At 45.3% G+C, this 461,373-nt stretch carries 368 protein-coding genes, 1 tRNA gene, 9 pseudogenes, 7 riboswitches and 2 other annotated features (2 of these 387 only partly in view); of the genes and pseudogenes, 243 read left to right on the top strand and 135 right to left on the bottom strand.

The features are described 5' to 3' along the window. From BCOA_RS22005 to BCOA_RS35285, 5 genes are all read left to right on the top strand, one after another. Positions 1–588, top strand: the 3' portion of a protein-coding gene (locus BCOA_RS22005) for an ABC transporter ATP-binding protein (protein ID WP_014096316.1). It extends 513 nt beyond the left edge of the window; 588 of the gene's 1,101 nt are visible here — the last part of the coding sequence; the start codon falls outside the window, past its left edge; it ends in the stop codon at positions 586–588. Then, the gene (locus BCOA_RS22000; RefSeq protein WP_014096315.1) at positions 585–1,376 is read left to right on the top strand and encodes an ABC transporter permease; all 792 of its coding nucleotides are present in this window, start codon (positions 585–587) and stop codon (positions 1,374–1,376) included. The genes BCOA_RS22005 and BCOA_RS22000 overlap by 4 nt, the downstream gene beginning before the upstream one ends. 3 nt (positions 1,377–1,379) lie before the next feature. Next, positions 1,380–2,189, top strand: a complete 810-nt coding sequence (locus tag BCOA_RS21995; RefSeq protein WP_017550888.1) for an ABC transporter permease — start codon at positions 1,380–1,382, stop codon at positions 2,187–2,189. After that, positions 2,186–3,259 (top strand): ABC transporter substrate-binding protein, encoded by a 1,074-nt coding sequence (locus tag BCOA_RS21990; RefSeq protein WP_014096313.1) that lies wholly within the window; start codon positions 2,186–2,188, stop codon positions 3,257–3,259. The genes BCOA_RS21995 and BCOA_RS21990 overlap by 4 nt, the downstream gene beginning before the upstream one ends. A 64-nt stretch (positions 3,260–3,323) precedes the next feature. Further along, positions 3,324–3,515 (top strand): hypothetical protein, encoded by a 192-nt coding sequence (locus BCOA_RS35285; protein WP_052301525.1) that lies wholly within the window; start codon positions 3,324–3,326, stop codon positions 3,513–3,515. A gap of 709 nt (positions 3,516–4,224) precedes the next feature. On the opposite strand, the gene BCOA_RS21980 is transcribed toward BCOA_RS35285, so the two are convergent. Further along, positions 4,225–5,616 (bottom strand): hypothetical protein, encoded by a 1,392-nt coding sequence (locus BCOA_RS21980; RefSeq protein ID WP_014096312.1) that lies wholly within the window; start codon positions 5,614–5,616, stop codon positions 4,225–4,227. Positions 5,617–6,992: 1,376 nt separating this feature from the next. Between BCOA_RS21980 and BCOA_RS21970 the strand changes: the two genes are divergently transcribed. Then, entirely contained in the window at positions 6,993–8,402 is a 1,410-nt protein-coding gene (locus BCOA_RS21970; protein ID WP_014096311.1) for an amino acid permease, read from the top strand. Between the two features lie 60 nt (positions 8,403–8,462). Here BCOA_RS21970 and BCOA_RS21965 read toward each other — a convergent pair whose 3' ends face one another. Genes BCOA_RS21965 through BCOA_RS21955 form a run of 3 tightly spaced genes read right to left on the bottom strand, consistent with a single transcriptional unit; the run spans position 8,463 to position 11,352 of the window. Further along, positions 8,463–9,182, bottom strand: coding sequence for a LutC/YkgG family protein (locus BCOA_RS21965; protein WP_014096310.1), 720 nt, complete (start codon positions 9,180–9,182; stop codon positions 8,463–8,465). Then, positions 9,179–10,609 carry a LutB/LldF family L-lactate oxidation iron-sulfur protein gene (locus BCOA_RS21960; protein ID WP_014096309.1) on the bottom strand — a complete coding sequence of 477 codons (1,431 nt, stop codon included), beginning with the start codon at positions 10,607–10,609 and terminating at the stop codon, positions 9,179–9,181. The genes BCOA_RS21965 and BCOA_RS21960 overlap by 4 nt, the downstream gene beginning before the upstream one ends. A gap of 23 nt (positions 10,610–10,632) precedes the next feature. After that, positions 10,633–11,352, bottom strand: coding sequence for a (Fe-S)-binding protein (locus tag BCOA_RS21955; protein ID WP_014096308.1), 720 nt, complete (start codon positions 11,350–11,352; stop codon positions 10,633–10,635). Positions 11,353–11,758: 406 nt separating this feature from the next. On the opposite strand from BCOA_RS21955, the gene BCOA_RS21950 reads away from it, so the two are divergent. From BCOA_RS21950 to BCOA_RS21905, 9 genes are all read left to right on the top strand, one after another. Beyond that, entirely contained in the window at positions 11,759–12,919 is a 1,161-nt protein-coding gene (locus BCOA_RS21950) for a PucR family transcriptional regulator (RefSeq protein ID WP_014096307.1), read from the top strand. A gap of 107 nt (positions 12,920–13,026) precedes the next feature. Then, on the top strand, positions 13,027–14,394 hold the full coding sequence (locus BCOA_RS21945) for an aminotransferase class III-fold pyridoxal phosphate-dependent enzyme (protein ID WP_014096306.1): 1,368 nt from the start codon (positions 13,027–13,029) through the stop codon (positions 14,392–14,394). An 85-nt stretch (positions 14,395–14,479) separates the two neighbouring features. Beyond that, positions 14,480–15,631 (top strand): iron-containing alcohol dehydrogenase family protein, encoded by a 1,152-nt coding sequence (locus BCOA_RS21940; RefSeq protein WP_014096305.1) that lies wholly within the window; start codon positions 14,480–14,482, stop codon positions 15,629–15,631. A 143-nt stretch (positions 15,632–15,774) separates the two neighbouring features. Then, positions 15,775–17,004, top strand: a complete 1,230-nt coding sequence (locus tag BCOA_RS21935) for a Zn-dependent hydrolase (protein WP_014096304.1) — start codon at positions 15,775–15,777, stop codon at positions 17,002–17,004. A gap of 26 nt (positions 17,005–17,030) precedes the next feature. Beyond that, positions 17,031–18,566 carry an NCS1 family nucleobase:cation symporter-1 gene (locus tag BCOA_RS21930; protein ID WP_014096303.1) on the top strand — a complete coding sequence of 512 codons (1,536 nt, stop codon included), beginning with the start codon at positions 17,031–17,033 and terminating at the stop codon, positions 18,564–18,566. Between the two features lie 18 nt (positions 18,567–18,584). Next, positions 18,585–19,937, top strand: a complete 1,353-nt coding sequence (locus BCOA_RS21925; protein ID WP_014096302.1) for an NAD(P)-dependent oxidoreductase — start codon at positions 18,585–18,587, stop codon at positions 19,935–19,937. Between the two features lie 3 nt (positions 19,938–19,940). Beyond that, positions 19,941–21,221, top strand: coding sequence for an NAD-dependent dihydropyrimidine dehydrogenase subunit PreA (gene preA, locus BCOA_RS21920; RefSeq protein ID WP_014096301.1), 1,281 nt, complete (start codon positions 19,941–19,943; stop codon positions 21,219–21,221). Positions 21,222–21,235: 14 nt separating this feature from the next. Beyond that, complete coding sequence (gene hydA, locus BCOA_RS21915) at positions 21,236–22,651, top strand: dihydropyrimidinase (protein ID WP_014096300.1); 1,416 nt, start codon at positions 21,236–21,238, stop codon at positions 22,649–22,651. A gap of 367 nt (positions 22,652–23,018) precedes the next feature. Further along, on the top strand, positions 23,019–24,422 hold the full coding sequence (locus BCOA_RS21905; RefSeq protein ID WP_014096298.1) for an amino acid permease: 1,404 nt from the start codon (positions 23,019–23,021) through the stop codon (positions 24,420–24,422). Between the two features lie 578 nt (positions 24,423–25,000). Here the strand turns inward: BCOA_RS21905 and BCOA_RS21900 are convergent. Next, positions 25,001–26,158: an iron-containing alcohol dehydrogenase gene (locus BCOA_RS21900; protein ID WP_014096296.1), complete on the bottom strand. Its 1,158-nt coding sequence runs from the start codon at positions 26,156–26,158 to the stop codon at positions 25,001–25,003. Positions 26,159–26,428: 270 nt separating this feature from the next. Here BCOA_RS21900 and BCOA_RS21895 point away from each other — a divergent pair, with 270 nt between their 5' ends. From BCOA_RS21895 to BCOA_RS21880, 4 genes are all read left to right on the top strand, one after another. Next, on the top strand, positions 26,429–27,682 hold the full coding sequence (locus BCOA_RS21895) for an ammonium transporter (protein WP_014096295.1): 1,254 nt from the start codon (positions 26,429–26,431) through the stop codon (positions 27,680–27,682). Positions 27,683–27,852: 170 nt separating this feature from the next. Next, on the top strand, positions 27,853–29,454 hold the full coding sequence (locus BCOA_RS21890; protein WP_014096294.1) for an ATP-binding protein: 1,602 nt from the start codon (positions 27,853–27,855) through the stop codon (positions 29,452–29,454). Then, positions 29,451–30,131 carry a response regulator gene (locus BCOA_RS21885; RefSeq protein WP_014096293.1) on the top strand — a complete coding sequence of 227 codons (681 nt, stop codon included), beginning with the start codon at positions 29,451–29,453 and terminating at the stop codon, positions 30,129–30,131. The genes BCOA_RS21890 and BCOA_RS21885 overlap by 4 nt, the downstream gene beginning before the upstream one ends. A 316-nt stretch (positions 30,132–30,447) precedes the next feature. After that, positions 30,448–31,749 carry a CitMHS family transporter gene (locus BCOA_RS21880; protein WP_035189148.1) on the top strand — a complete coding sequence of 434 codons (1,302 nt, stop codon included), beginning with the start codon at positions 30,448–30,450 and terminating at the stop codon, positions 31,747–31,749. 274 nt (positions 31,750–32,023) lie between these two features. On the opposite strand, the gene BCOA_RS21875 is transcribed toward BCOA_RS21880, so the two are convergent. Continuing rightward, complete coding sequence (locus BCOA_RS21875) at positions 32,024–33,031, bottom strand: glycosyltransferase family 2 protein (protein WP_014096291.1); 1,008 nt, start codon at positions 33,029–33,031, stop codon at positions 32,024–32,026. 550 nt (positions 33,032–33,581) lie between these two features. Here BCOA_RS21875 and helD point away from each other — a divergent pair. Continuing rightward, positions 33,582–35,873, top strand: a complete 2,292-nt coding sequence (gene helD / locus BCOA_RS21870; RefSeq protein WP_014096290.1) for an RNA polymerase recycling motor HelD — start codon at positions 33,582–33,584, stop codon at positions 35,871–35,873. Positions 35,874–36,745: 872 nt separating this feature from the next. Here helD and BCOA_RS21860 read toward each other — a convergent pair. The 4 genes from BCOA_RS21860 to BCOA_RS21845 form a co-directional block, all read right to left on the bottom strand. After that, entirely contained in the window at positions 36,746–37,015 is a 270-nt protein-coding gene (locus BCOA_RS21860) for a hypothetical protein (protein WP_014096288.1), read from the bottom strand. A 311-nt stretch (positions 37,016–37,326) separates the two neighbouring features. Then, positions 37,327–37,872 (bottom strand): hypothetical protein, encoded by a 546-nt coding sequence (locus BCOA_RS21855; RefSeq protein WP_014096287.1) that lies wholly within the window; start codon positions 37,870–37,872, stop codon positions 37,327–37,329. Between the two features lie 281 nt (positions 37,873–38,153). Beyond that, a complete protein-coding gene (locus BCOA_RS21850) occupies positions 38,154–38,411 on the bottom strand; it encodes a hypothetical protein (protein ID WP_014096285.1) in 258 nt (85 codons plus the stop codon). Further along, positions 38,401–38,616 carry a helix-turn-helix transcriptional regulator gene (locus tag BCOA_RS21845; protein ID WP_014096284.1) on the bottom strand — a complete coding sequence of 72 codons (216 nt, stop codon included), beginning with the start codon at positions 38,614–38,616 and terminating at the stop codon, positions 38,401–38,403. The genes BCOA_RS21850 and BCOA_RS21845 overlap by 11 nt, the downstream gene beginning before the upstream one ends. A 528-nt stretch (positions 38,617–39,144) precedes the next feature. Here BCOA_RS21845 and BCOA_RS21840 point away from each other — a divergent pair. The 6 genes from BCOA_RS21840 to BCOA_RS21815 all read left to right on the top strand — a co-directional run bounded on the left by BCOA_RS21840 (position 39,145) and on the right by BCOA_RS21815 (position 47,235). Next, a complete protein-coding gene (locus BCOA_RS21840; RefSeq protein WP_014096283.1) occupies positions 39,145–39,705 on the top strand; it encodes a glycerol-3-phosphate responsive antiterminator in 561 nt (186 codons plus the stop codon). Positions 39,706–40,121: 416 nt separating this feature from the next. Further along, positions 40,122–40,922 (top strand): MIP/aquaporin family protein, encoded by an 801-nt coding sequence (locus tag BCOA_RS21835; RefSeq protein ID WP_014096282.1) that lies wholly within the window; start codon positions 40,122–40,124, stop codon positions 40,920–40,922. 15 nt (positions 40,923–40,937) lie between these two features. Next, positions 40,938–42,428 (top strand): glycerol kinase GlpK, encoded by a 1,491-nt coding sequence (gene glpK / locus BCOA_RS21830; protein ID WP_014096281.1) that lies wholly within the window; start codon positions 40,938–40,940, stop codon positions 42,426–42,428. A 654-nt stretch (positions 42,429–43,082) separates the two neighbouring features. Continuing rightward, entirely contained in the window at positions 43,083–44,711 is a 1,629-nt protein-coding gene (locus tag BCOA_RS21825; RefSeq protein WP_014096280.1) for a glycerol-3-phosphate dehydrogenase/oxidase, read from the top strand. A 270-nt stretch (positions 44,712–44,981) separates the two neighbouring features. Beyond that, positions 44,982–46,250, top strand: a complete 1,269-nt coding sequence (gene dctA, locus BCOA_RS21820) for a C4-dicarboxylate transporter DctA (RefSeq protein ID WP_014096279.1) — start codon at positions 44,982–44,984, stop codon at positions 46,248–46,250. A gap of 304 nt (positions 46,251–46,554) precedes the next feature. Continuing rightward, on the top strand, positions 46,555–47,235 hold the full coding sequence (locus BCOA_RS21815; protein ID WP_014096278.1) for a Crp/Fnr family transcriptional regulator: 681 nt from the start codon (positions 46,555–46,557) through the stop codon (positions 47,233–47,235). Between the two features lie 1,031 nt (positions 47,236–48,266). Here BCOA_RS21815 and ric read toward each other — a convergent pair. From ric to BCOA_RS21785, 3 genes are all read right to left on the bottom strand, one after another. Then, a complete protein-coding gene (gene ric / locus BCOA_RS21795; protein ID WP_014096275.1) occupies positions 48,267–48,971 on the bottom strand; it encodes an iron-sulfur cluster repair di-iron protein in 705 nt (234 codons plus the stop codon). A 561-nt stretch (positions 48,972–49,532) separates the two neighbouring features. Continuing rightward, positions 49,533–50,069: a YceI family protein gene (locus tag BCOA_RS21790; protein WP_014096274.1), complete on the bottom strand. Its 537-nt coding sequence runs from the start codon at positions 50,067–50,069 to the stop codon at positions 49,533–49,535. A 701-nt stretch (positions 50,070–50,770) separates the two neighbouring features. Continuing rightward, entirely contained in the window at positions 50,771–51,889 is a 1,119-nt protein-coding gene (locus BCOA_RS21785) for an NADH-dependent flavin oxidoreductase (protein WP_014096273.1), read from the bottom strand. 140 nt (positions 51,890–52,029) lie between these two features. On the opposite strand from BCOA_RS21785, the gene BCOA_RS21780 reads away from it, so the two are divergent. The 4 genes from BCOA_RS21780 to BCOA_RS21760 all read left to right on the top strand — a co-directional run bounded on the left by BCOA_RS21780 (position 52,030) and on the right by BCOA_RS21760 (position 56,163). Next, positions 52,030–52,506: a hypothetical protein gene (locus BCOA_RS21780; RefSeq protein ID WP_014096272.1), complete on the top strand. Its 477-nt coding sequence runs from the start codon at positions 52,030–52,032 to the stop codon at positions 52,504–52,506. Positions 52,507–53,257: 751 nt separating this feature from the next. Then, positions 53,258–54,280 carry an HD-GYP domain-containing protein gene (locus BCOA_RS21770; protein ID WP_014096270.1) on the top strand — a complete coding sequence of 341 codons (1,023 nt, stop codon included), beginning with the start codon at positions 53,258–53,260 and terminating at the stop codon, positions 54,278–54,280. A gap of 15 nt (positions 54,281–54,295) precedes the next feature. Next, positions 54,296–54,502 (top strand): hypothetical protein, encoded by a 207-nt coding sequence (locus BCOA_RS35280; RefSeq protein WP_013858267.1) that lies wholly within the window; start codon positions 54,296–54,298, stop codon positions 54,500–54,502. 13 nt (positions 54,503–54,515) lie between these two features. Continuing rightward, positions 54,516–54,695 (top strand) — a binding site (T-box leader). An 85-nt stretch (positions 54,696–54,780) separates the two neighbouring features. Beyond that, the gene (locus BCOA_RS21760; protein WP_013858268.1) at positions 54,781–56,163 is read left to right on the top strand and encodes a glycine--tRNA ligase; all 1,383 of its coding nucleotides are present in this window, start codon (positions 54,781–54,783) and stop codon (positions 56,161–56,163) included. A gap of 783 nt (positions 56,164–56,946) precedes the next feature. Here BCOA_RS21760 and BCOA_RS21755 read toward each other — a convergent pair. Continuing rightward, positions 56,947–57,816: an IS3 family transposase gene (locus BCOA_RS21755; protein WP_258435298.1), complete on the bottom strand. Its 870-nt coding sequence runs from the start codon at positions 57,814–57,816 to the stop codon at positions 56,947–56,949. An 11-nt stretch (positions 57,817–57,827) separates the two neighbouring features. Then, entirely contained in the window at positions 57,828–58,121 is a 294-nt protein-coding gene (locus BCOA_RS21750; protein ID WP_041818233.1) for a transposase, read from the bottom strand. Positions 58,122–59,020: 899 nt separating this feature from the next. Beyond that, a riboswitch (cyclic di-AMP (ydaO/yuaA leader) is annotated at positions 59,021–59,169 on the top strand. A gap of 108 nt (positions 59,170–59,277) precedes the next feature. Here BCOA_RS21750 and BCOA_RS21745 point away from each other — a divergent pair. Beyond that, positions 59,278–61,098, top strand: a complete 1,821-nt coding sequence (locus BCOA_RS21745) for an APC family permease (RefSeq protein ID WP_014096266.1) — start codon at positions 59,278–59,280, stop codon at positions 61,096–61,098. Positions 61,099–61,272: 174 nt separating this feature from the next. Here the strand turns inward: BCOA_RS21745 and BCOA_RS21735 are convergent, their stop codons facing one another. Then, positions 61,273–62,109 (bottom strand): undecaprenyl-diphosphate phosphatase, encoded by an 837-nt coding sequence (locus BCOA_RS21735; protein ID WP_014096265.1) that lies wholly within the window; start codon positions 62,107–62,109, stop codon positions 61,273–61,275. A 175-nt stretch (positions 62,110–62,284) separates the two neighbouring features. On the opposite strand from BCOA_RS21735, the gene BCOA_RS21730 reads away from it, so the two are divergent. The 9 genes from BCOA_RS21730 (at position 62,285) to BCOA_RS21690 (ending at position 71,355) form a co-directional block, all read left to right on the top strand. Next, positions 62,285–62,470 (top strand): twin-arginine translocase TatA/TatE family subunit, encoded by a 186-nt coding sequence (locus BCOA_RS21730; protein WP_013858271.1) that lies wholly within the window; start codon positions 62,285–62,287, stop codon positions 62,468–62,470. Positions 62,471–63,093: 623 nt separating this feature from the next. Continuing rightward, a complete protein-coding gene (locus tag BCOA_RS21725; protein WP_014096264.1) occupies positions 63,094–64,119 on the top strand; it encodes an AI-2E family transporter in 1,026 nt (341 codons plus the stop codon). Positions 64,120–64,513: 394 nt separating this feature from the next. Further along, on the top strand, positions 64,514–65,824 hold the full coding sequence (locus BCOA_RS21720) for a transposase family protein (protein WP_014096263.1): 1,311 nt from the start codon (positions 64,514–64,516) through the stop codon (positions 65,822–65,824). 247 nt (positions 65,825–66,071) lie between these two features. After that, positions 66,072–66,872, top strand: a complete 801-nt coding sequence (locus tag BCOA_RS21715) for an amino acid ABC transporter ATP-binding protein (RefSeq protein WP_373897105.1) — start codon at positions 66,072–66,074, stop codon at positions 66,870–66,872. Positions 66,873–67,438: 566 nt separating this feature from the next. Continuing rightward, positions 67,439–68,254, top strand: a complete 816-nt coding sequence (locus BCOA_RS21710) for a transporter substrate-binding domain-containing protein (protein ID WP_014096261.1) — start codon at positions 67,439–67,441, stop codon at positions 68,252–68,254. A 65-nt stretch (positions 68,255–68,319) separates the two neighbouring features. Beyond that, positions 68,320–68,973, top strand: a complete 654-nt coding sequence (locus BCOA_RS21705; RefSeq protein ID WP_014096260.1) for an amino acid ABC transporter permease — start codon at positions 68,320–68,322, stop codon at positions 68,971–68,973. Between the two features lie 25 nt (positions 68,974–68,998). Continuing rightward, complete coding sequence (locus BCOA_RS21700; protein ID WP_014096259.1) at positions 68,999–69,706, top strand: amino acid ABC transporter permease; 708 nt, start codon at positions 68,999–69,001, stop codon at positions 69,704–69,706. Between the two features lie 174 nt (positions 69,707–69,880). After that, positions 69,881–70,282, top strand: a complete 402-nt coding sequence (locus BCOA_RS21695) for a GntR family transcriptional regulator (RefSeq protein WP_014096258.1) — start codon at positions 69,881–69,883, stop codon at positions 70,280–70,282. Then, positions 70,270–71,355 (top strand): DUF1648 domain-containing protein, encoded by a 1,086-nt coding sequence (locus tag BCOA_RS21690; protein WP_014096257.1) that lies wholly within the window; start codon positions 70,270–70,272, stop codon positions 71,353–71,355. The genes BCOA_RS21695 and BCOA_RS21690 overlap by 13 nt, the downstream gene beginning before the upstream one ends. Before the next feature lie 43 nt (positions 71,356–71,398). Here the strand turns inward: BCOA_RS21690 and BCOA_RS21685 are convergent, their stop codons facing one another. Beyond that, positions 71,399–71,722 (bottom strand): winged helix-turn-helix transcriptional regulator, encoded by a 324-nt coding sequence (locus tag BCOA_RS21685; protein ID WP_014096256.1) that lies wholly within the window; start codon positions 71,720–71,722, stop codon positions 71,399–71,401. A gap of 358 nt (positions 71,723–72,080) precedes the next feature. Between BCOA_RS21685 and BCOA_RS21680 the strand changes: the two genes are divergently transcribed. The 7 genes from BCOA_RS21680 (at position 72,081) to metH (ending at position 82,983) form a co-directional block, all read left to right on the top strand. Then, positions 72,081–72,263, top strand: coding sequence for a hypothetical protein (locus BCOA_RS21680; protein WP_014096255.1), 183 nt, complete (start codon positions 72,081–72,083; stop codon positions 72,261–72,263). Between the two features lie 715 nt (positions 72,264–72,978). Then, complete coding sequence (locus tag BCOA_RS21670) at positions 72,979–74,253, top strand: VTT domain-containing protein (protein ID WP_014096254.1); 1,275 nt, start codon at positions 72,979–72,981, stop codon at positions 74,251–74,253. A 31-nt stretch (positions 74,254–74,284) separates the two neighbouring features. Further along, complete coding sequence (locus BCOA_RS21665) at positions 74,285–74,884, top strand: DedA family protein (protein WP_014096253.1); 600 nt, start codon at positions 74,285–74,287, stop codon at positions 74,882–74,884. A gap of 675 nt (positions 74,885–75,559) precedes the next feature. Continuing rightward, positions 75,560–76,519: an LCP family protein gene (locus BCOA_RS21660; protein ID WP_014096252.1), complete on the top strand. Its 960-nt coding sequence runs from the start codon at positions 75,560–75,562 to the stop codon at positions 76,517–76,519. A gap of 66 nt (positions 76,520–76,585) precedes the next feature. Then, positions 76,586–77,212, top strand: a complete 627-nt coding sequence (locus BCOA_RS21655; protein WP_014096251.1) for a hypothetical protein — start codon at positions 76,586–76,588, stop codon at positions 77,210–77,212. Positions 77,213–77,253: 41 nt separating this feature from the next. Next, positions 77,254–77,355, top strand: a riboswitch (SAM riboswitch). Between the two features lie 67 nt (positions 77,356–77,422). Beyond that, positions 77,423–79,258, top strand: coding sequence for a bifunctional homocysteine S-methyltransferase/methylenetetrahydrofolate reductase (locus BCOA_RS21650; RefSeq protein ID WP_035190412.1), 1,836 nt, complete (start codon positions 77,423–77,425; stop codon positions 79,256–79,258). Positions 79,259–79,518: 260 nt separating this feature from the next. Beyond that, positions 79,519–82,983, top strand: a complete 3,465-nt coding sequence (metH, locus tag BCOA_RS21645) for a methionine synthase (protein WP_014096249.1) — start codon at positions 79,519–79,521, stop codon at positions 82,981–82,983. 726 nt (positions 82,984–83,709) lie between these two features. Here the strand turns inward: metH and BCOA_RS21640 are convergent. From BCOA_RS21640 to BCOA_RS21635, 3 genes are all read right to left on the bottom strand, one after another. Next, a complete protein-coding gene (locus tag BCOA_RS21640) occupies positions 83,710–83,895 on the bottom strand; it encodes a CsbD family protein (RefSeq protein WP_014096248.1) in 186 nt (61 codons plus the stop codon). Between the two features lie 210 nt (positions 83,896–84,105). Then, positions 84,106–84,402 (bottom strand): hypothetical protein, encoded by a 297-nt coding sequence (locus BCOA_RS35010; RefSeq protein ID WP_148261653.1) that lies wholly within the window; start codon positions 84,400–84,402, stop codon positions 84,106–84,108. Next, the gene (locus BCOA_RS21635) at positions 84,384–84,860 is read right to left on the bottom strand and encodes a competence protein ComK (protein WP_014096247.1); all 477 of its coding nucleotides are present in this window, start codon (positions 84,858–84,860) and stop codon (positions 84,384–84,386) included. Before BCOA_RS21635 ends, BCOA_RS35010 begins: the two co-directional genes overlap by 19 nt. A gap of 289 nt (positions 84,861–85,149) precedes the next feature. Between BCOA_RS21635 and BCOA_RS21630 the strand changes: the two genes are divergently transcribed. Next, positions 85,150–85,743, top strand: coding sequence for a sigma-70 family RNA polymerase sigma factor (locus BCOA_RS21630; RefSeq protein WP_014096246.1), 594 nt, complete (start codon positions 85,150–85,152; stop codon positions 85,741–85,743). 7 nt (positions 85,744–85,750) lie between these two features. Here the strand turns inward: BCOA_RS21630 and BCOA_RS21625 are convergent, their stop codons facing one another. Beyond that, the gene (locus tag BCOA_RS21625; RefSeq protein WP_014096245.1) at positions 85,751–86,563 is read right to left on the bottom strand and encodes a hypothetical protein; all 813 of its coding nucleotides are present in this window, start codon (positions 86,561–86,563) and stop codon (positions 85,751–85,753) included. 293 nt (positions 86,564–86,856) lie between these two features. Here BCOA_RS21625 and BCOA_RS21620 point away from each other — a divergent pair, with 293 nt between their 5' ends. The 15 genes from BCOA_RS21620 to BCOA_RS21545 all read left to right on the top strand — a co-directional run bounded on the left by BCOA_RS21620 (position 86,857) and on the right by BCOA_RS21545 (position 103,373). Beyond that, positions 86,857–87,594: a YveK family protein gene (locus BCOA_RS21620; protein ID WP_014096244.1), complete on the top strand. Its 738-nt coding sequence runs from the start codon at positions 86,857–86,859 to the stop codon at positions 87,592–87,594. Next, the gene (locus tag BCOA_RS21615) at positions 87,584–88,279 is read left to right on the top strand and encodes a CpsD/CapB family tyrosine-protein kinase (protein ID WP_041817930.1); all 696 of its coding nucleotides are present in this window, start codon (positions 87,584–87,586) and stop codon (positions 88,277–88,279) included. The genes BCOA_RS21620 and BCOA_RS21615 overlap by 11 nt, the downstream gene beginning before the upstream one ends. A gap of 125 nt (positions 88,280–88,404) precedes the next feature. Continuing rightward, on the top strand, positions 88,405–89,169 hold the full coding sequence (locus BCOA_RS21610) for a tyrosine-protein phosphatase (protein WP_014096242.1): 765 nt from the start codon (positions 88,405–88,407) through the stop codon (positions 89,167–89,169). Between the two features lie 319 nt (positions 89,170–89,488). Further along, positions 89,489–90,385: a UTP--glucose-1-phosphate uridylyltransferase GalU gene (gene galU / locus BCOA_RS21605; protein WP_014096241.1), complete on the top strand. Its 897-nt coding sequence runs from the start codon at positions 89,489–89,491 to the stop codon at positions 90,383–90,385. 11 nt (positions 90,386–90,396) lie between these two features. Then, complete coding sequence (locus BCOA_RS21600; RefSeq protein WP_014096240.1) at positions 90,397–91,080, top strand: sugar transferase; 684 nt, start codon at positions 90,397–90,399, stop codon at positions 91,078–91,080. Positions 91,081–91,112: 32 nt separating this feature from the next. Next, positions 91,113–92,180, top strand: coding sequence for a glycosyltransferase family 4 protein (locus BCOA_RS21595; protein ID WP_014096239.1), 1,068 nt, complete (start codon positions 91,113–91,115; stop codon positions 92,178–92,180). Positions 92,181–92,196: 16 nt separating this feature from the next. Next, positions 92,197–93,393, top strand: coding sequence for a polysaccharide pyruvyl transferase family protein (locus tag BCOA_RS21590; RefSeq protein ID WP_014096238.1), 1,197 nt, complete (start codon positions 92,197–92,199; stop codon positions 93,391–93,393). A gap of 14 nt (positions 93,394–93,407) precedes the next feature. Next, complete coding sequence (gene pssD / locus BCOA_RS21585; protein WP_014096237.1) at positions 93,408–93,872, top strand: PssD/Cps14F family polysaccharide biosynthesis glycosyltransferase; 465 nt, start codon at positions 93,408–93,410, stop codon at positions 93,870–93,872. Continuing rightward, the gene (gene pssE / locus BCOA_RS21580; RefSeq protein ID WP_014096236.1) at positions 93,869–94,351 is read left to right on the top strand and encodes a PssE/Cps14G family polysaccharide biosynthesis glycosyltransferase; all 483 of its coding nucleotides are present in this window, start codon (positions 93,869–93,871) and stop codon (positions 94,349–94,351) included. The genes pssD and pssE overlap by 4 nt, the downstream gene beginning before the upstream one ends. After that, positions 94,352–95,755 (top strand): oligosaccharide flippase family protein, encoded by a 1,404-nt coding sequence (locus BCOA_RS21575; protein ID WP_014096235.1) that lies wholly within the window; start codon positions 94,352–94,354, stop codon positions 95,753–95,755. A gap of 288 nt (positions 95,756–96,043) precedes the next feature. Next, positions 96,044–97,225, top strand: a complete 1,182-nt coding sequence (locus BCOA_RS21570) for a hypothetical protein (protein ID WP_187287744.1) — start codon at positions 96,044–96,046, stop codon at positions 97,223–97,225. A gap of 60 nt (positions 97,226–97,285) precedes the next feature. Beyond that, on the top strand, positions 97,286–98,380 hold the full coding sequence (locus tag BCOA_RS21565; RefSeq protein ID WP_080564909.1) for an endo-1,4-beta-xylanase: 1,095 nt from the start codon (positions 97,286–97,288) through the stop codon (positions 98,378–98,380). A 178-nt stretch (positions 98,381–98,558) separates the two neighbouring features. Beyond that, positions 98,559–99,896, top strand: a complete 1,338-nt coding sequence (locus tag BCOA_RS21560) for a UDP-glucose dehydrogenase family protein (RefSeq protein ID WP_014096232.1) — start codon at positions 98,559–98,561, stop codon at positions 99,894–99,896. Between the two features lie 492 nt (positions 99,897–100,388). Beyond that, entirely contained in the window at positions 100,389–102,197 is a 1,809-nt protein-coding gene (locus BCOA_RS21555; protein ID WP_014096231.1) for a DEAD/DEAH box helicase, read from the top strand. A gap of 555 nt (positions 102,198–102,752) precedes the next feature. Beyond that, positions 102,753–103,373 (top strand): FMN-dependent NADH-azoreductase, encoded by a 621-nt coding sequence (locus BCOA_RS21545; RefSeq protein ID WP_041817928.1) that lies wholly within the window; start codon positions 102,753–102,755, stop codon positions 103,371–103,373. Positions 103,374–103,834: 461 nt separating this feature from the next. Here BCOA_RS21545 and BCOA_RS21540 read toward each other — a convergent pair whose 3' ends face one another. The 4 genes from BCOA_RS21540 to BCOA_RS21525 form a co-directional block, all read right to left on the bottom strand. Next, positions 103,835–105,559, bottom strand: coding sequence for an allophanate hydrolase (locus BCOA_RS21540; RefSeq protein ID WP_014096228.1), 1,725 nt, complete (start codon positions 105,557–105,559; stop codon positions 103,835–103,837). Beyond that, entirely contained in the window at positions 105,556–109,158 is a 3,603-nt protein-coding gene (gene uca, locus BCOA_RS21535; RefSeq protein ID WP_014096227.1) for an urea carboxylase, read from the bottom strand. The genes BCOA_RS21540 and uca overlap by 4 nt, the downstream gene beginning before the upstream one ends. 36 nt (positions 109,159–109,194) lie before the next feature. Further along, the gene (locus BCOA_RS21530) at positions 109,195–109,848 is read right to left on the bottom strand and encodes an urea amidolyase associated protein UAAP2 (RefSeq protein WP_014096226.1); all 654 of its coding nucleotides are present in this window, start codon (positions 109,846–109,848) and stop codon (positions 109,195–109,197) included. A 95-nt stretch (positions 109,849–109,943) separates the two neighbouring features. Continuing rightward, positions 109,944–110,666 (bottom strand): urea amidolyase associated protein UAAP1, encoded by a 723-nt coding sequence (locus BCOA_RS21525; protein WP_014096225.1) that lies wholly within the window; start codon positions 110,664–110,666, stop codon positions 109,944–109,946. Positions 110,667–110,738: 72 nt separating this feature from the next. Next, positions 110,739–110,841: riboswitch (guanidine-I (ykkC/yxkD leader) on the bottom strand. 214 nt (positions 110,842–111,055) lie between these two features. After that, a riboswitch (guanidine-I (ykkC/yxkD leader) is annotated at positions 111,056–111,152 on the top strand. Between the two features lie 61 nt (positions 111,153–111,213). Between BCOA_RS21525 and BCOA_RS21520 the strand changes: the two genes are divergently transcribed. Together BCOA_RS21520 and BCOA_RS21515 are read left to right on the top strand one after the other, a co-directional pair. Further along, entirely contained in the window at positions 111,214–112,560 is a 1,347-nt protein-coding gene (locus tag BCOA_RS21520) for an APC family permease (protein WP_014096224.1), read from the top strand. A gap of 10 nt (positions 112,561–112,570) precedes the next feature. Next, positions 112,571–112,792, top strand: a complete 222-nt coding sequence (locus BCOA_RS21515; protein ID WP_014096223.1) for a hypothetical protein — start codon at positions 112,571–112,573, stop codon at positions 112,790–112,792. 406 nt (positions 112,793–113,198) lie between these two features. On the opposite strand, the gene BCOA_RS21510 is transcribed toward BCOA_RS21515, so the two are convergent. Together BCOA_RS21510 and BCOA_RS21505 are read right to left on the bottom strand one after the other, a co-directional pair. After that, positions 113,199–113,831: a DUF4411 family protein gene (locus BCOA_RS21510; RefSeq protein ID WP_014096221.1), complete on the bottom strand. Its 633-nt coding sequence runs from the start codon at positions 113,829–113,831 to the stop codon at positions 113,199–113,201. A gap of 317 nt (positions 113,832–114,148) precedes the next feature. Next, on the bottom strand, positions 114,149–115,561 hold the full coding sequence (locus tag BCOA_RS21505) for a transposase (protein WP_258435236.1): 1,413 nt from the start codon (positions 115,559–115,561) through the stop codon (positions 114,149–114,151). Between the two features lie 593 nt (positions 115,562–116,154). On the opposite strand from BCOA_RS21505, the gene BCOA_RS21500 reads away from it, so the two are divergent. From BCOA_RS21500 to BCOA_RS21480, 5 genes and pseudogenes are all read left to right on the top strand, one after another. Further along, positions 116,155–116,766, top strand: a complete 612-nt coding sequence (locus tag BCOA_RS21500; protein WP_014096219.1) for a hypothetical protein — start codon at positions 116,155–116,157, stop codon at positions 116,764–116,766. Positions 116,767–116,817: 51 nt separating this feature from the next. After that, positions 116,818–117,174: pseudogene (locus BCOA_RS21495) on the top strand (xylose isomerase); the annotation flags it as partial. Positions 117,175–117,233: 59 nt separating this feature from the next. Beyond that, positions 117,234–118,733, top strand: a complete 1,500-nt coding sequence (gene xylB, locus BCOA_RS21490) for a xylulokinase (protein ID WP_014096217.1) — start codon at positions 117,234–117,236, stop codon at positions 118,731–118,733. Between the two features lie 341 nt (positions 118,734–119,074). Beyond that, positions 119,075–122,911 carry an Ig-like domain-containing protein gene (locus BCOA_RS34550; RefSeq protein ID WP_014096216.1) on the top strand — a complete coding sequence of 1,279 codons (3,837 nt, stop codon included), beginning with the start codon at positions 119,075–119,077 and terminating at the stop codon, positions 122,909–122,911. A gap of 248 nt (positions 122,912–123,159) precedes the next feature. After that, a complete protein-coding gene (locus tag BCOA_RS21480) occupies positions 123,160–124,299 on the top strand; it encodes a zinc-dependent alcohol dehydrogenase (RefSeq protein WP_014096215.1) in 1,140 nt (379 codons plus the stop codon). A gap of 399 nt (positions 124,300–124,698) precedes the next feature. On the opposite strand, the gene BCOA_RS34545 is transcribed toward BCOA_RS21480, so the two are convergent. Then, positions 124,699–124,839: a ribbon-helix-helix protein, CopG family gene (locus BCOA_RS34545; protein ID WP_003352379.1), complete on the bottom strand. Its 141-nt coding sequence runs from the start codon at positions 124,837–124,839 to the stop codon at positions 124,699–124,701. Between the two features lie 87 nt (positions 124,840–124,926). On the opposite strand from BCOA_RS34545, the gene BCOA_RS21475 reads away from it, so the two are divergent. Together BCOA_RS21475 and BCOA_RS21470 are read left to right on the top strand one after the other, a co-directional pair. Next, positions 124,927–126,045, top strand: a complete 1,119-nt coding sequence (locus BCOA_RS21475; protein ID WP_014096213.1) for an RNA-guided endonuclease InsQ/TnpB family protein — start codon at positions 124,927–124,929, stop codon at positions 126,043–126,045. Positions 126,046–126,225: 180 nt separating this feature from the next. Then, positions 126,226–126,870, top strand: a pseudogene (locus BCOA_RS21470) (alpha/beta fold hydrolase); the annotation flags it as partial. A gap of 119 nt (positions 126,871–126,989) precedes the next feature. Here BCOA_RS21470 and BCOA_RS34370 read toward each other — a convergent pair. The 5 genes and pseudogenes from BCOA_RS34370 to BCOA_RS21450 all read right to left on the bottom strand — a co-directional run bounded on the left by BCOA_RS34370 (position 126,990) and on the right by BCOA_RS21450 (position 132,861). After that, on the bottom strand, positions 126,990–130,127 hold the full coding sequence (locus tag BCOA_RS34370; RefSeq protein ID WP_014096211.1) for an SH3 domain-containing protein: 3,138 nt from the start codon (positions 130,125–130,127) through the stop codon (positions 126,990–126,992). Between the two features lie 500 nt (positions 130,128–130,627). Continuing rightward, entirely contained in the window at positions 130,628–130,747 is a 120-nt protein-coding gene (locus BCOA_RS35740) for a hypothetical protein (RefSeq protein ID WP_435633718.1), read from the bottom strand. A gap of 708 nt (positions 130,748–131,455) precedes the next feature. Continuing rightward, positions 131,456–131,536 (bottom strand): annotated as a pseudogene (locus BCOA_RS35670) (YjcZ family sporulation protein); the annotation flags it as partial. A gap of 154 nt (positions 131,537–131,690) precedes the next feature. Next, complete coding sequence (locus BCOA_RS21455) at positions 131,691–131,948, bottom strand: hypothetical protein (protein ID WP_014096209.1); 258 nt, start codon at positions 131,946–131,948, stop codon at positions 131,691–131,693. A gap of 130 nt (positions 131,949–132,078) precedes the next feature. Further along, positions 132,079–132,861, bottom strand: a complete 783-nt coding sequence (locus BCOA_RS21450) for a DUF2268 domain-containing protein (RefSeq protein WP_014096208.1) — start codon at positions 132,859–132,861, stop codon at positions 132,079–132,081. 126 nt (positions 132,862–132,987) lie between these two features. Between BCOA_RS21450 and BCOA_RS21445 the strand changes: the two genes are divergently transcribed. Beyond that, positions 132,988–133,701: a class I SAM-dependent methyltransferase gene (locus BCOA_RS21445; protein WP_014096207.1), complete on the top strand. Its 714-nt coding sequence runs from the start codon at positions 132,988–132,990 to the stop codon at positions 133,699–133,701. A gap of 308 nt (positions 133,702–134,009) precedes the next feature. Then, positions 134,010–134,966, top strand: coding sequence for an Rpn family recombination-promoting nuclease/putative transposase (locus BCOA_RS21440; protein WP_014096204.1), 957 nt, complete (start codon positions 134,010–134,012; stop codon positions 134,964–134,966). 268 nt (positions 134,967–135,234) lie between these two features. Here the strand turns inward: BCOA_RS21440 and BCOA_RS21435 are convergent, their stop codons facing one another. The 6 genes from BCOA_RS21435 to BCOA_RS21410 form a co-directional block, all read right to left on the bottom strand. Continuing rightward, positions 135,235–135,663, bottom strand: a complete 429-nt coding sequence (locus BCOA_RS21435) for a PTS sugar transporter subunit IIA (protein WP_014096203.1) — start codon at positions 135,661–135,663, stop codon at positions 135,235–135,237. Position 135,664: 1 nt separating this feature from the next. Then, on the bottom strand, positions 135,665–136,480 hold the full coding sequence (gene agaD / locus BCOA_RS21430; protein WP_258435233.1) for a PTS galactosamine transporter subunit IID: 816 nt from the start codon (positions 136,478–136,480) through the stop codon (positions 135,665–135,667). Next, on the bottom strand, positions 136,470–137,270 hold the full coding sequence (gene agaC / locus BCOA_RS21425; RefSeq protein WP_014096201.1) for a PTS galactosamine transporter subunit IIC: 801 nt from the start codon (positions 137,268–137,270) through the stop codon (positions 136,470–136,472). Before agaC ends, agaD begins: the two co-directional genes overlap by 11 nt. Positions 137,271–137,283: 13 nt before the next feature. Next, entirely contained in the window at positions 137,284–137,754 is a 471-nt protein-coding gene (gene agaB / locus BCOA_RS21420; protein ID WP_014096200.1) for a PTS galactosamine transporter subunit IIB, read from the bottom strand. Between the two features lie 217 nt (positions 137,755–137,971). Further along, complete coding sequence (locus BCOA_RS21415) at positions 137,972–138,676, bottom strand: glucosamine-6-phosphate deaminase (protein ID WP_014096199.1); 705 nt, start codon at positions 138,674–138,676, stop codon at positions 137,972–137,974. A gap of 55 nt (positions 138,677–138,731) precedes the next feature. Then, complete coding sequence (locus BCOA_RS21410) at positions 138,732–139,460, bottom strand: GntR family transcriptional regulator (RefSeq protein ID WP_014096198.1); 729 nt, start codon at positions 139,458–139,460, stop codon at positions 138,732–138,734. 362 nt (positions 139,461–139,822) lie between these two features. On the opposite strand from BCOA_RS21410, the gene BCOA_RS21405 reads away from it, so the two are divergent. The 5 genes from BCOA_RS21405 to BCOA_RS21385 all read left to right on the top strand — a co-directional run bounded on the left by BCOA_RS21405 (position 139,823) and on the right by BCOA_RS21385 (position 148,141). Then, positions 139,823–140,365, top strand: a complete 543-nt coding sequence (locus BCOA_RS21405) for a helix-turn-helix domain-containing protein (protein WP_014096197.1) — start codon at positions 139,823–139,825, stop codon at positions 140,363–140,365. 44 nt (positions 140,366–140,409) lie between these two features. Further along, complete coding sequence (locus BCOA_RS21400) at positions 140,410–142,440, top strand: hydantoinase/oxoprolinase family protein (protein WP_014096196.1); 2,031 nt, start codon at positions 140,410–140,412, stop codon at positions 142,438–142,440. A 1-nt stretch (position 142,441) separates the two neighbouring features. After that, positions 142,442–144,184: a hydantoinase B/oxoprolinase family protein gene (locus BCOA_RS21395; protein ID WP_014096195.1), complete on the top strand. Its 1,743-nt coding sequence runs from the start codon at positions 142,442–142,444 to the stop codon at positions 144,182–144,184. A gap of 103 nt (positions 144,185–144,287) precedes the next feature. Continuing rightward, entirely contained in the window at positions 144,288–145,649 is a 1,362-nt protein-coding gene (locus tag BCOA_RS21390) for a purine-cytosine permease family protein (RefSeq protein ID WP_014096194.1), read from the top strand. 185 nt (positions 145,650–145,834) lie between these two features. Beyond that, the gene (locus tag BCOA_RS21385; RefSeq protein ID WP_014096193.1) at positions 145,835–148,141 is read left to right on the top strand and encodes a sigma-54-dependent transcriptional regulator; all 2,307 of its coding nucleotides are present in this window, start codon (positions 145,835–145,837) and stop codon (positions 148,139–148,141) included. Here BCOA_RS21385 and BCOA_RS21380 read toward each other — a convergent pair. From BCOA_RS21380 to BCOA_RS21370, 3 genes are read right to left on the bottom strand one after another with little or no spacing between them, the layout of a single operon-like run. Next, positions 148,102–148,902, bottom strand: coding sequence for an ExeA family protein (locus BCOA_RS21380; RefSeq protein WP_014096192.1), 801 nt, complete (start codon positions 148,900–148,902; stop codon positions 148,102–148,104). The genes BCOA_RS21385 and BCOA_RS21380 overlap by 40 nt on opposite strands. Beyond that, complete coding sequence (locus BCOA_RS21375) at positions 148,895–150,247, bottom strand: DDE-type integrase/transposase/recombinase (RefSeq protein ID WP_014096191.1); 1,353 nt, start codon at positions 150,245–150,247, stop codon at positions 148,895–148,897. Before BCOA_RS21375 ends, BCOA_RS21380 begins: the two co-directional genes overlap by 8 nt. A gap of 42 nt (positions 150,248–150,289) precedes the next feature. Then, positions 150,290–150,754 carry a DUF6431 domain-containing protein gene (locus BCOA_RS21370; protein ID WP_172653403.1) on the bottom strand — a complete coding sequence of 155 codons (465 nt, stop codon included), beginning with the start codon at positions 150,752–150,754 and terminating at the stop codon, positions 150,290–150,292. 279 nt (positions 150,755–151,033) lie between these two features. On the opposite strand from BCOA_RS21370, the gene BCOA_RS21365 reads away from it, so the two are divergent. From BCOA_RS21365 to BCOA_RS21330, 8 genes are all read left to right on the top strand, one after another. Beyond that, a complete protein-coding gene (locus BCOA_RS21365; RefSeq protein WP_014096189.1) occupies positions 151,034–151,657 on the top strand; it encodes a PRD domain-containing protein in 624 nt (207 codons plus the stop codon). 131 nt (positions 151,658–151,788) lie between these two features. Then, positions 151,789–152,229, top strand: a complete 441-nt coding sequence (locus BCOA_RS21360; protein WP_014096188.1) for a PTS sugar transporter subunit IIA — start codon at positions 151,789–151,791, stop codon at positions 152,227–152,229. Continuing rightward, complete coding sequence (locus tag BCOA_RS21355; protein ID WP_014096187.1) at positions 152,207–152,689, top strand: PTS sugar transporter subunit IIB; 483 nt, start codon at positions 152,207–152,209, stop codon at positions 152,687–152,689. Before BCOA_RS21360 ends, BCOA_RS21355 begins: the two co-directional genes overlap by 23 nt. Before the next feature lie 21 nt (positions 152,690–152,710). After that, a complete protein-coding gene (locus tag BCOA_RS21350) occupies positions 152,711–153,511 on the top strand; it encodes a PTS mannose/fructose/sorbose/N-acetylgalactosamine transporter subunit IIC (protein WP_014096186.1) in 801 nt (266 codons plus the stop codon). Continuing rightward, positions 153,504–154,310 carry a PTS system mannose/fructose/sorbose family transporter subunit IID gene (locus BCOA_RS21345; RefSeq protein ID WP_014096185.1) on the top strand — a complete coding sequence of 269 codons (807 nt, stop codon included), beginning with the start codon at positions 153,504–153,506 and terminating at the stop codon, positions 154,308–154,310. The genes BCOA_RS21350 and BCOA_RS21345 overlap by 8 nt, the downstream gene beginning before the upstream one ends. Positions 154,311–154,330: 20 nt before the next feature. Continuing rightward, the gene (locus tag BCOA_RS21340; RefSeq protein ID WP_014096184.1) at positions 154,331–155,386 is read left to right on the top strand and encodes an SIS domain-containing protein; all 1,056 of its coding nucleotides are present in this window, start codon (positions 154,331–154,333) and stop codon (positions 155,384–155,386) included. A gap of 260 nt (positions 155,387–155,646) precedes the next feature. Then, positions 155,647–156,489 (top strand): HipA domain-containing protein, encoded by an 843-nt coding sequence (locus tag BCOA_RS21335; RefSeq protein WP_014096183.1) that lies wholly within the window; start codon positions 155,647–155,649, stop codon positions 156,487–156,489. Then, the gene (locus BCOA_RS21330) at positions 156,490–157,242 is read left to right on the top strand and encodes an HIRAN domain-containing protein (RefSeq protein ID WP_014096182.1); all 753 of its coding nucleotides are present in this window, start codon (positions 156,490–156,492) and stop codon (positions 157,240–157,242) included. Positions 157,243–157,461: 219 nt separating this feature from the next. Here BCOA_RS21330 and BCOA_RS21325 read toward each other — a convergent pair whose 3' ends face one another. Genes BCOA_RS21325 through BCOA_RS21315 form a run of 3 tightly spaced genes read right to left on the bottom strand, consistent with a single transcriptional unit; the run spans position 157,462 to position 159,294 of the window. Beyond that, positions 157,462–157,770, bottom strand: a complete 309-nt coding sequence (locus BCOA_RS21325) for a YfzA family protein (protein ID WP_014096181.1) — start codon at positions 157,768–157,770, stop codon at positions 157,462–157,464. 32 nt (positions 157,771–157,802) lie between these two features. Next, the gene (locus BCOA_RS21320; RefSeq protein WP_014096180.1) at positions 157,803–158,441 is read right to left on the bottom strand and encodes an ABC-2 transporter permease; all 639 of its coding nucleotides are present in this window, start codon (positions 158,439–158,441) and stop codon (positions 157,803–157,805) included. Then, on the bottom strand, positions 158,419–159,294 hold the full coding sequence (locus BCOA_RS21315) for an ABC transporter ATP-binding protein (protein ID WP_041817917.1): 876 nt from the start codon (positions 159,292–159,294) through the stop codon (positions 158,419–158,421). The genes BCOA_RS21320 and BCOA_RS21315 overlap by 23 nt, the downstream gene beginning before the upstream one ends. Before the next feature lie 384 nt (positions 159,295–159,678). Here BCOA_RS21315 and BCOA_RS21310 point away from each other — a divergent pair, with 384 nt between their 5' ends. From BCOA_RS21310 to BCOA_RS21285, 6 genes are all read left to right on the top strand, one after another. Next, complete coding sequence (locus tag BCOA_RS21310; protein WP_014096178.1) at positions 159,679–161,340, top strand: sigma-54 interaction domain-containing protein; 1,662 nt, start codon at positions 159,679–159,681, stop codon at positions 161,338–161,340. A gap of 223 nt (positions 161,341–161,563) precedes the next feature. Further along, positions 161,564–162,673, top strand: a complete 1,110-nt coding sequence (locus BCOA_RS21305; protein ID WP_014096177.1) for a DUF917 domain-containing protein — start codon at positions 161,564–161,566, stop codon at positions 162,671–162,673. Continuing rightward, positions 162,657–164,210, top strand: coding sequence for a hydantoinase/oxoprolinase N-terminal domain-containing protein (locus tag BCOA_RS21300; protein WP_014096176.1), 1,554 nt, complete (start codon positions 162,657–162,659; stop codon positions 164,208–164,210). Before BCOA_RS21305 ends, BCOA_RS21300 begins: the two co-directional genes overlap by 17 nt. A 15-nt stretch (positions 164,211–164,225) precedes the next feature. Further along, positions 164,226–165,542 (top strand): cytosine permease, encoded by a 1,317-nt coding sequence (locus BCOA_RS21295; RefSeq protein WP_014096175.1) that lies wholly within the window; start codon positions 164,226–164,228, stop codon positions 165,540–165,542. Positions 165,543–165,572: 30 nt separating this feature from the next. Beyond that, positions 165,573–166,667 (top strand): DUF917 domain-containing protein, encoded by a 1,095-nt coding sequence (locus tag BCOA_RS21290; RefSeq protein ID WP_014096174.1) that lies wholly within the window; start codon positions 165,573–165,575, stop codon positions 166,665–166,667. Next, positions 166,667–168,244 (top strand): hydantoinase/oxoprolinase N-terminal domain-containing protein, encoded by a 1,578-nt coding sequence (locus tag BCOA_RS21285; RefSeq protein WP_014096173.1) that lies wholly within the window; start codon positions 166,667–166,669, stop codon positions 168,242–168,244. Before BCOA_RS21290 ends, BCOA_RS21285 begins: the two co-directional genes overlap by 1 nt. A 169-nt stretch (positions 168,245–168,413) precedes the next feature. Here BCOA_RS21285 and BCOA_RS21280 read toward each other — a convergent pair whose 3' ends face one another. The 3 genes and pseudogenes from BCOA_RS21280 to BCOA_RS21270 form a co-directional block, all read right to left on the bottom strand. Further along, complete coding sequence (locus BCOA_RS21280) at positions 168,414–169,397, bottom strand: NAD(P)H-dependent flavin oxidoreductase (RefSeq protein WP_014096172.1); 984 nt, start codon at positions 169,395–169,397, stop codon at positions 168,414–168,416. A gap of 2 nt (positions 169,398–169,399) precedes the next feature. Beyond that, positions 169,400–169,756 (bottom strand): MmcQ/YjbR family DNA-binding protein, encoded by a 357-nt coding sequence (locus tag BCOA_RS21275; protein ID WP_014096171.1) that lies wholly within the window; start codon positions 169,754–169,756, stop codon positions 169,400–169,402. 750 nt (positions 169,757–170,506) lie between these two features. Further along, positions 170,507–171,024: pseudogene (locus tag BCOA_RS21270) on the bottom strand (DUF1648 domain-containing protein). 537 nt (positions 171,025–171,561) lie between these two features. Here BCOA_RS21270 and BCOA_RS21265 point away from each other — a divergent pair. Both BCOA_RS21265 and BCOA_RS21260 read left to right on the top strand, forming a co-directional pair. Continuing rightward, positions 171,562–172,638 (top strand): ComEC/Rec2 family competence protein, encoded by a 1,077-nt coding sequence (locus tag BCOA_RS21265; protein WP_229035789.1) that lies wholly within the window; start codon positions 171,562–171,564, stop codon positions 172,636–172,638. A gap of 15 nt (positions 172,639–172,653) precedes the next feature. Beyond that, positions 172,654–172,866: a DUF3006 domain-containing protein gene (locus tag BCOA_RS21260; protein ID WP_013858348.1), complete on the top strand. Its 213-nt coding sequence runs from the start codon at positions 172,654–172,656 to the stop codon at positions 172,864–172,866. Positions 172,867–173,096: 230 nt separating this feature from the next. Here the strand turns inward: BCOA_RS21260 and BCOA_RS21255 are convergent, their stop codons facing one another. Continuing rightward, the gene (locus BCOA_RS21255; RefSeq protein ID WP_014096167.1) at positions 173,097–176,669 is read right to left on the bottom strand and encodes a glycosyl hydrolase 53 family protein; all 3,573 of its coding nucleotides are present in this window, start codon (positions 176,667–176,669) and stop codon (positions 173,097–173,099) included. 149 nt (positions 176,670–176,818) lie between these two features. Here BCOA_RS21255 and BCOA_RS35530 point away from each other — a divergent pair, with 149 nt between their 5' ends. From BCOA_RS35530 to BCOA_RS21240, 4 genes are all read left to right on the top strand, one after another. Next, positions 176,819–177,031 carry a hypothetical protein gene (locus tag BCOA_RS35530; RefSeq protein WP_230090511.1) on the top strand — a complete coding sequence of 71 codons (213 nt, stop codon included), beginning with the start codon at positions 176,819–176,821 and terminating at the stop codon, positions 177,029–177,031. Further along, complete coding sequence (locus tag BCOA_RS21250; protein WP_014096166.1) at positions 177,001–177,990, top strand: type I-C CRISPR-associated protein Cas8c/Csd1; 990 nt, start codon at positions 177,001–177,003, stop codon at positions 177,988–177,990. The genes BCOA_RS35530 and BCOA_RS21250 overlap by 31 nt, the downstream gene beginning before the upstream one ends. A gap of 3 nt (positions 177,991–177,993) precedes the next feature. Next, entirely contained in the window at positions 177,994–178,131 is a 138-nt protein-coding gene (locus tag BCOA_RS21245; protein WP_013858351.1) for a type I CRISPR-associated protein Cas7, read from the top strand. A 110-nt stretch (positions 178,132–178,241) separates the two neighbouring features. Then, positions 178,242–179,897, top strand: coding sequence for an APC family permease (locus tag BCOA_RS21240; RefSeq protein WP_014096165.1), 1,656 nt, complete (start codon positions 178,242–178,244; stop codon positions 179,895–179,897). 125 nt (positions 179,898–180,022) lie between these two features. Here the strand turns inward: BCOA_RS21240 and BCOA_RS21235 are convergent, their stop codons facing one another. Then, on the bottom strand, positions 180,023–182,239 hold the full coding sequence (locus BCOA_RS21235) for an Ig-like domain-containing protein (RefSeq protein WP_014096163.1): 2,217 nt from the start codon (positions 182,237–182,239) through the stop codon (positions 180,023–180,025). 477 nt (positions 182,240–182,716) lie between these two features. Between BCOA_RS21235 and BCOA_RS21230 the strand changes: the two genes are divergently transcribed. Then, positions 182,717–183,685 carry an LCP family protein gene (locus tag BCOA_RS21230; RefSeq protein ID WP_014096162.1) on the top strand — a complete coding sequence of 323 codons (969 nt, stop codon included), beginning with the start codon at positions 182,717–182,719 and terminating at the stop codon, positions 183,683–183,685. Between the two features lie 341 nt (positions 183,686–184,026). Next, positions 184,027–184,392, top strand: coding sequence for a DUF5684 domain-containing protein (locus tag BCOA_RS21225; protein ID WP_014096161.1), 366 nt, complete (start codon positions 184,027–184,029; stop codon positions 184,390–184,392). 137 nt (positions 184,393–184,529) lie between these two features. Here the strand turns inward: BCOA_RS21225 and BCOA_RS21220 are convergent, their stop codons facing one another. Next, the gene (locus tag BCOA_RS21220; protein ID WP_014096159.1) at positions 184,530–185,447 is read right to left on the bottom strand and encodes an aldo/keto reductase; all 918 of its coding nucleotides are present in this window, start codon (positions 185,445–185,447) and stop codon (positions 184,530–184,532) included. Between the two features lie 182 nt (positions 185,448–185,629). Between BCOA_RS21220 and BCOA_RS21215 the strand changes: the two genes are divergently transcribed. The 4 genes from BCOA_RS21215 (at position 185,630) to BCOA_RS21200 (ending at position 187,559) form a co-directional block, all read left to right on the top strand. Then, positions 185,630–186,580, top strand: a complete 951-nt coding sequence (locus BCOA_RS21215) for an Rpn family recombination-promoting nuclease/putative transposase (RefSeq protein WP_014096158.1) — start codon at positions 185,630–185,632, stop codon at positions 186,578–186,580. Continuing rightward, on the top strand, positions 186,577–186,840 hold the full coding sequence (locus tag BCOA_RS21210; protein ID WP_014096157.1) for a hypothetical protein: 264 nt from the start codon (positions 186,577–186,579) through the stop codon (positions 186,838–186,840). Before BCOA_RS21215 ends, BCOA_RS21210 begins: the two co-directional genes overlap by 4 nt. 1 nt (position 186,841) lies before the next feature. Then, positions 186,842–187,105, top strand: a complete 264-nt coding sequence (locus BCOA_RS21205; protein WP_014096156.1) for a hypothetical protein — start codon at positions 186,842–186,844, stop codon at positions 187,103–187,105. Positions 187,106–187,235: 130 nt separating this feature from the next. After that, positions 187,236–187,559 (top strand): DUF3870 domain-containing protein, encoded by a 324-nt coding sequence (locus BCOA_RS21200; RefSeq protein ID WP_014096155.1) that lies wholly within the window; start codon positions 187,236–187,238, stop codon positions 187,557–187,559. Positions 187,560–187,827: 268 nt separating this feature from the next. On the opposite strand, the gene BCOA_RS21195 is transcribed toward BCOA_RS21200, so the two are convergent. Next, on the bottom strand, positions 187,828–189,039 hold the full coding sequence (locus BCOA_RS21195) for an acyl-CoA dehydrogenase family protein (protein WP_014096154.1): 1,212 nt from the start codon (positions 189,037–189,039) through the stop codon (positions 187,828–187,830). Positions 189,040–189,043: 4 nt separating this feature from the next. Further along, on the bottom strand, positions 189,044–190,222 hold the full coding sequence (locus BCOA_RS21190) for a CaiB/BaiF CoA transferase family protein (protein WP_014096153.1): 1,179 nt from the start codon (positions 190,220–190,222) through the stop codon (positions 189,044–189,046). A 725-nt stretch (positions 190,223–190,947) separates the two neighbouring features. Here BCOA_RS21190 and BCOA_RS21185 point away from each other — a divergent pair. The 7 genes from BCOA_RS21185 to celB (BCOA_RS21150) all read left to right on the top strand — a co-directional run bounded on the left by BCOA_RS21185 (position 190,948) and on the right by celB (BCOA_RS21150) (position 198,939). After that, complete coding sequence (locus BCOA_RS21185; RefSeq protein WP_014096152.1) at positions 190,948–191,961, top strand: NADP-dependent oxidoreductase; 1,014 nt, start codon at positions 190,948–190,950, stop codon at positions 191,959–191,961. Positions 191,962–192,499: 538 nt separating this feature from the next. Then, on the top strand, positions 192,500–193,699 hold the full coding sequence (locus tag BCOA_RS21175) for an MFS transporter (RefSeq protein WP_014096151.1): 1,200 nt from the start codon (positions 192,500–192,502) through the stop codon (positions 193,697–193,699). Between the two features lie 158 nt (positions 193,700–193,857). After that, positions 193,858–195,720 carry a BglG family transcription antiterminator gene (locus BCOA_RS21170; RefSeq protein WP_014096150.1) on the top strand — a complete coding sequence of 621 codons (1,863 nt, stop codon included), beginning with the start codon at positions 193,858–193,860 and terminating at the stop codon, positions 195,718–195,720. Between the two features lie 124 nt (positions 195,721–195,844). After that, complete coding sequence (locus BCOA_RS21165; protein WP_014096149.1) at positions 195,845–196,177, top strand: PTS sugar transporter subunit IIB; 333 nt, start codon at positions 195,845–195,847, stop codon at positions 196,175–196,177. A 35-nt stretch (positions 196,178–196,212) separates the two neighbouring features. Beyond that, entirely contained in the window at positions 196,213–196,524 is a 312-nt protein-coding gene (locus BCOA_RS21160) for a PTS lactose/cellobiose transporter subunit IIA (protein ID WP_035182499.1), read from the top strand. A gap of 33 nt (positions 196,525–196,557) precedes the next feature. Then, positions 196,558–197,643: a DUF871 domain-containing protein gene (locus BCOA_RS21155; RefSeq protein ID WP_014096147.1), complete on the top strand. Its 1,086-nt coding sequence runs from the start codon at positions 196,558–196,560 to the stop codon at positions 197,641–197,643. A 12-nt stretch (positions 197,644–197,655) separates the two neighbouring features. Beyond that, a complete protein-coding gene (gene celB, locus BCOA_RS21150; protein ID WP_014096146.1) occupies positions 197,656–198,939 on the top strand; it encodes a PTS cellobiose transporter subunit IIC in 1,284 nt (427 codons plus the stop codon). 62 nt (positions 198,940–199,001) lie between these two features. Here the strand turns inward: celB (BCOA_RS21150) and BCOA_RS21145 are convergent, their stop codons facing one another. The 3 genes from BCOA_RS21145 to BCOA_RS21140 form a co-directional block, all read right to left on the bottom strand. Continuing rightward, positions 199,002–200,414 carry a glycoside-pentoside-hexuronide (GPH):cation symporter gene (locus BCOA_RS21145; RefSeq protein WP_014096145.1) on the bottom strand — a complete coding sequence of 471 codons (1,413 nt, stop codon included), beginning with the start codon at positions 200,412–200,414 and terminating at the stop codon, positions 199,002–199,004. A gap of 282 nt (positions 200,415–200,696) precedes the next feature. Next, positions 200,697–200,873, bottom strand: a complete 177-nt coding sequence (locus tag BCOA_RS35275; protein WP_014096144.1) for a hypothetical protein — start codon at positions 200,871–200,873, stop codon at positions 200,697–200,699. 9 nt (positions 200,874–200,882) lie between these two features. Then, entirely contained in the window at positions 200,883–202,301 is a 1,419-nt protein-coding gene (locus BCOA_RS21140) for an amino acid permease (protein WP_014096143.1), read from the bottom strand. Between the two features lie 478 nt (positions 202,302–202,779). Here BCOA_RS21140 and BCOA_RS35270 point away from each other — a divergent pair, with 478 nt between their 5' ends. The 7 genes from BCOA_RS35270 (at position 202,780) to BCOA_RS21100 (ending at position 213,029) form a co-directional block, all read left to right on the top strand. Beyond that, positions 202,780–205,086, top strand: coding sequence for a helix-turn-helix domain-containing protein (locus tag BCOA_RS35270; protein WP_014096142.1), 2,307 nt, complete (start codon positions 202,780–202,782; stop codon positions 205,084–205,086). A gap of 187 nt (positions 205,087–205,273) precedes the next feature. Continuing rightward, positions 205,274–206,464, top strand: coding sequence for a glycine C-acetyltransferase (locus BCOA_RS21125; RefSeq protein ID WP_014096141.1), 1,191 nt, complete (start codon positions 205,274–205,276; stop codon positions 206,462–206,464). 69 nt (positions 206,465–206,533) lie between these two features. Next, a complete protein-coding gene (locus tag BCOA_RS21120) occupies positions 206,534–207,511 on the top strand; it encodes an L-threonine 3-dehydrogenase (protein WP_014096140.1) in 978 nt (325 codons plus the stop codon). Between the two features lie 377 nt (positions 207,512–207,888). Beyond that, positions 207,889–208,317: a MarR family winged helix-turn-helix transcriptional regulator gene (locus BCOA_RS21115; RefSeq protein WP_014096139.1), complete on the top strand. Its 429-nt coding sequence runs from the start codon at positions 207,889–207,891 to the stop codon at positions 208,315–208,317. Then, positions 208,314–209,513, top strand: coding sequence for an MFS transporter (locus BCOA_RS21110; RefSeq protein WP_014096138.1), 1,200 nt, complete (start codon positions 208,314–208,316; stop codon positions 209,511–209,513). The genes BCOA_RS21115 and BCOA_RS21110 overlap by 4 nt, the downstream gene beginning before the upstream one ends. Before the next feature lie 337 nt (positions 209,514–209,850). Continuing rightward, positions 209,851–210,837, top strand: coding sequence for a LacI family DNA-binding transcriptional regulator (locus tag BCOA_RS21105; RefSeq protein ID WP_014096137.1), 987 nt, complete (start codon positions 209,851–209,853; stop codon positions 210,835–210,837). A gap of 194 nt (positions 210,838–211,031) precedes the next feature. Further along, entirely contained in the window at positions 211,032–213,029 is a 1,998-nt protein-coding gene (locus tag BCOA_RS21100) for a beta-galactosidase (RefSeq protein ID WP_014096135.1), read from the top strand. Positions 213,030–213,417: 388 nt separating this feature from the next. Here BCOA_RS21100 and BCOA_RS21090 read toward each other — a convergent pair whose 3' ends face one another. The 4 genes from BCOA_RS21090 to BCOA_RS21075 are packed head-to-tail and all read right to left on the bottom strand — an operon-like array spanning position 213,418 to position 216,841. Beyond that, positions 213,418–214,095: an ABC transporter permease gene (locus BCOA_RS21090; RefSeq protein ID WP_014096133.1), complete on the bottom strand. Its 678-nt coding sequence runs from the start codon at positions 214,093–214,095 to the stop codon at positions 213,418–213,420. Between the two features lie 11 nt (positions 214,096–214,106). Further along, positions 214,107–215,015 carry an osmoprotectant ABC transporter substrate-binding protein gene (locus tag BCOA_RS21085; RefSeq protein ID WP_014096132.1) on the bottom strand — a complete coding sequence of 303 codons (909 nt, stop codon included), beginning with the start codon at positions 215,013–215,015 and terminating at the stop codon, positions 214,107–214,109. Positions 215,016–215,030: 15 nt separating this feature from the next. Beyond that, positions 215,031–215,684 carry an ABC transporter permease gene (locus tag BCOA_RS21080; RefSeq protein WP_014096131.1) on the bottom strand — a complete coding sequence of 218 codons (654 nt, stop codon included), beginning with the start codon at positions 215,682–215,684 and terminating at the stop codon, positions 215,031–215,033. An 11-nt stretch (positions 215,685–215,695) separates the two neighbouring features. Then, on the bottom strand, positions 215,696–216,841 hold the full coding sequence (locus BCOA_RS21075; RefSeq protein WP_014096130.1) for a betaine/proline/choline family ABC transporter ATP-binding protein: 1,146 nt from the start codon (positions 216,839–216,841) through the stop codon (positions 215,696–215,698). Positions 216,842–217,025: 184 nt separating this feature from the next. Between BCOA_RS21075 and BCOA_RS21070 the strand changes: the two genes are divergently transcribed. Further along, the gene (locus BCOA_RS21070) at positions 217,026–217,571 is read left to right on the top strand and encodes a GbsR/MarR family transcriptional regulator (RefSeq protein ID WP_014096129.1); all 546 of its coding nucleotides are present in this window, start codon (positions 217,026–217,028) and stop codon (positions 217,569–217,571) included. 14 nt (positions 217,572–217,585) lie between these two features. Beyond that, on the top strand, positions 217,586–218,146 hold the full coding sequence (locus tag BCOA_RS21065) for a maltose acetyltransferase domain-containing protein (protein ID WP_014096128.1): 561 nt from the start codon (positions 217,586–217,588) through the stop codon (positions 218,144–218,146). Positions 218,147–218,408: 262 nt separating this feature from the next. Here BCOA_RS21065 and BCOA_RS21060 read toward each other — a convergent pair whose 3' ends face one another. From BCOA_RS21060 to BCOA_RS21045, 3 genes are all read right to left on the bottom strand, one after another. Then, complete coding sequence (locus BCOA_RS21060) at positions 218,409–219,446, bottom strand: SDR family oxidoreductase (RefSeq protein WP_043052588.1); 1,038 nt, start codon at positions 219,444–219,446, stop codon at positions 218,409–218,411. 351 nt (positions 219,447–219,797) lie between these two features. Beyond that, a complete protein-coding gene (locus BCOA_RS21050; RefSeq protein ID WP_013858390.1) occupies positions 219,798–220,091 on the bottom strand; it encodes a hypothetical protein in 294 nt (97 codons plus the stop codon). 150 nt (positions 220,092–220,241) lie between these two features. After that, positions 220,242–220,814, bottom strand: a complete 573-nt coding sequence (locus BCOA_RS21045; protein WP_014096125.1) for a cupin domain-containing protein — start codon at positions 220,812–220,814, stop codon at positions 220,242–220,244. A 303-nt stretch (positions 220,815–221,117) separates the two neighbouring features. On the opposite strand from BCOA_RS21045, the gene BCOA_RS21040 reads away from it, so the two are divergent. Both BCOA_RS21040 and BCOA_RS21035 read left to right on the top strand, forming a co-directional pair. Next, the gene (locus BCOA_RS21040; RefSeq protein ID WP_014096124.1) at positions 221,118–221,933 is read left to right on the top strand and encodes an SGNH/GDSL hydrolase family protein; all 816 of its coding nucleotides are present in this window, start codon (positions 221,118–221,120) and stop codon (positions 221,931–221,933) included. A gap of 623 nt (positions 221,934–222,556) precedes the next feature. After that, positions 222,557–223,273 (top strand): MBL fold metallo-hydrolase, encoded by a 717-nt coding sequence (locus BCOA_RS21035; protein ID WP_014096123.1) that lies wholly within the window; start codon positions 222,557–222,559, stop codon positions 223,271–223,273. Positions 223,274–223,438: 165 nt separating this feature from the next. Here BCOA_RS21035 and BCOA_RS21030 read toward each other — a convergent pair whose 3' ends face one another. Next, positions 223,439–224,914, bottom strand: coding sequence for a carboxylesterase/lipase family protein (locus tag BCOA_RS21030; RefSeq protein WP_014096122.1), 1,476 nt, complete (start codon positions 224,912–224,914; stop codon positions 223,439–223,441). Between the two features lie 150 nt (positions 224,915–225,064). On the opposite strand from BCOA_RS21030, the gene BCOA_RS21025 reads away from it, so the two are divergent. The 3 genes from BCOA_RS21025 to BCOA_RS35265 all read left to right on the top strand — a co-directional run bounded on the left by BCOA_RS21025 (position 225,065) and on the right by BCOA_RS35265 (position 227,853). Beyond that, positions 225,065–226,642: a YifB family Mg chelatase-like AAA ATPase gene (locus BCOA_RS21025; RefSeq protein WP_014096121.1), complete on the top strand. Its 1,578-nt coding sequence runs from the start codon at positions 225,065–225,067 to the stop codon at positions 226,640–226,642. Continuing rightward, positions 226,587–227,561: an Rpn family recombination-promoting nuclease/putative transposase gene (locus tag BCOA_RS21020; protein WP_014096120.1), complete on the top strand. Its 975-nt coding sequence runs from the start codon at positions 226,587–226,589 to the stop codon at positions 227,559–227,561. Before BCOA_RS21025 ends, BCOA_RS21020 begins: the two co-directional genes overlap by 56 nt. Positions 227,562–227,688: 127 nt before the next feature. Then, positions 227,689–227,853, top strand: coding sequence for a hypothetical protein (locus BCOA_RS35265; RefSeq protein ID WP_013858399.1), 165 nt, complete (start codon positions 227,689–227,691; stop codon positions 227,851–227,853). Between the two features lie 203 nt (positions 227,854–228,056). Here BCOA_RS35265 and BCOA_RS21015 read toward each other — a convergent pair whose 3' ends face one another. From BCOA_RS21015 to xylA, 4 genes are all read right to left on the bottom strand, one after another. Beyond that, positions 228,057–229,139, bottom strand: a complete 1,083-nt coding sequence (locus tag BCOA_RS21015) for an iron-containing alcohol dehydrogenase family protein (RefSeq protein WP_014096119.1) — start codon at positions 229,137–229,139, stop codon at positions 228,057–228,059. Between the two features lie 287 nt (positions 229,140–229,426). After that, entirely contained in the window at positions 229,427–230,806 is a 1,380-nt protein-coding gene (locus BCOA_RS21010) for a sugar porter family MFS transporter (RefSeq protein WP_014096118.1), read from the bottom strand. After that, positions 230,796–232,331 carry a xylulokinase gene (xylB, locus tag BCOA_RS21005; RefSeq protein WP_014096117.1) on the bottom strand — a complete coding sequence of 512 codons (1,536 nt, stop codon included), beginning with the start codon at positions 232,329–232,331 and terminating at the stop codon, positions 230,796–230,798. Before xylB (BCOA_RS21005) ends, BCOA_RS21010 begins: the two co-directional genes overlap by 11 nt. Before the next feature lie 59 nt (positions 232,332–232,390). Continuing rightward, a complete protein-coding gene (gene xylA, locus BCOA_RS21000) occupies positions 232,391–233,725 on the bottom strand; it encodes a xylose isomerase (RefSeq protein WP_026104657.1) in 1,335 nt (444 codons plus the stop codon). Positions 233,726–233,933: 208 nt separating this feature from the next. Between xylA and BCOA_RS20995 the strand changes: the two genes are divergently transcribed. Beyond that, positions 233,934–235,106 carry an ROK family transcriptional regulator gene (locus tag BCOA_RS20995; RefSeq protein ID WP_014096115.1) on the top strand — a complete coding sequence of 391 codons (1,173 nt, stop codon included), beginning with the start codon at positions 233,934–233,936 and terminating at the stop codon, positions 235,104–235,106. Between the two features lie 147 nt (positions 235,107–235,253). Here the strand turns inward: BCOA_RS20995 and nadA are convergent, their stop codons facing one another. Genes nadA through nadB form a run of 3 tightly spaced genes read right to left on the bottom strand, consistent with a single transcriptional unit; the run spans position 235,254 to position 238,760 of the window. Further along, positions 235,254–236,351, bottom strand: coding sequence for a quinolinate synthase NadA (gene nadA / locus BCOA_RS20990; protein ID WP_014096114.1), 1,098 nt, complete (start codon positions 236,349–236,351; stop codon positions 235,254–235,256). Then, on the bottom strand, positions 236,348–237,199 hold the full coding sequence (nadC, locus tag BCOA_RS20985; protein WP_014096113.1) for a carboxylating nicotinate-nucleotide diphosphorylase: 852 nt from the start codon (positions 237,197–237,199) through the stop codon (positions 236,348–236,350). The genes nadA and nadC overlap by 4 nt, the downstream gene beginning before the upstream one ends. Then, positions 237,168–238,760, bottom strand: a complete 1,593-nt coding sequence (nadB, locus tag BCOA_RS20980; protein ID WP_014096112.1) for an L-aspartate oxidase — start codon at positions 238,758–238,760, stop codon at positions 237,168–237,170. Before nadB ends, nadC begins: the two co-directional genes overlap by 32 nt. 83 nt (positions 238,761–238,843) lie before the next feature. On the opposite strand from nadB, the gene BCOA_RS20975 reads away from it, so the two are divergent. From BCOA_RS20975 to BCOA_RS20960, 5 genes are all read left to right on the top strand, one after another. Then, positions 238,844–239,971, top strand: coding sequence for an IscS subfamily cysteine desulfurase (locus BCOA_RS20975; RefSeq protein WP_014096111.1), 1,128 nt, complete (start codon positions 238,844–238,846; stop codon positions 239,969–239,971). Between the two features lie 86 nt (positions 239,972–240,057). Continuing rightward, positions 240,058–240,213, top strand: a complete 156-nt coding sequence (locus BCOA_RS35260) for a hypothetical protein (RefSeq protein ID WP_187287743.1) — start codon at positions 240,058–240,060, stop codon at positions 240,211–240,213. A 130-nt stretch (positions 240,214–240,343) separates the two neighbouring features. Then, the gene (locus BCOA_RS20970) at positions 240,344–240,883 is read left to right on the top strand and encodes an NYN domain-containing protein (protein WP_014096110.1); all 540 of its coding nucleotides are present in this window, start codon (positions 240,344–240,346) and stop codon (positions 240,881–240,883) included. A 683-nt stretch (positions 240,884–241,566) separates the two neighbouring features. Further along, positions 241,567–242,355, top strand: coding sequence for a formate/nitrite transporter family protein (locus BCOA_RS20965; RefSeq protein ID WP_014096109.1), 789 nt, complete (start codon positions 241,567–241,569; stop codon positions 242,353–242,355). A gap of 496 nt (positions 242,356–242,851) precedes the next feature. Next, positions 242,852–244,486: a methyl-accepting chemotaxis protein gene (locus tag BCOA_RS20960; RefSeq protein ID WP_014096107.1), complete on the top strand. Its 1,635-nt coding sequence runs from the start codon at positions 242,852–242,854 to the stop codon at positions 244,484–244,486. Between the two features lie 134 nt (positions 244,487–244,620). Here the strand turns inward: BCOA_RS20960 and BCOA_RS20955 are convergent, their stop codons facing one another. The 9 genes and pseudogenes from BCOA_RS20955 to BCOA_RS20915 all read right to left on the bottom strand — a co-directional run bounded on the left by BCOA_RS20955 (position 244,621) and on the right by BCOA_RS20915 (position 256,580). Next, the gene (locus tag BCOA_RS20955; RefSeq protein WP_014096106.1) at positions 244,621–245,460 is read right to left on the bottom strand and encodes an energy-coupling factor transporter transmembrane component T family protein; all 840 of its coding nucleotides are present in this window, start codon (positions 245,458–245,460) and stop codon (positions 244,621–244,623) included. Next, complete coding sequence (locus tag BCOA_RS20950) at positions 245,411–247,159, bottom strand: ABC transporter ATP-binding protein (protein WP_014096105.1); 1,749 nt, start codon at positions 247,157–247,159, stop codon at positions 245,411–245,413. The genes BCOA_RS20955 and BCOA_RS20950 overlap by 50 nt, the downstream gene beginning before the upstream one ends. 20 nt (positions 247,160–247,179) lie before the next feature. Next, positions 247,180–247,734, bottom strand: a complete 555-nt coding sequence (locus tag BCOA_RS20945; protein WP_014096104.1) for an ECF-type riboflavin transporter substrate-binding protein — start codon at positions 247,732–247,734, stop codon at positions 247,180–247,182. 12 nt (positions 247,735–247,746) lie between these two features. After that, entirely contained in the window at positions 247,747–248,601 is an 855-nt protein-coding gene (locus tag BCOA_RS20940) for an SAM hydrolase/SAM-dependent halogenase family protein (protein ID WP_014096103.1), read from the bottom strand. A gap of 48 nt (positions 248,602–248,649) precedes the next feature. Beyond that, positions 248,650–248,913 (bottom strand) — a binding site (T-box leader). A gap of 226 nt (positions 248,914–249,139) precedes the next feature. Next, the gene (locus BCOA_RS20935) at positions 249,140–249,910 is read right to left on the bottom strand and encodes a 3-hydroxybutyrate dehydrogenase (RefSeq protein ID WP_014096102.1); all 771 of its coding nucleotides are present in this window, start codon (positions 249,908–249,910) and stop codon (positions 249,140–249,142) included. A gap of 25 nt (positions 249,911–249,935) precedes the next feature. After that, positions 249,936–251,364, bottom strand: a pseudogene (locus BCOA_RS20930) (GntP family permease). 249 nt (positions 251,365–251,613) lie between these two features. Beyond that, positions 251,614–253,071: a CoA-acylating methylmalonate-semialdehyde dehydrogenase gene (locus BCOA_RS20925; RefSeq protein WP_014096101.1), complete on the bottom strand. Its 1,458-nt coding sequence runs from the start codon at positions 253,069–253,071 to the stop codon at positions 251,614–251,616. Between the two features lie 392 nt (positions 253,072–253,463). Continuing rightward, entirely contained in the window at positions 253,464–254,660 is a 1,197-nt protein-coding gene (locus tag BCOA_RS20920; RefSeq protein ID WP_014096100.1) for an iron-containing alcohol dehydrogenase, read from the bottom strand. A 141-nt stretch (positions 254,661–254,801) separates the two neighbouring features. Continuing rightward, positions 254,802–256,580 carry a sigma-54-dependent Fis family transcriptional regulator gene (locus BCOA_RS20915; protein ID WP_014096099.1) on the bottom strand — a complete coding sequence of 593 codons (1,779 nt, stop codon included), beginning with the start codon at positions 256,578–256,580 and terminating at the stop codon, positions 254,802–254,804. Between the two features lie 241 nt (positions 256,581–256,821). Here BCOA_RS20915 and BCOA_RS20910 point away from each other — a divergent pair, with 241 nt between their 5' ends. The 4 genes from BCOA_RS20910 to BCOA_RS20895 all read left to right on the top strand — a co-directional run bounded on the left by BCOA_RS20910 (position 256,822) and on the right by BCOA_RS20895 (position 264,259). Continuing rightward, complete coding sequence (locus tag BCOA_RS20910; protein ID WP_148261651.1) at positions 256,822–259,143, top strand: glycoside hydrolase family 31 protein; 2,322 nt, start codon at positions 256,822–256,824, stop codon at positions 259,141–259,143. 395 nt (positions 259,144–259,538) lie between these two features. Then, positions 259,539–261,311, top strand: a complete 1,773-nt coding sequence (locus BCOA_RS20905; protein ID WP_014096096.1) for a DUF2339 domain-containing protein — start codon at positions 259,539–259,541, stop codon at positions 261,309–261,311. Positions 261,312–261,523: 212 nt separating this feature from the next. Beyond that, positions 261,524–262,693, top strand: a complete 1,170-nt coding sequence (locus BCOA_RS20900) for an acyl-CoA dehydrogenase family protein (RefSeq protein ID WP_014096095.1) — start codon at positions 261,524–261,526, stop codon at positions 262,691–262,693. A gap of 66 nt (positions 262,694–262,759) precedes the next feature. Beyond that, positions 262,760–264,259, top strand: coding sequence for a class I adenylate-forming enzyme family protein (locus BCOA_RS20895; RefSeq protein WP_014096094.1), 1,500 nt, complete (start codon positions 262,760–262,762; stop codon positions 264,257–264,259). 89 nt (positions 264,260–264,348) lie between these two features. On the opposite strand, the gene BCOA_RS20890 is transcribed toward BCOA_RS20895, so the two are convergent. Both BCOA_RS20890 and BCOA_RS20885 read right to left on the bottom strand, forming a co-directional pair. After that, the gene (locus BCOA_RS20890) at positions 264,349–265,344 is read right to left on the bottom strand and encodes an MBL fold metallo-hydrolase (protein ID WP_014096093.1); all 996 of its coding nucleotides are present in this window, start codon (positions 265,342–265,344) and stop codon (positions 264,349–264,351) included. 70 nt (positions 265,345–265,414) lie between these two features. Continuing rightward, positions 265,415–266,002, bottom strand: a complete 588-nt coding sequence (locus BCOA_RS20885; protein ID WP_014096092.1) for a TetR/AcrR family transcriptional regulator — start codon at positions 266,000–266,002, stop codon at positions 265,415–265,417. Between the two features lie 189 nt (positions 266,003–266,191). Between BCOA_RS20885 and BCOA_RS20880 the strand changes: the two genes are divergently transcribed. Continuing rightward, positions 266,192–268,183: an oxidoreductase gene (locus BCOA_RS20880; protein ID WP_014096091.1), complete on the top strand. Its 1,992-nt coding sequence runs from the start codon at positions 266,192–266,194 to the stop codon at positions 268,181–268,183. Between the two features lie 154 nt (positions 268,184–268,337). Here the strand turns inward: BCOA_RS20880 and BCOA_RS35000 are convergent. After that, positions 268,338–268,624 (bottom strand): annotated as a pseudogene (locus tag BCOA_RS35000) (ISLre2 family transposase); the annotation flags it as partial. Positions 268,625–268,795: 171 nt separating this feature from the next. Between BCOA_RS35000 and BCOA_RS20870 the strand changes: the two are divergent. The 13 genes from BCOA_RS20870 to BCOA_RS20805 all read left to right on the top strand — a co-directional run bounded on the left by BCOA_RS20870 (position 268,796) and on the right by BCOA_RS20805 (position 279,766). After that, on the top strand, positions 268,796–269,881 hold the full coding sequence (locus BCOA_RS20870) for a M42 family metallopeptidase (protein ID WP_026104662.1): 1,086 nt from the start codon (positions 268,796–268,798) through the stop codon (positions 269,879–269,881). Positions 269,882–270,215: 334 nt separating this feature from the next. Further along, entirely contained in the window at positions 270,216–270,620 is a 405-nt protein-coding gene (locus tag BCOA_RS20865; RefSeq protein WP_014096088.1) for a DUF5082 domain-containing protein, read from the top strand. A 3-nt stretch (positions 270,621–270,623) separates the two neighbouring features. Next, entirely contained in the window at positions 270,624–270,911 is a 288-nt protein-coding gene (locus BCOA_RS20860) for a hypothetical protein (protein ID WP_014096087.1), read from the top strand. Between the two features lie 27 nt (positions 270,912–270,938). Further along, positions 270,939–271,706, top strand: coding sequence for a T7SS effector LXG polymorphic toxin (locus tag BCOA_RS20855; RefSeq protein ID WP_014096086.1), 768 nt, complete (start codon positions 270,939–270,941; stop codon positions 271,704–271,706). A gap of 87 nt (positions 271,707–271,793) precedes the next feature. Continuing rightward, positions 271,794–272,540, top strand: coding sequence for a hypothetical protein (locus BCOA_RS20850; protein WP_014096085.1), 747 nt, complete (start codon positions 271,794–271,796; stop codon positions 272,538–272,540). A 37-nt stretch (positions 272,541–272,577) separates the two neighbouring features. Beyond that, positions 272,578–272,853 carry a hypothetical protein gene (locus tag BCOA_RS20845; protein WP_014096084.1) on the top strand — a complete coding sequence of 92 codons (276 nt, stop codon included), beginning with the start codon at positions 272,578–272,580 and terminating at the stop codon, positions 272,851–272,853. Positions 272,854–273,074: 221 nt separating this feature from the next. After that, the gene (locus BCOA_RS35525; RefSeq protein ID WP_014096082.1) at positions 273,075–273,506 is read left to right on the top strand and encodes a hypothetical protein; all 432 of its coding nucleotides are present in this window, start codon (positions 273,075–273,077) and stop codon (positions 273,504–273,506) included. A 33-nt stretch (positions 273,507–273,539) separates the two neighbouring features. After that, positions 273,540–273,755 (top strand): hypothetical protein, encoded by a 216-nt coding sequence (locus BCOA_RS20835; protein ID WP_035182436.1) that lies wholly within the window; start codon positions 273,540–273,542, stop codon positions 273,753–273,755. An 880-nt stretch (positions 273,756–274,635) separates the two neighbouring features. Further along, a complete protein-coding gene (locus BCOA_RS20825; RefSeq protein ID WP_014096080.1) occupies positions 274,636–275,379 on the top strand; it encodes a sensor histidine kinase in 744 nt (247 codons plus the stop codon). Next, positions 275,376–276,080, top strand: a complete 705-nt coding sequence (locus BCOA_RS20820; protein WP_014096079.1) for a response regulator transcription factor — start codon at positions 275,376–275,378, stop codon at positions 276,078–276,080. Before BCOA_RS20825 ends, BCOA_RS20820 begins: the two co-directional genes overlap by 4 nt. Further along, positions 276,073–277,422: a hypothetical protein gene (locus BCOA_RS20815; protein WP_014096078.1), complete on the top strand. Its 1,350-nt coding sequence runs from the start codon at positions 276,073–276,075 to the stop codon at positions 277,420–277,422. The genes BCOA_RS20820 and BCOA_RS20815 overlap by 8 nt, the downstream gene beginning before the upstream one ends. A gap of 65 nt (positions 277,423–277,487) precedes the next feature. After that, positions 277,488–278,393 (top strand): acetamidase/formamidase family protein, encoded by a 906-nt coding sequence (locus BCOA_RS20810; RefSeq protein WP_014096077.1) that lies wholly within the window; start codon positions 277,488–277,490, stop codon positions 278,391–278,393. An 11-nt stretch (positions 278,394–278,404) separates the two neighbouring features. Next, positions 278,405–279,766 (top strand): APC family permease, encoded by a 1,362-nt coding sequence (locus BCOA_RS20805; RefSeq protein WP_014096076.1) that lies wholly within the window; start codon positions 278,405–278,407, stop codon positions 279,764–279,766. A 59-nt stretch (positions 279,767–279,825) separates the two neighbouring features. Here the strand turns inward: BCOA_RS20805 and BCOA_RS20800 are convergent, their stop codons facing one another. Further along, positions 279,826–279,963 carry a zinc ribbon-containing protein gene (locus BCOA_RS20800; RefSeq protein WP_014096075.1) on the bottom strand — a complete coding sequence of 46 codons (138 nt, stop codon included), beginning with the start codon at positions 279,961–279,963 and terminating at the stop codon, positions 279,826–279,828. 288 nt (positions 279,964–280,251) lie between these two features. After that, positions 280,252–281,925 carry an L-lactate permease gene (locus tag BCOA_RS20795; protein ID WP_014096074.1) on the bottom strand — a complete coding sequence of 558 codons (1,674 nt, stop codon included), beginning with the start codon at positions 281,923–281,925 and terminating at the stop codon, positions 280,252–280,254. 216 nt (positions 281,926–282,141) lie between these two features. Here BCOA_RS20795 and BCOA_RS20790 point away from each other — a divergent pair, with 216 nt between their 5' ends. Beyond that, positions 282,142–282,852 carry a FadR/GntR family transcriptional regulator gene (locus BCOA_RS20790; RefSeq protein ID WP_014096073.1) on the top strand — a complete coding sequence of 237 codons (711 nt, stop codon included), beginning with the start codon at positions 282,142–282,144 and terminating at the stop codon, positions 282,850–282,852. A gap of 414 nt (positions 282,853–283,266) precedes the next feature. Continuing rightward, positions 283,267–284,448, top strand: a complete 1,182-nt coding sequence (locus BCOA_RS20785) for an aminotransferase-like domain-containing protein (protein ID WP_014096072.1) — start codon at positions 283,267–283,269, stop codon at positions 284,446–284,448. 288 nt (positions 284,449–284,736) lie between these two features. Here BCOA_RS20785 and BCOA_RS20780 read toward each other — a convergent pair whose 3' ends face one another. Together BCOA_RS20780 and BCOA_RS20770 are read right to left on the bottom strand one after the other, a co-directional pair. Then, positions 284,737–285,102 (bottom strand): hypothetical protein, encoded by a 366-nt coding sequence (locus BCOA_RS20780; RefSeq protein ID WP_014096071.1) that lies wholly within the window; start codon positions 285,100–285,102, stop codon positions 284,737–284,739. A 776-nt stretch (positions 285,103–285,878) separates the two neighbouring features. After that, positions 285,879–286,793 (bottom strand): LCP family glycopolymer transferase, encoded by a 915-nt coding sequence (locus tag BCOA_RS20770; protein ID WP_014096068.1) that lies wholly within the window; start codon positions 286,791–286,793, stop codon positions 285,879–285,881. Between the two features lie 494 nt (positions 286,794–287,287). Here BCOA_RS20770 and BCOA_RS20760 point away from each other — a divergent pair, with 494 nt between their 5' ends. Further along, positions 287,288–288,505, top strand: a complete 1,218-nt coding sequence (locus BCOA_RS20760) for an MFS transporter (RefSeq protein ID WP_014096067.1) — start codon at positions 287,288–287,290, stop codon at positions 288,503–288,505. Between the two features lie 455 nt (positions 288,506–288,960). Beyond that, positions 288,961–290,019 carry a tartrate dehydrogenase gene (locus BCOA_RS20755; protein WP_014096066.1) on the top strand — a complete coding sequence of 353 codons (1,059 nt, stop codon included), beginning with the start codon at positions 288,961–288,963 and terminating at the stop codon, positions 290,017–290,019. A 474-nt stretch (positions 290,020–290,493) separates the two neighbouring features. Here BCOA_RS20755 and BCOA_RS20745 read toward each other — a convergent pair whose 3' ends face one another. From BCOA_RS20745 to BCOA_RS20735, 3 genes are all read right to left on the bottom strand, one after another. Next, a complete protein-coding gene (locus BCOA_RS20745; protein ID WP_013858438.1) occupies positions 290,494–290,634 on the bottom strand; it encodes a YvrJ family protein in 141 nt (46 codons plus the stop codon). A 63-nt stretch (positions 290,635–290,697) separates the two neighbouring features. Further along, positions 290,698–290,916: a DUF2922 domain-containing protein gene (locus BCOA_RS20740; protein WP_014096064.1), complete on the bottom strand. Its 219-nt coding sequence runs from the start codon at positions 290,914–290,916 to the stop codon at positions 290,698–290,700. Positions 290,917–290,940: 24 nt separating this feature from the next. After that, positions 290,941–291,159, bottom strand: coding sequence for a DUF1659 domain-containing protein (locus BCOA_RS20735; protein WP_014096063.1), 219 nt, complete (start codon positions 291,157–291,159; stop codon positions 290,941–290,943). Between the two features lie 544 nt (positions 291,160–291,703). On the opposite strand from BCOA_RS20735, the gene BCOA_RS20725 reads away from it, so the two are divergent. Then, positions 291,704–293,542 carry an Ig-like domain-containing protein gene (locus tag BCOA_RS20725; RefSeq protein WP_014096062.1) on the top strand — a complete coding sequence of 613 codons (1,839 nt, stop codon included), beginning with the start codon at positions 291,704–291,706 and terminating at the stop codon, positions 293,540–293,542. Between the two features lie 146 nt (positions 293,543–293,688). Here BCOA_RS20725 and BCOA_RS20720 read toward each other — a convergent pair whose 3' ends face one another. Beyond that, on the bottom strand, positions 293,689–294,096 hold the full coding sequence (locus BCOA_RS20720) for a YndM family protein (RefSeq protein ID WP_014096061.1): 408 nt from the start codon (positions 294,094–294,096) through the stop codon (positions 293,689–293,691). Positions 294,097–294,637: 541 nt separating this feature from the next. Between BCOA_RS20720 and BCOA_RS20715 the strand changes: the two genes are divergently transcribed. From BCOA_RS20715 to metC, 12 genes are all read left to right on the top strand, one after another. Further along, entirely contained in the window at positions 294,638–294,970 is a 333-nt protein-coding gene (locus BCOA_RS20715; protein ID WP_041817903.1) for a PTS lactose/cellobiose transporter subunit IIA, read from the top strand. 133 nt (positions 294,971–295,103) lie between these two features. Beyond that, on the top strand, positions 295,104–295,427 hold the full coding sequence (locus BCOA_RS20710) for a PTS cellobiose transporter subunit IIB (protein WP_014096059.1): 324 nt from the start codon (positions 295,104–295,106) through the stop codon (positions 295,425–295,427). Positions 295,428–295,625: 198 nt separating this feature from the next. Further along, entirely contained in the window at positions 295,626–296,129 is a 504-nt protein-coding gene (locus BCOA_RS20705) for a hypothetical protein (protein ID WP_014096058.1), read from the top strand. A 21-nt stretch (positions 296,130–296,150) separates the two neighbouring features. Further along, entirely contained in the window at positions 296,151–297,506 is a 1,356-nt protein-coding gene (gene celB, locus BCOA_RS20700) for a PTS cellobiose transporter subunit IIC (protein WP_014096057.1), read from the top strand. A 161-nt stretch (positions 297,507–297,667) separates the two neighbouring features. Beyond that, the gene (locus BCOA_RS20695) at positions 297,668–299,104 is read left to right on the top strand and encodes a 6-phospho-beta-glucosidase (protein ID WP_014096056.1); all 1,437 of its coding nucleotides are present in this window, start codon (positions 297,668–297,670) and stop codon (positions 299,102–299,104) included. 297 nt (positions 299,105–299,401) lie between these two features. Further along, complete coding sequence (locus tag BCOA_RS20690; protein WP_014096055.1) at positions 299,402–301,321, top strand: BglG family transcription antiterminator; 1,920 nt, start codon at positions 299,402–299,404, stop codon at positions 301,319–301,321. A gap of 268 nt (positions 301,322–301,589) precedes the next feature. Next, positions 301,590–302,432 (top strand): 3-deoxy-8-phosphooctulonate synthase, encoded by an 843-nt coding sequence (gene kdsA, locus BCOA_RS20685; protein WP_014096054.1) that lies wholly within the window; start codon positions 301,590–301,592, stop codon positions 302,430–302,432. Positions 302,433–302,446: 14 nt separating this feature from the next. Then, positions 302,447–303,424, top strand: a complete 978-nt coding sequence (locus tag BCOA_RS20680) for a KpsF/GutQ family sugar-phosphate isomerase (protein ID WP_014096053.1) — start codon at positions 302,447–302,449, stop codon at positions 303,422–303,424. 202 nt (positions 303,425–303,626) lie between these two features. Continuing rightward, entirely contained in the window at positions 303,627–304,523 is an 897-nt protein-coding gene (locus BCOA_RS20675) for an ABC transporter ATP-binding protein (RefSeq protein WP_014096052.1), read from the top strand. Further along, positions 304,514–305,653 (top strand): ABC transporter permease, encoded by a 1,140-nt coding sequence (locus BCOA_RS20670; RefSeq protein ID WP_014096051.1) that lies wholly within the window; start codon positions 304,514–304,516, stop codon positions 305,651–305,653. The genes BCOA_RS20675 and BCOA_RS20670 overlap by 10 nt, the downstream gene beginning before the upstream one ends. A gap of 108 nt (positions 305,654–305,761) precedes the next feature. Then, positions 305,762–305,881, top strand: a riboswitch (SAM riboswitch). Positions 305,882–305,958: 77 nt separating this feature from the next. Further along, positions 305,959–307,074 (top strand): methionine biosynthesis PLP-dependent protein, encoded by a 1,116-nt coding sequence (locus tag BCOA_RS20665; protein WP_041818213.1) that lies wholly within the window; start codon positions 305,959–305,961, stop codon positions 307,072–307,074. After that, the gene (metC, locus tag BCOA_RS20660; RefSeq protein WP_014096049.1) at positions 307,071–308,246 is read left to right on the top strand and encodes a cystathionine beta-lyase; all 1,176 of its coding nucleotides are present in this window, start codon (positions 307,071–307,073) and stop codon (positions 308,244–308,246) included. The genes BCOA_RS20665 and metC overlap by 4 nt, the downstream gene beginning before the upstream one ends. A gap of 145 nt (positions 308,247–308,391) precedes the next feature. On the opposite strand, the gene BCOA_RS20655 is transcribed toward metC, so the two are convergent. The 4 genes from BCOA_RS20655 to BCOA_RS20640 form a co-directional block, all read right to left on the bottom strand. Then, positions 308,392–310,686, bottom strand: coding sequence for a glycoside hydrolase family 65 protein (locus BCOA_RS20655; protein ID WP_014096048.1), 2,295 nt, complete (start codon positions 310,684–310,686; stop codon positions 308,392–308,394). A gap of 209 nt (positions 310,687–310,895) precedes the next feature. Beyond that, positions 310,896–311,723 carry a carbohydrate ABC transporter permease gene (locus BCOA_RS20650; RefSeq protein ID WP_014096047.1) on the bottom strand — a complete coding sequence of 276 codons (828 nt, stop codon included), beginning with the start codon at positions 311,721–311,723 and terminating at the stop codon, positions 310,896–310,898. A 12-nt stretch (positions 311,724–311,735) separates the two neighbouring features. After that, positions 311,736–312,950 carry a carbohydrate ABC transporter permease gene (locus BCOA_RS20645; protein ID WP_014096046.1) on the bottom strand — a complete coding sequence of 405 codons (1,215 nt, stop codon included), beginning with the start codon at positions 312,948–312,950 and terminating at the stop codon, positions 311,736–311,738. A 185-nt stretch (positions 312,951–313,135) separates the two neighbouring features. Next, a complete protein-coding gene (locus BCOA_RS20640; RefSeq protein WP_014096045.1) occupies positions 313,136–314,380 on the bottom strand; it encodes an extracellular solute-binding protein in 1,245 nt (414 codons plus the stop codon). A gap of 115 nt (positions 314,381–314,495) precedes the next feature. Here BCOA_RS20640 and BCOA_RS20635 point away from each other — a divergent pair, with 115 nt between their 5' ends. From BCOA_RS20635 to BCOA_RS20620, 4 genes are all read left to right on the top strand, one after another. Continuing rightward, the gene (locus tag BCOA_RS20635; RefSeq protein ID WP_014096044.1) at positions 314,496–315,242 is read left to right on the top strand and encodes an AraC family transcriptional regulator; all 747 of its coding nucleotides are present in this window, start codon (positions 314,496–314,498) and stop codon (positions 315,240–315,242) included. 322 nt (positions 315,243–315,564) lie between these two features. After that, entirely contained in the window at positions 315,565–316,290 is a 726-nt protein-coding gene (locus tag BCOA_RS20630; RefSeq protein WP_014096043.1) for a WecB/TagA/CpsF family glycosyltransferase, read from the top strand. Positions 316,291–316,466: 176 nt separating this feature from the next. Then, positions 316,467–316,781, top strand: coding sequence for an iron-sulfur cluster biosynthesis family protein (locus BCOA_RS20625; protein WP_014096042.1), 315 nt, complete (start codon positions 316,467–316,469; stop codon positions 316,779–316,781). Between the two features lie 16 nt (positions 316,782–316,797). Continuing rightward, complete coding sequence (locus BCOA_RS20620) at positions 316,798–317,784, top strand: acrylyl-CoA reductase family protein (protein WP_014096041.1); 987 nt, start codon at positions 316,798–316,800, stop codon at positions 317,782–317,784. A 157-nt stretch (positions 317,785–317,941) separates the two neighbouring features. Here BCOA_RS20620 and BCOA_RS20615 read toward each other — a convergent pair whose 3' ends face one another. Continuing rightward, entirely contained in the window at positions 317,942–318,817 is an 876-nt protein-coding gene (locus BCOA_RS20615) for a cation diffusion facilitator family transporter (RefSeq protein WP_014096040.1), read from the bottom strand. Between the two features lie 188 nt (positions 318,818–319,005). Here BCOA_RS20615 and BCOA_RS20610 point away from each other — a divergent pair, with 188 nt between their 5' ends. From BCOA_RS20610 to BCOA_RS20590, 5 genes are all read left to right on the top strand, one after another. Next, entirely contained in the window at positions 319,006–320,751 is a 1,746-nt protein-coding gene (locus BCOA_RS20610; protein WP_014096039.1) for a phospho-sugar mutase, read from the top strand. A 402-nt stretch (positions 320,752–321,153) separates the two neighbouring features. Continuing rightward, a complete protein-coding gene (locus tag BCOA_RS20605) occupies positions 321,154–325,575 on the top strand; it encodes a S8 family serine peptidase (protein WP_014096038.1) in 4,422 nt (1,473 codons plus the stop codon). A gap of 192 nt (positions 325,576–325,767) precedes the next feature. Continuing rightward, positions 325,768–326,253, top strand: a complete 486-nt coding sequence (locus tag BCOA_RS20600) for a VanZ family protein (RefSeq protein ID WP_035200705.1) — start codon at positions 325,768–325,770, stop codon at positions 326,251–326,253. Positions 326,254–326,320: 67 nt separating this feature from the next. Beyond that, the gene (tagH, locus tag BCOA_RS20595) at positions 326,321–327,133 is read left to right on the top strand and encodes a teichoic acids export ABC transporter ATP-binding subunit TagH (RefSeq protein ID WP_014096036.1); all 813 of its coding nucleotides are present in this window, start codon (positions 326,321–326,323) and stop codon (positions 327,131–327,133) included. Between the two features lie 209 nt (positions 327,134–327,342). Beyond that, positions 327,343–328,086 carry an SDR family NAD(P)-dependent oxidoreductase gene (locus BCOA_RS20590; RefSeq protein WP_014096035.1) on the top strand — a complete coding sequence of 248 codons (744 nt, stop codon included), beginning with the start codon at positions 327,343–327,345 and terminating at the stop codon, positions 328,084–328,086. A gap of 174 nt (positions 328,087–328,260) precedes the next feature. Here the strand turns inward: BCOA_RS20590 and qoxD are convergent, their stop codons facing one another. Genes qoxD through qoxA form a run of 4 tightly spaced genes read right to left on the bottom strand, consistent with a single transcriptional unit; the run spans position 328,261 to position 332,050 of the window. Then, the gene (gene qoxD / locus BCOA_RS20585) at positions 328,261–328,545 is read right to left on the bottom strand and encodes a cytochrome aa3 quinol oxidase subunit IV (protein ID WP_014096034.1); all 285 of its coding nucleotides are present in this window, start codon (positions 328,543–328,545) and stop codon (positions 328,261–328,263) included. Continuing rightward, entirely contained in the window at positions 328,545–329,153 is a 609-nt protein-coding gene (gene qoxC, locus BCOA_RS20580) for a cytochrome aa3 quinol oxidase subunit III (protein WP_014096033.1), read from the bottom strand. Before qoxC ends, qoxD begins: the two co-directional genes overlap by 1 nt. Next, entirely contained in the window at positions 329,150–331,099 is a 1,950-nt protein-coding gene (gene qoxB / locus BCOA_RS20575; RefSeq protein WP_014096032.1) for a cytochrome aa3 quinol oxidase subunit I, read from the bottom strand. The genes qoxC and qoxB overlap by 4 nt, the downstream gene beginning before the upstream one ends. A 24-nt stretch (positions 331,100–331,123) precedes the next feature. Then, positions 331,124–332,050 carry a cytochrome aa3 quinol oxidase subunit II gene (gene qoxA, locus BCOA_RS20570; RefSeq protein WP_014096031.1) on the bottom strand — a complete coding sequence of 309 codons (927 nt, stop codon included), beginning with the start codon at positions 332,048–332,050 and terminating at the stop codon, positions 331,124–331,126. A gap of 346 nt (positions 332,051–332,396) precedes the next feature. On the opposite strand from qoxA, the gene BCOA_RS20565 reads away from it, so the two are divergent. After that, the gene (locus BCOA_RS20565) at positions 332,397–333,056 is read left to right on the top strand and encodes an HAD family hydrolase (protein ID WP_014096030.1); all 660 of its coding nucleotides are present in this window, start codon (positions 332,397–332,399) and stop codon (positions 333,054–333,056) included. Positions 333,057–333,107: 51 nt separating this feature from the next. On the opposite strand, the gene BCOA_RS20560 is transcribed toward BCOA_RS20565, so the two are convergent. After that, positions 333,108–334,019, bottom strand: coding sequence for an LCP family glycopolymer transferase (locus BCOA_RS20560; protein WP_014096029.1), 912 nt, complete (start codon positions 334,017–334,019; stop codon positions 333,108–333,110). Between the two features lie 246 nt (positions 334,020–334,265). Here BCOA_RS20560 and BCOA_RS20555 point away from each other — a divergent pair, with 246 nt between their 5' ends. The 5 genes and pseudogenes from BCOA_RS20555 to BCOA_RS20535 all read left to right on the top strand — a co-directional run bounded on the left by BCOA_RS20555 (position 334,266) and on the right by BCOA_RS20535 (position 339,175). Continuing rightward, positions 334,266–335,210, top strand: a complete 945-nt coding sequence (locus BCOA_RS20555; protein WP_014096028.1) for an efflux RND transporter periplasmic adaptor subunit — start codon at positions 334,266–334,268, stop codon at positions 335,208–335,210. Positions 335,211–335,314: 104 nt separating this feature from the next. Further along, positions 335,315–335,920, top strand: a pseudogene (locus BCOA_RS20550) (ABC transporter ATP-binding protein); the annotation flags it as partial. Continuing rightward, entirely contained in the window at positions 335,898–336,914 is a 1,017-nt protein-coding gene (locus tag BCOA_RS20545) for an ABC transporter permease (protein WP_014096026.1), read from the top strand. The pseudogene BCOA_RS20550 and the gene BCOA_RS20545, both read left to right, overlap by 23 nt. A gap of 317 nt (positions 336,915–337,231) precedes the next feature. Further along, positions 337,232–337,909, top strand: coding sequence for a response regulator transcription factor (locus BCOA_RS20540; protein ID WP_014096025.1), 678 nt, complete (start codon positions 337,232–337,234; stop codon positions 337,907–337,909). A gap of 3 nt (positions 337,910–337,912) precedes the next feature. After that, complete coding sequence (locus BCOA_RS20535; protein WP_014096024.1) at positions 337,913–339,175, top strand: sensor histidine kinase; 1,263 nt, start codon at positions 337,913–337,915, stop codon at positions 339,173–339,175. A gap of 37 nt (positions 339,176–339,212) precedes the next feature. On the opposite strand, the gene BCOA_RS20530 is transcribed toward BCOA_RS20535, so the two are convergent. Both BCOA_RS20530 and ppc read right to left on the bottom strand, forming a co-directional pair. After that, a complete protein-coding gene (locus BCOA_RS20530; RefSeq protein WP_026104666.1) occupies positions 339,213–339,446 on the bottom strand; it encodes a hypothetical protein in 234 nt (77 codons plus the stop codon). Positions 339,447–339,636: 190 nt separating this feature from the next. Then, complete coding sequence (gene ppc / locus BCOA_RS20525) at positions 339,637–342,345, bottom strand: phosphoenolpyruvate carboxylase (RefSeq protein WP_373897098.1); 2,709 nt, start codon at positions 342,343–342,345, stop codon at positions 339,637–339,639. 1,083 nt (positions 342,346–343,428) lie between these two features. Between ppc and BCOA_RS20520 the strand changes: the two genes are divergently transcribed. Continuing rightward, entirely contained in the window at positions 343,429–344,367 is a 939-nt protein-coding gene (locus BCOA_RS20520) for an L-lactate dehydrogenase (RefSeq protein ID WP_014096020.1), read from the top strand. Between the two features lie 356 nt (positions 344,368–344,723). On the opposite strand, the gene BCOA_RS20515 is transcribed toward BCOA_RS20520, so the two are convergent. Beyond that, positions 344,724–345,938 (bottom strand): 3D domain-containing protein, encoded by a 1,215-nt coding sequence (locus tag BCOA_RS20515; protein WP_014096019.1) that lies wholly within the window; start codon positions 345,936–345,938, stop codon positions 344,724–344,726. Positions 345,939–346,180: 242 nt separating this feature from the next. On the opposite strand from BCOA_RS20515, the gene BCOA_RS20510 reads away from it, so the two are divergent. The 4 genes from BCOA_RS20510 to BCOA_RS20495 all read left to right on the top strand — a co-directional run bounded on the left by BCOA_RS20510 (position 346,181) and on the right by BCOA_RS20495 (position 349,754). Next, on the top strand, positions 346,181–346,369 hold the full coding sequence (locus tag BCOA_RS20510; protein ID WP_035182374.1) for a hypothetical protein: 189 nt from the start codon (positions 346,181–346,183) through the stop codon (positions 346,367–346,369). A gap of 103 nt (positions 346,370–346,472) precedes the next feature. Beyond that, positions 346,473–347,021 carry an HD domain-containing protein gene (locus tag BCOA_RS20505; protein ID WP_014096018.1) on the top strand — a complete coding sequence of 183 codons (549 nt, stop codon included), beginning with the start codon at positions 346,473–346,475 and terminating at the stop codon, positions 347,019–347,021. Positions 347,022–347,215: 194 nt separating this feature from the next. After that, positions 347,216–349,345, top strand: coding sequence for a YhgE/Pip domain-containing protein (locus BCOA_RS20500; protein WP_014096017.1), 2,130 nt, complete (start codon positions 347,216–347,218; stop codon positions 349,343–349,345). Between the two features lie 100 nt (positions 349,346–349,445). Then, positions 349,446–349,754 carry an MTH1187 family thiamine-binding protein gene (locus BCOA_RS20495; protein WP_014096016.1) on the top strand — a complete coding sequence of 103 codons (309 nt, stop codon included), beginning with the start codon at positions 349,446–349,448 and terminating at the stop codon, positions 349,752–349,754. A 212-nt stretch (positions 349,755–349,966) separates the two neighbouring features. Here the strand turns inward: BCOA_RS20495 and BCOA_RS20490 are convergent, their stop codons facing one another. After that, entirely contained in the window at positions 349,967–351,019 is a 1,053-nt protein-coding gene (locus BCOA_RS20490) for a lactonase family protein (RefSeq protein WP_014096015.1), read from the bottom strand. 309 nt (positions 351,020–351,328) lie between these two features. Here BCOA_RS20490 and BCOA_RS20485 point away from each other — a divergent pair, with 309 nt between their 5' ends. The 10 genes from BCOA_RS20485 to prpB all read left to right on the top strand — a co-directional run bounded on the left by BCOA_RS20485 (position 351,329) and on the right by prpB (position 365,638). After that, positions 351,329–354,052, top strand: a complete 2,724-nt coding sequence (locus BCOA_RS20485; RefSeq protein WP_014096014.1) for a GTP-binding protein — start codon at positions 351,329–351,331, stop codon at positions 354,050–354,052. Between the two features lie 435 nt (positions 354,053–354,487). Further along, on the top strand, positions 354,488–357,352 hold the full coding sequence (locus tag BCOA_RS20480; protein WP_014096013.1) for a sigma-54-dependent transcriptional regulator: 2,865 nt from the start codon (positions 354,488–354,490) through the stop codon (positions 357,350–357,352). Positions 357,353–357,687: 335 nt separating this feature from the next. Further along, positions 357,688–358,191, top strand: coding sequence for a PTS system mannose/fructose/N-acetylgalactosamine-transporter subunit IIB (locus BCOA_RS20475; protein WP_014096012.1), 504 nt, complete (start codon positions 357,688–357,690; stop codon positions 358,189–358,191). Positions 358,192–358,263: 72 nt separating this feature from the next. Further along, complete coding sequence (locus BCOA_RS20470) at positions 358,264–359,232, top strand: mannose/fructose/sorbose PTS transporter subunit IIA (RefSeq protein ID WP_014096011.1); 969 nt, start codon at positions 358,264–358,266, stop codon at positions 359,230–359,232. 36 nt (positions 359,233–359,268) lie between these two features. After that, the gene (locus BCOA_RS20465) at positions 359,269–360,078 is read left to right on the top strand and encodes a PTS mannose/fructose/sorbose transporter subunit IIC (protein ID WP_014096010.1); all 810 of its coding nucleotides are present in this window, start codon (positions 359,269–359,271) and stop codon (positions 360,076–360,078) included. A 19-nt stretch (positions 360,079–360,097) separates the two neighbouring features. Continuing rightward, positions 360,098–361,009 carry a PTS system mannose/fructose/sorbose family transporter subunit IID gene (locus tag BCOA_RS20460; protein ID WP_014096009.1) on the top strand — a complete coding sequence of 304 codons (912 nt, stop codon included), beginning with the start codon at positions 360,098–360,100 and terminating at the stop codon, positions 361,007–361,009. 302 nt (positions 361,010–361,311) lie between these two features. After that, a complete protein-coding gene (locus BCOA_RS20455) occupies positions 361,312–361,686 on the top strand; it encodes a DUF956 family protein (protein WP_014096008.1) in 375 nt (124 codons plus the stop codon). A 278-nt stretch (positions 361,687–361,964) separates the two neighbouring features. Continuing rightward, positions 361,965–363,086, top strand: a complete 1,122-nt coding sequence (mmgD, locus tag BCOA_RS20450) for a citrate synthase (protein WP_014096007.1) — start codon at positions 361,965–361,967, stop codon at positions 363,084–363,086. Between the two features lie 152 nt (positions 363,087–363,238). Next, positions 363,239–364,696 carry a 2-methylcitrate dehydratase gene (prpD, locus tag BCOA_RS20445; RefSeq protein WP_014096006.1) on the top strand — a complete coding sequence of 486 codons (1,458 nt, stop codon included), beginning with the start codon at positions 363,239–363,241 and terminating at the stop codon, positions 364,694–364,696. Positions 364,697–364,711: 15 nt separating this feature from the next. Next, positions 364,712–365,638, top strand: coding sequence for a methylisocitrate lyase (gene prpB / locus BCOA_RS20440; RefSeq protein ID WP_014096005.1), 927 nt, complete (start codon positions 364,712–364,714; stop codon positions 365,636–365,638). Positions 365,639–365,800: 162 nt separating this feature from the next. Here prpB and BCOA_RS20435 read toward each other — a convergent pair whose 3' ends face one another. Further along, a complete protein-coding gene (locus BCOA_RS20435) occupies positions 365,801–366,277 on the bottom strand; it encodes a general stress protein (protein ID WP_014096004.1) in 477 nt (158 codons plus the stop codon). Between the two features lie 123 nt (positions 366,278–366,400). Here BCOA_RS20435 and BCOA_RS20430 point away from each other — a divergent pair, with 123 nt between their 5' ends. The 5 genes from BCOA_RS20430 to BCOA_RS20410 all read left to right on the top strand — a co-directional run bounded on the left by BCOA_RS20430 (position 366,401) and on the right by BCOA_RS20410 (position 371,730). Next, complete coding sequence (locus BCOA_RS20430) at positions 366,401–367,888, top strand: amidase (protein ID WP_014096003.1); 1,488 nt, start codon at positions 366,401–366,403, stop codon at positions 367,886–367,888. Positions 367,889–368,733: 845 nt separating this feature from the next. After that, positions 368,734–368,836, top strand: a riboswitch (TPP riboswitch). An 81-nt stretch (positions 368,837–368,917) separates the two neighbouring features. Further along, the gene (locus tag BCOA_RS20425; RefSeq protein ID WP_013858509.1) at positions 368,918–369,241 is read left to right on the top strand and encodes an MTH1187 family thiamine-binding protein; all 324 of its coding nucleotides are present in this window, start codon (positions 368,918–368,920) and stop codon (positions 369,239–369,241) included. Beyond that, positions 369,192–369,989, top strand: coding sequence for an ABC transporter permease (locus BCOA_RS20420; protein WP_035182360.1), 798 nt, complete (start codon positions 369,192–369,194; stop codon positions 369,987–369,989). The genes BCOA_RS20425 and BCOA_RS20420 overlap by 50 nt, the downstream gene beginning before the upstream one ends. Continuing rightward, positions 369,986–370,984, top strand: a complete 999-nt coding sequence (locus tag BCOA_RS20415; protein WP_014096000.1) for an ABC transporter substrate-binding protein — start codon at positions 369,986–369,988, stop codon at positions 370,982–370,984. The genes BCOA_RS20420 and BCOA_RS20415 overlap by 4 nt, the downstream gene beginning before the upstream one ends. After that, positions 370,981–371,730 (top strand): ABC transporter ATP-binding protein, encoded by a 750-nt coding sequence (locus tag BCOA_RS20410; protein ID WP_013858512.1) that lies wholly within the window; start codon positions 370,981–370,983, stop codon positions 371,728–371,730. The genes BCOA_RS20415 and BCOA_RS20410 overlap by 4 nt, the downstream gene beginning before the upstream one ends. A gap of 30 nt (positions 371,731–371,760) precedes the next feature. Here BCOA_RS20410 and thrB read toward each other — a convergent pair whose 3' ends face one another. From thrB to BCOA_RS20385, 5 genes are all read right to left on the bottom strand, one after another. After that, the gene (gene thrB, locus BCOA_RS20405) at positions 371,761–372,681 is read right to left on the bottom strand and encodes a homoserine kinase (protein ID WP_014095999.1); all 921 of its coding nucleotides are present in this window, start codon (positions 372,679–372,681) and stop codon (positions 371,761–371,763) included. Continuing rightward, positions 372,678–373,742, bottom strand: a complete 1,065-nt coding sequence (thrC, locus tag BCOA_RS20400) for a threonine synthase (protein ID WP_014095998.1) — start codon at positions 373,740–373,742, stop codon at positions 372,678–372,680. Before thrC ends, thrB begins: the two co-directional genes overlap by 4 nt. Before the next feature lie 4 nt (positions 373,743–373,746). Then, a complete protein-coding gene (locus BCOA_RS20395; RefSeq protein WP_014095997.1) occupies positions 373,747–375,042 on the bottom strand; it encodes a homoserine dehydrogenase in 1,296 nt (431 codons plus the stop codon). 116 nt (positions 375,043–375,158) lie between these two features. Next, complete coding sequence (locus tag BCOA_RS20390; protein ID WP_041818211.1) at positions 375,159–375,938, bottom strand: arginase family protein; 780 nt, start codon at positions 375,936–375,938, stop codon at positions 375,159–375,161. 332 nt (positions 375,939–376,270) lie between these two features. After that, positions 376,271–376,675, bottom strand: a complete 405-nt coding sequence (locus BCOA_RS20385) for a DUF4064 domain-containing protein (RefSeq protein ID WP_014095995.1) — start codon at positions 376,673–376,675, stop codon at positions 376,271–376,273. A 193-nt stretch (positions 376,676–376,868) separates the two neighbouring features. Between BCOA_RS20385 and BCOA_RS20380 the strand changes: the two genes are divergently transcribed. From BCOA_RS20380 to BCOA_RS20335, 9 genes are all read left to right on the top strand, one after another. Then, on the top strand, positions 376,869–378,284 hold the full coding sequence (locus tag BCOA_RS20380; protein ID WP_014095994.1) for an ISLre2-like element ISBco6 family transposase: 1,416 nt from the start codon (positions 376,869–376,871) through the stop codon (positions 378,282–378,284). 370 nt (positions 378,285–378,654) lie between these two features. Continuing rightward, positions 378,655–380,157, top strand: coding sequence for a bifunctional ADP-dependent NAD(P)H-hydrate dehydratase/NAD(P)H-hydrate epimerase (locus BCOA_RS20375; RefSeq protein ID WP_014095993.1), 1,503 nt, complete (start codon positions 378,655–378,657; stop codon positions 380,155–380,157). A gap of 6 nt (positions 380,158–380,163) precedes the next feature. Beyond that, positions 380,164–381,048, top strand: coding sequence for a UTP--glucose-1-phosphate uridylyltransferase GalU (gene galU / locus BCOA_RS20370; protein ID WP_014095992.1), 885 nt, complete (start codon positions 380,164–380,166; stop codon positions 381,046–381,048). 407 nt (positions 381,049–381,455) lie between these two features. After that, entirely contained in the window at positions 381,456–381,728 is a 273-nt protein-coding gene (locus BCOA_RS20365) for a YhdT family protein (RefSeq protein WP_014095991.1), read from the top strand. After that, complete coding sequence (gene panF, locus BCOA_RS20360; protein ID WP_014095990.1) at positions 381,725–383,179, top strand: sodium/pantothenate symporter; 1,455 nt, start codon at positions 381,725–381,727, stop codon at positions 383,177–383,179. The genes BCOA_RS20365 and panF overlap by 4 nt, the downstream gene beginning before the upstream one ends. Positions 383,180–383,402: 223 nt before the next feature. Beyond that, positions 383,403–383,475 (top strand) — tRNA-Lys (locus tag BCOA_RS20355). Positions 383,476–383,812: 337 nt separating this feature from the next. Further along, entirely contained in the window at positions 383,813–384,754 is a 942-nt protein-coding gene (locus BCOA_RS20345) for a magnesium transporter CorA family protein (RefSeq protein ID WP_014095988.1), read from the top strand. Positions 384,755–385,168: 414 nt separating this feature from the next. After that, on the top strand, positions 385,169–387,781 hold the full coding sequence (adhE, locus tag BCOA_RS20340) for a bifunctional acetaldehyde-CoA/alcohol dehydrogenase (protein WP_014095987.1): 2,613 nt from the start codon (positions 385,169–385,171) through the stop codon (positions 387,779–387,781). 1,012 nt (positions 387,782–388,793) lie between these two features. Next, positions 388,794–389,924, top strand: a complete 1,131-nt coding sequence (locus BCOA_RS20335; protein ID WP_014095986.1) for a DEAD/DEAH box helicase — start codon at positions 388,794–388,796, stop codon at positions 389,922–389,924. Between the two features lie 432 nt (positions 389,925–390,356). On the opposite strand, the gene BCOA_RS20325 is transcribed toward BCOA_RS20335, so the two are convergent. After that, on the bottom strand, positions 390,357–390,872 hold the full coding sequence (locus BCOA_RS20325; RefSeq protein WP_014095985.1) for a hypothetical protein: 516 nt from the start codon (positions 390,870–390,872) through the stop codon (positions 390,357–390,359). A 213-nt stretch (positions 390,873–391,085) separates the two neighbouring features. Beyond that, entirely contained in the window at positions 391,086–391,529 is a 444-nt protein-coding gene (locus tag BCOA_RS20320; RefSeq protein ID WP_014095984.1) for a C40 family peptidase, read from the bottom strand. A gap of 245 nt (positions 391,530–391,774) precedes the next feature. Here BCOA_RS20320 and map point away from each other — a divergent pair, with 245 nt between their 5' ends. Then, complete coding sequence (gene map, locus BCOA_RS20315; RefSeq protein ID WP_014095983.1) at positions 391,775–392,518, top strand: type I methionyl aminopeptidase; 744 nt, start codon at positions 391,775–391,777, stop codon at positions 392,516–392,518. 104 nt (positions 392,519–392,622) lie between these two features. After that, positions 392,623–392,799, top strand: coding sequence for a hypothetical protein (locus BCOA_RS35255; protein WP_014095982.1), 177 nt, complete (start codon positions 392,623–392,625; stop codon positions 392,797–392,799). A gap of 80 nt (positions 392,800–392,879) precedes the next feature. Here BCOA_RS35255 and BCOA_RS20310 read toward each other — a convergent pair whose 3' ends face one another. Beyond that, positions 392,880–393,461, bottom strand: a complete 582-nt coding sequence (locus BCOA_RS20310; RefSeq protein WP_014095981.1) for a biotin transporter BioY — start codon at positions 393,459–393,461, stop codon at positions 392,880–392,882. A 1,065-nt stretch (positions 393,462–394,526) separates the two neighbouring features. On the opposite strand from BCOA_RS20310, the gene BCOA_RS20305 reads away from it, so the two are divergent. The 4 genes from BCOA_RS20305 (at position 394,527) to BCOA_RS20290 (ending at position 399,062) form a co-directional block, all read left to right on the top strand. After that, entirely contained in the window at positions 394,527–394,913 is a 387-nt protein-coding gene (locus tag BCOA_RS20305; protein ID WP_014095980.1) for a MerR family transcriptional regulator, read from the top strand. Next, positions 394,910–396,433, top strand: coding sequence for a class I adenylate-forming enzyme family protein (locus BCOA_RS20300; protein ID WP_014095979.1), 1,524 nt, complete (start codon positions 394,910–394,912; stop codon positions 396,431–396,433). Before BCOA_RS20305 ends, BCOA_RS20300 begins: the two co-directional genes overlap by 4 nt. Then, positions 396,417–398,075 (top strand): acyl-CoA dehydrogenase family protein, encoded by a 1,659-nt coding sequence (locus BCOA_RS20295; RefSeq protein WP_014095978.1) that lies wholly within the window; start codon positions 396,417–396,419, stop codon positions 398,073–398,075. The genes BCOA_RS20300 and BCOA_RS20295 overlap by 17 nt, the downstream gene beginning before the upstream one ends. 87 nt (positions 398,076–398,162) lie before the next feature. Beyond that, positions 398,163–399,062 (top strand): SDR family oxidoreductase, encoded by a 900-nt coding sequence (locus tag BCOA_RS20290; protein WP_044051928.1) that lies wholly within the window; start codon positions 398,163–398,165, stop codon positions 399,060–399,062. A 162-nt stretch (positions 399,063–399,224) separates the two neighbouring features. On the opposite strand, the gene BCOA_RS20285 is transcribed toward BCOA_RS20290, so the two are convergent. Then, on the bottom strand, positions 399,225–400,052 hold the full coding sequence (locus BCOA_RS20285; protein WP_014095976.1) for an aminoglycoside N(3)-acetyltransferase: 828 nt from the start codon (positions 400,050–400,052) through the stop codon (positions 399,225–399,227). A 106-nt stretch (positions 400,053–400,158) separates the two neighbouring features. Here BCOA_RS20285 and BCOA_RS20280 point away from each other — a divergent pair, with 106 nt between their 5' ends. Continuing rightward, positions 400,159–401,487: a polysaccharide biosynthesis protein gene (locus BCOA_RS20280; protein ID WP_014095975.1), complete on the top strand. Its 1,329-nt coding sequence runs from the start codon at positions 400,159–400,161 to the stop codon at positions 401,485–401,487. Between the two features lie 527 nt (positions 401,488–402,014). On the opposite strand, the gene BCOA_RS20275 is transcribed toward BCOA_RS20280, so the two are convergent. Beyond that, complete coding sequence (locus tag BCOA_RS20275) at positions 402,015–402,440, bottom strand: universal stress protein (protein WP_014095974.1); 426 nt, start codon at positions 402,438–402,440, stop codon at positions 402,015–402,017. Between the two features lie 200 nt (positions 402,441–402,640). On the opposite strand from BCOA_RS20275, the gene BCOA_RS20270 reads away from it, so the two are divergent. Beyond that, complete coding sequence (locus tag BCOA_RS20270; RefSeq protein ID WP_014095973.1) at positions 402,641–402,847, top strand: hypothetical protein; 207 nt, start codon at positions 402,641–402,643, stop codon at positions 402,845–402,847. 326 nt (positions 402,848–403,173) lie between these two features. Here BCOA_RS20270 and BCOA_RS20265 read toward each other — a convergent pair whose 3' ends face one another. The 3 genes and pseudogenes from BCOA_RS20265 to BCOA_RS20250 form a co-directional block, all read right to left on the bottom strand. Next, complete coding sequence (locus BCOA_RS20265; protein ID WP_014095972.1) at positions 403,174–403,701, bottom strand: hypothetical protein; 528 nt, start codon at positions 403,699–403,701, stop codon at positions 403,174–403,176. Positions 403,702–403,851: 150 nt separating this feature from the next. Further along, positions 403,852–405,003, bottom strand: coding sequence for a radical SAM/CxCxxxxC motif protein YfkAB (gene yfkAB / locus BCOA_RS20260; RefSeq protein WP_014095971.1), 1,152 nt, complete (start codon positions 405,001–405,003; stop codon positions 403,852–403,854). A gap of 300 nt (positions 405,004–405,303) precedes the next feature. Next, positions 405,304–407,824: pseudogene (locus BCOA_RS20250) on the bottom strand (tetratricopeptide repeat protein). A gap of 224 nt (positions 407,825–408,048) precedes the next feature. Between BCOA_RS20250 and BCOA_RS20245 the strand changes: the two are divergent. The 5 genes and pseudogenes from BCOA_RS20245 (at position 408,049) to BCOA_RS20220 (ending at position 413,582) form a co-directional block, all read left to right on the top strand. After that, positions 408,049–409,110: an NAD(P)-dependent alcohol dehydrogenase gene (locus tag BCOA_RS20245; RefSeq protein ID WP_014095969.1), complete on the top strand. Its 1,062-nt coding sequence runs from the start codon at positions 408,049–408,051 to the stop codon at positions 409,108–409,110. A gap of 332 nt (positions 409,111–409,442) precedes the next feature. Continuing rightward, positions 409,443–410,833: pseudogene (locus BCOA_RS20240) on the top strand (MFS transporter). A gap of 306 nt (positions 410,834–411,139) precedes the next feature. Further along, complete coding sequence (locus BCOA_RS20230; protein WP_014095967.1) at positions 411,140–412,099, top strand: LacI family DNA-binding transcriptional regulator; 960 nt, start codon at positions 411,140–411,142, stop codon at positions 412,097–412,099. Between the two features lie 132 nt (positions 412,100–412,231). Further along, positions 412,232–412,774, top strand: a complete 543-nt coding sequence (locus BCOA_RS20225) for an SIS domain-containing protein (protein ID WP_014095966.1) — start codon at positions 412,232–412,234, stop codon at positions 412,772–412,774. 28 nt (positions 412,775–412,802) lie between these two features. Further along, the gene (locus BCOA_RS20220) at positions 412,803–413,582 is read left to right on the top strand and encodes a Cof-type HAD-IIB family hydrolase (protein ID WP_014095965.1); all 780 of its coding nucleotides are present in this window, start codon (positions 412,803–412,805) and stop codon (positions 413,580–413,582) included. A gap of 308 nt (positions 413,583–413,890) precedes the next feature. Here BCOA_RS20220 and fbpA read toward each other — a convergent pair whose 3' ends face one another. From fbpA to BCOA_RS20195, 5 genes are all read right to left on the bottom strand, one after another. Further along, the gene (gene fbpA / locus BCOA_RS20215) at positions 413,891–414,076 is read right to left on the bottom strand and encodes a Fur-regulated basic protein FbpA (protein ID WP_014095964.1); all 186 of its coding nucleotides are present in this window, start codon (positions 414,074–414,076) and stop codon (positions 413,891–413,893) included. Positions 414,077–414,118: 42 nt separating this feature from the next. After that, a complete protein-coding gene (locus tag BCOA_RS20210; protein ID WP_014095963.1) occupies positions 414,119–414,883 on the bottom strand; it encodes an alpha/beta hydrolase in 765 nt (254 codons plus the stop codon). A 46-nt stretch (positions 414,884–414,929) separates the two neighbouring features. Then, the gene (locus BCOA_RS20205; RefSeq protein WP_052301520.1) at positions 414,930–417,140 is read right to left on the bottom strand and encodes a class I SAM-dependent methyltransferase; all 2,211 of its coding nucleotides are present in this window, start codon (positions 417,138–417,140) and stop codon (positions 414,930–414,932) included. A gap of 51 nt (positions 417,141–417,191) precedes the next feature. Further along, positions 417,192–418,151 carry an aldo/keto reductase gene (locus BCOA_RS20200; RefSeq protein ID WP_014095961.1) on the bottom strand — a complete coding sequence of 320 codons (960 nt, stop codon included), beginning with the start codon at positions 418,149–418,151 and terminating at the stop codon, positions 417,192–417,194. Positions 418,152–418,724: 573 nt separating this feature from the next. Next, the gene (locus tag BCOA_RS20195; RefSeq protein ID WP_014095960.1) at positions 418,725–419,351 is read right to left on the bottom strand and encodes a spore coat protein; all 627 of its coding nucleotides are present in this window, start codon (positions 419,349–419,351) and stop codon (positions 418,725–418,727) included. A 149-nt stretch (positions 419,352–419,500) separates the two neighbouring features. Between BCOA_RS20195 and BCOA_RS20190 the strand changes: the two genes are divergently transcribed. The 5 genes from BCOA_RS20190 (at position 419,501) to BCOA_RS20170 (ending at position 427,367) form a co-directional block, all read left to right on the top strand. Then, complete coding sequence (locus BCOA_RS20190; RefSeq protein WP_014095959.1) at positions 419,501–420,250, top strand: alpha/beta hydrolase; 750 nt, start codon at positions 419,501–419,503, stop codon at positions 420,248–420,250. A 322-nt stretch (positions 420,251–420,572) separates the two neighbouring features. Next, positions 420,573–421,394 carry an aldo/keto reductase gene (locus BCOA_RS20185; protein ID WP_014095958.1) on the top strand — a complete coding sequence of 274 codons (822 nt, stop codon included), beginning with the start codon at positions 420,573–420,575 and terminating at the stop codon, positions 421,392–421,394. Between the two features lie 264 nt (positions 421,395–421,658). Then, positions 421,659–422,240 carry an NADPH-dependent FMN reductase gene (locus tag BCOA_RS20180; RefSeq protein ID WP_014095957.1) on the top strand — a complete coding sequence of 194 codons (582 nt, stop codon included), beginning with the start codon at positions 421,659–421,661 and terminating at the stop codon, positions 422,238–422,240. A gap of 334 nt (positions 422,241–422,574) precedes the next feature. Beyond that, complete coding sequence (locus BCOA_RS20175) at positions 422,575–423,849, top strand: metallophosphoesterase family protein (RefSeq protein ID WP_014095956.1); 1,275 nt, start codon at positions 422,575–422,577, stop codon at positions 423,847–423,849. Continuing rightward, positions 423,846–427,367: a YhaN family protein gene (locus BCOA_RS20170; RefSeq protein WP_014095955.1), complete on the top strand. Its 3,522-nt coding sequence runs from the start codon at positions 423,846–423,848 to the stop codon at positions 427,365–427,367. The genes BCOA_RS20175 and BCOA_RS20170 overlap by 4 nt, the downstream gene beginning before the upstream one ends. Before the next feature lie 190 nt (positions 427,368–427,557). Here BCOA_RS20170 and BCOA_RS20165 read toward each other — a convergent pair whose 3' ends face one another. Further along, the gene (locus BCOA_RS20165) at positions 427,558–428,433 is read right to left on the bottom strand and encodes a 3-hydroxyacyl-CoA dehydrogenase (protein ID WP_014095954.1); all 876 of its coding nucleotides are present in this window, start codon (positions 428,431–428,433) and stop codon (positions 427,558–427,560) included. Positions 428,434–428,708: 275 nt separating this feature from the next. Here BCOA_RS20165 and BCOA_RS20160 point away from each other — a divergent pair, with 275 nt between their 5' ends. After that, entirely contained in the window at positions 428,709–430,103 is a 1,395-nt protein-coding gene (locus tag BCOA_RS20160) for an MATE family efflux transporter (RefSeq protein WP_014095953.1), read from the top strand. A gap of 1,215 nt (positions 430,104–431,318) precedes the next feature. Here the strand turns inward: BCOA_RS20160 and BCOA_RS20150 are convergent. The 3 genes from BCOA_RS20150 to BCOA_RS20140 are packed head-to-tail and all read right to left on the bottom strand — an operon-like array spanning position 431,319 to position 433,394. Then, positions 431,319–432,038 carry a hypothetical protein gene (locus tag BCOA_RS20150; protein ID WP_041817897.1) on the bottom strand — a complete coding sequence of 240 codons (720 nt, stop codon included), beginning with the start codon at positions 432,036–432,038 and terminating at the stop codon, positions 431,319–431,321. A gap of 17 nt (positions 432,039–432,055) precedes the next feature. Continuing rightward, positions 432,056–432,757: a polymer-forming cytoskeletal protein gene (locus BCOA_RS20145; RefSeq protein WP_014095950.1), complete on the bottom strand. Its 702-nt coding sequence runs from the start codon at positions 432,755–432,757 to the stop codon at positions 432,056–432,058. A gap of 13 nt (positions 432,758–432,770) precedes the next feature. After that, entirely contained in the window at positions 432,771–433,394 is a 624-nt protein-coding gene (locus BCOA_RS20140) for a YhbD family protein (RefSeq protein WP_014095949.1), read from the bottom strand. Positions 433,395–433,542: 148 nt separating this feature from the next. Between BCOA_RS20140 and BCOA_RS20135 the strand changes: the two genes are divergently transcribed. Beyond that, positions 433,543–434,721, top strand: a complete 1,179-nt coding sequence (locus BCOA_RS20135) for a pyridoxal phosphate-dependent aminotransferase (RefSeq protein WP_014095948.1) — start codon at positions 433,543–433,545, stop codon at positions 434,719–434,721. Between the two features lie 507 nt (positions 434,722–435,228). On the opposite strand, the gene BCOA_RS20130 is transcribed toward BCOA_RS20135, so the two are convergent. Next, positions 435,229–435,849, bottom strand: coding sequence for an RraA family protein (locus BCOA_RS20130; RefSeq protein ID WP_014095946.1), 621 nt, complete (start codon positions 435,847–435,849; stop codon positions 435,229–435,231). A gap of 218 nt (positions 435,850–436,067) precedes the next feature. Continuing rightward, positions 436,068–438,260, bottom strand: a complete 2,193-nt coding sequence (locus tag BCOA_RS20125) for an alpha-galactosidase (RefSeq protein WP_014095945.1) — start codon at positions 438,258–438,260, stop codon at positions 436,068–436,070. Between the two features lie 503 nt (positions 438,261–438,763). Here BCOA_RS20125 and BCOA_RS20120 point away from each other — a divergent pair. The 4 genes from BCOA_RS20120 (at position 438,764) to ltrA (ending at position 444,254) form a co-directional block, all read left to right on the top strand. Continuing rightward, positions 438,764–440,074: a transposase family protein gene (locus BCOA_RS20120; RefSeq protein WP_013858128.1), complete on the top strand. Its 1,311-nt coding sequence runs from the start codon at positions 438,764–438,766 to the stop codon at positions 440,072–440,074. A gap of 296 nt (positions 440,075–440,370) precedes the next feature. After that, positions 440,371–440,697 (top strand): acyl carrier protein, encoded by a 327-nt coding sequence (locus BCOA_RS20115; protein ID WP_014095944.1) that lies wholly within the window; start codon positions 440,371–440,373, stop codon positions 440,695–440,697. A 373-nt stretch (positions 440,698–441,070) separates the two neighbouring features. Then, on the top strand, positions 441,071–442,477 hold the full coding sequence (gene rlmD, locus BCOA_RS20110; protein ID WP_014095943.1) for a 23S rRNA (uracil(1939)-C(5))-methyltransferase RlmD: 1,407 nt from the start codon (positions 441,071–441,073) through the stop codon (positions 442,475–442,477). A gap of 478 nt (positions 442,478–442,955) precedes the next feature. Next, positions 442,956–444,254, top strand: a complete 1,299-nt coding sequence (gene ltrA, locus BCOA_RS20105) for a group II intron reverse transcriptase/maturase (protein ID WP_014095942.1) — start codon at positions 442,956–442,958, stop codon at positions 444,252–444,254. Between the two features lie 352 nt (positions 444,255–444,606). Here ltrA and BCOA_RS20100 read toward each other — a convergent pair whose 3' ends face one another. The 3 genes from BCOA_RS20100 to BCOA_RS20090 form a co-directional block, all read right to left on the bottom strand. Beyond that, positions 444,607–447,198: a DEAD/DEAH box helicase family protein gene (locus BCOA_RS20100; protein WP_014095941.1), complete on the bottom strand. Its 2,592-nt coding sequence runs from the start codon at positions 447,196–447,198 to the stop codon at positions 444,607–444,609. A gap of 2 nt (positions 447,199–447,200) precedes the next feature. Beyond that, the gene (locus BCOA_RS20095) at positions 447,201–448,871 is read right to left on the bottom strand and encodes a DNA methyltransferase (protein ID WP_014095940.1); all 1,671 of its coding nucleotides are present in this window, start codon (positions 448,869–448,871) and stop codon (positions 447,201–447,203) included. A gap of 103 nt (positions 448,872–448,974) precedes the next feature. Then, on the bottom strand, positions 448,975–449,181 hold the full coding sequence (locus BCOA_RS20090) for a helix-turn-helix domain-containing protein (RefSeq protein ID WP_014095939.1): 207 nt from the start codon (positions 449,179–449,181) through the stop codon (positions 448,975–448,977). A 159-nt stretch (positions 449,182–449,340) separates the two neighbouring features. Here BCOA_RS20090 and BCOA_RS20085 point away from each other — a divergent pair, with 159 nt between their 5' ends. From BCOA_RS20085 to thiW, 6 genes are all read left to right on the top strand, one after another. After that, entirely contained in the window at positions 449,341–450,888 is a 1,548-nt protein-coding gene (locus BCOA_RS20085) for an ImmA/IrrE family metallo-endopeptidase (RefSeq protein WP_014095938.1), read from the top strand. A gap of 339 nt (positions 450,889–451,227) precedes the next feature. Further along, complete coding sequence (locus BCOA_RS20080; RefSeq protein ID WP_014095937.1) at positions 451,228–452,004, top strand: class I SAM-dependent methyltransferase; 777 nt, start codon at positions 451,228–451,230, stop codon at positions 452,002–452,004. Between the two features lie 529 nt (positions 452,005–452,533). Then, a complete protein-coding gene (locus BCOA_RS20075; RefSeq protein ID WP_225621020.1) occupies positions 452,534–452,788 on the top strand; it encodes a hypothetical protein in 255 nt (84 codons plus the stop codon). Positions 452,789–453,091: 303 nt separating this feature from the next. Then, positions 453,092–453,985 (top strand): alpha/beta hydrolase, encoded by an 894-nt coding sequence (locus tag BCOA_RS20070; RefSeq protein WP_014095935.1) that lies wholly within the window; start codon positions 453,092–453,094, stop codon positions 453,983–453,985. A 330-nt stretch (positions 453,986–454,315) separates the two neighbouring features. Next, positions 454,316–454,405, top strand: a riboswitch (TPP riboswitch). Between the two features lie 36 nt (positions 454,406–454,441). Further along, positions 454,442–455,233: a thiaminase II gene (gene tenA / locus BCOA_RS20065; protein WP_307189397.1), complete on the top strand. Its 792-nt coding sequence runs from the start codon at positions 454,442–454,444 to the stop codon at positions 455,231–455,233. 39 nt (positions 455,234–455,272) lie between these two features. Beyond that, positions 455,273–455,791: an energy coupling factor transporter S component ThiW gene (thiW, locus tag BCOA_RS20060; protein ID WP_026104635.1), complete on the top strand. Its 519-nt coding sequence runs from the start codon at positions 455,273–455,275 to the stop codon at positions 455,789–455,791. Between the two features lie 124 nt (positions 455,792–455,915). Here the strand turns inward: thiW and allB are convergent, their stop codons facing one another. Next, the gene (allB, locus tag BCOA_RS20055) at positions 455,916–457,313 is read right to left on the bottom strand and encodes an allantoinase AllB (protein WP_014095932.1); all 1,398 of its coding nucleotides are present in this window, start codon (positions 457,311–457,313) and stop codon (positions 455,916–455,918) included. Beyond that, positions 457,303–458,739 carry an NCS1 family transporter gene (locus tag BCOA_RS20050; protein ID WP_014095931.1) on the bottom strand — a complete coding sequence of 479 codons (1,437 nt, stop codon included), beginning with the start codon at positions 458,737–458,739 and terminating at the stop codon, positions 457,303–457,305. Before BCOA_RS20050 ends, allB begins: the two co-directional genes overlap by 11 nt. 600 nt (positions 458,740–459,339) lie before the next feature. On the opposite strand from BCOA_RS20050, the gene BCOA_RS20045 reads away from it, so the two are divergent. Together BCOA_RS20045 and BCOA_RS20030 are read left to right on the top strand one after the other, a co-directional pair. Next, positions 459,340–459,804 (top strand): hypothetical protein, encoded by a 465-nt coding sequence (locus BCOA_RS20045; protein WP_014095930.1) that lies wholly within the window; start codon positions 459,340–459,342, stop codon positions 459,802–459,804. Between the two features lie 1,541 nt (positions 459,805–461,345). Then, positions 461,346–461,373: the start of an aspartate aminotransferase family protein gene (locus BCOA_RS20030; RefSeq protein WP_014095928.1), read on the top strand. It continues 1,310 nt past the right edge of the window; only the first 28 of its 1,338 coding nucleotides appear in the window; its start codon is at positions 461,346–461,348; the stop codon falls past the right edge of the window.

Here is a 461,373-nt window from a genome sequence, read left to right as displayed (position 1 = left end):
CTAAGGACAGAGATGCAGTATGAACTGCGTGAACTGCAGCGCCGCCTTGGCATTACGTTTATTTTTGTCACGCACGACCAGGAAGAAGCGCTTGCGATGAGCGATGAAATTTTTGTCATCAATAACGGGAAAATCCAGCAGAGCGGCACGCCGACCGATATTTACGATGAACCGATCAACCGCTTTGTCGCGGACTTTATCGGCGAGTCCAATATCCTTCCGGGAAAAATGATCAAGGATTTTGTTGTGGAATTTAACGGCCATGCGTTCGAATGCGTTGACCGCGGCTTTCATCCGAACGAGCCGGTTGAAATTGTCATCCGCCCGGAAGATTTAGAAATCACGACACCGGAAAAAGGGAACTTGAAAGTGCGGGTGGATACGCAGCTGTTCCGCGGCGTCCATTATGAAATTTGTTGCTACGATGAAGAGGGAAATGAATGGCTTGTCCACTCGACAAAAAAAGCAAAAGTCGGGGATACGATCGGCCTTTATTTTGAACCGGAAGCGATCCACGTGATGAGATTCGGCGAAACAGAAGAGGAATTCGACCGGCGCCTGGAAGCGTACGATGAGGTCCGGCCATGAAAGTAAATGCACGCACTTTTTATCTCGTTCCGTATTTGCTGTGGATCCTTCTTTTTGTAATCGCGCCGATTTTGCTCATTCTCTATTATTCTTTTTTTGATATTGAAGGGCATTTGTCGCTTGTCAACTATGAAAAATTTTTTACGCCCGTTTATTTGAAAATGACGCTGAGCTCTTTTTGGTATGCGTTTTTGATTACGGCGTTTACACTTTTGATTTCGTATCCGACTGCTTATCTTTTGACAAAATCGCGGCATAAGCAGCTCTGGCTCTTATTAATCATTTTGCCGACATGGATCAATTTGTTGTTAAAAGCGTATGCGTTTCTCGGGATTTTCGGCACATTCGGCCCGGCCAACTCGTTTCTTGAATGGATGGGCATCGGGCAAAAGCAGATTTTATTTACAGACTTCAGCTTTTTGTTTGTGTCTACTTATATTTTTATCCCATTTATGATTTTGCCGATTTATAACGCGCTTGAAGAACTAAACCCGGTCTTTATGGATGCGGCGCGCGATCTTGGCGCCTCGAAATGGGCCACGTTCCGCTGCGTTGTGTTTCCGCTCACGCTGGACGGTGTCAAATCAGGGTGTCAGGCTGTCTTTATTCCGTCTCTGTCACTCTTTATGATTACGCGCCTGATTGCGGGAAACCGTGTCATTACGCTCGGTACGGCAATTGAGGAGCATTTCCTTGTCACACAGGATTGGGGCATGGGGTCTACGATCGCCGTCTTTTTGATCATTGCCATGGTCGTCATTATGATTGTGACCGGCAACCGGAAGTGAGGGATGAAGTTGAAAAAAAGATGGAAATGGTCAAACTTATATCTGATATTTGTGTTTATCGTCCTTTACGCACCGATCTTTTATTTAATGTATTATTCGTTCAACAAAGCAGGGAACATGCATGAATTTAGCGGTTTTACATGGGAATGGTACAAGGAAGTGTTCCAGGACACGCGCCTTATGATCATTGTCATCAATACGCTTGTGATTGCGCTACTCGCATCCGCGATTTCAACGGTGATCGGTGTGATGGGGGCGCTCGCGATCCGGTTTGTGAAAAGAAGAAGAACGAAAAATGCGCTGCTTTCGCTCAATAATGTGCTGATCGTAAGCCCTGACGTCATTATCGGTGCATCGTTCCTGATTTTATTTACGATTGCAGGGATCAAGCTCGGGTTTACATCCGTTCTCGTTTCGCACATCGCTTTTTGCATTCCGATTGTTGTGCTGATGGTGCTGCCGAAACTGCAGGAAATGAGCCCAACTTTGATTGATGCGGCGCGCGACCTTGGGGCAAGCCAGTGGGATGTGTTGTCGAAGGTGATTCTCCCGTACATTACGCCCGGTATTTTTGCCGGTTTTTTCATGGCGCTCACGTATTCGCTCGATGATTTTGCCGTCACCTTTTTTGTCACCGGGAACGGCTATTCGACGCTTTCCGTTGAAATTTATTCGCGTGCGCGCCAAGGGATCTCGCTCACGATTAACGCGCTGTCAACGCTGCTCTTCTTCTTCTCTATTATCCTTGTGATCGGATACTACCTCGTGAACCAGCGCCAGGCCCGCACGAACGGAATGGGGGTTAAAAGATGAAACAGCTGCTGCGTGTTTTTATTGCGATAATCGTTGTCGCCCTTGCCCTGCAATTTCTCGCTGGACGCATGAACCAAACGGAAGGCTATGCAGGCGGGAATACGCTCACGATTTACAACTGGGGGGATTATATCGATCCCGCCTTGATTAAGAAATTTGAAAAGCAGACCGGCATCAAAGTCATTTATCAAACTTTCGATTCGAACGAAGCCATGATGACAAAAATCTCCCAGGGCGGTACAACGTTTGATGTTGCGGTTCCATCCGAGTATATGATCGAAAAGATGAAAAAGGAGAACTTGCTGATTCCGCTTGATCATTCGAAGCTGCCGAACTTGAAATATATCGATTCGCGCTTTATGGATTTGCCGTTTGATCCGAAAAACCGATATTCGGTGCCTTATTTCTGGGGGACGGTTGGGATTGTGTATAATTCAAGCATGCTTGGCGGCAAAAAAATTACAAGCTGGGACGACCTGTGGGATCCCGATTTGAAAAATCAGATTCTGCTTGTGGACGGCGCCCGCGAAGTGATGGGGATGGGGCTCAACAGCCTGCATTACTCGCTGAATGATACGAATGAAAAACATTTGCAGCAGGCAAAAGCAAAACTTGATCGGCTGATGCCGAATGTGAAAGCGATCGTCGGCGATGAAATCAAGATGCTGCTGGCCAATGAAGAAGCTTCGCTCGGGGTTGTCTGGTCGGGGGATGCGGCTGAGATCATGTCAGAGAATAAAAAGCTGAACTATGTTGTGCCGAGCGAAGGCTCCAATCTCTGGTTCGACAACATGGTCATCCCGAAAACAGCGAAAAACGTGGATGGCGCCCTGAAGTTTATCAATTTTATGCTCGATCCGAAAAACGCCGCGCAAAACGCCGAGTATGTCGGTTATTCAACGCCGAACAAAGCGGCTCTGAAGATTTTGCCAAAATCGATTTCCGGCGACCGCCGTTTTTATCCGGATGCTGCACTCACAAAGAAACTGGAAGTATATAAAAACCTTGGCAAGAAAAAACTCGCCCGCTATAATGAGCTATTTTTGGAATTTAAAATGCATACCAAATAACGAAAGCCGTCCCGGATGCGCGGGGCGGCTTTCAAGTTGATCACGGGCGAAAATAACCGGCGGAATGTCTTTTGAAGCGGGAACGGACATCACTCGGGTGGCGATTGAAATATTTTTTGGAGGTTTGAAAAGGCCAAAAGCGGCTTGGTTGGTGTTCGAAATGTCCTTTTGGGGGTTTGAAAAGGCCAAAAGCGGCTTGGTTGGTGTTCGAAATGTCTTTTTGGAGGTTACAAAAGGCCAAAAGTGGCTTGGGTAGTGTTCGAAATGCCTTTTTGGAGAGCTCAAAAAGACAAAAGGAACCCGGGCAGTGATCGAAATGTCCTTTTGGAGGGCTCAAAAGGACAAAAGGAATCCGGGTAGCGATCGAAATGTCCTTTTGGAGGGTTCAAAAGGCCAAAAGTGGCTTGGGTAGTGTTCGAAATGTCTTTTTGGAGGTTTGAAAAGGACAAAAGTGGCCTGGTTGGTGTTCGGAATGTCCTTTTGGAGGCTTCAAAAAGACAAAAGGACCCCGGGTAGCGATCGAAATGTCCTTTTGGAGGTTTCAAAAAGACAAAAGTGGCCTGGTTGGTGTTCAAAATGTCTTTTTGGAGGTTTCAAAAGGCCAAAAGCGGCTTGGGTAGTGTTCGAAATGTCTTTTTGGAGAGTTCAAAAGGACAAAAGGGACCCGCCCACCAATAGAAATCCTTCATCGAGATTATGAAAGACAAAAGAGAGACGGCAGCCCTCGGAAATGTCCTTCATCCCGCGCATGAAGGACAAAAGGGGATCCGCCCGCCCTCGGAAATGTCCTTGATCGCGGGCATGAAAGACAAAAGGGACCCCGCCCGCCCCCAGAAATGTCCTTCATCACAGGCATGAAAGACAAAAGGGGATCCGTCCGCCCGCAGAAATGTCCTTCATCGCAGCCATTTGGGCGACCTGCGTACTCGGCCATAAAAAAAGCAGGGTCTGGCCCCACTTTCGCCTTACGCTCTTCGCTTTTCCATATCAATATACAAATTTCGGTATGCGTTCGATTCCGCTTGCATGCCGAGTTCGTGATAAATTTTTGACAACCATTTGACCGGGGCGGGGTCGTTTTCCCGCAACTCCATTTCCCAGCTGAAACAGTCAAGCGCTCTGTCGTACTGCCCAAATTCAAAATACAATTCCCCGAGCAGGGATTGCTTGTCGGGATCGTCCGCCATTTGGTGCATTTGCTCCACTTTGCGGATGGCCGGCAAATGCCCGGCTGCTTTCTTGAACGGAAGCAGCCATTCCAGTATATAGGAAGTGTCCCGGTGCTGTAACAAATAGGAAGTGCATTTTACCACGAATTTCTCTGCCTGTGCCGGATGCCCGGAAAAGAGCGGGGCAAGCCGGTTCAGTGCTTCTACATCTGTTTCACCATCATCCGGGCTCCATGATTCAAGCATCTTTTCCACTTTTTCTGCCTGTTTCGCACTCAACTGAATCTGTTCCTCAAGCATCATCGGGATCATTTTTTCCAGTTGTTTTGTCTCAATATAAAACTTTAGTAAATCTTGCTGCAGCGGTTCAAACTGCCGGATGCGGGCATAGAGATTTTCCAAAATGGCCATTTTTTCCGCCTCTTCGAAATGCGCGTCCAGCCGTTCAAGGAGCGCTTTGTAGCCGGTATCGGTCGGCGACGATTCCATTTGCTCAAGGCTTAACGCGATTTCGTCCGCCCACCGGTTTTGCGCACGCAGTAGGTCGCAAAGTTTTGCAAAAGCTTCGGCATCCGGCATTTTCTCATATAAAAGTTTTTCGGCATAAAGGGGGTCTTTCCGGATCAGTTCGGGTGAATAGGATTGAAAGAGTTTGTCGTACTTAATCAGATTTAAATCGCGGGACATTTGCTTGACCCAGCTTTGCTTCGGCGCAAAGTCTTTTAAAATGCGAAGGATGCGCGTGCACTGCAATAGCTGGCCATTGCGGCGGTATTCATAAAAGATGGATTGGATATATTCAAAGAGCTTCCGTTTCGGGACAAACGATTCGAAAAACGTGGCAATCCAGGCGGCTTCAAGTGGCGGGAACAGTTTCTCCATTTTGCCAGTAAGCTGGGCAAAATGAATGGTTTTAAATGAGCAACCCGGCTGGAAAAGCAAATCAATCAGCGGATGGGGAGGCTCGAGCACAATGCAGTCACGGAAAGCCTGTGCCACTTTGGACCCCCGTTTGATTTTGGTTGCGGGTATCGCGTTCAAATAATGGTCCTTGTAAAAAAACACATACCACAGGCGGCCATCATCACCGGTTGCCTCGACAAATTTGCCCTGCAAAAAAACGGCCATCCTTTCTATATCCGCGTGAACCACATGTTTGCGGTCTGTAATGGTCAATTGGGCTGCCATAAAATCCCCTCCTTGATAGTTTGATTATACCATACGAGAGCGGGATTGCGACCATCGGATATTTCGGAACAGGTTTACGATGTTGAAGGATCGCGGGCCGTTCTAAGAAAGATTTTAGGCCCGGTTTTGGCTCTGAACCACAAGTAAAAGGTTCGTGGCCTCTCATCTGTGCAAAGTAAAAAATCCGCTGCATGGGGGAAATGCCAATTTTTAAATGAACAGGGTTAAATTGCCAAACGAAGTGATATGCGTTCCGGCCCCGGGTCAGCATTTCAGTACCTTCACGAAAAAACTTCGCGTACGTCCTTTTATTTAGTGTTTGCTGAACAAATCCGATTCTGAGTTGGTACCCAATTTGTCAACAAGATCTGTCTCAAATATAGCCTTTCTTCACATAGAACGCGTCTACGTTAAGGAAGCGCGGAAAAAAGGAGGTCTTTCTTCACATAGAGCCCGTCTACGTGAAGGAAGCGCAGAAAAAAGGAGGTCTTCCTTAACGTAGAGCCCGTCTAAGTTAAGGAAGCGCAGAAAAAAGAAGGTCTTCCTTCACATAGAGCCCGTCTAAGTTAAGGAAGTGCGGAAAAAAAGGAGGTCTTTCTTAACGTAGAGCTCGTCTACGTGAAGGAAGCGAGGAAAAAAGGAGGTCTTTCTTAACATAGAGCCCGTCTATGTTAAGGAAGCGCAGAAAAAAGGAGGTCTTCCTTAACATAGAATCCGTCTACGTTAAGGAAGCGAGGAAAAAAGGAGGTCTTCCTTCACATAGAGCCCGTCTAAGTGAAGGAAGCAAGGAAAAAAGGAGGTCTTTCTTAACGTAGAGCCCGTCTAAGTGAAGGAAGCGTGGAAAAAAGACGGCCTTTCTTCACATAGAACGCGTCTAAGTTAAGGAAGCGCAGAAAAAAGGAGGTCTTCCTTCACATAGAACGCGTCTAAGTTAAGGAAGCGCGGAAAAAAGGAGGTCTTCCTTAACATAGAACACGTCTAAGTTAAGGAAGCGTGGAAAAACGAAGGTCTATCTTAACATATTCTAATCATTGAAACAGCTTTCAATCACAAAGTTTTCCTATATTTTGCATTTAAAGTTTCACAAAATCCTCAGCATCCCTTGCCGATTCTGTAGGTTTTGCTTATTCAGCAAGCCCTATTTCATGTGCAAATTTTTACTCTGCCGTGTTCCATGACGAAGCAAACAAAACAGTTTCTGCAGCCGCCAAGCAGATGCAGGCATATCCGGGAAGGATGGAAAAGAACGATAAGAGTTACAATTTCTTACAATCCAAATTTTTTCTTAATTTGTTATATTTCTATATTGATAAATTTTCAATGAAAAGTATAATAGAATTATGCAATTATCCAAAAATTCTTGGGGAGGATGAGAAATGAGCATCTTTCAGACAAAAGCAATCGCAAACCTTGTAGAAGGGACCCAGGGCAAGCAAGGGCTGAAAAAAGCGCTTGGTGCACTCGATCTCACTTTGCTCGGGATCGGCGCCATTATCGGCACAGGGATATTCGTGCTGACAGGTGTGGCTGCAGCAAACTATTCCGGCCCTGCACTCGTTATTTCCTTTATCCTGTCGGGGCTCGCATGTGGATTTGCTGCCTTGTGTTATGCAGAATTTGCATCAATGGTGCCGGTTGCCGGAAGTGCTTATACTTACGGGTATGCGGCGCTGGGTGAATTTTGGGCATGGATTATCGGCTGGGATTTGATTTTGGAATACGGCCTGGCTGTTTCAACCGTTGCGATCGGCTGGTCCGGATACGCCGTGAACTTGCTTGGAAATCTCGGAGTTCATCTGCCAAAAGCGCTGACGCTTGCACCGATGGACGGTGGCATTGTCAACCTGCCGGCCATTCTCATTATCGCTCTAGTTGCCTGGCTGTTGTATTCAGGGGTCCAGCAGACATCTCGCCTGAACGGCATCATCGTAGCCATAAAAGTAGCCGTTGTCCTGCTGTTTGTGGTGCTTGCTGTCGCACATGTGAAACCGGTCAACTGGCATCCGTTTATGCCGTTCGGATTTAAAGGCGTGCTTTCGGGCGCAGCGGTTATTTTCTTTGCTTACATCGGCTTTGATGCTGTATCGACAGCTGCAGAAGAAACGCGCCGCCCGCAAAAAGACGTGCCGCGCGGAATTTTGTTCTCCTTGTTAATTTGTACCGTGTTGTATATCATCGTTTCCGCCATTTTGACAGGCGTTGTCAAATTCAGCATTTTCAGCAGGCCGGAAGCTGCTTCTGCTCCCGTTGCGTATGCATTGCAGCAAATTGGCATTCACTGGGGTGCGGCACTGGTTTCCGTTGGGGCCATTTGCGGGATTACTTCCGTATTGGTTGTTATGGCATACGGGCAGACGCGTGTATTGTTTGCCATGTCGCGTGACGGACTTTTGCCTAAAATTTTTTCAAAAGTCAGTGAAAAGAGAAAAACTCCAGCGACTTCAACTGTTTTGGTCGGAATCGTCACCGCGATCACAGCCGGGTTCCTCCCGATCAATATTGTGGCTGAGATGACCAATATTGGGACGCTTGCTGCATTTGTGATTGTATGCGTGGCAGTCATTGTGCTCCGCTATAAACGCCCGGATCTGGAACGTCCGTTTAAAACACCGCTTGCCCCGGTTATACCGGCTCTCGGTGCAATTACTTGCGGCATATTGATCGCAAGCCTACAGCCGGCAACCCTGATCCGCTTCGTTGTCTGGTTCGCAATCGGCATGGTGATCTACTTCGGATACAGCATCCGCCACAGTGAGCTGCAACAAGAAGCGAAAAAAACAGCGTAAAACCAAAAATAGATGGCCTGTTTCAACAGGTCATCTATTTTTTGAATTTTTTGCGTTTTATTATTTGTCGTTCACAACAATGTAAGCCGCTTTGACTGGCCCGTGCACGCCGACGATCAAGTTCATTTCAATGTCAGCAGAGTTGCTTGGGCCGGTAATAAAATTGATGCATGACGGGACGGTTTCCCCGTTTTTGATCTTTTCGCGGATCTGTAAGGCGGCCTGCGTCATGCGCGGGACAATCGTGCTTTTCGGTACAATCGCGATATACGTCTTCGGCAGCAGGCTGACCGACCGGCCGCGTTCTTTGCTGCTGAACAAAACCACTGTGCCGGATTCCGCCAATGTGATATCACTGAACGTAATCCCGACATTCGCTTTTTCGCACAGCGCAATATTTTTTTCGCCGATTTCGGGATCCCAGACATGGGTTTCGATTCCCATTTCCGGCCAGCCTTCCTCAATCAGCGGGGTTAAGCCGAATTCCCCGAACCGCTTGTCATTCCAAAGCGAGACAGGCCCGCCGCCGTACAGTTCTACGACTTCGTTTAATTTTCCGGGCAAAGTTTTTGCATCCGTTTCAAAAAAATCAACATGGACACTGAGCGACTGCTGGCGCAATACTTCCAGCAGTTCCTCCTGGTTTGCATTTGGCAGTACATCATATTGCGGCTTATGCTTGTAATCCGGACGGGCAACGCCGGATACAACCGGTTTGCGGCCGAGCCTGCCGGCAATATTATTTAAAAATGCATCCCGGTTTTGGATGGCTCCGTTCATTTTTTCTGCCCCCTGTCTTTCTCCCGCTTTTCAAACCAGTCACGGAAAGGTTCTTTGTTCGGCGCAGGGAAATCGCGCACATCCGTCCACGGTTTCATCGGCCCCGGTCCTTTATGGATCAAATCGTCTTTTAAAAACGGACGGACGACTTTGGAAGCCATTTTTGCCCCGGCCCCGTAAAGTCCAGGTTTTGAAGCGCCGACGCCGAACGCTTTCATCAACAGCCGTTCTGCTACCGGTGAGCGTTTTTCTTTTTCCGCGATCACTTGGCGGTGCTTAATCAAAAGCTCATGCAGCGGAATTTTCACCGGGCAGGCTTCTGTGCAGGCTCCGCAAAGCGAAGAGGCGTACGGGAGTTCTTTGTATTTGTCGTATCCGCCTAAAAGTGGGCTTAATACCGCGCCGATCGGTCCTGGGTAAATGGAGCCGTACGAATGGCCGCCGATATTCCGGTAAACCGGGCATACATTGATGCAGGCTGCACAGCGGATGCACTGCAGCACCTGTTGGAATTCCGTCCCGAGAATATCGGAACGCCCGTTGTCGACAATCACGAGGTGGAATTCTTCCGGCCCGTCGACTTCGCCTGCTTCTTTCGGGCCGGTCACAGTTGTAATATAGCTCGTCAGCCGCTGACCGACCGCGCTCCTCGTTAACAGGCTCACCAAAACTTCGAACTCTTCGTAAGTCGGGACAAGCCGTTCCATCCCCATCACAGCGATCTGTGTTTTCGGGAGGGTTGTGACCATGTCGGCATTCCCTTCATTTGTGACAAGGCCGACCGAACCGCTTTCGGCAATGGCAAAGTTACAGCCGGTAATCCCAATTTCCGCCGATAAAAATTCTTCGCGCAAAACTTTACGTGCAAACGCGGCCAGTTCCTCCGGTTTTTCCGTGCCGGTATAGCCGAGACGGTCGCGAAACACGTCGCGGATTTGATCTTTGTTTTTATGCAAAGCCGGCGCGACGATATGGGAAGGATGGTCGCCGGCCACCTGTAAAATGTACTCGCCGAGGTCGGACTCAACAACAGTGCTGCCCGCTTCCATCAGGGCTTCATTCATGCCGATTTCTTCCGTCACCATCGATTTCGATTTAATCACTTTTTTCGCGTTTTTTTTCTGCACGACTTCTTTAATATACCGGCTCGCTTCTTCAGCGGTCTGGGCAAAGAAGACATGGCCGCCGCGTTTTGATACATTTTCGCTTAATTGATAAAGATAATAGTCCAGATTGTTTAAAACGTGCTGGCGGATTTCTTCGCCGAGCGAACGCCAGTCTTCCCAGTTTCCGAGTTCATTCGCCGCCGCCAGCCGGTTGGTTTGCAGCCGTTCCTGGGCACTGCGGACGGCACCGCGCATAAAATCATCGTTGATGCCTTCTTCGACCCTGCCTTTAAATTTTTCATCACTAATCGATAAACCCATTTTTTTCACCCCTTTGCCGTTTTTTAATCTCTGCTGTTCAAAACTTCTGCAATATGCATAATTTTCATCGGTTTTCCTTTACGCGTCATCCGGCCGCCAATATTCATTAAACAGCCGCAGTCGCCGCCGATTAAAACGTCGGCACCGGTTTCTTCGACGTGCTCCACTTTTTCGTCCACCATTTGCTCGGAGATTTCGCTCATTTTCACGGAGAACGTGCCGCCAAATCCGCAGCATGACAATGCATTAGGTAGTGGCACAAATTCAAGGCCGTCCACATGTTTTAACAGTTTCATAGGCGCGTCTTTTACTCCGAGCAGGCGCGTCATATGGCATGATGGATGGTAGGTGGCCTTTACGTGCAGGCTTGCCCCGACGTCTTCCACTTTTAATACATCCACGAGAAATTGTGTAAATTCGTATGTTTTCGCAGCGAGCGCTTTTGCTTTTGGTTCCCACACCGGGTCGCCTGCAAAAATTTCCGGGTATTCTTTAAACATGTATGCGCATGAGCCGGAAGGGGATACAACGTAATCTGCGTTTTCAAACGCTTTCATCATTTGTTTCATCGCAGGTTTTGTATCTTCCAGATAACCGCTGTTATAGGACGGCTGCCCGCAGCAAATTTGGCCCTTTGGAAAATCAACTTCACAGCCCTGCCGCTCCAGCACTTCCACCATTGCTTTCCCGACATCCGCTTTGAACATGTCGACAAGGCAAGTGATGAACAAACTCACTCTCACAATATTCACCTTCTTAAAGTATTAGGTCAATCATCAGATGACCGGATTACAGTTATTATACTCCTTATAGTGAAAACTTGGCAATGAAAGAAATATAGGTTTTAAAACTTTTGCCCTACGAAACGGCAGTTCTGATTGGTTTCCATTCCGGAATCGAAAAGTTAATTCCATTCTATATGTTTATTTTAATGGAAAGATACAAATAAAACACCTGATTTACCGCTTTTTCTATCTTTAGTGACCTTTCTGGAGAGCCCAGCCTTTTTAGTCAAGCCGAACAGTTCTCTTAACGGAAAAGATGCTGCCTTCCTGTAAATAATTCAAAAATTTTAGATACTTATTTACATTTTATCCTTGTCTCTTTACGATATAAATATATGAACATGTTTGGAAAGGGGATGATGATTTGGTCACTTTGGAAAAACTTGTCGAATTGCCTGCGTTTGGCCGGATTGTGCTTGCCGCCGGAAAGTCAGGAATCAGCCGGGCGGTTACGGGGGTCAATGTGACGGAGAGCGTTGATTGGGCGGATTTTTTTAAGCCGAACGAACTACTTGTCACCACTGGGGTCACCATGGGCAATGATCCTGAAAAATTGGAGGAGATGGTGGCGTTTGCCTGCGGTCGGCGCGCAGCCGGGATTGTCATTAACACGGGCCCGTATATTCCTGAAATTCCAGAGGCGGTCATCCGGTTTGCCGATTCACAACATTTTCCGGTTTTTCAAATGCCATGGGATTACCGGGTAGCAGATTTTATAAAAATTACCGTCCAATTTTTGATGATTGAGCAAGGTAAAGAAGCGCTTTCCCAGCAAATACTTGCGGAACTCCTTTTTAACCCGGGGATGGACCGGGCGTATATGCGGAACGGGCTGTTCAAACTCGGTTTTGGGGAAGATGCAGATTACGGCATCATCGTTTGTACCCAGGACACGGAAAAGCCTGATATGTTGCCGTTTGCACAAACGGTGGAAGATGTTTTCCATGCCCGTTATGCGCAGTATCTGGCCGGCGTTTATGAAGACCAGATTATTTACCTTGTCGACCGTTCAAAAGTGCGGACGCCAGATATCCCGTTTGCAAGGGCAGCGGCAAAAATTCAGGAATCCATTTATAAACGGAATATGGAAAGCCTGCTTGTGGGGATGGGAAATTTTTACCGGGATATTGCCGGGATCCATAAAAGCTACCACGAAGCAAAAATGGTCATCCAGCTTGCCAAGCGCCAAGCTGTACCGCCTATTTGCAAATACAAGGAAATCGGCGCCTATAAAATTCTAATGGAAGTCAAGGATCGCGAAAGGATTGCAGGGTTCCACGGGGATATGCTTGGCAACTTGTACCGCTACGATGAGTTGCACGGCACAGATTATGTCCATTTCCTGAAAATTTATTTGGAAGAAGACGGCCAGACTGCTGCGATCAGCCGCCGCGAATTTATTCACCGCAACACCGTGCTGTATAAGGCGAAAAAAATAGAAACGATACTGGATGCAGACCTGACCCGCAGTTTTACAAAGACCAATCTTTCGCTTGCGTTCATGATTGAAGACATTCTCCAATGAGTATGTGCAACCGCACAAAATAATTTGTTCCAATCATCATTACATTCTGAAAAAAACCTTTTTATAATGAGGTTATCATTTACAAAATAGAAATGGAGCTGTCAATCATGAATGAAGCGGAGATTACGCAAATCCAGCAAGACGATCGGCAGTATGTCATGCACTCGTGGGCGAAACAGGCGTATGTGCGGCCAACGGTAATAACGAAAGCAAAAGGCATTTTTTTCTGGGATGAAAGGGATCATAAGTGCTATGACATGTGCTCCCAGCTTGTTTATTTGAATGTCGGGCACCGGCACCCAAAATTGTTGGAGGCGTTTAAATCGGTCGGGGAAATTCCGCTCGCCGCGCCGGCGTTTGCCACCGCGCCAAAATCTCAACTTGCCCGCAAAATTGTTAAGGCGGCACCGGAAAACATGGCCAAAGTATTTTTTACAAATGGGGGTGCGGACGCCAATGACCATGCTGTGAAAATTGCGCGGATGGCCACCGGGCGTTATAAAATTTTTTCGCGCTATCGTTCCTACCATGGCGCGACATTTGGAGCCGGCAACCTGACAGGGGAATCGCGGCGCTTTCTCGTGGAACCAGGGATCCCCGGTTTTGTAAAATTTGAAACACCCTATCTGTACCGCGAAACGCTGGATTTTGAAAGTGAGGAAGCGGCGTCCGCTTTTTACCTTAACCGTCTGCACAGCCAGATCCTCTATGAAGGGCCTGATCAGATTGCCGCTGTTTTCCTTGAGCCGGTTCCGGGCTCAAATGGCGTCCTCATCCCGCCGAAAGGATATCTTGAAGGCGTGCGCGAATTGTGCAGCCGCTACGGAATCCTGATGATCTGCGACGAAGTGATGACCGGCTTTGGTCGGACGGGCAAAATGTTTGCTGTCCAGCACTATCCTTTTGAACCAGATATGATTACTTTCGCAAAAGGAGTGACAAGCGGATACAGCCCGCTTGGCGGTGTCATTCTCAGCCGGGACGTAGCGGAATACTTCGATGAGCATATTTTTCTGACTGGCCTGACCTACAGCGGTCACACGGTTTCAGCTCAAATTGGCTGTGCCTCGATGGACATTTACCAGGAAGAGAATCTGCTTGAAAATGCCCGCGAAACCGGGGGTGTGCTGGCAGAACGGCTCAAACAGTTGAAAAAATTTCGCGCAGTCGGAGATGTCCGCTCGATCGGCCTCTTTGCCGCAGTCGAGCTCGTAAAAGATAAGGAAACGAAGGAACCGCTTCAGGCATATGGCATGGATTACGGAAAAGATCCGTCCGGCCTTATGAAGAAATTTGTAGCGCTGCTTGCAGAAAAAGGTTTTTATACCTATTCGCATGAGTCAAGTGTGATTATTGCCCCGCCGCTGATCATTACAGCCGAACAGGTGAATGAAGCGATGAACTTGTTTGAAACGGCCCTTCGCGAGTTTGAAGAGAACGTATTGTTTCCTGCAAATACTTTAACGGTAAAATGAGGAAAAGCATTGTTGGGATAGAAAGTTTTTCAAAAACTTCATTGGCGCCGGCCGGTGAACTGCGGAAAGGTAAGGGATTGTTGAAATGGAGGACTTTTTTTATAAACAGCCCGTCCCGATTGATTTCGGGGCCGGCAAGATCAGGAAGCTACCTGAAATCATCAAACAGACAGGCGGAAAAAAGGGCATTTTAATCAGCGCCCCGTCGATGCTCAGACAGGGAATTGCGCAGGATATCATGAAAGAAGCTGGTGGTGCGCTTACGGCGGTGTTTTCAAGTATTCAGCAAAATCCGACCGTAAAAAACACGGATGATTGCGCGCGGATGCTGCGTGAAGAAGGAGCAGATTTCGCGGTTGCCATCGGGGGAGGCAGTGTCCTCGATTGCGCGAAAGCTGCTGCCTGCATCGCGCAGACGCCATACAGCGCGTCTGCGTTTCTGGCAAAAGCACAAACGCTTGTGCAACCGGGCATTCCGCTGATCGCCATTCCCACAACTTCAGGGACTGCGAGCGAAGTGACCAATGTGTCGGTCCTGACCGATACCAAAAAAGGCATTAAGGCGCTGATTTCAAGTGATTTCCTTTACCCCGCGTATGCTCTCGTGGATCCTGAATTGACGCTCTCGTGCCCGAAACATGTTACAGCGTCAAGCGGGCTTGATGTGCTTGCACATTCCCTTGAAGCCTATTATGGGAAAAAGCACCAGCCTTATACAGATATGGCGGCTGAACGGGCTGCAGCGCTCGTGTTTGAATACCTGCTCCCGGCTTACCATGAACCTGGAAATCTGCAGGCGCGGGCAAAAATGAGTGAGGCATCCGTCACAGCCGGGCTTGCTTTTAACATGACGCAGACGGCCGCCGCCCATGCCTGCTCTTACCCGCTGACTCAGGAATTCGGCATTGCGCACGGGGAAGCATGCGCTTTTACCCTGCCGTCGTTCTGGCGTTTGAACAGTGTGGAAGGACCGGAAAGCGGGCGCCTTGAAGCGTTCAGCCGCTGCCTCGGGTTCAAAGATGCGGACGCGCTTGCCGGTCGTATTGATGAAATGAAAAAAGAAATGGGGCTTATCACGACGCTTGAGGAAGCAGGTATTGAAACGGAAGCAGATCTGGACCGGCTTGTCGCAGCGAGCTTTGCACCAAATATGCAGAATAGCCCAGTGAATATAACAAAAGACAAATTGAAAGTTATGTACAGCCGGCTCGCAGGCGGAAAAGTTAAACTGGCTTGATAAAAGCTTCGGCGTTCATTAGCGGTGAACAGTAGATTTTTTCACAAAAAATAAACTGAAAATTAGCTTAAAAATAAACATTAAAACAATAAAAATAGTGATTTTGTTTTTTCAGTGATATTCAACAAAAGGAGGAGAAAGGCATGCAGCAACAAAAAATGCTGGTTAATGCACAAAGGTTACAGGAAACGCTGGAAAAGTTTGCGTCATTCGGGCGGACGCCGAATAACGGGGTTACACGGTTATCATTGTCGCAGGAAGATCTTACAGCAAGGGAGTACTTGGAAACTTGCTGTAAGGAAATCGGGATGGAAGTGAAATACGATGACATGGCAAACATGTATGCTACAATGCCCGGCAAAGAAGGCAAGCCGCCTGTGGTGATGGGCTCCCATCTCGATTCCGTCAAGAAGGGCGGACGCTTTGATGGCGTTCTTGGTGTCGCGGCGGCATTGGAAGTGGCTCGCACGATTCATGACAACCGGATCAAATTGGAAATCCCTTTTACCATCGTCAATTTTACAAATGAAGAAGGGGCAAGATTTGAGCCGGCGATGATGTGCTCGGGGGTCATTTCGGGCAAATTTGATAAGCAAACCGTTCTTCAAAGCCGGGATGAGACGGGGATGACATTCGGAGAGGCGCTTTCGGCGAGCGGTTATGCCGGCAGCGTTGAAAACCGCCTGAAGAAAGCAGCCGCCTTTCTTGAAATGCATATCGAGCAAGGTCCGGTCCTGGAAAGTGAAGACAAACAAATCGGAATTGTCGAAGGGGTCGTCGGCATGGTCAATTATGAAATTGAAGTCACTGGCGAATCCAACCATGCTGGCACGACGCCGATGGGCATGAGGAGGGATGCATTGTTCGTTGCTTGTGACATCATCAGGGATGTTCGTGAACAATTGAGTATGCTTGACCCGGAACTTGTTTATACGATGGGGCGGATGAATGTGTATCCGAATATCCATACCGTCATTCCGAATAAAGTGGTGTTCACACTTGAAGCAAGGCACAAAGATCCTCAAGTAGTGTCGCAGGTGGTGAGTACAATCAGGACGTTACCGCAGGAAATGGGCGGATGCACGATTGCTTCAAAAAAATTATGGTCCCGTGATACCGTTGCATTTGATCAGGGCATTGTCAGCCGGCTTGAAAAATCGGCTCAGTCGCTTGGGATTTCCGCCAAAAGAATGTACAGCGGCGCTGGCCATGATGCGCAATTTATTGCAAGCTACCTGCCAACCGCGATGATTTTTGTACCGAGTGCAGGTGGCAAAAGCCACTGTGAGGAAGAACTGACGTCATATGAAGACTGCGCGCGCGGCGCAAACGTGGCACTGGATACCGTGTTGTCTTTGCTTACAGGGCAATAACAGCAAATGAAAACGGAGGGGAACGGATGAAATCACAAATTGAAGAAAACGGTATTGTCATCCTGACGAAGGAAACGGCAGAACAATTGCAGCACTCAAACCTCTGGAATGATGACCTGCGCCCTGCAACAAAAGAAGAGCATACCTGGACAGGAAGGAGTTTTGCAGCTTTATGGATCGGCATGTGCCTGATCATTCCTTCCTATACAATGGCAAGCGGCATGATCTCGCTTGGGATGAACTGGTGGCAGGCACTTCTGACCATTTTTCTTGGAAACTGCGTTGTGCTGGTCCCGATTTTGTTAAATGCGCATGCCGGTGCAAAATTTGGGATTCCTTATCCGGTATTTGCAAGGCTCTGGTTCGGATCAAAAGGCGCACATATTCCGACTTTGGCTCGTGCGATCGTGGCAGCCGGTTGGTTCGGGATTAATACCTGGATCGGCACGACAAGTATTGACGCCTTGATGTCGCGCATGGTCTCGGGCTGGTCCGGCCTGCCTTTTCATACCGGAATTGTATTTCTGCTTTTCTGGGCGTTAAATGTTGGCATTGGGATCAAAGGGCCTGAAGCGATTAAATGGCTTGCCACCATTTCTACACCGGTGGTTGGGGTCTCGTCCATAATTTTATTTATCTGGGCGGCCACCCATGTCAATGGCTGGGGGCCAATACTCACAGCGCCGAGCAAGTTCCAGACGACAGGCGAATTTCTCGCGGTGTTCTTCCCGGCACTGACCGGCGTCATAGCCTTTTGGGCAACGCTTGCGCTTAATATTCCCGATTTTGCCCGCCATGCGGTGAACCAAAAATCGATGATGATTTCCCAGTCGTTTGCGCTGCCGCTGACGATGACAATATTCTCTTTTATCGGCATTTTCGTCACTTCCGCCACCGTTGTGATTTTTGGTCAGGCACTTTGGCAGCCGGTTGATCTGCTTTCAAAATTCCCGACTCTTGTCGTTTTTATCGGGGCCATTGTTGTCGCCATTTCATCCATTACGGTCAATGTCGGCGCGAACCTGGTGGCCCCGGCCCGGGCAGTTGAAAATTTATGGCCGCGGCGCCTGACATTTGCGTCGGGCGCAATTGTGACAGGCCTTTTTGCCATTGCCATGCAGCCATGGTACCTCATGTCAAACTTTCAAAATCTGATTTACGGTTTTCTTGGCACATACGGTGCGCTCCTCGGCCCGATTGACGGTATTGCGATCGCCGATTACTGGATTGTAAGGCGCCGGAGGTTTGACCTGAAAGAACTGTATGAGACGAACGGGCGCTACAACTATTCTTCCGGAATTAATACGAGCGGGGTATTTGCGCTTGTGATCGGCATTGCGGTTCCGGTTGTGGGGCTTCTTGTCCCGGGCCTTAGATTTTTGTGGGACAATGCGTGGACAGTCGGAATCTTAGTTGCCGCTGTTGCCTACAGCTGGCTGATGCGCAATGACAGGAGTTTGTTGTCCCAGAAAGCATATGAAGACATCACCGTTTTTGTCAGCCGTCATGAAAAAGGCGGTGCGGTGACCGCAACCGTTGCGGAACAAAGCAATCAAATATAACTTGCAGGGGGTGTTTGAATGGAATCTTTGACGGTCTCAGCCGTGTTTAAAGAAGTTCGGCGAGATTTATCCGCACAGGAAGCAGTGGAAGAAGCAAACCGTTGTTTATACTGTTATGATGCGCCATGTACGAAAGCCTGCCCGACCGGCATTCCCGTTCCTTCTTTTATCCGGAAAATCGCCACGGGCAATTTGAAAGGTTCCGCGCGTGCGATTCTGGAAGCCAATCCGATGGGGGCGACCTGTGCCCGCGTCTGCCCTACCGAAGAATTGTGCGAAGGGGCATGCGTGCTGAACGAGCTTTCCCTGCCGATTATGATTGGCGATTTGCAGCGGCATGCCGTTAACTGGGCGATGCAGTCCGGGGAGACTCTTTTTGAAAAACGCACGTCAAACGGCATGAAGGTTGCCATTATCGGCAGCGGCCCAGCCGGTTTATCCGCGGCTAGGGAACTGGCGAGGCACGGCTTTGGCGTCACTGTTTATGAAGCAAAGGAAAAAGCGGGCGGACTCGATACATACGGGATTGTCCCGTTCCGCCTTCCCCAGGAAATTCCGCTCTGGGAAGCGGACCAAGTGACAGCTTTGGGCGTGGAGATTTTGACAGAAATAAGGGTCGGCGAAGACATTTCAGCGGAGGAAATCCTCTCCCGCTATGATGCCGTGCTAGTTGCATGCGGAATGGGAAATGTTCCGCGCCTCGGCATCCCCGGAGAGGAGTACAACGGCGTTTTGGATGCAATTGAATTGATCGAGAATATCAAAGAAGGCAGGATAACGAATGAATTTAAGGGCAAAAGGGCGGTTGTCATCGGTGCCGGGAATACAGCGATCGATGCTGCCACCTGCCTGAAGCGCGCGGGGGCGGCGGATGTAAAAATTGTCTACCGCAGAACCGAAGCGGAAATGACGGCTTACAAAAGTGAATACGAATTTGCGAAGCGGGAGGGAATTGAATTCAGATGGCAGTGGCAGCCCGCAGAAATCATCAGCGATGTATCCGGCAATGTTACGGCGCTTTCTTTGAGCCGGGTCGTGCTTGGCGCACCTGATGCCTCTGGAAAACGCAAGATCCAGGCAACAGAAGATCCGAAATTTAGGCTAGAAACAGACGTGGTGGTCCGGGCGATTGGCCAAAACCGCCGTACTGATCTAATCAATGCATTCGGCCTTGTGCATCACCATGGTATTCTTGCAGTGGATCCGGAAACTTATCAAACTTCCAATGAAAAAATTTATGCGGCCGGAGACGTTATTTTTGGCATCGGCCCCACGGAAGCGATGGTAGTCAGTGCGGTTGAACAGGGAAAGAAGGCAGCATATGCCATTCAACGCGCCATGCAGACGCGTTACATGAGAGAGGAGGTTTAGTTTTTGGCAAATTTAAACGTTGAGATTACCGGCATCCGTTCGCCCAATCCTTTCTGGCTGGCATCGGCGCCGCCGACCAATTCCGGCTACCAGGTACAGCGTGCATTTGAAGCCGGATGGGGCGGGGTGGTTTGGAAAACGCTCGGCGATCCGATTTTAAATGTCACGTCCCGGTTCGCCGCACTTTCCTATAGCGGAAGAAGAATGGCCGGTTTCAATAATATTGAACTGATTACAGACCGGCCGCTGGATGTAAACCTGAAAGAAATTACTGAAACGAAAAAGAAATTTTCTGATCGAGCAATTATTGCCTCGGTGATGGTGGAGCCAAAACGGGAAAAATGGCATGAAATTGTCAAAAGGGTGGAGGATGCCGGTGTTGATGGACTCGAATTAAATTTTGGCTGCCCGCACGGCATGGCGGAGCGCGGGATGGGTGCGGCATCCGGCCAGGTCCCGCAGCTGGTTGAACAGCAGACTTACTGGGTCAAGGAAGCCGCAAAAACCCCGGTGATTGTAAAACTGACTCCGAATATAACGGATATTACAGCCACTGCCTTCGCTGCTGTACAGGGTGGAGCCGATGCCGTCAGTATGATCAATACAATTAACAGCCTGATGGGGGTGGATCTCGATACCTGGCAGACCGTCCCCCACGTAGCAGGCCTTGGCACACACGGCGGCTACTGCGGCCCGGCCGTGAAGCCGATCGCATTAAGTATGGTGGCAGAATGTGCCCGCGACCCTGACATCCCCGTCCCGATTTCCGGAATCGGAGGGATCGCCACCTGGAAAGACGCAGCTGAATTTATGCTGATGGGCGCCTCCAATGTCCAAGTTTGCACAGCCGTCATGCACCACGGATTCTCAATCGTAGAGGATATGATTGACGGATTGAACCATTATTTGGATGAAAAAGGGTTGCAATCAGCTTCGGACCTTATTGGAAAATCCGTACCGAAATACAAAAACTGGGGAGAACTCGACCTTAATTACAGGACAGTCGCCCGCATTAACGAGGAGCATTGCATTCATTGCAATAAATGCTATATCGCCTGTGAAGATACGGCTCACCAGTGTATTGACAGACTGGTGGATACTTCCGGAAAAAGCATTTTAAGGGTGCGCGAAGAAGACTGCGTCGGCTGCAATCTTTGCTCGCTTGTCTGCCCGTCGGACGGCGCCATCACAATGATACCGTTACGAGGGGAAATGCCGCTTACCTGGAATGAACGTCAGCGAAAAATATCCGGTCTTGAAGCCGACGAAATCACAATCAGTTAAATGGAGGGAAATACATGAAAAAACTTATTAAAAATGGAATTGTTGTAACCGCAGCGGACACTTATGAAGCTGATTTGCTGGTTGATGGGGAGAAAATTACAGAAATAGGACGCAATCTCACAGTAGATGATGCAGAAATCATAGATGCAAAGGGGGCTTATATTTTTCCGGGCGGGGTCGATCCGCATACACACCTAGACATGCCGTTCAACAATACGGTAACCGATGATGACTGGGAAACCGGCACAATTGCCGCAGCATTCGGCGGCACCACCACGATCATTGATTTCTGCCTTACAACAGGGGATGATACGTTGGAAAAAGCCGTTGCGCGCTGGCATGGCAAAGCGGAGGGCAAAGCTGCCATTGATTATGGTTTCCACTTGATGCTTGCCAATCTGGATGAAAAGGTGCTGGAAGAATTGCCACTCTTGCTGGAAAAAGAAGGAATCACCTCGCTGAAAGTTTTTATGGCATACGCAAAAGAATTCCAAGCTGACGACCGCACCCTGTTCCGCGCATTTAAAGCCGCAAAAGAAGCAGGCGCGCTCGTAATGGTCCACTGCGAAAATGGAAGCGTCATTGACGAACTGGTTACAAAGGCGCTTGCAGAGGGACACACGGAACCGATTTACCATGCTTTAACCAGGCCCCCTGAAGCGGAAGGGGAAGCGACACACCGGGCAATTGAGCTGGCCCACATGGCGGATTCCCAGCTGTATGTCGTCCATGTCACCTGTGCCGAAGCCGTCAAGCAAATCGCCGAAGCGCGCGCCAAAGGATACAAAGTATGGGGAGAAACATGCCCGCAATACCTTGTCCTTGACCAGTCTTATTTGGAAAAACCGGATTTTGAAGGTGCCAAATACGTCTGGTCGCCGCCGCTCCGCGAAAAGCATCACCAGAAAGTGTTGTTTGACGCTTTAAAGGCCGGCATTTTGCAAACCCTTGGCTCGGATCAATGCTCTTTTAACTTTAACGGAAAAAAACAGCTCGGACGCAATGACTTTTCTAAAATCCCGAACGGCGGCCCGTTTATCGAAGACCGGTTCAGTATTTTTTTTTCAGAAGGCGTGAAAAAGGGGATCTTATCCTTGAACCAGTTTGTGGACATTGTTTCCACCCAACCGGCGAAACTGTTCGGCCTGTTCCCGGAAAAAGGAACAATAGCTGTCGGGGCGGACGCAGATCTCGTTATTTTTGATCCGGAAGTAAAGCGCGTAATTTCTGCAAAAACCCATCATATGAACGTGGATTACAGCGCGTTTGAAGGCATGGAAATCACAGGAGAGCCAATCTCTGTTTTATGCCGTGGCAATTTTGTCATCAAAGACAAAAAATTTATTGGCCAGCCGGGAAGTGGGAAATATTTGAAACGCAAAAAAATTAACCAGGGTGCTCTGCAGTCCCCGACAGCAGCCACAGTGTAAAAGGAAAAAATGATGCGCGAATCCATTTTATTCCTGAAAGAAAAAGCGGAGATTGACCGTCTGCTGGATTGCGGATTTCGAATTACAGCGGTAGAAGAGGACCTGAACGGTTCTCTGGTCACCTTTACGAAAGAAAACCGATGCTCAGTGCGGCAGATCGTGACCACGGAAGGAAGAAAGTATTTTCCATTAAAAATTTGATCCATCGGAAACCCGATTGCTTGATGCAATCGGGTTTCCCATTTCCAGAAAATCTATTCCAAAATTTATTTTAACGAATTACTAATTTACCACTTTACTAAACTAAAGAAACACGCTAAAATAAAGTCATAAATTTTACCGAGAACAACACAGAGGGTGAACATATATGAATAAAAAATGGGGACTTTGGACATTAACCACGTTCGTCGTCGGTAATATGGTGGGCGGCGGGGTCTTCATGCTGCCGGCTAATCTCGCAAATAAGGCCGGGGCGCTCGGTTCTACACTTGCGTGGGTGCTGACCGGTTTTGGCGTTTTGATGATTGCGCTCGTGTTCGGAAACCTGGCCATCCGGAAACCGGAACTGAAAGCAGGACCGCAAAGCTACGCACAGTCGCTTTTTAAATCGAAACAGGCAGGCCGGGTCGCCGGCTACAGCATGGCATGGGGCTACTGGGCAGCGAACTGGGCGGCAACGGCTTCCGTCATTATTTCGTTTGCGGGTTATTTAACGACATTTTTCCCGATTATGCAAAGCACGAAAATCCTGTTTACGCTCGGATCTTTCCAAATGGAGACCGGAAAATTTTTGACATTTGCTGTGTGTACAGTCATGCTTTGGGGGATTCAATCGATCCTGTCGCATAGCTTTAACAGTGGCGGAAAAATGAATCTTATCGCGACGGTCACAAAAGTACTCGGCTTTATGATGTTTATCGTCATTACCGTTTTTGCATTCGATGCCGCGAACTTCGGCAATGCGAAAGCTTTTACCGATGCGGACGGCCACGCCGTTTCTCTCTTCGGGCAAATTAACGGCGGCGCCATCTCCACATTGTGGGCGTTTATCGGCATAGAATCGGCAGTGATGCTGTCAAACCGCGCCAAATCACAAAAAGATGTGAAAAAGGCAACACTTCTCGGCCTGTTGATCTCGATCCTGATTTATGTCGGCATTACACTACTGACAATGGGCGCTTTGTCCCAGGCGGAACTGCGCGTTTCACATAAACCGCTTGTCGATGCGCTCGGTCAGGTGCTCGGTGCAAACGGCCAGTATATATTAGCCGCACTGGCGCTCATTTCCTTGTTTGGTTCAACTGTCGGCTGGATTATCGTCAGCTCCGAAGTGCCATACCAGGCGGCAAAGGCCGGCCTTTTTCCGGCATTTTTCGGGAAAACGAACAGAAAAGGATCACCGTCCCGTTCGCTATTGGTAACGAATATCATGACGCAAATCTTTTTATTCTCCACTGTGTCGGACACCATTTCGGAAGCGTACGATTTTGCCATTGTCGTGGCAACACTGGCCTATTTGATTCCGTATCTTGTATCGGTTATTTACCAGTTGAAGCTGGTGGCAGCCGGTGAAACTTATACGTCGCTAGGCGCTCGCACAACAGACGGTATCATTACCGGTATTGCGCTAGTGTATTCGGTATGGGTTATCATTACCGGCACTGCCGATTTAAAAACGTTCTTCCTCGGCATCGGGCTGTTTGTCATCGGCCTGGTTTTATACCCGGTTTTGATGCGGGAAAATAAAGTATATAAAGAAGTGTTGGAGTAACTGCAACCCGTTGGGAAGACTGCTTCCTGACGGGGTTCCTTTGCTTAGGCTAGTCACCCGGCCACCTCTATTGCGAGATGATTCAGAAGTGGAGGCGGATTGTAACCCCCATTTCTTAGGTTCCTTTCTTGGCCGGTTTCCAACGGTCCGCCACTATGACCAGTTGATTCAAGTGGAGGCGGGTTGTAACCTCATTTCGATTCTTGTGCCAGTTTCCAATGGGCCGCCGCTATTGCGAGATGATTCGGACGGAGACGGGTTCAACCCCCGTTTCGCATTCTCCATTCATGTACCGGTTTCCAATGGATTGACACTATGGCCAGATGATTCAGAAGTGGGGGCGGGTTGTAACCCCATTTCGATTCTTGTGCCAGTTTCCAATGGGCCGCCGCTATTGCGAGATGATTCGTACGGAGACGGGTTCAACCCCCGTTTCGCATTCTCCATTCATGTACCGGTTTCCAACGGTCCGACGCTATGGTCAGATGGTTCGGAAGCGGAGGCGGGTTTTAATCCTCTCATTTCGCAGGCTCCCATCAAAAAGAAAAGGATGCCCTATAAAGGACATCCTTTTCTTTTTACAAACTCATCTTCAAAATTTCCCGCACATCTTCCTTGCCCAGTTTTTTAAAGTTGCCGATCGGGCCGAATGGCAAAGCTTTTTCTGCCATGACGTCGAGCTTGTCATCGCCGATATTGTAATCTGCAAGCCGGCTTGGCGCGCCGATTTCGTTAAAGAAAGCGCGGACTGCATCAATGCCAGCAAGTGCAATTTCCTCATCCGTTTTCCCTGCAGGATCCACGCCCCATACCTCAACGGCAAACCGTTTGAAACGCGGGATATTTTCTTTATAGACGTACTTCATCCAGTTCGGGAAGATGATCGCAAGCCCGCCGCCGTGCGGGATATCGTAAACAGCGCTGACGGCGTGCTCGATCGAGTGCGTTGCCCAGTCGGTTTCCACGCCGGTCGCAAGCAGGCCGTTGAGCGCAAAAGTGGAGCTCAGCATTAAGTTTGCGCGCGCATCATAGTCCTCAAGGTTTTGCAGCACTTTACGCGCATTTTCGATCACTGTTTTCATAATCGTTTCTGCAAAACCGGTTTGCAGCGGAATTTCTTTTGTATGCGAAAAATATTGTTCAAACACGTGCGAAAGTGTATCCGAAATGCCGTAAACAGTCTGGTTACGCGGCACGGTAAACGTATTTTCCGGGTCTAAAATCGAGAACGTCGGGAAAGTCATGCTCGCTCCGTGTTTTTGTTGCGTTTCCCAGTTTGTAATCACCGAGCCTTTGTTCATTTCTGAACCCGTCGCAGCCAGCGTCAGCACAGTGCCAAGCGGCAGCGCTTTTTCCACTTTCGCCTTTCTTTCGTAAAAATCCCATACATCGCCGTCATACAGGGCACCGCCTGCGATTGCTTTCGAACAGTCGATGACGCTGCCGCCGCCGACAGCAAGAATCCAGTCGAGTTCATGTTCGCGAATCAGGGAGATGCCTTTTTTAACGGTGGACAGGCGCGGATTCGGTTCAACGCCCGCAAGTTCGCGCACATGGCAGCCTTTCTTCTCAAAAATTGCCTGCAATTTGTCATACAAGCCGGAACGTTTGATGCTGCCGCCGCCATATACAAGCAAGATCCGTTTTCCGAGCTGGTCGATTTTTTCATCGAGCTTTTCGAGCTGCCCTTTTCCGAAAATCAGTTCAGTCGGGTTGTAAAACGTAAACGGGTTCATCCAATTCCCTTCTTTCTTTGGAGTTTTACAGACAGATTGTACCACATTTTAGGATGCGCCAATCATTTTAAAAGCTTGCATGAGGAAAACAGTCCTTTTCGTTTAAAATTTGAAAGCGCGTTCTGATCGGTATGTAAGAAAACCTGACAACAAATATAAAAATTTTAAAAAAATTAACGAAAAAGTATTGAAAAAATGGCTGACATCACATATGATAATTTATATAACAAAGATGCGTTATAAAATCTAACATCAGAAAGGAAGAGGCAAATGGTTCCTGCAGATTCGGTCTTTATGTTTGTATCGACGGCGCTTGTTTGGGTCATGACACCTGCGATTGCGCTGTTTTACGGGGGGATGGTGAAAAGCAAAAACGTTTTAAGCACCGCGATGTACAGCTTCGGTTCGCTTGGGATTGTATCGGTATTATGGATTCTTGTTGGTTATTCGCTGGCGTTTTCAACCGGCGGCAACGCGATTCTCGGCGATTTAAGCTGGGCGGGGTTGCACGATGTCACGTTTAAACCGAATGCAGATTACAGTGCGACGATTCCGCATAACTTATTCATGATGTTCCAAATGACGTTTGCGGTTTTAACCATTGCCATTATTTCAGGCGGTTTTGTCGGACGGATGCGGTTTTCGGCATACTTGATTTTCATTTCCTTATGGTGCGTGCTCGTCTATGCGCCTGTTGCCCACTGGGTATGGGGCGTTGGCGGCTGGATCCGCAACCTTGGCGCACTCGACTTTGCAGGCGGCAATGTGGTTCATATTTCTTCCGGCGTGGCGGCCCTCATCCTCGCGCTTGTGCTCGGAAAACGGAAAGAATCCGAGACCGGACGGCATAACTTAATGCTTGTCCTGATCGGCGGCAGTCTCCTTTGGCTCGGGTGGTTCGGATTTAACGTCGGAAGTGCCTTATCGTTAAATGAAGTTGCCATGTATGCTTTCATCAATACCAATACTGCGGCGGCTTGCGGGTTAATCGGCTGGGCCGCGGTGGAATGGATTGTCAATAAAAAGCCGACATTGTCAGGCGCGATCTCGGGCGGCATTGCAGGGCTTGTAGCGATCACACCGGCAGCAGGGTTTGTAACGCCAATGGCTTCGATTCTGATCGGCCTGGTTGGCGGCATCGTCTGCTTCTGGGGCGTCACGTATTTGAAATCGAAACTCGGCTATGATGATACGCTGGATGCATTCGGCATTCACGGCATCGGCGGCACATGGGGCGGCATTGCAACCGGCCTGTTCGCCTCTAAAGCGGTCAATTCCGCCGGCGCGAACGGTTTGTTCTACGGTGATCCGTCGCTCGTCTGGAAACAGCTCGTCGCCATTGTGTCCACCTATATTTTCGTCGGTATTGCCTCCTTTATTATCATCAAAGCGATCCAATTGTTTATGCCGATCCGTGTTGATGAAGAAGCGGAAAAAAGAGGCCTTGATATCACGTTGCACGGCGAACATGCTTACGGCCAGCCGTACGAAGATGGGGTTTACGAACAGGCTGCAGCTAAATAATAGAAGAAAAGAGCGGGTATATCCGCCACTTTCCAGGCTGCCGGGACATTCCCGGCGGCTTTTATTTTGCTTGGATTGGGAACGCGGTTTAGCGCATCATGCCATTGTCGCCGCAACATTTCCAAAAATCATGTAAAATGGAGATAAATCCTGTTTGGCGGGGGATGGGGATGCGTAAAAGAAAGGTTTCATTGCAGACAAAAATACTGGGGCTTGTGCTGCTTTTGTCTTTTTTGATCATCGGCGCGCTTTCCGGTTATTTTATGGTGCTGGAGCAGCGCCAAATCGAACAACAGGAAGGGCGCCTGGCGTTAAATATTGCGAAAACGGTGGCGGCAATGCCGGCTGTTGTGCGTGCTTTCCAAAGCAAGGACCCATCTAAAACGATCCAGCCGCTTGCGGAAAAAATCCGCAAAGAAACCGGCGCCGAGTTTATCGTTGTCGGCAACAGGGAAGGGATCCGCTACTCCCATCCGCTCCCGGGCCGGATTGGCAAAAAGATGGTTGGCGGGGACAATGAACGGGCCATTTTGAAAGGGGAATCCTATATCTCAAGCGCAAAAGGATCACTTGGCCCGTCATTAAGAGGGAAAACACCGGTACGCGACCGGGACGGAAACATTATTGGTATCGTGTCGGTCGGGTTCATGTTAAGTGATGTGAACCGGCAGACCAACATCCACATGATGAAAGTGGCTGGCGTCGCACTGCTTGCTTTTTTCGGGGCAATCATCGGAAGCGTGCTGCTTGCCCGGGATATCCGTAAAGACACAATGGGGCTTGAACCGTTCGAAATCGCGTCGCTTTACAAAGAAAAGCGGGCCATTTTACATGCGGTTAAAGAAGGGATTATTGCTGTTGACCGGGAAGGGTTTGTCACTACCATGAATCAGCCAGCGAAAAAAATGCTGCATATTGACGGATCGGTCAGGCGTACAAAGATTGACAAGCTGATACCGGCTTCCATTTTTTACGCCGTGTTAAAATCCGGCAAGCCGCAAAAGGACCGGGAAATGGTATGGAAAGACCGGACGCTCATTGTAAACAGTACTCCGATTCTGAATGAACGAGGGAAAGTGCAGGGGGCGGTTGCTTCTTTTCGCGACCGTTCGGAAATTGAACGAATGGCCAATACATTGAGCGAAGTCCGCCAATACTCGGAAGATTTGCGGGCCCAGTCCCATGAATACGCAAATAAGCTGCATGTCCTTTCCGGGCTGTTGCAGCTTGGGGCTTATGAAGACGCAATTGAATTTATCAGGGAAGAGACGGCATCTTTGAAAAACCAGCACGCCCGTGTTTTTGAGAAGATAAAAGACATGAAAGTCCAGGCGGTTTTGCTCGGCAAACTTGGCAAAGCATCCGAAAAAAAGATTCATTTTGATATTGATCCGAACAGTTCTTTAGAAAGGTTGCCAAAGCAAATCGATGTGATGCGGCTGATTGTCATGCTTGGCAATCTGCTCGACAATGCTTTTGAAGCAGCAGGGAAAACCGATCACCCGACTGTCTTGTTTTTTGCGACAGATATGGGGGATGACATTGTATTTGAAATCAGCGATAACGGGCCTGGCATGGAAGAAGCGGTCCTCGCACATATATTTGAAAGGGGTTTTTCAACAAAAACAAAAGAAACGAACAGAGGGTTTGGCTTATCCAATGCCGCTCATGCTGTGTCCGAACTCGGGGGTTTTATTGAAGTCCACAGCCACCCCGGGGAAGGAACGGTTTTTACGGTTTATTTGCCGAAAAGGGAGGGTGTCGACAGTTGAAAACAATAAAAGCGGTGATCGCCGAGGATGATTTCCGCGTGGCGCTTGTCCATGAAAAATTTCTGGCGGAGTTCCCTTGTTTCGAAGTGGTTGGCAAAGCCTTGAATGCAAAAGAAACGCTGGCGCTTGTGGAGGAAAAGTCTCCGGATTTTTTGCTTCTGGATGTATATTTTCCCGACCGGCTCGGTGTTGATCTACTTCCTGACCTGCGGGCATTGTCGCCGCATCTCGATATTATGATGATTACAGCCGCTGCGGAAAAGGATTTTATCGAAAAGGCGCTTCATTATGGGGTGGAACACTATTTAATCAAGCCGGTTTCACTTAAGCAGTTTAAGGAGGCGGTCGAAAAGTATCTGGATAAAAAGCGCCTCCTGGAAACAGCGGGTACGGTGGATCAGGCCTGGGTTGATTCGCTGTTCGGGTCGCCACGCCGGGAAGCGGGGACGCAGGAAACGGAGCTGCCGAAAGGAATTGATGCGATTACGCTGAGCAAAGTAAAAGCAGTGCTAATTCCGGACCAGGGGCAGTCCGCCGAACAGGTCGCTGAAAAAATCGGCGCCTCCCGGACAACCGCCCGCCGCTATTTGGAATACCTGGTTTCCATCCGGACGTGCAGAGCAGAAGTCGAATACGGCATCGTCGGCAGGCCGGAGCGGAAATATTATCTTGTTTAAACGCCTGTACGGCAGGTTGTGAAAACGAGGGTTACAAAAAATGGAAATCGGGTTTTCCATAAGTGTTGGGACCGTGACGGGATACTGGGGAGTACTGGGTACGTGTTGCTCTTGCACGAGGCTCACCGACCATTAGATCGGCCGGCTTCGTTAGCGAGTACTGGGCACATGTTGCTTTTGCACCCTTCCCCCTTTTCTGTTCGTGAACAAAATGAACAAAATAGTCAAAATAGATTTTATACCAAATATGTTGAAAACGCTTACAATGGTTGGTTCATTGGGTAAACTGAAAGAAATGAACGAAGGGGTGGCTGTTTTGTTGGCGTTCATGGGTTTTTTGATGATTATTGTTTTCATGTTTTTGATCATGACGAAGCGGCTTTCCGCCATGATTGCGTTGATGTTGGTGCCGGTCATTTTTGCGGTTATCGGCGGGTTTTGGAAAGGAATCGGGAAGATGGCGATCGAGGGGGTTACAAGCGTCGCGCCGACCGGCATTATGATTTTATTTGCCATTCTTTATTTTGGACTCATGATCGACGCGGGGTTATTTGACCCGGTGATCTCGCAAATATTAAAACTCGTAAAAGGGGATCCGCTCAAAATTGCGATCGGGACAGCGGTTTTAGCCGTTTTGGTATCGCTTGACGGGGACGGCACGACCACCTATATGATTACTATATCCGCGATGCTGCCGCTTTACCAGCGGATCGGCATGAAACCGCTCGTGCTTGCGGGCATTGCCGTTTCCGGATCGGGCGTGATGAACCTGCTGCCATGGGGAGGCCCGACAGCCAGGGCAATGAGCGCGCTCGGCCTCGAGACGTCAGATCTGTTCACGCCGGTGATTCCGTCTATGATCGGCGGCTTGCTATTTGTCTTTCTCCTTGCTTTTTATCTCGGGCGTAAAGAAAGAAAACGGCTGGGGATCATCAGCTCAGAAAATGAAGCAATTTTGGAACAGGCTGCAGCAGTTGCAGTCGGTGAGGGGAATGAATTAAAGCGCCCGAAACTCATTTGGTTCAACGGCCTTTTGACGATTGCGCTGCTTGTTGGGCTCATTATGGAAGTGCTGCCGACAGCGGTTTTGTTTATGCTCGGTTTTGCCATTGCGGCGATGGTCAACTATCCGAATATGGATGTCCAGAAAGAAAGGGTTGCAGCCTATGCTGGAAATGCGATGTCGGTTGTGGGGATGATTTTTGCAGCCGGGATTTTTACAGGCATTTTGTCCGGGACAAAAATGGTTGATGCAATGGCAAACACATTGATTACCCACGTTCCAGCAGCCTGGGGACCGCATTTTGCCGTCATCACGGCAGTCATCAGTGCACCGTTTACCTTTTTCATGTCCAATGATGCATTTTATTACGGCGTTCTCCCGCTCGTTGCAAAAGCAGCAGCAGCGTACGGCATTAGTGCGGAGGCAATTGGCAGGGCATCATTGCTCGGGCTTCCGGTCCATTTGCTGAGCCCGCTCGTCCCATCCACCTATCTGCTGGTCGGCATGGTCGGTGCCGAGTTTGGTGATTTGCAACGTGCTTTCTTAAAATGGGCGTGCGTATCGGCACTCGTTATGATCATTGTGGCATTGGTGATTGGCGTGATTCCATTTTGAAGCAGGAAAAGCGAAAGGATGATGTGTGCCTTTCGCTTTTTTGCACTTGAGGGAGCCTAGGTTTCGTTCCGGTCCTTACAGGCTGGTCTGTGGTTTTCGCGGCTCTTTTCGTAAAATGACCTGAAAGAAAAGAAGCCCGTGTTTACGCGTTCACCGAGGTGCTTTGCCGCATACGAAAACACGGCTTCCCAAAAAAGCGAGATAGAAGGAAGCGGCGGGGTGGAACAAGCCAACCACCGCTTCTGATACGACGTAAAAAGCGACAACAGGCTTGTCAATTAATCCTTTTTGCCGAATCCTGCTGTGTCCGCAACAATTGCTGGCTGATTGTCTCCTGCTGTGCATCCTGCGCAATCGTGTAGCGCGGACGCCTTTTTGTTTCTTGGTAAATTTTACCAATATACTCGCCGATTAACCCCATACTCATTAACATAAAGCCGCCTAAAAACCAAATGGAGATGATAATCGAAGCCCAGCCGTCATCCGCATGGCCGGAAATTTTTACAAAAAGTGCATACAAGCCGGCGATGGTGCTTGATAAAAAAGTAAACAAACCGACAAGGGTAATAAAGTGAATCGGCACCACACTAAAAGAAGTAAGGCCGTCAAAGGCAAACGCCAGCATTTTTTTGAGCGGATACTTGCTCTCGCCGGCTGCCCGTTCTTTCCGGTCGTAAAGCACTTCGGCCGTTTGCAAGCCGATTAACGGCACCACACCGCGCAAAAATAAATTTTGCTCAGGAAAGCGGGAAAGCTCCTCGAGCGCACGCTTGCTCATCAGCCGGTAATCCGCATGATTGTATACGAGATCAACACCGAGTTTTTTCATTGCCCGGTAATACCCCTGGGCAGTCGCTCTTTTAAAAAAGGTATCTTTCTCCCGCTTTTTCCGCACGCCGTACACAATGTCACAGCCGTCGTGAAACTTCAATAGAAATTCGCGCATAACCGAGATGTCATCCTGCAAATCGGCATCGATGGAAATGACACAGTCAGCCTCTTCTTTTGCTGTTTCGAGCCCGGCAAGTAGTGCTTTTTGGTGCCCAAAATTGCGCGAAAGCTTCAATCCTTTGACAAGTCGGTTTTTCCTTGCAATTTCCTCGATCATCGGCCATGTTTGGTCACGGCTGCCGTCATCGACAAACAAAATACTGCTTTTCGGGCTGATCAGGCCTTCGTTCATCAAGGAATACACCATTTCCGTCAGCTGGCGTTCCGTTTCGTATAAAACAGCCTCTTCGTTGTAACAGGGAACGACAATGGTCAGTACTGGATTTTCCACGTTAGCAACCTCCAACAAACAGTATTACGGATAGGTTTTGCCAGCGTGCATCACTTTATGCTTGAAAAAGGGAAATGAAGAAAAAGAATGGCAAGATGAGAGATTATGCGGTCTTCTCTATAAAATAACTTAAATTTTTACTTCAACCCCGAGCGCCCATTTGGCATGAGTACTACTTTTTGTGGCAGGCAACAGAGCGGAAAAAACATGGAATGGCAAAAGAGAACAGACCAGACATTGGAAAATCAGGCGGAAACGTGGTATACTAAGATGCGGAGTGCAACGGATGGGGAATATACATTTTACCATCTTAATTATAGCATCTCCTCATCCCATTGTCAAATTTATTTGCTTGCGGTGCTACATTTTTCCCTACTGGTTGGGATGCCGGGGTATACCGCTTCATGCCATATAAAATGAACTTATGTTTTGACATCAAGCCAATTTGCATGATGACTACTTTTACAGCAGGCAACAGAGCTAAGATAGTTTGTTCATTTTTTTAAGAAAAATTTTCTATACTCTTACTTGTCAGGAAGGGGCCGGTTTTATGCCACATGATGAAGAATGGTTAAAGGAACAAAAACGCGTTGATTATACAATTGAAAAAATGAAGCAGGAAAAAGAAACACTGCTTTCCAAAGTAAGGGCTGTCCGCGGCGAGGCACAGGAAATCCGCAATACGTTCTGGGAAGACGTAACGGTGAACCTCGATGAGCCGGATGATGTCGTGGAAACATCGGCGAGCGTCCGCCAGCAGGCAGAACTGCTTGCTGAACGCGAACGGAGCTACGGGCATATGGAAAAAGACGTGAAAAAACTTGACCGCCTCATTTATTCGCCGTATTTTGCCCGCGTCGATTTTCATGAAGAAGGGGAACCTTCCGAGCCCATCTACATCGGTATTGCTTCCTACCGGGATGAGGATGAGTATCTCGTGTACGATTGGCGTGCGCCGATTTCCAGTATTTACTATGACGGGGTGCCCGGCCCGGTTTCGTACCAGGCGCCGGACGGCAGGCGCGAAGGCATCATGGATTTGAAACGGCAGTTTTTAATCCGGCGCGGCCATATTGAAGCGATGTTTGATACCGGGATCTCGATCGGCGATGAAATGCTGCAGGAAATGCTTGGGGCAAACGCAAACACCCATATGAAAAATATTGTGGCGACGATTCAGAAAGAGCAGAACCGGATTATCCGTGATGTTTCAAGCAATCTTCTGTTCGTGCAAGGGGCCGCCGGAAGCGGAAAAACATCGGTTGCCCTGCAGCGGATTGCGTATTTGCTGTACCGGTACCGCGATTCGCTCAACTCCGAGCAAATTGTTTTATTTTCGCCGAACCAGCTGTTTAATCATTATGTGTCAAAAGTGCTCCCGGAGCTCGGGGAAAATAATATGCAGCAGACGACTTTCCTGGAGTTTGCCCAGGCACGCGCTGGCAAAAAGCTAAAAGTCGAAAGCCTGCTCGAGCAAATGGAAGAAGCGCTCGAAGGCAAAGCCGAAAACAGGAAAGAAGCACAAATCAAAGGCAGCCTTGCCTTTTTCCATGCCGTTCGGGATTATGCGGAAAAACTTTTAAACGGCGGCATCATTTTCCGTGACATTCGTTTTAAAGGCGAGACGATTATCCCGAAGGAAAGAATTTCTGAGCTGTTTTATGCCTATGATAAAAGTTACTCGCTGCCGAACCGGTTTCAGCTTGTCAGCAAAAAGCTGCTGAAAGAACTGGAACAGATTGCAAAAGAAGAGCGGAAAAAGCCTTGGGTCGAAGAAGAAATGGAACTGCTCGGGACGGAAGCCTATCTTGCCGCCCATCAATATGCCGAGCGCAAATCGCGCAAGAACCATGATTCGTTCAGCGAGTCCAATTATGAGAAAGAATTTCTGGCACGTAAAATTGTCAACCGCCGCTTCAGCTCGATCCGAAAACAAATTAAAACGTTCCATTATCTCCATATCCGTGCCCAGTATCTTGATTTTTTACGGCGCGCACCAGAATTTGTTCCCGGTACGGAAGAACGGCTTGATGTAAAAACGCGCGCCGCTTTCCGTGAAGGCTGGTTGCCCTATGAAGATACCGTGCCGTTTTTGTATCTCTTTGACCTTTTGACAGGCAAAGCTACGAGCAGTTCGATCAAATATGTGTTTATTGATGAAATCCAGGATTATTCGCCGGTCCAGCTTGCCTATTTGCGCTATTTGTTCCCGTACAGCAAGTTTACGATGCTCGGTGACTTGAACCAGTCCATATTCGGCACAAGCGGCCGTTCGCAGATGGAGCTGATTAAGGAAATTTTCGGTGAAGAAAAAGCGCAGGTCGTATACTTGACGAAAAGCTACCGTTCGACTGCCCAGATCACCCGCTTTACGAAAGAAATTTTAGCGGGCGGGGAGAAGATTGAATGGTTTGAACGCGAAGGCGATTTGCCGGTTGTTACGGTGGCCCGCGGCAAGGAAGAAGCTTTGGCAAAAGTTGTACGGTTTGCGAAAAAATACGCAAAAGATAGCAATACCGTTGCGATCATCGGCAAGTCACGGAAACAGTGTGCCGAAGCGTATGAAACATTGCGGGAAGAACTGGATCTGACCTTTATTGAAAAAGAATACAGCGATCTTCCGGAAGGCATCATCCTGATCCCGTCTTATCTTGCGAAGGGGCTGGAATTTGACAGCGTCATCGTGCTCGATGCTTCCGCGTCTGTGTATAAAGATGAAGCAGAACGCACCCTGCTATATACAGTCGGAACGCGGGCAATGCACCACCTCGCCCTTGTCAGCAACGGTCCGGTGACCCCGCTTTTAGATAAAGTGCCTGAGGCGCTATACGTTAAGGAATAAGAAACAGGATAACAACGGCCGGCTGCCAAACGCATCAGCCGGCCGTGATCTTTTCCAGGAAGTAAATCAGAATGCAGAATGGTTCGTAATGTTCATGATGTGAGAATCAAATGGATGGTCCTTGAGAATCTTTAAATCGTTTACAGGTGTGATGGCGTCACGAAACAGACATTACTGTTTAGGGAATTTAGCAGGAGTTTTTGGACTGGATGTAGAAATATTAGAAAGCGTAGATGCTTTTTTTATTTAGGGGGAACTTATGGAAAAGTTTATTAAAATATGGAGGAGTACTTATATTTGGCTTTTGATCTTTCTACCGGTTCTTTTATTCGCAACTTTCGATCATGTCCATATTTCTTTTTTCATCTTAGCCTTTTATTTCTTTGTTCACCTTATCATAGAATTTTATAAAAAAGTTGCAGCCAGGCAAAAAATTGGCACTGTCTGCTTGATCTTGATTTTTCTTTATTTTAGCTTTGTTTATTGAGACCACCAAGGCAGTTGCCCGGGGGATTTCGTGTATGGAGTCACAGCCACAAAACTTTGACATCTATAGACCGGGTAACGGCTTTTGTTATCGACGGTTCTCTTTACGCTCGAAACCTTAGTAAATCTGTTGAACTTCTGGCTAAAGTATTCCCATCACTGCTTTATGGGAGATTCCAAATACTGACAAGGAATTGAATAGACAGCTCTTCATTTATACCTGTTGACTCTGTTTTAATGTGCTCTGCCTAAAAGGAAAACGGATCCCAATCTGGATAAACGCACTTTCGGTTTCAAACACCAGCAAGCGCCCTCCAACCTCGTGGTTTGCGATGCTAATAAAAAAGCAACGTGGTTTTGGCCATGTTGCTTTTTAATTCAGTTCGCTATGGTTGATTCCAAAAAAATGAAGTAACGATGACCGGCACAATAACAGCAATCATTAGAACAGCAAGATTCCCGATAATGCTAATTACTTTCATGAAGCCGTCACTTTTGCTACTAAAGGCAAGAATTAATCCGACAATAGGGAACACAGTCAAAATTATTAATATTATTTGTCCGGGAAATAAGTCTACATTTCCAAACATAAAAATTAAATAAACCAATGCCGAAAAAATGAAGAGCGCAAAAGATATTCCTTCAAAGTTTTTCACAAAATTTCCCCTCTCTTTTTTGTTAAATATTTGTTGAGCAGGCGAATCCCGAAGTTCCTACGGTTAGAAACCTTATGACCTCGTTTTTAAGATTGATACTTGCGGTCAAATCCCGGTTTATATGGTGGGTATTAGATATGGCAATTCGGCCATTCCCATCCCCATACTGCCAGGTTTTAAACGTCTTTATTTTGGTAGCTTGCAGCACGAACACAGTTGGGAACTGGGAAAGAATTTGGATACAGCTACTTGATCCATATGGGTTGAACGGAATTTTAGGGGTGTGACGAATATATCATACCTCATATTTTTCAATCATTTTTAAATATATCGAGCAGAATATGAGATCCATTCATTGGATGATCGTGGATCGTAATAAAGTAATGCTGATCAGAATATATTTTCCACTCTTTAGGCCCCTCATCAAAGATAATTTCCAAAAAAATATCGCAATCATATTTTTTGCTATTTTCAGCCAATTGTTCGTAAACATAGGGTACCCATACTTCTCCCTGCAATTCTAAGCTTCGATATCCGATTTCCCCAAACCAAGAATTAAATGTCTTTCGTAACAATCGATAATTCCTTTCACCATAATCATTTTTGGAAAATAAAACTCGAAAATCAAATTTTTCCGCTAGCCAATATTGAATATCTTCTTCCTGTATATCAGAACGCAAACATTCCCCCCATATCTCTTTACCCTTTTCTAAGAAAGACTTCCTATCAATAAAACCTTCTCTTTCAAGAGGCAGATAAGGAAACTTATCGCCTTCATTTTCCAAATTGGTATAAGCGTTATGAATATAGATTAAAAAATTAAAGTTATAAGAAATCACATCTTCTACATTGATCACAATATTCCCCCTTTCTGTATGGTGTTGGGGCACCGATACTTCAGCATTGGATACGATTCCAATTTTATAAGCTAAAGGTATCACCGCTTGTCTTTTACTATTTTCTTTTGGTATAACCAGCCTGACAATTAAGTAACCGGGTTCCTATTTTTTTCTGGATAGATAACTGGTAAGAGTAAAACTACCAAGCAATAGAATGCATAGAGCTAAGATCATATCCTCAATTGAAACAGACTTTATACCAAGTACAGCCATTACTCCTAAAGCAGCTATTACAAAGATCATAACCCAAAAAAGAAATATTCTGTTGTATTTTTTTCGATTTTCATAGTACGTTCATCTTCTACTACCTCATCATCGTCCTCTTGTTTTTTTAAATCCGTATTGTATTCCCAGACTCCAAAGATTGCAATTACATCACCAACAAGTGACCAAATTGGGAAGGGATGCTCAAATATAGCAACAAATATATTAATTACAATTACAGTAGCAATACATAACCAAATATTTATTGGCTTTCTTTTATAATTAGACGGCACTGTCTTCACCCTCCTCTAAAAAGAATATTTCTTCTACATTTTTGCCGAAAAACTTAGCAATTTTAAGCGCAAGCTCAAGACTGGGATTATAACGGTGATTTTCAATCGTAATGACTGTTTGCCGCGTAATTTTTAATTCTTTTGCAAGCTGTTCTTGCGTTATCCCGATTTCTTTTCTTAGTAACTTAATGTTGTTTTTAACCATAGCTGAGTATCTCCTGATATGTATAAGTTTAAATGATTTTTCCTTTCCTCAATAAAGTAAGAGTATCTTTACAAACAGTATATCCGGTTTATTCAAAAATGTAAATATCTTTTTACGTAAAGACACCTTTACATCAAGAAATCTCAATGAATGTCTTTACCGTTTTTGTTTGAAAACTCAATTTTGGGGATGCAAAATTACCTATAAAAAAACCCTCTTTCAAAATATGTTGCTTTTAAAACCCGATCATATACAATATACACGTGGAAAATGGCCTAAACTGAATAAAAAGAGAGCTGGCTTTTATGCAACCAAATGAGCCACTTGGTCTGATTCATCTGTTTTTAGCTGCGTGAAACATTCACTCATCTTTTTCACGATGACAGCAGAAAATGAAAAATTCCCGGGGACAGTCCCCTCAAAAGACACGATTCACACACAGCCGGGAAAATCTTGTCATATACACAATGCGTACCGGCCCATCGTACGTGGTAAACTAAATTTGCACTAATATAAGGAGGAGAAAAAATGGCCTTTTCTCAAAGAATTCTTCCGGCTTCTGTTAACATGAAGGAGTTTGAAAGGTTTTTAAAAAGTGATTATGAAATCGGGATTTTTCTCGAGCTGCACATCTCACAGCTCAAATACGTTGCGGCAATGGCGAAGGCGGAAGGCAAAAAAATGATTTACCATGTGGACTTGATCCAAGGCCTAAAGAGTGATGATTACGCAACGGAATATTTATGCCAGGAGTATCAACCTTTCGGGCTGATATCAACAAAAGCCAATGTCATACAAAAAGCAAAGCAAAAGGGAGTCGTCTCGATCCAAAGAATGTTTTTAATTGATTCGCATGCGCTCGAGAAAAGTTACAAATTAATTGAACGGACGAAACCTGATTATATTGAAGTTTTGCCGGGAATAGCGCCATGGATGATCACCGAAGTAAAGGAACGGCTTGGCATTCCAATTTTTGCAGGCGGGTTGATCCGTACGCGGGAAGATGTGGAAAAAGCATTGAAAGCCGGAGCGGAAGGCATCACCACCTCGGACACGGAATTGTGGGAAGCCTTTTTGGAAAAGAAATAAAGATAAGCGGCTGTTCCGGGCGGCCGCAGTGGTTTTTTTGCATGGGACGGCACCCGGGTGTACAGCGGGCATATTGACAAGCCGACTCCTAACCAGAAGTGGAAGCGATGTGAAACATTCTCCCATTGGAGCCGAATGCAGCCCAGCGGAATCCTAAGTCTGCTGGCAAGGATGTCCGCTTCTTTCAACAAAATCTGGAAAAATCCGGTATATATTTTTTTGTGAACATGGATTGACAAAATTTAAAGTAAGCGTTATCATCATACATAAGTTAATAAACTTGGCAGGAGAACAAAGAGATCCACTCCATTCGCAACAAATTTGCGGGCGTCGTGGGTCTTTTTGTTCTTTTTTGATGAAAGGGACCGGAGTGTTGTCGGATCAGCTTTTAATTCATTGGAAATGGAGGAAGGGGTATGAATCCATATTTCGCAGAATTGGTTGGCACAGCCATACTCATTATTTTTGGCGGCGGTGTCTGCGCCAATGTCAATTTGAAAAAATCATTCGCCTACCAGAGCGGCTGGATTGTCATTTCGTTCGGGTGGGGGCTTGGCGTGGCCATGGCGGCTTATGCAGTCGGAAAATACAGCGGCGCTCACTTAAATCCTGCGCTTACAGTCGGGCTTGCATTTAACGGGGATTTTCCATGGCCGAAAGTGGCCGGATATATTCTGGCGCAAATGGTCGGGGCCATGATCGGTGCTGCCGTCGTATTTTTTCATTTTTTGCCGCACTGGAAGGAGACGGACGATCCCGGCGCCAAACTTGGCGTATTTTCAACCGGGCCGGCCATTCCAAATTATTTTGCGAATCTTATCAGTGAAATCATCGGGACTTTTGTTCTCGTGCTCGGCGTACTGACAATCGGCGCGAATAAGTTTACGGAAGGGCTGAACCCGTTCATCGTCGGCATGCTGATTGTCGCGATCGGGGTATCGCTTGGCGGGACGACGGGTTATGCGATCAACCCTGCCCGCGATCTTGGCCCGAGAATTGCCCATTTTCTGCTCCCGATTGCAGGAAAAGGGCCTTCGAATTGGCGCTATGCGTGGGTGCCGGTTGCCGGTCCGCTGCTCGGGGGTTCTCTCGGGGGTGTTTTTTACCGGGCTGTATTTAAGAATGATTGGACACCCGCGTTTTGGGGTGTTTTGCTAACGAGTTTGCTTGTATTATTGATAGTATGGATGATAGAAAACAAGAAAACGAGAGCGTAAGGAGGAAAAAACGGGATGGAGAAATTTATTTTATCCATTGACCAGGGGACAACGAGTTCAAGGGCCATTCTTTTTAACCAAAAAGGGGAAATTGTGCATACAGCCCAGCAGGAGTTTCACCAGTATTTTCCACAGCCTGGCTGGGTGGAGCACAATGCAAATGAAGTGTGGGCATCGGTGCTAGCGGTTATGACGACCGTTTTGACAGAAGCGGATGTGGAGCCGAAACAGATTGCCGCGATCGGAATTACCAACCAGCGGGAGACAACGGTCGTCTGGGATAAAAACACCGGGCATCCGATTTACAATGCCATCGTCTGGCAGTCGCGGCAGACAGCGGACATTTGCGCCGATTTAAAAGAAAAAGGCTATACTGATATGGTCCGTGAAAAAACCGGGCTCCTTATCGACCCGTATTTCAGCGGGACAAAAATCAAATGGATCCTCGACCATGTTGACGGGGCAAGAGAACGCGCTGAAAAAGGCGAGCTCCTGTTTGGAACAATCGACACTTGGCTGATCTGGAAATTTTCAGGCGGAAAAGCCCATGTTACCGACTATTCGAACGCGTCCCGGACACTTTTGTACAATATTTACGATTTGAAGTGGGACCCCGAGCTGCTTGAAATGCTGGACGTTCCTGCTGCGATGCTTCCGGAAGTCAAACCTTCCTCCCATGTTTATGCACAGACTGCGCCGTACCATTTCTTCGGCGAGGAAATTCCGATCGCAGGCGTGGCGGGCGACCAGCAGGCGGCGCTGTTCGGGCAGGCCTGCTATGAAGATGGGATGGCGAAAAATACGTACGGCACCGGTTGCTTTATGCTCATGAATACCGGCGAAAAAGCCGTTTCTTCCAAGCATGGATTGCTGACGACGCTTGCATGGGGCATTGACGGCAAAGTCGAGTATGCCCTTGAAGGCAGCATCTTTGTGGCAGGGTCAGCAATTCAATGGCTGCGTGACGGGATGCGCATGATCAAAGACAGCGCCCAAAGTGAATCGTATGCAGAACGGGTCGATTCGACAGATGGCGTGTATGTCGTGCCGGCATTTGTCGGGCTTGGGACGCCGTACTGGGAAAGCGATGTGCGCGGCGCGGTGTTCGGGCTGACACGGGGCACCACGAAAGAACATTTTATCCGGGCCACGCTTGAATCGCTCGCCTACCAGACGAAAGATGTGCTTGCCGCGATGGAGGCGGATTCCGGATTGCCGCTTAAAACATTGCGTGCGGACGGCGGCGCAGTGAAAAACAATTTTCTCATGCAGTTCCAAAGCGATATGTTGGGCGTGCCGGTTGAACGCCCGGTTGTGAGCGAAACTACAGCACTTGGCGCCGCATATTTGGCGGGGCTTGCGGTCGGTTACTGGGAATCGCGTGAAGAAATTGCCCGCCAGTGGAAAGTGGAACGCAAATTTGAACCGTCACTCGCGGAAAAAGAGCGCGAAGCCTTATATGACGGATGGAAAAAAGCAATCCGTGCAACCATTGCCTTTAAATAGATTTGCAGATTGCTGCAGGCAGCGCGGTAATCTGGCTTAGCCTGCGACCAAATTGGGCAGTCATACGGAAGTGGGCATGCAGTAGGCAACGTGGTTTATCTAGGTTAACCTGCGACCCAAATTGAGCAGCTGTACGGAACCGGGTATGTAGAGGCAACACGGCTTATCTTGCTACCCTGCCACTGAACTGGGCAGCCATACGGAAGCGGGCACGCAGTAGGCAACACAGTTTATCTCGCTTAACCTGTGCAGCATAGCTGTTGCAGGCGGTCCCTGCTTTTAAAAAGCTTGCAGGGATACCATGGCAATAACACCTTGGATTCTTTGTAGCCGCAATACTAGCAGGCAATCAATAGTTCTGCGCCAGCTTAACCTGTGAGTTTACGTGGCCAGCTATTGCTTTGTTGCCTCGCATGATTCGGGCGCCATTGCCTTCTATGTTTTGATGCGCTGCCTTATCTAACGGGGCAACGGCAAGAAACGGGGATTACTACATTTTCCCGGTGCATAACAGCTGAAAATCAGTGGAAGGTCTGTTATAATAAAAACAAGTTCATAAAATGTCAAGAGATGCAGAGAGACCTGGCTTGTTTTATGGGAGTTTTCCATAATGCATGGTTCAGGTCTCTTTTTATTTTGAAGGAGGGGACGAAAATGGAATTTTCAGGAAAACAGCGCGGGACAGTTTTACAAAACATGAAGGATAAAACGTTCGATCTGCTTGTGATCGGTGGCGGCATTACAGGGGCCGGCATTGCGCTTGACGCAGTGTCGCGCGGCATGTCTGTAGCGCTTGTCGAGATGCAGGATTTCGCGGCGGGCACATCAAGCCGGTCAACCAAACTTGTCCACGGGGGCCTGCGGTACTTGAAACAATTTGAAGTAAAAATGGTGGCGGAAGTCGGAAAAGAGCGCGCCATCGTTTATGAAAACGGCCCGCATGTGACAACGCCGGAATGGATGCTGCTGCCGTTCCATAAGGGCGGGACGTTCGGCGCATTTACAACGAATATCGGCTTGCGGCTGTACGACTTTTTAGCCGGCGTGAAAAAAACGGAACGCCGGAAAATGCTGTCGGCTTCGGAAACCTTAAACAAGGAACCGCTGATCAAAAAAGATGGGCTGAAAGGCGGCGGTTATTATGTCGAATACCGGACGGACGACGCGCGGCTGACCATTGAAGTGATGAAAGCAGCAGTCGCACACGGGGCGCTGGCTGTCAACTATACAAAAGCGGAAGAGTATTTGTACGAAAACGGCCGTATCTCGGGTGCTACTGTTCGTGACCAGATCAGCGGGGAAACCGTAAACGTGCGGGCGAAAATGGTCGTCAATGCGACCGGGCCGTGGAGTGATAAAATGCGCAATAAAGACGGGAAAGGGAGCAAAAGCCTCCGCCTCACAAAGGGCGTGCATATTGTGTTTGACCAAAGTATCTTTCCGCTCCGGCAGGCCGTGTATTTTGATACGCTGGACGGCCGCATGGTGTTTGCCATTCCGCGCGGCGGCAAAACGTACGTCGGCACAACGGATACATTTTACGACAAAGACCCGATTCACCCAAAACCGCTCCCGAAAGATATTGATTACTTATTAAAAGCGATCCACTTTATGTTTCCAAAAGTCAAAGTGACAGCCCGTGATGTCGAATCAAGCTGGGCCGGCGTCCGTCCATTGATTTACGAAGAAGGAAAAGACGCCTCCGAAATTTCGCGTAAAGATGAAATTTGGGAATCCGACAGCGGCCTCGTGACAATCGCAGGCGGCAAACTGACCGGTTACCGGAAAATGGCGGAAACGGTTGTAGATCTTGTAGCACGCAGGCTTGGCGGCAATTTTCAGCCGTGCCAAACGAAGCACTTGCCGATTTCCGGCGGTGATGTGGGCGGCTCTGAAAATTTGCCGGCGTTTGTCAAAGCAAAAACAAAAGAAGGCGAAGCAAGCGGCCTGTCTGCGGAAGCAAGCCGGGCGATTGCGGAAAAATACGGCACGAACGCGGATCACGTATATGCATATGCGAAAAGCTGGAAAGACGACTATCCGCTACCGCGGGAAGTGTACGCCGTATTGAAATATGCAGTGGAACAAGAAATGGTGGTAAAACCGGTCGATTTCTTCATTCGCCGTACCGGTGCCCTTTTCTTCGATATCAACTGGGTCCGCAAATGGAAAGAGCCGGTTATAGCATGGATGGCCGCTGAATTTTCCTGGGATGAAGAGACAGAACAGGCGTACAGGAAAGAATTGGAAGAAGCATTGCGGGAAGCGGTCCCGGAAGTGTAAACTTGTTCCGGGAAAGGGCACAGACCTTGGTGGCGAAAAAGGATTGGTTGACTATTCATATTGGAAGCATACGTCTCAGCTTTCTTGCAAAGACAGCTGGAAAAAGGCAGCGGGCACTGTTCCGCTGCTTTTTTGCGCTTTGCTTGCACCGATATTTTTTAAAAGCAAAATTTTTTTAATATAAAAATAGTGAAAACGGGATAAACCTGTACTATAATAGAAATATAGTTCGTGACGCTAAAATGTAAGCGCAAACAGAGGGGATGGAAAATGAGGATCAACTTTCGGAATCTTACAGTACAAGTCATTATCGGCATCATTCTGGGTATTATTGTAGGACTTGTTTCACCTAAATTCGGCGCGGAACTGAATATTCTCGCGCAATGGTTTATTAAACTGATCAAAATGCTCGTCCCACCGATTATCTTCTTTACGGTCATTATCGGGATCGGCGGCATGGGGGATTTGAAAAAAGTCGGTCGAATCGGCGGCAAGGCGCTTATCTATTTTGAAGTCGTCAGCACGGTTGCGCTCGCCATCGGTCTGATTATCGTGAATTTGATCCAACCCGGCCACGGCATTGATACAAGCCATGCGAAAACAAGCAAGGTTTCACAATTCGTCACACAGGCAAAAGACAGCGAACACGGTTTTATCGGTTTTATTTCCGGTATTATTCCGGAAAGCATCGCCGGGGCTTTTGTCAAGGGAGATCTTTTACCAATTTTATTTTTTGCGGTACTGTTCGGGGTTGCTGCCGCATCCCTCGGGGAGAGGGCAAAACCGGTTATCCGCTTTTTTGAAGACATGACGGAAGTTTTCTTTAAAATTGTCGGTATTGTCATGAAAGTGTCACCGATCGCTGCATTCGGGGCAATGGCATATACAGTTGGCCAGTTTGGCGCAAGCTCGCTGATCAATCTCGGCGAATTAATGGGGTCTGTCTACCTGACGATGATCATTTTTATCTTGCTTGTCCTCGGCGGGATTGCAAAAGCGTTCGGTTTCAACATTTTCAAGTTCATCGCTTATATAAAGGAAGAACTTTTACTCGTGCTCGGGACTTCTTCATCGGAATCGGCGATGCCTTCCCTGATGAGAAAACTCGAAAACTTTGGTTGCTCAAAATCCGTTGTCGGCCTTGTCGTTCCAACCGGATACTCGTTTAACCTTGACGGCACCGCCATCTATTTGTCGATGGCATCCATTTTCATTGCGCAGGCGTATAATGTGCACCTGACGATCGGGCACCAAATTATGCTGCTGCTGATTTTAATGCTGACATCAAAAGGGGCGGCCGGCGTGACCGGTTCCGGTTTCATTACCCTTGCTGCGACTTTGTCTGCGTTCCCGGTTATCCCGGTTGCAGGGATTGCGCTGTTGATCGGCGTGGACCGGTTCATGTCTGAATCACGCGCGCTCACAAATATTATCGGGAATGCCGTCGCGACGGTCGTCATCTCCAAAACGGAAAAAGAATTTGACAAAAATGAAGCACTGGAAACGGCTGCCCATCCTACAGAATCGATTCCTTCTTAATAAGAGGCGCTCCGATTGGGGCCCTCTTCTTTTTTAACATTGGCTTTGGAGAATACGCGGGGTAATTGAGAGATAGTTGCACTTTATTGAAGGAAGGATAAGAGGCGTTCCGAGGGGGGACACTCTTATTTTTTTAACATTGACTTTGACTTTGGGCGGTGTGCTTATTTTTGTGTACAATAGGGTGTGTTGAGGGATTTGTCCAGCAGGCCGCCTGCAGCTACGTAATGATATCTATGAAATTTGGAGAATACCGAGTAATTGAGGGATAATTGCACTTTATTGAAGAAGGGAAGTGAGCGCTTTGGAAAACCTGCGTAAAATGCCGCTTTTTAAAGGACTCGGGGACGCGGATCTGGCTGTGATCGCCGATATATCTGTTAAAAAGCATGCAGAAAAGGATGCGCATATTTTTTTCCAGGGGGACCCGCAGGAAGCCGTTTATTTTATTGAAAGCGGGGAAGTGAAAATTTACCGCACCGATGCGAACGGCAAAGAGCAAGTTGTCACACTGCTTCGCGATGGCGACATGTTCCCGCATGTTGGTTTTTTCCGTAAAATAAGCTACCCGGCGAATGCGATGGCGGTTGTAGACACGAATCTCGTTGCGATCCGGATTACTGATTTTGAAAACGTGTTGCTCAACAATCCGCAGCTGACCATGACTTTATACGGTGTGATGAGTGATGAAATCCTTGACTTGCAGGACCGGCTCGAAGCCCAGATTTTAAACAACGCTTACGAGCAAGTAGTCAAACTTTTTCTGCGCCTCACCCGCACACATGGCGTTCAGGAAAAAGACGGGTTTGTCCTCGTGAAAACCCCGCTCAACAACTCCGACCTCGCCAACATGATCGGCGTCACCCGTGAAACGGTCAGCCGCACGATCCGCCAGCTTAAAGAAAAAAACCTCATCCTCCCGCAGGAAAAAGGCACATACCTCATTCACCAGGAAAAACTGACGGAGGAACTGCTCGGGGTATAAAGATTTTCCCGCCGGTAAGAATTAAAGCAAAGAAAGACAAGGGGGCGTCGTGGGAGCGAAATGTCTTTCATCGGGGTGATGAAGGACAAAAGTAAAGTGCCCGTGCAGCGAAATGTCTTTCATCGAGGTGATGAAGGACAAAAGAGGAGCGCCCGGGTCAGCGAAATGTCTTTCATCGGGGTGATGAAGGACAAAAGAGAGGCGTTCGGGCAGCGAAATGTCTTTCATCGGGGTGATGAAGGACAAAAGAGAGGCGTCCAGGCAGCGAAATGTCTTTCATTGGGGTGATGAAGGACAAAAGAGGGGCGTCCGGGCAGTGAAATGTTCTTCATCAGAGCTATGAAAGACAAAAGTGAAGTGCCCGAGCAGCGAATTGTCTTTCATCAAGGTGATGAAAGACAAAAGGGGGTTGCCCACGCAGCAAAATGTCTTTCATCGGAGTTATGAAAGACAAAAGAGAGCTGGAATCCGAGCAAATTGTCCTTTTGGGGGATTCAAAAAGACAAAAGAAAGCCGGACCCGGGGTGAATTGTCCTTTTGGAGGTCTCAAAAAGACAAAAGAAAGCTGGGATCCGGGCAAATTGTCTTTTTGGGGGATTCAAAAAGACAAAAGAGAGCTGGAATCCGAGCAAATTGTCCTTTTGGAGGTCTCAAAAAGACAAAAGAAAGCCGGACCCGGGGCAAATTGTCCTTTTGAAGGTCTCAAAAAGACAAAAGAGAGCTGGGATCCGTACAAATTGTCCTTTTGAAGGTCTCAAAAAGACAAAAGAGAGCTGGAATCCGGGCAAACTGTCCTTTTGGAGGTTTCAAAAAGACAAAAGAAAGCCGGACCCGGGGCAAATTGTCCTTTTGGGGGGTTCAAAAAGACAAAAGAGAGCTGGAATTCGAGCAAACTGTTCTTTTGGAGGTCTCAAAACGACAAAAGAGGAACGCACGCGCAACGAGTTGTCTTTCCCCGGGGCCAGGAAAGAAAAATAAAAAGCAAACCGCCCCTTTTTAAAAGGCTGCCTGGGAGGACAGCCTTTTAAAAGTCAAACGGCTTCTTCGAGCAACCGCTTAAATAGAATATTATTCTCCAGGTGAATGTGCTGGAATGTATCATTTTCAAAATTTTCAAGGCGGTGGTATACGAGCTGGAATGTACGGCATGCCCCTTCCGGCAACGTATAGTCATTCGTAATTTCGCGGAGCCGGTGCAAAATTTCCCCGACAGCAGCATGTTCTGTTTCAAGATCGGTCAAACCGGCTGTCGCGGCTTTCAGGTTAGCGGCAGTTGGAAGGCTTTCGTATGCACGAATGGCCGGGAATTGTTCGGTATCTTCTTTTTCAGTATGCTCCAGCAGTTCTGTTTTTAATTGGTTAAACAGTTTATGCACTTCGATGAGATGCGGGTGGTTGCCGCCGTGGACACGCATCACTTTTGTTACATACGGGCTCAAGTTTGGCAGTTCCTCGCGCAAAAACGCGTGATGGGTGGCCTGAATATAGTTGACAATTTCCGTATAGCCCGCTTCATTCCAATTTTGCTCAGTGCCTTTTCCGGCATATTGGCCATAAAGGTTGCAAATAGCATCAAGTAGTTCATCTGCTGATAGGTTGCGCTTTTCCGCAGCTTCTTTCACAGACACATTGCCGCCGCAACAAAAATCGATACGATTTGCTTTAAACAGATCCGCCGCTTTTGGGAATAAGGTTACGATTTCCCCGACAGTCTGGCTCGTTGTAAAACGTTCCATCGAATTCACTCCTCCATTTCATTGCTGCCTTCATCATAAACCATCAGCACCTGCTTATTTGTGATGCACATCACAGCAATTGAGGAAAGTTCTTATTTATGTTAAGGAAGCGCGAAAAAACGAAGGCCTTCCTTCATATAGAGTGCGTCTACATTAAGGAAGCGTGGAAAAAAGAAAGCCTTTCTTCACATAGAGTGCGTCTATGTTAAGGAAGCGTGGAAAAACGAAGGTCTTCCTTCACCTAGAGTGCGTCTATGTTAAGGAAGCGCGGAAAAAAGACGGTCTTCCTTCACCTAGAGTGCGTCTATGTTAAGGAAGCGTGAAAAAAAGACGGCCTTCCTTCACCTAGAACCCGTCTACGTTAAGGAAACACAAAAAAAAGACTTCCTTTCTTCACATAGGGCGCGTCTATGTTAAGGAAGCACGCAAAAATGAAGTCCTTTCTTCACCTAGAGTCCGGCTATGTTATTTATATAGAAAAAAAGCATCCCAAAACCTTGGCCATAAGAAGCATGATCTGCCCAAAGAAAAAAGCGCCAATCTAAATTGGCGCCTCCGCAATTATTCCGCTTTGCTTGCTTCTAATTCCACCGTAAATTTGATTTCATCGCCAACGAGGACACCGCCTGTTTCAAGGGCTGCGTTCCAAGTAAGGCCGTAATTGCTCCGTTTTACGGTCCCTTCTGCACTAAAGCCAGCTGTTTCCGCGCCGCTCATCGGGTTTTTCGAAATCCCTTCAAATGTGACTTTAAATGTTTCTTCTTTTGTCACGCCATGAATCGTTAAATCACCGGTAACGTTATAATCATTGTCCCCTGCCTTTGTAACCGACTTGGAAACAAATGTAATATTCGGATATTGTTCAACATCTAAGAAATCTGCAGAACGAAGATGATTATCGCGGTCATCATTTTTCGTATGAATGCTGCTGGCATCAACAATAAAAGAAACTTTTGCATCCGTTAAATCTTGGGGATCAGCTTCGATTTCGGCTTCGAATTTTTGAAAAGACCCTTTTACTTTTGAAATCATCATATGTTTTACTGTGAAATCAATGGTGCTATGTGCATAGTCAACTGCCCATTTTGTTTTTGTCATCCTAAATTCCTCCTGTTTTTAAAACTTACTTTTCGTAACTTAGTTTAATATTGTAAGTGAAAAAAGTCAAGAAAACCGAACCCATTTTTTTAAAAGGGTTCGGTTTCTAAATCTGCAGGTAGGCAGAACCCTGCATGTTAACAGTGTTTTTGCACTTTCTTTCGCAGTATAGTGGTTCTTACACCAGGCAGAATCCTGCATGTTAACGGTGTTTGCGGGAACCAATCCGGGTACGCCGTAAGTCGCGCAAAAGCCGCGTGCTGAAAACCCGCAGCAATGCGTGCCAATCAATAACTGGAGAAGGTAGGTAATTCCAGCCCAAAAATTGCATGCCAACTTATATATAGTGATGCCCATTCCATCGCATCTATATACTCCGGCTTTAGCTCTAGGCCAGATTGGACAGGTGCAGCCATTCATTCCTTGGTCATTACGTATACTTCAATTCGGTCGTCAACCGAGCTCCGCGGCAAAGCCATTCATTTCTTGACAATTGCGTATGCTCAATTCGGTCGTCAACCGAGCTCCGCGGCAAAGCCATTCATTTCTTGACAATTGCGTATGCTCAATTCGATCGCCAACCGAGCTTCGCGGCAAAGCCATTCATTCCTTGGCCATTACGTAAACTTCAATTCGTGTATCAACCGAGCCTCGCAAGCGCAGCCATTCATTCTTTGACAATGCCGTGCAACATGCAGATGTCATTCTGCAAACGGGAACCAGCCCGGCGTTGAGATGATCATCTTCCACAGCGGTTCCGGAATAACGAGCCGTTCGCGGTCGTCTTTTCTTAACGCGGTTTGAATTGCATCCTCCTGGCCGGCTTTAATTTTTTCCACCCAATGCGGCTCCATGACAAGCTCACGGCCGAGGGCAATAAGCGGTACATCGGTTTCCATTGCCTTCAAAACCTCGTCTCCTGTGTGCAGGGAGCCGACGCCGATCAAAGGCACGCGGCCTGCGACATGTTCCACGATCTGTTCCATGCGCGGACGGCCGGGTTCACCGCCGCGGCGGGCTTTAGACCAGAAGTGCTGCAGGGAAATATGCACATAGTCGAGCTCTTTTTTCATCAGCGCATCCAAAAGCGCGAACGTGTCATCCATCGTAATCCCCGGTTCGTACGGTTCTTCCGGGGATAAGCGGTATCCGACTAAAAACGGCCGGTCCGCATATTCCGCCACCGTTTTTTTCACAGCATCGACGACAGCAAGCGGGAATGCAAGCCGTTTTTCCAGACTGCCGCCCCACTCGTCTTCACGCCGGTTCGTATACGGGGAGAAAAATTGTTGAATCAGATAGCCGTTTGCGCCGTGAATTTCAACGCCATCAAAACCAGCTTCGATCACGCGGCGTGTTGCTTCGCCGAATGCTTTCACAATTTCAGCGGTTTCTTCTCCCGTCAACGCGCGTGCATGGACGCTGCCGTCTGACGAATCTGTTTCACTTGCGCTCACAACATCCCCGCCCGGCACGAGTTCAGCCGGGCATTCGCGGCCACCATGGTGGATTTGCACAACCGCTTTTGCACCGTTTTGCTGAATCGTTTGTGCTAGTTTTTTCATGCTCTCAACCATTTCATCTGTATGCGCGCCAGGTTGCCCGGTAAATGCTTTGCCGTTTTCCGTAACATTGGCACATGCCGTCACGACCATCCCCGGCCCTTTGGCACGTTCTGCATAATAACGCAGCTCGGCAGCGGAAATCGTGCCGTCATCATTCGAGGAATAATGGGTCATCGGCGCCATCACGATGCGGTTTTCCGCCCTGACGCCGCTTTTAAACGTAATTGGTTCAAACAGTTTATCGTATTTGCTCATGGTAGTGCTCCTTTCCTGTTTGCTTTCGCTTTTTTATTATGTTCCAATCTGCAAAAAAATGAAAACGAAAAGCACCGATTCAACCATGCAGGCATATCATATAGGAAAGTATTTTTTACATCATGAATTGGGAGACGTGAATGATGAGTGATGTCCTTTTACTGCTTCAAATGGTGGCAAAAAGGTTGAGTATCCTTTCGTTGATTACAGCGGTATTGCTGTTGTTGTCCCATTTATGGCTGTACGCTGTATTCGCGTTCATCATAATGGGCTGCCTGATTTGCGTTGACCGGATCATCAGTGAAAAAGGCAATTCACGGGCAGCGGAAAACCGGCGCTATTATACTTTGATCGTTGTGACAGATGAAGATTGGTACGAAGAAGAGCATGTGCCGTTTCTTGAAATGGATCATGTGTCCTTAGAGCTGCATTATCAATATGAAGATATCCGTCGCATTAATCCGTTGATCCAGCTGCAGGCGTTTCCCGGATTTGTTCTCGTCGAAACGGATGCTACAAAAAGAATAGAGGAATCGTTGCAAAACCCGGCGCTCGTTACAGGAAACTATGCGGAAGTCATCCGTTTTCTGAAACAGGAAACCGCGGCGGAAAGCTGAAAAAGAAACAGGAATCCAAGCAAAGCCGATGCCCGTTTGTTGCGGGAAATTGCTTGGGAGCAGACTGTTTTCCGAAACAGGAAACCGCGGCAGAAAATTGAAAAAGAAACAGGAATCCAAGCAAAGCCGATGCCCATTTGTTGCGGGAAAATGAGTTGACGCAGTCTGTTTTCCGAAGTGCGGCGGGAAACTGAAATAGATGCGAAAATCCAAGCAAAGCAAAGATGATACTCATTTGTTGCGGAAAATGCATGGGAGCAGTCTTTTTCCGAAACAGGAAGTGCGGCGGGAAAGCTGAAATAGATGCGGAAATCCAAGTAAAGCAAAGCCGATGCCCGTTTGTCTCGAAAATTGCGTGGGAGCGGTCTGTTTTCTGAAACAGAAAGCGCGGCGGGAAGCTGAAAAAACTGAATATCAAGCAACCATGCAAAGCCCGATGTCTGTCCGGAGAGGATTTTGTTTTTTGAAGTAGGAAACCCGCGCCAAAAGTTGAAGTAGAACGGGAAATTGCGTAGGCGAGATCTTCTGAAACGCGGGAAAGTACGAGAAATTTGAAATGAGGCGGAGATTCAAAAAAACAAAGCTGTTCCCCGTTTGAGAATTGCGCGGAGATGGTCCGTTGTTTGAAGTCGAAAATCATGGCAGGCAGCGGAACATAAATGAACTTTTTAAGAAAAATCGGAAAGGCTCCTTTTCACGAACATTTCCTGTGTTAAAATGTAAAAAAGTACGTTCAAGGGGAGCTTTTTCAATGGTGTTTCAAAAAGGGGAAAAGTTAGAAGAAGATTTGTACTCCAATAGCGGCGTCCTGTTGCTGCGGAAAGGGACGTTTCTTACAGAAAGGCTCGCTGCCATTTTAAATAAATATGAAGTCCTGCGCGATCCGGAATTGGACGGCAGGCGCATTGCCACCGAAGTGCCCGGGATCTTCCATGACTTATTATATGAGAATATTTACCATGAAATGGAAGAACTCCAGCGCATCATTCAAGTGAAAACAACCCTTTGTGATGCAGAAGTGGAGAGTATGGAAAAAAATTTTCGCAAGTTTTACAAAGAAGTGTTTACGACCCGGACGTCTATTTTGGAACTAATGGAGCATTTCTCTGCTGACGAATATTTGTTCAAACACTGTATCCATGTCGGGCTGATAGCTGCTAATATTGGGAAAATTTTGAAGTTGCATCCTGAAAAGCAAAGCCTACTGGCGCAAATGGGGCTTTTCCACGATATTGGCAAGTTCACCATTGACCCGCAAATTCTCAATAAACCGGGAAGACTAACAGATGCAGAGTTTGCCTTGATCAAGAAGCATCCGGAAGCGGGTTACCGGCTGCTTGAGAAAACATCGCTCGACCCGATGATTTTAAAAGGGACCCTAATGCACCATGAACGGCTGGACGGCTCAGGCTACCCGGATGGCAGGAAAACCATTCCTTTTCTTGTCAGAATATTATCTGTGGCGGATACGTTTGACGCCATTTGTTCCAACCGCGCATACCGCAGGAGGCAGCCGGTGTTTTTTGCGATTGACGAATTAATGGCAGATGCTGATGCCGGCCGGCTCGATCGGGAAATTGTCCTCCCGTTTGTCAACTTCCTGATGGAAAATTACTGGAAACAGCCGATTACACTCCGTAACGGGATAAAAGGGAGCATTATCCGGATCCATCCGCTTCATCCAAACCAGCCTGTCCTTAAAGTCGAAGGGTACCCGGTTTTAAACCTGATGGAACAAAAGCTGACCTTGTTTCAAATTGCCAATCCCAATTAACCGGGGCTCTTTTGTATGAAATGTAAAAAGATGGGAAACTCGAAAGACAAAGCGTGTCTTTTTGGAAACCGGAAAGGCGGACAGGAGCAGTACGCCCTCCCGGATATTCCGACAAAAATAGAAGGTTTGCAAAGCACAGCAGCCTCCGGCACAATAACACGATTACAATATTCATTCCAAAGCAAGCCGGGCATTGACTTGTCCTGCCCAGGTTTGGTATAGTATTTCTATTCAAATAGCGACGATGAAGGATCAATAGTAGCCGGAACTTTTCCTTTCAAGCGAGCCGGGGGCGGTGGAAGCCCGGCAAGGAACCCGGTGAAACGGCAGTCCGGAGTTTTTTCATGGAAAGTGGGTGCGGAAATTCCGCATCAACTGGGGTGGAACCGCGGGAATTCAAGCTCTCGTCCCCAGGCTGTTGCCTGGAGATGGGAGCTTTTTATATGGAAACATTCCCGTCCCCAGGGGAAACCATTTCAATGAAAAAAGGAGAGATGACAATGAGCGTCACGATGGATCAAATCGTCTCGCACGCGAAACACCGCGGGTTTATTTTCCCGGGTTCGGAAATTTACGGAGGGCTTGCCAACACTTGGGATTACGGCCCGCTCGGCGTCGAATTCAAAAACAACGTCAAAAAAGCCTGGTGGAAAAAATTCATCCAGGAGTCGCCGTACAATGTCGGCCTCGATGCTGCGATCCTGATGAACCCGCGCACATGGGAAGCAAGCGGCCACCTCGGCAATTTTAACGACCCGATGATCGACTGCAAACATTGTAAAGCCCGGCACCGTGCCGACAAACTGATCGAAAATGCCCTGCATGAAAAAGGGATCGACATGATTGTCGACGGCCTGCCGTTTGAAAAAATGGAAGAGCTGATCAAAACGCATGACATCGCCTGCCCGGATTGCGGCAGCAAAGACTGGACCGGCATCCGCCAGTTTAATCTGATGTTCAAAACATACCAGGGCGTAACCGAAGACAGCACGAATGAACTGTATTTGCGCCCGGAAACCGCACAAGGCATTTTCGTCAATTTTAAAAATGTGCAACGGACAATGCGCAAAAAATTGCCATTCGGGATTGCCCAAATCGGCAAAAGTTTCCGGAACGAAATCACCCCGGGGAACTTCATTTTCCGCACGCGCGAATTTGAACAGATGGAACTTGAATTTTTCTGCAGGCCGGGCGAAGAGCTCAAATGGTTTGACTACTGGAAACAATATGCGCGCGAATTTTTGCTGAATCTCGGCATGAAGGAAGAAAACTTGCGGCTGCGCGACCATGAAAAAGAAGAACTGTCCCATTACTCGAACGCGACCACCGACTTTGAATACAACTTCCCGTTCGGCTGGGGCGAATTGTGGGGCATAGCCTCCCGTACCGATTACGACCTGAAACGCCATATGGAATATTCCGGCGAGGATTTCACTTATCTTGACCAGGAAACGAATGAACGCTTTGTTCCGTACTGTATTGAGCCGTCGCTTGGGGCGGACCGTGTAGCACTGGCATTTCTGATTGACTCTTATGCAGAAGAGGAACTTGAAGACGGCACAAGCCGTACGGTCATGCACCTGCACCCGGCCCTTGCGCCATACAAAGCCGCGGTTTTGCCGCTGTCGAAAAAATTATCAGCTGAAGCACGCGACATTTTTTCGGATTTGTCGAAAACGTTTATGGTTGATTTTGACGAAACCGGGTCGATCGGCAAGCGCTACCGCCGCCAGGACGAAATTGGCACACCGTTTTGCATCACATACGACTTCGATTCGCGCGACGACCATATGGTGACCGTCCGCGACCGTGACACAATGGAGCAAACCCGTGTGCCAATCACGGAACTTAAAGCCTTTTTGGAAGAAAAAATTAAGTTTTAAAAAAAGCCCGCAACTTGCGGGTTTTTTCTTTGTTGGTGCGCCGGACAGCCATAAGCAAATCTATCCTGATCGTAATGGATTTTGGCGTTTGGAACGCCTAATTAGACCATAATTAGACATTTTTAACGGGTTTTACGCTTGGATTTGTCCAATTAGAACGCCTAACTAGACATTTTCAACGGGTTTTCGCCTAATTTGTCTAATTGGATGCGGCATGTTTTGTCCTTTTGACAGGATCAAAAGGACATTTCGTTACCTGATGCCGCTCGTTTTGTCTTTTTGACGGCTTCAAAAGGACAATTCGGGCCCGGATGCAACTCCTTTTGTCCTTTTGACAGGTTCAAAGGGACATTTCATTCCCGGATGCGGCATGTTTTGTCCTTTTGACAGGTTCAAAAGGACATTTCGTTACCTGATGCCGCTCGTTTTGTCTTTTTGACGGCTTCAAAAGGACAATTCGGGCCCGGATGCAACTTCTTTTTGTCCTTTTGACAGGTTCAAAGGGACATTTCGTTACCTGATGCCGCTCGTTTTGTCTTTTTGACGGCTTCAAAAGGACATTTCGGGCCCGGATGCGGCATGTTTTGTCCTTTTGACAGGATCAAAGGGACATTTCGTTACCTGATGCCGCTCGTTTTGGTCTTATGTCAAGAAAGTAGACACATAGATTTGAGATATTTTTATTTAAAACCCCTACCGCACTTCGTTTGGTTAGGCATCAGAAATGATCAATCGAAAGGCGTGATTGATCATCTCTGACGCCGTAAGAGGAATTTGAGTAATTTATGAGATATTTTCTTCTGTTATTTGCTGGTGTTTCCTCTCAAATTGGTTGGGTGAGACATACCCTAAGGTGGAGTGCTTTCGCCGTTCATTGTAAAAACTGCTAATATAGTAATTTATAGCTCTCATTGCCGCAGCCCTGGTTTCAAAGCGCCTCCTGTGTATTAAATCCTTCTTGATAGTGGCGTGAAAAGATTCGATACAAGCATTGTCGTATGGATCTCCTTTTCTGCTCATGCTGATTTGTATTCCGTTTGCTTTTAGAATATCTGTATATTCTTTGGAACAATACTGGGATCCTCTGTCTGAATGATGGACCAGCCCTTCCCCAGGTTGCCTTGAAGTAATCGCCATATTCAATGCTTGGATTGGCAACTCTTTTTTCATACGTCCGCCCATACGCCATCCCACTATTTTCCTCGAAAACAAGTCCATCACGGATGATAAATATACCCAGCCCTCAAGCGTCCAGATATAAGTAATATCCACCACCCAAACCTGATTCGGCCCTTCTGTTTTAAACTGGCGTTTGAGAAGATTAGGATAAATCTTCATATCGTGATTGGAATCTGTTGTAACAACGAACTTTTCTTTAGACGAGGCTGACAAACCCATTTCCTTCATCAAGCGGGCTACTGTTTTTTGGGAAATGGTATAGCCCCATTCAACCAGGTCATTGTGTACTCTTGGACTCCCATACGTCCCCTGGCTCTCATGAAAAGACTTGCTTATTTTCTGTCGAATTTCTTTCAGATAAGCCTCTTTTTTTGATGGCCCCTGGTTGCGCAACCACTTGTAATATCCACTTTTAGAAACCTCCAGGACTTTACACATCTTCACGACTGAATGTTCATCATAATGAGCTTGGATAAACCGGTATTTTACTCCTGGTTTTTTGTGAAGATGCGCATGGCCTTTTTTAAGATTTCGTTCTCCTCCCGTATCTCAGCCAATTCTTTCTCATGTTGTTTTTTCATCTTTTCTAATTCTGAAGGGGTAATGTAGCGCTCTGCCGTTTGTTCACCTTTTACCCGTTGCCTATAATCAGCAACCCATCTGCACAACGATTTGTAGGATACTTCCAGTTCATAAGCTACCTCAGTAGCCTTTCTCCCCTCCTCAACCACCAATTTTGAAGCATAATCCTTATACTCCCGATCGTAATGTTTCCCCATTATGAACACGTCCTTTTTAATGATGATTGTATTATATACTAATCTCATTTCTCCGTGTCCACTTTTTAGACTAATTTAAATGCCGCTCGTTTTGTCTTTTTGACGGCTTCAAAAGGACAATTCGGGCCCGAATGCAACTCCTTTTGTCCTTTTGACAGGATCAAAGGGACATTTCATTCCCGGATGCGGCATGTTTTGTCCTTTTGACAGGATCAAAAGGACATTTCGTTACCTGATGCCGCTCGTTTTGTCTTTTTGACGGCTTCAAAAGGACAATTCGGGCCCGGATGCGGCATGTTTTGTCCTTTTGACAGGTTCAAAGGGACATTTCGTTACCTGATGCCGCTCGTTTTGTCTTTTTGACGGCTTCAAAAGGACAATTCGGGCCCGAATGCAACTCCTTTTGTCCTTTTGACAGGATCAAAGGGACATTTCATTCCCGGATGCGGCATGTTTTGTCCTTTTGACAGGATCAAAAGGACATTTCGTTACCTGATGCCGCTCGTTTTGTCTTTTTGACGGCTTCAAAAGGACATTTCGGGCCCGAATGGAGCTCCTAATTAGACAATTCCACCGGGTTCGCGCCTCTTTTGGTCTTATGTTTCCAATTGATCCGCCTGCCCCAAGAGGTCATCTTTTCATCCTCAGGTTTTACCTTCCTAACTCTGTTTATCTCTTTACTCCGGATTTGCCGAAAAACCTTGCTTTTTGCGTGCTTTAGGCACATTCGGATATTCTACAAAAGAAGCATGATCGAAAATTAGGTACTGTGAATAAAGACAGTTTGCCCGGGGATATGGCGGGTAAAGATGGACATACCGAAACGCAATTGCGAAATAGTCTTTACAAACCATGGCAACGGGAGTAAGATAGGATGTCGTATGAAAAATTTGTGTTTCATAACTGAACCGCTTAATCCGGAAACGGAACGGGGGAACCAGGTTGGCGGCCGCGCGCCGCTTTGGGGTGAAGCCTTTTTTAAAAAGGCAGGGCCACTCTTATGCCCGAACCCGACAGCTAACCCCGTCAGCGTTATAAGAGAGGATGTGAAACTGTGATCGGGCAATAGACCACAGGGAAGATAAATTCTCTTTGTGGTTTTTCTTATTTTTGGGGAAGCATTTTGAAACACTGCAGATAAAAGGAGACAATTCAAATGTTCACCACGATAAAACGATTGTTAATTGGGAGACCGCTGCGTTCAAATGAACTCGAAGGCCAGAAGCTGACCAAGTTAAAAGCACTGGCCATTCTGTCATCCGACGCACTTTCATCTGTTGCATACGGGCCTGAACAGGTGCTGATTGTACTTGCCACAGTGGGAACGCTGGCATTTTGGTACTCTATTCCAATTACAGTCGGCATTTTAATTTTATTGGCTGCACTCATTTTATCTTATCGCCAGGTCATTTACTCTTATCCGCAAGGCGGCGGGGCATACCTTGTCTCGAAAGAAAATCTCGGCGTCACCCCCGGCCTTCTTGCAGGCGGATCCTTGCTGGTGGACTACATTTTAACGGTGGCCGTTTCCGTCTCAGCCGGAACAGATGCCATTACTTCCGCGTTTCAGAGCTTGCATCCGTACAGTGTGCAGATTGCGGTTTTTCTCGTTCTGATCATTACGATTTTGAATTTGCGCGGGTTGACGGAATCAGCCAATGTGCTCGCATACCCGGTTTATCTGTTCGTATTTGCATTGATTGTCATCATTGTTGTCGGTTTATTTAAAACCGTAACGGGGCAAGTTCCGCAAAACCTGCATCCGCATATCGGTACGCCGGTCGCCGGCATTTCACTGTTTCTTTTGCTAAAAGCTTTCTCATCTGGCTGTTCGGCATTGACAGGGGTCGAAGCCATTTCCAACGCGATCCCGAACTTTCGCGACCCGGCACCGAGAAACGCAGCCCGCACGCTTGCCATGATGGGTATCATTCTGGCATCGCTTTTAGCGGGCATCAGTTTTCTCGCATACTGGCTCGGCATTGCGCCGAAAGAAACAGAAACCGTTGTATCGCAAATGGCACACCGGACACTTGGCAACGGTGTTTTGTACTATTTCGTCCAGGCAACTACGGCTTTAATTCTCGTGCTTGCTGCGAACACCGGATTCTCTGCGTTCCCGCAGCTCGCTTTTAACTTGGCGAGGGACAAATTTATGCCGCGCATGTTCACGATCCGCGGTGACCGGCTTGGTTACTCAAACGGAATTATTTTTCTCGGCGTTGCTTCCATGATTTTAATTGTCGCATTCCAGGGCAATACCGAGCGCCTCATTCCGTTGTACGCAGTCGGCGTGTTCATTCCGTTTACCCTTGCGCAATGCGGCATGATTGTGAAATGGGTCACTCAAAGACCGAGAGGCTGGGCCGGCAAAATGTCGGTCAACTTTGTCGGTGCCATTATTACATTTAGCGTCCTTGCGATTTTATTCATTACGAAATTCACGCAAGTATGGCCGGTTTTGATTTTCCTGCCGATCGTCATGTTTATTTTCCGGAAAGTGAACCGGCATTACGAGGCGGTCGGCGAGCAGTTGCGGATTAAAGGGGTGTTTCAGGAAGAAATCCACTCCAATGTGATCATTGTCCCGGTGGCCGGCATTACAACGGTCGTGGAACGGACGATTAATTATGCAAAATCGCTCTCGGATCAGGTCATAGCCGTTTATGTCGCTTTTGACCATGAAGACGAGAAGAGAATGGAAGAAAAATGGAAAGAGTGGGACTGTGGTGTCCGCCTTGTCACCCTGCACTCGTCTTACCGGAGCATTGTCCAGCCGCTTGCCAAATTTTTGGAAATTATCCAGCGGAAAGCAAAAGAAAACAAGTACCAGGTCATGGTACTCATTCCACAGTTCATTCCGAAAAAACGCTGGCAAAACATTTTGCACAACCAGTCCGCGCTCCTCATCCGGATGCGCCTTCTCTGGGAAAAAGACGTTGTCGTTGCAACAATGCCCTACCATTTTAAAAAATAACAAATCTGGATGCACCATTTTCGTTGCAATACGGCTGTATCAAAAAAGGCTGCCCACCACGCGTTCGGCAGCCTTTTTTCATGAGCAGAACAAATTACCGTAGACGCTTCGTTCAGCATCAAACGCGGCAAAAGCCAAAATAAAAAAGCCGCGCAACGCTGCGCAGCCAAAATCTTATCGGTTCCAAATCAAAAGAAGCAAAACAATCGCCAAAAGGATGCGGTATACCGCAAATGGGATCAGCTTTACCTTGTTGATCAATGCGAGGAAAAACTTGATCGCGATTAAGGCGAAAATAAACGCGCTGATGAATCCGGTAATAAAGAACGGAATCGTCTCAGGTGTTACGGCGCCCCAGTGCTTTACAAGCGAAAGAAAGCTCGCACCAAACATGATCGGCACGGCCATAATAAATGTAAAGTCCGCTGCCGCACGGTGGCTCATGCCAAGCAGAACGCCGCCTGAAATCGTAGAACCGGAACGTGAAAAACCCGGCCAAAGTGCAAGACATTGAAAAAGCCCAATCACAAACGCCTGTCTATATGTAATCTCGTCAACCGTCTCTGTCTTCGGCCGGCGCGGGCGCGTGAGATCCGCCACAATCATCAAAACGGCCCCAGCCACAAGGGCAACAAGTACCGTATTTACCGAAAACAGATGGGCGTCAATATAGTCTTCAAACAAAAAGCCGAGCACAGCCGCCGGAACGAGCCCGGTAATCACATGCGTCAATCTCAGTCGTTCACCATACATCTGCTCTCTCGTAATATTTTTCTTCAGGCCGAGCAAATTTAAAAACCTGTCCCAGAATACGACCACCATCGCCATAATGGACCCAAGCTGGATCACCACTTTAAATACATTTGCCGCTTCAGTGCCATAAAGATGATTCGATTTCAAAATCAAGTCATCCACAATAATCATATGGCCCGTCGAAGAAACCGGGGCAAACTCTGTCAGCCCCTCCACAAGGCCGAGAATGGCGGCCACAAACAAATTCCACAAATGCAAAAACGTCACCTCCAGACTACATTATTCTACCATGGACGCCGGCCAAAACGAATAAATTTTTTTACGAACCCCGCCATGCTTAATCAGAAAATAAATTGAATTCAAGTGATTATAAGTTGAAAATGTTTACAATACACTATAAGATAAAGATAAAGAAGCCCGGGGAGGGGAAAAAATGCCTGGAAATCTCAGCTTTGGCGAAATTCTCATTATCCTTGTTGTTGCACTTTTAATTTTCGGCCCGTCGAAACTCCCGCAGCTTGGAAGGGCAGCCGGCCAAACATTGCGCGAATTCAAAAAAGGCGTGCGCGACGCCATTGACGAAGAAGAAAAGCCGCAAGTGAAAAAAAGTAAATCATAACCATAGGCCGCTGTAAAACGCAGCGGCCCATTTTTTGCATGCACCCCGCCATTTTCCGAACGCTTTTCATGGTAAAACACCGAAAGACGACCGCCCTGACACCTTCACGAGCCGTCGTGTAAAAATACGACCAGCATACTGCCACTTTTCATCTCATTGCCAGTGCTGCAAAAAATGTCTGATCCTTTTTGCGAAAAACGCAGCAGCCAGTTTTTTATTCGCGCTGCCGTCATCCGAACATTTTTCACGGTAAAACACCGAAAGACGACCGCCCTGACACCTTCACGGGCCGAAAATGCAGCCGTAACGCCCTGTCCCCGGGGACGGATTCAATTTTCCTGATCGTGCTATATAAGTTGAACCAAACATTAGTTGCCAGAAGCAATGTCTATCCTGATCGTAATTGATTTTGACGCGAAAAACTTAAGTTCTTTTTATATAGCAGCGGGAACGGAGGGCTCCCCATGGGCTGATTCATCTGTATGGTTTATTTCCTTTTATGGCAGGAAAAAATTTTACACATCCCTCGCCGGCTAAATTACTTGAACCGGCTATAAATGTGTTAAGATAAGGGTAAACAGAAAAATGGTTCCTTTGAATCCGGAGGGGGCAATAACAATACGATGGAAGACCGGCTGTTTTCATTATTTCAAAAACGGGGGGTCAGAAGGGTCCTTATCTTTGTGCTGATCACACTTATCCTGTATTTTCTGCGCAGCATGATGGACCTGATGCTGCTCACCTTTATTTTTTCCTATCTTGTCAACAGACTGCAAAAAATTGTGACAAGATGGTTTCCGATCAAACGCAGACTGGCTGTTTTAATCGTGTATATTTTGATTCTCGGCGGCCTCACACTCGGCGTGATCAAATATTTTCCGATCTTGGTCAATGAAATTACCCAGCTTGTTATGCAGATTTCCGATTTTTACACAAAACCTCAGCACAATGAAGTACTGAATTATATTGTGAAAAACATCCAGGAAAAGAAAATTGTCGACTACGCACAAAAAGGCGTTTCTATCCTGTTCGATTATTTTACAAGCATCAGCAAAGTCAGCATCCAGGTCTTCATGGCCATTATCCTGAGTTTGTTTTTCCTGCTTGAAAAAGAGCGGATCATCCGTTTTACAAAACAGTTTAAAAAGAGCAAACTTGCAGCGTTTTACGATGAAATCGAATATTTCGGTGTCAAATTTGTAGGGACATTCGGGAAAGTGATCGAGGCCCAGTTCATCATCGCAGTTGTGAATTCCGTTCTTACTACGATCGGCCTCTGGATTCTCGGCTTTCCGCAGTTATTCGGGCTCGCCATTCTCGTTTTTGCTCTCGGCCTTATCCCGGTCGCTGGCGTTTTCATCTCGCTCATCCCGCTATGTATCATCGCTTACAGCATCGGCGGCGGAATGAAAGTGCTGTATGTCCTCATTTTGATTGTCATCGTGCATGCCGTGGAAGCCTATGTGCTGAATCCGCAGCTGATGTCCTCAAAAACGAATATGCCTGTTTTTTACACTTTTCTCATTTTAATTTTTTGTGAGCATTTTTTCGGCGTGTGGGGGCTCATTCTTGGCATTCCAATTGTGATGTTCTTCCTTGATGTCCTTGAAGTTACCGGCCGAAGTACGGAGCCAAAGAAAAAAACATAATGTGCACCAGCCGTTCCGAAGTGGGTAAGCATTTTGGAACGGCTTTTTTCACAGATGGCCCCCTTGCTAAACGCTTTCTGGCATTAAATTCTCACCAGACTTTAGTCCTAGAGACCACTTGGGTTTTTAATATTTAAAAAAAATAACTTTTCCCGGAAAATCCATCTTAAAAAACAGAAAAATACCTTCAACAGCTCTGAGGAGTAAAAATTTTTCGTGATAATTTAACTATTCCCCCCCCCCAAAAACGCGGCTAAATATGTAATAATTTAAATAATTAGAGCTTGCTGGACGAATATTTTGGCATGGCTTAGTGACAAGTCGAATACAAGCTAAAATTTGATTCGTTCAGCAAGCCCTAATTAAACTTGGCTGTTTTGAGGGGGTTTTTATTTTGGTTACTAGAAAAGAAAAAAGAAATCGTGAAAAAGAAGCAAATTATTTTTTCGAGTTCCTTAAAATTCAGAAGCATTTTTTCAAAGACCTGATGAATAACCTAAAAAAGGTAGCAGACCACCGACATCAAAGCTATATCACTTATGGTCCAGAGGTCCTTTTATTTACGATGATGTTGAAAAATATGACCGGCCTAAAATCCATGAGAAACATGAGTGAGAGTTTTAATAAAGAAGAATGTATTAAAAATGTAGGGAAGGTGTTAGGCTTAGATTCTCTTGAAGAACTTCCACATTATGATACAATTAACGACTTTTTATCTGGCTTAGATGTAAATGAATTAGAAAAAATTAGAACGTATATGATTAAAGAATTATTGAAAAAAAGGTCTCTCGAGTCTTATCGAATTGAAGGAAAGTACTGGGGTGTCATCATTGATGGAACTGGATTACACACCTTTCATGAGAAACATTGTAAACACTGCCTGAGACGGGCATATACAAATAAAGAAACAGGAGAAACGAACGTACTTTATATGCACCATGTACTTGAAGCCAAGCTTGTCGTGGGGGATATGGTCTTCAGTATTGCCTCCGAATTTATCGAAAATGAATCAGAAAATGTTTCTAAGCAAGATTGTGAATTAAAAGCCTTCGACAGGCTGGCAAAGAAAATAAAAAAAATATTTAAAAGACTACCGATTTGTATCTTGGGAGATAGTCTCTATGCATGTGAAACGGTATTTAATCTGTGCAGGGCGCACAAATGGAAATATATATGCAGATTTAAGGAAGGGAGAATTAAAAGTATCTCGACGGAGTTTAGGGCAATAAAAGAGCTGGAACAAAGTAAGGATCAGAATTCATTAGTTTGGGTGAATGATATTGCCTACAAAGACAGAACGGTCAATCTGATGGAGGCCACAATGAAAACAGAGGATGGGAAATCGAAAGAGTATGTATTTATAACGGATATTAAAATCACGAAAAAGAACGTGGAACGACTCATCGCTGCAGGAAGAAGCCGCTGGAAGATTGAAAATCAAGGATTTAACGAACAAAAAAATAATCGTTACAATATAGAACATGCCAATAGCCAAAACTACACAGCCATGAAAAATCATTATTTATTAGTTCAAATAACAGATATTATTAGACAGCTGTTTGAAAAAGGTTCGTCAATCTTAAAAGCACTCAAAAAAACGGCAAAAGAAAAATCCTCAAATCTGTTGGAATCGTTTCGGACACGCATTTTAACAGACGAGGATTTCACCCATTTAAGTAAGCCAATACAAGTAAGGTTTACTTAATGGTTATATTATAGCAAAGGATGTGATGTAAAAAAAGGTTTTTTTGAAGTTATCCACAATTTTAAAAAAGAAATTTGCAAATTCGGCTCTTTTTGGCTTTGAAAGCAGAAAAAATAGATGGAAAAATTTTCTAAATGTGGATAAGTCATTTTATCATAAAACATCTAAAAATTGATGAATTTACTCTTCAGAACTGTACCTTCAATAAAAATATTGATGTTATCTGAATAGATTGATATACTCTAAAATAGGGAGTAATGGAAGGTTTCTAAATACTGGAAGCGCACACCAAAAAGATGAGCAGCCGGGAGGTGATGATGTGATTTCATTCCGTCATGTCAACAAATACTATGGTGATTTTCACGTTTTAAAAGATATTAACCTTGAAGTAAAAGAAGGGGAAGTCGTCGTTGTGATCGGGCCTTCCGGATCAGGGAAGAGTACAATGCTCCGCTGCATCAACCGTCTGGAAGACATCACGGACGGCGAGCTCTTCGTCCGCAATATGAAAGTCAATGACAAAAAAACCGATATCAACGATCTTCGCAAAAACATCGGCATGGTCTTCCAGCACTTCAATTTGTATCCGCATAGAACTGTCTTGCAAAATATCACGCTGGCGCCGATCAAAGTGCTGGGCCAAAGTAAGGAAGAAGCGGAAAAAAAGGCGATGCACTACTTGGAAAGGGTGGGCATTCCCGATAAAGCAAACGCCTACCCGTCACAGTTATCAGGCGGCCAGCAGCAACGTGTCGCAATTGCCAGGGGGCTGGCAATGGAGCCGGACATTATGCTGTTTGACGAACCGACATCTGCTTTGGATCCCGAGATGATCGGAGAAGTGCTCGACGTTATGAAAGCCCTCGCAAAAGACGGTATGACGATGGTAGTCGTCACACACGAAATGGGCTTTGCCCGCGAAGTGGCGGACCGCGTCCTTTTCATGGACCAGGGGAGAATCATTGAGGACAATACGCCGGAAGCCTTTTTCAAAAACCCGCGTGAAGAACGCGCCCGCACCTTTTTAAACCGTGTGCTGAACCATTAACCACAGGCCATGGTACATACACTTGCAAAACATGTGTATCCGGGCAGGATGCCAAAAATGGAAGCAAACGATCGCGGCTACCGGGTACACGCATGTCGGCCGTCGATCGCCGGTATGCTGGTTACGAATGGTGGCCAAACATCCTGCATCACGCCCGGGCAGGATGCTAAAAATCGGGTGCAAACCATATGCGGTTATCAGGTCCATACATGACAGCCGTCAATCGCCGGAAAGCCGGTTACGAATGGTGGCCAAATAACCTGTACCACGCGGGGCAGGATGCCAAAAATCGAAAGCAAACGATCCGCGGCTATCGGGTACACGTAAGGTGGCCGTCAATCGCCCGGAAAGCCGGTTCCAGTCGCAGTCATAAACCATTTGCATCTGCATATACATTCATATCCGGGGATGGTGCGCAATCATGGCCATAAGCCAAGGAATGGTAGGTGCCGGCCCGCGGGAATACCGTGCTACTCAAAGCAGTACCAGCATAAAACATTTATCATTGGGGACTTCCGCAAAGCGCTTGCTTTCGCGGTGACCATAAATAAAAAAGGGGGATTCAAATGGGAAAGGTCAAAAAATGGTTAGCAGCAGGATTGGTTTTCATTTTGGCAGCAGCACTGGTTGCAGGCTGCGGCAAATCAAAATCGACAGGCGGATCCGGTTCTGCAAGCGATGATCCGATCAAAAAAATCGAAGACAGAGGGAAATTGGTCGTTGGAGTCAAATATGATACATATCTATTTGGCTACAAAGACCCTAAAACCGGAAATGTGGAAGGCTTTGATGTAGACATTGCCAAAGCGATTTCCAAGAAAATTTTCGGTGACAAAGTTAAAGTCGAACTGAAAGAAGTCACATCGAAAACCCGGATTCCAATGCTGCAAAACGGCGATGTTGACATGGTTGTCGCTACCATGACGATTTCGCCGGATCGTAAAAAAGTGGTCGACTTCTCGGATGTTTATTTTGACGCCGGCCAGTCGCTCCTTGTGAAAAAAGGAAGCAAGATTAAGAGCGTCAAAGACTTGACGAAAGGCACAAAAGTCTTGACGGTAAAAGGTGCGACATCTGGTGACAACGTCAGAAAAGCCGCTCCGGATACAACCGTGTTAGAGTATGAAAACTATCAAGAAGCATTCACGGCTTTAAAATCCGGCAAAGGCGATGCACTGACAACCGACAACTCGATTCTGTACGGCATGGCCGCCCAAGACTCGAACTACCAGGTTGTAGGTGGCACTTTCACGAAAGAACCGTACGGCATTGCCATGAAAAAAGGCAATACGAAACTCGTAAAAGCCGTCAACAAAGCTTTGAAAGAACTGAAAGACAGCGGGGAATACGACAAAATCAAAAACAAATGGATCAAAGAATAAGGATAAGGGGTGGGCAAAATCGCCCATCCCTTTCTCCTGATTAAACCGCAAAGGAGTGAAACAGCGTGCTTGATTTTTCCATCCTCACCGACAATATCGACTTATACATGAAAGGTTTTGTCAATACGATTAAAATCAGCATCATCGGCCTTGTCGCCAGTTTCATTCTCGGCAACCTCATTGCCGTGTTCAGGCTGGCCCCTGTGAAACTGCTGAATTTTATCGGCGCAGTCTACGTTGAAGTCATCCGCAATATTCCGTTAATCCTGACCGGTTTCTTTTTCTATAACGGGCTCAGCTATTTTCATATTAATTTAAGCGGCTTTATCGCGGGCACCATTGCGCTCTCCATTTACACCGCCGCTTTTATTGCGGAAGCCGTACGTGCCGGCATTCAATCGGTGGACAAAGGTCAGCTTGAAGCCGCACGGTCAACTGGTCTGACATATACCCAGGCGATGCGTTACGTCGTCCTTCCGCAGGCGATCAAAATCGTCATTCCGCCGATCGGCAACCAATTCCTGAACCTGGTCAAAAACTCTTCGATCCTCGGTGTTTTTGCGGGACTCGACCTCATGTACTACGCCGATCTCATTCATGAAAAAACATGGATCACTTTTGATACGTATATTTTCGTCGGCATGTTTTATCTCATTCTGACGATCCCGCTCAGCCTGCTTGTCAACTATCTTGAACGCCGGCTGGCCAGAAGCAGTTGAATCATATTTAAAGGAGGGAAATGCGATGGATTTTGCCGGAGCTTATTCAAGTGGAAACCTGGCGTATTTGCTGAAGGGTTTTGCGGTGACATTGGAAGTGGCTTTTGTTGCAATCGTGTTGAGTTTTCTCATCGGCTGTATTCTCGGCATCTTGCGTTACGCCAAAATTCCAATTTTATCGCCAATCGTGGCACTTGTTGTCGAAATCACCCGGAACTTGCCACTGATTTTGATTATTTTCTTTACATATTTTGCCTTGCCTGAAGTCGGCATGAAAATGAGCGTCACGGCAGCAGCCATTTCGGCGCTGACGGTGTTCGAATCCGCGATGATTGCTGAAATTGTGCGCGGCGGCCTGAACGCCATCCCGAAAGGCCAGATCGAAGCTGCCCGTTCATCCGGCTTGAAATATATCCAAACCTTGTGGTACATCATCCTGCCGCAAGCTTTGAAAAAAATGATCCCGCCGCTTGTGAGCCAGTTCATCTCGCTTTTAAAAGATACGTCGCTTGCGATCATCATTGCACTGCCGGAACTGTTACACAATGCAAAAGGGATTTACAACGGGGAAGGCGGATCAAAATACATCATCCCGATTCTGCTCATGGCAGCTTTCATGTATTTTGTTGTCAACTACTTGCTTTCGATTCTCGCGCGCCGGCTCGAAAAGCGCCTCGACCCGGACCGTTCCGCTGCCAAACAGCTTGTGAACACAACAGAAAATTTGCTCTAGGGGAACCTGTCCTGAGGTTCCTTTTTTTTGCGCAGCTTTTCTCATGATAGAGATGTTTGCGATTGCTGATTTTCATTCGCAAAGTTGCAAAATAAATCAAATCCCCATTGCTTTTTTGTGCTAACTGTTATACAATATATATAACAAATAACCCAAATAAAAGAGATGATGTTCATGCTCATGAAAATCGACCTTGAATCGAATGTCCCTATTTACCAACAGCTGCATAACAGCATCATGGAAGGCATTGCGTCAAAAGAGCTGGCACCGGGCGATTCACTTCCATCGGTAAGGGCGATGGCATCCGACCTCGGTGTCAACATGCACACGGTCAATAAAGCCTACCAAATCTTGAAGCAGGAAGGCTTTATCCAGATCCACCGGCAAAAAGGGGTTGTCATCCAGCCTGAACAGATGCCCCCGGCCGATGAACCGTATCTTGAAAGCCTTACGGGAAAACTGCGCCCGCTCATCAGTGAAGCGATCTGTCGCGGCCTGGACGAAAAGCAATTTTTAAAAATATGTGAAAAGCTATATAACGACATTCAAAAGGTGGGAGAACAATGGAAACCATAATGGTATTGATCTTTTTCGGTCTGGTTGCCGTCATGATGGCAATAACACCGTACATTACAAGGAGAACGGAAAGTTTTGGGGTCACCATCCCAGAGGCAGCCTACCTGGATCCTGAACTGAAAAAACTGAGGAAACAATACGCCGCAGTCATTATTGTCTTCAGCATCCTTCTGGCAGCCGCCCTGTTCATAGCTGTAAGCACAAGCCAGTTGCTTCAAACTGGTTTCGCTCTCGCAGTCCTTGTTGACATTGCCGGTAATTTTCTTATCTATCTTTATTTTCACCGAAAAATGAAGGCAATCAAGAAGACGCGGAACTGGGCAGCCGGGAAAAAGCAGGCGATCATCGTCGACCCGAAATTCCGGAGCCAGAAACTCATTTTTTCCAACGCATGGTTTCTGATCCATGCAAGCGTGACAGCAGCCACTTTCCTGATGACATGGTTGTGCTACGGACGGATTCCGGACCGGATCGCCATGCATTATGATTTTAACGGTACACCGACAGACTGGGTGGAAAAATCGTACCGGACCGTGTTTGAACTGCCAACTGTCCAGCTGTTCTTGCTTATCCTGTTCATTTGGCTGAATACGATGATTGCAAAAAGCAAACAGCAGCTCAATGCCGAAAGACCGGAAGCCTCCCTCGAGCAAAATGTCCGTTTCCGGCGCAGATGGTCAGCATTTATGATCATTACAGGCTTGCTTATGATTTTACTATTTTTTGCCATTCAGCTTTCCTTTATTGTGCCGGTCCCGATTGCCTGGTTGTCGTACGGAGGCATGGGCGCGGTCCTGTTGATTGTGGCCGGGGCGGTTTTGCTCTCGGTTATCACCGGGCAGGGCGGCAGCCGCATCCGCGTAGGCAATGGTGCCGTTCAGGGCCGCTTCCAGTATGATGACGATGCGTATTGGAAACTCGGCGTTTTTTACTTCAATCGCAACGATCCTTCCTTATGGGTGGAAAAAAGGTTCGGGAGCGGCTGGACCCTTAACTTTGCGCACCCGGCAGGCTGGATTATCCTCGGGCTCATTATTCTGATTCCGCTTTTGCTTGGTGTTTTCTTTTCTTAAAAAACAAGGGGGCTGCTCCAAAGAATGGAAGCAACCCCTTTTATTATTCACTTTCAAGATCAACCCATTTGTCTGCCCAATTTTGCACTTCATCAAGGACCGGCTTGATCGCCTCGCCTTTTTCTGTCAACCGGTATTCGATCCGGACAGGGCTTTCCGGGTACACTTCCCGTACAAGGATGCCCTGGTCTTCCAGCTCCTTCAGCCGCTCCGAAAGCACCTTTTGGCTGATATGCGGGATAAGCTCCGCCATTTCGTTAAACCGCATCGGCCCATTAGAAAGGACACGGATAATCACGCCAACCCAGCGTTTTCCCAATAGCTGAAACGCCTTTTCGAAACGCGGACATAAACTTTGGTTTCCCATTTTTGTAACGCACCTTTCTTATCAACCCTGCATTCCGGGGCTATATCAACAAAACCCTTTTTAACCATTATACATGAATTGTGAACTTACTAAAAGTAACTAGCTAACAATCTCTGTCCAGTGGAACTGCTGTGCTTCGCTGAAAAAGCTGGCAAACCCGTGACAGAAATGGCCCTAAAAAATCCCCAAATAAAGACGAAAAAATGAAAATGAGAGGAAATGCACAGTGAAACGGTGCTGCCCCCAAATAAAAAAGCGAAAAGGAAAATGCTCCGATGCGTCCTGGCTGGGTAAAGTTCTTCCAATCCATTGAATTTTCATATAAAATAAAGGGAGTAAAGAAAGGGAGGTTTTTAAGGTGAAAAAATTACTTTTCTATACAGCAGTAGGCTTTGCCGGCTACCAATACTTCAAATCAAAAGAAAACCGTGAAAAAGCGGCAGATGCCTTGAACAAGTTTTATGGAAACGTGGAAAAATGGCTCTCAAATTTTCAGCAATCAAATCGCAGCGGAAACAGGCAATCCGGCACACAAGCCTAAAGGCAGACAGTGATTGGGCGTAGTTACCATTGCGATTCAGTCAGGCGAATGCTTGAAATGATCTCCCACCTGCTCTTTGGCCATGAGGATGGGAGACTTCTTTCATAAATCCGTTAAAATGGACTTGATCATTCACGCCCTCTTCTAATCCCCGTTCACCCACAACTGTAAAATTTTCCCTGGGCCATCACAACAGGGAAGTCGTGAACCTTCCAAATCTCAAATAAAATTTACAGGTGTAAAAACCATACGGAGACGGGTGAAGTATCATGGCCGAAAGCGGGTAAAATAAATACTGAATCTTGAATGTTCCCTGGCAAAATACGGAAACCGAAACAATAAGCCTCATGTAAAAAACTCCCCAAAGCCTGGTGAATATATAAAATGAACCTAAATTTTTCGCGTTAAAATCAATTACGATGGCTACACATACAGAAGTAGGAATGTTTAGTTCAACTTATACAGCAGCCGAAAGCAGAAAACGTGATTCTTAACTTAACGAAAAACGGGTGCGGGAACACGCTGGGTCCGGGAAAGAAGCTGGTTTTAAACCTGGATGGTTCCCTGCAAAGTGCCTATCATAAAATTGACAAATATCAAGTTTTAACCTTTTTGACAAACCCATCCTCATGCCCGAAAATGGCTGTAAGAAGAGTGAACTTTATGCAAACAAAAGCGGTCGTTTTTATTGACGCCGTTTAAGAGAGGGATACAAATGTCAGTGACATCATACGTCGATCAATATGGATATATTGTGCTGCTTTTGGCACTTTTGCTCGAAATGATTGCAGTTCCGCTTCCAGGCGAAGTGCTGATGAGCTATGCCGGTTATATGGTGCACCAGGGGCAGCTCAACTGGATCTTGAGCATTCTCATTGCCGCCACCGGTACATCTGTCGGCATGACAACGGCCTATTTTATCGGGCAGCGGCTCGGCGGCCCGTTTTTACATAAATACGGCCATTTTATCCATCTCGGCCCGTCCCAGCTTGAAAAAACATCGCGCTGGTTTAATAAATATGGGAATAAATTGCTTATCGTCGCGTATTTTATACCAGGTGTCCGCCACATCACCGGCTATTTTTCCGGAATTACGAAACTGCCATTCCGGTCATTTGCCACTTTTGCCTATTCCGGCGCTTTGATTTGGACAAGCACGTTTATTTCCCTCGGGAAGCTGCTTGGCCCGCAGTGGGAGCAGTTTCACGAAGCGGTCAAAAAATATCTCGTCATAGGCGGTATTGTAAGCGCCGGTTTAATCATCGCGTATTATGTGTTCCGCTATTTCCATAAGCAGATTTTCTGGGCGATGATGGCGGTGCTCCGGCGCGTTTTCATGATTTTCCGCAGCCGGGTCCGCGCCGAGTTTGTGATCATCGGCACCACGCTGGTGACATTGTTTTTGATTGTGTTAATGATCACAATGATTCAAAACCTTTTCAGCGAAGATTTCAGTGACTTTAACGAGGTGACCTCTTTAATCGTATCGCTTTTGTTCAAACACCATTGGGCAGGCGTCATGAAAGGGATGCTGGCGCTCAGCTCGCGGCAGGCGCTCATTCTCGTCATGGTGTTGACGGTTCTTTGGATCATTTGGAAAGGCAAAGATCGCACGCACGAATTTTTGATTATGCTGCTTGTTACAATCGGCGGGGAACTGTATCAAAATGTGCTGCATGAAGTGTTCCACCGGATGTCGGAAACGGAAATTCCGACGTTTTCCCACTTTGTCTTCTCATTTCCGAGCGACCAGGCGATGATGATTCTGATCATTTACGGCTATTTTACATATCTCGTTGTCCGGCACGCTGAGATGTTTTGGGTCCATACGTTTATGGATGTACTTCTTTTAGCTGTTCTGTTGTTCGCAGCTGTCAGCCATATTTATTTCGGCCTTGAAATCCCGAGCAACATTGCGGGCGGTTACGTATTCGGCGGCGTCTGGCTTGGCTTAAATATTTTATTGCTGGAAATTTTCCGTATGATATGATGGATAAGAAAGCAAATGTTGGAGGGGAAACATGTTCTCAGACTTTGTCACACAAATTTTAACAGCACTCGCTGATCTGGGTTACTTCGGTGTTGCGATCGGGCTTGCGATTGAGATTATCCCGAGCGAGATTGTCCTTGCCTATGCCGGCTATTTAATTTCCCGGGGAGAGATCAATTATTTCGGCGCCATTGCAGCGGGCACACTTGGCATTTTGATTGCCCAACTGATTTTATACTGGATCGGTGCATACGGTGGGCGCCCGTTCTTGCTAAAGTACGGCAAATATTTGCTGATTCACGAAAGGCATCTCGATGTCGCGGAAGAATGGTTCAACAAGTACGGCGCCGGTGTTATTTTTACGGGCCGATTCATCCCGGTCATCCGCCAGGCCATTTCGATCCCGGCCGGCATTGCCAAAATGTCGTATTTCAAGTTCATTTTTTTCACGCTGCTTGCGACCATTCCGTGGGCGGTGCTGTTTATCTTTCTCGGTGAACGTCTCGCATCAAACTGGGCACAAATTGATGACGTCGCGGCTCCTTATGTCAAGCCGGTTACCATTATCGCGATCATCATCATTGTGCTTTATATCGCTTACTCGATGTACCGCAAGAAAAAAAAAGCCTGACCCTCTATTTAGGGGGCCGGGCTTTTTCCATAGATGAGGGAAGAATGGAAACAGTGCGGTTCGGATCCCAAGAGCGGCTAACTCCCACTAAATCAAAGATACAGAGGGGATTAGCTGCTATAATTGTTCAAAATCCTTAACCAAAAAAACCGCCTGCACAAAGCAGACGGCCAAAAAAGAGGGTTAACATGGATGAAAAAGCAAGCCGGACTTGCATCTGCCTGATTACAAGAAAAAGGATAACGCCGGAAGCTTAAAACAATCTTAATAGGCCGAGATTCAGAAAAAGAGGCAGGCTTGCCCACTACCCCCAGAAAAAATCGCCTGCTCAAGGGCGGCGGCCGAAAAAGGGGACATATGAAAAAGTAGGTTGTAATCTCTCTTGCAAAGAAAAGCATACCTGCCGAAACTTAAAAAATGCTTAAAACCCCACATCTCCCGGCTATAAAAAAACGCCTGCACAAAGCAGACGAACCAACAAAAGCTCTTACCTGATGACAAACATCAATATACCGCTGGAAAATAAAAAACGCCTTAACTTTGCATGAAAGTTATGTGAAATTCCCCACAAATTATGATCTCGACAAAAATAACAAAATTTCATCAAAATTTTCGTGACAAATTGCCGCTTTTAGATAATAATAATGAAGACAGACTACTAAAACGAGGGATTCTATGGAGTCAAGAGTAGCGAAAAAAAAGAAAAAACGGTCAAGAGTCCGCTGGCGCAGAGTGTTCCTTATGCTCTTTTTACTGCTCATCGTCGCCGGCGCGGGTTACACAGCCTATCAATACTACGCTGGCGTTCATCAGACAGACCCGAATGATGTCTTAAATATGGACAATCTGGAATTTAACGGTAAAAAGGATGCAAATGGCCGCACCAATATTCTCCTTCTCGGAATTGATCGGCGCGGGCAAGAAGATTCAAGAACCGATACCATCATGATTGCCCAATATGACCCGAAGAATAACCAGGTGAAGCTCATTTCGATTATGCGTGACATTTATGCCGAAATCCCGGGGTATAGAAACTATAAAATAAACACAGCCTATTATCTTGGCAATCTGAAGAATCAAAAAAAGGGTGTTGAATTGCTGCGTCAAACACTCAAAACCAATTTTGACATTGATGTGCAATATTATGCACTTGTCGATTTCCAAGGTTTTGTTAAAATTGTCGATACCCTGGCGCCTCAAGGCATTGAAATGAACGTGGAACATAAAATGTCGGAAAACATCGGCTTGACGCTTTATCCTGGAAAACAGCTGATGCATGGGAAACAATTGCTCGCCTACGCACGATTCAGACATGACGCACAAGGCGACTTTGGCCGGGTTGCCCGCCAGCAAAAAGTGCTTAAAGCGCTCCAATCCGAAGTTTTCAGCGTGAACGGTATCGCCAAAGCACCGAAACTGCTCGGAACCATCCAGCCGTATATTGCCACCAACATGAGCAAAATGAACATTCTTGCACTCGCCAAAGACGCCGTCGGAGGCAACCTCAAGGTAAAAACAATGACCGTACCGGTTGCCGGCACCTATACCAATGTCAGCTATCCGGGCGTCGGCGCCGCACTCGAAGTGGACAAAGAAAAAAATATAGAAGCCATCAAACAGTTTTTGGATGAATAACAGGGGCCGGTTCCGGCTCTTTTTTTTGTTGCAGACAGAAAGCCGTACCGGGAGCAAATTGTCTTTTTGGAGAGCTCAAAAAGACAAAAGAGAGCCGGACCAAGAGCAAATTGTCTTTTTGAATGGCTCAAAAAGACAAAAGAGAGTCGGATCAGGGGCGAATTGTCCTTTTGGAGGGCTCAAAAAGACAAAAGAGAGCCGGATCGGGGGCGAATTGTCCTTTTGGAGAGTTCAAAAAGACAAAAGAAAGCCGGACCAAGAGCAAATTGTCTTTTTGAATGGCTCAAAAAGACAAAAGAGAGCCGGATCGGGGGCGAATTGTCCTTTTGGAGAGTTCAAAAAGACAAAAGAAAGCCGGACCAAGAGCAAATTGTCTTTTTGAATGGCTCAAAAAGACAAAAGAGAGCCGTACCGGGAGCAAATTGTCCTTTTGGAGGGCTCAAAAAGACAAAAGAGAGCCGGATCAGGGGCGAATTGTCCTTTTGGAGAGTTCAAAAAGACAAAAGAAAGCCGGACCAAGAGCAAATTGTCTTTTTGAATGGCTCAAAAAGACAAAAGAGAGCCGGATCGGGGGCGAATTGTCCTTTTGGAGAGTTCAAAAAGACAAAAGAAAGCCAATTAGACAAAAGGGACGAAACCGCATCCAATATGAATTTCAATTTCCCCCTTGTCATGTCACCCGACAAAGTGTAAAGTATAAATAAGTCAAAATTTTAAGTACGTTCAATCGAATAGCCTTATCAAGAGAGGCGGAGGGACTTGGCCCGATGAAACCTCAGCAACCAGCCCATACGGCACGGTGCTAAATCCAACAGGTATACCTGAAAAGATAAGGAGAATGTTGTCATCTTGCCTCCTTTTCTGGGAGGCTTTTTTCATATCATTCAAAGGGAGTGTAAAAATTTGAACCTTCTCGAAACGTTAAAAAACCGCATCCTTGTTGCAGACGGGGCAATGGGGACACTGCTATATGCATACGGCGCCGACACATGTTATGAGTCATTCAACCTGACCCATCCGGAAGACATCCACGCGATCCACCGCGCCTATATCGAAGCAGGCGCATCGGTCATCCAGACAAACACGTACAGCGCCAACTATATCAAGCTGGCACAGTATGGCCTGGAAGAAAAAGTAAAAGATATCAACAAAGCGGCTGTCCAGATCGCAAAAGAAGCGGCAAACCGTGACACATTTATACTCGGCACGGTCGGCGGCATCCGCGGCCAGCGCAAAACCGAAGCAACACTTGCCGAAATCAAGCGTACGTTCCGCGAGCAGATTTTTCACCTCCTGAACGAAGGAGTTGATGCCCTGCTTTTGGAAACGTATTTTGACGCGGAAGAACTGTATACGGTCGTAGACATTGCGAAAAAAGAAGCGGATGTCCCGGTCATCGCCCAGTTCTCGCTTATCGAACCGGGCGTGCTCCAAAACGGAACCCCGGTCCGCGATGCTTTCAAGGAACTTGAAAACCGCGGCGCTGATGTGACCGGCCTAAACTGCCGGCTCGGCCCGCACCACATGATCCAGGCGTTCGAAGAAATCCCGATACCGAAGCGTGCCTTTTTGTCCGCATACCCGAATGCGAGTCTTTTAGATTACGAGGAAGGCCGGTTCACGTTCACAAATAACGCCGATTATTTTAAAACATGCGCCGAAAAACTGGTCGAACAGGGTGTGCGCCTGATCGGCGGCTGCTGCGGCACGACCCCAGCTCACATCAAAGCAATCGCAGACGGGGTGCAGGGGCTTTTGCCTGTCACAGAAAAAACGGTCCGCCCACCGAAAATTGAAATCGCAGCCGCCCCGGCGCAGCACGAACCACCGTTGCATGAAATCGTAAAAAAGCGCCGCTCTGTCATTGTCGAATTGGATACGCCGAAAACTCTGAACACGGCCCGCTTTTTTGAAGGGGCAAAAGCGCTGCACGACGCCGGCATCGATGCCTTGACAATGGCCGACAACTCGCTTGCAAGCCCGCGCATCAGCAACACAGCGATTGCTTCAATTTTAAAAGAGAAACATGGCATCCGGCCGCTTGTTCATATTACATGCCGTGATCGTAATTTGATCGGGCTGCAGTCGCACTTAATGGGCCTTGCTGCGCTCGGGATTGACCAGGTGCTTGCCATCACGGGGGATCCGACAAAAATCGGCGACTTCCCGGGAGCGACGAGCGTATACGATTTGTCATCCATGGAACTGATCGCAATGATCAAGCAATTCAATGATGGCATTTCCCATTCCGGCAAATCGCTTCACAGGAAAACGAATTTTTCCGTCGCGGCTGCATTTAACCCGAACGTCCGCAATCTTGATAAAACGGTCGGGAGGTTGGAGCGCAAAATCCGCCACGGTGCCGATTATTTTATCACCCAGCCTGTGTTCAGCACGGAAAAAATCGAGCAAATCCATGAAGCAACGAAGCATTTGGACGCGCCGATCTATCTTGGCATTATGCCGCTTACCAGCTACCGGAACGCGGTCTTTCTGCACAATGAAGTGCCGGGCATCAAACTGACGGATGAAATTTTGGCGGCGATGGAAAAAACAAATGGCGACCCTGCGAAAGCGCGTGAAGAAAGCCTTGCGATCAGCCGTACCCTGATCGACGCGGCCCTCGGCTATTTCAACGGCATTTACTTAATTACGCCGCTCGAACGCTACGAACTGACGGTGGAATGCACGCGCTATATCCACGAAAAAACAGCAGTGCAAGGCGCAGGCATTGTCTGAGACTGCAACGAAAAAAGTACAGGCGGATTCATTAAAGTGAAACTTTGATAGCACTGTCCAATTGCAAGATTAAGAAAAGAGCTCAAGAAGGCAAAACGAAACCTTGGCCGGCTTCAGCCCCGGCGAGATGCATGCACTTTAAACTCAATCAAAAGTGGCACCGGTGCCGCCAGCATCCGGAACGCGGCCCAACCAGGCACCAAATGCTGCCGTACGCCGCAATCTCAATACCAAACGTACAACCAAAGGGGGAATTTTTCATGGGGCAAACGTTATTTGAACAGCAGCTTGCGAACCGCATTCTCATTCTCGACGGGGCGATGGGCACGATGATCCAGCAGCAACACCTCACAGCGGCAGATTTTGGCGGCGAAGCATACGAAGGCTGCAATGAATACTTGAATCTCACAGCGCCCGATCTAATCCGCTCGATCCATGAAGCATATCTCGAAGCGGGGGCCGACATCATCGAAACGAACACATTTGGCGCAACGTCCATCGTCCTTAACGAGTACGGCCTTGGGCACTTTGCCGAAAAAATCAACATCGAAGCTGCGCGCATCGCCAAGCAGGCTGCCAAAAAATTTTCCACACCCGAGCGGCCGCGGTTTGTCGCCGGTTCGATGGGCCCGACAACAAAGACGCTCTCCGTCACGGGCGGCACTACTTTTGACGCGCTCAAAACCGCTTACCAGGAACAGGCTTGCGGGCTCATAAAAGGCGGCGTCGACGTGCTCCTTCTCGAAACATCGCAGGACTTGCTGAACGTCAAAGCCGCTTTTCTTGGCATTACGGACGCATTTAACGAAACCGGAAAAAAACTGCCGCTTCTCATCTCCGGCACCATTGAACCGATGGGCACAACGCTTGCCGGCCAGAACATCGAAGCATTTTACATTTCCGTCGAGCATATGCAGCCGGCCGCAGTCGGGCTTAACTGCGCGACCGGCCCGGAGTTCATGGCCGACTCGATCCGCACACTCGCGGGGCTCGCCAAAACGGCAGTGAGCTGTTACCCGAACGCCGGGCTTCCCGACGAAGAAGGGCATTACCACGAAACACCGGAATCGCTCGCTGTCAAAATGAAAGGCTTCGCCGAAAAAGGCTGGCTCAACATCGCAGGCGGCTGCTGCGGCACAACACCTGCCCATATCAAAGCACTGAATGAAGCACTTGCCGGGCTCCCGCCGCGCCAGCCTGCAAAACAAGAGCACCACGCCGTCTCCGGCATCGAACCCTTTATTTACGATGACCCGTCCACCCGCCCGATTTTTGTCGGCGAACGCACAAACGTCATCGGTTCGCGCAAGTTCCGGCGCCTGATCGCGGAAGGCAAATGGGAAGAAGCGAGCGAAATTGCCCGTACCCAGGTCAAAAACGGCGCACAGATCATCGACATCTGCCTCGCCGACCCGGATCGCGATGAAATCAGTGACATGGAAAATTTTATTTCGATCGCCGTGAAAAAAGTGAAAGTGCCGTTTATGATCGATTCCACGGACGAAAATGTGATCGAAAAAGCTTTTACATACTGCCAAGGAAAAAGCATTGTCAATTCCATTAACCTTGAAAACGGGACGGAACGGTTTGAAAAAGTCGTGCCGCTCCTCAAAAAATACGGGGGTGCCGTTGTCGTCGGCACGATCGATGAAGAGGGGATGGCTGTCACTGCCGAACGGAAACTTGAGATAGCGCGCCGCTCTTATGACCTGCTCGTCGATACGTACGGGCTCAACCCGCGTGATCTCATTTTTGACCCGCTCGTGTTCCCGGCTGGCACTGGCGACAAGCAGTATTTTGGCGCAGCAAAAGAAACAGTCGAAGGCATCCGCCTCATCAAAGAAGCGATGCCGGAATGCCAGACGATCCTCGGCGTCAGCAATGTTTCATTCGGGCTGCCACCTGCCGGGCGTGAAGTGCTAAACTCAGTGTTTCTCTACCACTGTACGAAAGCCGGGCTGGATTACGCCATCGTGAACACAGAAAAACTCGAACGCTTTGCGTCCATCCCGGAAGAGAACGTGAAAATGGCCGAAAAACTGTTGTTTGAAACGAGTGACGAAGCCCTTGCCGCGTTCACCGAATATTACCGCGGCAAGGTGCAGGAGAAAAAAGCGCCAAAGAGCACGATGACGCTTGCCGAACGGCTTGCGAATTACGTTGTCGAAGGGACGAAAGAAGGCCTCATCCCGGATCTTGAACAGGCTTTGAAGGAATACCCGGATCCGCTCGCCATTATCAACGGCCCGCTTATGGACGGGATGGCGGAAGTCGGCCGCCTGTTTAACGACAACCAGCTCATCGTCGCAGAAGTCTTGCAGAGTGCGGAAGTGATGAAAGCATCCGTCGCATTCCTTGAGCCTTTTATGGAAAAAAATGAAACAAGCACAAAAGGGAAAGTGCTGCTCGCAACCGTGAAAGGCGACGTCCATGATATCGGCAAAAATCTGGTCGACATCATTTTGTCAAATAATGGCTATAAAGTGGTCGACCTTGGCATCAAAGTGGCGCCGGCTGATCTTATCCACGCCGTCCGTAAAGAGAAACCGGATGTAATCGGGCTATCCGGCCTCCTTGTCAAATCCGCCCAGCAAATGGTCGTCACTGCCCAGGATTTGCGGGAAGCGGGCATCCGTCAGCCGATACTGGTCGGCGGTGCAGCCCTGTCGCGGAAATTCACGGTAAATAAAATCGCTCCGCAATATGAAGGGCTTGTGCTGTATGCAAAAGACGCAATGGAGGGCCTCACGCTTGCGAACAAATTGCAGGATGAATCGGAACGAAGCTCGCTCGAAACGGAACTTGCCAACCAGCGCAGCGGCGGGACAAGGGTGGCGGCCGTGAATGCCGGCGGAGCACCGGTTGCGACTTTACCGCGCCGTTCTTCGGTATCCCCGGATGCGCTCGTTTACCAGCCGGCGGATTTGAAGCGGCATGTGCTGCGCAATTATCCGCTTGCCCATATCGAGCCCTACGTGAACATGCAAATGCTCCTCGGCCACCATTTAGGATTGAAAGGCCGCGTCGAAAAGCTGCTTGCGGAGGGAGACGAACGCGCCCTCAAGTTGAAACAGCAGGTGGATGAACTGCGCGAATGGGTGATGAAAGAAAAATTGCTTCAGCCCTCCGCTGTATACCAGTTTTTCCCTGCCCAGTCGGATGGGAATACTTTGATTGTTTATGAACCAGCTGGAGAGCCTGGTACATTAGATCTGAAATCTTTATCCGTCCTAGAGCGATTTACGTTCCCGCGCCAGGCAAAGCCGCCGTATTTGTGCCTTGCCGATTATGTCCGGAGCGTGGACAGCGGGGTCGTAGATTATGTCTGCATGTTCGCGGTCGTCGCCGGCAAAAACATCCGCCATCATGCACGCTATTTGAAAGAAGCGGGCGAATATTTCAAAAGTCATGCTCTCCAGGCGCTTGCCCTCGAAACGGCAGAAGGTTTCGCCGAGCGACTGCATGAACTGATACGCGGCCAATGGGGCTTCCCGGACCCGGCTGATTTCACAATGCAGCAACGCTTTGCCGCCAAATACCAGGGCCAGCGCTACTCTTTCGGCTACCCGGCCTGCCCGAACCTCGAAGACCAGGCCAAACTGTTTAAATTGTTGCAACCGCAAAAAATCGGCCTCCACTTGACCGAAGGCTACATGATGGAACCCGAAGCCGCCGTCACCGCGCTTGTATTCTCCCATCCTGAGGCAAGATATTTTGCGGTATAACTCCCGAAGCGGGCCCTGGCCCGCTTCGGTTTTTTAAACCATTTACGACTTTTTCAGAGTCCAGTGCCATGTTGCTTTTTACAAAAAACCAAATGATTCGACAAAATCTGCGCTAACCCGATTTTTCTGTTCCGCCCTCAATGTTCCACGGGAAACATTCCACTGAAAACTGTGCATGTTGAACAGGATTTTTTGAACAAATTCCACTTGCCAGCAAGCCCTTCTTCGATATGATAGAAGAATAGACGTACGAACATGCTTGACCCGCTTTCTTTCTATATAAAATAACGCCATGCTTTCACCTACCACGTTCCCTGTGGCATTGAACGTCTACGCTAAATCAACGCCGGCTGAATAAAACCTGTACATCTCAAATTCGGCCAGTGCTGTCATCATCCTTGCATAACTTAACATTCCCAATGGCTGCGAATATTGACGTTTTTGGTGGCATGACAAGATGACAAGATACGATTCATCTCGACAAAACCAGCAATATTTCCACGGAAATACCCATATAAAAAAGCCCGAATACCGAAATCCGGGCTTTACATCCATCTATCTAAAAATGTGCGGCGACTGCGGCTAATTTTCATTCTTCCACTCATGCCGTATCCTTTACGGCATGAGTGGAAAATCCGCATTGAACCGTTTCATCCTGTTCTGATATTAGCCTATGGAAGTCCAAAAGCTCCATTGCCTTCCAGCATCTTACCAAGAGCAAATGGCTTACTTACGGGAGAGACGGTCTTTTGCATCACCGACAGAGTCTTGGGCCTCGCCTTTCAATTTGTCCATTTTGCCTTCAGCTTGTTTTTCCGCATCGCCGGTGATTTCACCCCACGTATCTTTTGCTTCGCCTTTCAATTTGTTCCCTTTTCCTTTGAGCTTGTCCTTCATGGAGTCTTGATCCATTTTCATTCCTCCCATTCATATTGTTCATCTTTCCTATTCCCTGATCACAGGCCGATAAACGAAAAATGCAAAAGAAATAAATGGACAGGCTAGTTATCCGACCGGCGCAGATCATTTGCGCAAAATTTGACCTATCACGTCCAAAAGCAAAAAAATAAAGGGCCAAAACCAAATCAAATAGGGGCACCGCCACAACCAAAAATACACCTATTACAACAGGAGAAAGAGATAGAGTTCAATATAAAAAGATTGCAACAAGGCGATATCCATTTGCAAAAAGCAGGCAACAGAGCTGTGATATTTTGTGGAGCGTGGGTAATCGGTGGGTAAAGGGAACGCATGCGCATCATCTCCGTCTCGCTCCAAAATTGGAATGAGGAAACGCATGCGTATATAGGTTGGATGGTGTTGCAGAGTGGATGTGCGTTCGGCGTAACGCCCAATTTCAACGATTGCACGCCCGTTCTCAAAGCACCTGAAAACAGCCCCTAGATCATTTTCTTCCATGGTATGTATTTGCCGAGGCCATGGTAATAGCTGGCACAAATAATCGTGCGGCTGAATTGTTTCTGAAATGTATGCACGGAGCAGTTCAGTTTCAGCTGCTGCTGATTGGAAAAAGTAACATAAAGGCCGTCCGCCGTGGCATCAAAGTCTATTATGTTTGCCAGGAAAATGAACTGGCAGTCATACGATCTCGGGGATTTTGTCGGTGTTGCAATCAAACCATCCCCCACCACAATCGGTGCCTTATTAAAGTTAAAAATTTGTTTTGTTCCCTTGAGAACGCCTTCAAAATCGCACATCCGGTAATGGATGCAAGCGTCCCGTAATAATTCAAGCTTGCTCTTCCGTGAGCGAAAAACGCCGTCCTGATCATAAATGACTGTTTGATATTCCGGATCAAATGCGGTATCCAGCGCCATCGTTTCTTTCCTGATTAGGTAGTCAATTTTTTCTGTCACAAAAAATACCCCCTCATGTTAATTTGTGCTTTCCCTCCCGCTTCACTTTCAGGGGCAGAATTGCCAGGGGTGCCATGTCTTGCTGCCATCAAAGTATCCTTCCCCAAAAGAAGAGGGATATCATTGATTTTTATAGTCCTATTATACTATAAATTTCTAAAAAATAAAGCATGAATTTACAATTTTGTTATTATTTTTAATCCATGTAAATCTTGGCCAAAATTTCACGTTTTACCTTAAAAAATATCAAATTTTCCCGCGGAAAACAGGATGTTTTGGAAACCAAAAAATGACGATCGCCGGTTCGCCCTCTTCCTTTGAACCTGTTATTTTACAATCAACCCGGGAATTCAAGGAAAGCGCGCTTTCCAAAAGGGGAAGCAAAGTGGAAAATTTTGAAGAAGTGCTCAGGCAATACCGGCCGATGATTTTTCATATGATCCGCAAACTCCGCATTTACAAAAACATCGATGAGTTCGAACAGATCGGTATGATTGCGCTGTGGGAAGCGTATCAGAACAGGCAGGACGACAAAGGGTCATTCACAAGTTATGCGTACAACACGATCCGCGGGAAAATGCTGACCGAACTCACGAAAAGGCGGAGGGAGGAAGAAATGTTTGCATTTCCGAAAGAGGGGTTTTGGAATGTTGAAGTGGACGAGTCGCTTCGTCCCCCGCTTGAGCTTGAAACATTGCTGTCGTATTGCGACGGCCTTACGGAAAAAGAGAAAAAATGGGTAGTGGCTACTTTTTATGAACAATTGAAACAAGGTGAAATCGCATTTCGCGAAGGCAAATCCGTCGAGGCGGTAAAAAAATGGCGGAGACAAGCCCTTGAGAAAATCAGAAAGAATATGGAACAAAAAGAGAGGAAGCGTTGATGCTTCCTCACTCTGCGATGAAAAACTTGCGCAAGTAGTCATACCATGCTTTTGTGCCCTTGTTGCTTGGGGCGGTTTGTTCGCCATTTTGAAAGGTGACATACGATTTGAATGCGTCACTGTCCGGGTCCGGCCAGTTTTTCCAATGATCCAGGTATGTGTAACCTTCTTTTTTTGCGTACGACGCAAGCTCTTTCACCTGTGCCGGATAATTCGCTGCCTTGTAGAGCGGGTATGACGGCTGAATCATCAGCACGGCATCATCCCAGGCAGCAGCGGCCGTTTTGATATCATCAAGCTGATTGTCCATCGCCACAGCTCCGTTGTTGATTAAAATAAACGGCTCAAACAAAATGAGATCCGGTTTGAAATGGGCGACGTCTTTATACTTGCCTTCACGGATAAACTCGTCGGAATTTAAATGATAGGCAAAGAGGGAAACCGACACATAGCTGCCGTAAGCATCTTGCAATGCCTGTTTCAACTGCGGCCCCCAGCCATGCGTATTCGCCCCCATCGCATCCGAACCGACAATCGCAATTTTGTAGGCCCGCTCCTTGGAAAGTGCGTTTTCAAAATCCGCGCGGGCTTTTTTCGGCCAGTTTTTCGTGTAAGCCACTAGGGAAGTCTCCGGCTGGTCCGCTTTGTTTACCGACCGCTTTTTCCCCGTGGCCGGTTCTGCCTTTGCCTTTTCCGCTTTTACTGCTACAGAATCCGGCTTGAACCGGCTTGGATCCGTTTTATACCCCCAGTACAGATGCCCAACTACCAATACGGCAATGACGACAACAGCCGACAAAATCGCCGTGAATATTTTCATACATCATACCTCCGCTCATCATCACTTATGAAACGCCCGTGCAAACCTATAAAAAATTATGACAAAAAAAGACAAATTACACAACCAAAATTGAAAGAAAATCCGCCAAAGGTAAATACAGGAAGATTATCTAACCGGTTTCTTTCTGCAAAATATTGTGGTTTAATACAAAGTGTAACAAATTGTTTAAATTTATTTCAGTTTCCCGCAAATTTCGGGATGATCTATGATATAATGTATGATAGTTTTCTATCTATTTCGCATTTGTGCTGCAGATCTAAAGGGAGGAACTTATGGAAGACACAATTAGTTTAAAAGAATTGATGCAGGTGCTGCGCAAACGGCTTTCCATGATCGCGCTGATTACACTGGGGGCGATGATTGTGACGGCCATTGTGACCTATTTTGTGATGACGCCTGTCTATGAATCTTCGACACAAATCCTTGTCAATAAAGCAAGCGATGACCAAACGATGTATACCACTAATGCCGTACAAACAAATGTTCAGCTGGTCAATACATATAATGTGATTATTAAAAGCCCATCAATCTTAGATAAAGTGATTGACGAACTGAAACTCAACATGACAACAGACGAACTGAACAGCAAAATTGAAGTCAGCACGGAGCAAAATTCACAAGTCTTTACTTTGACAGTAAAAGATACAAACCCGTATATGGCAACCAAAATTGCCAACAAAATCGGGGAAGTGTTCAAAAAAGAAGTCAAAAACATTATGAAAGTCGACAATGTGACTGTCATTTCAAAAGCACAAGTGCCCGGGGGACCTGTCAGCCCGAAACCGCTTTTAAATATTGCAATTGCGCTTGTGGTCGGCCTGATGGCGGGTGTCGGGATTGCCTTTCTGCTTGAATACCTCGACAATACGATTAAAGATGAGCAAGATGTTGAACAAATTTTGCAATTGCCTGTCCTCGGCGTGATCGGGCAGATTGATGATCAGGAACTGAATGGTTTGCACCGTGCAGGAAAAAAAACAAAAGGAAAGGTTGAGACGGTTGGCGCCTAAAAAAACAAAGCTGTTGAACACGAGAAGAAAATTAATCGCAAAGCTAAATCCAAAGTCACCGATTTCCGAACAGTTCCGGACAATCCGTACAAATATCAGTTTTTCTTCCGTTGACAATGACCTGCAACTTCTGATGGTTACCTCAAGCGGGCCTGGAGAAGGGAAATCGACGATTGTCGGCAACCTCGCTGTTGTCTTTGCCCAACAAGGGAAAAGGGTCCTCCTTGTCGATGCCGATTTACGCCGCCCGACTGTCCATTATACGTTCGGGATGACGAATACATTTGGTTTAACAACCGTGCTGACAAAACAGGGTACACTCGAGGAAACGGCGGTCAAAACCGATGTGGACCATTTGCATGTTTTAACAAGCGGCCCGATTCCGCCAAACCCGGCAGAACTGTTAAGCTCAAAGGCAATGAAGGAATTTTTTAAGGAAGCAAAAGAACAATACGATATTATTTTACTCGATACACCACCGGTTTTGGCTGTCACCGATGCGCAGGTGCTGACCAACCAGTGTGATGGCACGATTCTTGTCGTCTCAAGCGGGAAAGCGGAAGTGGAAGCTGTCAAAAAGGCAAAAGAATTGCTGGAATCTGCCAATGCCAATCTGCTTGGCGTTGTCCTGAACAACAAGAAAACCCAAAACACGCATTATTATTACTATTACGGAAAAGATTGACACCATTTGCACGTAAGTTTTCCAATAACTATTGAAAAATGGTAAAAATTCGCTATAATTTTGTATAGGGTTTGATTTTAATTGAAACGAAATTTCATTTCTTGACAGGTTTGGAGGGGTTCGGGATGATGGATATCCATTGCCATATTTTACCAGGCATTGACGACGGTGCGCAAACGATATACGACAGCCTTGATATGGCAAAACAAGCCGTCTCCCAGGGGATCAAGCAGATTATTGCTACCCCTCATCATATGAATGGAAAATATGAAAACCGCAAAACAGAAATCGTTCAAAAAGTAAATGAATTGAATGAAAGATTGAAAGAAGAACAAATTGATCTGGAGATTCTGCCAGGGCAGGAAAACCGGATTTATGGCGAAATTTTGGAAGACTACGAAAAAGGAGAAATTCAAACGTTGGCCGGCACTTCTTACCTCTTTATCGAGTTCCCCTCGGGGCATGTGCCGCGCTATGCGGAAACCCTTTTATACGAGATACAAGTGAAGGGCCTGATGCCCATTATCGTGCATCCGGAAAGGAACGCAGAGCTGATCCAGCATCCGGACCGGCTGTATGAAATGGTGAATAATGGTGTGGCGACCCAAATTACGGCTGCAAGCTTAACAGGCGCTTTCGGGAAAAAGATTAAAAAATTCACCGAACAGCTGATTGAAGCAAATCTCGCCCATTTTCTTGCATCAGATGCCCATAATGTGAAAACCCGTGCTTTTAAATTGGATGAAGCAACGGATGAACTCGAAAAGAAATACGGCACAGATATGCTCTATTTCTTTACGGAAAACGCTGAACTGCTTGCCAAAGGCCAAGCCATCTACAGAGAAATTCCGCAGCCGGTAAAACAAAAGAAACTGTTTGGTTTGTTTTAATCGGCTTTTTTGGTATTCCGGGTATATGAATGAAGCTATGGGGGCTGCTCCGCTGTTTTTGGGAAACAGTTTTATCCAGCGTTGCTTGATTTTGGAACAGCTATTTTCGGGTATGTCTCTCATCCGTTATCGTGCGAGGCACTCGGCCATGCTGTGGGTGTGTGTGCACCTTAGACGCCTGTCGTCAAGAGTGTGGTGTGAGGGCGGGTTAGATGCCCGATCATTTATTTTTATACCCGAATGCTGGAAGAACAAACATCGATTGTTTTTATCGTACTGCGCAAATCTTAAAAATCAATTAGAATAAGGAGGAATTTACGTGAAAAAAGTGAGAAAGGCAATTATCCCGGCTGCAGGCCTCGGAACACGGTTTTTGCCTGCAACAAAAGCGATGCCGAAAGAAATGTTGCCAATTGTGGACAAGCCTACGATCCAATACATAGTCGAAGAAGCCGTTGAATCCGGCATCGAAGACATCATCATTGTAACCGGAAAAGGAAAACGCGCAATTGAAGACCATTTCGACAACGCTTGGGAACTCGAACAAAACCTTGCTGAAAAAGGGAAGTTCGACCTCTTAGATAAAGTCCGCTATTCTTCCAATTTAGCCAATATCCACTATATCCGACAGAAAGAGCCTCTTGGTTTGGGACATGCTGTTTGGTGTGCACGTAATTTTATTGGGGACGAGCCATTTGCTGTTCTGCTTGGTGATGATATCGTGCAGAATGACCCGCCATGTTTAAAACAACTCATTGATCAATATGAACTCACACATTCCTCGATTATCGGTGTGCAGGAAGTGCCAGAAGAAGAAACCTACCGTTATGGGATCATTGCCCCTGCATCACAAAATGGACGTAGTTATCAAGTAGAAAAGTTTGTTGAGAAACCAGAACAGGGGACGGCACCTTCTAATCTTGCCATTATTGGCCGGTACCTGCTGACTCCAGAGATATTTATGTTTTTGGATAGGCAAGAAAAAGGTGCTGGCGGGGAGATTCAACTGACTGATGCGATTCAACAATTAAATCAAATTCAACGGGTATTTGCTTATCGCTTTGAGGGCAAAAGGTATGATGTTGGGGAAAAGCTTGGGTTTATTCAATCTCAAATCGAGATGGCCTTGAAAGATGAAACAATTAGTCGGGATTTATTAAAAGTTATGAAAAGGATTGTAGAAAAAGCAAATGCTAATGTTATTGAAGTAAATTAGGGGGAGTTAATATGGCTGAATCAGGTTATGCTTCCAGTTCGCTTGTAAAATCTTCTTCTTCTAGAAAAGTAATTATAATCCATGAAAAAAAAACTTACACCGTAGTTAAACGCTTGATGGATATAATCGGAGCTGTCTGTGGACTTATATGTTTGTCTTGGCTATTTCTTATTGTGGCCATTCTTATAAAAATTGATGATCCAAAAGGTACTGTTTTTTTTAAGCAGATAAGAGTCGGCAAAAATGGTAAAAAGTTTTACATGTATAAGTTTCGATCCATGGTTTCAGATGCGGAAGAGCATTTAAAAGAACTTCTGAAATTTAATGAAATAGATGGCGCAATGTTCAAATTAAAAGAAGATCCAAGAATAACAAAAGTAGGTAAATTGATTCGTAAGACAAGTATAGATGAGTTGCCTCAATTATGGAACGTATTTAGGGGTGATATGAGTTTGGTTGGCCCAAGGCCTCCTTTACCGCGAGAAGTAGTAGAGTATACAGAGTATGACAAACAGCGATTACTAGTAAAGCCGGGCTGCACGGGGCTATGGCAAGTGAGTGGGAGAAACAGCCTTAAATTCAAAGAAATGGTTGAACTAGATCTAGTTTACATAAAAACTAGAACAATACTTTTTGATCTTAAAATAATTTTTAAAACGATAAAAATAATTTTTAAACCTAATGATGCTTATTAAATTTTAGGCTTGCCTTTATAAAGGAGAAAAAAATGGGAAAGAAAAAGGTCTTAATAGTAGGTTCTTCTTTAAAAGATAAAGGAGGAATTGTAACTGTAATCAATAATCTGCTAAATTCAAAACTTAACAATTATTATGAACTCCAACATTTAGCGACTTACATCAATTCCAATAGAATTAATCAAGTGATTTTTTATTTAAAATCATTAATAAAATTTTTAGCAAATGTCTTATTTAATAAACCCGATTTAATTTATGTGCATGTATCATACAAAGGTAGTTTTTATCGAAAAGCTTTGATTATTCTTATTGCAAATCTTTTTAGAGTTCCTGTTTTTATGCATGTGCACGGGTCGAAATTTGAAGTTTTTTACAATGAGTTAAATTATTTTCAAAGGAAATTTTCTACTTATATTTTAAAAATTTGTGAAAAAGTTATTGTGTTATCAGATTACTGGAAAAAATTCTTTTCAAATATTGTTCCAAAAGAAAAAATAGAAATAATATATAATGGGGTTAATTTTATTGATTATAAATATAATAAATGTAACGATGACCCTATCTGCTTATTTTTAGGTAGGTTAGGAGAGAGAAAAGGAACATATGATTTAATTAAAGCTATATCAATTTTAAAAACTAAAGGTGTTTACTCAAACTTTATATTGGCAGGAGATGGAGAGGTAGAGCAGGTAAAAAAGTATGCTGATACTTTAGGTGTGAAAAATAATACGGAATTTCTTGGTTGGATAGGGAAAGAAAAAAAGATAGAGTTACTTTCTAAAGCTGACATACTGGTATTACCCTCATATAATGAGGGGTTACCCATGGCAATTTTAGAAGCAATGAATTATGGGTTATCAATAGTAAGTACTTATGTGGGAGGAATTCCCGAGGTAGTAACTGTACCTGAAAACGGCTACTTAGTACACCCGGGTGAAGTGGAGTCTTTAGCCAATTGTTTAGAAAAATTAATAAAGGATCATTCATTAAGAAAGAAGATTGGGATAGAAAACATTAAAAAAGTTAAAGAAAAATATAATTTAGAAAATGAAGTAAGCAGTTTAATTAAACTAATTGAGGAAACATTATCCAGAAAATAAACAGAGAGGTTTAATTATGAATATATTAATCATAAACGCTCACTCTTCAAAGAATAAAGGAGATGCTGGAATAGTTTTATCTATGATTGATTCTTTAAAAAAAGAATTTCCAGATTGTAAAATAAAAATAAAAAGTAGATTTCCGGAGTTAGATGCTAATATTTATGGAGAAGAAGTGCTTAAAACTTCTTTCTACACAAAAAAATCTTTCTATAAAATACTATATACCTTAAAATTATTATTTTATTTAAATATAAAAAATTACCATAGAGATAATGATTATAAATGGGCTGATGTAGTATTAAGTTGTGGCGGTGGATATCTTTTATGCCATAGATTTAGCTACGCTCTTTTACAACATCTTTTTCAAATAAAGTTAGCTATCGATTATAACAAACCAGTAATAATATATGCACAATCTATTGGTCCGTTTTATAATAATTTAATGCAGAAACTGACAAAGAAGGTATTAAATAAAGTAACAAAAATTTTTGTAAGAGAAGATATCTCGTTGAAATGGTTAGAAAAAATAGGTGTTTCCAACAAATCTGTAGCTATTGTTCCAGATTCAGCGTTTAGTATGGACATGAAAAAAAGCGATTTTGTAGATAATACTTTAGCTAATCTAAATGTTAAAAGTATAGGCCCACTTATTGGTGTTACCGTTAGAGATTGGGATTTTCCAGAAGTAACAAACAAGAAAGAGCACAGGAAAAATTATATATGCAGTATTGTAGAAACCATAAAGTACCTTGAAGAACAATATAATGCAAGTATATTATTGATTCCACAAGTTCTAGGACCAAATAGTTTTAATGATGATAGAATAATAAGTAATGAAATAAAGATGCTCTGTGGTTCAAAAAACCTTATTCTTTTAGACTATGACTTTCATCCTAGAGAGATAAAATATTTGTATTCTAAAATGGATTTATTTATAGGAACTAGGATGCATTCAAATATTTTCTCTTTATCAAATAAAATCCCAACAGTCGCAATTAACTATGAACATAAAACAAAAGGTATTATGAAAATGTTGGAGTTATATGAGTATGTAATTGATATAAATGAAATAACACCTGATTCTTTAATAGAAAAGGTTGATTTGTGTATTAAAAATAAAACTTCAATTATAAATAAACTAAATCTAATAATACCTAAAATAATAATTAAAGCACAAGAACCATCCAAATATATAAATAACTTGTATTAAGTGAGATGAAACAGATGGTAGATATATGTTTTATCAGTTCTACAGGTGGACATTTAGCTCAATTAAAAGTATTAATGAAGGATTTTAAAAATGAACAAATTGCACTAATAACTGAGAAAAACGAAACTACAAAATTCAGAAATCAAAATTATAAAATATTCTATTTAAAACAGCAGGAAAGGAGTAATATGTTCTTTCCTATAATATTTCTTGTAAATGTTATATTGTCTTTTTTCTATTTATTAAAACTACGTCCACGTTTTATTATTTCAACAGGTGCAGGAGCAGTAATTCCTTTTTGTATTTTAGGTAAATTATTAGGAAGTAAACTTATATATATTGAGAGTTTCGCAAAAATTTCCTCTCCAACATTAACTGGGAAAATATTGTATTACTTTGCAGATAAGTTTTATGTTCAGTGGGAGGAGCTTTTAAACTATTATCATAAAAAAGCAGAGTTTAAGGGGAGACTATATTGATTTTTGTAACAGTAGGTACTCAACGATTTCAATTTAATCGTTTATTTAAAGAGTTAGATCGACTTGTTGAAAATAATTATATTAAGGACAAAATAATAGCGCAGATAGGATATAGTGATTATATACCACAAAATTTCCAATCATATAAAATGATTAGTCAAGAAAAAATAAGTCGTTTAATGCAGAAATGTGACTTGTTAATAACTCATGGAGGAACTAGTAGTATAATACAAGGCCTCAAACTAGACAAGCCAGTAGTAACAGTTCCAAGATTAAAAGAATTCAACGAACATATTGATGATCATCAAATTGAAATTTGTAAAGTATTTGAGTCAAAAAATTATATTACTGTGTCATGGGAAATAGAACATTTGTTCGATAAAATTAATGAATCAAAAAACTTTAAAAAGGAACAGTACTTTTCTGAACCTACTTTATTGATTAATGATATTAAAAAGTTTATCAACCAGGAGAAGTAGATGAAGAATAGTTATAATAAACTAATAAACAACTCAATAATATTCGCTATTGGTAATCTTGGTAATAAATTAATCGTTTTTTTTCTTGTGCCAATATATACTTATTATCTTTCAAAAAACGATTTTGGCTTAGTAGATTTATTGACGTCAACATTGAATTTTATTTTACCAATTTTTTCTCTAAGTATATTTGATTCTGTATTAAGATTTTGTATGGATAGAAACTATGACAAAGAAGAGGTATTAACAAATTCACTGGTAGTAATATGTTGTGGCTTTTTGTGTTCTTTTATAATTTACCCGGTTTTCTCAATGGTTCTTCCTTTTGATGGTTTAATGGGTTATTTTTATATTATTTTATTACTTCAATTATTTTATACAACATTTAACCAGTTTATTAGAGCAATTGGTTTGGTGAAGCTATATTCTTTCGTCGGTATTTTAAATTCAATTATACTATTAATCTCTAATTTAATCTTCTTAGTAAATTTAAGTCTTGGTATTAAAGGATATCTTTTATCATTTATAGTTTCAAATGTGTTATGTATAACTGTGATATTTATATGTGCAAAGATTTCAAAATATATTTCATTAAGTAAAATGAATTTAAAACTAACAAAGGAACTTTTATTGTACAGTACCCCTCTGATACCAAATGCGTTAATGTGGTGGATAATGGGATTATCAGATAGATATATTGTTACATTTTATTTGGGACTAAGTGCAAATGGACTTTATGCAGTAGCTAATAAAATTCCAAGTATACTTAATGTATTAAATTCAATTTTTTTCCAAGCGTGGCAAATGTCTGCAATAGAAGAAGCTAACTCTAAAGAGCGTTCAAAATTTTATTCAAATGTTTTTAAATACTACTCAATATTTTTAATCATATCTACTTCTTTATTATTGGTGTTTTTAAAATTGTTATTAAAATTATTAGTAGCCAGCAATTTTTATACCTCTTGGAAGTATATCCCATTGCTATTAATAGGCGTAGTGTTTTCATGTTATTCCAGCTTTCTGGGAACTAATTACATAGCTTCCAAAAAAACAAGAGGGGTATTTAAAACATCTATATTGGGTGCAACTGTAAATATTATTTGTAACTTCATTTTTATACCGTGGATAGGAATAAATGGAGCTTCATTATCTACTATGCTAAGCTTCTTTATTATTTGGGTTGTCAGGATTATAGACACAAGACAATTTGTTGATATTAAATTAAATTATAGAAAAATGATTTCTTCTTTTGTAATTTTAGCTTGCCAAATTACAGTACTCTATTTGGGTATACCCTTTGAAATATTTCTTGAGCTATTGTTATTTGCAATGCTGATTATATTAAATAAAAATGAAGTTTTAGTTATAGTAAGTAAACTTTTACTGAAATTAAATAAAAAATGAGAAAAGATATTTAATAAAAAAAGGAGAAGCAAAATGCAGTTTATTACAAACTCCAATTACGTTCGATATGATAGGCTATTAGTATTGTATTTATTAATTTTATTAATGCCTCATGTTTTGTTATATTTATTAATAGCCAATTTAAGTAATGTATTAATACCTTTTTCTTTTCTCGTTATCTATTCCTTATTTATATCCTATTTATTTATAAATTATAATGCTCCAATTTATTTGTTTTATCATTTAGTTTTCTTAATTGCTTTTCAAAATATATTAGCAGGTATTGGAATGAGCATTTTTAATGTACAAACGAGTGGATATAATATTAAGCTTCTTATGATATATAAAGAAATTTATGCAGTAATAATTTTGGGCCTTTTATTTTTAAAATATAAAATCAAACTTTATAAATATGAAAAAATAATTTTCCCACTTTTGTTGTGGGTAATTGTGAGCTACTTTTTTTCAGATATTAATGTTGAAAATAAATTATATTATTCCAGACAGTTCTTAATTTTATTTGTTTCTTATTTTTTAGGGCGTTATTTGTATTTGGCGATAAAAGGTAATGACTATAAAATAAAAAGTTTCATAAGGTTAGTTCTCCTAATGGGATTCTTTGCAGTTGCTGTTGGTTTTTTTTTCTTGATACTAAATAATGATTTATATATTTGGAAAGATTGGTTTAATATAGGTTTCATTATGGAGGCAAAAGGCACAGCTTATACTGATTATCCTGATTTTCGAACTTCCCTAGGACCTTACTATTTATACCGCATGTTTTCATTTTTCTTTGACGCAATAAATTTAAGTTATTTTATATTGGTTTCTATTTGCTGTTCGTTTTTGTTTAAGTCGAAATATATAATATTTATAAGATTATTTCTATTTGTGGGTTTAATATTAACATTTGGTAAGGGAGCTTTAGGCATTCTTATTTTGGTAAGCATTTGGTTAATATTCTTATTCAAGTTCAAACTAAATCCTAAACTATTTTTATTTATTTATCTTTCGTTTATTTTTTTGGCATTTCTATTTATTGAGGGCTCAAGTTTTCGTTCAAGTATTGGTGTTCATATTGCAGGTTTTATTTCTCCTTTAATAAATTCAATACACTTCCCACTAGGCAACGGAATAGGTTCAGGGGGAGTTTATTATGCTATGTCACATAATATTAGAGCTTGGAACTTAACAGATATGGGAGCAGAGAGTCTAATAGGATCACTAATATATCAACTTGGTTATCCTGGTTTATTATTATATTTTATTTTTTTTATAGGGTTTATAAAGAAACTATTAAACAAAGCATATCAAGGTAACAAAATAAACTTCAATTATATTTTATTTTCGGGTATTATTTTTTCTGTGTTTTTAATTTCCTTTTTTCAAGAAGCTACTTTAGGGTTAAATTATACAGGCATTTTAATCATAATTTCGTCGTTTATGCTAGAAAAAACACATCTAGAGTGAAGGTTCCGATTTTTAAGGGGTACTTATAAAACTAAGCAATTATAATATTGGTGTGCTAATATGAATAGAGGAGAAATGTTGAAAAAGAAAATAGGTAGAAAATTCATTTTCCTATTTTTGATTTTAATCTTTATGCTTGTTGTTGCTATTCTATTTATTAGAATACAGGTTAATAAACAAGAAAACGGTAAAACTTTACCTCTTCGTGACTTAGCTAAGAAAAATAATATGTTATTGGGTGCTTCTGTTAGTTCAGTGCCTTTTTATAAGGATAATCTTTACAGAAAAATGATAAAGAAGGAGTTTAATATTATAACTATAGAAAATGATTTGAAATTTTCCAGTGTACATCCGAGTGAAAATCAGTTTAATTTTAACCGTTCAGATAAAATAATACAATTTGCTAAAAAAAATGATATAAAGGTAAGAGGACATACTCTTGTATGGGATAAACATTTACCTAATTGGGTCACCAAAAATAATTACTCTAATGAAGAATTAAAGTTAATATTAAGAGACCATATAAAAAAAGTGGTAGGTCATTATAGAGGTAAAATTTATGCTTGGGATGTTGTAAATGAAGCATTTAATGAGGATGGTTCATTAAAAAATAATTTTTGGTTAAGGCATATTGGCCCTGAATATATAGAATTTGCATATAAGTGGGCTCATGAAGCCGATCCAAATGCCCTTCTTTTTTACAATGACTATAATTATGCAGGTATTAATATAAAATCGACAAAAATTTATAATGAAGTAAAAAGGTTAAAAGAAAAGGGTGTTCCAATCGATGGAATTGGATTTCAATTTCATAAAACCACAGAAGATAAAATCAATTTTAGAAGTATTTCAGAAAACATAAAGAGATTTTCGGAGTCTGGTTTTAGAGTGGAATTTACTGAAGTTGACGTAAAGATACAAAATATAAATAATAATACACTTAATAATAAAATAGCGCTTAGAAAACAAGCGAAAATATATTCTAATACATTAAATGTCTGCTTATCAAATGAAAGTTGTAATGCATTTGTAATGTGGGGGGTTGTTGATAAGTATTCTTGGTTACCAGAAGATAATAAACCCTTAATATTAAATAAAAATTATCAACCAAAGCCTGCATATTTTTCTATTTATAAAACCTTGGAAAAAAATTAATAAACTTTAAATGAACTAAATTTTGCTACTTTGTTTTCTGCTGAAAAAGTAGAAATCATTCAATTTGATGCTTGGTTGATGTAAAAACTTAAGTTCATTTTATTTATATAATAAAAGTTATTTATAAATTTTAAGGAAAATTATACTATAATCTATATAAACTAAGGGGTTGATTTATTTGTTGCATATTACTGTAGCCGGGACAGGCTATGTTGGGCTAGTAACAGGTGTCTGTTTAGCAGAAGTTGGCCATCAAGTTACTTGTGTGGATAACAACCAAGAGAAAATTAATTTATTGCGTGAAGGAATTTCTCCGATTTACGAACCGGATCTCGATGAATTAATTGTGAAAAATGTAGAAAAGGGTAATCTCTCTTTCACAACAGATTCTAAAAATGCCTATGCTCACTCAGATGTCATTTTTATTGGTGTCGGTACCCCTGAAAATGAGGATGGTTCTGCAAACTTAAACTTTGTCTACACTGTTGCAAAAGAAATTGCTGAATCAGTAGAACAGGACTGTCTAGTAGTTGTAAAATCAACGGTACCGATTGGGACAAATGATAAAGTTGAAGCTTATATGAAAGATCATTTAAAACAAAATGTAAAAATCGAAGTTGCGTCAAATCCTGAATTTTTGGCACAGGGTACTGCTGTTCGTGATACGCTCCATGCTTCCCGCATTGTAATTGGAACGGAAAGCGAAACGGCAAAACAAATTTTAATGGACGTTTATGAGCCTTTTAAACAACCGATCCTTCACATGAATCGCCGTAGCGCAGAAATGGTAAAGTATGCTTCAAATGATTTTCTAGCCTTAAAGATCTCCTTTGTCAATGACATTGCAAATCTTTGTGAAAGAGTCGGTGCCAATATCGAAGAGGTTACTAACGGTATGAGTTATGACGAACGAATTGGAAATCGGTTCTTAAATCCTGGAATTGGCTATGGAGGTTCCTGCTTCCCGAAAGATACGAAAGCATTGCATTGGCTGTCTGAGGAACAAGGATATATTTTAAGAACGGTGAAAGCTGCAATTGATGTAAATGAAAAGCAAAAATATACCCTTATTAAAAAAGCCCGCAACGACTTCCCGACATTTAAAGGGCTGAAAGTTGCAGTTTTAGGGTTAACCTTTAAACCAGGAACTGATGATTTACGTGAAGCACCGTCTATTCCAAATGTTCGGATGTTGCTGAATGAAGGAGCTGAAATTCAGGCATACGATCCTGTCGGGGTAGAGAACTATAAAAAACTATTCCCGGATCAAATTACTTATAAATCATCAATTGAAGATGCACTTGAGGACGCAGATCTTTGTTTCGTATTTACAGAGTGGCAGGAAATTAAGGAAATGGATCTGACTTTGTTTAAGAAAAAAATGAAAACCCCGTTTATTTACGATGGCCGTAACTGTTTCGATCTGAATGAAGTGAAAGGCAAAGGAATGAACTATTATTCAGTAGGCCGTCCAAGTATAATGGAATACTATGTTATGGATGAAGTACACGCTTAAAATCATATGATTTTGAAACGGAGAGGACTCAAACTTTTTGAGCTCTCCGTTTTTTTAAAATTTTTTTATTAGGGGTTTGCTTAATAAAGAATAAATTCAGATTTGGCAAGGATTTTGGCCATTTTTGTCGAACAAAAAGAATATAAAGTGTAAGGATTTTATTGAAAATACTTTAAATGCCCTACACCTGGAGGCCAATTCAATGTACTAAAAAACCGAACATCATGGTTTGGAGCTAGTCATTACCGAATTTTTTCATGTTTTGTCGAAATTTTAGACGAAAAGTTGAAATAAATTGGGTTAAACACATTTTTGAGTTGAATTCCTACGTTCCAACTGAAACTACTTGTGGTCTATAAGTCAAACGAGGAGTTGCTGTGTAACCTGTAAAACATTTTTGCTTTTATTGTAATTTTGTAATTGTAGGGAAGGATATATAATTAATCATAAGTTCTTTCTTCATAAAGTATATTTTAAAGAGGAGGCTAAACTATGCCGAGTATATTTGAAACAAGGGAACCCTACATTTCAGAAAATATTAATCTTAGAATTCCTCAAAGAGAGGCTTTTCAAAGTATTAAAGTCTACTATTCCCGAAGTGAGAACGAGAGGGAAACTGCAATAATTTTACCAGTTGGCTGTGGGAAGTCAGGTCTAATTACAATAACACCTTTTGCATTAAAGTCAAAAAGAACATTAGTCATTGCCCCTGGTTTAAATATTGCATCTCAGTTGTTTAAGGATTTTGATCCTTCTCAAGAGGAATTGTTCTATAGTAAATGTCACGTTTTGAATACACCTCCGTATCCTGAGCCAGCCGAAATTCGTGGTAAAACAACAAATCTGTCGGATTTAGAAGAAGCAGAAGTTGTAATTACTAATATTCAACAACTGCAGGGTGTTAATAATCGATGGTTATCATCCCTTCCCGCCGATTTTTTCGATTTAATTCTAGTCGATGAGGCCCACCATAACGTAGCTGAGAGTTGGAACATAATTCGAAGAGCATTCCCAAATGCAAATATTGTAAACTATAGTGCAACCCCTAGGCGAGCAGATGGACAGATTATGTCTGGACAAGTTATTTATACATTCCCTATTTTTAGAGCAATTGAAGAAGGTTATGTAAAACGATTAAAAGCAATAGTTCTTAATCCTAGAACTTTAAAATATGTCCGTAGACAGGACGGACAAGAGATAGAAGTAAGTCTGGATGAAGTTAAAAGACTTGGCGAAACAGATTCAGATTTTAGACGAAGTATTGTGACATCTCAAGAAACACTATTTACGATAGTTGATTCATCAATACGTGCACTCAATCAAATTAGGGAGGAATCTGGTAATTCTAATCACAAGATTATTGCTTCGGCTCTAAATCGTCAACATTGTATACAAGTTATGGAGGCGTACCGAGCAAGAGGGCTAAGAGCCGCCTATGTTCATAGTTTACAGGATGATGCAGATAATGATCGTGTTCTAAGTCAACTAAAAAACCATCAGTTAGATGTAATTGTTCAAGTTAGAAAATTAGGTGAAGGTTTCGACCATCCATATTTAAGTGTCGCGGCGATTTTCAGTGTATTTAATGAGTTATCACCGTTTGTTCAATTTGTGGGTAGGGTTATGCGAACAGTGGATCAAAATTCGCCTGATAGTTTAAATAATCAAGGAACTGTTGTTTTTCATGCTGGTTCAAATATTGCACGCCTTTGGGAAGACTTTCAAGAATTTAGTCAAGCAGATCGTGAATTTTTTGACCAGTTGTTGCCTATGGAGGACTTTGACTTCTCAAAAAGTGATGAGATTATTATAGAACCAACTTCAACTAATACCTCAAGAAACAGGAGAACAAATCAAGTTGAAATCCGTGAACAAGAAGGGGTTTCTATAATAGAAATACCATTGGTTCTTGAAGATGACGAAGTCAAGAAAGCATTGGAATTGTTAAAATCTAAAGGAGTAACACTTGAAGATATTCAAATATCGTATAAGCATCATCCAATACCTACAACAAAACAAAGAGAACGTCAAGCTGCAAGACGAGCGTTAGATGAAACTGTCCGAAATAATGTTAGTTTCATACTAAGACAACAAGGAATGAACCCTCAAGGTCACGATTTGGATCGTAGACGTTTAGGAAGAAGTAACTTTGTAATATTAAAAGCTGCTGTAGATAAAAAAATTAATGATTTTGTTGGAAAAGATTCTGGAAAACGTGATGAATTTTCTAAAAATGAACTAGATACTATTCGAGAAAAACTAAACTATATTATCAACGAAGCACTTCAAGAGGTATTATAATGCCACGGTCTAAAACATTTATAAAATCCATTAAAGTAGATGAAGCACAACGTGCACATTGTTGTCAACATATACCATCACATCGAATTCTTCGAGGTGAGAAACGACTGAAACTTAAGGTAGGTAGGACTTATGAGCATTTCTGTCCAGTATGTGCTCTGAAAATAATTGAAGCAGATATCCAAAGACTACAAAATATCAAAGAACAATTACTTCAACAAAGTTAGGCTAAAATTATAGAGTTTTTTCAGAATTCAGGGTGCCTGTGTACTCCAATCCCGAAAGTAAGACACTATAAATTAGGATGAAGCCAAGGAGGTCTGACATCAGTGCGTTTGTTTCATTCAATCGGTCGGGGATAATTATAGATGAAGGAACTTCTCCAAAATTTGCATCAATAAAGTAGGGATTGCCCTACACCAGGTAAAATTAAAAGTTCCAATTTTAATCCAAACAGCAATCATTTTTAATGTAAAGTGCTATTTTTTTAATGTAGATTGGGAGAGTTTATCTATAAAATAAAGGCGTTAAAAAATAGTAAAGGAGTCATGAATGATGCCGAAAGTGTTGGTAGTAAAAGCACATCCGTTTTCAGAAGAATACTCACGTACAATGAAAGTAACGAATGCTTTCTTGAAGTCTTACCGGGAACATCATCCAGACGATGATATAGAGGAAATGAATTTGTATGATATGACCATACCTGAAATTGACCGAGACCTATTGGAAGCGTGGAGTAAATTAAAACAAAAGATTCCCTTTTACTCATTATCAAATGAACAACAACACAAAGTGACTCTGTTTGACTCCTTTACTGCAAGTTTTATGGAAAAGGATAAAGTAGTCATTGCAAATCCGTTGTGGAATTTAAGCGTACCAACCCGGTTAAAAGCCTGGATTGATACGATTACAGTGGCGGGGAAAACTTTTAAATACACAGACCAGGGATCTGTAGGTTTGTTGGAAGGAAAAAAGGCACTACACATTCAATCAAGCGGAAGCGTCTACAACGGAAGTGATCCTGCTAGTCAATATGTTAAAATGTTATTCACTTTCTTAGGGTTTAAGGATTACCATCAATTATTTGTTGAAGGAATGGACCACTATCCTGAAAGAGCTACAGAAATTATGGAGGAAGCTATCAAAAAGGCAGTTGAAATGGGGAAAACATTTTGACAAGTAAAAATGGGAACTATACAGTAATCGAAAAAGTTTAAGATAGAAGCTTCGGGTAAACAAATTCCTATTACAGCTGAAATAGAGGCGTTGAGGAAGAAAATGAAATACTATGAATGGAAAATCTGGGCGTGGTGGTTTCCTGTCTGAAACCATCATGGCTGTTTGTTTAGTTTCTGTTCCTCAAAGAACAGTCCGTCCGAAAATTTGACGAGTGGAATTCCTTATATATATCCTGGAAGACCCACGATGTAAACCGTACAACTAGTGACCCAACCAAAAAATTCAATTAGTTGCATCACGTTATAATAAATTGGACATATTCAACTTTAGGTTTTAGGTTAGAGTCGGTTTGATGAAATAAAGAAATATACAAAATAAAAAGGTTGCCAGGCAGTTGTTTGCCCCACATCCTTTTTACTTTGTATATTACTAGTTTTAGAAAGTAGAAAGTAAAGCATTTAAATCAATGTTTTTATCTGGTGCTGGTAATTCCGCCAGCCCCTAAATGAAGTAATGTCTTCTGCACTTTTCGCTGCGTAGGCTTCGCAGAGAAAACCAGGTACCTCACTGCCGTCCGCCAATTCCACTTTACCGATGCCGAGCGGGGCGGGAATCGATGCCGTAAACGTACCAAAAGCATCAGCAGGCATTTCCCACAGTTCTACTTCAATTGCGGCGCCTTCATCCGGATTTTTAACGAGACCGGGTTTTGGGGTTTCGAAAGGGAGTTTAAACAACTGGTAGACGGGCGCCGTAAAAGCCTTCTTCACAAACCGGCCCCCCATTGAAACCAGTTCTTTTTCCAGTGGGAATCCCCGCATGTGTAAACCGCAAACCGCAATAGGCGTTTGATTTGTGGCCGCAACAAATGTACTGGCTGCTCCAAAAAGGAGATGATCATTTTCGGATTTTGCAAAAATCGTAATCCCGAAAGGCAGGTGTGTGTCCGCCTCACCGGCCGGTACTGCAATTGCGCACATATCGAGCAAATTGCAGTGGTTCGTGTAAAGGCCCATTTTGCTGTTGGTTTGGACCGGATTGGTTCTGACCTCTTCCCTTGTCCATGTGCCACCGGTTGTCGGCATCACAAGCACAGCATCTCCCAATAGCTGATGCACTGATTTTTTAATCGTCTGGAGCTTGTGAATAGCTCGGAAAACAGAGGCTGCCGTATATTTGGGGTCAGCCCCGGATTTTAAAATTTTTTCTGTTACTGAAAAAGCCGCACCGGGATGACTTTCTATGAATCCACCAAGATCGCTCCAGCGTTCCGCTACGAAAGGTCCGTCATATAAAATGGCGGAAGCCTTGGCGAACTGTCGGATATCGATAGATTCTACCGGAATTTGCAAATCTTTAATCCGTTCAGCGGTTTTTTTCCATTCCGCTTCATATTGCATCGCAAACGGTCCGAAAAACTCCAGAGAATCCGGGATCAAGATTTTAAGCGGCTTGGCCGGAGTACGGAGAGGTATGTCTTCAGACCATGGATCAAGCGGGTCTTCTCCACGGATAATATGATCTACTTGCAAAGCATCTTCTATGGTATGGGTGAAAACCGTCACACAGTCGAGGCTTGCGCATGCTGGCACAACGCCTTTTTTCGGCCAAGCGCCAAGGCTAGATTTGAATCCCACTAACCCGTTCAACGCAGCCGGAACGCGGCCGGAGCCGGCAGTGTCAGTACCAAGTGAAAAAGCAGCATGGCCGCGGGCAACGGCAACAGCCGACCCGGAGCTGGAACCGCCGGAAATCAGTTCCTCCCGTAACGCATTTTTCGTTTCGCCATATGGACTTCTTGTACCGACAAGTCCTGTCGCAAATTGATCCAAATTGGTTTTGCCCAGTGGGATAGCACCGGCTTCGATTAACCGTTTTACGACTGTGGCATGTTCTTCCGGGACATACGTATAATCCGGACATCCAGCAGTTGTTGGCATTCCGGCCACATCTATATTATCTTTAATGGCGAAGGGAATGCCCCACAAGGGAGCGTCCTCCGGATCTAAAGACGCGAGCCGGTCTAGATACGGTCGGATGTGTTCCATGGTTGGCGGGGTAATCCAAATATTCATGCCGCGATCTGCTTCTACACAGTTCAAAATTTCTTTTATGACTGCCTCGGGGGTAGTTTTTTCTTCACGGTATTGTAATCTTAACTTTTCAACGGTTAAAGGAATCATTGAACCGGCACCTCCGCTTCTTTTTCTTCCAAAATGCTGACAATTACCTGTCCTGCATGCACTTCATCGCCAGGTTCTACTTTAACGGAAACAATTGTTCCTGCACATGGGGCGACCTGTGGGAACTCCATTTTCATACTTTCTTCTATTAATAAAGTTTCTCCTTTATCGATCTTTTGCCCGGATTTTACAAGCACCTGCCAAATGCTGCCCGGCATAGTGCAACGGACCGGGACCACTCCTTCAGGAAAAACTTCTTCCGCCAGTTGTCCTGTGTCATGATGTTCTGAGATAAACGCATCTAATCCACGTTCTTTCCACATTTCCATTTCTTTTTTAAAGGCAGCTTGCTGTTTTTGCTGGAAATGTTGGATACTATCCTGATGCTTTGATAAAAACGCCATATACTTCCCAAGATGGAAAGTTGTTTCCTCGATCTTCGGATGGAACCGGCCCCTGAGAAAGTCCTCCCTTAATTGAAGTAGTTCGTCTGCTTCAACAGGGTAAAACCGGATTTGGTCAAAAAAATCAAGTAGCCATGGTTTGCCCGGTTTAAAACTGTCCGTTGTACGCAATTTGTTCCACATCTGCACAGTTCGCCCGACAAATTGGTATCCGCCGGGGCCTTCCATGCCGTAGACACACATATAGGCGCCGCCGATCCCGACTGCATTTTCCGGTGTCCATGTCCGTGCCGGGTTATATTTTGTAGTGACCAGGCGGTGGCGCGGATCTGTCGGTATGGCAACCGGTGCCCCTAAATAAACATCGCCTAGGCCTAGGACGAGGTAATTTGCCCCGAAAACAATCTCTTTTACTTCTTCGATGCGTTGCAAACCATTGATACGGCGGATAAATTCTAAATTGGACGGGCACCACGGCGCATCGGGACGAACATTTTTCTGGTAGCGTTCTGTTGCCAGCTGCGTGGCGGGATCATTCCAGGAAAGCGGCAGATTCACGATTCTTGACGGCACCTCAATCGAGGCAATATCCGGGAGATTCTTATCGATTTCCACTATTCTTTGGGCTGCAGTTTTTACGTTCATTTTGTCCGGATTTATATGTACCTGAAGCGACCGAATACCCGGCGTCAGATCCAGTACCGGAATATCACCTGACTCTTTAATCGCCTGCATCAGCACATGAATTTGAAAACGCAGGGAGAGATCCAGTTCCATTTCCCCGTATTCAACAAGTAAGTTGCTGTCTCCGCAGCAGCGGATGATGAAGGAAAAATCACGGTTTTCGGTTTCCCGGACGAGTACCGGATAATCAGCGGAAAGGTTCGATGTTTTTTCCGGCAATGGAACAGCCTGCAATGTTTGATCCTGCTTTTTCCACAGTGCTTCTGCTTCTTCCAGTGTTAGTAATTGAAAATGAACAATGTCACCAGGGTGGAGCTGGCCAATTTTCCAGAGTTCGGCAGTTGCGGTTGTCACCGGGCAGACAAATCCACCAAGACTCGGCCCGTCAGGCCCAAGGAGAATCGGCATATCCCCGGTTAAATCCAGTGCTCCGACAGCATATGGTGTATCGTGAATATTGGAAGGATGCAGCCCTGCTTCACCACCGTCTTCCCGGGACCACTTTGGAGCTGGACCGATCAGGCGGACGCCTGTACGGGAGCTGTTGAAGTGGACTTCCCACGGGGTTTCCACAAGTTGTTCCAAGTATTCCTGTGCTAAAAATTCTTCCGTACAATGCGGACCCGGAATCACGCCGATTATCCATTCATTCGTCATTTCCGGCAGGCGGGCGCTGATCCAATGTTCTTTAAGACGATTATCGGTTTCCCGGATACCCAACACATCTCCAGGCCGGAGCGCTCTACCGCCGTGCCCGCCAAATCCGCCTAATGTAAAGGTGGAAGAGCTCCCAAGAACTTCCGGCATCTCCAGCCCGCCGGCAATGAGCAAATACGTCCGCATGCCTTTTTGTGCTTCGCCAAACTTGAGGACCCGGCCTTTTTCTGCAAGCACCGGTTCATACATTGGAACAGGAACGCCATCCAAAGTTGCCTGCATATCGGCTCCGGTTAAACAAAACCAAGTATCATGGCGGAAAACATATGAACCGCCGCGCAGTGTCATTTCAAGTCCTGCCGCATTTTCTTCATTGCCAAGCAGGTGGTTTCCGATCCGGAAAGAGAGGGGATCCATCGGCCCGCACGGCGGCACACCGACATCCCAATATCCCTTCCGTCCCGGGTAATCCTGTACAGTTGTTTGCACTCCGCCATCCAGGACTTCAATGGCATGCTCTGCAGGATGAAAGGTATTTAACAGTCTTGTGTACACTTCGCCCCTTTGCCATTCCGATTTATTCATTAAAGCATGTAAATACGAAAGGTTGGTGGTAATGCCGTAACATTTGGATGCTTTTAATGCTGTTTTTAATTTTTTGATCGCTTCTTGCCGGTCTTTTCCGTGGACAATGATTTTGGCTAGCATCGGGTCATATAATGTCGTCACTGTTAGACCGTCCCGTAACCATGTTTCCACGCGGGCTTTTTCGGAAAAAACAGCTTTGTCAATCCGGCCGGCGCCCGGACGGAAATCATGGTAGCAATCCTCAGCGTAAATCCTTGCCTGGATACTGTGACCTTTAGGTTTACCGAATAATGTATCCAAATACTTCAGTTCATCTGCCGCTTCTTTGACCATCCACTCGACGAGGTCGATTCCGAGCACTTCTTCTGTTACACCATGTTCTACCTGCAGCCGTGTATTGACTTCAAGGAAAAAGAAAGATAGTGTATCCGGATCATACAAAAATTCAACGGTTCCAGCACTGCGGTAGTTGACGGTTGCAGCAAGTTTTTTAGCTGACACCAGCATCGCTGCCCTCACATGTTGCGGGAGATTCGGCGCTGGACTTTCTTCAATCACTTTTTGGTTGCGACGCTGCAGGGAACAGTCGCGTTCGCCAAGCGCTGTAACTTCACCGAAACGGTTACCAAAAATTTGTACCTCGACATGCCGTGCTTTAGCAATATATTTTTCCAAATACACGCCGTCATTTTTAAAGTTGGAAGATGCAAGATGACGGACGGCTTTAAAACTTTTCCGTAGTGCTGCCTCATCATCACAGATTCGCATGCCAATACCGCCTCCTCCGGCTGTACTTTTCAAAATGACCGGATAGCCGATTTGTGCAGCCTGTTCCACTGCATCCTCCAGCGTTGTAATCAAATCCGTGCCTGGCAAAAGCGGTACACCCGCCTTCCGGGCCATGTTTCTTGCCGTATGTTTTAAAGCGAATACTTCCATTTGTTCCGGTTCCGGACCGATAAAGGTAATGCCATTTTTACGGCAGGCACGGGCAAAATCCGAATTTTCGCTTAAGAAACCATAGCCTGGGTGGATGGCTTCCGCTCCTGTTTCGATAGCGGTTTTGATGATCAAGTCCGCATTCAAATAGCTTTCTGCAGCTGGGCCCTCTCCAATGAGGACCGCTTCATCTGCCTGGTCGACATGCAGGCTGTCCTGGTCGGCTTTTGTATAAACGGCAACAGATTGGATTCCCATTTTGCTTAACGTGCGTTCAATACGGGTGGCAATCGCACCGCGGTTTGCAATCAGTACTTTTTTAAACATGCAGAACCCTCCGTTTGTGTTTTGATTTTTTCAGGATTATTTATCCCAGATCAGCAATTGGATAGGCGTAGGGTTAAAGGCATTGCACGGATTGTTGAGTTGTGGGCAGTTGCTGATCAAAACAACTGTTTTGCATAAGGCCTCCATTTCAACATAACGGCCAGGTGCCGACACACCATCTGCAAATTCCAAATTGCCGTCAGGGCTTACAGGGACATTCATAAAGAAATTAATATTCGGCGCTAAATCACGTTTTTCATACCGGGTGTCACCGTAATTTGCGAGCAGATTCATAAAGGTATCCCGGCAGTTGTGCATCGGCAGCACATCATGGGAATAACGGACGGTGTTGCTTTGTGCGGAACAGGCGCCGCCAAGTGTATCATGTCTGCCACAAGTGTCCGCAACAATTTTTAGAAGGGTTTTTCCGGATTCCGATAATAGGGCGGTTCCGGTTGTTAAGTAAATGTTTTGCTGGGCAGTAATGGTTGCCGTTGCGCTGTAATGGTCTTCCGGATTTTCCGCATCAAAGAATAAGGTATCAACGGCCTGGTTTCCCTCTAAATCTACGATTCTCAGCACCTGTCCCGGGAGTAGTTCATGCATCCAGCCCTCACCAGCCGGAATCACTTTGTTATAGATTGCTTTTTCTGCTTTTCTTGGGCTTTCAATCTCTTGAAAAACTGCCATAATTTATTCCTCCTACAATATAGATTGAGCTCGCTCATCATTTCATGAGACATCAATTACATCTGATCGTTGCGCATCTCAAAATGGATAGATGGTTAGTTCGGCAAAGCCAGTAATTGGTATTCCCAAGTGTTTTCAAAGGCACGTAAATTCTCCGGGCAGTGTGTGACGCAAATGTCGTTATCCGTGACAGGAGCACCAGGTAAAACTTCCATCCGAACAGGAACAGAAGGGTAGTCTGTTTTAGGATCAAGCGGATGTGGGGTATTGGACAAGATCAGCAAAATATCCATATCAGTTCTTAATGTAACAGAGGCTCCTTTTTGGCAATGGTCTTCGTGAAAATGCATCTGTCCGGATTTGTCACAGGTGACTTTTGAGAATAAATTAACATTCGGCACGAGATCCCTTTTTTGCAGGCCGCTTCGCACAAGTTCCATCGTAAAATTTTCCTCCCCGCAGCGGAGCCAGTCATTTCTAATATTCTGGTACCGAGTTACACCATATTTGGCATTTGTCTGGGCACGGGTTGTATAGCCGGAAATAGTATCATGCCAGCCGAGATCGTCTTCAATGATGCTAGCGAGGACACGGCCGTTATCGCTCATGAGAACATTCCCTTTTGTTAAATGGTTCGTATGCTGAGCTTTCAACGTATCCGGCATGTTATAACGTTCAGCTATGTTGCGGGCATGATAGAGCAGCATTGACAAGTTTGCCCCGTCTTCCAAAGCGGTGAAACGTATCTGTTTTCCAGCACCGATGACCCCGGACCATTTTCCTCCAGAATTTAACGTAAGATTCCAAATTTTATCCATAATGATTCCTCCATTCTTTTTTCTTTGGATAAATAAAAGGGAGATATCATTTCAAGACGAGGTCTTGTCGATATCTCCCAGGCTTTTATCCTTCCGTGTCACAGCATAATACGACTGTGTGTTTTCTCTCGGACCAGGCCGGAATTTCTTCCGCGGAACCCTAGAAAACAGTTTTGTTTAGTTGTCAAAATGATTTCCGTTTGATGTTACAAATTGTAACATGAAAGAAAGGTGAAATCAACCCTGTTTTTTAAAAATTAAAATTAATTATCCCAAAAAGGCTAGTTAATGGGGTTTAATATTCTTTATAAAAATTCATTGACTTTTTTAAATTTTTCTTTTAAAATGGAAAACATAAAATAAAATTACATTGTATGTAAGAAAATATAACATTAGTTTTCTAGGGTTCCGCAGTACGCTGGTCAGGTCCAAGAGAAAACACACAGTTGGAAACTGTGCACACGGAGGGATAAAAGCCCGGGAGATCTTCTATTTCAGAATCTCCCTGGGCTTTTTTTATTTTAAAAAACCAGGAGGGCATTGTATTATGGAAAATCAACCAACATTAAAAAGATCATTAACCTTGTTTCAAGTTGTATTTCTCGGATTGGCATGGATGACACCCATGATATTTTTTACCAGTTTTGGTATCTCGTACGAATCTTCAAAAGGCATGCTCACTGTTGCATATTTGCTAGCTTTTCTGGCAATCTTTTTTACAGCGTCCAGTTATGGGAAAATGGCAAAGGCTTTCCCTGTCTCCGGATCGGCATTAACTTATATTACAAAAGTTATGAACCCTTTTATCGGTTTTTTAGTAGGCTGGGTTATTTTATTGGATTATTTGTTTTCCTGTATAATCGCTAACTTAATGTTTGGCATTAATTTACATGCGCAATTTCCGTCTGTACCGTCTTACATATGGATTATTCTCCTTGATATCGTATTAATGGTGATCAATATTATCGGAATCAAAACGTCCGCAAATATCAGCAAGTTGTTTGTATGTATCCAAATCGCCTTCATTGCCCTTTTCTGTATCCTTGTTTTTCATAATCTCTTACAAAACGATACATCAGTCCATTTAGCAGGCCCTTTTGCAATGGGGGATAGTATTACATTTTCAACCATTTTGGCCGGGGCATCAATTATCTGTTTTTCGTTTTTAGGTTTTGATTCCATTACTGCGATGGCGGAAGAAACGATCAACCCAAAGAAAAACATTCCGAGAGCCATTATGATTATCATTTCGGTTGCGGGCATTCTTTATTTCTCCACATCTTATTTTCTGCAATTGGCCTATCCGGAATTGAAATTTAGCAATCCGGATACAGCGGGCTTTTATGTGGCAAATCTTGTCGGAGGTAAAATTTTGGGATCCATTTTTACAACCGTGCTTGTATTTGCGGTATTTACGCAGGGTCTGTCTTCGGTTGCTACGGTAACTCGCCTGCTTTATGTAATGGGTCGTTCCGCACAGCTGCCAAAAAAATCTTTCGGATATCTCCATCCAAAATTTCGTACGCCTGTCTTTAATGTTGTTTTGGTCAGTGTGATATCTTTACTAGGGTTATTTATCAGCCTTGACACATGCATCAAGTTTGTTAACTTCGGCGCGTTAACAGCATTTATGTTTGTCAATCTTTCTGTTATTCTACATTATTTTATAAAAGAAAAACGGAGGACCTTGAAAGGGATCATAGCTTATTTGGTTTCACCACTGATCGGGGCAGGTTTCATTTTCTATCTGCTGACCCTGCTGGATAAAGATTCACTACTTATGGGATTAAGCTGGCTGGCGCTAGGGTTGATGTACAGCCTATACTTAGTGGCAAGAAAGAAAAAGCGGGCATTGGTAAAAGAACAGGAAAACGTAACGGTGACGGTGGAGTGATTTTGGGTGTATGCCATCACTCGAAACAGGTGATACAACCACGTTTGGCACGGTCACGGCGGAAGCGAACCCTGCAGTGGCAATAAAAAGAGGCAACACAACCATTGGCACGGGGGAAATTGGCAAAAAAGTTAGCTTTAGAATTAAAATATCCAAACAAAAAGCTGTCACAACATTGACCGATTATGCCACCGACAAAGCCGCTTTAGGAATACCAACGCTGGCACGGTAATCTATAAATTGACGGCCGTTTCAGGAAAAACTGAAAAATACGCCACAGTAATATATACAACGGCAGCTATTGCGTAGGAAAAGCTACGGTGAACTCAAAAGGTACGTATACCGTTTATATGAAAAAAAGGGGATCATTGCTACAGTTTTATGCGAAAGATAAAGTGGGGAATAAGATCGGGTACCGGCATGTGAAAGTAAGTAAGAAAAAAGTCCTAAGGGGCCGCCATTTTTATAACCATGTGAAAAATCAAATTTAATTAAAAACAATCTTATCCTACAATTATTCATAGCTATAGCTGTGAATAATGCTGTAAATTGAAGCAGAAATCCTTCATATTATTTATTGCAATTTAGATTAATTGGATTAAGATCATTGGATTCATACACGTATTTGATCAATTCACTTAAGTGTCGGGTTGTTCATTATCTTCTATTGCCTGATTTAGTCCATGGAAATCTGACAGTAGTGACTTAAAAAATGGATCTTTGTGAATTTCTTGGTATAATTCGGTTGGAATATTCACATATTCTTTATTTAATAAGTCATATAGTCGATTCCAATCGTCAAATAACAATGGGTATAAGAGAAATTCTTTAATATTACTGGTAACAAGGACACTGTCACTATAATAAGCAGCATGTAAGATGCGTGAATCTGCAACTGCGGGATATTCCATTTTTCGTTCGTCCACAACTGTAGTGAACTCGGAACGAACATAGGCGGACATTTCTCTTATTTTGTGCTCAATGTTTATATTCGCTAAATCAGGTAAAACTTCTTGACACGGTTCTAACAAATCAGATATATGTTCATTTTCCTTGGGAGATAATGTGGATGATTGAAATTTCAGTTCGCGAATCACTTCTTGTGGAACACCTATAATGGCTTCTCCATCTTGAATTTCCTGGATGACTTGCTTCCAAAATAATTTAGCTGCCTTTTTATGCGATGGTTCAGCTTTTGAATTTGCTTTATATCTTAATACATTTGTATCTATTGTATATTGTTTCATTTCCCCGGATTTTCTCTCTGCCATACATTATTCCACATCTTCATCACCTAGATAATCAAGCATTTTATTAGCGAGATTAGTGGATTGAAGTTTAATCCGGGCTCTTTTCTTAAGAGCCTCTGCCAAAATAAAAATATACCCTTGAGCGAGGCTCTGGAAAATTAATTATCCCGATTTTTTTGCCTTTTCATCCAGATTTTCAATTCAATAGAAGTAAAACGGTCATTTTTCTTCAAAAAAAGGGCATACGTATCCCGCCTTCACAAAATGTTTTTTTTTCACTACCCTTTGTGGAAAGAAAACGTTCATTTGAGTTATTCACATATCCACCTGTGAATAACTTAATTTGCTCTTTGCAGTCGATTGCGTGTCCATCCACAATTGGCCTTTCCAGTCTGATGGTACGCCATATTTGCCATGATATGCATAGATATCATGCATCGATCTACATGAGCTTCAACTGCCTGCTTCCCACGCTTGTGAACACGACGGAGACTGTATCCGTCTTTTAGAATGCCAAAGATTCGTTCGATGATCGTCCTGGCACTATATAACACTTCAAATGTGCGACCATGTTGCGGCAACTCGACATCTACTTGAGGCGTTTGATCAAAGTCTATCCTGAATACTCTTCCTTGTGCTGCCCCATTACAACATTCCGCGTGATTCGCTAGCGGGCAGGTGAGACCTTCTTGCTTGGCATTTGGATGAAATACAGGACAAGTGTAAATATATTGCCCCTTTTCCCGATCAGATCCTCTAAGTTCCATTTTATGTCCACTGATACAGATGGGAGTGCCGTACCGGTTGATTTTTTCAATCCCCCGGGCGGTAGTTGGTTTATCTTTACGGTTCCGTGGATTGATCGATGCCACCAATTTCGCCTGTAATACATCCTTTGTCACTTTTTGATTTTCCGGCGTTTGGTAGATTCCATCTGCCAAGATAAAGCTCAACTGCTCAGCCATCTCGGGGTGCTCTGCCTTAAACGTCTCCAATGTCGGTTCTAATGTTTTCCCATCGGGTGTATTTCCTTTAAATACTTCCCGCGTCAAAGGCAAACCGGATTTCACCCCGCATACCATTGATAATTTATGCGCAATATAGGAGACTGCATTACTTTTACGCATTACCCCTACATTGTCGTCCGTAAGGACTCTGGGGCAATCGCAATAACCCTCACAAGAACACGTCTTCCTTGTTTTATTCAAGGCTGCTTCTGCCTCTATATGCGATGTATCCACGGCGGCTGCTTCCTCATCCGTTTCAACCACGCCTTCCCCTTTATTATATTCAACAACCAATAGCCGGGCTTTTTCCCAAAGACCATTTGTTGTCATGATTTGATCAAAACGAGCAAAGGAACGGTAGCTCGGAATTTTCTCCGTAAATCCACACATGGTGGCAAATAGCGGGTTTGATTTCACTTGCAAATAGACACTCTCCACCATCACTTCAATATACTGTAAAGAGGCCAGTTCAAAAGCACGAAAAAAGGGCATGAAAGGATGCGGTTTTCTCCCTGCGGGAGAGGGACGAAATAATGAAGACGCAAACTTCTCTTCTTCCTCGGGTATTGAAAATAGTGCTGGCTGGATTTCATCAGAATGATCATCTGCTCTTCCATTTTTTAAGTGCAAGTATAAAAGGGTATAGTAATCTCGTTCAACCGGTTTAAAAATCTCCCATGGAAAACACATGGCTGGAATGACAAAGGGTATATCAGAATAGTCTTGCCAATTGTGGGGAATCAAATTGTATGTGTAAAATTTTACTCGAAGGGGCAAATGAGTGGAAAAAAATAGGAAGACACTCTACTATCTAAATGTACACCCTGAATGAACATCTAGAGAGAGGTCTTCCCATGGATATTTTTTTGTATTGATAAATCTCTGGTTTGTGTTAGACTAGAAATAGTCATGAAATCACTCCTTGGATACTTGGATATTTGGTAGTACTTATATATTTCTAACTTCGCTTTACGGTTGGAGAGCCATAACGATACTTGGATATTTGGTAGTACTTATATCTTAGCAAAGGAGTGGCTTTCATGGCTCTTTTTTTTTTAAAAAAAAATCATTCTTTTCCGTTTTACAATATTTACCATGGGAATGAGTAGCCTAATCTATTAAAACTAGTCTAAAACCTAATGAAAAGTAAAAGTTCAGGCATTGAGAATAAGCGAATTTATCCATTGAAATCCACCACTCATCTGAATCTCGTTTTCTTCCAATTTTAAAAAAACATAGACTTTGAAAGTTGAAGCGCATATAATAAATTTATAAACATCTTGGGAGAATAGTCCTGCTTGAGATGATTTAATTTTGGAAGAGAAGGGGGATATCAAATGGATTCCAACACTAGGCAATCAGGACAGAAAAATAAGAACAAAAAACTTGTGATTTTGGTAAGCGGTTTCGTTTTAATAATTGCCGCTGTCTTTGCACTTGTAATATACAATAGTATTCAGCAGGAAAAAGCAAAAAGAATTGCTGCTGATAAAAAATATGTGCATGCTATGCATCAGTTTGTATCGGATGGATATAAAGCAGGAACAAAAGCTGAAGAAATGGTAAAAACACTTCAGGATGTGTGGCATGATGCTATTTTTGAAGCGACATATGAAATCGATGGGAAAATTCACGCTTCCGGTATGGACTTTAATGACGCAATTCAAGCACAATATACATCATTCGAAAAGAATGGAGACCTATCAAAACTGGAAAGTCATCAGGCTGCGTTAGAAGCTGATATGGATAAATTGAAAAATCCACCAGCAAAGTATAAAGATATTTACCACGATATTGTTGACGCATACGGGTCTTTAAAGGAATTTACTGAAATGGCTGATGACCCAAGTGGTTCTTTGGACTCTTTTACAGACAAGGCCAATGAATTAGATAGCGAAGTTGCCAAGAAACTAAATGCTGTAGATGTTCAATTACCAGAAGAAAAGTAAAAGCTTGCCTCCGTATTTAGACAGTATCATTCTTAAGACAGTTTTTTATTAGGCGGTCTTGGCAGGGGCGGATTGAACTTTGATGCAAAAACACGCCGCGCCTCGTTCACAGATGAAGATCTGTTTTATGCCCATATTGCCGGCATGGACAGCTTTGCCCTTGGTTTAAAAGTGGCGAACCGACTGATTGAAGACCGTGTATTTGATGTCTTTATCGAAGAACGGTACAGCAGCTATAAAGAAGGCATCGGCGCCGATATCGTTTCCGGCAAAGCTGATTTTAAATCACTTGAAAACTATATTCTTGATAAAAAAGAAATTACAAACCAATCCGGTCACCTGGAACAACTGAAAAACACGCTGAACCATTATATTGTGCAAGAAGCCTATCAAAGTGTAAATGCGTAAAATTCCGAACCGGTCTGCCTGGATGAAGGCCGGCCGGTTTATTCTATGGGGAGATTATGATGAAATATGCAATCGGTGTCGATCTTGGGACAAGTTCTGTTAAAGTATTACTTGTTGACCAAAACGGACAGGTGGTTTCATCTGTTTCTAAATCCTATCCGTTAATGCAGCCGCACCCGGGTTACAGCGAACAGGATCCGGAACAGTGGGTCGAAAAAACGATTCAAGCTTTGAAAGAACTAACGGAAAAATCCGGGGTACCCCGCGATGAAATTGAAGGGCTCAGTTTTTCTGGCCAAATGCACGGGCTTGTGCTGCTGGACGAAAATCTGCAAGTCATCCGCAATGCTATTCTTTGGAACGACACAAGAACAACTGAACAATGCAAAAAAATCGATCAAGTACTGGGTGGCAAGCTGCTGGAAATTACAAAAAATCCGGCCTTAGAAGGGTTCACACTTCCGAAGATACTTTGGGTCCAGCAGTACGAACCGGAAAATTTCCGGAAAACGCGTGTCTTTCTCCTGCCAAAAGATTATCTTCGTTACCGGTTAACCGGAACGATTGGCATGGATTACTCGGATGCAGCGGGCACTCTGTTGTTAGATATCGTCAATCAATCATGGAGCACGGATATTTTGCGCACATTTGACATCCCGGCCGATATTTGCCCGCCGCTTGTTGAGACGGAAGCAGAAGTCGGCACATTATTGCCGGACATCGCTGCGACGTGCGGCCTTTCTCCTGCGACCAAAGTGTTTGCCGGTGGGGCGGACAATGCCTGCGGTGCGATCGGCGCCGGCATTTTAGAAGAAGGCAAAGCACTTTGCAGCATTGGCACATCCGGTGTATTCCTTTCATATGAATCAGACAGCAATAAAAACTTTGGCGGCAAAGTGCATCTTTTTAATCATGGACAGAAAGATGCTTACTATACAATGGGCGTTACACTTGCCGCCGGATACAGTCTGTCCTGGTTTAAGGATACATTCACAAAAGGCGAAGATTTTGCAACATTGCTGGAAGAAGCCGCGCATTCTTCGATCGGGGCAAACGGGCTGCTTTTCACACCGTTTATTGCCGGGGAAAGAACGCCCTATGCCGATGCAAAAATCCGCGGCACTTTTACCGGCATTGATTCTTCACACACCAGGCGGGATTTTACCCGGGCAGTGATGGAAGGCATCGTCTTCTCCATCAATGAAAGCGTTGAAATTTTTCGAAACTACGGCAAAAACATCGACACCGTGATTTCAATCGGGGGCGGTGCGAAAAGTGACCTGTGGCTGCAAATTCAAGCTGATATTTTTCAGGCAAAAGTCATCAAACTTCAGAATGAACAGGGTCCCGGGATGGGCGCCGCCATGATTGCAGCAAGCGGATTAGGATGGTTCTCTTCCCTCAAAGATTGTGCAGCCGCCTTTATCCGGACAGGCCGGACATTTGAGCCAATACCGAAAAACGTCAGCCGTTACCGGGATTTTTATCAGGTTTATAAAGATGTTTATCCGCACACCGTCGCGATCAATCACCAGTTGTTTGATTTAAGGGAGGAATGAGGGGGCTGCAGCACATTCAATTTGCTAAATGTACCGTATGTTGGCTTTTTTTCGAAAAATAGTCGCTTTACCCTCTTTTATCCGTTGAAACAGTTTTCAAGTAAAAAGTATTTCTATAAAAATTTACATTCAGTATTTTGCTAATCCCTGGATTTTTTTCCAATTCCAGGGTTTTTGCTTATCCTATCTCCAAAAATTTAGAGGGAAGAATTTCTGATAAACTCTGGACAATATTTAGAAAATATTGTAAACTTTAAACAAAGTGGTTTTCATTTCCTTTTTAATATGAAGGGGTTCTGCAAACTTGGGAGTGAGATCCACCAGATTAGGGGGGGAGTTATATGAAAAAAGTGAGATTCGTACTCTATGTATTGTTAGCGTTCTCTTTGATCGTTGGGTTGCCGATAGGTGCGCAGGCAAGTAGCGGAGATACGAATTACTATGAACTCATCAGCAATGAATTTCCTGATGGTTCAAACTCTGAATATACCGGTTCTTTCCGCATTAATAACGATGCTTATGCCGAAAGCAAAAAACTCAGCCCGTCCGCATATCGTATGGATTACGTGGCACCGTTTGATACAGAGAAAAACCAAAATAAAGCCCTGAAAAAAGAAACAAAATCGATTAAAAAAGATTATGTTAAAGGGGACAGCAAATCGTTCTATGTTCAAAATATAGAAACCAGCGATTTTTCATCCATTTCTGCAACGCTTCTTTATAGCGGTGACCACGCCAACGTTTGGGTGAACAACAACGATATTACAGAGGATGAAGCAGCATTACTTGGAAAAGAATTCGATAATAAAATCTATCAATCAGATGTCGACAACTTTGGAACGCCATCTGATGTCGACCAGAATGGGAAGGTCAATATATTATGCTATGACATTCAAGATGGATTTAGTGGAAGCGGCGGTTATGTGGCTGGTTATTTTTCTCCGCGCGATCTGTATTATTATAGCTATTCCAATCAGTCGGAAATTTTCTATATTGATACCTATCCGTTGATGGGGATGTCTGCGACGAAAGATGTTTCGCAAGCTTATTCTACCCTGGCGCATGAGTTTCAACATATGATTAATTTTAACCAGAAAGTATTTGTACAAGGATTGACCGATACGGAAACCTGGATGGATGAGGGCCTCTCGATGGCGGCTGAACAAATTTACACCGGTGCGCCGTTGAATGACCGGATCGATTACTACAATGAAGATGCGGACATTACAAAAGGCCATTCGCTTTTGTATTGGGATTATGAGGGTGACACATTGGCAAACTATTCTTTGTCATACCTGTTTATGGAGTATTTAAAGGCCCAGTGCGGACAAGGAAACACGATTTATAAGGAATTGATTAATGATCCGCATACTGATTATCAAGCAGTGCAGAATATCATCCATAAATACATTGATCCGAACCTTAGCTTCGGCCAGTTTATGACAGATTTCCGTGCCGCACTTGTCTTGAAAGAGAACACCGGCCTTTACGGATTTAAAGGGGATACTGCTTTTGACGGGCTGAAAGTAAAAACCTACAGCGGCTCCTCAATCAATATAAAAGGCGGCGGAGCCATCGTCAAAGCTTTAAGCTCCAAAGATGATTTTCAAGTTCCTTCTGACAAAGGCACCGATATCACCTATACGCTTCTTGAAAAAGGAGATGCAGGCGCTGTAACGTCCCTGTCAAAACCGTCCGTTCAAACGGTTGGGGATAATGACACAGTAGTTACCGGTACGGCAGACCCGAATGTGACTGTGAAAGTAGCGGTGAGCGGAAAGGAAATTGGTTCCAATTCTACTGATTCAAATGGAAGTTTTTCGGTCAGCATCCCTAAACAAAAAGCCGGAACAGAACTGCATGTGCATACAGAAGACGGCAAGGGCAATCAGAGTGAAGAAACCGTCGTCACTGTTCAGGACAAAACGGCTCCAGCAGCGCCGAAAGTGAATGAAGTAAGCGATGCAAGCACTGCGGTTAAAGGAACCACGGAAGCGGGGGCAAAAGTTACAGTAAAATCTGGCTCAAACATCTTAGGCACGGCAACGGCCGATAGTACTGGTGCATTTAAGGCAACCATCGCAAAACAAAAGGTGGGGACGAAGCTTGTAGTCTACGCAGAAGATGCAGCAGGGAATAAAAGCGCTGAAACAACGGTAACGGTCATTGACAAAACGGCTCCGGCAGCGCCGAAAGTCGGAGAAGTAAGCGATACAAGTACTACGGTTACTGGAACCACAGAAGCGGGCGCGAAAGTAACAGTAAAATCGGGCTTGAACATTTTAGGCACGGCAACAGCCGATAGTACTGGTGCATTCAAGGTAACCATCGCAAAACAAAAGGCGGGGACGAAGCTTGTCGTCTATGCAGAAGATGCAGCAGGGAATAAAAGCGCTGAAACAACGGTAACGGTCATTGACAAAACGGCTCCGGCAGCGCCGAAAGTGAATGAAGTAAGCGATACAAGTACTACGGTTACAGGAACCACAGAAGCGGGCGCGAAAGTAACGGTAAAATCTGGATCGAACGTCTTAGGCACGGCAAAGGCCGATAATACCGGTGCATTCAAGGTATCAATCGCAAAACAAAAAGCAGGAACGAAGCTTGTCGTTTATGCGGAAGATGCAGCAGGGCATAAGAGCGGTGAAACAACGGTAACGGTCATTGACAAAACGGCTCCGGCAGCGCCAACGGTTCAACCATTTGGCGATAACCAAACAGTGATTACAGGTAAAGCCGAGGCTGGGTCAACCGTAACGATTAAATCCGGAAAAACGATTTTGGGTACAGCTACAGCAAGTAGTAAGGGTAGCTTCTCGGTCAGGATTAAATCGAAGCAAAAAGCAGGAACGGTTCTGACAGCCTACGCAACAGATAAAGCGGGAAATACAAGTGCAGGCAAATCGTTCAAAGTGGAAGACAAAACAGCACCATCAGCCCCGTCCGTCAATCGGTTTGGTGATAATCAAACAATGATTACAGGTAAAGCAGAAGCCGGCGCCAAAGTGACGATTAAACGTGGCAAAACAGTGCTGGGGACAGGGACAGCAAGTAGTAAGGGTAGCTTTTCAGTCAGAATTAAATCGAAGCAAAAGGCAGGAACGGTTCTAACAGCCTATGCGACAGATAAAGCGGGAAATACGGGTGCAGGCAAATCGTTCAAAGTGGAAGACAAAACAGCACCATCGGCCCCGTCCGTCAATCGGTTTGGCGATAATCAAACAACGATTACAGGTAAAGCAGAAGCCGGCGCCAAAGTGACGATTAAACGTGGTAAAACGGTGCTGGGGACAGGGACAGCAAACAGTAAAGGCACCTTCTCAATCAGGATCAAATCGAAGCAAAAGGCAGGAACGACTCTGACAGCCTATGCGACAGATAAAGCTGGAAATACGGGTGCAGGGAAATCGTTTAAAGTGGTAGACAAAACGGCACCATCAGCCCCGTCCGTCAATCGGTTTGGCGATAATCAAACAACGATTACAGGTAAAGCAGAAGCCGGTGCCAAAGTGACGATTAAACGTGGCAAAACGGTGCTGGGGACAGGGACAGCAAGTAGTAAAGGTAGCTTCTCAGTCAGGATTAAATCGAAGCAAAAAGCAGGAACGGTTCTGACAGCCTACGCGACAGATAAAGCTGGAAATACGGGTGCAGGCAAATCGTTCAAAGTGGAAGACAAAACAGCACCATCAGCCCCGTCTATCAATCGGTTTGGCGATAATCAAACAACGATTACTGGCAAAGCAGAAGCCGGCGCCAAAGTGACGATTAAACGTGGTAAAACGGTGCTGGGGACAGGGACAGCAAACAGTAAAGGCACCTTCTCAATCAGGATCAAATCGAAGCAAAAGGCAGGAACGACTCTGACAGCCTATGCGACAGATAAATCGAGAAATACAAGTGCAGGCAAATCGTTTAAGGTTGCAGATAAAACCGCCCCTGGCGTTCCAACAGCCGGAAAGGTCACTTACAAATCAACAAAGGTTTCCGGTAAGGCGGAAAAATACGCTACGGTTTATGTTTACAACGGCAGCCATTACGTCGGAAAAGCAACGGCAAATTCAAGAGGAACCTACTCGGTGCATATGAAGAAACAAAAAAGAGGATCCACGCTGAAGATTTATGCAAAAGACAAGGCGGGGAATAAAAGCAAATACCGATATGTAAAGGTGAAGTAAGACGAAACGGCCTCCAGGTAGGGGGCCGTTTTTAGTATGGAAGAAATATACCTGGGCCTCTTGGGCCTCCTATACAGAAAACTTATGCCCTGTACAGATTCAAGGATGTCAAATGTTGTCCCGAAAATATCGCGTTTCCAAGACCGGTGAGATAATCTGGAATGCGCCTCCAAATTGATAAAAATCTCTTGATATACATAAGAATGAAAGAACATGGGTATAGGTCTGTATAAAAGGAGGTTATGGCAGTGAAGGCAGTTACATTTCAAGGTGCGAAAGACATACAGGTAAAAGAAGTTGATGATCCGTCATTAAAAAAGCGGGATGATATTTTAGTCAGGATTACCTCAACGGCCATTTGCGGATCTGATTTGCATATTTATAACGGAGCTTTGCCGGCGCGTCCGGGATTTGTGATCGGGCATGAGCCGATGGGAATCGTTGAAGAGGTTGGCTCGGAAGTCACAAAAGTAAAAAAGGGCGACCGGGTTGTCCTGCCGTTTACGGTTTCGTGCGGGCATTGCTATTACTGCCAGCACGGGATGGAGTCCCAGTGTGACAACTCGAATCCGAATGAAGAGGTCGACACAGGCGGTTTATTTGGTTATACAGAGCGGTACGGAGATATTCCGGGCGGGCAGGCTGAGTACCTGCGTGTACCGTTCGGCAATCAAATGCCGTTTGTGATTCCCGAATCTTGTGAGTTGGAAGACGAGGCGTTGCTGTTCTTGTCGGATGTGCTTCCAACGGCATACTGGAGTGTTGAAAATGCCGGTGTGAAACAGGGAGACACGGTCGTTGTGCTCGGCTGCGGGCCAATCGGCTTGATGACCCAGAAATTTGCATGGCTGAACGGGGCCAGCAGGGTAATTGCAGTTGACCATGTGCCATACCGGTTAAAGCATGCCAAAAAAATGAATAGAGTCGAAGTTTATAATTTTAAAGAATACGATGAGATGGGAAAGTATTTACGTGAGATTACCAATGGCGGGGCTGATGTTGTGATCGATTGCGTCGGCATGGACGGAAAAAAATCGGCGATTGAAAAGATCGAGCAAAAGCTGAAGCTGCAGGGCGGCACAATCAGCGCAATTCAAATTGCGATGGAAGCGGTCAGGAAGTTTGGCACCATCCAGTTGACAGGGGTATACGGTTCGGTTTACAATGCATTCCCGCTTGGCAGGCTGTTCGAACGCAATATCACTCTGAAAATGGGACAGGCGCCGGCTAAACACCTGATGCCGAAACTCTTTCAAGACATCACAGAGAAAAAGTTTGACCCAACTGAAATCATTACCCATAAAATTTCGCTGGATAAAGCAAGCGAGGCCTATCAATTGTTCAGTGATCATAAAGATGGTTGCATTAAAGTCGTATTAAAACCCTAAAAAATGCCGGCTCCGTATATTTTCTTAAAAGCGGGGCCGGAATTCTTTTTTGAGATGCCTGTTACCACCCGATTTTGCCGGCAGTTGCCAGAACAAGGACCCAATTGGAAAAGGCATTCATGTCGTACTCCGCGTGAGCACGTGGATGAAATAAATAGATTGAACTTGAAGGCGCTTACCCATAAAATAATAGTAAAACATGCAAAGGAGCCTCAAAAATGTCGAAAGTATTGGTTGTAAAAGCCCATCCGTTTTCCGAAGAATACTCTCGTACAATGAAAGTGACGAATGCTTTTTTAACGTTTTTCCGAAAGAAGTCTCCCATCCTCAAGGAATGTGAAGGTGCGAATCGCACCAATGAGTAGGTGGGAGATGAATTTCGGTTGGCTTTAGCCAAAGTTATTTTTCCAATCCTTTTCTCAACAATTCTAAGATTGCGGCTGTTCTAGTTGGAATCCCATTTTCTTTTTGATATTGCTCCAATTTTTCTAATATCGTCTTAGGCATACGAATTTCTACACGTTCTTTCTCTTCTCTCATGATTATCACCTCATATTGATTGTACGGATTTTTTACGGTATAATCAATATATACGAAATTTTTCCGCACAAAGTGAGGTGAATTGATATGGCCAAGCAAAACAAAGCTTTCAAGTTTCGTTTGTTACCAAACAAAGAACAATCCGCATTATTAGCTAAGACATTTGGTTGTGTTCGCTTTGTCTACAATAAGATGTTAGCTGAACGCAAAGAAACGTATGAAAAGTTCAAGGATGATAAAGAATTGCTTAAAAAGCAAAAGTTTCCGACCCCTGCAAAATATAAAAGTGAATTTCCATTCCTAAAAGAAGTGGATTCTTTAGCTTTGGCAAATGCACAAATGAACTTACAGACTGCTTATAAGAATTTCTTTGAAGGAAACGCGGATTTTCCAAAGTTCAAAAATCGTAAAGCAAAACAATCCTATACAACTAATATGGTCAACGGAAATATTAAGCTAGAAAATGGTCATATCAAACTGCCAAAAATCAAAAAGCCAATAAAAATGAAACAGCATAGAGAGATACCTGCTGATTATAAAATCAAATCTTGCACTATTTCTAAAACAAAGACAGGCAAATACTACATTTCAATTTTGACAGAATATGAGAAAGATATTCGTCCAGTTAACATACAGAAAGTTGTTGGTTTGGATTTTGCTATGGATGGTCTATATGTCGAGAGTGAACAGGGTAAGAAAGCCAATTACCCACGTTACTATCGGCAAGCCTTAGATAAATTAGCAAAAGCACAACGAATTCTTTCTCGAAGAAAGAAAGGTTCTGCACGTTGGAACAAGCAACGACTAGTAGTGGCTAAATTACATGAGAAAGTGGCGAACCAACGCATGAATTTTCTTCATCATAAGTCAAAAGAATTAGCTTCTAACTTTGATGCTGTCGTGATTGAGGACTTGAACATGAAAGGGATGTCTCAAGCCCTTCACTTTGGGAAAAGCGTTCATGATAACGGCTGGGGGATGTTCACTACTTTCTTAGCGTATAAGCTAAAAGAACAGGGGAAACAACTTGTGAAAATTGATAAGTGGTTTCCCTCCACTAAGAAGTGTTCATGTTGCGGCAAGGAAAAAGAAATGCCATTATCTGAACGTGTATATAAATGTTCTTGCGGCTTTGTATTAGATCGCGATCACAATTCAGCAATCAATATCAAAAATGAGGGATTACGCTTATTAGCGTTATCATAAGTAACAAAACTCTTGGAACAAGAGGGTTAGCTCGGTCAGTTTTCGTTGGCTAGTAAAAGCAACGATAAGTCGAGAAGCCCCCACTTCAATCAAACCGTAAGGTTGATAAGTGGAGGGTAGTTCACTGAGGCTGGTTTTGTCGTTTCCGCAGATGATCATGTCAGGCATGGAAAGACAGCGTATGATTCAGGTAACTGGGGAGACTGGGGAGACAAAGGATATATGACGATGGCGGAGGATGAGCATACGCTTCGTAAGATTGTGCAGGAACAATATCCTGATTTGCCTTATTTCATGTTCGGGCATAGTATGGGGTCAATGATTGCCAGAGGTTATGCTGCTGCCTACGGGGATGGTTTGTCCGGCTTAATTCTGTGCGGGACTTCGGGCCAATTCCCGAATGCAGGCAAACTGCTCCCTGTTTTGAAAGACCTGGTCGATGAAGGCAAAGGGGAAGAAACCGATTCTTCTTATTTGGAAGAACTGATGGGCTGGATGACAGAACGGATTGAACAACCGAAAACGCCAAACGACTGGATAAGCGGCGACCCGGATATTGTGGCAGACCACGCAAACGATCCGTTTAATAATTTTTCAACTCCGCCAAATATACACTCACTCTACTATTTTGTCCAGATGATGGAGAAGATTGTCGGAACGGAGTGGGCAGAAAAAGTGCCGGTATCGATCCCTGTTTATAACATTGCCGGTGACCAGGATCCGGTCGGCCAATATGGGGAAGGGTATATGCTGTATCGAACTGGCTGGTGCAAACCGGACATATTTTTTGCTTGTCCTGCACTTGTAAGCGAAAAATGCATCTGAACCTGGCTGCAGCTATAACAAAAAGCTTCTGCCCAAAAAAGGGAGAAGCTTTTGTCATTTGCCATGCTCTTTACAAGATCCTGAATAGCCTTCATGACCAGCCTAATGGCTGCAGGCAATTATTTATAACTTGGAACTTCCAATGTGATATTGTAATTGTCTAATAGGTTGTATAAGTTATAGATTTTATCCACTTGTTTGTAAGCCCAGCCAATGTCTGTTGCATATTGATGGGAGGCATAGCCATATGTTGCAGCGACATCTGGATTCCATCTCATTTTATACAAGGTATCTTGACCGGCGCCAAGGTAATTGCTGCTGATAAATTTAGCTCCGCCAATGATGGCCGCTTCCGGGGTCGTCCAACCATGTTGATAGGCATACCTGGCTCCATTTTGGACAGCATTGCCATCATTCGCACCTGTCCCATACATATTATAAACAGTCTTGCCATTATACTTGACGCCATTTGCAAGCTGGGATGTGCCATTTCCTGTTTCAAGTAAGGCATGGGCAATCAAGTAAATTTCATTGATTCCATTTTGTTTTGCAGCTTTTAAAAATGCAGATGCTTTCTCGGCTAAAATGCCTTTACCCGCAAGAATTTTTTGGTTCACTTCTGTTGCATTCAAATTGGCAGTCGAAGTTAATTTCAAAAATTGAAGTGAGCGGACTGGATCCGAAACAAAGTTATTCGGATTTAAATAGTATTTCACTTCATTTTTCGTGGCATTTTTCCATGCTTTGTTGTAACTGATTTGGTACCATGTATAGCCGTCATTCCCCTTTACAGTGGATAAGATGGTGACCTTTGTGCCTTCTTTAAGCGTTTCGCCGACTTCATGATTCTTTGTACCGGCACCATCTCTGATATGCCAGTTTCCGTTTTGGACAACACCTGTTGTATGGCTTGTCAGCTTAATGGCATCACTTCTGATATATCGTTCATTTGTATCTGTTTGAGGCGAAACTTTCATTTGAATATTTGCAAGTTCATCCAGTGAAAGATCATATTTTTTTACAATCGATGTCACCTTGCCATTGGATTGTTTTGCAGCGGATGTTAAATAATTTGTGCTGACATAACCAATTTTTCCACCGATTTCTACCTTTGCCCAGCCATCCTCTTCGGAGTAGACCTTTACAGCTGTTCCTTTATCAAGGACTTCAATCACACTTGTTAAGGTAGAAGGCCCTTTACGTAAATTCAAATCTGCTGTCGTGTATTTGGTTACCGTAGAATCTGGTGTTGGTTCGGAACTGTTATTGCCGTCATCTGCTGTGCTTGCATCAGGGTCTGAACTTGACAGATAGGATGCGAGCACATAACCGGTTATGCCTCTCGCTTTCACTTTTACCCATGGGCCGGAAGCGGTGTAAACCGTCACTTTTTCGCCTCTTTGCAGACTTGCTAATTTTTTGCCACTTGTGGAGGCTTTGGAACGCAATAACAGATGCGAACCTTTGTCCACATTGACATATTTCGTCGTTGTTTTGGCAGGAGTTGAAGTGCCTGCATGGTTGTCCGGATTTGAATTCGCCAAAAAAGATGCGTGGACATACCCCGTTTTGCTCCCGGCCTTTACTTTCGCCCAATCCCCGGAAATGGAGTAAACCGTCACTTTTTCTCCTCTTGCCAAGCTCGCTAAAATGCTGGACGAAGTGGAGGCTTTGGAGCGCAATATTAAATGGGAGCCTTTGTCCACATTGACATACTTCGTCGTTGTTTTGGCCGGAGTAGAAGTGTCTGCATGGTTGTCCGGATTTGAGTTCGCCAAAAAAGATGCGTGGACATAGCCCGTTTTGCTCCCGGCTTTTACTTTTGCCCAAGCTCCGGAAATAGAGTAAACCGTCACTTTCTCGCCTCTGGGCAAGCTTGCCAAAATGCTGGACGAAGTGGAGGACTTAGAACGCAATATTAAATGGGATCCTTTATCCACATTGACATACTTCGTCGTTGTTTTGGCCGGAGTAGAAGTGTCTGCATTGCTATCGGGATTTGAGTTCGCCAAAAAAGAGGCATGAACATATCCCGTTTTGCTGCCGGCTTTCACTTTTGCCCACTCCCCGGAAATAGAGTACACCGTCACTTTTTCTCCTCTTGCCAGGCTTGCTAAAATGCTGGACGAAGTGGAGGCTTTGGAGCGCAATATTAAATGGGAGCCTTTGTCCACATTGACATACTTCGTCGTTGTTTTGGCCGGAGTAGAAGTGTCTGCACTGCTATCGGGATTAGAATTCGCCAAAAAAGATGCATGAACATAACCCGTTTTGCTCCCGGCTTTTACTTTTGCCCAATCCCCAGAAATGGAGTAAACCGTCACCTTTTCGCCTCTAGCCAAGCTATCTAAAATGCTGGCCGTTCCGGAGGCTTTCGAACGTAATATTAAATGAGAGCCTTTGTCCACGTTGACATACTTCGTCGTTGTTTTGGCCGGAGTAGAAGTGTCTGCACTGCTATCGGGATTTGAGTTCGCCAAAAAAGATGCATGAACATAGCCCGTTTTGCTCCCGGCTTTTACTTTTGCCCAATCCCCGGAAATGGAGTAAACCGTCACTTTTTCTCCTCTTGCCAAGCTTGCTAAAATGCTGGACGAAGTGGAGGCCTTAGAGCGCAATATTAAATGGGAACCTTTGTCCACATTGACATACTTCGTCGTTGTTTTGGCTGGTTTTGAAGTACTTGTATTGCTGTCTGGATTTGAGTTTACCAAAAAAGATGCATGAACATAGCCCGTTTTACTTCCGGCTTTTACTTTCGCCCAATCCCCGGAAATAGAGTAAACCGTCACTTTTTCTCCTCTAGCCAAGCTTGCTAAAATGCTGGACGAAGTGGAGGTCTTCGAACGCAATATTAAATGGGAGCCTTTGTCCACATTGACATACTTCGTCGTTGTTTTGGTTGTGCTCGTTGTCGTTGCCGTACTGCCGGGTTTTGTGCTGGTTAAATATTCCGCGCTAACATACCCCGTTTTTGTCCCGGATTTTACTTCTGCCCAACCATCAGACACATTGTATACCAATACAGCTGTTCCTTTTTTTAAGCTGTCCAATTTGGCGGCACTTTTTGAAGGCTTTGCTCTTAATGTCAAGCTTGAATTCGCATCAACATTGACATATTTTGTCTCTGTTTTTGCTGCGGCTTGTACACTTGAACTATGTAGGAATTTTGTCAGTGAAGCGCCCTGTACCGTTTTATCAAAAGCAGGAGTGGATAATACTGCAAAACAAAGTGGTATGACTAAGCCTTTTTTCATTTCAATCTCCTTTCCAATTGGATCTTTCAGCTCGAGGGTTCCTGAAATTTAAAATTTCATTCTTTTAGCTTTTGTTCTATCAAAATACCCTAAATCCTGTCAAATCCGTCTAGTAAATTTATCGTCTTTTTTTGGTATTTTTTAAGGGGAACATGCCGTTTTTATTGAAAATATAAACCGAAAGTCCCGAATCGTGTAAAAAATCTCTTTTGACAAATGCCGAAGAGCGTTCAATTGGAAGAAACCCAAAAAACCAGAACAGGTCAGCGATCACTGGCCAGCCAATTCACTAAAAGACGGTGAACACTATGAATGGTAGCGTTCACCGTTTTGCACCTTGCAGCAACCCTTTTTTGACAGTCTTCACGATAGAGCTTACTTCGATTTTGGTTGCGTTAAATCATAAAGGGTAACGCCATCAATTGGAACCTCTGCCCATGGCGCCATTTGGGGATTGTTTTCTATATTTTTGCCATCTTGCAAGGTTTTGCCCATTTGTTTCATATTGCCAAAGGAGCCTCTTCCATTATAAAGTAGTGGATCTTCCCTTGCCGGACATATTTTTTAAACGCGGAAAGGGTCGGGGCCGGGTCACTTCCTGTAAAACCGCCGATGTCCATCACGGGTTGATCTGTTGCAAGCTGATAAGTCGCCGGAGATGCGCACTTACCGTTGCAGCGACCCAAGTGTATGTTGAAGCACCTTTTTGTAACAACTTCACAATCTTTTTACTTGTGGATTCAGACCTTCCAGGAAATCCATCCTGTGCCTTTGGGGTTTATTACAGAAACTTAGTCTAGAGGGCTTCTTTTAAATTTTTCTTAATTTCGCTTGAAAGTTTCGGTAGGGGGGGACAGACCGAATTTTGCCGCAAGATTTATAGATTGGTGCGGAGGCGAAAAAGCGATCCTTAACTCCTGATCATGCTAAGCATGGCGTTATCGCAATTTGATTTGGATGTCCAGCGGATGCCGGCTTCGTGATTAGATAGCTGAATCGTTGATGAATCGGTATTAATGGAAACAGGGACAGCGGGGATTGCAAAAACGGCCGGCTTGTCCACCCAATCATTTAATGGGCATTTTAATGATAAGAAAACCCTAAAAACAAAACCGGGAGCACAATGCGTACCCCCGGTTTTGTTCCGGCTCTCATGATAAAGCTGTATAAGGCAGCATTCCCTTTTTCCGTGCAACTTTCGAGCATGTGAGGGGGGCATGGAAAACGGACTTTAAATGCCGGAGACCCTTACTTCATTGCATGGCTTACCAAAAACACCCGCCGTAGCCCCCATATCCGCCATAACCGCCGCCGTAACCGCCGACATATGAGGCACCGATGATGATCAACAGGATAAACAATACGACGACTAAAGCGAAACCGCCACTGTAAACGCCGCCATCAGACATCTTTTTAACCTCCTTTCGAAATAGCCATAACATACTATGTGAAATTCTCCATAAGGGAAGGGCGCTTTCTGTAAATCCGTACATGGCTGAACCCGATTATCACCGGCCGGGCTGCGCCAGTCCTATCTGCTTCTAAAAATGCTGCAAAAACTTCTTACCAGAAGAAGAAAGGAATTAAAGCCAAAGCAGCGATTGAACCGATGGCAATGCCCCAGCCAAATCCCCATCCCCAACCCCAGCCTCCGTAGCCAAATCCGCCAAGATTGCGGGGGCCTCCAAGCGGCCGAAGGAACACTCTGTTTCCGCTCACATGATGAATAATGCCTCTATGGATCCGTCCATCAACCGTCCGGATTTGGACCGCTCTGCCCCTGTATCGATGGCATAGTGCATGGAAGTGACGATATGACATAAAAATATCCTCCAATCCTTTAGGAATGGTACAGTATATGATTTTTGCCGGCGGATACGGTGGACAAAACGATCAGACTTTTTGTGGAATTATCGTGCGGGATTTTGAAACCCGGGTGCAGGGATGAAAATTACATGGAATCGATTTGTGCCAAAACCTTTGCATCGGTTTTGAGCACATCTTTTACGGAGAGGCCGGTTTTTTCAAGATATTGCTTGACGAGGTAGTATCCGACGCAATAACCGGACATTTTCGGATAGACACGTGAACCGTACAAAATCTCTTGATGTTGCTGTTTTGTTTTTTTAAGGTTTCTATGCGGGTACACGTATTGTCTCCATATCTTTTCCATTTCGTCATTGGAATAAGAAAAGGCCCAGGATGAAACGTATTTACGCCCGAATTTTTCCCTAACTGCATTTTCTGCCAGCCCTTCTAAAATAATCGTATCCAATAAAACATAATCGGCCTCCTCTTTCGGGTATTTTGTAAGCCGGCAAACATGGTTATACTCATGGACAAATAATGACCTGATTTCTGTTTCGCTGTTCCGGGCCGAAACAAATAAAAATAATTGATCTTTAAAGGCTAATCCTGATTTTCCGTTAAATTCTTTTTGAATCAGTAAATTGGCGGAGTCAGACGGAAAAATATAGATCGGAACATCCGGCCCATTCCATTCTTTTTTGCAGCAAAGAAATTCATTTTTTACGATTTCCCAAACATGCCGGTTTTGCAATTGCCGGACAATCCCGGCTCCGTTATCTTCCGGCTGGTACATGCCATGATAAGCCAGGTAGTCATAAATTTCCGCAGCACTTGCGCCTTTAAAATGCGCTTTAAACTTTTCGCAAATCGCTACAGGCTGGTGATATAATTGGCGCAGCCACTTGTCCGTTTCAACAACCCCCATATGCCTTCCTCCATTGCTTTTTCTTAACCAAAGTATGTTTTTAAACGATAACGGTTACCGATTTCTGCAATGGTACATACGGTATATAAACGAGCCAGCTGTTTGAATGGCAAGGGAGGGGTTAGAGTGGATCGGGAATATACTTACCTGAATTGTTTAGCAGAACTGGGAGTCGGCGGAGCGCATCCAGGCGGTTTCAAGCTGACACAGGATATATTATCGACTGAACATATAGGAAAAAAAACAACAGTGCTTGATGCGGGCTGCGGCACCGGCCAAACTGCTGCATACGTCGCGCAGCAGTACGGATGCCAAGTGACAGGGCTGGATCATCATCAATTGATGGTGGAAAAAGCCAGGAAAAGAGTCCGGTCATTAGGTTTGCCGATACAAATTGTGCACGGGAACACAGAGGCTCTCCCGTTTGCAGACAGTCAATTTGATTTGGTATTGTCAGAGTCGGTGATCGTTTTTACCGATATGCCCAAAACGGTTCAGGAATTTCAGCGGGTGCTGAAGCCCGGCGGATGTTTAATTGCGATTGAAATGGTTTTGGAGCAGCCTGTTTCGCCCCAAAGATTAGCACACATCAAAGACTTTTATGGAGTATCCCGAATTTTAACCGAGGAACAGTGGGTGCAGCTTTTTCAAGAAGCAGGGTTTCAATCCATCCATTCTGAAAAATATGATTTGAAATTTGGAGTTCAAAATGTCCCTGATTTTTCATTGTCGGAGGATGTGGATGTTAAGTATTTTGAGATGCTTGAGCATCATATGATCATGTTTGAATCAACCAAAGAGATCCTAGGCTTCCGGGTTTTCAGGTGCAAAACGGTTTAGGGTGCCGATCTGGAATGGCAAGTTCAGCGATACAAAATAAGGAAGCTGGAATATTTGCAGGTTTGCCTTTTTAGGAGTCGGAGGAGAGCGCATGCGACCGGCTCCTTCATTTTTTGGTCCGTACACTTTTTATGGGCATTTTCAAATTCATAGATGGCCCGTTTGAGGAGAAATATTTTATGGGGGATGGGGGGCCGGATGGAATTGGAAAAAATGGAGTTGACATCAGAAGAGTTTTCAAATAATATCAAATTAATAGATTTATTCTATAAAACCCTCGCAAAACAACCTCGAAAGGAAGGATCCTCATGACAAAAGAATACCTTGACCTCAAAATGGACTTTATGTTCAAACAGCTTTTCGGTCACCCGAGCCGGAAAAACATCACCATCGCCTTTTTGAATGACTTGTTGAACCGGAAAGGGCAGGACAGAATTGTCGATGTCCAGTATGAGAACACCGAACTCATTAAATCTGACCCGAACGGCAAAACAGGACACCTTGATGTTCTCGTTTACACATCCAACCACGAAAGAATAAATATCGAAATTCAAGTGGAAAATCAGCATGATATGCCGGAACGAGTACTTTATTATTGGGCAAAACTTTTTTCTTCCCCGTTGAAAGCCGGGCAAATTTATCGAGAACTTGTCCCTACGATTATGATTTCCATCTTAAATTACCCGCTTTTCCCGCACCAAACCAAACGATTCCATAACCGCTTTCATGTTTATGAGGATTTGGAGTTTTTTATGTGGAGCCCACATCTGGAATTTCACACATTTGATTTGACAAAGTTCAGGTCAAAGTGGAAAAAATATAGACGAGGGATGAAAGCGAAACCACCAGCCTCATATCCATGGCTGATGATGCTTTCTGCTGCAGATTACCGGAAACAGACGATAGACACGGACATTTTGCAGGAATTGGAGGAGTTAGCGATGAATGAGCAGGAAGTACTTGATGCAATCAAAGAGTGGGAAAGCTTAAGTGCGAATCGGGAAAACAAAGTATTGTACGATGCGCGGCTGAAATTTTTACGCGACCAGCTTGCGAATATCCGCGGAGAAAGAGAAGAAGGTAGGGAAGAAGGCAGACAGGAAGGACTCAAAGAAGGGATACAAAAAGGGATTGAAAAAGAACGTGAAACGGTCATTAAAAAAATGCTGAGCAAAGGCACCGCACCCGAAACGATCGCAGATATGCTCGATTATCCGCTTGAAGAAATCAAAAAAATCCAGCGGGAAATAAAGTGGAAGCATTGATGATTTCCTAACCGGAGGAGTTAGCGATGAATGAGCAGGAAGTACTTGATGCGATCAAAGAAACCCCCGAATTTTAAATGAACCCAATCTTGAAGGTGCCCTTCTTTCTGGTTTAAAGTATCTCTTCAAACTCAACTATAAGATGTTTGCGGTGAACAGAAAAAAAGCGTCCCCACCCCGTTGCCGGTTGTTGGGAACGCTTTTTGTTTAAAGAAATTTATTTGCTCTTAACCGCTTTGGCATTGATGTAGCCTATCCCCGGTCTTTTTTAAATCCCTTCACCTTCTGATGATTCTGCGGCTGTTGCTTTTTTCTCGCCAAAATAGGTGGCCGCTTTCCTGCTTAATTCGACAATTTGACGGGCTATTTCTATAGCTGGATTTTCCTCATTTACAAAGATGCTTTCCAACAGTGCCCCCACATTGCAGCCGGCTGTAACAGCGGCATCTTTCCGGTTAGCAGACAGAGTGGCCGCCTCTTTATAAGGGGTGCCGCCTGCCAAGTCGCAGAAAAAGAGATATGTGTCATACCGGTTGTCTTTTAGTTCCGCCTCCAATTTTTCCCGCAGGTTTTCGTTTGACTCACCTTCCGGGAAATCAATGTAAGCGATGTTTTCCTGGATGCCTACCAACAGTTTGATGGTGGATTGGATGCCGGACGCAAAATGGCCGTGACCGGTGACGATGAATTTTATCATTTTACAACACTCCTAAGAAGCTCAGTACAATCGCCATGATAAAAGTGGCAATGATCAAAATAACTGGGCTGATTTTTTTAGCTTTTAACAGCCAATACATCAGAAACGTATAGGCGAATGGCAGCAGTTTCGGGAAAATCCGGTCAAGAAAGTCTTTTTGCAGCGAAATCGTATGGCCGGCGCTGACTGGAATTTTCGGCGCAAGTTCGATATTGACATATGTTGCGATTAAGCCGCCAATGACTGTTACGCCGAGAATCGTTGCTGCTTGAGAAATGACGCTTGAATTTTCCCGGATTTTGCTGATTGCCCTTGTTCCAAGTGAATAACCGATACGTGCCCAGAAAATGCGGCACAGGAAGATGGCGACATAAGCAAGGAAAAAGACAATTGGGCCGATCAAACTACCTTGTTTTGCAAATGAGGCGGTAATCCCGGCGAGAATTGGCAGGATGGTAAACCAGAAAATTGCATCGCCAATTCCTGCAAGCGGTCCGAAAAGTGCAACTTTCAATCCTTTAATGGTCGAACGGCTTTCTTTTCCTTCTTCGAGGGATAAAAGCAATCCCATCAGAAAAGGAGATGTATGGCAGTTCGTATTGATGAACTCCAGATTATCCTTCATCGTATTGGACAATCCTTCTTTATCGTTTTTATAAATTTTGCGCAAAGCCGGCAACATGGCAAGAAGCCAGCCCGCTGCCTGCATTCTTTCATAGTTGAACGCCGATTGAAGCAAAATGGAACGCAGGCCGAGTTTGGTTAAGTCTCTTTTCGTTAAGGCTTTTGTTTGGTTGGTTTGTTGATTAGATTCCATCTTCATCGTCACCCCCAAAGCGGGCTGCATTTGCAATTTGTTCCTGCAGTTCGCGTTTTTCCCGTGAATGAAAGTACTCGTAAACCGCGGCTGCAACCCCGATTACCGCAACTGGCAGGAGGTTGCTGAAATTGATAAAGCAGGCAGCTAAAAATCCAATCAATAAGTAAGGCATGTAGTTTGCTTTTAACATGACTTTTAGCAGCAACCCAAACCCAACAGCTGGCAAGATGCTTCCGGCAATGCCAAATCCGTGGCTGAGCCAACCCGGCATCGCTTCGACGAGCATTTTCATTGGAGTTTGTGCCAGGTAAGCACTTAAAAACACGACAACACCGTAAGTCAATCCGACAAGTAAAATTGGTAGCAGCGTTAGCCTGGTATAAGCTTTAATATTGGCTTCAGCTGCGTATTTGTCTGCTTTTGCCATGAAGACGGAGAAAATTGAATAATAGAATAAAATAATATATTGCATTAAGAAACTGAAAGGCAGCGCCAGGCCGATTGCCGTGGCAGGGCTTTTTCCTGTCGTGTGGGCAATGACCACTGTCATAACCCCTGCCAAAATGGGGTTTGGCGGCTGGGTCCCGCCGGCCGGTGTTAATCCGGCAAAAGCAAGTTCGGTCAGACCCGCTGCGATAAGTCCCATTTTAACATCGCCCAAAATGATCCCCGTTACGGTACAGACAATCATCGGTCGGAAAATATACAAACCTTCCAGCCAGAAATCGAAACCTGCGATAATGGCAAAAATGGTAATGAGTATGCCTTGCGTTAATGTGATGTCCATTTAGAGCAGCTCCTTAAAAGGTGTATTTTTTCTCACCGGGGACGTCTTGAATATAAACATTTACACCTAATGCCTGGATCGCTTTTAAATCTGCTTTGTCCTGTTCGTCCATATATACTTTTTTCGTAATTTCATCCTTTCCTTGTGAGAAGTGCATATTGCCGATATTCAGTTCTTTTATTGGCACACCGCCTTCGACAAGCTTTCTTGCGGATTGCGGTGTTCTTACAACTATAAAAATTTTTTGGCGTGGTGAAGCTTTTCCAATAATATCGATCGTTTTTTGCAAGGTGAAAAAGCGAATCGAAACGCCTGCAGATTCAGCAGTGGCTGACATTAATTCCTGCTGAAGCGGGTCATTTGCAGTTTCGTCATCCGCAACGATCAAAAGATTTGCACCCAAACTCGATGTCCAAATTACGCCAACCTGTCCGTGTACGAGGCGATTATCAATTCTTGTCAATAAAATATTTGGTGTGGCCATTTCTATTCTCTCCTTTGTCGTTTTATCATGTTGTCATGACAAGTAGTTTTATAAGGTGAAGCTGGTAGTAAATTGCTTTATCTTTTGTTTTATCCAAATAGCCGATAAAGCTATTTACTTGAAGAACTGTAAAATTGATAAAGAGCATTTGCTGTTACAGGTATTGGCAAAGCTTTTTAAACGATCTTTTGTCATGTTGTCATGACAAGTTATCCCGTTATTGGAACCGGGAAGCAGCTGCTTCATCCAAGACAACGGTAAGAGCCGGATGAAGTTGCAAAATGGATGCAGGGACACTTTCCGTTACGGGCCCTGTGAGTGCTTTGTGAATCATTTCAGCTTTTTCCGGGCCGTTTGCGATGAGTAAAATGCGTCTGCTGTTCATAATTGTTTTCATCCCAATTGTGAGTCCGTGGGAAGGGACGTTTCCCACGCCACCAAATTCATCTCCATGCTGTTGTTTGGATGCTTCTGTTAATTCCATGCGGTGTGTAACTGAACCAAACGGCGTGCCCGGTTCGTTAAAAGCAATGTGGCCGTTTTTTCCAATGCCGAGCATGCAAAGATCCAATCCACCTGCCTTATGAAGGTTTTGTTCAAAGAAAGGAAAAGTTTCTGCATACAGACGATGAATTTGATTTTCCGGAATATTTAATGGTCCGTAAAAACGCTCCTGCAAGTATGCATTGCAAGTGCCTTCTAAGTCAATTGGAACTTGATCATATTCATCGATGTTAAAGAAATGCCAATACTTCGGCAGCTCATGTTTGGAAAAGTATTGGACCAATGTATCATAACATTCTATTGGAGAGTTGCCGGTTGCAAGCCCGATATTTGCATGTTCTGATTTTAATAAATCCAAAATGGCTTCAGCCGCCGCTTTCCCAACGTCTTTTTTGCTTTTTACAATGTTAATTTTCATCTCAATCCTCTCTCTCATCAAGGTTAGAATGTTTAAGAAAACTCACCTCCTTTAGTTATGTATCCAGTAAGTACAGCGGAAGCTCACCTTTCACGATGGCTTTTGTAAACTCAAAAGGGTAGCCGCCAGAGAGACCTTGAGTCATCATTTGCATCGCCGGATCTCCTTTTTCAGCTTTTAACATTTTTGCCTGTTCTTTATTCAGGAGCACTGCACGGAATTCCCGTTTAAAGGACATGTTTAATAGATGGTAGTTTCTTTGTAGAATATGGTGCAGACTTTCCGACTCAAGATCCTCATTTTCAAGTCCCGAAAAACGGTCTGCCGGCAAGTACGTTTCTTCCAACATAACAGGGTCCCGGTCGGCCAACCGGATCCTTTTGATCGCATATATTTTTTTCCCGACTTTATATTCCAGGGCGCGTGCAATGTCTATTTCTATTAAATCTCTAATCTGGAAATCTGCAACAATTGTGGAAGGTTTTCTTCCCATCTTTTTGATCGCTTCAACGACATTGATAAAGTTGACTTTATTTTTAGACGCCTCATTTTCAAATGGAGCGACAAAACTTCCTTTTCCTTGTTGTTTGTAGATTCTTTTCATCTTTTCCAATTCATCGAGTGCCTGGCGTACAGTCGTCCGGCTTACCTGATAACGTTCACACAATTCTTTTTCAGTCGGGAGCTTATCATGCGCCTTCAACTTTCCGCTGTCCATTTGTTCTATTAAAATATCCAACAGTTGTGCATACAGCGGCACGTAACTTTTTTTATTAATTGGCATTCGCCTCTCTCCTTTTATTGTTATGTTGTCATAACAACTGGCTAACTTTATTAAAACGCTTTCTTGCAGAAAAGTCAATGGATTTTTATTAGAATGCTGGCAGTGGCAAAAAGCAGCTTACTTTCGGCCCATCCAATTTCAATAATTCGCCCCGCTTCATTATGCTGATTTCCAAATGACTGCGGCAAACCTGTACGGTTCTTTTTGCCAGCACCATTTACATGGGGAACAAAAATATTGGTTCAAAAAAGATAAAATATATTGACATTTTTATCTGTTGTGATAATATGGACTACAAATAATTTTAGTTATACTTCATTTTTTTAATCACACTAAACATCTGCAGATCAGAGAGGATAATCATGATTGAAATTCACAAAAAAATTCGTGAGCTAAGGTTACAAAAAGGACTGACTCTAAAACAATTAAGCGAAAAGACTAATTTAACCATTGGTTTTCTTTCACAAGTTGAAAGAGGGACATCTTCACTTGCCATTACTTCTCTAAAAAAAATTGCAGATAGCTTGGGCGTGGAAATTTCGTACTTTTTCAACCCGACCATCACAGCGCATTATGCCGTAAAGAAGGAGAACCAGAAAACTTTTACAGTGGAAGGGAATGCAACAAAATATATCCGGTTAAGCGGAAACTTTCACAATCGGAATTTGGAGTGTATGCTTGTCACTCTGCAGCCGTTTCAAAAAGATGATCAGACATTCAGCCATATGGGCGAGGAGTTTTATTATGTTTTAAAAGGTGAAGTGATATTTAAAATTGACAACAATGAATACCATCTTATGGCAGGTGAATCCATTCACTTTCCTTCTGAAAAAACCCACCAGTGGGAAAATCCGACAGGCGAGGAAACAGTTCTTATAAGTGTATTAACTCCGGTTCTTTTTTAAGTATTGGAGATTTCATATACCTTTGAAAGGAGCGTTCATATTTTATGAAAGTTGCAACGGATATTGGGGGTACGTTCACAGATCTTGTATACGTCAATGACAGAGGGGATTTAGGTATTGCAAAAAGCCATACGACGCCGCCAAATTTTGAACAAGGTGTAATGGACGTTATACAGCAAGCCGGAATAGAACCGGACGCCATCAAGACATTCATTCATGGAACAACCGTCATTATTAATGCACTGACAGAAAGGAAAGGAGCTAAGACAGGCCTTATCACGACAAAGGGATTCAGAGATGTATTAGAGATTGCGCGCGGGAACAGGCCTGATCTTTATAATGTAAGGTATCAAAAACCAACGCCGTTTGTTGAGAGATATCTAAGAAAAGAAGTAGAGGAGAGGTTAAATTATAAGGGAGAAGAATTAACACCGCTTAATAAAAATGAAATCAAAGAGATTGTAGATTTTTTTAAGAAAGAAAAAGTTGAGGCCATTGCAGTATCTTTTCTGCATTCTTACGCGAATCCAGTCCACGAACAAGAAACGGTGGCGTATATTAAAGCATTATGGCCTGAAGTATTTGTAACAGCTTCCCATGAAATCACAAAGGAATGGCGGGAGTACGAAAGAACAAATACCGCTGTTTTCAATGCATATGTAAAACCAATTGCGACCTCTTATGTGAACAAACTGGATGAAAAACAAAAAAGAAGCAATAACTATATTATGCAATCAAATGGCGGGACGACTACTTTTGAAAACGCCAAAAATATTCCCATCCATATTGTAGAATCCGGCCCTGTTGCAGGCATATTCGGGGCGGCTGTCCTTGGTAATATACTGGGCGAAAAAAATATCATCGCATTTGATGTTGGTGGGACTACAGCAAAGTGTTCACTGATCGAAAATGGTGAAGTAAAAGTTTCAACAGACTATTATATTGAGCGTGATGACCGGCATGCCGGCTATCCAATTAAAACGCCTGTTGTGGATATTGTAGAAATCGGGAATGGCGGGGGATCGATCGCCTGGATAGATGATGCTGGATCTCTTAAAGTAGGGCCTAAGTCTGCTGGTGCTTTGCCGGGTCCTGTTGCTTACGGGCAGGGCGGTACAGAGCCAACAACGACCGATGCAAATTTATTAACCGGAAGACTTTCACCAAAGAATTTTGATTATACTGTAAATATGCACAAGGTCAAAGATGCGATTGAAACTAAAATTGCAAACTATTTTAATATCAGTGCAGAAGAAGCAGCACTCGGGATTATTCGAATTGCCAATTCTAACATGCTCAATGCTTTAAAGTTGATTTCTATACGCAAAGGATATAATCCGCGGGAATTTTCATTAATTGCTTTTGGCGGAGGAGGATCTATGCACGCTGCTGCCCTGGCAAAAGAGCTTGGGGTAAAGAAAGTCATTATTCCGGTCGCTTCATCCGTTTTTTCTGCATGGGGGATGTTAATGACGGATTTAAGGCATGACTATATTCAAACTTACATTACACGCTTAACTGATTTAGATCCGGCTGTCATTAATCGTGAATGGGAGAACCTGGAAAACAATGCTTATCATGAGTTTCTTTATGAAGATGTTAAGAAATCTTCTGTCATGTTTACGAGATTTTTAGACATGAGATATTTGGGGCAGGAGCATACAGTAAAAGTGCCAGTACCGAATGGACGTTGGAATAAAGAAACCTTGGAAACCATCATTCAAAGTTTTCATGAATTGCATGAAAAAACCTATACTTTCAAGTTGGAAAATGCAGAAACGGAAATTGTGAATCTGCATCTGACGGCAGTGGGGATTGTAGAGAAGCCTGAATTAGAAAAAGAACATCGTGATGGTGAAGTAAAAGATGCCATCAAAGAAGTACGCCCGGTTTATTTTGAGGATACGGGTTGGGTGCAAACTGATATTTATGATCGGGATAAGCTGCCGACTTTAAAGACGGTAACGGGACCGGCCATTATAGAAGAAAAGGCTTCTGTCACAGTGCTTTACGAAGGCCAAACGCTGGTTGTCGATGAATATGGAAACCTTATTCTTGAAATAGGAGTGGAGTAACATGATCACTACATCCCAAAAAATTGACCCATTTACGTTGGAAATTGTAAAAGATTCTTTGCTTGCCATTGGGGATGAAATGTTTATAGCGCTGGCAAGAACTTCCATGAGTCCGATTGTATACGAAGTTCTTGACTATGCCAGCGGTTTAACCGATGCGAAAGGCAACCTTCTAACACAAGGAAACGGAGCAACCGGATTTATTGGCATGCTAACCTTTATGGTTAAGGAGACGTTAAATAAATTTGGAGAACAGGATTTAAACCCCGGTGATATTATCATTATTAACGATCCTTATAAGGGCGGGGGTTCGCATTTATCCGATGTCGGCCTCGTCATGCCGATTTTTTACAACGATAAGCTCATTGCATTTTCTGCGAATAAAGCGCACTGGACCGAGGTGGGCGGGAAGGATCCCGGTTCCTTCACAAATGATTCAACTGAAATTTTTCAAGAGGGCTTGCAATTTCCTTGTGTAAAGCTTTTTGAAAAGGGACGAGTCAATCAGGCTGTTGTTGATATGATTGAATCAAATGTGCGCTTTCCCGACTTGTCACTGGGGGATATGTGGGCACAAGTGGCGGCTTTGAAAACCGGAGAAAGGCGTGTTAGGGAGCTTTGCCAAAAACATGGCGAGGAGACTGTGTTGGCTTCAATTGAGCACTACTTGGACCATGGCGAGCAGCTATCCCGGCTCGAATTAAGCCAGTTGCCGAAAGGGACTTTTGAAGCTGAAGATCTCATTGATACAGACGGCATTGGGAACGGCCCCTTTAAAGTAAAAGTAAAGGTGACGATTACTGACGATGAGTTTATTTGTGACTTCAGAGGAAGCCATCCGCAAGTTCCAGGGCCGGTTAACTGCTCGTTAACGGCATTAACTTCTGCGGTCAGGGTCATTTTTCTGGCGGTTACCAATCCATCCCAGGATATTAACGACGGTGTGTTTCGTCCTTTAAAAATTCTTACGGACAAAAAATCTATCTTATCTGCAGAGAGGCCGGTTCCGGTTTCTAATTATTTTGAGTCTATGATTATGGGGGCTGACTTAATATGGAAGGCACTCGCACCGCATTTGCCTGACAGGTTATCGGCCGGCCATTTAACTTCTGTTTGCGCAGTTACGCTTTCTGGCATTCATCCCGATTCAAAAGAACCATTTTTAATTGTTGAGCCTTCAGTTGGAGGATGGGGTGCCGCCAAAGGGGCAGATGGTGCCAGCGGCCAGTTTTGTCTTGGGGATGGTGAAACTTATAATGTACCGGTGGAGGTAGCTGAGACAAGATATGGCGTTCTTGTTGACGAATACCGTTTGCGTAATGATGGTGGTGGAGCCGGAGAATATATCGGGGGGAGAGGCGTCATTCGTTCTTACCGGGCGCTCTCGGACGGCCAGACAGCAACGATTACTTACGGCAGGCACATAACGCCTCCTTGGGGGATGAATGGCGGAGAAAACGGGTCGGTTAACCAATTTTATGTTGAAAAAGCAAATGGTGATATTGATGGCCCATTTGGCTGCTATCCGAGATATCCATTGCAAAAAAATGATGTTGTAAAATTAATGACTGCAACCGGCGGCGGGTATGGAAACCCGTTAAAACGGCCGGCGCAGAAGGTTATCCAGGATGTAAAAAATGAATATATTTCCATCGAAGAAGCAGAGCAAGTTTTTGGTGTCCGTGTAAACCCGGTTACTTTTGAATATGAAGAAACAGAAACACGAAAAGCATTTGGTAAATGATTTTGAAGCTTCCAACATGAAAATTCAGAAGGGGAAAAACGAGCAATCATGAAAGTGAAATGATTGCTCGTTAATATACCGGGTACTTAAAGGGGGATTTATATTGGAGGATACAAAAAACAAAGGATCTGTTGCGACTGATGAGGCATTGATCTCGGTTCCCTTGTCTCAAAGGCAAAATTGGCTTACGCCAGCCATGATTTTTGGAGGGTTGGAGTTTACCATCCCGGTTTTGATGATTGGCGCCCAATTGACCTCTTCCTACAGTTTAGGAAAAATATTTTGGATTTTGGTTGTTGCTCTTGTCCTGTTTCAGTGGATTGGCAACACGATACAAGGGTATATAGGGGCAAAAACAGGCAGGGCATCCTCTGTCATTGCGCGATCCAGTTTTGGAGCAGTCCAGGCCCGTTTTATCGTTGGTTTAACCATTTTTATTGTCTCGTTAGGATGGTGGGCACTACAGACTGCGGTCGCAGGAAACGCCATTTCTGCGATGGTTCATGTAAATTACGAAAAAGATTGGGGAATGTGGGCAGTGATTACAGTCATTGCGGGATTCATTTTTGCTATCCCCTCAATTATTGGTTACTCATCCATGAAGTGGACAGATTATATTGCGGTACCGGCCGGCCTATTGCTGGTTGTCGGCTGTATCTTCTATGCATTGAGAAATACCGGCTGGCATGAAATGATCAACTGGAGCCCGGCAAATTCAAGTATTGGTTTTCTTGCAGCTGTCAGCCTTGTAATTGGCGTCAATGTTTCTCAATGGGTCATTGCTTCAGATTACACAAGATATGCAAAACCGAGTTGGAAGGATAATTTTCTTATTCCATTGGGCATCATTGCAGTCGGGTTTCCTCTGTTTTTTGTAGGTTCCATTATGTCGGTAGGCGTTGGAAATGCCGACATTGTAAATGTCATGATGAAGTTGGGATTTCCTTTTTGGGGCTTTTTGATTCTTTGGCTGGCAACATGGACCAGCCAACTTGTAAATAACTACAGTATGGGATTAGCGCTGGCAAATATGTTAAATATTAATTCCGGAAAAGGCAGGGCTATTTTGACTTTTATTGGAACGATCATTGCGATCATCATTGCACTGGCAGGGATACTGGATTATTTTACAGATTTCCTGTATATGACTGCCCTGGTCTATCCTGCGATTGGCGGAGTCATGATGTCTGACTTTTTCATCGTAAGAAAGCAGCAATGGGAAGATAATAAAGGATGGAACTGGATGGCAACCATTGCTTTAGTGATTGGTGGATTGATTGGATATTTAACGCAATATGTTTATCCATTCGGGTTACCGGCTGTGCAATCCTTAATCGCATCCGGGGTCATTTATGTGATTGCGATGAAAATAAAGGCGGCGGTAAAACCGGACCATTTTACGTCGTCATTATTCAGTCAAAATCCTGAGACGCCTGAACCGCAAAGTGATATTCCGACTTTATAAATTTTAAAGAGGTACAAATCTCGCTCTGTTGAGAAGAGATTGTGCCTTTTTTCTTTGAAAAACAGCCTCAATAAAACTGCAATGTACAACAGTATAAAAAGCAAAAAAATTATGTTACGATATTTTTAAAGAAAAATGATTTTAAAAATGATCTGTCTTTTTGAGCGAAGTAAGGAGGGTGCTTGATGAAGAAAGAAAAGGTAACCGATTATTTAAGAAAGGCAACCGAAAACTTTTCATTTCATGATGATTTGGATTTAAGCCCGTTTGAAACGAATGAAATCGCGGCATTTTTCTCTTCCAAGCGCACGACCATCAGCCGCATTTTAAATCAGGGAGTTAAAGAAGGCGAATTGATTAAAATAAATACCCGGCCGGTTTATTTTCTCCACAAACGTACCTTTGAGAAAAATTTTGGAAAGTTAAAAGGAAGCGTGTTCAAAAGTTTTCAAGCATTAAGCGAATATATACTGGAAGACTCTGCTGAGATGATTTTCCGGAGGTTAATTGGTTACGATAAAAGCCTAAAAGAAGTATTGGAACAAATGAAAACAGCTATTTTTTATCCTGATAACGGATTGCCGATCATGTTGCTTGGCCCGACCGGTATTGGAAAAACTTATTTGGCCCGGTTAATGTATGAATATACGAAAGCAAAAAAACGGATCAAACAGGACGCCCCTTTTTACGTTTTTAATTGTGCACAATATGCCAATAATCCGGAATTGTTGACCAGTTATTTATTTGGCCATGTAAAAGGTGCCTACACAGGGGCGGATAAAGACAAGGCCGGTTTATTGGAGATGGCGGATGAAGGCATACTATTTTTGGATGAGGCGCATCGGTTGAATAGGGAGGGACAGGAAAAACTTTTTACCTTTATGGATCAGGGGACTTTTTACCGGCTGGGGGACACGGAAATTGCACGGAAAGCCAAAGTAAGGCTCGTTTTCGCGACAACTGAAAAAACAAACCGTTTTCTTGAAACGTTTTTGCGCAGAATTCCGATAAAGGTCAGTGTGCCCAGCCTAGATGAAAGGGGGCCCTTTGAAAAAAGTCAGCTGATTGAACATTTTTTTATGGAGGAGAGCCAGCTTTTTCAGTTGCCGATTGAAGTCAGCCACCAGACATTGGATGCACTTAATAAATATCATTATGAGGGAAATATTGGTGAATGCAAAAATATGATTAAGTACACATGTGGTTGTGCTTATGCCAAAGCAGCAAAAGGATCGGACAAGATAAAGGTCACGCTGCAGGATCTTCCAAAAGAAATGCTAAAAAATGTACCGCAATTGTTTCACCATTTTACAGCCAATGAAGGGAATGTGATATTCTTTTCGGGGCGTAAACAATCCGTCGGGGAAATGAACGAGCTGGCGATTGATAAAATCAGACATACGTTCAAGAATTGCTTAAAATATTACCAAAAGGTGAAAGAAGGAAATATTGAGGAACAAGTTGCCAATCAAAAAATGTGTGAGGATATCACTGTATTGCTGGATCAATTGATATTTACCAGGCCAGATGACAATATCAATATCATGATGGGATTCACATTGCAGACCATGCAGGAATTTTTCAGGTACTTGGAAACGAATCACCATATTAAGTATGAAGGCAACAATGTGTATGCTTTGTCATCCTATTTGTTTTTTAAAACCGGGCTCCTCGCCTTAAACCATCAGGATGAAGTGCTTTCCGAACAATTGCTGGACGATGTGAAGCAGCGTTACAAGAAGGAATATCAGATTGTTTTGATGGTTAAAACGTTTATTGAAAACAGAATAGAGTTTCAATTAGGCAACGAGGACATCATTATAATGACGTTGTTTCTTTCAACAACGAAAATCTCCCATGATGAAAGCAGGATAAAAGCGATGGTCATTGCACACGGTTATGCAACAGCCAGCAGTATCGCAAATGTGTGCAACAGAATATTGGGTGTGAATGTTTTTGATTCACTTGATATGGAGATCGAAGCAACGACAGATGATATTATTGAAAAGTTGCGCCATTATCTCGAAATCAATGAGACGAACAACGGCCTGATTATTTTTGTTGACATGGGATCGTTGAATCAAATTCAAAATCAAATCCAGGAATATATAGATGGGCCACTGTTGTTTATTGACCAGGTGACGACAATGCCTGTGCTGGAAGTGGGACATTGCCTGATGAAAGGGAATACCATTCATGAAATTGCGGAGCATATGCAAATTTTAGAAAGGCCGAAAGTGAACCTGCTCCATCCGAAAAAGAAAAAAGCATATGCCATTGTTACTTCATGTTTTACAGGAATTGTGTTACTGGCGCCCCAAAATGGCAGGAAATTGACGGTGTTATTTGTCCAGAAATTGACGGAATTGTTGTCAATTAAGGGGGAAGCCAGTTTGCGCTTTATTGTGGCTTCCCCTATGAGTTTAATACTTAAATTTAAATCATTGTCATTTCACGAAAGTTCCCCTTCAATCACACGTTTTACCATATGATCGTCAATGATTCGATGCCTGTTTTGTGCTCCGTAAAGTAGACAGTGGGTACAAATCTTGTTGATGATCCTTGCGGCTCCCCCGGAAAAACGATGGATTTCATCTAAAGCTACATCTGTGAAAATTTGCTCAGTTACTCCTGAATATTGTAAATGCATGGCAATATATTCTGCAGATTGAGCTCTGTCGTAATGCCCCAGTTTGAATTGAATATCAATCCTTTGGCGGATTGCTGTGAAGGATTGGAGGCGCAGGCGGTCCCATAATTCACTTTGTCCGACAAGAATCAGGCTCATAGGGCTTTGGGCATCCATTTTGAAGTTCAGCAGGAATCTGACTTCCTCCAACATTTCCCGATCAAGAAGATGGGCCTCGTCCACGACCACTACCGGCTGAACACCATGAATTCCTCTCATAAGCTCAATTTCCCGATGAAGCTGCCGTTTTGCATCGCCTCTATAAAATTTAGACTCGCACCCGAGTTGTTCCAACAACCCTTTGTAAAAATGCCGAGGCGTTAATTTGGAATCAGACAAGTACAGTACTTTATATTGTCCATCATCAAGCCGGTCAACAAATTTACGGATAGTCGTCGTTTTCCCAGTCCCACAATCGCCTGTTAAAACCGCGAATAACTGCCTTTCAGCCGTATATTTTAACCGCCCCAGTATTTCCTGCATCATAGGAGAATCATAAAGCTTTTCAGTCGGAATATCCCGTGAAAAAGGCGTATGAGTCATACCGTAGAAGGCTTCAAACATTCTCACCGTCCTCCTTCCATACAGCCCGGAAGGAGACGGCTGGTGTTTGTTCCATCTGTCGTTCCTGATACTTTTGTTCCGCAGCTTTTAATAATCTTGATGAATCGGCTTCCTGTGGCTGAAGATGATCAGGAAGGGGTGGCCTTTTCCCTGACCTTTCACCAATTTCAAGTTTATGAGCTTTCCATGGCGAATACCCTTCAAACTCAATGGTGAGTTCCTCCAGATCCGCAGGATCATAGATAACTTCGACTTTCTGCCCAATAAATGCCAGGCCTACTTCGTATTTTTGATCCATGAAACTGATACAGCCGGATTTATCTACCTTGCGTGTTTCGCAATGCAGGAATGCATCCGCCAACGTATCTGGCTCAATGAAACGAAGTGCTTTTCTGTCACTCCTAAATGCCGATCTTGGGCTTATCTTTTCCCCAAGCGCAGAATGCGGCTTCTCCTGATAACACTCTGTCAGCCAGACTTGAAACAGTTCATTTAACCGTTCTAATGTCTTCGGCTTTTCTAGTGAGACTTCCCCCAGAAAAGAATCAATGAGCCGGTTGAATTTTTCAACCTTGCCTTTGCTTTCTGGCGAAAATGGCTTCGCGTAAACCAGCCGGGTTCCAAGTTTTGAACAGGTTCTCCCCATCCATTTCGTCCTGTATTGTTTGCCATTATCAAAGTAAACGGCTTCGGGAGCACCATATTTTTGCACTGCTTGTCGAAAAGCATCCTCCACAATCCGGGAATCAAGTGTCGGATAAAATTCACCGTGTAAAACATACCTCGTCGCATCATCAATAATGGCGACCAAGTATACCTGCTTCTTGGCACCATTTGGGCCAATCGGTAAATACGGGCCATATTTGATATCAGACTGCCAAAGCTGATTCCGATGTCTTTTTTGAAACCTTCTGGCTGCCACTCCTGATTGCGAATAAAGCCTCATCTGCCTGGAACTGTATCCTCTCTCTGATAGCTTTTCCTGAAGGGTTGAACGTTTGATTTGCCCGGGTTCTGCAAGACCTTCCCATTCAAGTATCTGTATGATTTGTGAAACACTTCGGCTGGGGGCCTCTCTTCTAAGTAGAATGGCCTGTTCTATGATATGTGGCGGGACTGCCTCAGGCTTGGTTTGGGACTGCTTTCCTTTGGGCTTCAATCCTGAAAATCCTTCTTTTCGAAACTGCGTTAAATAACGCCTGATAGTCCTTTCAGAAAGGCCGGAGGCCTTACAAATTTGTTCCTTTAATTCCTTCGCTTTTCCGGCATCCAATCCATCCGCCAATAATGGAGAAATGAGTTGAAACCTTTGGGCTGCCATTTCATCTGCTTTCTTGTGATCCATTCATGATAGACTCCTTTCCTATTTATCTACCATGAGTGTAAATCAACCCCCGCCGGACAAGAATGCAGAACGGGTATGTACCCATAAATAAAAATTTACAACGGGTCGGACAACACGCGCCAGCCATCCGGAGGCATTGCCCACCAATCGCCCTAATCTTTGGAGTGCGGTCCCCGAAGTTTCGGGCAAAACTTTCAGGTCGTCCCCATCTTGTTTGGTCTGATGTTTAATGGAAACAAGGCAATGGATCCAGTATTCTACATAAAAATAAAACCAGTCTATCCAACGATAAAGTGTTGATTCATCTGCCGGAATATCATGATTGGAACGATTAGTCAAAACCGTTTCAATACATTCCGATTTATATCTTTTATAAGGCACCAGAAATTCTGGAAGTTCGTGATGAATCTTTCCGCATTGTTCACATTGTAAACGTCTGATATTATAAATATGCTTCTTTCCAGATCTATCAATGGCTTTTCGATCTCTTGTCCCAATAACCTTCATATGTTTACCACAACAAGGGGAAGGTACTTTTTCCGCACCCCTAACCAAAAACACCAAGTTGAGTATTTTCAATTAGCTTATAATCTGATACAATAACCATAATCGTTATTTTTGGTGGGACATTCCCCGTATAGCTGATGGTACAGTTATACATCATGGGGGATGTCCTTTTCCTTTCTCAAGAATAAATACGAGGACATTATACTCGTCAAATTCCGGACAGGCAATACCGTCAACTTTCGGTTATTTTTGGATGTCAGAAACAGAATTGGAACTGCCATGCAAATTCAGAAACTATTAGAGAAGAGTATTAAGGACTTTTTGGAAGTGCACATTGTTGCCCACGACTTTGACAGACTTAAAAAGAATGGGATGAATGAAGCCCCTTTTCAACTATACGATGTGCTGGCAATTGTGGGGACAGCCAATCCCGGGATTAATGGGGTGAATTTTATTTCATTGGAAGATATTATTTCAGGCAAAGGCGAAAATGATGTTTTTCGTATATTTGGCAAAATCGCAGAGCCTGATATTATCCGACGGGTAAATGACAATATTATCCTGAATTTTTCTCTGAACAAAGTGATTGAATCCTTAACCATACTGGATACTGAAAAATTAATTAAGAATGTTGAAAAGAGTATCATCCAGCTTGAAAAACAGATGAACAGAAATTTTTCCAATGATAAAAAAATTGCACTCTATGTTCATATCAGCTGCATGGTTGAAAGATTGATCCGCTTGAGCCCGATTACGGAATATCCTGACCAGGACTTATTTGAACAGGCGCACACTCGCGAGATTCATGCGATTAAAAGTGCGCTTAGTGTGCTCGAGGATGATTATTGTGTGCAATTAAACATTCCTGAAATCGGTTATATATTCAATATTATGAATGGATAGACCCTTTGTTATAAAGGTTTATGGGCATTTGGAAAACCAATGCAAAAAGCATGTCACTAAGTTGGCATGCTTTTTGCATTTTTAAAGATTAGAAAAATCATTGAAAAACTTTTGAAATGGGGATTGGCTGTATGAGACAATTTTTATTTGCTACACACGGAGATCTATCTAAATCTTTTATAGATGCTGTTTCGTTGATAGTCGGAGATACTTCAAATGTTTCATATTTTCAAATGACCAAAAATAAATCCGGCGATTCGGCGAAAGATGAATTAAGAAAGATATTAAAAAACAAAAAGGAGGAGGATCAATTTATTGTATTGACGGATATGTTTGGTGGAAGTGTCTGTAACATCTGCACGGAATTGCTGATGGAACTGCAAAATTTTGAGTTGCTGACGGGTGTGAACCTGCCCATGACTTTGACGGTACTGCTGGCTGGTGAAGATACCAGTACAGAAGATCTGATTTCTCAAGGCTTACAGGCAGGAAAAGATGGAATCGTGCATTTGAATCAGTTGTTAGCATCACAGAAAGGAAGTGCCAACGATGATCTCTTTAGTGAGAATTGACGACCGTTTGCTTCACGGCCAGGTTGCTTATGGGTGGACATCATCATTAGGCGTGAATGTCATCCTGGTTGTAAATGATGAAGCCAAAAATGATCAAATGAAAGCGATGGCGCTGAATCTGGCAAAGCCGAACCAAGTCAAACTGTATATTCGCGGAGTGGAGGAATCCGGCGAAATTGTCCGGAAATTTGCCGAGGCAAAAAAAAGCAAAGTACTTGTTTTGGTCAAAAACTCCGCAGATGCACTTTCATTGGCCCAAGGTTCCGGCGGGGCGATTCATTCGGTCAATGTCGGCGGAATGCGCTATTCAGAAGGAAAACTTAAGTTAACAGATTTAGTGGCAGTAGATCAACAGGACTTGGAAAACTTTAAGAAAATGCAGGAACTCGGAGTGGAACTGGAATTCCGGTTATTGCCACGCGACAAGAAGAAAACATTGAGTGACTTGCTCAAAAACTAATGTGATTGGGGGTTGGGTTGGATGCTGATCGATGCATTAATGTTGGGGATTGTTGCCGGCATCGGAATCTTGGATGGGCGTATTTTCGGAGTCATGATGCTGGAACGCCCGCTTGTGACAGGATTATTGGTTGGCCTAGTATTGGGCGATGTAAAGAGCGGCATTATGATTGGTGCGCAATTAGAGTTGATTTGGATGGGAATTGCTGGCATCGGCGCCTCAACGCCACCGGATGTCGTCACAGGCGGTGTGCTTGGCACAGCATTTGCCATTTTGTCGGGACATGGCGTAGCTGTTGCACTGGCACTTGCGGTTCCAATTGCAGTACTGGCACAATCGCTTGGCGTGCTGGTACGGATTATGAACGGTTACTTCCTTCACAAGGCCGATAAGTATGCCGAAGATGCCAACTTTCGCGGCGTCACTTTGATGATGTGGGTCCCGCCAATTCTGTTTTTCTTAAGTGTTTTTCTTCCAACCTTCCTGGCGATTCTGATGGGGGCAAAGGAGGTAACAGCCTTAATCAATGCGGTGCCGAAAACCATTTTGGATGGTTTAACCATTGCAGGGAATTTGCTGCCTGCAATCGGGTTTGCATTGTTATTGGATATGTTGTTCTCAAAAAAAATGGTGGTCTTTTTCTTCCTCGGTTTTCTCGCGGCTTCTTATTTAAAATTGGATATTACGGCGATTGCTCTATTTGGCACTTGTCTCGCCATTATTATCTATGTTGTGATGAACCGTGATGAAAAAAGCAGCAACACCCAGGCCGGCCCAAATGACTTCGATAACTTAACGGAAGGAGAGATTGACTTTGAGTGAAGCCAAAATAACCAAAAAAGAACTCCGTCAAGTTTTTTGGAGATCGTTTGCCTTGCAAGGGGCCTTTAACTATGAAAGAATGCAGAACTTAGGTTATACGTACGCCATGATCCCGGTCATCCGGAAATTATACCGGAATCATGATGAACAGGTATCAGCATTAAAGCGGCACTTGGAAATGTTTAATACAACCCCTGTTGTGGCTCCGGCAATCATGGGCATCTCCGCAGCGATGGAAGAGCAGAATGCCAATGACCCGAATTTTGACGAAACTTCCATTAATGCGGTCAAGGCATCGTTAATGGGCCCTTTAGCTGGTATAGGTGATTCCCTGTTTTGGGGCACATTCAGGGTCATCGCGGCCGGAATTGGCATCTCTTTTGCGCAACAGGGAAATATTCTCGGGCCGATTTTGTTTTTCCTTTTGTACAACATTCCAAACTTTTTAGTAAAAATTTTCGGCCTGCAATTCGGATACCAGGTTGGCGTAAATTCTCTGGAAAGAATCCAGAAGCAGGGGCTGATGGACCGCATCATGTCCATTACCACCACGATCGGTCTTGTTGTCGTCGGCGGAATGGTTGCAACGATGTTAAATGTTACGACTCCCCTGAAATTCGATATAAATGGGGCGAAGGTTGTCATCCAGGATATATTGGACAAAATCCTGCCCAATATGTTGCCGCTTCTTGTAACATTTATAATTTATTATTTGATGAAAAAGAAAGTGAGCATTACATGGCTGACAGTCGGCATCCTGATAGCGGGCATCCTGCTTCACTGGGTTAAAATATTATAAATATGAAAGGAAGATAAAACATGAACATTGAAGATTACATGAAAGAAACACCTGTAAAAATGAAGGAAATTATTCAAGGGGCAGACGAATTATTTGCGGAAGTCCGAAAAGAAAAATTTAGCCGGATTGTAGTGACAGGATCAGGGACAAGTTACCATTCTGCTGCTCAGACGAAAAAATTGATGCAGCATTTTCTGGGCATTTATGTTGATGTGTTTTACCCATTCCAAATTGACAAGGAAACATTTCTTGATGATGCTTCCAAAACATTGTTGATCGGTATTTCACAGGGAGGAAGCAGTTATTCAACATACCATGCCATGAAAACCGGTAAGGAAGCAGGATGCAGCATTGCTTCAATGGCAGGCACAGAGGGAGCCCTCATTGACGAAATTTCGGACTATATTTTAACCGTCCGTTGCGGGGAAGAAACGGCCGGCGCAAAAACAAAGGGATTCTACTGTACAAAACTGAATCTTACGTTATTTGCATTACAGTTGGCGAAATCATACGGAAGAATATCAGCGGAGGACTATGCAGCTGAAATCACCCAATTAGAGGCATATGCCGACCATTTCCTTGCCATTTATGAACAATCATTGCAATGGGTGTCTCAAAACCGTGAGAACTTGGCTGCAGCAAAAGATATTCGCGTGATCGGGACAAAAGAAATTTACGGCGATACGTTGGAAAGTGCATTAAAACTGCTGGAAACCATGCGTATTCCTGTAACCGGCTATGAATTTGAAGAATTCGTTCATGGTATTTACAATGCTGTTAACGAAGACTCCACCATCATCATTCTCGATACAGGAGAAGAAGGCCGTGTTGAGACCTTGATCAATGTATTATCTGATTGGACAAACCATATTTATGTGATTGGCAAAAATGGGCGGGAAACGCCAAAAGATTTAAAAGCAGACTTTTTGAATCATCCATTCTATAAAACTTATGAATACATCATCCCGGTTCAACTGATCTGTGCGTATGTCCCGCAGTTAAAAGGGATCGACCCAAGTACGCCAAAAGACAAGGATTTCCATAGAAAACTGGGGAGCAAGAAACTGGACCGGTGATTTGTGAAAGGTGTTCTTTTAGGAAAAAATAGCGGCATAACGCCGCTATTTTTTTGATTTCAAGTTCTGCAGGATCATCATGCTTTTTTCACAAAGGTTAATGGTTTCGGACCTTCATCACAGCCAAAATGTAAGCGCTTTATAAGGTTGTGATGAAGTTGGTTGGGGGCCGAACGTATAATGACTAAAAATAAGTTCATTGGCTGACAACTGCATCTTGTTCAATTATAATGGAATAAAGATTCCTAAAAGGTGAAACGATGTGCTTAATGGATGTTACAAATTGGAAAGTAGATGAAAAAAGGCAGGTTTCCGGAACAAGAGAGAAATATTGGTTAGCTCATCCGGAGACTGGCCAGCATTTTCTATTGAAAATGCCAAAGGAAAACACGGGAGAAGCTTGGGCGGAGAAAGTAGCATCTGACGTGGGGAGAGCAATCGGCCTCTCCACAATGGATGTGCAACTGGCTAAGAAAAATGGAAAAGTTGCCACATTGGCGAAAAATTTTATAAGCAAACAAGAAGAGCTATTTGAAGGTGGAGATTTATTTTTCAATATCGCAGAGGATTTTGACAGATATAGTCTTAAGCATTACCACTTTTTTAATATTATGCGTGTTCTGTCAGAATTTAAATTGAACCGTGATTTCATTGGAATTATTGTATTTGACGCCTTAATTGGAAATCAGGATAGACATTGTGACAATTGGGGAATTATATATGATAATAATGAGTATAGAATCGCACCTGTTTATGATAATGGCGCTTCTCTGGGATTTCAATTGAAAGAAAACAGAATCCGCCTAATGGACAAAGATTGCAATATGTTTAAAGCTTTTAGCAATCGTAGTTATTCCTTGATAGGCTTGCCTGAAAAAAAGAAGCCGCGTTTTCTTGATTTATTAACAGTGATCAAACAATACTATCCTTTAGAGATCAGAGAATCAATAAATTCATTAAATAAAATAAACCTGCAGATGCTTCAGGAAATCATAGACCCCATACCGGAAAAAGTGATGAGGTCTACATACAAAAAATGGGTAAAAAAGTTACTCCTCTATCGTAAAGAATGGCTCTTGAACTGGTACAAAGGAGGTGCTTGAATGCAAAAAAATCCATGTGTTTTATGGCTGATCTGGCAAAATCAGGAGACAAGGCAGCGCTATCATATTGGCAATTTATTTCACGAAGGCGGAAAATACATTTTTTCATATGAGTTAAGCGGGAAGCGCAGAACCTTAAAAGAAGCTTTGGAAAATGGATATAAACCGCACCTGTCATTTCGTAATCTGAATAAGACATACGTTTCTGATCGCTTATTTGGGCCATTTGAACGGCGGTTACCGGATAAAAGAAGACCGGATTTTGATAAGATTTTAAAAAATTATGGGTTACCTCCGGATTATACAGAAATGGATTTATTGCGGGCTACTGGTGGACGGCTGGCTACTGATCCGTATGAATTTGTTGCCCCGATTAGTGTTTTTGAAGACCGGTTCAATTTTGACTTTTATATCGCGGGGTGGCGCTACTATGACGGAGAAAAAGTCATTAATCAGTTGAAAGAAGGCGCGGCTGTGCGTTTTCAATTGGAACCTTCAAACAAGGAAGATGAGAAAGCTATAATCGTTTTGTCTAATAACGGTGAAGATAAATTAGGATATATTCCGGCTTTCTATAGTGGCTTTATGTATGAGATGATGGAGGAACATTTCGTTTATGAAGCAAGAATTGAAAAAGTGAGCCCTATGGCAAGGCCGCAATCAAAGGTAAGTATTTCAGTTACCGGATGTTTGGCGAACGGTTTTTTCGTAAAAAATGGCGAAAATGTTGAATCAGTACATGTGCTTGTTTAAAAACAGCTTACTCTGTATAGTCGTTTCCCGTATACGTTGCTAGGAAATGGTATTGTTGGATGAGCCGGAAGATGGGTATTCTTGGTGGTGTGTCCAGCTGTTAGCCTACCGGTTAACGAAGTTCTGCTGTGATCCTCATATGCCAACATCGAAAAAAAGTCCCCCGTATAATTGTAAACGGGGAATGGGACATCGTGAATCCGCTTTAAATATTCACGCTCATTGCGAATAGGTTTGGCGCTTCGGAAACATTCTAATGAGGCAATCTATGATTAAAATAGCACCCCATATAACAAATATTAAGTTAAATTGCGGACTTTTATAAATTGGAATCCAATCATAAATCGGGCTTAGTGCGGATACAGCCCATTTTCCATAATCATTCAGGTTAAAAATATTTTTCCATCCGGAAACATTGTCAAATATAAAGAAAACAAACTGTGCAATGACAAAAATCAAAAGATGAATATACCAGCCGTGCCGTTTTTTGGTTGCTTTCACATGCCCATTTTTAACTACTTTCGTCATTCGTTCCATCCTCCTTTTTTCCTTTTAATTTATCAAAATTCCTTTTTTCTGTAGATCATAACTGAGGTAGCGTATGAGAGAATGAATAAAAAAATGGATACCAATAAGAAACTTAAAGAAAAAATCTCCTCAGCTCCCTTCATTTCCCCTATAAACACTTTCATCAAAAAGGATATGAAAAAGAACATTACAAAGGCGAAACCTATACTCCCCATTGTAATCATATCTGATTTTTCTATTCCAAATATATATGTCAACGGATATACTAAAGAGGCAGCACATAACATCAATCCCATCCCCCGTAACCCAATGTTAAAAAAATCATCCATAACGGTCAGTGAGATAAAAATATTTGCACAATAAAACAAAACGAAAGTTAATAACAAACTCGTGAACAATAAAAGCAAGAATGTGATATACTTACTTTGAATAATTTTGCCTTTTTTCAACGGAAGCGTGATTTCAAATTTATTCCAACCGGACATACTATCCTGTTTTAATACTTCAAATGCATTCATGGGTATAATTAAAAATGGTAATAACACAGCGATCTTCAACGCCGTGGGATTTCCGCTTATAATAAGCGGAATGATGGCTGCTGTAGATATAAGCAATGAAAATTTGATGCTTTTATCTATAGAATACAAATTATTTAAAATGAGTCCCTTCATAACTTTCTCCTTTCATCAGTAATAAGGTAATATCATCGATGGAAGAATTCTTTTTATGAAATTTTGCAGGCAGCTCATTTTTATTTGAAACAAGCACATCCACATAATCTGTTTGGTTTTTATATGCAATAACGCCATTTAAACGCAAGTCATTTAACTCATGCTGTTTACATTCTATGATCGCATAGTTATTTAAAAGGTCATCCTTACTTGTGTTTAAAATAATTTCACCTTTTTTTATAAAAACCAGGGTATCCGCAATCTTTTCAATATCGCTGGTGATATGGGATGATAACAAAATAGCACCTTTCTGATCTCTTGCAAATTTTAGCAGTACTTCTAATACGTCTTCCCTTCCTACAGGATCTAGCCCTGATGTTGCCTCGTCTAATATTAACAATCTCGCACCATGTGAAAGAGCAACAGCGATCGAGAGCTCCATCGCCATCCCTCGTGAAAAGCTTTTTATTTTTTGTTTTTTAGGAAGCGAAAAGCGATCAATATAATTAAAATATTTTTCGTTATCCCAATGATGATAAACACGACTGAATACTTTCGATAACTTTATCACATCCAAATTACCGGAAAAATTCATTGCATCATATACCACGTCGATATGGTTGTTTATTTCCTTTTTTGCTTCAGCCATTCTTTCTCCGAAGATTTTTATGCATCCGCTATCGATATGTAACGTTCGCAGGATTGCTCCCATTGTAGATGTTTTCCCCGCGCCGTTTTCGCCAATAAATCCTGTAATTGATCCGTAGGGTACGGAAAAAGATATGTCCTTTAAAGCGAAGCGGGACTTGGAGAATGACTTATACAAGCCTTCAATTTCTAATGCATATCCCAAAGTTAACCCTCCCTCTATAACAAGAAGAAGCAACCAAAATGGGTTATTTCTTCCCAGTAATAATTATAGCAAGAAATATCTATATTTTCCAGAAAATCATCAATCATGATTTATCGATGATGAAAAAATGGGGGGTGTAACCGACCTCTTTTCGTTGTACCCCATGTTGTCTTTTTGCATAATGGCATTTCTGAACAGCCCGGACTGACCCAGGAGAGCTAGAAAAGCAGAGTAGTCGAAAATGTACAAAAAGAGTATCTTGGAATACCCGATATTTAAACCCTAACGAGAGAAGTTTGGTACATACCTTTGGTAACACGGATTTGTGAAACATTTAATCATCGTGCTATGATTACGGGAAAGAGTTTTTGGAGGGAGTTGCAGATGCCATACACCAAATTTGAACAGTCATTAAATGAAGCCTTTTTTTTCGCTACTCCGGGTTTTGTTGAGATAAAGGAAAAGGATGCGTTGTTGCAGTGTGGGGGTTTGGATCAAGCGTATATAAAAGAAATTTTCAAATCGGGCGTAAGTATGGATGCCGGACGGGAAGAGGCGGGAGCCGTTTACTATTTTCCAATTGTTCGGGAGATGAAAGTGGTCTCCGTCTTATTGTTGCGGCCGAAACAGGGCGAGAAAGAAAGGTTCGCCCGGGACATTCAATACTTGAAGTTATTGTCAGAACTGGCATGCCAGTGGGTGGCTGAGAAATTAGAAAGGGAAACATGGCAAAAAAAGTTCGGGGAGATCCATCTCGAAACCCGGAAACTGATTCAATCGATCACCGAGCCTTTTTGTCTAGTGGATCAAGACGGAAGGATCCAAGAAATGAATGAACATATGGCTTCGCTTTTTCGCAAAAGAAGGACCACCTTAATGGGTGAAAAGATTACGCAATATATCACAAAGGAAAAATGGGAAAGCATCAAAAGTGGGAAAGAAAAGGATGAGACGGTGGTGCAAGTGCCGAGAATTAAGGGAGAAGCCTATTTTGCCACCATTCAACTGGTAAAAAACAAACAGGGGATTGTCTCGTATATGATCCTTTTGAAATCAAAGAAGACAGAAAAACCGGAGCAGGCCGGCCGGCGCCTTTACCATTTTGAAGATATTCTCGGTGTAAGTGAGATTTTAAAACAGACGATCCAGTCGGCAAAAAGGGTGTCGAAAAGCGATGTAACCATCATGCTGCGCGGCGAGAGCGGGACGGGAAAGGAAATGTTTGCCCAGGCCATCCATCATGAAAGTGAGCGAAAAAATCAGCCTTTTGTTGCCTTAAACTGTGCGGCGATACCTGAAAACTTACTGGAAAGCGAACTGTTTGGCTATGAAAAAGGGGCCTTTACGGGAGCGGAAAAAGAAAAACCGGGGCGCTTTGAACTGGCCAATCACGGCACGCTGTTTTTAGACGAAATCGGAGATATGTCCTTGTATCTGCAGGCAAAAATACTCCGGGTGTTACAGGAAAAAACTTTGGAAAGGATTGGATCAAACAAAAGCAGGAAGATCGATGTCCGCATTATCACAGCAACACACCGGAATTTGGAGGAATTGATCAGAAAGGGAGAATTTCGGGAAGATTTGTATTACCGGATCAGCGTGATTCCCATTTATATTCCGCCACTCAGGGCAAGAAAAGAAGACCTGCCTATCCTGATTGAGCATTTTATTCAAAAGTTTTCAAAAGATTTGAACAGAGATTCGAAAAATTTAGCGGCAGAAACACTCGACAGGCTTATGCAATATGATTGGCCGGGAAATATCCGGGAGTTGCAAAATGTGGTCCGCCATTTTGTGGAATTGCAGATTGGGGACACGGTAACATTGGAAAGCCTCCCATCCTCTTTACAAAGAGGGGCAAAATCATTTCCTCCATCTGTAAAACCGAAACGGACAAATCATTATCAAACCAGACTGGAGAAAAGGAAAGTGCTGGAATTGTTGGAGCGAAACGGCTGGAGTACAGAGGGAAAGAAAAAAACAGCAGCGGATTTGGGCATCAGTTTGGCTACCTTGTACCGGTATTTAAAGAAGATACAGGGATAAAAATGAGAATTATGAGAAACCATGCGAAAAGATGAGAAAAAACGAGAAAACTCAACATTTTACGAGGAAAAACGGCAAAACTGGACGTGCTTTTCTCAAACTGTAAAATGAGAAAAATGATTTTTAAACTTTGAAAATGTCCGAATACATTGCGAAATGAACGATTCTGTCCGTTTATATTTTTGGCACGATATTTGCATTGTATTTGGTGAGGGGTGAGGTCGTGAGCTGGTTCATTCACAAGGAAGACATTGCTTACATAAGCGCCGGCGCAAAATTTTTATCCAGCGGAGGCGGCGGGGATACGAAAATAGCAGCGTATTTGCTTTTGTCTGCTATGGAAGAAGATGACGTGATAGAAGTAAAAACCGCAGTTGAAATGGCAGACGAGTGGGTCGTGCCGGTCGCAGCCGCAGGGTCCACGGTGTTAATGAAAGAAGATCTGCCTGCAGGGGAAGAAATTGTAAAAGCTTTGAAAGAATATGAATCTGTGTCAGGCAGAAAAGCAGACGCTGTGATTTCAATGGAGATTGGGGGGATCAATGCATTAACCCCTTTACTGGCTGCGTTCAAATGCCATCTTCCGGTCATTGATGGCGATGGGATGGGCAGATCCTTCCCCGAACTGGAGATGGTGCATTTCTATCATGCTGGAATCCCGGCCGTTCCGCTCGCCGCCTGTTCAAAAGACGAAACGCTCGTAATAAATGAAGCAAAGCATGTCTCGCGCACTTTGAAAGAATTTATGTTTCAGCAGGATGGGTATTGCCATTTTGCCTGCTTCGGGGCTGCCGGGTCCCGTATGAGGGCGGCCATGGTACCGGGAACATTGAAGCTGGCACTGGAAATTGGAAAAATACTTGCCCAAAACGCCTCTATCTGGGTGAAAGTGCAGCAGTTGCGCCATGCCTTTTTTCAATCTGTATACGGGGAGATGGAGATTGCGTTTGCCGGGAAAATCCGGGCCATCAATCGCTGGTTTGAAGAGAAAATGCTGGTGGGCGCGTTGGAACTGGCCGGGCAGATGGAATACCATAAGCAACGCGCAAAACTGTATTTTCAAAATGAATTTCTTTCTTTTCAAATTCCGGATGCGTGCCATTGTACAACCCCTGATTTAATCATTTTCGTTCATTATGAAACCGGGCTGCCTGTAGCTGTATCGGAACTCCGTGAAGGGATGTTGGCCATGGTTTTAACGGTAAAGGCTCCGGGACTGTATCAGACGAAAAAAATGCTTGCACAAACGGGTCCTGAAATGTTCCGGATTCCAAATCAGTTTCTTCAGAAGGAAACGGCCGGGAGGAGGCAGCAAGGTGAAAATTGGCATTGATATTGGCGGGACCAACACGCATGCCGTTTTGGTTTCCGGTGATGGGAAGCTCAAAATGGTTTCCAGTTCTTTGACCACCCCTGATGTCTATACAGGCGTATATCGATCAATGAAGGCCCTGCTGCAAAAATCAGAGATCAGGGCAGAGGAAGTAAAAGGGATTTATATCGGAACAACAGAACTAATGAATGCCGTATACGATGAGAAGGTTTTAGCAAAAACAGCTCTAATCCGCATTGCGAGAAGGCCTGTCAATATCACCCCGGCGCTTAAATGGCCGGCAACACTTCGGCGTTTGATCACAGAGCCGTATTTTATGGAAAGTGATCATGGCTACAACAAGAGCGGCGGCCGGATCGCGGATTTCAAACCGCTCGAACCGCTTTACCAATCCATTGCTGATGGAAAAATTGATGCCGTCTGCATCGTGGGCAGCTACTCCCCTTTGTATGAAAATGAGGAAGTTGCGGTAAAAAATGAAATTCGGAAAAGATTCCCGGAAATGCCTGTTACGGTTTCCCACTCATTTGGCACCCTTGGGTTTATGGAACGGGAAAATGCCGCTTTGCTCAACAGCTTATTGTCGAGAGTGATCAAAAAAATGCTTGCCAATTTAGCGGAAGGCTTCTCCTCTCTCTTGCTGGAATGCCCTTTTTGGCTGACGGAAAATAACGGATCGTTAATGTCTGTTGAACAAGCGATGAAATTCCCAGTTCTAACGCTTGCTTCCGGAGCGGCCAACAGTTTGAAAGGGGCAGCGAAACTTTCCGGGCTTCAAGATGTGATTGCGGTGGATATCGGCGGAAGCAAAGTGTATGCTGCGCGTGTTGCCGGCGGGGATTTGCCTGAAGTCATGGGCTCCTCCGATTTCCACGGCTTGGAAGCAGGGCTTGAGATGCCGGAAATCATTTCCCTGCCTTTTGGCACAGGGAACAGGCCTGTTATCCGGAAGGGGGAAGTGGAGCTGTTGCCACTGCTTTCGAATGATATTAAGCAATACGGCGTTGCCTGGGGAGGAGATGCACTGACAGTCAGTGATTGCTTTCTTAAGCTCTTTCCTGATGCTTTTTATGACCCCGAACTCCAAACAGAAAAATTAAAATATGTACCAACGAATGATTGTGCGATGGTTGTCCAGTATGTGGTGCAAAAAATAAAAGAAATCCTGGACCGGCTGCAAAATGAAGAAAAAAACCTCCCCATTGTACTGGTCGGCGGAGGCAGCCCGCTTTTTAACCCGAATCTATTCGGAAAGTACCAAAAAGTGCTGAATCCGGCCGGCTATCCGTATAGCGGGGCAATCGGGGCTTGTGATGCGACCATCAGCGAAGTGTCAGATAAAGTGTACTGGTTAAATGACCACTCAAAAGAAGAAGTGGTGGCCGAAGCAGCTTCTGCCTGCAAATTAGAAGCCATCAAAAAGGGCGCAGATCCTGATACCGTCAAACTTGCTTATATAGAAGAGTATCCTTTTGAGTACATGAAAGGGGAAATTCTCCGGATCAAAATAAAAGCTGTAGGCGAGCAAATTTTATAAAACGGAGGCTGCAAAATGCAAAAAAAATCAAGTCTTGGTGATGATTATGCTCTGTCCCGGGTGCCGTCGTCCGGCCGACAATCGTTGTGGAATATCACCATTGTCCGGGTTGGCTCATTAGCAACGATTTCACAATTTATTCTGGGGGCTTCATTAGGATACGGGATGAACTTTTGGCAGGCTTTTTGGGCAACGATGTTCGGCAGTGTCATCCTTGAAGTCATTAGTTTTCTGCTTGGCTATGCGGGTGCAAAAGAAGGGATGTCAACCAGCCTGCTATCCCGGTGGACGGGCTTTGGCAGGTACGGGTCAAGCATCATTGGCGCTGTAATTGCCATTTCTTGCATCGGCTGGTTTGGCGTACAAAACGCTGTCTTTGCCCAGGGGATCGTGCAATCCACGAACGGGGCGATCAGCCTGCCGGTTGCGGCCGCGATTACAGGCTTGGGTGTAACGGTTCTTGTCATCTTTGGTTTTAAAATTTTAAGTGTAACAGCATCCATCGCTGTTCCTGCTTTTCTATTGGCAGTGGCAGTTGGCATTTATGATGTGCTCAACAAATCCTCTATTACGGAGTTAGTGGCAAGCGCACCTGCCGGAAAACCGCTGACAATGGGTGTTGCCGCAACAATGGTGGCGGGCGGGTTTATTATCGGAGCCGTGATTACGCCGGATTTCAGCAGATTTGCCAAAAACGGGAAAGATGTTTTCTGGATGACGATGATCGGCACCATTGTCGGGGAGCTTGGAATTAATATGATTGCCGTACTCATGGCGCTTGCTGCCAAAACAAGTGACGTGGCGAGCATCATGATGCAAACTTCCGGATGGCTGGGCGCATTGGTTGTTGTTTTTTCCACCGTTAAAATCAATAACTTGAACTTGTATTCCTCATCACTCGGCTTTACGAATATCTTTGACAGCATATTGAACGTCAAATTGAATCGCGGCCTCGTGACGCTCGTCATCGGCATCATCGGGACATTATTGTCTGTAATGGGCATTCTCGGCCGCTTTACTGATTTTCTTGTTTTTCTCGGTGTTCTCGTACCGCCTGTTGCAGGCATCATCGTTGTGGACTACTTTGTGCTGAGAACGCACAAGAAGGAACTGGATGCTAGCCGGATGAAAGGAACCTTGCCAGAGACAGAAGAAAATGTAAACTGGGTTACGATGATCTCCTGGGCTGCGGGTTTTGCAGTCGGATACTTTGTGAAAATCGGGATCCCGTCTATCAATTCATTGGTAGCGAGCGCAGTGGTCTATCTGGTGGGCATGCTGGTTTTCCAAGCCGTCAGGAAAAACGTTATTGAAGAGGAAGTTGCATCTTAAAGAATCTGAATATTGGAGGCCTAAAAAGTAATGAGAAAAATCGGAATACAGGAAATAGAAGATATCGCAGTTGGAGCCGCCTTGCTGGGCACAGGGGGCGGCGGTGACCCGTACATCGGGAAGCTGATGGCAATCCAGGCAATTGAAGAATACGGCGAGGTCACTTTATTGGATGCGGAAGAAGTGCCGGATGATGCCCTGGTGGTTCCTTCCTCCATGATGGGCGCACCGACTGTCATGCTGGAAAAAGCGCCTAGCGGTGAGGAAGCGTTCGTTGCTTTTCAAAAATTGGAAACGTATCTTGGCGATAAAATTTATGCTACTTTTCCCATTGAGGCCGGCGGGGTCAACTCCATGCTGCCCTTTGCGTTAGCTGCGAAACTGGGGTTGCCTGTTGTCGATGCGGATGGAATGGGGCGGGCTTTTCCGGAACTGCAAATGGTGACATTTTATCTGGACGGGATAGCTGCAACGCCGGCCGTTTTAGCGGATGAAAAAGGAAATACCGTTGTCCTTTCTACCATCGATAATGTTTGGACAGAAAGGATTGCCCGGGCAGCAACGGTCCAAATGGGAGGATCTGCGATGACTGCCATGTACGCGATGAAAGGGAGAAATTTAAAAGAAAGCGGCGTCCGCAATATTTTAAAACTCGAAGAAACCATTGGCAAAACGATCCGGAAAGCAAAGGAAAACAACGCAAATCCAATTCGGGAAGTTGTCAAAAGCGTCAAAGGGTTTCCGCTGTTTTCCGGCAAAGTGAAAGATATTAACCGTAAAACGGAATCCGGATTTGCAAGAGGGACAGCAACGTTTGAAGGCATGCATGAAAATAAAGGAGAGACGCTTACGCTTCGGTTTCAAAACGAGCATCTTTTGGCCCGGACGGAAGAACGTTTATTGTGCATGACCCCGGATTTAATCGCTGTTTTGGATGCGGAAACGGGGCTCCCGATCACAACAGAGGGAATTCGTTACGGCGCCCGGTGTGTTGTCATTGGAATTCCGTGCCATCCAAAATGGAGAACAGAAAAAGGACTGGCAACGGTCGGCCCGAAATATTTCGGATATGATGTGGACTATGTTCCGGTGGAAGAACTTGCAAAAGAAGGAGTGCGTTCATAATGGGAGTTTACCGTGTTGGAATCGACGTTGGCGGCACACATACAGATGCCGTTTTACTGGATGAAAAGAATACTGTGATTGCGGAAACCAAATCGCCGACAACGGAAGACGTGGCAACAGGCATATACCATGCGATGCATAAGATCATCAGCGATGCCAATGTCCCGCGCGATCAAATACACTATGCCATGCTTGGCACGACACATTGTACAAATGCCATTGTAGAAAGAAAGAGATTAAATCATATTGCGGTTGTGAGGATCGGCGCGCCGGCCACATTGGCTGTGAAACCGTTGATCGGCGTTCCGGAAGATTTAAGGGAAGCGTTAGGGAAACACGTTTATCTCGTTCGCGGCGGCCATGAGTTTGACGGCCGGGAAATTACAGCGCTCGATACCCATTATCTTTTTCAAATTGCCAGGGAAGTGAAAGGAAAAGTAGATTCTATTGCGATCACTTCCGTCTTTTCACCTGTTTCCCAGGACCATGAGCACAGGGCAAGCGAAATTTTTAGGGAAGTATTAGGAGATGAGGTTGCGATTTCGTTATCGTCCGAAATTGGTTCCGTCGGCCTGCTTGAACGGGAAAATGCAACCATTTTGAATGCAGCGGTTGTCAATGTTGCCAAAACAGCCGCAGAAGGATTTATTCAGGCACTCGAAAATGAAGGTATCAAAGCACGCGTCTTTTTCGGGCAAAACGACGGCACGCTGATGTCGGTTGATTATGCCGTAAAATATCCGATTTTTACGGTTGCTTGCGGACCGACCAATTCACTGCGCGGCGCTTCTTATTTAAGCCAATTGTCTGATGCGATCGTGGTCGATGTCGGGGGGACGACTTCGGATGCCGGCGTACTTGTCAACTCTTTCCCCCGGGAGTCATCGCTTGCCGTTGAAATCGGCGGAGCGCGGACAAATTTCCGCATGCCGGATCTCATTTCAATCGGTCTTGGCGGCGGGACAATTGTACGAATCCGGGATAACGGGGAGTTCACAATCGGGCCGGACAGCGTCGGTTACAGGCTTCCGGAAAAAGGTTTGATTTTCGGGGGAGACACCCTCACCACCACCGATGTGGCAGTAGCACTTGGAAAAGTGGAACTGGGCGACCCGGAAAAAGTAGCGCATCTTGACAAAAAAGTGATGCAGCAGGTGTATGGCAGAATGGTGGAAATGGTCGAAGAAGCCATCGATAAGATGAAAACAAGTGCGGCACCGGTTCCGGTCATCCTTGTTGGCGGCGGGAGTGTATTGCTGCCGGACTCTTTAAAGGGCGCATCACGGGTCATCCGCCCGGAACATTCCGGTGTTGCCAATGCGATTGGTTCTGCGATTGCACAAGTCAGCGGCCAAATTGAAAAAATTTACGTTCTTGACGAAATAGGCAGGGAACAGGCATTGGAATCTGCCAAATCCCAGGCGAAGCAAGAAGCGATCAAAGCAGGGGCAGATCCCGGCAGCCTTGTCATCGTGGATATAGAAGATGTGCCGCTCGCCTATCTTCCGGGAAATGCGACAAGAATCCGAGTGAAGGCAGCCGGGGAGCTGGGGCGGATGCCAGTTGCCTCGATTTAAATTCTTGGATGTTGAAGCCGGGAAAGCACGTGAATTCTAACTGGTGCCGGATAGGAATGAGAAATCTGCCAAAGATGGATCTTTGGCAGATTTTTAGCAGGGGGGTCAATTTTTCTCCAACCAAACGAGTGTTGGGCAGGGAGCCTCGTCAGGTTTGTCAATCGTTGCTTCACGATGATCTATGGGTTTGTTCTTTCATAATATGATCTAATCGGGATAACCCTTTTTCTGCAGTATGCATCATCTCGTCAAACAATTCCTGCACTGTCGGAATCGTATGAATAAGGCCGACGACCTGTCCGGCCCAAGCATAACCTTTTTCTTCATTCCCGTCATAAATATAGTTGCAATTTGCGCTACCGCTAATCATCTCTTTCAGGTCTTCGTAGGATGCCCCTTCCTGTTCACGTTCCATAATATTCAAGGCAAAGCGGTTTTTCAAGACCCGGCCCGGTGCCCCTAATGTTCTCTTAATCACTACTGTATCCGTTTCTTTTGCATGCACGATGGCCTGCTTATATTTCTCGTGTGCATGAATACATTCTTTGGTGGCAATAAAACGGGTCCCCATTTGAATTCCTTCTGCGCCAAGAGAAAGGGCAGCCAATAATCCACGTCCGTCGCCAATGCCCCCGCCGGCGATTACAGGAATGGATACTTCGTCTGCAACCCGGGGAATGAGCAACATGCCGCCAATGTCGTCCCGGCCTAAATGGCCCCCGCCTTCCTGCCCGACGGCGATCACTGCGTCTGCACCCAATTGTTCAGCTTTTTGTGCTTGTCTTGTTCCAGCCACAAGGACAAGTGTACGAATGTTTTCTCCTTTTATCCTTTCGAAGACCGGTTGCGGGTTACCGCCACTGATGGAAATGGCTGGAACCTTTTCTTCAATGGCCACTTCAAGCAACTCCTCGTACCGGCCGTTATACCTTGCGATTGCAAAGTTTACACCGAAGGGCTTCCCGGTTAATTTTCGTACTTTGTGAATTGCATTGCGAAGTTTTTCAGGTGTTCGCAGCGTCGCGGCAGTGATTTGCCCCAGGCCGCCCGCATTGGAAACAGCAGCAGCTAATTCCGCATATCCGAGATAAGCAAGGCCTCCTTGGATAATGGGGTATTTTATTTTTAATATCTCCGTAATGCGAGTTCTCATTTTTACCGGCCCCTATTTGACTGAATTCCTTTTTTCTTCGTTAAGTGATAGCTTTGCCTTATCATATCACAGATTTCTTCCTCCGGGACGGTGCCGTCAAGAATAACGGAATTCCAATGTTCTTTGTTCAGATGGTATGCCGGAACAACAGCGTGGTATTTCCGGCGATAAAAGTCCAGCCAGCCGTTTTCACCTTTCACATTGATCCAAATATGGCCGTTTCTTTCAAAAATCCAGGCAAAGACTTTTTTATTTTTTTTGTGGCGCATTAATGTCCAATTCTTATCTTTAAAGGGGTAATCTTCATACGTGTTTTCCAGTTTTAAACAGTAATGGATAGCGTCCTCTCTTGTTTTCATTTATGATGCTCCTTCAACATGCTGTTATTTATATTATATAAAAATGTTAGGGATTACCGTCATTTTTTCCTGCTTTCTTAACGTAGGCGTGCTCTATGTAAAGGAAGGTCACCGAATTTTTCTGCCTTCTTAACATAGGCGTGCTCTAAGTAAAGGAAGGGCGTCGATTTTTCCCGCTTTCTTAACGTAGACGGCCCTATGTAAAGGAAGGACGCCGATTTTTTCTGCTTTCTTAACATAGGCGTGCTCTATGTTAAGAAAGGTCATCGAATTTTCTTGCTTTCTTAACGTAGATGCGGTCTATGTAAAGGAAGGGCGTCGAATTTTCTCACTTTCTTAACGTAGGCGTGCTCTATGTTAAGAAAGGTCACCAATTTTTCCTGCTTTCTTAACATAGACATGGTCTATGTAAAGGAAGGACGCTGATTTTTCTTTCTTTTTTAACGTAGACATGCTCTAAGTAAAGGAAGGACGCCGATTTTTCCTACTTTCTTAACATAGGCGTGCTCTATGTTAAGAAAGGTCATCGAATTTTCTTGTTTTCTTAACGTAGATGCGGTCTAAGTAAGGGAGGGACGCCGAATTTTCTCACTTTCTTAACGTAGACATGCTCTATGTAAAGGAAGGACGCCGAATTTTCTCGCTTTCTTAACGTAGACGGGTTCTATGTTAAGGAACAGCGCCGTTTATTCGTATTTTTTGCTTTATATTGGTTTGAGTGGTGAAACTTTTTCAGCGTTCATCCTTCCTTTATCGTATTGTTGTTATTTTATTTTTTTGCGTCACGATTCCTGATGCAATTGGAATTCCCATGCCAATGATTACGATAGGTAAAAACCATTTACCAAACCCGTTTCCCCATCCCATTGCAATCACAATGGATTCCAATAAGATTAAAGCAAAGAAAATCAGACAAATATTTTTCAATTGATTTAGCAGTTTCCGGCTATGCACATAAAATTGTTTTGCATTTGATTCATTTAATCGATCAGGATAATTATAAATATGAGGGAATTTTTCCAAAACCTGCATCAATAGCGCAAGGATTGCCCCCACGCCGGGTAAAATCAAAAGTTCCCATTTTGATCCCCAACGATCGACTTTACCGGAGGCATCATAATGTCCGGGAACTTTTTCTGGAAGTTTCCCCAAACGCTAACCAGAAAAATAATCGAACCAAAGAAAAATAAATAGCCAATTATGTCCCAAAACCATTCGCCTTTTGTCTTGGAAATTTTCAATTTGGGCTGCTTCCGGGAGTTTGGCATGCCATTTCCCTCCAATCCAGTTTCTGATTCATTTCCGTCCAGCCATAAAGTTTTTTGTACATGAAAAAGCCCCCAAGTGCAAGGTTTTTTACATTTCATGAAACCCTTACATTATAGATACGATAAAAGTAACCAAATTCCTTATCAAATTTGAATTTGGTTTTTTATCCGGGCTTCTCTCCGAAGCGGATCGTGTATGGTAAACTAATGATGTCTTTGCCACTTTGAACGGGATTCCAGTTTTCACCATTTGAGTCCATATGAAAAGAAGGGGAATAAAAATTGAAAATGAACCGAACAGGCGCATGGTTTCTACTACTATTCTTAATGCTTTTTTGCAGTGGTTGCGGCCAAACCCAATCCACTAACAGCCAGCCAGTAAAAGAAAAGCAAGTGCAGCATATAAGTGCGGCAAAATCAGAGAGTAAGGCCGACAGTAAAACCGTTAACAAAACAGACAGCAATCATAAAAGTACCGCATCACTTCCAAAAGGAAAACTAAAGGTTTATTTTTTTGATGTCGGGCAAGGGGATAGCATGCTCATCCAAACACCAAAAGGAGAAAATGTGTTAATTGATGGTGGGAATAATGACAAAGGTGATGATGTTGTCCGGTATCTTCGCCAGCTGCATGTCAGCCAATTGGATGATGTGATTGCCACCCATCCGGATGCCGATCATATCGGGGGCCTGGATACGGTTCTGGAAAACTTAAAAGTAAAAAATGTATATGCGCCGCGGGTCGTGAATACAACCAGAACCTATGAAGATTTTTTGCTGGCTGTGAAAAATAGCAGACTTAAAATCAAGCAGGCAAAAGCGAATGTTGATCTTGGGTTGCGGGGGGCATCGATGAAGTTTGTCGGTCCTGTAAAAGATTATCACGAAGAGATGAATGACTGGTCGGCTGTTGTAAAACTTTCCTATGGGGAGAAAGGCACTTTTCTATTCACGGGAGATGCCCCTATCCGTTCTGAAGAAGATATGATTGCAACGCACCAAGATCTTTCATCCCAAGTATTAAAAGTGGGGCATCACGGTTCAAAGACTGCTACAAGTCAGGCGTTTTTGGACGCCGTAAAACCGAAGTACGCGATTATTTCGGTAGCGAAGGTGAATTCGTACGGGCTTCCAAATGACGAGGTGATCAATCGTTTAAAGTCGAATCATATTCAAATTTTCCGGACAGACGAAATGAAAACCATTTTAGCGGTGACCGATGGGAAGTCTATTGAATTCCAGCCGGTTCCGTCTTTAACGCCGAATCATTCGTCTTCGGAAGCGGGAAATGCAACGGCTTCCGGCAAGGCTGCTCCGCCAGTAAAGCAGCCATCCCAGCAAGCCACTTCTAACGGGACATTACAGGCGAAGCTTGATGATCCAACGCCGCAGCAGTATAGTAAAATCAATTTAATGGTTACAGGTTTGACAGGCGCAACGTATCAGGCCACTTTTCATTATAAAAGCAAAGACACCGTCTATCGGGGAACGGTAGGGACGCCGCTTTCGGTTCGAATCAGCAGAGCGGCTCCTGGTTATGAGGTGCGGATTGATATAAAAGCTGTTGTAAAAGGGAAAACATATACCACCCATACTTCTTTTACCCCGCAATAAAGGAGGCCATTTTTGATGAAATATATTGTAGATCGGATCGAAGGGGAATTTGCTGTTTGTGAAAAAGAGGACCGGACGACTGTGGATATCCGTCTAAGTAAGCTCCCATCCGGTGTCAAAGCCGGAGACGTTCTCGTCGTCGAAGATGGAACACTGCGCATTGACAGGCAACAAACAAAGGAACGAAAAGCCCAAATCGAAAAATTGGCGGATGAACTATTTGAGTAGGCAGCAGGGGGGGAGGATCTATCGGGATGCCGATTGGGCGTATAGCTATATCCAAATAGGGTTTGTACTGCCCAACTTTTATAATAAAGAGTACACGGGAATCTATGTGTCCCATTAACTTTTACGATCTGCAAAGAAGGAGGATTGGTAAAGTACTGGAATGTGAAAAAAATAAGGGCATGCCCCGGCCGAGTGACCGGCTTTTAGGCACGCCCTTATTCCTATCATGATTATTTTGCTTTCACCGCTTTTGCGTTGATGTAACCAACCCATTTCCCTTTGCCATCGTACAGGGAAAGATAGGTGAGGCCATTGCTGTGATAATAGGCATACTTGGCAAGGTAGGTTTTATTGGCAGCTTTGACATTTTTCTTTTTCCAGTTAAAGTTCTGGTATACAGCATATTTGCCGTTTGTCACTGTGACATACTTGCTGTAAGGAATTCCGGCACCTTGCTTACCTTGTCCGGTTTTTACAGCATGCGCGTTGATATATCCGGCCCACTTTCCTTTGGCATCATAAAGTGAAAGATAAGTTGAGCCATTTGTATGATGATAGGCATATTTGGCAAGGTAGGTTTTATTGGCAACTTTGACATTTTTCTTTTTCCAGTTAAAGTTCTGGTATACAGCATATTTGCCGTTTGTCACTGTGACATACTTGCTGTAAGGAATTCCGGCACCTTGCTTACCTTGTCCGGTTTTTACAGCATGCGCGTTGATATATCCGGCCCACTTTCCTTTGGCATCATAAAGTGAAAGATAAGTTGAGCCATTTGTATGATGATAGGCATACTTGGCAAGGTAGGTTTTATTGGCAGCTTTGACATTTTTCTTTTTCCAGTTAAAGTTCTGGTATACAGCATATTTGCTGTTTGTTACTGTCACGTACTTGCCATAATTTATGGCATTCCCTTGTTTGCTGGTTAGCTCATATTTTACAGTCACCATTTTCACGCCGGCAGTATTAGCCTTCAAGCTGTAGCTGTACGATTTTGAAGACGGGGTATAGTGATTTACTTTTGGTAAAGACACTTTTGCGGTGTTGCCGACAGTTGTTCTAACAATTGTATTTGGTGTAATCGGTTCACCCGTTTTCGCATCTACATACTTGATTACTGTGGTTTGTCTGGATACATCGTTGACAGCATCCCTATAAAACTTCAGTGACTGCAAAGCATAGCCGCGGTCATCAAATAGCCCCTGGTTATCCCAAGATGTACCGCCCCAGGCAGGATTGCCGTTGTAATACATTTTGCTGTCTGGGAAATAACCGACAGCACCTGAGCTGGCCCAGCCTGTCCCGTATTTTTCAGCAGCATCTTTATTCGCCTTCCAATTATCCCAGCCAGCGTAAACCGGAATCCAGGCCGGCTCCCAGTAGAATGCCCCGAGGCCGTTTTGCTGGCTCATCAGTGTACTGTATAAACTTGTCAGTGCGTCTACCTGGCCTTGTGGGCCTACCGGGAAAGCATTTATGTTTTGCCAATTGCTTTGCTCTTCGCCGATTGAATTTGGTGTCCCGTCAGCATCTTTCAAGCTGTTTACCCAAGCTGTTTCCATCACGGCAAACAGTTTGCCGTAGCTGGCGGCCAGTTTTTCCACCTTCGTTAAGGTTTCTGGTGTGTTGGCTTTTGCCGTTACAGACCAGTATGGATAGTATGACGATCCAAGCACATCATAGTCGACACCATCACGTTTCCATGCATTCATAATGTCTGTATACTTTTGCACATCCGGTGTTTCAATGTGTAAAGTGACTAAAGCGTTCGGTACAGTATCGCGAATAGCTTTGATGCCGGATTTGATATAACTGTCAACCCGGGCTGATTTTGTTTTATTATTCCAAATGCCGGTGTATGATTCTCCTGCGTCACGGTTCGTCGTTACGCCCATCATGCCGTTGGTGATCTCATTGCCGACCTGCACCATCCCAACATCCGCGCCTGCGTTCTGGAATTTTTTAATGGTGCCGCTTGTAAAACCGTAAACATCTTTCTGTAACTGGGCGTCACTGTGCCCCCGCCATGCTTTCGGCAAAATTTGCTGCGCCGGGTCTGCCCAGAAATCCGAGTAGTGAAAGTCCAGCAAGATTTTCATCCCGTATTGGGCAGCTTCCTTGGCAATCGCCAGTTCGTGTTCAACGTCAGACTGCCCGCCGCCGTAAATTGCGCCAGTTGAACTTTTTGGATCGTTCCAAATCCGTAATCTGATATAGTTCACGCCGTTATCATGGAGAATTTTTAAGAGGCTTTCCTGATTGCCGCTAAAGTCGTAATATTTTACGCCGGCTTCTTTCAGCGCTTCATAAGATGAGATATCCACCCCGCGAATCGTATCGGAGGACATATTTGTTAACTTGTTAATTGTAACAGTCTGTGCTTTTAAGCCGGTGTCCGTCCCGGTTTCAAACGGGTCTGATTGTGGAGCAGGGGCCGTTGTGCCTGTATTGCCACTCGTGTTATCACTGCTGCCATCATCTGTACCGGTTAATAACTGCTTAAAAGCTGTGAGCGATTGGAGCGGATTGCCCAAGTCATCAAATAATGCCTGGTTATCCACTGAACTCGCGCCTGCCCATTGATCGGCGCCATCAACATATCCGGCTGCCGCCGTTGTTGCCCAGCCTGTCCCGTATTTTTCAGCTGCGTCTTTATTGTGCTGCCAGTGGGTGCCACTATTGCCGGCTTCCACTGCAATCCACACAGCATTGTCGTAAAATGCACCGCAGCCAGCAGTGTTATTTCCATCTGCCGTGATTGCGCTGTAAAGATTGTGCAGATAAGTTGCCTGGCCTTGGGGGCTGACTTCGCCAATTCCATTTTTCAGAATGTCGGAAGCTGTTGACCCGTTGCTTTCCCCGTCTGAATCCTGGTCCGTAAAGGGATAGCTGACACTTAATACTGCGAATTTTTTGCCGGCTTGTTTTGCCGCTTCCATGGCCCCTTTGATATCAGAAATTGCATCCCATGCCGCATATACATTGGCACCCAAAATATCATAATCCACATTTGCACTTTTTAGGTTGTTCGCAATGGTTGTAAACCAGTTTGAACCAGGCCCGGCATAGGCCAATGCAATTTGGATGCTACTGTCAAATGACCGGATTTCTTTCGTTACAGCCGCCAAAATATCGTTGCCGGTTGCCATGTCCTGGCTCAAAAAATTTTGGGCCATGTTGCTTCCGACTGTAACCATATCAGGTGTTACATTGTTGCTTTTTAATTTGTTCAAGGATTCGCTTATATAGCGAACAGCCGTATCTTTTAAGTTATCCGTTGCCCATCCTTTGGGAAGTTTCTGGTTATTTTTGCTTGTGTAAAAATCTGAGAATAAGAAATTAATATTGACTTTCAATCCTGCTGACTTGGCTGCCTGTGCAGTTTTAACGGCGTTTTCGAGCGTCGGGTTCCCGCCGCCGTATGATTTGCCTTCATCATTTGCAGGATTCACGGCAACTTTAAGATTGACATAATTGGCGCCGGAATCTTTTAATAGATTCATAAAGCCTTCTTCATCGAGCGAGCGGCCATTAAAGTCTTTGTATTTTACCCCGGCGGCCAGTTCTGCTTGATAGGGTGTTAAATCAATACCGCGGATGGTATCATCTGTTACAGTGGATACTTTACTGATTAAGGCAGGCAATTTAAAAGCGCCCGTATCTGTCCCGTTGCTGTAGGCCGCCGCAGTGTCTGAAGGTGTATCAGCAAGTGCGAATGGCACAGCTAAAGATGGGGCAAAAGAACCAGCCAGCAAAGCGAGCGTAGAACCAGCCACCAGTAAAGACCTTGTTACTTTCTTCATCAAACTTCCCCCTCATTTTTTTCACATACTATTAGATTATACTATAGTTTGGTTTGCGAAAAGAATGGTTAATCATTTTTTCTGCCTGCATTTATTGAGCTGAACAAGGGATGCAGGGAAGGCGTGCGGAAAACAAACGAAGATAGAAGGTGAGTACAGATGCTTTGAAATTTTTAATCATCTTTGAATTTATTCAGTCTGATCGGGGGGAACAGCGTGTTATCCCGAATCGCAGCCGTGCATCGGGTGTGTCGCCTATTTTGCTTACTGACAAGGCGGGGTATGTATTCAATTTGCCTAAAAATCTCGCCAATGCAAAAAGAGCAGCGGAATGCCACCTTGCATATATGAATTTTTATTGAAAGAATGCTGTGAGGCCACACGCAATGAACTTGTTCAAAAGATCGTGCAGATATTGGAAAGGCAAAACGATCCGGAAACGACCAGCATGTTTACATTTCTATCCGACCCGGATCCTGTTGCAGTCCGGAGAATTCTATCATCGCCGTTCAAACGGGCCGAAAATCACGGTTCTTTAGATCGTATATGTATTTTAGCACTTTCAGCAAACAAGGCCAGAATGGTTGTCCGCGACTATGAAGAGCCGCCTGTATGGAAGGTGAAAAACCAAATCCGGCAATTTTTTGATGCACAACAAATTGTGGGAGCGCCAAAACCGGCCAGCATTTATTCATTGGCGGCGTGCATGTACCATGACGGCAGAAAGGAAATGCAGAAGGAAGATGTTCAGGACTGGATGAACTGGGCCATTTACGGGAAAAGGCTCTCCGGGCGGATTATAGCAAAAATGGTAAAAAGAATTCAGGCAAGAGGCGGTATGGCATGGATACATGCAGCAGCAATAAAAAGCTGGTTGATTAGTCAAAAAAAGGAGGAGTGGACAGTGGATTTGGATCAAGCCAGAGTCACGCCGGCTTACTTGTGCGGCAGGTTGTTTGCGGTATTGGAAGCGGTACCATACGAAGCAGTAAAGGGAAACGAAACGATTGCTTCAAGGTTCTATGCGGCAGCTTCATCTACTCCAAGGACAATTTTCGGGCTTTTAATGAGAAATAGCAAATGGCATTTAAGTAAAATTAGTAAAGAAAACAAAGGATATGAAGTTCGTTATCAGCAAAGGATTCAATTAATAACCGGCCAATTGAAAGAATTCCCAGCTGTCCTTGATTTGCAAGGACAGGCTGAGTTTGCGCTAGGCTACTATCATGAAAGACAAGATATATACAAGAAAAAAGAAAATATGCCTGCTGATGCTGCCAATGTAAGTGATTTAAATAAAACCGTTGTTGAGGGGGAGTAATACATGAACATAAATTCAATTATTGATCCAAACAAACGCTATGATTTTGTGCTCGTTTTTGATGTGACGGATGGAAATCCGAACGGTGATCCGGATGCAGGCAATCTGCCGAGACAGGATAAATTATTTGAATTGGATTGAAATAAGCTTATACTCTGCGTAGATCTGAGGATTGAAATAAATATCATGGTATAATTGATAGTAAAGATTAAGTCGCACTCCTCGGACTGGAAGAGAAAGAAGGATCCTGTATGAACACGATGCATCGTAAGTTGGGAACTTTTGCGCTTACCATGACCGGTCTTGGGTCCATCATCGGGTCCGGCTGGTTGTTTGGTGCCTGGAAAGCAGCTACGATTGCCGGCCCGGCAGCCATTTTTGCTTGGGTGATTGGGATGGTCGTTATCTTATTTATTGCCCTTTCTTACAGTGAACTGGGGGCCATGTTTCCGGTAGCGGGGGGAATGGTAAAATACACCCAATATTCCCATGGTTCTTTTGTTGGCTTTCTTGCTGCATGGGCGAACTGGATTGCCATTGTTTCCGTTATTCCGAGTGAGGCCATGGCTTCTGTGCAGTATATGAGCTCATGGCATTGGAGCTGGGCACAAAGTTTGGCACATAGCGGAATGCTGACGCCAAAAGGACTCGGCCTTGCTTCTTTGCTGCTATTGATTTATTTTTTTCTGAATTACTGGGCAGTCAGTTTATTTGCAAGGGTAAACTCACTGATCACCATATTTAAAATCGTGATTCCGGGGTTGACGATTTTTGCACTTCTGATTGTTGGATTCCATGGCAGTAATTTTACATACGGCCATGCCTTTGCCCCATATGGATGGTCAAGTGTGTTTACGGCGGTGGCGACATCCGGGATTGTGTTCGCGTTTAACGGCTTTCAAAGTCCGATTAATATGGCGGGCGAAGCGAGAAAGCCGGGCCGGTCGATCCCGATTGCAGTCGTTGGATCTGTTTTAATTGCAACGGTGATTTACGTTCTGCTGCAAATTGCGTTTATCGGGGGTGTCAGCCCTTCTGTCCTGGCACATGGCTGGAATCATTTGAAGTTTAACTCCCCGTTTGCAGATCTTGCCATTGCGTTAAATATTAACTGGCTCGTGATTGTCTTGTATTTGGATGCGTTTGTATCTCCATCCGGCACCGGGACTACTTATACTGCAACAACTGCGCGTATGCTGTATGGTATGGAGAAAAATGGATATTTGCCGCGGTTTATCGGCAAACTGCATCCGGTTTATGGCATTCCGCGCCCGGCGATGTTTGTCAATTTGGTCATCTGTTTTATTTTCCTGTTTGTATTTAAAGGATGGGGTTCACTGGCAGAGGTTATTTCTGTTGCTACGTTGATTTCTTATATCACCGGGCCTGTAACTGTCATGGCATTAAGAAAAACCGCGGGGTACTTGTACCGTCCGCTCCGGGTGAAAGGCATGCAGATCATTGCGCCATGCGGCTTTATTTTTGCTTCGTTGACGCTATACTGGGCACGGTGGCCGCTTACCGGGGAAGTTTTCCTCATCATCATGATCGGGCTTCCAATTTATTTTTACTATCAGGCGAAAAGGAAATGGCAGTCTTTTTCGAAAAATTTCAAGTCCGGCATTTGGATGGTCGCCTATCTGATTGTGATGATGTGCATTTCTTATCTTGGGAGTGAGAAATTTGGCGGCCTCAACATGATTCCGTACGGCTGGGACATGGTCCTCATTGCTTTCGTTTCGCTCGGTTTTTACATTTGGGCAGTGAAAAGCGGATACGAAACACCTGACCTGCTTGAAGCTGCAAAATTAAACAAAGCATTGAAAGAGCACGACATGGGTGTGGATGATGATGAAAATGGAAACGGGAAACGAAACCCGGCTTATTCAACGGATTGGCCACACTGATTATCGTAGAATTTGTCTAACAGAGGAATCCCTTAAAACACGTACAAAAAGCAGCAACCCATTTATTATTGAAAAACTGAATACCAAAAAAGCGCAGCTGAACCACTGCGCTTTTTGATGCCTTTTTATTTCACTTTCACCGTCCGGTATCCACTGCTGTTTCCGGACTTATCTGTAGCTTTTACTTTGATCGCAGTCCCTTTTTTCTTCGGGCTGATTTTTATTTTGTAACTACTATGTTTATCAGCTTCGGCAGATCCGATTTTTTTACTGCCGGTATAAGCGGTGACCGTTGCATATGCTTCCGTTTTTCCGGTGATATAACGGGAAGTATGGCTGACAGTGTAAACAGACGGTGTACTTGGTGCAATTCTGTCAACCACCGTCACGCTTTTTGTTCCACTTTTGCCATAAGTGTTTGTAGCATACACATAAATTTTTGTTCCGGCTTTTTGTTTAGGAATAGAAACTTTATAGTCGCCTTTGCTGTTGCTTTTGCCTTTACAGGTTTTAGAACCGATTTTGACATAAACTGTGCTTGATTTGCTCGTCTTCCCGCTAATGGATGTGCTTTTATTGCTGACTGTGTTCACGGACGGCGTTGTAGCCGGTGATCCGACGGTCGTTACTTTTGTTCCACTTTTGCCATAAGTGTTTGTAGCATACACATAAATTTTTGTTCCGGCTTTTTGTTTAGGAATAGAAACTTTATAGTCGCCTTTGTTGTTGCTTTTGCCTTTATAGGTTTTGGAACCGGCTTTAACATAAACCGTGCAGTTTGCGTCTGTCTTGCCAGATACACTTGTACTATTGGTACTTACCGTATTAATAGATGGTGCAGAAGGGTACAAAGGTGCATTGACGGATAAAACGTACTTGCCGGTATTATAATCACTGCTAATTTTTAAATAGTATGTTCCCGCTGGCAGGCTCTCACTTTTGTTCCATTGTTTAGGTGTTTCAATGGAGCCGTCGTAAATATAGTCGTCCCAAAGGGCGGTTCCCTTTGAATTTGTTAGATGAAGATCGACCCCTTTCATACTGGAATCTACGTTCATCGTAACTTTTACTGCTTTTGGCAATGTGAACTTATAGCAATCTGTGTGATCACTCTCGCTCAGAAAACCAGTTATTTTTTGCGTATTAAGGGAAATCTGCTGGGCCTGGGTCGTTCCATTATTGGGTTCCGATTCATTGTTTCCGGCGGCAGTAAACCAGGTTGACAAATGATAAGTGCCGGTTTCAGGGCTGTGAATTTTGATATAATAGGTTCCGGCCTCTAAATCAGCATCTTTCATCCATTGCTTGGGAGTCTCTTTGGTTCCGTCATAAACAGATTCTTCGTCCCAGATGTTGTTTCCGTTCGCATCTATAAGATCCACATAGGCCCAATCTATACTGGAGTCAAGACTGATTTTAAGGTTTCCTGCTTTTGGCAGGTTTACTTTATAAACGTCCGTATCGTCACTCCAGCTCAAAAAACCGGTTACTTTTTGGCCGTTTGACAGCTCCTGTGCCTGAGATGTACCGTTATTTGGCTCCACTTCATTATTTCCTGCTGGTGTGTAATTGACATATAAATTGTATTTACCCGTATAACCGCTGGAATTAGAAATCTTGATATAATAGGTTCCTGCCTCCAGATCAACACTCTTTGACCATTGCTTCGGCGTTTGAGAGGATCCACCATATATGTCTTCATCTATTCCCCAAACATCATTTCCACTTTCATCCAGAAGATCCAGAGAAGCATCATAAATGTTTGAATCTACGTGAACATCAATGGTGCCTGCTTGTTTCAAAATGAATTTATAGCAATCCGTATCATCATTTAAGCTAAGAAAACCGTTGATTTTCTGGGTATTGAGTGTAATAGGCTGTGCTTGTGATGTGCCATTGTTCGGCTCTGTTTCATTGTTTCCAGCAGTATTAAATCCAACCTTTAAATCATATTTTCCAGTATAGTCACTGGATTGGGAAATCTTGATGTAATAGATCCCGGCCTCCAAATCAGCTTGATCCGACCATTGTTTTGGCGTGGAAGCAGATCCATCGTAAATGTCTCTGCTATAACCCCATACACTCTTTCCATTTTCATCTGTCAGATCCAAGATAACAGCTTCGATATACGAGTTTAAATTGACTTTCACTGTACCAGCCGAAGGCAGTGTAATTTTATAAACTTGCTCAGCATTTTTGTTACTTATTGTGTTAGTAACTGTCGTATTAAAGTTTAAAGTTTGCGTGGTGCTCGCAGAAGCATGACCTGTTTGTAAAACAAGTGCTGGTAAAATTAATGCAATTGCCAAGACCAAGTAAATGGTTTTCTTTATAACCTTCACTATTCAACCCCTCCAGTATCGACAAATTAAAAATAAGTGGGAAAACACGTCTCCTTTCTTTGCAAAATTAAAAAAACCAATTCTATTATAAAAGAAATTGGAAAAATAAACCACAATTTTTATAGGGCTTTTGTATGAGGGATTTATCGTATTTTTAAAGCTACAAATCCTGTTTTCCAGAGTAGTTCGGGAATTCCGGGGAAGTCAGTTAGTACCAGCGGGGCTGCAGCTGGGTTCCGTTTAAAAGTGGGGATTTTCAATCTGAAAAAAATATGAGAAGGTTCTTCATAGGACAGGAAACTATGGCCCCATTGTTTGGTAACAGACAAATTTTCAACTTGTGGCATCATGGGGAAGGTGAGATATCATATGAATAAGTTGCCAGTTACAACAAAATTTTGTCGAAATGTATAGTCTTGGATGGAAAAATGTTATATAATTTAAATAGTTTACACATAAACGATTTTGGGGGAAATGATGAAAAAACTGAGGATCTTTTTATCCATTTTACTGGTGGTTGTTGTATTGGGCGGCGGGGTGGCTTATTTTGCTTACCAAAAGCTGCAGCCGGAGAACCATTTTAAAAACGTGCCGACCGTCTCTAAAACTGGGAACAACCCGGGCAGCCAAAGCACAACAACGCCCAAAATGAAGGAAAACGTATTCAATGTCCTCTTACTCGGTTCAGACGAACGGAAAGGGCAGAAGGTGGGACATTCGGATTCGATTATCTTGCTTCATGTCGATCTGAATAAGCACAAGTATAACATGGCCAGCATTCCCCGTGACACACGCGTGTATCTTGATGGCTACGGCTATACGAAACTGACAAGCGTGCAATATATTAAACAAGCAACAGGTGGCACAACAGCCGGGATTAAAGCCGCTATCAATTCAATCAGCCAATTGACAGGCGTACCGGTCAACTATTATGTGGAAACGAATTATGAAGGCTTGCAGTCGATGGTGGATGCACTGGGGACGATTGATGTGGATGTGCCGTTTGATGTAAAACTGACACACCCCTGGTACCCGGAAAACAAAGGAAGAGTAATTGCACAAGGTACGCAGACGCTTGACGGAGAAATGGTGACAGAGCTTGTACACGAACGCTATTCGTTGAAAAACGTGGACTATGACCGCCAGCTGCTGCAGGAAAAAGTGTTGATCGGTATTGCCAAAACCGCACTTCAACCGAAAAATTTAACGAAACTGCCAAAACTGGTGGACAAATCATCTGAATTTGTCATTGCTACCAATATGTCAAAAACAGATATCGCGAGTCTTGGTCTGCTTGTAAAAAATCTTAACACAGATAAGCAAGTGACCTATTACCAGCTGAACGGCACATCGAAAAGTATGTACGACGATATTTTAAAAAACAACAACTCGGAAATCGTCCTCGACCAGACGGCATTGAAAAAGACAATGGAGCATTTTGAATAAAAGGATTCGGAATTGGGATTGTGATTTGCATGATGGAGCTGGGATAAGCGGGGACAATTTAGGTTTCAAACGAATTTTATCCACTTGAATTTTTTGGAAAGTGAACGGCCAGAAAAAGCGGCCATCTACTTTGCGTGGAAAATAAACAGATTGCTACGTAAGCTAATAGGGTTAATTACTTTTTCTGTATGTAAAGGCCCGGTATTTTGAAGGCAGACAAGAGCAAGGTTCCAGATAAGGTTGCTTTGTTTTTACGGAGGCATGATGGTAGGGGCCGGGTCATAAATATTTTATAAGTCTGGTGTACAACGCCGGAAATCTAATTCAGTGGGGGTATCATAATGGCAACAATTTTATACGCCGTCTTTATTGCAATTGCGCTTTATGTTTTAAATGGCATGGCATTTATGAAGTTGGCCCAAAAAGCCGGGCGCGGAGACATTGCCTGGATGGCTTGGGTCCCGGTCTGTAATGTGATCCAGCAGCTTCTTTTGATTAAGAAAAGCGGCTGGTGGGTGCTCATTCTGCTCGTCCCGGTTGTGAACTTTATTTTTATTATCATTTGGCAAGTGAAATTGCTTCAAGCATTCGGCAAGCATGGCGCCTATGTACTGTTGTATATTTTTATTCCCATAGTTTATCAAATTTTATGGATCGTTTGGGCATTTTCCGACGAGACGAAGTACGTGGAAAGGGAAGCAGTGTAAGGATGATAAAAAGATGCCGGCGTTTGGTACGGCATCTTTTTATTATCATGAAGCTAAAGTGGGAAAGCTGCTCTGTTGTTTTAAAAGGGAAACGATCACGAGGCCCACTGCTGTTTTTGGATCCAACAATATACCTGTTAAGGCAAATCATTGCCGGCAGCAAAATAAATATCATACCAGTCTCGGCGGGTAAGACTTACTTTTGATGCTTCTGTAATTTTTTTCAGCCTTTCCGGGTTCATTGTTCCGGCAATGACTTGGATTTTTGCTGGATGCCTTAAAATCCACGCGGTCGCGACGGCCTCTTTGGACACGCCTTGTGCTTGTGCCAATTGGCCAAGTTTTTCGTTCAATTCCGGGAATTTTGGATCATCGATAAAGACGCCCTCAAAGAATCCGTACTGGAACGGCGACCAAGCTTGAATGGTGATATCATGCAGGCGGGAATATTCCAGAATTCCGCCGTCATGGTTGATGCTGCGTTCGTCTTTCATATTGACGTGCATCCCGAAGTCAATCATACCGGTATGCGCGATGCTGAACTGCAACTGGTTGACAATCAGTTTTTGAGAAATGTATTTTTGGACAAGTTCTACCTGGTACGGATGGAAGTTGCTGACCCCGAACTGGCGGACTTTTCCGGCATTTTGTAGTTCTGAAAAAGCTTCGGCAATTTCTTCTGGTTCCATTAACGGATCAGGACGGTGAAGCAGGAGTATATCCAGGTAATCGGTTTGGAGCCGTTCTAGGATGCCGTCAACCGCTTTTAAAATATGCGATTTGGAAAAGTCATACATCTTGTCGCCAATGCCACATTTTGATTGGAGAACGATATCTTCCCGCTTGATGGAACTGTTTTTCAGCGCATTTGCAAAAATTTTCTCTGATTCTCCTTTTCCGTATATATCGGCATGGTCAAAGAAATTAATGCCGTGCTCGACTGCTGTTTCAATCATCGTTTGCGCTTCTTTTTCCGACAACCCGTTCATCCGCATGCAGCCTAACGCAACTTCTGATCCTAATATACCGCTCTTGCCAAGATTGATACGATTCATCTTCATCCCTCCTGTAAAATGCTTCACATTTTATTATGGATTTGGATCATCTGCAAAGTCAAAGAAAAGCACTCGCATAACCAGGGGACGCCGGATCAAATTTGCAAATTGAAAAATCTACTTGAAAAACGAACGTTTGTCCTTTATAATAAAACTGAAAAATAAGAAAAGGAGTGCTGCCATTGGAACTTGTAATGGAAAAACATGCCGGTTATCACGTGCATGATCGTTTGTTTAAAGAGCTGATCCAAAACTTTTTTCAGGAGTTTATGGAGGCGTTTTTCCCGGATGTGTCAGCGGATCTCGACTACCGCCGGGTGCGGTTTTTGTCGCAGGAACAGTTTACGGACTTTCCGGGCGGTGAGCAAAAACGGGTTGACATCCTTGCCGAAACAAAGGTAAAAGGGAAAGACACGGTGATTCTCATCCATGTAGATCCGCAGTCGTATTACGAGAAGCCTTTTCCTGAACGCATGTTTCGTTATTACATGATGATCAGTCTCCGGCACCGGAAACCGGTATTGCCGATTGCCGTTTTCAGTTATGAGGAGAAAACAGAAACCCCTGATACATACACCTTTGCGTTCCACAACATTGAAATTCTTCGTTTTCACTATTTATCCATTCATCTGATGAAGCAAAATTGGAGAAATTATATCCGGAGCGACAACCCTGTTGCTGCGGCATTATTAAGCAAAATGGGGTATACAGAAAAAGAACGGGTGCAGGTCAAACTGGAGTTTCTGCGGATGCTGGCGCGGATGGAACTCGACCCTGCAAAAATGAGGCTGCTATACGGTTTCTTTGATTATTATTTAAAATTGAACGAAAAAGAGGAGGCGGAAGTAATGGAAAACATTAAAATGCTGGATCCGGACGAAGCAGAGCAAGTATTGAAATTGCCGAATTCCTATTTTGACCGCGGGTATAAGAAGGGGAAAGAGGAAGGCAGAGAAGAAGGAATTGAAATAGGAGTAGAGAAGGGGAGAGAAGAAGGGGAAGAAAAGTTAAGAAGATTTATTGTTAACTTGCTAAAAAATCAAGTGGATGTGAAGGCCATCGCCCAAGCATCCGGCTTAAGTGAGGATGAGATCATGAAAATCAAAAGGCAGATAGAAGGGGAAAAGCCTTGAACCCGAGTTATGACGAAGCAGAGCAAGTATTGAAGCTGCCGAATTCTTACTTTGACCGCGGGTATAAGAAGGGGAAAGAGGAAGGCAGAGAAGAAGGAAGGGAAGAAGGAAGGGAAGAAGAAAGAAAAGAATTGCTACAAACGATTCCAATTGCCATCAAAATGTTGCTGGCGGGTATGGAGCTTCAATTAATTGTAGAAAAAACCGGCCTGATCCAGACAGAAGTGGAAAAAATAAAACAGCAACTGGAGCATTCATAAGATGGAAGTCAGACTGCCTGGTGTGGATGGAAAAGAAGTTGTTTTAGACTTGCCGAACTATTATTATGACCTCGGGTATAAAAAAGGATTTAAAGAGGGATTTAAAGAAGGATTTAAAGAAGGAGTAAAGGAGAGAAGAGAAGAAGAAAGAACACGATTGATTATCAACTTGCTAAAAAATCAAGTGGATGTGAAGGCCATCGTCCAAGCATCCGGCTTGAGTGAGGACGAGATCATGAAAATCAACAGGGAGAACAATTGGTAAGAACACCATTGTACTTCAAAACCGCCAGCCTGCAGCAGGCGGTTTTGAAGTACGCTCGTTTGCCTGTACAAGGAATTCTCCGCCATGCTGCTGAATAAAGAATAAAGCTTTACACGAATGGGGGATGTTGATGCAAACTGCTTTTATTGCGGGCCATGCGAAGCTTCCGTCCGGGATGGCGGCCCAAAATATTTATGATACTTTGACGATAACGGCGGAAATTGAGATGAGGTACGGTGTCATTCTTGATGTCTCCTGTACACTGGCTACGGAGCACGGAAGGAAATTTATTTCCCATCTGCTTAGGGGTTACAGCTTAAATGATGGCATTGAGGAACCATTGAAGCAACTGCAGGAATTTTACTTAGGCAAAGCTTCAAATGCCTTAATTTCTGCTTTTAAAGATTTGTATAAACAGTATCGTCTCGTATTGAAAACAAAACAGGGGGAATAGCCCCCTATCCAAATCGTGCTTTCACCATATTCTGAGCGTTTTAGCCAAACTTTATAGGTAAGGTTTTTATAGAAAATGAGAAAAAGCTTTGCACTCGAAAGCCATTTTTGCAGATATCCTTTCTATGGATGGCAAACATTGCAGCACTTGCTGAATGAGCCGGAAAAAAAGCCACAACGGATTCGACCAGCAAGCCTGTTGCCGCTTATGACGTCGTTAAAAATTTCTATGCCGAGGCCACCGGTATTTCATTATAGAAGCTGTGCCGTTACGATTCCTCCGCACCGCTTTCTGTAAACGGCCAGGCCGGCAGCATTTTGCTGAGCGGTTTGTCCGTACGATAACCGAGGACGTATTCTGCCTGCATGATCGTGTGAATTTCGCGAGTGCCTTCGTAAATGACCGGTGCCTTCGAGTTGCGTAAGTAGCGTTCAACCGGGTATTCGCTTGAGTAGCCGTAAGCGCCATGAATTTGGACGGCATCGTTGGCGGCTTCATTGGCGAAGTCGCACGCTTGCCATTTGGCGAGCGAGGTTTCGCGGGTGTTGCGCTTCCCTTGGTTTTTCAGTTCGCCGGCGCGGAAAACGAGGAGACGGCTCATTTGATAGCCTGCTTCCATTTTCGCAATCATTTGCTGGACAAGCTGGTGTTTGCCAATTTCATGCCCGAATGTTTTCCGCTCATGGCAGTATTTGACGCTTGCTTCAAGGCAGGCCTGGATTAACCCGCACGCGCCGGCTGCCACAGTAAAACGGCCATTGTCGAGCGCCGACATGGCAATTTTGAACCCTTCGCCTTCTTCTCCAAGCAGGTTTTCTTTTGGCACCCGCACATTGTCAAAAAACAGTTCCCCGGTGTTTCCGGCTCGGATTCCGAGTTTGCCTTTAATGGCTTTTGAAGAAAAGCCTGGCATTGTACGTTCCACGATAAATGCGGAAATGCCGTGATGCTTTTTCGCTTTATCGGTGTAAGCAAATACGAGAAAATGGTCCGCGACATCGCAAAGCGAGATCCATGTTTTCTGCCCGTTTAAGATATAAAAGTCCCCGTCTTTTTCGGCCGTTGTGCCAATGCCGGCAACATCCGAGCCCGCGCCAGGTTCCGTGAGGCCGAATGCCCCGATTTTCTCGCCTTTTGCCTGCGGGACAAGGTATTTCTGCTTTTGTGCCTCTGTTCCCCACTGTAAAAGGGTCAGGCTGTTTAAGCCGGTGTGGACGCTCACGGCCGTTCGGAAGGCGGTATCTCCCCGCTCGAGTTCTTCGCACACAATCGCGAGCGCGTTATAATCCATGCCGCTGCCGCCATATTTCTCCGGGATGCAGACCCCCATCAGGCCGAGATCCGCCAGCTTTTTCAACAGGCCTGTTTCAAAATGGTGGTTTTCATCCCATTCGCGAATAAAAGGCATAATCTCTTTATCTACAAAATTCCGTACGGTTTTCTTTAAAAGTTCCTGTTCTTCCGTCAGTTCAAAATGCATGATTTCATTCCTCCTTGTACGCTTCAATTTCTTCTTGTGAAAACCCGATTCTGCGTAAAATCTCTTCTGTGTGCTCTCCCGGCATGGGCGGGTGTTGCACGTACCGGACAGGGGTTTCAGATAGCTTCAACGGGCTTGCAACAAGTTTGATTTCCCCGGCAATCGGGTGCTCCATTTTAATAAACATTTCCCTTGCCTCAAGCTGCGGATCGGCCGCTACCTGCTCGAGGCTTTGGATTGGACCACACGGAATTTTCCGCTTCTCCAATGCTTCCCGCCAAAAGGAAACCGGTCGAGTTCGAAAAACTTTTTCCAAAATCGGGATCAATGTCTCACGGTTTTCTACCCGTTTCGGATTTGTCGCGAATCTTTCATCCGATGCAAGTTGCCCCAGGTCGAGCAATTCACAAAGCGTCTGAAACTGGCGGTCGTTTCCAACGGCGATCGCAATCTCCCCGTCGCTCGTTTGAAAAGATTGATAGGGAACAATATTGGGATGCCGGTTGCCTAGCCGTCCGGGAATGTTACCCGACATAAGAAAGTTGCTGGCAATATTAACAAGGGCTGTTGTAGCTGAATCGTAAAGCGAAAGGTCGATTTTCTGCCCTTCCCCCGTATGCTCCCTTGCCAAAAGGGCAGCCTCTATGCCGATGCAGGCGTAAAGCCCGGTTAATACATCGGTAATGGCGACGCCTGTCTTCAGCGGCGGCCCGTTTTCTTCGCCCGTGATGCTCATCAGCCCGCTCATCGCCTGGATAATAAAATCGTAGCCGGGCAAATCTTTGTACGGGCCGGTTTCCCCGAATCCCGTAATCGAGCAGTAGACGAGCCGCGGGTTGAGTGTCCGGAGTGTTTCGTATCCAAGCCCAAGTCGCTCCATCGTACCGGTTTTAAAATTATGGATGACAACATCGCTATTTTTCGCCAGCCTGCGAATGATTTCTTTTCCGCTTTCACGCTTTAAATCTAGCGTAATGCTTTTTTTATTTCGGTTGGTGCACAAATAGTAAGCGCTTACGTTTTGCTGAAACGGTGGTCCCCATCCCCGTGTTTCGTCACTGCCGCCGGGTGCTTCGACTTTGATCACCTCTGCACCGAGATCGCCAAGGATCATCGTGCAGAAAGGCCCGGCCAGCACTCTTGTTAAATCAAGCACTTTTATCCCGGACAATGCGGATTTCAACCTATCCACTCCTTTCAAAAAGTAGAAAAAGCCAGCATTGCATCCATGAGGCACGGATAAAATGACTGGCTTTTTCTGCCGGACAGCTTATCTTGCGGGATAAGCAGGCAGAATAAACAGTTATGTCTTTCTTTAATTGGGGCTTGCTGAATAAGCAAAGTTCCTCGATTTGGCAAGGCTGCTAACAGCTTTGGCAACCATTTAAATGCAAAGGTTTTACCACAGATCCAGGGAAATGCTTGCACTCGAAACCCGATTCAACGTATGGAGAAGATGAAATCTCCCCTTTTCGCAAAAGGATTCTTCTAAATTTTTGAGACAGAGCTTGCAGACAAATTGGGTACAAACTTAGAATCGGATTTGTTCAGCAAGCCCTAATTGGATTACCCCCGGCTGGCTTTGTTCACGCATTCCGGGAAGGGAACATCGCACAAAGCTTGGCGGGTGTTATGTATATAGGATAATCCATTCCGGAAAAATTGTAAATCGTTTTTGAATATTTTTATAAGAAAATCAAAACAAACAGTCAGATTGGCCATGCTGATAGCGGCGGCCTATCCATACAGTCCTAAAGTGCATTCGCATAGCGCGTGATCGTTTCGGATTTCATTCTTATCCAATGTAGGTTGAATGCCAATATCCGGAAAAACTTGATTGTTTTATTTTTGACCGCGGAATTGGGGAATGTTAAATTATAGGAAAATGGTTGTTCAGGAGGGATTTTCATGGATGGGAACAAAAAACAGATCCGGCTGGCAAGAAGGCCTGTTGGAACGCCAACAATGGAGGATTTCGCTTTTACCGAAGCGCCAATTGGCACACCAGGTGAAGGCGAAGTGCTAATTCGAAATGTATATATTTCCGTTGATCCGTACTTAAGGGGAAGAATGGAAGATGTGAAATCGTATATCCCGCCTTTTCAGCTGAATGATGTCATTGTAAGCGGCGTGATCGGACAGGTTGTCGCATCGCAGTCCGCCCAATTTAAAAAGGGCGACATCGTGATCGGCACGCTTGGTTGGGAAACGTATTCTATTGCGCATGAAAAAACGATCCGGAAGCTGGATCCCGATCTTGCACCCATAACGACCCATCTTGGCATTATTGGAATGACCGGGCTCACTGCGTATTTCGGTCTGCTCGATATTGGGAAGCCGAAAGCAGGTGAGACAGTGGTTGTATCGGGTGCTGCAGGGGCGGTTGGCTCCACTGTCGGCCAGATCGCAAAAATCAAAGGGGCGCGTGCTGTCGGAATTGCCGGATCTGAGGAAAAATGCCGCTATCTGACAGAAACGTTAGGGTTTGATGCAGCCATTAATTATAAAACGGAAAATGTCAGAAAGGCACTTAAGGAAGCATGCCCTGACGGTGTTGATGTCTATTTTGACAATGTCGGCGGTGAAATTTCCGACGCGGTCTTTCCGCTATTGAACGATTTTGCGCGCATTCCGGTATGCGGTGCCATATCCGCTTACAATAAAACAGAGCCGGACGTCGGGCCGCGTGTACAGCAATATTTAATCAAAACGAGTTCGCTGATGCAAGGTTTTACAGTCGGCCATTACAGTTCCCGCTTTAAAGAAGCCGGCGCCCAGCTTGCTGCCTGGTTGAACGAAGGCAAATTAAAATATGAAGAAACGATAACAGAAGGTTTTGATTCGATCATTGACGCTTTTCTCGATTTGTTTAAAGGAAAAAATATCGGAAAGCAGCTGGTGAAAATCAGCGAATTTGAATAATGTAGAAAGAAACAATCATCATGGGTGTATGGCTGCACCAGTCGGGACATAACGATGCATTGATCAGGTATGGGGCGAGGATAGAGGCTGCCGTACTTGACAATAAGTTATGTCCTCTTTTGTGCATTCAACCAGTTATATGGAATTTCACAATAAGGCCGGGCATTGTTCTTGCTTCTTTTATATAGAAGAATTCCTGATTATGCTGTAAAGTCGGCCAAAAATTTGGACCGTGGCTGAATCCGCGTTTATAAACCGGAGTGTAATGAGAGAAAGGCAGAGCAAGATGTCTTTTCCCCAACGGTTTCTGTTTCCCGCGTGTTTCTGGAATTTAACAGATGTTCAAAAAAGCTAAAAGCACAATGAAAAACCGAACAGGTCTCATGCAAATCTTCCTTTTTATTGGCGGAGTTTTCATGATTTCACCACAAGAATCCGGCTGTGCGGAGGGAAAATCGTCAAATATCTTTACCTTGCACACGCCTGGTGATTCCGGTATGATAGGGGCACAATGGTGTCGGCGCAGGGGGATATAAATTTGAGAGAACTGCTAACTAACCGGTTTGTCCGGATGATCTTTTTATCGGAACTATTTTTGCAAGCCGGGATCTGGGTACGGAATTTTGCCGTCCTGTTGTTTGTTACAGATAAAACGAACGGAAATCCGCTTGCGGTATCAATGATTTCAGTGGCAGATTATTTGCCCATTTTCATCTTTAGTTTTATCGGCGGGGCATATGCGGATCGCTGGCAGCCAAAGAAAACGATGATCTGGTGCGATTTGCTGAGTGCCGCCTCGGTTTTTGTCGTGATCGGGGCGCTTATATTTGGGTCGTGGCAGGTGATCTTTTTTGCCATGCTCGTTTCTTCCACTTTATCGCAGTTTTCACAGCCGTCAGGTTTAAAGCTGTTTAAAATACATCTGGAAGAACGCCTGATTCAGCAGGGGATGGCGGTCTACCAGACGATTTATGCCGTGTTCATGATTTTTGGCCCTGTGATCGGCACGTTTGCTTATCAAAGGTTAGGCATTGATCTTTCGATAACCATTACCGGCGTAGCTTTCCTGCTCTCCGCAGCGGCCTTGTCTTTTATTCCGCGCGATGAAAAGGTAAAAAAAGCTGAAAATGCGACAAATATTTTCCAGGAAATGAAAAGCGGGGTTCGTTATGTGCTTGCAAAAAAGGAACTCAAGCTGCTTGGCTGCGGATTTCTTACTGCCGGGCTCGGCGTTGGTCTCATTCAGCCGATGAACATTTTTCTTGTAACCGATCGCCTCGGCCTGCCGAAAGAATACCTCCAGTGGCTCGTAATGGTAAACGGGCTCGGCATGATTGCAGGCGGCGCGTTTTCAATGTTTTTTTCGAGATCCGTCTCCCCGCTTAAATTGCTCTTTACCGGGTTGCTCGCGAATGCCCTCGGGCTTGCGGTGATCGGCGCGTCAACTTCTCTTTGGCTGACGCTTGCTGCGGAGCTGGTTTCCGGCCTGTTCTTGCCAAGCATTCAAATCGGGATTAGCACGATGGTTTTACAAAATACGGAAGCGGACTATATTGGCAGGGTGAACGGCACGCTTTACCCGCTTTTCACGGGGGCAATGGTGATCACGATGAGCCTTGCCGGCCTGGTGAAAACATGGCTGTCAGTGACGGCTGTTTTTGAAATTGCGGCGTTATTTTTTATCCTCGGCCTCTGCTTTGCCTTCCCGTTAATGAAAGAACGATCACATGCGAGGTGAAGTCTTTGCGGTAGGGGCAAGAGGCGAATAGTTTTTCAAAAAAGTTTTCCAAAAGAGGATGCTTCGAAACGGCGGAAGCACCCTTTTTCGTATATCATTCTGTAAAATATGGATGGACAGCTTCTTTTAAACAGGGCAGTGAAAGGGGAATAGAAGCTTTGGTTTCGAATCGGCAAAAACAAATATTATGGTTGTTACAAAAGTCAGCAGGCCCTCTGAATGCGAAGGCCATTGGGGAACGGCTGGGCATTAGCGACCGGACGGTAAGGGAGGAAATTCGGCAAATCCAACAGAAGAGCGATGCGCTTGGCGTAAAATTGAAAGTGCTCAGGGGAAAAGGATATCTCCTTGAAAAAGTGGACTATCGTCGTTTGCTCCAGTTAGAGGAAAACGGGCTTTTTGCAGAACAGGAGGAAAGGGTCAAGTACATTTTAAAGCGTTTGCTGCTGGAAAAAGATTATGTGAGGCTGGAAGATTTGGAAGCAGACCTATATGTTTCAAAGTCGACACTTCATACTGATTTGAAAAAGGTAAGAAAAATATTAAAAAAGTACGACTTAACTCTGGCTAACCGTCCGCATTACGGAACAAAAGTGGAGGGCGGTGAATTCAAAAAAAGGCTGTGCCTGGCGGATTCCATTTTTGGCTGGCAAAATAAGCCGGGTCAACAAAATACCCCGTTCAATCAGGATTTATTCCAAAAAGTAAAGCAAATCTTGATTCGCATTATTTCCAAATACCGGATACGCTTTTCCGATATAGAATTGCAAAATTTGGCAACCCATATTACCCTTGCATGCAAGAGAATCGAGGACGGGTTCACGATTGAGCCGTTGCCATTTCACTTTAAAGAATCCTACACTTTTGAAAGGAAAGTGGCAAAGGAAATTACCGGGGAAGTGGAAAAATCGGTCGGTATCCCGTTTCCCCCTGCAGAAATAGACTATATTCTCGTCCATTTACTGGGGACAAAACTGATTTCCAAGCATGTAGCGCGGCAAGTATCCGATGAGATTGATGATATTGTTAACGCCATCCTCCATGAACTAAAAACTCAGTTTCGTTGGGATTTTAGCAATGACAAGGAATTCAGAAACGGGCTGACATTGCATCTGCACACATCTTTGAATCGGATGAAATATAAGATGCATATCCGGAACCCATTGCTGAATGAAATGAAAACCAAGTTTCCCATCGCCTTTGAAGGGGCAGTCGCTGCCGGCGAGTGCATTGAAGCGGTTATCCATAAAAAGGTGAATGAGGACGAAATCAGTTATCTTGCCATTCATATTGCCATCGCGCTTGAGCGAATGAGAAAGAAGAAGCGTGTTCTTGTTGTGTGCGCGACAGGGTTGGGCAGCGCCAAAATTTTGTCCTATCAGCTGGAAAACAGATTTGCAAATGAGATGGAGATTGTGGACACGATCAGCTATTACACTCTCTCTGATTATGATTTGTCACGGGTAGACCTGATTGTCAGCACGATCATGATTCCCGATCATTTAGAAGTGCCTGTTGTGGTGGTCAGTCACTTTTTGGAAGAGAATGATGCTATCCACATCCAACGGGAAATCGGCCGTCTGAAAGGGAATGTGCAGAAATATATGGCGCCTTCCAAAATATTTATCCATCAGGAGCTGGATAGCAAGGAGAAAGTCATTCAATTTTTATGCAAAAAACTGGTTGAACAGCATGCCGTTCCGGAAAATTATGCAACACTTGTTTTGAAAAGGGAAGCGATTGCATCCACTGCTTTTGGCAACCTGGTCGCAGTCCCGCATCCGCTTGAACCGGTTACCCACCGCACCTTTTGGACAATTTGTACACTTGCCCGGCCGATTCAGTGGGATGAAGACAAAAAAGTGCAGTTGGTTTGTTTGCTTAATGTCGGAAAAGAAGGCGGCAATCTGAATGCGATGTATAAGTATTTAACCGGGATCGTCCAAAACAAAGCAGCCGTTCAGAAGATCATCAAAAGCAACACAGTGGAAGAGTTGATACAATGCATGGAGGCGGGCTGATTGCTTTTTGCAATTGGCTTTTTTGTTTGATTTTTTCCACTTGCAAGCGGAAAAAAACCGGAATAAAAGTAAAACTTTTTCAAATTATAATGAAAGTGTCAAGAAAAGACAGGAGGAGAGCATCATGGGAGACGAAAAAATCCGGATCTTATTGGTTTGCTCGGCAGGCATGAGCACCAGCCTGCTGATGGAAAAAATGCAAAATTCCGCCCGGGACCGGGGGATCAACGCAGAAGTAATGGCCATGTCCTCAACGGAAGCGGATAAATTTTTGACAAAGGAACATGTGGATGTGCTGCTTTTGGGCCCGCAAGTCCGTTATATGAAAAAGAAATATGAAAAAACGCTGGCAAAAACGGATATTCCTTTGGCCGTCATTGACATGAAAGACTACGGAAAAATGAATGGCGAAAAAGTACTGGATGCTGCGTTGCAACTTGTAAACGCCGGCAAATAAGGAAGGGGGTGTGCAATTTGGAAGAACCGCAAACAATGGATGTCGTCATGGATTTGATTGTTCACAGCGGCAATGCCAAAAGCATTGGGATGGAGGCGCTGGACGCTTCGAAGCAAGGGGACTTTCCGATGGCCCGGCATAAGCTGGAAGAGGCGGATCAGGAATTACTGGTGGCCCACCAGGCTCAGACCAATCTTTTAAAACAGGAAGCATCCGGCCAAACGATTTTCGTATCACTTCTTATGGTACACGGGCAGGATCATTTGATGAATGCCATTACTTTTTTAGATCTGGCAAGGGAATTGGTAGAAGTCTATCAAAATATGAAGGTCACGACAAAAGGGTAACTGCAGCCATTTACAGAGAGGAGCGTGTGCCATTTGGGACAAATCGGTATTTCTATTTATCCGTCGCGCAGCCGTTTTGAAGAGGACAAAGCTTATTTGGATCTGGCAAAGAAATACGATTTTACAAGAATTTTTGCAAGTTTGCTGGAAATTCAGGGGAATAAGGAAGAAGTTATTCAGAAATTTAAAAATATTATCCACTATGGAAACGCAATCGGTATGGAGACGATACTCGATATCAATCCGGGTTTGTTTGAACAATTGGGGATCCGTTACGATGATCTCGGCTTTTTTAAAGATCTTGGGGCATCCGGCATCCGTCTTGATCTTGGATTCACCGGGGCTGAAGAAGCCAAAATGACGCAAAACCCGTACGGCCTCAAGATTGAAGTTAATATGAGTTCAGGAACAAGGTATATCGATCATATCATGAGTTACAGGCCGAATACAGAAAAACTATATGCCTCCCATAATTTTTATCCGCAGAGATACTCGGGCCTTTCACAGAAACATTTTGAACAAACGACAGCCGTTTTCCGGGGATACCCTATTCATACTGCAGCGTTTGTCACTTCCCGCTATGGGGATCTCGGGCCGTGGCCGGTCCAGTCCGGGCTTTGCACACTGGAACAGCACCGCAAACTCAGCCTGCTGACCCAGGTGGCGCACTACCGCATCATGGGAACCATTGATGATATTTTGATTGGCAATGCGTATGCAACGGAAGATGAGTTGCGCGCCATGTCAGCAGTTTATTTGAATGTCCATCCTTCTTTGGAAGTGGAATTGCAGCCGAATCTGTCAAACATTGAACATCAGATTTTGCAGGAAGTTCACCAGTACCGGGGGGATTGTTCCGAATATATGATCCGTTCTTCTGTGACAAGAAGAAAATACCGGGACCACGACATCGAGCCCGGTGATACGCGCCCGATTCAACGCGGGGATCTGTTAATTTGCAATGATCGTTTTGGACAGTACAAAGGGGAGCTTCAGATTGCATTGAAAGAGATGGAGAACGAAGGAAACCGCAATGTTGTCGGCCATGTGAAAGAAGAAGCCGTTTTCTTATTGGATTACCTGCAGCCTTGGTCCACTTTCAAATTGATTTTTTCATAGGGGGTAAAAGAGATGCTTGAGAAAATTGAAGCCATTGCCGGCGCGATTGGAAGCCAGAGACATTTACGGGCGTTGAGAGACGGGATTTTGCTCAGCATGCCACTGATTATTATCGGTTCTTTTTTTCTCATATTGGGCAATCTGCCGATAAACAACTATACCGATTGGTTAGCAAAGATTGAGCTAGCACCTGTCTTTAATAAAATTGTAAACGGTTCTTTCGGCCTGATGGCGATTATCGCCGTGTTCGGAATTGCCAGGAGCCTTGCCGACCATTATGAAGTCGACGGAGTAAGCGCAGGGGTTGTGGCCTTAGCCAGTTTTGTTATTGTAACGCCAGATGTGGTGGCAAAAACCGGTTCGGGCATTCCATATGCTTTTGTAGGCAGCGGCGGGTTATTTGTTGCCATTTTAATCGGACTCATTTCGGCTGAAATTTTTAGATTTTTTGTCCAAAAGAATTTTACCATTAAAATGCCTGAAGGGGTACCGGTAGCGGTTGAAAAGTCATTTGCGGCCTTAATTCCCGGGTTCATGGTCATCCTCGTTTGGAGCTTGGTCTACTTGCTGCTTGGTTTAGCCGGTGTGGAAAATATTCATACTTTATTAACCGGTATTTTAGGAAAGCCGCTTGGTGCGTTGGGTAGCAGTTTATGGGGAACGTTAATCATCATTGCCTTAAACTCCCTGTTCTGGTTTGTCGGCATCCATGGGGCGAATACGATCAATCCGGTCATTCAGCCGATTTGGCTGCAAAACACGGATGCCAACCGGATTGCATTTCAGGCGGGGCATGCGCTGCCACATATTGTAACGAATGAGTTTATGATGAATTTTGTCTGGATGGGCGGCGGCGGCACCACGATCGGCCTTGTCATTTGCCTGTGGCTGTTTGCGAGAAGCAAAAACAATAAAGCGATGGGCTCGCTTTCTGTCGCGCCGGGTGTTTTTAACATCAATGAGCCGGTACTGTTCGGGCTGCCGGTCGTGCTGAACTTTAAACTGCTCATTCCTTTCGTGCTGACGCCTATGGTTACTGCTATCATCACTTATTTTTCAATGGCAACCGGCCTGGTGGCAAAACCTGCAGGAATCGTCGTTCCATGGACAATGCCGCCTGTGATCAGCGGTTACCTTGCAACCGGAGGGAAAATCAGCGGGGCAGTCATCCAGCTCATTACCCTGGCTTTATCTGTCGGCATTTATTACCCGTTCGTTCGCAGCATGGATAAGGCTGAGCTGAGAAATGAAACGGACGAACAACAGGAACCAACGACGAAGGATAGCATTGCTTAATCCATTTAAAAGGCGCTTGTCCTATTTGGCAAGCGCCTTTTAATGGAAATAAAAGAGCAGTATTATTTTGCGCTTAATTTATGCTCAAGCTGTTTTACAATTTGTGCGTGTTTTTCTTCTGTCAGCCTGATTTTGAAAAAGTAGAGCAATGCTGCAATGACGATTAAAATCATCGGGCCGAAGAAAATGAAAAGTTTAAAGGTAAACAACCCATGGCTTGAGATATCACTTGGAAGGGCATTCCCTGTCATACCAGCAAGTACGGCCGCTATCCCAACAATCCCGTTGGAAAAGGCGCCGGCGAGTTTATCAAGCAAAGGGCGTACGGCTAATGTGACAGACTCATTCCGGTTCCCATTTTTTAATTGCCCGTATTCCACACTGTCGGTAATCGTCATCAGCGCAGCCAGGAAAATCATCGGATAAGGGAAAAAGTACAGTGAAACGGCAACCAGAACAGGAATTAAATGTTGCCCGGCCGTTAAAAACAGCACATAACCACAAAGCATGAATATAATGCCGCCGGTGTAAATGGTTTTGCGTTTCACCCATTTCACCATTACCGGGAACAGGGCGACAGAAATCATTCCTAAGATGGCCGTAATGACGCCGACTAAATAATAATCACTCTGTCTTCCTAACACATATCTAAAATAGTAAATTAAAAGCGAGTTTGTAATCGTATACCCGAAAGCAAAAAGAAAATAAGAGAGTGCCAGCCACATTAACTGGTCATTTTTGCCGAGCACTTTAAAAACATCGCGAAGGCGAATCTTCTCGGTGTTTTCGCGGATCAAGTTCTTTGTTTCTTTCGTTCCCCAAATGGTGGCCATTGCCCCTAAAAAGGAGACAAGTGCAATGACAATTGCAAAACCGAGCCACCCGGCGCGTGTTTCCGTCTCACCCGATGTACCGGAAAAAATATGGGAGAAAAAAGTAACGAGCGGTACAACCGCGATGACAACGCCCTGAGCTCCTAAAGTAGAGCCAAAACGGGAAATTGTGCCGAATTTGGCCCTTTTATCCGAGTCAATCGTTATAGCCGGCAGCATCGACCAGAAAGAAATATCTTTAATAGAATAAAATACATCAAGAATCACAAAAATAATGCCAAACAGAATCAAATAAAGATACGGGCTTTTTGTTGTTAAACCGCCTAAATTGGTAAAAATAAGAATCAACGCGATAGAGCTTACAGCCGCCCCGACAAACAGCCATGGCTTAAATTTTCCGTAACGTGTTTCCGTATTATCAATGATGCCGCCGATAAACGGATCTAACGTGATTTCGGCGATACGGATCACGACGATCATGGTTGTTACAATCCCGATCATTTTCTCCCCCAACCCCGAATGGGTGCTGTCGAAAAGCTGGCTGGTGACAAAGATCATAAAATAGGTGCTTAAAGCGCTGTAAAAAGCATCATGGCCAAAAGCCCCGAATGCATATGACAAATACTGTTTCAACTGTTTCATTCTTAACGCCTCCTACCTGGTTTAAAAAGTACATCCTGTCCGCCTGCGTAAAGCTTCGAAATTTTTACTAAAAAGTTATGAAGTTTAAAACGAGAATAATAGAAGAAATCCATAAAAACGCTAACATAAACCGCTTACAAAGTAAAGGATATGCCAATCCCACGGCGATGTCAAGTGATTTTTAGTAAAGTTTTACTAAAATATGTGGCATAATTTTCTCTCCGAACCTGTTTCAAAAAGAGAAAGCCTCCATCCAAAAGAGGCTTCCCTTTTTCCATTCATCTATTCCCTTTTAGGTTCCCCTGTAAAACGTCTGTCTCTTTTCTTATGATCGTGCGTTTCCCCGGCGTCTTCCCGGACAAATGCAAGTCCGTAGCCGGTCGGGCTGATTTCAAGTGTTTCCCGCTGGTTCTTTTTCGATGGCGGGTTCAAGTTTGGGTCAAATTGATTGGTTTCCATAAATCCTCCCTAAGTGGATTCCGGGGTTTTCTGTTCTGTACGTCTCCCCGCTTTTTTCCATACGGCATAAGCAGCTGTAATGAGCAAAAAGAAACATAAAGCGGCATAAAATCCCATCCGGAAATCGGCCACGCGTAGGCTCATCACAAACAGTACCATTATGGCAAAAAGCGAGGCATAAGCGCCCGGAACGCCCCAGATCAGTTTTGATTGATACGTTTCGTGTTCACTCCGTTTTTTTCGCCAAACAAGAAATGTAATTAAATTCAACGCCCAGTTCAAAAAGGTGATATAGGACGATGCCGAAACCAAATAGTTATATAAAGCAGCAGGTAGGAGAAAGGACAGTCCGACAACGAGCAGGCAGCCCGCCCCGGCTGTCAGCCATGCGTACCGGTACAAGCCGTTTTTAGCATGTCTTAAAAACAGGTGCGGCCCCTTTTTTGCCTCTGAAAGCGAAACGATTAACTGGACAGATGTATAATAACTGGCCGCCATGACGGAAAAAGCTGCAAGCAGGATTACAATATTGAAAAAGGAAGCCGCACCACTCATGCCGATCACATCCAATGCATGAACAAAAGGTGATTTATGGACGGAGACGGTATTCCATGCAGTCAGCATGACAAGCACGAGCATCGACAACACATACAGGCCGGCCGAACCGAAAACCATGAACCCGGCTGCCCGCGGAATCTGGATGCGCGGCTTTGCCACCTCCGTGGATGCCATTGCGACCGCGCTGATCCCGGAAAAAGAAAAGATGACAACCAGCATGGATTGAAGCAGCCCGGAAATGCCTTTCGGGAAAAAGGCATGTGGGCTTGAAAAAGGGTTGCGGGCCGCCATCCCGTTCTGCGTGAATAGCACCCAGGCCCCCACGGCAATAAAAGCAATGAGTGCTGCCACTTTAACAACTGCCATTCCCGATTCAATCGGCCCGAAAATCTCCATATTCATGGCATTCAGCACAATAATCACGGCCATAAAAACGATTGCGAGCACGGGAAGCGGCACTTTCGGCAGCCAGTAGTGCGCAAAAACGCCCATCGCGATTGCTTCCGACCCGATCGCCAAAATACTTGAAACAAATAGCGCCCAGCCAATTAAAAAGCCGGCATACTGCCCCAGAAAATGTTCAATATAGACCCGGAAAGACCCTTGCTGCAGGCGGTTTACATTGATGCTCGTCATTGCCCCGAGCACCTGCATCATGAGAAGGCTGCCGATCAAAAAAGCAAGCGAAACGGACGGCCCCGCTTCCCTGACAGCAAGCCCCGAACCTAAAAAGTACCCGGCCCCGATCACTCCACCGATCCCAAGTCCGGCCAAACTGTACTCATTTAATTTGCCGCCCCTTTTTCTCGCCGCTTTCCGCTGGTGCTTGGACACCGTTCCGACATTGATCGTTTTTTGAATTTTGCACACCCTCTTTATCTGCCTTTTCCGTTATCATGCGCCGCCACGGGGGGATCCATACGAAAAATCGTGTCGCTTTAGGTTTTGCCCGGCTTCTAAACGGGGGAGTAAAGAATAACCATGCGATTCGCCGGCAAACCTTCGTTCATTTCCTGGCCTTTTATGCCCGGTTGCCGGCGCTTTTTCCCGGCATAGGTTTTTTTCACCCGGCGCGGAACTTTCCAGCGTCGTATGCGTTTTCCCTGTTTTAATGAAAAATCGAGTATAATAAGGGCAAAGAGGCCGGTTTGGTTTGCACCCTTACTTTGCGGCTGAAGCCAAATATTATTTGATTTTTTAGATCGCATCCTGCAAACCGCGGCCCTTCCTGCAGCATGCTTTTTTTCATAAAAATGCGCAATGGCAGGTTCCTTTTCGCCATTCCAGCCATCAAAAACCTCGCGCTACTGCAGCCGGGGGAGCTTGAAAAACGTGAAAGGTGATATTCATGAATGATCCGTTAAAAGATTATCAAATCAATTTGCAAAATATGGAATACGACCCGCCCCATATCGGTTTGGGGATTGAGCTGCTTCTTGTCATAAAGGGTGAGCTAGAGGTGACGGTCAATCAACATGCGTGCCATTTATCGGAAAATCATCTTTTGCTTATAAACGCCAATGATATCCGTTCGATGAAGGGCAACAAGGAAAATGTGGTGTTATCGCTGCAAATCCCGCTGGAAATGATCGAGGCATATTATCCTGCCATTCATGAATGCCGGTTTGATTGTGACTCCTCCAATGAAGACAATGGGATGTATATGTTTTTTGACCAGATCCGCCAGCTGATGGCAAAAATTTTCATTGCCCACTACCAGCAGAAAGAGGGCAGTGAAATTGAGATTTACAGTATGATTTTTCAGATTGTGCTGATATTAATCCGGAATTTTAAAACCACCTATCTTGGCCGCCATGCCCACTCCAGGATCAACGATGAACGGATGAAAGAGATTCTCGCTTACATTGGGAAAAATTACCGGAAACCAATTACACTCGCGGAAATCGCCAACCGCCATTACTTGTCGCTTTACTACTTATCCCGCTATTTTAAAGAACAAGTGGGCGAAAGCTTCTCCCAATATATCAAACAGCTCCGTTTAAAATCGGCGGTGCGCGAGCTTGTTTATACGGACCACCCGATTACCCGGATTTCCCTGAATAATGGTTTTCCAAATGTAAAGGCATTCAATAAAGCTTTTAAAGAAAAATACCGGCAAACGCCCTCTGAATATCGCCGTCTTCACCAAATTGAACTTTCGGATACGGAGGAAGATTGCGGAAAGAAAAAATCTACATTGCTGACATCGCCCCAGTTTTTCATGGAAGTCAGCAAATACATTTCGGAGCGGGAAAAAAGCACGATGCTGACGGAACTGGCTGTTTCCACCGTTTATATCGCCCTGCCGCCGGAGCCTATGTTCACCGGCGAAAAAGGTGCAAAAATACTGGCAATCGGGAACCTGGAATATGCTTTACATGAAGAGGTGCAGGCGGAGTTGAGGCTCATCCAGGAGGAAATTGGATTTGACTATGTCTATTTTTCCAATCTGTTTTCGGACAGCTTTGCGATGACAACACCCCTCTATCAAATTGGCGGGCAATTTTACCAGATGGATGCCTTGTTGAACAGCTTCCAACGGCTTGGGCTTGTGCCTTTCATTCGCGTGGAGGTAGAAAAAGAAGCAGCAGACAGCGCCGGATATTTGAAGAAGCTGGATGCCTTTTTACAGCACAGCCTTCAATACTTTGGCAGCGCTTTTCTCGGAAAATGGCGGTTTGAATTGGTTTTCCGGGAGTGGGGCGGCACACAAAAAAACTTTTACCACGCCTTTTATCAAACAGTGAAGAAGCGGGCTTCTGCTGTGAAAGTGGGCCTGCATGTGCCGGTTTCTCTGGAAGCTTCTAAAGATGCCTTTTTAAAGCAAATTTCCGGCGAGTGTGAGTTCGTTTGTTTTACCTGCAACCCAAATGAAAAAGTGGATTTTACCGATATGAATAACCGCACTTTTGAAGGTGTAAAAAACTTCGTAAAGAAAACGTGTAAGCAATTAAAGGATCGTTTATCGTCTGCCGGTTTGGCCAAGGTGCCAATTTTTCTTACGGACTGGAATACACTTTACGGAAATACGATGGATTTAAGCGGTACTTTTTTTCGCTCGGCCCTTATTTTTAAAGAAATGCTCGATGCCATGAAAGAAATAGACGGCTTAGGATTCTGGATTGATACCCATTCCTTGGAAAAAAACAATACAGGCCGGGGCCATATTGCGATGAACGGCATTGCCCTTTTGTATTATTACCAAATCAAACGCCCTGCTTATTTTAACTTGCAGCTGATGGAAAAAATGGCGCTGCAGATTTTAGCTGAAGGGGAGGATTTTGTCATGGCAAAAGGGGAAAACGGTTACCAATTGGCCGTGTACAACCCTTCTTATATCAATCCTTCTTATTCTGTCGAAAGCTACTTTCTCCATTCTGTCACAAAGGAAAAGAAAATGGTGATTTCAGGGCTGCCGCCCGGGCGTTACCAAATCCGGAAGCATATTCTGGATCAACATCATGGGGAATTTTATACGAGTTCGATCAATTTGCAGCATCAGGATATTTACGATCCAGAAATCATCACGTTTATCAAGCAGGGAACCCACCCTGACCTGCAAATTTATGAGAAGACAGTGGACTCGGCGCTGTATTTGCAATCCACTCTGACCTTTAATGCATTTCATCTTTTCGAAATCAGGCCATTAGGTTAAAACTTAACGGCCTTTTTTTGCAATTTATCCGGCAATAACAGAAAGGAAAGGCAAATATGGAGGATACACACAGCAAAAATGGAAATGCAAGTGAAGGAAAAGTCATTTAAAATGATAAAATAAAAGCGCTTTCATTCGCGGATTGCGGAAGATAGATTGAAAAATGCATGAACGGAGGTTTTTTGTCATGTCCGGAAAAGTGTTAGAGAACATATTAACCCCGCAACTGGAGGAACTGCGTGAAAAGGGGCTGTACAACATCATTGATACACTGGAAGGCCCCAACGGACCGGTTGTTAAAATTGGCGGCAAAGAAGTCATCAACATGTCTTCAAACAATTATCTCGGGTTAGCAAACGATGAAAGGCTGGTCCAGGCAGCGATTGATGCGACAAAGCAGTACGGTGTCGGGGCCGGCGCTGTCCGGACCATTAACGGAACGATGACAATACATGAAGAGCTGGAAAAAAAGATTGCCGAATTTAAGCATACGGAAGCGGCGATTGCCTTTCAATCCGGATTTAACTGCAATATGGGTGCAATTTCAGCGGTCATGACAAAAAAGGACGCCATTCTTTCTGATGAATTGAACCATGCGTCCATTATTGACGGTTGCCGTTTGTCCGGGGCAAAAATCATCCGGGTGAAACACCAGGACATGGATGACTTGTGGCGGGCTGCAAAAGAAGCGGTTGAAAGCGGCGCCTACGAAAAAATCATGTATATTACCGATGGCGTTTTTTCCATGGACGGGGATGTTGCGAAGCTTCCGGAGATCGTGGAAATTGCCGAGACGTTCGGTTTATTGACGTATGTCGATGATGCTCATGGCTCAGGCGTAATGGGAAACGGCGCAGGAACGGTAAAGCATTTTGGCCTTTCCGATAAAATTGATTTCCAAATTGGCACCCTTTCAAAGGCGATTGGTGTTGTAGGCGGCTATGTGGCCGGCACCCGGCAACTGATTGACTGGCTGAAAGTGCGCGCCCGCCCGTTTTTGTTTTCGACAGCCATGACGCCGGGATCTGCCGCAGCCTGCATAAAGGCGATCGACATCTTAATGGATTCAACAGAGAGAGTCGACCGGCTGTGGGAAAACGCGCGGTATTTAAAAGAAGGCTTGAAAAAAATCGGGTTTAATACCGGGCAATCGGAAACCCCGATTACGCCTTGTATCATCGGCGAAGAAACGGTCACGCAGGAATTTTCGCGCCGTCTTATTGAGGAAGGGGTTTACGCCAAAGCCATCACTTATCCGACCGTGCCAAAGGGAACCGGCAGAGTGCGCAATATGCCTACTGCCGGCCATACGAAAGAAATGCTCGACCAAGTGCTTGCTGTATATCAAAAAGTCGGCGAAGCGCTGAGCGTTATCTGAAACGGCTGTGTGGCGCCCTTTCCAACAGGGGCTGGACCCATTTTCATTTTTAACGGGAGGTTGTTTGTGATGAAAAAAATACTTGTAACCGGCAGCCTGGGGCAAATCGGTACAGAATTAACGATCAGGCTCCGGGAACTTTACGGAGCAGAAAATGTCCTCGCCACGGATATCCGCCATGTGGATGACAGCCCGGTTGTAAACGATGGCCTGTATGCGACACTGGATGTCATGGACGGCGAGCGGATGCAAAAACTGGTCAATGACTATCAGATTGATACGATCATCCATTTGGCGGCGCTCCTGTCCGCAACAGCTGAGGAAAAGCCGCTTTTCGCCTGGAATTTGAATATGGGCGGTCTATTGAATGCGCTAGAGGTGGCGCGGCATTCCAACTGCCAGTTGTTCACGCCAAGCTCGATCGGCGCTTTTGGCCCGTCAACGCCGAAAGACCATACCCCCCAGGACACCATTCAGCGGCCAAATACGATGTACGGTGTTACGAAAGTAAGTGCGGAATTGCTCTGTGATTATTATTTTACAAAATTCGGCGTGGATACCCGCGGCCTCCGCTTTCCCGGCCTGATTTCCCACAAAGCGCTTCCGGGCGGCGGGACGACAGACTATGCGGTGGATATCTATTATGAAGCGTTAAAGCACCAAAAGTATACATCTTATATTGCGAAGGGCACGTATATGGATATGATGTATATGCCGGATGCGATTGATGCGATTATCAAATTAATGGAAGCGGACCCGTCTGGATTAAAACACCGAAATGCCTTTAATATAACGGCCATGAGCTTTGACCCTGAAGAAATTGCCGCTTCAATCCGAAAATATATACCGGCGTTTACGATGGATTACAAGGTTGACCCTGCCAGACAGCAAATTGCCGATTCCTGGCCAAACAGCATTGACGCCACAGCGGCCAAAGAAGAATGGGATTTCAACCCCCAATACGATTTAGACCGCATGACAAAATCGATGCTGGAAAACTTAGCGAACAAACTGGGGGTCGAGTGCAGGTTGATGGAGTCGGTTTGAGTTTTTGCCTGGTTACATGATGAAAATCACAAAGAGGATAGATGAGCAGCATCAATGCTCTATCTATCCTCTTTTTGTAACCGCCGCATGATATGGCATGTTATTTTGTTGCTTCGACACCATCAGTGGCTCGGAGGATTTTTTCAGGAACTGAACCGTAGGGTACAACCGCCCATTGACAACGATTGAATTAACCTTTATATTTAGTCTTGCGAAATGTTGCTTAGGGTAACGAAACTGTTTGTATGATGCCTGCGCTTCTGATGTGGGCGCGGGTGGATGGTGAAGGCGTGTTGATTACGAAAATGATCTCGCTGTGGCCAGTGCTTTCTAATAAGGGTCAGGGCGGATGTTCAAGAAATTGAAGGAGGTTTTGGATGCAAGGGCTGTTTTACCGCTATATACGCTTATACCGTGTGCTGATCAAGAAATTGAACGGCTTATTGGCACAGTTCGGGTTGTCCTATTCGCTCTGGCAGGTGATGTTTTATGTGCGGAATTTCGGCCCGTGCACGCTTGTGGAAATCTGCAAGTATTATCAAATTGAAAAACCGAACGTGACAAGGATTGTCCAAAAGCTGGAAGAACAGGGAAGCGTGGAACAGATCCCGGGAAAAGACCGCCGAGAAAAAGTGATCCGGGTGACGGATAAAGGCGAAAACATTTACCGGCAGTGCCGCGCGGAAATTACCGGATTGGAACAGCAGGCAATGAAGGGGATTCCGGAAGCGGAGCAAAAGATCATATTCGAACTGCTTCCGCAAATCAGAGACAATTTAGATTACAAAGGGGAGGAAACAAATTGAGCAGGCCGAAGTTATGGACAAAGGATTTTATAATCGTTTCGACCGCGAACTTTTTTCTGTATTTTACATTTTACTTATTGATGGCGACCGTTACGCTTTTTGCGACTGACCGATTTCATGCATCGCCAAGCGTGGCCGGCCTGGCATCAGGGATTTTCGTCGTCGGGGTCCTGGTTGCGCGGCTCTTTGCCGGCAAATCGATTGACCGCATCGGCAGGAAAAAGATGCTTTATGCCGGTTTTATTGCGATTCTCATCATTTCATTATTTTATTTTGTGACGAATCAACTGGGTGTTTTACTGGCTGTCCGCTTTTTAAACGGTGCAGCACTTGGAATAGCTTCAACTGCAACAGGAACCATTGTTGCCGGGATCATACCCAATGAACGCCGCGGGGAAGGCACGGGTTATTATGCATTGAGTGTAACACTTGCCGCGGCTGTCGGGCCTTTCGTCGGCATGTTCCTCATTCAGCACGCAAGTTTTAATATGGTATTTGCCTTATGTCTTGTGCTATTGGCTTTGAGCTTTATCTCCGCGCTCTTTTTAAAGGTGCCGAAAGTGGAACTCTCAAAAGCGGATCTGGAAAAGATGAAAGGGCTCAAAATCAGCAATTTCTTTGAGTCGAAAGTGTTCCCGATTGCCATCATCAGCGCATTTGTCGGGCTCGGCTACTCAAGCATCCTGTCTTTTTTGACTTCGTATGCGAAAGAAATGAACCTTGTAGATATTTCAAGCTTTTTCTTTATTGTTTATGCCGTGACGGTGCTGGTGTCCAGGCCGTTTACGGGAAGATGGTTTGATACAAAAGGCGAGAACTTTGTCATGTATCCTTCGTTTCTTTTGTTTGCGGCAGGGCTCGTGCTGCTGAACCAGGCTGACAGCGGACTATTAATTTTATTGGCCGGGATTTTCGTCGGGCTTGGGTACGGCACTTTCTCGGCAAGCGGGCAGGCGATTGCAGTCAAAGTATCGCCGAAAAACCGGATTGGGCTTGCGACTTCAACATTCTTTATTTTTCTTGATGCCGGTGTCGGGGTCGGTCCGTTTTTGCTCGGGCTTTTGGTTCCGTTCGCTGGTTATCACGGCTTGTACGCCATCATGGCTGTTGTCCTTGTCTTTTGCGTATTTCTTTATTATTTTGTCCACGGCAAAAAAGCAGCATCTCTGCAAGGCGTGGTGGAAGAAGCAGAATAATTTGTCTAAACACAAACCCGGGGATTGCCCCCGGGTTTGTGTTTTTTAGTGACTTGCCTGGGTCAAAAGCGAAGTGAACGAGAGTGGGATAGTCCGGTGGAAAGCCAGTGCAGGATCGGCCGGCAAAGACTTGGGAAATCAAAAAAGAAGCAAGAGGCAGGCTCTTTTGACTGCACAGCGTAAGGTCCCTGTTTTTTCATAAGATAAGTTAAAAAATATTTTATAAAAAATTTGATTATCACTAATTGTTCCGTTTACAATAAACATAAGCGGAGTTTTTTTCGTAAAAATAAATAAAAATTTACATATAGTTTTCGTAAAGGATAAGGTGGTTATTATGGCGACAATGGCTGATATTGCCAAAATGGCGGGGGTATCCATTGCAACCGTGTCCAGAGTTCTGAATTATGATGATAAGGTAGTGGCATCTGATGAAACAAGGCGAAAAATATTTGAAGCAGCCGAAAGTCTGAACTATACAAAACATATAAACAAAAAAACGGCCAGGAGGGAAAAAATCGCAATTGTACAATGGAGCTCGCAGGAAGAAGAACTGAATGATATTTACTATATGTCCATCCGCTTGGGGGCTGAAAAATACGCAGAGGAACACGGCTTGTCCATCTCCCGGGTTTATGCCGAATACGAAAAGATCCCGGGTGATGTGGAAGGAATTTTAGCGATTGGGAAATTCTCAAAACAGCAGATTCAAGTGCTTCAATCTTTTCAAAAACCGATTTGCTTTGTGGATACTTATTATGAGGTGGGAAGTGCTGATCAGGTTATGGTAGATTTTGAACAGGCAGTTAAAGATGTCATTGATTACTTTGTACAACAGGGGCATCAGCGGATTGGATATATCGGGTCGTTGGCTGAGGATGAAATGAATTCCGGAATTGATCCGCGCAGTCTTGAATATACCAGATATATGCAAAAGTTAGGGCTCTATCGTAAAGAAGATGTTTTTGATTTTAAAGGGAAATATGATGTTCGTGCCGGCTACCAGCAAATGATTTCTGCCATTCGGAACTTGGGGGATCATTTGCCGACAGCTTTTTTTATTGCAAATGATCCGATGGCGATCGGCAGTTTAAAGGCCCTTCATGAAAATAACATCCGGGTTCCGGAACAAGTGAGTCTGATCGGCTTTAATGACGTAAGTGTGTCCCAATATACGGTCCCCGCCTTGAGCACCGTAAAAGTGTATACCGAAGTTTTGGGCGAAGAAGGGGTGACACTGTTGCTAGAACGTATAAACAGTCGGGAAATCCCTAAAAAAGTCAGACTGGGGACAAAACTTGTTATAAGAGAAAGCAGTAAATGAAACGCTTCCCTTGCAAAATATTTACGTAAAAATTATGTAAAAAATCAGCTGAAATGTTTAAATTTTTATTGATTTTTGCGTAAAACGGTGCTAGGATGGGGTTATGAATGATACCGTTTTCACCAAAGTGGAAGAAGGATGGAAACATTGGGTGGCAGTGCACTTAAATAACGGACAACTTGGAGGAATGCGTGATGTTAAAAAAACAAGAAAAATTTTATTATGGCGGGGATTATAACCCTGAACAATGGGATGAATCTGTGTGGAAAGAAGACATGCGGCTGATGAAAAAAGCCGGCGTCAATTATGTAAGCATCAACATTTTCAGCTGGGCAAGGCTGCAGCCGGATGAAGAAACATATGATTTTTCAACGCTCGATAAAATCATGGATATGCTTGCGGAAAACGGCATCGGGGCGGATCTGGCCACTGCCACTGCGGCCCCGCCGGCATGGCTGTCGCGGAAATATCCCGATTCGCTTCCGGTTGACAAGGACGGGGCGCGCTTTCTGCCGGGGTCGCGCCAGCATTATTGCCCGAACAGCAAAGACTACGCGCGGCTTGCGGCGAAACTGGTGCGCAAAATTGCGGAACGGTACAAAAATCATCCCGCGCTTGTCATGTGGCATGTGAACAATGAGTATGGCTGCCACATTGCCGAATGCTACTGCGACAACTGCAAAAAAGCTTTTCAAACATGGCTCAAAGAAAAATACAGCACGATCGAGAACTTGAATAAAAGCTGGTCAACGGACTTCTGGAGCCAGCGTTATTATGAATGGGAAGAAATCTGTCTCCCGGGGAAAACGCCGACTTTTGCCAATCCGATGCAACAGCTCGATTACAAAGCCTTTATGGATGATTCACTGCTTGCACTTTATAAAATGGAACGCGATATCCTGAAAGCATATACGCCGGATGTGCCGGTAATGACAAACTTAATGGGGCTGCACAAACCGGTGGACGGATTCCATTGGGCGAAAGAAATGGATCTTGTGACATGGGATGCATATCCGGATCCTTTCGACCGTATTCCGTATGCGCAGTTTATGGCCCATGATTTAATGCGGAGTTTGAAAAAGCAACCGTTTTTGTTGATGGAACAGGCGGCGGGCGCAGTCAACTGGCGTGCGCAAAATGCCGTGAAAACACCAGGGCAGATGCGGCTTTGGAGTTATGAAGCGGCTGCGCACGGGGCGGATGGCATCATGTTTTTCCAATGGCGCGCATCCCAGGGCGGTGCGGAGAAATTCCATAGCGGGATGGTACCGCATTCCGGGGATGAAGAAAGCCGGAATTTCCGGGAAGTGGTACAACTCGGCAATGAATTGAAAAATTTGGAAAAGGTAACGGGTTCAGCATATGCAGCCGATGTTGCGATTGTTTTCGACTGGAAAAACTGGTGGGCATTGGAGCTCGATTCAAAACCTTCTTCGCTTGTAACCTATATTAAACAGCTTCTGCCGTTTTATAAGGTGCTTCATACCCGAAACATCGGTGTCGATTTTATTCACCCGGATGAGGCAATGGACCGGTATAAAGTAGTTTTTGCGCCGGCAAGTTACAGGGTGACAAAGGCATTTGCGGATAAAGTAAAAGACTATGTCGAAAAAGGCGGTTATTTTGTCAGCAATTTCTTCAGCGGCATTGCGGATGAAAACGACCGTGTGTATCTTGGCGGCTATCCGGGCGCGTACCGGGATATTCTTGGCATTTATGTTGAAGAGTTTGCGCCGATGAAAAAAGGGGCGGTGCATCAAATCCGGACCGGGTATGGCGATGCGGCTATTCGCGTGTGGGAGGAAAAGATTCACTTGAAAGGTGCCGAAGCTTTGGCCTGGTTCAAAGACGGCTATTTGGCCGGGTCGCCTGCTGTCACCGCGCATCATTGCGGAAAAGGAAAAGCTTATTATATTGGGACACAGCCGGATGAACAATATTTGTCTTCTCTTTTAAAAGACATTTTACAGGAAGCGGATGTCCGACCAGCTTTGGATGCTCCTCGTGGCGTGGAAGTGGTGGTGCGCAAAAATGGAAATGAAAAATACTTGTTCCTGCTTAACCACACAGATCAGGTTCAGTTTGTGAATGCAGGTGGCACGTACCTGGAACTGATTAACGGGGATACTGAATCAGAAACGGTCCGGCTCTCACCCCGGGATGTGAAAATTTTGCAGGTAATTGAAAAATAGGAAGCGCCCGGATTGGAAAACTGCCCTTTGCCTACTCCAGAAAAACCGCCTGTTTTTAAAGGCCACTCCGGGTTCTCAAGTTGGATTGCCGGCGCTCGTCAGCCGGGCAAAGCGGCCATTCGAGACGTATCGGGGAAGAAACCCGGTGAACCGTTGAGCCGCAGTTCCGGCAGCACGGATACGAGAAATGCAATAGACGCCCATGCTGTAGCGGACATGTATCAGCAGAGGGATAAAAAACAGCAGGCATAAATTTCCAGGATAGAGATGTTGCAATTGCACATCAAAAGGATACGAACACGACCGCAACATCCGGCACAAAGCTGTACCGGGTCCGTCCGGTAATGCCTATCAAAAAGGATCCCCCGCGTCCCCGCGGGGGATCCTTTTATGCTGCCTGTTCTACGGTCTGTTTGCGTGTTTTCTTTTTTACCGGGGAAAGGCGGCGTTCAATCCAGCCCATGATAAAGTCGGCGGCGACAGCCATCAAGGCAGTCGGAATTGCACCGGCTAAAATAATGGATGTGCCATTTGAGACGCTGGTTCCGCGGACGATGATATCACCGAGTCCGCCTGCGCCGACAAATGTGCCCATGGCTGCAATTCCGATCGCAACGACGAGTGCGGTCCTGAGGCCGGCCATAATGACAGACAATGCAAGTGGAAGTTCCACCATCCGCATGATCTGGAACTTTGTCATCCCCATTGCCTTGCCGGACTCAAGCAAAAATTGATCGACGCTGAGGATGCCGGTATACGTATTTTTTAAAACCGGCAAAAGCGAGTAAAGAAACAGGGCAAGCACGACCGTATTGGTGCCGAGTCCCATAACGAGCATCAACATGGACAGCATCGCCAACGACGGGACCGTTTGGATGATATTGGCAAGTGTGAGAATCCAGGCGCTTAGCTTGCGGCGGCGGGCCATGAAAATCCCGAGCGGAATCGCGACGACCGCTGCAAACAGAACACCATATGCCGACATCAGGAAATGGCGGTAAAATTGTACCCATACATAGTTGCCGTTTTCCCCGTAATAATGAAGTACGCTCCTGATCGTTTCCATGATCACCCCTCCTATTCAAAGTAATGATGTTTTTCTAGAAATTCTTTTGCCACCGTCGACGGTTCTTTCATTTCGACGTCACTTTCATAATTCAACTGCTGCATTGTTTTCGTATCAATTTTTCCAACAAGCTTTTGTAAAACTTTCCTGAGTTCAGGATGTTGTTTTAACGTGTCGTCGCGTACGACAGGGGAGGCGTCATACGGCGGGAAAAAGTGTTTGTCGTCTTTCAGCATAACGAGGTTGTATGCATTGATTCTTCCGTCGGTTGAATAGGCAAGCACAACATCCGCCTTTCCGCTTTTGACGGCTTTATAAACAAGCCCGAGTTCCATCGGGTACGTTTTTCCAAATGTAAATCCGTACGTTTTCACAAAACCGTCGTAACCGTCGCCTTTCCGTTTCAGCCAGGAGTTATCCACGCCAAGCCGCAAATCTTTTGCCACTGGTTTTAATTGGGAAACTTTTGTCAAGTGGTCTTTGTCTGCTAAGGATTTGGTAACAGTAAAGGCATAGGTGTTGGCAAATCCGAAAGAGTCGAACCATGTTTGGTGGAACCGTTTTTCAAACTGTTGTTTGACAATTTTTAACGCTTTTTCCGGGTCGGTCACCGGTTCCATGCCGAGTGCGCCTGCTAGATCCGTCCCGGTGTAGCGGACAGCGGAAATATTGATCTGCCCGCTTGTCATCGCTTTATGGAGCACAATCGAGGAACCAAGATTGTTGACCATATCGACTTTTATATTGGTATAATGTTCGATCATATCTTTTTCCATATAACCGATAATTTGTGTTTCCGTTGAGTTGGTCATGCCGATTTTTACGGACTGGCTGTCTGCGGCACTTAGGCCTGGCAGCGTACAGCCGCCCGCAAAGATGCTTAAGCAGAAAACAAGCAAGAGGGCTGCTAATTTTTTCATGTGCCGTCATCCTTTCTAAGCGGCCTGTTTTTGTTTCCGGATGCCTTTTGGAGTAGCAATCGTTTCAAGCTTTCCAAACAGGTAGTCCACGATAAGCGCCAAAATGGTTACCGGTACTGCGCCGGCCGCGATCATTTCCGGCTGGTACAAATTGAGGCCGCTGAAAATATAGTCTCCGAGGCCGCCTGCACCGATAAAAGAGGCAAGGGTTGCCCAGCCGATTAAATAAACAGTGGAAAGGCGGATACCGGCCATGATCACAGGGATGGCAAGGGGAAGTTCCAAATGGATGACTCTTTCCCATCCGGTCATCCCCATCCCGCGCCCTGCTTCCACCAGTTTCGGGTCGATCCCCTTTACGCCGGTGTACGTGTTCCGCAAGATAGGCAGGACCGAATAGAAAAACAACGCCGCAATGGCGGGAAGCTTTCCAATACCGAAAATCGGAATGAAGAAGGCTAAAATGGCAAGGCTTGGGAAAGTTTGGATAACGCCCGCAATGCCCATCACAATATTTGCTGCCCGCCGGTATTTTGTCAACCAGATGCCAAGCGGAACAGCGACAACGATGCCTAAGATGACAGCCGTGATGGAGATATAGAAATGCTGCCATGTTTTGAACAACAGTTCGCTCCAATTGGCTTCCATAAACTGCATGAAGGCTTCCATGATTTTTCCTCCTAACTGATGATTTCAGATACGGGTTCCTCTTCGCCCCAGATGGAGTCGTAAACGATATCGACAAGGCTTGCTCTCGTGACAATGCCAACAAGCCGGTGTTCATGGTCGACAACAGGCACGTATTTAATGCCTCGTTTTAAAATTTTCCGGACTGTATCGCGGACGAGGGTGTCTTTTTCCACTGCGATTAAATTCGTTTCCACCACGTCTTTGACAAGAACCGGTTTCCTGCGGTTTCGATCGATGATTTCGACATCGATATAGCCGAGGAGCACTTTCCGGCTGTCTACGACAAGTAGGGAGTCAACCCGCTGTTCTTTCATGATTTGGATGGCTTCTGTTAATGTTTTATCGACTGTGACTGTAACGGCTTTCGGGCTCATGATTTGTTCAACGGTCTGGATATTCGGCCGGGCCTGAAGCAGCCGTTCTTTGCCGATAAACGTTTCCACAAATTCGTTGGCCGGTTCGCGGAGAATTTCATCCGGCGTGCCGGTTTGGACCAGTTTGCCGTCGCGCATGATGACAATCTGGTCGGCGAGTTTAATCGCTTCATCCATGTCGTGGGTAACAAATACGATGGTTTTGCCAAGTTCCTTTTGCAGCTTTTTCAATTCGTCCTGCAGGCTGTCGCGGGTAATCGGGTCAAGCGCGCCAAACGGTTCATCCATTAAAATGAGCGGTTGGTCTGCCGCCAGTGCCCGCAAAACGCCGATGCGCTGCTGCTGGCCGCCGCTCAGTTCATGCGGGTAACGGTCCAAAAATTCTTCTGGCATATCGACGAGCTGGAGCAGTTCTTTGGCCCGCTCCCGTTGTTTTTCTTCAGGCCATTTTAGTAATCGCGGGACAAGAGAGATGTTTTGCTGGATTGTCATATGGGGAAATAAACCAATTTGTTGAATCACGTACCCGATTTCTCTTCTCAGTTTAACGGGGTCCGTATCTTTGATGTTTTTGCCATTGATATAAATCGTGCCTTCTGTCGGTTCAATCAGCCTGTTGATCATTTTCATCGTGGTCGTTTTACCGCAGCCGCTCGGGCCGATAAAAACGATAAAACGGCCGGACGCAAATTCGAGATTCAAATCGTCCACGGCGCGTTTGCCGCCCTTATAAATTTTCGAGACGTGGTCAAACTTTAACAATTTTCGCACCTCCAGTTTGTTTTGGGTAGAGATTGGTTACAATATAAGTATACCGTAAAATTTGTAAAATGAAAAGTTTACGTATTGTACTTATTATATAGATGATATATATTGTAATTGAAGGCAATTGGTTCATCATTTTTTACAGTACTTCGGCAAAGCGGCCAAAAGGAGCATTTCTGGAATGGAAGAAAAAACGTTGGACAAAGTTGTCCGGGCGAAAGAACAATATATTGAAAAAATTGCGGACCATATTCGTGCTTTCGGCATCCCGCCAACCGTCGGGCGTGTCCTCGGCATTATCTACATAAATCACCGGCCGATGACGCTCGATGAATTGTCCCAGGCAACAGGCATGAGCAAGACAAGAATGAGCCAGGTAGTCCGCGAAATGGTCGATATGAATATCGCGGAAAAAGTGTTTGAAAAAGGGGTCCGGAAAGATCTTTACAATGTCGGCCTCGATTTTTACGACACTTTTGTTGCCATTTTTACGTCCAATTTGCGGAAAATCATTCATCGCAACAAATTCTTCGAAAAAAAATTTGCGCGTGAGTTGGCAGAACTGAAGGACAATGAAGAGCTGCCGCCGGAAATGGAGAAGCAGCTGAATCATTTTTTAAATGAGCTTTTCAATCTTGCGGAATATTATGATTGGCTTTCGCGGCTTGTCGATTTTTTTGAGAGTGGAAAAATTTTTGAGTATGTACCGAAGAAAAAACAGGAATAAACGGAGGCTGGCCCATGAGCACAGAAAAAGAAAAAATGATCGCCGGGAAGTTGTATAACGCGGGAGACCGGGAACTCACGCAGGCGAGATTGAAGGCCAGGCGCCTCATCCGTACGTTCAATGAAACAGATGAAACCGATTTGGAAACCCGGACAGCATTATTGAAAAAATTATTCGGTTCGACGGGGGAACACCTTTTTATCGAATCGGATTTCCGCTGCGATTACGGGTTTAACATTCATGTCGGGGAGAATTTTTATGCGAATTTCGATTGTGTCATTCTCGACGGGGGACTGGTTGAGATCGGGAAAAACTGCATGCTAGCGCCGGGTGTCCACATTTATACGGCAACACATCCGCTTGATGCGAAAACGCGGGTGTCTGGCCTGGAGTTGACCAAACCGGTGAAAATTGGCGATAACGTCTGGATCGGCGGACGCGCGGTGATTAACCCGGGTGTTACGATCGGCAACAATGCGGTGATCGCATCCGGAGCCGTCGTGGTAAAAGATGTACCCGACAATGCAGTCGTCGGCGGAAACCCGGCGCAAATCATCAAGATGGTGGAAGCATAAGGGAGGCGGCGCCTTCCTTTTTTTGTGGATGTAAGCCTGGTATCAGCGAAACGCGATGGAAACCCCGGGAAGTTGGGAAAAACCGGGAGAGCAGTTAAAGCCAGGGAAAAGAGAGGACGTGGAAAAAAACACTCTCAAAATTGGGGTTATGTAAACATAACCTATCGAGTGACCAGAATCAGTGAAAACTGGCGGCCATCAGTAAAAAAACAGCGGAACGCCAACCATAACAAGCCACCCTGCGGTCAAGGTGGCTTGCCCCTTAATCTTTTTGCCTGGGTGAAACGGCAGCCCAGAGCGCTGCCCCGACAAATGCAGCTATGGCGGCTGATGCAAGCGGATATTTGCTCATCTTGACATAATAACTGTTTCTGCGCATCCAGCCTTTATTCGTGCCCCGTTCATGCAGGCCGTAACCCGGATGGTAGAGGGCGCTGTCCGCTTTCGACTTTGACGGCCGGTCGCTGTGCTGCGTCCGGTACATGGTCAGCTCCATTAATTTATCCATGAACCGTGGCAAGAAGCGGCCTAAGACTGCGACCATTTTTGCCTGCGATCCGACATACATATCCCGCTTCGGGTGCTCGGCTGCAAACAGGATGGCTTCCGCGACGGCTTGAGGCGGGTAAATCATGGACATATAATGCGCCGGTTGTTTCTTAAGGTAGCTGCGCGCATGCTCATTATACGGCGTATCGATCCGGCCGGGGTGAACGAGCGTAATCGAAACGGGCGCATGCTCTTTTTCAAGTTCCATCCGGATGCTTTCCGTAAAACCGTGCAACGCAAATTTAGAGGAAGCATAGGTGGACTGGATGACGGTTCCGCGGTCGCCGAACAGGCTGCCGATATTGATCACAGCGCCGGGCACGCCGCGGCTTTTGTAATGCTGGACGGCTAACCTTGTCCCGTATACGGCGCCCCAGAAATTCGTGTCATACATGCGTTTCATGTCTTCAATGCTGACGTCCATCGCTTCGCCAAAAATTGAAACGCCGGCATTGTTCACCCAGGTGTCAAAGCCGCCGAACGTTTTAATGGCGGTTGCCGCAATATGCTTCACATCTTCTTCGCGGCCGACATCCGCCCGCACCCAGATGGCGGAACTGCCATTATTTTTTAACTCATTGGCAAGAATTTTCAACGCGTGCTCATTCCTTGCCGCGAGTACAAGCCGTGCGCCGCGGGCTGCAGCCATTCTTGCGGTGGCAAGCCCGATCCCGCTCGAAGCGCCGGTGATCACGATGACCTGGTCTGCCAGTTTTTTCAGTGATAATGGTTTTTCCATACTGGCATCCATACTGCCGTTGCCTTGTTGTACATAAGATTGGTCCAATGTATGCCCTCCTTGAAGTTTTTTTGCTGTGTTTCGTAATATATCTATACCCTGATTGCGGTTATTTTTGCAGCAGCAGGATTTGGAAATGGGAGGTTCCGGAATTGAAAAAGCAGGGAAGGCGCGGTTGGGCTTTTTTTTAAGGGATGCATGGGAGAAATTGCTGAAACCGCGATTGCGGAAATCATTTGGAGAGTATTGGCTTCCTTGGCCAAAATCGTTGCCCGGTTCGCGCTACATGGATGGAATAACAGAAAAACCTTGGAAAATCCAAGGTTTGAATGGAGCACGATGCTGTTTTTAAAAATCTGCCTTTTAAAATGGATCATTATTTTCCGTTCCAGAGAAAGACTCAATGGCATGCTCAAGGGCGTTGTATGCCTGGCCGAATGCGCCTGCCGCCGAATCAGTACCTGCATGGCGGTGTTCCGGGATCGAATGCTTCGCCTGTTCGATCGCCGTAATGGCATCTTCAATCATCGTCCCTTTGTCCCCGTACTGCTGGCGGGCATCCTGAAGCTGCCGGATGCAGGCATCTAAATCTGCTGAATCGGGATGATTATAAGCGTTTTCGAGCTTTTCCTTCACTTGTTCCAAAATTTCCTTCATGATTCACACCCATTTCTGTAAAGAATACAAGGCTAGTCTTTCAAGTTTGGTTTCATTTTATGCAATATGGAATGCAAACTAGAAAGAAATTTCATCTTTTGCGCTGGAACCAGCCTGCCCTGGCGGCCGTTTCTGCCCGCGAACTGCCGCTCATCCTGCTTTGCCGCCCGGTTCACGGGTCCAATAGGAAAAAAGCGGCCCGTTTTTTCCAAACACGGGATCGGTTTCCGGCATGCCGGTTTTGCGGATATTTTCGCGCAAGGTTTCATCTGCCCTCATTTGGGTATCATAATCCTGCCCGCCCGGATAACCCCCTGTCACCGCGAACCCGCCTCCTGACTCAATCCGTTTATGCCCGGTTCCGGCCGGCAACAGCACACAATCACCTTCAGATATTGTAAAAATTTTACCTTGAGGGCCGCCAAGCTGCACTTTGGCATGGCCGCTCCGTACCGCAATCACTTCATGGGAATTGCTGTGGAAATGATGGTAAGGGAAAATGGTCCATACCCAGTTGTTTCCCCAATTATTTTTTTGAAACACTTTCTCAATTTCGTCTGTCCGTCCTTTAAAAACACCGTGGTAAATGAGCACAGGGAGAAACGGATTATTCGGAATCCCGCCGTTCTCCTCAAAATAAAATGCAGAAACGTTATCGTTTGCTGCCGTGCCCCCTGCATCTTTGCCGTCTGAAGCTGACATAAATGGAAGCAATCGTTTCATGGTTGTTTCCCCTCCTCTTTTAATCAGGTTTCATGATTTCCCGGCTTCTCGTTCATCTGCACGATACAGGCAGAATTTTCTTTTTGGTATGCTCCGCCCTTGTTATTGTTTTTCCCCGCCTAACCTATCGGAAACTTTCACTTTTTGCCAAAAATCCGCGGGCTTTTTTAATAAAGGCATCCATGGTGTAATGGGATACGGCAAAGCAAGTTTTTTTGGATACCCAACCACATCCTATCCTTTTTCCCTCTTACAGGCAAATCTTGTATAATAGTCTCAGAAACCATTCAGGAGGACGGCAGTTTGGGAAAAAAAGGATGGCTCGTAGCTTTATTGTTTTTCATTACGGCTGGTGTGCTGGGAACCGGTAACTGGTATTATCAGGCGAACACCGGAAAAACGATTGAAAAAGCACAGCAGCAATATAAAAAAGACTTGGCAAAAGAAAAGAAGCGCAGCCTGGAGGCAAAGGCAGCAAAGGAAAGCGCGGCAAAACAGATTTACGAAAAACATAAAGGGAAAGAACTGGTGTATTTGCCGGTCGGCTCCAGCCTGACAGCAGGGGATTTTGCAACGAAAAAAAGCAAAACGTATGCCGCTTTGTTGGCTGCGCGCATTCACCAAGGCCTTGGATATAAAGTGAAGACCATCAATGGCTACGGCAAGAGCGGGGCCGGCCTGAAGGAACATGGGGCAGACAGTCTTCCCCATATTATTTTCAATCATCCTGATCTTGTGACGATTGAGTTCGGTACGTTTGATCTGAACCGGAATGCCAAAAACACTTACGTTTCTGCCGGCCAATTTAAGAAAGATCTCGAACATTTTGTGGATGAAATCAGAAAGAGTACCGGCAAGAAAACAAAAATCATTTTGCTCACCACCTGGAACAGCGGGCAGTTGTCTTTTACTTATGACCGCGCCATTGAAGAGGTGGGGAAGGCAAAGGGTGTTCCTGTTGCCAATATTGAATCTGTCTGGCTGAACCGTTCCGATACACACGGCCAGAAAGGAGAGAAAGCGGCCACGGGCAAAAGCGATGGCTGGCTTGCCAATGACAAAGGGCATAAAGAAATTGCAAATACGGTGTACAAAAAAGCGTATGGGCTGTTAAAGTAAAATACTGGCTGCTTTTCGGAAGGGCAACCCCCGGTCTTTTGGCAGGCGCTCAAGGATTGTGAATATATCGCCCTGTCTTTCAGAAGGCTATCTCTGAAAGACAGGGCTTTTTGCTGTTTTCGGATAAATCACCTCAGTGAAAAACGAATTGTTCGTAATATAAAACAATTTGTTCTTAATATATTTTTAAAAAGCAAGGAAAACAAAGGAATGTTGCGAAAAAGAAAGTATTTTGTTCGTTATTACGAAAAAATGGCGTCGCTTTCAGCTGCATTTATTTTGAGAGACAGTTGATGCAATGCCCATTGTAATTCGTTATCAAGAACTATCGAGATGCAAAAGGTTAACATGCCGTTTCCAATTGTGGTTTTATAAAGTTGGCGTTGCCGGCGTGGCCGGGAGTTCTTCACCGAGAAACGGATTTAGTACGGTGCTGCCTAATACGGCCACCCATGTTTTTAACGTTCTCGTGCCAGGAGTCCTCCTTTTTCTTATTGGTGCAGCGATGGCGCGCACCAGCGCCATAAGCTCCAGCTTCGGAAGGAATAGCGAAAGGCAGCAGAATAGGGCTGTCTGTTTTTTGTGATAAAATGGAAAAGACAATGCAGATGGGAGGGATTCAATTGAAAAAAATTGCCGAGGGCGTTGCGATGCTGGAAATCAACCTGAACCATTTTATCATTCACCCCACTTTGATCTGGGATGAACAGAAAGCGGTTTTGGTAGATGCCGGCATGCCGGGTTCGCTTGATTTGATCCATGCAGAAATGGAGAAGGCGGGCGTGCCGTTTGAAAAATTGGACGCAGTTATTCTGACGCACCAGGATATGGATCATATTGGCAGCGTGCCGGAAATATTGGCAGAGTCCGGCCATTCCATTACGGTGTACGCACACGGGCTGGACAAGCCATATATCGAAGGGGAGAGGCTTCTGATCAAAGCGGATCCGGAAAAGATCGATCCGGCAAGATGGGAATCGATGCCGGAAGAAATGAAACAGATGTATTTGAATCCGCCGAAAGCGAAAGTGGACAAAGTGATCGGGGATGGAGAAGTTCTGCCTTTTGGCGGCGGAATAGAGGTGATTTTTACACCGGGGCATACGCCTGGCCATTGCTGCCTGTATCTTAAAAAGAGCAAAACATTGATCGCTGCGGATGCGATGGTTGCAGACAACGGCAAACTGCATGGCCCCAGACAGCAAGTCACGCCTGATATGGGAACCGCAATGGCTTCATTGAAAAAGCTGCTTGATTTTGATATTGAATCCGTCATCTGCTACCACGGCGGCCTGTGTTATGAAAATGTAAATGAACAGATTCGCAAGCTAGCGAAATAAAATAAGAGCGTGGCAAACAGCCGCGCTCTTATTTTAAGCCAAGCCGAAAAAAAAGAGGCGTGGCATGCGAAAGAATAATTTCTGTCCTTCTGTTCCCGCCCTGCCTGGTGCAGATCGATATCGGCGGTATGTTGATTGATTTCATTTGCCTTTTGCCGCGGCTTCTCATTCCCCCAGGCCGCCCCACAATGCCCGCTCGGCTTGGTGCGGATCCTTTTCTACTCTGCAATCCTGGCCAAAAATCATCGCGGGCCGCTGCCTTGTGTTATATGGCGGCCATTCGGGGAGCAGGCTGCAATTCGGATCGCCATTTTGGGCAAAAGCAATCCACGCCTGATGCATCTGGTCTGCAAGCGCATGCCGGCCGGGTGCATTTCCCGTTAAGTTTTCCGTGCCGGGTTGTTCCAGCGTATGCCACACAAATGGAATTTCCAGGGCATGGCAGGCTTTAAGCGTCCCGTTATAAACGGGGCTTTCCCAGTCAAACTGGTACATCCACACCTTTTCCCCGGTTTGTGCGCGGGTATCTGCCAATTTTAAGGCAGGACCGGTAAATACAAAGTATGTCATGATCCGGTCGTATAATTCCTGGGTAAATGCACTTGGATCTGTAATTTTTGCGGAAAGGGCGTCCCAATACTTTGCAAATGTTTTTTGGAAAACGTCCTGCATCTCTTTAGGGTCCTGCCTTTTCCACACCGGATCGAAAACAGTGAACAGCCGGTATTCGTCCTTATTTGTTCCGATTAAAACCGGAATGTCCTTTGCCGCATTTTCAAGAGCCCTTTCCGGATGTTCCGGCAGCACAATGCCATCTGTAACCGGAAGTAGGCTCATGAAAGGGAGCGAATTCACAGCCTCTGCTAGATTTTTTGCCGGCACCTCTGCCAGTTTTGCAACATCTTTTTTCTCCAGACCAAGCGTTTCCAGTATGCGTCGTGCATTTTTGGCTGCCCGTTCAGGTGTAGCGGTAAAATTGGCCGCCCCGCTTTCGAGAATGGCCTTATGAAACAACCCGCTTGCGGCAGGGGAAGAAAGCAATGCCGCAACACTCATGGCACCTGCAGATTCGCCGAAAATGGTCACGCAGTCCGGATCCCCGCCGAAAGCAGCAATATTTTCTTTTACCCATTTTAAAGCTGCGATCTGATCGAGGATCCCGCAATTTCCGGAGGCCTCATACTCTCCGCCCATTTCGCCAAGATACAGAAAACCGAGCGCCCCGAGCCGGTAATTGATCGTGACCACAACAACATCCCCGTTTTTGGCAAAAGCAGAGCCGTCATAAGAAGGCGCTGAACCTGCCCCGTTAGCAAACGCGCCGCCGTGGATCCATACCATAACAGGACGCCTCTCCCCGTCTGCTCCAGGCGTCCAAATATTAAGATTCAGGCAGTCTTCGTCCATATTTTCAGCCGGATTCCCGAGAAAATCCATCAGTTCAACCGGCGGCTGCCATGCAATTGGCCCGAACTGCGTGCAATCTTTTACGCCTGCCCAGGGTTCGGGCAGTTCCGGCGGGCGGAAACGCAAAGGTCCGATTGGCGGTTTTGCATAGGGAATCCCTTTCCAGATTTGCACACCTTTTTCCTCGTATCCCCGGGCCTTTCCGAAAACGGTTTCAACAATTGCTGTCTTCATTTTTATTCTCCTTTCCGGAATGGATTTCTAAAGTATTCGACGGGAATGTGCAAATTTCCTTTCAGTTTTTTTGAAAAATAGATTGACAACGAACGTACGATCTTTTATTCTGTTTATAGAATGTAAGTTCGGGTGAAGGGGTGCGAAAATATGGCAACCATCATAAGCAGCATTGGCCTAAAGGGAATAGAAGGATATTGTGTTCATGCCGAAGTGCAGATGATGTTGGGGTGCGGGTCCGGGATCACCATTGTCGGGTTGCCGGATGCTTCGGTGAAAGAATCTAAGGAACGAATACGGGGTGCATGTTCATCGATTGGATGTATGCTGTTCCAAAGCAAAACGATTGTCAATCTTTCCCCGGCAGACGAGCGGAAAAACAGTCCTGCACTTGATCTGCCCATTGCAATCGGGCTGATGGCAGAAAACCACTTTTTTCATGCCAGAATTCCTGATCATACTGCCTTTTTGGGCGCGCTCTCACTGGACGGGTCTGTTCAGGCAGTGGCTGGGATGCTTCCGTATGTGATGGCAGCAAGGGGATTAGGCATGAAAAGATTGTATTTGCCAGCCTCTGCGGAACTTCCCTTTTCACAAATGGACGGGATGGATATTATATTTGTCCAGCATTTAAAGGACGTACTCGATTCATTGTCCGGAAAGAAGCTGCCGCCTGTCCGGAAAAAGAGGCAGCTGCAACCAGATGAGTATTCATTCGAAGCAGATTTCAGCATGATTCTTGGGCACCGGCATGCGAAAAAAGTACTGGAGATTGCCGCCGCCGGAAGCCACAATGTTTTAATGTACGGCCCGCCCGGAAGCGGAAAAAGTATGCTGGCTGAGGCTTTTCCTTCGATTTTGCCGCCGCTTTCGGAAACGTCTTCTTTTGAAGTGGCGGGACTCTATCAGCTTGCAAACGTGAAAAGGGGATTTCACCGGAAACCGCCGTTTCGCGCGCCGCATCACGCTTCATCTGCAGTTTCACTCGTCGGTGGGGGTTCCCGGCCGCATCCGGGTGAAATTTCATTAGCCCATCACGGGGTGCTGTTTCTCGATGAAATGGCCGAGTTTCCAAAAAGAACGCTTGATATGCTCAGGCAGCCGCTTGAAAATGGGAAAGTAACCATTAGCAGAGCCGCTTCCACGGTGACTTACCCTGCCCGGTTTATTATGCTTGCGGCCATGAACTTGTGCCCATGCGGTTATCTCGGGTCGCCCCATGCGTATTGCACATGCACGCCAAAACAAATTCAAGCTTATCAAAACCGGATTTCCGGACCGCTGTTAGACCGCTTTGACATATTTTTGCCAGTCGGGACAGTACCGTTACTGGAAGAGTCCGGGAAAATAAACGAAACTTCAGAACAGATCCGAACCCGCGTCACGGAAGCAAGGAAAAGGCAGTACGAAAGGTACGGGGCGGAAGTTTGTAACGGTACAGTGCCAAACGAAATCTTTCTACAAAAAAATCCGCTCGCAAACAGCAGCAGTTTAATGCTCAGGCAGTGGGCAAGCAAGGAAAACTTCAGCAGCCGGGCACAAATGAAAATTCTCAGGCTGGCAAGGACGATTTCAGATTTGCAAGGCAGCCGGGAGCTGTCAGAAGACGCGCTCTGGCAGGCATTGCAAATGAAAAGAAATCATCTTTTTGGAAAAAGAAAGGTGGATGCATATGCAACTTATAATGGAAGAAAAAGCGGAGTATTTGCCGCACGACCGCTTGTTTAAAGAACTTATCCAAACTTTTTTTGCAGATTTCATGGAAGCCTTTTTCCCGGAAGTAGCGCGGTGGATGGACTTTTCTGATGTGGAATTCCTCCAGCAGGATCTGTTTACAGACATCACAGCTGGTGAACAACGCAGAATTGATATTTTGGCAAAATTGAAATTAAAAGGGGAAGACACGGTTGTCCTCATCCATGTGGAACCGCAGTCTTATTATCAAATGGAATTTCCGGAACGGATGTTTATTTACTATTCCCGCATTTATGAAAAATATCGCTTGCCGGTTTTGCCAATTGCTGTTTTCAGTTATAATAAACGCAGGGAAACTCCTTCTCTTTTCACCGTAAGAATCCGCAACTTTGAGTCCATCCGTTTTCGTTATATGTCCATACACTTAATCAGGAAAAACTGGAAAGAATATATTCGAAGCAACAATCCCGTTGCGGCTGCACTGCTCAGCAAAATGGGGTATACAAAAAAAGAAAAAGTACAGGTAAAAGTAGAGTTCTTAAGAATGATGGCCCGCATGGAACTCGACCCGGCAAGAATGGCACTAATCTATGGATTTTTTGATTCTTATTTTAAATTAACGGATAAGGAGGATGAACTTGTGATGTCAAGCATTAAAAATCTGGATCCGCAAGAAGCCGACCAAATCCTGCGCCTGCCAAATTCCTTTTACGACAAAGGGTACAAAAAAGGGAAGGAAGAAGGAAAAGAAGAAGGAAAAGAAGAAGGAAAGGAAGAAGGATTGAAAGAGGGGTTGAAAGAAGGGGAAAGGAGAGCGGCATTAAGGATTGCCAAAAGAATGCTGGAAGAGAACCAGGATCTGGCATCAATCGCAAAATACACCGGGCTGGCAGAGGAAGAATTGAAAAAGCTGAAACAGAGCGGAGCAACCAGACTTAGGTGTGATCAATAAATACACTGGGTTGCCGGAAGAAGAAATTCAAAATTTTAAAATAGAACCGAGCAATCGGCTGCAATCGCATAAATTGTGAGCATCCGTGGAAAACTAGCCGCATCACTTCAATAAGGATGTGGAGAGAGTGGAAAAAGAGAACGGACGTGTTGAGCCGACACTTGCGACTGGCCTTGACGACCAGGAAGAGCTCGACCAAAAAGCAACGCCGGAAGAAATAGCAAAAGGTGAATATACGAAAGTGGTCAGATTGTCTCTGGATGAAGCAGATCCAAGTAAGGGTGAAGATTAATATGGCATCGAATTTTTTGGCAGGCCTAATTGCCTCCATAACCGCATTTTAAATGGCGATCCCGTATGAAAGTCCGCTATGGCGGCCATTTCTATTGCAAGTGATGCAAACAGAAAAGGCGGAAACTTTGAAAAAATGGTGCAACAAACGGATTGCATTTAAGCAGGGTGAAGGCGGCCTTGTTCCGGGGCCGCCCGTGCCAATCATTTGATATCAGCCTTTTCAGCCGTGAGCTGTTCGATTGTTTCCATTGCTTTTGCAATTTGCGCCTTCGTAAAGCTGCCAAGCAGGCGAAAGGATTCTTCGGGTTTTGCGGCATATGCTGCGACTTTTTCAATGGCCGCGCCATGATTTTCCGTCACATGCAGTGTATCCAGATTATAAGGAAAACCGAGTTTTTGATACAACGGAAGCAGTTTTTTCACTTCATTGATATCGCCTGTTGCCGCTAATTGGACAAGGATGCCGTAAGCCACTTTGGAACCGTGCAGAATGGAATGCGTTTCCGGCAGGAAGGACAGCCCGTTATGGATGGCGTGGGCCCCAGCCATTCTTCCGTATTCGCCGGCAAAGCCGCCGACTGTCCCGGCCGCGCCAATTATAATTTCAACTATATTGCGGAAAGCGTCGGTTATCTTCCCTTCGTTTCGGTCGTGTAATGCCTGCTCACTGTCGCGCAAGATCCCTTCATAAATCGCTTTTGCGGAGCGGAGGCCGAGTTCGACCATCACCGGCAAATGTTTCATGGAACGGGTGATGCCTTCTGCTTCATACCATTTGGCTAAAGAATCGCCAATTCCGCCCAGCAAATATTCGGCCGGTGCGTTCAGGAGAATACGCAAATCGATCAGGGTTAAAAAGGCGGAACGTTTGTAATAAGCGACATGACTGAATGAGCCGTCTTCATGATAAACAGCGGATAAAGGCGTATAACCGGCACACGTTCCGGCTAGCGTTGGAACGAGCACGACTTCACAGTTGAGCAGTTCTGCTGTTCCCTTTGCTGTATCGAGCACTTTGCCGCCGCCAATCCCGACGATGACATCTGCACGGCCTGCCTGTTCCGCCAGTTCTGCCATGTTTTTCTCACTTGCGGTATGATCGTACTGGAGCACCGGCCAGTTTTGCGGTACTGACGCAAATTCCTGAAATGCTTCGAATGATTTTACCCCAGTAATGACAACCGGATGCCTGAATTCTTCCAGCTTTTCTTCCAAATATTTGGCTGCTTCTTCTTCACATATGTATTGGTTTGGGCCGCTTCTTATGACTTGGCTGAGACGCATCTTACAGAACCTCCGTGATGTAAAAAATTTGATGTATGTCCAGCTTACGCCTAAATAAATTATATTTCAATAATTTTTTTATAAATGTCATAAGTACAAACTCTATTTTTTACAGATACTGGTTATCAAGAAATCTTTTGGTATAGAAACTTAACTAAGTATTGCAGCTCCATTGATTAGTCAAGTTTGGATAACGGAGTACGTGATTGAGATTACTTTATACATATAAGACAGATGTGCTTAATCAACAAAACAACGACTGACTAATGCAGCCGTTGTTTAATAAATTATTTTTGTATGGATTGAGAAAAGTTAAATTTTTTATGCTCAGCTTGTTGTCTGAGATCAATCTCAATTTGCTCAAGGCTTTTTCCTTTTGTCTCGGATACTTTTCGGGTTACAAAGATGAACGCCAGAACACCCATAATGCCATATATAATAAACATGGTTGAAATGCCAAATTGTTCAATCAATTTAGGAAAAGTTAAGGAGACAATTAAGTTTGCAAGCCAGTTTGTAACACTGCCAATCCCCATGCCTATGCCGCGAATTTTAAGCGGAAAGATTTCAGAGAGCATCACCCATACGACCGGTCCCCAGCTGAGGGAGAAAAATGCAATGTAAACAGCCAGGCAAATCACCGTTGTCCAACTGGCAGCAGTTGACGGGCCAAGTAAAGCGTTTACAATCCCCAGTACAAATAAGGCAAGAGACATACCGGCATTACCGATTAATAAAAGTGGTTTTCTACCAACTTTATCGATGATAAGAACTGCAATAGCTGTAATGATCACGTTAACAATCCCGATGCCTACTGTACCCAGAATAGCTGCAGATGCTCCTAGCCCGACGTTTGTAAAAGTGGTAGGTGCGTAATATAGAACGGTATTGCAGCCAATGATCTGTTGAAAGACTGCCAATCCTATGCCGGCAATTAATGCTGGCCGCACCCACGCTTGTTTTACTTCACTAAAACCGCCCTGATTTTTTTCAAGTTCGTTTGCTTGCTTGATCTCACGTATTTCTTCTTCAACGCCGTGCCCTTTTCTCATATAATTGAGAATCGTTCTTGCTTCAGGTTCTTTTCCCTGTTTCAAAAGCCAACGTGGGCTTTCTGGTAAAAAAAGCATACCGATTAACATCAGCAAACCCGGGATCAGCGCAAAACCGAGCATCCAGCGCCAGCTTCCTGTAGCAGCAAAAACATAGTTAATGATATAAGCCAATAAAATACCTGTCATGATCATCAGTTGATTCAAACTGGACAATGCACCGCGGATTGAAGTTGGTGCCATTTCTGATAAATACATTGGAACAAGGGTAGAGGCACTTCCGACTGCCAGGCCCAATATGACCCGGAAAAGAATTAAAACACCAGTATTTGGTGCCAACGCGGTACCTAATGCTCCAATACAGAAAACAGATGCTGCGATGAGAACGACTTTTTTTCTTCCCCATCTGTCAGACATTGCTCCGCTAATTGCGGCACCGATCATACAGCCAAACAGAATGGAGCTGACGACAATTCCTTCTGTCCAGGAAGTCAGGTGTAAATCATTTTTGATAAAAAGAAGGGCGCCGGAAATTACACCGGTATCATATCCAAATAATAATCCGCCCAAAGCGCCAAAAAAGTAAATCAAGCCATTATTGATTTTAAATTTCATCTGTTTTCCCTCCAAACCGCGATTCGTTTACTCTTCTTAAATCAAACAACTGGTGATTGATCGCGACGGTGTGCGGATAAACATCTTTATAAACCTGGTAAAAATCCCGGTAACGCTTCACGTTTTTCGGTATCGGCTCAAATGTCCGGCCTGTCCGGATAAAGGCGGCTGCACAATCTTTGAGGGAAGAGAACCATCCTAATCCGCTTGCTGCAATCATGGCGGCGCCCATCCCAGGACCTTGTTCATTCTGAAGTTTGATGACTTTTGCTTGAAAAATATCAGCCTGAATTTGCAGCCACAGGTCACTTTTCGCACCGCCGCCGATGGATATCACGGTATCGATGTTCTTGCCATAGTTTCGAAAAATTTCAACGCTTTCATTGATAGAGAAGGCAATACCTTCCATCACTGCACGGGTAAAATCCCGCCTGGTATGTGAGCTGTCAATTCCTGTAAAAGTGCCGCGGATTTTTGCATCAGCATAGGGCGTTCTTTCCCCGGCAATAAACGGTGTGAAAAGCAGCCCGTTTGCCCCGATCGAAGAATGCGCGGCTTCTTCCAGCAATGTTGCAAAATCTTCGCCTTTTGCGAATGTATCCTTAAACCAGGACAGACTGTATCCGGCGGCAAGTGTAACGCCCATTGTATAGTAAGCATCTTTCTGTCCATGATTAAAAAGATGCACTTTGCCGCCAAAGTTTTTATTGCTGTCTGATTCATATGAAAGGAATACACCGGATGTGCCAATGCTGCAAAGTGCTTTGCCTTCTTCTAAAATGCCGGCGCCGATCGCACCGCAGGCATTGTCCGCCCCACCGGCAAACACTTTGGTCGCAGGAGAAAGGCCGCACGTCGCAGCGATGTCCGGCAATAATGTGCCGACTTCTGCTTCCGTCTCAACAAGCGGCGGGCAAATATCGGCCGGGATGTCAAATGTGCGCAAAATATCCGTGCTCCATGATTGATTGACGATATCTAACAACAGAGTGCCCGCTGCATCCGAGTAATCCATGCCAATCGTTCCGGTTAACCGGTAACGAAGATAATCTTTTGGCAGGAGAAAGACACGCGTTTTCCGGAAATTTTCCGGTTCGTACTGCTGGACCCAAAGTATCTTCGGAAGTGTGAACCCTTCTAAGGCCGGATTTTTTGTAATTTCCAGCAGCTTGCCACCCAGTACTTGATCGATTTTTTTGCATTGTTCAGTTGTTCTTGTGTCGTTCCAAAGAATAGCATTGCGGATGACTTGCAGATTTTCGTCCAGCAGCACAAGCCCGTGCATTTGGCCAGAAAAACTGAGCCCTTCAATTTCATCGCGGGGTACCCCGGATTTTTCCGTTAGTTCTTTCAAAGCTTGAATCGTTTTTTCGACCCACTGTTCCGGATCCTGTTCGCTGTAACCCGGGTGCGGCTGCATTAACGGATAGGATTTAGAAACAGATGAAACCACCTGTCCGTTTTGGTCAACAAGTAATACTTTAACAGAACTTGTCCCAAGATCGACACCGATTGCATATTTCATCTTAATCTCCCCATTGAATAAACCGGCCGGCCTTCATCCAGGCAGGCCGGTTCGGAATTTTATGCATTTACACTTTGATAGGCTTCTTGCACAATATAATGGTTCAGCGTATTTTTCAGTTGTTCCAGGCGGCCAGATTGGTTTATAATTTCTTTTTTATCAAGAATATAATTTTCAAGTGATTTAAAATCAGCTTTGCCGGAAACGATATCGGCGCCGATGCCTTCTTTATAACTGCTGTACCGTTCTTCGATAAAGGCATCAAATACCCGGTCTTCAATCAGCCGGTTCGCTACTTTTAATCCAAGGGCAAAGCTGTCCATACCGGCAATATGGGCATAAAACAGATCTTCATCTGTGAACGAGGCGCGGCGTGTTTTCGCATCAAAGTTCAATCCGCCCCTGCCAAGGCCGCCGTTTTTCAATACTTCATACATCGCAAGCGTGGTGGAATAGAGATCTGTCGGGAATTCATCTGTATCCCAGCCGAGCAGCGGATCACCCTGGTTCGCATCCAAAGAGCCAAGCAAGCCGTGGGTACGCGCAACCCGGATTTCATGTTCAAACGTATGGCCGGCCAAAGTGGCATGATTTGCTTCAAGATTCAGCTTGAAGTGTTGATCCAAATCGTAAGTTTTTAAGAATGCAATAGTCGTAGCAGCATCAAAATCATATTGATGTTTTGTCGGTTCTTTCGGTTTCGGCTCAAGCAAGAACTGAGCATCAAATCCGATTTCTTTCGCGTAATCAACGGCCATATGGAAGAACCGTGCCAGGTTGTCCTGTTCCAGCTTCAAATCTGTATTTAACAAAGTTTCATAGCCTTCCCGGCCGCCCCAAAATACATAGTTTTCAGCGCCCAGTTCTTTCCCGACTTCAAGCCCTTTTTTCACTTGGGCGGCTGCGTACGCGAAAACATCTGCGTTGCAAGAGCTAGCTGCACCGTGGACAAAACGTGGATTTGTGAACATATTGGCTGTATTCCATAAGAGTTTTACTTTGCTTGTTTTCATATAATCTTTAATCATGGCAACGATGACGTCCAGATTTTTATTTGTTTCCCTTAATGTATCGCCTTCAGGAGCAATATCGCGGTCATGAAAGCAGAAATAAGGGTTACCTAGTTTTTCAAAAAATTCAAATGCTGCTTCTACTCTTGCTTTGGCAAGATCCATGCCTGTGAAGCGATCCCACGGGCGGATCTTGGAGCCTGCGCCAAACGGATCGGTACCGCTTTCAGTAAAGGTGTGCCAGAATGCGACTGAGAATCGAAGCTGTTCTTCCATCGTTTTTCCACCAACGAGTTCTTTCGGATTGTAATGATTAAATGAAAGACCGCTTTTCAATTGTTTGCCAGAATAAGTGATTTTGCTGACATTTGGAAAATATGCCATCATTGTCCCCTCCTATCATTCATTGCAAGCGTATACATAGGGCCCTAGAAAAATAGCACTTTGTTTGTTTAACGGTTAAACTAAGTACATGTTCATAGTAGCACGGTCTTTTAAAAAAAACAACCAATTTTTAAGAAAAATTTTTGATATAATGATAAAAACCGATAATGTTTGTTTAGTGCCTTTACGAATGGAGAGATATTACAACATGCACATAGCGGACCAAAGTTTTATTAAAAATCAAAACCAGCGGGTGATTTTGAACGAGTTGATGAAACATGAGCAAATTTCCCGTGCCAAATTAGCAAAAATTACGAAATTAAATAAAGCAACGATTTCTTCCCAGGTATCGTTTTTGATAGAAAAGAAGCTTGTGAAAGAAGTGGGCACTGGCTTGTCGAGCGGTGGAAGAAAGCCGGTTATGCTAGTATTTAATGAAAAAGCCGGTTATGCTATTGGCGTGGATATTGGTGTGACATATATTTTAACAGTGCTTACTGATTTGGACGGAAACATGATTTACAGTGATTACTGTGAAATTGAAGATCCTTCTTTTGAGATGATAAAGCCGGTAATTATTGAAAGAATCCGGCTTGTTGCAAGTAAAGTGTCGTCTTCCCCGTACGGTATTATTGGCATTGGCGCGGGCGTTCACGGATTTGTCGATATGCAACAGAATGTGCTGTTTACACCGAATTCCGGCTGGCGGGATGTGGATTTAAAAGGCTTGCTGCAAACCCATTTTGATTGTCCTGTTTTGGTGGACAATGAGGCAAATGCCGGGGCATACGGCGAAAAATTGTTTGGCATCTTGAAAGGATGCAAAAATGGCATATATGTCAGTATTGGCATTGGTATTGGGCTTGGTATCATTGTTAATGATGAACTGTATCGCGGAAAAGAAGGCTTTTCCGGTGAAATGGGGCATATGTCGATTGACTTTAACGGCAGGCAGTGCGGCTGCGGCAATAAAGGTTGCTGGGAACTTTATGCATCCGAAAAAGCTTTTTATGATCAACTGTGCTTAGTAAAAAACAAACGCCGGATTACTTTGGAAGAAGTGACGAATTGGGTAAAGGAAAATGATGGTGAAACACTACGGGAATTGGATAAGCTGGGGTACTTTTTAGGAATCGGCCTTACGAATATTATCAATACCTTTAACCCCGAGGCGATTGTGCTTCGCAGTAATTTAATTCAGGAAAACCCGACCATTTTAAATTCTATACAAAGTACGATTGCATCCAGAGTGTCAAAATATGTCCGGCAGAACCATCGAATTTATTTGTCGCAGTTGCATCGGAATGCGACAGCAGTTGGGGCTGCGGCTTTTATTGTCCATCATTTTTTGATGGAGTCGGAAGAGCTTTACGGGAATTAAGGATGCTGCAGGTAACCTGGTGTTCATGTTAAAGCTAGGCCATAAAAGAAAAAGATGCGGAGCGCCCACGTGCAAACCACCAAAAAGACAAAAAGGGGCTCTCTGGACCCCTGAGTCTAAGCATGCATCAATCCGAAACCAGCATCATCAAAGTTTTAACATCCGCTCTAACGCCAAAACCGCATCCCGCGCTGTGTTTTCCTCTACTTTGATCACGTTTGTTTCTTTGCCCTCGATGATATTTTCCAGTGACCATAAAAGATGGGGCAGGTCGATCCGGTTCATGGTCAGGCACGGGCACATGACCGGATTTAACGAAATAATCTTTTTATCCGGATGATTTTTGATCAGGCGCTGCACCAGGTTCATTTCAGTGCCAATTGCCCAGGCGCTCCCGGCCGGCGCGTTTTCAATCGTATCAATGATGTATTTTGTGGAGCCGCTGAAATCTGACAGGGCAACCACTTCATGCGCACATTCCGGATGGACAATGATTTGCATATCCGGATATTTCGCGCGCACGAATTCGATATTTTTGATGGTAAAGTGCTCGTGCACGGAGCAGTGCCCTTTCCATAAAATGACTTTCACATTTTCCAGCGCGCCTTCGTAGATAAGTTCGTTCCGGATCGGGTCCCAGACTGCCATATCTGTGAGTTCCACGCCCAAATCAACTGCAGTGTTCCGGCCGAGATGCTGGTCTGGTAAAAAGAAAACCCGTTTTTTCTGGGTGAAGGCCCACTTGACCATTTTTTTCGCATTTGAAGAGGTAACGGTTGCCCCGCCGTTGCGCCCGACAAATGCTTTTATCGCTGCTGTGGAGTTGACATAGGTAAGGGGCAGCATCGTATCCCCGAACAAAGATTGCAACATATCCCATGCCCGTTCCGTCTGGTGGATGTCGGCCATGTCTGCCATCGAGCAGCCTGCGCGCATGTCGGGGAGAATGACAGTTTGTTCCGCTGATGTTAAAATATCCGCCGTTTCTGCCATAAAATGTACACCGCAAAACACAATATATTTGGCATTGCGGTTTTTTGCCGAAATTTGCGCGAGCTGCAGCGAATCACCGGCTGCATCAGCAAACTGGTATACTTCTTCACGCTGGTAGTGGTGGCACGGGAGGAAAAGTTTCGCGCCCATTTCTTTTTTGATGTCCCAAACCCGGTTTTCCATTTCTTCTTGCGCAAGGGACTGATATTTTTCCGGCAAAGCCGTAAGTTGTAACGTTTTCAGCAGGCTCATAAAGCAACCTCCTTCGTATTTTCCACGATTGCACTGATATCAAGTATTTGATAGGAATGGGTCAAAAATCCGAGCGAGATCCAATCGACGCCGGTTTCAGCATAGCTCCGGATATTTTCCATTGTGATGCCGCCTGATGCTTCCGTCGCAATATGGGGCGGCACGAGCGGCAGCCATTCGCAGACTTCTTCCGGTGTGCGGTTGTCAAACATGATGATGTCGGCACCGGCACGGACAGCCTCAAGCAGATGGTCCTTTGTTTCAATTTCGACTTCAATTTTTACGGTATGCCCGATGGATGCTTTCACTGTTTCCACGGCTTTTGTGATGCTGCCGGCAAATGCGATATGGTTGTCTTTCAGCATGACACAGTCGTACAGCCCGCGCCGGTGGTTGAATCCGCCGCCTGCTTTAACGGCGGATTTTTCAAGCATCCGGAGGCCAGGGGTTGTCTTTCTTGTATCGCAAATCTTTGCATGGGTGCCTTTCGTCTCACGGACTGCAGCGTTTGTTGTTGTTGCAATGCCCGACATGCGCTGGACGAGATTCAGGATTACCCGCTCTCCGGAAAGGAGGCTTACAATGGGCCCGTGGATTTCTGCAATGACCGTACCTTTTTCAATCCAGGCACCGTCCCGGGGGAAAATGCGGGGTCTCACCGTACTGTCCAGGATACGGAAACCTTCTTCTATCACATCTTTCCCACAGAAAATCCCGTTTTGCTTTGCAATGAACGTTAATTTGCCCGGCTGATCCGGCGAAAAAATATATTCCGTATTGATATCGCCTTCCCCAATGTCTTCCATGAAAAAATCTTTAAGCATGGATTGAAGTTTGAGCTTGTTCATAAAGTCCCCTCCTTGCGATCAAGCCTTTGTTTTTTGCATGAATGAGATGGATACCCTGCCAGTCGCTGCTTTCATCCGGGTAATCGGCGCGGATATGGGCACCACGCGATTCTTTCCGGAAAAGCGCCGATTGTGTGATGAAAAAGCTGTTGGTAAACATAAAGACTTTTTCTATTTCTTCCTTTGTAAGATGGTCGAGTGAAAAAGCGGAAAACGTATCAGCCCCGCGTGCTTCGAGCCACCGCAAAAGATGCCGCAACCCGGTTTCCGTACGGATCACACCGGCATTTTCCATCATTTTTTCCTTCAATGCTGCGGTGTCTAGCCGGCGGGCAATTTCCGGATTTAAAGGAGGGCGGGCGATTTCTGCTGTTTCGCCGCCCGATGCTTCAGGTTCCAATGCATTTAAAAACGCTGCGAGCCGTTTGCCAAATACGAGCCCTTCCAAAAGCGAATTGCTGGCGAGCCGATTTGCACCGTGTACGCCGCTTGCCGCGGCTTCCCCGATGGCATACAGCCCGTTTACCGTTGTTCTGCCATATGTATCCACTACGATGCCGCCCATAAAGAAATGGCTGCCCGGGACAACAGGCAACAGGCCGGAATGGATATCAATGCCGCTTTCCCGGCAAATCCGGGAAATGGTCGGGAACCTTTTTTCAAAGTGTTTGATTTTACGGATGTCCAGAAAAACTTTCTTTCCGCTATGAATCGTTTGATGAATTTGGTGGGCGACCACATGCCTGGGTGCCAGGTCTTTTAACGGGTGGACACCCGCCATGACAGGCGATCCGTTTTCGTCCACGAGTACTGCACCTTCTCCGCGGACGGCTTCGGACACAAGGCCTTTCGCGCAGCCTTCCGCATACAATAATGTCGGGTGAAACTGGACGAACTCCATATCTGCAAGTTCCGCGCCGGCCCGGTATGCCATTTGAATCCCGTCGCCGATGATTTCCGGGTGGTTCGAGGTAAAAGGATACAAGCTCCCTAGCCCGCCGGTTGCGATTACGGTATGATCGGAAAAATAACGGCGGATTTTACCGGCGGCCGTTTTTGTTTTTACACCGGTTACGCGTCCTGTTTCTGCGGATACGATTAGTTCAAACGCCAGCTCATGTTCGATCATCCGGACGTTTTTTCCAAGTTGCCCGAGAAGATGTTGAATGACAAATTTGCCGGTTGCATCGCCGCCGCAATGGAGAATACGGTGCACTGTATGGGCGCCTTCAAGCCCTAAATCAAGCCCGCCGTCCGGCCGCCTGTCTACGGGAAGCCCGCTTTTTATGAGTGCTTCCGCTACAGCCGCACCCTCTTTCACCAATTTTTCCACTTCTTTTTCATCATGGTGCCGGCAGCCCGCCCGGATCGTGTCTTTCACATGCAATTCAAAACGGTCTTCCGGCGAGAGGACGGCTGCGATCCCGCCTTGTGCTTTGTAGGAATTGCTCGTTTTTACCTGCGCCTTTGTGATGATCGTCACTTCGTAGCGGCTGCCCAAGTGCACGGCCAACTGTAAGGCGGCAATCCCGCTTCCCAAGATACATATTTTTTCTGTCATCGGTCTCCCTACTTTACATCTGTCTTGACACCTATCTTTGCACAAAATTAAACTGAATACAAGTACTTTTTAGGAGGCTAGCTATGTTTTATTTTGATTATGCGGCAACGACAAAAATGAGTGAACGGGCACGGGAGACGTTTATGGAAGCGGCCGAATCTTTTTACGGAAACAGTGAAAGCCTGCATGACATCGGGACGGATGCGCGGGCGGTTCTTGAAAAATCGCGGGACTTGATCAGCAGCTATCTCGGCATACCGGCTGAAGGGCTGTATTTTACTTCAGGCGGGACGGAGGGGAATTTATTGGCGATTGTTTCGCTTGCAATGGGAGCTTCCGGAAGGGGAAAACATATCATTTCGTCGATGGCGGAGCATGCGTCCGTCCATTCGGCGCTCGGGTTTTTGGAAAGGCTGGGATTTGAAGTGACAAGGCTCCCGTTTACAGAAAAAGGGACGGTGGATGTTAAGAAGCTTGAAGCGGCGATCCGGCCGGACACGGTGCTCGTTTCGGTTCAGCATATTAACCAGGAAATCGGCACCATCCAGCCTATTGAGGAAATTTCCCGGATGGTAAGAAGGCGGGGGATCCTGCTTCATTCCGATTGTGTGCAGTCATTTGGCAAGGCCGATGTAGCGCGCATGATCCCTTACGTCGACAGCATCACCCTCTCTTCACACAAAATTCACGGGCCAAAAGGGGTCGGAGCAGTGTACATTCACCCCTCTTGTGTCATGGCGCCTGTTTTTCCGCATTTATCCCATGAAAAGGGGTTCCGCGGCGGGACGGTGAATGTGCCCGGCATTGCCGGATTTGCTGCCGCTGTCGAGGAAATTTTGATAGAAAGTGAGCGGGACTGGGAATACCGGACTGCATTAAAAGAGGCAACCGGCGGGGCGGTTGTTTTTATAGAAGGGGAACGGGCGATGCAGCTTCCTTCCATCGTCGGCTGTATGATTACAGGCGTTCAGGGGCAGCTTGTTTTATTGGAGTGTAACAAAGCGGGATTCGCGATTTCAACCGGGAGCGCCTGCCAGGAACATCATGAAGGCGGGAGCAAAGCGGTTGAAGCCATGGGATACCCGAAGGAAGCGGCTGATCAGTTTTTTAGAATTTCTTTTGGGCGCCACACAACAAAAGAGGAGATCTTTTCACTCGGAGAAAGATTGAAACAGATTGCGGCTGTGCACCGTGTCGGAACCGCGAGATGAAATCTATTTGCCCGCTGAACAAACATTGAGTGACTTATGGTTCAAGCAGTTGGTAATGTGGAAAGAGGGTATATGGAAGAACATGTATGGGTAGAATTTTACTTGAAGGGATAGATGAGTGGAAAAAATGGGAAGACACGCTGTTACTTAATTTTGCTGTTGACAGCTTCCCCGGTGTGGTGATATATTTACCTCGAATAGGTCAAGAAGCTCGGAAACTTAACCAAAAAGGGATATGGTAAGACCGTCAGTCGGAGGCGGTGTCTTTCAGTGTTGTGAGGTGCTTAGCAATCGAAGCTAAGTACAAGAGAATCAGAAAAGGCGTCAGCATCGAAGCTGGCGCCTTTAGTATGTCAAAGGGGGAAACCAAATGTGAAGAGAGTGATGGTCTTTATTGATGGCAATAATTTCGAAGCGGCTCTTACTGCCTTGTACGGGTCTCAGCAGAGGCTGGACTATTTAAAGTTGGCAGAATACGTGGCTGCCCGGAGAGATGGGATCCTTCAGCGCATTTATTATTACACAGCAGTCGGAAGTTTGGATAAAGAAAAAGCGGCAGCAACGAAATTATTTATTGATCATTTAAACAAAAAGGTTCCAAAATGTATCGCGAAACTGGGTTATTTAAGTGTTGTGGGAATAAATGCGCTAGGCAAGCCAATTTTTACAGAAAAAGGAACAGATGTAAATATAGCGGTAGATTTGGTGTCACTTGCTTTTAATAACGGTTATGATGAGGCAATTTTATTCAGTGCTGATACGGATTACGAAGCAGCCATTAAAATGGCCAGAAGTTTGGGGAAAAATGTGGTTGCCGGTGTCGTAGATCAACAAAAAGCGGGTTATATGAAGGATCTTTGTGATGAGTATATTACTTTAAAAAAAGAAGACTTTAATCAGTGCATGCGTTAATGAAAAAGTAAAGCTGCCCGGAGTCCGAGCCTCAAGGCAGCCAATGATGCGCTTGGCTGTATAGTTCGAATCTGTACAGCCTTCTAATCATGAGTATGAACGGACAACACTGGTTCATACCCATTTTCTTTCGACATTTTTATTCCCATTTGAAAGAATGAAAAAACCTGTCTGCCATGCCATCCGTGTGGGAATCGCTTTATGGATTAAAATACGCGTGGTTTCCGCCATAAGAGGAATAGCTTCCTAAAGGGCACAACTTTTAATATACATAATATCTGAATTTTTTTAAAAGGGAACAAAAAGTTTCCTGCTTGTCTGTTTAAGCATGCGCCGAAGTGGGGAAAGGTATTTTGCAAAATGTACAGAAGCGCCAAAGTGCATTTGACTTCATTGAAAGTTTGGATATATTATAAATTAGAAATTTTTCCATCATGGAAGCTTCAAAAAATATCATGCAAAGAAAACTGGATAAAAAAATTTTGCTTATACATCCTAAAAGATAGCAATACCCGCCGGACATCCCGGGAAAAATACGGGTGTAGCGGGAAGAAACACGCTGGCACTTAAATATAGCCTGATTTCGAATGATCTATTTTGCGAATTTGCGTTGATGCTGGTACGGTGAGCAGCAGCAGGAATGTTTTTATTCTCTATCATATAAGAAATGAGAGGTGGGTATGATGGACTTAAGTCCGAAAGAAATTGCGGATGTAGCAATTGAAAAAGGAATAGCGAAAGCGAACAGCTCGTTTTTGTCGATGGTGGTGCTTGGTTTTTTGGGCGGGGCTTTTATTGCAATCGGTTATTTGGCTTATATCCGGGTGACCGGCACGATGCCAGCGAGCTGGGGCAGTTTTGACACATTTATGGGTGCCGCAGTGTTCCCGACCGGTCTGATCTTGATTTTGGTTGGCGGCGGCGAGCTTGTCACCGGCAATATGATGGCCGTCAGCATGGCCTGTTTTGACAAAAAGATTAACATCCTGCAGCTTATCTGGAACTGGTTGTGGATCACCATTTTTAACCTGATCGGTGCGCTATTTGTGGCCTACTTTTTCGGGCATTTTATCGGCCTGACAGAGGGGGATTTTTTGGCGAAAACAGTTCACACGGCAGAAATGAAGACAAGCGCGCCTTTTTGGCAGGCATTTGTCTCCGGGATCGGTTGTAACTGGCTTGTCAGCATGGCCGTCTGGCTTTGCTACGGCGCCAAAACGTTTGCAGGCAAAATCCTCGGCATCTGGTTTCCGATCATGGCTTTTGTGCTAATCGGGTTCCAGCACGTTGTTGCTAATATGTTCATTATTCCGGCCGCTATTTTTGCGGGGCATCTTTCATGGATGTTATTTTTGAAAAATATCATTGCCGTTTTCCTCGGGAATGCGGCAGGCGCAGTTGTGTTTGTCAGCATGCTCTACTTTATCGCATATAAAAAAGAAGGGGTTCAAAAGACAGACACTGCACTTTGAAACGGAGGGCTTCTCACAAAATGGGAAGCCTCCCTTTTTTGGCTTTCGGTAAAAACAGAATCGCTTTTTCAGCCATTGCAGAAAAGGATGCAAATTTGAATAGGCTACGCAGAATGGGAGTGAGTCAGCAAGAATGCAAATATCTGATAGAAAAAGCAGCAAAAACTTTGTACCCCGCCTGGTTCTAACGGAGAAAGAGCCATTACCAAGCCCTTCGTAATAATGGGTATCACAGTGCTTCCCGAGCAAAGCTCCACTTGCTTCCGCTCCCTATTCACACAAATTTTGCATGATTCTACAAATTTCCGCAAAGGATTGATATAATAGATACATAGTTTTATCTCAGACATTGGATCTTATTTGGAAAAACAACCTGTTCATAAATTGCAGATTGATGCTGGGTACATTGTCCTATGGATATCTTTACGGATTCCGGTTTGCAAGGGGATATCCATTTAAAAAACAAATCTATCGCGGTGGAACCAGGGGGAAGAGGATGAGCAAACTACTACATACGACTGCAGCAAAAAAAGCACTGGCTAAAGTTGAAAGGGTGGCTGAAAAGGTAAGGCAGGTTTGGGATTCGCAAAAGTCCATTGAAGAACAGGCCGATTCCATTCGTTCCCTGCTTGATCAGGAACTTGCGCGGGATGAATACTTTGTGATTGTGGATGAAAACGGTGTGGGTTATATCCATACGAACCGCCTCCGGGAAGGAACCATTTTTAATGACAAAGTGGGGCTGGCTGCTGCCAGTACCAATACTGGCCTATTACAGATGTACCCAAGAGATACGGGGGAAGTGCTCACTGATGCCTCGTGCCCGCTTTTGACTGGCCCAAATGGAAAGCGCTTTAATTTGCGGATGGGCAGGCTTGTTCATCAGCCGTTTATCGGTCTCCTTTTTGGGGGGATAGCGGTGGTGTCGAGCGTAGCAGCATCATTGGCCGCCTATTTTTTTCATCAAGACCTGGTGGAAACAGGCAGTGTGTTCGGAATTACCCTTATCGTCAGTCTTATGCTTAGTTTGGTCGCCTATTTGATCATCACTCATCAGCTGCGACATTGGTATGCGGTTACAAGAAAAATTTCATCGGGGGACTTGAGCGCAATGGTGAAGACAGTAGGGCTGCGCAATGAGTTCCATCAAATCGGCTATGAAATAAATAAAATCATTTTAGGGATCCGGGCAATGATCCGTGACTTTAAAAATGGAAGCGAAACAGTGGAACAGATAAGCAAGGAACAAGAAATGGAATTGCAGCACATTTCCGCAGCTTTTGAACAAATCTCTGCAGCCGTCCAAACTTTTCGGAGCGGCGCTGAGATTCAGGGCAACTCGGTTGGAAATGCGAATGAGATGGTGGAAAAGATGATGGAAAAGGTATGGGAAATGCAGGAAGAAGCGGAGAATGCTGTTGCCGGGGCGGATGAAGCACTGAGGGATGCAAGTAAGGGAGAACAGGCTGTACAATTGGCGAAAAACCAAATGAAGGCGATTCAGGATGAGGCTTCAAATACAGCGTCTAATATCCGTTTGGTAGCCGAAGAAGCGAAAACGGTCATGGAAAAGGTGTCGGCCATTACGGAAATTTCCAAGCAAACGAATATGCTGGCACTTAATGCCTCGATTGAAGCGGCACGGGCTGGCGAGGTCGGAAACGGTTTTGCGATTGTCGCCAATGAGGTGAGAAAACTGGCGGAAGGGACAAATGTATTCGAACATATCATGTCCTCTATGAAAAAAACAAGGGAAGATTTAGAAGCAGCTGTTGCGCAGGTTGAACATAATGTAAAGGCGATCGATAAGGGAATGGAGATTGTTTCGCAAACCGGTGAGACCATTATGCAATTAACAAAGAGCGCCGTCCGGACCCAAGACATGGTCATCCATAATCGCAAGTCTGTTCAAAACATCACGGAGGAGGGGGAAAAGCTTCAGGAAATGATAAAAGAAATAAAAACGATTACGGAAGATTTCACCAAAACAGTGGCTGAAACGAACGCCAGCATGGAAATTCAGGTGGAAGGCGTAAATTCGATCGCTCAGAATGCAACACAGCTGGCATCGGAAGCCAAGCATCTTAACCGCATTGTGAAAAGATTTCGGGATGGAAAAGACATTTTTTAAAAAGGGGACGCCCATTTCGCAAGCGCGACGTGGACGCCCATTCTGAAAATAGGGGGAGTGATTTTCATTTTTTACGGATGCATTCATTGCGGTAGGGGTGTTCCTCCTAAAAAGAACCCTAAACCAAGCCTTAATTAAGATAACTTAAGAAACGGGTTATAAAAGCGGCTGCCGTTGTGAAAGGTGACAAGCAGTGAAGCAACCAAGATGGCCAAACAGACAGCCATTGTTGCATAGTCCTTTAACTGAAAAGGGCGTGCACTGTACCAGGTGCGTTTTTTATTTTTTCCGAAGCCGCGTAGTTCCATCGCGTTGCTGATGGTTTCGATTTTATCAAGGCTCGACAAGATGAGCGGAATCAGGATGGTTGCCGCATTTTTTATCCGTTTCGGCAGCTTTTCTTTGCGTGACATATCTAAGCCTCTTGCCTGCTGGGAAAGGGCGATATTGTGAAAGTCCCGCTGAATATCGGGAATATAGCGGAGCGCTAGGGCAACCGCAAATGAAATCCGGTAGCTGATCCCGATTTTATTGAGCGATGCAGCAAACTCGCTTGGATGCGTCGTTACAATAAACAGAAGTGCGGCTGGAATGACCGTGAAATATTTGAGTGTAATGTTAAACTGGTAAAAAAGCTGTTCCCACGTGATATTGTACCGGCCGGCAATCGAGAACAGCACATGGCTTGTCCCGTAAATTTTTACACCCTGTCCTGGCGAAAAAATATAAATCGCAATGTTATTCAAAAGCAGAAAAGCCAAGATAAAAAGCAAAATAAATAATACTTCCCGGATCTTGATGCGTGAAATGTAAAAAATAACAAGGCTTAAAAGAAAAAGGAAAAGAAGCACACGTGTATCATAGGTAAGCATGGCAGCAAAAGACCACATCAAAAAGAGAATCAATTTTGTCGCACCAGTCAATTCATGGACGGGGGATTTCCGCTCGATATAAGACAGCATTTCGGTTGCCATTTGTCTGTAGCCCCCTTTCGTACGTGATAAAGCGTTCCGTGAAACTTTCCGGGTTCAAATGTAGCCGGTTTGCAAGCGCATAGAGGGATGTCTCTTTTAAATTGGCACGTCGGATTATATCAGGATGAGTTAAAATTCCGGCAGCCGAACCGTCGGCAATTTTTTCTCCGTCTGCAAGTACAATGGCGCGCGGCGTATACTCCAGCATGAGGTGCATGTCATGGGTGATGAAGAGAATTGTGATGCCTTTTTTGTTCAGTTCCACCAAAAACTCCATGATTTCATGGTAATGCATATAATCCTGGCCGGCAGTTGGTTCATCGAGAATCAAAATATCCGGTTCCAGTACGAGAATAGAAGCAATGGTCACCCTTTTTTTCTGTCCGAAGCTGAGCGCGGAAACAGGCCAATTCCGAAAAGGGTAAAGACCGCAAAGCCGCATGGCATTTTCTGTGCGTTTTTTGATCTCTTCCGGGGCAATTCCCCGGTTGGCCAGACCAAGCGCAATTTCATCGAAAATCATATGTTTTGAGATCATCTGGTTCGGGTTTTGCATGACCATGCCAATCCGAAGCGACCGTTCTTTAATGGTGTCGTTTGTGACGTCTTTCCCTTTGTAAAAAATTTTTCCGGAAGAAGGTTGTTCAAAGCCGCAGATCAGACGTGACAATGTTGATTTTCCTGCACCATTTTTCCCGACAATGCTTACCATTTCCCCTTTTTGGATGGTGAAAGAAAGGTTTTTGAGCACAGGCTGCCCGGGTTTATACGAAAAAGACAAATGATGGATTTCAAGCACCGGCTCTGTTTCGATGCGGGCAACCGGCTTTTTGGCATGTTTATACCAGTTTAAAAGGGCGTCTTTGCACCGGCTGAGTTGAAATGTATCCAGGTGGGCCGGATGCATTTCAGGTGTAATGCGGCAGCCGGCATATTTTGCAGCTTTGACATAAAGCGGCTCCCGGATATGGCACGTTTCCAGCACGGAAGAAGAAAGCAATTCATCCGGCGTACAATCGCTGATCATGTTGCCTTCATCCATCACAATGACTCGGTCTATTTTTTCAGCCAGTACATCCTCAAGCCGGTGTTCAATGATTATGACGGTCACGTTTGCTTTTTTTCGGATGTCCGAAATAAGCTGAATGGCTTGCTTTCCGGTTGCCGGGTCGAGATTTGCGAGCGGTTCATCAAACAAAAGAATTCCTGTATGGTCCACCATTACACCAGCAAGAGACACTTTCTGCTTTTGGCCGCCTGATAATTCATGTACATGTGCTGAAAGCTTGTTTTCAATACCGACTGTCCGAGCTGCTTTATCAACGGCATCATGCATGTCACGGAGCGCGAGACCCTCATTTTCCAGGGCAAAAGCGATGTCCTCGCCGACGGTTAAGCCAATGAACTGTCCGTCCGGATCCTGTAGCACTGTCCCGACTAATTTGGATATGGAGAAAATGTCCATATCTTTTGTTTCTTTTCCGTTTATCTTTAGACTTCCGGATACTTCGCCTTTATATGAAAAAGGAATGAGACCGTTAATGCAGTGGCCAAGTGTGCTCTTCCCCGACCCGGACTGCCCGAGGATCAGCACGCTTTCCCCCTCATAAATCGTTAAATTGATATCATGCAGGGTAGGGGTGGCCTGACTTCTGTATTGAAACGTATAATTCTGGAATTCAATGACGGGCTTTTTCATCTTTTCCTCCCGGTATTCTATCATTCTTTTCGGAGACTACCGCTTTTGCTTCTCGTTTTCGCGTAAGCAGCAATCAGCAATGTTCCGATAATCCCGACTGTCACCATGTTGGACACACCCGCGACAATGCCTTGTAAAAATACTTTATTGGCAGGTTCCGCATAGATAAGGATGTCGAGCAAAGGGGCAACAAGAAACCATCCGATTGCTTGGGCAATGACTTGTACGATATTAAACAGAAAAATCTTTTTGCCGTTTAGAATGCCGGATTCGATGTCTATTTTTTTCGAAACAAGGCCGAATAAGAAGCCGACAAGGGTAGAAACGATCACCCAGCTCCACCAGATAGACCCGTAAGAAATGGCATCCTTTAAGGCATGCCCGATCAAGCCAATCAGGGCGCCTGCAACTGGGCCGTATACAATCGACATAAGGGCAAGAAAAGCATAAGACGTTTCAATGGTCGTATTCGGGATGCCGGTCGGGATGGAAACAAACCTGCCCAAAATAATAAAAACGGCAGCGCCAATCCCGATTGCAACAATTGTGACGATCGATCTTCTGTTTGATTGCATGTCGTGTTCCCCCTATTTTTGATATACAATTTTCGGTGCTTTGCGGATGGTAATGTTCCATTTGATACCGGTATCGATATGGTAGGCTTTTGCGAAAGAGCCCTGGTTGATGGCGATGCCGAGTTTGTACAGGGAATTGATGTACAAAAGCGGTTCGCCAATATGGCTGTCGGCAAAAGAATGGCCGAATGTCATAATGTTTTTATAATGCTGGCGGGATTCGTTAAAAATCGTGACTTCGAACGAATCGCCGTAGTTGACGTCCAATTGCCTGAACAAGGAAGAATCAATATTGGTCCATAAATTGCCGAAACGGACATCCAGCGTATCGATCGTGCCTGTAATCACGCCATCCTGAAGCTCCGGTGCTTTTCTCGGCAGTTCAATAATGGAGTCAGCCGGAATTTCCGGCCCGATTTCTTCAAAACGGATCACCCCGGCAGCCAGCTTTGCGCCGGTGTAGGCATATACATCACGGCCGTGAAACGTATACGATTCTTCTGAATGCGGGAGCCGGTTGGTGGTTTCGTCAATTTCTCTGGCGGCCACAATCGTGTCTTTAATGTGGGTCAGGGTGCCGTTATCCGGTGTGATGATGTACTGGCCGTTTGCCGTTTTGGCGGCAATGCTGCGCCGATCGGATCCGACACCGGGGTCGACCACGCTCACAAACACGGTATCCGCCGGCCAGTAGGAAATCGTCTGGTACAGCCGGTAAGAAGCTTCCCAAATATGGTAGGGTGGAATTTCATGGGTCAAGTTAAAGATTCGGAGCGCTGGGTCAACCGAGACTGCTACCCCGTTCATCGCGGCTACGGCGCCGTCGCATAATCCGAAGTCTGTTTGAAGTACCAATGGTTTTGTCATATCATTTCCTCCTTGAATTTTGAAAAATAAAAAACCACGCCCCTATACGATAAGGGCGTGGTTTGAATTCACGCGGTACCACCTTCGTTCACTGTTTACTCACATAAACAGCCTTAGCCAGTACGGGAGCCTGCAATCTCCTTATACTGCGGCGCTTTAACGGGCGCTCTTCCCGCCGGAACCTACTTACGGTTAAGCTTTCAGCACGGAACTCCAAGGCCATTTTTCCGGTTCGTCCTTTTGCTTCTTTTCAGCAACCGAAGCTCTCTGTGAAAATTCGTGAACCGTACTTTTCCTTTTCCTCGTTTTTGGAATGAACTTTGAATTCATTATAGGATTAATCATTTGAAATTTCAAGATAAAATTTTATAATTTTGCTTTTTCATCAAATCCCGTCTTCTATCCTGAAAATATACATCAGCTGATTTTCGTCTTTTTGCTGGTGCCGCGCTCACTGCTGTATTGGCGTCTAATTGCGGCCGTGCCGTTTCCGGGTTGGTTGCAGATGAAAACGGCACGATTTCTGACGCTCCGCCGGTTATTGCGCCGTATACCCTCCGTCAAGCACGGCTGCCTGGCCGGTGATACCTTTTGCTTTATTGCTAACCAAAAAAACGGCATAATCAGCGATTTCTGTGACAGAAAGCAGCCGTTTTTGCGGGACAAGGGGATAAATCACTTCCTCAAGTACTTTTTCAAAAGGCACTTTCCGCGTTTCTGCCAGGTCTTTCAGCTGGTTGCGTACAAGCGGCGTGTCGACATAGCCCGGGCAAATGGCGTTGACACGAATGCCATGCTCCGCCCCTTCCAAAGCGGCTACTTTCGTCAACCCGATCACCCCGTGTTTGGCGCTGTTGTAGGCGGCTTTGCCGGCAAACCCGATCAGACCGTTAACGGATGCCATGTTTAAAATCGTGCCGCCGCCCTGTTTTTTCATGATGGGGAAAGCATATTTGATGGCCATAAAAGGGGCTGTCAGCATGACTTTAATCAGCAACTCAAACTTCTCTGTCGGAAAGGCTTCAATCGGCGAGACGTACTGGAGCCCTGCGTTGTTGACGAGAATATCCAGACGGCCGAATGTGCCTGCCGTTGTTTCAATCACTTGCTTCAAGTCTTTTTCGATCGTAACATCACACGGTGCAGAGACAGCGCCCAATTCATCAGCTGCTTTCTGGCTTGCTTCGGCGTTTTTATCGGAAATCACGACATTGGCGCCTTCTGTTTTAAAAGCGCGCGCAATGGCAAGGCCGATGCCGCTTCCTGCCCCTGTCACAAGCGCGGTTTTTCCTTCAAGGCATTTTTCCATCCCTTTTTCCTCCCTGTAATTCGGATCAAATGATGCCAAATATGGTGTAGAGTGTAATGGCAAAGAAAACAGAAACGGTTTTAATGATGGTGACGGCAAAAATATCACGATAAGACTGCTTGTGCGTCAAACCTGTAACGGCAAGCAGCGTAATGACCGCACCGTTATGCGGAAGGGTATCCATACCGCCGGATGCCATGGCAACAACACGGTGCATGACTTCGGGCGGAATATGGGCAGCGGCAATGGCTTTGTTGTACTGATCCGCCATCGCGCTCAGTGCAATCCCCATGCCGCCCGATGCCGAGCCGGTCACCCCGGCAAGCGTTGTTGTTGTTACAGCGCCGTTTACAAGCGGATTTGTAAACGTATGAGAAATACCGTGGCTGATTGTTGTAAAACCGGGAAGCGAGGCAATAACGCCGCCAAACCCGTATTCAGCTCCGGTATTCATCGTTTGCGAGCAGAGATCCGCCGATACTTGCATTCAATCCTTCTTTTATATTTTTCGTTACCCTTTTCCAGTCAAAAGCAACCGTTGCCAAAATGCCCATGACAAGCGCCATTTCCACCGCCCAAATGGCAACCACTGCGTTGATGTCCACCGTGCCAAAAGCGTCAAGGCCGATTTTGGAAAAATCGAATCCGTCCGGGTACCATTTCGGGATATAGGTGGTAAAAACTTTGTTCATGACACCGACAAGAACGAGCGGGACGAAAGCAAAAATTTGCCTGGCCAGCGATTGGCTTGCGGAAAGATCCGGTGCTGGTTCCTGTTCGGCTTCAAGCGCCGCGGCCGTTTCTGAAGAAAAACCGTAATAGCCCTCGCCGGATTTTTCTGCTTTTTTCCGCCTGTATTCCAAGTACAATAGGCCGCATATCAGCACGAATGCACCGCCGAGCAGACCGAGAACCGGTGCTGCATAAATGTCTGTTTTAAAGAAAGTGGTGGGGATCACGTTTTGGATTTGCGGCGTGCCAGGCAAAGCATCCATCGTAAACGTTAATGTTCCTAAAGCGATTGTCCCGGGAATGAGCCGTTTCGGAATATCCGCTTCCCGAAACATTTGGGCGGCAAACGGATAGATCGCAAACACGGCTACAAAAAGGCTTACACCGCTGTAGGTCAGAATCGCCCCAAGCAGCACGATGGCAAGCATCGCCCGTTTTGCGCCGATGAGCTGGACGATCGTTTTGGCAATAGATTCTGCAATCCCGCTCATTTCCACCACTTTGCCGAAAATGGCACCTAAAAGGAAGACAGCAAAATAAGATTTAATAAAGCTGACCATCTTTTCCATAAACACATTTGAAAAGAACGGGAGCACATATTCCGGCGCCGTCAATAGTACGGCGAGCAGCGCGCACAAAGGGGCAAACAGGATCACCGAGTACCCCCTGTATGCAACAAATATTAATAGGCCCAGCGATAATAAAATGACGAAAAAGTCCATCTTCATCCCCCATTTTTCAATTTGAGAAAACGGTTACATTTATGAGCGTATCCGATTTACCAGCAAACCTGTTTCCATAATCATAATAAAATGCAGCTGCCACAGTTGAATCAGCTTTCGATTGCAAGCATTACCCCAAAGTATTGTTGCAAAAGCGTCCGAGGATCTGCCCGGGTTTTTCAACTCATTCGGACAACCGGACTGCAAAAAAGAAAGCAGAAGCCGCCACGCCGGGCAGCTCCTTGATTTTTACCACCTTGCTGTCAGCATTTTCCGGCGGGTGTAGAATTCGACGCCGTCTGTGCCATTTGCGTGAAGGTCGCCGAAGAAGGAATTTTTCCAGCCGGAAAACGGGAAAAAGGCCATGGGCGCAGGCACACCAATATTAACGCCAAGCATGCCGGCCTGGATCTTTTCCCTGAAGTAGCGGACATTGCTGCCGTCTTTCGTAAACAGACAGGCGCCGTTACCAAACTCAGACTGGTTTGCCACTTCAATGGCTTCTTTCAGGCTTCCCACGCGCACAACGGAGAGGACCGGCGCAAAAATTTCATCTTTCCAAATGCGCATATCCGGGGTGACTTTGTCAAAGATGGTCGGCCCGAGGAAATAGCCATCGCCGTGCGTAGCCGCATCTTTTCTGCCGTCCCTCACCAAAACGGCGCCTTCTGCTATTCCGGTTTCGATATATTTTTCCGTACGTTCTTTATGTTCTTTTCTGATAACCGGTCCGAGGAACACACCTTCATCGAGGCCGTTGCCGATTTGGATTTCATCCGCTTTCTGCTTCAGTTTTTGCAAAAGCGGTTCGGCTGTGTTTCCGACAGCGACCACAACCGAGCAGGCCATGCACCGTTCGCCGGCTGACCCGAAAGCAGCGCCGATTACTTCTTTTACCGCGGTGTCCAGATCGGCATCCGGCATCACGATCGTATGGTTTTTGGCGCCTGCTAATGCCTGCACCCGTTTTCCGTTGGCTGCCGCGGTTTTATACACATATTCAGCCACTGGTTTTGACCCGACAAAGGAGATTGCGGGCACGTCTTCGTGTTCCAATAGACGGTTGACAACATCATGTGCGCCATGGACGATATTGAGCACGCCATCCGGCAGACCTGCTTCCCGGAACAATTCTGCAAGCCGGTTGGCAAGAAGTGGTGTGCGTTCCGACGGTTTCAGGACAAAGGTATTCCCCATCGCGATAGCCAGTGGAAACATCCAGCACGGCACCATCATCGGAAAATTGAACGGTGTAATGCCGCCTACAACACCGACCGGGTAGCGGTACATGCCGGATTCCATATTGGTTGCAATATCCGGCAGCTGTTTTCCCATCATGAGTGAAGGGGCACCTGCGGCAAACTCCACACATTCAATGCCGCGCTGCACTTCCCCGTAAGCTTCCGTATAGCTTTTTCCATTTTCCTCGGTAATCATTTTGGCGAGTTCATCCCAATGGTCCACAAGCAGCTGCTGGAATTTGAACAAGATACGCGCACGTTTCGGAACGGGCGTTGTACTCCACGTTTTGAAAGCCTCTTTTGCTGCTTCTACCGCTTCATCGACATCAAGCGCAACGGAGAGCGGCACTTCTGCAAGCAGGTCGTCTGTCGCAGGATTCGGGACAGCCTGGTAACGGGTTGTTTGCGGCTCAATCCATTTGCCGCCCACATAGTTTTTTAAAATATTTTTCGTCGTTGTGTTCAACGTCAACAGCTCCTTTTTAGAAATGAAATACAATATGTTTTCAATGATGGGGCACAGCTGCAAAGGCAAATCAGCTGTGAATTTGTATTTAAGTTTTGCCCCAGTTTGCACGATGGTTGATTTTTGACAAAACAGGGTACAGCGTAGCAATGATCCGGCCATTTTATACCGAAAAAATTTTCAGAGTGAGCGCTCATGCCGCTTTTTCCCGTTGTAAATTTTCCGGATAAGCACGCCGTCCGCAAATCAGCGGCCGCAATTTTTCAGGATAGGCGGCCATTTAACGCGGTACCAGCCGAAGATTAAAAATCAGTCGCTGCAAACTTCCAGAATCGGCCAGCCTAAAACATGGACCGACATGCAGCATATGGAATCTGAAAAGGCCGGCTGCTCTATCCCCGGGCCTGCACTTCCCCGGAAAACTGGTAATCATAGCAAACAAGATATAAATCTTCTATTTCCTTTTGCGAAGGAACCCTTGGATTGTTTTGCGGGCTGCCGCTGGCAAGGGCATCAGAAGCCATTTTGTTTATGGCGCTTTCAAACGGTTGCTGTGGAATGCCCCAGCCTCTTAAATTCGGGATATTTAAATCAAGGCACAGCTGCTTGACGGCACGGACGGCAAGATCAGCCGCTTCTTTGCCGGACAGGTCTTTCGCTTCCGGTGAAAAAATTTTCCCGATATCCGCGAGCCTTTCCAAACAGACGGATTTACTGAATTCAAGCACGGCAGGCAACAGCATGGCATTCGATACGCCGTGCGGGACGTGGAAGAGTGCGCCGATCGGCCGGCTCATTCCGTGCACAAGGCAGACAGAAGCGTTGGAAAATGCCATCCCCGCTTGCAAAGAACCGAGCGCCATGGCATCGCGAGCTTCCATATTTTCCCCATCTTCGTAGGCACTTTTTAAGTTCGGGATGATCAGCCGCATAGCGGACAGGGCAAGCGTATCGGTTAACGGATGCGCCCTTCTTGAAATATACGCTTCAATCGCATGGCTTAAGGCATCTACACCGGTCGCCGCTGTCACCGATTTCGGGGAAGACTTTGACAAAACAGGGTCCACAATCGCGACAGCCGGCATAAAGGCAGGCTGCTTGATCATCATTTTGACATCATTGGCCGTATTCGTAATGATCGTGGCGTCTGTCGCTTCTGATCCCGTTCCGGCCGTTGTCGGAACCGCAATATGCGCGACAGGCGGCTTTTCTGCTATTTTCCTTGCCCCCATATAATCGCCGATATAACCGCCGTTCGTTGCTACAACGGCAACGGCCTTGGCTGTGTCAATGCAACTGCCGCCCCCGAGAGAAACCAGCAGGTCGCAACTTTCCTGTTGAAAAAGGGCGAGCGCTTCAGAGACATAGTGGTCAACCGGTTCGGAATTGACACCTGCATACACGGCGCTTTTCACGCCGGCTTCCTGCAAAATGTGCTGGCACGCATCCGCATTGCCAAGCCCGGCCATGATTTTATCTGTGACAATTAAAGCTTTTTTTCCTCTTCGGGCCGCCTCTTCACCGATTTTTTCAAAAGCTTGTTTTCCGTAGAGAATGGTTTGCGGGGTCCGGAATACGGCTTGCCTCATTTTATTTTCACTCCTTTTGCGATGCTGCCTTTTTAAATGCAAAAAGCATGCCAAGAGCGTCTCACAGAATAGGGCCCGTTTCATACCGGAAAAGTGTAGGAAAAATACGACAATTGTAGCGGACTGGCTACACTACAGGCGCTACAGGTTATATTTTTTGATTTTCTGGTAAAGCGTTGTGCGGTGGATACCGAGCAGTTCCGCCGCTTTCGTCTTATTGCCGCCTGCATTTTTCAGTGCCCGAATAATGAGTGCTTTTTCTTGCGCCTCACCCGCTTCTCTAGCGCGGCTGATCAAAGATTCAGCGTAGATGTCTTTTGCCGGTTGAGCCTCATGAATCGCTTCCGGCAGATCGCCACGGCTGATTTCCGGTCCGTCGGCGAGTGTCACAAGCCTTTCCACCGTATTGGCCAGTTCCCTTACATTTCCTTTCCATCCGTAAGCCATCATCGCTGCAACTGCCTCCGAACTAATCCTTTTTTCGGGTAAATCGTAACGCCGGCAAAACGCCTTCAGAAAATGGGAAACCAAACCCGGTATATCTTCTTTTCGTTCGCGGAGCGGGGGCAAATGGATCCGGATAATATTCAGCCGGTAATATAAATCCGCCCGGAACGTGCCGGCTTCTACCATTTCTTCAAGATTGCGATTGGTAGCGGCGACAATCCTCACATTCGTTTTATATTTTTTTACGCCGCCAACCCGCTCGGCTTCTTTTTCCTGAATGGCACGCAGCAGTTTCGTCTGCATGGCGGGCGATAATTCCCCGATTTCGTCCAAAAACAGCGTGCCATTTTCCGCCAATTCAAATTTCCCGGGCTTCCCGCCTTTTTTTGCGCCGGTAAACGCGCCTTCTTCGTAACCAAACAGCTCGGATTCAAACAAAGGCTCCGGAATCGCGCCGCAGTTGACGGTAATAAACAGCCCCCGTGCATACGTGCTCAATTGGTGGATGCTTTTGGCAAACAGCTCCTTTCCAGTTCCGCTTTCCCCTGTTATTAAGACAGTTGCCGAAGTCCGTGCCGCCCTTCTTGCCAGCCGTTTTACGCGGGAGATGCTTTCGCTCGTTCCTAAAATTTGTGTGAAGCCGGCTTGATCCGGCATCTTTTTGGAACCTGTTTTTTCTTTCCGGGCGGACAAAGAATCCTGCTGCAGCCGCTCAAAAATTTGATACAATTCCGAGACGCCTTCGAAAATCAGCATGCCAATCGCGCCGACTACCCGGCCCCCTTTCCAAATCGGGATACGGTGGACGACCATTGCCTGCCCCTGAATATATTGGATGACACCGCGCTCAGGGATGGCCGTTTTGACAGTGACATGCAGATTGGTATTTTCAATGACTTCGGTAACATGCCGCCCGATCGCATCTTCCCGTTTGATGCCTGTAAACCGGCTGTATGCCTCGTTGAATTCGATGAGAATACCATTTTCATCGACAACGGCAATGCCCTCATAAGCGCTCTCCAATACGGCGTTTAAAATCTCTGCTGTGTTTTTTGTTTGCGCCATTTGCCGGATATAGTGCGCAAGGCCGTCCAATAGATCCTGCCTTGTAAGGATGCCGGTGCATTTCCGGTTTTCATTCACGACCGGAAATGCAGTAAAAGGCAGGGACAACACGTCAAGCAGGCTGTCTTGTTCAGAGATTGCGACAAAATTTCTCTTCGGCAGGGCGCGCAAGACCGGTTCGTTTTCCATATGATCCAACAATGCGGCGAGGACATGATGCAGCGTCAGCATCCCGACTGGTTGGTCGGTTTCATCTGCGACCACAAGGCTGCTTAAATTTTGCTTGCGCATGATGCATGCTGCTTCCTGGAACACGGTCCCCGGCCGGATGATATGAGGGCAAGGGGACATCCAGACACCTGCTTTTAACATGCTTTCCGTTTTTTCATAGTAAAGCGGTTTTGCCATTTCTCATTCCCCTTTTTGAAACGAAGGCTGCCGGGATACCCGGCACCATTCCGTTTAAATCGTTTTTAAGCATGCAACGAATAACTTCTTCCTTTCTTGCCGATTTCCTTTTGAAAAGTGCCATTTGTAAAATTTTTTTGCCGGATCAGCATGATTTATCATGGGAAAAAGTTTGCTGTTTGGAGGAAAAAGGGAAAAGGTTGCATGAGCGTATAGTAAAATGAAAAAAGGGTGGTCCGTGATGAAGGAAGAAAAAATGCGTTTTCCATTAAGCCCTAAGCCCAATCCGCAGGCTGTTATAACTGGGGAGCATTACCGGTTTACCGTGCTGACGCCGAAGCTGATTCGCTTGGAATATGCGGAAAACGGCATGTTTGAAGACAGGGCGACACAAACCGTGCTGAACCGGGCGTTTCCGGTACCGGCATTCCGGAAGCTGGAAAACGATGTTTCGCTTGAAATCATCACCGAAGCTTTCCATCTGCACTACCTTAAGAAAGGCCCGTTTTCGCCGAATGCACTTTTTATTGATGTGAAAAGCAATTTTACAAACCACAAGAACCGCTGGTATTTCGGAACACCGGTGGAAACATTGAAAGGCACAGCCAGAACGCTGGACCAGGTGGATGGGGAAATCGATTTGGAAGAAGGCATTCTTTCTAAAAAAGGTTACGCGGTGCTGGATGATTCGGAATCTTTTATTCTTGTTGATGAAGAGACGATTGAACCGCGCAAGAACAAAGGCGTGGATCTTTATTTTTTTGCGTACGGCCGCAGTTATCTGGAGGCATTGCGTGATTTTTACAAACTGACAGGGGCGCCACCGCTTTTGCCCCGGTTTGTGTTCGGAAACTGGTGGAGCCGGTACTGGCCGTATAAAGAGCAGGAATATAAAACGCTTGTGGAGCGGTTTGAAAACGAGGATATTCCTTTTTCTGTCGCCGTGCTGGACATGGACTGGCATCTTGTGGATATTCCGGCAAAATACGGGAGCGGCTGGACAGGCTATACGTGGAATAAGGAGCTGTTTCCGGATCCAAAATCGTTCTTGGACTGGCTGCATGCACGGCATTTAAAAGTAACGCTCAATCTGCATCCAGCCGACGGGGTGCGTGCCTATGAGGAAATGTATCCGGAAATGGCTGTAAAAATGGGCATCGACCCGGAGACGGGAGACCCGATTTTATTCGATATCAACAACCGTTTTTTCCGTGATGCGTATTTTGAGTACCTGCACCATCCGCAGGAAAAAGATGGTGTTGATTTTTGGTGGATTGACTGGCAGCAGGGGACAAACAGTTCGATTGAAGGGCTTGATCCTTTGTGGCTTTTGAATCATTTCCACACCTTGGACAGGTTGAAGTCCGGAAAGCGCCCGCTCATTTTATCACGCTACGCCGGCGCCGGCAGCCACCGTTATCCCATCGGTTTTTCCGGCGATACCGTTGTATCCTGGGACTCTTACCGGTTTCAGCCGTATTTTACGGCAACAGCTTCAAATATTGGCTACTCATGGTGGAGCCATGATATCGGCGGCCACTTCGGCGGGGCGCGTGATGACGAACTGGCTGTGCGCTGGGTGCAGTTTGGCACTTTTAGCCCGATCTTGCGCCTGCACAGCACGCAGAGTGAATTCATGGGGAAAGAGCCGTGGAAATACGGAAAAGAAGCGGCGGATGCAATCAAGGCATTTCTGCGGTTAAGGCACCGGCTGGTTCCGTATCTTTACACGATGAACTGGCGGACGCATCATGACTTGCTGCCGCTTGTCATGCCGATGTATGGTTTGTATCCGCTTAATGAAGAAGCGTATGATGTCCGGCACCAGTACTTTTTCGGCAGCGAACTGGTCGTTGCACCAGTAACGGAAAAAAGAAATCCGGCGCTTGGTCTCGCGTGTGTAAAGGTATGGCTGCCGTTTGGCACGTGGTACGACTTTTTTACCGGCCACCGTTATGAAGGCGGCACGAGGTTAAACGTGTACAGGGGGCTTGGCCGTTTGCCTGTTTTTGCAAAAGCCGGCGCGATCATTCCACTTGCGGGGCACTGCCCGCATAAAAACGGAACCGAAAATCCGAAGCAGCTGGATGTGCTGGTTTTTCCGGGGAGCACAAATACCTTTGTACTGTATGAAGATGACGGGGAAACGCTGGCATATGAAAACGGGGCGTATGCCTTGACGAAATTTGAACTCGACTGGGAGCAGCAGAAATTTATCGTGCATCCGATTGAGGGCGACTCGCGTGTTTTGCCTGCTCCAAGAGAGATCCGGATGCTGTTTCGCGGATTCGGAAACATCGAAATATCCGGGTATTCGGCATCCTATGACGAGGCAACAGAGGATTGCAGCATACGATCCGAAAAAAGGGGCTGCGGTTTCATTTTCGGCCGGCACGCACGATGTTCGCGCACGCCGCTTGCAGGATTTTTACGGGCTGCTAAACGCGGCACAGATTGCTTATCGTTTGAAAGAGGAGATTTATGCTTTGGCCCGGGAAGAAGAGGCGCCTTTGAAAATACTGGCCCGGCTGCGCACCATGAATCTCGACCCGGATTTGTTTGATGCGGTGTTTGAGCTGATCTACAGGGAATAAAGCGGCTGCCTGCCGGGGACAGTTTTTTTGGTGCTGCCTGATGTATTTCATAGGTGTGCTGATTGGATTTGGCGGGTAATTCCCGGAAGGCATACTATTAGATTTGGCAAATGAATTTTGAATGTAAAGTATAAGGATAGAAAAGATGAGTTCAGAAAATCCGGAACTTAAGCTAGGGGAATTATTGCCATTGGAAAGGGAACTTGCAGTTGTGTCATCCTGATTTGGAAAACGGCACGCTTGCTGGTTGCGGGTCAACCGGCAAAATCCGCCTCAACCTGTCGAAAAAAGACAAAATGAGAAGGAAACCAGACTGCCTGCTTCGAATATCTTTAAAGAAGAAGAGAAATTGAGGGGGGACCAAATGGACCGGATTGAACAGCTTGAACTAAGAGTGGCCGTTTTGGAACAGGAAGTGGCAACATTAAAAACTGACCTTGCAGCGAAACAGGGAAACCAGCCGGCCAAAAGGGAAGCCGCTCAAAGCACCATACCAACCACAACCAGCACGCCGGATAAACGGGTTGAGAAAACCGCACCACGCATAGAGGATGCTGAGACACCGGTGCAGAAAACACCGGTTCAGGCGAAGTCGGAACCGGTTGATTGGGAATACCGACTCGGGAGGGTGTGGCTGCCGAGAATCTTTATTTTCGTGCTGCTTCTGGGCATCATTTTTGCCTTTACCATTGTGGCCATTGCGGGGACGGAACTAATCAGGGTTTTGCTCGGTTTTGGCGTGGCCGCTGTGCTGTACTTTTTTGGGGAGAGACAGATTAAGAAACAAATGGTGGCACTTGGAACCGTGCTGCTGTCCGGCGCCGTTTCCGTTGCTATTTTGACGACGTTTGCGATGCATGTTTTGTACGGTTTCGTGCCGCCTTTCATTGCATTTATCCTGAACCTGATCTGGATCGGGCTTGGGCTGTTTCTTTCTGACCGGCACCGTTCGGAAGCGATTGCGATTTTAACTGCATGTGCCGGGTATCTTGTGCCGTTTTTGGTTGAAGGAAAGGAACATGCCGCCCATTTTGTTATTTGGTATGAAACGGCATTTTATGCGCTTTTGCTCTTGTTTGCCGTCCGGAAATCTTACAAAGCGCTGTTTTATATGGCAAGTGGGCTGTGGCATGCCGCCGTTTTTATCCTTTATATCAATCTTTTGATCGATCAAGTTGGTGCAGGGATCTCGTATTCTGTTGTGCTTGGGGCGATCATTCAGCATGCGCTGCTTTGCTGGGTCGCTTTTTACAAGAAGGGAATGGGAGAGGCAACGGTGCCGGTCTTATTCTCAAGCTTTGTGCTGACAACCGGATGGGCTTATAGTACGCTGGAGGAAGTGCCGGGCATATTGCTGCAAGCATCGCTTCAACATGCGCTGTTTAATCTATACTTATTGGCCGCTGCAGTCGCTTACGGCTGGTTTGCCTACTACGGCCGGGAAAAACAAAACCGGGAGCAGATCTCTGTCTCCATTTCCATTTGTACAGTAAGCGTTGTTTATTTCCTGTACCAAATTTTGCCTGATCATGTGTTAAATCTTGCCGTGTATTTTATTGTAGCCACGGTCGCCATTTATCTTGGCTTTCATTTTAAAGCAGTCATTCAGCAGGTTATCGGGTTATTGCTTTATATTTTTACAACTTTTCAATTATTTTCCACCGTATGGATCCGGGATGTGTTCAGTGCGGAGACTTTCGTGTGGCTTGTTGTGATCGGGACGATGCTGTTTTTCTACCGGATGCTGGCTGCAGCTTCGTTGAAACAGGAAGGGCTGAAAAACTTTATGATCGCCGTAAATGCCTTTTTTCATCTTGTTTTTCTTACCCAGCTGGCAGGTGCGGTTGCAGAAAGCTGGTCCGTCAGCCTGCGGATGATGCTCCAGTCTTTTGTCTGGATGGTATATGCTGCAGCTGGAGTGGCGCTCGGGGTTTGGAAAGACAATAAGAAGATCCGGCTCGCGGGGATGATCCTGCTTTTGATCACGCTTTGTAAACTGATTTTTTGTCGATATGCATACCGTCAACCTTTTCATCCGGACGATTTTGTTTATTGCCCTCGGGACGGTCGGGTTGATTGTGTCAAGGCTGTTCTATGTGAAAAAATAGTGTGTTATTGCCTTGCACCTATCACCTGAAAGAAGGCAGGTGATAGGTGCAGTTTTTTTAAAAAAATATGGCTGAAGAGGCGGGCAGTTTCATACGAAACCTGCGCAAAAACAGGGCTGTGCCAGGCATTTCCGGTACAGCCCTGTCCTATTTTCCAAGTATATCCGCCTGGACGATGCATATATTGTATTGATAAACGATGAAATGAAAGCGTAATCATTATTAAAAAGGAGGACAACCCATGGATTTCACGCTGTCAGATGAGCAAAAAATGATTCAGCGAACGGTGCGGGAGTTTGTAAAAAAAGAATTGATGCCACTCGAGCAGGAGGTTTTAAAAAATGAACGCGAGGGGCGGCCGGGCCTGGCGGATAGCGTCATAAAAAATTTGCAAGAGAAAGCGAAGGCAGCCGGTTTCTGGGGGATTAATACGCCGGAAGAATATGGCGGCGCGAACCTCGGCCCCGTGATGACGGCGCTCCTCCAAATGGAACTCGGGCGCACCTTTGTCCCGTTCAGCTTCGGCGGTTCGGCGGATAATATTTTGTATGACTGTAATGAGGAACAAAAGCAAAAATATTTAATCCCGGTCATCAATGGAGAGCGGCGGTCATGCTTTGCCTTAACGGAACCGGGGGCGGGGTCTGATGCCGCGAATATTAAAATGACGGCCGTAAAAGACGGGGACCATTGGGTATTAAACGGCGAAAAAGTGTTCATTACAAACGGCAATGAAGCCGATTTTGCGATGGTATTTGCCGTCACGGACAAGGAAAAAGGGGCAAACGGCGGGGTAACCTGCTTCCTTGTTGATCGTGATATGGGGTGGCGGTCGGAATACATCCAGACGATGGGGGAGTGGGGGCCTGCTTCGCTCGTGTTCGAGGATGTCCGGGTGCCTGAAGCAAATATTCTCGGCGAACTGGGCAAGGGGTTCAGCCTTGGGATGAAGTGGATCGGCCAAGGGCGCTGGCTCATTCCGGCCAGAGCGGTCGGTGCCTCGGAACGGTTATTGCAAATGGCAATGGACTACGCAAAAACACGCGTTACTTTTGGCAAGCCCATTGCAGAACGGCAGGCGATCCAATGGATGATTGCCGATTCTAATGTTGAAATTGAAGCAACACGGTGGCTCGTTCTCCATGCGGCATGGCTTTCTGAAACGGGAAAGGACAACCGTCACTATGCCTCGATTGCAAAACTGTACGGCAGCAATATGGCCAACCGGGTTGTGGACCGGGTGCTGCAAATTCACGGCGGCATGGGATATACGAAAGAACTGCCGATTGAACGGTGGTACCGGGAAATGCGGCTGTGGCGGATTTTCGAAGGCACGGACGAAATCCAGCGCTACATCATCTCCCGGAACCTGCTACGTGGGCATGTGAAAGTGGGGGAATTAATGGATTAACGGCTCATGCCCGGGCGGATAGAAAAAGCGCGTCTCCCGTCACTTTAACATAAATGGGGTGAAAAAATGCCGTTATTACAGGATTTGCTGGAACAAAACATTGCACAGTTTGGCGAATACCCGCTGTTTTATTACAGCGGGAAGGCTTACAGCAATCTGGATGCGCAAAAATACGCCAACCGGATTGCCGGGAACCTGCAAAAAAACGGTATCCGGAAAGGAGACCGGGTGCTCGTTTGCATGCCCAACTGCCCGGAAGTGCTGTTTTCCTATCAGGGCATCGCAAGGACCGGCGCCATCATCGTACCGGTCATGTTTTTGCTGCATGCTGAAGAAATCGCCTATATTCTTCGGAATTCCGGTGCCAAGGCAGTCATCACAAACGCCGCTACAATGCCAAAACTCAGGCAGGCCATTTCCGGTTTGCCGGAAAAACCGGTTGTTTTTTCGGCGGACGGTATAACATCCGACCCGTTGGAAAATGACTTCACACCGGTAACGGGAATCCGGGAAGACAATCCCGCTGTCATTTTATATACATCCGGCACAACCGGCAGTCCAAAAGGGGTTATCTTAACGCACCGGAATTTATATTCGAATGCGGTGAATTCTGCAGCAAACACGAAAGAGGGGCAAGGGCGCGAAGTGACAATTGGTGTCCTGCCGCTTGCCCATGTGTACGGACTGACTGTTTCAAATGTATGCTATATCAAAGGGTATTCTGTCGTTGTTTTTGCAAAATTTGAGCCGGAACAGGTTTTTGCAGCAATTGAAAAATATCGGGTCCGGTCTTTCTCGGTGGTCCCGGCAATGGTGTATGCAATGTACCATCACCCGAAGGCAGAAGCGTACGACCTGTCGAGCCTCGAATCCCTTGGCTCCGGTTCAGCGCCGCTGCCGGAAGCATTACGGCGGGGATTTCTGGATAAATTCGGGGTGGAGGTGCTGGAAGGCTACGGGCTGTCGGAAGCTGCGCCGGTTGTCAGTTCTTATAAGGAGGGTATGCCGTATAAACCAGGGTCTGTCGGTGTGCCGATCCCTGGCGTTGAGATTAAAATTGTGAACCCGAATGATTTGGAAGTGCCGGCTGGCGAGGTCGGGGAGCTGGTCGTCCGCGGCGATAACATCACCCCTGGCTATTACCAAAATAGAGAAGAAACAGCGCGGGTTTTAAAGAACGGCTGGCTTTATACAGGGGATCTTGCGAAAGTGGATGAAGACGGATATTTGTATATCGTCGACCGTAAAAAAGATTTAATCATTCGTGGCGGTTTTAATATTTATCCGCGTGATATCGAAGAACTGCTTGCCCGCCACCCCGCTGTGCTGGAGACAGCGGTGATCGGTGTGCCAGATGAGCGGATGGGGGAAGAAGCGCTCGCTTTTATCGTGAAGAAGCCGGGAGACGAAACATCAGCGCAGGATTTGGCCGCATATTGCCGCAAGCATCTCGCGAAAAACAAAGTGCCGAAAAAATTTGTCTTTCTAGATGACCTGCCGCGCAACGGGGTCGGGAAAATTTTAAAAACGCAGCTGAGGAAACAAGCTGCCGATTTGCAACCGTAATGGCGGTTGTTTTTTTGTGCAAGCGCTGTGTCCGGCACAGAAAAAGGCTTTTACAGGAAAAATAGCGGCGAAGCGGGCGCCGCTACCTGTTATTGGAGTTGTGTCGGGACAGAAGATGTGTGATAGAAAATATTTTCCCTTGTTAACTGAAAGTGCTGCAAAAATGCTTCAAAATAAGCTTCAAACGGTTCCCCATTACGCACAAGCCTGTCGAGGTGCTTGGCGATGCCGACGATTTCGGAAATCACAAGTTGCGGGTTCTGTTCTAGATTTTTCCGGAAATAAAAAATTTCTTCGTAGATCATTTCGTCCGGCGCCACACCCCGCTTTACAGCAGACCGCGTTTTTTCTTCGCGCTCGTAAATTTTGTTGATATACCGCTTCAGCAATTCTTCATATGTTTTTCTGTCCACCACCCCTTTATGGTGTGAAGTGATGAAAATTTGCGCATCTGTTTCCAACGTGGTTTTCGCGGATGCGATAAAGGCGTCAATGTCAGAGTCGGCGTTGTTGTACCACGGTCCGAAAGAGGCCAGGTCAAAATCGCCGGCAAACAGGACACCGTGTTCCGGAAAATACGGGCAGCAGTATCCTTCCGTATGGCCGGGCGCATGGATCATCAACATTTTCGTCCCATATACATTGAGCTCTTCCCCGTACGGATACCATTTTTCCGTAAGGTTCAGCACCGGCTGCCAGTGCGGGCGGTCCCAGTTTTCAGGCGGTTTCTCAAACAGCTGCTTCATCCACTTTTTGCGGCTCTCCGGGTCGGCCGGGCTCAGCATACCGCTCGCTTTTGCCAGCTCTTCAACATCATTCAGTTTTTTTACATCATATGGATTGATTTGAATTTCGGCGTCTTTAAACAGGTACGCGCCCCAAATATGGTCCAGATGGTAATGGGTCAAATAAACAGACCGAATGGCGTATTCCTTTTTTATTTCATTTAAAATTTGAAAGCCGCTGCCGCAGTCAACCAGCGCCGCCCCCTGCCCGCCCTCGACGAGAAGCGAGGTACTGAACGGGACGCGGCTGCCGTTTTCCCCCGCAATGACGGTAAGCGGCCCGAATTTCGTATATGCCATGGGTAAGGCCCCCCTTTAAAATGAATGGTCATTCATTTTTCTTTATTATAATGAATTTGAACCATTTTGTCTATTGCAAAAATACTTTTAACAATCTTCCCATATACGCTCTCATTGCCCTTTCCAAATCATAACCCCCATCATGCAAGCACCAGTCATACGTGACGCCCCGTGCTGCAATGAAGAGGTATTCCGTGATTTTTTCTGCAGGCATATCACGAACCATTTCTCCTGCTGTCTGGCCGTCTGCAATGATTTGTGCAAGTGTCTCCTGCATGCCGCGCCCCTTTTGGATAAACAGGCGGTTTTCTGCATGGTAAAGCTGCTTCATCATACTGATTCCTGTTTTTTCATTGTATTGTGCATAAATGGCAAAAAAGGCTGTGATCTTGTGTGGAAAATCGAGGTGTTTGAGACGTTCGCGCACTTGTTCTGCAAAATACACATCTGCCCGGCTGTACATTTCAAGAAGTAAGTCATTTTTCGAGGGAAAATAATGATAAAAAGCACCGACTGAAACGCCGGCCAGCCGGCAAATATCTTCAATTTTAATGTCTTTGTATCCTTTTTTGGCAAACAGCTCCATCGCTGTTTCGAAAATCCGGTTTTTCGTTTCCATCGCCTGTTTTTTCCTTTTGGTCAACGGCTTTTCATCCATCTTTCATTCCCCGATTCTTCATGATATGTAAAAAATTATGAAAGCAAGCCGCGGCCTTTGTCAATGCTTCCTCTACATATGTGAAAAATTTCACATTTTGTCTACCGATTTTTTATTATACCCATTCTATAATGAAAATGTTCACCGAATCCATTCGATGAAAATGGAAAATCCGGGGAGGCCTTTAAAATGAAATACAAAAAGCTATTTGAAACTGTGAAAATAAGGAATGTGGAACTCAAAAATCGTTATGCAATGGCACCAATGGGTCCGCTGGGTCTTGCCGATGCAGAAGGCGGTTTCAACCAGCGCGGGATTGAGTATTATACAGCCCGTGCGCGCGGGGGAACCGCTCTGATTATTACCGGCGTCACTTTCGTTGATAATGAAGTGGAAGAGCACGGAATGCCAAACGTACCTTGCCCGACCCATAACCCTGTCCATTTTGTCCGGACTTCCAAAGAAATGACAGAGCGCATCCATGCATATGATTCGAAAATTTTTCTGCAAATGAGCGCCGGTTTTGGCCGGGTGACGATCCCGACAAACCTTGGCGAGTACCCGCCGGTTGCACCGTCGCCAATCCCGCATCGCTGGCTGGATAAAACATGTCGCGAACTGACAGTTGAAGAAATTCATTCCATTGTCCGCAAATTCGGGGATGGGGCGTTCAATGCGAAGCGCGCCGGATTTGACGGGGTGCAAATCCATGCTGTGCACGAAGGCTATTTGCTCGACCAGTTTGCGATTGCGTTTTTCAACAAACGTACCGATGCATACGGTGGCCCGCTTGAAAATCGCCTTCGTTTTGCCCGGGAAATTGTCGAGGAAATTAAACAGCGCTGTGGCGAAGATTTTCCTGTGACGCTCCGCTTCAGCCCGAAAAGTTTTATCAAGGATTGGCGGGAAGGGGCACTGCCTGGCGAGGAGTTTGAAGAAAAAGGCCGCGATTTGGATGAAGGCATCGAGGCAGCAAAGCTGCTCGTTTCCTACGGCTATGATGCTCTGGACGTCGATGTTGGTTCTTATGATTCATGGTGGTGGAGCCATCCTCCGATGTACCAGAAGAAGGGGCTTTACATTCCGTATGCCAGGCTGGTGAAGGAAGCTGTCGATGTGCCTGTCCTTTGCGCGGGCCGCATGGACAATCCGGATCTTGCACTTGCCGCACTGGAAGACGGAGCATGTGATATTATCAGCTTGGGCCGCCCGTTATTGGCTGACCCGGATTACGTCAATAAGCTCCGAATCGGGCAGGTTGCCGATATCCGCCCGTGTCTGTCATGCCATGAAGGCTGCATGGGTCGGATCCAGGAGTATTCTTCCTTAGGCTGCGCAGTGAATCCGGCTGCCTGTCGAGAAAAAGAAGCAGCATTGACACCTGCTTTAAAAAAGAAACGCGTACTGATTGCAGGCGGCGGCGTGGCCGGATGCGAAGCTGCCCGTGTGCTTGCATTGCGCGGCCATGAACCGGTCATTTTTGAAAAATCGAACCGTTTAGGCGGCAACTTGATCCCTGGCGGCGCACCTGATTTTAAAGAAGATGACCTGGCGCTTGTTGCCTGGTATGAGCATACGTTGGAACGCCTTGGCGTAGAAATTCATTTGAATACTGCATTGACAAAAGAAGAAATTTTGGCTGCAAACGTGGATGCCGTGCTGATTGCAACGGGTTCGAATCCGAAAATTTTGCCGCTCGACGGAAAAAACAAAGTATTTACAGCAGAAGATGTTTTGCTCGATAAAGTGGATGCCGGGCAACATGTTGTCATTGTCGGCGGCGGTCTTGTCGGCTGCGAACTGGCTTTGAACCTTGCAGAAAAAGGAAAAGATGTCTCGCTTGTGGAAATGCAGGACAAACTGCTGGCAGTTAATGGTCCGCTTTGCCACGCTAACTCGGACATGCTGGAAAGACTCGTACCGTTTAAAGGTGTTCAAGTCTACACTTCTTCAAAAATAGTAGATACGACAGAAAAGACAGCCGTTGTGGATGTTGACGGCGAATTGCGTGAAATTGAAGCAGACAGCATTGTGCTCGCAGTCGGCTACTCGGCTGAAAAATCACTCTATGAAGATTTAAAGTTTGAGGTTGCCGATCTTCATGTGGTTGGCGATGCCCGCAAGGTCGCAAACATCATGTATGCCATCTGGGATGCTTACGAAGTCGCGGCAAATCTGTAAAGTTTAAGGAAACCCGCCAAAGATTTTCCGGCGGGTTTCCTTGTTTTTAAAGCAGGAGACCTTGTGGTTATTTTGATTATTTTTGTTTTTGCTGATTTTTTTCATAACAGTCATCTTCAAAAAACGGACGGGAAGATTTGCCGTATCTCGGCGTACCTCCATCACTGTTTGTAATAATATGCGCTTTTTCGAGGGAATAGGTGTTGGCAGCTGTGGCTTGGACTTCATCCCAAAATATCTGAATGGCTTCCGTCCTCATGATGACTGTGGGGCTGACGCAGGAAGCCCCTTTTGCCATTGATTTCCCATCCCTCATAGAGAATGGCGTGGTGGACTTCCATATGCTGTTTCTTTTTCAGTCCCTGAATTGCCATCTGCTTCAGAGAACAGGTAGTCTGCCTTCTTCCCATCAGGCAGTGAAGCAGCTATTTCCAGCTCTTCTTGGTTGGATGAAGCTCTCTAAAGCATGCTGCTTCTGACATATAAAAAGAGTATCAGGAAATACCCGGCATAGTCCGACGTGATATAAAATAGAAGGCTGAAACTTTTTACACTTTTTGCGATTTTGATTATAATAGGCTTTGTACATATCGGGACGAGGAGGAAATGCCAGTGGCAAAGTTAGATGAGACATTGTCCATGTTGAAAGATTTAACCGATGCAAAAGGGATTGCCGGCAATGAAGCAGAAGTGCGTGCTGTTGTCAAAAAATACATAGAGCCGTATGCCGATGAACTTGACACAGACGGCCTCGGCAGCTTAATTGCAAAGAAAACGGGGCAGGCGGACGGCCCGAAAATTATGATCGCCGGCCATATGGATGAAGTTGGTTTCATGGTGACACAAATTGATGAGTCGGGCTTTCTGCGCTTCCAAACGATCGGCGGCTGGTGGTCACAGGTGATGCTTGCCCAACGCGTTACGGTTGTAACAGATAAAGGTGATGTGACAGGTGTGATCGGATCGAAGCCACCACATATTTTATCACCGGATGCACGCAAAAAATCGTACGAAATCAAGGATATGTTCATTGATATTGGTGCCACAAGCCGGGAAGAAGCGCTTGAATGGGGCGTAAAACCGGGCGACATGGTGGTGCCTTACTTTGAATTTACGGTTATGAAAAATGAAAAAATGCTGCTTGCCAAAGCCTGGGATAACCGGATCGGCTGTGCAGTTGTCATTGATGTGCTAAAAAATCTGCATAAAGAAAACCATCCGAACATCGTTTACGGTGTAACAAATGTCCAGGAAGAAGTGGGCTTGCGCGGCGCGAAGACGGCAGCCAGCAAAGTGAAACCGGATATTGCCTTTGCACTTGATGTCGGGATTGCCGGGGACACCCCAGGAATCTCCGAGAAAGAAGCACTCAGCAAAATGGGCAAAGGTCCGCAAATCGTGATTTACGACGCTTCAATGGTGGCGCATAAAGGCTTGCGCGATACGGTTGTGAAAGTTGCTGAAGAGTTAAATATCCCGTACCAGTTTGAATCGATTCCGGGCGGCGGAACAGACGCCGGCTCCATTCACTTAACGGGCAGCGGCATTCCATCTCTTGCCATCACGATTGCAACACGCTATATCCACTCGCACGCCGGCATCTTGCACCGTGATGATTACGAAAATACTGTTAAACTAATAACAGAAGTGATCAAACGTCTCGACCGCAAAACAGTAAACCATATTATTTTTGACTAAAATCATAAAAATTCCGGGCACTTTTTGATGTCCGGATTTTTTTATGAATAAAGTTTTCCGATAGTCCACCAAAAAGCTCTTTATGCAAAAATTTGCCACCAAGTATTCTCTTCTTTTGTCCGCCTTTCCTCTTATTGGTATCTCATGGGGATGATGATTGCCGCCACCATCTGAATATCCTGGTTTTAGTTAGTGGAGAAAGGGAAATAAGTAACCAAGTTAGCTCAAAAGACCTAATTTTTGAAAAAATATTAAAACGAGAAGCTGGTTGATAGAAAATAGTGGTAAAATAAACCGTTTGTACACTCGAACAAGGGGAGGCGGTGAGCGAAGGATGGATAAAAGCGATCTGATCCGCAAAAGGGAAAACATGCAGGCTCAGGCAGCAGTAGCGAGGCAGGATGCTGCACTGCTTGAAGAAAAAATCGAGCGGCTGTATCGGGCAAAGGGGCGAATGGAGGGAGTCATTGAAGGCGCATGGCAGCACGAAAGGAAGGTGGCGCATATTGATTTTCATCCACCCTCTTGGAAAGGCACAACGAAAAATAAGTATTTGAATCACTTGCATAAAATAGAGTCGTCTGTACGCCAATATGTGCATCATCTCCGAAATACGGAGGACAGGCTGGAAGAAGAAATCCGGCGCCTTGCGAACCAGCTGAATGAGGCACAAAGCAATTTATCATATTTGCAGTCGTATATTTCTAACTTGAGCCAGGAAATTGTGGAAGGGGATTAAGTGATGGGAGAAATTGCGATCAATCAAACCGTCTTCCGTGCAGTGCTCAGCCAAGCGGACAGTACCAGGTCTACGCTTGAGGGCATTAAGCCGGTAAAAATAACACTGCAGCAGCCGCCGGATTTAAAAAGCATGAGAGAACAGCTTGAAATAGTGGGGAAACTGCAGAACACGTTGAAACTGTACAGCGCGCTTCTCGATGCGGACTTGCGGAAACTGGAACAATTAGGGAATGAGATGGTACAGCAGGATGATCACATCGGCCAGTCTTTTCACAGGCTTGAGAATTAAAGAGGGGAAAGGGTTGAATGTTGCACCATGAAAGTTGAATTTGAAGAACTGCTGCATCTGCAAAAAGAAATCGACCGGAGCACAAAAGAAATGGCGGCAAGGCTGGAAGTTGTAAGGCAAAAAACAAACGCGATCAGTAGGCTGCAATCTTTTAAAGGGAAAGCGGCAGATTCAGCAAAACATTATTTTCACACTACCCACGGTGAAATGATTGAAGCACTGGTGACAGCTGCCCGGCAAGTTCAGCACCGGTACAACCAAATCATTTCCGAATTTGAGGGTACAGTGGATGATTCGCCAGGCGCGGTACTGCACGCTGATTATATGCATGACCTTAATCAAAAAACGCGCATATTGAAAAACCAAATGATGGACATCTACCATGAAGGATTACAAGTTTTGCACAGCATTTCCGATATTGTATCCATTCCGGCACCGGACTTGGGCCATTTCATAGAAAGCGCTGAAGCATCACAAAAATTTGCGAATGAAGTGAATGAAAAACTCCACGCCTTTGACCGCAAAGCCCTGCAAATCGTCGAAGAAAGCCGCCGCGACGTGGACAGGGTGATGAAGAAAGTGATGGAAGCAGGAGAAAGGAGTTTGGTTGGGGGCGGACAAGCTGACTGTTTGAATGATAATGATTCGTCACTACATGAACAACAAGTGTTTGTCGATAAATTAGCAATATTTATTTTAATGAGCAATGGCTTTAAAGCAATGCAACGTACTTATAAATACATTAATAAGTCTAACACCCTGTTGATTGCTGCTATCCAGTTCTATATTTATTAGAAACTGGATAAGGGGAGGCGCAAAGCATTTAAAAGTGAGCTTTTCCATAATTTTACAAAGGAAGAGTATCGAACATTTAATAATTATATGAATAATACAATCTATAAAATAAATGGAAAAGCTCTTTTAAATCATCTGGCTAAATACAAAGGGAAGGCACTTTCAAAAGAAAATTTTAATCATTTACTTGAGTCTATTGAAACGTTTGGCAGAGAACGTGGGAAACTTGCAATGAAGAAAGAATTTGAAAACCTTTATGGAATAGATAAATTTAGAGAGATGAAGAAACTATCTCCAATTAAAAAAGCTGTGAAAATATCAACAACATTTGTAGACGAATTTGCTGGAAAAAAATATAAAGCAATTAAAAAAACTGTCAGATCTCTCCCAGAGTGGAAAAAACCAAAAGTTGCATACAAAAATTTGACAGAAGAAATAAAAGAAAGTTTTAAAGGCCTGAATACATTGGGAAAAGGGGCAAAAGTAGCCGGAAAAGCACTAGGCCCGCTAGGTTACGGACTTATAGCTGCGGATAATTACAAAAAGTATAAGGGTGACACGCAAAAAGTTGTAGTTGGAACTGTTGTAGACGGTGCTTTTGGCACGGCAGCTACTGCGGCAGGTACAGCAATTGGTTCCGCATTCTTTCCTCCGATTGGCACGGTAGTTGGATTTGGAGTTGGGACAATGGTTAGTTACGGGATAAATTATAAGTGGGGAAATTCATCCAAGAGTATATCTGATCAAAGTAAAAAGGGAATAAACAAGGGAATAGATTCGATTGAAAAAGTCAGCAAAAGTATAGGAGACAGTGTAGCGAAATGGTTTAAATAAAAATTAAGAGTTAATAATGAAGAAAAAATAGGATGATATGAAGGAGAGAGAAAAAATCTTAACGAAAGAAAACTTTGAAGAAATCAAGTTAGAAGTTCAAGAAGGCCGATTAACAATGGATCGAATGAAATTTTTCTTAATCGCTGCTTTTCTCTACTCAATCGTTTTTGTTGGAATAGGATATGCAGTAGCCCATGCGAATACAGTAGGATGGGACAATTTATCAGCAGGCTGGCATTTTATTTATAATGAGGATGAGGCATTTATGAGTATTATATTTCGTTCTTTATTTGGTTACTTATTATTGGGCTAGTAGTTCACGTGGCTGTTATGCTTGTATAGATAAACAAACTAAAAAATTACGGATCAGAATGTCGGGAGAAAATATATGAAATACGGTATTGCTGGCATTGGTTATTTTTTTCTCATTGTTGTAAAACAGTTTGGAACGTTTTACGAAAAAAGGACCGTTATGATGAATAAGTTAAAATCTTAGAATAAATGACACTTAAAAATTATTAAGGGGTTAAGTTAATGGAGAATTCCAAATATGAAAAGAAAGAGATTATAAGCGGTAGAATGAATTTTAATGTTATGAAAGATCGCTTGCAGCTCGATAAAAAGGATTTACTGACACTTTTCATTTTCATGGACCACATGATAAAACTCGAAAGTCATTACCAAAAGGAATTTAACCAGGAAATCAAAAATTGGGAGGGCGGCACGATGATAACGTATGAAGATGAACTAAAACAAGAAGGAAGAGAAGAAGGGAGAAAAGAAGGAAGAGAAGAAGGGAGAAAAGAAGGACTACAAGAAGGTAAACGAGAAGGAAGACAAGAAGGAAAAATAGAAATCACCCGAAACCTCATTAAACTTGGGGCATCCCTTGATTTTATCAAAAAGGCAACAGGCTTTTCTGAAAAAAAGGTCCTTGAAATAAAAGAGAAGCTGGAAAAGGAATAAGGTCTGATGGCTTTGAAATAGGAGGGCGGCATGATGATAACGTATGAAGATGAACTAAAACAAGAAGCAAGAGAAGAAGGGAGAAAAGAAGGACTACAAGAAGGTAAACGAGAAGGAAGACAAGAAGGGAAAATCGAGATCACCCGAAATCTCATTAAACTTGGGATGCCACTAGATTTTATCAAAAAGGCAACAGGCTTTTCTGAAAAAAAGATCCTTGAAATAAAGGAGAAGCTGGAAAAGGAATAAGGGCTGATGGCTTTGAAATGGGAGGGCGGCATGATAATAACGTATGCGGATGGACTAAGAAAAGAAGGGAAACGAACATGAACCGACTGTGCGTAAAGATGTAAATTCCAAATTCAACTTATATAGTCTTCGCATATGCGATGCGATAAATGCCTCAAATGTCTGAGTTGGCGTTGTTGTACCACAGGTTAAAAGAGGCCAGGTCAAAATCGCAGGCAAAAGGATACGTGCTTCGGAAATATATGGGCAGCAGTGTCCTTCCGTATGGCCGGGCGGATGGATCATCGACATTTCATTCCATTTACATCAAACTTTTCCCCGTACGGATATCATTTTTCCGTATGGTTCAGCAACGGCTGCCGGTTTTCAGGCGTTTTTCAAACAGCTGTTTTGTCCACTTTTTGCGGTTCTCCGCGTCGGCCGGGCTCAGCATGCCGCTCGCTTTTGTCAGTTTTTCTATCTCATTCAGTTTTTTACATCTTAAATTTTGGCACTTTTAAAAAGATACGCCTCCAAAATATGGTCCAGATGGTAATGGGTAAGATAAACAGACTGGACGGCGTATTCCTTTTTTTATTTCGTCGAAAATTTCAAAGCCGCTGCCGCAGTCAATCAGCCCGCCCTCTGCCCGCCATCCACGAAAAGCAGGTACTGAACGGGACGCGGCTGTCATTTTCCCCGGAAAATAGTAGTGGCACCACGAATTTAACGTAGACACGGGTAATTCCTCCTTTAAAATGAATGATTGTTCATCCCCTTTATTATATTTAAATCCGCTTGTTCTATCTATTCAACAAAACAGATAAAATCATTGGCCTGATTTGTGATATAATTTGATCTTAAAAGAGAGAGAAATAACAATTATTGAGAGGTGAAGCCATTGGCTGAAACCATTTTTACAATACTGGTTATGCTGTCACTGGGCGCCCCAATTGCAGCTTATGTTGTTCTTCTGCTGCTTGGTTTTTTGGATAAGGAGCTGGATTATTTGCAGCTGGAGAATAAAAAAATGGAAATGGAAAAAGAACTGCACAGAGTGGAATATTTACAGCTTAGTCAGCAAATCCAGCCCCACTTTTTATTTAACTCTTTGAATGCAATGCTCTCGCTGAACAGGCTTGGAAGGACAAAAGATTTAACGCATGCACTTGAGGAATTTTCAAAGTTTTTGCGTTACAAATATACGGAAAAAGATGCGCTTGTCGCTTTCGAAGAAGAACTGGCTTATACAAGTCACTATATTTCCATTCAACAAATCCGGTTCGGTAACCGCCTGAAAGTAAAGATAGATATTCAGGAAGATGCGAGGCGAACGTATATGCCTCCTTATATGCTGCAAACCCTGGTGGAAAATGCTTTCAAACACGGGTTGGAGAAACAGCCCGGCGAGAAGTATTTGCAAATTGGATTGGAAAGAGAAGGAAATTGGGTGATACTGTTTGTGGCAGATAACGGGCCAGGGTCAGAAAATGCCAGTTTCGGCGTTTTAGGGGTAGGGCTTATCAATGTTAAGAGGCGATTAGAATTAATCTATGATTTACATTCAGAATTATCTATCAACAGAGAGGCTGGGCGTACGATTTTAACAGTCAAATGGCCGTATACACCGGAGGGAAAAGTATGAATATATTAATTGTTGATGATGAAATACTTGAATTGGAGCAACTCGTGTTTTTAATCCGGCAACGTTATCCAGAGTGGGAGCTGTTTGAAGCCGAAGATGCAGTGCAGGCAAAAAAGATGCTGGAAAATCATCCGATTGATTTATCTTTCTTGGATATCCGTTTGCCAGGGGAAAGTGGATTGGAATTATGTGCATATATAAGGGAGAATTATAAATCGGAATGTGTGATGATAACAGCTCATGCAGATTTCCAATATGCACAGCATGCCATTAAACTGCATGTTTTTGATTATCTTGTTAAACCGATTATCACAGAAGAACTGTACCGGATGCTTGAAAACTATGTGAATAAATATGGTTATATTGAAGGATTGTCCTCTGACATACAGGAAGTAATTCGAATTATCCGGGAAGACTTTCATTCAAAAATCAATTTGGCTGATCTTGCAAGCCAGGTGCATGTTTCCCCAAATTATTTAAGCCGGAAATTTTCCAAAGAACTTGGGATGAGTTTTCAGGAGTATTTGATTAAATACCGGATTGAGATGGCGAAAGTTTTTCTTAAAGCACACCCCGAATGGTCCATTCAAAAAATAGCGGAAGAAACAGGTTTTGCTTCGATTTATCATTTTAGCCAATCCTTTAAAAAACACGTGCTGGAAACACCAACACAATACAGGGAGAAATTGCATCATGATTGATTGGTACATCATTTTGTTTACATTTGCTGCGGTTATCGTTTTTAACCTTGAGGAAATTAACCGCCAGGGCTTTCTTCAATCAATATTTCCGGCCGTGGGTTTTGGCATGAAAAAAGGCACCGTTTTGTTGTGGATATCCTTATTTACGCAAACGTTGCTGGCTGTTCCGATCTTTAGCATCTTCCACTTTGGTTTCATTAATAGTTTCTTTGCTTTTACAATCATTTTATATTTGGCTTATCTATGTGTGCAGCATTTGACTAAACGTATTCAATTAAACAGCCGGAGTGTGCCGACATTATTGGACGCCTATAAAAACAGATTAACACCTAAAGGCTTTAAATTTGCATTCTTTATACTACTGGTTGCAAACCTTGAAGGGCTCATATTGCAGCTATCTATTGGTGGGCATATTTTTTTCGAGTATTTTCACATGCCTTCTTACATGCTTACCGGGTTTGCAGCACTATTTTGTTTTATTGTTGCCGGATTGGGCGGCATGCATGTTATTTACAGAACTGGCTATTCATTTTTGATCTTGTGCGGGTTCATTCTTTTTTTTATCCCATCGTTTTTCTATCTAAGGGAAGGGATTCACCATGTTTATCAAGACTACGGTACAATGCTTTTTCCGCATTCACCAAATATCTTTCTTTTTGCAGTAGCTTTTCTTATGGCCTTAATTGGATTGTTAATCTCCCATTTGTTTTTATGGCAAGTCATTTGTTCGACCAAGCAAAATTACAAGCAAAACTCAGTGCGGCTGGCTTTTTTCTGCTTTTCTAGTGTGCCGCTTTCGGCCATGATCTTTACCGTATATTTATTAAGCCGGTTTCATATCACGACATTAACAGAGCTGGGCCAAGCCATTTTTTCCGCTCCGTTTTCCCCTTTCATTCGGACAATGATTACGATTGTCTGGTTGTTCAGTATGTTAAATGAAACCATGATTTCGATCTTTTCTCTAGCTATTATATTTGTATATATTTTTGGGGAAAAATGGATCATTCAAAATCGCAAAAAATATTTTTTTGTTTTTCTCCTTTTTGTCCTGTTGGTTTTGCTCTGTTCAACCATATTGGTAAATCACATGGTCTATTTATGGAAATTTTACTTTTTGTTTTATGTAGCTGTATCGTTTCCATTTTATGCTTTGCTTGTCGGGGAAAAAAGGAGGACGGTCCGGGTTCCGGTATCCGGTTGTATTACCGGGATGCTTGGTTATGGAATTGCTGTCTGTACCGGTAAGTTTACTGCCGGGCTTGCAGTGACTGTAGCAGGCACCCTTATAACAGGCTTGGCAGTGTTTCTGACAGCAAAGAGTAAAGATTTAATAAAATAATGTAAAGATTTTATAAAAAATAATCTTCGAAATATTTTAAGATGTAACACAAGGAGGCTGAGAATATGGAACATCTACTTACAAAAGAGACGTATGTCTATTCAATGAGCGCAAAAAACAAACCTGCTCTGTGTGTTGAATCAGGAGAGAAGATTGTGGTGGAAACGTACGATTGCTTTTTGAATCAAATTGAAAGCGAAAAAACAGCTTATCATGCTATTGATTGGAATCAGATTAATCCGGCAACCGGTCCGGTCTATGTGGAAGGTGCAGCACCTGGAGATATTTTAAAGGTAGAAATTAAGAAAATTGAACTGGGTCAAGAAGGCACGATGGTAACGGGACCGGAACTTGGCGTTTTAGGGAATGAAATTACAGACTTTTCGATTAAAAAAATTCAAATTGAAAATGACATGGTAGCTTTTAATGAAAATATTCATTTCCCATTGAGGCCAATGATTGGTGTGATTGGGGTTGCCCCCCATGAAGGAGAAGTAAATTGTGGTACACCGGGAGAACATGGCGGCAATATGGATACCACTTTAATTACGGAGGGTGCAACGTTGTACTTCCCGGTATTCCATGAAGGTGCGTTGTTTTCTTTAGGGGATGTCCACGCTTCAATGGGAGATGGAGAAGTGTGCGTATCCGGCGTTGAGATTCCAGCGAGGGTAACCGTCGTTCTGACTGTCATAAAAGGGCAAACCATTCATACCCCTGTTGTTGAAAATCAAGACGGCTTTGCTTTTATCGTGTCAAAGCCGACGCTGGATGAAGCAGCAGAGGGGGCGGTAAAAGAAATGGTTCATTATTTGGCCAAGCGATCCGGCTTACCGGTTAGTGATGTTACGATGTTATTAAGCGCAGCCGGGGACGTACAGGTCAGCCAGATTGTTGACCCGCTGAGAACAGCGAGAATGTTCGTGCCAAAATTGATCGTTCATCAACTAGGAATAAAAGAAATCTTTTAGGAGGCGGGCAAATGGCAGAACAAGCAGTTGCAAGCTTGGAACAGCAGCCTGTTTATAAGCAGGAGCTGAAACGGTCTTTATCTTTCTGGGATTTACTCATATACGGTATGGTATTTATGGTGCCGATTGCGCCATTTGGCATTTACGGTTCGGTTGCTCAAGGTTCAAACGGTATGGTGGCGCTGACTTACTTAATTGGAATGGTGGGAATGATTTTTACCGCATTCAGTTATGCACGGATGTCAGAAGCTTTCCCCATCGCCGGGTCTGTTTACTCTTATGCACAAAGAGGCATCAATGATTCAGTGGGCTTTATTGCAGGCTGGCTGATTTTACTGGACTATATTTTTGTGCCGGCATTGCTGTACCTCGTCAGTGCTTCTGCCTTGCATGATATTGTTCCACAAATTCCGATTGTAGTTTGGGCTGTACTGTTTATTGCAATTAATACGGTAATTAATGTTCGGGGGATAGAGTTCACAGCAAAAGCCAATAAAATTATTGTAATACTTGAATTAATTGTGCTGGCAATTTTTCTAGCGGTAGGCGTTACGGCAATTATTAAGGGCATTAACGGTGCGGACTTTACAATGAAGCCACTGTATGACCATAGCCATTTCAGCATGAATGTGGTAATGGGAGCGGTGTCCATTGCCGTATTAAGTTTTCTAGGATTTGACGGGATTTCCACGTTGGCAGAAGAAACAAAGGATGGAAGCAAATCGATTGGAAAAGCTTGTGTTTATTCATTGTTAGCCGTTGGTGCACTTTTTATCATCCAAACATGGGTGGCTGCTTTAATATGGCCAGATTATCATGCGTTTAAAAACCCCGATACAGCATTTTATCAAATCGCTGAGATTGCAGGCGGAACATGGCTCAAAGTATTGACGATTGTCGCAACCGCTTTTTCATGGGGGATTGCCAATGCGCTTGTTGCACAGGCGGCCATTTCGCGCATTTTATACAGTATGGCCCGTGACCGAAAACTGCCTGGTTTTCTTGCAAAGGTTCACCCGAAATTCCAGACGCCGTATCTTAGTACACTTTTGATTGCGGTCGTTTCTGTCATTGTCACGGCATTCTTTTCATCACAAATTGGAAAGCTATCTTCCGTTGTAAACTTTGGTGCACTTTCATCATTCCTGTTTCTGCATTTATCAGTCATGAATTACTTTCTGAGGAAGAAAAAAAGCAAAAACTATGTGGCACATTTGCTAATGCCGTTGATTGGGTTTGCGGTTATCGGCTATGTATGGATTAACCTTGATCCGCTCTCCAAGAAACTTGGCTTTATTTGGCTGGCAATCGGCATTGTCTATCTTATTGTACTGAAACTGTTTAAAAAAGACACTGCTTTAAATTTAGAATAACCATCTGTAAAAGAGCAGCTGCATGATGACAGCTGCTCTTTGTATGATTTTTCCATTTTTCACGCTTCCGTATACTCCGTTTCGTGGCAGTTCGGGCATGGAGGGAGCCTGTCCTTATCTTCATCCAGCGTAATCTGTTCCCCGCAGTTTTTGCATTTATACTCGCCTTTTCCCGGTGTTTCACCTGTATGTGGCATCGGCCATGCTCCTTTCGTTTCGTGTTGTCATTTGAATACCCGTGCGAAAAAGTTTTTAAACATCGGCTGCCATACGCGTGCAAAACCGCCCGTTCGCTACAGAGCTTCATCAAAATGTCCCGCCACGGGTTTTCCACCGAGTCATGCTCCCACTGGCTGCCGGAATCCTGCAATCGAACATAAAATCTGGCTATCTAACATTGGGGAAGCACCTTCAATTACCTGCCCGGAATCCTGTGATCGAACACAAAACACCCCGCCGCGAAATGTCCGCAGCGGGGTTTCTGATTAAGGCACCATCCAGGAAAGGATGTTGGATTGCAGGAAGGTGAGCAGGCAAATGATGAAAAGCAAAAACATACTGTGCTTGACTGTGAATCTCAGCAGTTGTGCTTCCCTGCCGATCAGCCCGGTTGCAGCGCAGGCAACGGCAATCGACTGCGGGGAAATCATTTTTCCCGTGACACCCCCGGATGAATTGGCCGCAATGGCAAGCAGCGGATTCATGCCGACAGACTGAGCTGACACTTGCTGGAGCGTGCCAAACAAAACATTGGACGAGGTATCCGATCCTGTAATGAAAACGCCGAGCCAGCCAAGTACCGGCGAGAAAAACGGGAACAAAGCGGCTGTTTTGGCGAGCGCCAATGCCAATGTAGTAATCATGCCGGAAGCATTCATGACATACGCAAAGCCGACAATGAACAAAATGGTAAGAATCGGAAACTTCAATTCTTTTAATGTCTCAAAGAATGCGGCAAACCAGGCTTTCCATGTAATTTTTAAAAGAAACTTCGTGACAATGGCTGCGATAAAAATCGCTGTGCCTGCAGTGCCAAGCAGATCCAGCTTATACATGGCCGCAATCGGGGTGTGCGAGCCATTGATAATATGATTGTTTAAAAATGGCACATTCCCGCTGAACGAAGCCGCTCCGCCGATCGGGTTTAGAGCCTTTAAAACCGGGTTCGCTCCGGCATACTGCCCGGTGAGCGCAAGTTTGATCTGCGGGATGCCCCAGATGGTGATCAAAACCGTCAGGACAATAAATGGCGACCATGCTTTCGCAATTTGCCCGCCTGTATTGGAAACAGGCGGCGTTTCGAGCGCGGCGGCAGCCTCTTCATGCTCAAAATAGAATATGTTTTTCGGCTTCCAAAATTTTAGGAAGACGGCAAGGACAACCAAAGATACGAGTGCTGATAAAACGTCCGGCAGTTCCGGCCCCAGAAAATTGGAAGCAAAGAACTGCGTCAAGGCAAAGGACAAGCCTGATACAATAAGCGCCGGCAGCACTTCCATTGCTTTTTTAAAGCCCGCCATGACAATGATGAGATAAAGCGGAATGAACATGGAAATAAGCGGCAATTGTCGCCCGATCATTTTTGAAATTTCCAGTGCAGAAACACCGGTCGGCCCTGCCATCGCAATTACAGGGGACCCGATTGCGCCAAATGCTACCGGTGCAGTGTTGGCCAATAAGCAGATGCCGGCTGCATAAAGCGGATTGAATCCGAGCCCGACAAGCAGGGCAGCGGTAATCGCAACCGGCGCGCCAAACCCGGCACACCCTTCCAAAAAAGCGCCAAATGAAAACGCAATCAATAAAGCTTGCAATCTCCTGTCTTCCGTGATCGATACGACCGAGTTGCGGATCACATCAAACTGGCCGGTTTTGACCGTCAATTTATATAAAAACACAGAATTGATAATGATCCAGGCAATCGGTAGAATCCCATACACAATCCCCTGGGTAGCTGACATAACCGGCAGTACGGCCGGCATTCTGTAAACGATTACAGAAATCAGCAGCGCAATCACCAGCGTGGCAAGGCTTGCAAGATGTGCCGCCATTTTTTTAATGGCGAGTGCCCAGAAGAAAAACAGAATCGGAAAGGCAGCAATCAGTGCGGATAAAAACAAATGCCCCTTAAGCGGAATAAAATTTTGTACGTACTCCAACAATCTCCACTCCTTTTTGAAAAATTTTCTCCAATCCATCCCAATTGCAATTTTTAAGGTCATTAGATGAAATAGTCATCAGATGATAAGGTTTACACGTTAAAAAGTATAAGTATAATAAAAAGAAAAAACAACTCTTTTTTTAAAATTTTTGTTTGCTATTTTTCCGGATTGCTGTTATTCATAAAATATAGAAAAGGGATAAGAGGAGAAAACATGAAATATAAAAAAATTAAACCTGCAAAAATTTATGAACAAGTGGCAAATGAATTGATAGAGATGATCCAAAACGGGGAGCTTAAGCCCGGGGATAAGCTTGATCCGGTGCCACTTTTGGCAGAAAAGTTTTCCGTGGGGAGATCGGCTATAAGAGAAGCGTTAACGTCACTAAGGGCGCTCGGCTATATTGAGCTAAAACAGGGAGAGGGAACGTTTGTCCGTAACTTTGATGCGAGCGGGATTTCGTATCCCATTTCGCAGGCAGTCCTGATGAATCAGGAAGATGTGGCAAATCTGCTTGAAGTCCGGAAGATTCTCGAAGCCGGAGCAGCCGCCACGGCCGCTGTCAAACGGACCGAAGCTGATCTGGAAAGGATAAGGCAGGCGCTCGCAGATATGAAGCGGGCGACGGGGAACGAAGAACTCGGTGAAAAAGCAGATCTTGCCTTCCATCTTGCCATTGTCCAGGCTGTACAAAATCCGATTCTTGCCGGGCTGATGAACCAGGTTGCCGAGACGATGGAGGATGCAATGAAAGAAACGCGCAGAATGCTTCTTTTTTCTGATCCTTCCACATTGGGCGCCTTGTATGAGCAACATGAAAGAATCAGGGTAGCCATCGAAGAAAAGGACAGCGAAAAAGCGCGCAAGGCCATGATCGACCATTTGCAGTTTGTGGAAAACAGTCTAAAGGATTTTCTGCGTTAACCAATCTGTTTTCATGAACGCAAATCCGGCCCTTATCTTCAGCAGGGGATCTGTTTTGGGGTAGTCCGGCTCCCTTGATATTGGCACCTGAGAATGAGAGGAAATTTAAAGCCTGTTCCGCTTTGAAAGATTTTTCAAGCAGAACAGGCTTTTGTATTGCGCCGATTCGTACGACTTCGGGCTTTCGATGACAGGATAATACCGAAGCACAACAGCTGGAAACATGAGGTGGTGTGAATTTCTCGGCTGATGTTCCGGGTGGATGACAAGGGCATGCGGCCTGGATATACTATTGCTACCTTGTCTTCTTGTCCGATTTCATGCTTTATTTTTTGTGTCACTTTCCTCCGCGCTTTCCCATATACATAGGGTATAGGCAATTTTTCAGCAAATGGAAAGCGGGGTGCGGCGGCGATGAAGCAAATGTTTTCAGCGTTGAGCGGCAAGATTAAAGAAAATGCGATTGATGTGTATATGGACAGCATCGAGCCGGCTGTCCGGGATCCGGTATTTTTCAGCGTCGGCATGCCAAATGGCGGCATGATCCCGAAAAAAGAACTGCAGCGCATCATGAATGAAATCTTTGAGGCAGATCCGGCACGCCTGTATGAGTATTGCAGTGCAAAAGGGTTTGGGCCGTATGTGGATGTTATCTCTAAAACGGAAAATATTCCGGAAAGCTATATCATGGCGACAAACGGCAATACGCAGGGGGTTGACCTTGTCTGCAGAATGCTGCTGGATGAAGGGGACGGTTTTGCAATGGAAATGTACACGTATTCCATTGCCTTTTCGGCGGTGCACCAGTACCGGCTCAAGGCGGTCGGCATTCCGCTTGAACAAGACGGTTTGGATGTCGATTTTCTTGAAAAAACATTGCAAACAAGAAGATTGAAAGCGCTTTACATTATTCCAAATGCTCAAAACCCAACCGGCGTCACCACCTCTCTCGAAAAACGGAAAAAACTCATTGAACTTGCTTACCAGTATGATTTTATCATTATAGAAGATGATCCGTACCGTGATCTGCTGTTTCACGGCCGCCCTCCTTCCTTGTTCGAACTCGATCCCTTAAAAGAAAGAACCATATACCTGTACAGTTTTTCAAAAGTTATGGCGCCGGCGATGCGGACCGGCTTTATTCTCGCGCACCCGGCCTTTCTGAAAAAACTTGAACAGTTTAAGCAGGTAACAGACGCCTGCACATCGCCCATGAACCAGATGCTGGCGGGTAAACTCATTTCTTCCGAAAACTGGCCGCAGATTCTTGCAAAACAAAAACACTTTTATGAAAAACGGAAAGACTGGACAAAACGGTTTTTACAGCATATGCACGAGACGGAGCAATGGGAAGGAGCTGAACCGGCCGGCGGGCTGTTTTACTGGATCGATGTCAAAAAAGGCGGTGTAACAGAATGGATGAAAATAGCGGCACAGGACGGCGCCGTGTTTGTGCCGGGTGATGCCTTTACGCTTGAGCGCGGGCTAAACACAAAAATCCGCCTTTGTTTCGCCTACTGCAGTGATGAGGAAATGAAAAAAGGGTTTTCCCGTCTAGAAGAAAGTTTTAAAAAGTGGAAGAAAACAAGCGCTTAACGGGGAGGATCTGTTAAAGGGATTTCCGGGCATGTAAAAGTTCCGGGATCCCGCGTTCTCCGGGCTTACCTGGCTGTTTGTCATTCGTATATTGGGATTTTTTCACGCTCTTTAAAAAGAGAGCGGCGTCTCCTTATCACCGGCGGTCTTCAATATCCCGTTTATGCCGGAATGTTTCATCAGCGGTATTCAATCCCATGTATCCCTGGAATGTTTCATGAATAGGCGTTTTGGCGCCCTTTACGGTCCGGAAGGCGTTCCTCGAAGCTGCTGAGTTTCGCACGCTCCTTACCGGTCTTCAAAAGGCAGGCGCAACGGGAGGAAGAAACCGGTGATTCGGTTTTTTACCCACTCCGCTGCTATTTGCGGGTGGTAATTCTTTTCAAACCGCCAGCCGCGCACAAACACGGTATAGGAAAGGTCGTTCCGTTTGTAAAAGCGCATCTTTTTTCTGCCAGCTTCCCGTTTGACCTGAGCGAGGCAGGATGAAATTTGCAAGAGCATTTGGTCCGTTGCAAAAAGATAAGGCTCTTTAAATTTTAACAGGCTTGCCCGGATCGCTCTCTGGTCCCGTTCCAGCGTCCTTTTGGCAAGCGGCAGGAGGATAAATGCCTCGATCAACTTTTCTTCTTCCTCGGTTAAGATTTGCGGCATACGGATCACCTGTTTCCATTATATAAGCAAACGTACGTTCTTGTCGATGTTTACTTGGTTTTAAGGGGATGGGTTGTTATAATAATGTTCACCCTATTCGCCAAAACTTTTACGAGGCGAATGCATCCTATTACTTAAAAAGGAAAATGAAGAGATGAATGGAAAAGACGGAGATTTTGCGAAAGGCTGTCTGATTGGCATTGGCTTGTCCATTCCGGTATGGGCTTTTGTAATATGGGTTTTGTTCAGGCTGTTTTGAGCGTTCCGTTTTCCGCGGCTGCTTTTGTAAAAGCAGGTTGCCTTCGCTTCGGCCGGGGGGGGGCAGGTGCCGGCACGAATCTGCGGCAGGTAACAGGTTATATTGCCTTTGCTCCCGTTTGAATGGAAAGCCGGTAAAAGAGCAAAAGCGGTGGCCGGATCACCTTCCATCTAAGCCCCTGGTTATCCGTTGCAGCTATAGGGATCCATTGCCTTCGCTTGTCCGAATAGACATTTTTTGTTCCGCCAAAGCGGGCAGCCTCTCCCCTTTGTTTAGCATATGCAGTTACCGGGTATTTTTACAATAGACAAGCAGTGATGCTAAGGAACATTAATCCAACCGGGAGGAGGGCACCAAATGGATTACAACAAGGACAAAAAAGGCGACTCGCCGGAACAACAGGAAAAACAGCATCATAACAAAGACATAGAGCCGGAAAGATCTCCGGTAAAACCGCAGGAAAAGCAAAAATAAAAATTGAAAAGGGCAGGCTCCGGACAACGGGGCCTGCCTGTCTTTATTGTTCCATATTGGTCACCATGTTGTGGACCTTGTCGCGTTCTGCCTGGCTAACATTAAGATAGTAAATGCCGTCAATGGTTGTACTGTTGCCTTTAACTTCATAGTCTGTCGTATTTTGGCGGCAGTCGCGGTAGTTCATCGCGATGTTTTTCATATCATCAAGTGTCAGGTTTGTTTTGACATTGTTCTGGATCGCAGCCAGGATTTCCTGATAACGCGAGAAAGACTGGATGGTCGCCGCTTTGTTAATGACGGCCATAATGACGTCACGCTGGCGCTGGTTACGGCCAAAGTCACCTTGAGGATCAAGGTGGCGCATTCTTACATAACCGAGCGCTTTTTTGCCGGTATCCAATGTAATGTTCCCTTTGGCATAATAGTAGCCTTTTTTATAATACCCTTCGTCATGCCAGCTGATTTTATTGTAGACGGTTACACCGCCGACAGCATCTACAAGGTCAGCCAATCCTTCCATATTCAAGCGTATGTACTGGTCAAGGTTTAAATTAGCAAATTTGTTTACCGTATCCAGTGCCATTTTTGGCCCGCCGTAAGCATAAGCCGCATTTATCTTATTCAATGTTCCCTTGCCCACGATTTCTGTCCTCGTGTCACGCGGAATGGAGATCATCTGCATGGCTTTCTTTTGCGGGTTCAGTGTAAGAATAATGAGCGTATCGGATCTTCCTACATCTCCGACCCGCTCATCTACGCCGAGTAAAAGAATGGAAATTGGTTTTTCACTTTTGATTTTTTCAGTGTTTTTCTCGGATGGTTTCACGGATTTGCTGTCATACATTTTATCTGCGGCATTTTGGACAGAATGGTAGACGTAATAGGCGAACCCTCCGCCCCCGATCACGATGATCGCTAAGAGAATCCCGAGTGTGATGAATATCTTCTTCTTCATTTTTTCGACCCTTTTCTTTGAATTTTTTATTTAATCTAATCGCTATCATATCATGGTTTTTCCAAATTGTTAACGGGGATTTTTCGTTTATGCAATGGTCCGGCTTTTCTCTTGTAATTTATTAGAAAAAGAAGAGGATGTGTGCGTGAAATGTGGCGAAAATGGCTGCAAGAAAAATGGTTTGGGTTGAGGCGCGTGACAGGACGAGGAAGTGAAAGCAATGGAACACATGAAAATGTCGGGCCCGGGCGAAGCAGAATAGATGTCTGTTTTGAGTGCAGGCACATGAGAAGGGACTGGACGAAGGAAAAAAGGGGCACGCGGCCAAATGCGCCGATTTTTTTCACCTTTTGCCTGCGGGCTTCCGTTTCCCAAGTTTGCATGCTTTTTTTTCGTACTCTGTTTTACACGGGTGCTTCTGTATTGCTTAAGGCTTTCAATTTCGGTATGATAATGGCACGATATGAGACAGATTTGACCAGAGGGGGGCGCTTGTGGGAGAGCTTTTGAGAAATCGGTTTGTCCGGATGGTATTTGTATCCGCGTTGTTTTTGCAGGTGGGCATTTGGGTGCGGAATTTTGCCGTCCTGTTGTTTGTGACAGAAAAAACAAACGGCGACCCGTTTGCCGTTTCCATGATTTCAGTGGCGGAGTTCCTGCCCATTTTCATTTTTAGTTTTATCGGCGGAACATTTGCGGATCGCTGGCAGCCGAAGAAAACAATGGTTTGGTGTGATTTGCTGAGTGCTGTGTCCATTTTTGGCGTCATCGGCGCGCTTGTTTTTGGCTCGTGGCAGTCCGTCTTTTTTGCAACACTGATTTCCTCGATTTTGTCGCAGTTTTCACAACCGTCCGGGATGAAACTGTTTAAAATGCATCTTGAGGAACGCCTGATCCAGCAGGCAATGGCCGTTTACCAGACCATTTTTGCTGTTTTCATGATTCTTGGCCCGGTGGTCGGCACGTTTGCCTATGAAAGGTTTGGAATCGATTATTCTATTTTGATAACCGGTCTCGCTTTCCTGTTTTCCGCCGCGAGTTTGTCATTTATCCCGAAAGACCAGGCCATGAAAAAGAAGGAAAAAGTGTCGAATATTTTCCAGGAAATGAAGAGCGGGATTCGCTATGTTTTGTCTAAAAAGGAATTGCGACTGCTGGGACTTGGTTTTCTGGCGGCCGGGCTTGGCGTCGGTTTTATCCAACCGATGAATATTTTCCTCGTAACGGACCGTCTCGGCCTGCCGAAAGAGAACCTGCAATGGCTTGTGATGGTGAATGGCATTGGGATGATTACAGGCGGGGCTTTTTCCATGGCCTTTTCAAAATCTGCTTCACCGCAAAAAATGCTGTTCACCGGTATGCTTGCAAATGCCATTGGGCTTGCGGTAATCGGTGCTTCGACTTCGCTTTGGCTGACACTCGCCGCCGAACTCGTTTCGGGCTTTTTCATGCCGAGCATCCAGATCGGCATTAACACCCTGATCCTGCAAAATACGGAATCCGATTTTATTGGCAGGGTGAACGGCATTTTGAGCCCGCTTTTCACTGGCTCCATGGTGGTGACCATGAGCCTTGCGGGGGCATTGAAGGAATGGTTTTCGATCACGGCTGTTTTCGAACTTGCTGCGTTGTTTTTCATTATCGGGCTGTGCTTTGTTTTTCCAATGTTGAAAATAGGCGTGCCGGGGAATGCAGAATCGAAGGGAGAATAGCGGCAGCATGTGCCCGTTTGCTGCCCGCTGCCGTTAACCGGAAAAATTTGATGCAAATAGGAATGAGCGGCGTGCCCGCGGCCATTCGCTGAAAAAGTCAGTGATCAAACGGCAGTGACAAGTGTCTCGAACGCCAGCGGAAAAAATTCGGAGGGCGTGCCCGATCGGTTCGCGTACAAATTAGCCAATCAAAAGGCAATGAGCTGTTTTCTCATTGCCTTTATTTTTTACCTCTCCCCATACAATGGCTTGGCACATTAGGTTAAAGCAATATGCCGTTCATTCACCCTCTGAAAAACACCATGTTGATCGTATGTTGTTTATCTTTACCTGCTTGGCGCAGCGGGGGGCAGCAACAGAATAAGAATCTGATTTTAAGGGATGATAAAGCATTTCATTTTTACGCTTATGGTAAAATGAATATAATTGTGAGCGCTTTAACGGAGGGGATTGGAATGAAAATATACCATATCGCGGCGATCCCGGGCGATGGGATTGGAAAAGAAGTGGTGCCGGCTGCCATCCGTGTGCTGCATGCGGCAGCGGAACGGCATGGCGGAATCCGGTTCGAATTCACGGCGTTCCCGTGGAGCTGTGATGATTATCTTGTTCAGGGAAAAATGATGCCGGATAACGGGCTTGAGATTTTAAAAGATTATGAGGCTATTTTTCTCGGGGCAGTCGGCAATCCAAGGCTTGTGCCGGATCATGTGTCGCTTTGGGGCCTTTTGCTAAAAATCCGGCGCGGCTTCGAACAGGTGCTGAATATCCGGCCTGCAAAGTATTTCAAAGGGCTGCAGTCCCCGTTAAGGGACCCGAAAGATTTTGATTTCATTGTCGTGCGTGAAAACAGCGAAGGGGAGTACAGCGAGGTTGGCGGCAGAATTCATCGCGGTGAAGACGAAATTGCGATCCAGAATGCAATTTTTACAAGAAAAGGAACAGAGCGGGCGATGCGATATGCGTTTGAACTGGCGCAAAAACGCGGCCGACGCCTGACTAGTGCAACGAAATCAAACGGCATTTTCCACACAATGCCTTTTTGGGACGAGGTGTTCAGCCAGGTAAAGGCTGGCTATCCGGATGTAGCTGTAAACAGCATGCATATTGATGCACTGTCTGCTTTTCTGGTGATGAAGCCGGAGACGTTTGATGTCATTGTTGCGAGCAATTTGTTCGGGGATATTTTAACAGATATTGGCGGCGCGATTATGGGCAGCATCGGCATTGCGCCGTCCGCGAACATCAATTTGGACGGAAAATATCCTTCCATGTTTGAACCTGTCCACGGCTCGGCGCCGGATATTGCAGGAAAAGGCATTGCCAACCCAATAGGCCAAATTTGGACAGCTAAAATGATGCTCGATCACTTTGGCGAAACAGAAATGGGTGAAATGATAATGGATGCAATCGAATGGACGATTGAAAAAGGCATCAAAACCCCGGACATCGGCGGAACGGCAACAACAAAAGAAGTAACAGAAGCAGTTTGCCGGCGCATTTTACAAACTTAAAGAAAGCGAAGCCTGTATAGGGCTTGCTGAATCAGTAAAATTTCTAGATTTGGCAAGGCTGCTGACAGCTTTGACAACAATTTTAATGCAAGGGTTTTACAAAGCTTGCACTTGAAAGCCGATTCAACGAATGGAAAAGATAAAATCGCCATTTTCGAAAAAAGATTCTTCTATATTTTGAGACAGGGCTTGCTGACAAATTGGGTACAAACTCAGCATCGGATTCGTTCAGCAATCCCTATATAAAAACAATCGGTCTGAGCCGGGAGTCCACGGTTGAGCGTTACCGGAAGATGAGTGAAGAAGTGAAATGCAGGCTTGGCAGGCTGCATTCGTTGAAGTACACCCTCTGCAGCGTGGATTTTGCGGAAATGGAGCAGTTGCAGGTATGTGACTAAAACAAATGAATAACGACCGGACCGGGAAATGATCCATCCGGCAAAAGGGAGGGGCTTGCACATAAGCCCCTCCCTTTTAGATCCCCTTCATCCGTTCCGGCAGGTTTTGGATCGATTCAATCACCGCATCAAGCTTGGCCTCAATCCGGTACAGCAAAAAGACGGTGACGGCGACCGGAAACCCGACTTCACTGATGAGCGACACCATTTCATGCATTTCTCCTCTCCCCCTGTAAAATCAAGCGCCCCCGTTCCGAAAACGGGAACCGGGGGCAAAAGATTACGCCAGTGTATATTCAGTTATGTTTTGTTCAATAAGACGTGCACCTTTCACGCTGGAGAGCGCTGCGCCGGACGAGCTGACCAGCACGCCCGAGCCGAGCATCTGAGCCATGGCGTTTTTCACTTTCACCGTATCGATGGGTTCTGCCGGCTCATCAACTGCAACCCTCACTGTTTTGTTATCCTGCGTTAAAAACTGGAGTTCCAAAGTTTTCATTTATCCGTTCCCCCTTTTTTATTTTCACTCACTGATGTCGTTCAAGTCAGTGCGCGTCACACGGATCAGCGCTTTTTGCTGCAGTGAAGCGTATGCCTCAGCAAATTGCCGGATCGCATCGGGTGTTGCAGAGGCAGCCACATTGGCAAACGACTTCGCTTTGGTTACCGGTTTTCCATTTTCATTCACCCCGTTATCAAAGATTAATGAAATGCGGGAACTTGTTAAATTGACTTGTGCCATTCCCGCTCACCCCCTTTCACTCCTTATATAGCGGCTGAACAGAAAAAAGGGTACTTTTATGTTGAAAAGAGAGAAACAGGGAGAGGAGGCGGGCAATGCAACAGAGGCAGGACAATCGTTCCAGAAAATAATCCTCTTGGTTAAACAAAGCCGAACCATATGGCAGAACTTTTGTAAATGAAATGGAAACAGCAGCGCCAGGGCTACAGCCGCGGCCGAAAAACTCCACCATCCAGCGGGAATATGAAAATTTCCCGCTGCTTTTAACAGACATGGCCCCAAAGTGTGCAGTCCGGCCCTTAAGAAATTCTCCCAAAGGTTGCACAAAAAACGTCTTTTCAAAAAGCGGTACGGCCCCTGCTGTTGCAAAAGAATCCGCTCAGCAGGATGAAACAGCCAAGCAAATGGGAACAAGGACGGTTAAAAAACTCCGCTCTTCTTTTTCCTGAACCGGGCAGCCAAAATTCGGCCTGCTGTGCTAGAATGAAAGAAGCAACTTTTAAAATTGCCGGGTTGCCCGGACAAAGGTGCAGGAGGAATTTCATTGAGAATGTTCAGGCGGGCATCATCTTTGCCTATTATGCTATCGCTATTGTTTATACTGCCGGCCGGGGTATTCGGTGCAGGCGGAAGCGTGTCGGCCCAGGATTATTATAAACTTGTCAGCAACGAGTCTGCCTCAAGCCTTTCGACAGAGCCGACCGGCACATTCAAGATTGCGAACCTGGCAGCGCTCCGCCAAAAGTTAAAGAGCAACGTTTACCGGATTGATTACCAGAAGCCATTTGATCTATTAAAATATTTAAGCCTTCGGAAGTATTCCGTCCGCATGGATACGAAAAGGGCCCGTCTTCCCCGGGTGGGAGATACGAAAAAATTCTGGGTGTCCAATCTTGCCAGCAATAAAGATTATCAAATAAGTGCTAAGCTTTTATACAGCGGTCCGCATGCGGATGTCTGGGTATACAATAACCAGCTGAACGACGCCCAGGCTGCCCAGCTTGGAAAAGAATTTGACAACCGTATTTATGCGCTCGATACAAGATATTTCGGCATGCCATCCGATGTTGATGGAAATGGGAAAGTGAATATTCTTTGTTATGACATCCAGGACGGGTTTGACGGCTCGGGCGGATATGTTGCCGGCTATTTTTACCCGCTTGACCTTTTTGATGCCGACACTTCCAACAAGTCGGAAATCTTTTATATTGACACGTACCCGCTTATGGGGACGGGGACATCGAAAAATGTAACCGAAGCGTATTCGACACTCGCCCATGAGTTTCAGCATATGATCTCTTTTAACCAGAAAGTGTTCGTCCAGCACCATTGGGATACGTTTGATACATGGATTGACGAAGGGATGTCCATGGCCGCAGAGCAAATTTATACCGGAAAGCCGCTTTCCGATCGGATTGATGATTATAACAACGATGCTTCAATCACAAACGGCCACTCGCTTCTCTACTGGGATAGTAACGGGGATGTGCTTGCCAATTATTCCTTGTCCTATTTGTTCATGGAGTATTTGAAAATTCAATGCGGACAAGGCGATGCCATTTTCAAAAAAATCATGGACGATCCGAACACGAATGAAAAAGCCATCGAGGATGTGATCCGAAAATACATTGACCCGAACCTGACTTTCGGGCAGTTTATGACCGATTTCCGGGCCGCGCTCGTGTTAAAGCAGACAACCGGATTATACGGATTTAAAGGGGATGCCGCGTTCAAGCCGCTCCGAATTAAAACTTACAACGGCAGTTCATTGAAGCTAAAAGGCGGCGGGGCGGTTGTGAAAAAGCTGTCTTCAGCAAGCCGCTTTTCCGTTCCGTCTGGAAAAGGACGGGATATGACGTACACGCTGCTGTCGGGAAATATCGGCGGCAAGGCGCAGCAACCGAAAACACCGAAAGTATGGACTGTCGGCGATAATAGCACATCCATTTCCGGCAGCTCCGACCCGGGGATCGAAGTAGCCATTATGAAGAACGGAAAAATACTTGCCCGCGGCACAGCGGACGGGAAAGGACATTTTAAAGTCCCGGTTTCAAAGCAAAAAGCCGGAACCGTCCTCTATGTTTATACAGAGGCCGGTTTAAAAAGCAGCAAAGTGAAAGTTATGGTAAAAGACAAAACGGCACCGGGCATGCCGACTGCCGGCAATGTCACAACGAAGTCCACACATATTGCGGGTAAAGCGGAAAAATCAGCAGTTGTCTATGTATACCGCGGCAGCAAACAGATCGGCAAAGCTACAGTAAATGCCAAGGGCGCATATAGTGTAAGAATCAGCAAACAGAAAAAAGGCACGAAGCTTTCCATTTTCGCGAAAGACAGAGCCGGAAACAAAAGCAAAACAAGAACGGTTACGGTAAAGTGAAGAGAAGTAAAAGTTTTGCTTGGCCCGAAAGAATTGCGAGTGATTAAAAAAACTTGATACTTGCACGATTGGATGATTATTAATGATTGGTAAGTTTTTATAGGAATACGAAAAAACGGCAGCTCATCCGGCTGCCGTTTTTTCAATCAGTCACCGCCGTATCCGGTATATTCACGGTCAGGCGTGTGATGGAAAAGATGGTGTAAATATTTATGGAAGAACCATTCGCCGGCTGCAATGACGATGCTCGAAGCCAGCGCCGCCCATAACAGATTGTCCATGTCCGGGGCGAGTGATCTGCCCATCAGCCACACGACAAGGTACGCCAGAACAAAATCGGCGACGGTCGCCATGATATTTCTTTGCGTATCCTCCTCGCGTTCATTTTCCCGTTTGAAAATCATTAAATCTCCCAGGACATATGCAAGAATGGTCAGTACTACACTGGTGGCGATCATATCGCCAAACGGCATGTTGAAGATGGCGGATAAAATGATGCCCAACACAACTGCGACCATAATAAACTTTATCACTAACGCCTTTGCATGATCCATAACGGTCCCTCCTTTTGGTGTTTGTACTATATCATTACCCGCTTCTGCAGCCGTTAATCGGGAAATGAAGGCATTCTGTACAGAAAATCTTTCCAATTGTAACTTTTAATGCAGGTTCTTAAAATGCTGCAAACTGCCTTCTGCTTGCCGCACTTTCCTTTTTTGAAATGCCAGGCCGGGATTGGTAAGTACGATAAACAAAGAGGTATGTCTAAAAGCTTGATGCCATGCTTTATTGAAAAAAGTGGCAGTCATGTTAATGGCGAGAAAGTAGAAACTTGATCCCGGATTCCTTTTTCCGTTACTTCATTTTTTCCAGTAATGATTTCCGTTGCGCTAAGGAAAGAGTTTAGGTTAAAGTGAAACCGTTTCCATATTAATATTGAATTAAGGTAAGCGGCTGATGATAAAGAGGGGCATTAAACAGTGTTTAAGTGTTACAGCAAGGATATTTTACTATTTGTGATTCAACAGTAAGTAACAATGATGTATATTATGCGACAAAAAGGGTGAAGAAACGACAATTTTTAAACTAAGGGTGATGACATTGAACATAGAAGAAATTAGTTTTCAAATTATTTTAAATGGCGGAAATGCCCGAAGCTTAGCTGCGGAGTCCATAAATCTTGCTAAAGCAGGTGAGTTTAAATTAGCTGAACAAAAAATTGAAGAAGCCAACGAAGCCATGACAATCGCTCATCGTTTTCAAACAGACCTAATAAAGGGGGAGGCCAGTGGGGAGAAATTCGAAATCAGTATATTGCTTATACACGCACAGGACCATTTAATGAATGCCATGACAGTGATTGACCTGGCAAAAGAAATCATTGAACTTTATAAAAAAACAAATGAACTTGAATGTCGAAATTGCTAACAAATTTGCCAAGTTTGCTGTTTGAAAAATGTATGATTGGCGGCACAAGCGGGCCATTAAAAGCAACGGAAGTCATTAATTCATTGATAAGCAAGTTTAAATCACAATAAAAAACCAATTGGAGGCATTTATAATGAAAAAAGCATTAATTATTTGTGCAGCAGGCATGTCATCTTCTTTAATGGCGAAGAAGACAACTGAATTTTTTAAAACAAAAGGTAAGGATATTGAAGTGGATGCTGTCTCAGCAAATGAAGGCAATAAGATGATTGAAAAGGGGGACTTTGATTTATATTTAGTCAGCCCACAAACAAAGATGTATTTTCAAAAGCTTAAGGAAGCCGGAGAACGCGTAGGAAAGCCAGTTGTAAACATTCCGCCGCAAGCCTATATTCCGATTCCAATGGGTGTTGAAAAATTAGGAAATTTAATCTTGCAAGAACTGCCAAATGATTGATTTGCTTATGTGATTAAAAAATGGGTCTTCGCTATTTACAATGCACTCACCCGGAAATGCCAAAATTTATGGATAGTCGGAAGGAAGGTGATCTTCAAGCAAGATACCCGATAAGATGTCTTTTGGATTGGAGGTAATGGATAGCTTAAGCTTTAACGAGTAGCGGGGAGCCATATTTTTAATAAATGAGGGATTTTTATGAATGACGTAGAAAGAGCATTATTTGAAAAAAATCAAAAAAACCAAATGCTTAAATCGATGTACTATAACCGGTATTTGCTTGTCAGATATGTTACCGCAATATTCTTCTTTACAAATGTATATTGGTTAATTTCATTGGTCGTGAGTCATTCGTTACTATACCTTCTTCCATTGGCGTTGATCATCGTTGTCATATTGAGCGTTGCGGAACAAGTAAAGATTTATAGCAGCCCGACAAATCATGCTAAATACACAAAGTTTTGTTTTATGACTTTGCTCATTGCAAATGTGATTTTGCTGTTGCCAAGTTGTTTTTCGTCATCTTTCGCTCATTTATATCCATTTTTAATCAATCAAAATAAGTCAAAAGTATTAATTTTAGCTGTTTTGATTGCCGGGATATTTTTAAGCGCTTTCATCCTTTATCGGTTATACCAAATTACACATGATGAAGACAAGCATTTTCAACGCATCATGGAGTATGAAAAAGCGATTCGTTAATAATAGAAAAGAGGGGTCTTTATGTCAGAACAAAATAAGGCATTTACTTTTCTTGAAAGGTATCTGATGGGTCCTATGGGGAAAGTAGCATCTTTTCGATTTGTCCGGGCGGTAATGGCTGCCGGGATGGCTTCAATACCATTTACAATCGTAGGATCCATGTTCTTGGTGTTGAACGTATTGCCACAGACTTTAACATTTTTGCAAGGCTTTTTCGATAATACTTTCTTTAGAATTAGTGACTTGTATATGCTGGCAAATAAAGCAACAATGGGAATTTTAGCATTATATTTCAACCTTGTTATTGGTTATGAGTATACAAAAATATATGCTGAAGAAGAAGGGATAAATGTAAACCCGCTAAATGGGGCTTTATTATCCATGTTTGCTTTCTTTATGACGATTCCGGAATTGGTTGCAGGCAATGGAAAAATGTCACTTATCCAAAAAATGAATGATACGACTCATATTATTTTTGGTTGGGAAATGGGCGACAGTGGTGTAAGCCGTTTAGGTTCTTCAGGTATATTTACGGCCATTATTGTTTCTGTTATTGCTGTCCAGTTGTACCGGTTATGTGTAAAACAAAATTGGGTGATTAAAATGCCGGAAGCTGTTCCGGAAGGGGTATCCAGATCGTTCACAGCTTTAATCCCTGCATTTTTAGTCGCTTTTGTGATCTTAATCATCAATGGTATTTTTGTAGCTTTAGGTACAGATATATTTAAAGTTGTCGCTGTTCCATTTAGCTTTGTTACGAATATCGCAAGCAGCTGGCTGGGATTGATGGTGATTTACTTCTTAATCCATGCACTCTGGATCGTAGGTATTCACGGGGCGAATATTATCGGAGCCTTCCTGACGCCAATTACTTTGGCAAATATGGAAGCCAATATTCATGGGGCAAATATTCCATTCGCCGGCGAGTTCCAAAATTCATTTGTCATTATGGGCGGTTCCGGGTCGACTTTAGGATTATGTATCTTTATTGCATTTTTGGCCCGGTCACAGCAATTGAGAATACTAGGAAAAGCATCCCTTGCTCCTGGCATTTTTAATATTAATGAACCAATATTGTTTGGATTACCAATTGTTTATAATCCATACCTGGCTATCCCATTCTTCTTAGCGCCTATGGCTACTGCGACAATTGGTTATTTTGCAATTAAATTGCACATTGTTGCGCCACTTATTGCACAAGTGCCATGGCCAACGCCAATCGGTATCGGGGCTTTCATTGGAACAGGTGGGAGCATTATGGCGCCAGTTGTCTCACTCATTTGTGGTGTGGTCGCGTTTATCATATATCTTCCGTTCATCAGAATATATGATAAGAAGTTAGTTGAGCAAGAAAAAGGCGGAGAATCTGTACTCTGATCCTAATCTTGAAATAGAAAAATAAGATGTAGAATTATCCTATGAAAACGATGTTGCACTGCGGGTGAATGAAAGAAGGCGGTTCTTCATAGGAAAATCGCCTTCTTATTTAACTTTTCTCGTTCAGGAAACCAAATAAGATAAATGATGGAGGGTTTACAATGTCAAAAGGCGTTTTACCGGAAAACTTTTTATGGGGCGGAGCAGTAGCAGCCCACCAGCTTGAAGGCGGGTGGAATAAAGGCGGAAAAGGTGTAAGTGTTGCTGATGTAATGACTGCAGGAAGACATGGTGTTCCACGGCAAATTACGGATGGTGTATTAGAAGGTTACTATTATCCTAACCATGAAGCAATCGACTTCTATTCCCGTTATAAAGAAGATATTAAACTGTTCGCAGAAATGGGGTTTAAATGTTTCCGTACTTCTATTGCTTGGACAAGAATTTTTCCAAACGGGGATGATGATGAGCCAAATGAAGAAGGTTTGCAATTTTACGATGATTTGTTTGATGAATTATTAAAATATCATATTGAACCTGTTATTACTTTATCTCATTTTGAATTGCCTTATCATCTTGTGAAAAAATATGGGGGTTTTAGGAACCGGAAATGTATTGATTTTTTTGTGAAATTTTCTGAGACAGTCATGAAACGTTATAAAGATAAAGTAAAATATTGGATGACCTTTAACGAAATCAATAATCAAGCAGATACGAGCATGGATTTCGCAAGCTTCACAAACTCAGGAATTAAATATGAAGAAGGTGAAAACCGGAAACAAACCATGTACCAGGCAGCGCTTTATGAATTAATTGCCAGCGCAAAAGTCGTTAAATTAGGCCACAAAATTAATCCTGACTTTAAGATTGGTTGTATGCTTTCTTTCGTACCTGTATACCCATATTCTTGTCATCCGGACGATGTGATGCTTGCCACCGAAGCGATGCATAATCGTTGGTTCTTTGGTGATGTACATGTTCGCGGGACGATTCCTGATTATACGAAAAAATACTGGGAAAGAAACGGATTTGAAATTGAATATACAAAGGAAGATGAACAAATTCTTAAAGAAGGAACAGTAGATTACATTGGATTTAGCTATTATATGTCTAAAGTAGTCAGCGCCCGTGAAGTAGAAGACAGCCAGCCTGATGGAGAGTTTGGCCGCGTCGTTCGCAATCCTTATGTTCAAGCCAGTGATTGGGGTTGGCAAATTGATCCGGTCGGCCTTCGTTATTCCTTAAATGCTTTATATGAAAGGTACAATATTCCTTTATTTATTGTAGAAAATGGACTTGGCGCGCGGGATGTCATTGAAGAGGATGGTACAATTAACGATGATTACCGTATTCAATATTTTCGCGATCATATTCTAGAAATGAAAAAGGCGGTTGAACTTGACGGTGTTGATTTAATGGGTTACACACCGTGGGGATGTATAGATTTAGTGAGTGCTGGAACAGGAGAAATGGAAAAACGTTACGGTTTTATTTATGTGGACAAAGATAATGAAGGGAACGGAACTTTAGAAAGAAAAAAGAAAAAGTCATTTGAATGGTATAAGCATGTCATAAAAACAAATGGAGAAGAGCTTTAACTTTTAGGAAGGTCGTTTTTCTCACGTTTACAATAAGAATCATAAGAATCATATTCAATCATGGCATGAAAAAATGGAGTTACAATAAAACTCCATTTTTTCATATACGGGAAGAAAATAGAAATTCCCGGTGAAAAAGCAATAGTTATAAGGAAAGCTACGATATGACAGGCTGCAAAGTAACAAGCATTGGTTTTTTCAACGATTACATCACAGCCCGAAAAATGTTTTCCCGAAAACTACAGCTCTTCCTTTGCCAAAAATCTTAGTAATCCATGTAAAAGGGAGTTGTTGGCATTGGCTATCCTATCAAAACGGCAGAAAGATATATTAATCCTTTTATCTAAGTCAAAAGAACCCGTTACTGCAAGCTGGATGGCAAAAGAATTAGGCGTCAGTGACCGAACGATACGAAACGAAATTAAGCTCATGCAAAATAATACAGCATCACACGGATTTCAAATTGAATCGACCAGAGGATTGGGATATAGCGTAAAAGTATTAGATGCCGGGCTTTTTTCAAAAATACTCAATGAGATTTCTACGGAGGAACATCATTTAGCGGGTGACTTCACTGATAAAGATACGAGAGTTCTCTATATTTTACGCCGGTTATTGTTAGAAACCGATTTTATTAAAATTGAAAGTTTTATAGATGAGATGTTCGTCTCTTTATCGACATTGCAAAATGACTTAAAGATGGTAAAAGAAATTCTTGATCAATATCATTTAAAGCTAATCAACCGCCCGCACTACGGCTCAAAGGTTGAAGGCGATGAATATATGAAACGTTTGTGTTTGTCTAATTTATTGTTGGAGCGGAACCAGGAGGCATTTTTGAAGGAGGATTGTTTACAACTCATTGATCCGGAACTATTTAAAAAGATTAAAGAAGTAATCGTCCAAAAGGTTAATAAATATAAAATTGAAATCTCCGATATATCTTTGGAAAATTTAGCAACGCATATTGCTATCGCCTGCAGAAGAATTCAAGAAGGCTTTGTTATTGAAGAGCTGGCTGATGTTCTGGTCGATGATCATCCATTTGAAAAAATTGTGGCGAATGAAATTATAAAAGAAGTTGAAGATTTTACTTCGTTAACTTTTCCTGAGACAGAAATCGATTATATTATTGTTCATTTATTAGGAACCAAACTTTTACACAAGAAGGAGCTGGCCGAGTTTAGTAAATTTGATGAAGCCGGAACGATTATAAATTGTATGTTAGCTCGTTTAAAGGCTGAATTGAATTGGGACTTTCGCCAAGACCGCGAGTTTATTCAGGCGCTAACGCTGCATATTCGTCCTGCAATGAACCGATTGCGGTACAAAATGAATATTCGGAATCCGTTATTAAACGATATAAAGAAAAAATACCCGGCTGCGTTTGAAGGCGCCATTATTGCAAGCAAATGTATAGAAGAGTATTTGCGAATGGAAGTGGTTGAAGATGAAATTGCCTATATTGCGCTGCATATTGGTGTTGCTCTCGAACGAATGAAATTAAACAAGAAAAAAATAAAAAAAGTACTCATCGTTTGCGCATCGGGCGTAGGGAGTGCAAAATTACTATCCTACCGATTGCAAAATTTGTATGGCCAAGAAATTGAAATTGCCGATACGATTAATTATTACAATTTATCATCATATGATTTATCTTTTATTGACTTGATCATTAGCACTGTCCCTATAAAGGAGGATTTTGGCGTCCCGGTCCAAGTTGTGAATACTTTTTTGGAAGACAAAGACATTCAAGCTATAAATGGTTTTTTATCTAGGACGCAAAATGTGGCAGAGAAATATTTACATCCTTCAAGAATTTTTCTTCAACTAGCATTGCAGGATAAGGAAAGCGTGATTCGATTTTTATGTGATGAACTGTATAAGCAGAAGCTTGTACCGAAGGATTATGTAAACCTTGTTTTAGAAAGGGAGTCGATTACGCCAACCTGTTTTGGAAATCTCGTAGCCATTCCCCATCCAATGGTGCCCGTAACGAAGGAAACGTTTTGGACAGTATGTACGCTAAAAAGCCCTATTCATTGGCATGAGCAGCAAATGGTTCAATTTGTTTGCTTGTTGAATATTAAAGAAGGCACGCAAACGGATTTAGATGATATGTATAAAAAGCTCATTTCGATTATCGAAAACAGGTCTGTTGTGCAAAAAGTCATCAAAAGCAAAACGGCTGATGAGTTAATGGCATTTATAAAATAATTGAGCCCCTGCCGCCACCATTTGTAAGAGAAATATTTTTCCCAGCCATTCCCCGAAGGAGACTTTACCCGCCATCCGCGTTATAAAGCACAAAACTTGTCCGGTTTTGTGCTTTATATTTCCTGGAGATAACCTTACATAAAAACAAAAAGTTTGTGAATATTCTTTACACATTCCTTGCCCTGTGCGGTTTTCTAAAGGATAATATTTGTAACCTGCAGCAGAAGGAGTAAAGACACGTGAAAACTTAAAAATGAGGAGTGAGCAAATGAAAACGGTCCAACTGAACAGCCGGATAGCTTTCGGCCAACGTCTACCGCTTGTATTGATTGCCGGCCCGTGCGTAATTGAAAGTGAAACGATGGCCATGGAAACAGCCGCAACCCTTCAAACCATTGCCGGAAAACTCGGCATTCCTTTCGTTTTTAAAGCTTCTTTCGACAAAGCCAACCGATCATCCATTTTTTCCAAACGGGGCCCGGGACTGGAAAAAGGGCTCGAAATACTTGACCGGATTAAAAATGTATTTGGCGTACCGGTCACGTCCGATATTCATGAGCCGCACCAGGCAAAAGCAGCCGGGGAAGTACTCGACATACTGCAAATCCCCGCTTTCCTTTGCCGCCAGACCGATTTGCTGCTTGCCGCCGCCGCGACGGGCAAAATCGTGAATGTCAAAAAAGGGCAGTTTCTGGCGCCTTGGGATATGAAAAACGTCATTCAAAAACTGGAAGAATCCGGCACCGACAAAATTCTCCTTACAGAACGTGGTTCGACATTCGGCTACAATAACCTGGTGGTGGATATGCGTGCACTTCCGGAAATGCGCAGATTAGGGTATCCGGTCGTGTTTGACGCCACCCATAGTGTCCAAATACCGGGCGGAAATGGGACTTCAACAGGCGGAAAGCGTGCGTTTGTCCCGTATCTCGCAAGGGCAGCGGCGGCTTGCGGGATCGATGCGTTGTTTCTTGAAGCCCATCCTGATCCGGACCAGGCCTGGTCGGATGGCCCGAATATGGTGAAACTGGATGATCTTGAAGAAATGTTAAAGCCAGTTATTGAAATTGATCGCATGATAAAAGAACAAACGGCAGCAAACATCCATTAACGGAGGTGAATACGATGTTAAAAGATTTCAAACGAAGCATCAATTATGTCGAAAGCGTCCGTGAGGTACTGGAAAAAGAAGCCAATGAGATTTTAAAGCTGAAAGACCGGATCAATTTTCGTATAAATGAAGGCATTGAAATGATATTGGCGTGCGAAGGCAGAGTCATTTTTACAGGAATGGGGAAATCGGGCATCATTGGCCGGAAACTTGCTTCCACATTTGCAAGCACCGGTACCCCGGCATTTTTCCTTCACCCGGGAGAAGCACTGCACGGCGATCTTGGAAAAATAACAAAAGAAGACATCCTCATTGCCATTTCCAACAGCGGGGAAACGTCGGAAATATTAAATATGATCCCCTCCATCAAAAGGATCGGCGCAAAAATGATTGCCATTTCCGGTTCACGCAAGTCGACACTGGCGCGGCGTTCGAATCTGGTGATGGATATCGGTGAAGTTGAGGAAGCGTGCCCGCTCGGCCTTGCGCCGACTTCTACAACCACCGTCACGCTTGCGCTCGGGGATGCAATTGCGGTTGCCCTTTTGAAGGCAAGGGATTTTAAACCTGAAAATTTTGCGCTCTTCCATCCCGGTGGCTCGCTTGGCCGGCGTTTGCTTCTCACGGTTGGCCATGTGGCTAAACGGAAAAGCATGAACCCGGTTGCCGGAATGGACACCGGCATAAAGGAAGCATTATTTATGATGACGGAAGCGGGGGCGGGGGCTGTTTCAGTTATTGATGATCGGGGACGGCTGGCCGGCATTTTAACGGACGGCGATATCCGGCGTGAGCTTTTAAACGGCCATGAAGTACTGGACAAAAAAGTAGCAGATTTGTATACAAAATATCCGGTTTGCGTCAGTGAGCATCAGCTGGCAGCGGAAGCATTGCGGATAATGGAAGACCACGCTTTCAAAGTGCTCCCGGTTGTTACCGGCCAGAAACCGGTTGCCATGCTCCATATTCAGGATTTGGTCCAGACTATATAAGCAAAAGAACAAGAAAAAAATTTTTTTGAATGGATAGAGCGGATTCATAAAGAATACCGCTTTTTTTGGTGTTTGCCGCCAATATTTGCGCAGCAGCAGTTTGTTTTTTCGGTGACACCACGCAAAAATTTCGGTGACAATGGCGCTGCGGCCTATTAAAATAGGTGATAAGATCTTGTGAATTAACGGGGGAGGGATTGTTTTGTTAAGGGTAAACAATGTGTCAGTAGAGATAGAGAAGACGAAAATTTTGGAAGATATAAGTTTCTCTGCTGAACCAGGGGAGATTATTGGCCTGGTTGCTCCAAATGGATCCGGCAAGACGACGCTTTTAAATGCGATATCCAACCTGATTCCTGCTTCAAAAGGCGAAATCAGTATTTACGGCATGAATTATAAAATGCATCGGGAAAAAATCCTTAAAAAAATATTTTTTTTGCAAGACCATACAGTATTGTATCCAAATTTAACAGGGAGAGAGCATTTAAAACTTGTACAAAGATTATGGGAGAGCAAACAAGAATGTGGCGCTGTTATTGAAAAATTAAGCATGGGTTCCTATATCGACAAAAGGGTTTCAAAATATTCGCTTGGCATGCAGCAAAGGCTGCTATTTGGGATGTGCTTGATCAGTTCTTGTGATTTGCTATTGATGGACGAGCCGATGAATGGGCTGGACCCATCCAATATTAAACTGATAAGCAAATCCATTAAGCAACTTAGAGACGAAAATAAAATTGTATTATTTTCTTCCCATATTCTGAACAATGTTGATGAATTATGTGATCGTGTCATCTTTTTAAAGCAAGGAAGAATGGTTTACGAAAGCAGAAAAAATAATCCGGACTTTAATAAATACATCATCATTAAGCTAGAGAATGGGAATGATGCAGATAAAGTTCTTTCCCTGTTTAAAGATGAAGAGATTAAAAATGCCACAGCCAATGAAGTATGGGCGGAGATAGATTCGAGTAAAAGCTCCTTTGTGGTAAATCAGGCATTCGAACAAGACATGAAATTTAAATCATTTTTCATTGGGCAAAAAGGCAGCCAACAAATTTATGAGGAAATATACGAAGGTGAAGATAAATGGGGCTAATCAAGTTAGAGACATTGCGATTCATTAGAAATAAAAAAAATATGACTGTTTTTATTGCTGCTATTTTGATTGTTTTCGTTTTGTTTGCAATTACTTTCGTAGGAGCAAAGAGAACGGACCCGCTCAATGAATATCAGGATAACAAATCCTTACTGGAAAATGCCATTTCACACATGGAATCAAATCCAAATAAGAGTGAAGCAAAGAAGAAAGCACTTGCGGGTTTGCAGGAGGAGTTACGCCTTCGTACAGAACAAATACAAGCTCATGAAGCAGGGGATTGGAAGCAAGAACTGAAATTGCAGATCGCTTTAGATAAAAAATTAATTGCCGGGATTAATGCCGGAAAAATTGTTTTTGGTAATAAAAAAATTGTTCCGCAGACAGAAAAAGCAATACAGCTCAATACCATTCTGCTTAAACAAAATATTCATCCGGTAATAGAGTCTTTCGAAACCCCGGGTATTAACTTTACATATCGCATTCTTTTTTACGTATTCCCGTTCTTAATGCCTCTTCTCATTGCTGTTTTAATTGGTGATATTTCAACAAGAGACAAACAAGGCGGTATTAATCATTTTGTGAATGTTTTGCCAGTGAAGCTCAAGAAAATATTGGATGCGAGAATCTTCACTTCATTTGTTTACAGCTTGGCCATCACGATTGTTATCCTGGTTGTTGCGCTCATTATTGGCAGCATCATAAGCCATTTGGGCAGTTGGAAGTACCCTGTGGCGATCAATCTAAATGGGACGGAAGTATTGTGGATTTCAATTGCCCGGTTTTTGGGCAGATCGCTTTTACTAATCCTATGTCTTCTATTATTTATTTCTGTTTTCACCCAGTTTTTAAATACCTTTATTCGAAATCAATTGCTTCTAATGCTCGTTTTGGTGGCTTGTTTTTGTTTCGAGGAAATGATGAGCGGATTTAAGACAAAGTTGTATGCTGTTATGCATATCATCCCTTTTACATTTGTGGATGTGCCGAATATAGTGAATGGAGAAAGTGCAGCAAAATTCAGGAATGAGTATATCAATACTACAGACGGAGTCATTACGCTTCTCCTTTCATCATTGCTGTTTTATTTTCTCACCATATGGATTATCCATAAGAAAAACAAAATTTAAAAAAAGCTTGACGAATCCGAAAAAAAGGGATAAATTGAACGTAAGCAATTTTTAGGTTCGTTGTGTAATTTCTTTTGCGGCGTTGATGGCAAATTTCATATTGGTATTTTCTTATCAAGAGAGGTTGAGGGAATGGCCCGATGAAGCCTCAGCAACCTTCAATGCTTTTACGCATTGAAAAGGTGCTAAGTCCTGCAAGTTATGGGATCATAACTTGAAAGATAAGAAGATGGTTCATGTACGAAAGGAATGGCCTTCTTCTTATTGGAGAAGGCTTTTTGATTTTAAGTGAGGGAGTGTCCATCATGTATCATACAGAAACAAAACTTGCACAAATCGGAAATCGCAGTGACCGCGTGACAGGTGCGGTGAACCCGCCTGTTTATTTTTCTACCGCTTACCGCCACGAAGGCATTGGGCAGTCAACCGGTTTCGATTATTCCCGTACCGGCAACCCGACGCGTCAGTTGCTTGAAGAAGCGATTGCGGATCTGGAGGGCGGGGACCGCGGGTTTGCGTGCAGTTCCGGCATGGCTGCGATTTTCACTGTTTTATCTTTGTTCCAGGCCGGCGATGAGTGGATTGTGAGTGATGATTTATATGGCGGCACCTACCGCCTGCTGGAGCAGGGATATAAAAAATGGGGGCTTTGTTGTAAGTACGTGAATACGTGCAACCCGGAAAATATTGAACAAGAGATCACCCCGAAAACGAAAGCCATCTTCCTCGAAACGCCGACAAACCCCCTCATGCAGCAGACGGATATCGGCGCAGTGGCTGAAATTGCGAAAAGGCACGGAATCCTGCTGATTGTAGACAATACTTTTTACACCCCGCTTTTGCAGCAGCCGATTAAAGAAGGCGCTGATATTGTAGTCCATAGCGCGACGAAATATCTTGGCGGGCATAACGACGTGCTGGCCGGTCTGATCGTGGCAAAGGGTGCTGAACTTTGCGAGCAGCTTTTTCTGTACCATAACGGTGCCGGCGCCACCCTCAGCCCGTTTGATTCGTGGCTTCTGATGCGCGGCATGAAAACGCTGGCGCTTAGGATGGAAAAACACGAAAAAAATGCAAAAGCTGTGGCGGCATTTTTAAGCGCGCATCCGGATGTAAAAGATGTGCTGTATCCAGGCCGCGGCGGGATGCTTTCTTTCCGTGTAAAAGAAGAATCATGGGTCGACCCGTTTTTACGCGGCCTGTCTTTAATTACATTTGCCGAAAGCCTCGGTGGGACGGAAAGTTTTATCACTTACCCGGCTACACAGACGCATGCCGACATTCCGGAAGAAAAACGGATTGCCTCAGGCGTAGACAATTGCCTTTTGCGCTTTTCAGTCGGAATTGAAGATGAACGCGATTTGCTTGCAGATATTGAAAAAGCTTTTGCCAACATTCACGAAGGGGTGCAAACACGATGACAAATGAAGATTATTCTTTTCAAACGAGGCTTTTACATAACAGCCACAAAATAGACCCGGCGACCGGTGCGGTAAGTGTGCCGATCCAGCATGCTTCGACATACCACCAGGCGGACATTGACCAGTTCGGTAAATACGATTACAGCCGCTCGCTCAATCCGACGAGGGAAGCGCTCGAGGATGTCATCGCCGAACTCGAAGGCGGCGTCAAAGGTTTCGCATTTGCTTCCGGGATGGCGGCGATTTCAACAGCGTTTCTGCTTTTGTCGGCGGGCGACCATGTTGTCATCACCGAAGATGTGTATGGCGGCACGTTCCGGATGGTGACGGAAGTCCTAACCCGGCTTGGCATTGAACATACATTTGTGGATATGACCAACCTTGAAGAAGTGCGGCAGGCCGTCCGCCCGAACACGAAAGCTTTTTATGTAGAAACCCCTTCAAACCCACTTTTAAAAGTGACGGATATCCGTGCGGTGAGTGAACTGGCAAAGGAAACCGGGGCGCTTACGTTTGTCGACAACACCTTTTTAACGCCTGCCCTGCAGCGACCGCTTGAACTCGGGGCGGATATCGTGCTGCACAGCGCGACGAAATTTTTAGCGGGGCACAGCGATGTCGTCGCCGGGCTTGCGGTTGTAAAAGATGAAGCATTGGCAGCGCGCCTCGGCTTTTTGCAAAATTCATTCGGGGCGGTGCTCGGCGTCCAGGATGCATGGCTCGTTTTGCGCGGGTTGAAAACGTTGCATGTACGGCTGCTCCAATCGCAGCAGTCAGCGGTGAAAATCGCACATTTCTTCGATGCGCATCCGCTTGTGCGAAACGTGTATTATCCGGGGCTCGGGCACCATCCGCAGCATGCGCTTCAAAAGCTGGAGGCACAAGGGCCGGGCGCGGTATTGTCGTTTGAACTGGAAGATGAGGAAGCGCTCCGGACATTCGTCAGCCATGTAAAAATTCCGGTCTTTGCCGTCAGCCTCGGCGCTGTAGAATCGATTCTGTCTTATCCGGCAAAAATGTCCCACACCGCAATGCCGCCTGAGGACCGAAGAAAACGCGGCATCTCCGACAGCTTGTTGCGCTTATCGGTTGGCCTCGAAAATCCGGATGATCTGATTGCCGATTTTGAGCAGGCTTTTTCATACACGAAAGCTGGCACAACAGTGAAATAGAAGCCGGATTCCTTCAGCAGGAAACGCCAACTGTTGCCGGTTAAAGCCCGCTTCGTTCAGAAGTTCCGAAAAAAGCAGCGGGAAACCACTGTAAAAAGGGTCCCGCCGCTTTTTTCTATTTTTTGTGCAATGAAAACGCCTGTATTCACAATCCGGGAATCGGCCGGGTAACCGTCCTGCCTGGTTGCAGCGTTTCTGTCCGGCCGCCGATATGGATGTCCAGCACATCTCCTTCCAGCAATGCCACTTTGAACGCATGGCGCGTGACTTCCACCTGGAGCCTGCGGTTTTGGTAGGTGAGACGGAATAAATAGCGGTCCCATTGTTCCGGAATGGCCGGGTTTAAGAAAAGCCCATTTTCTTTGATCCGGATGCCGCCGAATCCGTACACGATTGATAGCCATGTCCCGCCCATATTGGCCATATGCAGGCCGTCTTTTGTGTTGCCGTGCGTGTTATCAAGATCAAGACGGGCTGTTTCGATAAAATAATGATACGCTTTTTTCGTTTCGCCGAGCCTGGACGCCATGATGCTGAAGATGCAAGTGGACAGCGATGAATCGTGTGTTGTGACCTTTTCATAATAATGATACGAGTTTCGGACCGTTTCCGGATCGGCCTCTTCTTCCAGCAAAAAATGCGCGAGCACCGTGTCCGCCTGTTTGCACACCTGATGCCGGTAAATCGTGAGCGGATGATAATGCAAAAGGAGCGGGTAATGGTCTTTCGGCGTATGTTCAAAATCCCAGACCGCTTTATCGAGAAAGCTGTCATCCTGTTTGTGAATGCCGCGCTTTTCATCATAAGGGAGATACATGGCATCCGCTGCTTTCCGCCAGCTTGCCGCTTCTTCGTCCGTTAAGCCAAGCCGCGCCGCAAATGCCGCAAAAAAGGCCGCATCTGTTTCTTTCAGCCAGTAGTAAAATTTGTGAGCTGATTTTAAATTGTATTTTGCCATCACATTGGTATAGTAATTGTTATTAACGATGGACGTGTACTCATCCGGCCCGGTCACATCTTCAATCGCAAATTTGCCGTCCTTTTCCCGGTAATGCCCAACCTCAAGCCAAAGCCGCGCCGTTTCCACGAGGATTTCGATGCCGTATTGTTTCATAAAGTCCTGATCTTGCGTGGCATACCAGTATTGCATATAACTGTAAGCGATGTCCGCGCTAATATGATACTGCGCTGTGCCGGCAGGGAAATACGGGGAGCATTCCGTGCCGGAGATCGTCCGCCACGGAAATAGCGCGCCTTTTTGATGGCCCATTTCTTTTGCCCTTGCCCTTGCATGGTCAAGGATATGGTAACGGTACAGCAGCAAATGCCGCGCGAGTTCCGGATGCGTCAACAGAAACACCGGGAAAATATAAATCTCCGTGTCCCAAAAGTAATGCCCTTCATAACCTTCCCCGGACAGCCCTTTTGCCGCAATATTGCTGGCGGTGTCTTTTCCGACAGATTGCAGGAGCTGGTACAGATTGAAACGGATCCCTTCCTGCAGTTTCGGATCGCCGTCAATTTCAATGTCCGCTGCTTGCCAGTAAGTGGCTAAATATTGCTCCTGCTCCCGTAATAGTGCTGAAAAATCTTTGTCTTGCATGCTTTTTAGGATGTCCGCCGCCTTTTCTGCGGCATGGTCCCCGTGGCGGAGCGTGTCCGTGTAAATCGCAAATTTTGTAAGGGACACCGGCTCGCCGGGCTTGAAATCGATGATTGCGCGCACTTTTTGTTCGCCTTGTTCATAATGACATTCGCAAGAGGCGGAAACGACATGGGTTGCGGCACAAGCCGTTTCAAGCCCGGAAGCAAATGTGCGGGCAAGCAGTACAATCGTGCCGCTCTCCGCCGCTGCTTTTGTCACAGCCAGCCTTTTTGCATGGGCAGATCCGGTCCGCGGGTCGTTTTTATCGACATAATTTTGCACATCACCGTTGACAGTGGAAATCACCCGCACCGGCCCGGAAAAGTTTACCGGCTCCATTTTCACTTGAATCGCAAACAGTTCCCGCTGTGTAAAAGAAACCAACCGTGAAAAAGTGAGCTTGATTTCTTTTCCGGAAGGCGATTTCCAATGGATGGCGCGTTCGGAAAACCCGCGTTTCATGTGCAAAGTTTGGGAAAAACCGAGAACGTCCCCTTCAAAAAGAGAAAAGCGTTCTTTTTCTTCTCCAAGAAAAATTTCGATGGTCTGCGCATCGATCACATTCAGCATTTTCTGACTGGTTTCCGGAAATCCGTACGCTTTTTCCCCGTACTGGATTTCTGTAATGTCATAAAAAGCATTCAAATATGTGCCGCGGATAGAAGGGATTTCTTCCGGGTAGCCTTCTTCAAAGTTTCCGCGCACGCCAAGATAGCCATTCCCGAGTGCAAATAAGCTTTCATTGACCAGCAGCATTTGTTTGTCCAATTCGTGTTTCGTGATTTCCCATGTCATACGCTGTTCCTCCAAAAATTCCAAATTCGAAGAGGGCATGGTGCAAGCGCCCTGTTTTTCTTATGGTCCGTCCGGGAAGCCCTTTTTTCGCTCATATCGGATCGACCGCTGGCTCATGTATTCATCCGGGGGTCAGACACCGGCAGGCGAGATTCCGGAAAACGCCGCGCGCGCAATACCGGGGGGAACGTTTCCGCTAGCGGAAATTTTTATTCTTTCACCCCGCCTGTTGTAAGGCCGGAGACGATTTGTTTCTGGAACAGAAGGACGATGATCAGGGTCGGGACCGTGACGACTGTGGTAGCGGCAGCGACCTGTCCCCAAAGTATTTCGAACTGGGTGCGGAGGAAAGAAATCGCGACCGGCACAGTATGATAATTAGCGTCCGAGTTTAAGGTAATCGTCAGCAAAAATTCGTTCCACGCGGCAATGAATGTAATAATCGCAGTTGTAAAAACACCTGGCGCGGCAAGCGGGAAGACAATCCGGAACAGCGTCTGGACCGGCGTCGCACCGTCAATTTTTGCCGATTCTTCAAGTGCGAGCGGAATCTGGTTGAAATGCGTCACCAGGATCCATACCGCAGTCGGCAGGGTGATCGTCGAATACGGCAGGACAATCGCATACGAGTTCGTTAAATGCAAATGCAGGAACAAATTATAAATCGGCCCGGTGACAATCATTTGCGGGAACATCGAAACCGCCAAAATCAGCCCGAGCAACAGGTTTTTTCCTTTAAAATCAAAGCGTGAAATTGCGTAAGCCGTAAACGTGGCAATTAAAATAATGTAAACCGTTGTCGTTGTCGCAACGATAAAACTGTTTTTCACCGATGTCAGGATCCCTTTTTGGAAAATCTGCGTGTAATTTTCCCATGTCGGATGATGGGCAAAGACCCGAAAAGCCCCATCGCCAAAAATTTCCCCGGAAGGCTTAAAGGAGGTGATAAAAATCCAGAAAAACGGAAATATCATCCCAAATAAAAATACGACAATCAGGGCGATGATGAGCACATTCCATTTGCGGTTCGTTTTCATGGCCATCCCTCCTTAGTTTTTATCCATCAGATTGGCGCCGAGCACTTTAATGTAAATGGTTGCGATGATGGCGACGCAAATAAACATGATGATGACAATGACGGAGCCGTAGCCGAAGTTGGTTTGCCCGAACATCGTTTTGTAACCGTAGACAGACATGGTTTCTGTTGCCCCGCCCGGACCGCCGCCTGTCAGAACGTAAATCAGGTCGAAAACGCGAAAAGCGTCAAGTGTCCTGAACAGCAGTGCGACTAAAATAGAAGGCTTCAGCATTGGCAGCGTAATTTTGAAAAATTGCTGGATTTTTGTTGCGCCGTCAATGGATGCGGCTTCATACAACCCTTTGGAAATGTTTTGCAGGCCGGCAAGCAGCAAAAGGGCCATATAAGGTGTTGTTTTCCAAACGTCGGCTAAGATCGTGGATACCATCGCGCCGGATCCCGTTAATAGCAGAATGCGCGAATCGCTGATTAGCCCTATGGATTGGAAAAAATGCGCGACAACACCGCTTGTGCCGTCATACAAATAACTCCACATGAGCGCGGCAACCGCGGTCGGAATTGCCCACGGGATCAGCGAAGTTGTCCTTACAATGCCTTGCCCTCTGAACGCTTTGTTCATAATCATGGCGAGGCCGAGGCCGAGGACGAACTCAAGGAAAACCGAAACGACGGTAAAGAGCACGGTATTCCATAAGGCATGCCCGAGTCGTTTGTCATGCAATGCTTCTTTATAAGACTTGAAGCCGATGAAGTTGGAGGGTACAAAGCTGCTTTTAAAATCTTTTACAATTTTTGATAAATTTTTTCCGTTTTGCGTATTGTATTTGGCGTTGATTTCCTTTACCAGTTTGGATGAGTCGGTATAAAGGCCCATCAGCTTTTTCTGGTCGGCCTGGCTGATTTTTTGGACGCCTTTTCTGCCTTTATACTGCTTGGCAACATTGGCAACGCGATGGACCAGCTTGTCGACTTTTTGCCAGTCGGCCGGGTCGGTGATTTTTTCCCGGTCTTCTGTTAGAAACAGCCTGACATACGTTTGCGTTTCGTCAAATAAATCGAAATTATAGCGCGGGCTCATGTACAGCCCCGATTTTTGCTGGTTATTCAGCTGATAATCAAAAAAGGTATAGCGGAGTGACTGAAAAATCGGCCACAGCGAGAATACGCCGATAAACAGCAGGGCTGGAAGGATAAATAAAAAAGCCTGCAAGCGGTTCTTCTTCATGATGCTGGCACCTCTTTTCACTGTAATGTTTCTTCCCGTACGGAGGATGCACAGTTTATGCAGCGCCCCCTCATTTCTTTTTAAAAAAGGCTCTATTCAATAGAGCCTTTCGCCGATATCAAATCATGATGAAAAGCAGGCGCCCGGGGACGGAAAGGGAGTAAAACGCGTTCCCGGACGGTTGCTTATTCGCCTGTTGCGTCCTGGATCGTTTTGACTGCATCATCCAGATTTTGGCCTGTGCTTAAATATTTGTGGGCCGCAATTTGGATCGTGTCGGATACTTTGCTGTACTTCGCGGATACCGGGCGGGCAATCGTCGTTTTCAACGCTTTTTGGAAGCCTGGCATGGTCAGCATTTTGTTTTGTTTTTGGACATCAGGATCATTCAGCAAATCATTATATCCCGGCAGGTAACCGCCTTTTGTGGACATAATCTTCTGCCCTTTTTTGCCGGCTACGAATTTTACAAACTCCCATGCGCCTTCTACATGTTTTGAGTTTTTGTTGATGCCGAGAAGCCAGCCGCCGACAGCGCCGCCGTTCGGAAGCGGAGCAATGCCAACATTTTTGATGTCCACTTTTACGCCTTCCCCGCCTGTTTTAATGGTGCCATACTGGTACGGCCAGTTCCGCGCGAAGACAGATTTTCCTTGTGCAAAGCTGTCCAGCGTTTGTTGTTCCATATAGTTCAGCAAATCTTTCGGTGCCCATGATGCTTTTGTAAATTGATACATCGTCTCAAGGCCGCCTTTAATATCTTTATAATGATTCGTGAATTCTGTCACATTGACTGTTAAGCCTTCGTATTGTTTGGACTGATAAACAAAGCCGTTTGTCGTTCCGTTTTTGCCGGCATATTTTGCAGCCATGTCCCCGAGTTCTTTATAGGTGTAGTCCCCGCTTTCGAGTTTCGCTGCATCTTCCTTGCTGACAATATCGGAACGGTAATACAGAATGCCGAGGTCCGGGAAGAATGGAAGCGTATATTGTTTCCCTTCATAGTTGCCGGAAGCCATCGAACCGGCATTGAACTGGTCTTTCGCCAAATTGGCATCCATCATTTTCTTGTCAATCGGGACAAGGTATCCGGCACCGGCAAATTCGCCGCCCCATACAACGTCCATGGACATGATGTCATATTCACTTGATCCACTGGAGAGCGATGTCAGCAATTGGTCGTGCATTTGTGCCGAGTCATTCGTCATTTGTACCCATTTTACCTGGTACTTTTTCGATTGTTTGTTAAAAGCCGCAATGACTGCTTTTGTCGCAGGTGTACTGTCATTTTGTGCCGCGAATTTTAACACAATCTTTTTTGAGGAACTGCCGCTTTTGCTTGATTTCGAGCTTGAATTGCTGCCGCATCCGGCCAGCACGCCGATAACAAGCGTAAGCGCTGCCAAAATAACGCCCGCTTTTTTCCACATATGAAAGCCCCCTTTAGTTTTGATGATTACACTTGAATATTACCCTGTATGCGCATACAATGATATTAGAATCTTTAGATCTATAATAAAATTTTTAGGTATTGGGGCGGCTCCGATGAAACAGTCTGCCATCAGCAAATCCATTATAGAACGCTACCTTTCATACCGCGTTGAACACCAACGTGAATATTTTCTCCATCCGCCTTATATGATGGAAAAGCAGTTGTTGAATGCTGTAAAAGAAGGTAGAGTGGAAGCAGCCGAATCCGTTTTGAAAACTATCAATACGCTGGAGCGGGCTAAACTTGCGGAAGAACCGATCCGCTCGCTCCGTAATTCACTCATCTGTATTTGCACGCTGTTTACAAGGGCGGCGATCGAAGCGGGCGTGCCACCGGAAACCGCTTTTAACATCAGCGATGCGCATATTTTGGAGATTGAAAGGTTAAAGACGCAGGAAAAGCTGTTCGAACTCGAGTACAGCATGTTGCGAAATTTTACGGAAGCCGTTCAGCAGGCAAGGAAACAGGAAAATCGCTACAGCCATGCGATTCATATGGCTGTGGCATATATTCATGAAAATATTTTACAGGTGATCACGCTTGAATCGCTGGCGAAACATGTTTACCTGAATCCGAGCTACTTGTCCCACTTGTTTAAAAAAGAGACCGGCGTATCGGTGACGGATTATATTAATAAAAAGCGGATTGAAGAATCGATTTATTTTTTGCTCCATACAAATATTACTATTTCCGAAATTGCGCTTCTGTTCCATTTTTGCAACCAAAGCTACTATACTTCGCTTTTTAAAAAATATATGGGGCTCACCCCAAAAGAATTCAGGGAGCAGAACCAGCACTAGCTTTGCCGGCATGTATCCGTTTTTTAACGGCCGGCCGGCGCTTCCTTGCGATTTTCCAATGTTTAACACATGGCAGCACCGTTTCACGTCCGGATTTCCATCAAGTTCCTTTCCTTAGCCCGTCTACCGCACTCGAACAAAACCGTATATCGCCCTTGCTGCAAAAAACACGGTATCAGCAAAGGGCGCCTTTTTATGACCACAAGCCGGGTTTTCCCTTTTTGCCCAGGCATTGGCGGACCGGGATTTTACATTGCCGGCGGTGCACGGAACGTATATACTAAACATGGAAACATTTCACCGTGCTAAGGAGAAAACTGTTTTGAAAAAGGCATTTGGCAATATCGATTTGACCGTAATTACAGAAGAACAATTTTTGGACGAATTTGAGAGCCGGGTACACGAAGGGATCAAAACCAATGTGTTCTTTTTGAATGCGCACTGCTACAATATCGCCCAAACCGACCGCGACTACTACCGAATTATCAATGAAGCCGACTATCTGCTCAACGATGGGGTCGGGATTGAAATCGGCGCAAAACTGTTTGACATTCCGCTTGCCGGCAATTTAAACGGTACCGACTTGACGCCGAAAATATTAAAGCGCTGTGAAAAAAACGGCTTCTCCGTATTTGTGCTCGGTGCTACCGAAACGAATCTGCAAAGTGCGATACAACATTTCCGCAAAGATTATCCCGATTTGAAAATTGCCGGCTGCCACCACGGGTATTTTCAATCAAAACATGAGATTGTGGCGATGATTAACCGCTCGCATGCCGATGTGCTGCTCGTCGGAATGGGCGTTCCGCTGCAGGAAAAATTCATTGCCGGCTTCGATCAGGAACTTTCTTGCACAGCACGGCTCGGCGTCGGCGCATTTATTGATTTTGCATCCGGAAACGTACCGCGCGCCCCGTATTTGTTCCGGAAATTGCGGATCGAGTGGCTGTTCCGATTGTTGCGCGAACCGAAACGGCTGTGGAAGCGAAATTTCGGCAGCCTCATCTTTTTGTGCCGGATTTTGCGATATAAATGGAAACATTCATAGTCTCCTTTTTCCGGCGCTGAAAGGAACAGGGCGTGCAGGACGGGAATTCAGACACGTGCCAAAAAAAGAAGGAAATACCCGGCACTTGCCGACAATAAAAGATGTGCTATTTTTGTTTTACAAAAGGGAAAAGCGGGTACGATAATGAAATCATTTGTAAAAGAAAGGTGAGAAAGATGGAAATTGATATCAAACCCGCTGCACTCTCCCAATTCAAACAAATTGAATTTCAAGAAGGCGAAGGCATCCGGATTGAGGCGGTCTTTGTCGGGAGCTGTACAATTGCTGCGGAACATTCTTTAAAAATTGACCATAAACGGGAAGATGACGATTTATTTAATGTTTATGGCATTCCGCTCCTTGTGTCGAAGGCAAGCCAAAAACAGCTCGGTGAGAAAGTCATCATCGATTACAATCCGAATAAAGGGTACAAACTTTCTTCAGATCAGGAAGTTTACCAATACAATCTTGACTTGACAAGAGCCGAGTAAAAAGAGGTGCTTTGCATTGAAAGAAACTTTTCGTGCATTGGTCATGGAAAATGCATCACAGCCGGTACTCTCCGTACAGGAATGGGATACGGGCCGGCTGCCGGACGCGGAAGTCACCGTAAAAGTCGCCTATTCAAGTGTCAATTACAAAGATGCGCTTGTTGGCGTGAAAGGGGACTTTGTCAAATCGTATCCATTCATACCGGGAATTGATTTGGCGGGAACGGTGCTTGCATCCGCTGACAGCCGCTTTAAAGAAGGCGATGAAGTGATCGTCACAAGCTATAAGCTGGGCACCGGGCATTTCGGCGGATTCAGTGAAATGGCGCGCGTGCCGGCTGCCTGGGTCGTGCCGCTTCCGAAAGGGCTGACGTTAAGAGAGTCCATGATTTTAGGGACAGCCGGCTTTACGGCAGCGCTGTCCGTGCAAAAACTGGAAGACCACGGGCTCAAACCGGGACAGGGGCCGGTGCTTGTTGCCGGGGCAAGCGGCGGTGTCGGCAGTGTCGCTGTCGACATTTTGGCAAAAAGGGGTTATGAAGTCACGGTCTCAACCGGAAAAAAAGAGGCACACGCCTATTTAAAACGGCTCGGTGCGGCCCGTATCCTCGACAGGGAAGCCGTTACGGACCATGAAGACCAGTCGATTCGCAAAAAAGAATGGGCAGCTGCAGTCGATCCTGTCGGCGGGAAAACGACACAATACATCATCAGCACACTCCAGTACGGCGGGGCGGTGGCAACGAGCGGTCTTACAGGTGGAAGGGAAGTCACAACGACCGTAACGCCGTTTCTCGGGCGCGCTATCAGCTGGCTCGGAATCGATTCTGTTTTTTGCCCGATGGATCTCCGGGTGAAAATTTGGGAAAAACTTGCCAGCGATTTTAAACCGGAACATTTGACGAGTGAAATTGTTCGGGAAATCAGCCTTGAGCAAGTCCCGGCCGCCCTTTCGGATATTTTGGAAGGCAAGCTTCAGGGTCGGACAATTGTAAAATTGTAACGAAAAAGGATGCGTGGTATTCGCATCCTTTTTTAACAACCGGAAAAGGCACTGGTTGAATGGACAAGGGCACCTGCTGGCGTGCTTGCAAGTCCGGGTTTCACCTTTCCTTCGAATGTACCTGCATCACCAGTTGGCGTGCTTGCAAGTCCGGGTTTTAACTTTCCGCCGGCTCTACATGCACAATGACCTCATATACTTCACAATCGCGGATCAGTGAATTCTCCACTTTTGTGGAAATGTCATGGGCATGGCGCAAATCAAGAGACGGATCAACGCCGATGACAAGATCAATGACCGTATTGTTTCCGTACTGCCGCGCTTTAATATCCTTCACACTTTGGACGCCGGCTACGCTTAGTACTTTCGCTTTATAATTTTCCAGCTCCGACTCATCAAATCCGTCTGTTAAAAGATGGGAAGTATCGCGGAAAATTTCCCAGGCGGTTTTGCAAATCAAAAAGCCGACAACAATCGCAGCCGCCGGGTCAAGCCAGGGAAGATGGAACTGCGAACCGATGATGCCGATGCTCGCGCCGATACTCACCCAGGCATCGGACAAATTATCCATCGCGCTTGCCCGCACCGCCTGGCTGTTAATGCGTTTTGATAACCGTTTATTGTACAAATAGACAAAAAACATGACGGCGGCACAAAGGAATCCGGTCCATGCCGCTGCCATATCCGGGGATTCGGATTTTCCATGTATGATCGAGACAATGGCATCATAGAGCACCTGGATGCCGACCGCCATCATAATGAGAGAAGCAACCATGGAGGCGACATTTTCCGCTTTCCAGTGCCCGTAAGGATGGTCGCGGTCCGCCGGTTTCCGGGAGAGGCGGAGCCCAATCAGGACGGCGATCGAAGACAGGATGTCCGTAATATTGTTCAGCCCGTCTGCCTTCAGGGCGCTTGAATCCGTATAGAAGGCAATTACCAGTTTCAGCACCGACAGGCTTAAATAAGCCGCCATGCTGACCATAATGCCATACTCGCCTAACTTTAAATTTTGGTATTTTTCTTCATTCATTGCTTTCACTTCCATTTGGTTTACTTCTCTATCATAACAATGAAGGGCAGGGTGGGTCTACAGCAACGTTTTTTCCGGCCGCTATAAAAGTTAGATGCGGGAAAATTCGCCTTCACATTCATTAAGGTCTGGGATTTCAACAAATTTATGCTAATATGGAAATAGAAAAATTTTTACAGGAGGCCAACATGAGCACTGATTGGAAAACTTCTTATGAAAAATGGAACCGCTTTGCAGAGCTGGATGCCGCATTAAAAGCAGAATTAGCCGGCGTAAGCGGGGATGAAAAAAATCTGGAAGACCGCTTTTATAAAAACCTCGAGTTCGGAACGGGCGGTATGCGCGGGGAACTGGGCGCCGGCACGAACCGCATGAATATTTATACAGTCCGGAAAGCATCAGAAGGGCTGGCAAACTTCATTCTCGACCAGGGGGAAGAAGCCGTAAACCGCGGGGTCGCGATTGCCTACGATTCAAGACGCAAGTCGCCGGAGTTTGCGCTTGAAACTGCAAAAACGCTCGGCAAGCATGGGATCAAAGCCTATTTATTTGATTCCCTCCATCCGACGCCGCTTTTGTCATTTGCGGTCCGGTACTTGAACGCTTATGCCGGCGTTGTCATCACAGCGAGCCATAACCCGAAAGAATACAACGGCTACAAAGTTTACGGTCCGGATGGCGGGCAGATGCCACCAAAAGAAGCGGACGAACTGACAGGCTATGTGAACCGTGTCGAAAATGAGCTGCTTGTCGAAGTCGGCGAAGAAAAGGATCTGATCGAAAAAGGCTTGCTCGTTTATATCGGCGAAAATGTAGACAAAGCTTACCAGGACCAGCTCATCAAACTCCGCCAAAACAAGGAAGTGATCAGTTCGGTTGCAGATTCTTTCAAAATCGTCTATACGCCGCTGCATGGGACAGGCAATCTCCCGGTCCGCCGCGGCCTTGAAAATTTCGGTTTTCAAAACGTCACCGTTGTAAAAGAACAGGAGCTGCCGGATTCCGAGTTCTCAACAGTAAAATCGCCAAATCCGGAAGAACATGCCGCTTTTGAACTTGCCATCCGCTACGGCGAAGAAATCGGCGCGGACATTTTGCTTGGCACCGACCCGGACACTGACCGTCTTGGCGTTGCCGTAAAAAACCATGAAGGAAAATACGAGGTTTTAACCGGCAACCAGACAGGTGCATTACTGCTCCATTATCTTTTAACACAAAAACAAAAGCAAGGGACATTGCCTGAAAACGGTATTGTCATCAAAACGATTGTGACGTCAGAAATCGGCCGCGATATTGCCCGGTCTTTCGGCATCCCGACGATCGACACTTTGACCGGTTTTAAATTCATCGGTGAAAAAATCAAAGAGTTTGAAAAAACCGGTGCCCATACTTTCTTATTCGGGTATGAAGAAAGCTATGGTTATTTAATCGGCGATTTTGTGCGCGATAAAGATGCGGTGCAGTCGGCAGTGCTTGCTGCGGAGGTGGCCGCTTACTATAAGTCGATGGGAAAAACATTGTATGAAGGCCTGCTTGACATTTTCGAACAGTACGGCTACTATAAGGAATCCTTAACATCGCTCACTTTGAAAGGAAAAGAAGGATCGGAAAAAATCGCCGGCATCCTTGCCAACTTCCGTGCCCATCCGTTAACAGAAGTGGCGGGCATCCCCGTATCCGCCCGCGAGGATTATCAATCACAAGTGCGGACCAACGCGAAAACGGGAGAAACGTCAAAAATTGAACTGCCAAAGTCCAATGTGCTGAAATTTTTCCTTGAAGACGGTTCATGGTTCTGCATGCGCCCGTCCGGAACAGAACCGAAAGTGAAGTTCTACTTTGGTGTGAAAGCGGACAGCCTCGCGGAGAGCGAACAACGGAACAAACGCTTAAGCGATGAAGTTATGAATCTCGTAAACCGTATGCTTGAATAGTATTCATGGAGTGCCCCGGGCGGATTTGACGTCCGGGGCTTTTTTTCGCGCACTGGCAGAATACTGCCGGACTACCGCAGCCCAGGCGGAACAACATTTTCACTGATCCGGCCATCTCTCCGGAACCGCCCGTATTGCTGCCGCCCCCGTATTTGTACCGGTCCTTCTTTCCCGTTTCATGCAGGTTCAGTACGATTTTCCCTTTCTGCAAAAGCAGGCGTAGCTTGCAGAAATTTGCCGAAAAAATGAGCCTGATTTTTCTTTACTTTAAAAATAAGGCATGATATATTCTGGGCAGATGCACCTTTCGGCAAAAAAATCCAAAAAATATTGATACCGGTTTTATTTCAGCCGGATCAGCCATTTGGTTGCCTTTGGATGTGCAATTAAGGGGGAAAGAGAATGAAAAATGCCGGAACGGCTAAAAAACTAGTATTCTTGCTTTTAACGGTTGTACTCATTTTTTCAAACGGGATCCTGTTGGCGCCATCGAAATCACAAGCCGCCGGAAAAGAGAAAACGAATCCATTGGTGAAAATGCCTGACCGCAAGAAACCGGACGGGCTCGATCAGGCGGAAAAATATAAAGAGGATCGGCAAGTGCGCGTCATCATTGAGCTCGCCGGATCGCCGGCCATTACTTACGCAACAAAGCGCGGCATCCGCTATAAAGATCTCTCCAAAGACAAAAAAACAGAACTCCAGCAACAAATCAAAGACCAGCAATCTGGTGTTCTTTCAGCCATCCGGTCCAAAAAACTGCCGCTTAAGGTAGAAAACCAGTTTACAACAGTGGCTAACGGCATCAGCGGCACCATCCCATACGGCAAAATAAAAGAATTAAAGAAAATTGAAAATGTATCCCATGTTTATATCGTCAACCGGTATAAACGGCCGCAGGACAAGCTACAATCCGTATCCAGCAACGGCCTTACCGGCGCGCCTGAAACATGGAATTTAAAGTATAAAGGGCAAGGCATGGTCATCGGCGTCATTGATACAGGGATCGACTACCGCCACAAAGATATGGTGCTGTCGGAAGGCACGGTGCCGAAACTGACCCAGGCAAAAGTCTCCGATCTCGTAAAAAAAGATGCCCTTTCCGGGAAATATTTTACGGCAAAAGTCCCGTATGGCTATAACTATGCAGATAAAAATACCAACATTATAGATGAAGGGGACGGTGCTTCCATGCACGGCATGCACGTCTCGGGCATTGCGGCGGCAAACGGCAATGAATCGGAAGGCGGCGTGAAAGGAATTGCACCGGAGGCCCAGCTTTTGGCGCTAAAAGTGTACAGCAATGACCAGGATCAGGCATATACGTATGGCGACATTTATATGAAAGCCATTGATGATGCCATTAAACTCGGTGCGGACGTATTAAACATGAGTTTTGGCACGCCGGATGCATCTACGGATGGAAATGATCCGGAACAAAAAGCGGTTAACCGCGCAGTCGACAATGGGATCTTCATGTCCGTTGCAGCCGGAAACGAAGGCCAAATTGGCGGGGAAGAACATAGCCCGTTTGCATCCAACCCGGACATTGGCACCGTCAATGCACCGGGTACCGCACCGAATGCTATGTCTGTTGCCTCGATGGAAAATACGAATGTCCATGCTGATCTGCTTGATTATACAGTTGCAGGTGGAAAGACGGCCTCCATTCCATTTTTCTCGGCAGGAAGCAGGCACCCGAACGATGTCGTAAACAAAACATACGATGTTGTGGATTGCGGGTATGGCACAGCAGAAGATTTTGCAGGGAAAGATCTATCGGGCAAATACGCTTTGATGGCGCGCGGCGGCAATACAAATCTTATTGAAAAAACAGCCAATGCCCAAAGTGCTGGCGCTAATGGGGCCATCATTTACAATAATGAAAGCGGTATTCTCGAAATGGCTTCAGACCGGTTCATCAAGATTCCGCAAATTTCGGTATTGCAGGCGGACGGGGAAGCGATGAAAGCCGCTTTATCGGAAGGAAAACAGGTAAGCCTCACCTTTACCGGAAAGAAAGCCGAAATCCAAAATCCAGAAGCCGGAAAAATGAGCTTTTTCTCCTCTTGGGGAACGGCGTCCAACTTGGACTTCAAGCCGGAAATCACGGCACCTGGCGGGGAAATTTATTCGACATTAAACAATGACCAGTACGGCACCATGAGCGGCACATCGATGGCCACCCCGCATGTTGCGGGCGGCGCTGCGCTTGTATTGCAGTACATCCAGTCTGCATTTCCGTCACTAAAAGGCGCAGATAAAATAAAACTGGCAAAGACACTGCTCATGAACACGGCAATGCCGCTAACAGACCCGGATTCCAAAACGTTTTATTCGCCGCGGAAGCAAGGCGCAGGGCTGATGCAAATCGACAGGGCGGTGACAACGCCGGTGTATATTGTCCGGAAAGGGACAAGCGACGGAAAAGTGGCGCTTAAAGAAATCAGCGCCAACAAATTTTCTTTTACCTTAACAGCAACCAACTTTGGCAATCGAGACGCTGAATATACCGTTAGCACAAAACCGGTCGCGGACAGGGTCGATGCGCAAGGCAAGCTGGCGTTATCTTCCGCGGAAATCGAAGGCGCCACTGTCACGATAGACAATCCGTCTGTGAACATTCCAAAAGGCGGGTCAAAAGACATCACGATTACGATTGACTTGTCTAGGGCGGATGCGAATTTGGCAAAGAAAATGAAAAACGGCTACTTTGTTGACGGTTTTGTCACGTTCCATGAAGAAGGATCTGGGCTTCCGGATTTGTCCGTCCCTTATTCCGGTTTTAAAGGGGATTGGGGGAAGGCACCTGTACTTGACCAGATGGTGTATAACTGGAAACAGTCATTTTTCCAAATCTCCGGCATGGTGGATGGAGACGGTTACTACCTCGGCGAGGATCTATTTGAAGAAAACCATTTCGACCAAAATAAAATTGCCATTTCGCCGGACGAGGATGGTTCGGGCGATACTGCAACACCGGTCCTGTCTTTCTTGCGGAACAGCAAAATGGCCGAATTCAGCATTTTGGACGGGAACAAAAAAGAAATCCGGAAGCTCTATACTGAGTATGATTTGCCGAAAAACATCTGGGATGACCTGCCGTATACTTATCTTCCGGATGAGACGACATGGGACGGCACTGCGAACAATAAAAAAGTAGCGGACGGAAAGTATTATTACCAGATTAGGACAACACCGGGCGATTCCGGAAAACCGGGGCAGACGATGCAGATTCCTGTACTGGTCGACACAAAAGTGCCGGAGATCAGCCATATCAGCTATGACCATGACGCCGATGAAGTCAGCTTTTCCGCCATGGACAACGGGGGAAGCGGCGTTCAATACATCCTGCTGTTTGTTGACGGGAATTTGGAAGGCGCAGTGGAGCCGGACGCCGGACAAACGTACCATGTCCCGCTCAGCGTGAAAGCCAATCAATCGATTACCGTAACAGCCTACGATTATGCCGGTAACCATGCCACTAAAACAGTAAGCGGGAAAAATGCTGTTTCCGGCATCCATTTGGAGGAGCCGTTTGCGCTGATGCCGTATGATTCAAGGGATATAGATGTATACGGAACGATTACGAGTCCGTATAAAGTCAGATTTGTTACGGTGGAAGGAAAAGATTTGGCTGTTTCGCCGGTGAAAATACCGGTAGATGAGGATGTGGACGGAACTTATTTGTTTGATTCAACAATGGCCGGCCAACCGATCCGGTTCAAAAAAGACGGCGTATTTGACCTGAAAATTTCCGCTATCGATGAAAAACAAAATAAAATGGAATTCAACAGAAAAGTGATCATTGACTCGACAGAACCGGAAATCAAAGCGGATGGTTTGCCGAACGACAATCGGACAGAAGCAGGGACTGTCAAGGTGACGGTAACGGACAATTTTGACCGGCTCCGTTTCACGGAAAACGGGAATGAAATTTTCAATCATCCATTCGGCAAGGACGTAAAGAGCGGGGACCAGTTTGCCATGCGGAAATTCAGCAAAACGATGACGCTCAAACTGGCAGACGGGAAAAATGTTTTTAAAGCAGAAGATTTTGCTGGCAACATCACTGAACTGGCAGTCATTAAAATTCCGCCGAAGCCATCGCATGTGGACAAAGTGGGTGACCGGGATACGAAAGTGACGGGCTCCGCCAAAAGCGGCCTTGTTGTCGAAGTAAAAGCCGGTTCTAAAAAGCTTGGCAGCGCGGCTGTAAAAAACGGTAAATTCTCCGTCCCGATTCCGAAACAAAAAGCGGGCACAGTATTATCCGTCTCGGCCAAACAAACAAGCACCGGCTATGCCAGCAGAACGGTGCAAGTGAAAGTAGCGGATGAAACACCGCCACCTCCGCCAAAAGTGCGGACCGTCACCAACTTTTCAAAAAAGGTCACCGGCACAGCGGAGCCATATGCGAAAATCACGGTGAAAGCCGGTAAAACAACAATTGGAACCGGAAAAGCCGATAAAAACGGGAAATTTGCGGTCAAGATACAATCGCAAAGCATTGGCAAAAAACTGTATGTCTATGCAACCGATGCGGCGCACCATCCAGGAAAGACCACAGTTGTAACCGTAAAACCGCCGGCACCGTCCGCACAGGGTGTTAAAGCAGGCGCAACGAAAGTGACCGGAACGGCACTTAGCGGGTCCAAAATCTATGTCAAAACCGGAAAAACGGCAATCGGCCATGCTGTTGCCGGGAAAAATGGCAAGTTCATCGTGAAAATCAAAAAGCAAAAGGCAGGCACAAAATTGTCGTTGTATGCTGTCAAAAACGGCATTTGGAGCGACGCCAAAACGATTACGGTACAAAAATAGGGGAACACATACCACCGTTTAAAAGAAAAATAACGTTTCAGGGCCAGATGCCTTGTTTTTTATTTTCCCGAAAACAGCTGAAAAGGGCTACTTCTTTTTTTGCCCATTGGAAGAAAAACGCCTAAAAAGGATGCAACATTTTTCTTACTCATGTAAAATGGAAAGAGCGAATAGGAGGCTTTGCCATTGCTCATGAAGAAAAAACAAAGCGCGTTGGTGCTTGCGGGCATATGTATCCTGTTTATGGCTGCCATGTTTCTTTTCTCCAATCAGCCCTATAAGGAACAGGACATGCGGCCGGAATTGGAAAAGCTGGTACACCTCGATGCAAACACATTGCCGAAAATCGAATTTTATTACGGGGGTGCGCTTGTCACGTCAACGCTGCCGTATGATTTTATTGAATTCTGGATCCGGAAATCCTGCCATGTGGCGGAATATGCCGTCTGTACTTTGCTGATCCTTCTAACTTTGCGCACGGTTTTGGTTCCTGTCCGTTTTGCAGTCCCGGCCGGCTTTCTGGCAAGTTTTTTCTATGCCAATTTCGACGAATGGCATCAAAGTTTTGTCAGCGGCAGAACAGGGCATTTTATAGATGTCATCACTTTTGACAGTTTCGGCATCTTGATTGGCGTCTGTCTGTTTTTATGGTTTACGCGAAGAAAAAGATCCCGATAATGCTTAACGAACGGCATTTGTTTCTTTATAATAATCGTATTGAATATACAACAGGGAGTTCTAATCTATGAGCATATCTGTCAGATTTAAAAACGTTTCGAAAAAGTATAAAATGTACCGGAGCAATTCGGAAAAAATTCTCGATATCATTTTGCCGGGCGGTTATGGCGATGATTTCTACGCCTTGCAGAACATCTCTTTTGAGGCAAGCAACGGGGATGTCATCGGTGTGGTCGGCGTTAATGGCGCCGGCAAATCAACCTTGTCCAATCTGATTACCGGCATTATTCCGCCCACAACCGGAACGATTGAATTAAACGGCGAAACATCGCTAATTGCCATTAACTCCGGCTTAAACAATGAATTGTCAGGCCTTGAAAATATTGAACTGAAATGTCTGATGCTTGGGTTTACCAAAAAGCAGATTAAGGAGCTAACCCCGCAAATTATTGAATTTGCGGATATCGGGCAGTTCATTGATCAGCCTGTTAAAAAATATTCAAGCGGGATGAAGTCACGGCTCGGATTTGCCATCTCGGTCAACGTTGACCCTGATATTCTTGTTATTGACGAGGCGTTATCAGTCGGCGACCAGACATTTGCTGATAAATGTTTTGAGAAGATGAATGAATTCAAGGATGCAGGCAAAACGATCTTTTTCATCAGCCACTCCATGGGTCAGGTAAAGAAATTTTGCGAGAAAGCGATGTGGCTGGAAGCAGGGGAAATTAAGCAATACGGCGCGATCGATGATGTTCTGCCAAATTATGAAAAATTCCTGAAAGAATTCAAATCGTGGCCGAAAGAAAAACAGAAAAACTTCAAACAGATGATTCTCGAAAAACGGAGCAAAGAAAGAAAAGAAAAAGTGGCAGAATAAGGAGGCGGCTGCCCGGAATGCTTGTTGCATGCCGGGCAGCCGCTTTTTGCTTACCGGGATTTTCGCTGGAAAACCGGAAGTGAACGGCTGAAGAACGATTCCAGCCAGGCAAACTGTTTTTCGCAAAAAATAGATATAAAAATTGACAGCGCTTACTTTTTAGCGGTATAGTGAAAATGTGTACATACTCACAATGGGAGGGAATTGTAATGGCCAGCTTAGAAAATAAAATTGCAATTGTTACAGGCGGCGCTTCCGGGATCGGAATTGCAACCGCAAAAGCTTTTACGGAAAAAGGGGCGAAAGTGGTCATTTCCGATTACAACGAAGAAAGCGGCAAAGCGGTTGAAAAAGAACTCAAAGAAAAAGGGGCGGATGTTTGCTTTATTCGTGCCGACGCATCTGATGAACAGTCCGTCGCCGATCTTGTCGCAGAAACCGTCAACCGGTACGGCAAAGTGGATATTATGGTGAACAATGCCGGCATCGGCGTCATGGCCGAAACCCATGAACTGAGCTTTGAAGACTACCAAAAAGTCATTTCCGTCAATCAAAACGGTGTATTTTTCGGTTCGAAATATGCCATCCGTGAAATGTTGAAAACAGGCGGGGGCTGTATTGTCAATACATCCTCCATTTTAGGATACGTCGGCGAACCGGGCGCTTTTGCCTACAATGCAAGTAAAGGCGCCGTCAACCTGATGACAAAGTCGCTGGCCCTTGAATATGCATCAAAAGGCATTCGCGTGAATGCGGTGAACCCGGGGTATGTCGAAACAGGCATGGTGAATAAAGAAGCACTCGGCGATTTTTATGACGGCCTCGTGGCAAGGCATCCGATCGGCCGGCTCGGACGTGCGGATGAAATCGCCCATGCCATCGTGTTCCTCTGTGAAAATGAATTTGTTACCGGCATTGCCCTGCTCGTGGATGGCGGTTATACAGCGCAATAAGTGCGGCATAACCAGCGCCTAGGCATCCATCCGGCGTCCGGGTTGTATACCGGTTGATGCGTTCAGGTAAACCCATAACGAGAAGGATCGCCGATTTGGCGTATTGCAAACGTCGTCTGCCCGGACAAGCCATAAAAAAACCTGCATCCGCTAAAAGGATGCAGGTTTTTTCGTTTAAAAGTGCATAACCCAGATGGTTCCGTAAACGACGACAATCGCGATAATAATACTGTAAATCATATTGCCAACATTGATTTTGCCGCTTTCGCCTTCTTTGACGTGCATGAACATAAATAACTGCACGCCTGCCTGGAGAAAAGCGAAAAATCCGATTGTCCAGATGATCGCCGTTTTAGAAAGGTTGGTATATAAAGCAACATACAGTGCCACAAGGGTCAACACGATCGAAAGCAGAAAACCGATGATATGGCCGATCGGATATTTTGAATGATGCTCCATTATTTCATCAACCCTCCTAAATAAACGAAAGTGAAGATAAAGATCCAGACGACATCAAGGAAGTGCCAGTAAATACTTACAACAAAAAATTTGCGTGCCGTCATCGGCGTTAAACCGCGGCGGATCAGTTGTATAATAATCGATATTCCCCATAAAATCCCGAGGGAAACGTGGCATCCGTGCGTTCCGAGCAATACATAGAATGCGGAAAGGAATGCGCTTGTCGGCAGTGTTGCTCCATCATGAATGTACGTGACAAATTCATTGATTTCAAAGCCGACGAAAGTTAAACCGAGAAGAAGGGTAACGATAAACCAGCCGAGCATCGCGCCTTTATTCCGGTTACGCATATTGAAGATGGCAATTCCGCATGTAAAACTACTTGTCAAAAGGACAAAGGTTTCAATCAGGACACCTTTGAGCTCAAAGATGTCCTGCTGAACAGGTCCACCAGCTGTTTGGTGCTGGAGTGTAAAATACGTCGCAAACAGCGTTGCAAACAAAGTGATTTCAGCTGCCAGGAAAACCCAGAAACCGAAAATGGTTAAACGGTCCTGATTGCGCTGGTATTCAAGCGGCAATGAAGTATCCAAATGTTCGTCGCTCATCGTTTTACACCTCCTGCTCTTGTATTTTCCGTGCGAATGATTTCTTCTACACTGATATAGTGCCCTTTATCCGGGTCAAACGATCTCCATGCAAGGCAGCCGAGCATCATCAAACCACCGAGAATGGCGAGCCACCACCAGGACCAGACAAGGCCGAAACCTGCAAGCCCCATCGATACAGCGGAGAAAAACGGCATCGCGGAGTTATTCGGCATATGAATCGGTTTGTATTCTTCATCCCGGTAAATCGGTGTCCCGTTTTCTTTGTATTCTGCGAATGCATCAAGAGTAGAGACAACCGGCTGTTTCGCAAAGTTATATTCCGGAACCGGTGTAGGGGTTGCCCAATCCAAAGTGCGGCCGTCCCAAGGGTCACCGGTCGTGTCGCGAACGCCGTGTTTAATGCTGTAAACAATGTTCCAAGCCAAGACGAGGAATCCAATCCCCATGAAATAGGCACCTACTGTAGAGGCGAAGTTCCAACCTGTCCAGCCAAGCCCTGCTTCATACGTGTACATCCGGCGTGCCATCCCGTCGAGACCGACAAAGAATTGTGGGATGAAGCACAGGTTAAAGCCGATCATCCACAACCAGAACGTAATTTTGCCCAGTTTTTCATTCAACATATAGCCGAACATTTTTGGATACCAGTAGAACAGCCCTGCGAAACATGCATAGGCGACTGCCGGAATCAACGTATAGTGGAAGTGGGCAATCAGGAAATACGAATTGTGATATTGATAGTCTGCTGCTGCCATGGAAAGCATTACACCTGTAACCCCGCCGATCAAAAATGTCGGGATAAAGGCAAGTGACCAAAGCATCGGTGTTGTTGTTCGGATTTTCCCTTTGTGCATCGTAAAAATTTCATTAAATAATTTGACACCCGTCGGAACCGCGATAATCATCGTTGAGATCGAGAAGAACGAGTTCACGACTGCTGTGTTCCCCATTGTGAAGAAGTGGTGAACCCAGGTGAAATAACTTAAGAATGCAATACCTGCCATTGCAACGACCATGGAGGCATATCCAAACAATCGTTTACCTGAAAATGTCGAAATAATATCCGCATAAATCCCGAGAGACGGAAGCAATACAATGTATACTTCCGGGTGCCCCCAGATCCAGAACAAGTTTGCCCACAACATCGGGCTGCCGCCTGAACCCATGGTAAAGAAGTGTGCACCGAAAGTACGGTCAAACGTTACTTCTGCCAAAGCCACTGTCAAAACAGGGAAAGCAAAAAGCACGATGATAAAAGTGATCAAAGTGGACCATACGAACATCGGCATTTTCATTAATGTCATGCCTGGCGCCCGCATTTTCAGAATCGTGACAATGAAGTTCACGGCTGTGGCCAGTGTCCCGATCCCGGAAAGCTGCAGGCCCAATGCATAGTAGTTGTTTCCGACACCTTTTGTAAATTCCGTGCCTGCAAGCGGGAAGTAGTTCGTCCAGCCGGCAGTAGGGGAACCCCCGATAATAAATGAAATGTTAAAGAGGCACATCCCTGCAACCATTGCCCAGAAGCTGAATGCGTTCAAAAGCGGAAAGGCAACATCGCGTGCCCCGATTTGAAGCGGAACAGCAACGTTAATCAGGCCGAACAAAAACGGCATCGCCATAAATAAGATCATGACAACCCCGTGGGTCGTAAAGATCCCGTCGTAATGGTTTGCATCAAGCAGATGCTGGTTCGGCAGTGCAAGCTGTGTTCTCATCATTAAAGCATCGACACCGCCGCGGAATAACATTAAAACCGCAACGATAATGTACATAATCCCGATTTTTTTATGGTCAACGGTTGTCAGCCATTCTTTCCATAACCATTTCCATTTCTTGAAATAGGTTAGAGAAAAGATCACAGCGGCCGCGCCAAGTGCCATACCAACTTCGGCGGCATATATGGCCGGTTCACCGGTGACGAAAAAATCACTAAGTTTCACACTGTTTTCCTCCTATTCCAATGATTATTTTCCGCTCATATCCATACCGGACATATCGTGGTGATGGTGGTGATTTTGTTTCTCACCTTTTTCCGATTCTTCATAATAGCTTTTTTGTTCATCCGGTTTATCCCATTTTAGATGGGTCCCGGTGTAAGTCTGTCTTCCTACGAGGCCTTCTTTTTTAATCAGTTTTTCATAATCCGATTTTTTCATTTGAGGCGCTCTGCTTTTGACTTCCTTCACCCACGCATTAAAATCTTTCGGCGTTTGGGCCAACACATCGAAGTCCATCTTTGCAAAGCCTTCCCCGTTGAAGTTTGCGTTTCTTCCTGTATATTCGCCAGGGTGATCTGCAGCCAGAATCAGTCTCATCGTCATGTTCGGCATCGTGTATTTCTGTCCGCCAAGTTCAGGAATCCAGAAAGAAGCCATCGTACCAGATGAGGTCAATTCAAAATTGATTGGCCGCCCAGCCGGAATGTTTACATAGTTAACCGTTTCAATTCCCTGTTCCGGATAACTGAAAATCCATTTCCATTCCGATGACGTGACATAAACTGTTAAAGGCTTTTCGTTTTTCATCGATTTTGGTGTTTCTTCCACCGAATAGTTTGCTTTAACGGTTGGAATGGCAATGGCAATAATCAACAGCACCGGGATGGCGGTCCATACCGTTTCCAGTACTTTATGGCCGTGGATTTGCGGCGGTTTATAATCAGCCGGCAGACGCGACGCCCTGTATTTGATCACCATATAAAGATACAACCCAAGGACAACGACGAATACAAAGGCCATCAAGATGGATGAGTAAACAATCAAATGATATTGTTCCCGCGCCATTGGACCTTGTGGGTCGAGCACTGCAATTTTGGTGTCACATCCGCCGAGCAAAAAGAGCGATGTGAGGGACAAAAGCAGCACCAATTTCCAAGGTAGTTTCCTCAACACATTTTTTCTCTCCTTCCGGTTTGGTAAAATAGTGTACAAATAAAAGCAAATGAAAAAAAGGTGGTACTTTTATTTTTTCACCTTTATTATGGTGCTAACCTATTTTACAATATAAAAATATAGATTGTATTGTCATTTACCCTTATAGTACCATGTTTCATAAAAATTTCATAAAAAGTTCATATATTTTTCATAGGTTTGTCAAATACTGGCATTATCCAGAAATAATTTACAACTTTGTGAAGGAATAAGGTATTTAATATTTTGGAAAAGATTTCAAAACCATTCTGGGAGGAAGAGTGTTTTTAACGTATAATGTTAAAGGAAACAGAAAGGGGTTTTAGGGATGATAAAAGCTGTCATTTTCGATTTCGACGGGCTGATTATGGATACGGAATCGGAACATTACGATGTGCTGTGTGAAATTTTTCGCGGCTACGATTGCGAGATGCCGCTTGAGCTGTGGGGAAAGGGGATTGGCACGCATTCGGATTTTAAGCCGTTTAAATATCTTAAAGAGCAGATCAAAAAGCCGCTTGATACAGAAAAACTGGATCACAAGCTGGAAGAAATGTTTTTAAAACGGCTCGAAACAGGCGCGGCTCGTGAAGGTGTGGAAGACTATTTAAAGTCGGCCAGGCAGCTCGGGCTTAAAGTCGGGCTGGCTTCAAGCTCCGACAGGAAATGGCTGCACCGCTATTTGCGTCAGCTTGGCCTGCTTGCGTATTTTGACTGCATCAAATCTTCCGATGACGTGGAAAAAGTCAAACCGGACCCTGCTTTGTATTTGAAAGCGGCCGGCTGTCTCGGCGTGGAACCGGAACAATGCCTCGTCTTCGAAGATTCGCCAAATGGGTCGCTTGCGGCAAAACGCGCCGGTATGGCATGCGTGGTCGTCCCAAACCGGGTAACAAAAGACCTCAAGTTCGGCGAGATTGACCACCGCCTCGGGTCAATGGCGGAAACGCCGCTTGAAGAGGTGATTCGGTTTATTGAAAGCCGTTGACAAAACAACCCGCTTCTGCATGCTGAAGCGGGTTGTTGTTTCCACTATTCCTTAATCACCAGACAGATTTTCTTCCAGCATCTGCGTGACTTTTTCTTTTTCAACGTCTGACACCGACAAATAATAGATCCCGTCAAAGTTGGTGTCCGTGCCTTTTACTTCATACTGGGTAATTTTTTTGGCGGCATTCCGGTAGTTTTTCTCTATCGTCAGCATGTCATTAAACGTCATATTTGTTTTGACATTGTCGCCAAGCGTATCAAGGATACTGCTATATTTTGTCACCGAAGAAATACTGGTTGCTTTCTGAATCAGCGCCTCGATCACTTTCCGCTGCCGTTTATTGCGACCGAAATCCCCTTCCGGATCAAGATGGCGCATTCTGACATAACCGAGCGCCTGGGCTCCGTTCAAATGAATTTCCCCTTTTTTGTAATGGTACCCTTTTTTATAGTACCCTTCGTCATGCCAGTCAATCGTGTTGTTGACGGTAATGCCACCAACCGCGTTAACCAGTTTTTTCAGGGCCTGCATGTTGATTTTTACATAATAATCCATTTGGATACCGGTAAAGTTCTCAACTGTCTTTAAAGCCATATCGGTTCCGCCATATGCATACGCAGCATTGATTTTGTCATATGTGCCGCGTCCGGCGATCAGCGTCCTTGTATCCCGCGGGATGCTGACCAGCTGTGTCGTGCCTTTTTTCGGATTAATGGTCATCACAATGATGGCATCGGAACGGCCGCTGTCATTTTCACGTTCATCCACACCAAGCAGCAAAACGGAAATCGGCTGCCCGTTCTGGCTTGAGATGCTTTCATTTGAAGTGCCTGCCAGCGATTCATGCATTTTATTAGCCGCAGCTTTTGCCGAGTGATAAACATAATAGGCATAACCGCCACAGGCGATGACCAGGATCCCAATTAAGCTTAAAAAAGACATCAGGATTTTTTTCTTCATCGATGGCCCTCACTTTTTCGTCATATAATTGGATATTATAACATGATTCGCTACGCTTGAATATCCTTTTTGTCGATTCCCATCATATACCGGCAGTATCGGGCTGACGGTGCGGCCTGTTTTTCAATCCTCGCATTTTGCAACGAAAACATTAAGAAAAATTTAAGTTTTCCCCATCATGATGAAGTCAGAAAGAAGAACAGATAGTTTCTATAAAATTGGAAAACAGGAAAGGAGAACATAAAGATGAAGAAGTGGATCATTGTAGTGATTTTGATTATTGTGGTCATCGGGGGAGGGTCGCTTTTCTATGTAAAGAGCAGGGCAAACAGTGCAGACGCAAGCACAAAGACGGTCCAGACGGCCACAGTAGAGAAAGGAACATTATCGGTAAAAGTGACCGGTTCCGGAACGGTTGAATCGGCAAGCAGCAAAGATGTAGAAGCGGACAAGGCGGCAACAGTGGAAGATGTACTCGTTTCAAGCGGCGATACCGTGAAAAAAGGAGACAAACTTGTCACCTTTGAAGACGGCAGCGATCCGATCACGGCCCCGATTTCCGGCGAAATTACATCGCTCAGCGTTGCAAGCGGCGATCAGTTAAGAAACGGCCAGGTTGTGGCACATATTAAAAATTACAATCAATTGGAAACGACCATTTCTGTCGATGAAACGGATATTAACAAAGTGAAAGAAGGGCAAGATGCCAACATTACGCTGAACGCCCTGGATGACAAAACATTTAACGGCAAAGTCACGGATGTTGCGGAAGAAGGAACCAACACTAATGGCGTATCGACTTTTAAAGTCACCTTGTCGATCGGCAATCCAAAAAACATCAAAGTGGGCATGTCCACGGAAGCAACCATCACAACAAAAATCGTAAAAAACGCGCTGTATGTGCCGGTTGATGCCGTCCATACCGATGGCAGCACAAAGTATGTATACGTTAAAACCGATTCCGGTGTGGCGAAGACAACGATCAAAACCGGTGCCTATAATGATGATGACATCCAGGTGACAAGCGGTTTGAGCGAAGGCCAGCAAGTTGTCCTGCCTACTGCCAACAGCAGCTCGTCTTCTACCGGACGTGGCACGCAAAAAGGCAATATGCCGGGCGCAAGCGGCGGATTCATGGGCGGCGGCATGCCAGGCGGAAATGGGGCTAACATGCATGGAGGCGCACAATAATGGGAAAAACCATTATCGAAATAAAAGATTTAGTCAAAACATATAAAGTCGGCGGAGAAACGGTGACTGCCCTGCACCGGATTTCCCTCCACGTCGAGGAGGGGGAATTCATCGCGATTATCGGCCCGTCCGGCTCCGGCAAATCTACATTGATGAACATGATCGGCTGCCTCGATAAACCGGAATCCGGCGAATATATATTGGAAGGAAATGATGTTGGAAAGCTGAACGATTATGAGCTGGCAACGATCCGCAACCAAAAAATCGGCTTTATTTTTCAGAACTTCAACCTGCTGTCGAAACTGACAGCGATTGAAAATGTTGAGTTGCCGCTTTTGTACCAAGGAGCAGCCCCGCAGGAGCAGAAGCAATTGGCGCAGGAATGCCTTGAAAAAGTCGGCCTGGGTGACCGTGCCCAGCACCTTCCGACACAGCTTTCCGGCGGCCAGCAGCAGCGTGTTGCGATTGCACGCTCTCTCGTTTGCAATCCGCCGATTCTGCTTGCAGATGAACCGACCGGTGCCCTCGACAGCAAAACAAGCAAAGAAATTTTGGACGTGATGAAAAAGTTAAACGGGGAAGGCCATACCATTATTTTAATTACCCATGACCTTGGCGTTGCAAGACAGGCCAAGCGGATTGTGCAGATTAAAGACGGCCGGCTATATGAGAACGGAGGGGATCCTGTTGAAACTTCTGCCTTCTTTTAAACTGGCATGGCGAAACATCCAAACAAGCAAACTGCGGTCGTTTTTGACGATGCTTGGGATTATTATCGGGGTGGCTTCGGTGATTGCCCTCGTCTCGATCGGGCAGTCCAGCTCCCAATCCGTGAATGCTTCGATTAACAGCCTTGGCACAAACGTATTAAGCGTCAGCGTTCTTGACTCGGACAGCAGTGATTTTACGGCCGATGATGTCAATGGTTTGCAAAAAGTGAACGGTGTGAAGCGGGTTGCCCCGGTCATTTCAGGACGGATCACTGCCAAAAACGGAACAACATCGTCCACAATTAGCGTTGTTGGCACCACTGCATCTTATCAAAAAATCAAAAATATAAAAGTTGCAAACGGCCGCTTTCTTGCCGATATAGACAATGAACTGCGCTTAAAAACCGTTGTGCTCGGATCAAGTGCGGCATCAACCTTGTTTTCCGGGGAAAACCCGGTCGGGCAGACGGTCCAGCTGAACGGGACTTCCTATAAAGTGGTCGGCGTCCTGCAATCTTCCGGCAGCTCGATGGGGTCAAGCGGGGATGATACAATTTTCGTGCCGCTCAGAACAGCCGAGCAACTGACCGGTTCCAATGCCATCAGTTCGGTTTACGTTCAGGCGCAAAGTGCAGACCAGGTTTCTTTTGTCGAACGCCAGTTGAATTACGCGCTTTTATCCGTCTTCCATGATACGGACGATTACAGTGTTTCCAATTCGCAGGATGTCATGGATGCGATGAGCGACGTACAGAGTACGATGTCACTCCTTCTCGGCAGCATCGCAAGCATCTCGCTATTGGTTGGCGGGATCGGGATTATGAATATTATGTTTGTTTCTGTATCGGAACGGACGAAGGAAATCGGGATCCGGAAAGCGATCGGGGCAAAACGGAAAGATATTCTTGTCCAGTTTTTGATTGAAGCGGTCGTATTGAGTGCATTAGGCGGCCTGATCGGCGTAGGGGCCGGGTTTGCCGCTATCAAAATTTAAGCGCTCTTTGCAAGCACGAGCGTTACCCTGTCGCTTTCGGTTACTGCCCTTTCGTTCGGCTTTTCGCTCATTGTCGGTGTCGTCTTCGGCGTTTTCCCGGCAAATAAAGCGTCAAAACTGAATCCGATTCAGGCTTTGCGGTACGAATAATAACCGGAAGATACTTACTGCGTAAAATTTTTGCAGTCCGAAGAACAAATAATATAGGAAAACACCCGGACAAACGCATCCGGGTGTTTTCCCATAGCAGCAAGCCGCCGGAATGGAAAGAAGGAGCAGAATCTTTTTGATATAATGGAAAAATGGAGGTTTTACTGATGAAGCTGTTGATTGTGGAAGACAACGTATCCCTTTTGGAATCCATGAAGCGGATGCTCGAAGATGAATTCGAAGTGGAAACCGCAAGAGACGGGGAAGAAGCGCTGTATCTTGCCCAGCAAAATATTTTCGACATTATCCTGCTTGATGTCATGCTGCCGGAGATGGACGGCTTTTCGATATTAAAAACGTTGCGGAAAGACCGGGTCGAAACGCCGGTCCTGTTTGTGACGGCAAAAGACTCGCTTGAGGACCGGGTCACAGGGCTTGAAATCGGGGGCGATGATTATATTGTCAAACCGTTCCAGGCTGCGGAACTAAAAGCGAGGATCCGCGCATCGCTCAGACGATCGGGCAATATGACGATCGACCATACGCTCCGTTACCGCGGCATCGAGTTATTCGGAAAAGAAAAAGAAATCAAAGTCGACGGCCAGCCGTTGAAACTGACGATCACACAATACGAACTGCTCGAATACCTGATCCAAAACAGCGGCAATATTTTAACGCGTGAACAGATTTTTGACCGGGTCTGGGGATTTGAAAGCGATACGACGATTGCGATTGTGGAAGTATACATCCACCATTTGCGGAAAAAGCTGGAACCGTTCGGCTATCATAAAGATATCCAAAATGTGCGCGGGATTGGATACCTTTTAAAGGAGCCGGACAAATAATTCATGTTCCGTAAAACGAGGATCAAACTGACGGCATTAAACGCATGCGTATTTATTTTGCTGATTGCCGTTTTAGGAACGGTCATTTATATGTATGTGCGCACACATATGTACAGCGAGGCTGACCAGTCCATTTACAGGGCGCTCGACCGGATCGAAAAAAAAGGTGGAAGCTTAGCCGGCGATCCCCACGGCAATGATATCCGCCTGCGCATTTTGATCTGGGACAAAAATAATAACCTGATGTCCACACCCAGTGACGGTCCGGATGTGTATCTTTATGAACAATATGCGGCGGAATTTGCACCGGCACATGTCCACTTTATGGAAACGATCAAGGTAGCGGGGCATTACTTTCGGACATACACGGTAAAAGGCATGATGCAAAATGAAGATGTGAAAATCCAGTTCCTTGCGCAAATTGACGGGGAAGTGCTCATGCTCCATAACCTGATGATCATTACGATTGCCGGCTGCGCGCTCGCCAGCCTGCTTGCGGTGATCGCCGGGCTGGTGTTGGCGGAACGGGCATTAAAACCGATCAAAGCCGCGTGGGATAAACAAACGCAATTTGTTTCTGATGCTTCCCATGAAATTCGCACGCCGCTTGCGGTGATCCAGTCACGAGTGGAGCTTTTGCTGCGCAAGCCGAATGAAACGGTGCGGGATGTTCTCCAGGATATTTCCACTGTTTTGAATGAATGCCGCCGTCTTACAAAGCTTGTGTCCAACCTCTTGACACTGGCACGTTCCGATTCGGATAAAATTGAAATTGAACGAAAACCATTTTATCTCGATGAGCTGCTCCGGGAGATTATGGATCATTTTTCAGAACTGGCGGCCATCCAGGGAAAAACCCTGATTTTAAAATCCGCCCCGCCGGTTACGTTTTCAGGGGACCGCGACCGGATCCACCAGCTCATTGTCATTTTGCTTGACAATGCGATGAAATACACGGGGGACGGCGGGAAAATTGAGCTGGCTTGCTTTGAAAGCAAAAACCATGTCGGTATCTCCGTACAGGACAACGGCATCGGCCTGAAAGAGGAGGACCGTGAGAAAATATTTGACCGCTTCTTTCAGGTCAGCAAATCACGGACGAAAACGGAAAGCCTCGGCCTCGGCCTTTCCATTGCAAAATGGATTGTGGAAAAGCACAGCGGCAAAATCAGAGTCGACAGCAAACTTGGCGAAGGGACAACATTTACGATTACCTTCCCGAAAAAGAAGCGGAAAGATGCGCAGGTGAAAAAGAGCGGTAAATGAGTAGGCCGCTCTTTTAACTTGCTTTAATTTTCTAGGCTTATTTCACAACCCACTCATCCTTAGGCCCGTCCAGCTCCATTTTTTGTAATTCCAGCCTCATTTTTTCTGTTTCCAGCAGGAAGTTTTCGTTTTTCAGTTTTTCGAGCTCCAGTTCTTTCTCCAAAACTTGTACTCTTATTTTTTCACGCGACTTAAAAAAATTCGTTACAATTGCGACAATCGGCACAGAAAAAATTAAAATGACTGAAATCAATCCGATAAAGTCATCTATTAGCACACCCCCGGCATATTCTTAAAGTCATTATACAATAAGTTCTGCATTTTTTTACAATTTCCGTTAAAAAGGAAGGGACAAGTTTCCCCCATAGCATGGGCTGCCCTTTACCATGCGGAAAAGTTTTTGGCCCCAAAAAGTAGCGGACAAAAAAACCTGCCTTGATTCAAGACAGGTTTTTTTGCTATCAGCCTGTATTCCGGAGCCCTGCGGCGATGCCGTTGATCGTAAGCAGGACCTCCATCAGCAGGTGCCGGGCTTTTTCATCCTTGTTTTCGCGTTCACGCAGTTGCGAAATAAGGTAGACTTGGAACAGGTTCAGCGGGTCGACGTACGGGTTGCGGAGACGCACCGATTCTTTTATGTTTGGCGTGTAATCCAGCAATTCTTTTTGGTCCGCAATCTTTAAAACCATTTCCTTCGTTAGTTCGTATTCCGCTTTGATCAGGCCGAAAATCCGGCCGGCAACTTCAGGATCTTTCACCAGCCTTGTATATTCTTCAGCCGTGGAAAGCTCCGCCTTGATCAATGCCATTTGCAGGTTATTGATCGTTGCGTGGAAGAACGGCCATGATGCATACATTTCCTGGAGCAACTTGAAATTGCCGGTTTCTTCCACATATTTGCTCAGACCTGTTCCGGCTGCATACCAGGCGGGGAGGAGCTGGCGGCTTTGCGTCCAGGAAAATACCCACGGAATGGCGCGCAAGTCTTCGAAACGGGCACTCCCTTTCCGGCTCATCGGGCGGGAGCCGATGTTGAGTTCACCGATCTCATTTAAAGGCGTTGCCTGTTTGAAATAAGACAGGAAGTCAGGGTCGCGGAAGACGAGTTCCTGATATTTTTCAAGCGCATATTCGGAAATTTTATCCATTGCCCTGACAGCTTCTTCGTTTGGCGTTTTGCCATTTTTCTCGTTCTGTTTTTGTTCCGTGATGGCACACATCATTGTAGATGTCGCCTGCTCAAGGCTTCGGTAAGCAATGTCGCGCAGCAAATAGCGCGATGACAGCACCTCACCCTGCTCGGTGATTTTCACGCCGTCGCCAAGTGTAACTGGCGGCTGGGACAAAAGGCTTGAATAAAGCGGGCCGCCGCCACGCCCGAGCGAACCGCCGCGCCCGTGGAAAAATTTCAGCTTGATGCCGTATTTGGCGCCCATTTCGTGAATTTCTTTCTGTGCTTTGTACAGCTGCCAGTTCGCTGTCATCGTGCCGCCGTCTTTGCTGCCGTCGGAATAGCCGAGCATGACTTCCTGCAGATTGCCTCGCACCTTTAAATGGTTCCGGTAAATGGGCATTTGGAAAAGGGTTTCGAGCATTTTCGCGCCGTTCCGCAAGTCCGCGATCGTTTCCAGAAGCGGGGCGATATGGATCTCGCTTAAAATATCCCCGCTCGGGTAGACGCGGTACAGGCCGGCTTCTTTCGCGAGCACGAGCACTTCCAGCACGTCGCTGACCGAGTGTGCCATGCTGATCAAATATACCTGGATGGACCGTTCGCCAAATGTTTGGTGGGCGCGTTTGATCATCCGGAATGTATTGATGACTTCCTGCGTTTCCGGCGTAAAAGTATCATAGATTGAAATCATCGGCCGCGGGTCGTTTAAAGCCTTCAGGAGCACCGCGACTTTTTCATCTTCGGACAGATTTTTATAGTCCTTCGCAATATTGACGTTATAAAGCACCTCGGCAAGGGCCGATTCATGCTCGCCGCTATGGTTGCGGATATCGAGCGATGCCAGGTGGAAACCGAACAATTCGACCTGGCGGATGACTTTGCGGAGCAATTTAATCGGATGCCCGGCCGGATGGTGCTGGTTCACGCTGTCCCGGATCATATACAGATCGGCAAGGAGCTCCTTTGCGGATTGGTAGCCGCCATTGTTTTTTCCCACACATTCCAGTTTATGGATCATAATCGTCAGCTTTCTGCGGTAAATTTCATCTTTTGTCGGCCATAATTTTGCAGCCGGCATTGTATTTTCTTCGCTTTCCACAGACGCAAGCAGGGCATGGCTGGCGCTTATTTTTTTGGAAGAATGGCTGAGGAGCTCCCGGAGTGTTGTAAGCGACTTTTTATATTTTTCCAATACGAGTTCACGTTGCATTTCGAGCGTTTTCCAGGTGATGTCCGCGGTCACGTTCGGGTTTCCGTCCCGGTCGCCGCCGATCCACGAGCCAAAATGAAGATAGGAAGGGACTTTAAAACGCTGTCCGTACGATTCGTGCAGATAGTCTTCCAAATCTTCGTGTATGCGCGGCAGCACGTCGAACAGGACATTGTCGAAATAGTAAAGCCCGTTTTTCACTTCGTCGAGAACGGACGGTTTCTTTTCGCGGATTTCGGAACTTTGCCATAAAATGGTAATCTCATTCAAAATCGTTTCTTCAATAACTTTTTTCTCATAACGGGTGTTTGCATATTCGAGCGCTTTTAAAAGATCTGCAATTCGTTTGTGGATTTGCAGAATGGTCCGCCTCGTTGCTTCTGTCGGGTGTGCCGTTATAATCAGCTCAAGCGATAAACTGTTCAACAGTTCTGCAACCATTTCAGCTGGCACTTTTTCTTTCCGCAGCGTTTCAATGCCATCTTCAAGTGAACGCGGTTGAACCTGGTCTGTATCTTCCGATTGGTACTCCCGCCGGCGCTTAATTCTGAAATTTTGCTCGGTAATATTAAATAATTGCAGATAGGTAGAGAAAGCGCGGATGACTTCCTGCCGTTCTGGCGGATTCAGATCTGTAATTTCTTTTTTTAATTGAAGGTAGAAAGCCTCATCGCCGGTTTCCCTCGCTTTTTGTGCCAGGGAGCGAATATTTTGGATCGTTTTGAGCAATGCTTCGCCGCCTTCAAATAGGATCACTTTATCCAGCAGCCCGGCGAGAAAATCCATGTCTGCCTGCAGTGCCATCCGGGGTGCTTTCTTTTCATCAATTTGATGCAAGGATAATCGCTCCTTTCATTTGGTAGAAAAATGCACAAAGAAAATGATACTTATTATTATACTTGTAAAATGAAAAAAGTCTAATACTTTATAAAATTAAAAAACAGCAAAGGAACATTCCCTACATAGAAGGATAAATTAAGGATAAAATGCGAACAATTAAAAGTCAACGGTAAATATCATTCGTGTTTTTTGCGGAGCAAGTACCGGGGATGGGAAGAAAAGAATTGGCGGTGAAACCGTTTTTTTCTTCTTTAATAATAAATTAAGAAATCGTTGTTAGAGTACAAATAAAGCAGCCGGTATGAAGAGAAAAGGAGATGCTTTCTTTGAAAAAAGTGCACTTATATGAAATTGATTTTATGTGAGGCTTTATTATGCTCGGCGTACTGGCTGTCCACACCATGTCCATTTATGATGCGCAATTGAATGACTGGACAGTTGCGTTTTTGTCATGTCTGCCGTCCACGCTTCCATGCATGAGATGCGGATTCTTTTTTAAGCGGGCAGATTCTGCGCTTTTGGAGGACAGAGCAGGCATTCAATCATTTAGGTGGGATCAGCCATTCATTTCTCTGCCCGGGTCAATTTGTGAAAGTGCGCACAAAAGGGAATACCGTTTACATATCTGACCTTTTCGAATAAAACCATTTGTGAAAAATGTAAACGGATAATAACGGAAAAACCGTCATTTTCCTTCATGCAAGCAGGTGAATTTTCAAATTTTCGCCATAAAATATGTGAACCTAATCACAAAAATGGTGGTATACTTAGCCATGTGGAATGAAGGAAAATGAACGGAATGATCCATTTCAGTCATAAAAGAGCATGCCGTCCATCTCTTTCACAAACCGTATGGCAGCATTTGCTGCAAAAGTTTAATCGTCCTGCTTTAAAGGAAAAGCAGTATGGAATCCATTAGGAGTTGGCACAATATCCATAGACTGGATAGGGGCCCGCCATGCCGGGCTTGCAAAACTGCTTTCATACAGTGGATATATTTTTTACTTTTGATGGGAAGGAAGATTATACATGAAAAAGGTCAATCGTATTGCAGTGGTTGGAACGGGTGCAGTTGGTACAAGTTACTGCTACGCCATGATTAATCAGGGTGTTGCAGAAGAGCTTGTTTTAATCGATATTAACGAAGCAAAAGCAGAAGGGGAAGCCATGGACCTGAACCACGGCCTGCCATTTGCGCCTACGCCGACCCGCGTTTGGAAAGGCGATTATTCCGATTGCGGCACTGCCGATCTTGTTGTCATTACGGCAGGTTCCCCGCAAAAACCGGGCGAAACAAGGCTTGATCTTGTTGCCAAAAACGCAAAAATTTTTAAAGGCATGATTAAGAGCATCATGGACAGCGGCTTTAACGGGATTTTTCTTGTTGCCAGCAACCCGGTTGACATTTTGACATATGTAACTTGGAAAGAGTCCGGCCTGCCGAAAGAACATGTTATCGGTTCGGGCACAGTGCTTGACTCCGCGCGTCTCCGCAACTCTTTAAGCGCCCACTTCGGAATTGACCCGCGCAATGTCCATGCCGCAATTATCGGCGAACACGGCGACACGGAACTTCCGGTTTGGAGCCATACAACGATCGGTTATGACACCATTGAAAGCTATCTGCAAAAGGGAACCATTGACCAAAAAACATTAGATGATATTTTTGTCAACACGAGAGATGCGGCTTACCATATCATTGAACGAAAAGGGGCCACATTTTACGGCATCGGGATGTCTCTGACCCGGATCACAAGAGCGATCCTGAACAATGAAAACAGTGTTTTGACAGTCTCTGCCTTTTTGGAAGGCCAGTACGGAAACAGCGATGTGTACATTGGTGTTCCTGCCGTTATTAACCGCCAAGGCGTCCGTGAAGTGGTTGAAATCGAGCTGAACGACAAAGAACAGGAACAATTTAGCCATTCTGTTAAAGTATTAAAAGAAACGATGGCACCTGTATTGTAAGCATGCCAGCTGGGCTTCATGGGAGGCCCGGCTTTTTCTTTGGAAAAAATCCCGGCGCCTGCCTGGAAAAGGACTGCCGAAAATGTTCACGTTTGTTCCGTGTCCGCTTCTAAATTTATGCTATACAAGTTAAACTAAAGATTCCTACTCTCTGTGTGTTGCCGGAAGCCATGATGATCATTGATTTTGACGCGAACAATTGAAATTTACTTTAATAAAATGACCAAAATATCGCAGCTGCCTCCTTCATGCAAATTGGTGCTCGGGCTTGATGTAAAAACTTAAGTTCATTTTATACGGGACCCCATAGGTGGATATAAAAAAGCAGCCTTGAATCGGTTCAAGGCTGCTTTTTCTTAATTCAATATGATCACTTTGACCGTACGGCGCCCCCATGCGATGGAAGCTTTTTTGTTCGGCATCAGGACATCGATGATATGGCCCTTAATGGCACCACCGGTATCGGCTGCGATGGCAACCCCGTATCCTTCAACCCAGACTTTGCTGCCGAGCGGAATGACCGACGGATCGACAGCGATCAATTTCATGTTCGGGTTTTTCTTAATGTTATATCCTGTAGCAGTAATGTCCGACTTCGTATCTTCATGGTTATAAGATGTTGCCGTCACATAAAAGGATTTGCCTTCTGGCGTGCTGTGGCCGGCAGATGCGGCGGGTTTGGTTCCGGCCGTTTTCTTGGCGCCGGCTTCCGCTGGTTTATCCGCTTGTGCTTCTGCGTTTTTTTCTGCTTGCACTTCTGCTGCTTTTTCGGCTTCAGCATCGCGTGCTTGTTTTGCGAGGGCTTCTTCCCTTGCTTTTGCAGCCGCCTGCTGTGCCTTTATTTCTTTTTGCAGGTTGCTGATTTTCGTATTCAAGTCGGTTTGTTTTTGTTCCGCTTGTGACAACTCATTTTGAATGCTGTCATACTTCGATTTTAATCCCGACAATGCCTTTTCCTTTTCTTTTAAATCTGTTTGCAGTTTTGCTTGGCTGCTTTTTAAGTTTGCCTGCTCCTGTTCGAGCACTTTTTCCTGGTCTGCAATGGCTTTTTTATCGGCTTCAATTTTCGCAAGGTCTGCTTTTTGCTGATCCAAAAGGCTTGTATCAGCGTTCAGCAGGGTCGCGACTGCACTGACCCGGTTGATCAGGTCGCCAATGCTTTCCGCGTTTAAAATCGTTTCAATCACATAGTCGTATTGGTTGTTTTTTTGCATGGCAACGAGGCGTTTTTTAATCACGCCTTCCCGTGCAGAAACTTGGTCCTCCAGCTTTACAATTTCCTCTTTTTTCTTTTCGATAGAATCTTTTGCTGACTGGATTTTCGCTTCGGTTGCTGCGATATTATCTTTATTTTTTTGAATGGACGATTGCAATGTATTCCAGTCTTTTTGCAAATTCTCCATTTTGCTTTCGACGGCTTTTTTCTCCGATTCTTTCTTTTGGATGGTTTGCGTATTTTCATCCAATTTTTTCTGTAAGGAACCTTGATCTGTTTCTGCATAGGCATTTAGTTGTGCCGTGCCAACGAATATGGCAAACGCCATAACTGCAATTCGCCTTTTTAAGTGCATAAGACAACTCCCTTCTCCGTACTCTTGTTATAACACAAATAGGCAGAAAGGAAGATTACAATACGATTAAATTCATATTACGAGAATGAAAACGGATTCCAATCATGTAAAAAAGGGAAAAGATAGATTTGGGTGCTTTTTCGGCTGATGATGGGCAGTAATAAGACTTCTGCCTCCGTCAGCAGAAACAGGCGTATGAAAAGCAGCAAAAAGAAATAAAGCGGGTACAGCGGCAAATCACTGTGCTCAAGCAATGGTCGGATAAAGCATATCGAGAAGTGGGAAAAAGTGATAACATAAAAGAATTCGAGGGGGTAAAGGCAAAGAAAATAGATAAAAAGAAGCAGGGATCAGCTTCTTTTTCAATTCAGACAGGATGGGAAGGAATATTCTGTGCCTTTGTGCCGGTCAAGGATTCTTTTGATGTTTAAGAAGTCCAAAAGTAGTGCTGAGCTTTTCGATTTTCATTCATGTATAGCCGCGCCGTTTTGGTATGATGATAAAAGCAGGTTTAAGTGAAGAGAGGAATTTCTGATGGAAATGGTGGAAAAAGCAATTGAATTTGCGGCAAAAGCACATGAAGGCCAATACCGGAAAGCGTCCGACCTGCCGTATATTGTGCATCCGTATGCGGTTGCCATGATGCTTTTAAAAGAAGGCTGCCGCAAAGAAGTGGTCGCAGCAGCGCTTCTTCATGATACGGTTGAAGATACTGCGGTGACAAACGAGGAGATAAAAGCCGAGTTTGGAAGCGATGTTGCCCGCATTGTTGAAGCCTGCACGGAACCGCCTAAAAATGTGCGGTGGGAGGAACGGAAACAGCATACCATCGAGCGATTAAAAACGGCAGAAGAGGAAATTTGTATGCTCATATGCGCAGATAAACTCCATAACTTGAAAACGATACACGAAGAATTGCGAAAAAGCGGGGAAAGCGTGTGGAATGCGTTCAGCCGTGGAAAAGAAAAGCAGGAATGGTACTATAGAAAGATTGCAGAAACTATTGCGTTGCACCATTCTTTTCCTTTACTGGAGCAGCTGCAGTCGGAAATAAAGCAGGTTTTCGGCGTTATCCGGACATGAATAAGTGCAGGGCAAGACATTGCCGGTGAAATAACGGACTTGTTGCTTGAAAAACTGCGAATATGGGCACCGGCCTTCATTCATCATATTAACGTTACCTGTGCGAAAACGGAGACGCACAGGCTTTTTTGCGTGTACATGACAGCTCAAGCGGTTGGAAAACATAAAGATACAACAACACTTGGAGGCTGCCAATGAAAAAGGTATGGAAGATTTATGCAACTGATTTGAAAAAAATGACAACAAACTGGGCAGCAAGCCTGATCATTGCCGCCTTGATCATTCTTCCATCATTGTATGCCTGGTTTAACATCAAGGCATCCTGGGACCCATACGGCCACACAAAAGGAATTGCGGTAGCCGTTGTGAATTTGGACCGGGGGACAGCGATCAACGGAAAAAAAGTACACGCCGGGAATGAAGTTATAAAAAAGTTGAAACAAAATAAAGCGCTCGGCTGGAGGTTTGTGCAGGAGAAGGAAGCCGCACGCGGCGTAAAGACCGGAGAATATTATGCGAGCCTGACCATCCCGGAAAATTTTTCGGAAAAACTGGCTTCCATCCTGGGTGATAAGCCGGAGAAACCGGTCATTACTTATACCGTTAATGAAAAAATCAATGCGATTGCGCCTAAAATAACAGGGTCGGGTGCGTCTGCCATTACACAGCAAATTAGTGCGCAATTTGTAAAAACCGTTAGCAAAGCGATTTTTACAATGTTTAATCAAATCGGCATTGAACTTGAAAGGGATTTGCCGGATATTGAAAATTTTAAAGCATGGGTTTTTAGATTGGAGGGAGACATTCCGGAGCTTAACCGGATCATCAGGACGGCAGATCGGGATATTACGAAAGCAGACGCAGTAAGAAAACAGGCAGAAGGCGCGATGCCCGATGTCCTGCTGCTTGCAAAACACGGCAAAACCGTCTCAGGGGACATGTCCCGCTTTTTTGGAAACACTGGAAGTTTGCTTGAGCAGACGGATACCGTGATCAAAACCGGACTGGAAGCACTGAATGCCGCCCCTGCTGTCTCGAACCAGGTGAGTATGCTGGCGGACAAAACGAAAATTGCAGAAACAGCGCCAAAAAATACGATGATCTTGCAAAATAGCAAACAGATCTCTGACGCGTTCAGTGATTTGCTCCGAACCGCTGCTGAAGAAACCGGTTCGGAGCATCTTAAGCGTATGGCAGCCCGGTTTACTGCACTCAGCCAATCCTTTCAAAAACAGCAAGACCTAAACGGGAAAATTCTCCAACAGGTCCATAACGGGTTGCTGCCGGAAGCATTGCAGGCAGATCTAAAGCAAGAAGCCGGCCGTGCTGGGGTCATTGCAGGCAGCCTGGTTGGAAACGATGGTGCCAATATCGCCGCGGATTTAAAAACCTTTGTGGCGCAAGCCGGGCAGGACAGTGCAAAAGCAAATAAACTGTTTCAGAAATTGGAAGGCAGCCTGCCGGATATCCAGGCGATTCTCCGCGATACGAAAACCGGACTTGCAATCGGGAAGGCAAAATTGAAAACGGCTGAAACGGAACTGCCGGCTGCTGAGCGAAAAATCAGGGAACTGGCTGATAAAATCAGGGCGTTTGAAAAACAGGGAAATATAGACCAGTGGATTCAATTGCTGAAGAACGATGCACAGGAAGAAAGCGGATTTTTAAAGCAGCCGGTATCGTTGAAAGAAAAAGTGCTATATCCAATCAAAAATTACGGTGCGGGCATGGCTCCGTTTTATACGGTCCTGGCTTTTTGGGTGGGGGCAATGCTATTGGTATCCCTGCTGTCGGTTGAACACCATCATGGCGGCGAATATGCCAGCTGGCAAGTCTATTTCGGCAAACTGCTGCTGTTTTTAACGATTGCGCTTTTCCAGTCGGCGATTACGGCGGCGGGTGATCTTTTTATTTTGCATGTGGATGTGCAAGAAAAAGCCTGGTTTATTTTGTTCGGTATCGGTATTGGTGCTGTTTTCAATGTGATGGTCTATACACTCGTTTCTGTTTTTGGCAATGTGGGAAAAGCACTTGGGATTGTCCTGCTTGTCCTGCAAATTTCCGGGTCGGGCGGCACTTTTCCAATCCAGATGGAACCGTCTTTTTTTCAACATATCCATCCGCTTTTGCCATTTACTTACGGGATTGGCTTAATGCGTGAAGCGGTTGGCGGGATGCTGATGGAAGCAGTGATCACAGATATCGTTTATCTGGCAGGATTTCTGGCAGTTGCGCTTATTTTCGGGACTGCAGCCAAGAAACTGCTCAGCCGTATGACCGAACGTTTTGCAAGAAAAGGGAAAGAAAGCGGGTTGTTCGAATAAACCATATGAAAAAAGCAGAATAGACAAGAAAAATGAAAAGAGACATGAAAAGTGATGTTGGCTTATAATAAGAAAGAAGAATATTTAGGAGGGGATTCAATTGGCGATTGCCGATATTACGATATTTCCGGTCGGAACGGATTCAACAAGCATCAGCAAATATGTGGCGGAGATTGAGAAGGCGCTGGGAAAAGAACAGGGAAGGGTGAAAATCAAGCTGACTCCGATGAGCACTTTAATAGAAGGGGACATCCATGACCTGTTTGAAATCATTGAAAAACTGCATGAAATCCCTTTTTCAAATGGCATAAAGCGCGTTGAAACGAATATCCGCATCGACGACCGCAGGGACAAACAGCTCACGATGGAAGGAAAACTGGCCTCCGTCGCCGAAAAACTTGACCAATAAAAAACCGGCACAAGGCCGGTATGATAAAAGGAGGTTTGGCCAGGCTCTGGGGGAAGCCCGGCCAAATATGGTTTGCTGCAATTCCTTGCCGCTGTTCTAAATGTAAAACATGAAAAAGAAAAACTTGTGAAATGAACATGATAAAATGATGAGAATTTCTCCGGAAAAAACAAAAAGCGGACCGGAGCCCGCCTTTTGAATGGGTCAACATTTTATCCGTGCAAAAATTTTACACAAACCGCTTCTGGAACGGGGACATCCTTTTGCAGCAAAGTGAGGATTCCGGTTTCCGGATCGCGGGCGTATAAAACGAGCGTGCCCGATTCCTGGTTTGCAGCCACGATAAATTTTTCGGTCGGGTCAAGCACAAAGTCGCGTGGCCAACTTCCTTCGGTTGAGGTGTACTCGACAAGGGACAGTTTGCCGTCCGGACCGACTGCAAACACGGCGATGCTGTCATGGCCGCGGTTTGCGGCGTAAACGAAACGACCGTCGGAAGAGAGATGGATTGCGCTTCCCTGGCTGTTTTCCGTAAAATCCTCCGGAATCGTTTTGATATACTGGACGTCTTTAAACGTACCGGAAGTTTCGTCAAATTCAAGCACAATCACTTCATTGCTCAGTTCTGTCATGCAGTAGGCAAATTTTCGGTCCGGATGAAAGGCAAGGTGACGCGGGCCGCTTCCCGGGCGGACGGAAAGGGCGGCTTTTTCCGTTAATTTGCCGCCATCATGCGCGTACGTTGTAATCGTATCATTGCCGAGGTCCACCGCGACGACATATTTTTCATCCGGGGTAAAGCCTGCAAAATGGACGTGCGGTTTTTCCTGGCGTTCCGGGTTCGGGCCGGAGCCGGTATGTTCGATGACACTTGCTGCCGGCTGCAGGCTGCCGTCTTCGTTTGTCAGATAGGCGCTGACCGTCCCGTTATGGTAGTTGGCGGAGACGACCGTTTTCTTTGCCGAATCCACGCTGACATGGCATGGGGAGGCGCCGCCGGATAATTGGCGGTTCAATTCCGTTAGAGCACCGCTTTCCGCATCAATTGAAAAAGCCGCAACCCCGCCCTGGCTGCCTTCTTTGACAACGGCATACAGATTGCGGTTGTCTGCCGTGATATTGAGATAAGTCGGATTGTCCAGTTTGGCGGCAACTTTCACATCTTCAATTTGCTTTTTTTCTGTATTGAGGGTGAAGGTGTAAATCCCTTCGCTGGCGCCTTTTGTATAGGTGCCGGCATACCCTGTCCATTTTGTTTTTCCCATGGCTGATGCTCCTTCCAATCTGTAATGTGAATATTATAACATAGAAAACGTTTCCCGTTCATTCAGGCGCATTTCCGGGTACGATGTCATGAGCGAAAAACAGGGTGATAAACGGGAAACATGCTCAAAATTGCTCCAAGCAAGCGAAAATATGGTAAATGTTTCATTTTTGTATCAAAATTGAAAGCGAACTGAAATTTTTTGTTGGAGATGTTTTGATAAAATAAAGTAATCGACAAAATTCTACACATCGCTGCATCCCGGATGCAATATGATAGAGATATAAAAGGCCGTGTGAGGAGGAAAATCATGAAGCCGGAAGACCAGTTTGTCCAAAAATGTTATTATGAAACGTTTATCAAAGAAGGGGAAGAGCGCCATCCGCTTGAAGTGCTCGGTGAAGCGTTCGAAAAAGAAAATGCCCTTGAAAATGCCGATCTTTCCTATATCCGCTTTGCACAAGGGGAAATTTATTTTCATTATAAAGATTATGAAGCGGCCGTTTTTAAATGGGAAAGCATACATAACGACTTTGAACCGTGGGCGCAAAAAAACATGGGGGATGCTTATTTTGAACTCGGTCTCAGCAGCATGGCCGAAGAAATTTACAAGTCGGTTCAAACAGACTCTATCGTGTTAAAGACGGAGATCGCGCTTCAGCTCATCTCACTTTATATGGAGGAGCAAAAGCATGACCAGGCTGTCCAGACAATCAAACAAGCGGTCGCTATGAACCCGGACTATCCGAATGTGACGAAAATCGCCCGTGCCTACTTTGAAAAAAACGAAGACTGGATGAATGCGGTTGAACTGGCTGTCAATGAATCCATCCGCACTGAATCGCTGTTTTGGTTTCAAATTTTAAAGTCGTATATTGAAAAAGGGCATACCAAGACGATTGCGCCGGATTATTTTCGGGATGCGCTGTCCGTTTTATACAAGGTGGATCAAATTCAGTTTGAACAACTGGCGGTTGCGCTTTGGCGGTCCTACGAAACGGAGGGCGCGTATCTCGGCTGGCTCCGCGAATTCAATGACCTATTTGCCGGGCTTGAACTCCATTCGCTTGAAACTTGGCACGAGCTGTCTGCCATTTACGGGGAAACCTATTTTTCTTTAATCAGCGGCAGCTATCTGTTAAAACAACTGGCACCGGTGATGCCGGGCATTTTAACGAACTGGCTGCGGATCACGGACCAGGCGCACGCCCTTCAAGCATCCACTGCGGTTCTCGCATGGGGCGATCTTTTTCCGGGCAGCATCGGGCCGCAGCAAATTGCCGATGCGGAAACGATTCTGAATCATGCGGAGCAAACATTGGATCAGCTTGAATATGCGCTCCGGCTCTTTGATTCCATTATGCAATGGGCAAAAAGGAACGGGCTATCCGTCAGCACCCGTTTGAAATGGATGGCGAGGGAGCTGATTGACTTTGATGTCCAGCACATTCTCGTTACCGGCATGAACGGCAGCGGCAAGACGGCCTTTATCCAGTCGGTGCTGGCCGACCCGCTCCCCGAACGGCCGACACAGTTTGTGATGGCGGTGCGCCATGATGATGAACATGCGCTTTCTGTGATCTCGGACAAAGGCATTTCGCCTGTAACGGAAGAGGACAATGCGGCGCCGGAGCCCGGAGACATGCTTGAATGGCGGGGTCCGAGCCGGTTTTTGGAAGAAAATGCGCTTATTTTCATCGATACACCCGGGCTGAACGGGCCGGGGCGGGGAAAGGCATACGAGTATTTGCGTTTTGTTGACGGCGTTTTATTCGTTTTAAATGCAAATGATCCCCTTACAGACAAAGAAGCGGATATGTTGTTGAAAATGAAGGAACAAGTGCCCGGGTTAACGATTCACTTTTTGCTGTCCAAAATGGATATGATATACAGCAAGCAGGAAGCGGCAGATTTAGTGGAAGAAACAGTACAAAAGGTGAAAACGATTTTTCCAGAGGCAAACTTGCACCCTTATACGTCCAATTATGCATCCCGGGAAGCAGGGCTGGATCTTGCCCGCTTTTTCCGGCAAAATTTCAAGCCGGAAAACCTGGAAGAAAGCCGGATTGAAAAACTATCGCACTGCATTCGGGAATCGATTGCCGATCTGCTGAAACAAAGGCTGCAAAATGAACAGCATCTGGTAGAGTCAATCAACCGGCATGAAGATCTGTACGCAAAATTAAACGGAGCGGCAAACCAGCTTCAGGATGTCATCCATGAACAAACCGAGCTTGTCCGCTCGTCCTATCACAGCATGACGCGGAAAATCCGCGATGAACTGCAAAATAAGATTCCGGAAATTTTACGGAAAAGCGCCGATTTTATTAAGCCGGACAGTGATTTTCGGAAAATTCATCTCGAGTTGAATGAAGAAATGAACAACCGGATCCGGCACTTTTTGCAGACGTCCATTTCCCCGAAATACGAGGAGCTGGTGACGGAGTGGATAGAAGCGTCGGAAAGGGAATTGCAGCAAAGCCAGGATTATCTTGATGAAATGGCGGAAGGGTTTAACAAGTTGTACGGGGAAGAGATTCTTGCGCTTGCCTGCGATTTTAAAATTATGGAGGACTGGCGGCGTGATGCGGATCGGATGGCAAACGGAATTCCTTTTGAACCGGTCAATATATTGTTGCGCCATACGCCGCAGCAGGTCCTGTTAAAGAGCGCGGGCAAATTGTTTGGTGTGCTTTCGCAAAACAAAACAATGCTGTATAACCGCTATAAAAAATTTATCGAAAGCGAAGATTATACGGAAATTGCAAACCTTGTCACGAATAAAGTGATGCTGCAATTCGAGCTGTTTGAACAAGGGCTTGAGCGCGATGTCCGCCTGTTCTTTAAAAATCCGGAAACGGTTCTCCGCGAAACGATTGCGGAAACAGGGGCGGCCATTGCCGAGACAAAAGAGATGCTGGAGAATATGAAAGAAAATCCGGAAGTGTATCAGGATCCGCTGAAATTATTCGAACTGAAACTCCGCCAGTTTGAATGGATGCAGCTCGGACAGAAAACAAGCGGGAAAGTGTAAACTTTTCGCAAGACGATGACGGGGCAGGCACAGGGCTTAAGGGGAAACAGGGCTTGCTGAACGCATGGCGAAAGTGCGGATTCAGTAAGCCCCAATATGATCAATAAATGAACCGCCTGAATTTCGCCGGAAACACATGCATGAACCGGTTTGGGAACAGAAAATGAACCGGCCGGATGTTGCGGAAAGCAGATGGATGGAAGCGGCCGAAAATTGTTGAATGAACAGCGCCCATATGCGGCGTTGTTTTTTTATCCTATTTTTCGGGTGTACCGGGCGTTTTCACCTGAAGCAGCGTGGGTTCTAAAAGTGTATTAAAGATAAGCTCCTTTTGGCAAAAACTTGACACTTGTTCGCAATATATTCCTGCTATGATGGATGATACATTCGTGATACTATTAAGATACAGTTTATACTTAGAAATGGGGTGGCATTTTGAAAAGGATTGACCGCATTTACGCGTATCTTGTTGAACAGTCGCAAGGCAAAACGCTTGATGAATGGATCCGTATAGAAGGATTTACAGCTTCGGATATCGCAAAAGACCTTGGCATTTTAAGAAACAATGTCAGTGCCGAGCTGAACAAGCTGTTGCGGCAGAAACGGATTATCAAAATAAAAGGCCGCCCGGTTCATTACTTGGTCAAACAAATCATGGAAGACCTTCTCGGAACGAAATTGCCGGAAGATCAATATGAATATGAAAATATACTTGAAGTGACGGGCGGGCAATCCCCGGATCCGGGCAACGGTCCGTCCGCAAATCATGATACCGCCTGGGAAACGAATCCCTTTGATGACCTGATCGGTTCGAAAACAAGCCTGAAAGTGCAGGTCGAACAGGCAAAGGCGGCCGTCCTCTATCCCCCGCACGGCCTTCATACGCTCATTGTCGGCCAGACTGGTGTCGGGAAAACGCTGTTTGCCAATTTGATGTTCAATTATGCAAAACTGGCAGCCCCGTTTATGGACGAAGACGCCCAATTTATTGTCTTTAACTGCGCGGATTATGCGAATAACCCGCAGCTCCTCATTTCCCACATTTTCGGTCATATTAAAGGCGCCTTTACGGGTGCGGACAGCGAAAAAGACGGCCTTGTTTCCAAAGCGGACGGCGGCATGCTGTTTCTCGATGAAATCCACCGGCTCCCGCCTGAAGGACAGGAAATGCTCTTTTACTTTATGGATACGGGGACGTATGCAAAGCTTGGGGAAACCGAACGGAATCGCAACGCCAATGTCCTGATCGTCGGGGCGACAACGGAAGACCCGGAATCTTCCTTGTTGAAAACGTTTGTCCGCCGTATTCCGATCCTGATCCGGATTCCGTCTTTTGAAGAACGGCCGGCAATTGACAAGATTGAGATTCTGAAATTCCTGCTTGCCATTGAAGCAAACCGCGTCCAAAAACCGATTAAAATTGATGCGGAATCGATGAAGGCGTTAATTGGCAATACGTCATACGGTAACGTCGGGCAGTTGAAATCCAACATCCAGCTTGTCTGCGCCAACGGTTTTCTGCACTGCCTGCACGATGATGTCATTACCATCCACTTTAAAGATCTGCCATCCGAACTGAAAAACGGTTTCTTCTATTTTAGTAGAAAACGCCAGGAAATCCAGGAGCTTTCCGATTTAATTGATTCCTATTTAACGGTTTATCCGGAAGGGGAAAACAAGGCGCTCTTTGAAGAAGACCCGTACGAACCGGATTTTAACCTGTACAACATCATCGAGGACAAAGTCAGTTTTATGATGGAACAGGACGTGTCGGATGAAGACATTAACCGGTTTCTGAAATTGGACATCGATATCCATTTAAACAAGTTTTACAACAAGTTTTCAAGCTATGCGCTGAACCGTGAGAAAATCTTAAAAATTGTCAGCGAAGATATCCTTAATTTCAGCGAAGAAGTGCAGGATATTGTGGAAAAACGGCTGAAGTGCAAAGTAAATGAACGTTTTTTGCTGGCGTTCAGCCTGCACTTGACTTCCTTCCTGAAGCGGGTAAAAAACCAGCAGGTGGCCAATTATACGAATATCGAAAATGTCATCAATGACCGACCGCAGGAGTATCAGCTGTCACTTGATATTTGCAAAATGATCGGGGAAAAATACCGCGTGCATGTACCGGTAAAAGAAGCCATGTACTTAACGATTTTGCTCACATCTCTTATAGACGAACAAAAGGCCGAGCAGGTGGCGATCCTCGTTGCCGCGCACGGGTTCAGCACCGCAAGCAGCATGGTAAGTGTTGTGAAAAGCCTCCTCGGTGAATCGAATGTGGACTGCATTGATATGCCGCTTGATATGGACCCGAAATATGTTTTGGAGGAAATGAAGAGGCGGGTAAAAGAAATTGATATGGGAAAAGGCGTCCTGCTGCTTGTCGATATGGGCTCGCTGACCGGGTTTGGCGATGTGATTACACAGGAAACGGGCATCAAAACGCGGACCATCGATATGGTGACAACGGCGCTCGTCATTGAAGCGATCCGCAAAGCGACGATTATGGAAATGGATCTCGACGATATTTATGAGTCATTAAAGGAATTCCGCGGCTACGGATCTTACCAGATGGAAAGCAAACCGCGGGAAACAGGGAAGCCCGTGAAACCGCAGGCCATTCTTTCCGTCTGTTCAACAGGGGAAGGGACGGCGGAAAAATTAAAGCAGCTGATTACAAGACTGCTCAAAAACATCGGCAAAACCAATATTGCCGTTATCCCGCTGCCAATCAACGAAGTAGAAGAAAAGAAAGAAATGCTGATGCAGAAATATGACATTTTGCTCGCTGTCGGGATTGCCGATCCGAAAGTCCAGGCACCGTTTGTTCCGCTTGAATCTTTGTTTATGGGCGACGGGGAAACGCAGGTCACCCATCTCATTCAAAACCACCAGTTGCTGAAACAACCGCCAAGGTCTCCGGCAATGGTGCGGGAAATGACGGAAGAAAGCCTGAATGAATTTTTAACCTTTTTAAATCCAAAGAAAGTGATCACAGCGATTACGGCGTTTGTCACTGCCCTTGAAAAAATAGCGGAAAGGCCGTTTAACAACGCATCGAAAATCAATATGAATATTCATATCGGTTGTGCGCTCGAAAGAATGGTCACCCAGTCTGGCCTCATTTACAAAAATGACATCACGCCGGAAAAAACTGCTAAAATCAAAAAATATAAAAAGGCGGCGCAAATTTTTGAAGACCAGCTGAAATTGAAGCTGTCGGATGATGAACTTTATTATATTGCCGACATGATCGACCATTTATCTGCCGAGCAAACTGCAGCCGTGCGGTAATTTTTACCTGCAAATAGATTCTCACTATTTGCAGGCTTTTTTTATGCCGGGGAAAAAGACGGAGAGATATCCCTGATACGGAATGCACATGCAGGTCAAAAGTATCAAAATGATACAGGTATTGCAGAACTTTTTAATACAGTAGCGAAATGGAAAATAAAACCCTTTTTCAATGTGTATTAAACAAACGGTTTGTGTATCATAAGCATAAAAGGATTTCTGAAAACGCTTATTTGACAACGGTTGTTTTTTGATACTCAAAAGTTGGCACACATCTTGCATTATAATAGGCGGAAAGGCAAGTTTTTTACGATTGATTAGCAGGAGGTGGTCGGATGGCATTGGATATACGGCTTGCGCGCATTGATGATCGTTTGATTCATGGCCAGGTTGCCACGGTTTGGTCGAGGGCAGTGGGGATTGACCGGATTTTAGTGGCCAATGATGAAGCCGCCAATGACGAGCTGCGAAAGCTTTTATTGAAGCAAGCGACACCACCGAGCATCAAATCACATGTCATTACGAAGCAAAAACTGCTTGAACTTTACCAAAACCGGCTGTTTGACGAAATGAAAGTGATGCTGCTGTTTGTTTCGCCGCAGGATGTACTGGAAGTTGTCCAGGCAGGGGTTGGTTTGAAATCGGTCAATATCGGCGGCATGCGTTTTACGGAAGGCAAGAAGATGATCACCAATTTTATTTCAGTCAATGAGGATGATATCCAGGCCTTTGCGAAGCTGGCTGCACGCGGCATCGAATTGGAAATCCGCCAAGTGCCCGCCGACCGGAAAATCGATTTGATGCAGCTGATCAAAAAGGAAAAACGGCTACATCCATGAATTTAGTTACAGGTTCTTTAGAACTTATTTATAAGATTGATACTGTAACAATACGATTAGGGAGGTAAGAAGATGGTAGGAATTATCATTGCCAGTCACGGCGATTTCGCCAATGGTGTCTTGCAATCCGGAGAGATGATCTTCGGAAAGCAGGAAAATGTAAAAGCTGTTACATTGATGCCGAGCGAAGGCCCTGATAACGTAAAGGCAAAAATGAAAGAAGCAGTCGCCTCTTTCGACAACCAGGATGAAGTCCTCTTCTTAGTCGATCTTTGGGGCGGAACACCTTTCAACCAGGCCAACAGCTTGTTTGAAGAACACAAAGACAAGTGGGCCATCGTCTCAGGCATGAACTTGCCAATGCTCATTGAAGCATTTGCAGCACGCGCCACGATGAACAAAGCCCAGGACATTGCCGCGCATATTTTAGGCGCAGCGAAAGAAGGCGTGAAAGTAAGGCCTGAAGCATTACAGCCGGCCGCACCTTCCAAGCCTGCCGGAAAACCGTTAACGGCAGGGGCTCCTGGCAAGTTTGAATACGTGCTGGCACGGATCGACTCTCGCCTGCTCCACGGACAAGTCGCAACATCTTGGACAAAAACGACACGGCCTACACGTATCATCGTTGTATCGGATGCGGTAGCGAAGGACGAACTTCGGAAGAAACTGATTCAACAGGCTGCGCCCCCTGGTGTAAAGGCACACGTTGTTCCTATCCGTAAAATGATTGAACTTGCGAAAGATGACCAGCATTTCGGTGGCCAGCGCGCCCTGCTTCTTTTTGAAAACCCGCAGGATGTGCTCCGTGCAGTCGAGGGCGGCGTTCCATTGAAAACAATCAACGTCGGTTCCATGGCACACTCGCCGGGCAAAGTTCAGCCAAACAAGGTGCTGGCATTTAGCCAGAATGATATTGATGCTTTCAAAAAAATGAAAGAACTGGGGCTAAAGTTTGATGTGCGCAAAGTTCCGGGCGATGCAAAAGGCGACATGGACGAAATTCTCAAAAGGGCTCAGGAAGAGCTGAACAAACAAAAATAATCCTGCCCATCAGGAGAAAAGGGAGGACGACTCGTTATGGATTTAAATATTGTCCAAATGATACTAGTCTTTATCGTAGCATTTTTAGCTGGTATGGAAGGGATTTTGGACCAATTCCAGTTCCATCAGCCACTCGTTGCTTGTACGTTAATTGGCCTCGTTACAGGTAACTTGGTGCCATGTATTATCTTAGGCGGTACCCTGCAAATGATCGCTTTAGGCTGGGCAAACATCGGGGCTGCCGTAGCGCCGGATGCTGCGCTTGCATCCGTTGCATCTGCCATTATCTTAGTTTTAAGCGGCGCAGGCAAAGCCGGTGTATCTTCTGCAATCGCGATTGCCGTTCCGCTTGCGGTTGCCGGCCTCTTATTGACGATCATCGTTCGTACCATTGCAACAGGGATTGTCCACTTAATGGATGCCGCAGCGCGGGAAGGAAACATCAGAACAGTTGAGTTTTGGCATATTGTTGCGATTTGCCTGCAAGGGCTGCGTATTGCGATTCCGGCAGTCCTGGTTTTAGCCATTGGTGCAGGACCGGTGCGTGACTTGTTATCCGCCATGCCGACCTGGTTGACAGACGGCCTTGCAATCGGCGGGGGAATGGTCGTTGCTGTTGGTTATGCAATGGTCATTAATATGATGGCGACAAGAGAAGTATGGCCGTTCTTCGCCATTGGGTTCGTTTTGGCAACTGTTTCGCAAATTACCCTTATCGGCCTTGGCGGTATCGGTGTGTCACTTGCACTGATTTATTTGGCGCTCTCCAAACAAGGCGGCTCCGGTAAAGGCGGCGGAAATGCAAACACCGGCGATCCGTTAGGCGATATTATTGACAATTACTAAGAAGGAGGCGGACAGAAAAATGGCACAAGAACTAAAATTATCTAGAAAAGATCGTATTTCTGTATGGTGGCGTTCAACTTTCCTTCAAGGTTCCTGGAACTATGAACGGATGCAAAACGGCGGCTGGGCATATACCATGATTCCGGCCATCAAAAAATTATATAAAACGAAAGAAGACCGTTCTGCTGCCCTGCAGCGCCACTTGGAATTTTTTAACACTCACCCTTATGTCGCTGCACCGATTGTTGGTGTAACTTTAGCGCTTGAAGAAGAACGTGCAAACGGCGCTCCCGTTGACGACACAGCCATTCAAGGTGTGAAAGTCGGGATGATGGGGCCTTTGGCAGGGATCGGGGATCCGGTATTCTGGTTCACGGTCAGGCCAATCCTTGGTGCGTTAGGTGCTTCTCTGGCATTGAACGGCAACATTCTCGGGCCAATTATTTTCTTCGTTGCATGGAACCTCATCCGGATGGGATTCCTGTGGTATACACAAGAATTCGGCTACAGAGCTGGTTCAAGAATTACGGAGGACTTATCGGGCGGCATTCTTCAGGATATTACAAAAGGCGCATCGATCCTTGGGATGTTTATCCTTGGCGCGCTGGTTAACAGATGGGTATCGATTAAGTTTACACCAGTTGTATCACAAGTAAAACTTTCTAAAGGCGCTTATATTGACTGGAATCATTTGCCTGCCGGAGCACAGGGGATTAAAACGGCGCTTGAACAGCAAGCTGCCGGCCTCTCATTGGAACCGGTCAAAGTCACGACATTGCAAAACAACCTGGACAGCTTAATTCCGGGCCTTGCCGCATTGCTTTTGACGCTGTTCTGCATGTGGCTTTTGAAAAAGAAAGTGTCTCCGATCGTTATGATTCTTGGATTGTTTGTTGTTGGTATCGTATTCCATTTAATTCACTTAATGTAAGAAAAGGCAAATGCCCGGGCTTTCTGGCCTGGGCTTTTTTCAAAAAAACCGCCAGCCCCTGGGTTGTATACGGGTTCTGAGTATGTTTTGCTTCAGGCGGTAAAACTTCGTATAATAAGGGAGAGGCCAGCCGGGGAAGATTTGCCCCGGATTTACAAATACGGTTGCGGGAAGAATTGCGATGTACAGCCGTTTCACCGGTCAACCAGGACCCTTTTTAGAAGCGAAGATCCGGAAATCAAGATAAGCTGTATAGATATGAATTTTTGAAACCACAAAAAGAAAAGAACGGGGTGGATCAAATGGTCCAATCAATCAATACAAAAGTGGATTTGGTGATAAAGGCAGCCGCGCATATGGGATTGACAGATTACGGCAAAATCATGATCGGCGATAAAGGATTTGAATTTTTCAATGAGCGCGATGTGCGCAAATACATTCAAATTCCTTGGGAAGAAGTCGATTACGTGATCGCTTCCGTCATGTTTAAAGGAAAATGGATCCCGCGTTATGCGATCAAAACGAAGAAAAACGGGACATACACCTTTTCTTCCAAAGATCCGAAAAGGGTGTTGCGGGCGGTCCGCCAATATGTGGATCCGAATCGGATGGTTCAGTCACTGAGTTTCTTCGATGTTGTGAAGCGCAGTTTTAAGAGAAAACCGAAAAAGCAATAGTTTTAAAAGACAAGGCAGGTTAAACTTGTCTTTTTTTGTTGGCTGTTCCGGGGAAATGGCAGGAAGAGCACGGAAAGTTTCCCTGAAGCCGGGCTGTTTGAAAAGCCGGATCACAGGACCGTTCTGAATCGTCGTCCAAAGCCTGTGGGCGTTGTCATTTTGTAAATATTATGATATGTTTTTTTATGAAAGCATCAGGGGTATTGGCAACTTTGTTTTACATAAAACTGTAAGTGCTTACAGTTTTGGCAAAATACAGAAACGGAGGATGGATGGAGATGGGAAATACGACACAGTTTGTGCCGGGGCTTGAAGGGGTTGTCGCTGTTGAAACGGAGCTTTCTTTTCTTGACACGGCCCAGGGCGAGATCGTTTTAAAGGGGTATGACTTGATTGAGTTGTCGAAAACGAAAAGCTATCTGGACATCGTGCATTTGCTTCTTGAAGGCACGCTCCCAAATGATGCCGAGAAAAAAGCGTTGGAAGAAAGTTTAAAGAAAAACTACCGGATTCCGGAAGCCGTGCTGGACATTTTGAAGCTATTGCCGGCATCCACCCACCCGATGGATGCGCTCCGTACAGGGGTTTCAGCGCTGGCGGGGTATGATGAAAACCTGCTGGATCGCTCCCGCAAAGCCAATTTAAACCGTGCATACCATTTGCTCGGGAATGTGCCGAACATTGTCGCAAACAGCTACCATCTTTTAAACGGCGAAGACCCGGTTGAACCGCGGCAGGATTTGTCGTACAGCGCCAATTTCCTGTACATGATCACCGGGAAAGTCCCTTCGGAAAAGGAAGAAAAGATTTTCGACCGTTCCCTTGTCCTGTACAGCGAACATGAACTGCCGAATTCGACTTTTACGGCAAGGGTCATTGCGTCCACCTTGTCCGATTTATACGGGGCGTTAACAGGCGCAGTGGCATCGCTCAAGGGCCATCTGCACGGGGGTGCCAATGAAGCGGTGATGGAGATGCTGAAAGAAGCCGGCACGGTGGAAAAATTTGAAGAAATGCTTTATACGAAACTGAAAAACAAAGAAAAAGTAATGGGGTTCGGCCACCGCGTCTACATGAAAAAGATGGACCCGCGCGCCTTGATGATGAAAGAAGCGCTGAAAGAACTTTGTGCGGAAAAAGGGGATCATTCGCTGCTTGAAATGTGCGAAGCCGGGGAAAAAATCATGGCGCAGGAAAAAGGGCTCTATCCGAACCTCGATTATTATGCAGCCCCGGTTTATTGGATGCTCGGCATTCCGATTCCGCTTTATACGCCGATCTTTTTCAGTTCAAGAACGGTCGGGCTGTGCGCACATGTGATGGAGCAGCATGAAAACAACCGCCTGTTCCGTCCGCGCGTCCAATACAAAGGCCCGCGCGGTTTGCATCCGCAAGATTAAGTTTTAAAAAGGCCTGCGACCGGATGGCTTGCATTCGCAAGATGAGGTTTTAAAAAGGCGGGACCATTAAGAGATAAAGTGAACAAAAAGCTGGGGTAAAACGCTGTCTTAAGGACCCGGTGTTGCACTGCAGATGAAGTTTGGAAAGGGGAATGTTTAAATTGGCCGGTACAACAGCTGTAAATGAAAAAACAGGGGAGCGGGATGCCCTGATAGAAGAAATTGCCCGTTATGTGCTAGACAAAGAGATTACGAGTTCCGAAGCTTTTGAGACTGCGCGTTACGGGCTTTTGGATACGCTCGGCTGCGGCATTCTCGCCCTCCGTTTTCCGGAGTGTGCAAAAATGCTCGGTCCGATCGTTCCGGGTACAACCGTGCCGAACGGGACGCATGTGCCGGGCACTTCCTATGTGCTCGATCCGGTTGCGGGGGCGTTTAATATTGGCTGCATGATCCGCTGGCTCGATTATAACGATACGTGGCTCGCGGCGGAGTGGGGGCACCCTTCCGACAACCTCGGCGGCATCCTTGCTGTTGCGGATTTTTTGAGCCGGACGCGCGTTGCCAACGGGAAAGCACCGCTAAAAGTGCGCGATGTGCTCGAGGGCATGATCAAAGCCCATGAAATCCAAGGTGTGCTTGCTTTGGAAAACAGTTTGAACCGCGTCGGGCTTGACCATGTTTTATTTGTCAAAGTGGCTACAGCTGCTGTTGCGACAAAAATGCTCGGCGGCGGGAAAAACGAAATCATGAACGCCGTTTCCCACGCCTGGATTGATAACGGCCCGTTGCGCACATACCGGCATGCGCCGAATACCGGTTCGCGCAAATCATGGGCGGCCGGCGATGCAACCAGCAGGGGCGTGGCGCTTGCGCTGATTGCGATGAAAGGGGAGATGGGTTATCAAACGCCGCTTTCCGCACCCGGGTGGGGATTCCAGGACGTGATGTTCAAAGGGAAAGAACTGAAACTGGCCCGCCCGCTCGGTTCCTATGTGATGGAAAATGTTTTATTTAAAGTATCGTATCCGGCAGAATTCCATGCACAGACGGCAGCAGAAGCCGCAGTTAAACTCCATCCGGTTGTCGCCGGGAAACTGGATCAAATCAAGCATATTACCATTACAACGCATGAATCTGCCATCCGCATCATTGATAAAAAAGGGCCGCTTTATAACCCTGCTGACCGCGACCATTGCATCCAGTATGTGACGGCTGTCGGCCTGATCAAAGGCAATATTACGGCGGACGATTATGAAGACGCAGTCGCCGCTGACCCGCGCATTGATGCATTGAGGGAAAAAATGGCAGTTGTTGAAAACAAACAATACAGCATCGATTACCTTGATCCGGATAAACGTTCCATCGCGAATGCCGTACAAGTCTTTTTTGAAGACGGCACATCAACTGAAAATGTGGAAGTCGAGTATCCGCTTGGCCACCGCTTCAGAAGGGAAGAAGCGATCCCGAAAATTATCACCAAGTTTTCGGATAATATCGCCACCCACTATTCCGCGAAGCAGCAGGAAAGGATCAAAGAAGCCTGCCTTGCGGGAGAAGCGCTTGAAAAAATGGCCGTTCATGAATTCGTCAATTTATTCACCTTGTAGAAAGGATGTTGCACCATGGTTTGGATTGTCAATCACCCGTCTTCACAGGAGGCGCTTGCCAAACGGTTTAAGGAACGCATACAGGCGCCAGGCATTTTGCAAATCCCCGGCGCGCATGATGCAATGGCGGCACTCATTGCAAAAAACACAGGGTTTGAGGCGCTTTATTTATCAGGCGCTGCCTATACCGCGAGCAAAGGGATTCCGGATCTTGGCATGATCACATTGACGGAAATGGCGGAACGTGCACGCGATCTCGTGCGTGCCACCGATTTACCGGTTCTTGTTGACATTGACACCGGCTTTGGCGGCGTGCTGAACGTTGCCCGCACCGCCCGCGAAATGGTTGAAGCAGGGGTTGCGGCTGTTCAGATTGAAGACCAGCAGCTTCCGAAAAAATGCGGGCATTTAAACGGCAAACAGCTTGTGGAGACATCCGACATGCGCGAAAAAATCCGGGCGCTCAAAAGTGTGGCACCGCACCTCGTAGTTGTCGCACGTACGGACGCAAGAGGAGTCGAAGGGCTGGATTCCGCCTTGACGCGAGCTGAGGCGTATGTGGAAGCGGGGGCGGATGCGATTTTTCCGGAAGCGCTCGAGTCCCGTGATGAATTCCGGCTGTTTGCGAAAAAAATAAAAGCGCCGCTCCTTGCCAATATGACCGAATTCGGTAAAACCCCGTATTATACGGCGGAAGAATTTCAGGAAATGGGATACGCGATGGTCATTTATCCGGTTACTTCGCTGCGCGTTGCCGCAAAAGCTTATGAAAGGGTGTTTGAAAAAATCAAAAACGAAGGCACGCAAAAAAATGCCCTTTCCGACATGCAGACGAGAAAAGAGCTTTACAGCACGATTTCTTTAGAGGAATTTGAAGCGCTCGACCAGTCGATCGCTAAAACGATTCTGCCTGTTACGCCTGATCCTTCCTCATCAACGTAAAGAAAAAGGGCAAACCCGCCTTTTCCGTGCGGGTTTGCCCTTTTAAACTTAGCGGCCGGCCTATTTGGGGCTTACTCAATAAGCAAAATGGATACTGACAGCTTTGGCAAAAATTTTAAATGCAAGGGTTTTTTTCGACATCCAGCACTTTTTCGCGAACATCTACCTTTTTTCTTGCGACGTTGAGTAGTTTTCGCCAAATTCGTTTTTCAACCCGGATGCCGTTGTTTGGCCGGAAACTTCTGTGGCAGGATCGGCTGTTCTGGGAGCGGCCGTTTCATTGAGGGCAGAAGCATCATTGTCTACGAGCACAAGATAGTGTCCGGCATCAATTTCAGTCGAATAGCGGTCCAGTTCGTCCTGCGGGAGATCCAGATTGGTCAGTTTTCTTGTCGTTTCATCATAATAGTCCGGCTTGAAGAACCCTTTGATTTTCTCCCAGACAGAGCTGTTTTGTTCATCCTGGACAGTGGTGGTGTGGTCCACATTTGCGCCGGTCTGCTTTTTCAATAAAGTTCCATCATTCCCGTTTGAAATAATAGAAATATTGGAAGTGCTGTAGCCTTGTGCGGTCAACCGGTCTACTACGTCAATCGTTTCCTGCAACGTTGTGTAAATACCAACTACTTCTTTTGCCATCTCTATCTGCCTCCTAATGGTGATAGTGCATTTTTACCCGGTAGAAAAAGGGTTAAACGAGTTTCATAGGTTTTGACATCTCCATAAAATTCAGTCAATATAGAATTAAATGGAGGGAGAGAGATGGAAGAATCTGCATATCTATCGTATGATGCAACAGGGCTGGCCGGACTCGTAAAGCGAAAAGAAGTAAGTGTGGAAGAAGTGCTTGAGGCGGCAATGGCCCGGATTGAAAAAACAAACAGGCGTTTAAATGCCGTCATCCGGACACGGTTTGAGAAAGCAAAAAAGGAAGCGGCCACGCTCCGTACAGATGAGCAGCCATTTGCCGGCGTGCCGATTTTGCTGAAAGACCTTTCTCAGGCAGTAAAGGGCGAGCTGCTCACATCCGGATCAAAACTGCTCCAGCAAAACCGTGCCAGAGAAGATGCTTTTTTTACGGCAAAATTGAAGGAAGCGGGGTTTATCATTCTCGGACATACAAACGTACCGGAATTTGGATTAAAAAATATTACGGAACCTGAACTTTATGGTCCGGCGCGCAATCCGTGGAATCCCCATTTTTCACCCGGCGGATCAAGCGGTGGTTCCGCGGCTGCGGTGGCTTCCGGGATGGTACCGGTTGCCGGTGCAAGTGACGGCGGCGGATCGATCCGCATCCCAGCTTCTTTTACAAGTTTAACAGGATTAAAGCCGACAAGGGGAAGGACACCGGTCGGGCCGGGCCGTGGACGGCAATGGCAAGGGGCGGCTATTGACTTTGTGCTGGCAAAAACAGTCAGAGACAGTGCAGCGCTCCTCGATGTGCTACAAACGGTAGAGCCCGCCGCTGCTTTTCAAACGCCGCTTTTTCCGGGATATGTAAAGGAACTAGAGCGGAGTGGAACGAAAAAATACCGGATCGCGTTTTCGGTTGAATCGCCGGTCGGGACGCCTGTCAGCCGCGATGCAAAACAGGCTGTCTATAAAACGGCAAAATGGCTGGAGCAGGAGGGCCATCTTGTGGAAGAAGCCAAAAACGGTGTTGACGGCAGGCGGCTGATGGAAAACTATTATTTAATGAACTGCGGGGAAATGGCGGCGGAACTTTCGGATTTGGAAAGCGCACTTAGACGCCCGCTTACGGAAAAAGATATGGAGCCGGTTTCGTGGGTCTTGTATGCTGCCGGGAAAAATGTCACGGCGGCGGAATACGCAAAGAGCCTTGCGGAGTGGGATAAAGCCGCAGCACAAATGGCTGCTTTCCATGAGACTTATGACCTGTATATCACGCCTTCAACCGCGTTTCCGGCACCGAAAATCGGGGAACTTACCCAAACCGGGAAAGAGCGGGATCGCTTGTTTGGCGTTACCGGACTTCCGAAAGAAAAGCAGCAGGCACTTGTCTATGATATGTTTGAACCGAGCTTAACGTTTTCCCCGTTTACGCAGCTGGCCAATTTAACCGGGCAGCCGGCGATCAGCCTGCCGGTTCATGTAACAGCGGCCGGGCTTCCTTTAGGGGTACAGCTGGTTGCGCCGAAAGGAAATGAACATTGGCTGCTGGATGTCGCTTATGCGCTCGAACAGTCGGAACTTTGGGTTGGCATGCAGGGAAACCCTTGCCTTTAAAGCATGAATAAGCGGCGTTACTTACGCACGGGTTGGAACTCTACGTTAAGGAAGGCCGCGAAAAATCCTCGCTACCTTAACGTAGAGTCACTCTACGTTAAGGAAGGAGACCAAAAATCCCCGCTATCTTAACGTAGGGCGTTCTATGTTAAGGAAGGGTGAAAAAAGCAGGATTTATCTTAACATAGAAAGGAAGCTCGACAAAAAGACATGCTTTCTTAATGTAGAGACGTCCTATGTTAAGGCTGCCCAAAAGTCCCGCTTCCTTAACGTAGAGGCGTTCTACGTTAAGGAAGCTCGAAAAAAATGCCCGCTTTCTTAATGTAGAGGCGTTCTATGTTGAGGAATGCCGGCAAAAAGTTCCGCTATCTTAACGTAGAACTCTCTATGTTAAGGAAGGTCGTCCAAAAGTCCCGCTTCCTTAACGTAGAGGCGTTCTACGTTAAGGAAGCTCGAAAAAAATGCCCGCTATCTTAACGTAGAGGCGTTCTATGTTAAGGAAGCCCGCCCAAAAGTCATGCTTTCTTAATGTAGAGACGTCCTATGTTAAGGAAGGCTGCCCAAAAGTTCCGCTATCTTAACATAGAGGCGCTCTATGTTAAGGAAGCCCGAAAAAAAGACATGCTATCTTAACGTAGAGGCGTTCTACGTTAAGGAAGTCCGAAAAAAAGACATGCTATCTTAACGTAGAGGCGTTCTATGTTAAGGAAGGCCGTCAAAAATCCCCGCTATCTTAACGCCCCAATCTTTACCAAGGCAGGCAAAGGCCGGCTTGCGCACCGCACCATCCTATTGAAAATTTTTTGCCAAAAAGGATGGCTTTCATGTTACAATAAAATTACAAGGAAAAAAAGCAGGGGAGCCGGTTTGGCTGAGAGGATGCCGCTTTGCATCGACCCTTCACCTGATCTGGATAATGCCAGCGTAGGGAGTCTCATATTGAAGCATGTTTCGGCATGTTTTGGATGGACAGGCTTTCTTGCGCATGCAATGAAAGCTTTTTTATTTGAAAAAAAGGAGGAGAATTTGATGGAAAAATCGAATCAAGTAACGGTTTCTTTTTCAGTTGTTCCGCATATTAAAAGTGATGACTTATACGGTGTCGTCGACCGCGCGATCGAAGTCGTCCAAAACGCCGGCGTACGTTATGAAGTCGGGGCAATGGAAACGACGATGGAAGGCGATCTTGACGAGCTGCTTGAGATCATCAAAAAAGCGCAGGATGCTTGCGTCCAAGCCGGTGCGATTGATGTCCTCACATCGATCAAAATCCATTACCGGCCAAGCACCGGGGTGACAATGGATGAAAAAATTGCAAAATATCGCGAACAAACGCCGCAGCCGGTTCGTTAACACGGCGCTCACGGCTGCCTGGCTCATTTTTTTGCTCTTCGTCTGGCAAGGGGTAACGGCCGGCTTTCATATCAGTGAATGGATGCTGCCAAAACCGACGGAAGTATGGCAGGAATTGAAAAGCCTGCAATGGATGGTTTGGCCCAATATTTGGCAAACTGCAAAAGAAGTATTGATCGGGTTAGCCTTTTCCATTGTGATTGGCGCAGCGATTGCCGTTTTTATGGATATGGTTCCCGTTTTCCGGATGCTGGTCCGGCCGCTTTTGGTCGTTTCGCAAACGATTCCGATTGTGGCAATTGCGCCGCTTTTAATCGTCTGGTTCGGATTCGGGCTCCAGTCAAAAATCATTGTGGTCATTTTAATCTGCTTTTTCCCGCTGGCATTGAGCATCCTGGAAGGGTTTCAAACGGTGGATGATGACTTGGTGAAACTGTTAAAGACCATGCATGCTTCAAAATGGCAGCTATACCGGAAAGTCAAATTTCCGGCTGTGCTCCCTTACTTTTTTTCCGGTTTAAAAATTGCCGTTACATATAGTGTGATGGGTGCCATTATCGGTGAGTGGCTCGGCGCAAGCGAAGGGCTCGGCGTCATGCTGACAAGGGCGACGAAATCTTTTATGACGGCCCGCCTGTTTGCTATCTCTGCTGTCATCATTGGGCTCACATTTCTTTTATACGGCGCTGTTGAATGTTTGCAAAGGCTATCCGCACCATGGGTATACCGAAAGGAAGATCATCAATGAAGAAAATGTTAATCATCTTGCAGGCGGCCATGTTGCTGCTTGCTGCCGGATGCGCCGGAAGCGGGCAGAAGGAAAGCAGCAAAAAAGCGCTGCAAAAGGTGACGGTTGTGCTGGACTGGTTTCCGAACACCAATCATACCGGCCTGTATGTAGCTAAAACAAAACACTATTTTCAAAAGCAGGGCCTGGATGTGAAAATCATCCAGCCGGGGGACAATATTACGGCTGAACAAATGGTGGCTTCCGGGAAAGCGGATTTCGGGGTCAGTTATCAGGAAAATGTCACCACGGCAAGGACGGAAGGAATTCCGATTGTGTCCATTGCCGCGATTATCCAGCACAATACTTCCGGCTTTGCTTCTTTGAAAAAAGACAACATCACTTCTCCGAAAGACTTTGAAGGAAAACGTTACGGCGGCTGGGGTTCGCCGTCTGAAGAAGCCGTCATCAAAACGGTCATGGAAAAATATGGCGCCGACTACAGCAAAGTAAAAAATATTGTGCTCGGCCAGACGGATTTTTTCAAATCAATCGGGCGTGAAGCGGATTTTGAATGGATTTATTACGGCTGGGACGGCATCCAGGCAGAGCGGAGCGGGAAAAAACTGAATCTTATCATGGTCAAAGATCTCGACCCTGCGCTTGATTATTACAGCCCGGTCATCATTACAAGCGAAAAACTGGCCAAAGGGGATAAACCTCTTGTCAAATCTTTTATGAAGGCTACGGCTCAAGGCTATACATTTGCGATCAAGCACCCGGAACAGGCCGCCGATATCCTGATTAAGGACGTGCCGGATACAAATAAAGGGCTTGTCCGCGCCAGCCAGAAGTGGCTAAGCACGAAGTACCAGGACGATGCCGCGGAATGGGGGGTACAGAAGGAAGAAGTGTGGCGCCGTTATATGGACTTCCTTTATGACCATAAAGTCATTAAGAAAAAAATCAACATCAAGGCTGCCTACACAAACGAATTTCTTCCAAACCGGCCATGACGTATCTGCAATTGGAAGGTATTACGAAAACATTTGGCGGGAAAAAAGTGCTGGAAGGCATTTCCGCAACGATCCGGAAAGGTGAATTCTGTACTTTTATCGGGCCGAGCGGATGCGGAAAAAGCACGCTGTTAAATATCATTGCCGGGATTGAAAAGGCGAATGGCGGCAAAGTGCTGCTTGACGGCAAACCGGATGGGGTTCAGGATGCCGCCGGTTTCATGCCGCAGCAGGATTTGCTTCTGCCTTGGCGGACGGCACTGCAAAACATTGTTTTGCCGCTTGAAATAAAAGGGGTGCGGAAACGGGAACGGGTTTTGCGGGGGATGGAGGTGCTCCGGCAGTTTGGCCTTGAGGATTACGCCGGCCACTATCCCGCCTCGCTCTCTGGCGGCATGCGGCAGCGGATCAGCTTTTTGCGCACGTATTTATGCGAAAAACCGGTTATGCTGCTAGACGAACCGTTCGGGAAGCTCGATGCCTTTACTAAAATGGATGTCCACCGCTGGCTGCTCGAATCATGGGAGAAAGGAAACCAGACGATTCTTATGGTTACCCATGATCTTGATGAAGCCGTGCTGCTATCGGACCGTGTTTTTGTCATGTCGCAGCAGCCGTCCGCCATCATCCACGAATTGAAGGTGCATTTGCCGCGCCCGCGGAAATGGGAGATGCTCTCTTCGGATGCGTTGAAAAAAGACAAAGATGAACTGTTAAGAGAACTTGCCTCATTTTTGGGGAAATAAAAAAAGGTTTGGAGATGCTCCAAACCTTTTTTATAAGTTCAGCATATTGGATGCCGCATATTTTTCGACGGAAAGGCCGGTCCGGTCAATTTTGGCCGGTTCAACCAGCACATGCGGAAAATGGGCGTGGATCGTTTCTGCCATGGCCTCTGCCTGCCCGGACGGCACAAGCGAAATAACCGTCGGGCCGGCGCCGCTAATGACCGTCCCGTACGCGCCGAGTGATTTGGCCAGCCGGCGGATCTCCAAAAATTCGGGGATCAATTTTGTCCGGTACGGCTCGTGAAAACGGTCCTGTTCCATCATTTTTCCGGCCAGTTCGTACTGGCCGCTTATGAGCGCCGCAATAAAAAGATTGCTGGCCGCACTTCCTTTTACCGCCTCTTTCCGTGCATAAAAATCAGGAAGCACTTTGCGCGCATCTTCCGTTTTTAACTCATAATCGGGAATAAACAGGAGCAAATCCGCCATAATGTCAAAAAACGGCACGACTTCGACTCGTCCGTCCCCTTGCTCGGCTGAAACAACGAGCCCGCCGAACAGGGATGCCGCGACATTATCCGGATGCCCCTCGATCCGGGTGGCAATGTCCAGCTTTTCTGCAAGCGAAAGCCTGAGATTTCCGGCAAAGTTGGCAAGTTCAATGCCGGCCACAACGGCTGAGGCGCTGCTGCCAAGCCCGCGAGCAAGCGGAATTTCGCTGTCAACAATGACTTTGCACGGGGCAAGCTGCACGCCGTATAAATCCGCAACCTGCCGCGCAATTTTTAAGATAAAAGGGTCGCTGTCTTCCGGAAGCGGCGGCAAAAGGGGTGATACTTGTTCAAAAACCCATTCCTCGCTGCTGAGCACTTCAAGCGTTAAAAAACGGTTGAGCGCCATGCCGACTGAATCAAATCCGGGCCCGAGATTTGCCGTGCTTGCGGGGACGCGGATAACCAGCCTGTTCATACATGGATCACATTCGAAAGATAATCTGTCACGGCTTCCTCCGTTGCCGGCAGCACGGCAGGCCGGACTTCGACTTGGGACATGGCGGTTTGCGGGTCTTTTAGCCCGTTTCCGGTCAGGACAGCAACCACTTTGCTTCCTTTTTTGATCTGTCCCGTTTTGACCTGCTTGATGACACCGGCGATGGACGCACATGAACCCGGTTCGGCGAACGTTCCTTCATTGCGGGCGAGCAGCCGGAACGCATCAAGGATTTCCGGGTCTGACACTGAGTCAATCACGCCGCCTGATTCATCGCGGGCGTTGACAGCCAGTTTCCAGCTTGCCGGGTTGCCGATCCGGATCGCGGTGGCGACCGTTTCCGGGTTTTCGATCACCCGATCCCGGACGATGGCAGCTGCGCCTTCCGCTTCAAAGCCGTGCATTTCCGGCAGGCCGGTTTCGAATTTCTCATTGAACTCTTTGAATCCTTTCCAATACGCGCTGATGTTTCCGGCATTGCCGACCGGGATGGCAAGGACATCGGGTGCTGAACCCAGCTGCTCACAAATCTCGAAAGCCGCTGTTTTTTGGCCTTCCAGCCGGTAAGGGTTAACCGAGTTTACAAGTGTAACAGGCGAAGTTTCGCTTACTTTCCTGACGATTTTAAGCGCCTGGTCAAAATTGCCATCAATTTCCACGATTTCAGCGCCGTACATAACGGCCTGTGCCAGTTTGCCAAGCGCGATTTTTCCGCTCGGGATCACGATGATTGCCCGGATTCCGGCTTTTGCGGCATAGGCGGCCGCAGAAGCGGAAGTGTTGCCGGTGGAGGCGCAGATAACGGACCTGCTGCCGTTTTCGATCGCTTTCGCAACCGCCATCACCATGCCGCGGTCTTTAAAAGAGCCGGTTGGGTTCAAACCTTCAAATTTTCCGTACAATTCCACGCCGAGCTTTTCCGAGAGGCGGGCAAACGGGATAAGCGGCGTATTGCCTTCAAATAATGTCAGTTCCGGTGTTTTGTCTGTGACGGGTAAAAATGATTTGTACTGTTTGAGTAATCCTGGCCATTGATTCATGTTTTTATGCCTCTCCTTCAACACGGTAGTAGCTGTTCACTTCTTTGACAACAGGCATTTCATTTAACTGTTCGAGCGCCTTTTGGAAACGGTCGAGCGACACTTTGTGGGTAACAATGATGATTTCCGCAAGCTCATCGCGTTTATCAGGCGTCTGCAAAATCCGTTTAAAGCTGATATTGAGCGCGCTGAAGGCGGCTGTAATTTTTGAAAATGCGCCGACCTGGTCTTTTAAATGCATACGGATATAAAATTGCCCGTAGCGCTGCTCAGGCGGCATGAGTTTCCGTTCAAAGCGCGGGCCCCTGAGGTTCCGGCCGTTCACGCCGAGCTGCATGTTTTTAATCGCGGCAATACAATCGCTCACGACCGCGGTCGCAGTCGGCATGCTTCCGGCGCCGGGCCCGTAAAACATTGCCTCGCCGATTGCTTCCCCGTTAATATAAACGGCATTGAATTCGTTTTTCACGGAAGCAAGCGGGTGGTTTTGGGCGATAAACGCCGGCTGCACGCTCACTTCAATATGTTCATCCTGGCATTCCGCCAAGCCGATCAGCTTCATCGTATACCCGAGCGTTTTCCCATAATGCAAATCTGCGGATGAAAGATGGGTAATGCCTTCCACTTCCACATCTTCAAGTTTCACATTTGTATAGAATGCGAGCCTTGCCAAAATCGCCATTTTCCTTGCCGCATCCAGGCCTTCCACATCTGATGTCGGGTCAGCTTCGGCAAAACCAAGTTCCTGTGCCTCTTTCAGCGCCTCGTCATAAGAAACGCCTTCATCCATCATTTTGGTCAAAATAAAATTGGTTGTCCCGTTGACGATCCCCATCACTTTTTGGATCCGGTCGGAAACAAGGCCGTCTGTAAGCCCCCTGATAATCGGGATGCCGCCGCCGACGCTTGCCTCATACAGCAAGTCACACTGGTTTTTCCAGGCCAGTTCCTGAAGCTCCGGTCCATAGAGAGCAATTAAATCTTTGTTCGCGGTCACGACATGTTTTTTATTTTCAATCGCCTTGACAATGTACCGGCGGGCTTCATCAATTCCGCCCATCACTTCAACGACGACATCGATTTCCGGGTCATTTAGTATCTCATCGGGATTTGTAGTGACAGAGGCGGGATCAATGTCTACACCGCGGTCCTTTTCGGTGTCGCGCACGAGAATTCGTTTCACCTTTACTTCACGCCCAAGCTGATGGACGAGTTCCTCCTGATGCTGCCGGATCAGTTTGACAACGCCGCAGCCAACGGTTCCGAGTCCAAGCAGTCCGATTGAAACGTCCGATTTCATTTGATCACACCTCTTTATGTATTTTTACAGAAAACAAATGTCTTTGTATAATAGACATTAAAGCATGATTACAGAGGAAGATCAAGTCTTTCTTTTTTAAAAAGTAAGAAAAAGAATCAGACGTGCAGTGCTGGTTGCGGGTGCCGCTCCAGGCAAACTTCGAGGATTTCAGCATTCATGGCGTCGTTTTTTTGGCTTATTTCAAATGCATGCGGGAGAAAGCGTTCAGCCGGCGAGACTGCGGTTTCCCCGCATATATCGATGCCGAATACTTGCTTTTGATCGAGAATGGCCGAAATACAGGACAGCAATTCCTGCTTGCCCATCCTCCCCTGATCCCAGTTTGTCTCGGCAAAAGCCGGGGAAAGGACGTCTTTGTCAATGCTGATATAGACGGTATCTGTTGGAATGGCGGATAAAATCCGTTTCCGGTTTTCAAGATTCCGGCCGTTAAAAGGAAAAATTTGGACGGTTTGTGGCGGGCGGCGATGTGTTTTGAAAGAAGTCGGGCCGATGATGACAACTCTTTTCAGCAGCGGGTTCGTTTTTAAGGCGTAGGATACCCACGACCCGCATGATAGCAGTGTCTGTTCAAAGCTGTCGTCCATGTCCGGATGGTTGTCGAACAGCACAAGGGTGAACGGTTTCGGCGTTTTTTTTAAAAGCAGGGAGGTCACATAATGGTAGTTGCCACTTCCAAGAAAGGTGATGCCTTTTTGTTTGCGGCGGTCCAGTGCCGTTTCAATTTGGAAAAGCGCCTGTTTTTCACAAAAAAGATTGGTATGGCGGATATGTTTCAGATTAATAGTTTCATGGGGAAAAGACTGGATCCTTTTTTGTTCATCATACGTTTCGTCAAAAGCCAATATCGTGACACCTTTATGCAATAAACCCATCTCTTTCATCTCCTTTAAGAATTCACAGAACGGGTTGAAGCAGGTTCCTTTGAATGGCGGAATATTGAAACGATTTATTATGATTTTATCACATTTTTTTGAAACACGCATCGTTTCCGGCTCAGGCGGGAAGATGATGATACAGGTAAATTTTTGAAACGGCCACCGGCAAACGCCGTGCTCCCGTGTTCCGTTTGACAGGAAATCTTCATCCGGCTTTTTTAATTGCCGGATTAGCTGGCATGAAAAGCGGAATCGCGCTTGGCCGTATTTATTTTTTTGTATCAAAATAAGCCTCCCTCATGCAGGAAGGCTCATGCTCTATTAAACGATTAAACGATGACTGGCGGTTTGCGCACGAGGCTCAAAATGCCCGCAATCAGGTAAAGCAGCGCCGGGAGCACCCCGAATCCGACGGTGAAAAAGAACACAAGCAATGCACCGATAATAAGCAAAATGCCTGACAGCTTCGGCCTTTTGTTATTCCTCAGTTGAACAGCGGCGACAATGCCGATCACCGTTCCGATGATAAGTACCACAGCAATTCCCCAGCCGAGCGTCTGGATCGTATGAAGGACTGTTTGAAAGTCGGCTTCCCGTATGGAGGCATCATTTTTCAGCTGGTCGATAATACTTTGGCTTTTCATGGCTATCGTAAAGAAGATAACGAGGATTGCGGCAAGTCCGTTTAGCACCGCGCCAATGATGCTCAGTACAATTTCAGCAGTTCGTTTCATTCCTACCACCCCTTTCTTTCTTGTCTATAAAACCCATTCCCTTCCATAAATACGAAAAAAACAAAAAAAGGATTCGGAAATTAGTATGTGTAAAATTTTACTCGAAGGGGCAAATGAGTGGAAAAAAATGGGAAGACGCTCTATCATCTAATTGTACACTTCAAGATGAACATCTAGAGAGAGAGGTCTTCCCATGGATATTATATCAATAATTGCTGGATTATTAAAGGATACAAAGAGTCTTATCGAATTTGAAGAACAGCTTAAACTTCTGATGCAGAAGGCTTTTACACAATGGGTTGGGGAAATATTTGAAGAGTTAGATAAAACAATTAAACAGGAGAAGTTAGAGGAGGGCTGGGTGTACTGCCGGAGTGATAACAGAAACATTCAGTTTCTATTTGGAAGTGTGACCTTTAAACGCTCATTAATGCATGACAAGAGAGGAAATTCCCATTATCCTCTGGATGAATGGTTAGGGCTGGTACCACACCAACGATACAGCCCGTTAGTGGAATTAAAGGTGGCAGAGTTGGCAAGTGAGAACACCTATCGGGAAGTAGCTGATATTTTAAAAGAGTGGACAGCAGTGAGTCTTAGTCACACAACTGTAGGGAACATGGTAAAACACGTAGGGAAAACTCAGGCGGAAGCCGATAAGGCACTTGTAGAAGAGCTAGAAATAGCTGTTTCCCTGCCTGAGGGGAAGAAGGTAGACTACCTGTTTTCTGAAGCAGATGGTGTATTCGTTCGGGGACTAAAAAAGAAACAGAGTATGGAAGTCCACCACGCCATTCTCTATGAGGGATGGGAAACCAATGGTAAAAGGGTCTCCCTGCGTCAGCCCACAGTCATCATGACGACGGAAGACATTCAGACATTTTGGGATGAAGTCCAAGCCACAGCTGCCAACACCTACTCCCTCGAAAAAACGCATGTCATTACAAACAGTGATGGAGGTGCGGGATACACAGCTGAACGGTTTCAAACAGCTTTCTCACAGTCGGAATTTCCGGTGCTCAACCAGCTGGATACCTACCACGTTGCACAAGCCATCATAAGGACATTTGGGGGCGGAAAGAGCGAGATCAAGGAGCAAATTAGAAAAGCGATTAGAACGCATGACCTGGACCAATTCACGTTATATTTGGATACGCACGAAAGCACCTTGACGGATAAAAAGGCTCTCAAGAAAATCAAGGAATTCCGTTCGTATATCTTGAAAAACTGGGACCGCATTTTTGACTGGAGAGACAGGGTGAAAAACGTGCCGGAAGGTGCGAGAGGCCTAGGAGCGATGGAATCGAATCAAAGGCATATCTCCTTCAGGATGAAAAAAAGGGGCATGCATTGGAGTGAACTTGGCGCAGAAGCCATGGTGAAAATCAAACAAGGCATACTCAATGGGACATTGAGAGAAGCCTATCTGAAACACCGTTCAAGAAGCGAGAGAAAGCAACGGAACTTGAAACAATTCATCAGGATGTCTCAACTACTCAAGCAGCCTGTACGCCCGTCAGTGGGCGTAAAGCACGGATCAGTTGCCCTGCATTCAAGCAGTTCATCGGCAATGGGACATTTAAGCAAAATATTAGAGCTTTCGTTTTAAGCCTGGCTCAGTGGGGACTGATCGTTGAGGCGCGCGAAATTTACGAGACTCCTGCGGGAAAAGCGAGCCAGGAAAGACCCCGCAGCGAGGTACGAGCGAGGAGGCTCGCCGGCCGCCCGCGGAAAGCGAGTGAATTTCGCGCGCCTCAACATCCCCGTTATCCATCTTTATACGGAAATATTACATCTTTTCCGAAAATTACACCGAGCAAGTAAAGCACGGTAGCCGAAAGTGTACAAAAAGAGTGTCTTGGAATACCCGATATTTAAACCTTGTCGAGAAAAACTTGACACATACGGAAATTAGAAATTTTATGTTGTCGCATTCAAGCAGTGTTACAATAAAACTATGAGAACGGGGGTGTTTGGCCATGCAAATTTATACAAGCAAAGAAATTAAGGAAGCCGATGCAAATGCAGCTTCTTTCGGCATGGATACGTTTACGCTGATGGAAAATGCCGGAAGCGGTCTGTACCGCGCCCTTGCGCCGCTCCTTTCCAAACGCGACACGATTGCGGTGCTTTCCGGCAAAGGGAATAACGGTGGGGACGGGATCGTACTTGCCCGCTATTTAAAACTGAACGGATACAACGCGGATTTGATCTTTCCTTTAGGCCCGCCGCAAACGAAAGAGGCTGCGCAGCATTTTTCCTATTTTCAATCGTGCGGCTTTGAAGCAGCCCCTTTTGACCGTGAGAAACATTATGACTGGATCGCAGACGGGCTGCTTGGCGTTGGTACAAGGCTGCCGCTCAGGGATGATCTTGCAGAAGTAACCGATTGGATCAATACCCGGAAGGCAAAAGTGGCCGCCATTGACGTACCGACGGGAGTGGCGGGGGATACGGGTGATGCCGATCCGCATACCGTACACGCAGATTATACGTTTTCTCTTCATGGTTTGAAACCGTCCAGCCTGTTATTCCCTTCTTCCGCTTATTTCGGCGAAACAAAGGCTGTCGGGATCGGTCTGCCGCATACTTCAAAATGGAAAATTTGGTCAGAAGAAGATGTCATCCGTTCGCTCCCCGAAAGAAGCGGCAATGTCCATAAAGGCACATTCGGGACCGGGCTTTTGGTTGCCGGGAGTGACGATATGCCGGGCAGTGCGGCACTGGCTGCGATCGGCGCCATGCGGATGGGGATCGGGAAACTCTCCGTTTTTACGGAAAGCGGTGCCCGGAATGTGATCGCTACACTCGTTCCGGAAGCGACTTATTTAAAAAGGGATTTTTCAAAGCGGCTTAACGATTTGGGGCAGAAATTTGCCGGGGTGGCCATCGGTCCCGGGATTGAGCCGGATGAGCAGCTGGAGTCTTTCATTCACGGCGTTTTAAAAGAACCACTTCCTGTTGTCCTCGATGCCGGGGCATTACATAAAAGGGCATACCCGAAACGTACGGCGCCGGTCGTTTTAACGCCGCATCCAGGGGAATTTTCAAGGATGGCGGGCATTCCGACCGGGCAAATTGCATCGGACAGGCTCAGGCTTGCTTCCGCTTATGCACAGGAACACGGGGTCATCGTCGTTTTAAAAGGACAGTACACGGTAATGGCATTTCCGGATGGCAGCGGCTATGTAAATACAACCGGCAACAGCAGCCTGGCAAAAGGCGGAAGCGGTGATACATTAACCGGCATGCTCTTGGCAAATATATGCACGTATGCTAATATCAAGGAAGCGGTTGCCAATGCCGTTTATATCCACGGGGCATGCGCTGACTTGTGGATCCGGGAAAACGGGTCCGCTACACTCACTGCCCATGAATTTTCCCGGCTGCTTCCCAAAGTGATGCACCAATTGGAAACGGCCGCAAAAGATGCAGGGAAAGCGCCGGGTTTAGGAAACGGTGACCGTTTTATAAAGAGGTGACAAATAATGCAAAAAATCAAGAAGGCGATTATCCCGGCAGCGGGGCTTGGAACACGTTTCCTGCCGGCGACGAAGGCAATGCCGAAAGAAATGCTGCCAATTGTCGATAAGCCGACAATCCAATATATTGTGGAAGAGGCCATTGATTCCGGCATTGAAGATATCATCATCGTAACCGGGAAAGGGAAACGGGCGATTGAAGACCATTTTGACCACGCATTTGAGCTTGAGGACAATTTGATCGCAAAGAAAAAATTTGATCTGCTTGAAAAAGTGCGCCAGCCTGCAGAAGTGGATATCCATTATATCCGGCAAAAGGAACCGAAAGGACTGGGCCACGCGATTTGGTGTGCGCGCAAATTTATTGGGAATGAACCGTTTGCCGTGCTCCTCGGTGATGATATTATTCAGGCTGAACCGCCTTGCCTGAAACAAATGATCGATGTTTATGAACAGGTCCATTCCAGCGTGATTGCCGTCATGGAAGTCGCGCGTGAGGAAACAAACCGTTACGGGATTATTGACCCGCTCGATCAAAAGGGAAGAATTTATGATGTGAAAGGCTTTGTAGAAAAGCCGAAAGTGGAGGAAGCGCCGTCAAATGTCGCCATTATCGGGCGGTATATTTTAACACCGGAGATTTTTGATTTCCTTTCATTGCAGAAGACGGGATCAGGCGGTGAAATCCAGCTGACCGATGCCATTGAACAATTGAATGAAATCCAAAAAGTGTATGCCTATGCTTATGAAGGGAAACGCTACGACGTCGGCGAAAAATTCGGGTTTATCAAATCGACGATTGAAATGGCGCTTTCCCGGGAAGATCTGCGCGATGATTTGCTCCGGTATTTGGAAGATTTGCAATGGAGAATTCAAAACCATCAGATCTGAAACTTGCAGGTCTGCCGGTAAAAACGCCTGTTTCGCGAAATATGCGAACGCAGGCGTTTTTTATCGGGCTGTGCGATGGGGATCGGGATACAACCCGAAGTTCCAGCTAAAATATCGCAGCTTTTGTTGCCTGCTGTAAAAAATCGTCATCGTGCAAATTGGCGCTCGGGCTTGATGTAACTTAAGCTCAACTTATATAGAATGAAATGAAGTTTTTCGCGTCAAAATCAATGACGATCAGAAGAGAGGTTGTTTCTGGCAACCATGAAAAGGAATCCAGTTTCGTTCGGCTTATTTTGCAAGTTCCAGTGCTTTTATGCAAAACAAACCTGATTCATGGTGAAAATCACACGGCCGGATGAAAAAGATGTAAGATAGTAGCAAAAGTAAGGAAAGGATGGCACATTTTGAAAACAGATGACAAAAGATTTAAACAGGCGCACAAAGAAGCAAGGATCGGCGTCGGGCTTGTGCTGTTCAATTTTCTCTGGTGGTACGGTTTTGCTTACGGCCTCGGTTCACGGCCGGCCAAACAGTATCATTATATATTTGGCATGCCATCATGGTTTTTTTACAGCTGCATTGCCGGGTATATTGTCGTGACGGCGCTTGTCATCTTCATTGTGAAGTTCTTTTTTAAGGATATCCCTTTCGATGATGAAGAGGGGGATAAGCCATGAACTGGCCGGTATTGGCACCACTGCTCATTTTTTTGCTCATTATTTTTGCCGTTGGTTTTTGGGCCAATCAATACGTGATCAAAACGCAATCTTTTGTACAGGAATATTTTCTCGGAAAACGGCAGCTCGGCGGTTTTATCCTCGCGATGACGATGGTGGCGACATACGGGAGCGCCAGCAGCTTTATCGGCGGGCCGGGTGTGGCGTACACACAGGGGCTTGGCTGGGTGCTTCTTTCTATGGCACAGCTTTCAACCGGCTATTTTGTCCTGATGGTGCTCGGGAAAAAATTTGCGATTATGGCACGCAAATATGAGGCGGTGACGCTGATTGACTTTTTAAAAAGCCGTTATCAAAGTGATGCCGTCGTCATTTTGGCGGCAGCAAGCATTATTATTTTTCTGTTTTCATCGATGACGGCACAGTGGATCGGCGGTGCGCGCCTTGTTGAATCGCTGACCGGATTGTCGTATACGGCGTCGCTCCTAATTTTTGCCGCTTCTGTTACGCTGTTTGTCGTAGTCGGGGGATTTCGCGCAGTGGCGGTGACAGATGCAGTCCAGGGCACGGTCATGTTTCTCGGCACGCTTATTTTACTGGTGGCAACCATTAAAGCGGGCGGCGGGATGGAACCGATTATGCACAAACTTGCTGCAGAGGACCCGGATCTGATTACGCCGTTCGGACACGGGCACAGCCTGAGCCCTGCCTATGTGTCGTCGTTTTGGATTTTGGTCGGGATTGGTGTCGTCGGCCTGCCGCAAATTACGGTCCGTGCGATGTCCTACAAAGATTCCCGGGCGATGCACAGGGCGATCATCATCGGTACCATTGTCATTGGGTTTATTATGTTCGGCATGCATTTTATTGGCGTGATGGCACGTGCTGTCATACCGGGTGTGAAAGTGCCCGATACGGTAATGCCGCTATTAACGATGAAAGTGCTGCCGCCTGTGCCGGCCGGTATCGTGCTTGCTGCTCCGATGGCCGCAATTATGTCTACCGTTGATGCGCTCCTCATTCTCGTCGGTTCCGCGCTTGTCAAAGACCTTTATTTGAATTATGTGAAACCGAACGCATCCGAAAAACAGATGAAAGCGGCAAGTTTCAGCGTGACCGCAGCGATTGCCGTCATTGTCGTGCTGTTGTCGCTCAGCCCGCCGAAATTGATCATATGGCTCAACTTGTTTTCCTTTGGCGGCCTGGAATCCGTTTTTATATGGCCGGTGATTTTCGGCTTGTACTGGAATAAAGGAAACAAGTACGGCGCGGTTTGTTCTATGATACTCGGCATGGGCTCGTACATTCTGCTGGACCGCTTGCATCCAAACCCGTTCGGATTGCATACAGTGGTGCTGCCGGTCCTTATTTCCTGCGCCGGGTTTATCGCGGCGAGCCTTCTCTTCGGGCGCAAGAGAGCTGCCATTCGGGCTGAACGCGATGGGGCATAAAGTAAAAGTACCGGTTCAATCGACACGCGTCATTATGACTTATTGGGGCCGAGTAATCCGGCGCCCCAAATTGAAATTTTTAGCTAAAAATGTGCGATGTCCGGAAGAAGCTGCAAAATAAGAATCAATCGGGCCGGGACGCATCATCTGCCCGGCCCGGATCTAAAAAAATTTTTCGTTGCATCTCTCCCGGATTTGTGATAATATAATGATTGTCATCTGCGGGACATTAGCTCAGTTGGAAGAGCAGCTGACTCTTAATCAGCGGGTCGTGGGTTCGAGCCCCTCATGTCCCATCACGAAGCAATATGATGCACAAATGTGCCATTATATTGCTTTTTTATTTTTATGTAAGTTTTTTGTGCGGATAATCCGGCTAAAAAATAACAAGCGGACATATTCAGGCATACTATATTGTGGTATAATAAAATGGTTGCAGGTTTCGCAGCTATTTATGAATCGAAGAAAAAAAGGAGATGATAACTGATGGATTCTGACGCGCATCCGAGGTCGTGCATGAAACATAAGCAAGAGGAAGTCTTCATACTGGCCTCGACCAATCCTACACGTTATCAGTCTCTGGAAGAGTAAAGTATGCTTGAGCTTCCTCAAAAGAGAAGAGGAGGTGCCTGCATGTTAAATATGTATTTAACGGACGAAAACGGCAAACTGAAGGAAACAGAAATTTTGTCAAAAGGATGCTGGGTGAACCTGGTGAACCCGACAGAAGAAGAAATCAACCAGGTTGTCCAACAAACGAATATACCGATCGATTTTATTAAAGACCCGCTGGATGTCGATGAACGCTCCCGTATTGAAAAAGAAGACGATGATATTTTAATCATTGTCGGCCTTCCGGTTAAGGTAAAGGACGATGTGGACTCCGCGCTGTATGATACGATTCCGCTCGGGATTATCGTCACGCCTTTTTATTTCATCACGGTCTGCCTAGAGGACAATCCGATTATCGGAAAATTTATCCACAGACGGGTGCGCGGGTTTTACACCTACATGAAAACCAGATTTACCCTTCAAATTCTGTATGAAGTTGCAAGCTATTATTTGAACTATTTAAAATATATCGACCGCAGATCAAGCTTGATCGAACGCGAATTGCACGAATCGATGCGAAACGAGGAACTGTTCGAACTGTTGAGCCTTGAAAAAACGCTCGTGTATTTCACTACCTCATTAAAAGCCAATAAAATCGTCTTGGAAAAAATGACACGGCAGCATTTTCTAAAAGTATATGAAGATGACATGGACTTACTGGATGACGTCATGATTGAAGTCAAACAGGCAATCGAAATGTGTGAAGTGCACAGCAATATTTTAAGCGGCATGATGGATGCCTATGCTTCTGTCATTTCCAATAACGTGAACGGCGTGATGAAATTTTTGACGACGGTCACGATTATCCTTTCCCTGCCAACGATGGTATCCAGCTTTTTCGGAATGAATCTTCACGGCCTGCCATGGCAATCAAGCCCCCATGGGTTTTGGCTGGCGTTTTTGGCCTCTCTGGTTCTTTCCAGTGTTACAGCCCTTATTTTTTGGAAAAAAAGATATTTCTAACACACCTGGGAGATGGATTTGCATAAAATTCATCTCCTTTTCCGTTTCTGCCTTGTGAATGTGCAGGTTTCACAAGCGAGAAGCGGTTTTTTTTACGGCAATTTCTATACGGAATTTTGCATAAATATTCAAATATAAAATGTAAGCACTTACAATGTAAAAAGGCGGAAAAAACTTATTTTAATTAAATCATAGCTGGAAAGCAATATTTTAAAGAAAAAAGTTTATAAATGATTTATTCATTTGTCACCAATCTGACACAGCCATAGCATGTGAAATCGCCTATAATAAAGCCATAAAGAAAAGAAACAAATGTAAAACGGCAGAAAATCATGTGAAATACTTCACAAATTATATTTTTTAGTCTATCATGTGAAATTATTCACAAAAACATTTAGAATGGGGGCCACGAACATGGCAATCGATGAAAAAGTTGTTGGCAAATCTGCGCAAATCACGGAAATGGTCGATTCCCTCGTCGCAAAAGGGCAAAAAGCACTGCGTGAATTTATGGAACTGGATCAGGCACAAGTGGACAATATCGTAAAACAAATGGCACTTGCCGGGTTGGAACAGCATATGGTGCTCGCCAAAATGGCCGTGGAAGAAACAGGGCGCGGCGTATATGAAGACAAAATGACAAAAAACTTGTTTGCAACAGAATACATCTATCACAACATTAAATATAACAAAACAGTCGGCATCATTGACGAAAACAATAATGAAGGGATTGTTAAATTTGCGGAACCGGTCGGCGTGATTGCCGGGGTCACTCCTGTAACAAACCCGACATCAACCACGATGTTTAAAGCATTAATTGCCATTAAAACACGCAACCCAATTATTTTCGCGTTCCATCCGTCCGCACAAAAATGCAGCAGCCATGCCGCAAAAGTGATGCTTGACGCTGCTGTGAAAGCCGGCGCCCCGGAAAACTGCATCCAATGGATCGAAAAACCGGCCATTGAAGCGACACAGCAATTGATGAACCATTCGGGTATTTCACTGATTCTTGCAACGGGCGGTTCCGGCATGGTAAAGTCCGCATATTCGAGCGGGAAACCTGCGCTTGGCGTCGGGCCGGGAAACGTCCCTTGCTATATTGAAAAATCTGCTGATATCAAACGCGCCGTCAATGATTTGATTTTGTCCAAAACGTTTGACAACGGCATGATCTGTGCGTCGGAACAGGCTGTCATCATCGACAAAGAAATTTATGACAATGTGAAAAACGAATTGATTGCAAATCAATGCTACTTCCTGAATGAAGCGGAGAAGAAAAAGGTTGAGAAAACCGTCATCAATGAAAAGACGCAATCCGTCAACAGCGCCATTGTCGGCAAACCGGCCTATGAAATTGCGAAAATGGCAGGCGTAAATGTTCCGGAAGATACCAAAATTTTAATCGCCGAACTTACAGGTGTCGGCCCGGACTACCCGCTTTCCAGAGAAAAATTAAGCCCGGTTTTGGCCTGTTACAAAGCCAACAGCACAAAACAAGGTTTCGAATTTGCAGAAGCCATGCTCGAATTCGGCGGACTTGGTCACTCGGCTGTGATCCATTCGACAAACGATGAAGTCATTGAACAATACGGCTTAAAAATGAAAGCCGGCCGGATCATTGTCAACTCCCCGTCTTCGCAAGGGGCAATCGGCGACATTTACAATGCCTACATGCCTTCTTTGACACTCGGCTGCGGCACGTTTGGCGGCAACTCGGTGTCCACAAACGTCGGTGTCATCAATCTTTACAATGTAAAAACAATGGCGAAACGGAGAGTCAATATGCAATGGTTTAAAATTCCACCGCGCGTGTATTTTGAAAAGAACTCGGTCCAATACCTGGAAAAAATGCCGGATATCTCAAGTGCCTTTATTGTCACCGATCCGGATATGGTCAGGCTTGGATTCGTTGAGAAAGTACTGTATTACTTGCGGAAACGCCCGGACTATGTGCACTGTGAAATTTTCTCAGAAGTCGAACCGGATCCGTCTATTGAAACGGTTCGGAAAGGTGCCGCAGCTATGGCAAGCTTCCAGCCGGATGTCATTATCGCGCTTGGCGGCGGGTCGGCGATGGATGCTGCAAAAGGCATGTGGCTGTTCTATGAGCATCCGGAAGTTGATTTCAACGAATTGAAGCAAAAATTTATGGACATCCGGAAACGGGTTGCCAAATTCCCGAAACTGGGTGAAAAAGCGCAGCTGGTCTGCATTCCGACCACATCGGGCACCGGTTCTGAAGTGACTTCTTTCGCCGTCATTTCGGATAAAAAGAACAACACAAAATATCCGCTCGCAGACTATGAACTGACACCGGATGTTGCGATCATTGACCCGCAGTTTGTTATGACCGTTCCGAAATCCGTAACAGCCGATACCGGGATGGACGTTTTGACCCATGCGATTGAAGCCTATGTATCCAACATGGCCAACGACTATACGGACGGCCTGGCAATTAAGGCCATCCAGCTTGTTCACGAATACTTGCCGAAAGCATACGCAAATGGCAATGATGCACTGGCACGCGAAAAAATGCACAATGCATCGACTTTGGCAGGGATGGCGTTCTCGAATGCATTCCTTGGCATCAACCATTCACTTGCCCATAAAATCGGCGCTGAATTCCATATTCCGCACGGCCGGGCTAACGCGATTCTGTTGCCGCATGTCATCCGCTATAACGCGCAAAAGCCGAAAAAATTTGCGGCATTCCCGAAATACGAACATTTTATTGCGGATCAACGCTACGCGGAAATCGCGCGCGTACTTGGTCTTCCGGCAAGCACGACAGAAGAAGGTGTCGAAAGCCTTTGCCAGGAAATCATCCGGATGTGCAAACTGTTCAATATTCCGCTTAGCCTAAAAGCAGCCGGCGTGAACCGGGCGGACTTTGAAAAACGGGTTGCCATTATTGCAGACCGCGCATTTGAAGACCAATGCACACCTGCAAACCCTAAATTGCCGCTTGTCAGCGAATTGGAAGACATTTTACGCAAAGCTTTTGAAGGCGTTGAAGCAAAATAATGGCTTTCATTTTGGAAGAGGCGCACTTTACGTGAAGGGAACCGAAGAGGTTTTGGCGAAAACGCTCATGTAGCCCGTGTCTATGAAAAAGAAGCAATTTAAAAATTGTTGATCCGTTAACATAGAGCCCGTCTAAGTGAAGGAAATAGCCAGAATTTTGGCGATCACTTCACTTAGACGGGTTTTTAAGGTAAGGAACGAGGATCTACGTTAAGATAGGGATGATTTCTGGCGGTCTTCCTTAACGTAGAATGGCTCTACGTTAAGAAAGGGACGATTTTTTTCGATCTTCCTTAATATAGAGCGGGTCTACGTTAAGAAAGCATGACTTTTTTTCGGTCTTCCTTAACGTAGAATGGGTCTACGTTAAGAAAGGGGCGATTTTTTTCGATCTTCCTTAATATAGAGCGGGTCTACGTTAAGAAAGCATGACTTTTTTTCTGTCTTCCTTAACGTAGAGCGGGTCTATGTTAAGATAGGGACGATTTTTAACGGTCTTCCTTAACATAGAACGCCTCTAAGTTAAGAAAGCGTGACTTTTTGGAGGTCTTCCTTAACGTAGAATGGCTCTACGTTAAGAAAGGGGCGATTTTTTTCGATCTTCCTTAATATAGAGCGGGTCTACGTTAAGATAGGGACGATTTTAGGCGATCTTCCTTAACGTAGGATGGATCTACGTTAAGGAAGCGTGTCATTTTGGGGGTCTTCCTTAACGTAGAACGCCTCTACGTTAAGATAGGGACGATTTTAGGCGATCTTCCTTAACGTAGAATGGCTCTAAGTTAAGAAAGGGGCGATTTTTTTCGATCTTCCTTAATATAGAGCGGGTCTACGTTAAGAAAGCATGACTTTTTTTCGGTCTTCCTTAACATAGAACACCTCTACGTTAAGATAGGGGCGATATTAAGCGATCTTCCTTAACATAGAACGGGTCTACGTTAGATAACTTTTCTTTTCCATACGGGATAGTGTATGATAAAAGAACTGGAAAAGGAAGGTTAGGGAAAAAACAATGGAACCTACATTCATTCATCATTTACAGCCTTTTTTACAACAGGCATGGAAAAATTCAACGTTTGAACATCCTGCTTCTGTACAGGAAAAAGTGATTCCTGCTGTGCTGGACGGCCGGGATGTGATTGCTGCAGCACCGACAGGATCGGGAAAAACACTCGCCTACCTGCTGCCTGTGCTCGACCGGATGGACCCCGGAAAACAAACGGTTCAAGCTGTCATTCTGGCGCCTTCTAAAGAACTGGTCATGCAAATCCAAGAGGAAGCCGGAAAATGGTCACAGGGAAGCGGAATCCGGAGCATCCCGCTGATCGGCGGCGCGAATGTGAAACGGCAAATTGAAAAACTGAAAAAACACCCGCACCTTGTTATCGGGACGCCTGGACGCATCCTTGAATTGATCCACCAGAAAAAACTGAAAATGCATGAAGTGAAAATGATGGTGCTCGATGAAGGGGACCAGCTGCTCGGAAAGGAATACAGCCGCACGGTCGGACAAATTGTAAAATCCGCCATGCGTGACTGCCAGCTCCTTTTGTTTTCAGCCACTTTGCCTGATGCTGCAGCCCATAAGGCTATGGAACAGATGAAAGAACCCCTGTTGATTCGCATTGCAAAAGAGGAGGCGCGGAGCCCGGTTGAACATATTTATATCGTAAGCAGCGATCCGCGCGACAAAATCGAGCAGTTGCGAAAGATAGCCCGAATGGGGGTCCGGGGACTCGTGTTTTTTAATAATAAATGGGATGTTTCGGTTGCAGTGGAAAAACTCCGGTTCAAAGGGCTGGCCATCGCCGAATTGCATGGCGATATGCGCAAGGAAGAAAGAGAAAAAAGTATCCGGTTGTTCCAAAACGGCGATGTCCCGCTCCTTTTGGCAACGGATGTCGCTGCCCGCGGCCTGGACATTCCGGCGATTACGCATGTGATTCAATTTGATTTGCCGGAAGATGGTTCCGCATATGTCCACCGTTCGGGACGGACAGGCCGGCTCGGTTCAAACCCCGGCACAGTTGTCTCTCTTGTCACGCCGAAAGAAGAAACGGTGTTGAAAAAATATGCAAAAGCGCAGCATGTGGAATTGAGGCGAAAAGACATAAAGCGCGGTGAGCTGGTAGATCCCGAATAGGCAAATCAGTTTTTTTGAATGCGAAAAATTTGTCCGGAGGATGGCTTCATTCCCTGGGCGGATTCCAAAAGCGGGAAGATTATTCTGCTTTAAAAAGATGAAATACAAAGTTTCGTTGTCTTTCATGCCGCAGAAGGCCTGCCGGAAATCGATTCTCCGGCAGGCCTTCTGTTTTGGACTTCCTTTTAATTGGGCATAGGCAATCGTCCAGCTGTGTATTGAGACTTCCTTTTGAATAGGTACCGGCCATCGCCTGGTCGTGTTTTGAGACTTTTATTTGAATGAGTATCAGCAATCGCCCGGTCGTATTTTGAAACTTCCCTTTGAATGGGCATTGGCCATCGCCCGATTGTATTTCGAAACTTCCCTCTGAATGGACATCAGCGGAAGCCGTTTGGGTCGGCAATCGCCCGATTATATTTTGAAACTTCCTTATGAATTAACATCGTCCGGGAGGCTGGCCGGTGACAAGCCGGCTTTTTTAAATACTTTGCCGAGTTCATCGTTGGCTTGTTCCAGTTTTTTGTTCGCAGCATCCAGCGAAGGGTTCGTTTTTTTCAACTCATCCGCTTTCATTTGGTAGGACTGTTGCAAATCTTTTACAGCCGTTTTGATCTCCGATTGATAGCTACTTATTTTGGATGGGATTTTCGTATTTTTAATTTCTTTCACTACATTTTCTGCGGATGACTGCGCTTCCTTCTGCATGGTGGCAAGCTCAGTTTTCGGCGGTTTTTCGTCCGTCTTAGCGATCGCCTGTTCATACGTATTTAAATCCCTGTCCTGGGCATTGATATGATTGGTGAGATTCATATAAAAATTCATCAAAGCTGTTTTTGTGCTGCTTTTTGCCGGTTTCTTTGCCCCGGACTGCCCTGAATTTCCGGAACATGCGCCAAGTGCAAGCACAAGGGCAAGGCTAAAAGTTGCAAACCAAATTTTTTTCATGCTGTAACCCCTTCCTAAATCTGTAAATTTTTAATAGACTTGCAGCACGATCATAGCATTTTTTGTTTCTTATGGTAAATAGGGGAGGAAAAAATAAGATTTATGGAAAAATTTTAATTCATATTTTTGTATCCCGGTTTAGATTTCCGGGGAAGGGGTAGAGGTAGGAAAAAGTGCAAAAAAAACATCGGGAGTTTCCGAAGTTTTTTGATCTCAAAGTCTTTTTGCCCCGACGTACCGCGGTTTCCAGTAAGGATTGCTCAGGCTGTCGATCTTTACGCCCTGCGATACGGAGTGGATGACTTGGTTATGGCCGATATAAATGGCGACATGTGAAACGCCTTTTGAATAAGTATGGAAGAAAACCAGATCGCCCGGTTTTAAATTTGACTTGCTGACTTTTTTTCCTTTTTTGTAAATGCTTGCTGCTGTTCTCGGCAAGCTTTTTCCGTTCTTTTTAAATGTATAACCTACAAAGCCGGAACAATCAAAACCTGATGGGCTTGTGCCGCCCCACCTGTACGGGGTCCCTATATATTTCTTTGCCGTACTGATGACTTTTGACGGGGAATAGGATGCAGCAGCCGCTTGTTTAGCAGGCAGTAAAAAACCGGTTCCCAGCATGAATGCAAGCAGTATTGGAGCTACTTTCTTCAAATTTCCCACCTCTGTCTATGAATCTTGTAATCCCACTATACCAATATTTGTCGATTCTTTGGTTACGCTCACATTAAATAATATTACAAAAACATTACGTATACGACAAAAGTGTGAAAAGTTTGACGGCGTCCGGCATGCGGGGCACGGCATCCTTTTTTGTTCGGGTGAACCATGGATTTTGATATCTAACGTTATTTCTATATAATGGAGTCATGACTTTAAAGCAGAAAGGAACGTTCAACATGATCGTCAAGTCAGAAGCGGATTTGGAAGGACTGAAAAAAATCGGGAGGCTTGTTGCCAGCATTCGCGATGAGCTGAAGGAAAAAGCCAGGCCCGGCATCACAACAAAAGAGCTGGATGAATGGGCAGGCAAGAGGTTTGCAGAAAACGGGGCGGTCTCCGGGCCAAAGGGAGAGTATGACTTCCCGGGTTACACCTGTATCAGTGTAAATGAAGAAGTGGCGCACGGCATTCCGGGAGACCGCGTGTTAAAAGAAGGGGATCTTGTGAATGTGGATGTATCCGGATCGCTGGATGGATATTATGCGGATACAGGCATCTCTTTTGTTGTCGGAAAAGGAGATCCCGAATTATTTGCGCTGTGCGAATGTGCGCAGCTGGCGTTTGACAGCGGCCTGAAAAAAATCCGGGCCGGCAATCGGCAGAATCAAATCGGCCGGGCGGTTGAAAAAGCAGTGTACGACAATGGTTTTGAAGTACTCTTGAATTTGACGGGCCACGGTGTCGGGAAGGCCCTGCATGAGGATCCCGAGTATATTTTAAATTACTATGACCCAGACGATACAGGTTTGTTACAGGACGGCATGGTCATTGCGTTTGAACCGTTTGTCTCGACCGGCGCTGATGAAGTGGTAGAATCGGGCGACGGCTGGACGTATGTAACGCCGGACGGAAGCTTTGTAGCGCAAGTGGAACATACCGTCATTGTAACAAAAGGAACCCCCATCGTTCTAACGCGATAAGCGGTGCGCCGGAGCATTGTCCTCCCTAGAGAATCACCGTTTCGGGCGGCTACAGTGGAATAAATAGCCCGCCTCGTTTTAATCATCAAGCGGGGGTCTGAAGTATGCATTTGGAAAGATCCCGTCGTTTTAACGCAGTAAACGGGGAAATGCCCTGCTCCGGAATACTGTCCCACCCGAAGAATGCACCGTTTCAGGCGGCTGCAGCGGGATCGGATTTAATCGTCAAGCGGGGGTCTGAAGTATGCATTTGGAAAGATCCCGTCGTTTTAACGCAGTAAACGGGGAAATGCCCTGCTCCGAAATACTGTCCCGCCTGAAAAATCACCATATCGGGCGGGGCAGTATAAGCGGGGCCATTCTACCGTTTTAACGCAATTAGCGGGGAAACGGCTTTAATCCGGTGTGCCAGCCAGCCCGCAACCAAGGACAAAATGATGTCTTTTGGCAGGGGCACCGCCATCCACACCCAGGCAATTTTGTAGCTGAACGCTTGTGGGGCCTGCGCCCATATTTTGTACGCGGCGTACATCCAGTTGGTCCCAATCAAATAGTTTAAAATCAGGCCAATGATTGCCGCAATAAAGTACGTTGTCAAGTTTTGGCGTTTTTCCACAATCTTGCCCGTTGCCCAGGCTGCGGGGATAAAGCTAAGAATAAATCCGAATGTTGGGCTTAAAACGGTTTGAAACCCGCCGCTGAACTGCGCAAAAACCGGTGCTCCCAGTAAGCCGATCAGCATATAGGCGACCATCGAGATCGCTCCAAGCCTGCTGCCGAGCACTAAACCTGCCAGCACGGCAAAAAAAGTTTGCAATGTGATCGGCACCCCGCCGATAACAAGAAACGGCGCAATGGATGTAATATTTGCCCCAATGGCCATCAGCGCCGCAAACATACCCGCATAACAAAGATCAATGGCACGGAATTTTTTCGCTGCCATTTTTTCACTCCCCTTTTTTCCTTTATCTATTAATAGATTAAAAAACTGCGGCATATATGTCAACCTAAAAATAAAATTGGTTTACATATTTCGGGCTTTGTGTCTTGAAGTTTACTGTAACGTAGAGGGGAGTGACATGGTTCCAAAACACCGAGTGTTGTCAATAATATAGTGAATCAAATCAGTGGGGAGGTCTTCTTCTCTCACTAAAGGCGAAGGTCTTTGTCATCCTAATCGGATTTTTATCCACCCTAAAAGGTTTAATTGTGTCTTGACTATTGGATTTATATATGGAATAATTTGTCTATTAAGAAGATGATCTGTATATTTTTTGAAATTTTTTCAAAACGATTCTTCGTTCAGTACCGGGAAGTTTTTTAAATAGTATTTTTAAAAACTTAAAAAAGTTTGGTGATATCAATGGGTCAATCCTCAACACGTAGAAGCTTTTCATCCGTTATATATTTAGTTGTCGGTTTACTGGTTACTTTTATTCAGCGTACACCAGTGTACTGGGGTGCATTCATCGTCCTGTTTTTTATGTCCTTGTATAATATTTATAAAAAACCAAGCTTAGGGAATATTCTTTTCTACATCATTGCTTATTTACTCCTTTTTGCTTATCTATGGTTTTTTATATTACATTAAGTTAAAAACAGGGCAGGTAGAGGGGGAGACACATTTATTAGGATGGAAGAGGTGTTTTTATCATTCCCACTTCCACTCCTTATGAAGAATACGGGTATGTTGCTGCTTTTTATTTTGTTTAATTCCATTTTCTGAACGGTGTTTGAACTTCCTCTGGTCACTTCCTTAAAAACTTCCTTCAAAAACCAACCAATTATTCCTTAGCATTCGCTTCGGCAACTTTTCAATACATTTAGGGAAATATAGGCTGGCATAATCAACCAAATCCATGACATGCAATCCCAAAATGGCTCATTCCTGTATAATCGTATTCCCCTCTAATTGTTTCATAATGATAAAAGGAATTCACGCTTTATATCTTGAAGTTTACGTTAACGTAAATTGTATGATAGAGGCAAATGGGAAGGAGAGGGGTGTATGACCTGCAAAATTTCTGAACTGGCAGCCGAATTCGGGGTATCCACGAGGACCATCCGCTATTATGAAGAGCTTGGGCTGTTCAAGCCAAAAAGAAGCCAAAATGGCAGGAGGTGCTATTCGAAAAAGGACTACACCAGGTTAAAGCTCATTTTCCGCGGGAAACAACTGGATTTTTCTTTGGATGAGATTAAAGAAATGATCGAACTGTTCGATTGCGACCGCTCCGGCATAAAACAACTCGAAAAAACGATCGAGTATGGCAAACAAAAACGCCGGGAAGTTGCACAGCAAATTCAAAACCTCCAGGAACTTCAATCCGAACTGGAAAAATATCTGGCAGAATTTGAAACTCGTTTAAAACGCTTAAAGGAGGAGCAGGGATGAATATTTCTGAACTGTTGGCGCGGAATGCAAGAAAGTACCCACAGCAGGAAGCATTGGTTTCGCCTCGTGAACGGCTGAATTATCAGGAATTAAATGTCAGAGTAAACCGTTTGGCGCATGCCCTCCAAAATTGTAACTTCAAGCAGGGAGACAGGGCGGTCATCGTGATGCCAAATACAAATGCGTTTGTCATTGCCTATTTTGCCGTGATGCGGCTTGGCGGTATTGTCGTGCCGGTTAATGCCAAATCAAGCCGCGCAGAACTGGAGTATATGTTGGACGATAGCGGAGCAAACGTGTTATTTGTCCATGAGCTGCTTTTTGAGGAACTCAAAGAAGCAACTTTTCCTCCCCATCTCGTAAAAATAAAAACAGGCGAACGTGTGACAGGCTGTCAAATTTTTGAAGAAATGATTAACCATTCGCCTGAAACGGAGATCCGGTGCCGGCTCAAAGAAGACGATGATGCTTCTATTCTTTACACATCGGGCACAACTGGGAAGCCAAAGGGTGTTTTGTTCACCAACCGCAATATTTTGTCCGCCGCCTGGATGATGTGTGTGGAAATGGCAATGAAACCGGAAAGCAGAATCCTGCACATGATGCCGCTCAGCCATTCAGCGCCTCTTCATCTCTTTTTGGTTGCAGGCACGGTTGTAGGCGCCACACATGTGCTTTCGCCTGTATTTACACCGGAAGCATTGGTGGAAACTGTAGAAAAAGAACGAATCACCCATTTCTTCGGTGCCCCGGTGGCCTATTTGTTCACGGCAAAACTGCCGAACTTGCAGGATTACGATTTATCCACCATGAAGTATTGGGTATATGGCGGTGCGCCGCTTTCCAGACCGGAAGTGGGCCTGATTCAAAATGCTTTTCGGTCGGACCGGCTCGTGTGCGTATATGGCCTGACAGAAGCGGGGCCGAACGGGACATTGCTGCTGCCTGAAGAACACGCGGAAAAAGCTGGAAGCATCGGTAAACGCGCTGCACTTGGCATGGAAATCCGGCTTGTGAATGAAAAAGGTGAAGACGTAGCGGCGGGGGAAGTCGGGGAAATTGCGTTGTACGGGGAAAGCGTCATGAAAGGATATTTCCGGAAACCAGAAGAAACGAACCGCGTATTTCAAAATGGCTGGCTGTTAACTGGCGACATGGCGAGAAAAGATGAGGAAGGGTACTACTGGGTAGTGGACCGTAAAAAAGATATGATCCTCTCAGGCGGTGTAAACGTATACCCGAAAGAGATCGAGGACGTATTGGTTACCCATCCGAAAATAAGGGAAGTTTCTGTGATCGGTGTTCCGCATCCGGAATGGGGGGAAACGGTCAAAGCTTTTCTCGTGCTGGCAGAACCGATGGACAATATTGAAGAAGAATGCAAACGCTTTCTAAAAGGGAAACTGGCATCCTATAAAATTCCGAAGTTGTACGAAAGAATAGAAGAACTGCCGAGGAACGCCACGGGAAAAATCCAAAAACAAGTATTGAGGGGGATGGCCAATGAACTTTTACCATGACGATCCGAACCTGGCACGGCTTTTGAAACAATATTTGGATCCGCTGTTTTTTGATTGGGCAGAAAAGGAACTGGCCGAATTCGGGGAAATGTGCGCCGGAGAAATTGACGAACGGGCGACCCACACGGACCGGGAAGGCCAGCCCAAGCTGATCAAATATAACCGCTACGGGGAAGATGTATCGAGAGTGTGGGTAAATGAGGGTTATTTTAAAACGGTTGAGCAAGTGTATAACAAAGGTATTGTCGGATATGTCCATAAACCCATTCCGGCATTGGGACAAAAAGGCAATTATGTGTATGCGTTTGCGCAAGGTTATTTGCTGTCGCAATCAGAACTCGGGTTTTATTGCCCGGTCACATTGACGGCAGCAGCCTCCTATTTGCTTGACCATTATGGCAGCCATGAACTGAAACAAACCTATTTGCCGCAGCTGATTTCAACAGGTGAAGCGGAGCGCTACGAAGGTGCCACTTTTTTAACGGAACGCCAAGGCGGGTCAGACGTTGGCGCCAATGAAACAAAAGCCGTTTCGGAAGACGGCTGTTACCGGCTTTACGGCGAAAAATATTTTGCCTCTAATGTGGGCATGTGCGGTGTAGCCATGGTGCTTGCAAGGCGTGAAGGGGCCCCGTCCGGAACAAAAGGGCTAAGCTTGTTTTTGGTGCCCTGGGAAAAAGAAAACGGCGAGAAAAACGGCATCTATATCCGGCGTTTGAAAGATAAGCTCGGCGTGCGCGCGGTGCCTTCGGGCGAGGTGGTATTTGACGGGGCAAAAGCTTACTTGGTTGGCGACCCCCGCAAAGGCTTTTACTATATGATGGAGGCCCTAAACCTTTCGCGCATCTGCAATGCCGTTGCTTCGATCGGCATCATGCGCCGGGCATACCGGGAAGCGCGGGCCTATGCGCTGAGACGGACGGCGTTTGGCAGCCGGCTCGCAGATTATCCAATGGTAAAAGAAACCCTTGTCAAAATGGCAGCCAAACAGGAAGTGGAAACAAGCGCTGTTTTCCGGCTTGCCACACTTTTTGACCGGACGGCTTCCGGCAAGGCGGATGAAAAAGAAAACATCATGGCAAGGCTTCTCATCGCCATTTTGAAAATGGAAACAGCCGAGCAGGCCATCCATTTTGCCCATGAAGCGATCGAAATGCACGGCGGAAACGGCTATATCGAAGACTTTGTAACGCCAAGGCTTTTGCGTGATGCCCAGGTGCTTACTGTCTGGGAAGGGACCGCCAATATTCTCGGCCTTGAAGTGCTCCGCCTGATGCGGAAATTTAAAGTGCACGACATTTTTATCGGCATGATGCGGGAGAAAATAGATCAGCTGCAGGCCGGTACATGGCTATCTGCCGGACTGGAGCAACTCGAAGAAACTTGCCGTTTTGTCATGAAGGCGAAAGAGGAAGCCGTGCAAACGTACCATTGTAAAAAAGTGGCCAGGCAAATGGTTAAAATATATGAAAGTGTCACAGCCCTCGAAGACGCACTGGCCGGGCAGCGGCAAAAATGGATCGCGGAAGCCTACCTCAGGCTGGCTTGGCACGACCCGCTTGCCATCGATCCGGAACTGGCGCTTGTGAAACATTTTGAAGAGATTGTGATGGAAAAAGTGCCGGCAAATGAAGGAAATTAATTGTCACCCATCGGCTTTTAGGCGAATACACTAAATGGAAAAAGCCTGGATAAAGAGGTGGTCCATTTGTATTGGCAGAAGCCAGATATGTATTTTTCCCGGACGGAACCGGGTTACCGCATTCATCCGCAAAAATATGCCTTTCCGCCCCAGCACCAGCCAAAACAGCCGGGGATTGAAAAACTGATGCATCCGCGCCCGCAGATTGAAGACTCGTCCTATAAGGGATCTGGAAAGCTTGAAAATAAAGTGGCGATTGTAACCGGCGGGGACAGCGGGATCGGCGCAGCTACCGCGATTGCGTTTGCAAAAGAAGGCGCGGATGTAGTGATTCCGTATTTTTCCAATTATGAAATAGAAGATGCGAGCCGGACAAAGCGGAGGATCGAAGCGCTCGGGCAGCGTTGCCTGCTGATTCCGGGGGACCTAAAAGATCCGGAGCATTGCCAAAACGTTGTAAAGCAAACGGTGGATACATTCGGACATCTGGATGTGCTTGTGAACAATCATGCCATGCAGTTTGTGCAGAAGGATTTGCAAGATATTACGAATGAACAATGGGATTTTACCTTTAAAAACAATATTCACAGCTTTTTCTACTTGGTCAAAGCCGCATTGCCGTATTTGAAAGCCGGCAGCTCGATCATTTTTACCAGTTCTGTCACGGCGTATGAAGGAAGTCGAAATTTGATCGATTATTCTGCAACAAAAGGGGCAATTGTGGCTTTCACCCGGTCTTTGTCGCAAAATCTGGTGAGAAAGGGCATCCGGGTCAATGCGGTGGCACCGGGGCCGATTTGGACACCGCTGATTCCGTCAAGCTTCTATCCGGAACAGGTTGCCAAATTCGGCCTTGATGTGCCAATGAAGCGGGCCGGCCAGCCGTATGAACTGGCTCCCACTTATGTTTATCTCGCATCCCGTGATTCCAGCTATGTGACCGGGCAGGTGCTGCATGTAAACGGTGGGACGATTACGGATTCTTAATGGCAAGGGAGCGTGCTGTGCAAATCGACTGCACTCATGCGAAATCACAAGCGGCCGAGGAAACGGGTGAATGAAGATATAGCAACCTGATGCTGGCGTATCAATAGCGGCAAGCCGGTCTGTTGTGCACGCTGGGATCCGCCCGAAAAGGAAATTAGAAAACTAGCGGTGCGCTTTTTCCGTATCCGTGTATAACTCATCCAAATATTGCGCGGTAAAGTCGACGAGCGCCCGCTGTTTGATAAGTTTTGACGGGGCAGCGCCGATAAAACCGGTTTTAACTTGATGGCTGCGTTCAAAGGCGCGGCCGATTTTATTGAATAAATCGGAGTTTTCCTCATAATCTTCGTATGATTGCCAGACCCTTTTTCCGTTTATTGTCATCGCGCAGCTCTGCGTACACCGTTTTGTATGCTTGGACCTGGATTCGCCGAGATGCATGGATGTATTGGCGTGGTAATCGACACCGAGCAGCAAAATACAGCCATCTCGGTCATAAATCTGGGCGAGCGGGGATTTTTCCCCGAACGGGAAGTCGAGCGAATGTCCGCTCAAAATTGATTTTGCTTCCCGTCCCCAAGCAGTAAACGAACAAGTTGGATGATGGCTTCTTAAAACCCCCGGAAACGTCCGAAAAAGCTCGGCAACCCGGCCCATGCCGTAAGTCGGCGTGACGGCGGGATCGAATGCAGGCATAGAGCGGCGGATTTCTTCCCACCAAGCTTCTGGAACGGGCGGGTTTTCCCAAAAGGCGGGGTCGGTATTATTCGCTGTTTGGGCCGGCATCACAATGGTGCCGCGCTCTGTTACCACTTCCATTAAAGCCAGAATGACGGCAACCTCTCCCCCGCAAACCCAGCCGAGCGCGCTTAAAGACGAGTGGACGATAACCACCATACCTTCTTTCAGCCCGAGCTTGCGAAAATCTGTCACTAATCTTTCTTTTGTTACGAGCATTTGTTTTTGACGAATCACGTTTTCTTCTGTCACAGGAGCGCCTCCCATCTCTGCTGATTTATTTGTAATGATTCTCCAGGCTTGCCTCATATCCTTTATTATTGAAAAAGTTTTTCTTGATAAGGAGAAGAGGAAGAACATGGCAGTGTTTTTTAAAGGGGCATTTATGCTGATTGGCGTTGCTTTCATCGGAGAGTGCATTGAATTTTTAACAAATATGGTACTTGCAAATGAACTCGGGGCGCACGGCATGGGGCTGTACATGTCTATTTTGCCGGCCATTTTTTTAATTGTCACCATCGCCAGCATGGAACTGCCCATCTCCATTTCAAAATTTGTTGCGGAAAAGGAAGAAAAATATCATCGTGATATGCTGCGGTTTACAATCCGGCTGGCATCTTTGTTTGTCCTGTTGCTCATGGCGGCAGTCGCATTGCTGCTGCCGGCGCTTCCAATTTTCCATCATTACCACCCGTATCTTCGCTGGCTGATCATTGCGCTTATCCCGATGATCGCCTTTTCCTCAATTGCGAGAGGTTATTTTATGGGTGTCCAGCAAATGGGGAAGATTGCTGCTGCCAACTTCCTGAGAAAAATGATGCAGCTTATCCTGCTTGTCTTGCTATTTCATTGGATGGAATTTGACGTGCAAATGTCGATTTTTATCGCGATATGCACACTTGTCGGTAGTGACTTGATTGTGCTGCTGTATCTTTTTCATATGTTTGTGCTGCAAATGCGGACGCTCAAGAAAAAAGAACAGGCTCCAATGGGGGGAAAGGAAATCAGAAGGAGCCTTCTTTCTGTTTCCTTGTCGACAACGGGCATGCGCGTATTTCATGCCGTCACAAATGCGATTGAACCATTTTTTATCAAATGGGTATTGCTTAAATCCGGGATGACGGAGGGGATGGCAAACGAACATTTCGGACTGGTGGCCGGCGTCGCTTTTACGATCGGATTTTTTCCGGCCTTTATTGCCCATTCCCTGTCCACCGTATTAATTCCGACTGTTTCGGAAGCTTATGCCAAAAGAGACGGCATAAAGCTGCAGAAACTGCTTCAGCAGGTGATGATGATGACGTTTCTTTACGGGCTTCCGGCTGTCATTGTCATTCAGGTGTTTTCCGTGCCGCTCACAACTTTGTTTTCCCATTCGGCTGCCGCCGCCGTTTATGTCCGTCTGTTATGGCCGTATTTTCTGTTTCACTATTTTGTCATTCCGATGCAGGCGTTTTTAATCGGCCTCGGCCTGGTCAGGGATGCCCTCGCGCATTTTATTTGGTCAACAATGGTTACGTACTGCCTCATTTATTATCTTGGCTCAAATCCCCAGTACCAAATGGCCGGCGTCATCATCGCTATGAATACGGGAACATTGCTTATCATGATGATGCACTATTTAACGATTTGTAAAAAAATTGAAATCTCCCTGATTCTCCGCAAATCAATGAAACATACTTTTTAACGGTAGATATACGGGTTCCGGCAGGCTTTTTGGATGTTTGTCCGGGTTTGTGAGGGTCCGCGGTAATTCTTGGAAGTTTGTGCAACATAACCCAGCTTGATCGTTTTATAAGGGGGGAACGAGAAAGAATCGAAATTTTTGATAGTAATTTCACATAGAACGGTTCTACGTTAAGGAACAGACGAAAAAATTGGTCAAAAGTTCACATAGAATGGTTCTACGTTAAGGAACAGACAAAAAATCCGGTCAAAAGTTCACATAGAGCGGTTCTACGTTAAGGAACGGACGAAAAATCCGGTCATAAGTTCACATAGAGTGGTTCTACGTTAAGGAACAATGCAAAAATCCGGCCATAAGTTCACATAGAGCAGTTCTACGTTAAGGAACAATGCGAAAATCCAACCATAAGTTCACGTAGGCACCGTTGGGGAATAAGTTTACGTAAAGGGCCTGTATGTAGAGAGGCACTTGCCCGGTTCAATTTCAAAAACCTGTCCGGTATTTCTGGACAGGTTTTTGAAACAGGACTATTTTATAATCAGTACCGGACATTTGGCGAGCTGGGTGACTTTCTGGCTGACGCTGCCAAGCATGAGCCCCTTCAGATTTCCGAGTCCTCTGCTTCCCATAATGATAAGCTGATAGTTTCCTTCTTCCGCCTTTCTGACAATCTGGGCAGCGGGATCGCCCGTTTCATAAAACTTCTCTATCTCAATTTCTTCCTCTTCAGCAAGAGCGGCGGCTTGGTCTAGCAAATCGTCCCCGTCCCTCTGCTGTTCAGAATAAAGGGTATCTATTGACGCATTTGGCATCCCCTCCGGAATAACCGGATTTTTCTCCACATGGATGACACCGATTTTTGTAAACCTTTCTTTTGCAAAATTCAGTGCGGATTTCAGTGCTTTTTCACTCATTTTTGAACCGTCTATTGCCACAAGAATACGATTAAACATAAAATCATCTCCATCGGCTTTCTTCTCATCAACCTTATCATATCATAAAAAATTGCAACAATTAACAGAGAATACGAGAAAAACACAAAATCTCTGCCCCTTGGGGTGGACAGGCACGGTTTATTTTTTGCATGTTCGTCGGATATTTTCTGTTTTTTTCGGAAAAATAAAGGGTATTGAACCATACGAGGTGATATGAAATGAACGAAAACAAAAAGAAATCGCAACGGAAAATGGACAACCCCGAACAATTTGCAACAGAAAACGAAGACATGCATGATAAATTTATGAGTGAACAAACAGTTGACCCGATCCCAATGGAAGACTTGCGAGAAGAAAAGCTTGAAGAAAAAACGGATCATGACAAAAAAACGACTTCTTCAAGCGAAAAAAAGTACAAACCGTAAACCTTGTAAGCAAAGCACCCGCGGGATGGCCGATAAAAACGGAATCCGAATCCCCGGGTGCTTCTAGTATGTTTTTCGCCAAGATTCGAGTGGGTACTGTCGCTGCAAACAATGGAACAGCGATGGATCTGTCTTGCCCGGAGCGGTAGGTTCTAGCCCTTGCAAAACCTTTGGACAAAGTTGTAAATAGTTCTACGCTGCCAATCTCATTTCTAAGTTCTAGCCCTTGCAAAGCCTTTGGGCAAATGCCAATGCAGGTTAGCCTGCTGGAAACCCGTCATAAGGAAACGGAACAGGCAGTTGCAGCACCTGTTCTGTTTATATGCTTACAGCCAGTTATTGTCATCCGATCCGCTATCCCATCCGCCAAAGTCATTGTCATCATTGGAACTGAAATCAGCCAGATCGAATCCGGCGTCTTGCTGGTCGTGGTCTCCATGATTTCCGTCGTCATGACCGTCATGGCCGTTGTCTTCAAAGTTGCTTAAAGTATCCTGGAGATGGTCAATCTCATCCTGTTGTAAAATATTTTGCTCTTCCAGTTCTTGCAACAGATCGTTGCCATCAAGATTTTGAAAATGCTCGAACTGGTCTAAACCGATTCTGCCCTGTTCCAGTAAATACGTCAGCAATGCACCTGTTGCCATCCCGCCGGCAAACATGCCAAACCGGCCGATTCCGGCATTACCCCCATCGTTCCATCCAGTTTGCTCCGGGTGCGGGTCATAGGCATCCCCATTGTAAATGCTTCTTCGCGGTTCAATGATTTGCGGGCGGTTCCGCTCGATCAAAGGACGGATGATTAAAAAATACACGAGCAAGATAATAATGATAATCCCGATAAACCAACCCAATTTTATTCCCTCCTGATCAAAAGTCATTTTATGCTACATCCAATCATCTTTGTTGCGTATTGTAACGCATTAGAATGAAAATAACCAGGATAAAAGTAGTTGAGATTACGAGAAAGCATGGGGCAGGCGCACCCCATGCTTCTGCCATTTTTAGCCCATCCTGGAAGAGGCGCCCTGCATGTCGATGACTGCTTTTCGTTGGGTAAAATCAATATTTTTATAGTAAGCATTTTTGACTAAAATGTTCGGTCCGAGACATTTGACTTGCGGGCAATGGCAATTCAGCGATTTTGCAATGGGTGTTTCGAGCCATTTTTCAAAGACGTCGGGCAGCCTGTCATGCTGGATATTGCCAAGCGGTGGTGTATCGCCAAAATCCGTGACAATCACATCACCCGTAAAAATATTGACATTCAGGCGGGAGCGGCCGTCCGGATCATTGCGGAGGGTCACATTTTTGCTTTCGTACAATCTTTTCAATAAGGCCTGGTCTTCTGGATTAGGGCTGCACGGATAAAATGGCAGCGTGCCAAACAGCATCCACACGCTTTCATCACGGATATCGAGCAAATGGTGGATGGCTTCTCGAATTTCATCCAAGCTGAGCACTTCAAGATCAGCAGCAAAATCGCTTGGGTACATTGGGTGAATTTCGTGCCTTGCACATTTCATTTCTTCGACAATTTGATGATGGATTTGTTCCATATAAGGCAATGTGCGCTTGTTTAACATCGTTTCCGCAGAAACCATCACGCCCATCTCCGACAAGGCGCGGCTGTTTTCCACGATACGCCTGAACAATTTTTCACCGTGCTGATCGCTTGGCTTGATCCGCATGTTGGCAAACCCGCCGTCAATATAATCACGGACAGTTCCCCAGTTGTGGGAAATGTGCAGCACATCGAGATAAGGCGCAATTTGCACATATTTTTCGAGTTTCATTGTTAAATTGGAATTGATTTGGGTGCGAATCCCTCTTTCATGCGCATATTGTAACAGCGGCAGAACGTAATTTTCAACAGATTTGGTTGACAGCATCGGCTCGCCGCCGGTAATGCTGATGCAGCGCAGTGTGCTGATTTCATCCAGCCGCCTGAGCAGCAGATCAAGCGGCAGCGCATCCGGATCTTTTGGCTGCAGCGTGTAACCGACCGCACAATGTTCACAGCGCATATTGCATAAAGTGGTCGTTGTGAATTCAATATTCGACAAAGTCAGTTTGCCGTGCGTCGTGATGTCCATGTATGCTTCCCACGGATCGTATTCAGGCGTAATGCTTCGTTGTGTTTCTTCTTTTAACATGTTTGTGCTCCTTTTTCAAAAAGTCAATCCGGGCGCCTGCTTTGCGCATGATTCCACCTCCAAACGGCAGGCCCCTCCTTTTTCTGCTTTTATCCTATATATGCCATGGTTCATTATAACATGCAGCCTGTTTCTTTTTTCGCAGATTCCATTTCCTGGGCTCCGGGTGTTTTTCGTAAAAAGTACGGTATGCTGCCTTCGCTAAAGCAGTGACGTCTGTGTTGAAAAGTTGCGCCGGCTGTTTGTCATTTTTCTCTGATGCAAGGCTCGTTATGGCACGGGCACCTAGACCGACGCCATTCATCCGTTTTGATATTGGATTTTTTTCTTTATAAACTGATTGAACTTTTCTGCTTCATCGCGGATACTGATGTTTTGTTCCCATGACGCAGCGAGATGAAGAGCTTCCTGACTGGAATAAAGGGCGTATGCCAAATCGCCTTTTTTGGCAAATAATCTGGCCATGCCGTAGTGATAGTACATTAACTCAATCGGGTTGGCTTTGTTTTTTTGATAAAGCATCTTTTCAAATGCCGCCGCCGCTTTTTCAAACTGCTGATTTTCCACGTATGCGATGCCGAGATTAAAATAGGCTTCAATCGTCTTTTCCCCGCCGTAAGAATGGCTGATTTGATTAGCAGCTTCATATGCACGGATGGCCTCTTTGTATTTTTTCCGTTCCAAATATAAATCGCCCTGGACTAATAAAACACGGTGCTTGATCATCGGGGTGGAGGGGACCGGAATGACTTTGCCGAGAATGGCCTCTGCCTGATCGGGGTCGCCCGATTTAAGAAGCACCCTTGATTTTAAGGCATGCCCCCAGACCATCAAGTCGCGGGTATCCTCATTGCCAGCATCCAGGCCGGATAGCCGCTTTAGCCCGGCATCAATTTGTGTGAGCGCCTCTTTCAGCTCATTCATTTCCATCAGCGCCCATCCAACCGTATCAATCCGAAAGAAAGCTTCGAGCATGCTTTTTCCCAGTGCAGCAGCAAAATCAGCTGCTTTTCGCCCGTATTCGACCCGTAAAGGCAGATTGACCCGGCTTAAAAAATGGCTGGTACGGACTACGAATTCAATCAATATTTCCTTTTCGTCTGATTGGCTGGCCCATTCCATTACCTTGCGAATGTTTGTCCATTCCTGCTTCAGATCATCGAGATCCCGGCCAAGCAGATAGCGCCAATAGAATATATTGGGCTGTTCCCGTTTTAAATGGGTATCCAAAAAATGGATATAATAGCGAGCCCATCGTTTTCGCGCCTCTTTTTCCAGCTGCCGGTTTTCCGACAAGTGCTGTTCACCGTAAGCAATCACGGTTTGATGCGCGGGGTAGCGCAATTTTCCGTCTGTCCGGTCAGGATGGATCAGCGCATAATTCCGCATTTGTTCAACTGCTGCATAAAAGCCCCTGGCATCTAATCCTGCCGCTGCGGCCCAGGCAGCTTCAACGGGCGGCTTTTCAAAAAAACAGAGCACCTGCCATAAACGGCGGGCTGCTTCATCGATGCGCTTCCATGTTCTCCCGAAAAGAAATTCAAATAACTCCAGTAATGAATACCCGGCGCTTTCGATTTCCTGAATGAGTTGTTCTGCCGGAATGCCGCCGTCGCTGATATAGGCAATACAGAGGGACAGCGCTTTTGGATTCCCGGCGGCCGCTTTGATCAGCTTTGCCTGCATCTCCGGTGTCAGATGCCGCAACTCTTCCTGGTTAGGTGCACTGCCGGTTTGCAAATGTTCGCGGATGACAAATGACAAATATGAAAGTGCCTCTTTTTCGTTTAATCCCTTTAACTTGACAATTGTGAAATTTTGAAAAGCGTCTTTATAATCTTGATTGTAGTTTTCACGGGAAGTCAGCATTGCTTTTACGCCTTGAGGGAGGTTGATAATGAATTCAAGCACCTCTTTTTCAGCGGCGTCCATACTATCCACAATAAGCAGTATCGGCTGTTCCCTGGAAAAAAAGCTGTAAAGCATGCCGCACTGCAAAACGTTTTTCCATGACGGGTTTATCGATTTGTTCTGTCAGTCCAAGCTGGTAAGCGATTGTATTTAAAAAATCATTGAAACTTAACCCTGTTAAATGGGTGCTGAACCAAATGATGCAGTGAAACGCGGGCCACTTATCAGAGACATTTGCCGCTTCTTCACCCGGTTCCCCTGCACAAGCATAAGCGGCTTCAAGGGCGAGCGTCGTTTTTCCCACGCCGGCCCACCCTGTAATGGAACAAACAGGCGAAGGGGAAAGAAGCCAGTGATAGATGGCTTGTAAATCTGATTTTCTACCAATAAAGCGCCCTGACCAGCGTGCGGGCAGGTTGTGCGCGGAAAATTTGTTTTTCTCTTCGCTTTCAAGCACAGCGGCGTTTCCAAACAGACGGGTGATGACCATATTGATTTCCTCAGGCGGGGGTGTACCGATTGTCCCGTTATCGTTCATCGTTTTTGCTTTTTTAAGGCAGGACGCCACCCATGCCGGCAATGCCGGTTCGATGACAGGGATGGAAGTGGTTTCCAGCAATTCCATGAACCACGTTACATTCATGCATCCTTTTTCAAGAATGAGCCAGATGATGCCGAACAGTTTGGCATCCTCGATCCGGCCCGGAATATACTTCGATCCCATTTGGCCGATCCAGCTTTTAACGGTGTTAGGGGATACACCTAGTTTGTATGCGATTTTTTCCATGTAAGATTGCCCGGTTTTGTTGCCGGCTTCTCTATTTGTCTTGTAATCCGGGTGCTGTTTTAAAGCTTTAACACCGGAAGATAGCAGACTGGAAAACTTTTTTTGGTTTTCAAGTTCGGCCAAAGCCTGCACCTCCTTTCCTATATTTTATCAATATAATAACCGATGTCTAAGATTTAAGCATAAAACATACAGTGCGGCTGTCCTTTTATACAGCAACAATAGCTGGTTCCCCTTTCATCCGTTTTGTATGATAAAAATAGTGAAAACAGAATATGCCAAAATGAATGCACTTTCATCACGGTATATTCCGGAAATCCAGTTTTTCAAAGAGAGGGACTTTGAAGATGACAAACCATATACCTGAAACAATGAAAGCAGCAGTGATGCACGGGACACGAAATATTTCGATTGAGACATTGCCTGTTCCGCAAATTGAAGAAAATGAAGTTTTAATTAAAGTCATGGCGGTCGGCATTTGCGGTTCGGATTTACATTATTACGAAACGGGCAGAATTGGAAAATATGTAGTGGACAAGCCGTTTATTCTCGGGCATGAATGTGCAGGGGAAATTGCAGCAGTTGGTTCAAAAGTCCGCCATTTTAAAGTAGGGGACAGAGTCGCTGTTGAGCCAAGTGTCACTTGCGGGCATTGTGAAGCATGTAAAGAAGGGCGTTACAATCTTTGCCCACATGTCCAATTTTTGGCAACCCCTCCTGTAGATGGTGCCTTTTGCCAATATATTAAAATGCGAGAAGACTTTGTGTTCGCCATTCCGGATGCGCTTTCTTATGAAGAGGCTTCTCTTGTTGAACCTTTTTCCGTTGGCATTCACGCAGCCACAAGAACAAAACTGCAACCGGGATCGACCGTAGCGATTATGGGAATGGGTCCGGTCGGTTTAATGGCTGTTGTGGCAGCGAGGGCCTTCGGAGCGTCGAACATTATTGTAACGGACTTGGAACCATTGCGGCTTAAAGCGGCGAAAGAAATGGGCGCCACCTATGCGATCAATATTCGCGAACAAGACCCTTACGAAGCGATTCAAGACATCACCAATGGCAAGGGTGTTGATGTTGCCTGGGAAACAGCAGGAAATCCGGCAGCGCTCCAATCAGCGCTTGCATCTGTACGCCGCGGCGGAAAGCTGGCCATTGTCGGTTTGCCGGCCCAAAATGAAATTCCGTTGAACGTTCCGTTTATCGCGGATAATGAAATTGATATATACGGTGTTTTCCGTTATGCGAATACGTATCCAAAAGGCATTAACTTTTTGGCTTCCGGCATCGCGGATGTAAAAAAACTGGTGACGGATCAATATGCCTTGGAAGATACTTATCAGGCGATGGAACGTGCACTGAATTTCAAGAACGAATGCCTGAAAGTCATGATTTATCCGAATAGCTGAACATTTATAACAAGAACGAGACATTCATATTTAGGAAAAAGGGCAGTATCATTCGTTCATTTTATAGAAAATGGTTGCAATCTACATGCGCGGGCTGGATTGGTTTCACCGGAAAAATAGGATCGAAATCATGATGGCCTGTATGATTTTTACACAAATAATAGAATGGAAATGAGGATGCGGGCCGGGATTGAAGCAAGGGGCGCCCGATGGATTCAATCCGGATCCGCGTCCATTTCCATCACCATTTGCATGCTTGGAGGAAAAACCGGCACAACATGTGCGTTTTCCTGCAGGCATTTAAATAAACGAATCATTGAAAACGCATACCTATGTTGGTTTCTGATAAAACAGTACGATTCAATACAGCGGAAAATAAAGGGGGCGCTTCCGGCGGCAGGTTGTCCTGGACGGAACGAATCGGTTACGGGCTCGGGGATATGTCTTATAATATCATTTTCCAGTTCGTAAACGCCTATCTGCTATTCTATTATACCGATGTGGACGGGATTTCACCTGCTATCATTGGCACTTTGTTCCTTGTTGTGCGCGTTTTGGATGCCGTTTTTGACCCGGTGATGGGCGCCATTATGGATAAGACAAAGAGCAGATGGGGGAAAGCCCGGCCGTACTTATTATGGGCGGCAGTTCCTCTTGCTTTGTTTACTTTTTTATGTTTTACAACGCCCCATTTTAGTGTGGCGGGCAACAGAATTTATGCATACGTGACCTATATTTTGCTCGGGATGTCATTCAGCATGCAGACGATACCGGTAAACAGCCTGACTGCAAGAATGACGGACAATTTACAGGAACGGACATTATTGACAACGATCAGGATGATTTTGGTCTATATCGGAATTCTTCTCTCCATATCTTGTGCAACACCGCTTGCCCAATATTTCGGCGGCGATGACCAGGCAAAAGGATTTCAACTCACGGCGCTTGTTTATGCGGCCGCAAGCTTTGCATTAAATTTGATCAGTTTCCTGACAGTGCGGGAGAGGGTCGCTATAAAACCAGAAAAAAACACGGTGTAAAGAAAACATTGGCCGTCTTGATCCGAAATAAACCTTTGCTCATCCTGGCTTCTTCTTTCCTGGCTTTTGCCGTCGGTTTTAACATTAAATTGACGACAATGGTTTACTACTTCACCTATAATGTCCACCGCAAAGATTTGGTGTTTATGGGGACGCTGTTATTTTTTGGTGCTGCGCTGATCAGCAATATCTTCATCCCCAGCCTGTCCAAAAAATGGGACAGGAAGAACGTCATGATGATTTCGGCAGCCCTTTCCCTGATTTCTTATGTCGGCTTGCAATTTACAGCATATTCCTCCATTCCACTGATTTTGTTTTTACTGTTTGTTTCCGGGTTTTTTACCACCCCGCTGAACACGCTCGCATGGGGGATGCTTGCGGATTGTGTGGACTATGCAGAGTGGAAAACGGGAATCCGCGCAGACGGTGTGGTGATTTCGAGTATGAGTTTTACCAATAAACTGGGTGTTGCGCTCGCCGGTTCGTTTTCAGCGTTCTTTTTAAACAAGGCCGGCTATGTTCCGAATGCAGCCCAGTCCGTTTCATCCCTTCAAGCGATTAAGGACATGAATGCAATCATCCCCGGCATTTTTATTCTGCTGTCTGTTTTGCTGATCAGCTTTTATCCTATTACAGAAAACAGATACAAGAAGATGATGAAAGAACTGGAGCAGAAAAGATGAAACCGTATGTATGGGGATTTTTGGAAGATCAAGGGGCCGGCCGAGATGCCGGTGCCCTTTTCTCCGGTAAAATGCGAGGGCTGCAGCAACCAGCCCTTTTTTGCATGTCCACATCTTCACCGGCGCTTTTCTGTTTCAACATCGAAACGGATTTTGCAAAAATAAAAATTGACATGAAATGCGTTTCATCATTTACACTATAACTACATAATAAATGAGCCTGCTGGCAGGGGCTTGGTTTGAACACTTCCATCCTAAAGCATGGATGCCTGCTGAAAAATCGCAAGTGTTTTAATAGGTGAGGTTATGACAAATATCAGAGACTTGGCGAAAATGGCCGGCGTGTCTGTGACGACCGTCTCCCGTGTGCTGAACAATCATCCGTATGTGAGTGAAGAAAAAAAGAACGCTGTTTTAAAAGCGGTGAAAGCGACCCGGTATCATAAAAACATCAATGCCGTCCATTTAAGTAAAGGGAAAACAAAATTGATCGGGGTCGTGTTGCCATTTACAGATCATCCTTATTTTGCCCTTTTATTGAAAGGGATCGCAAAGCAGGCGCTGGAGTATAACCATAAACTGCTTTTGTTTCAAACAGACTATATGGAAAGCAGGGAAACGGAAGCCTTACAAATGCTGCAACAAAAGCAAATTGACGGTTTAATCATTTGTTCGCGCGCCTGCAGTATGCGCAAAATTGAAGAATACTTGCCATTCGGGCCGATTGCGCTTTGTGAATGTGTAAAAGGCGGCGAAATATCGTCAACCTATATTGACCACTATAAAATTTTTATGGATGCACTGGAATTTTTGTACCGGAAAGGCCATACGAAAATCGGGTATTGCATCGGCAGGAAATCCGGCACCAACAGCCGGAATCGCGATAAAGCCTATTGGGATTTCCATGAAAAATACCATTTGCCGCACCATCCGGAATATATTTTTGACCAATGCTACGACTATGAGGATGGAGAAAGGGTTTTGAGCCGGGTAAAAGAAATGGACCCGCCTCCTTCGGCATTGCTTGTAACAAGCGACCAGGTTGCAGCGGGGATTGTCATCAGTTGCAACAAACAGCAAATTTCTATTCCGGATGAGTTGGCGATCATCGGATTTGACAATGAACCGATTGCCGGAATGCTGAATATTACAACGATAGATATTCCGCTTGTTGAAATGGGCCGGAACCTTGTCCACCAGGTTTTGACAAAGGAAATTAAAAACAAGGAAATCTCAGCAACACTCATTGAAAGAGGTACGGTATAGGGATATAGGCTGGGAAGTTTCGTCCTGCCGCGTGTAAAGCCCGGCCAACCTCAGCCTGCCAAAACAAAAACGGCGTCTGCAGCAGTGCCGCAAAAGGGATGCTTGTGCTTTATCAAACGGGGAGGGAGAAAAGTGAATATACTGGAAGATGCAAAGGCCATGGTTTTAGAACTGTATGCCAGTTTGTGCAGTAAAGTAGACGATCAACCATTAGAGCAGGTTGTAGAGGTGATTGGTCGGTCGAATCGTTTGTTTTTGGCAGGAACGGGCTGTTCGGAAATGATCCTCCGTGTCTTTGCCAACAGGCTGGTCCATTTGGGGTTCCGGGTTGGGATGATTGGCGACTTAATTTCCCCTGTTCCTAAAAAAGGGGATACCATCTTGTTCAGCTCAAAATCAGGAGAAAATCCCGTTTTATTGAATGCCGCCCGAAAAGCCAAGCTCCACGGTATAAACATTGTGGCCATCACGGCTTCTCCCGCATCAACCCTTGCAAAAATGGCGGATGTGACGGTCTTGTTGCCGGACGAATCGTCTGAATTTGAAAGCATAAAACAGGCCGGCCTCACCCCGGATAGAATCGGAACCTTATTTGAACTGCTGAGTTTTTTGATTTATGATGTCATTACAGCATCTTTAATGAAAAAACGGCATCCTGAAAATGAGTATGCTTGAAATAGAACGGGAAAGGATTATGAAGAATATGAAGCAACAAAGCGTGATTTTTTTTGATATCGACGGGACTTTGCTGACACATGAGAAGAAGCTGCCTGTCACAACCAAAAAAGCGATAGATAAGCTGAAAAGCGATGGCCATGTCACAGCCATTGCAACGGGCAGGGCCCCGTTTATGTTTGAAGATTTGCGGAAGGAACTCGGGATGGATACTTTTGTAAGTTATAACGGGCAATATGTTGTTATGAACGGAGAGGTATTGTTTAAAAATCCGTTAAACAGGCAATCGCTTGAAGAATTGACTGCATATGCCCTTTCCCACCAGCATCCGCTTGTCTACATGGACCATGAAGACATGAAGGCCAATGTGCCAAACCACGAGGATATTGAAAAAAGCATTACGTCTTTGAAAATTGGCCGGTTGCCTGCGTATGACCCGCATTATTATAAAGGGCGTGAATTGTACCAGGCGCTCCTGTTCTGTTCAGAAGGGGAAGAGAAACAGTATGAACAGGCGTTTCCGGATTTTGAATTTATTCGCTGGCATCCGCTTTCCGTCGATGTTTTGCCAAAAGGCGGGTCAAAAGCGAGAGGAATTGAAAAGATTGTTGAAAAATTGGGCTTTCCTCCAGAACGCCAATATGCATTTGGCGACGGGTTAAATGATATTAAAATGCTGTCCATGATTAAAAACAGTGTGGCAATGGGAAATGCGGAAGAAAAGGTAAAGGCTGCCGCCAAATACATTACAAAATCGGTGGAAGACATGGGCATTCCCCACGGTCTGCAAATTGTAGGGCTGTTATAACCTGTACAGAGCTAGCTGAATAAGCAAACTGCTTAGATTTGGCAAGGATGCTGACAGCTTTGGCAACCATTTAAATGCTAGTTTTACAACAAATCCGGTGAAAAGCTTGCACTCGTAAGCCAAATCAGATAAAATCACCCATTTCTGCAAAAGAATTCTGCTATATTTTGAGACAGAGCTTGCAGACAAACTCAGAATTGGATTCGTTCAGCAAGCCCTAAATAAAGGTGTCACGTTTACTGTGGCAGGAACGTCTATGCCGTTTTTGGGCATTTAAAAAAATACACAAAAAAGAAGCGCCGGCAAAACTATTCTCTTCCGGACGCTTCTTTTTCTTGGCTGATTTTGCTGAAGTATGCATATTCTGTTTCAAGTTCCGTCAATGTCAGGGTGAAAAGCTGCTTGTCATCTTCCTGATAGGCGCCAAGAGCAATCAGCTGTTCTATCAAATATTGCCGTTTTTTCTCTATCGCGTGCCGTAGAAAATTTTTCAAATGAGCATCCTCCCATTCTTTTGGAGCATGATTTAAAACTCATCATATTTCCGTACGGGTTTCGATATGCGCAATTTCTTGAACAAATAATGAACATTGGGCCGCAATCCATTCTTTTTCATGATCCATTGTTGCGACATGATAAGAGTTGCGGAGCGGTACGATTTTTTTCCGGCTGGCATGAATATGTGCGGCAATATACTCTGTATTTTCAGGAGGCACGACATGGTCTTCTGTTGATTGGAACAAAAGTGCGGGGCAATGGATGGCGGAGAGGTTTTCCCGCGTTTCCCACATCACGGACAGAAGCTCACGGATGGAAGCCACCGGCACTTTTTCATATGAAATTTCATGCACGCCCGCTGCTTTAATATCCGGCGGGCCCTCTTGAATAAACCGTCCTTTCGCCAGGCATTTTTCCAGTTCAGGAATGCTTTGGATAGCCGCGTTGATACACACTATTCCCCGGATATCCGGGTGTTTTTCCGCGAGATGCAAAGCCAGTGTGCCACCCATTGACTGGCCAATAACAAAAATATCATGGCAATGCCGTTTCAGCAGCTGATAACCTTCTTCAAGGCTAGCAATCCAGTCTTTGTAAGTGCAGCGTTCCATGTCCAGGATATGCGTCCCGTGTCCCTTTAATCTTGGCGCGCAAACCGTAAACCCGTCCGATGCCAGTGCCTCTCCCAAAAAGCGGACGCTCTGCGGGGTGCCGTTGAATCCATGCGAGATGAGAATGCCAATTTCATTTCCTTTTATAAAAAAGGATTCTGCACCCGAAAGAACGGGATAGTATTCATGCATAAAAAAGCTCCTTCCTAACATTTATATGGTCAGTGAATTTAAAATGTTAACATAATTTTAAACCAATTAATCCTAGTTGTAAAGTATGTTTTATCGGTAAAATGGAATAGGTTAGGTAAAAAACAGAAGGATGCAAAGAGGCTGCTTGTAACAGCCTCTTCTCACGGAGCAGTCCGGATGAAGGCTTATTCCGCCTTTTCAATGACAATTTTCCGCTCTCGTCCATTACTTTGACTTTCGGAAGCAGGTGCGTGCTGTAGCCTTCTTGAAGATAGTGGCGGAAACAAATGATGTTTGCCCTGCTGCCGAGCGTTTCTTCAATCACTTTCCGATATTCAGATGGGGTGAAGTATCCGAATTGTTCCTGGACTTCATGTGGATAAGCTTCCTCCCCCCATGTATAAGTATATAGAAATTCCATCAGGTCATTTACCGGGAGTTTGATCTTATTATCCTCTGTAATCTCGTAATCAATTTTTCTGCCTTTAAAATCTTCAACATATCTAGTGAAAAAGCGGAAGCCGTCCGGATCGCGGAATGCTAATAACCGGATCAGGTCTTTTGGCTCCGTCATAATGCCGTCGCGGATGATCATGCGCCCACCCGGTTTCAGCACGGCAAAGGCGCTTTTTAAAGCCGCTTTTACGACATCCGGGTTATATGTCCGGCCGTGAAAAGGGATATAGGAATACATTTCATGCAAAATAGATGAAAATATAATTGTATCAGCGCTCTCTAACTCAAAATAAGATGAAAGTTTGAGCGCATCTGCCTGTTTCACCTTCCAGCTTTTCCGTTCACGGACCTTTTTTCTCTCCAGTTCTTGAATGACATTGGTCGAAATATCGATCCCCGTAATGTCGGCATCCGGGTGCTTTTCGGACAGGAGATCGAGCATGATCCCGCCCCCTGCGCCAACATCAATCATGACCGTTCCTTTTGCAAAGTCTGCGATGATCTTTTTATGGTCTTCGGCATTGTTCATGTCTGCCAAATAATGCTGTTCATTTTGCAGCCTGTCAAACGCATCTTTACGGAATCCGAAAAAATCGTACAACAAGAGTATGGAACGTTCATAGAGAGGGGACTTTTCTGCTTCCTGGCAAAATGCGATGAGCTTTTCCCCAGGTTTGGAAAAAGTAAAATTGACGCCGGTTGTACTGCCCAATGAATCGAATGGAATGAGTTCAAGCGTAACATGTTCGTTCGGCTGCGTATCTCCGCTGATCAGGCCTGCTAGCGGACAAGCTTTTAAATACGCTTCTATAATTCTTTTTTTATACAAATTAACCGATTTTTTCCCTTTGTAATCATAATAGATATCTTTCATCAACGGCTCAAAACTGATTTGCTCAACGGTAAGCAGGTTTGTTTTCTGATAGACGAGAAGAAAAATTTTCAGGAATTCTTCAAAAGAAAAATCCTGCAGTGCGGATTCCACATACCAAATATCCGTTTTCTGGAAAAGTAAGTGAAACATACTGGCAAGTTCCCGGTTGCTGAACCATTTTGTGTATAAAGCCTCAAAGTCCTCGCCTTTTTGGATGGAACATTCTCTTAATCGTCTGAGCCGTTCTTTAAGGGAATGCTCCCGGCTTTTTTCTCCCGCGGCAATCCAGCTTGTGATTTGTGAAGTTTCTGCACGGACTTTTTCCCATATAGCGGGGGATACCCCTTCAATAATACAGTGATTGAGGGCAAGCAAAATGCGTTTGATATCCCATTTTAAAGATGACCGGTGGCTTTGGATCCAATCAATTAGAGGATACAGCTGGCGGTAGCGGACTTCTCCCCTGATAAACTGCCCGACAAGGCCGTGGGTCAGGATGAGCGTATAGATCAGGTCTTCTTTTTGCAAATGACGCTGCCCGAATGGAACCGCCATTTGTTCATGGGCATAAATCCGCGCTGATCCGATATTATGGATACGCAATTGAAAACCGCGCCTGCGCCATTCTTCCCGCTTTTGGGCAGACCCGCATTTTGCCACCTCGCTCCATCTTAAAACTTCCTCAATGATTTCTTTTTCAGATGCGGGCAAGTCTGCATAACAGCGGTCCAATATGGCTAGCGTTTTTTCAACATAGTGCAGGACCGGATTCGGTTCAAGGTTTTCCAATGATTCGACTTGTTCGAGGTTCACATTTTTTTCGTCTGTACGGTACAAGTATGAAAGCCATTTATGTTCGTGGAGAATATCCGTATTTCCCGCTTTTGCTTTTGCGATCAGTTTCAGTGAAGATAACAAATCAGCCATTCCCTTCGTTTTTGATGAAAAACAGGGGCTGATATATCAGCCCCTGTTGCTTTAGTGCATCGGTTTTTCCCAGGCGCCCTTAATTTCCACACCGGTTGCTTTTGCCGCCGCTTCCAGTTCGCGGATTTCCTGTTCTGTCAAATGGACTTCAGTGGCCGAAACGGCGTCTTCAATTTGCGAAACCTTTGTTACGCCGATAATCGGCACCGTTCCCTTCGCAATGGCCCATGCGATTGTGATTTGTGCCGGGCCTGTTTCGTATTTGCTGCCGATTTTTTTCATCACCCGGATTAAATCTTCCAGTTTGCTAAGCACATCCGGAGTAAATGCATCGCCTCGCCTCGTGCCGGCAGGGAATGGGTTTTGCGGTCCGTATTTTCCGGTTAACGCCCCCTGTTCGAGTACCATATAAGGGAAGAACAGAATGCCGTTTTGATTGCAGTAATCCAGAATCCCGGCTTCTTCTGAAGAGCGGTACAGCAGGCTGTAATGGTTTTGCACGGCAGAAAGTTTCAGCCCTTCCGCTGCTAAAATATCGGCAGCCAGCTTGATTTCCTCCAGATTGTGGTTGGAAACGCCGACATGCTTTATTTTTCCGCTTTTCATGAGTGGAATCAGCTTCGGGGTCCATCTTTTTACATCGCCCGGGTTGTGGATCCAGTAAAGATCAACATGATCCACACCAAGTCGCTCAAGGCTGCCTTCCAGAAACGTTTCCACCGCATTGTCGTCCTGTTCGCCGCCAGGGGTAAATTTTGTGGAGATCAGGGTGTCCCCGCGCTCACGGATAAAACGACCCAGAATCGTTTCGGAAGCGCCCATTCCGTATACAGCAGCTGTATCCCATAAGTTCAGCCCAGCATCCATTGCTGCATCAAACACCGGTTTCAGATCAGCTGCTGTAAGGTGATTACCAAATACGGTATCCCCGCCGTTTGCGCCGGTGCCCCATGACCAGGTCCCAAGCGCAATCGGAGGAATTTTGTCATTTTGCATTTGTACCATTTTCATCAAATTCGCCGCCTTTTGTCATAATTTTTTTGAGAGGATTGCCCCGTTAGCGGTTCTAATTGGACAAAAGCCCCTGCCGCCCGTGTGAATTGTCCCGTTAGCTGCTCTAATTGGACAAAATCCCTGGCTGCCCATGTGGAATTGTCCCGTTGGCGATTCTAAATGGACAAAAGCGCTGGCAGCCCCGGTGAAAATGTCCCGTTAGCTGCTCTAAATGGACAAAAGCGCTGGCAGCTCCGGTGGAATTGTCCCATTAGCTGCTCTAAATGGACAAAAGCGCTGGCAGCTCCGGTGAAATTGTCCCATTAGCGGTTCTAATTGGACAAAAGCCCCTGCCGTCGCGGAAGAACTGTCCCGTTAGGTGTTCCAATTGGACATAAGCTCCACAAATACATTATGGGCGGCAAAAGGGGAGGAGTTCAAGGAATTGACTTAGAGATAAAATCAAATGCCTTTCTCTTCTTTTTGTTATGTAAGTTGGTTTTAAACGATAGACAAATAAGCCTATTGCAGAAGCAGCTGCTTCTGCAATAGGCTACTCACTGATACCCCGGGCTCACCGGAATGAAGCCATTATTGATACAATTGCCCGCTGTCTCCGGCAGTTGGGCTCTGGGACTGTGCCATGTACTGCTGGATTTGCGGCTGGTTTTCCGGAACAACCTGGTACATGGCGCCGATTTTTGCCGTATCCACAGATTCTGCCTGGTCAACCGGATAGTAGCCTTTTGATGCCATATACTGCCACATATCATAGGCGTGGGCGCAGCTCATCATAAAGGCAGTCTGGCAAAACGACCGGATTTCAGGATTTGCCATTTCCATCGCCGCCCATGCATATTCCCGCCCGGCCCGTTTTAGCGTTAACAGATACGCAGTTGCCATTTCGCGGTCGTTCATATCTTCAACCATCGTCCGCGGCTGGACAGGGACAGCCGGCGGGGCCATTTGCAGTGCCATATTGGAGATCTCTTGATTTTCTTTTAACAACGGCAATTCTTTTTTTGCCCCTTCAGCTTTGTTTAAAAATTCGACTTTCATGTTGTAGTCCCGGATATGGAGCGGAAAATGTTTTTCAAGAATTTTTTTGAACGCCGGATCCTGGACATGCTGGAGCATATATGCCATGTTCGTAATCGAGTTGACACAGCTCATCGCCAGTTCATTTAAATCGTACAGTTCATGTGCGGCTAATTTCATGATTCAACCTCCACTTCATTTTTAAAACCAACCTTATTTTGTTTTAAACGGGGCAGGATATACAGAAACGTTTTCATTGTTTTTTGTAATTTCCGGTGCTACTGTAAAAATAAAGCCGTCCCGGAAATGGGCAGAAGGAGGAGAGCGTTGTGAAGACAGAAACTTTACATTTAAAGGCGCATCAGAATGCTGAACTGACGGCGTACGTACTGGATGGATCCCCTGAGTTCAGCAATATCGAGGCGCGCCCGGTTGTGCTTATTTTTCCCGGTGGCGCCTACCGGTTTACCTCGGACAGGGAAGCGGAACCGGTTGCAATGGCATATTTGGCGGAAGGATTCAACGCGTTTGTACTGCGCTATTCAGTCGGGGAATCATTCCGGTTTGAAGCGGCTTTACAAGATGCGGAAGAAGCGATTGCGATGATCCGCGCGCATGCGAAAGACTGGCATACCGACCCTGAAAAAATTGCAGTTGTTGGTTTTTCTGCAGGAGGCCATCTTGCCGCCGCACTCGGTACGATCGGGAAAAATAAGCCCAATGCCTTGATTTTAGGCTACCCGTGTATTTTGGATTCGATGAGCGAAAGCCTTGCTTTTCCGGTGCCGTCTGTTGACAAGGAAGTGACTGCCGAAACGCCGCCGGTTTTTCTGTTTTCAACGTTTGAAGATCAAACCGTGCCGATTGAAAACTCAATTGCCTTCTTGCAGGCGTTGAATGCGCACGGCATTCCATTTGAGTCGCATATTTTTCAAAAAGGCAAGCATGGATTGTCGCTCGCCAAACCCCACACTTCAAACGGATTAAAAGCAAATGTGGATGCAGATGTTGAAAAATGGTTTGGCCTGAGCGTTTCCTGGCTTCATAAAGTGCTCGGCCAGTTTCCGGCTAATGCTTAATTGAGGGGAATTTGACGGTCCGGGAAAACGGTTCTTGATGGCTCAGAAAAGGGTTCAAGAAAATCAGAAGTTTCATGTTTTTGGGACTTTACCACGCGCGCAGAGTCCGTCTATGTAAAGGAAGCTGGCGTAAAAATCGCTGTTCCTTAACGTAGAAGGCGTCTACTTGAAGGAAGCGCGCAAAAAATGTCTTGTTCCTCAACATAGAGCGTGTTTATGTAAAGAAAGCAAGCAAAAAAATCGTAGTTCCTTCACATAGGCTGCAACCGAAACGGCCGGTGCTGTATTATAAACCATTTTTGTAAAATTGGGAGGAATGTATATGTCAAGTCTACATGAAACTTTTGTATTGGAAAACGGGGTGGCGATCCCGAAAATCGGCCTTGGTACATGGCAAGTCCCGAATGGCGAAACCACTTACCATGCCGTATCTTTTGCTTTAAAAAACGGCTATCGCCATATTGATACAGCCTATGCTTACCATAATGAAGAAAGTGTCGGCAAAGCAGTGCGGGATTCCGGCATTGACCGGCGTGACATTTTTGTCACGTCCAAGCTGCCGGCGGAAATCAAGTCGTATGACAAAGCGCTGAAAACATTTGACGAAACAATGGGAAATTTTGGCCTTGAGCAGCTCGACCTTTATCTGATTCATGCCCCGTGGCCGTGGAGCGAAAAGGGGGCCGATTACACGAAAGAAAATATTGAAGTTTGGAAAGCGATGGAGGAGATCTATGAAAGCGGGCGCTGCCGGGCAATTGGCGTTTCCAATTTCAGCGTTTCCGACCTGAAAGCCGTGATGGAAAATGCAAAAATCAAGCCGATGGTCAATCAAATCCGTTACTTCATTGGACATACACAGGAAGATGTGACAGCATTCTGCCAGGACAATGGCATTCTGGTTGAGGCCTATTCGCCGCTTGCTACTGGAAAAATTCTGGAAAACGCCGAGATACAAAAAATTGCAGACAAATACGGCAAAACACTTCCGCAAGTTTGCATCTGTTACTGCTTGCAAAAAGGCGTGCTGCCACTCCCAAAATCGACGCATGAGGCATTTATCCTGCAAAATGCGGACGTAGACTTTGAAATTTCCAGTGAAGACATGCAATATCTCGATCAGTTGAAAGAGACAGAAAAATAAACGGAAAGAAAAAGGCTGTTCATTTGGACAGCCTTTTGAAATGTACCGGAGCCGATTCCGAAGCGCGATTAAGTGCAACCGTTCTTTTTTCATATTATAATAGTTACAAAAGAACAAAGCAGCAGTTTACAGAAAAGGTATAACAGCAATAACGCCGGCAGTCTGTCAATCCCGGCCGGCACAGGCTGTTTGAAAAAATAGAGAAATCGGCGGACTTTTTACCGGCATTGAAAAATATACAGCAAAGAACCAGGGGGAGCATAAATGAAGATTGTTGCACTTTCGGGCTCGCGAGTCGGCTCGAAAACAAGAACAGCGATGAACTACGCGGTAAACGTGATCCGTGGGAAATATCCAAACGCGGAAGTCACGCTCCTTGATCTGGCGGATTACGATGTGCAGTTCAGCGACGGGCGCCATTATATGGATTACGAAGGGGATACCAAATTTGTGGCGCAAACTGTCATGGACGCGGATGCGCTTATCATCGGCACGCCGGTTTTCCAGGCATCCATTCCGGCGACATTGAAAAATGTGTTTGACCTGCTGCCCGAAAAATCACTTCGGGATAAGGTGGCAAGCATCATTGTCACGGCCGGCTCACCGAAACATTATTTGATTGCCGAGCAGCAGATCAAGCCGATTTTGTCTTACATGCGGGCACAAATTGTCCAGTCTTATGTTTTTATAGAGGAAAAAGATTTTTACCAGAAAGAAATTGTCAATGAAGACGTCCTCTTGCGCATCAGCCGGCTTGTGGAGGACACCGTCATGCTTACGGAAACGTATGCAAAAATAAAAGAAGCAAAAGAAGCAAAAGAAGCAGCGTACATCTCCCGTGATTAAAGCCGCGCACGTACCGGACGATTCAGAAAAGGGCGGACAGCTAAAACTGTCCGCCCTTTTCTGATGCAGGTGGTAGGAGAGTAAAGGAAAATCCCGTTTTTGCAGCTCTCCGGGAAGAAAAAAGATACCAAAAACTGGTGAACGATATTCAATATAAACTGGGAATCGGCCGGGCGTAACTCCTCTGTTTAAACTACAACGACTTGCAAAAAAACCTACCGAAATATAAAAATTTTTCAGAAAAACGGTTTTTCTCTTGATCATTCCCTCCCTGTCCATGTAAAATGAAAATAGCAAATAAATGTTCTCGTTTTTAAATTCGGGAGGGAGTGCCTTGTCTTTTTCATTTATCCATGCGGCTGATATTCATTTGGACAGCCCTTTGGCCGGCCTGGAGCAATACGAGGGAGCACCAGTGGAAAAAATCCGCGGTGCAACCCGTGAAGCATTTAAAAATTTGGTGGATGCGGCGATTGAACGGCAAGTCCATTTTCTCATCATTGCCGGCGATTTGTATGACGGCAACTGGAAAGATTACAATACCGGCCTCTTTTTCACAAGCCAGATGGTGCGCCTGCAGAAAGAAGGCATTCCTGTTTTCCTCATCCGCGGCAACCATGATGCGGCCAATTTGATGACGAAATCTCTGAAACTGCCGGAGAATGTCCACGAATTTCCGGTCAAAGCGCCGGAAACGGTTACCCTTGATGCGCTTGGCGTCGCCATACACGGGCAAGGTTTTGCACAACGGGCAGTGGAAGAAAATCTTGTGAAAAACTATCCGCCGAAAAAAGAAGGCTATTTCAATATCGGCATTTTACATACAAGCGCGACGGGGCGTGAAGGGCATGAAAATTACGCGCCGTGCACGATAGAAGATATGATGGAGAAGCAGTATGATTATTGGGCGCTCGGCCATATCCATATGCGGGAATTGCTCCATCCGCATGATCCGGTGATTTTGTTCCCGGGAAATATCCAGGGACGGCATATTCGGGAGACAGGAGAAAAGGGCTGCACCTATGTGGAAATAAAAGACGGGACGATTGAAAAGATGGAACCCATCCCGCTTGATGTGTTGCGCTGGACATTATGCCCGGTTGATATGGGCGACATTGAAACGGTGGACGGGCTCATGGACGCGGCCCGCAGTGCGCTTGAAAAGGCATATGCGGAAGCAGACGGGCGTTACTTGGCGGTGCGTTTTGAATTGGCCGGCGCAACGAAAATGCACAGGGAACTGATTGCAAAAAAAGACCTCCTCTTGAACCAGCTGCGTTCCATTGCGCTTGAGACAGGTTTCGGCGAAATCTGGGTGGAGAAAGTAAAAATCAAGACAACAGGGCTGAACGATGCCGATGCCTTTTCCGATGAACAATCGCCAATCGGGACGGTGCTAAAATTTATCCGCAGCACGGCCGAAGATGAGGAGATGCTTGAAGCGCTGCTGGATGAATTCAGCGATATCCGCCAGGCCATTCCGCATGAACTGAAAGAAGGGGAAGACGGGTTTGATTTTTCCAACCCTGGCCTCGTCAAAAAGCGGATAAAAGATGTGGAAGACTTCATTCTTTATTCCTTAACGGAAACGGGGGCGGAAAAGGCATGAGATTTGATTATTTGAACCTGCTTGCTTACGGGCATTTTACAGATCAGATGCTTTCCTTTGATCCGGAGAAAAACTTCCATCTGCTGTTCGGGCCGAACGAAGCCGGAAAAAGTACAACACTCCGCTCGATTACGCATTTTTTATACGGATTTCCGCAAAAAACGAACGACGCTTTCCTCCATGGCAATACGAAATTAAGAATTGAAGGGCTTTTGCGCAACACAAAAGGGGAAGCCTTGCAGTTTACCCGCAGAAAAGGGAAAAAGAATACGGCACTTGACCCGGACGGCAACCCGGTCCCGGAAAATACGGTCGCGGCTTTTTTAAACCATATGCCGGAATCCCAGTTTTTAAATATGTTTGCCCTTGACCATGTCCGTCTCCGTGAAGGTGGCGAAAGCCTTTTGGAAAGCGGGGGCAATGCCGGGGAAAGTTTTTTCACCGCCGCTTCGGGCATCAATGTGCTACGCCGGGTTCTCGAGAACTTTGACAAACAGGCAGGCGCGCTGTACAAAAAAACCGGTTCCGTCCCTGAATTAAATCAGCTGCTCAAGCGGGAAAAAGAGCTTTCGAAAAAAATCAATGAGCAGCAGTTGAAAGTACAGACATGGAAAGCTTTTGAGGCACGTTACCGGGAGTTGGAAAAAGAACTCGGCGCCCTCACCGCAAAAATAAAGACGCTCCGCAGCCAAAAAGAACAGCTGCAGCGCGTTAAATGGATTTTGCCGAAGATCGCAAACCGGAAAAACCTTTTGCAAAAATTGGAAGCGCTCGGCGATGTCCCGGATCTTCCAGATAATATTGCCGAAGTCCGTGCCGAAGCGGAAAACAAATGGAACGCTTCCCGGGCAAACTTGGACAAAATTTCCCGGCAACTGGCGGGCACCGAAGCGGAAATGAAAGAAATCAGCATTCCGGAACACATTTTAGAACAGGCTGCCGCGATTACAGCCCTTTACCGCCAAGTGCAACAGTACGAAGACGATGAAAAAATGTTGCCTGAGCTCGAAGGGAAAAAGCAGCAGCTCCAAGCCCAATTGATGTCCGTTATGAAGGAGATCGACCCGGGCCGTGCAGCCGTTGAAAATATAGAACTTTACCGGCTGCCTTCCGCCCAAAAAGAAATGATCCGCGAGCTTTGCAAGCAAAAGCCGTTGCTCGACCAGGCTTATGAATCATTGAAACGGGAAGGCGAAAAACTGGAAAAAGAGCTGGCAAAGAAGCTGGAAGAATTGGCTGCCTTGCCTGATCTGCCGGACGTGGAAAAACTGGAAGCCGTCCTGGCAAAGGTGAACCGTGCAGGGGACGTGGAAGCGGCGATACACGAGCTGGCCGCGGAATGCCGGCAAAAGCAGCGGCAAGTGGAAGAAGCCGTCCGTACTTTGCCGTTATGGGATGGTGAGGCGGAAGAACTTGTCAAACTCCCGGTGCCCGGTTTAGAAGAAACGGTGAAGAAATTTGAAAAAGAGGCGGAGCAATTGACGCGGCAGCTGGACTCGGTGCAAAGCCGGATTTCCCGGTTGGAAGAGGACATCGAAGCTTCAGAAGAAAGCATCCGCCGGCTTGATTCCATTGCCGAGATCCCGTCCGAAGAAAAGCTGTCGGCCGTCCGTGCCTTAAGGGATGCCGGCTGGCAGCTGATACGCACCAAACTTGAAACCGGCCATTGGCTTGAAACGGCTGAAACATATACAAAGGGAGAGCCGGCCGCGTCGGTTTATGAGAAACATGTCCTTGAAGCTGACCAGATTGCGGATACGATGCGGCTGGAAGCGGAAAAAGTCGGCGAGAAGAATAAACTTTTAGCCGATATTAGAAAGTTCCGCGGGAAAAAGGAACAGCTTGAAAAAGAGAAATCCGGACTTGAAGAAGCTTTGCGTGCGTGGGAATCCGGCTGGCAAAATCTTTGGGCGCCGGCGCAAATCCGTCCGCTTACGCCTGGAGAGATGCGGGAATGGCTGCAAAAACACGCGCAAATTAAAAGCTTGATGCAGGATTATGAGAAGGAGCAAGATAAAATGCGCGCGCTCCATGATAGCCGTGCGGACTGCTGCAATGCGCTATCTGCCGTGCTGAAAACATTTGCCGCCGTTTCAGAAGGGCAGCCGCTTGCGGAACTGGTAAGTCTTGCAGAAAACGAATTGAAACGAGTCCGCAATCTTGCCGCAAAGAAGGACAGCCTCGAAACGGCTATCCGCGATTTAAAAGAAAAACGGGAAGAAATGCAAACGGAGAAAGCGGAAATCGGGAAGAAACGCGAAGCATGGCTGGCAAATTGGTCTTCGGCTGTCGCGGGCACGGCAATATTGGAAGAGGTGCCGCCGGCGGTTGCTGAATCCCTGCTCGCCCGCTATGAAACATGTATGCAACTCTATGATGCATACAACCAGACTGAAAAAGAGCAGCAAGCCGTTACTGAAAAAATGGCGCGCTTTGAAGAAAAAGTGCAGCATATCCTTGAAACGGCCCAACTTCCATCGAACGGGGAGAATGCCGCTGTTGCCGTAAGCCAGATGTATCAGCTATTGCAAAATGCCCAACAGGACGATGCCGCTTTGAAAAAGCTCAAACGCCGTTTAGAAGACTTGGAGAATGAGAGAAAAGAAGAAACAGAAGCACTGGAAGCAGCTGAAGCGGTTTTAACAGAACTTTTCCAACAGGCAGGCTGCAGCACAATCGAAGAACTAAAGCAAATTGAAACAGCTTTCCTGCTGAAAAAAAGTTTTGAAAAAGACATTCGGCAAATCGAAGCGGACATGCTGGATGCGGGTGCCGGTAAATCACTGCAGGAATTGCTTGATGAGGCGGCCCGGTTTGATGCAGATTCGATTGACGCCGATTTGGCGGAAACCGGGCGTGAACTTGACCGTTTGGAAGCCTCGCGTTCCGAGGTGGAGCAGGAATATGGGGCGGTCAAAAAAGAATACGAAGAACAGATTCGCGGCGCCAACATGACAGCCATTGAAGCCGGCCAGGAAAGGGAAAGCGTGCATGCGCAAATCGCCAGTTTGACGGAGCAATATATCCAGTTGAAACTCGCTGCCGCTTTGCTGCAAAAGGGGATTGAATTTTACCGGAGCCAAAATCAAAATCCGATTTTAAATCGTGCGGGTGATATTTTTGCGCGGCTGACACTTCATTCTTTTGACGGGTTGGCGGTGGATTACAACGAGCAGGACGAGCCTGTTTTAATGGGCGTGCGCGGCGGGGAGAATGTGCCGCTGAACGGGATGAGCGACGGGACGACCGACCAGCTGTATCTGTCCTTACGCCTTGCGAGCATTGAAAAATACGCAGCTGAAAACGAGCCGCTACCGTTCATTGTCGATGACATCCTCGTCCATTTCGACGATGAACGTTCAAAAGAAACATTGAAAGTATTGCTCGAACTTTCCAGCTGCACGCAAATCATCTTTTTCACACATCATCAGCGCCTTGTCGACATGATGCAGGAAATCGCCCCGCCGGAAGCCGTCCAGTACTTGGCTTTCCACGGGCAGAAAATTGCCGTGCATTAAACAGGGCTTGCCGAACAAATCCGTTTTTGCTTTTTATCCGGCCCATTCAGTAAGTGCTGCAATGTTTACCAGATACAGGTTGATTCTTTTCTATCTATGGCTGTGGCTTTTGAATTAAGTTTTTTCGGGATCACTATAAAAGCAAGACAAAATAAAAAAGGCCCCGCTTTGTGCGGGTCCTTCTTTTACATCAGGAATCGGTGGAAGGATATTTATAAAAGCCTTCTCCTGTTTCTTTTCCGAGTTTGCCTTTGTCAATGTATTCCGTTTTCAGCAAATCTGCTATTTTTTTATACAGTTCATCGCCGCTAGCTTCTGCTTTTGCCAAACTGATATTGTAGGCGGTGTTGATGCCGACAACATCCAAAATTTGGAATGGTCCGGCCGGAGCGCCTGTTGCAATGCGCCATGTTTTGTCAATCGTATCCGGATCGGCAACCCCTTTTACCAGCAGCATTTGGGCTGCTTCCAACAGCGGTACGAGTAATGAGTTCAGAATATAGCCCGACTGCTCTTTATGCAAGGGCAGCGCTACCATGCCAATTGCCTCTGCGAATGCGATCACATCCTGAAACACTTTTTCATCTGTGCCAGGATGTTTCATGACTTCTGCTGTATTGTTTTTCCAAATTTCATTGGCAAAATGGAGCGCCAGAAATTTTTCCGGGCGGCCGGTTGCTTCTGCAAACTGGCTTGGCAGCAGGGTCGAGGAGTTCGTGGCAAAGACCGTTTTTTCCGGTGCTAATTTTCCAAGCTTTTGGTAAAAATCCTTTTTAATGGAAACCACTTCTGGAATGGCCTCAATGACCAGATCGGCATTGGCTACAGCTTGCCCCAGATCATCAGAAAAAGAAATTCTATGATAGGCTTCATTCACTTCTTGCTCTGTTGCACCAAGATCTTTCTGGTACCGGGCCTTCAACCCGGAAATTCTTTCTTTTGCCTGTTCGATTGCCTCGGCAGAAATATCATAAACGTATACACCAAAGCCTTTAAAAGCCGTTTGATAGGCAATTTGGCTTCCGAGTACGCCGCTCCCTGCAATGGTGATATTTTGAAAGTCCATCATCATACACCCTTTCCCATTTATGTAACCCCTTACATGTCTATCGTATCACCATGGAAATGAAGCGTCAAAAATTGAATAGCTACCGATGAAAAAATACAGTTTTTCAGGCCTCATTTGGCTTGCTGGCGCTTGTTTTCCGGGTTACCTGCTATTCACAAAATCGTAAATTTCGCCAGGCGAAAAAGCTTTACTCTTTTTATCAAGGTGATATAATATGGGTTGCATTCAAAAGAACGGATGAAAAAGCCCGCAAAATGAAGAAGAGAGGTCTTATGGAAATCAAAGCTGTCAAACTCAAGCAGAAGTCTACTTTTTACCTGAACAGATATTTAACGGGGGATTCTATAGATTATCGGGAAGTTATTGGCATTATTATCCCAATTTTGGTTGATCAGACGTTTTTGATCTTAATGAGTTTTCTAAATACGGCGATGATCAGTTCTGCCGGCGTCAGTGCTGTCAGTGCCGTAAACATGGTAGATTCATTGAATATTTTCCTTGTCAACGTATTTATAGCGATCGCAACCGGTGGAACGGTGATTGTTGCCCAGTATAAAGGAATCGGCAATAAAGAAATGGTGTCAAAGACCGCGACACAAGCCATTTCTGCTGTTGCTATTTTTTCGGTCGTGCTTGCCGTGTTTGTGATTGTGTTCAACACGCCGACGCTCAATTTACTGTTCGGGAAAGCAGATGCAGCCGTTTTTCATAATGCGAGAATTTATTTGATTGGCAGCTGTCTCTCGTATCCTTTTATTGCGATTTTCCAGGCAGTACTGGGCGGTTTGCGCGGCGTCGGGGAAACAAAGCCATGCCTCGGCTTGTCGCTGTTTATGAACTTAACGAATACCGTGCTCAATGTTGTATTTATCACTATTTTTCATATGGGTGTCGTCGGCCTTGTGACATCCATTTTATGTGCAAGAATTTTCGGTATGATCGCTTCCATTTTTTACGTTATGAAGTACAATGAGACGATTCGTTTTAAAATAAAAAATGCGCTGCACCTTGATTTTTCTTTATTGAAGAAAGTGATGTTTATCGGGATCCCGTTTGCGGCGGAACAAATCTTTTTTAACGGCGGGAAACTGCTGACACAGACATTTATTGTGCAACTTGGGACATTGGCGCTAACGGAAAATGCGATCGCAAGTTCAATCACGCTGCTCTTCCAGATTGGACCAAACGCGCTCAGCATTGCGATTGTTACGATTGTCGGACAATGCATGGGTCGGCGGAATATCGATGACGCGCGGAAATTTGCAAAGTCGTTTATTGTTTTGTCTTCGCTGCTTTATATCGTAACGACAGCGGTTCTTTTGCCGTTTTTCCCTGTCATGATGCAATTGTTTAATCCGCCTGACTCGATTATTCCGACGATCTTTACGATTGTCCTGATTTCTGCGTTCGGGCAGCCGCTGTTATGGCCGCAAAGTTTTATTATGCCGGCCGTGCTCCGGGCAGCAGGTGACTCAACATTTACATCGGTCGCTTCGCTGTTGTCAATGTGGCTTTTGCGGGTGATACTCGGCTATATTTTAGGGATTACATTCGGTTTTGGCATCATTGGCGTCTGGGTCGCGATGATTGCCGAATGGGGTGTGCGCGGGCTCATTTTTATGAACCGCTTCAAAGGTGCCAAATGGTATGCGCATAAACTGGTTTAACGACGGAAAGCAGTGCGATCGTCCGCACTGCTTTTAGTTTTCAAAATGTGAAAACGTTAACAATTTCGACACAGCTTTTTCCGGCTGCCCATGCTATACTACAAGTGTAAGGAAGGAAAGCCCTTACAGTTTGGGATTGCAGGAGACTCAACCATCCCGATTGGTTCCGTCTTCACGCGTATATTTCGAAAAGCCCAGAACGGTGAGCGCAACCGGTCCACTAAAAAGGAATTGGCGAATGCTCTCCGCCCGTTCAGGCAGCTGAAAAGCAAACCTTTTGCCGGGACATAAACGATTGCCGAAAAAGTGATTTGAAGAATCATGGAAACTCCAGGCACTTGAGTAAATGAATGAAAGCAATTGGGGAACCAGTTTCCGACGATGAAAGTTTTCTAAGGAAAGTTTTCAAAAGGAAAAGGCCGCAAAGCAATTCATTCATGAGAAAAAGTGCTGAACAGTCAAATGAAATGTCAATGAACTTTCAGGCAAAAGAATATGGAAAGGCAAAGGAAAGCCGGATCAGTTACGGATCTTTTAAGGCACAAGCTTTAAAAGCAGCAAATCTTAACAAAGATTTGTATCTGTCACGGAGCCGACGACAGGCGTCCTGATAACATCACACTCCGGCAGCCGGGAAAAGGCTGAAAACCCCATTCATAGATTGGGGAGCTACCCCCCGAATGTGAAAATGTATACAGGATGCGGCATGGTTGGGTCCCCTGTAATACCAAACTAAAGGCAGTGCGATGAAGTACCCGTTCATCGCACTGCCTTTTCATTTGGGAAGCATGCCGTTCAAGAAAAAAACAGGATTGCCAAGAAGGTGGGGCTTCCGTTATTTGGAAAAAAGGGAGTGGCCGCGATCGGAATAGGGGGCGAAACAGGTTGGGCTGCAGGGTTCAAGAGGAACAAAAGCGAGTTTGACAACGCCGGAATATCTTTTTTCTCGCTTTCTTCACGCAGGTCAGCCAATTGGACAAAACGAACGCCAGTCGGGGAGCTTTTGTCTAATTGGACCTTCTAATTAGACAAAACATTCAGGGAGCGTTGAGCTTTTGTTCAATTAGAGGGGTTCTAAGTCAAGATTGTCATTTTCCCCCGCTTTCTTAGGCCCAGCCCCCAATCCAAATGCCTGTGCGCCGCGAAACAACCGCGTCCAAAATATCTTCATCAGGCTGTGGGAGACAAAAAAAGGGAGCAAATTTAGCCCCCTGTTTACGAATTGGCTCCTGACTCTTGTTGTTTTTCGACCACTGCCTCATTTGAAATGTTCAGCGTTCCCGTGTACTCCACTAAACCGATCTTGCAGCCGGGGCCGATTTCGATATTTTCCCCGCGAACCGTGCCGGCTTCAGTGTATTCCAAATAGATTTGATCTCCTTCGATGATATCAGCGTGCAACAGATGCCGCTTTTTTCCAAACATGCCGGGAAGCCCGCCTTGCATGCGGACGTCAATTTTCTTCCCGCCGATTTCGCCCGCGCGGCTGTTGCTATACTTTAACGCAATTTCAATTTCTTCCGCATTTAACAGGCCGCCAACTAGAAACTTTCCTTTTGAAATAAAAGCCTCTGCTTCGACATCTTCTTTGACGTCAAGCGACCCTTTGATCTCTGCTTTTTCCGTGCTGAACCGGCCGCCGATTTCCATCTCCCCGCGTACAAGGCTGGTCTTGATTTCCGCATCCCGTTCAATCCGGCAGCTGCCTGAAACTTTCAATTTCTCTGCCTCTACACTGCCGGCAAATATCCCCTCGCCAAAAACTGAAATCGTCTTGGCGGTTGTATTGCCGCTTACCTTGCTTGTACCGCGGATCGACAAGTTCAAACAATCGAGCGCATCGACAATTTCCGCTTCTCCGTTCACTTTTACATTTCCGTACAATCCGCCGCCATAAGCGCCCGAACCATTCACAATCAAAGGATTTCTCTCCATGTTCTGCACGCCTTTCTTTATATTTTCCGGTATTCTTTCACAACCGCTGAGCTGTCTTTTTCAAACGTATCCTTGTACTCCACAAGATCAATTTCGCATTTTGGACCGATTTTTACACGGGCGCCCCGCACCACTTTCGCTGTCGTCATTTCAAGCACAATATCATCCCCTTCAATACTGTCAACCGTGAGGCCTGTGGGCGTAAACGGCTTCAACCAGCTTGAAATAGAATTGACTTTTTTCACCGTGATCTGCTGCTCACCCATTTCGCGGATAAAACAGCGCCACAACGGGTTCATTTCAATCTTTTCGGCATTCAGTTCGCCTTCCATTTTGACGGTGCCGTGGATGTTGATTTCCTCGGCTTCACAATCTCCGGCAACAGACACATTCCCTTCAAGCAGGATTTCCGTTCCTTTCACTTTGCCGCCAAATTTTGCATTCCCGGATACGTGAAGATTTTCTGCCAGGACATCATCCAAAAACTTGGCCGATCCCGAAACCTCCATGCTTTTACTGGAGAGACTACCGTGAAAGGTTGCCGTTCCATTGACAGTGGCATTTTGTGAAACAATGTTTCCTTTAAAAACCGCTATTCCGTTTGATTCCAAATTTTTACACTTGATTTCACTATTCACTGTTCCTTTTCCGCTCACGATTACGTCGTCAAAAGTCCCGCCGTTTGAGGATGCGACTCCGTTTATGACAAGATTTCCCACTTTTGCCCGCCTCCTATAGCCATTTTCCTTTTAATTCTGCTGATAACTCCATCAGATCAAGGTTGACAATCACTTTTGCTTCACGGTCAAACAAAATATCTTCCGCTTTTTTTGTCAAAAAGCAGGTGGAAACGCCGAACTTCCGGATCAGCCATACGTTTGTGCCTTCCGTTGCAAAAGATTTTTCTGCATCCTGCAAGAGCCCAACCAGCATTTTTCCTTCCTCAAGGGAAATCTCCCCGCCGTGCAAAAGTTTTTCCAATAAAAAAATGGCGAGCACTTCCTCAAAAGGAAAAGCCTGTTCTTGCGCCTGCGTTTGGTCGATGTAAAAATTTAGTACAAAATCGGAGGCAATACCCCGTTTCAGTATATCTGCCTTGCTGATCCGTTTCCCGCCGCCCGGTGCAAACATTTCGGCAAGCGCATCAAGCGAAAGGTTTTCTTTCATCGCCTGGATTTTTTCAATCCGCTCCAAAATGCGTTCACGGGGGAAAAAGGTTTCCTGCCCGGTAAACGTCGATTTGCGGATAAACCAGTCTTCCGGAATCAGGTTTTTCCGTTTCCACCGGTATAATTGCCCATAGGAGATGCCGGTTTGTTCGAGCAGATCTTTTTTGGAAATTAAGTCTTCATCCATTTTCGCCACTCCTTTGCTGTTTTTAATATAACATAACACTGTTACACTGTAAACAAGAAAGCAAATTTAGAAAATTTCATCATAACGGGCTCAAAATATGTTATAGTTATATCTATACATAGGATTGATGTTCAGGAGGAAGAAAAACATGATTGCGGAAGAATTCAAAAGGATGCTCGGCCAGAAATCGGTCATCCGGGAAATTGCTGAATACGGGGCAGTGCGGGCAAAGGAAATTGGGTCTGAAAATGTTTTTGATTATAGCCTTGGCAATCCGAGCGTGCCGGTCCCTCAAGCTTTTACCGAAAAACTTATGGAACTTGCGAAAAATCCGGCGGTGCACGGCTACAGCCCGAGTCTTGGGATTGATTCCGTCCGTGAAAAAATTGCAAATTCCTTAAAGCGGCGGTTTGGCATGCCGTACCGGAAAGAACATATTTTTATGGCGACAGGAGCAGCCGGCGCCATTGCACACGCGTTAAGGGCGGTAACCGTACCGGGAGATGAAGTGCTCACGTTTGCGCCGTATTTTCCGGAATACGTGCCATACGTTAATCAAACGGGCGCGGTGTTAAAAGTTGTTCCTGCTGATACGGAAAATTTTCAAATTCATTTTGACGCGTTCCGCCGGATGATTTCGCCCAAAACGGCAGCCGTTTTAATCAACACGCCGAACAATCCTTCAGGTGCTGTCTATTCGGAAGCTACGATCCGGGAATTGGCGCAGATTTTGCAAGAAAAAGAGCAGGAATTCGGGCATGAGATTTATATCATCACAGATGAACCGTACAGGGAAATTGTGTTCAAGGGGGTAGAGGCCCCGTACGTTGCAAAATATCATCCGTACACGATTACATGCTACTCTTTCAGCAAGTCGCTGTCGCTGCCAGGCGAGCGGATCGGGTACGTAGCCGTGAACCCGGACTGCCCGGATGCGGAATTGATTGTCAATATGTGCGGTCAGATCTCACGCGGCATCGGCCACAACTGCCCGCCGTCGATCATCCAGCTCGCTGTTGCCGAAGTGCTGGACATCACAGCGGATCTTTCAGTCTATGAAACCAACATGAATATTTTGTATGATGCCTTGACCGATATGGGTTTTTCCATCACAAAGCCAGGTGGTACATTCTACATGTTTCCGAAAGCCTTGGAAGACGATGCTGTGGCATTTTGCAAAAAAGCACTTGAATATGACCTGCTGCTCGTTCCTTCTGATACGTTTGGTGTTCCGGGCTACTTCCGGATTGCCTACTGCATCCCGACAGAGAAAGTGAAACGGTCGCTTGCAGCGTTCAGGAAACTGGCAAATGAATATCAACTATGAAGCATTTGGCCAGTCCGCCGTATGTCGTGTAAAAAGAGACTTAGGCTTTTGCATCGGGGCCAATTTAACCATTTTCATGGTGTTTGCGGCCGGTAGCAAAATAACAATGTTTCGACCGTTTTATAGAATAAAGTGAACTTAACTTTAAAGCCACTTATCCATCTGCATGGTGTTTGCAGTCGGTGGCAAAATAACAATGTTTCGACTGGTTTATCGAAGAAACTGAACTTAATTTCAAAGCCGCGCATCCATTTGCATGGTGTTTGCAGCCGACAGCGAAAAAACAATGATTCGCTCGGTTTATCGAAGAAGGTGAACTTAACTTCAAAACTACGCATCCATTTTCATGTGTTTGCAGCCGGTGGCAAAATAACAATGTTTCCCTGTTTTATAGAATAAAGTGAATTTAATTTCAAAGCCACACATCCATTTGCATGGTGGCTGCTTTTTCCGGCAGGGAGCATCTCCTGTGGTTCAACAATCCCAATAGTGCTAGAGACAGGCAGCTTATGATTTTGAGATCATTGAGTCTAAATACTTGATGATCTCTTCTTTGTTTCCGGAGACGGATTCTTCCCTAAGCTGGTCTTTTTTCATTTTTTCCTGTGCTTTTTGCAATATTTTTTCTCCTCTTTCTGCCGGTACCACAACAACTCCGTCCGCATCGCCCACGATAATGTCCCCGGGATGTACGGCTACTCCCCCGCAGGAAATGGGGACGTTTATTTCGCCAATACCGCTTTTTCCGCTGGCGGCTACCGTTGTGCCTCTGCAAAAAACAGGATAGTTCAGTTTTTTAACGCCATCTATATCGCGAATGACGCCGTCCACAACGATCCCGCTTATGCCTAAAGTTTTTGCCATCCCGACCACAAAGTCGCCAGCAATGGCCCTGTACTCATCCCCCTTTGCATCCACGACAAGAACATCGCCAGGTTGTGCATGTCTGATGGCTTTTAGGACGGCTAAATTGTCACCCACCGGCATTTTAACAGTAAAAGCTTTGCCGCAGAGAAAATAGGAAGATTTCAATGGCTTAATCCTAGGGTGCAAGTTATTCAAGCCATCCATAGCATCTGATATACATGTGGTAGGAATAGAACCGAATGCCTCTACGAATGCATCCATCGCTGAACCCCTCTTTCTTTAAGACTTGTTTTATGTATACTATACTAAAATATAGAAAAAAATGAAAATAAAAAATTGTTATATTCATTCATAATAAAAATGAATAGAGGAGAGGGGAAAAGCCGCTGAAAAAGTCCAAGAGAAAACGGCAAGACACCCCCATTCATAGTGTCTCACCGTTTTTCAGTGTCCTCTGCCGGGGAAGAGGGGCGGTGTTTTTACTCGTATACCACCTTAAACTCCATCTTGTAACTTGCAAAGTCCTGTTTGTTAAACAATGGCAAATACAGCCCGATGTTCATCAGTTCGTCGCCGCCGTAGATTTTGTCTGTTTCAATATGCCGGTAGTTTTTGTCCGGGTCAAGGCCTGCCAGTTTTAATATTTTCAACGGGCCGGCTGCTTCAGACAGTACGTTGAAAAAATAGGCAATGGTATGGTTGCGGTCCGGTGAGACAAATTGCCAGGCGGCGCTGTTGCCTTCAAACGGGCTTATCAGGCGGTAAAACCGGCCAAACTGGAACAATTGCCGGTGTGCCTTGTAAAATGCAATCTGTTCCCGGATCACCGCTTTTTCATCTTCCGTGCATTTTGTCAAATCCAACTCATAGCCGAAATTGCCGCCCATTGCCACGTCACCGCGCGTCGATAACGGCGTAACCCGGCCGGTTTGGTGGTTCGGAACGGCCGAGACATGCGCGCCCATCGTAACCGGTGGGTAGGCGAGGCTTGTGCCGTACTGGATTTCCAGACGGTCGGCCGCATCGGTATTATCGCTCGTCCACGTTTGCGGCATATAATACAGCATGCCCGGATCAAAACGCCCGCCGCCGCCGGAACAGCTTTCAAACAAAATATCAGGGTAACGCGACGTCAACTTTTCTAAAAAGTCATACAGCCCAAGCATATAGCGGTGGGCGGTCTCTCCCTGGTTTTCCGGCTCCAGCAGGGCGGAATGGACTTCTGTCATATGGCGGTTCATATCCCATTTGATGTAATCAACATGGACATGATCCAGAATGTCTGTCATCTGCCGGAAAATGTTTTCGCGCACATCCCTACGGCTAAAATCGAGCACATATTGGGAGCGCCCTTCAGAAAGCCCGCGGCCCGGAATTTGCAGTGCCCAGTCCGGATGTTCACGGAAAAGGTCGCTGTCCCGCGAAACCATTTCCGGTTCAAACCAGAGCCCGAATTGCATCCCGCGTTTATGGATTTCTTCCGCCAGGTTTTTGAGCCCCATCCGGATTTTTCCGGCGTATTCATACCAGTCCCCTAAAGAACTGCGATCATTGTCCCGGTGGCCGAACCAGCCGTCATCCAGCACAAACAGCTCAATGCCGAGCTTTTGCGCCTCGTCGGCGAGTTCAAGCAGTTTTTCATCATGAAATCGGAAATAGGTCGCTTCCCAGTTGTTGATCAATACAGGGCGTTCCGCATCTTTATGCTTGCCGCGCAAAAGGTGGCGGCGGTAGAGCGTGTGAAACGTTTGCGACATCCCGTTCAGCCCGTCTCTGCTGTATACCATCACCGCTTCAGGGGAATAAAAAGTGTCACCCGGCTCCAACGTCCAGCTGAACCCGAAATCATTCAGCCCGATTCCAAAGCGTACCTGCCCGAACTGGTCCTGCTGCACCATTCCGGCAAAATTGCCGCTGTAAACGAGGTTCACTGCATATGCTTCACCTTGGAATTCCGTTGTTTCAGGCCGGACAAGCGCCAAAAACGGATTTTCCTGATGGCTGCTGGCGCCGCGCTTGCTGTCTATCCGCTTGATGCCGTCCGTTACGATTTCTCTTGCTATTTGCCGTTCGCGTTTATGGGCGCCGGGGAGATGCAAAAGTTCAAAACTTCCGGCTGGGAAATCGACATTCAGGCTCATCAAGCGTTCAATTCGAACAGGTTTGTTTCCGCCGTTTGTCAGCACAGCCGCGCGGGAAATCGCCGGAAAATCGCGAAAGATGGTATATAAAAGCGTTAATTGAAGGCCTGTAAGCTTGTCTTCCAACATGATTTTCAACGTTTCGGCTTCATTTTGATTGGCAAAAGTAGCGGGAAGCCCGGGAAGCGCCGGCTTGCCCTTTAAAATGTCATACGCCCGGTAGCGGAAGTCCGTGACCGTTGACCCGTCCGCATGTCGGATAATATGTGCCGGCTCACGGAAATCGCCGTTGCCGTAACCCGGGAATTCCTGCAGTACCGTATCAAGCGAAAATTTGCGGTCTTTTGCACCGGGCGGGTTCGGGGAAAAACTGCGGCCAATGCGCGGATAGGCGCGCCCTCCGTGATAGGCCCTCACCGGTTTTCCCCAATACAGATGTTCCACGTAGCCGAATGCATCCACTTGTAAAAGGTAACTCACTTCATCATTTTGCAAATGGAAAGTTTTCGTTTGTTCCTCAAAACTAATCATCCATCTTCCTCCTCGTTTCGTAAGTGCAGAGGCCATTTTCAGTTTTGTCGCATCAGTTGGAATGGCCGAGGCATCCCCGGTTTTGTTCAATATGATATATACGGTTAGAGAAAATTCTTTTGGGTAAAGGAATGGTGCATATGCTTTACCGAAAGAATCCGTTTACACTTTACTATCATTTTAGTGTTTGCATCCGTCCTTGTCACTTGATTTGTAGAGTAGCTGTGCGGGCGCATCCGCATCCAAGGAATGCGGCAGCGGCCTTTCCACGGAAAAATTTGGCATAAAAAAGTTAGCGTCAGGTCAGCCCTGAGGAGTAAAAATTTTTCGTGATAATTTAAATAAACCTCCCAAAAACGCGGCTAAATATGTAATAATTTAAATAATTAGAGCTTGCTGGACGAATATTTTGGCATGGCTTAGTGACAAGTCGAATACAAGCTAAAATTTGATTCGTTCAGCAAGCCCTAATTAAACTTGGCTGTTTTGAGGAGGTTTTTATTTTGGTTACCAGAAAAGAAAAAAGAAATCGTGAAAAAGAAGCAAATTATTTTTTCGAGTTCCTTAAAATTCAGAAGCATTTTTTCAAAGACCTGATGAATAACCTAAAAAAGGTAGCAGACCACCGACATCAAAGCTATATCACTTATGGTCCAGAGGTCCTTTTATTTACGATGATGTTGAAAAATATGACCGGCCTAAAATCCATGAGAAACATGAGTGAGAGTTTTAATAAAGAAGAATGTATTAAAAATGTAGGGAAGGTGTTAGGCTTAGATTCTCTTGAAGAACTTCCACATTATGATACAATTAACGACTTTTTATCTGGCTTAGATGTAAATGAATTAGAAAAAATTAGAACGTATATGATTAAAGAATTATTGAAAAAAAGGTCTCTCGAGTCTTATCGAATTGAAGGAAAGTACTGGGGTGTCATCATTGATGGAACTGGATTACACACCTTTCATGAGAAACATTGTAAACACTGCCTGAGACGGGCATATACAAATAAAGAAACAGGAGAAACGAACGTACTTTATATGCACCATGTACTTGAAGCCAAGCTTGTCGTGGGGGATATGGTCTTCAGTATTGCCTCCGAATTTATCGAAAATGAATCAGAAAATGTTTCTAAGCAAGATTGTGAATTAAAAGCCTTCGACAGGCTGGCAAAGAAAATAAAAAAAATATTTAAAAGACTACCGATTTGTATCTTGGGAGATAGTCTCTATGCATGTGAAACGGTATTTAATCTGTGCAGGGCGCACAAATGGAAATATATATGCAGATTTAAGGAAGGGAGAATTAAAAGTATCTCGACGGAGTTTAAGGCAATAAAAGAGCTGGAACAAAGTAAGGATCAGAATTCATTAGTTTGGGTGAATGATATTGCCTACAAAGACAGAACGGTCAATCTGATGGAGGCCACAATGAAAACAGAGGATGGGAAATCGAAAGAGTATGTATTTATAACGGATATTAAAATCACGAAAAAGAACGTGGAACGGCTCATCGCTGCAGGAAGAAGCCGCTGGAAGATTGAAAATCAAGGATTTAACGAACAAAAAAATAATCGTTACAATATAGAACATGCCAATAGCCAAAACTACACAGCCATGAAAAATCATTATTTATTAGTTCAAATAACAGATATTATTAGACAGCTGTTTGAAAAAGGTTCGTCAATCTTAAAAGCACTCAAAAAAACGGCAAAAGAAAAATCCTCAAATCTGTTGGAATCGTTTCGGACACGCATTTTAACAGACGAGGATTTCACCCATTTAAGTAAGCCAATACAAGTAAGGTTTACTTAATGGTTATATTATAGCAAAGGATGTGATGTAAAAAAAGGTTTTTTTGAAGTTATCCACAATTTTAAAAAAGAAATTTGCAAATTCGGCTCTTTTTGGCTTTGAAAGCAGAAAAAATAGATGGAAAAATTTTCTAAATGTGGATAAGTCATTTTATCATAAAACATCTAAAAATTGATGAATTTACTCTTCAGAGCTGGCGTCAGGTATTGCATTCTTGTGCTGGCGTTGTAAAATGACTATTATTAAAAGTAGATGAGAAACAATTTGTTAACATTTACACAATGGAGCTGATGATGATGCGGGAAACCATTTCAAAAGAAAATATCCGGGAAAGAGTGCGCGACATTGTGTTGAATGATTTCGATGATGACCCTTCGGAAATAAAGGACGACACCCTTTTTGTCGATGATCTCGGTGCGGACTGGATCGATCTTTCAGAGCTGGCTGTGGAGTTATCGGATGAATTTGATTTCGATATAGAGGAAGATGAAATCAACAAGCTTGTTTCCATTGAAAAGGCAACAGACTATATATATGAAAAACAGCGAAAATGTCGTGAACATCTGGCGATCAAACTGCCAAAAATACTGGAAATCAGAAAGCAAAACAAGGCCCGTGGATAACTCGAGATTCACGGGCTTTGTTTTGCTTCGGGTTTGTTGAATAAGCAAAATTTATAGATTTGGTTTATAAAAATCTAGAGAAAAGATTGCACTCGCGAGCTGTTTCATCGTACTAGAAGACAGAATCCCTCATTTTGCAGATAGTTTCTTCTATATATTGAGACAGCATCTGCTGATCAATTGGGTAGAAAATCGGATTCGCCCAGCAAGCTCTACTTACGGGATGGCTTGCAACGGCGCGATGCACATTTGCAAACCGCTTTTTTTCCATTATACTATTACAAGGCAGTGAAACGCCCGTTTTTTTGAATCGAAAATTTTACACTTTAAACGTGTTCAAGATATTTGTTTTTCAATGGAAGGAGTGATTGGATTGGCCATTTTGCAAGGGGAATCATTGGTGACAGAAATCCGCGGCCTTGATGCAAAAGGTTCCGGGCAGGCGGTTGTCTGGCGTGAAAATGAACTTGGTAACGCGAAAAAATTAAAACTGACCATTCCGCGTACGCTTCCGGGGGAAAAAGTACGCGTCACCGTGGATCAGCCGGAGAAAAGAAGAAGAAAGGCGCTGCCGGATGAAATTCTGAAAGCCCATCCGGAAAGGGTGGTGCCCATGTGCCCGCACTTTGACCGTTGCGGTGGCTGTGTCTGGCAGCACTGGGCATACGAGGGCCAGTTAAAACAAAAAACTGCTCATGTAAAAGAAGCCATTGCCGCACAAGGCTTTGACCCGGCGCTTGTCCGTGATACGATCGGCATGGACAATCCTTGGCATTACCGCAATAAAATGGAATTTACATTTGCTCCGGATGGATCGCTCGGCCTCCATGAGCAAGGGAATTTCCGGAAAGTGATTCCACTTGAAACCTGCCTGATTGCCGGAAAAGAAATGGTGGATGGCACGATGGAAGTGGCCGCGTGGGTAAAAGAGCATGGCTTAAAAGGCTATGACAAAGATGCGCACGAAGGCCTCTTACGCCACTTAATGGTGCGCCAGTCTTTTGCAACAGGGGAAATGATGCTCGCCCTGTTTGCAACAAAAGCGCCGGATGGGGAACTAGCTGAAGCGGCCCGCGATTTGGCAGAGCGGATCACCGGCAAATTCCCGCAAGTAAAAAGCCTGCTCTGGCTCGAAAATACCGACTGGGCAGACCGGACACAGGCGGAAAAAACACATGTCCTCTCTGGACGTGATTTTATTTACGATGAAATGGGCGGTTACCGTTACCGGATATGGTTCGATACATTTTTCCAAACCAACCCGGTACAGGCACAGAAACTCGTCGATCTTGCGCTTGAAATGGGCCGGCCGGAGAAAACGGAAAAAATGATTGACCTGTTCTGCGGCGTCGGCACATTCTCGCTGCCGTTTGCGGACCGTGTCGGGGAACTTGCCGGCATTGAAATCGTCGAAACCTCGATTGAATCTGCCAAACGGAATGCAAAAGACAATGGCATTTCAAACACATATTTCCTTGCCAAAGACGCACGCAAAGGGATTGATGAAGTGCTGGAAAGCTTCGGCAACCCGGAACTGCTGCTCCTCGATCCCCCGCGTTCCGGCGCCGGCGGCAAAGTGATGCGCAAAATCGGCCGGGCAAAACCACAGCGGATCGTCTATGTTTCCTGCAATCCGGACACATTTGCAACGGATATAAAAGAACTCGAACCGTTTGGCTACAAACTGACTGCCGTCCAGCCGGTGGACCTGTTTCCGCATACGGTGCATGTGGAGTGCGTCACATTGATGTGTGCGTCCAGCGAAGCTGGCAAATGCTAACAGGTGAAAGTCCTGTAGTGGTAAAGGTAGGGCAGCCACTTAGTCAGTAACCAGCGTATGAAGCAATTTATGCGTTGAAGCGTTACGGAATGCTCTGAAAAGAGCAGACAAACTGACGGGTCGTAACATGAAGTGAATACTGCCGCACCGTTATTGACATTCCCGAAAGGGAACAACAGGGAGTCGAGCTGGGACATCAACAGCGAAGACAGCAGACGGTATGAAGAACCCTAAATGCAATACCTAGGAACCCTGCGGTGTAGAGGTAGTGACACGTTAGGAAAGTATTTGTCGGAACTGGAGAGAGCCTACTTTGCACAGGAAACTGTAAAGAGGATGCATATAAGCGATAGCGAAGTTGCAATCCTGCAAAGAGGCAGTCAGAAGTGCTCATAGTACCGAAGATTGTACAGACAGCAAAACTGTACATAGGAAAGGGGCACAACTTTATTCATGTCTGTAAAGGAGGTAGTTACCGGTGATTGCCGATAAAGCTATTAACACCCATGAAAAAGTACGAGACTTCCAAAACAGACTATACCTTGCAGCCAAAGCTGACCGAAAGAGAAAGTTCTATGCAATATATGACAAGATATACCGTAAGGATATCTTAGAAGAAGCATGGAAACGGGTAAAACAGAATGGTGGAGCAGGTGGTGTCGATAAAGTCAGTATTGAAGACGTGAAAGCGTACGGCGAAGAAAAACTGCTGAACGAAATAGCGGAAGAATTGCGGACAGAGAAATATCGATGCAAGCCTGTTAGACGAACCTATATTCCAAAACAAGATGGTAGAAAAAGAGCATTAGGAATACCTACGATTAAGGACAGAGTAGTACAGATGGCTACAAAGATAGTAATAGAACCAGTATTTGAAGCCAATTTTCAGCCTTGTTCGTATGGCTTTAGACCGAAACGAAGTGCTAAACAGGCAATGGATAGGATATTCGAAGTAGCTGACAAAGGTGGGGCATTATGGGTAATAGATGCTGACATAAAAGATTATTTCGGGAGCATCAACCATGACAAACTACTTTTGCTGGTCAAACAGAGAATAACTGACCGTAGAGTGCTGAAGCTGATAAAAGGCTGGCTGAAGGCAGGAGTGCTGGAAGACAGTCAGTACAGTGAAAGTACAGTTGGGGCACCACAGGGCGGAGTTATTTCACCATTGTTATCCAACGTATATCTGAATTATTTTGATATATATTGGAATAAAGCTTTTGGACATCTGGGTGAATTAGTACGTTATGCAGATGATTTTGTGATACTGTGCAAGAGATTATCTCATGCAGAGGAAGCCTTACGTGCAGTCAAGTGGATTATGAGAAAGCTGGAATTAACACTACATAGTGAGAAAACAAGGCTGGTTGATATGTATTTTGGAAAAGACAGTTTTGATTTTCTTGGCTTTAATAATAGATTTCAGCGTTTCAGAAACAAAAGCTGGCAGTGGTATTGGACATTACAGCAGGTACCGTCCAAGAAGGCTATGAAGAAAATGAGAGCCAACATAAAAGAGGTGTTTGCAAGTCCGAGTAAACTGCTGTTGAGCATGGAAAAAATGGTGAAGCTGCTCAATCCAAAAATCATTGGTATGAGAAACTATTATACCAGACGATTTGCCAGACCATGGTTGTGGAAGATAGATAAGTATATCAATCACAAATTTACCCGGTGGTACAATCGGAAGAAACAACGCAACTACAGGCTTGGGAATGCGGCTAAGGTCAGAGAATTGACCGTACAGGCAGGACTGGCAAGTATTTGCGGCTGAATGCTGAAGGAAGAAGAATATCGGAAAGCCGTATGCGGGAAAACCGCACGTACGGTTTGATGAGGGGACGGTGGTATTCCCACTGTTCTACTCTATCAAGAGTTGAGTAATAAAAAACTGAAAAGCTTGTAAATAAAGGGTTTCCAGACATTTAGCTTTTCTCAAGGCCGATCTGCCGGATGTGTGGCAATGTCAGGAAACCCTATTTTTGTTGCTTGAGGGAACATATCAACCGTCCCGAAAATCTATAGTTGAGTTACCAGATTAGATAACCGCCGTTTTTTCGGGGGTTGAGGATACAGGATAGATGTAAATCAAATATAAATTTAGCAATATTTGTATAAATGCGATATTATAAAAGCCGATTCATATCTTCATCAAACTCTTTACGTCTTAAATCCCTGTTAAAGAAATGGAATCCCCATATCCTGTAATTATTGTCGTCTGCAAATTTAACTACAGGAATGGCATTTGATTCAAGTTGTAATAAAAAGTCTTCTTTCCATCCATCATTTTTTACAAGATGGGTACCTTTCGGCTCAATAAATATCTGTAGTTGTTCATACCCATTAACTTTAGGCGAATGTAAAAATAATAGATAATCTGGTTCGAAGCGTTCACCACCATCAAAAGAATATATTGCTAATTGGCGCTCATTCCGTATTAGGTAAACTTTATCATACTTAGCTTTTAGTTTATCAACATATTGTTTGAAATACGCAATAAATGCTTTTTCTTCTGATGTTCCATAGTTATCTTCAAATACAAACCAATTTTCTTTAGATAAATCAAGCTTCCAGGCCATAGGGACAGTACTATCGTTTTGTGAAACACCTAAGCCTCCATCTGTAGGATTAGTATAATTTACCCGCTTATCTTTAAATACCTCTCGAATATATTTTGCAATGAACGTTTTAGATCCTTCATAAGTTTCTTCAATACTAGAAATTGAAGTAGCTATTTTTTTCAAAACATTGACGCAAGCCTCATAAAGGATAGCAGGTGAAGGATCCTCATATCTTGAAGTAATATCTATTTTTACATTTCCAAGATAATTATCGTCAAAGATAAATTGGCTTATAGATTTTAATTGTGGGAAATAGCTTTTTAGTCTATTGAACTTAAACACATCATACTTACGAAGAGCTCGATGTACTAACGAATAATTAATCCTTGCCATTTCAGCAAAAGATGTATGTTTAGTGTATGTTGTTACCGAACTCTCTTTTGTTCCTTCTTCACCTAACATTATAGTATCCTCAGCTGCACGACCAGTTGCAATAGTTACATCATATGAATGATTGCGTATAGTAGGTGATAGACCTGTAACTTCTGATCTGTTTTTTATCAGCCTTTCATTATAGAATACATATCCTTGCTGATAAAGTGGATCTGCTTTAAATTCATCCTTTAATTTATATGTTCTCGTGACTGTATTTTCCATATAGAGACCAATTTCTTTTAGTGCTCTATATAATTCGGCAATATAACGAGATTCATTTTGGCAATGATAATATAGTTCTTCACAGACGCGAAGGGGGTGATCCAAATCTTTATCAAATTTTCGCTGATATTTATTTTGCCATTCTTCCACTTTAAACGGATAATATCTTGCTCCTCGTCCTATAAGCTGTGCTTCTGCTATTGTCGTTTTGCCGGGGACGCCATTTTTTGCATCTCGAGTTTCATAAAGACGTACAATGTCAAACAAATTAAGTACATCCCAACCCTCATCTAGTTTTCTTACTTCAAAAATTGCTCGATAGGGATTATCGGCATCTTCGAGCGAATTGACAATTATTTGATTCTTTTCTGCCTCAGAATCTTCATTAACTGAAAGGCACTTATCTTCCCCAAAAGCTTCTTTTATTTCTTGTGCCAATTGCTCAAAGGTTATTCCGTTTTTTTCAAAATACGAATATACTTTTTTCATAGTGTCTATTTCCGTAATAGATGCCAGCCGTTCTAGGACTGAACCATTCAGATTTTTTATGGTATCAATAAACTCTTTCATAAACGCTTTGCTTTCAGCAATAGTCTTAGCTTTAAATAAGACAACTGGTTTGCAGCTAATGCGAAAATCTTCGAATATTTTTAAGCGGTATTGACTTAATACAATCGCCTGTAATGCTCGTTCCATAATTGGTATGTCGGAACGCATGGTGCGTATTTCCTTTGAGTATCCATCTTCCCTAAACTTCTTTAGAGGATAATCGAATATTATTTTGTTCTCGTATTCGCGTTTTATATTTTCGTTTGCAAGGTCACATGTTGCAGTAAATTCGAGTAATACATTTTGATTGTTCATTTCAAAAATACTCTTAACTGTACTTTCCCAGCTCCTATAATTTTCAATTTCTTTTTTGTTGCCGCGGCGAGTATCAACATTGAGATGGTGGGCTTCGTCCGATATAAGAACTATTTTATTATCACGAAAATCATCTATAGAAACAGAGTTTTCTTTGACAAACCATATATCTGAATGAAGCCCTTGTATAGTTGTAAAGCAAATATTTATCTCATTCGGATCGCTTGCTTGGAAGTTATTAACTTCACGAATTTTAACTTTTTCTCCGTCAATATTAATTTCATCAGCAAAAAGATACTTCGATGAAGTACGATTTAAGAAATTTTCTTTTGTTTTTTGTACGATATTAGATAAATTTACAAAAAAGAGAAAATTTCTATATCCTTGTTTAAAAAGATATAGCATAAGTCCTGCCATAATAAGTGTTTTTCCACTACCAGTTGCCATATGAAAAAGTGTCTGTGTTGGCTTTCTACAAAGTGCTTCATTTTCGAAATATGTTATAAAATCGCAAAAGGCATCTTTTTGATACGGACGTAATTCAAAAGAAGGATTTAGATTATCAGGAATATATTTTGGTAATTCTTTGTATGCTCCATAATTCTTTGCTTGTTGAATTTGCTCATATAGGTACACTATTATACCCCCTCGTAAAAGCTTTTAGTAAATGCCTTGTCAGCTTCTGAAATATTATAATCCTCATCATCAATGTCACAGTAATTAACGTAGAGTTGATTTTTATCAAGCAGCTCCATAAGTAAACGCTTTTTTTCATCAAATGAGAGAGATTTAAAATCTTCTGACTCGATATCAATGTCTTTTGGATTTACATAGCAGCTTATAAAACCGGTTTCCTTCATTTCGTACCAAATACCGGAAAGTTCATTATCATTTTCGGCAATTTGTATTTTATCGGCATAATTCTGATTTAGCTTTACAAGCTCGCAATAAACAAAAGAGCCGCCGCCTTGCCAGTTGTTCTTTTTTGATATGCCGCTTTGTTCTCCTTCGATAACCTTATTCATACGGCGAATACAGATATCTATGTGTTTATCGAGTTGTTCACATACTATATAACGTCGTCTTAATTTATGGGCAACTGCAGCGGTAGTACCGGTACCGCCGAAGAAATCCAATACGATATCACCCTCATTTGTATGCGCTTTTATTATTCGCTCTATTAATTTTTCGGACTTCTGACCTTTTACTTCATCCTGAGGTGTGAGCATTTTTGAAACGGTTTCTCCGGAAAACGATACAATAGCAATGCTATTAAGGTCGTCGTATTCATTTGCGTTCCAAACATCTTCGATAGGGTACCTTTCGATATTAGTATTTGCTATTTCCTTGAATTCGCTTTTTGGAATATAATTTTTTATGAATTTGAGCCTTTTATAATCCTTTGAATAAAATAGTATTGTATCGTGATTTCTTATCCAGTTGTTGTCTGTCGTTTTATAGCCTGACAACCAACCGATTCGCCATATAATTTCACGCTGAAAATTGCTTTCCCCGAATATTTCATCCATTAATACTTTAGCATAATGAACCTGATGATAATCCAATTGAACGTAAATGGCACCCTCAGGAGACAACAGCTTCTGAGCAATATCCAGACGGTTTTTCATAAATGTGAGCCATGTCGAACGCTTAAAGTTATCGTTATATCCGAAAGAATCCGTTCCCGTATTATAGGGTGGATCTATGTAAATAAGATTTATTTTCCCCTCATATCTTTTGAGTAAAGAAGAAATTGCAAGCAGATTATTTCCTTTTATAATGAGGTTATCAGTGTCTTTAAACTCGGTGACGGGCTCTGTACCATCGGTATAATAACGCTTTGCATTGCTGAATACCTTGGGGTATAAGAGCCTGTCCACTTCATCCGGTGCAAGCGTTTCATTGTAAAATATCTCTTCCCGCTTTTGGTCTTCTTTTGTCTGACCGCCTTCAAGTATGCAGTCTTTATAGGGAAAAACGAGTTCCACATCTTTTGATGTAGATATATACTCATCTCGGCTGTTTGCGAGGCCTATTTTATTTTTATAACGAGTATATGAATCAGGCAAGAATTCTCTGTTGTTTATTACCCATCCGAATCCTACTTTATCGAAAACGAGAATTCCGTCAATATCAGTAAAGAAGCGCTTTTTAGTTTCTTCGTTTGATAATAGTAATTTAATGAGATTTGAATCCATTTGCATTGCTGCTTCGTATACAGAATTACGTAGCAATTCCCCGTTATCAGTAAAAAAACGTTGATCCTGTTTTAATATCTCAAGAACAGTATTAAAAAATTGATTATTCATCTCTATAACCTCACTTCAAAATATTTTATTAATTCCAGCTTTGTTCATAATAAATCAATTAACATCATTGTTGCGTTACTATTAAACAAAAGCTGATGCTACACTATTCATCCGGCTCAATCTCCATAATATCAGAAATATCACACTTTAAGGCCTTGCAAATCTTCACAAGAACATCAGTCGTTACATTTTCGTTTTTCCCGAGTTTTGCCATAGAAGATGTACTAATACCAGCCGCTTCTCTTAAATCTCTCTTTTTCATATCTTTATCAATTAAGAGTTTCCAAAGTTTTTTATAGCTTACGGTCATAATTTTCACCTCGCCATTATAGAGAATACCACAAAGTAGGATGAAACACAATAAAAATTTGAGCCCGCAAATTAATTATTGTGTTTTGCGAAATTCATGCTATAATTTACATAAGGAAATATCTGGTCTGTATGATGAAGTGTTATTGGGAGGTACGGTATGGCAAGCGTCAGCTCGTTCAGAGATGTTATTGCAAATATGTATTACAATGAACTCTTTGACGAATTGTCCGAGTATATTGAGGACAACCCGGATAAGCTGGAATCCAACTCATACCGTGTGCAATCACCGGATGAAGCGGCATTATCCGACTTTGACATTATAACTATAGACATAACCGACTCGCCAGGTAACAGTATTTTATTTGATGTAATTATTTCCGCAGAAGTTGAAATAGCAGAAACAGTACGAAGGAATCGCGAGACTGACGGTATAGAACAATGGTTCCGTATCTCCTGTAAAGCTGACCTTGATGACGGGATTCAGAATTTTCAAATCAACTCTGTTTCAATATATAACAAGTACAGAGAGAGCAAATTAGGCCGACTGTCTGAGTATTTAGTGCCAATTATAGAAAAGGAACAGTTTGACGATGTTGCTACTGAGTTTCTAAATGAGTTTTGCCCAGAAGCATTAAGTGTTCCTATGCCCATTCCAGTAGATGAAGTAGTGAAAAGAATGGGGCTTAAGGTTAAGGAAATCCAGCTTACAAAGCATTTCACTATATTTGGTCAAATAGTCTTTGACGATTGCACAATAGAGTATTACGACAGAAATGAAAGAACATATAAGCCTTTGGAAGTTTCAAGAGGAACAATTCTCGTAGATCCTAATGTGTATTTCATGCGAAACATAGGGTGTATGAACAATACCATTATTCATGAGTGTGTTCATTGGTATAAGCATAGAAAATACCATGAGTTAGTTAAGACATATAACAGCGATGCTTTGCTGATAAGCTGTAGAGTAAACGAAACAACAAAATACAAAAAGCAATGGACACCAGAAGACTGGATGGAATGGCATGCTAACGGAATAGCACCTCGCATCCTTATGCCTAAATCAATGACCATTAAAAAGATTGAGGAGCTGATAATAAAGAATGAGCTCCTTTTTGGTACTCATGACAGGTTAAATATAATGGAAAACGTCGTGTATGAATTGGCAGACTTCTTCCAGGTGTCAAGGATAGCAGCCAAAATAAGGATGCTTGACCTTGGATATAAGGAAGTTGAAGGTGTATATACATACGTCGATGACCACTTTATCAGCAATTATTCATTTAAAGCAGACTCATTACATAAGAATCAAACATACAGTATTAGCCTAAGCGATTCCTTTTTTGAATACTATGCAAATCCGGAATTCGCAAAGATTATAGACAGCGGTAATTTTATTTATGTTGATGGTCATTACGTTATTAACGACTCAAAATACATTAAAAGGTTAGAAAATGGAAGCCTCGATCTTACAGATTATGCAAAACTGCATGTAGATGAATGCTGCCTTCTATTTGATTTAAAGCTAAATAAAGCCTCCAAAATTGACATTGTAGTATACCTCGATTCTATAATGTTCCGTAAAGCTACACCGGATTATAACAGAGTGCCGACGTTTAATCCGGACAAGCATAATATGGAAGTATTTAATCGTTCAGAAGAGCTAAAGAAATTTCACGAAGAATTCGTCGAAGAGAGCCAGCATTGAGCCGTACAACCCAGACATTTTCCCAAATACGTGTCAGGTTTTTGTGAAAATCAATTTTTCCAAAATTAGGGCTATTTTTTATTCAACATCGAAAATCTCCAATAAATGGCTTATTACCGGAACCATAATGAATATTTATGATTTGCAATAAAATTTTCCGAATTTTTCTTTTCGCTGAAGTTTAATAAAATAAAGCTGGATAAAATGTGCTAAACATTGCTATTTTTTTGCTGGCTGCGAAGCAATCATGATGCAGAATGGATGACTTGGTCTTAATATAAAAACCTAAGTTCAGTTTTTAGAGTAATATGATTTTTCAATAGAGATGAGGGATAAGAAATGGGAATTGATTTTCACAGTAGGCAAAATCGATTGACTTATACAACCCGTGTTGCGGATCGTTCCTGGATTGACATGATGAGAAGTCTGCTAACTGTCGAGCATATATCAAACGCTTTAGATATCGGGTGCGGAGGAGGGATTTATTCAAAAGCCTTGGCAGATATGGGCGTTCAAACTGTTATAGGCATCGATTTTTCGGAACCGATTCTTGAAGGAGCGAAGGAAAATTGTAAAGACTATAAAAATATCTCCTTTCAACTCGGAAACGCTTATGATACAGGCTTAGAAAGCCAAAGTTTTCAATTGGTGATTGAAAGAGCGTTAATACACCATCTTCGGGATTTGCTTGCTTGTTTTAAAGAAGCACACAGACTGTTAAAGGATGGCGGAGTTTTCATTATTCAAGATCGCACACCCGATGATTGCTTATTAGAAGGAGATAACACAAACATCAGAGGGTATTTATTTGAGTTATTTCCAAAATTAATTGAAAAGGAAATAAAACGCAGGCATAGCAGCCAAACGGTTATCGAGGCTTTGCAAGAAGCGGGGTTCAAAAAAATCGAAGAAGTTAAATTATGGGAAATAAGAAAGGTACACGAGAATAAAGCGCAATTATTAAAAGACATAAGTGAGAGAACAGGAAGAAGCATTTTGTATGAACTGGATGATCAAGAACTAAGTTTGCTGACCGATTATGTCCAGAAAAAGGTGACAAAGGAAAATAACATCGTTGAAAAAGACCGGTGGACAATATGGAAGGCAACTATTTAGCTGATTGACCGCCTGCAGGGCAACGGGTAAGAACAACTACCCACTTTCCCCAATTTTGCAGGCGTAAAATTAGAAGATCCGGAAATGCATCAAAAGGGGGATGTTCAATTTTATTTACTAAATCCTGAACAATATTTATGTGTTTATGAGGCTTCCTCTATGAATAGTTATAGAGCAGATCATAACAATTATAAAGACATTGATAAAATAGATTTCCGAAAATATAAGTCCTGAAATTGAAGTATTTTTAACCAATTTCGGCCATTTCCTGGACAGTGCCGAAACGCGGCAAATTAGGGAAAGTGGCCGGTACTGCTATTTTAAGGCCGGGCCAGAATCAATACCCTTCAATGTCGCAGCAAACGCTATTGATTGAGTATCGTTTTAAAAGATGTCTCATGGCTAACCCAGATTCTGCTTAACGGATAGGACGTCCTGATATCTCACAGCACCTGAGCCATGTGGAGTGTGTTTGCATTTAAAAAATATAATGAGAAAATAAACCACAAGGCGGTGAAACGTTTTGAGAGTGAGCCGTGAAGAATTAAAGCGGATGATTGATCAAATTCCTGAACAAGATGTCCTTGAAGTGTATGATTTTATTGAATTTTTAACCTTCAAGCGGGGAGAACAAGCACTAAACGAAAAGGAAGTTGAATATCTGGCAAAAGATGAAGAAGTTGTTCGTCAGGTTCAAAAGAGTCGCGAAGATCGGCGAAACGGACGCATTTACAGCAAAGAACAGGGGCTTAAGTATCTTCGGAGATGTTTCAAGGGGTCTTAAGCATGGACAAAGAGTATCGTGTATTTTGGTCACAAACTGCGCTGGACGAATTGAGCAATATTCGGGGATACAAACAAGAAGGCATATGCTTATTGGTGTTAGTATGAAACATAAACGCTTGGAACAAAAAGGATCGCTTGGTCAGCTTTCATTAGCTCGTAAAGTAACGATAAGTCGAGAAACCCCTACTTCGAGTGACCCATCGAAGTGAGAGTAGTTCACTGTGGAGCCATTTTTATACGTATATGTCAATTCTATTTCGTGCAATGTTTGTGCTCGCCTAAAGCGGGAGAAGGGAGAAAAATGAACAATCAATTTCGACGAGAAGATATTGACTTTTATTCAAATGGAACAAGGTGTAGCGCGTGGCTATATCTACCCAATGTAGATAAAAGGTGCCCGGTCATTGTAATGGCTCATGGCTTGGGTGGAGTGCGTGAAATGCGGTTGGACGCATATGCTGAAAGGTTTGCTGCTGCCGGGTATGCCTGCTTTTTATTTGATTATCGTAACCATGGAGCAAGTGACGGAAATAAAAGACAACGGATAAATGTAAAAGAACAACTTGCAGATTGGAACTCTGCCATTGATTTCATCAAAAAGAATGATAGCATTGATGATAGTAAAATACTCCTGTTTGGAAGTTCGTTTAGTGGGGGACACGTTATAACCCTATCAGCTCATCGAATAGATATTCTTGCAACCGTGGCACAGTGCCCATATACAAACACCTTAGCTACAGTGAAAACGGTCTCACCACTATCTGCCCTAAAAATATTCCCCTTTGCCATAGCTGACGTTTTATCTTCTATTACCGGGTATCATCCGGTCATGATTAAATTGGTGGATGCGCCGGGGAAAGTAGCGATGATGGCTGTTTCTGACTACAAAAAGGTTTTTAAGTTGATGCCTGAAAATTTAAAGTTTGTGAATAAAGCCCCCGCAAGATCGGTTTTAGAATTCTTTAAATATTCGCCTAGTAGATACACTAAAAATATAGGAATACCGATATTTTATGCGGTTTGTCGGAAAGATACATTAGCACCTGCTTGGGCAACCATAAAGTGTGCAAAACGCTCCAAGAAAGCAACGATAAAAGAGTATGACTGTGGACATTTCGATATTTATTTAGGTGATTATTTTGAAAATGCAATAGTAGATTATATAGGCTTTTTTGATAAAATTACAAAAGGCTAGTTGGATAATCAAATGCAACAAGCTAAATAAATGAAAAAAAACATGATAAACCGTTTGCGATAAAAACGCAATCAATACGGGGGTTTATCTATGGTGAAGATTGCCACCCTTCGTGCAGAAGGAAATCCATGCAAGTAATCACTGATATGGTTGGCTGTAATAAAAATACCGTATCTCGGGAACTGAAGCGTGGTACGGGCAGCATTTGAGTCAACATTCTTTGGCTCTGTTTCCATATTTTACAAAAACTTAAAAGACGGACAATAAATCTCCTGTTGCACAAAATACGATACTATGATATGGTAAGAGTAATGTAAATGAATATTCATAATAATCTACTAGGGGCGCCGGGTTGGCTGAGAAGTACCCTTTGAACCTGATCTAGTTCGTACTAGCGAAGGGAAGTAGGTGATGAAATTACACCTGATGATTTGTAATTGATACACCCGCTTTCCGATGGAGGGCGGTTTTTTTATTTTGAGGATGCTCCTCCTGCCATTGCTCGGGGCAAAGGGTGAAACCAGCCTGCAAACCGCATTCGGCTTTCCGGTAAACAAGGAGGAATCATTGTTGAAACGATCTTTTACAGAAAGACTATATCAAAATGTCCAGCCGATTTGGGAGAAAAACCATAACCATCCTTTTGTCGTGGGACTGGGAAACGGAACTTTAGAAAGAGATAAATTTATCTATTATTTAAAGCAGGATTACGTATATTTAGTTGAGTACGCAAAACTGTTTGCCATGGGTGTTGTGAAAGCGGGTAACCTCGGCATGATGACGAGATTTGCTGCGGTGCTCCATGAATCGTTGCATTTTGAGATGGAACTGCACCGCCAATACGCTGCCGAGTTTGGCGTTACTCGGACGGATTTAGAAGCAACCCAACCAACGCCGGTCAACCTTGCTTACACGAGTTACATGCTGCAAGTGGCCGCCAATGGAAGCTTGGCTGAACTTGTTGCCTGCTTGTTGCCGTGTGCCTGGGATTATTGGGAAATTGGGAAACTGCTAAAAGTAAATCATCGAGACACATTGGAGGCCAATCCTTACAAGAAATGGATCGAAACCTATTCTTCAGAAACGTTCGGCTCCGGAACGCAGTGGTTAATTGACTTAATGGACCAACTGGCAAGCGGAAAATCAGAAACGGAACTGGCAGTCTTAGAACGCCATTTTCAAATAGCCTCAAAGTATGAGTATTTATTTTGGGATATGAACGATAAAAAACAAGACTGGCCGGTCTGATTTTCATTCGCAACTAAAAAGGAGGGAAGGTTGGTTCTAATGAGAAAAACACAAAAAATAACAGCAACTGCAGTTATTGCAGCTATCACAACTGTATCCAGCAGTTTGATTTATATCCCGGTTGGTTTTGCAAAAATTTTTCCGGTACAGCATTTTGCCAACATACTCTCGGCTGTTTTGCTCGGCCCCGGTTATGCGGTTGCGCAAGCTTTTATATCCTCGCTTTTACGTAACTTGCTTGGGACGGGGAGTATTTTTGCCTTTCCGGGAAGCATGATCGGCGCGTTTTTGGCAGCTTATCTGTACGCGAAGACGAATAAGCTCATTTTTGCCTTTGTTGGGGAGGTCATGGGGACAGGCATTCTCGGTGCCTTGGCATGTTATCCCATTGCTGTTTTCTTACTCGGCCAAGCGTCAACGCTTTTCGGATTTATCCCTGCCTTCTTTTTAAGCTCTTTTGCAGGGGCCATTTTTGGCTATGTTTTGATAAAAGTTTTACAAAAAAATAAAGGGTGGGACAGAATGATCAATCATACCGTAAGCAACCGTAAGTTTTGAGCGAAACACCGGGGAGGAATGAAGGCATTGCCACGGCGCATACAGGATGCCAGCTATTGATAACCGGCCAAAATTTATGCCAGCAAAATCAGGCTCTTGAAAGCAGAGCCTGATGCTGTTGGCATTATGACGGCACTCCGGCATAGTCTGAAACCTTCGCTGGCCGGATCCATTTGCCAACCGGCTCACCCTTGATACCACCGCCATCCAGATCAAATACGAGCTGTCCTCTTACAAAAGTTTTCGTAACCCGGCAATCAATTTTTCTGCCGATATACGGGCTGTGCTTATGGCGGTAATAGAGGTCTTCCGCACTTACCGTGTATGGCCGGTCGGGATCGAGAAAGAGGAGATCCGCATCTTTTGCGAGCGCAATTTCCCCTTTCGATTTTAAGCCAAAACGTTCGGCAGGGTTGGTTGCAATCATGCGCGTAAATTGCGTAATGGGAATACTGCGCTTTTTGACAGCCTCATCGAACATCAAATCGACATTATGCTGGCACCCGGTTATGCCGCCCCATACCTCAAAAATATTACCGGTTTCGCTGTCCTTCATTACAGGCGGGCAAGGGGAATGGTCGGATGTCAGCATATCGATTTTTCCTTGTTTCAATACTTCCCAAAGTTTTTCCTGCTCCGCTTCGCTGCGTAAAGGCGGGGAACATTTTGCAAGTGGGCCGATTTCCGCAAATTGGGCTGTTGTGATGGTAAAGTAATGGGGGCATGACTCAAGCGTGACATCCTGTCCTTCGTTCCGCGCTTTCGTAATTTCTTCCACTCCTTCCGCACTGCTGACATGGACAAAATGCAGTTTGCACCCGGTTTGTTTCGCAAAATACAGCGCCCGCTTGATGGCATCCACTTCTGTAAATACCGGCCGTGTTGAAACATAATCAGCCGGACTTGTTTTCCCTTGTTTGATCATCTCCTCTGCTAACCCATCGGTAATGGCGGCATTCTCTGCATGAATCAATAAAATATGTCCCAGCTCGGCTAATTTTTTCATCCCCGCATAAAGCGTGTAATCATCTACATTTTTAAAGTCTCCCGGCAAATCGGTTCCGCAGCTGGCCATAAAACATTTATAAGCGACCACGCCGCAATCAGAGAGTTCTTTTAAGTGATCGAGATTACCGGGCACTAATCCGCCGTAAAAGGCGTAGTCCACATAGTTTTTTTCGGCGGCAGCGGCAAGCTTTTTTTCTAAAGCATCTTTTGTTGTCGTGGCAGGCAGCGCATTTAAAGGCATATCTACATACGTTGTCGTTCCCCCGGCGGCAAGCGCCTTTGTTCCGGTTTCAAACCCTTCCCATTCCGTCCGTCCCGGTTCGCACATATGTACATGGATGTCGACCATTCCCGGCATTACATATTGGCCTGAAGCATCATAAACTTGTTCTGCTGTTTCCTCAATTTTATCCGCAATTACAGCAATTTTTCCATTTTGGATGGCAAGATCAGCGATTTTAACGCTGTTTCTAAAAACAACTTTTCCATTTTTAATGAGCGTATCATATTTCATTGTGAATGCCCTCCCTGTGATTTGGTTCGAGAACGACTGTGTTTTGAAAAATTGTATCCTTTTTAAATTTTGAAAATGGAAATGCGTATTTTGACAGAATGACATAGGCTAAACCAGCCGCAACAAAGCCGATGATCCATGCCAGTTCCACTTTTGCAAGTGCGGCAGCCGCGCCAATTACTAATGAAATGACAGCCGCAGGGTTATAGCCGGAATAAGGCCCGTCTTCCGCGTACAAGTCGGCGATATTTACCTTTTGTTTTCGGAAGATGTAGTACTCAATCAATAGAATGGCTACAATCGGACCTAAAAATGCCGAGTAAGCCAGAATAAAAATGTCGAGCCCCTTTGCTGAAGAATCCCGGACAAGCACCCATGGAAAAGATGCAAAAGCAAGCAGCCCTGTAATGGTGACAGCATACTTATACTTTAATTTCGTAAGCAATGTAATGACGTAAGTTGGCGGAATAATATTGGCAACCATATTCACCGAAACGGTCCCGATCACGATAAACGCAGACACGAAAAATGTAATATAAGGATTATCGACCACCACCGAAAAGGCCTTTACAGGATTTGTAATACCGGTAGCAGAAGCAAGCATGGCCCCCATCGTTAAAGCAAACCCGTATGCGATAAAGATCGGAATAAAATACAATAACCTTCTTTTTGTATGGCTGATCCCGGCTTTCAATTCTCTTGAATAATCCGCTGCACTTAAAAAGATGGCGGCATAATTGCCCATAAACGTCATGATAAAAGCAAAGAATGGCAGCCCCCACGTTCCTTTTGCATGCACCCATTTGTTTGCAATCGTGGCGCTATGGGATGTGAGAAGAATGCTGAACACATAGAAAAGTGCAGCTAAAATCACGACTGAAGTCAGGGCCTCCACCCACTTAATCGCATGAAAGCCATAGAGGGAGAGCGCAATTTGAAACAATTGGAGCACGATAAAGCAAACAGCCGCATTGTCAAAAGCTCCGCCCGTTGCAATTTTGGCCATTTCATTTAAAGCCGTGCCGCCAATCCAGCTTTGGTATCCGTACCAAACAATGGCAGGTATACCGCGGCAAAGCGATGTGAATATCGAACCCTTTACGCCGAAGGACATTCTCAGCTGGACAACGTACGGAATGCCTGTTTTGTAGCCTAATCTGTCGTTCAATGAAAAGATGGTTGAAATAATACTGATGGCGATCAATGCCGCAGCAAAAGTTTGGTAAATGTTTAATGTCGCCATCCCGGCCACAATCAGACTTGCACCAAGCGTAATATTTCCAATATTGACCCCGTCCCCAATCCACATAAAAATATAATTCAAAGGGCCAACTGTTCTGTCTGCATCTGTTTTCGGGATCAGGGAGGGATCCATACTCGCCTTCTTCTGCGGTTGCGGATAAGCACTTTCCAATTGAGTAGCCATTGCTTCAGCTCCTTTTCAATAAATTTACGGTAGTGAATTTGGGATGTTTCTTTTGATGTCATTTAATATCACATATAATGTCATCTGTATTTTTAATATAGCAAAGGATAAACGATTTTTCATTAGCGATTTTGCACAATTCTTTATCTATTTATTATTCAAAATAGATAAAGTAGAACCAGTGTTGGTGTTTTCTTTGTTTTTTATGTAAGGTAACTTAACATGAATAGGAGGGAGAGCTGAAAGATTTTTTCTTGGTGAAAACAAAAGCTTGGGTTTGAGGAGACATCCTTTATCCAAATAATCGCTGCTGTAGGAAATGTAAAAACAGCAGATTCTGCACATGATTCAACCAGGATTTTTTAGCAAAAATGGTCACGGCCGGATTTGTATGGATGTTTTGCACCGAAAACTCGCCTCAGCAATTTCCCCATTCAGTGCTACCAATTTTGTTATAATAGAAATGCTAGGTGAGAGCCCAAAAATATCAGTGATCATTTCTGGTGAGCGAGGACAAATATTGTAAGCGGTTAAGTATAGAATGGTTTTTATATATTGTTGTGTTTACATCAAATCCATTTAGGAAAAGGAGCGTTGCGCATGTCCTATATCGTTGATTTCAAAAATGTGTCTGATGTTGGTCTAGAGTCTTCACCTGTTGCGAAGGCGCTAGCCGGTTTGCGTGCGAATGAGGCGCGCTATTTTATGAATAAATACAAACACGTATTTACTGTTTTGCCAGCTGCAGAAAGCGTAGAGACCCTAGAATATGTGAATAGGATTTTGAAAGAAGAACGCGGCATTGAATTTGCAGCCAAGCCATTGGAAACTTCGCGTTTTCAAGTGGAAAATATCCAATTTGCTTACGTCTTTTACGAGGATGGCCTCGTTGTCAATGTAATGTATTCCGTAGATGATCCGAAGAAGCGGGCGGTTGGTTTTAAACTTTCTGAGGGGATGGAAGTACCAAAGGAATTAGAAGGGAAATTTAAATTTGCCAGACAAAAGTCAAAACTGGCCGGCACCATACGGGGGTCATTTTTTGTCATAAAAGGCGAGTATTAAAAGCAATAATCTGGACGAGCTTGCTGGACGAGTCAGAACAGGCCAAAAGCTGATTCGTCCGGCAAACTCTAGTTACTTTTCGTTACGAATAAGTAATCAAAATTGAACAATTAATAGCAGCGCAGTCCCTTTCTAGATCTTTGATTTAGTGGGGGATAGCCGCTATAATTGTTCAAAAAGAAAAATGCAAATCCTGCTGGAAATAAATAACCAATTGGTTTGGGGAATTTTAGAGATGAGATAAGTGTAAATGGTCCGGACCTCCATGGCTGCCATTTTAAAAGGAAACACACTAAAGCGGATGAATGGATCCGTATGAACGGATTTACTGCTAAAAATGCTGTGGGACGCTTCAAATCACTTAAAATGAAAAATTTAAAAATGGAAGAAAGCTCTTCTTGTAGCCGCGAAAAGAGCTTTCTTTTAATGTAGAAAGCCGAGTTGCTGATGGTGCCTACTCATGCGAATGTTTAAAATGAAAACAACGGTGTTAAGAAAAAGCCCCTATTATATAAAATAAACTTAAGTTTTTCATCAAGCATGAGCAACAATTTGCATGAGGCCTACTTTATTCAGCAGGCAACGGAGCCGCGATATTTTGTTCATTTATATAGGAGCTTTTTTAAGATGTTTTTTTCCGGAATGCATTTATGATAAATGAAATTCCTGCAGCGATGAAAAAAGATCCAACGAACAAGACAAGAAAATTAATAAATTTAGCTGGCCTCATTAATTGTAATCCAAATATGGCTAAGACAATCACATAAGTAATGACAAACGTTTTAGATAAAATAAAGCTTTTCAAGCCGTACACCTCCATTCATCATTCATGCTATGCCCAGATCAAGCTTTGAGCAATTTTATTATAGCATCCTTTCGAAATCGCCTCCATAAAATCCAAGGAAAATTAATTTTTTTCCGAACTGTTAACTGTTTTCTCTTTTCTATGTGGTTATCTTCCCGATCATAGGTTACAATCTTGATCAGACACGGCTGCAATAAAATCTTTTCTGCCTGTGGTCAGAAAAAAGGTATTGAAAAGAGAAAAAATTCATTCTATAATATGCGCATAGTGTTGTTTAGCCAACCGTTGTGATTTTCCGGGCATGGGGACCCCTTTTATATCCAAAATTCTGGCTACTGGTTTCTTCAGTTTTATGGTTGGAGGATGGTTCTCTGTCGGAATGTAATGTGAATAGGTGAATCATTTGTCAAACCCTTCACTGAATCCGCTTACAAAAATGACTTCGAACAGGGGTATGGCATGGCAGATGGTGAAAAATCGATATGGGTGGCAGTGGGGAGGCGCCCGTTTCGCAGAGAAGAATGAAAGTCATCCAGTACATTTTTCAGGATGAATGCCATGCCAGGGCGAACATGGCACCGTCAAAAGAACGGAAGCCCATACCCGCCAGCAGCAAGGCAGTCGGAATATTGCCATTGAGCTGCTTTTGGCCGGGAAATGGGGGGAAGGATGCACACTGTTTTTACGCGCAAAAAAGACGACAGCGTGTAACTTAATCAAGGGGATGGGAGGATGAATGCATTTGCAAACAAAAACGTTACAGG

Origin of the sequence: Heyndrickxia coagulans 36D1, from assembly GCF_000169195.2 — a bacterium.
GTDB classification, from domain to species: Bacteria; Bacillota; Bacilli; order Bacillales; family Bacillaceae_C; genus Weizmannia; species Weizmannia faecalis.
The sequence above is the reverse complement of the archived record's forward strand: the minus strand, read 5'-3'. Positions and strand labels throughout refer to the sequence as shown.

Bases quoted from the DNA above. Each gene is read 5' to 3' on its own strand.
- BCOA_RS35270 (WP_014096142.1), top strand. From the start codon at position 202,780: ATGAATGATCCGTTAAAAGATTATCAAATCAATTTGCAAAATATGGAA.
- BCOA_RS21575 (WP_014096235.1), top strand. From the start codon at position 94,352: ATGAAGAATAGTTATAATAAACTAATAAACAACTCAATAATATTCGCT.
- BCOA_RS20280 (WP_014095975.1), top strand. From the start codon at position 400,159: ATGGCAGTGTTTTTTAAAGGGGCATTTATGCTGATTGGCGTTGCTTTC.
- xylA (WP_026104657.1), bottom strand. From the start codon at position 233,725: ATGGCATATTTTCCAAATGTCAGCAAAATCACTTATTCTGGCAAACAA.
- BCOA_RS21275 (WP_014096171.1), bottom strand. From the start codon at position 169,756: ATGAAAACAAGAGAGGACGCTATCCATTACTGTTTAAAACTGGAAAAC.
- BCOA_RS20560 (WP_014096029.1), bottom strand. From the start codon at position 334,019: ATGAAGAAAAAAATCCTGATGTCTTTTTTAAGCTTAATTGGGATCCTG.
- BCOA_RS21660 (WP_014096252.1), top strand. From the start codon at position 75,560: ATGGAGTCAAGAGTAGCGAAAAAAAAGAAAAAACGGTCAAGAGTCCGC.
- BCOA_RS34550 (WP_014096216.1), top strand. From the start codon at position 119,075: ATGAAAAAAGTGAGATTCGTACTCTATGTATTGTTAGCGTTCTCTTTG.
- BCOA_RS20640 (WP_014096045.1), bottom strand. From the start codon at position 314,380: ATGTGGAAAAAAGCGGGCGTTATTTTGGCAGCGCTTACGCTTGTTATC.
- galU (WP_014095992.1), top strand. From the start codon at position 380,164: ATGCAAAAAATCAAGAAGGCGATTATCCCGGCAGCGGGGCTTGGAACA.
- BCOA_RS21510 (WP_014096221.1), bottom strand. From the start codon at position 113,831: ATGGCAGAGAGAAAATCCGGGGAAATGAAACAATATACAATAGATACA.
- BCOA_RS21725 (WP_014096264.1), top strand. From the start codon at position 63,094: ATGGAAGACCGGCTGTTTTCATTATTTCAAAAACGGGGGGTCAGAAGG.
- BCOA_RS21620 (WP_014096244.1), top strand. From the start codon at position 86,857: ATGGAAGACACAATTAGTTTAAAAGAATTGATGCAGGTGCTGCGCAAA.
- BCOA_RS21025 (WP_014096121.1), top strand. From the start codon at position 225,065: ATGGCAACCATCATAAGCAGCATTGGCCTAAAGGGAATAGAAGGATAT.
- BCOA_RS20805 (WP_014096076.1), top strand. From the start codon at position 278,405: ATGGCAGAACAAGCAGTTGCAAGCTTGGAACAGCAGCCTGTTTATAAG.
- BCOA_RS20850 (WP_014096085.1), top strand. From the start codon at position 271,794: ATGAATAATACAATCTATAAAATAAATGGAAAAGCTCTTTTAAATCAT.
- BCOA_RS20135 (WP_014095948.1), top strand. From the start codon at position 433,543: ATGATTGCGGAAGAATTCAAAAGGATGCTCGGCCAGAAATCGGTCATC.
- BCOA_RS20470 (WP_014096011.1), top strand. From the start codon at position 358,264: ATGGTAGGAATTATCATTGCCAGTCACGGCGATTTCGCCAATGGTGTC.
- BCOA_RS21730 (WP_013858271.1), top strand. From the start codon at position 62,285: ATGCCTGGAAATCTCAGCTTTGGCGAAATTCTCATTATCCTTGTTGTT.
- BCOA_RS20920 (WP_014096100.1), bottom strand. From the start codon at position 254,660: ATGAGGCAAGCCGTATTCCGGACCCCGCAAACCATTCTCTACGGAAAA.
- thiW (WP_026104635.1), top strand. From the start codon at position 455,273: ATGAGAAAAACACAAAAAATAACAGCAACTGCAGTTATTGCAGCTATC.
- BCOA_RS20435 (WP_014096004.1), bottom strand. From the start codon at position 366,277: ATGGCAAAAGAAGTAGTTGGTATTTACACAACGTTGCAGGAAACGATT.
- BCOA_RS21205 (WP_014096156.1), top strand. From the start codon at position 186,842: ATGGAAGTCAGACTGCCTGGTGTGGATGGAAAAGAAGTTGTTTTAGAC.
- BCOA_RS21965 (WP_014096310.1), bottom strand. From the start codon at position 9,182: ATGAACGGAGCCATCCAAAACCGGGATGCATTTTTAAATAATATTGCC.
- BCOA_RS20085 (WP_014095938.1), top strand. From the start codon at position 449,341: ATGGCAAGCGTCAGCTCGTTCAGAGATGTTATTGCAAATATGTATTAC.
- BCOA_RS20565 (WP_014096030.1), top strand. From the start codon at position 332,397: ATGATAAAAGCTGTCATTTTCGATTTCGACGGGCTGATTATGGATACG.
- BCOA_RS21010 (WP_014096118.1), bottom strand. From the start codon at position 230,806: ATGAAATTTAAAATCAATAATGGCTTGATTTACTTTTTTGGCGCTTTG.
- BCOA_RS21905 (WP_014096298.1), top strand. From the start codon at position 23,019: ATGAATAAAAAATGGGGACTTTGGACATTAACCACGTTCGTCGTCGGT.
- BCOA_RS21370 (WP_172653403.1), bottom strand. From the start codon at position 150,754: ATGAAGGTTATTGGGACAAGAGATCGAAAAGCCATTGATAGATCTGGA.
- BCOA_RS20860 (WP_014096087.1), top strand. From the start codon at position 270,624: ATGGGAGAAATTGCGATCAATCAAACCGTCTTCCGTGCAGTGCTCAGC.
- BCOA_RS34545 (WP_003352379.1), bottom strand. From the start codon at position 124,839: ATGAGAGAAGAGAAAGAACGTGTAGAAATTCGTATGCCTAAGACGATA.
- BCOA_RS21570 (WP_187287744.1), top strand. From the start codon at position 96,044: ATGAGCATTTTTAATGTACAAACGAGTGGATATAATATTAAGCTTCTT.
- BCOA_RS21385 (WP_014096193.1), top strand. From the start codon at position 145,835: ATGAAGAAAGAAAAGGTAACCGATTATTTAAGAAAGGCAACCGAAAAC.
- BCOA_RS21970 (WP_014096311.1), top strand. From the start codon at position 6,993: ATGAGCATCTTTCAGACAAAAGCAATCGCAAACCTTGTAGAAGGGACC.
- agaD (WP_258435233.1), bottom strand. From the start codon at position 136,480: ATGGAATCTAATCAACAAACCAACCAAACAAAAGCCTTAACGAAAAGA.
- BCOA_RS21500 (WP_014096219.1), top strand. From the start codon at position 116,155: ATGGATTCCAACACTAGGCAATCAGGACAGAAAAATAAGAACAAAAAA.
- BCOA_RS21525 (WP_014096225.1), bottom strand. From the start codon at position 110,666: ATGGATAAAATTTGGAATCTTACGTTAAATTCTGGAGGAAAATGGTCC.
- BCOA_RS20210 (WP_014095963.1), bottom strand. From the start codon at position 414,883: ATGCATGAATACTATCCCGTTCTTTCGGGTGCAGAATCCTTTTTTATA.
- BCOA_RS21125 (WP_014096141.1), top strand. From the start codon at position 205,274: ATGTCCGGAAAAGTGTTAGAGAACATATTAACCCCGCAACTGGAGGAA.
- BCOA_RS20540 (WP_014096025.1), top strand. From the start codon at position 337,232: ATGAAGCTGTTGATTGTGGAAGACAACGTATCCCTTTTGGAATCCATG.
- BCOA_RS20780 (WP_014096071.1), bottom strand. From the start codon at position 285,102: ATGCCGCAAATCTTAACCGAGGAAGAAGAAAAGTTGATCGAGGCATTT.
- BCOA_RS21105 (WP_014096137.1), top strand. From the start codon at position 209,851: ATGGCGACAATGGCTGATATTGCCAAAATGGCGGGGGTATCCATTGCA.
- nadC (WP_014096113.1), bottom strand. From the start codon at position 237,199: ATGAACAAGCTCAAACTTCAATCCATGCTTAAAGATTTTTTCATGGAA.
- pssD (WP_014096237.1), top strand. From the start codon at position 93,408: ATGGTAGATATATGTTTTATCAGTTCTACAGGTGGACATTTAGCTCAA.
- BCOA_RS20460 (WP_014096009.1), top strand. From the start codon at position 360,098: ATGGCACAAGAACTAAAATTATCTAGAAAAGATCGTATTTCTGTATGG.
- BCOA_RS21455 (WP_014096209.1), bottom strand. From the start codon at position 131,948: ATGTCATATCGTCACTTCCATGCACTATGCCATCGATACAGGGGCAGA.
- BCOA_RS21710 (WP_014096261.1), top strand. From the start codon at position 67,439: ATGGGAAAGGTCAAAAAATGGTTAGCAGCAGGATTGGTTTTCATTTTG.
- BCOA_RS20555 (WP_014096028.1), top strand. From the start codon at position 334,266: ATGAAGAAGTGGATCATTGTAGTGATTTTGATTATTGTGGTCATCGGG.
- BCOA_RS20455 (WP_014096008.1), top strand. From the start codon at position 361,312: ATGGTCCAATCAATCAATACAAAAGTGGATTTGGTGATAAAGGCAGCC.
- BCOA_RS21195 (WP_014096154.1), bottom strand. From the start codon at position 189,039: ATGCATTTTGAACTGACGGAAGAACAGGAACTTTTAAAGAAAACCGTA.
- BCOA_RS21120 (WP_014096140.1), top strand. From the start codon at position 206,534: ATGAAAAAAATACTTGTAACCGGCAGCCTGGGGCAAATCGGTACAGAA.
- BCOA_RS34370 (WP_014096211.1), bottom strand. From the start codon at position 130,127: ATGAAAAAAGGCTTAGTCATACCACTTTGTTTTGCAGTATTATCCACT.
- BCOA_RS21670 (WP_014096254.1), top strand. From the start codon at position 72,979: ATGTCAGTGACATCATACGTCGATCAATATGGATATATTGTGCTGCTT.
- BCOA_RS21410 (WP_014096198.1), bottom strand. From the start codon at position 139,460: ATGCCAATTAATAAAAAAAGTTACGTGCCGCTGTATGCACAACTGTTG.
- BCOA_RS21840 (WP_014096283.1), top strand. From the start codon at position 39,145: ATGGCCTTTTCTCAAAGAATTCTTCCGGCTTCTGTTAACATGAAGGAG.
- BCOA_RS21700 (WP_014096259.1), top strand. From the start codon at position 68,999: ATGGATTTTGCCGGAGCTTATTCAAGTGGAAACCTGGCGTATTTGCTG.
- BCOA_RS20755 (WP_014096066.1), top strand. From the start codon at position 288,961: ATGAAAATATACCATATCGCGGCGATCCCGGGCGATGGGATTGGAAAA.
- BCOA_RS20670 (WP_014096051.1), top strand. From the start codon at position 304,514: ATGGGGCTAATCAAGTTAGAGACATTGCGATTCATTAGAAATAAAAAA.
- BCOA_RS21085 (WP_014096132.1), bottom strand. From the start codon at position 215,015: ATGAAAAAATTAGCAGCCCTCTTGCTTGTTTTCTGCTTAAGCATCTTT.
- BCOA_RS20935 (WP_014096102.1), bottom strand. From the start codon at position 249,910: ATGGAAAAATGCCTTGAAGGAAAAACCGCGCTTGTGACAGGGGCAGGA.
- BCOA_RS20500 (WP_014096017.1), top strand. From the start codon at position 347,216: ATGAAAAAGGTATGGAAGATTTATGCAACTGATTTGAAAAAAATGACA.
- BCOA_RS20195 (WP_014095960.1), bottom strand. From the start codon at position 419,351: ATGAAATTAGCCGCACATGAACTGTACGATTTAAATGAACTGGCGATG.
- agaB (WP_014096200.1), bottom strand. From the start codon at position 137,754: ATGGCCACACCAAATATTTTATTGACAAGAATTGATAATCGCCTCGTA.
- BCOA_RS20600 (WP_035200705.1), top strand. From the start codon at position 325,768: ATGAAGAAAAAACAAAGCGCGTTGGTGCTTGCGGGCATATGTATCCTG.
- BCOA_RS20430 (WP_014096003.1), top strand. From the start codon at position 366,401: ATGGAAGAATCTGCATATCTATCGTATGATGCAACAGGGCTGGCCGGA.
- BCOA_RS20770 (WP_014096068.1), bottom strand. From the start codon at position 286,793: ATGAAGAAGAAGATATTCATCACACTCGGGATTCTCTTAGCGATCATC.
- BCOA_RS21405 (WP_014096197.1), top strand. From the start codon at position 139,823: ATGATTGAAATTCACAAAAAAATTCGTGAGCTAAGGTTACAAAAAGGA.
- BCOA_RS21520 (WP_014096224.1), top strand. From the start codon at position 111,214: ATGGAAAATCAACCAACATTAAAAAGATCATTAACCTTGTTTCAAGTT.
- BCOA_RS20140 (WP_014095949.1), bottom strand. From the start codon at position 433,394: ATGGATGAAGACTTAATTTCCAAAAAAGATCTGCTCGAACAAACCGGC.
- BCOA_RS20270 (WP_014095973.1), top strand. From the start codon at position 402,641: ATGAACGAAAACAAAAAGAAATCGCAACGGAAAATGGACAACCCCGAA.
- agaC (WP_014096201.1), bottom strand. From the start codon at position 137,270: ATGGACATCACATTAACGCAAGGCATACTCATTACCATTTTTGCCATT.
- BCOA_RS21450 (WP_014096208.1), bottom strand. From the start codon at position 132,861: ATGGGGGTTGTTGAAACGGACAAGTGGCTGCGCCAATTATATCACCAG.
- metC (WP_014096049.1), top strand. From the start codon at position 307,071: ATGACAAATGAAGATTATTCTTTTCAAACGAGGCTTTTACATAACAGC.
- thrC (WP_014095998.1), bottom strand. From the start codon at position 373,742: ATGAATCAATGGCCAGGATTACTCAAACAGTACAAATCATTTTTACCC.
- BCOA_RS21595 (WP_014096239.1), top strand. From the start codon at position 91,113: ATGGGAAAGAAAAAGGTCTTAATAGTAGGTTCTTCTTTAAAAGATAAA.
- BCOA_RS21285 (WP_014096173.1), top strand. From the start codon at position 166,667: ATGGGAGTTTACCGTGTTGGAATCGACGTTGGCGGCACACATACAGAT.
- BCOA_RS21340 (WP_014096184.1), top strand. From the start codon at position 154,331: ATGAACATTGAAGATTACATGAAAGAAACACCTGTAAAAATGAAGGAA.
- BCOA_RS20535 (WP_014096024.1), top strand. From the start codon at position 337,913: ATGTTCCGTAAAACGAGGATCAAACTGACGGCATTAAACGCATGCGTA.
- qoxD (WP_014096034.1), bottom strand. From the start codon at position 328,545: ATGGAGCATCATTCAAAATATCCGATCGGCCATATCATCGGTTTTCTG.
- BCOA_RS21280 (WP_014096172.1), bottom strand. From the start codon at position 169,397: ATGAGAACTCGCATTACGGAGATATTAAAAATAAAATACCCCATTATC.
- BCOA_RS20590 (WP_014096035.1), top strand. From the start codon at position 327,343: ATGGCCAGCTTAGAAAATAAAATTGCAATTGTTACAGGCGGCGCTTCC.
- celB (WP_014096057.1), top strand. From the start codon at position 296,151: ATGTCAGAACAAAATAAGGCATTTACTTTTCTTGAAAGGTATCTGATG.
- BCOA_RS21255 (WP_014096167.1), bottom strand. From the start codon at position 176,669: ATGAAGAAAGTAACAAGGTCTTTACTGGTGGCTGGTTCTACGCTCGCT.
- map (WP_014095983.1), top strand. From the start codon at position 391,775: ATGATCGTCAAGTCAGAAGCGGATTTGGAAGGACTGAAAAAAATCGGG.
- xylB (WP_014096117.1), bottom strand. From the start codon at position 232,331: ATGAAATATGCAATCGGTGTCGATCTTGGGACAAGTTCTGTTAAAGTA.
- BCOA_RS20655 (WP_014096048.1), bottom strand. From the start codon at position 310,686: ATGACATGGGAAATCACGAAACACGAATTGGACAAACAAATGCTGCTG.
- BCOA_RS20200 (WP_014095961.1), bottom strand. From the start codon at position 418,151: ATGAAAATGGTACAAATGCAAAATGACAAAATTCCTCCGATTGCGCTT.
- BCOA_RS21785 (WP_014096273.1), bottom strand. From the start codon at position 51,889: ATGAGCAAATACGATAAACTGTTTGAACCAATTACGTTTAAAAGCGGC.
- BCOA_RS20305 (WP_014095980.1), top strand. From the start codon at position 394,527: ATGACCTGCAAAATTTCTGAACTGGCAGCCGAATTCGGGGTATCCACG.
- dctA (WP_014096279.1), top strand. From the start codon at position 44,982: ATGAGGATCAACTTTCGGAATCTTACAGTACAAGTCATTATCGGCATC.
- thrB (WP_014095999.1), bottom strand. From the start codon at position 372,681: ATGAACAGGCTGGTTATCCGCGTCCCCGCAAGCACGGCAAATCTCGGG.
- ric (WP_014096275.1), bottom strand. From the start codon at position 48,971: ATGGAACGTTTTACAACGAGCCAGACTGTCGGGGAAATCGTAACCTTA.
- BCOA_RS20995 (WP_014096115.1), top strand. From the start codon at position 233,934: ATGCACATAGCGGACCAAAGTTTTATTAAAAATCAAAACCAGCGGGTG.
- BCOA_RS21600 (WP_014096240.1), top strand. From the start codon at position 90,397: ATGGCTGAATCAGGTTATGCTTCCAGTTCGCTTGTAAAATCTTCTTCT.
- BCOA_RS20205 (WP_052301520.1), bottom strand. From the start codon at position 417,140: ATGGCTGATTTGTTATCTTCACTGAAACTGATCGCAAAAGCAAAAGCG.
- BCOA_RS21265 (WP_229035789.1), top strand. From the start codon at position 171,562: ATGCTCATCCAAACACCAAAAGGAGAAAATGTGTTAATTGATGGTGGG.
- BCOA_RS21845 (WP_014096284.1), bottom strand. From the start codon at position 38,616: ATGGTTAAAAACAACATTAAGTTACTAAGAAAAGAAATCGGGATAACG.
- BCOA_RS21440 (WP_014096204.1), top strand. From the start codon at position 134,010: ATGACAAAAGAATACCTTGACCTCAAAATGGACTTTATGTTCAAACAG.
- BCOA_RS35275 (WP_014096144.1), bottom strand. From the start codon at position 200,873: ATGGAAACCAATCAATTTGACCCAAACTTGAACCCGCCATCGAAAAAG.
- BCOA_RS21890 (WP_014096294.1), top strand. From the start codon at position 27,853: ATGCGTAAAAGAAAGGTTTCATTGCAGACAAAAATACTGGGGCTTGTG.
- hydA (WP_014096300.1), top strand. From the start codon at position 21,236: ATGAAAAAACTTATTAAAAATGGAATTGTTGTAACCGCAGCGGACACT.
- BCOA_RS21325 (WP_014096181.1), bottom strand. From the start codon at position 157,770: ATGACGAAAGTAGTTAAAAATGGGCATGTGAAAGCAACCAAAAAACGG.
- BCOA_RS21790 (WP_014096274.1), bottom strand. From the start codon at position 50,069: ATGACAAAAACAAAATGGGCAGTTGACTATGCACATAGCACCATTGAT.
- BCOA_RS21995 (WP_017550888.1), top strand. From the start codon at position 1,380: ATGAAGTTGAAAAAAAGATGGAAATGGTCAAACTTATATCTGATATTT.
- BCOA_RS21940 (WP_014096305.1), top strand. From the start codon at position 14,480: ATGGAGGACTTTTTTTATAAACAGCCCGTCCCGATTGATTTCGGGGCC.
- BCOA_RS20735 (WP_014096063.1), bottom strand. From the start codon at position 291,159: ATGGCACAAGTCAATTTAACAAGTTCCCGCATTTCATTAATCTTTGAT.
- BCOA_RS20310 (WP_014095981.1), bottom strand. From the start codon at position 393,461: ATGGCAGCGAAAAAATTCCGTGCCATTGATCTTTGTTATGCGGGTATG.
- BCOA_RS20275 (WP_014095974.1), bottom strand. From the start codon at position 402,440: ATGTTTAATCGTATTCTTGTGGCAATAGACGGTTCAAAAATGAGTGAA.
- BCOA_RS20610 (WP_014096039.1), top strand. From the start codon at position 319,006: ATGAGCACTGATTGGAAAACTTCTTATGAAAAATGGAACCGCTTTGCA.
- BCOA_RS21290 (WP_014096174.1), top strand. From the start codon at position 165,573: ATGAGAAAAATCGGAATACAGGAAATAGAAGATATCGCAGTTGGAGCC.
- BCOA_RS21900 (WP_014096296.1), bottom strand. From the start codon at position 26,158: ATGAACCCGTTTACGTTTTACAACCCGACTGAACTGATTTTCGGAAAA.
- BCOA_RS21745 (WP_014096266.1), top strand. From the start codon at position 59,278: ATGTTCACCACGATAAAACGATTGTTAATTGGGAGACCGCTGCGTTCA.
- BCOA_RS20045 (WP_014095930.1), top strand. From the start codon at position 459,340: ATGTCCTATATCGTTGATTTCAAAAATGTGTCTGATGTTGGTCTAGAG.
- BCOA_RS20800 (WP_014096075.1), bottom strand. From the start codon at position 279,963: ATGCCACATACAGGTGAAACACCGGGAAAAGGCGAGTATAAATGCAAA.
- kdsA (WP_014096054.1), top strand. From the start codon at position 301,590: ATGAAAACGGTCCAACTGAACAGCCGGATAGCTTTCGGCCAACGTCTA.
- BCOA_RS21435 (WP_014096203.1), bottom strand. From the start codon at position 135,663: ATGATAAAATTCATCGTCACCGGTCACGGCCATTTTGCGTCCGGCATC.
- BCOA_RS20940 (WP_014096103.1), bottom strand. From the start codon at position 248,601: ATGACAAAACCATTGGTACTTCAAACAGACTTCGGATTATGCGACGGC.
- BCOA_RS20465 (WP_014096010.1), top strand. From the start codon at position 359,269: ATGGATTTAAATATTGTCCAAATGATACTAGTCTTTATCGTAGCATTT.
- BCOA_RS21530 (WP_014096226.1), bottom strand. From the start codon at position 109,848: ATGGCAGTTTTTCAAGAGATTGAAAGCCCAAGAAAAGCAGAAAAAGCA.
- BCOA_RS21400 (WP_014096196.1), top strand. From the start codon at position 140,410: ATGAAAGTTGCAACGGATATTGGGGGTACGTTCACAGATCTTGTATAC.
- BCOA_RS20885 (WP_014096092.1), bottom strand. From the start codon at position 266,002: ATGGATGAAAAGCCGTTGACCAAAAGGAAAAAACAGGCGATGGAAACG.
- BCOA_RS21895 (WP_014096295.1), top strand. From the start codon at position 26,429: ATGGTTCCTGCAGATTCGGTCTTTATGTTTGTATCGACGGCGCTTGTT.
- BCOA_RS20650 (WP_014096047.1), bottom strand. From the start codon at position 311,723: ATGAAAACGAACCGCAAATGGAATGTGCTCATCATCGCCCTGATTGTC.
- BCOA_RS20880 (WP_014096091.1), top strand. From the start codon at position 266,192: ATGAAATACAAAAAGCTATTTGAAACTGTGAAAATAAGGAATGTGGAA.
- BCOA_RS20715 (WP_041817903.1), top strand. From the start codon at position 294,638: ATGACATTGAACATAGAAGAAATTAGTTTTCAAATTATTTTAAATGGC.
- BCOA_RS21355 (WP_014096187.1), top strand. From the start codon at position 152,207: ATGATCTCTTTAGTGAGAATTGACGACCGTTTGCTTCACGGCCAGGTT.
- BCOA_RS20050 (WP_014095931.1), bottom strand. From the start codon at position 458,739: ATGGCTACTCAATTGGAAAGTGCTTATCCGCAACCGCAGAAGAAGGCG.
- BCOA_RS21380 (WP_014096192.1), bottom strand. From the start codon at position 148,902: ATGTTTGAAGCCTTCTACGGTATGACTCATACGCCTTTTTCACGGGAT.
- BCOA_RS21080 (WP_014096131.1), bottom strand. From the start codon at position 215,684: ATGGAAGCCTTCATGCAGTTTATGGAAGCCAATTGGAGCGAACTGTTG.
- BCOA_RS21760 (WP_013858268.1), top strand. From the start codon at position 54,781: ATGAGCGTCACGATGGATCAAATCGTCTCGCACGCGAAACACCGCGGG.
- tagH (WP_014096036.1), top strand. From the start codon at position 326,321: ATGAGCATATCTGTCAGATTTAAAAACGTTTCGAAAAAGTATAAAATG.
- BCOA_RS21665 (WP_014096253.1), top strand. From the start codon at position 74,285: ATGTTCTCAGACTTTGTCACACAAATTTTAACAGCACTCGCTGATCTG.
- nadB (WP_014096112.1), bottom strand. From the start codon at position 238,760: ATGACAGAAAAAATATGTATCTTGGGAAGCGGGATTGCCGCCTTACAG.
- BCOA_RS20375 (WP_014095993.1), top strand. From the start codon at position 378,655: ATGCAAATTTATACAAGCAAAGAAATTAAGGAAGCCGATGCAAATGCA.
- BCOA_RS20490 (WP_014096015.1), bottom strand. From the start codon at position 351,019: ATGGGAAAAACAAAATGGACAGGGTATGCCGGCACCTATACAAAAGGC.
- BCOA_RS21555 (WP_014096231.1), top strand. From the start codon at position 100,389: ATGCCGAGTATATTTGAAACAAGGGAACCCTACATTTCAGAAAATATT.
- BCOA_RS21780 (WP_014096272.1), top strand. From the start codon at position 52,030: ATGATGAGTGATGTCCTTTTACTGCTTCAAATGGTGGCAAAAAGGTTG.
- BCOA_RS21115 (WP_014096139.1), top strand. From the start codon at position 207,889: ATGCAAGGGCTGTTTTACCGCTATATACGCTTATACCGTGTGCTGATC.
- BCOA_RS20300 (WP_014095979.1), top strand. From the start codon at position 394,910: ATGAATATTTCTGAACTGTTGGCGCGGAATGCAAGAAAGTACCCACAG.
- BCOA_RS21065 (WP_014096128.1), top strand. From the start codon at position 217,586: ATGAGCACAGAAAAAGAAAAAATGATCGCCGGGAAGTTGTATAACGCG.
- BCOA_RS21545 (WP_041817928.1), top strand. From the start codon at position 102,753: ATGCCGAAAGTGTTGGTAGTAAAAGCACATCCGTTTTCAGAAGAATAC.
- yfkAB (WP_014095971.1), bottom strand. From the start codon at position 405,003: ATGTTAAAAGAAGAAACACAACGAAGCATTACGCCTGAATACGATCCG.
- BCOA_RS20420 (WP_035182360.1), top strand. From the start codon at position 369,192: ATGAAAAAATTGCAAAATATCGCGAACAAACGCCGCAGCCGGTTCGTT.
- BCOA_RS21945 (WP_014096306.1), top strand. From the start codon at position 13,027: ATGAATGAAGCGGAGATTACGCAAATCCAGCAAGACGATCGGCAGTAT.
- metH (WP_014096249.1), top strand. From the start codon at position 79,519: ATGGGGCAAACGTTATTTGAACAGCAGCTTGCGAACCGCATTCTCATT.
- BCOA_RS21330 (WP_014096182.1), top strand. From the start codon at position 156,490: ATGCAAAAAAATCCATGTGTTTTATGGCTGATCTGGCAAAATCAGGAG.
- BCOA_RS20410 (WP_013858512.1), top strand. From the start codon at position 370,981: ATGACGTATCTGCAATTGGAAGGTATTACGAAAACATTTGGCGGGAAA.
- BCOA_RS20115 (WP_014095944.1), top strand. From the start codon at position 440,371: ATGCGGGAAACCATTTCAAAAGAAAATATCCGGGAAAGAGTGCGCGAC.
- BCOA_RS20625 (WP_014096042.1), top strand. From the start codon at position 316,467: ATGGAAATTGATATCAAACCCGCTGCACTCTCCCAATTCAAACAAATT.
- BCOA_RS20165 (WP_014095954.1), bottom strand. From the start codon at position 428,433: ATGGACTTTCAAAATATCACCATTGCAGGGAGCGGCGTACTCGGAAGC.
- BCOA_RS21935 (WP_014096304.1), top strand. From the start codon at position 15,775: ATGCAGCAACAAAAAATGCTGGTTAATGCACAAAGGTTACAGGAAACG.
- BCOA_RS20645 (WP_014096046.1), bottom strand. From the start codon at position 312,950: ATGAAGAAGAACCGCTTGCAGGCTTTTTTATTTATCCTTCCAGCCCTG.
- BCOA_RS20975 (WP_014096111.1), top strand. From the start codon at position 238,844: ATGTTTTATTTTGATTATGCGGCAACGACAAAAATGAGTGAACGGGCA.
- tenA (WP_307189397.1), top strand. From the start codon at position 454,442: ATGGAGGGCGGTTTTTTTATTTTGAGGATGCTCCTCCTGCCATTGCTC.
- qoxC (WP_014096033.1), bottom strand. From the start codon at position 329,153: ATGAGCGACGAACATTTGGATACTTCATTGCCGCTTGAATACCAGCGC.
- BCOA_RS20325 (WP_014095985.1), bottom strand. From the start codon at position 390,872: ATGAAAAAAATTTGGTTTGCAACTTTTAGCCTTGCCCTTGTGCTTGCA.
- BCOA_RS21145 (WP_014096145.1), bottom strand. From the start codon at position 200,414: ATGAAACAGTTGAAACAGTATTTGTCATATGCATTCGGGGCTTTTGGC.
- BCOA_RS20810 (WP_014096077.1), top strand. From the start codon at position 277,488: ATGGAACATCTACTTACAAAAGAGACGTATGTCTATTCAATGAGCGCA.
- BCOA_RS20090 (WP_014095939.1), bottom strand. From the start codon at position 449,181: ATGACCGTAAGCTATAAAAAACTTTGGAAACTCTTAATTGATAAAGAT.
- BCOA_RS20785 (WP_014096072.1), top strand. From the start codon at position 283,267: ATGAAGCAAATGTTTTCAGCGTTGAGCGGCAAGATTAAAGAAAATGCG.
- BCOA_RS21475 (WP_014096213.1), top strand. From the start codon at position 124,927: ATGGCCAAGCAAAACAAAGCTTTCAAGTTTCGTTTGTTACCAAACAAA.
- BCOA_RS20170 (WP_014095955.1), top strand. From the start codon at position 423,846: ATGAGATTTGATTATTTGAACCTGCTTGCTTACGGGCATTTTACAGAT.
- xylB (WP_014096217.1), top strand. From the start codon at position 117,234: ATGAAATATGCAATCGGTGTCGATCTTGGGACAAGTTCTGTTAAAGTA.
- uca (WP_014096227.1), bottom strand. From the start codon at position 109,158: ATGTTTAAAAAAGTACTGATTGCAAACCGCGGTGCGATTGCCACCCGT.
- BCOA_RS20180 (WP_014095957.1), top strand. From the start codon at position 421,659: ATGAAGATTGTTGCACTTTCGGGCTCGCGAGTCGGCTCGAAAACAAGA.
- helD (WP_014096290.1), top strand. From the start codon at position 33,582: ATGCCACATGATGAAGAATGGTTAAAGGAACAAAAACGCGTTGATTAT.
- BCOA_RS20915 (WP_014096099.1), bottom strand. From the start codon at position 256,580: ATGGCAAAACCGCTTTACTATGAAAAAACGGAAAGCATGTTAAAAGCA.
- BCOA_RS21930 (WP_014096303.1), top strand. From the start codon at position 17,031: ATGAAATCACAAATTGAAGAAAACGGTATTGTCATCCTGACGAAGGAA.
- BCOA_RS21685 (WP_014096256.1), bottom strand. From the start codon at position 71,722: ATGGGAAACCAAAGTTTATGTCCGCGTTTCGAAAAGGCGTTTCAGCTA.
- BCOA_RS21925 (WP_014096302.1), top strand. From the start codon at position 18,585: ATGGAATCTTTGACGGTCTCAGCCGTGTTTAAAGAAGTTCGGCGAGAT.
- BCOA_RS20070 (WP_014095935.1), top strand. From the start codon at position 453,092: ATGAACAATCAATTTCGACGAGAAGATATTGACTTTTATTCAAATGGA.
- BCOA_RS20245 (WP_014095969.1), top strand. From the start codon at position 408,049: ATGACAAACCATATACCTGAAACAATGAAAGCAGCAGTGATGCACGGG.
- BCOA_RS35255 (WP_014095982.1), top strand. From the start codon at position 392,623: ATGCATTTGGAAAGATCCCGTCGTTTTAACGCAGTAAACGGGGAAATG.
- BCOA_RS20965 (WP_014096109.1), top strand. From the start codon at position 241,567: ATGGACTTAAGTCCGAAAGAAATTGCGGATGTAGCAATTGAAAAAGGA.
- BCOA_RS21070 (WP_014096129.1), top strand. From the start codon at position 217,026: ATGGAAGAAAAAACGTTGGACAAAGTTGTCCGGGCGAAAGAACAATAT.
- prpD (WP_014096006.1), top strand. From the start codon at position 363,239: ATGTTTAAATTGGCCGGTACAACAGCTGTAAATGAAAAAACAGGGGAG.
- BCOA_RS21625 (WP_014096245.1), bottom strand. From the start codon at position 86,563: ATGAAAATATTCACGGCGATTTTGTCGGCTGTTGTCGTCATTGCCGTA.
- BCOA_RS20945 (WP_014096104.1), bottom strand. From the start codon at position 247,734: ATGCAATCAAACAGAAGATCGATCGTCACAATTGTTGCAATCGGGATT.
- BCOA_RS21225 (WP_014096161.1), top strand. From the start codon at position 184,027: ATGGCAACAATTTTATACGCCGTCTTTATTGCAATTGCGCTTTATGTT.
- BCOA_RS20290 (WP_044051928.1), top strand. From the start codon at position 398,163: ATGTATTTTTCCCGGACGGAACCGGGTTACCGCATTCATCCGCAAAAA.
- BCOA_RS21250 (WP_014096166.1), top strand. From the start codon at position 177,001: ATGCCACCTTGCATATATGAATTTTTATTGAAAGAATGCTGTGAGGCC.
- BCOA_RS20345 (WP_014095988.1), top strand. From the start codon at position 383,813: ATGTTAAATATGTATTTAACGGACGAAAACGGCAAACTGAAGGAAACA.
- BCOA_RS20895 (WP_014096094.1), top strand. From the start codon at position 262,760: ATGCCGTTATTACAGGATTTGCTGGAACAAAACATTGCACAGTTTGGC.
- BCOA_RS21360 (WP_014096188.1), top strand. From the start codon at position 151,789: ATGAGACAATTTTTATTTGCTACACACGGAGATCTATCTAAATCTTTT.
- BCOA_RS20425 (WP_013858509.1), top strand. From the start codon at position 368,918: ATGGAAAAATCGAATCAAGTAACGGTTTCTTTTTCAGTTGTTCCGCAT.
- BCOA_RS20185 (WP_014095958.1), top strand. From the start codon at position 420,573: ATGTCAAGTCTACATGAAACTTTTGTATTGGAAAACGGGGTGGCGATC.
- BCOA_RS21200 (WP_014096155.1), top strand. From the start codon at position 187,236: ATGCAAACTGCTTTTATTGCGGGCCATGCGAAGCTTCCGTCCGGGATG.
- BCOA_RS21320 (WP_014096180.1), bottom strand. From the start codon at position 158,441: ATGAAGGGACTCATTTTAAATAATTTGTATTCTATAGATAAAAGCATC.
- BCOA_RS21245 (WP_013858351.1), top strand. From the start codon at position 177,994: ATGAACATAAATTCAATTATTGATCCAAACAAACGCTATGATTTTGTG.
- BCOA_RS20390 (WP_041818211.1), bottom strand. From the start codon at position 375,938: ATGGGTTTATTGCATAAAGGTGTCACGATATTGGCTTTTGACGAAACG.
- BCOA_RS20335 (WP_014095986.1), top strand. From the start codon at position 388,794: ATGGAACCTACATTCATTCATCATTTACAGCCTTTTTTACAACAGGCA.
- BCOA_RS20505 (WP_014096018.1), top strand. From the start codon at position 346,473: ATGGAAATGGTGGAAAAAGCAATTGAATTTGCGGCAAAAGCACATGAA.
- BCOA_RS20150 (WP_041817897.1), bottom strand. From the start codon at position 432,038: ATGGAGAGAAATCCTTTGATTGTGAATGGTTCGGGCGCTTATGGCGGC.
- BCOA_RS21375 (WP_014096191.1), bottom strand. From the start codon at position 150,247: ATGGATCACAAGAAAGCAGATGAAATGGCAGCCCAAAGGTTTCAACTC.
- BCOA_RS21050 (WP_013858390.1), bottom strand. From the start codon at position 220,091: ATGAAGGAAATTTTGGAACAAGTGAAGGAAAAGCTCGAAAACGCTTAT.
- BCOA_RS20955 (WP_014096106.1), bottom strand. From the start codon at position 245,460: ATGGCAACCGAAATGCTGTCTTATATCGAGCGGAAATCCCCCGTCCAT.
- BCOA_RS20855 (WP_014096086.1), top strand. From the start codon at position 270,939: ATGAAAGTTGAATTTGAAGAACTGCTGCATCTGCAAAAAGAAATCGAC.
- BCOA_RS20745 (WP_013858438.1), bottom strand. From the start codon at position 290,634: ATGCATGAAATGGTGTCGCTCATCAGTGAAGTCGGGTTTCCGGTCGCC.
- BCOA_RS20380 (WP_014095994.1), top strand. From the start codon at position 376,869: ATGGATATTATATCAATAATTGCTGGATTATTAAAGGATACAAAGAGT.
- BCOA_RS20790 (WP_014096073.1), top strand. From the start codon at position 282,142: ATGAAATATAAAAAAATTAAACCTGCAAAAATTTATGAACAAGTGGCA.
- BCOA_RS21610 (WP_014096242.1), top strand. From the start codon at position 88,405: ATGATGGATATCCATTGCCATATTTTACCAGGCATTGACGACGGTGCG.
- celB (WP_014096146.1), top strand. From the start codon at position 197,656: ATGCTTGAGAAAATTGAAGCCATTGCCGGCGCGATTGGAAGCCAGAGA.
- BCOA_RS35740 (WP_435633718.1), bottom strand. From the start codon at position 130,747: ATGGACATCGGCGGTTTTACAGGAAGTGACCCGGCCCCGACCCTTTCC.
- BCOA_RS21295 (WP_014096175.1), top strand. From the start codon at position 164,226: ATGCAAAAAAAATCAAGTCTTGGTGATGATTATGCTCTGTCCCGGGTG.
- BCOA_RS20080 (WP_014095937.1), top strand. From the start codon at position 451,228: ATGGGAATTGATTTTCACAGTAGGCAAAATCGATTGACTTATACAACC.
- BCOA_RS21185 (WP_014096152.1), top strand. From the start codon at position 190,948: ATGGATGGGAACAAAAAACAGATCCGGCTGGCAAGAAGGCCTGTTGGA.
- BCOA_RS20900 (WP_014096095.1), top strand. From the start codon at position 261,524: ATGGATTTCACGCTGTCAGATGAGCAAAAAATGATTCAGCGAACGGTG.
- BCOA_RS20815 (WP_014096078.1), top strand. From the start codon at position 276,073: ATGATTGATTGGTACATCATTTTGTTTACATTTGCTGCGGTTATCGTT.
- BCOA_RS21980 (WP_014096312.1), bottom strand. From the start codon at position 5,616: ATGGCAGCCCAATTGACCATTACAGACCGCAAACATGTGGTTCACGCG.
- BCOA_RS20820 (WP_014096079.1), top strand. From the start codon at position 275,376: ATGAATATATTAATTGTTGATGATGAAATACTTGAATTGGAGCAACTC.
- BCOA_RS21350 (WP_014096186.1), top strand. From the start codon at position 152,711: ATGCTGATCGATGCATTAATGTTGGGGATTGTTGCCGGCATCGGAATC.
- BCOA_RS20910 (WP_148261651.1), top strand. From the start codon at position 256,822: ATGAAGGAAGAAAAAATGCGTTTTCCATTAAGCCCTAAGCCCAATCCG.
- BCOA_RS20095 (WP_014095940.1), bottom strand. From the start codon at position 448,871: ATGAATAATCAATTTTTTAATACTGTTCTTGAGATATTAAAACAGGAT.
- BCOA_RS20720 (WP_014096061.1), bottom strand. From the start codon at position 294,096: ATGGATCATGCAAAGGCGTTAGTGATAAAGTTTATTATGGTCGCAGTT.
- BCOA_RS21750 (WP_041818233.1), bottom strand. From the start codon at position 58,121: ATGGGGAAACATTACGATCGGGAGTATAAGGATTATGCTTCAAAATTG.
- BCOA_RS21020 (WP_014096120.1), top strand. From the start codon at position 226,587: ATGCAACTTATAATGGAAGAAAAAGCGGAGTATTTGCCGCACGACCGC.
- BCOA_RS20230 (WP_014095967.1), top strand. From the start codon at position 411,140: ATGACAAATATCAGAGACTTGGCGAAAATGGCCGGCGTGTCTGTGACG.
- BCOA_RS21630 (WP_014096246.1), top strand. From the start codon at position 85,150: ATGACGATCGCCGGTTCGCCCTCTTCCTTTGAACCTGTTATTTTACAA.
- BCOA_RS21395 (WP_014096195.1), top strand. From the start codon at position 142,442: ATGATCACTACATCCCAAAAAATTGACCCATTTACGTTGGAAATTGTA.
- BCOA_RS20665 (WP_041818213.1), top strand. From the start codon at position 305,959: ATGTATCATACAGAAACAAAACTTGCACAAATCGGAAATCGCAGTGAC.
- BCOA_RS21310 (WP_014096178.1), top strand. From the start codon at position 159,679: ATGCCATACACCAAATTTGAACAGTCATTAAATGAAGCCTTTTTTTTC.
- BCOA_RS21030 (WP_014096122.1), bottom strand. From the start codon at position 224,914: ATGAAGACAGCAATTGTTGAAACCGTTTTCGGAAAGGCCCGGGGATAC.
- BCOA_RS20890 (WP_014096093.1), bottom strand. From the start codon at position 265,344: ATGGCATATACGAAATTCGGGCCGCTTACCGTCATTGCGGGGGAAAAC.
- mmgD (WP_014096007.1), top strand. From the start codon at position 361,965: ATGGGAAATACGACACAGTTTGTGCCGGGGCTTGAAGGGGTTGTCGCT.
- BCOA_RS21220 (WP_014096159.1), bottom strand. From the start codon at position 185,447: ATGAATCGTATCAATCTTGGCAAGAGCGGTATATTAGGATCAGAAGTT.
- BCOA_RS21540 (WP_014096228.1), bottom strand. From the start codon at position 105,559: ATGATTCCTTTAACCGTTGAAAAGTTAAGATTACAATACCGTGAAGAA.
- BCOA_RS20125 (WP_014095945.1), bottom strand. From the start codon at position 438,260: ATGATTAGTTTTGAGGAACAAACGAAAACTTTCCATTTGCAAAATGAT.
- BCOA_RS20295 (WP_014095978.1), top strand. From the start codon at position 396,417: ATGAACTTTTACCATGACGATCCGAACCTGGCACGGCTTTTGAAACAA.
- BCOA_RS20680 (WP_014096053.1), top strand. From the start codon at position 302,447: ATGTTAAAAGATTTCAAACGAAGCATCAATTATGTCGAAAGCGTCCGT.
- BCOA_RS21825 (WP_014096280.1), top strand. From the start codon at position 43,083: ATGGAATTTTCAGGAAAACAGCGCGGGACAGTTTTACAAAACATGAAG.
- BCOA_RS21015 (WP_014096119.1), bottom strand. From the start codon at position 229,139: ATGCGTCTCAGCCAAGTCATAAGAAGCGGCCCAAACCAATACATATGT.
- BCOA_RS35285 (WP_052301525.1), top strand. From the start codon at position 3,324: ATGTCTTTTGAAGCGGGAACGGACATCACTCGGGTGGCGATTGAAATA.
- ppc (WP_373897098.1), bottom strand. From the start codon at position 342,345: ATGGATTTTCTCGCCGGGCTGCTGGATAAAGTGATCCTATTTGAAGGC.
- BCOA_RS35525 (WP_014096082.1), top strand. From the start codon at position 273,075: ATGGAGAATTCCAAATATGAAAAGAAAGAGATTATAAGCGGTAGAATG.
- BCOA_RS20130 (WP_014095946.1), bottom strand. From the start codon at position 435,849: ATGGATGCATTCGTAGAGGCATTCGGTTCTATTCCTACCACATGTATA.
- BCOA_RS21365 (WP_014096189.1), top strand. From the start codon at position 151,034: ATGCAAATTCAGAAACTATTAGAGAAGAGTATTAAGGACTTTTTGGAA.
- BCOA_RS21160 (WP_035182499.1), top strand. From the start codon at position 196,213: ATGGATGTCGTCATGGATTTGATTGTTCACAGCGGCAATGCCAAAAGC.
- BCOA_RS20835 (WP_035182436.1), top strand. From the start codon at position 273,540: ATGATAACGTATGAAGATGAACTAAAACAAGAAGCAAGAGAAGAAGGG.
- BCOA_RS21590 (WP_014096238.1), top strand. From the start codon at position 92,197: ATGAATATATTAATCATAAACGCTCACTCTTCAAAGAATAAAGGAGAT.
- BCOA_RS20395 (WP_014095997.1), bottom strand. From the start codon at position 375,042: ATGAAATCGGACGTTTCAATCGGACTGCTTGGACTCGGAACCGTTGGC.
- panF (WP_014095990.1), top strand. From the start codon at position 381,725: ATGAACTGGCCGGTATTGGCACCACTGCTCATTTTTTTGCTCATTATT.
- BCOA_RS21230 (WP_014096162.1), top strand. From the start codon at position 182,717: ATGAAAAAACTGAGGATCTTTTTATCCATTTTACTGGTGGTTGTTGTA.
- BCOA_RS20515 (WP_014096019.1), bottom strand. From the start codon at position 345,938: ATGCACTTAAAAAGGCGAATTGCAGTTATGGCGTTTGCCATATTCGTT.
- BCOA_RS20905 (WP_014096096.1), top strand. From the start codon at position 259,539: ATGGACCGGATTGAACAGCTTGAACTAAGAGTGGCCGTTTTGGAACAG.
- prpB (WP_014096005.1), top strand. From the start codon at position 364,712: ATGGTTTGGATTGTCAATCACCCGTCTTCACAGGAGGCGCTTGCCAAA.
- BCOA_RS20960 (WP_014096107.1), top strand. From the start codon at position 242,852: ATGAGCAAACTACTACATACGACTGCAGCAAAAAAAGCACTGGCTAAA.
- BCOA_RS22000 (WP_014096315.1), top strand. From the start codon at position 585: ATGAAAGTAAATGCACGCACTTTTTATCTCGTTCCGTATTTGCTGTGG.
- BCOA_RS20520 (WP_014096020.1), top strand. From the start codon at position 343,429: ATGAAAAAGGTCAATCGTATTGCAGTGGTTGGAACGGGTGCAGTTGGT.
- nadA (WP_014096114.1), bottom strand. From the start codon at position 236,351: ATGAGCCTGCTGAAAACGTTACAACTTACGGCTTTGCCGGAAAAATAT.
- BCOA_RS20865 (WP_014096088.1), top strand. From the start codon at position 270,216: ATGGATAAAAGCGATCTGATCCGCAAAAGGGAAAACATGCAGGCTCAG.
- BCOA_RS21240 (WP_014096165.1), top strand. From the start codon at position 178,242: ATGAACACGATGCATCGTAAGTTGGGAACTTTTGCGCTTACCATGACC.
- BCOA_RS21090 (WP_014096133.1), bottom strand. From the start codon at position 214,095: ATGGAAACGATCAGGAGCGTACTTCATTATTACGGGGAAAACGGCAAC.
- BCOA_RS20160 (WP_014095953.1), top strand. From the start codon at position 428,709: ATGGAAATCAAAGCTGTCAAACTCAAGCAGAAGTCTACTTTTTACCTG.
- BCOA_RS35280 (WP_013858267.1), top strand. From the start codon at position 54,296: ATGAAATGTAAAAAGATGGGAAACTCGAAAGACAAAGCGTGTCTTTTT.
- BCOA_RS20740 (WP_014096064.1), bottom strand. From the start codon at position 290,916: ATGAAAACTTTGGAACTCCAGTTTTTAACGCAGGATAACAAAACAGTG.
- BCOA_RS21260 (WP_013858348.1), top strand. From the start codon at position 172,654: ATGAAATATATTGTAGATCGGATCGAAGGGGAATTTGCTGTTTGTGAA.
- BCOA_RS20415 (WP_014096000.1), top strand. From the start codon at position 369,986: ATGAAGAAAATGTTAATCATCTTGCAGGCGGCCATGTTGCTGCTTGCT.
- BCOA_RS21515 (WP_014096223.1), top strand. From the start codon at position 112,571: ATGCCATCACTCGAAACAGGTGATACAACCACGTTTGGCACGGTCACG.
- BCOA_RS21835 (WP_014096282.1), top strand. From the start codon at position 40,122: ATGAATCCATATTTCGCAGAATTGGTTGGCACAGCCATACTCATTATT.
- BCOA_RS35260 (WP_187287743.1), top strand. From the start codon at position 240,058: ATGGGTAGAATTTTACTTGAAGGGATAGATGAGTGGAAAAAATGGGAA.
- BCOA_RS21770 (WP_014096270.1), top strand. From the start codon at position 53,258: ATGGTGTTTCAAAAAGGGGAAAAGTTAGAAGAAGATTTGTACTCCAAT.
- BCOA_RS21415 (WP_014096199.1), bottom strand. From the start codon at position 138,676: ATGAAAATTAACATTGTAAAAAGCAAAAAAGACGTTGGGAAAGCGGCG.
- BCOA_RS20845 (WP_014096084.1), top strand. From the start codon at position 272,578: ATGAAGGAGAGAGAAAAAATCTTAACGAAAGAAAACTTTGAAGAAATC.
- BCOA_RS21960 (WP_014096309.1), bottom strand. From the start codon at position 10,609: ATGGGTTTATCGATTAGTGATGAAAAATTTAAAGGCAGGGTCGAAGAA.
- BCOA_RS21060 (WP_043052588.1), bottom strand. From the start codon at position 219,446: ATGGATGCCAGTATGGAAAAACCATTATCACTGAAAAAACTGGCAGAC.
- BCOA_RS20605 (WP_014096038.1), top strand. From the start codon at position 321,154: ATGAAAAATGCCGGAACGGCTAAAAAACTAGTATTCTTGCTTTTAACG.
- BCOA_RS20635 (WP_014096044.1), top strand. From the start codon at position 314,496: ATGAAACAGTCTGCCATCAGCAAATCCATTATAGAACGCTACCTTTCA.
- BCOA_RS21335 (WP_014096183.1), top strand. From the start codon at position 155,647: ATGTGCTTAATGGATGTTACAAATTGGAAAGTAGATGAAAAAAGGCAG.
- BCOA_RS21690 (WP_014096257.1), top strand. From the start codon at position 70,270: ATGGAAACCATAATGGTATTGATCTTTTTCGGTCTGGTTGCCGTCATG.
- BCOA_RS21100 (WP_014096135.1), top strand. From the start codon at position 211,032: ATGTTAAAAAAACAAGAAAAATTTTATTATGGCGGGGATTATAACCCT.
- BCOA_RS21045 (WP_014096125.1), bottom strand. From the start codon at position 220,814: ATGAAACGATTGCTTCCATTTATGTCAGCTTCAGACGGCAAAGATGCA.
- BCOA_RS20615 (WP_014096040.1), bottom strand. From the start codon at position 318,817: ATGAATGAAGAAAAATACCAAAATTTAAAGTTAGGCGAGTATGGCATT.
- BCOA_RS20705 (WP_014096058.1), top strand. From the start codon at position 295,626: ATGAATGACGTAGAAAGAGCATTATTTGAAAAAAATCAAAAAAACCAA.
- BCOA_RS21695 (WP_014096258.1), top strand. From the start codon at position 69,881: ATGCTCATGAAAATCGACCTTGAATCGAATGTCCCTATTTACCAACAG.
- BCOA_RS21165 (WP_014096149.1), top strand. From the start codon at position 195,845: ATGGGAGACGAAAAAATCCGGATCTTATTGGTTTGCTCGGCAGGCATG.
- allB (WP_014095932.1), bottom strand. From the start codon at position 457,313: ATGAAATATGATACGCTCATTAAAAATGGAAAAGTTGTTTTTAGAAAC.
- BCOA_RS20220 (WP_014095965.1), top strand. From the start codon at position 412,803: ATGAAGCAACAAAGCGTGATTTTTTTTGATATCGACGGGACTTTGCTG.
- adhE (WP_014095987.1), top strand. From the start codon at position 385,169: ATGGCAATCGATGAAAAAGTTGTTGGCAAATCTGCGCAAATCACGGAA.
- BCOA_RS21565 (WP_080564909.1), top strand. From the start codon at position 97,286: ATGAATAGAGGAGAAATGTTGAAAAAGAAAATAGGTAGAAAATTCATT.
- BCOA_RS21640 (WP_014096248.1), bottom strand. From the start codon at position 83,895: ATGGATCAAGACTCCATGAAGGACAAGCTCAAAGGAAAAGGGAACAAA.
- BCOA_RS20475 (WP_014096012.1), top strand. From the start codon at position 357,688: ATGGCATTGGATATACGGCTTGCGCGCATTGATGATCGTTTGATTCAT.
- BCOA_RS35010 (WP_148261653.1), bottom strand. From the start codon at position 84,402: ATGGAAGAAAATGATCTAGGGGCTGTTTTCAGGTGCTTTGAGAACGGG.
- BCOA_RS20385 (WP_014095995.1), bottom strand. From the start codon at position 376,675: ATGAAACGAACTGCTGAAATTGTACTGAGCATCATTGGCGCGGTGCTA.
- BCOA_RS20710 (WP_014096059.1), top strand. From the start codon at position 295,104: ATGAAAAAAGCATTAATTATTTGTGCAGCAGGCATGTCATCTTCTTTA.
- BCOA_RS20695 (WP_014096056.1), top strand. From the start codon at position 297,668: ATGTCAAAAGGCGTTTTACCGGAAAACTTTTTATGGGGCGGAGCAGTA.
- BCOA_RS20485 (WP_014096014.1), top strand. From the start codon at position 351,329: ATGAAGCCGGAAGACCAGTTTGTCCAAAAATGTTATTATGAAACGTTT.
- glpK (WP_014096281.1), top strand. From the start codon at position 40,938: ATGGAGAAATTTATTTTATCCATTGACCAGGGGACAACGAGTTCAAGG.
- BCOA_RS21990 (WP_014096313.1), top strand. From the start codon at position 2,186: ATGAAACAGCTGCTGCGTGTTTTTATTGCGATAATCGTTGTCGCCCTT.
- BCOA_RS20950 (WP_014096105.1), bottom strand. From the start codon at position 247,159: ATGAAAAAGCCCGTCATTGAATTCCAGAATTATACGTTTCAATACAGA.